Here is a 354,470-nt window from a genome sequence, read left to right as displayed (position 1 = left end):
TCCCGGATGGATTTGGGGAACGGATTGGGCGACTGGAACACCATCCCCACGCGCTTGCGGAGTTCGACGAGGTTGACGCCGTCCTGGTAGATCTCCTCGCCGTCGAGGGTCACCGACCCGTCGACTTCGGCGGCGTCGATGCGGTCGTTCATCCGGTTGAGACACCGCAGGTACGTCGACTTCCCGCATCCCGACGGCCCGATGAGCGCCGTGACGCTCTTCTCGGGGATGTCCATCGACACTCCCTTCAGCGCGTGGTCGTCACCGTAGTAGACGTCCAGGTCCTCGACCGAGAGTTTGGGTTCGCCGCGGAACTCGTAGTCGGTCCACGCGTCCTGTACCTCCTCTTCGCTCTCGCCGCTGGTCGTTTGCTGTCCGTCGTCGTCTGGGGTCGAAATCTGTGCGTTGCTCATTGTTCGAGTTTCCTCCGGAAGTATATTCGAGAGACGATACCGACGGCGTAGAACGACAGCACCAGCAGCAACAGTATCAGCGCCGTCGCCCAGCCGAAGCCGGGGTCGTTGCCGACGACTCCGCTGGTGATGGACGCGTACAGCTTGTACGGGAGCGCGCTCGCGCTCTGTAACAGCGCCGGGTTCTCGACGAACGGCGGACTGGCGGTGAACCGGAACGCCCCGAGCACGTTCGGCGCCGGAGCGCGCAGTCCACCGGCCATCACCAGGATCAGCGGTGCCGTCTCGCCGGCGATGCGACCGACGCCGAGGATGACGCCGGTGATGACGCCGGGCATCGCCGCCGGGAGCACGACGCTCTTGATGGTCTCCCACCTGGTCACGCCGAGTGCGGCGCTGGCGTCCCGGTACTCGTCGGGGACCGTCTTGATCGCCTCGCGACTGGTGATGAGCACCAGCGGCAGCAGCATGAACCCGAGCACCAGTTGGCCGGCGAGAAGCGAGGTGTTGTTGCCGAGTCGCGGAACGAGGAACGCGTAGCCGAACAGCCCGTAGACGATGCTCGGCGTGCTCCAGAGGCCGTTGGTCGCCACCTCGACGGCGCTGGTGAATCCGCCCTGTTCGGCGTACTCGGTGAGGAAGACGGCCGCGCCGACGCCGAGCGGCACCGCGAACAGGACCGCTCCGAGCACCACCCAGAACGTTCCGACGATGGACGGGAACACGCCGTTCATCTGGTTGGACAGCGTGAAGCCGTTCATCGCGAACGGCCAGTGGAACCAGAGGCCGGGAGCCTCGAGGATGACGTACTCGCCGAGACCCGGCATGCGGAACCAGAACACCGGACCGGTGAACAGTCCGACCTGGATGCCTTGCGTCATCTTGCCCGCGCCGCGGACGACCACGAACATGATGACCAGGAGGAGGATCGCGAGCATCCCGAAGGCGTTCATGCCGATGAGCATGTGCGCGCCGGTCTGGCGGCCCCGGGTGCCGAATCCCTCGTGGGCCTTGGCCGCCGCCCAGGCGACTATCAGCCCGACGAAGATAGCCAGCAGCGGTACCGCGACGGTTCCGGCGAGTTCGGCCGAGAATCCGTCGGGCGCCCACTCCCACTCGGGCGTGAGAACGCCGCCGAGCACGAGCAGTCCAACGAGCAGGGCCAGTCCCCCCGCGGGAAGCGTCGACCCGACGTCCTCGCGCGGGACGACAGTCATGGCCGCGGTCGCGAACCCGGCGGCCAGCGCGACGGGAAGCCACCCGACGACGCCGAACCCGAGCGTCTGGGCCGCGAACGTGCCGCCCGCGACCGCGCCGACGACTCCGAAAAAGCCCCCGGTGACGACACCGGCACTGTCGTCGGGCGTCGTGTCGAGCGTCCCGAACCGGGACGCCAGGCCCAGGGCGAGCACGCCGAGGCCGCTCAGCGCGAACGTCCCGCCGAAGAGGTCGAACAGGGAGACGCCGAGTATCGTGCCGTCGGTTCCGGTCCACTGCAACAGCGTCGTCCATCCGATGACCATCGAGAGGATTCCGAGGCCGACGAGCGCAGCGGCGGCGCGCTCGTAGCCCGACGTGTCGGCTTCCGCGATGGTTCGACTCTCGTAACTCATTGGTTCCCACCCAGCTTGCGCTGCATGTGCGCTTCGACCGCTTGGGAGGCGATACTCAGCACCAGTACGGTCACGAACAGCACGACCCCGGCGGCGAACAGCGCCGACATCTGGGTACTGCTGGCGTTACCGTACTGACTCACGATGAGGCTCGTGAGGGTCTCGGTGTTCCCGAACACGTCGGAGAGCGGGTCCGGAAGCTCCTGGATGTGCCCGAGCATCACCGTCGCGGCCATCGTCTCGCCGACGGCGCGGCCCACTCCGAGGAGGACGGCCGCGGAGACGCCGGAGAACGACGCCGGGATGGTGACGCTCTTCGTCGTCTGCCAGTCGGTCGCGCCGAGCGCGAGCGACCCGCTCTTCATCGACTCCGGGACGCTCGAGACGGCGTCCTCGGCGACGGAGACGACCGTCGGGAGCGCCATCACGCCGATGACCACCCCGACCGCGAACAGGCTACCGTTCGTCGGCAGCGAGAGTTCCTCCATCATGTAGGTGTTGATGATGACGAAGCCGATGAACCCGTAGACGATGGAGGGGATGCCGGCGAGCATCTCCACGGCGGGCTTGATTATCTCGCGCGCCCATCCGGGTGCTATCTCGCTGATGAACAGCGCGCCGGCGATGCCGAGCGGACCCGCGATGAGCGTCGCGATGAGCGTCGTGACGAGCGTCCCCCAGATCATCGGGACCAGCGAGTACACGCCGTCGTCCCACAACGGGTCGGCGGTCCGGGTGAGAATCTCGACGCCCATCAGCTCGAACGCGGGAATCGACCGGGCGACCAGGAAGACGACGATGAGGCCGAACGTGACGAGGGTGGACGTCGTCATCAGGAACATGAGGAACTTCGCCATGCTCTCCTGGTGAGCGAACCAGCCGTAGCCGACGGCACCGACGAAGAGCATGACCGGGAACACCGTCAACGACGGGGCTACCAGGAACGCGAACAGCGCCGCGAGGGCGCCCACTCCGGCGAGGCCGCTCACGACCTGCGCACCGCGGTCCATCCCCTCGACGGACGCACGAACCGACTGCACCCGGATGGTGTTGTCGAGCATTATTGTTCGGCGTCGGGTAGCTTCTTCATCTGTTCTTTCTGCCGTTTCTTGGTGAGCTTCGCGTACCCCTCCGGCTTGACGAACTTCTTCTGCCCGTAGTCGCTGATTATCATCCGCAGGAACGCGGCCTCCTTCTTCGACGTCCCTTCCCACGTGTAGCAGTGGAGGTCGCGCGAGAGGGGGTAGTTCTTCTCGGACAGGTTCTTGCCGGGTTCGTACACCTTCCCCTGGAACTTGAGCTTGATCGCGTGCGTCGAGTTGTCGACGAACGCCAGCGCCAGGTACGCGATCGCGTTGTTCGACTGCTCGACCAGCGTCTTCACCTGCTGGTTCTGGCCTTTGCGCACGTCGACGCCACCCATCGACGCGTCCGGACTGCCGAGCATGTTCGTCCGGAAGGCGGTGTCGGTCCCGGAGCCCTTGGCCCGTCCGATCGCCTGGATCTCCTTGTCCTCGCCGTTGTACGAGGGAATCTGGGACCAGTTGTCGATCTTACCGCGGTATATCTTCCGCACCTGGTCGGCGGTGAGCATCTTCACTCCCGCCTTGGCGATGGACTCGCTGACGACGAGGGGCTGGGCGTCGACGCCGACGACGTGATTGGTGAACTTCTTCAGTTTCTCCTTGCTGGCGTCCGGAAGTTCCGCGTCGACCGGCGCGCTCGCGTTGCCGATGTCGAGCTGTCCCTTCTCCAGCTTTTCGAGACCCGTGCCGGAGTGGCTGAGACCGACGCTGATGCCGAACGGTTGTCCCCCGCCGTCGGTCGTGAGGCCGTACTTGCTGGCCCAGTACTCCGCGAGGTTCTTGTCGGTCTGAATGCCGTACTGCTCGGGACCCCAGTACTCCTCGTCGTCCGGCGGGTAGTTGGAGTTCCAGTAGGAGCCTGCGGTGCTGACGATAGGATAGACAGTCGAGGAGCCCCCTGATTTGAGCTGTTCGGCCGACCCACCGGACCCGCCACCCTGGCCGTTGCCCTCGCTTCCTCCACTCCCGGGGGGAGTCGGACTCGTACTGATACACCCGGCGAGCGACGCGGCGGTAGCGCCGCTTGCGAGCAGTACCGTTCGACGGTCGACAGGACTCTTCCGCATCGGGTAGGGATTGCCGAAGAACGAGTAAATACCCTTCTATTATTTCTATATAGTCGTCCATAGTCAAACGAAATCCGAGGATGCGGAGTGCCCCGCGACGTCCGACGGATGGCGAACATACGCCCAGGAGGCCCTATCGTAGGACGACGAGCGTTGTCTTTTCGTACCGAAAAGGTCTATAATTCTCCAAGTATAACGCGGATAATCGGTTCGGTTCTCCAGGTATATAGATAGAGTCACTTTTATTGTCGGGGGGTCACCACTCACGACCATGGAAACGCGGAAAGTGCAGGTGACGGGGGGTTCCACGTACACGGTCTCGATTCCGAAATCCTGGGCGAACGAGAACGGCATCGAAGCCGGAAGCAAGGTCGAGTTCCATCCGGAGGGCGACTCGATGCTGCTGTCACCCGAGTCCGCCAACGACACCATCGAGGGGACGTTCGACATCACGGGACTGGAAGGAGCGAACCTCACTCGAACGGTCTTCACGCTCTACGTCAGCGGGTTCGACGTCATCAGCCTCGAAACGCCCAGGATCAACGCCGACCAGCGCCGCGTCATCCGCGACGCCACCCAGGGACTCGTCGGCCTGGAGGTCATCGAGGAGACGGGCGACCGGGTTGTGCTCCAGGACCTGCTCGACTCCTCGGAGCTGTCGATTCACAACGCCGTCACCCGCATCCGCCTCGTCGCGCTGACGATGCTGGAGGACGCCCTGACCGCCCTGGTGGAGAACGACGACGAACTCGCCAACGACGTCATCGAGCGCGACGACGACGTCGACCGCCTCTGGTTCATGGTGGCGCGCGTGTTCCGCTCCGCGCTCCGGAACCCCAGCGCCGCCGCCGACATCGGCCTCCCCCGGGAGACGTGTTTCGACTTCCACTCCAGCGCCCGACAGCTAGAGCGCATCGCCGACCACGCGGCCAAGATCGCCCAGTTGTCGCTTGACCTGGAGGAGATTCCCGAGGAGGTCGCCGACGCGCTCTGGGAACTCCACGACGACTCGACGGAGGTCGTCGACATGGCGATGGACGCGCTGTTCGAGGACGACGGCCCCGAGGCGACCGAACTGGCGAACGACGCCCGCGAGCGCGTGCGGGGCATCGACGAGCACAACCGCCACGTCAGCGACCTCATCCGCGACCTCGACGCCCAGCAGTCCCAGTTACTGCGGCTCGTCGTCGACTCCCTGTCCCGGTGTGCGGACTACGGCGGTAACGTCGCCGAGACCGCGATGCAGAAGGCGGCCCCGCGTCCCTGACCTCGCTCCGCGACCGTCAGGGAAGCCGTCCACCCGTTATCCTGACCACTCCGAGAACGTGTTCGCTGTCCGCGACCGCGACCGACCGTTCGGAGAGCGCGCGCCGCGCCGCGGCGACGCGGTCGTCCAGCACCGCCCACGGCGGTTCCTCGAACCCCGAGCGGCCGCCGGGCGTCGAGGCCAGCACGAGACCGCGGAACGCCTGATTCACCGGCCACGCGTACGGGCGACCGCTCTGGCCCGCGTCGAGCAGGGCGACGTTGCCGCCGGGCCGAACCGCGTCTGCCCACCGGTTCACGGCCGCGCCGGGGTCGTCCAGCATCCCGACGACGAACGTCGCCAGCACCGCGTCGACCCGCTCGCGAGGCTCGAACGCGGCGGCGTCCGCCCGAACGAGGTGGACGTTCCGCCACCCCTCGCGCTCGACGCGGTCGCGGGCCTGCGCGAGCATCCCCGCCGTGAAGTCGACGCCGACCACCCGACCGGCGGGCCCGACGCGTTCGCGCAGGTGCGGGAAGTTCGCGCCCGTGCCACAGCCCATCTCGACGACGGTGTCGCCCGGCGAGAGTTCGAGCCGGTCGACCGCGACGTCTCGCAGGCGCGCGAGGCCGGGCGTCGCAGACGCAAGCAGGTCGTAGAGCCTCGCCCATCGGCCGTAGAACCGCTGGGCGGCGGTCGTCCCCTGAGACACGCCCGGACCTACGGCGGACGGCTCAAAAAAGGCCGGGGCGCGAGGGACGAATTGATTTCGTCCGAGCCCCTATCGCGACCGTGAACAACGATTGCACCTACTGCGGCAGCGACGTGACGGCCCACGACCCCGTGTTCGTCGCCGAGGGCGTCGACGACGAGCGCCAACCCGTCGGGCGGTTCTGTAACTACGCCTGCCTGACGGCGTACGTCGACGAGGAGGAGCTGACGAGCGGCGCCTGCTGTCGCATCTGAGACGTCGTCGAACGCGTGCGAGCGGGCCGCGACGCCTACACCGTCTCCGGGAGCCACCCGCCGTCGACCTTCACGTTCGCGCCGCTGAGGTAGTCGCTGTCCTCCTCCAGGAAGAACCGGACGGCCTGCGAGACGTCGTCGAACGTCGCCGGCCGGCCCCGCGGCAGCTCCTCGGGGAACACGTCGGAGTTCTCGACGACGTAGGGTGAGACGGCGTTGACCGTGATACCGTCCCGGTCCGTGTCGGCGGCGAGCATCCGGGTGAACATCAGCACGCCCGCCTTGGCGACGAAGTACGGCGCGTTCTTCGGTGCGACCAGCCCCTTCTCGGAGCTGGCGTAGCCGACGTTGACGATGCGGCCGAACCCCTGCTCGCGCATCGCCGGCAGCGCGCGCTTCGAACAGAGGTAGGTAGCGTTGACGTTCCCCTGGATGACGGCGTTCCACCGCTCGAACGACATCTCCTCCCAGTGCTCGGGCGCGAACGGGCCGACGTTGTTCACCAGCACGTCGACGCTCCCGAGGTCGGCCTCGACGGCCGAGAAGAGCGCGTCCACGTCGTCCGGGTCGGTCACGTCGCCCTGCACGACGGCGGCCGCGGTTCCGCGATTACGTGCCGCGTCGGCGACGTTGCGGGCGGCCGCCTCGCTGTTCCGGTAGTGGACCGCCACGTCCGCGCCGCAGTCCGCGAGCGACAGCAGCAGTTCGCGGCCGACGCCCGCGGCGCTGCCGGTGACCAGTGCGACTCGACCGGAGAGGTCCGGTTCTATCATGTCCGGTGGTTCGGGCGCCCGGGTAAACTACCTTGGCGACTCGTCCCGCTCCCCCGCCCAGAACAGCGTCTCGCCGGGAATCGTCTCGCGTCGAACCGGGACCGCGGGCTGTTCGGCCCCGAGCGTCGTGAACGCGAGAACGGCGTCGTGCCGGCGCGCCACCGCGAGTGCGGGCCGGTGCAGTTCCGGCGGGAGGTTCAGCGCGTACAGCGCGTCGGCGGCCTCGTAGACGTCCGGCGAGGGGTCGGTCACGTCGTCGACGACGAACCGGACGCCCTCGGGCACCTCGCGCGGGACCACGTCGGTCGCGGTCACCGCGACCCGGTCCGCGAGCGCCGCGGCTACGTCAGGCCGATTACCTATTCCGACCTCGACGACCCGTCCGAACTCTGCTAGTCGTGCGACGAGAGCGTCTCGGGTGGCGGGCTTCACGGCGGGATGTTTATGGGGTGCCCGGCCATAGACGTTGCCATGCTGATTGACATCGTCCCCGTGGGGGACGTGGCGGGACGGGTCAAGCGAGAGGCCTCTGCCGCACTGCGGTCCGTCTATGACTGCGACGTGACAGTTCACGAACGACAGGAGATTCCGGTCGGTTCGCACGATTCGAACCGCGACCAGTACCGCGCGGAGGACTTCATCGAACTCGCCGGTCGCGTCGGTACCGGCGACAAGAACATCGCCATCACGCCCCGCGACCTGTTCTACCGCCGCCGCAACTACGTCTTCGGCCTCGCCTACCTCGACGGCGCCGGCAGCGTCATCTCGACGTATCGCCTCCAGACCTCCTCCGACGGTGGCATCACCACCAAGTCCGCCGGCGAGGTGTTCTCCGACCGCGTCCGCAAGGAGGTCGTCCACGAGATCGGCCACACCATGGGGCTCGAACACTGCGACAACTCCCGCTGCGTGATGAACTTCTCGCCGACCGTCCGCGAGGTGGACGTGAAGGAGGAGAACCTCTGCGGTTCCTGCCAGCGCCAGGTGCTCTGAGTTCCGGTCGTCCGGCGACGTTCCTCGACGAGGGATTAGAACCGAGATTCTGTCGAAACTCGGCTAACGGTCGGATTCAAGCGGTGAGTGCGGAGTGTGTTGGATTCAAGCGGTGAGTGCGGAGTGTGTTGGATTCAAGCGGTGAGTGCGGAGTGTGTTGGATTCAAGCGGTGAGTGCGGAGTGTGTTGGATTCAAGCGGTGAGTGCGGAGTGTGTTGGATTCAAGCGGTGAGTGCGGAGTGTGTTGGATTCAAGCGGTGAGTGCGGAGTGTGTTGGATTCAAGCGGTGAGTACGGAGTGTGTTGGATTCAAGCGGTGAGTACGGAATGTGTGCCGCCGTTGAGCTGGAGCTACTGGGAGATGCAGGTCACGCCGGGAACCTATCAGTGTGGCTCCCGGAGAATCGGTATGGACGAACTGGACAACGTGGACCGAGGTATCCTGCACGAACTCCAGATGGATGCGCGGAACCGAACCGCACAAGAGATTGCCGACAAGGTCGATGTGTCCGCCAGCACCGTTCGGAATCGAATCGAAGGACTCGAAGCCGATGGAATCATCCAAGGCTACCACCCGAAAATCGACTACGAGAAGGCGAACCTCCCGCTCCAGGTCATGTTCGTCTGTTCGGCACCGCCGACGGAACGGGCGGAGATGGTCGAACAGATACTCGGCATTCGCGGTGTAGTGGACGTTCGGGAAACGTTGACCGGTCATCGGAACCTCTACGTCGAGGCCGTCGGAACTAACACTGCCGATACTGTCCGTATCACCGACGCTATGCACGACCTTGGCCTCTCGATCGAGAGCTCGGAGATTCTGCGCCAGCGCCGGGTGCAACCGTTCAACCACTTCTTCTTCACCGACCCGTACGACGGGCAGGATACCGACCGAGACGAGTGAGCTTCGTTACTGGTCGCTTACAGGATGCGGAATCCGAACTTCCGCGGGACGAAATACGGGAACACACACTAGAGGATGTGGCAACCGCAAACGAAGGGCCGGAAACTGCGGAATGTGTTATGGGTAATACATCTGCCAAACAACACCTATCCCTCCCGAGGCTCACCAGTTACGTATGGCAAATCGATTCTCGGGAACGGACCCGTCGGAGTTCGACGTCGGTGGCGACCAGCGAGACGAACTCTTCGACGTCCTGTCCAATCCACGCCGTCGATTTATACTTCACCTCCTCCAGACCGCTGAAATGCCGGTTTCGGTGGGTGAACTGACGACGGAACTCACAGCGTGGGAGTCCCAACGACAGGTACCCAACTACTCGGGCGACGATGGGGCCGCCATCGAAATTCCACTCGAGCACAATCACCTTCCGAAGATGGCCAAAGCAGGACTCATCGATTACGACGATACCCAGCAGAGAGTGACGCTCGCGGACCGAACTGACGAGGTACGGGCACACCTCCAGACGATGGCGAGCGACTGACACTGGTTACGACTGTGCAGTTCATCGTCAGGTGGGCGAGGTCGGTCGGTAGGAGGTTCCGGGACGCTGAGGACCAGGAGGAATCGGTGAACGACACAGAGACGACACTGCAGGACGAGTCACGGTCGTCGCTGTTTCACCGTCCTGACTGCAAGGCGGTCTACATCGATACGGACAAAAACACCTGTTCGACCTGCAATACGACCGTCGAGCGAGTTCCATCAACGCTGGCCGAAACGGTGTAGCTCCGTACCGAGCGGTACGCCTTTCGTCTACACGCATCACGACCAGCCCGAACACGCTCTCGTAGCGACGTCGGAACGGGTTCACCCCGATAGAACCCCGACCAGCGACGCTCTCAGGGGAACACGAGGACGGTCGCGTGGTCGGTTTCGAGCACGACGACCTCCTCCCCGCTCTCGGCGCGGTACTCCTCCTCGACCGCTATCCAGTCGCCGTCGACGGTGACCTCTTCGCCGTCGGCGTCGAGCGTTATCTCGCCGTGCGTCTCCTTCTGGGCCTTCAGTTCGGCGGGGTCGGCGGCTTCGAGCGCGGCGACGACCGCGCCGGCTTTGTCGCGGAACTCCGGGCCGATGGCCGAGTGGTCCGGGTCGACGTCGACCGGGACGAGTTCGACGTTCGGCCGTCCCGCCTCGATGTAGACCGGCGCGTTGACCGTCTCGCTCAGGTCGTACGTGTCGGGGGCCCGCTCCAGGTCGGCGTACAGTTCGATGCGGTCGAGGTCGGCGTTCAGCGCCATTCCCTCGTCGGACTTCCAGGCCCGCACCTCGCTCGCGACCTCGGCGATGACCTCGCCGGCCTCCTCGGCCTCCTCGTCGTGCATCTCGACGTCGGGCCAGCGCGCGCGGTGGACGCTCTCCCCGGTACCGGGGAGGTGGTCGTGTATCTCCTCGGCGAGGAACGGCGAGAACGGCGCGAGCATCCGGACGACGCTGGAGACGCAGGTGTACAGCGCGTGCCGGGCGGCGTCGCGCTCGCCGGGGCGACCCTCGTAGAGGCGACCCTTCACGAGTTCGAGGTAGTCGTCCGCGAGGTCCTCCCAGACGAACTCCCGGAGGGTCCGGAGCGCGGTGTCGAACCGCTGTTCCTCCATGTCCGCTTCCACCGCGTCGGCGGTCCGGGAGAGCCGGGAGAGTATCCAGCGGTCGGCGTCGCGGTACGCCGGGTCAGACACGTCGGCGGTGTCCTCGTCGAAGTGGTTCGCGGCGAACTGGAAGATGTTCCAGACCTTCGTCAGGAACCGCGAGGCGGACTTGACCTCCTTCCACTGGAACTGGATGTCGCTACCGGGCTGGCCGCCGAGCGCGAGCGACTGCCGGAAGGCGTCGGCGCTGTACTCCTCGACGGCCTCGGTCGGCGCGACGACGTTGCCCCGGGACTTGCTCATCTTGTTGCCGTCCGGGCCGAACACCATCCCGTTGACGAGGATGGTGTCCCACGGGTGCTCGTCGGTCAGCGCCGCGATGCGGAGGAGCGTGTAGAACGCCCACGTCCGGATGATGTCGTGGCCCTGCGGGCGGAGCGCGACCGGTTCGAACTCCGCCAGGTCGAGGTCGTCGGGCCACCCGGAGATGTGGAGCGGGGTTATCGAGGAGTCCATCCACGTGTCCATCACGTCCGTCTCGCCGACCCACGCGTCGGCCCCGCACTCGGGGCAGTCGCCGACGGCAGGGTCGTCCTCCGTCGGGTCGACCGGCAGCTCGTCGACGTCGGCGATGTGCCAGTGGCCGCAGTCGTCGCACTCCCACGCGGGGATGGGCGTGGCGAACACGCGCTGGCGGGAGATGACCCAGTCCCAGTCCATCCCCTCGGTCCACTCTTCGAGACGGGCGGACATGTGGTCGGGAATCCACTCGACCTCCTCCGCCTGCTCGAGAATCTCGTCCTTGTGGACCTCGACGAACCACTGCTCCTTCGAGAGAATCTCGATGGGCGTGTCACAGCGCCAGCAGGCACCGACCGACTGCTCGGTCTCTTCGGCGTCGTTGAGGTAGCCCTCCTCGTCGAGTTCGTCGGCGATGGCTTCCTTGGCGACGTCGATGGTCAGTCCGGCGAACTCGCCGGCGAGGTCGTTGAGGTGGCCGTCCTCGGTGACGACCGGTCGGAGGTCGAGGTCGTGTTCGGCCCACCAGTCGACGTCCTGCTTGTCGCCGAAGGTGCAGATCATCACCGCGCCGGTCCCGAAGTCCCCGTCGACGTCGTCGTCGCCGATGAGTTCGACCTCCTGACCGAACAGCGGCACCTCGAACGTCTCGCCGATGCGGTCGGCGTAGCGCTCGTCGTCGGGGTCGACGGCTATCGCGACGCAGGCGGGGAGCAGTTCCGGCCGCGTGGTGGCGATTTCGAGATCTTCGTTCTCGACCCCATCGAAGGTGATGTAGTAGAGCGTCCCCGTGCGGTCCTCGTTCTCGACCTCGGCGTCGGCGATGGCGGTCTGGCACCGCGGACACCAGTTGACGGGGTGTTCGTCGCGGTAGACGTAGTCGTCCATCTCGACGAACGAGCGCTGGGTCTTCGCCCAGTACTCCGGATCCATCGTCCGGTACTCGGCGTCCCAGTCGATGGAGAACCCGAGCGCGTTCATCGTCTCCTTCATCGAGTCGATCTGCTCCTCGGTGTGTTCGACACAGAGGTCGCGGAACTCCTCGCGGGAGACGTCCGTGCGGTGGATGTCGTGGTTCTCCTCGACCTTCACCTCGGTCGGCAGGCCGTGGCAGTCCCAGCCCTGCGGGAAGAGGACGTTCTCTCCCTGCAGGCGGTGGTAGCGGGCCGCGAAGTCGATGTAGCACCACTGGAGTCCGTGGCCGATGTGGAGATTGCCCGTGGGGTACGGCGGCGGCGTGTCGATGACGTAGTCGAGGTCGGCGTCGGGGTCGGGGCTGTACACGCCCGACTCCTGCCACTCCGTCCGCCACTTCTGCTCGATGCGTTCCGGTTCGTAGTCGTCTGGCACGTCAGTCATATCTGGCTGGTGGTGGAGAGAATCCCGTCGCTGTCGTGTAGTCCGGCGAGAACACGCGCGACGCTTCGCGCTGCTGCGCTAGAGACGTACTACCGACGCAGTCACGCTCATACTTCAACTGAGCGCACCTTCGCTGATAAATGTTCCCGTCCGGTGCTCTCCGGGCCGTCGCGTCCGGACCGTCGCCGCTTCCCGACGCCGGTCTGCGGTCGGATTCGGCCGGTCTCGCTCGTCCGCGCCGCCCGGAGCGGACGAATCGGTCGTTATCTTGAACGTCCGGGAACGAGAGTCTCGTGTATGGCTGGACTCGACGCGCTCCTGGGTGACCCGGAACGGAACGCGGCGCTGGCGTGGCTGCTGGTCGCCGCGGCTGTCTTCGCGATGGTCGAGAGCGCGCTGAGCGACGAACCGGTCTGGGCCGGCTTCATCGGCGTCGCGGTGGTCGTCCTGGTCCTGCCGTCCCTGGTCGTCCGCGACCCGTCGGTGACGCTCCCGTGGGAGGTGATCGCGCTGGCGGTGCTGCCGGCGCTCGCCCGGACGTTCGGCCCCGAATCGCTGGCGAACGCCGCGACGCACCTCGGGGTCGCGGCGCTGGCGCTGGCGCTCGTCGTCGAACTGTCGGCGTTCACGTCCGCGGAACTGGCGCCGTGGTTCGCGGTGGTGCTGGTCGCGATGACGACGATGGCCGCCGCCGGCACGTGGGCCGTCGTCCAGTTCCACGCCGACCAGTGGCTCGGCACCAACTACATCCGGTCGCAGGACGGGCTGATGTGGGACCTCGTCGCCGCTACCGCGTCCGGCGTCGTCGCTGGCGGACTCTTCGAACTGTACTTCCGCAGGCGGGCGTCGGTCGACGCCCGGGCGCCCGACGCCCTCGGAGGTGGCAAATGACCACCATTTCCGACCGGCACGAGCGCGCGCTCGTCCGACTGCTCCAGGTCGGGATGCTCGCCATCGCGGGCGTCGGGGTCTATCGCGGTAGCGTGAACATCACGATCAACGCCAGCATCGCACTGGCCGTCACCGTCCTGCCCGCGGTGCTCGAACGCGACTACGGCGTTCGGATGGAGAGCGGCCTCGTCCTGTGGCTGACCGTCGCGGTGTCCGTCCACGCCTTCGGGGCGCTCGGGCCGTACCGGACGGTGCCGTGGTACGACTCGCTCGCGCACGCGCTGTCGGCCTCTATCGTCGCCGTCGCGGGGTACGCCACGTTCCGGACGGTCGAGCACCACTCCGACAGGGTGACGCTCCCGGAATGGCTACGGTTCGCGTTCGTGCTCGTGTTCGTGATGGCGTTCGGCGTGCTCTGGGAGATGCTGGAGTTCGCCACCGAACTGTTCTCGAAACTCGTCGGCGGCGACGCGGTGCTGGCCCAGTACGGCCTCGACGACATCGTCTACGACCTCGTGTTCAACCAGGTCGGCGCCGTCGTCGTCGCCGCGTGGGACCGCGTCCGCCCGACCAGCGTGGGATTGCTGGCCCGGACGACGGAGGAGTGAATCGCGGTACGACGGCCGACCGCGCCGCCGACGCCCGGGTCTGGCGCGGCCGTCAGTTCGACCGGACGATGGTGCGCGTGAGCACGAACATCAGCAGCGCGAGCAGCATGTGACCGAGCAACGCCTCCACCCCGGCCACGACCCGCGCCCACTCGCCGATGGGCTGGATGTCGCCGTACCCGAGCGTCGCGAAGGTGATGGTGCTGAAGTACAGGCTCTTGAAGAAGACGAGCGACAGAAAGCTTCCGGGAGTCGTCCCGGGATTCTCGACCTCGTAGGTGATGGCGAACCCGCCGGCAGTCTCCTGGATACCGCCGGTCAGCGGGTACAGTATCGCACAGAGGACGACGACCACCAGGGAGGTCGCGATGACTCGATACGGGCTACTGCCGTACGCCGTCGTCCATCGCCAGCCCTCCTCGGCGACGGCCTTCAGGTACGCCCTCGACTCCCACAGGAGCCGCCGATGCATCTCCTTCTCGCGGAGGTAGTACCGACGCATCGACCGGGTCAACCCGTTCCTCTCGGCGACGCGCTGGAGTTCGCGGTACGTCCAGCGCGCCGCCTCGAACCGCTCGCTGCGGTCGTCCGCGTCGTCGACCGCCGCCAGTTCCGACTCGTAGACTACCCGCTCGCCGAACGACGTCTCCTCGTTGACGCGGGCGTTCGCGAAGACGATGTGGTGGAGTCGACTCCGCTGCAGCGACGCGAACCGGAGGTCGGAGCGGTCGAACTCCGCGGCTTCGAGGTTCGCGTCGCAGAACGTCGCCCACTGTGCGTCCGTCTCGCGAATCCGGCTGCCGCGGAGGTCCGCGCCGGTGAAATCCGCGTTCCGGAGGTTACAGTCGACGAACCGGGCGTCGACGAACGTCCGCCCCGAGAACCACTCGGCGTCGTTCAGGGAGACGCCGCGGAAGACGGCGCCGTCGAAGCGACGGCCGGTGGCGGCCGTCAGCGCGTCCGCGGGCTTCTGGGAAACGTCGGCGTGCCAGACGCAGCGGTCGGTCTCGTCCCAGACCGGCCGCCAGCAGCAGACGCCCCCGACGTCGGGCAGCGTGCTCGCCTCGTTCGTGTACCCGCATCGCTCCTCGGGCATGGTGGCAGGTTTGTCCCCAGAGGTTTCTTCGTTGTTATCTGCGGACGGCCGCTCGTCGGACGTACCGGCGACGGCCGCGAACGCCGGGCCAGCGCCGCTTTCCGGTCGTCTACCGTGCGTCCGGACGTGACCAGCGTCGACGACGTCGAAGACGACCTCGAAGAGGCACGGAACGCCGCGCGGTCGGACGTCGCCGCCGTCCTCGCGGAGGTGAAGGCGGCCCTCGACGCGCTGCCGGACCGCGAGTCCGAACTCCGGGAACTCCGCAACCGACTCTCGGAACTCGGACACGACGCGGGTGCGGACGCCGTCGAGAAGATAGAGCAGGCCCGGAACGGCATGCACACCCTCCAGAAGGACATCGACCACGGGGGACCGGAGGAGACCGACCTGAGCGACGAGGGGTTCGGCGACGCGAGGGAGTAGGCGACGGGGCACAGCGTACTACTTGTTCCGGGCCGACGGCCCGGTCATGGACGAACTGGTCGAACTCACCCGCGACCTCGTCTCGATTCCGAGCCACGAGGACGAGACGGCGGCGGGCGACCGCATCGAGGAGTGGCTTCGCGCCGAGACGGACGCCGACGTGACCCGCGACGACGCCGGCAACGTCGTCGCGCGCCGGGGGATCGACGCCGGGGAGTCGCTGGCGCTCGTCGGCCACCACGACGTGGTCCCGCCGGCCGACGCCCAGATGGAGGACGGCGAGTACGCGGTCGCCGAGCGCGACGGCCGCCTCTACGGCCGCGGCACCGCCGACATGAAGGGTGCGGTGGCGGCAGCGATGCTGGCGTTCCGGGACAGCGAGGTTCGGGACCCGGCCGGCGACGCCGCGTCGGAACTCGTCTTCGCCAGTTTCGTCGGCGAGGAGGTCGGCGGCGAGGGCGCTCGCGCGGCCATCGACGCGGGGTTCCGCCCGGACTACGCCGTCGTCGGCGAGGGGTCGACGGGCTACTCCGCGCCGGGCGTGACCGACGTCGCGGTCGCGCACAAGGGACGCCGTGGGAGTACCATCACCGCGCGCGGGGAGGCCGCTCACGCCAGCGAACCCGAGGCCGGCGAGAACGCGGTCTACCGCGCCTGCGACGCCGTCGACGTGGTCCGGGAGCGCGAGTTCCCGACGACCGAGGTGCTCGGCGAGGAACTGTCCGGCAGCGTCGCGGTCACGGGAATCGACGGCGGCAGCGCGTGGAACGTCGTCCCGGCGACCTGCGAGGTGACGGTCGACGAGCGCACCGTGCCCGGCGAGCGCGTCGACCTCGAAGCGGTCGAGGAGATAGACGGCGTGGAGTGGACCGTCGACCAGGACCTCCCGCCGATGCGCTGTGACGACGACGCGTTCGCCGAGACGGTGCTCGACGCGGCCCGCGACGCCCAGGCGGCGGCCCCGGAGCTGGTGACGAAACCCCACGCGACCGACGCGGGGTGGCTCTCGGACGCCGGCACGACCTGCGTGGTCTGCGGCGCGGCCGAACCCGGCGAAGCCCACACCGACGAGGAGAGCGTGAGCCTCGACGTGCTGGAGCGGTGCTACGACATCTACCGCGCGACGGCCGAGAGCGCCTGAGACGCGGGTCGGGAGATTCTCGACGCACGAGCGTCGCGGGAACGCGGTGCGGGAGCGAAACCGAAGCGTTCTTGCCCGAACGCGGACTGGTGACGACGGCGAGTAACAGGAATGCTACTGACCGGAACGGTCGTCGCGGACGCGTCGACGGTCATCGAGGACGGAGCCATCGTGGTCGAGGACGAACGCATCGCCGCAGTCGGCGAGCGCGAGGACGTCCTCGACGCCTACCCCGACCGCGAGGTCCGGTCGTACGACCTGCTCGCGCCGGGATTCGTCGGCAGCCACGTCCACTCCGTCCAGAGCCTCGGGCGCGGCATCGCCGACGACACCGAACTGCTCGACTGGCTCTTCGACCACGTCCTCCCGATGGAGGCGAGCCTCGACGGCGAGGCGATGTCCGTCGCGGCGCGACTCGGCTACCTGGAGATGATAGAGAGCGGAACGACCACCTGCGTCGACCACCTCTCGGTCCACCACGCCGACCGGGCGTTCGACGCCGCCGTCGAGATGGGCATCCGCGGTCGCCTCGGGAAGGTCCTGATGGACAAGAGCGCACCCGACGGACTGCAGGAGGATGCCGACGCCGCCCTCGCGGAGACCGAACGCCTCATCGAGCGCTACCACGGCGCGAACGACGGCCGGATACGGTACGCCGTCACGCCGCGGTTCGCCGTCTCCTGCACCGAGGAGTGTCTGCGGGGCGCGCGCGCCGTCGCCGACGACCACGACGGCGTTCGCATCCACACCCACGCAAGCGAGAACCGCGACGAGGTGGCGACCGTCGAGGACGAGACCGGTCGGCGCAACATCCACTGGCTCGACGAGGTCGGCCTGACCGGCGAGGACGTGGTGCTGGCACACTGCATCTGGACCGACGAGAGCGAGCGCGAGGTGCTCGCGGAGACCGGCACGCACGTCACCTACTGCCCGTCCTCGAACATGAAGCTCGCGTCCGGCATCGCGCCGGTGGTCGACTACCTCGACCGCGGTATCAACGTCGCGCTCGGCAACGACGGACCGCCGTGTAACAACACGCTCGACCCCCTGACCGAGATGCGCCAGGCGAGCCTCCTCCAGAAGGTCGAACACCTCGACCCGGAGGCGACGCCGGCCAGGACCATCTTCGAGATGGCGACCGTCAACGGCGCTCGCGCCGCCGGCTTCGACCGCGTCGGCAAACTCCACGAGGGCTGGCGGGCGGACGTCGTCGGCCTGACGACCGACGAGACGCGCGCGACGCCGCTGTACGACCCGCTCTCGCACCTCGTCTTCTCGGCGCACGGCGACGACGTGCGGTTCACGATGGTCGGCGGCGACGTGCTCCAGGCGGACGGCGAGGTCGTCGTCGCCGACGCCGACGCCATCCGGGAGCGGGCCCGGGAGGTCGCCGACGGCCTGGACGTCGCTCCCGACCAGCCCGGCCGCTGACCCGGGTCAGCGGCCGAGCGCGGTTATCGCGTCGGCGGGCGTTCCGCCGCGCGCCGAACGGCCGGCCGAGTCCTCGGCGACCCAGTCGCCGCCCGGGGCCGGACGGACGGTCGGACATTCGTCGGGGTCGCGAACCGCGTACTCCGGTCGATAGGTGGAGGACATCGACGTTCGATGCGGTCTCGTCTTCCTTAAGTTGTCGCCGCCTACCGCTGGAACAGACACCGCCTGACCCGGGTCCGCGTCCGCTCTGCGGCGTGCCGGGACGGAAGTCCCCGGAGGGTATCGGACGGCCGCGTCGTTCGCCTGCACCGGTCGTCTCCGCTCACGGCAGGTCGTGCCAGTCGAAGGCGTGACGCTGGTCAGAAGCGGAGTTCCTCGTCCGACGTGGTGAACGGCGCTATCGACGCGTTGCGCTGGGCGACCCAGGCGAGCCGCAACACGAACGAAAACAGGATGGCGAGCGGTGCGAACCCGGCAACGATCGCGACCGGAACGAGCGAGTTCAGCCAGCCCGCGGTGAGCGGCGTCGTCTTCACGCCGCCGTAGACGACGAGCACGACGGCCGTCAGGACCTCCGCGGGGACACCGACGTACAGGAGTATTCGGGAGAGAACGGAGAGTTCCTTCTCTATGTAGACGGTCCGGAAGTACTTCCGTGCGACGTCGATGTCGAGGAGGTTCGTTCGAATCGCCGCGAGCAGGTCTCGCTGGTCGTCGGAAAGCCGGTCGTCGAAATCGGACGCTATCCGATCTATATCGCGGAGCTGGGTCGCGTGATTCGTTCCGAGCGTCGCCTCGATGACGGTGAAGATTCGCGCCGAGTCCGCGTCGAGCGCCCGAGTGACCCTGCTCACGTCCTCGAGCAACTCGTCGACGAGTTGCTCGACGTGCTCTCGCAGGCGGTCGTCCGTCGTGTCCGCTACCTGCTCGCGGAGTTCTTCGGTCCGGTCGCTGGTCGATTCGTGCAGGGAGAGCAGGAATTCACCCGGCTTCACGGGACCTGCGGACCATCCGGCACGCGCCTGAACGTCCTCGCGGTATTCGAGCGCCCCTTCGAGACGCTGGCGTAACTCGCCGGGGGCGCCGAGTTCGCGCGAAAGGACGAGCTGGTTGATGGAGAGCACGACCGTGATGAGCGTGAAGTTCCCGCCGAGCAGCGCGCTGAACAGGAAGTACATCGGGCTGGACGGACGACCGGAGAGGACGTCGACGTACGTTAACACGGAAAAAACGAGGAACACCCCACCGAGCAAGGCACCCGCAACGGTCAGACGGTTGCCGGTCACGAGCAACCAACGAAGCCATCGATTCGCCAGTCGAGCGCCGCTCAGTCGTTCCTCGGACATCGGTCGGTATCTCCATATTTGACGGCACTCACTAAGCCGCTCCGGCACCCTCGTTCCGACGCCCCGGAGCGAACTCCGGGATGGTCGATATTCCTTTCTACCTCGGTGTGGTAGTATTTCACATGACTACGGCAGACCGCGACGACTCGTGGCTGCGGTTCGTCATCGTGATACTCGCCGTCATTCTGTTCGCGCCGATGCTGATGATGGCGTTCGCGTTCCCGATGATGGGCGGCTGGATGATGGGGCAAGGATACGGGGGACAAACGCCGCTCTGGGGATGGGGGATGATGCTCGTCTCGCTGCTGGTCGTGCTCGGTCTCGGCTACGTCCTCTATCGCGCGGTCGCCGGGGACGGGTCCGGCGGTGACGCCGCGCTCGAAGAACTGCGACTGGCCTACGCCCGCGGCGACATCTCCGAGGAAGAGTTCGAGTCCCGTCGCGAGCGCCTCCGGCACGAACGGTAGCGGCGACGCCGTCGCGTTCGGACTCTCGACGGCGTCTGGACCGCATCGACGGCTCTTCGTATCTTCGAGCCCCCCCGTCGCGAAGGGGGCCGCTGGACCGACGACCGACGGCTCCTTATCGGACGTACTCGACGACGCGTGCCATGCCCGATTCCAGATGGTAGAGGTTGTGGCAGTGGAACAGCCAGTCGCCGGGGTTGTCCGCCAGGAAGTCGAAGGTCACCGTCCCCATGTGGCCCGGCACGAGGACCGTGTCCTTCATCGCGTCACCGACCCGGAAGAAGTGCCCGTGCAGGTGCATCGGGTGGAGCACCGGACTCCGGTTCGTCATCTGGACTCGGACGTGTTCGCCCTCCCGAATCTGTAACGGGTCGGCGTCCGGATACGATTGCCCGTCGATGAGCCAGCCGTACGACCCGCCCCTCTCGGGCGACAGCGTCAGGTCGAACGTTCGGTCGGGACTCCCGCGGAGCGCCTCCGGAATCCGCTTCGATCGCAGGTCGCCGTACTGGAGCGTCCGTCCCCACGAGTCGAGGCGCGTCGGCGACGTCGACGCGTCGCCGTACCGGAGTACCGCACGAGCCGGTCGTTCACCTCCGTCGAGTGCCTGCCCCTGAATCTCCCACGCGCCCGGGTTCGTCGCTTCGACGACGGCGTCGTACCGCTCCCCGGAACCGAAGACGAACGAGTCGACCGTCACGGGGTCAACGGGACGTCCGTCGGCGTGCGAGACGGTCAACTCGTGACCGGCGACGCCGACGCGGAACGCCGTCGCACTGCTCGCGTTGACGAAGCGCAAGCGGACGCGCTCCCCCTGCTGTACGTCGAAGGTGGCCGGATCCGCCGGAAGGCGACCGTTCACGAGCAGCCCCGCGTACGGCGGGCGTCGGTCGCCCATCATTCCGCTGTTGCCCATCCCACCGCCACCGGGTCCCCCGCCGCCCATACCGCCACCGCCGCCGCCCATACCGCCACCGCCGCCGTTCGACGAACCGTCGAGCGGTTCCGGCGGTCGGGTCAGGTAGTCGTCGAACAGGAGCGTGTACTCGCGGTCGTACTCGACGTGCGGAGACCGTTCCTCTATCACGAGCGGCGCGTACAGTCCCCGGTCGAGCTGGAGGCCGACGTGGCTGTGGTAGAAGTACGTCCCCGCCGGTTCGGCCCGGAACTTGTACGTGAACGTCTCGTCGGGCTGCACCGGCTGCTGGGTGACGTTTGGCACGCCGTCCATCTGGTTCGGCACGGGCACGCCGTGCCAGTGAATCGTCGTCCCTGCCGAGAGGCGGTTCTGCAGGTCGACGCGGACGACGTCCCCCTCGGTGACGCGTAGTTCGTCTCCGGGGAACGCTCCGTCGTACAGCCAGTTTCGCGCCGACGTATCGGCCGGTGACACCGCACCGGGAGCCGCTGTCGACGTCTTTCGCACGTCAGCCCGCCCCGATACGGTCGTTCGAGGCGAGACTGTTTCTTCGTCGTCGGACGACGGAACGAAACTGGAGGTGCAGCCGGCGAGGCTCCCAATTCCGACAGCACCGACTCCCCGGAGGAGGGAGCGCCGAGATAGACGAGAATCGTGGTCGGTCATCGGTGGTCGTACGCACCGGCCACTATTAAAGTACAGTATTGGGTTCATAGCGAAATACAAAATCGGATAGTCACGACCGCGTACGAAGGCCGGAGATGGCGGAACGAGTCGTAGCTGCCGCCGCCACGAGGTATCCGCTCTGCCGGAACAGGCGCACCGATATTTCGCACCGCGACCATAACCGACAGAGTTCGTGGCGAAAGTGCGTAGAACGGACGAGTCTTCAACGGGAGTTCTATAACCTCCTGGCGACTCCCGATGCAACTCCGTCGCTCTTCGAGTAATTCGCCTCGTGATGCCCTCACTCGAGTCGAACGTAATGGGGATGATACCTGACTGTACCTTACAGACTTCTATTAATTCAGGAAATGGAGAAAACTTATCTCGCTGCTCCGATACGTACACTCTTATGCCCCGCTCACGACGGACCCTCCTCAAGACGACAGGCCTCGCGCTCAGTAGTGGGACGCTCGCATCGATTGCCGGGTGTCTGGGCGACCCCTCGATTGGCAGCCAGAGTAGTCCAGGTGAACCATCCACATCGGACCCGTCGGAGGGTCCAGCAGCGACAGAGTTCACACAGTGGCTCCCGGACCCAATGACGACCCCACTGCGAGATGGCTACGGGTTCCAGTATTTCGACATTACCGGTATCCGTTCCCACCAGGATTCCATCCACGAGACCGCCTACTCTCGACTCGAAACCCAGATGTTGCGCCCCGTTCCCAGCGAGTACATCGATGAAACTGCCGTCGATGCCGCAGTGGAGATCGACCATACCATGCGGTTGGCACTCGGGTCGTTCAATCCGGAGGCATTCGAGGAGAAACTCACCAGTGACAGGCGGTCGTCCCCAACAACGTCGACGCGGACTCCCGCGACAGCGACGTGGACCACCCGACCGGAGCCGGAACGTTACCAGGGGTTCGACCTCTACGGTACGGAATCCGTCTACGCTGTCTCGGAGGACGCCCTGATGGCGGTGTCTCCGCTGGGAATGGGCGAGGGCGACGCGGTCGAGTACACGAAAGCGATCATCGACGCGACTGCTGCGGAGACGAGCCAGTACGCCGACGGCAACGAGTACGTGGCGGCGATGATCGGGGTCGTTGACGACACCCACGCGCTCTGGTGCTACCCGGAAGCGATGGACGGGTCGACATCGCGCGGCTTCCGGAAGGACGTCATCACGGGACAGCTCCAATCGTGGCGATTCGGGACCGAGACGACCCACCTCACATTTGCGAACACCTACCCCGACACCGAGACGGCGGAGAGCGGAGAACTGACGGACCACATCGAATCGGAATCCGATCGATTCGGTGCGTACGATGGGCTCGACGTCGAAACTGAGGGCAGGCTGGCCTGGACCGACGGCACCATTCCGACGACGGAATTCGATCATCTGTCACCTGGCGGCCCGGGCGATGGTGTCACCACCTCCCACCAGTCCCACCGCAATCCCTTCTGAAGGCTACTGGGACCACCGTCGGTGCAGTTCGGCAGTACGTTCAGTTACTGCTGAATAGAGGGCGCGTATCGGTCACGCGACTTCGGCGTTACAGACGAGCGGTTTACCGGGTGCTGGATGGAGACCCCTCTATCCACGGGAGAGACAGAAGGTTACCGATGGACTCGATTCGATGAGTCGGAGTATACTCCTGGGTGTCATCAGTATCAGAGACCCATATGGACTCAAGCCCGGCAGCAGTCGCACCAGCAATATCCGTCTCCAGTGAATCACCGACGTGTACTGTGGAGTCGGGCGTTGCATTGAGCGACTGAATCGCTCGTTCAAACGGTTCTGGGTCCGGTTTCGGCGGTACATCGTGACCCGCAATTACGGTTGCATCGACCCAACGTTCGAGGTTCACGGCATCGATTTTCTGCTGTTGTGCATCCGGTGCTCCGTTCGTCACGATAGCAAGCCGGTACTCTCGGCTGAGTTCACTCAAGACACGGGTGACGGATGGGAGTAACTCAACGTTCGTCTGGTCGCGCTCATCGCTGAACGCGTCCGCAACGTCTCGTCCAAGTTGCCGCTCGTACCCGTTCTCATCGGCGAGCGCTGCGAAGCATTCGGAACGAAGTTCGTCCATCGAATCACATTTCTCAGCAAACTCGTCGTACCGGGCATAGTATTCTTCGACCGGGAATAACGGTTCGCTACCTAAGGCCTCGAAGGACGCCTGTAGCACCTCACCAGGTGATCTCTCATACTGTACTAACGTATTGTCGAGATCGAACAGGATTGTCTCGATCTGTTCCATACCGCTATCTACCAGACAATTCTACTAGAACTCTCCTATATTCACGTCGTAGAAACTACCACCAAACGTATGAATCGGAGGTCACTGAAAATAACTCGCTCGGGATGCCTCTTCGAGGTATCGACTCCTGGTTCACGGAATCCGACGCGCACCCTGCGGATTATCGATGCCGTATCTAAATCGTGTTGCAAATACGTATCCGTTAGTACTTTTAAACAGGAGATACGTATTACGTACTGGTTAAAGAATATGGAGCCGCAAACCGTACTCATACCGGTCGAGTTTCCCGACCCCGACCCGCTCCCGTCTACGTTCATCGACTGTCTCACCTCGTGTCGGGTGCTGTTACTCGGGGTGTACGAGATACCATCGAACGTGGATGCGGACGAGCGACAGCGCCGAGAGGTCGAAGCCTACGATACCCTGTACACGCTGGCGAACCAGTTCGCTCAGAGCGGCGAGACGGCGGACGTCGAACTGGTCATGGACGAGGACGTGAGCGACGTCCCCACGACGGTCGCCGAAGACCGCGACGTCGACGCGCTGCTCGTCCCGAATCCCATCACGACCCTTGGCAGGGTGCTGGTCCCCCTTCGAGAGGCGAAGTTCCGGGAGCCGGTCACCGACCTCGTGAGCACGCTCGACGAGGACGTCCTCCTGCACACGACGCTGTTCCACGTCGCCGACAGCGACGAAGACCTGGAGGCGGGGCGCGAGATGCTGTCGACGGTCCGCGACCACCTCGTCGACGAGGGATTCCCGCGGACGCGCATCGACACGGAGGTGGTCGTCTCGAACGACCCGCCGTTTGCGATAAGCCAGGCGGCGCGGGACTACGAACTTCTGGTGATGGGCGAGACGCAGGAGTCGTCGCTCGAGCGCGTGTTCGGCAAGACCTACGAGTCGATTGCAGAGCAGACGGATCGACCGATAATCGTCGTCCGCGAGTGACGACCGTCTTCCCGGGGACCTGAATTACCGTACGCGCTACTTCACGAAACCGGAGAGACGACGACGGAAATCGGTCGAGCAGCCCACCGTCGACGCGTCTCGAATCGCGTTGGTCTCTCTCGCTGCCGAGGAATCCTCGTTCGCGATACCGAGTCAGACTACTCCTCGACCGGGTCGGCGGTGAACCCCGTGAGCAGGTCTTTCGAGACGCCGCCGCGCGAGAACACGGTTATCACGTCGTCCGGCTGGACGCGCGTCTCCCCCTTCGGTGTGAGCATCGTATCGCCGCGTTCGATCGAGATGACGAGAAGCTCGGTTTCGATGAGTCCTTCTTTCCCGGCTTCTTCGAGCGTCCTCCCGGCTATCGGCGCTCCCTCGTCGACGACGAATTCGACGACTTCGGCGTCACCGGAGAGGCTCATGAAGTCGGTGAGTTCGAGCCGACCTTGGCCTTCGTCTGGACCGAATGGATGGTACGGATGGGAGATCTCGTTCTGGATAAGACTTTCCTCGACGATCTGGAGCCCGTGATCCGTGAGCTCCCGGGAGATACGAGCGAGGTCGTTCGTATCGGTGCCGACGGCCTTGACCTGGAGGTTCCCCTGGCCGCTCATGAGTTCGCGGACGTTGACGACGCCGGAGATGTCGAAGATGCGTTTGGCGAGCGCTTCGCGGTCGGGAACGTCCGCAGTACAGGTGTAGAGGTTCGTCAATCGTCCGTCGGTCCGTTCGAAGTCGATGGCGGCGTGGAAACCGGTGATGATGCCGTGGTCCTCCATCTGCTGGATGCGGTTGCGAATCGTCCCCGGTGAGACGCTGACTTCGTCCGCTATCTGTGGTGCCGACGTGTCACGCGCGTTTCTCATCAAGTGGTAGATGATTCTCCGGTCGATCTCGTCGAGCCGATAGCCCATACGTACACGTATCTGCACGGAACCAAACCATTTTCGTCCCTGTTCTTCGCGAAGCCGTCACTTGGTTTGCGAACGTCTACCTTTCGGCTTGATTATTGAACACTCGACTGGAACAGCGTCCCGATGTGCGATACGAAAGGCCAAGTTTCGTTCACCGTACGGGAAGAGAACGTTCGGTCTGTCGACGCCTCCGGCGGGCTCGGCGGGACACGGTCCTCCGGTGAAACGTGGCCGGCACGGCGGGCGAACACGCGACGTCGCCACAGCAGCGGCCATCGTTCACGAGAGCGAGTGAAGAGACCTGTTGCGGCAGGTTCGTCCGGACGTCGATAGACACCTTCGTCTGAGAGACACGGGTCTTCGGAGCTGCGTCGATTCGGGCCGTCGAGGATTACGACTCCACGCGACCGAGAAACGACCAGTGAAGCGTCGGCTCATAGTCGGTCGGCGACGGCTCGACTCGCACGCGATAGAGGTACGGTCCGTGCGGGCAGTGCTCGCAACCGTCCGCACAGGACTGCTTTTTCGTCACCAACGTGTATCCATCGCGTTCGTCGATGTCGGCGATCTCCTCGTCGTCGTTCTCTTCGATGAGCGTCGCCATCGATAGCCGCTCGTTCAGGAGGTCCCGTGCATAACCGACGACTGCTCGTAACGCGTCGTCGTCGAGCGACGCCAGCTCGTCGGTGAGCGAGTCTGGGACGCCGGCAGCCACCCGTGGATTATCGGAACCTGAACTACTACCGCTCATAGTCGGCCTTCGGGCCCACCATTTAAATATCTAATTAGACAATCCTATATACCCTCGGTTAGCAGAAGATACCAACAGATGTACGTCATCGTCGTCGGCGCCGGAAGTATCGGAACACCGCTGATCGAACTGGCTACTCAACAACGGAACAACGTCGTCGTCATCGAGAACGATGCGGACGTCGCCGAGAAGGCAGCCTCCAACTACGACTGCCTAGTCCTCAATGCCGACGCCACGGTCATGGAGAATCTGGAAGAGGCCGGAGCGGACGAGGCTGACGCCATCATCAGCACGACGGACCAGGATGCGGTCAACATCATGGTGATGTTGCTCGCCAAAGAACTCGAAGTTCCGTCGTTAGTTTCGGTCGTCCACAACCCCGAGCACATGCGAGTATTTCGACAGATCGGCGTCAACGTCCTCGAAAATCCACAACGTCTCATCGCCGAGTACCTTTTCCGAGCCGTTCAGCGTCCATCGGTCAAGGACTTCATGCACATCGGTGACGAGGCAGAAGTCTTCGAGATCACCGTGACGGAAGGAAGCCCGATTGCCGGCCAGACGCTGCAAACGGCAGGAGAGATGGGTATTCTGGGCGACGACGTACTCGTCGTTGCTATCGAGCGCGATCAAACCGTTATTACGCCACGCGGTGACGTCGAAGTTCGAGTCGGAGATCTTCTGACCGTGTTCTCTAAGCAAGGATTCACGCCGGACGTTATGGATATGTTTACAGGCTCAGAACGAATCGAGAGTCGTAAATGAATTCATATATTTACACCCGAAAATAATTCGCGTGAGACGTTCTGTACCGGCATCGCGTTTTGCAATCTCACGGTTTGATACTGCATGTCCATCAAAGCGAGGACGACACCCTGCTCGGGCCGACCAGGCAGCTCGGACACCGTTGACCACTAAACCATGGTGAAAGATCTAGAACGAGATCTGGGGTTGTACGCAACGATCACGATTAGTATCGGGGCGATGGTCGGGAGCGGAATCTTCGTCCTCCCGGGGTTAGCGGCGAAAAAGACCGGTCCGTCCAGCACGATGCCCGGATTCGATTCCTCACGGCAGTCGAAGAGGAGGCACCCGAAGAACAGGTTACGGCAACGACGACGTACCACACCGACCTCGAAAAGCTCTGCACTGCACCAACGGAGAGCGAGGTCGTCCGTCCGTCTCACGTCATCGACGGCCTGGTTGCAGCTACCGGTGACACGGACGTTGCCGTCATCGGGACGGTCGCACATTCACGCATCCACGAGTTCGCCTTCGGCGATCCGGCAGTCGAACTTAGCGACCGAATAGACGCGACTGTTCTACTGGCTCATCCTCGTGAACTGAAAAGCCGAAGTCTCGTACGCGGTCTCGTCGAGAAACTCGCATTCTGAAGGGAGAGACGCCAGGGAGAAACGACTACACTTCGAGCCGCCGGACGATGGCTTCGCGAACCGACATTGGCGATTCCTCGGGTCCACGCGCCATCACGACGGTCCGATCGGTCTTCTCACCGACCGTCTCCGGAAGTGAGCCGAAGACGGCCTGTGACACCGTTCCCGACCGCGTCGCCCCGACGCAGATCGTGTCGTACTCCGACGCGGCGTCGAGAATCGCCTGTTCGATATCTTCGGAAACCTCGACGCGAGTGTCGTAGTCCATGTACTCGATTCCGGCACGTTCGGCCAGGTCCGCAATCACTGCCTCACCGCGCTCTTGCGGGGAGAGACCGTCGTCATCCTCGGCGTCTGGTTCTTGCACGTGGAAGAGCGTGAGCGTAGCCTCCTCGTCCGTCGTAGCGACGAATTCCGCGGCACGCCGAGCAGCGACGGGTGCGTGAGGTCCTTCTCCGGCGAGGGCCATGATGTCACCTTCACCTCGTCCGCCTTCGGGTCCGAGTTTTACGAGCGTCGCGTCACACGGTGCCCGTCCGACGACCGGGTCGATGGTCGACCCGAGAACGTGCTCTCGGCGGCTGCGAGTCCCTTGCCAGCCGAGGAGCACGTGGTCGGCGTTCTCCTCCTCGATTACGTCCAGGATGACCGACCCGGCGTTCCGACCGACGATCGACCGCGTTCGCAACCCGATATCCAGGTCGTCTGCGATGTCGCGAGCCGACGCTAGAAGTTGTTGCTGACCTTCGACGCGTTCCTCCTCGAAGGTGAGGTCCTGGGATAGCGACGTCTGTTGTGGCACCTCGATCACGTTGACTGCGATAACCTCGGCCTGCTCGTTTTCGTGCGCGTGAGCGCTGGCAGCAGCCATCCGGAGGAGATCCCGTTCCGTCTCCGGGTTCGAGACCGGGACCACGACGCGGTACTGGCCCCGACCGTTGGCGAGCACCGTGGGTTCCGGCGCAATCGCTTCACCGACGAGACTCTCACTCAGGGCGCGGTCACGGGCGTAGACGAAGTACCAGACGATTCCAAATACGATGATGACGGTGCCAATCGCCTGAACGATGAGACTCATCTGGAGCAAGATTGCCAGACAGGCCAGAAAGCCCAGAATCGGGGTAGCGGGATAAAGGATGCTCGGAATCCGGAACGACGGCTCGTACGCCTCCGGGTCAGCACGGCGCAGTACGATAACGGCGACGTGCACGAGCGCGTAGGTGACCAAGTACATGAAACTCGCCACCTCGGCAAGCGTTCCGACGCCGACACCGACGCCAATCAGAACGAGCGTGATGATTCCCGTCGCCGAAATCGCGCGATACGGCGTCCGGAAGTGGTCGTGAACCTCGTTGAGCCAGTTGACGAGGATTCGATCACGGCCCATCGCGAAGTTGACGCGCGCCGCCGAGAGAATGCTCGCATTCGCGCTCGAAACCGTGGCCAAGACGGCCCCGACGATCATGAGCAACGAACCAATCGTCCCCATGAACTCGGCAGCGACGTCGGCGACCGGAATTCGGGAGTTCGCGAGGGCAGTAATCGAGAGCGTCCCGGTCGAGACGTACATTACACCGACGTACATCAACGTCGGCGTCACGACAGCCGCAATCATCGCCAGTGGGAGGTTCCGACTCGGATTTTTGATTTCCTCGGCGCTGGTGGCAATCACCTCGAACCCGATGAACGACACGTAGACGGTACCAATCGTGGCCGCAACTGCAGGCCAACCGTAGGGATTGAACGTCTGAATCGTCGGCCCGTCGACGATGCCGAGTCCGAGGAATCCGACGATGAGGCCGAGGAGCGAGAGGACGATGACGTTCTGAAGTGCGCCGGTCTCCTTGACACCGTAGTAGTTCACAGCCGTCAGAAGAGCTGCCATCACGAGCGCCGCGACGGTGATTCCAATGTCACCCCATCCGGAGAGGAAGGTCAGATACTGTCCGAGACCCGGGAGAAGATACTGCCCGAACCCGATCATATAGAACGCGCTCGCGAACGTCAGGCCGGCCCACATGCCCCACCCGACGATACTCCCGAAAAACGGCCCGAGTGCCCGGTTCACGTAGTAGTAACTGCCGCCGGCCTTCGGCATCCCGGTCGCTAACTCCGACAACGAGAGGGCAGCCAGCAGCGACACCATTCCACCCCCCAGGAATGAAATCATGCTCGCGGGACCGGCTTGATTAGCGGCGATGCTCGGGAGGACGAAGATTCCCGCCCCGATCATCGTTCCGAGACCGATCGTATAGGCCTCGAGGAAGCCGAGGTCCCGCGCCAGCTCCTGTTCTGATTCGCTCATTGTGTGTCCTCCTCGTCCGAGTGGTCCGGAAGCACGATAATCGGGATATCGCTCTTGTTCACGAGCCCTGCGGTCACGTCACCGGTGAGAAGCTTGAGCCACTGGCTATTACCACGCGGAGTGAAGACGATCGCACTCGCGTCTAGGTCGTGTGCAGCATCGATGATCGCCGCTGCAACGTCCGTACCGTACAGATACTCGGTTTGTAACTCGACGTCCTCCAACCCGTCAGCGACTCTTTCGAACGCTTCGTCAGCGAAGAGCTCGCGTTGTTCGACTGATGCCTTATCCGGAGCCCCGTCTGCTTTCTCGATGACGTGGACTGCGATGACCGTGCTGGTAGTCGCGTCTACATACGGTGTGAGTGCTGCTGTGGTTGCTTCCGCATCGTCTTCGTTCGCGACCGGAACGATGATTCGTTGGAATAGTGTGGAAGACATAGCGAACTATCTGTTTATCCGTATAGAGGGGATGCGACTGCATGCTGATAGCGCATTGCACATACGGACCTGGTGGGAGGCCGATGTCTTAGTTCATTCGTCTGCAACCAGTGAGTGAGATGGAGGAATGGACGACGTCTTCCGGATATCTTAGTAGAGGTGAAGCCACAGCCATCTCTACGGCCAGCATTAAAGAATTGGATTCAGCATTCCGGAGAACGAATCAGTAGATTATATATCCCCAGGACGGTAGCCGCACATTATGGGGAGACGACTGAAGCCGCTGGCTCGCGATCTCGGTCGGATTCTCGAGGCTCTCTCCGGAATGATATTTCTCTCCATTATCGTCGCCGTCGTCTGGGGTGAGTACTACGCGATTCCCGCTCTGGTCATCTCGGGGATGGTGCCGCTCGGACTCGGTCACCTCCTCACGACGCGATACCCCGACCCCGAGGACATCGGGAAGCTCCACGGCATGATGATCGCCGCGTCCGGCTGGTTCTTCGTCGGGGTGTTCGGGAGCCTCCCGTTCTACCTAATCGCCTGGACGGTCGCACTCGACCCGTACGGTGGGCCGCTGGCCGTCCCCGCGAACGTTGTCACTCCGACCCTCGCCGCGTTTCAGGACCCGCTGAACAGCTTCTTCGAGTCGATGTCTGGAATCACGGGGACGGGGCTGACGATGACCGACGACGAGTCGGTGCTTCCGCGTACCCTCCAGTGGTGGCGGACCTTCATCGAGTGGGTCGGTGGTGTCGGGGTTATCGTCCTCACGACGGCTATCCTCGCCCGACCCGGGTCGGGGTCGCTGACGCTGTACGAGAGCGAAGCCCGCTCCGAGAAGATTCATCCAAGCATCGTCTCGACCGTCCGAACGATCTGGTGGATCTTCATCCTCTTCACGTTCCTCTCGATTAGCCTCCTGTGGCTGGCCGGGATGCCGCCCTGGGACGCTATCAACCACGGGATGACTGGCCTCGCCACCGGTGGGTTCAGCGTCACCGACGGTAGTATCGGTGCGTACGACAGCCCTCTCATCGACTTCGCGATGATTCCCGTCATGATTCTCGGAAGCATCGCCTTCCCCGTCCACTACCTGATATTCCAGGGCGACCTGCGGAACCTGTACACGGACATTCAGACGCGGTGGCTCTGGGGATACTTCACGCTCGGGTCCGTCGTGCTAATCGGGATATTATTGCTGAACGGCACCTTCGAGACTTCGCAGGTCGTCGTGACCAACGGTGTCGTGCTGACGGGGTTCGCAGCAACGCTGTTTCAAACGACTCGATACGGGTTGTTCCAGTTCGTCTCGGCGGCCTCCTGTACCGGTTTCGGGACGACCGGCGTCGGCGACTGGTCACCACAAGCTCAGCTGACGATGTCGCTGGCGATGTTCGTCGGCGCAGCCGCCGGATCGACGGTGGGCGGTATCAAACTCATCCGTGCCATCACCCTGATTCGAGGGACCGCCTTCCGCATTCAAGGCGTCTTCTATCCCGAGTCGGCGGTTCGCTACATCAACCTCAACGGACGTCATCTCTCTGAGATCGAACTCAGCCGAGAGTTCGAGGAAGCATCGATTATCGCGTTCCTCTGGATGCTGTTCCTCGGAATCGGGCTGGCGGTCCTGCTGTTGACCATCGACCCGTCGTTCACGCTGGAAAACGCTATCTTCGAGGTTGCCTCCGCCCAGGGCAACGTCGGCCTCTCGTCGGGCATCACCGGCCCCGATATGCCCGTCGCCGCGAAGGTGATGTTCCTGTTCAACATGTGGATAGGGCGGCTCGAGATAATCCCGGTGCTGGTCCTGTTGCGGGGCCTGTTCGACACCTTCGACCTTTACCGATAACGATGAATCCGGAAAAGCTCCCGTTCGTCGGTGCGGTGTTTCGATTCGGTGCGCGTGACCGCGTACTCGATACTATCCTGCTTCTCGGCCCGGTCGTCATCCTCGCGTTCGTCATCCTCGGGCGAAATCTCTTCACGAAGGCCGTCACTGGACTGTACATCCTCTCGTTCATCGGATACGTGCTCTATAATGGTATTCGTTGACGGTCGGTGTACAGCGCATAGAGCCGGGTGAGCAAGCACGTCACGTCAGCGGTGAGCGCACCTCTTCAAGGAGGTGGCGACGTACTGTATCTACATGTACATCATTATCGTCGGTGCAGGCGAGATCGGTACGCCACTCATCGAGATGGCAACGCGACAAGGTAACGAGGTCGTCGTGATCGAATACGACTGGGAACGGGCCGATCACGCCGCGAGCGAGTACGACTGTCTCGTCCTCAACGACGACGCCACGTCTAAAGATACACTCATAGACGCTGGCGCGGAGGACGCCGACGCGCTCATCAGTACGACTGATCAGGACGCGACCAACATCATGATCTGCCTGCTCGCAAACGAACTCGATATTCCCACTGTCGTCTCTGTCGTCCATAACCCGAATCACATGGGGGTCTTTCGCCAGATCGGTGTCCAGACGATGGAAAATCCCCAGCAGCTCATCGCTGAATACCTCTACCGCGCGGTCAAGCGTCCGGCAATCATCGACTTCATGCAGCTTGGCGACAGCGCAGAAGTCTTCGAAATCGCCATTGCCGAGGACGCGCCCATCGCGGGCAAGACCCTCCAGGAAGCGGACGACGAAGGACTCCTCGCTGAGGACGTGCTCATCGTCGCTATCGAACAACCCGGGGACGAACCGCCGATTACTCCGAAAGGTGGAACGCGAATCGAAGCCGGGGATATCCTCACAGTTTACTCGGCGTCCGGCGCCACGCCCGAGGTCACGGACGTTTTCGGTCACTACGAGGACCACGACGCTGGTCGGTGATGAACCGTGGCCGCATACCGGAGGTTTTGGACGCCGTCTGTGAGATGCAGAGCGTCATAGAACGTGACGGGCGCGACGGGATTTGAACCACCTGAAGACGCTTCCTCGCCTTCGGCGAGACTGCCTCTTCCGTACCGCAAATCCCGTCGCGGTATTCGGTTTCGGCTCACCGCCGTTCGCCGAAACGCTCACGGGCGCGACGGGATTTGAACCCGCGGCATCTTGGTCCGGAACCAAGTGCTCTGTCCGCTGAGCTACGCGCCCTCGCCCACCGATATGCGGTAACGTAGTTTAACAGTTGTGAAAGCGCGGTCGGCGACGGCCCGTCGAGGGCCGCACGCTCGGTCGTCTCCGATTCGAAATCGCCACCATCGACGTGGTAGACCGGCCGAAGGAACTCCGACGCCAGCGATAGAAAAGACGACGTCGGGGTCGAACGCCGGCGAAACCGCACTGCGGTCCGTCGCGAACGGTCAGGGCGTCTCGTTCGTCTCGATGCTGAGGTCGCCCTGCGGGTAGGCGGTGCAGGTGAGGATGTAGCCCTTCCCGACCTCGTCGTCGCTGAGCGTCTCGTTGTTGCTGTGGACAACGTCGTCCGGTTCGCCCTCGGCTATCTTCGCACCGCAGGAGAGACACTGGCCCTGCCGGCAGGAGTAGGGGAGGTCCCAGCCCTCGTCCTCTCCGGCCTCGAGGAGGTTCTCGTTGTTGCCGACCTCGATGGTCTCGCCTTCCTTGACGTACTCGACGTCGAAGTACTCGACTTCGTCCTCCGGAATCGCTTCGGGGTCGAAGCCCTCCTCCTCCTCTTCGCCTTCTTCGCCCTCGAGTTCGCCCTCGGCACCCGCGCCGACGGCGACCGCGCCGCCGCCACCGATGGAGCGGTTCATCGGTTCGGGGAAGTCGGTTTCGGGAACTGTTTCTGCCCGGCGGTTGAGCACCTCCTGGGAGATGTCGTCCGCCGCCCGCCACTCGGTCCCCTTCGTGAAGTGAAGGGCCACCACGACGAGCGCGAGCAGCAGTCCGAGTCCCAGACCCAGCATGTCCACCATATGTCGGGGCGTACGGAGCGGTGGTTTAACTGCATTGTGATTGACGGGGACGCTCTCCTTCGATGCGACGCGACCCTCGGCGACGAGGGCGAGTTCGTCGCCTGACGGACGAAAGGCCCTCCCGCCCGGGAGTTCGGTCGTCGACGGCGTCGGGGAAGCCGGAAGCTATAACCTCGCTCGGAGTCGTATTGATTGCCGATGACGCTCCTCGAACTCAACCTCGAAAAACCCGCTCTCGTGGAGGAACGGGTGTACGAAACCGACACGTCCCGCACCGCGACCGAGACTGACGAGTCGTCAGACGGCGGAAGCACGCGCCTTCGCCTGGCGCTCGGACTCGCGCTGGCGGTCGTCGCCGCGCTCGCGGTCCGGAAGGTCCGCTCCGCGCTCGGTTCGGACGACGACCACGACGAACCAGCGCCGGAGGTAGATGCCGACGAGAGCGAAACCGGCGACTCCGGGAGAGTGCCCTCGCCGGGCAAGAAGATGGCCGGCGCCCTCGGCGTGGTCGGCAGCGTCGTCGCCGTCGTCCTCGTCAAGAAAGCGCGGACCGGCTCCGACGACCGGTAACTCTTCTCCGACCGCGTCCGGTCGTCTTCCGACCGCGTTCAGCCGTCCTCGCTCCGCAGTCGCGACCACGCACCGAGACCGACGCCGACCAGTCCGGCGAGCGCGCCGAATCCGGGCTGGCCGGTCGACGCCGCCGTCGTTCCGTCGGTCGTCCCGTCCCCGTTCGCGGTCGCTTCCGTCGAGGTCGACTGCTGCGGTGCGGACGGCTCGCCGCTGGCGTTCCCGACGAGCGACGGCGGGTCGGACTGCCGACCGGCCCGGTCCGGGAACGTGTAGAGGCCACCTCTGCCGTCGGCCTCGCGGCCCATGCTGCTGGCGACGAAGAACTCCCCGGCCGCGCGTTTCGCCGTCCAGAACGCGGTCGCCTCCGGGTCTCGCCACCACGCGAACTCCTCGGGGTTCGTCGGGTCGCTCACGTCGTGAATCTTGACACCGCCCTGGTACCACGAGGAGTAGAGGCGGTCGCCGACGAGGTCGAAGTTGTGGGCGGTGGTCCAGACGCCGGACGAAGACGACCCGCCGGTGCAGTCGTGACAGCCGCGGTGGGCGACGACGCCGGCGGGGCCGAGGTTCGACGCACCGCGGTCGACGGCGGCGAGGCCGTCGAGTTCGAGATTCGCCGCGGCTCCGGCGGCGACGCCGGCACCGAGACCACCGACGCCCACGCCGGCCGCACCGCGGTCGTAGGTCGGGTCGGGCGACGTCGGCGGTGCGATGGTCGACAGCTTCCGGGCCTGCTTCGGGTTCGAGATATCCCAGAGTTCGACACCGCCGGGGCCGCCTTTCTCGTCGCTCGGGTCGGCGTCCCAGGCCTCCTTCCCGACGCCGAGCAGGGAGGCGTCCTCGTTCGCCATCACGTAGTGGTGGTTCCCCGGTCGGCCGACGACCGCCGCGTTGGTCTCGTCCGCGGGGATGTCGGCGAGCACGTCGATGGGACGGTCGCCGAAGTGCGCGACGTGGCTCGGGTCGGTGGGGTCTTCGACGTCGACGACCCAGGTGCCGGCGTCCCACTGGGCGAGGTAGGCGACGCCGTCCTGCACCCAGAGGTCGTGTAGCGACCGAATCCAGGCGTTGACCCGCGACCAGTCGGAATCGTAGTCCAGCATCGACCAGCGTCCCACCTCTTCGGGGTCGTCGTCCGACACGTCCACCATCACGAGCGGGTTCCCGTCGCCGTCGTTCGCCGTCAGGTAGGCGACGCCGTCGGTCAGGACGGCGTTGTGGATGGGGAAGTCGGTCTCGTGGAACGCGACCTGCTCCGGGTTCGCGGGGTCTCCCACGTCGTACAGCAGGAAGCCGTGGATGCCCGTGTGGTCGATGGGGTTGGCGGGGCCGACGACGAGCAGACGGTCGCCCTCGACCTTCACGTCCCATATCTGCTCGAGCGGGCCGTGTTGGCGGTCGGCCAGCAGACCGCGGCGCTCCGCGAGCGTCGACGGGTTCGCCGGGTCGCTCACGTCGACCGTGGCGAACCCGTCGGTCGCGGCGACGTAGGCCGTCTTCCCGTCGGGCCCGACGACCGCCTCCTTGGCGTTCTCGACGGCGACGTTCCCGAGCGGTTCGTACGGTCGTCTCGCGAAACCCCGGGACGCGAACGCCGTCGCGCCCACGCCCCCCACGGCGGTACGGAGAAACTCTCGCCGGCGCATGCCCAGAGACACGGATGCCAGCAGGATAAGTTCGATGGTGTCAGCGCGAGCACCGTTTCGTGCGGTGCGGTCGGGTCGGGCCGGTCTCCGTCGACGCGAGTAGCCAGCGTTTTACTCCGCGGCGACGAGTCCCGGATATGAAACAGGCGATCGTCGCGCGGGCGGACCTGGGGATGGGCGAGGGAAAACTCGCCGCCCAGGTCGCCCACGCGTCGCTGTCGGCCTACGAGGAGACCGGCAGCAAGGCGCGCAAGCGGTGGAAAGGAGAGGGCCAGAAGAAGGTCGTCCTCCAGGCGAACGGCGAGGACACCATCTTCTCGCTCGCGGAGAAGGCGCGGGCCGAGGGACTGCCGAACGCGGTCGTCCGTGACGCAGGACACACGCAACTCGACTCCGGGACCGTGACGGCGCTCGCGGTCGGCCCCGCGGACGACGACCTCGTCGACCGCGTGACCGGCGACCTTTCACTGTACTAACTGTTTCTGCTGGATGGCAAGCTTCTTTGTCGGGCAGGCCATTACAGTCCTTTGCTACTGACAATCGTTAACAAATGAAGGATATCCAATGAGAGACCAGTTCGCGCGAACCGTCCTCGAGGAGTCGCCCGACCCGGTAGTCGTGGTCGACGACGACGGTCGCGTGACGTACGCCAACCGTGCGGCCGCGACGACGCTCGACCGCGACCTCGACTCGCTCCGGGGAGCGACCGCCCCCGACCTGTTCGACGGGTGGCCCGACCCCGACACGCTCGCCCGGAGCGCGCGCGAGGAGTCCTCGCTACCCCTGACCGTTCGTCGGAGCGGCGAGCGAGTCTCCCTGTCCTGCTCGCTCCAGACGTTCGACGACGACTCGTCCGTCGCGGCGTTTCTCGAAGAACACGGACCGCTGGAGGTCGAGAACGTCGTCGACGCGCTGGACGACGTGTTCTACGTCCTCGATGCCGACTGGAACTTCCGGGAGTGGAACGCCCGATTCGCCGACATCACGGGGTACGCCGACGACGAGATCGCCGAGATGGGTCCCCTGGAGTTCCTCCCACCGGAGGACCGCGACGACGCCACGGCCGCCATCGAAGCGACGCTGTCCGACGAAACGGTCGAGACCCTCCAGTCGGCGCTCGTGACGAAGTCGGGCGAGCGGATTCCCTACGAGTTCAACGCCGCACCGCTCGTGGACGACGGACGCGTCGTCGGTCTCGTCGGGACGGGGCGGGACGTCTCGGAACGCCGGGAGGCCAGGCTGGCGCTCCGCGAGAGCGAACGTCGCCGTGCGACGCTGCTGTCGAACCTCCCCGGGATGGCGTACCGGTGTCGGAACGAACCGGGCTGGCCCATGGCGTTCGTGAGCGAGGGCTGTCGCGACCTGACGGGGTACGAGTCCGAACGAATCGAACGCGGCGAGGTGTCGTGGGGACGAGACGTCGTCCATCCGGACGACCGCGATACGGTCTGGGAGGCGGTCCAGGACGCACTCGCCGACGGTGACCCGTTCGAACTCACCTACCGGATACTGACGGCCGACGGCGAGACGCGGTGGGTGTGGGAGCAGGGCGGCGAGATGGACGGGGACGACCCCGGGGAATCGGACCTGGCCGGGTTCATCACGGACGTGACCGAGCAACGAGAGACCGAGCGACGGCTCCGCCAGGAGAAAGACCGCTTCCGGTCGCTCGTGCAGGGCGTCGACGAGTACGCCATCTTCATGCTCGACCCCGACGGGTGCGTCGTCAGCTGGAACGAGGGGGCCGAGCGCATCAAGGGGTACGAACGCGAGGAGATACTCGACGAGCACTTCTCGACGTTCTACACAGACGAGGACGTGGCGGCGGGCGTTCCCGAGGAGAACCTCGCCGCCGCCGCCGAACGGGGGAAGGCCGAGGACGAAGGCTGGCGCGTCCGGAAAGGCGGGTCGCGGTTCTGGGCGAACGTCGTCATCACCGCGCTACGTGACGACGACGGGAGCCTCCGGGGGTACGCGAAGGTGACCCGGGACATGACCGAGCGCCGCGAGCGCGAACGACGGCTCGCCCAGGAGCGCGACAGGACGCGGCAACTCTTCGAGACCAGCCCGACCGGCATCCTGTTGATGAACCGCGACGGCGAGATGGTGGAGGCCAACGACCGCGCCGGCGAGATACTCGGGCTCGCCGAGTCCGAGATAGTCGGCAGGCCGTACGACGACCCGGCGTGGGACATCGTGAACGAACGCGGTGACCCGATGCTGCCGGAGGAGTACCCGTTCCGCCAGGTGGTCGAAGACGGCGACCCCGTCTACGACGCGGTGCTCGGTGTCAGCCGCCCCGACGACGACCGCGTCTGGCTGTCGGTCAACGCCACGCCGGTACTCGACGACGACGGAAGCGTCGCCGAGGTAGTCGCGACCGTCACGGACGTCACCGAACGCCGCCAGCGCGAGCGAGAACTCGCCCAGCAGCGCGACGAACTGGCGACGCTGAACCGTATCAACGAACTCGTCCGCGGGGTCGTCCGGAGCCTCGTCGCCGCCGCGTCCCGCGAGGAGATAGAGACGGCCGTCTGCGAACGCCTCGCCGATTCGAACCTCTACCGGTTCGCGTGGGTCGGCGAGCGCGACCTGAACGGCGACGTCACCGTCCGGTCGAAGGCGGGCGACGACCGGGGGTTCCACGAGCTGGTGAGCGACGCGGCCGACGGAGAGTGGGAACGACCGGCGGTGACGGCGCTCCGGACGGACGAGTGCCAGGTCGTCCAGGACATCCCGAACGAACCGGGCCACCCCGACGACCTCGCCGACGCGGCGAGCGAGCGTGGCATCCGTTCCGGCCTCGCAGTTCCGCTGACGTACGGCGCGACGACGTACGGCGTGATCGTCGTCTACGCGACCCGGGCCGACGCGTTCAGCGAACGGGAGGCCGCCGGGTTCGACGTGCTCGGCGAGACCATCGGCTTCGCCATCAACGCTATCGAACGGGAGCGCCTGCTCGCGGCCGACTCCGTGCTCGAACTCGAGTTCCGCGTGACCGACCCGGACTGGCTGCTGGTCGACCTCTCCGCACGCGGCGACTGCACGCTCGTCCTCGACGGCACGGTCCCGACGTCCGAGGAGGAGATACTGCACTACGTCCGGGTCTCCGGCGTCGACCCGGAACGGGTCGCAGATTTCGCCGAGGACGTTTCGACCGTCACCGACGTCGGAGTGGTGACCGACCGCGACGGTGACGGACTGGTCGCGATCACCGTCTCGACGTCGCTCGTCACGGCCGTGCTCGACGCCGGTGCGAGCGTCCGGTCGGCGCGCGCGCAGGCCGGCGAGGGAAAGCTGGTCGTCGAAGCTCCCCGCGACGTCGACGTGCGGACCCTGGCCGGGTCGCTCGACGACGCCTTCGTCGGCGTGGAGTTGCTCGCCAAGCGCGAGCGCGAGCGTCCCGTCCAGACGGCCGACGAGTTCCGCGAGGAACTGGCGTCCGGGTTGACCGCGCGCCAGCGCGCGACGCTCCAGGCCGCGTTCCTCGCCGGCTACTTCGACTGGCCGCGCGCCAGTACGGCCGAGGAGGTGGCCGACTCGATGGATATCTCTTCCGCGACGTTTCACCAGCACCTCCGAAAGGCCCAGAGGAAGCTCGCGTCGGCGTTCTTCGACGACGCCGTGAGGTAACTGTCGCCCCTTAGAGAAGATACCAAGACACGTAGGTACACCACTCTTGGTACTCAATTTCCATCGTCAAAGCGTACTATCGATGAGTAACCGACGAGCACACACCCCGACATCTCCCCCCGAACCGCCCGTTCGACGGAGCGCGCGCCCCTCGGCCGACACGCTGTTCGACGTGCTGTCGAACCCCTATCGCCGGCACACCCTCGCGCAACTCGCTCGTCACGGCGGCGAGCTGCGCGTCGACGAGTTGGTCGAGCGACTAGTTGACTGGGAGGCCGAGCCCGAGACGCCGGCAGACCCGGACCGGCGTCGCGTCGCGAGCATGCTGTACCACGTCCACCTGCCGAAGCTGGCCGACGTGGGTCTCGTGGAGTACGACCAGGAGGAGGCGACGGTCGCGCCCGGTACGGAAGCCGACGTCGCGAAGCCGTTTCTCGACCTCGTCTCCCGGCAGTGAGGCGGGGTGGAGAACGCGAAACCGTCTCATCCGGACGGTCGAACTCCCCCGACCGCCGCCGGCGTCGACGGTGGGACGCAGCCTTTAGTTCGCCGGGGCGCGGAGTCGAGGGTGGATGCGCGAGGCACACCCCATCGAGACCGCGGTCGGCATGGAACACTACGTGAGCGACGCCGACGGCGTCGGCGGTCGCCTCCGCGACGAGGACCGGGACTTCCGGGTGACGGAACTGGAGCAGTTCGGCGCGGAGCCGCTGGACGCCGACACGGGGTCGTACCCGCATCTCGTCGTCCGGGCGACGCTCGCCGGCTGGGACACCAACGACTTCGCGCGCCGCCTCTCGGACGCGCTGGGAATCAGCCGCGAGCGCGTCTCGTGGGCCGGGACGAAGGACAAACACGCCGTCACGACGCAACTCTTCTCGCTCCGGTCGGTCGACCCCGACGACCTCCCCGACGTCCGCGGGGCCGAGATGACGCCCGTGGGACGTGCGGGCCGGGCGGTCCAGTTCGGCGACCTCGCCGGCAACGAGTTCGCGGTCGTCGTCCGCGACCCGGAGCGACCGGAGAACGCCGACGCGATAATCGAGGAACTGCGGGCGTTCACCGGCGGTGACGCCGACGCGGACGACGGAGCGACGACGGTCGGCGTCCCCAACTACTTCGGCCAGCAGCGGTTCGGCAGTCGCCGTCCCGTCACGCACGAGGTCGGTCTCCACGTCGTCCGCGAGGAGTGGGAAGCGGCCGTCATGGCCTACGTCGGCAACCCCTACGAGACCGAACCCGAGGACACCCGGCGCGCCCGTCGCCGGGTGGAGGAGGTCGCTCCCGACTGGGACGCGGCCCTCGACGCGCTCCCGCGGAAACTCGGCTTCGAGCGCGCGATGGTCCACGAACTGGTCGAGAACGGCGGCGACGCGCCGGCCGACTTCCGCGCCGCGCTCGAAGCGCTGCCGACGAACCTCCAGCGCCTGCTGGTCAACGCCGCCCAGTCGTACGCGTTCAACAGGATGCTGAGCGAGCGCCTCCGCCGGGGCCTCCCGTTCGACCGCCCCGTCGAGGGTGACGTGGTCGCGTTCGCCGAGACGGTAGACGGTCTGACGGTTCCCGACACGGACCGTCGCCAGCGCGTGACCGCCGAACGCGTCCGCACCGTCGAGCGACACTGCGAGCGCGGCCGGGCGTTCGTCACCGCGCCGCTGGTCGGCACGGAGACGGAACTGGCCGACGGCGAACAGGGCGACGTCGAGCGCGCGGTGCTCGCCGACCTCGACCTCGCGCCCGAGGACTTCGACCTGCCCGGCGAGTTCGACTCGTCCGGCACCCGGCGCGCGATACTCGTCCGGACCGACCTCGAACTCGACCGCGACCCCCTCACCTTCGAGTTCTCGCTCCCGTCGGGGTCGTACGCGACCGTACTCCTGCGGGAGTTCCTGAAGACCGACCCGCTCGACGTGAGCTAGGGAGTCGTCTCGTCCGGGGTCGTATCGGGGGCTGCTCGTCCGGGACGTGGCGACGGCCCGCCGGGGGCCGGACGACCGAAACGGTAACTATTCCTACAAAAATAGGTTTTCGGGAAAGTATACTTTTCGAGCGACGCGACGAGTAGTCGATGGCGACGTCGCGACGGCTCGTCTGGCGGTACTACGCCTTCCGGGTCACGAACTCGGCCGGGTTCTACGTGCCGGTCGCTATCCTCTACCTCCAGGACGAGGGGTTCGGCCTCGACTTCGTCGGACTGGCGTACGCGGTGTTCTCGTTCGCGATGGTCGCCGCCGAGATACCGACCGGCTACCTCGGCGACTGGCTCGGTCGGCGGGCGAGTCTCGCCCTTGGCAGCGCCTGTCGCGCCGTCACGCTGGGGGCGTACCCGTTCGTGGAGTCGCCGCTCGCGTACCTCGGGCTGCACGTCCTCTGGGCGACGGGATGGGCGTTCCGCTCCGGAACCAGCGACGCGTGGCTGTACGAACTGCTCGCGGCGCGCTTCGACGAGTCGGAGTACGCGCAGGTCGAGGGCCGCGGGAGCACGGCGCTGCTCGCGACGTCGGCGGTCACCGCCGTCGCGGGCGGCGTCCTCTACGGTGTCGACCCCGCGCTACCGTTCCTCGCGAACGCAGTCCTGGCCGCGCTCGGCCTCCCTATCCTCTACACCTTCCCCGCCGTGGCGAGCGACGCGGACGAGGCGTTCACCGTCCGGGAGGCGGTCGAGATGCTCCGGTTGCAGGCGAGTCGCCCGGCGGTTCGCTGGCTCGTCGCGTACGCCGCGCTGTTCCAGGCGCTCTTCTCGGTCACGCGGACGCTCGAACAGCCCGCCCTGGAGGCCGTCGGACTGCCCGTCGCCGGACTCGGCCTGCTGTACGCCGGTTTCAAGGTCGTCTCCGCGAGCGCGGCCTCGGCGGCGGGCTGGTTCGAGGACCATCTGGGCGTCCGCCGGGTGTTCGCGCTGCTCGTCCCCGTCTACGGGCTCGCGTACGCCGGCGTCGCGCTCGCGCCGCTGGCCGTGGTGCCCGTCCTCTTTCTCAACCGCGGTCTCCGCGTCCTCACCCGCCCGATACGCAACCAGTACCTCAACGACCGGCTGGACGACGTGGGACGGGCGACGGTGCTCTCGGGGGCGTCGATGATGCTCTCGCTCGCCGGCGGGACCGCCAAGCTGGTCGGTGGCTGGGCGGCCGCCCGGACCGGTCCCGTCGGAATCCTCCCCTGGGCGGGCGTCGCGACGGCGTGTGCGGGCGGGCTCCTCTGGCTCGCCGTCTCCCCGGTGCGGTCCGACGAGACGACCGTCGACGGCGAGACCGCGGTCGCCTCGGACTGACGCGTATCGACCGTCCGTTGCGTTTAGGTACCTCTTAACTTCCCCGCGCCGCTGGAGCCGGAGACGGCCACGGGGGGCGCGGCAGTCGAAATATTGAAACGTCACTATTTCGTTTCGAAGGAACGATGAGCAGCACAGAGGCGGGTGGGTCGATCACCGAGGGCGGCCTCGTTCGGCCGATGTTCGAACTCGCGTGGCCCATCGTCGTCATCCAGCTCCTCCAGGTGACGTACAACGTCGCCGACACGTTCTGGCTGGGCCGGCTCTCCGCGGACGCGGTCGGCGCGATGAGCCTCGCCTTCCCGCTCATCTTCCTTCTCATCTCCATCGCGGGCGGGTTCACGTCGGCCGGAAGCATCCTCGTCGCCCAGTACACCGGTGCGGACAGCGAGGGGTCCGCCGGGGAGGTGTCCGGCCAGGTCGTGTCGTTCGTGACGATGATGGCCGTCGTCCTCGCCGCGGCCGGGTACGTCCTCACGGAGCCGATGCTTTCGGCCATCCCGAGTCAGGCGGCGACGAGCCAGGACGTCGTCCCGCTCGCCCGCCACTACATGGAGGTGTTCTTCCTCGGACTCCCGTTCCTGTTCGGCTTCTTCGTCTTCAACTCGCTCATGCGCGGCTACGGCAACACCCGGACGCCGATGCGCATCATGGTCGTCAGCGTCGCCATCAATGTCGTGCTCGACCCCCTGCTCATCTTCGGATGGGGGCCGATAGACGGCATGGGCATCGAGGGCGCAGCGCTGGCGACCATCGTTGCCCGCGCGGTAGCGACCGTACTCGGGTTCTACGTCCTGTTCTGGACGGACGCCGGGCCGGACGTGCGCCCGGGGTATCTCCTCCCCGACCTGGGCTACATCCGCGACATCGTTCGTCTCGGAACGCCGAGCGCGCTCGAACAGTCGACGAGCGCGCTGGCGATGATAACGCTGACGGCGATGGTCGTCCAGTTCGCGCCGCCCGTCGTGAGCGCGTACGGCCTCGGCAACCGCCTCGCGTCGCTCGTCTTCCTCCCCGCGATGGGGCTGGGTCGGGCGACGAACACCATGGTCGGCCAGAACCTCGGCGCGGAGAAGTCCGACCGCGCCGAGCGGGCGGTCTGGCTCGCCGCCAAGGTCGGGATGGCCGTGATGTTCGTGGTCGCCGTCGTCGCCGCGCTGTTCCCCGAACCCATCGTCGGCGTGTTCATGGCGACCGGCACCGAGAAGGCCGAGGCGACCATAGGGTACGGCAGCGAGTACCTCCGCATCCGCTCGGTGGAGTTCACGTTCATGGCGCTGTTGCAGGTGTTGCTCGGCGCGTACCGCGGTGCGGGCAACACCAAGACGGCCATGGCGTTCTCGATGGTCGCGCTGTGGATCGGCCGCGTGCCGACGGTGTACTACCTCGCGTTCGCACGCGACATGGGACCGACCGGCATCTGGGTCGGGATGGCGTTCGGAAACGTCCTCGGCGCGACCGCCGCTGCGCTGTGGTTCACCCGGGGAACCTGGAAGGAGGCCGTCATCGACGAGCCGACCCCGGCCGTCGCGCCGGACGGAGAGGACTGATTTAGGCGTGGCATAATAAAATGACCTGGGTGTGAACGGGCTGGTAATGAGTGCGGTGAACGTTGCGGGGGGAGTCTTCTACTCCGCTCGCCTCGACGAACGAGAAACCGGAACTGTCCGTTTCAGGGGGTGTGCGTGATGGCCGAAACGAACCTCGACGTCCTGCTCGTCGGCATCGACGCGGGGTGTCTCCCCGTCTTCGACCGGCTCTGTGACGACGATATCCCGAACATCCGTTCTATCTGTGACGACGGCGTCGCCGCGCCGCTGGAGTCCCAGATGCCGCCGTGGACGCCGAGCGCGTGGCCGTCGCTGTACACCGGCGTCAACCCCGGCAAGCACGGCGTCTGTGGGTTCGTCACCTACGACGGGTACGACTTCCACGTCGTCACGGGCAACGACGTCGAGGAGCACTCCATCTGGTCGCTGCTCGACGACCACGGCGTGACGAGCGTCGTCGTCAACGTGCCCGTCACCCACCCGCCGGAGGAGATCGACGGCGCGGTGCTCCCCGGGTTCATCGGCCCGGAGGACCCGCGCTGTCACCCCGAGGGGCTGCTCGACGACGTCCGGGACGCCATCGGTGAGTATCGCGTCTATCCGACCTACTCCCGCGAGGACTCGGACTACACCGACGCCCAGAAGATGGAGGAGTACACCGACCTCGTCAGGATGCGCGGCGAGGCGTTCCGGTACCTGGCCGACGAGAACGACCCCGAGTTCGGCTTCGTCCAGTTCCAGAAACCGGACACCGTCTTCCACGAGTTCGAGGGCGACTGGAACAAGGTGACGACGGTCTACCAGGAGACCGACCGCCAGATCGGGAAGATACTCGACGAGTGCGACCCCGACACCGTCATGATAGCCAGCGACCACGGCATGGGGCCGTACGACGAGTACGAGTTCCGCGTCAACGAGTTCCTGCGCGACGAGGGGTTCGTGAAGGCCACCCGGGGCGGCAAGGGGATGCCGTCGTGGAACCCCATCCAGGAGGAACTGCGCGAGGGCAAGGAGACGACGACCTGGGAACCGAACACGGTCGAACGCATGGCGGCGACTGCGGCGAAGTTCGGCTTCACCGCCCACCGCATCCGGACGGCGCTGGAGAAGGTGGGGCTGGCCGACGTCGCGCGCCAGTACGCGCCGAAGAACGTCGCCCGGACCGGCAACGAGCAGGTCGACTTCGAGAACTCGACCGCCTACATGCGCGCCCGGACCGAACTCGGCGTCCGCATCAACCTCGAGGGCCGCGAACCGGAGGGCGTCGTCCCGCCCGAGAAGTACGACGACGTGCGCGAGGCGCTCATCGAACGCCTGAGCGGCGTCCAGACGCCCGACGGCGACCCCGTGTTCGAGGAGGTCGCCCCGCGCGAGAAGTACTTCCACGGCAAGAACGTCGAGAACGCCCCCGACGTGGTTACCATCCCGAACGACATGGGGCAGTTCCTGTCCGCACAACTGCTCGGCGACTACTTCGCACCGCCGAACGAGCCCTGGAACCACAAGCTCGACGGCGTCTTCGCGGCGAAAGGCGAGGGCGTCGACCCCGACGGCATCGAGGAGCGGCCCCATCCGCACCTGTTCGACGTGGCCCCGACGGTCATGTCCGCGCTCGGAATCCCCTACAGCGAACGGATGGACGGCGAGGTCATCCCCGTGGTCGAGGACGCCGGCGCGACGTCGTACCCCGAGCACGACGAGATGGACGACGCCGCGGTGGAGGAAGAGGAGGAGGTCGAGGAACGGCTGGCCGACCTCGGCTACATGCAGTAGCCACCGCCTTTTTCGCTCTCACGCCCCTCCGAACGTCCCATGGGGGAGCCCGACTTACCCGGCAGGGACGCATCGCTCTGGCTGGAGACGACGGAGACGACCGACTTCGACCCGCTGGACGGCGACGTCCAGGTCGACGTGGCGGTCGTCGGCGGCGGAATCGCCGGACTGTCGGCGGCGACCGAACTCCAAGACGCCGGCGAGACCGTGGCGGTCGTCGAGGCCGACCGTATCGTCTCGGGCGTCACCGCGCGGACGACGGCCAAGGTGACCGCCCAGCACGGACTCATATACGACGACGTCCGCTCCGAGTTCGGCCCCGACCGCGCCCGCCAGTACGCGCAGGCCAACGAGGCCGCCGTCGAGGAGGTCGCGTCGCGGGCCGACGACCTCGACTGCGAGTTCCGCCGGCTGCCGGCCTACACGTACGTCGACGGCGACGACGCTCGGAAGAAGGTACGCCGCGAGGTCGACGCCGCGCGGCGTCTCGGCCTGCCGGCGTCGTTCGTCGAGGACGTGCCGGACCCGGCAGACGCCGACTGCGCGGTCCGGTTCGACGACCAGGGGCAGTTCCACCCGCGGAAGTACCTGCTCGCGCTCGCAGAGGAAATTCCGGGCGAGGGGAGTTACGTCTTCGAGGAGACGCGCGCGACCGATATCGAGGCGGGCGAGCCGTGCCGGGTGGAGACGAACCGGGGGTCGGTGACCGCCGACGACGTGGTCGTCGCCACCCACTTCCCCATCTCCGACCCGGCGGGCTACTTCGCCCGGGCGTACCCGAAGCGGTCGTACGTGCTCGCGGTCCGGACGAACGGCCCGCAGCCGGAGGGCATGTTCTACCGGACGGGCGACTCGTACTTCTCGGTGCGACCGCACGAGACCGGCGACGAGGAGTTCGTCCTGGTCGGCGGCCAGAACCACAAGACGGGACAGGGCGGTAGCACGGCCGAGCGCTACCGCCGACTGGAGCGGGAGGCCCGCGACCACTTCGACGTGGAGTCGGTCGCGTACCGCTGGTCGACCCAGGACTACGTCTCGGCCGACAGCGTTCCGTTCGTCGGTCCCATCGCGCCGTGGCGGTCGCACGTCTACGTGGCGACCGGGTTCGGGGGCTGGGGGATGACGAACGGGACCGCTGCGGGGAAACTCCTCGCCGACGAGATAGCGGGGACGGGCAGCGAGTGGGCGGACGCGTTCGACCCGGGGCGGCTACCGCCGCTGGAGAGCGCGGGAGAACTCCTCAAGGAGAACGCGAACGCCGGCAAGCGGTTCGCCGGCGACTGGGCGACGAAGCTCCGACGGAGCGAGGCGTCGCTCGCGCCCGGGGACGCCCACGTCGTCCGCGACGGCGGCGACGTGGTCGCCGAGTACCGCGACGAGGACGGCGACCGCCACCGCGTCTCGGCGGTCTGCACCCACCTGGACTGTCTCGTGGAGTGGAACGACGCCGAGCGAACCTGGGACTGCCCGTGTCACGGCTCGCGGTTCGACGTCGACGGGGGCGTCCTCGACGGCCCGGCGAACAGCGACCTGCCGAAGAAGTGATTGCGGTACCTGCTCACCACCGCGTCAGCGCCTCGCACCGCGTACGAGAGGACGCCGAGGAGCGTCGGGACGCCGGAGGGCGACGCCGATGGAGAACGCCCGCTCTCCGCCGGCGCTAACGCCAGTACGTCGCCGTCCGTGAACGTCGCCGCGCTCGCGGTACTTCGACGTCGTCGGCAATCAGTCGTCGGCGGGCGCGACCGGCCCCGCGAACGCCGCCTCGGCCGTCGCCGTCAGTCGGTTCACGACGGTCCGACCGTCGCGCTCGCGCTCGACCAGTCCGTCGTCCGCCAGACGCGACAGGTGGTGGGAGACGGTGCTCGGGTCGCGGTCGAGGTCGTCGGCGAGTTCCCCCACCGAGGCGGCCTCCCGGCGCGCGACGGCGTCGAGCACCGCGGCGGTCGCCGGGTCGGCCAGCGCCGCGGTGAGTTCGACGTCCTCGTCGTCGGGGAAGAACCGCCGCTTGCCCCGGAGTTTCGCGCTCGACACCAGTCCCTCGTCCTCCAGCGTCCGGGGTGGTGTCGAATCGTCGACAGCGAGACGTCCGTCCCGTCGTCGAGTTGCGAGAGGTAGACGCCGGGCGTGCGCTCGACGCGCTCGTACAGTTCCGCCCGCACCTCGTGGTCCAGCGGGTCGGACTCGTCGCTACGACCGTACCGGAACGGCGCGAACAGTCGCCAGAACCGCCCGCTCGGTTCCGTCCGGCCGACGCTCGCGGTTTCGGCGTTGGCGACCAGCGATGCCGTCTCGGGGACGTGCACGGCGACGCCCGCGGCGACCGCCGCGCCGACGAGTCCTGCCGTCCGCGCCAGTCCGACGGGCCCCCTCGGTTCGGGGTCGCGAGCGTCCCCAGCGGAGTCGGTCGCGCCCGCCGCCACCGCGGCGTCTTCGCTCCTCGCCGCGTCCACTCGCCCGGTCGTCGCTCGCGCTCCCGCCGACCCGCGGTCGGCCCCGTCCGCCGCACCGGTGGTTTCGACCCTCGGAGAGCCGTCGCCGGTCGCGCCCGGCGCGGCACCGGCGGCGGCCGTGCCGCCCGTCCCGGTCGCGTCTGCGGCGTCGGCCGTCGCGTCGGTGACCGAACCGACTGCGGTCGTCGCGTCGACGGAGTCCGTCGTCGCGTCGGTGGCAACCTCGCCGACGGTTTCGGTGGCGGATTCCGTCGCGTCGGTCGCGTCGACGCTGCTCCCGGTCGTCGCGTCGACGGTCGTCACCGTCGCGGTGCTCGCTGTGGTGACGCTCGTCGCGTTCTGGAGGGTCGTCGCGTTCTGGACGTTCGCCGTGTCCCGAACGGTCGTCGCGCCCGGCGTCGAGCGAGCGTCCTCGGTCGTCGCGTTCGAGGTGACGGTGGCGTCCGGCGCGCTCCCCGCGGACAACGCCGTCGCGAAACCGGGGAGACACAGAAGTACGGCGAGCAGTACCACGCCGGGACGGTGGCAGGGTCGGTCCATCCTCTCGTTCGTCGTTAGCTAACACGACGACTCGCGAACACTTAGGGCTGTTCGCCGTAACATCAACTGGCTATCGGGATTGTGCGTTTTGACGGTTCTGCCACAATTCATTTACTTTCCATTAACTTGCCGTGGTACATGGGAACGAACTTCCCGGACGACGAAGAGAACCACCCGCTGACCCGCCGCTCGTTTCTCGCGGCCAGTAGCGCGCTCGCCGGCGCCGGCGCACTCGGCGTGGGTGCGCACGGCGTCAGCGCAGCGAGCGACGCGGGAGCGAGCGACGAGTTCCTGAACTGGCGCGCCCGAGAGGCGAGCAACGTCTGGAAGCGGGGCTATCGTGGGCGACAGGACCGGACCGTCGGTCTGACCGACAGCGGTCTCGACGCGCGCCACCCCGGCGTCGGTCCGTGGAACGGCGTCCAGGCGTTCGTCGAGGACGGCGAGGTGAAGCTGACGAAGCCGGACCAGAACGACGTCGAGCGCGAGAAGACCGGCGACGCCGAGTCGTTCTCCGGCACGGTCGGTCCCGGCACCTTCGCCACCGGCGAGGAGACGTACCACGAGTTCACCGCCCCGAGCGGCGTGGCGGAACTCGACGCGGAACTGTCGTGGTCGCCGAACGTCGACGCCACCAACGACCTGGAGTTCCGCCTCGACGAGAAGGTCACCGACGGCTGGCAGACGGTCACTCGCGCGGCCACGGCGAGCATGCCCGAGACGATGTCCGCGCCCGTCGAGGCCGGCACGACCTACCGGTTCGTCGTCGAAGTGTACGTCAACACGACCACGACGTACGAGATCTCGGGGACGTACTACGAGATTTCCGGAACGGTGGAGACGTACGACCCGAGCGTCGTGTTCGACTTCGTCGGCGGGGAGACGACGCCCGACACGCCGAAGGCGGTCGGCTGGTACGACCCGGGGTCGCGCTACGGTTACCACGAGCGACCGCGCGACCCGAACGGCCACGGCACACACTGCTCGTCCATCATGGGCGACAGCGGTCGCGCGACCGCCATCGACCCTGACCGTGTTCGGGAGGACGAACCGCGGACCGCCCTCTCGGCCGTGACCGGGAACGCGCTCGCCTACGAGGTCGAGGCCGAGCAGGGCGAGGGCGTCTACGGGTCGGCGTACGGCGACCTCATCGACCTGCGCATCGAGGGGCCGGACGGGGAGACCCGCGACACCTCCGCGACGACCAGCGACGCGAGCACGCTCGACAACAACGTCGTCGAAGCGCCCGCCGACCGGTCCGGCACGTACACCGTCTATGTCCAGACCGCCGAGGGCGAGACGGCGACGGCGGCCTACGTCGAGACGGTGAGCGTCGGCGCGTTCGTCGACCCCGACGCGACGGTCGGCGACCGGACCGCCGGCGGCGACCAGGCGCTACACACCGGCGTCGCGCCGGACCAGAGCCTCGTCTGCTTCCAGGGACTCTCCGCGCCGACCGAGGACCTCGCGGACCAGGCCGACCAGTTCTCGGACGTGTTCAACCTCCGCGCGGTCAACATGTCGTGGGGGTACGCCGGCGGCCTGCCGCTCGGCGCGGCGGCCGGGACGCTCGACACCATCCCGAACGCCATCAAGGACATCGCCGAGGCCGGGGTGCTGACGCTCGCCGCGGCGGGCAACGCGGCGACGCCTGTCAACGGTAACGGGTCGCCCGCCGTCGCCGACGAGTGCGTCTCCGTGGTCGCCACCGGCCCGCTCGACGGCATCTCGGCGTACTCCAGCGGCGGCGTCGCCGGGGTCGACGAGGACGCCGACTTCACGTCGCCCGAACCGGACGACGCCTACATGAAACCAGACGTGACCGCGCCGGGCGGGTACGTCACCGACCTCGTCGACGCGGCGAAGACGGGACTCGCCGACGCGCCCGAGAGCGACCAGGACCCCATCCGGGACTACACCGGCAAGGCCGGCACCTCGATGGCGACGCCGTTCACGACGGGCGCGACCGGACTCGTGGCGCAGGCGATGGAGGAGGACGCTCCGGACCCGCTCTCGCTGCCCGCTCCCGACGACACGACGTTCGACGACGTGATGGCGCTGAAGCAGGTGCTGCTGGCCACCGCCACCGAGACGGCGTTCACGGCCGCGCCGTACCACCGCGTCAAGGCTCCCGAGTACGACTTCGGCGGGCGCGACCCGTGGGAGGGGTACGGACGGCTCAACCCCGGCCCGGCCGTCGACGCCGTCACGCGCGAGATAACCGAGGGCACCTTCTCGGACGTCTTCGGCCTGAACGTCCCCGACGACGAACGTGCCGTCGCCGGATTCGTCCGCTGCGGCCGGGGCGCGTTCGACGTGAGCGTCGACTTCTCGCACTACTCCGGCGGGAACGCCGGCGCGACCAAGGGCGACCCGCACGTCGACCTGTTCGTCTACGACGCCGAGAACCCCGCCCAGCACGGCGAACCGAACGTCGTCGCCCGGGACGCCGGCCTCCAGGGATCCCCGTCGGTGTCGGTGACGACCGACGAGTCGAAGTACTTCTTCGTCGTCGCGAAACTCGTCAACGTCCCCGGAGCCGTCAACGGCGACGACGTGCAGGCCCACGTCGACCTCTCGTTCGACGTGACGCGGGACTTCGTCGTCTCCGGCACGCGAACCGACGACGGCTCGGTGTTCACCGGCGGCCAGACCGACCAGATAGACCTCGACGTCACGGCCAACGAGGCCGTCCAGGTCCGCGACGTCGTGCCGGAGGAGTGGGGCGTCGAGACCGACTACGGCGACGTGGCGCGGGTCGAACACGACCCCGACCGCGGCGTGAAGTACGTCTACTTCTCGCCCGGCGCGAGCGACGACCTCTCGGTCACCTACTTCGCCGAAGCCCCGGCCGAGGCCGCCCAGAGCAACCGGTACACGTTCGGGCCGGTCCAGGCGCGGCCGGACGGTTCCAGCACGTGGTTCGACGTGAGCGGCACGAGCGACGCGAACACGGTCGTCGCCCAGAGCACGTAGCGACCCCGAACCACCGCCCGACTCGTCGCATCCAACTCCGGGTGATTCCAACGCCCGCAGAAGCGAACTCGTTCGGCAGACGACCGGTGCCGAAGACGACCGGCGGGACCTCGCTGCTCCGTGACGTAGAGCGGGCGGGCGACGCTTCCACGCTCCGCTCGGCGACGGAGCGGTCGCCGGACCACGCGGCGAAAAATGTTCCCGAACTCACTCGCGGCAGTCGGGACAGCGTCCGTCCTCGATGTAGACGCCGAGCACCTGACTGCCACAGCTGCTACACTGCTCTACTATTTCGTCGGCTTCGGGTTCGCTCACGGCAATCGGACGCTCGTATGAGAGACGGAATTATAGCTGTATCGCTCTGGAGCGCAGCGGTCGACGAGACTCGTCGCCGACCGTCGCGAGGGTACCGGTCTCCACACGCGTCACGGCGTCGCCGGCGTCGACGAATCCGGTGCCGACGTTCCAGGGAGTGTCGTCGGCGTGGACGTCCCCGGCGGTCGGTTCGGTTACAGCGGCTTCTGCATCGTCGGCTCCAGCACGTCGTACGGACCGAGTTCCTCGTCGGTCTCCCAGTTCTGCGTTCCGGGCGTCTCGTGTTCGAGTTCCAGCACGGTCAACCCTTTCCCGATGTCACTGCCGACGGTGTAGTGTCTCGGCCCGTCCGTCGGCAGGACCCGTGCCCCCCAGTAGGCGGTGCCGTCGGGCGCAAACGCCGCGAGTTCCTGGGGGTCCGTCGGGTCGTCGATGTCGTACGCCCGCACACCGCCCTGGTAGAAGCTGGCGAACAGCTTCGAGTCGGTCACGTCGAAGTTGTGGCTCGTCGACAGCGCACCGTCGGGCTGTTCGGGCGCCGGGACGTAGGCGACGTGGTCCTCGTAGGGGTTCGACGGCGTCGACGACGCCGAGACGTCGCTCGTGTCGAAGACGCGGATACCACCGTGGTCGCCCGGGACGACCGTGTCCTCGAACGGACCGGGGAACGTCTCGGCACCGACGAAGGTGTAGTCACCCGAGGGCGTCGGCTGGACGTAGTGTGCGTTGGTCTCGTGTCCGCCGAGGTAGCGCCGGTACCGTTCGGCGGTGTCCGCCGGCTTTTCACCGGCGTCGTCGGCCGCGCCGAAGTGGGCGACCGCCGTCGGGTCGGTCGGGTCCGAGACGTCGGCGACCACGACGCCCGCGTCCCAGAAGCACATGTACGCGAGGTCGTTCTGGACCCAGATGTCGTGGATGGGGTTGACGCCCGCCTCCGCCATGTCCTCGTGGGCGTCCCGGAGCATCCACGCGCCGCCGGAGCCGCGCTCGTCGCCCTCCAGACTGACGGGATTCGCCGGGTCGGAGACGTCCACGACGACCATCCGCGAGTGTGCGAAGTCGTCGTTGATGCAGAGGTACGCGTAGTCGCCGTCGATGAAGAGATTGTGGACGCCGCTGGCGGCCTCGTAGAACGAGACCCTCGTCGGCGTCGTCGGGTCGCTCACGTCGAAGAACGTGACGCCACCGGGGTCGCCGTCGTTGGCGAGGCCGGCGACGTCGCCGTCGACCTTCGCGTCCACGTTGTCGGTGCCCTCGCCGGTAGCGGTCCCCGCGAGCAGTGGCGTCGACGGGTCGCTGAGGTCGACCGTGGCGATGCTCGCCGACTGGGCGGTGTACGCGTAGTCGCCCTGGACGTCGACCTCTTGTGTCCCCGGGTCGAGCGCCTCGCCGACGAGGTCGTAGCGCCACTCCGAGGCCGATGCTGCACCGGCAGGGAGTGCGGTGGTTCCGAGTACTGTTCCCGTCGCTTTGAGAAAGCTGCGTCTGTCGAAAGTCATGGTCGTGGTGAGTTCGGTCGTTCGTCGAGCGGTTCCCCGACCGCGTCGCTCACGTCGTCGCGATACGTGCCTACCGGCCCCGCAAACGCGGCCCCACTGCTGGGCGCCGCGAGCACTGTGCGCTTCGTCGTCCGTCGGCGTGGTGCGGTCGTTCGTCATGCTCGTGGCGTTAGGTGCGTCGTTCGCGCTGGTTGCGTCCGTGAGACGTTCGCCTGGCCGTCACCGTGGTCAGTCGTCGACCAGTTTCACGGTGCCGAAGGTGCCCCAGTCGCCCGACTCGGCCCGCCGGACGGCGTCGTAGGCGTCGACGAAGCCGGCACCCATGCTCTCGACGGTGTAGCTGTCGTGGACGTCTTCGGCCTCCGTCTCGACGGTGTTCAGCACGTCTATCGGGTCGGGATACTCACCGTGATTCTGGTAGTAGGCGTCGACGAGCAGCGTGGCGGCACCGGCCGTCACGGGGCAGGACATGCTCGTCCCGCTGATGCGGCCGTACCACGTCTCGGTGTCCTCGTAGTAGGCCTGCAGGGGGTCGTCGGGTTCGAGCGTGCTCATCACGAGCTTCCCCGGTGCGCCGACGCCGTTGCGGTAGAGCCCCATCGGCGTCACGTCGCGGTTGATGCCCTCGTAGGCCGTGAAGTCGACGGCGTAGTCGGCGACGACGTCGACGAACGGGCGGACTTCGAAGTAGTACGTCTCGCCGCCCGCTATCTGTCCCGCGAGCGCTTCCGGTTCGTTCAACGAGGCGCTGGAGGCGACGACGTTACCGTCCTTGCTCCCCTCGTGGAGGTAGAAGTCGAGGTCCTCGGCGCTGGGGGTCCACGACAGCGTCGCTTCGACGTACCCGGCGTTCTTCGGGGCGTCCCAGCGGTGGTACTCGCTGCCCGTGACGTCCACGGTCCCCGAGTAGGACCCGGCGTCGACCTCCGTCTCGGTCTTGTCCGCGGCGTGGTACTCGCGGAGGTTGTCGAGCGCCTTCTTCCGGTCGTAGTTCGTCGGGCCGTCGTAGTCCGGCGAGCGCCCGCGCGAAGAGAAGTCGGTCACCGTCTTCCGGTCGTCCGTGGCGGCCACTCCGAGGACGTGCGGGGCGGTGGCGTACTGGTTCAGCGTGTTCGTGCCTGGTCCACTGTTGCCGGCCGAGAACACGGGGAGGATGCCCTCCCGGAACGCGTGCCACGTGGCGACGTTGACCGCGTCGTCGGGGTCGAAGTCGGTGCCGTTGTTGCCGCCCCACGAGTTCGAGACGACCTGTACGTCCGTTTCGCCGGCCCGTACTCGCGAGAGCAGGTGGTCGTACGCGGCGACGGGCTTGACGATGAGCAGGGTCAGCCCCGCCGAGTAGACGGTGAGGTCGGCGTCCGGAGCCAACCCCTCGTACTCGCCGTCGCTCTTCTTCCCCGACCCGGTGATGGAACCGGAACAGTGCGTGCCGTGGCCGTTGTCGTCGGAGTCCACGCCTCCGACGTCTTCCCACGTCGTACCGTCGCTGCTGGAGAGGGGGTTGACGTACCGCCAGTTGTGAACGAGGTCGTCGCCGAGGTCGGGATGGTCGCCGTCGACGCCCGAGTCGATGACGACCGAGTGGGCACCGGACCCGGTGTAGCCGAGGTCTCCGTGGACCGCGTCGGCGCCCGTCGTCTCGCGGGCGTCGTCGTTGTGGTACTCCAGTTCGACGTTCTTCTGGACGTAGCGCACCTCCGGCCAGTCCGCCACGGTCCGAATCTGGTCGCTCGTCAGCCTTGTGTAACCGATGGGGAGCACCTCGAACCCGTGGAAGCCGTCCTCCAGGTCGAGGTGGCGCAAGCGGTCGACCTGGGCGTTCGAGGTGAACACCACCAGCGCCTCCTTCAGTCCACTCGTCGAGAGGTCGAACGCGTCGTCTATCGCGTCGCCGGACCCGGCGGCCGCCGTACCGCTGAACGGGAGCGCGAACCCGGCGGCGGCCACGCCCGTCGCCTTCAGAAATCGCCGTCTGTCATGGTCGTTCACGTCCACCATTGTAGTCGTCCCAACTTATAGAAGAAGGAAAACAATTTTCGCCGTTACTTGAAATTTCTAATGGTGTTGGATTTTTCCAGTACTGGCGGATTCCCGACGCTACCGTCCGACGGCGCTCGTCCGTCGACCGCGGAGCTCCCGACGCTAGGAGAGACACCCGAACGCTGGGAGAAGTCGCGGCGGCGTTACTCGACGTTCTCGCCCTGGTAGTCGCCGTCGTACGTCCCCTCGTGGTCCGCCTCCGCGAGAACGAGCTGGCCGATACGCGCGCCGCGCTCGATTTCGACGTCGTGGTGGACCTCGAGCAGCCCCTCGCCCTTGCCCTCGTAGCCCGCGTCCCAGACGGCGGTGTGGAGCATACAGGAGTTGCGCATCAGCGACGAGCGCGGGTAGAGGAAGCCCACGTGACCGTCCGGGACGCTGATGGTCTCGTCGTACTGGACGATGTAGGTCCCCCGGCGCAGGTAGTACGTCTCGGGGACGTTCTCGCCGACCTGCTCGGGTTCGATCTCCTGGCGGTCGCCCACCTCCTTGTCGTCGCGCCCGATGCGACCCGAGTCGCGTTGCTCGTACACCGCCGCCAGCGTCAGGTCGACGCCGTTCGGCTGAACCTGCTCGTCGGCAGTCTCCGCTATGCGTTCGGCGACGAAGGTTCCACTACGGAACATGACCCAACCCACCCCCGCCCCTTGTATAACCTTGCCGGATTTCCGCGTCGGCCCCTCCCGGCGACCCACGGTGGCGCTCCCGATGGCGGCGTTCCAGGCCGGCGTTTCCGCGAGTATTGCCAGCCGGCGCGGGAGTTTACCCGTTTCCGAAGTAACACGAACACGCGGGATTTATACGCGAGGAGGGTCGATATTCGCGCGTTATGGGACAGACACTGACGGAAAAGATTCTCGACGACCACCTCGTCGAAGGGGAACTCGAGACCGGCGAGGAGATCGGGATCGAGATCGACCAAGTGCTCACGCAGGACACCACGGGAACGATGGTCTGGCTCCAGTTCGAGGCCATGGACCTCGACGAAGTCCAGACCGAGCTGGCGGCGCAGTACTGCGACCACCAGACGTACCAGTTCGACTTCAAGAACACCGACGACCACCGCTTCCTCCGTTCGGCGGCCGGCACCTTCGGTGCTCACTTCTCCCGACCGGGCAACGGCATCTGTCACAACGTCCACAAGGAGAACTTCGCCGCACCCGGGAAGACGCTGCTCGGCAGCGACTCCCACACGCCGACCCCCGGTGGCCTGGGCGAACTCGCCATCGGCGCGGGCGGTATCGACATCGCGGTCGCGATGGGCGGCGGCTCCTACTACATCGACATGCCCGAGGTCGTCAACGTCCGGCTCGAAGGCGAACTCCCCGAGTGGGCGACCGCCAAGGACGTCATCCTCGAGCTGCTCCGGCGGCTCTCCGTGAAGGGCGGCGTCGGCAAAGTGCTGGAGTACACCGGTCCGGGCATCGAGAGCCTCTCCGTCCCGGAGCGCACCACCATCACGAACATGGGGACGGAACTCGGCGCGACCACCTCCATCTTCCCGACCGACGAGAAGACCGAGGAGTACCTCGACGCGCTCGGTCGCGGCGACGAGTACGTCGAACTGACCCCGGACGAGGACGCCGAGTACGACGACGAGATCGTCGTCGACCTCTCGGACCTCGAACCGCTCATCGCCAAGCCGTCGATGCCCGACAACGTGGTGCCCGTCCGCGAGGTCGCCGGCCAGTCGGTCGACCAGGTCATCATCGGCTCCTGTACCAACGGCGCGTACGAGGACATCCTCCCCGCCGCGAAGATGCTCGAAGGTCGTACCATCGACCGCAAGACGGACATGATCGTCGCGCCCGGTAGCAAGCAGGCCTCCGAGATGCTCGCCCGCGAGGGCCACGTCGCCGAACTGATGGCGGCCGGCGTCAACTTCTCCGAGGCGACCTGTGGCGCGTGTATCGGCATCGGTCACGTGCCCGCCTCCGACTCCGTGAGCGTCCGGACGTTCAACCGCAACTTCGAGGGACGCTCCGGTATCGAGGACGACTCGGTCTACCTCTGTTCACCCGAAGTCGCCACGGCGGCGGCCCTCAAGGGCGAAATCGTCGACCCGCGCGACCTCGCCGACGAACTCGGCGACCTCGAGGACCCCGGCTTCGAACTCGGCGACCGGTACGACACCGGCGGCGAAGACCCCGACCTCATCTCGCCCGACGAGGCCGTCGACGACGAACTCGTCAAGGGCCCGAACATCGGCGACGTGCCGCTGAAGGACACGATGGAGGCCGACCTCGAGGGGCCGGCCCTCCTGAAGATGGGCGACAACATCACGACCGACCACATCATCCCCGCGACCCAGGACATCCTGATGTACCGGTCGAACGTCCCGAAGCTCTCCGAGTTCACCCTCTCGCGCGTCGACGACTCGTTCGCCGAGCGCGCGCTGGACGCCGACGGCGGCTTCCTCGTCGCCGGCGAGAACTACGGACAGGGTAGCTCCCGCGAGCACGCCGCGCTGTGCCCCATGTACCTCGGCGTCGAGGGCGTGCTGGCCCAGAGCTTCGCCCGCATCCACAAGGCGAACCTGTTCAACTTCGGTCTCATCCCGCTCACCATCGACGAGGAGACCTACGAGAAGATAGAACAGGGCGACGACGTCGAAATCGTCGACGACGTGGCCGAGGCCGTCCGCTCCGGCCAGGAGGAGTTCACGGTTCGCGTGAACGACGACTGGGAAGCGACGGCCTACCTCGACGCCTCCGAGCGTGAGCGCGAAATCCTCGCGGACGGTGGCAAGCTGGCGCACACGAAGAAGCAGGCCCAGTCCGGCGGCAGCGGCGCGACGCCCGCCGACGACTGACGCGACGGTCACGGACAGCGGCACGCGCCGACTGGCGTCCCCCGCTGTGCGCCCCGAACGCCGATTCTTCTTTCGCCGACGGCCTACAGCGGCAGCCTCGCTCGCCGTACGCTCGCGGCCCGCGATAGTTCTCGCGTCGGTCGGACGGGACCGGGAAGACATCGCCGTGCGGGCGCGAAGGCGGCATCCTCGCGGATGGTCGACCACTGCAGCCGCGAGCGAGGCGGGACGCTGGCCGCGACGCGGTGGCGGTGGGGCATGAATCATTTATTCCCCCACGTCGAAGACATACGCGTGACGACAACCGCCAGCGCGGCGGACACCATCTCCATCCGCTCCGCGGAGGAGCCGGACCTGCTCGCCGTCTTCCGCATCGAGAAGGCGTCGTTCGACCAGCCGTGGCCGTTCTCGGCGTTCGAACGCTACCTCGACGAGCCGACGTTCCTCGTCGCGGAGGACGACGCGAAGGTGGTCGGGTACGTCGTCGCCGACGTGGTGCCGAACCACGGACGGGGACTCGGACACGTCAAGGACATCGCGGTCCACCCGTCCCGGCGAGGCGAGGGCATCGGGTCGAAGCTGCTCGAACGCGCGCTGGCGGGCATCGAGTCCCGGGGCGCACACAGCGTCAAGCTCGAAGTCCGGGCGAGCAACGAGTCGGCCATCGACCTGTACCGCGAGTTCGGCTTCCAGTACCTCCGGACGGTGCCGCGCTACTACGACGACGGCGAGGACGCGCTGGTGATGGTGGTCGAGCTAAACTGAAGGGTTTTCAGTCCGCGGCCGCTACCTGCGAGCATGGGATACGCCTGTCCGGTCTGCGAGACGCCCCAGTCCGACGGGGAGCATCTCGCCAACCACCTCGCGTTCACCGCCATGCTCGGCGACGACGAACACGCGGCGTGGCTCGACGAGCACGCCCCGGGCTGGGAGGAACAGGGGCCCGACGAACTCGCGCCGACCATCACTGACCGGGTCGCGGAGACGGAGTTCCCGCAGGTGTTCGAGGACACCCGACCGACGGACCACGACCACGCCGGGGACGACGCGCTCTTCGAGGACGAACTCCAGCGCGCCGGCGGGTACGGCCGGACGGCCGGGGCGCAGGGAGGGCGACCGATGGACGAGGACGCCCAGCGGATTCTGGCGGAGGCGCGCCAGATGACGGAGGAGATGCTCTCTGAAGAGGACGACTCCGAGGCTGACGAGTCCGCCGACGAGTAACCGGGTCGGGTCCGGCCGCCGGGCGTCAGATGGCGCAGTCGTCGACGAACTCGTAGCTTCCCTCGTACTCGTCGTCCTCGTCGGCGTCGAGTTTGCGTTCGACGGCGTCGCGGAGCCACTCGTCGACGGTCTCGTCGTCGCAGTCGGCCTCTATCCGCTTCCGGATGTCGGCGTCTACGGTGAGGACGAGGTGTCGTGGCGCATGAACCTTCGTTAGGAACCGGAAGTGCAAAAAGCTAGCCGCCACCTCCCCGCTCCGTCTCTCGGGGGGCTCCCCGGCGTCACGCGGTCGCACGCCGCCCGCCGCTGAAACCCTTATCAGGACACCGTCCGAAGGGACACCCATGAACGTAGTACCGGACACGAGCGCCGTCGTCGACGGACGCATCTCGCAGAAAGTCGACGCCGGCGACTTCGCCGGAGCGACCGTGCTCGTCCCGGAGGCGGTCGTCAGCGAACTCGAATCGCAGGCCAACGAGGGGATGGAGAGCGGCTGGGACGGCCTCTCCGAGCTCCAGCGGCTCGCCGACCTCGCGGACGGCGGCGAGATAGAACTGGAGTACGTCGGCGAACGCCCCGGTCCGGAGGAGAAGGGGTACGCCCACCGCGGCGAGATAGACGCGCTCATTCGCGAACTCGCCGCCGACCACGACGCCGTCTTCCTCACCAGCGACCTCGTCCAGAGCGAGGTCGCGGCCGCGAAGGGCCTGGAGGTGGAGTACGTCGCGCCGAAGACCCGCGACGTCGGTCGGCTGAGCATCGAGGACTACTTCGACGAGACGACGATGAGCGTCCACCTCCGCGCCGAGAGCCGCCCGATGGCCAAGCGCGGCGAGATCGGCGACATGCACTACCAGGAGATCGGCGACGAGGAGCTCTCCGAGGAACAGATGAAGGAGTACGGCGAGGAGATACTCCAGGTCGCCAAGCAGAGCAGCGAGGGGTTCGTGGAACTCGACGAGCAGGGGATGACCATCGTCCAGTTCCGCGACTACCGCATCGCCATCGCGGAACCGCCGTTCGCCGACGCCTGGGAGATAACGGCGGTGCGGCCCATCGTCAAGACCGACATGGAGGACTACGAGTTCGCCGACGAACTCAAAGAGCGCCTGATGGAGCGCCAGCGCGGCGTCCTCATCGCCGGGTCGCCCGGCGCTGGGAAGTCGACGTTCGCGCAGGCGGTCGCGGAGTTCCTCGCCGGCAGCGACTTCGCGGTGAAGACGATGGAGAAGCCCCGCGACCTCCAGGTCGGCCCGGAGGTCACGCAGTACACCGAACTCGGGGGCGAGATGGAGAAGACCGCCGACTCGCTGCTGATGGTGCGCCCCGACTACACCATCTACGACGAGGTCCGGAAGACCGACGACTTCGAGGTGTTCGCGGACATGCGCCTCGCGGGCGTCGGCATGGTCGGCGTCGTCCACGCCACGCGGGCCATCGACGCCCTCCAGCGCCTCGTCGGCCGGGTCGAACTCGGGATGATTCCCCAGATCGTCGACACCGTCGTCTACATCGAGGCCGGCGAGGTCGAGACGGTGTACGACGTGACGACCCAGGTGAAGGTGCCGGAGGGGCTGATGGAGGAGGACCTCGCGCGGCCGGTCATCCTCATCGAGGACTTCGAGACGGGCCGGCCGGAGTACGAGATATACACGTTCAACCGCCAGGTCGTCACCGTCCCCCTGAACGAGGGCGAGGGAGACGAGGGCGGCGTCGACGCCCTCGCGCGCCAGGAGATAGAGCGCGAGATACAGTCGGTCGCCCGCGGCCGCGTGGACGTGGACCTCCAGGGCCAGAACAACGCGACGGTGTACGTCGAGGAGGACGACATCTCCTACGTCATCGGCAAGGGCGGCGGCCGCATCGAGGACATCGAGAACCGTCTCGGCATCGACATCGACGTGCGAACCCACGACGAGAAACCCTCGTCCGCTTCGGGCGCGGGCGGAGCCGGCGCGAACGCGGCCCAGTCGCGCGGCGAGGTCGTGACGCCGGAGATAACGTCGCGCCACGTGGTCATCCCTATCGACGGCCACGCCGGCGAGACGGTCGAGGTCCAGGCCGACGGCGAGTACCTCTTCACCGCGACCGTGGGCCGGGGCGGCGACATTCAGGTGTCGCGCGGCAGCGCCATCGCCGAGGAACTGGAGCGCGCCATCGACAGGGAACGCCAAATAACGGTCGTCACGTCCTGAAAGCGCCGAACGGTGCGGTCAGGCGTCGGCGCAGCACTCGGCGTCGGCGTCGGACTGGACCGTTATCTCGTAGAGATTCTGGCGGGCGTCCGCGAAGTAGATGTCTTCCTCCACGACGCCGATGTCCTCCAGACGTTCGAGGGCGTACCGCACCGTCCGCGCCGACAGCATCGACTCGTCGACTATCTCTTTCTGCGTGAGCGATCCCTTGTACTCCAGAACTTTGAACACGAGCTTCGCGCTCGGGGGCAGGTCGTCGATTTCCTCCCGCTGTGTCTGGGACATCATCGTTACGAATCGAAACAGGCCAGCAGCATAAAACTATTGAGACACTGTGACATGCACCGGTGGGGCCGACGACCGCCCGTCGGCGCTCCCCGCCGCTGACCGGAGGTTTTAGCCCTCCTCGCCCGACGGTCTTCCCATGGAGTTGGCAGACGAGACCGAAGACGAACTGCGCGCGTTCGCCGAGCGGCTGCTCGCGTTCGACACGACGGGCGGGAAGGAGGGCCCGGCCCAGGCGTGGCTGGTCGACCGCCTCGAGGAGTGGGGGTTCGAGACCTACGAGTGGACCGCGGACGCGGCGGCGCTCGCCGAGCATCCGTCGTTCCCGGACGACCCCGACGCCGTCGAGAACACCGAGGCGAGCGCGGGCGGCCCCGGCCTCGACGAGCGCCCGAGCGTCGCGGGGGTTCTGGAGTTCGGGGATAGCGTCGAACGACGCTCGACGGACGATTCGGGCCCGACGCTGGTGCTGAACGGGCACGCGGACGTGGTGCCGGTCGCCCGCGAGTCGTGGGACACCGACCCCTTCGAGCCGACCTGGGGGGAGAACGAGTCCGGCGACCCGACGCTGACCGCCCGCGGCGCGGCCGACATGAAGTGTGGACTGGCGGCCTGCGTCTTCGCGGCGCGCCGCCTCGCCGAGCGCGCGGACCGCGAGGACCTCGACGGACGCCTCGTCGTCGAGAGCGTCGTCGGCGAGGAGGAGGGCGGCATCGGCGCGGCCGCGGCCGCGCTCTCGAACCCCTACCCCTTCGAGCGCGACGCGGCCCTCGTGGCCGAACCGACCGACCTCACCCCCGTGGTCGCCACCGAGGGCACCGTGATGAAGCGCCTGCGACTCACGGGTCGCTCCGCGCACGCCGCGACGCGCTGGCGCGGGGAGAGCGTCCTGCCGCGGTTCGAGCGCATCCGGCGGGCGTTCGAGGCCCTGGAGGGAGAGCGCGGCGAGTCGGTCGACCATCCCCTCTACGAGGAGTTTCCCGTCCCGTGGCCGGTCACGTTCGGCACCGTCAGCGCGGGCACGTGGTCGTCGTCCGTCCCCGCGACGCTCGAAGCGGAGGTCCGCATCGGCGTCGCGCCGGGTGAGTCGGTCGCGGAGGTCGAGGCCGCGTACGAGCGGCGACTGTCCGAGGTCGTCGACGAGGACGAGTGGCTCCGCGAGCATCCCCCGTCGTTCGAGCGCTTCTCCATCCAGTTCGAGTCGGCCGAGATATCCCCCGACGAACCGGTGGTCGCCGCGCTCCAGTCGGCCATGGCCGGGCGGGACCTCGACGCCGCCCCGCGCGGAGCGACGTACGGTGCGGACTCGCGTCACTACGTCGCCGCCGGCATCCCCACGGCGGTGTTCGGCCCGGGCACTATCGAGCAGGCGCACTTCCCGAACGAGACGATAGACTGGCCGGACGTGCTGACGGCGAGCGAGGTGCTCGCCGACGCCGCACGCACGTTCCTGGGCTAGTCGAGGTACTCCTTGAGCGCGCGAGCGACGACCTCGCCCGGGTCGTCGTGGGCGAGCGCGGCCTCCCGCCGTAGCTCCCGGTACGCCGCGGGCGGCAGCGAGAGCGTCACTTCACCCGGCGTCACGCCGTGGTCCGCCAGCGCGCGCTCGACCGGGACGCCATCGTTGACCGCGCTGGCGACGGAGCGCACCTCCCGGACGGTCAGGTCGCCGTCGAGCGTCGCCCACGCGAGGTGGAAGCGCGCGTCGCCGCCCACGCGTGCGATGTGCTTGGCCGCGGTCGGCGCGATGTGGCCCAGCGCGACGTGGCGACGGATGGACTGCGGCAGGTCGTGAACCCGTGCCCACTTCCGGATGAACGAGACGCTGACGTCGCCGCCCGCGCGCTCGGCGGCCCCCTTGTACGACGTTTCCGCGCGGACGAGCGCGGCACAGGCCGCGGCACCGCGGAGCATGAAGACCTGGTCCTCGTCGCCCGCGCTGTCAGTCGCGAACGCGTGGACCGTCTCCGCGGCCGCCGCGACGCTCTCGGGGTCGTCGGGGTCGAACGCCTTCGCCTCCTCGGCGCGCTCGCCGGTGACGGACGCGTCGCCACGAACGACGGGTTCGCCGACGGGCGACTCGCGGTCCGTCGGCGGTTTCTCGTCGCCCCAGTCGTCGGTCGACCTCTCGTTGCCCCAGTCGTCGGTCATGGAGATTCCTTTGGGGTGGTGACGGCAAAAAGGGGGTGGTTCGGGTGATTACTCCCTCTTTCGCGGTCGTCGGTGCGGGGGACGGCCGCCGCGCGCCGTATTTTTATGTGGGACGACGCCGAAACTCGCGCCGTGTCGAGAGCCAGCACCGACTACGCGACACAGGAACGGCAGGTTCGTGCGCGCGACGAGAAGGAGGGAGTCGAGCGCTGGCTGGAGGACGTCTTCTTCGCGCTCGGGGAGGTGACGTTTCTCGCGCTGCCGGCCCTGCTCTCGCTGATGGACGCCGAGCCGAACGTCCCGCTGAAGTACGCCGCGATGTTCGTCTGGGCGACGCTCGTGCTCGCCACCGGAACGATGCGAGACGACCGGTTCGGCGGCCCGTGGCCGCCCGTCTCCCCGGTGCTCGTCGCCGTCCGGTTCGTCTACTACAACACCGTCGTCCTCGCCGCAGCGTACGCCGGGGCGGCGGTGGACCTCTCGCTGGGTTCGCCGGTCGTCACCGCGGCGGTAGCGACGCTCGTCGCTCTGGCCGCGGCCGCCGGATTCCCCCGACTGGTCGCCGCGCTCGGCGTTCGCGGGTCGGGCCGATAGCGGCCGCGACGGCGTCGCTTCTCGGCGGAGACGCATCCGGCGCTGCCGACGAACCGCCCGTCCGCCGCGAGCAGCGAGGCGACGAACGTCCGTCGAGACGCACGTCGGGGCGACGACGGGCGTCGGCTCGCAGCTACCGGGCCATGTTGCCGCTATCTCGGAGCGATTTGCCGCCAACTTATACGCCGGCAGTTCGAACCACTGCCCGAAGGCAATGCTCGGCTCACCACTCTTCCAGTCGTCGCTCGACCGATGGCGCAGGCTCGACCGCGGATGGAAGGCAGTCGCCCTCGGCGGTCTCCTCACCGCGGCGGTTCAGTTCGGGGTCGCGCTCCCGTGACGGCCGCCGCGAGCGACGAGGCGACGCCGCTGCGGGCGTACCTGCCGGGGCTGGCCGCGCTCGTCGTCGTCGGCCTCGCCGGGCGACTGGTCGGCGCCGCGGTGCCGTATCTCGACCCCCTCATCGCCGCCGTCGCCGTCGGCGCGCTGGTGGCGAACACGGTGGGGGTACCGGAAAGTTTCCTCCCGGGCGTGGAGACGAACAAGCTCTGGCTGGAGACCGGCATCGTCCTGATGGGGGCACGGATAACGCTCGGCGCGCTGCTCGACGCGGGGCCGACGCTGGCGCTCGTCGTCGTGGTCGGCGTGACGGCGACCGTCCTGCTGGTCGAGGGACTCTCCCGGACGCTGTTCGACGTTCCGCGCCGCCTCGGGTCGCTGCTCGCGGCGGGGGCCGGCATCTGCGGCGTCTCCGCGGTCGTCGGCGTGAGCGGCAGCGTCCGGGCCGACGAGAACCAGATAGCCTACGCCGCGGCGACCGTCCTGCTCTTCGACCTGCTGACGCTGTTCGTCTATCCGGCGCTGGGCGGCGTCCTCGGGCTCTCGGACCGCGTGTTCGGCGTCTGGGCCGGCCTGACGATGTTCAGCACCGGGCCTGTGACCGCGGCGGGGTTCGCGGTGTCGGAGGCGGCGGGCCGGTGGGCGACCGTGACGAAGCTCGCACGGAACCTGCTGCTCGGCGGACTGGTCCTCGCCTACTCGCTGTACTACGTCGACGGGCCGTCCGGCGACGCGTCGTCCGCGGGGACGAGCCGGTCGAAGCTCGCGCTCCTCTGGCGGTCGTTCCCGAAGTTCGTCGTCGGATTCTTCGCGGTCGTGGCCCTGTCGTCCGCGGGCGCGTTCTCGCGGGTCGAGACGGCGCAGTTGACGACCGCGTACGAGTGGCTGTTCCTCGTCGCGTTCGCGGGCCTCGGTCTCACGGTCGACTTCGACGACCTTCGGGACGCCGGCCTCCGACCGGTCGCCGTCGTCCTGACGGCCCTCCTCGTCGTCAGCAGCGTCTCGCTCGTCGCGATACGAACTGCGTTCGGCCCGTGACCGTCGTCCGTCCGGCGAGACCCCACCGAACCGATGGATACGGTTAATTACCGGGCGTGTGACACGCGACCATGGGCGTCAAATCACGCCTCGCGGCGGTCGAAGCGATCCCCGAGAACGGGTCCCTCCTGTTCACGGTGCGGGAAGAGGACGGGCGAAAAGAGGAGGTCGTTCTCGTCCGGGGTGACGACTGCGTCGAAGCGTGGAAGAACTTCTGTCAGCACGAGACCGACCAGCGACTCGACCGCGGTTTCGGTGCCGCGATGCGGGACGGCGAGATAATCTGTCCGAAACACGGGTCGATGTTCGACGCCTGCACCGGTCACTGCGACAACGGGAAGGCCGCGGGGTCGACGCTCGTCGCCGTCGACGTGACCGTCGAGGACGGCGACGTGTACCTCGTCGACGACGACTGTCGATACCTCTACGACGGCGGCATCGACGACGACGACGCGCCCGGCACCTCCTCGCACCTGACGTTCTGAACGCTCCGGGCCGGCGGTACGCCTCGCGCCCGCCACCTCGTTTTAGGCGATGGCGACGGACGGACAGAGCATGGACGGCTACTTCACCGACGTCGCCGAACGCGACTGGCAGACGACCGACGAGGGGACGGTCCGGCTGGCGCTGGTCGGTCTCGGCCGGTTCACGCGGTCGGAAGTGCTGCCGGCGGTCCGGAACGCGGACCGCTGTGAGGTGACCGCGCTCGTCAGCGGTTCGCCGGAGACGGCGTCGGCGGTCGCCCGCGAGCACGGCGTCGACGTGACGCTCGACTACGACACCTTCGCGGACGGCGAGCGGTCGGACGCCTTCGACGCCGTCTACGTCGGCGGGCCGAACGGTCTCCACCTGGATTACACGCGAACGGCCGCTCGCCTCGGCAAGCACGTCGTCTGCGAGAAGCCGATGGAGGTGAGCGCCGACCGGGCGCGGGAGATGGTCGAACGCTGCGACGACGCGGGCGTGACGCTGATGGTCGCCTACCGACCGCAGATAGAGCCGACGATGCGCCGGGTTCGGGAACTGGTCCGCGACGGTGCGGTCGGCGACCCGGTCCAGATTCACGCCTGGTTCACGGGACACATCCTCGACCAGAACGCGGACGCCGACCAGTGGCGGCTCGACCCCGACCTCGCCGGCGGCGGCGCGCTGATGGACGTCGGCGTCTACCCCCTCAACGCGAGCCGGTTCCTCCTCGACGCCGACCCGGTCGCCGTCCAGGCGACGACGCACGCGCCCGACGCGGCGTTCGAGGGCGTCGACGAACACGTCGCCTTCCTGTTGACCTTCCCCGGGGGCGCGACGGCGTCCTGCACGGCCAGCTACGACGCCCAGCAGGACGACCGCCTGCGACTCGTCGGCACCGAGGGACAGGTGCAGGTGAATCCCGCGTTCGACGCGGGCGTCACCCCGACCGTCACGCTCGAACGCGGCGAGGAGACCGTCGAGTACACGGGACCGTTCGTGAACGAGACGACCGAGGAGTTCGACTACTTCGCCCACTGCGTCCTCACCGGGACGGAGCCGGAACCGGACGGCCGCGACGGCCTCGCGGACGTGGAGGTCGTCGAAGCGGTCTACGAGTCGGCCGAGACGGGACGGCGCGTCGAACCGCGTTACAGCGCGTAGCTGCGGCCGAGCTCCGCCGCGCTCGCGTCGAACCCGTCCTCCCGCAACTCCTCGGCGAACGCCTCACAATCGTCGCCGTGATTGACCAGGATTTCGGCGTCCCGGTAGGAGTCGAGGAACGACCGGAGGCCGTCGTGGTCCGCGTGCGCCGAGAAGTCGTACTGCTCGACCTGCGCGCCGACCGGCATCACGCGCCCGTCGATTTCGGCGCTCCCGGTCTCCAGCAGGTCGCGTCCGGGCGTCCCCTCGACCTGGTACCCGGTCATCGCGACCTTGTTCGTCGGGTTCCGCCGGATTTCGGGGATGTAGGTCATGGCCGGGCCGCCGGAGAGCATCCCGCTGGTGGTGACGATGGCCGCGTTCTGGTCGGCGATGCGCTTTCGCTGGCCGTTTCGCCCGGTGACGAGCCGGGCGTGGGATTTCGCCCGCCGAAGGGCGTCGGCGTCGCGCACGAACTCCGGATGCCGGCGAAGCATCTTCGTCACCTGCTTGCCCATCCCGTCGACGTAGCACGGAACGTCGTGGGCCTCGCAGACGAGCAGCATCTCCTGGGTGCGTCCGATGGCGAACGCGGGGACGACGACCGTGCCGCCCTCCCAGAGCGTCGTCTCGACGCTCTCGACGAACCGCCGCTCGACCGCGGCGCGGTCGTCGTGTGCCACGTCGGCGTACGTGCTCTCGCAGACGACCACGTCCGCGTCGGGACGCGCCGTCGTTCCAGAGAGCAGACGCTGGTTCTCCGTGTGGAAGTCGCCGGTGTAGAGCAGTCGCGTCTCGCCGTCGTTGATCAGTACGTGCGCGCTCCCCGGGATGTGGCCGGCGTCGTAGAAGGTGACCTCGTAGCCCGCCGCCTCGAACGGTTCGTGGTAGCCGTGCGTCTCGGAGACCTGCGTGACGCGCTTGACCTCCGCCTCGGTGAACGGGCAGACGTAGCTTCCGCCGCGGCGTCCGCGACGCCGCGAGCCTCCGGTCGCTCCGCTCCCGGAGACGCCGTGCAGTTTGAGGGTGTCGCGTGCCAGCGTCAGGGTCAGCTCCCGGGTCGGCGGCGTCCAGTGAATCGGTGGGCGGTCGTCGCCCGACAGCAGGGCGGGCACGGCCCCGGCGTGGTCGAGGTGGCCGTGCGAGACGACGACGGCGTCCGGGTCGACGTCCCCGACCGGGAACTGCGGCGGGTTCCCCGTCAGGATTCCGTAGTCCAGCAGGAGAGAGTCGTCGACGAGGACGGCGCTCCGACCGACCTCGCGCGCACCGCCGAGAAATTCGACGTTCATCGCCGGTCCGTACTCGCCGCACGCCTTTTCATGCGTCGATTGCTCGCACTGCAGTACCCCCGTCGAACCTGTGCCGGCGCGCGAAACCGAAGAGTGCGGTCAGTTCCCTACGAGCACTCGCTCCAGCCGCAGGACTCGCAGGTCTTGCAGCCCTCCGAGAAGTACAGCGACAGCGAGCCACACTCGGGACACTCGGGGCTCTCCCCGGCGTCGATGATGCTCTGCTGGTCGGCGTCGCTCTCTTTCGTGCTCACGCCGGAGGCCGCGGCCGCGCCGCTGCCGTCGGTCTCGCGGGCGACGTCGACGTTCGGGCCGGTCACGTCGGCGTCGTCGGCCGTCTCTTCGAGCGTCTGCTGCTGGGGGTAGGCCTTCTCTACCTCGCCGTCGAGGTAGCGCCGCATCGCCGTGCCGATGGCGTCCGGGATGGAGTTTATCTGCTCGCCCTTGTCCCAGGCGACCTTCGGACTGCGGATGCCCCGCAGTTCGTCGGCGATCTCGTCGGGGTCGACGCCCGACCGGAGCGCCGTGCTGATGGTCTTCGCCAGCGCCTCCGTGAACGAGGCCGTGAAGCCGCCGGAGTTGCCGATGTTGGCGAACAGTTCGAACGGCTGGCCCTGCTCGTCCTCGTTGATGTTGACGTACAGTTTGCCGTAGCCGGTGTCGATGCGCTGGGTGACGCCGTGGAGCACGTCCGGGCGAGGTCGCTTCTTGCCCAGTTCGACGTCGTCGTCGGACGGCTCGAAGCCGACGTCGAGGTCGTCGCCGATGGCCGCACGGACGTCCTCGTTGTCGAGGAAGCCGTCGATGCCGCCGAACACCTCCTCTATCTGGGCGACGATGGTCTCGGCGGCCTCCTCCTCGTCGGCGAACTCCTTGTTGTCGGCGCGCGTCGTCAGCACCTGCTTGCTCCGCGTGCCGTCGCGGTAGACGGTGACGCCCTTCCCGCCGTTCTCGTAGATGTAGCGGTACACCTCGTCCATGTCCTCCTTCGTCGCGGAGTTGGGGAAGTTGCAGGTCTTGCTGATGGCGCTGTCGACGCCCTCCTGGCAGGCGCACTGGACGGCGGCGTGGTCCTTGCCGGAGAGGTCGCTCGTGACGACGAACAGTTCGCCGATGGCGTTCGGCACGGTTTCGAGTCCCTCGACGCCGTCGAACTCGTTCTCGGCCATCTGCTCCTGGGCCTCTCGCTTGACGGCCTCGACGTCGATGTCGTTCGCCTCCAGCGTCCGCAGGAAGTAGTCGTCGAACTCCACGAGCATCTCGTCGCCCTGCACGTCGTCGGAGACGTTCTTGTAGTAGGCGACGTTGTAGATGGGCTCACAGCCGCCCGTGGTGTTGCCGACCATCGAGGTCGTGCCGGTGGGCGCGATGGTCGTCGTGTTGTGGTTCCGGATAGGGAAGCCGTCCTCCCAGTTGTCCGCGTCCAGGCCGGTCTGGTGTTCGAACCACTCGCGGTACTCGGTCGGGTTCGCGTACTTGCTCTTGTCCCACTCGTCGAACGAGCCGCGGTCCTCCGCGAGTTCGTGGGAGGCCCACTTCGACTCGTGGTTGATGTGGGTCATCAGCTGGCGGGCCATCTCGTTGCCCTCCTCGCTGCCGTAGCGGACGCCGAGCTGGATGTACAGCTGGGCCAGTCCCATGATGCCGAGCCCGATTTTGCGCATCTCCCGGACCTTCTGCTCTATCTTGTCGACCGGGAAGTCCGACATCGTGACGACGTTCTCGAGGAAGCGGGTACCCCACTCGATGCGGTGGTCGAACTCCTCGTAGTCGATGGCCTCGCGGAGGAACGCGTCGACGGCCTCGTCGAGCGACCCGTAGTCGTCGCCGTGCTCGTCGTACCAGACGCGCCAGTCCGGGCCGTCCTGGTCGGCGAGCGTCGAGAGGTTGATGTGGCCGAGGTTGCAGGCCTCGTACTCTTCGAGCGGCTGCTCCCCGCAGGGGTTGGTCGCCAGAATCCGGTGGTCGGGGTGTTTCTCCACGTCGAACGAGTGTTCCTTGTTGACCCGTTCGAGGTAGATGACGCCGGGTTCGCCGTTCTCGTGTGCGCCGTCGACGATGCGGTCCCAGAGGACCTCCGCGGGAATCGACAGTTCCTCGCCGACCTCGACGTACTCGCCGAGGCCGAACATCTCGTACAGCTCCTTCGTGTGCTCGGTCGCGACGTGGGCCTCGCCGGTGCGCGGGTTCGTGAACGTGAACTCCTCGTCCGCCTCCAGTGCCTCCATGAAGTCGTCCGTGACGCCGACGGAGATGTTGAAGTTCGAGAGATGCCCCTCGGCGGCGTTCCGGAGGTGCTTGGGCACGCGGCCGTCCTCGTCGATGAGGTCGCGGGCCTCTTCCAGGGCGTCCTTGAAGGAGTTGTGCGTGTAGTCGTCGGGGTCGTTCAGTCGCAGCGTCTCGGCCAGGCTGACGTCCTTGTTCTTGGCGTGGATGAACTGGATGACGTCCGGGTGAGAGACGCGCATGACGCCCATCTGTGCGCCGCGCCGGGCGCCGCCCTGCGCGATGGTCTCGCACATCTGGTCGTACGTGCGCATGAACGTGATGGGACCGGACGCGATGCCGCCCGTGCTCCCCACCGCGTCGCCGTACGGCCGGAGCTTCCAGAACGCGTAGCCCATGCCGCCGCCGGACTGGAACACCTGGGCGGCCTCCTTCGCCGTCTGGTGGATGTCGTCGATGTCGTCCTCGGGGGAGTCGACGAAGCAGGCGGAGAGCTGCTGGAGTTCGTCGCCCGCGTTCATCAGCGTGGGCGAGTTCGGGATGAACGAGAGGTTCTCCATCAGGTCGGTGAACTCCTCGTCGACGGACTCGACGTGGTCGCGAATCTCGTCGGGGAGCTCCGGGACGACCGTCTCGTAGGCGAACTTGTTGACGTTGTAGATGGACAGTTCGGTCTCGACGTCGTCGTCGGCCGTCGTCCCCTTCCCGAACACCTCGGCGGCGAGCTCGTCGCGTCGCGGGTGGTCGGGCTTGAGCTGGTCGGGCGTGACGGTTATCTCGACCCCGCGCCGGTCGGCCTCGTAGACGGCCTCCGCCAGCGCGATGTTGTGGGCGACGCGCGGGAACAGGTCCTCCTGCTCCTCGATGAGGTCGCCGTCGGCGTTCTTGCGGAGGTACCGCGCCGGGAGGATGTTGTGGTAGGCGTTGCCGGTCAGGCGGTCTTCGAGCGTCTCGCCCTCGGTGCGCTTGACCGGTAGCGTGACCTCGTCGGCGTCCGCGTCGTGCGCGCCGCTCATGCGTCCGTCACCGCCCCCGATTCGGTGCTCTGTATCGCGATTCGGCTGTCGGTGGTTGGGTAATTCCGTTCCATTCGTAACGGAGAATGCATCTTCTCCCTCCTAAATTAAGCTTGCTTTCCTTACTGCAAGTCCATTTGCAGAAGGGCGCCGCTGGTCGTTCGGAGTGAACGCTGGACCGGCCCTGGATTGGCCACGGTCTATCACTCTCTGGTAAGGCCCGGAAGGTTATAAGAGTGTTCAGACCGGGGTGAAAGTGTCTAATAACTACCCGTTACTCCTCGTAATCGTCTGTTGGACGGCCGCCCTCTTTCGATTATCCCTCTGGCGCCTATCCTCACCTCCGGTACGTTTAACCCTCGCCGCTACGGACGTCCCGGATATGCTCACATCGGTTCGGGGAACGCTCGCACCGCCGTCGACGCTGGTTTCGTTACTCGGAGTGACCCCCGAAATGGCGCTCGTCGGACTCGGCGTCGTTCTGGTGGTCCTCCTCGTCGGTCGCGTTCTCCTCAAGATGGCCTGGCGGCTCGTAATCGTCGCGCTGGTCGTCGCCGCCGCGCTGTACGGCTTCGGGGTCCTGTCCGTCTAGCATCGACGGTCGGAGAGAACGGCAGTTCCGGGGACCTGTTCGGTCGCGTCGCGTGGCGGGACGAACGTGACGAGGAGTCGCGACGTCAGGCCGGCGCCGTCGTCCGGACCCGGTGGACGAAGTTCGCCACGACGTCGCGACCGTGCGCCGTCAGCACGCTCTCCGGGTGGAACTGCACGCACTCGATGGGATGCTCGCGGTGGCGCACGCCCATCACGAGTTCCTCGTCGACGCCGTGTGTCGTCGTCGCGGTCACGTCGAAGCAGTCGGGAACCTCGGTCGCCACCAGCGAGTGGTACCGGCCGGCGCGAAAGCCCTGCTCGATGCCGGCGAAGACCCCCTGACCGTCGTGGTCTATCGGGAACGCCTTGCCGTGGACCGGTTCCGGGGCGCGTCCGACCGTGCCGCCGTAGGCGTACACGGCCGCTTCGAGCCCGAGACAGACGCCGAACGTCGGCACCTCGCGCGCGAGGTCCCGGAACACGTCGAGGGTGACGCCCACGTCGCGGTCGTTCTCGGGGTGGCCCGGTCCCGGGCTGACGACCACGGCGTCCGGGTCGGTCGCGCGCACCTCATCGAGCGAGGCGGTGTTCCGGAGGACGGTCGTCTCGGCGCGTTCGCTGACGTACTCGACGAGGTTGTAGGTGAACGAGTCGAAGTTGTCGACGAACGTCACCCGGGTCATCGCGACACCCCCGGCGGCTCCGCGGCCGCGTCGTCCGCCGTCCGGTCGTCGGTCGCCTCGTCCACCTCGATGCGTTCCAGCGCCGCGAGCACGCCGTCCATCTTCTGTTCGGTCTCGTCGAACTCCGCGGCGGGGTCGCTGTCGGCGACGACGCCCGCGCCGGCCCTGACCGTGACGAGGTCCGCGTCGCCCGCAGCGTCCTCCCCGCCGCGCTCGACCGTCGCGGTCCGGATGACGATGGCCACGTCGGCGTCGCCGGTCCACGAGTAGTAGCCGACGCCGCCGCCGTAGAGGCCCCGGGGCGTGCGTTCGAGGTCGTCGATTATCTCCATCGCCCGGATCTTCGGCGCGCCGGAGAGCGTCCCGGCGGGGAACGCGGCCCGGGTCGCGTCGAAGGCGTCCGGCGGACGCGCCGGCGTCGTCGACGACCGTCCGGCGGCGGTCGCCTCCGCGGCGAGGTCGCCGACGACCGTGCTCTCGATGTGCTGGACGTGGCTGTACTTCAGGACGTTCATGAACTCCTCGACGCGGACGCTGCCCGCCTCGCTGACGCGGCGGACGTCGTTGCGCGCCAGGTCGACCAGCATCGCGTGCTCGGCGCGCTCCTTCTCGTCGGCCAGCAACTCGCCAGCGAGCTTGCGGTCCTCCATCGGGCTCGCGCCGCGCTCGCAGGTGCCGGCGATGGGGTTTGCCACCACCTCGCCGTCCCTGACGGAGACGAGCGTCTCCGGGCTCGCGCCGACGACGTGCAGGTCGTCGTACCCGAGACAGTACATGTACGGCGAGGGGTTCACCTCGCGCAGGGCGTCGTACAGCCCCAGGGGGTCGACCTCGCCGCGGAGCCGGCGCTCGCGCGAGACGACGCCCTGGTAGATGTCTCCCGCTGCGACGTGCTCTTTGGCCGCCCGGACCGCGTCCTCGTACGCGTCGCGCGGGCCGGCGGTCTCCCCGTCGGGGACGAACCCGCCTGTCTCGGGCGGTGCGGCGTCGGCGAGCGCCTCGCGCACGCGGTCGACCTCCGCGACCAGGTCGTCGTACACCGCCCCGGCGTCGTCGTCCGGCCAGACGACCGGCGTCACGGACAGCGAGAGCGTGTCGGCGACGTGGTCGAAGACGAGCGTCGACGTGCTCAGGACGAACTGTGCGTCCGGGAACCGCGAGTCGGGGTGGTCGACGCCGCGCTCGTCCAGCCAGAGGTCGTAGACCGCGTCGTACGCGAGGAAGCCGACCAGCCCGCCGGCGAAGCGCTCGTCGCCCGAGAATCCACGTCGTTCGACGTCCGGCAGCGCACCCCGGAGCCTGTCGAGGGTGTCCCCGTCCGCCGCGGCCGCGCCGGCGCTCGGCGATGGCCCGAGGAGCTCCTCGTACCGGTCGTCGCCGAGCGCGTCGACGCGCGTCCCGTCCCGTTCGACCGTCACCACCGCGGCCGGGTCGTAGCCGACGAACGAGTGGCGGGCGTGGCGGTCCTCGGCCTCGGCGGCGAACGCGCCGTTCGGGTCGCTGGAGGCGACCTTCTCGGCGCTCTCTAAGAGGAAGTCGTAGTCGCCGTCGCCGAGCGCGGCGTAGGCCGCGAGGGGGTCCACGTCGACGTCGAGGGCGGCCGAGAGGTGGACGACGACCGGCGCGTCGCCGGCGTCGGACCGCGATTCGTCTCGCGTCGCCCGCTCGACGAACGTCTCGCGGTCCATCATGGCGTGACGGTCCTGCTCTCCTTCCGCGCGTTCTCGACGAACGACTCGACCGCGTCCGCGTCCTTCCGACCGCCGGTCGCTTCGACGCCGGACGCCACGTCGACCGCGAAGGGGTCGACGGTGTCGACCGCCTCGGCGACGTTCCCGGGCGTCAGGCCGCCCGCGAGCACGACCGGCGAGTCGAGGTCCGCGACCGCGTCCCGGGCGCGCTCCCAGTCGTGCGTCTCGCCAGTCCCGCCGGCGGCCGCCGCGTCGAGCAGGATGGCGTCCGCCACCGCGTCGTACCGCGACGGGTCGTCGGCCGCGGCGTCGACGGCCTGGACGAGGCGCGCGTCGACCATCGACGCGAGATACGCCAGGTCGCCGACGCCGGTGCCGTGGACCTGCACCGCGTCCGGTTCGACCGCCTCGACGACGTCGACGGTGCGCTGGGGGTCCTCGGGCATCGTGACCAGCACTGTCGTGACGAACGGCGGGACGGCGGCGGCGAGTTCGGCGGCCCGCTCCGGGGATATCTCGCGGGGCGAGTCCACGGGCACGTCGACCAGGAGACCGACCGCGTCCGCGCCCGCCGCGACGACGTGCCGGAGGTCGTCCTCGTCGGTGAGTCCGCAGATCTTCACCCGCGTCATGCCGACACCGTCCGCGTCATCGACGCCAGTTGCCTGCCGGCGTCGCCGTCGTCGATGGCTTTCGCGGCGCGCTCGACCCCGTCTTCCAGCGAGGTGGCCTCGCCAGCGACGTAGACGGCCGCGCCGGCGTTCGCCACGACGATGTCGCGTTTCGCGCCGCGAACGTCGCCCTCGACGATGCCGCGCAGGTCGCGAGCGTTCGCCTGGGGCGTGCCGCCCGCGACCGCGGCGACGTCATGGCGCTCCACGCCGACCTCGGACGGGGAGAGCGCGTACTCCTGGACGTCGGTACCGTCGACCTCGGCGACGGTCGTCTCGCCGTGGACGGCTATCTCGTCCATGCCGGAACCGTGGACGACCAGCGCTCGCTCGACGTTCATCTTCGCCAGCGAGCGTGCGAGCACCGGGACGAGGTCGGGGTCGTAGACGCCGACGACCTGCGCGTCGGCCCCCGCGGGGTTCGTCAGCGGGCCGAGGACGTTGAACAGCGTTCGGATGCCGAGTTCCTGGCGCGGGCCGATGACGGCCTTCATCGCGGGGTGGAAGACGGTCGCCAGCATGAATCCGATGCCGCGCTCCTCGATGGCCGACTCGACGGCGGGCGGTTCGGCGTCGATGGTGACGCCGACCTCGTCGAGCACGTCCGCGCTGCCCGAGGAGGAGGAGACGGAGTAGTTGCCGTGCTTCGCCACGGGGACGCCGGCACCGCTGGCGACGATGGCGGCGGTCGTGGAGACGTTGATCGTGTCGTAGTCGTCGCCGCCCGTGCCGCAGGTGTCGACCAGCGGCGACCGGTCGGGGTCGATGGTCCGGGCGGCGTCGCGCATCCCCTGGGCGAAGCCGGCTATCTCGGACTCCGTCTCGCCCTTCGAGCGGAGCGCGGCCAGCAGCGCGCCGATCTGCGCGTCGGTCGCGCCCTCGAAGACCGCCGTCGCCGCCTCGCGCGCCTCCTCGAGCGTGAGATCCTGTCCGTCCGCGACGCGTTCGATATGTGCCTGCATTTTGGAACACCGATGTACTGTTTCGAGTTATAATGGACAAGTTCGTACATCTCCTTAAATCTGCCGGGGCGACCGGCCCGGAGGGAACTCGCCGACTGCGCCGGATTCCGAAACCTTCAATTATCCCTGTCGCAAACGATGAGATGCGTTCGAGAAGCCGACTGGGTTTGTGGTCTAGTTGGTTATGACACCTCCTTGACATGGAGGAGGCCGGCAGTTCAAATCTGCCCAAACCCACTACTTCTCTCCGCAACAGTTTTCGACGAGCGAAGCGAGTCGCGGTATCGCGGAAGATACTCCTCGGCAGGACGAGGTAGCGTCACCGAGCGGCAGGAACGCGGACGAACCGACCGGACCGCTCTCCTCGACTAACGGCCGTTGGTACGTGCTAGCTTATACCTTGGAGCGTCGTACTCCCTTCCGGGGAGTATCCATGAGTGAATCGGAACACCATTCGGAGCAAGTCGAGGAGACCGTCGGCCGAAAGGCGTGGCACACGGGCACGAAAGTAGCGGGAGTCTGGCTCGCAGCCGGGTCCCTCGTTTTCGTGGTGAGCCTCGTCCTCCACCCACCGCTTCCACCCGAACCCGGTGAGTTCATGGCGACCATCGCCGACGGACCTGCCCGGTGGGTAGCGGCCCACTGGGCGGCAACGATGGCGCTCACCCTCTTCGCGATAGCGGGTCTGATCGTGCTCACGGCGGGGTCGCGTCTCACCCAGAACGGGTGGACGATGACCGCGTGGGCCGTGCTGGTCGTGGGCGCGCTGTGGGTCACGACGACTGCCGTGGCAGAGGCCACCGTGATCACCGAGGCCGCCGTAGCCGGCGACACAGCGACGTTCGAAGCGTGGCAACTCTTCGCCGAAGGCAAAGCCGTCGGGTTCGGATTCCTGGCACTGGCCGTCGCCGTGATCGCCGGCAACGAGGTTCGGAGTACCCGTTCGGTGATTCCCGTGTGGGCCTCGTGGATCGGTGCCGCTGCAGGGGTCGTGGCCTTCGTGGGGTTCGTCGTCTTGGGGTTACTGCTCGGCATCGCCCTGGGCGGTCCAGTCTGGATAGCGTCGACGATCGTGATGAGCCTGTGGACTCTCTGGTTCGGCGTCGCCCTGGTGCGGTCCGATGATTCCAGAGTTCGGCTTCGGGACGTTGGAACCGGTAGAGAAGGGGCAGTCTGACGGGCGTTCACCGTTCCGCGAACGGCGAGTCGCGCCGTTCGCCGGTCCGGAGAACTGACGACTCTAGCTGCGGCGCTCGACGACGACTTCCTTCGTCTTCTTCGCGTCGACGCCGAACAGGAACCCCGAGACGAACAGCAGTTCGTTGCCGACGTAGTACCGCCGGACGACGTGGTCGACGAGCGGCAGTATCGGGTCGGGGGTGATCTGGAGGACGACGAGGACGAGCGCGACGACGGCGGCGAGACCGGCGAACCAGCGGACCACCGTGCCGGAGAGGAATCCGACGACGAAGACGGCGATGGCGGCGAGGAGGGTCACGGCCGTCCCCTATGTGGAGGCGACGCTTCAAGCTATCGCCGGGCGGGACTCGCCGGCGAAGGCCGTCACTTCTACCCGTCTCCCCTCGCTACGATGCGAACCACCGACGGCCGTGCGCCGCGCTCTCGTCGGAGGGACGACGGATGGACACGAGCGGAGCACTCGCGACTCGCGACCGGTTGGCGCGTCTCGCCAGGTTCGCGACCGTGGGTGTCTCCGGGTTCGTCGTCAACGTCCTCGTCTTCGCGGTGACGACGCCCGCTCTCCAGTACGTCCTGGCCGGCGTGGTCTCCTGGGCCGTCGCGAACTTCTCCAGCTACAACCTGAACCGCCGGTTCACCTTCAGCGACGTCGAGTACGGCTATCTCCGCGGCTACCTCCGGCATCTCTCGGTGTACGCGGTCGGGTTCGTGGTGTACGTCGTCGCGCTGTCGCTGCTCGGACTGTTCGTCGACCGCTTCCTCGCGCTCGCGGTCGCGGTCACGCTCAGCGGCGCGCTGAACTTCGTCGGAAGCGAGTTCTGGGTGTTCGATCCGGGGCTGTGACGAGGGTGACATCGCAAGGTCAAGACCTACCCGTGCTCGTCGTCACGAATCCATATGGAACTCAGAGAGCGAGTCGCCGACGCGGCCGAATCGGCGTCGTCGGCGTCAGCCGGGGACGTGCGGGAAGCGGTGAAAGAGCGGGCCACGGAGGCGTCACAGCGGGCGGCCTCGACGGGGAGCGAGGTCGTCCGGGAGACGACGAGCGCGGGGTCGGTCGCCCGCGACGGGGTCGCCGACGCGACGAACGCGACGCGGGAGACGGTCGAGACGGCGTTCGAGCGCTTCGACCTCCCGGACGTCGCGGTCGGACCGCCGGACGTCGGAATCACTCCGGCGGACGTCGCGATAGATCCGCCGGACGTCGCGGCCCCGACCGGGGAGTCGCCGTCGGCGGCGGCGGTGGCCGAGGAGATTCAGGCCATCCTCGAGGACGTCGACCGCCGATACGCGGCCAGAAACGCCCTCGAAGGCGCGCGATACGGGATAACGGCCGGTCCGTACGGTGCCGCCGTCGGGGCCGGCGTCGGGACGGCGTACGGCGCCTACAGCAGCACCCGGGGCGCGTTCGACCCGGACGACCCGTCCGGTCCGGTCGGCGAGCGGGTCGAGTCGGTCACGGAGGGAGTCGACGCCGGCCGCTACCTGGACGGCGTCCGGCACGCGAAGACGGGGTACAGGGTCGGTGGAAAGCTGGGGACCGAGGGGAAGATCGCCGGCGCGGCGCTGGGCGGCGGCGTGAGCCTCCTCGCGGCGCTACTCCGGGAGTACTCCGGGGACGACGAGTCGCTCGGGGAACTGCTGGCCGACGACCGCCTCGAACCGCTCGTCGGGGTCGCGACGGGCGTCGGCAACCGCCTCGGACCGGTCGGCGACGCGCTCGAAGACGGCGTTCGACGGACGGGAGCGGTACTGGCCGAGAACCGGGAGACCGTCGAGCACCTCGGCGTGGTCGCGGCGAGCGTCGACTGGGCGAGGGCCCAGGAGGCCGCTACCCAGTCGTTCGCGGCGTTCAGCCGCGTCGCCGGTCAGCCCGGGACGGTCGGGAAGGTCGTCGAGGGCAGTCGTGCCGTGTCGGAGTCGGCCTCGCTCTGGTACGAGGTGTACGCCGACGTGCAGGCGTCCACGGAGCCGTAGCGTCGGTAGCGAGTCGGCGTGGACCTGGCCTCGACGGCGGTCGCCGAACTCTCGAACTCTCTGTAATCACACAGATAACGTAACCTATGAGCGAGAGATTATACGTTCGGTCGGCGGCGGTCGTGCTTCCGACTCGTCCCTCCGGCGGTGGCCGGTCGCTCCGGAACGTTCAGGCGCGGATTCGTGTCTGAAATATTCCAAAACAGCTATCAAGGATAAGTCGTGTAGGTTGAGATAGAGTACCGTGGGACTCGCTCACTCAGTGTCCGACATGTCAGCCGTTGCTCGCTCGCTCGACGCCACTATCCCGTTCTTCGCGGTGTTACCGGCGTTCGTCGGCATCGTCGTACTCGTGTGGTTCTTCTTCCCGGACCTGTCCAACTGGTCGAGTCCGCCCGCTCGCGAAAACGAGTACAGTTTCGATCTCGACGAGCTGGAGTGACGGCGTCGGCGCGGGCCGTACTCGGAGCGCTCGTCGAGTCGTTCAGTTGCCGCCGAGGAACCGGAGCGCCACCCCGAGGGCGATGACGATGAGCCCGAGAATCGTCGCTATCGGCGGTATCGGGACGAACAACAGTACGATTCCAACGAGGATGACTATCGTCGACGTGTTCACGATACGACGAAGTACGGCGAGAAGCCGAATATGAATTGTGGCTGTCGGTTCGAGACGGCGTGAAAGCTACTCAAGCGCGCTACCGACCCGGACGACAGTCTCCTCGTCGAACTTCGGACCGATGAACTGCGCGCCGACGGGGAGACCGTCCGTCTCGCCGGCCGGCACGGAGATGGCGGGGAGGTTCGCCAGGTTGACCGGGACGGTGTTGGCGTCCGCGAGGTACATCTTCAGCGGGTCGTCCAGGCTCTCGCCCATGGGGAACGGCGGTGTCGGCATCGTCGGACTCGCCAGCACGTCCACGTCCTCGAACGCCGCGTCGAAGTCCTGTTTCACCCACGCCCGGGCGTCCTGGGCCTTCTTGTAGTACTTGTCGTGGTAGCCCGCCGAGAGCGCGTAGGTGCCGAGCAGGACGCGGCGCTTCACCTCGTCACCGAACGCCTCCTCGCGCGCCTTCGCGAACGTCTCGTTCCAGTTCCCTTCGAAGCCGCCGGAGTGGCCGTAGCGCACGCCGTCGTAGCGTGCGAGGTTCGAGGACGCTTCGGACATGGCGATGACGTAGTACGCCTCGACGGCGTGTTCGACCGACGGCAGCGAAACCTCCTCGACCGTCGCACCCTGCGATTCGAGGTCGTCCAGCGCGGCCTCGAACTGCTCGACGACGCCCTCGTCGGCGCCCTCGACGAGTTCGTTCGGGACGCCGACCGTCAGCCCCTCGACGTCGCCGTCCGCGGCGGCGGCGTAGTTCGAGTCGGCTCCCTCCTCGCGCGTGGTCGCGTCGTGGTCGTCCGGACCGGCGATGACGTCCAGCAGTTCGGCGGCCTCCGCGACCGTAGGTGCGATGGGGCCGATCTGTTCGAGGCTGTTGGCGTACGCGACCAGGCCGTATCGCGAGACGAGACCGTAGGTGGGCTTGATGCCGACGACGCCGCAGAACGCGGCGGGACAGCGGATGGAGCCCCCGGTGTCGGTGCCGAGCGCGAGGTCCGTCTCGCCGGCCGCGACCGCGGCGGCGCTCCCGCCGGAGGAACCGCCGGGAACCCGTCCCTCCGCGACCGGGTTCTCGGTCGGGCCGAACGCGGAGGTCTCGGTGGTCGTGCCCATGCCGAACTCGTCCATGTTCGCCTTGCCGGCGACGGTCGCCCCGGCGTCCGCGAGTCGGGCGACGACCGTCGCGTCGTACGGCGGGACGTAGTCGTCGAGCATCTCGGAGCCACAGGTGGTCCGGACGCCCTCGGTGCTGATGTTGTCTTTCACCGCGACCGTCTGGCCGGCGAGCGGGCCGTCGTCGTCGCCCTCGATGGTCTCCTCGGTGATGAACGCGTCGTGGCTCATGAGACGTTCGGTCCCTTGAAGTAACCGTCCTCGGTCTCCGGCGCGTTCGCCAGCGCCTCCTCCTGGGAGAGACCGTCGTGCACCTCGTCGTCGCGCATCACGTTCACGAGCTCGACGTCGCGCTCCACTTCCGGCACCTCGTCCAGCGTCTCGAAGTAACCCAGGATGTCCGCGAACTGCTCGGCGAACTCCTCGGCTTCCTCGTCGGAGACGCCGACGCGCGCCAGCCGGGCGACGTAGCGGACCTCGTCGGGGCCTGGGGCCGTGTCGCTCATGTGTTGAGGAAGCCCCGGACGCGCGGTAAGGGTTTCGATACACCCGACTCCGGATTCTCGCCACGCCCGCCGCTCGTCCGTTCACCACGTAACAGATAAACGCCGACAGAATTGTTCCGTCGGAGAAAAACCCGATATCCGGGTTCTGTCCCGACGTAGCCCATTAATGCGGCCGATGCCCGTCGAGAAAAACCGCTCCACAATCCACTGGATTTAAGTAGCAGGAAACCATACGAGATATGTCTATCGGATTCTCCGGGCTCTCCACGTTTTTGCGGTGTTCCCGATACCACGCCCATGACTGACACACGAACCCGAACGGACCGCGAAGAAACACGCAGTGAACGAACCGACGAAACGGTCGACGAGAGCCAGCAGTGCCCCGAGTGCGACGGCCAGCTTGTAACCGACGAGGAACGCGGCGAGACGGTCTGTGCCGAGTGCGGCCTCGTCGTCGAGGAGGACAACGTCGACCGCGGCCCCGAGTGGCGCGCGTTCGACGCGAGCGAGCGGGACGAGAAGTCCCGCGTCGGCGCCCCGACGACGACGATGATGCACGACAAGGGGCTGTCGACGAACATCGACTGGCGCGACAAGGACGCCTACGGCAACTCGCTCGGCAGCCGCCAGCGCGAGAAGATGCAGCGCCTCCGCAAGTGGAACGAGCGCTTCCGCACCCGCGACAGCAAGGAGCGCAACCTCAAGCAGGCGCTCGGCGAAATCGACCGCATGGCCTCCGCACTCGGTCTCCCCGAGAACGTCCGGGAGACGGCGTCGGTCATCTACCGCCGCGCCCTCGACGAGGACCTGCTTCCCGGCCGTTCCATCGAGGGCGTCGCTACCTCGTCGCTGTACGCTGCCGCCCGCCAGACCGGCACGCCCCGCAGCCTCGACGAAGTCGCGGCCGTCTCCCGCGTCGAGAAGGACGAAATCGCCCGCACCTACCGCTACGTCGTCCGTGAACTCGGCCTGGAGATCGAACCCGCCGACCCGAAGAGCTACGTCCCGCGATTCGTCTCCGAACTCGACCTCTCGGAGGAGACCGAGCGCCGCGCCCGCTCGCTGCTGGACACGGCGACCGAGAAGGGCCTCCACAGCGGCAAGTCGCCGGTCGGCCTGGCGGCCGCCGCCGTCTACGCCGCCGCCCTGCTCACCAACGAGAAGGTGACCCAGAGCGAGGTCAGCGACGTCGCCAGCATCAGCGAGGTCACCATCCGCAACCGCTACCACGAACTGCTGGAAGCCGAAGAAGGCACCGTCGCGCCCTGAAACTCCTGTTCTCTGTCCGTACGCGGAACCGGTCGCGTCCGTCTCCCGAGCGCCGCGTCGACGACGCGCTCGCGGCGATTTTCGGCCGTCTCCTGCCGCTCCCGACTGCCGGTCGCCCGGTCGTCGGCTGTCAGTCCCAGTCGTCGACTGCCGGTCCCGGTCGGTAACTCTCGGCGGTACGTCGACCGGTACGACCCTCCGGTTGCCGCGACCGGTGTTCGCCGGGACCGTGAACCGCAAGGGCGAAATTCCCTCGCTCGCTGGTCTCGCGCATGGAGACGACACGTCACTTCACCGCGACGACGTTCGTCGTCCACGACGGTGCGACGCTCCTCCACGACCACGACCGCCTCGACATGTGGCTCCCGCCCGGCGGACACCTCGACCGCGACGAACTGCCGCGCGAGGCGGCCCGCCGCGAGGTCCGGGAGGAGACCGGCCTCGCCGTGGACCTGCTCGCACCCGCCACGGACGTGACTCCCGACTTCGGCCGCGAACTCCCGCCCGCCGAGCACGTCATGCTGTACGACGTCGACCGTCTCGACGGCGAGGTGGCCCACCAGCACGTCGACTTCGTCTACTACGGCGTGGCCGAGGACCGCGCGCTGACTCCCGACGACGGCGAAGCCGCGAGCGAGCGCTGGGAGTGGTTCGACCGCGACGACCTGCGAACGCACGACGGACTGACCGACGAGGTCGTCGCGCTCGGCCGCGAGGCCATCGAACGCGTCGCGTCCCGACGCCGGTAGGGGATTAAGCGGTGTATAATAACGTCGTCACGGTGGGTGGCGTCTGCCGTGAGCCTCATCGCCCGCCTCCGTCACCGACTCTCGGACGACCAGGAAGACGAACCCACGTACGTCTGCCCCGACTGCGGTCGGGCGTACGCCGAAAAGTGCAAGCTCTGCTCCGAATGCGGCGGCGAACGCGTTCTCCGTGCCGGCACCTGACCGGCGTCGCCGGATGACTCAGAAGTGATACAGGTGCGCGGGACTACAGGACGAAGATGGCCGATAAGCGCCGACTAGCGGGGTTTATGCGACGTATAATAAAACAGTAGACCATTCTCTTACCAGTCAGAAATGGAATTTGTCAGTCGGTTCACGGTGCCGTTCGTCCGGGACGCCGAACCGGAGCCGTTCGAGTGCAAGACCTGCGGGGCCACGTACGCGCTGGACCGACAGGCCTGTCCCGAGTGCGACGGTTTCAGCATCGGCTATCGCGACTCGTGGCTCGAGCGAGAACTCGACGACGTGGCCGCGACCGAGAACACGCACTGACTCGCGGGCGACGCACTTCAGCCGCGCGACGCCCGTTCGGCTCCGACGCGCGATTCCACGTAGCTCGTGACGTGGTCGTCCCGACGGCGCTTGAACCCGGCCTGCCGGGCGAGACGGTCGAGTTCCCGGGCGACGAGGCTCCCGTACTGCACCGCTTTCTTCTCCCTGAACGCGACGCGGTCGGGGACGAACTCCCTGGCGGCGAGCCTGAGCGCCCACTTGCGCTCGCCGCACTCGCTCACCAGCAACTCGCCCGGCAACCGGAGCGCCGCCGCGACCACCCGGTCGTCCAGCAGGGGGGCGACCGGTTCGACGCCGCCGGCCCGGACCGCCAGCGCGTCGCGGGGCAGTTGCTCGGCGAGACTCCGGACCGTCTCGCGGGCCGCGCCGCGCACGGTGTCGGCCGCGACGCGGTGGTCGGCGCGCGCCACCTTGTCGTACCCGCCGAAGAGTTCGTCCGCGCCCTGTCCGACCGCGAGGCGGTCGTGGCCGTCGGCCGCGACTCGCTCTGCGATCAGGAAGAGCGGCAGCGCTATCTCCACGTCCATCGCGTTCGTCCGCCCGGTCGCGCGCGCCACGGCGGGGACGGCGCGCTCGACCGCGTCGTGGTCGAGTTCGACCACGGTCAGGTCGCAGTCCAGCATCGCCGCCGCCTCGCGGGCCGCGGTCACGTCGTGGCTCTCCGGGAATCCCGCGACGTAGCAGGGCCGGTCGAGCGCCGCGGCGACCAGCGCGGAGTCGACGCCCCCCGAGAACGCCACCACGGTCCCGTCGGCGGGCGCGTCGGAAAGCGACGCGTCGACGGCGGTCCGAACCGCGGCGACGGCTTCGCGCCGGTCGTCGACCGGGGGCGGGTCCGGCAGGTTCCAGAGTCGTTCGTCGCGGGCCGCTCCGTCGCTCGCGTCGCTCGCCGGAACCCGGGCGTGTCCCGCCGGGACGGGGTCCGGAGCGTCGAGGTCGGTCGGGTCGTGGCTCCACGCCGTCGCGTCATCGGCCTCCGAGAAGAGCGGGACGCGCCCGAGCACGTCCCGAACGAGGCGACCGTCCGGGAGCCGTCCCGCGAACCCCCGCGTTCCCGGCAGGGGGTCGCCGGCGTCGACGGCCCGGCGGACGAGTTCGACGTCGGCCCCGGACAGTCCGCTTCCCCCTGCCATCCGGCGTCTCACCCCAGGAAGCTGGTGACGCGGCTGAGGACGCGGCGCTTCGCGCCGCCGGCCGCCTGTCGGAAGCTGATGCGCCACGGCGTTCGCTTGCCGTCGATCTCCGTGCGGCCGGCCTCGATGGCGTCGAGGATGGCACCGGCGTTGCGGCCGTCGGCGTCTATCTTCGTCACGGCCTGGCCGACCATCTCGCTGATGTGGGCGTCGCTGCCGGCCGTCATCGGCAGTCCGTGGGCGTCGGCGAACGCGTGGGCGCGGCGGTTCCCGCGCCCGGTCAGCAGCCGGGAGTTGTACACTTCGATGGCGTCCGCCTCGGCGAGTTCTCGCCGGGAGATGTTGGCGGCGACGCCGCTCCTGGACTTCTGGAACGGGTGGGGAACGACCGCGACGCCGCCCTGGGCGCGGATGCGGTCGAGCGTCTCCCCGAACGGGAGACCGGCCGGGATCCGCTCGTCGACGCCGAGTCCGAGCACGTGGCCGGCCCGGGTCGTTATCTCGATGCCCGGGATGCCGACGAGCCCGTAGTCGGGTGCCAGCTTCGCGGCACGACGGCTCGCCTCGATCTGGTCGTGGTCGGTGACCGCGAGCGCGTCGAGACCGACCGCCTCGGCCTGCTGTAGCAGGAGCTCGACCGGGTCGCGACCGTCGTGGGAGAGTTCCGAGTGGCAGTGGAGCTCGACCGTGAGCACGCGAGTGGCTTCGCATGGTGGTGGCAAAAGCGCCCCGGTCTGGAAAGCGACGGCCGACCGACCGGTCACCGACCCGGTAGCCGTCCCTCGGTCACGCAACCCGGTTGACGAACGACTCGCCGGCGGCGACGCGCCGGACGTTCCGACCGACGAGGTCGGCGATGTGGCGGTAGTAGTCGCGCTCGGCGGCCGCCGCGTGGGGCGTGACGACGACGTCGTCCATCTCCCAGAGCGGGGAGTCGCCCGGTAGCGGCTCGGTCTCGAACACGTCCAGCGCCGCGCCCGCGATGGTTCCCTCGCGCAGCGCCGCGACCAGCGCGTCCTGGTCGGCGCACTCGCCGCGCGCGACGTTGACGAAGTAAGCGTCCTCGCGCATGGCCTCGAACGCTGCCCCGTCCATCAGCCCCCGCGTCTCCTCGGTGAGCGGCGTCGCCAGTGCGACGAACCGCGCGTCCGCGACCGCCTCGTGGAGGTCGGCGGCGGCGTGAACCTCCCGAACGTGCGGCACGGGGTCCGGCGAGCGCCGCACCCCATCGACGGTCATCCCGACGGCGTCCGCCCGCTCGGCGATACCGCGGCCGAGCGTCCCGAGACCGACGACGCACAGCCGTTCGCCGTCGAGCGTGAACGGTTCGTCCCACGCCGGGCGGTCCCAGACGCGTTCGGTCTGGTTGCGGGCGAACGCGTGGAGGCGGCGCGCCAGCGAGAGCATCATCCCCAGCACCGTCTCGCCGACGCTGGTGTCGTGGATGCCGGTGCTGTTCGTCAGGACGACGCCCCGCTCCTCGAACTCCGCCAGCGGGAAGCGGTCGTACCCCGCCTGGACCGAGTGGACCCAGTCCACGGCGTCGAGGAAGGCGTCGCGGTGCTCGAACGTGACGACCGCGTCGCACGCCCGGAGGTCGGCCGGGTCGTCGCCGACGACGCGAACGTCGGGGTCGTGGTCCGCGAGCGCGTCGCGGAGTCGCTCTGGCGGGAAGATGGCTACCACGGACTCGTGGACGCCGAGGTCGGACACCTGCATGGTCGCGAGTAGCGTCGGCGGCGGGTTGAATCTTCGCACGGCGGAAATCGAGGGACGCGAAACGTCCGACGCCGACCCGGCGGTCGAGGACGAACTGCTCGCTCTGCTGGTCGAGGTCGTCTGAAGGGCGGCTCGGGAGAAGTGCCTCGTCACAAGGGGCTCGGAGGGGGTAACTTTCGTCACCGCCGCCCGGACGGAGGTAGTTCCCCGAGCGATTTGACTCTTGTGCGTCTCACCGCTCTCCGCCGGTTTCGCGCCACCCCGACAGCTCCCGGTGTTCGTCCGCCACGTCCCGGACGCCGCCGGCGTCGAGGACGCCCCGCTCGGTGACGTAGCCGGCGACGCAGTCGGCGGGGGTCACGTCGAACGTCGGGTTCAGCACCTCGACGTCGGCGCTGCCGTCGTACACCGCGGCAGGGTCGCCCGCCTCCAGCGCGGGGTCGTCGCCGGTCGCCACCTTGTCGCTGGCCACCACCACGTAGACGGGGACGTCCTCGCGGTCGGCCGCCAGCGCGGTCGCGCGGGTCCCGGTCTTGTTCACCACGTCGCCGCCCGGGAGGACGGTGTCCGCCCCGACGACCACCGCGTCGACGTCCCGGGTCGCCAGCACGTGCGCGACGGCGGCGTCGGTGTGGAGCGTCACCGGGGCGTCGCCTCCTCCGGCGAGTTCCTCGGCGACGCCGACGCCCTCGCGGGCCGGCCGCGACTCCGCGACGAACACCCGCTCGGCCGCGTCGAGCGCGGCGAGGACGGTGCCCGAGCGCGAGAGCGTCAGCGCGGCGTCGCCCTCGATTCGCTCGCGGGCGACGGCGGCCGCCCCGTCGTCGGCCGAGAACGCGCGTTCGACCCCGACGGCGGCCGCCCGCTCGACCGCCGCGGGGGTGCGGTCGTCGCTCGCGGTCGCCATCGCCCGGTCGACCCGGTTGCCCAGCGCGGCCATGCTCGTCCGGGCGTCGCACAGCGCCTCGGCGATGGCGGCGAGGTCGGACCAGTCGCCGTCGCGCTCGCCCGCCGCGATGGCTCCCGCCCGGTCGCGCAGGACTTCGAGCGCGCGCACCGAGACGTAGGCGGAGCCGTGTTCGTCGTCCGCCGCGACGGACTCGACGGAGGGGGCGACGCGGCCGTAGGAGGTCCAGAGCCGCGGGACGGCGTCGCGCCGGAGGATTTCGGTCGGGGGGACCCACTCGGCCGCCGTCGTCTCCCGGTCGGTCCGGACCGCGCGTCTGTCGCAGTCGAAGAGGTAGGGGTGGACGACCCAGCGCGTGTCGAGGTCCTCGTCCTCGACGGCGAAGGCGTCGCCCGACCGGACGAACGTGCAGGCGTCGAGCAGGCCCGACTCCTCGTCTATCTCCGCGCGCGCCGCGGCGTCGGGGTCGCCCTCGGCGTGTCCGGCGACCGCCCCCCACCGACCGGAGTAGGACCCGACCTCGTCGCTCCGGCGGAGCAGGAGCACGTCGCCCCGGTTCCGCAGGAAGCAGGTGACCACGTCCGTCTCCTCCATACCGGACCTGTCCCCCTTCTCGACCTTGAACGTGCGGGTGGCTCCTCTCCGGACCGCGGCCTGCCGCGAAGATGTAAAAGGTTCGGAACGAGCCACCCGCCGCCCCTTCCGTCGCCGGTTAGGGAGTGGCGAGAGGCGACGGATTCCGCGGTAGCGTCCCGGTCGCGCGCGCGGTCAGCCGGTCGCGCGTCGCCGTGGCGGGACGAACTCCGGAACCGCCGTTCCGTGTCTAAATACTACATGATATGGCAATCTTCCCGACAATGTTTAATAGGTTGATTTCGTACGCCCAAACGTAATGTCGGAAGTCTGCTCGACGTGCGGGCTGCCCCAGGAGCTCTGCGTCTGCGAGGACGTTGCGAAAGAGTCCCAGCAGATCAACATCCGCATCGACGAGCGCCGTTACGGAAAGGAAGTAACGATCATCGAAGGATTCGACCCCAAAGACGTCGACCTGGACAGTCTGTCCTCTGACCTGAAATCGAAGTTCGCCTGCGGCGGGACCGTCGAAGAAGGCCAGATAGAACTCCAGGGCAACCACACCGGGCGCGTCGAGGATTTCCTCCGCGATAAAGGATTCAACGTCGCCTGATAGCGTCGCCGACTCTGCCGCTCTCGCGGGTCGAGGAGTATCACGCGGCCCCTCCGGACCCGTAGACGTTCTGTCTTTTCGCTCCCGACGACCGATCAGAACGGCGCGTCGGAGGCGGTCTCTCCGTCCTCGTCGGGCGCGTCGCTGGACTCCAGCTCGCGTTCCCACGCTCTGAGTCCGCCTTCCATGCTCTCGACGCGGGCGTCGTCGGGGACCCCTTCGTAGGAAGCGATCAGCCGCGCGGCCTGGACGCTCGACTTGCCCTCCGGACAGACCGTGACGATGCGGTCCGCGCCGTCGAGTTCGTCGATGCGGTCGGCGAGCGCGTGGAACGGGATGCACTCGCTGCCGGGGACGTGGCCGCGTTCGAACTGCGCTTCGGGTCGGATGTCGACGATTCGGACGTCCTCGTCGTCGAGAAGTTCGTACACCTCCGCTGGGGAGATTTCGGCGTCCATCGACGCCACGTTGGGTCGCCGCCCGAATAAGCGCCCCGGTAGCCACCCACCGGCGGCGTTATCCCGTGTTCTTCATCCCGGCGGCGATGCCGGTCACCGTCAGCCGGAGCGCACGCTTCTCGGCCTCGTTCCGGTGGGTCTGGCCGAGCAGGTGCGCCTGGAGCAGGTTCAGGGGGTCGACGTAGGGGTTGCGCCGGTCGAGGCTCTCACGGAGCCACGTTCGCGAGAGCAGGTCGTCGCGCCCCGCGATGGCGGTGACGAGCTCCACCCCGCGCTCGTACTCCGCCCGGACGTCGGGGAAGAACCGTTCGCGCCGCTCTCTCCCGGCGAGCGCGGCGTACTCCTCGGCGATCTCCAGGTCGGTCCGGGCGAGCGCCAGCGCGGCGTTGTCGAGCGTCGTCCGGAAGAACGGCCACTCCTCGTACATCTCCTGGAGGGTCGCGAGCGCCTCGTCCTCGTTCGCTGCGCTCTCCAGGTAGGCGTCGATTCCCGACGCCAGCCCGTACCAGCCGGGCAGGATGCAGCGCGTCTGGGTCCACGAGAACACCCACGGGATGGCCCGGAGGTCCTCGACGGTGCGCTCGCCCGACCGGGACGCCGGCCGGGAGCCGAGGTTCAGCTCCTCGATGACGGTGATGGGCGTCGTCTCCTCGAAGTAGCGGACGAACCCCTCCGCGTCGAGCAGGTCGCGGTACGCCTCCCGGGCGGCCGACGCCGCGGTGTCCATGGCGTCGACCCACGCCTCGTCGGGGGCGTCGCGCTCGTCGGCGACGGTGGCGTGGCGCGCCCGAATCTGGGCGTTCAGCATCTGTTCGAGCTCCCGTTCGGCGACGGCCGGATTGGCGTACTTCTCGGCGATGGACTCGCCCTGCTCGGTGAACTTCACCTCGCCGGACACCGTCTCGGGCGGCAGCGCCAGCAGCGCCTCGTTCATCGGGCCGCCGCCGCGGGATATCGAGCCGCCGCGCCCGTGGAACAGCCGCATGTCGACGTCGTAGTCGGCACAGATGGCCGCCAGGTCGGTCTGGGCGCGGTTGAGTTCCCAGTTCGCGGCGAGGAAGCCGTTCTCCTTGTTCGAGTCCGAGTACCCCAGCATCACCTCCTGGGTGCCGCCGCGGGCCTCCAGCGAGGCGGCGTACGCCTCGTTCTCGAACAGCGTCCCGAGGATCGTCCGGGCGTTCGACAGCGCCGACTCGGTCTCCAGCAGGGGCGCGACGTCCAGCCCGGAGTGGCCCGGGAGGTCGACGACGCCGGCCTGGTCGGCCAGGAAGAGCACTTCGAGCACGTGGCTCGGCCGCTCGGTCATGCTGATGCAGTAGGTGTCGATGGCGTCCGCGCCGTACTCGCGCTGCCACTCGCCGAGTCGCTCGAACAGCGTCAGCACGCGCTCGGCCGTCTCGGAGAGGCCGCCGTCGAACGACAGGAGCCGTTCGTCGTCCAGCATCGCCTCGGTGAGCAGTTCCTGGCGCTCGCTCTCGTCCATCCCCGCGTAGTCGATGCCCTCGCGTTCCAGGGCCTCGGTGACCGCCTTCGTGTGGTTCTCGCGGTGGTCCCGGAGGTCGAGGCTCGCGAGCGCGAAGCCGAACGTCTCGACCTGTCGACGGAGGGGGTCGACCTCGGTGTCGGCGACGTCCTCCATTCCGCTCGCCCGCAGGCTGTCGGCGACCGTCTCGAGGTCGTCGAGCAGTTCGTCGGCGTCGTCGTACCCGCCCGGCCGGACGCTACCCACGCGGTCGACGCGGTGGACCATCACCGCCAGCTTCTGGCGGTACGGCTCGTCGGGGTACCGCTCCTTCGCCTCCTCCGCGACCCGGGGTAGTCGCTCGCGGTCGGCGTCCAGGCTCTCCTCGAACGCCGCCGTCGTCGGGACGCGCTCGCCGTCCTGGCTGAGCACGCCGATGAGCCGCTCAAGCTCTTCGGTGTACCGCTGGCAGGCGATGCCGCGCTGGTTCTCCAGCGTCTCCGCGGTCACATCGGGCGTGACGTGGGGGTTGCCGTCGCGGTCGCTGCCCGCCCACGACCGGAACTCGAAGAGGCGGGAGACGTCCGCGTCGAAGTCCGCGAACGCCCGCTCCAGTTCGTCGTACACCTCGCCGATGACGTCGAACAGGACGTTCTCCAGGTACCACTGGACGTTGCGCGCCTCGTCGGCCACCTCCGGGCGGCGCTCGCGCACCTGCCGGGTGGTCCACAGGCCGACTATCTCGGCGTCGAGGCTGCGTTCGAGGCGCTCCTGCTCGCGGTCGGTGAGCCGGTGCTCGTCGAGTTCCTCCAGCAGTTCGGCGATAGAGCGGAGCTTCGACTTCACCGTCTTCCGGCGGGCTTCGGTCGGATGGGCGGTGAACGTCGGTTCGACGAACACGTCGTCGAGCACCGTCTGGACCGTCTCCGAGTCGACGTCCTCGGCGGCGAACCGTTCCGCGGCGGCCGCCACGTCGTTCGAGAGCGTGCCACCTTCGCGGCCCTCGCGGATGGCCCTGACGCGCTGGCGCTCCTCGGCGAGATTGATGAGTTCGAAGTAGAGGGCGAACGCCCGCGCCACGTGGACGGCCTGGTCCGGGGGGAGTCGCTCGACGCAGTCGCGGAGCGGGTCGCGGGACTCGGCGTCACCGCGTCGGTAGTCGATGGCGTCGGTGCGAAGGGCTTCGACGGTCTCGAACGCCTCCTCGGAGGCGTGGCGTTCCAGCGCTTCGCCGAGTAGCGCGGCGAGTTCGCGTACGTCCCGACGAACGTCTCTGGCGTGCAAATCCATAGCACAACATTACGCACCCACAAGTAAAACGTCCCTGCCACCGCAAAAACTGCGAACGGTTCAGTTGTACTCCCGCCAGCGGTAGCCACACTCCTTGCACTTGAAGAAGCGCGTCGGCGGTTCGTCGGCGGCCCCGGTCTGCTTGATGGTGTACCACGCCTCGCCGTGGCCGCACTCCTCGCAGGTGACGTCGGTGGCGGTCGGCTTCCCCTCGAAGTTCGCACCCTCCTCGGTCTCGATGACCTCGTCGCCGCTCTGCTCCTCGGTCGAGACGAACTCGGCCGCCTTCTCCTCGTCTTTCACGACCGTCGCCTGGCAGTCGTCGTTCGCGCAGACCATCTGTGACCCCATGGACTTCATCATGGAGCCGCAGTCGTCGCAGAATTGCATACTCGCCCTACTCGTTCGGCGTTCAAAAGCGCCACGTACTGGACCTGCGGTAGCGCCGTCAGACCACGGGTCGGACGAGGTTCCCGGAGTTTCTCCGCCCACCGCCGCCGCCGAATCCGGCGGTCACGTCGGCAGGGCGTGCAGCAGTTCGTCGCGACCGAAGAACACGAGCGCGGCGATTATCGCGTTGAACAGCGCCGCTCCCCCGGCGGTGTACGCGAGGAACCGCCAGCGGTCCATCTCCGCGAACCCGGCCGGAATCGAGATTATCGACCGCAGGACGGGTAGCAGTCGGCCCCAGAACACCGCCGTCTCGCCCCACCGGCGGAACCACCGGACCCCGCGGTCGACCTCGTCGTCGGAGACGCGGACGTAGCGCCCGTAGCGGTCCACCGCCTCGTGGCCCTCCCGACCGAGGAGGTAGGGGACGAGGCCGCCGAGGGTCGTCCCGACCGTCGCCGCCGCGACGAACAGGGCGAACGAGAGCGGCCCCTGGACGAGGATGCCCGCCGCCGCCGGCACGACGAGTTCGCTCGGCGCGAACGGGAACAGCATCGACGATTCGAGGAAGGCGAACGCGAGCAGCGCGAGATAGCCGTACTGGTGGACGAACTCCAGTATCGTGTTGGCGAAATTCATCGTGTCGCGGGTGGCGACGCTCACTCCCGGGCGTCGAACTCCGTCGCGTCGAGGTCGAGTTCGGACTCCTCGACGACCACCGGACAGTCCGCCACGCGGAACCGTCCGCTGTCGACGACCGACAGGATGTCGGTTCCGTCGTGGGTGCAGCGGAGCGTCGGCGGGTCGCCGAAATGCGGGCAGCCGTGACAGATGCTCTTGTCGACGGTCCGGACGTCGCGGGCGTCGTCGTCTTCCGTCTCCCCGGCCGCGGTCCGGTCCGTGGTGGTTTCGCCCCGCAGGTCGGCCCAGAGCTTCTCGCGGTCGACCGCCGCCACGTCGACTTCCGTGAACGCGTCGTCGTCCGCCTCGCGTTCGCGGTCCCGGCGGCCGTCGACCTCCGCGGCGAGGTCTGCCAGCGGCTCTTCGTCGTCGCTCACGCTCCCGTTACCTCCCCGGGAGACTTACCTCCGTCGGTCATTCCTCCTCGCCCTCCGCCAGCAGGTCGTCGACGTCGTCGTCGAGCGTCTCCCCCTCCAGCGCCGGCGGGTCGCCGACGAGCAGCGTCGACGAACCGAACCAGCCCTCCTTCGGCCGGAGGTCGCCGAACGACGCACCGCAGTGGGGGCACTCGGGTTCGTACAGCAGCGAGACGGTGACGCTCAGCTCGCAGCTCTCGCAGACGGCGGTCTCGACGCCGTTGCGGTTCGCGGTGCGCGCCAGTTCGGCGACGGCCGCCCGCTTCTCCTCGTCGACGGCGAGTTTCCGGGTGCGGTCGCGCACGCCGACCAGCGCCGTCGCGAGCACGTCGAGGCGTTCTTCCAGTTCGTCGGTCGTCTCGGTGAGGTAGGAGAGCACCTCCTCGTAGTTCTCGAAGCCGGAGTCCATGCGGTCGCGGTTCTCGACCACCCGCTCGCGAAGTTCCTCGACCTCGGCGACGGCCGTCCGGAGGTCCTCGACGTCGTCCCGGAGGTCCGGATGGCCGTGGTCGGCGGGAGCTTTCGCGTCCGTTTCGCGCTTGACCTGAATGACGCGCTCGCGAACGTCCTCTATCTTCGCCGCGAACTCCTCTCGGAGGTCCTCTCCGTCAGACGCCTGCTTCGGATCTTCGCTCGCCATTCGAGTCCTTGCGTTCTTCTCACACGCTCGACTTAACTGTTCGGTTGGTGAGGTTTCCCCGCCACGCGGGACGCGTCGCCGTCGAACGCTCGACGACCCCTCGCGGCCCTCCGGTGGGAACGCGACCGCGGCTCGTCGCTTCCCACCGGAAGGAAAGGAACTTGCCGGACCGTCCCGTTCGAAGAGACATGCAGTGGAAGCTCTTCGCGGACCTCGCTGACGTCGCCGGGGGAAAGGAGGTGGCGGTCGACGCCGAACCGGGCGACACGGTCGGCGACGCGCTCGACGCGCTGCTGGAAGCGCGTCCGGAGCTGCGCGAACGCGTCGTCGAGAACGGTCGGCTACGTGACCACGTCAACCTCCTCCGGAACGGGACGAACGTGGCGAACGAGGACGGTCTGGGGACCGAACTGGAAGAAGGCGACGAACTCGCGCTGTTCCCGCCGGTGAGCGGAGGGTGACGTGCACGTCCTGCTGACGAACGACGACGGCGTCGGCGCGTCCGGTCTGGACGCGCTGTACGACGAGTTCGCCGCCGCTCCGTCCGTGACCAGGGTGTCGGTCGTCGCCCCCGCCGAGGACCGCAGCGGCGTCGGTCGGGCGAACTCCCACGCGGTCGGGGTCGAGGAGCGCGACCGCGGCGTCGTCGTCGACGGGACGCCCTGCGACTGCGTCGCGGTCGGCCTCCGGACGCTCGACCCGGAACCGGACGTGGTCGTCTCGGGCGTCAACGACGGTCCCAACGTCGGCGCGCACAAACTCGGACGCTCCGGGACGGTCAGCGCCGCGAAGGAGGCGGCGTTCCTCGACGTGCCGGGCGTCGCCGTCTCGCTGTACGACCCGGTCGTCGGCAACCGCGAGTTCGAGGACGGGGAGTTCGACCCGGCGGCCGACGTCGCGCGGTTCCTGGTGGAGCGCGCCGACGCGCTCGCCGACCGCACCTACCTCAACGTCAACGTGCCCGTGACCGACGAGCGTCCCCCGCTCCGCGTCACCCGGCCGACCAGCGACTTCGACGTCCGCGTCGAGGAGGACGGCGACGAACTCGCGCTCCGGGACTGCTTCTACGACCCGTTGCGCCCGGACCGCCCCGAGGAACTCGACGACCCCGTCGGAACCGACCGTCGCGCGCTTGCCGACGGCGAGGTCAGCGTCTCGCCGCTCGGCGTCGGTCACGAAACGCGCCAGATGGAGACGCTCGCCGATATCGCGGACGATTTCGCGTAGACGACTGTCGGCATGATATGTAAACCAGAAGCCCTTACCCCTCGCTACGAGTAACATAGAACGAGAAATATGAATCCTGACGACCACTCCTTCGAGTCTCTCTTCCCGGAATCGAAGATGAGAGACCGAAGGTCGATTTTCAAGAAGATTAGCAGGTGGTTTCTCCTTCTCGGCAGGCGTACCTCCGTGACGCTGTTTCTGCTACTGTGCGTCCTCGCCGTCCTCCTCGCGATGTCGGTTCAGGGAACGGGGGTGGACATGCGAAGGCTGCTGACGGAGACGAACACGGTGCAGACGCTGTTCAACACGCTGTTGAGCGGTATCATCCTGCTGGTCTCCATCGTCGTTTCCATCAACTCCATCGTCTTCTCTCAGGAGATCACCGACATCGAGGACCAGCGCGACCGCATCGACGCCTCGATTCAGTACCGCGATCGCATCGACCAGTTCATGAAATCGGACGTGAGCCCCGCTCGTCCGGCGGAGTTCCTCCGCGCCATCCTCCAGGTCATCGACCGGCAGGCGATGGCGCTCGCCAACATCGCCGAAGACAGCGACGACGGCGAGTTCCGCGAGGAGGCCAAGGCGTTCGCCGACCGCGTGACCGCCGACGCCGAACGTGCCGGCGAGACGCTGGCGGACGCTCAGTTCGGCACGTTCAAGGTGTTGCTCGCCGGCCTGAACTACGACTACTCGCGTCAACTCCACGCGGCTCGCCGGTTCAAGCGCAAGTACCGCAACCAGCTCGACGACGACGAGGCCGAGGCCATCGACGACCTCGTCGACACGCTGAAATTCTTCGCGACCGGCCGCGAGTACTTCAAGTCGCTGTACTACAAGCGCGAACTCGCGCGCCTCTCCAGTCGCCTGCTGTACGTCTCGCTGCCGGCCATCGTGTTCACGTCCTACGTCCTGCTGGCGCTGGACGCGAAGCTCTTCCCGCGCCAGATGGCGCTCCCCATCTGGCGCGCGTTCAGCATCCCGCCGCTCCCGCTGTTCGTCAGCTTCGCGTACACCGTCGCGCTCGCGCCGTTCGTCATCCTCACCGCGTACATCATCCGTGCGGTGACGGTGACGCTCAACACGCTCGCCGCCGGTCCGTTCATCCTCGAACGCGGCGCGGCCATCGACGAGTTCGACTGGGAACACGAGGACGAGGACGACTGGGAGATAACGGACCCCGAAACCCCCGCCGCGGACGACTGAATCCGGAACAGACGGGGTCGCCCCGTCGCCGGACTCGACGCTATCGACGACGGTGGTCGGCAGTGAGGTCGGCCGCGAGCACGAAGTCCGGTTCGTCGGCGACCCCCGTCCGGCAGTAGGCGGCGTCGCTGACGTACTGCGGGGTCTCGGGCACGAGCATCCGCGTCCGGGTCGCGCCGCGTTCGGCGGCGTCCCGGGCCACGGCGGCGAACAGGCTTCGGGCGGCGTCGACGTCCGCCCACGCTCCGACGCCGTACTCGACCCACCTCTCCTCGCCGCCGTCGTCGCCCTCGCGGTCGTACTCGCGGACGCGATACGCGAGCCCTCTCGTTCCGTCGGCCTGGACGACGAACAGACCGTCCTCGTCGGCGGCCCGGCGGAGGTCCTCGCGAGTGAGTTCGGAGACCGCCCACGACTCCTCCGCGTCGAGCGCCAGCCCCGCGAGGTGTTCGCGGGCCGCGCTGTCGGTCCAGTAGCGCCACGCCGCCCGGGGGTCCGCGGTCACGTCGAGGGCCGGGTCGGCGTCCGGGTCCGGGTCGGGCGTCGCCCACCGGAACTCGGTGACGGGGTCGTAGCCGGCGGCCCGGGACTGGCCGAGACCGGCGACGTTCCACGAGAACACCATGTTCCGGAGGACCGTCGCTCCCCGTTCGCGCGCCCAGTCGAAGAGGTCGCGCGTCATGCGCATCCCGACGCCCTCGCCGCGGAACGCGGGGTTGACGCGCATCCCCTGGCCCCACGCCTCCCAGTCCGAGAGCAGGACGCCCTGGGCGATGCCGGCGATGGCGTCGCCGACCTCGTCGGACGACCCCCGACCGCCCGTCGAATCCCGTTCGACGACGTCCGCGACCACCGTTCGCTTGTCGTCGCCCTCTATCCAGTCGTGGTAGACGTCGGGGATGTAGTCGCCGCCGTCACGTTCGGGCCACGTGTCCCGGGTGAACTCGGCGACCGCCTCGAAGTCGTCGTGCGTCGCCTCCCTGAGTTCGACGGTCGCGCCCGTCATCTCACTCCCAGGGCACCGACCGTTCGCGTATCTCGCCCGCGAGCGGTTCCCGCATCGTCGCCGCGGGGTCGCCGGCGTTCGCCAGCGCCCACATCAACTTCACCTTCGCCGTGCCGGGGAGCATGTCCTCCCCTTCGACGACGCCCGCGTCGAGCAGGTCCCGTCCCGTGTCGTAGACGCGGTCGCAGACCCGCCCCTGGATGCACTGGCTGGTCATGACCACGGTGGTGCCGTCGTCGACCAGGTCCGCAATGCGGTCGGTCCAGTCGGAGTGGACGTGCCCCAGGCCCGTGCCTTCGAGGACGAGGCCGGCCTTCCCCTCCGCGAGGTCGAGCGCGGACTCGTCCGTACCCGGCGTGAACTTCAGCAGTTCGACCTCGGACTCGACGTCGGCCGCGAGCGCGAGGTCCGCTGCGTCGCGCTCGTCGTGCTCGCGCCGGAACGCGACCTCGCCGGTGTCGTAGTCGACCTCGCCGAGCGGTTTCGCGCCGACCGTCTCGAAGGCGTCCCGGCGGGAGGTGTGGTTCTTCCGGACGCGGGTACCGCGGTGGAGCGCGCAGACGTCGTCGCTCTCGGAGGCGTGCATGCAGACCATCACCTCGGCGGCGTCGGACTTGGCGGCCTCCACCGAGCAGACCGCGTTCATCACGTTGTCCGAGGAGGGCCGGTCCGCCGAGCGCTGGCTCCCGGTGAACACGACCGGAACGGGGGTGTCCAGCATGAACGAGAGCGCGCTCGCGGTGAACTGCATCGTGTCCGTGCCGTGCATGACGACGACGCCGTCGGCCCCGTTCTCTATCTCCTCGTGGACGGCGCGAGCGAGGTCCTGCCACACGTCCGGCGTCATGTTCTCGCTGAGGATGTTGGCGACGACGCGGCCGCGGTAGTTCGCGCGACCGGCGAGGTCCGGCACCGCCCGGAGCACGTCCTCGGCGTCGAACTGCGCGGTGACCGCGCCGGTGCGGTAGTCCACGGTGGAGGCGATGGTGCCGCCCGTGCTGATGAGCGATATCGTCGGCAGGTCGTCGTCGAACTCCACGACCGACGACTCGCTCGTCTCGCCCTCCTCTATCTCGTAGACGTCCGATTCGAGCACGTCGACCGACGCGTCCTCGCGGTCGACGCCGACGTTGTACCCGCCGTCGAGTTTGACGACGAGGTGGTCCTGCGTCGTCGAGGGCAACAGCACCCCTTCGTACGTCTGGTCCGCCCGCTCGACGCGGACGCGGTCCCCTGCGTTCATGTCTCGGAGTTACGCTCCGCCAGACTTGAATCCCCCCGTTCCGGGTCGTTCGATGCGAGCGTGCGTCCGCGCCGACTCCCGGCCGACGTCAGAGGTCGGAGACGGTCATCACGGCCTCGTCGAGCGGCGGCGCGTCGAACAGTTCGCGGCCCACGTAGGCGTTGGTGCCGGCGACGTAGAGGTCGCGGGCGGCCGAGACGACCTCGTCGGGCAGCGGCGCGGGCCGCTCGTCGCACAGCGACTTCCAGTCGGCGACGTCGCGGCGCTTCGCCTCCGCCTTGGCGTCAGCGACCGCGTCGGCCCAGGCGGGCTGTTCGCGCTTGTGGTACTGCCGGAGGAACTCCTTGCTGACCGGCTGGCCGTGGAACGTGAACCGGTTCTCGTCGAACGTGCCGACCACGTCGGCGACGCGAACCTCGCCCTCGTAGTACAGACACTCTATCTTCCCGTCCTCGTGGGTGAGTTCGGCCTCGGCGGCCCGCTCGGTGACGACGCGGTTCACCTCGCGGGCGACCGATTCGAGTTCGTCGACGTCGGCAGCACCCGCGATGCGGTCGGCCTCCTCGCGGGAGAGGTAGCGGTCGCTCTCCTCGAACTTCGTCGAGAACTCGACGATGGGCTCCTCCAGCTGGACCGCGCCGTCGGGCCACTCCGGGAAGTCCAGTCCGTGGTCCTCGGGGTCGGTGCGTCGCCGCAGGCTGGAGCCGACGGGGACGCTGTTGCGGAAGACGACCTCCAGCGGGACGAGGTAGTTGTCGTCGGCCGCGCCGTGGAACATCTCGTAGTCGTAGTTCCGGCCCTCCCGCGGCAGGTTCGGCACCTGCGTGAGGTCGATGGCCATCTCCGTCGGTGGCGACGTGGCGTCCGAGACCGAGACGACGTTCCCGTCGCTGACGACTCCGCGATAGTGGGTGGGTACGCCCTCCTCCTCCAGGAGTTCGAAGTTGAACGCCCCCATCGTACAGAGGCTCGCACCCTTGTCGGGAATCTCGTCCGGCATCTTCCCCCAGTCGAATACCGAGTAGTCGTCGGTGAAGACGAACGCCCCCTGCCCGAGCGAGTCCGGAGTCGGCTCGCGTTCGACCCGGAACTCCTTGACACTCGTCATGAAGGTGGAGTTGCCGTGACCCGACTAAGTAGTTTCCATCTCCGTGCTGAACCGTCGTCTCGGCACGGGGAGTACTGTGCACGAACGTGGGATGGCCGGCCGGTCGACGGGAGTCCACGCGACTTCGGTGTCGCGACGGCGGCGTCGGGAACGCGGCCCGGTTCGCCCGGCAGTGCGCCGCCGGACGCGTCGACGCCCGGTCGCCGGCTTCATCTCAGCAAAGATTTATATGCATTCGGGAACAAATACCATGCGAACCTCCGTCGAAACGGTGGTTCATGGGTGTGTATCGGGCTAGCATCCCGCACCACTGCTCTCCTGAATCGACGACCGCCGAGCGGCGAGTGCGGCCGGCCCTACTCCGACGCCCGGCGCTCGTCGCGGACGGTCCGGAGCACGTCCTGGCGAGCGATGATGCCGACGAGGCCACCGTTCGACCCGTTCGCGGAGCCACGCTCCGCGCGCTCCACCACCGGCAGACGGTTGATGTCGCGCTCGTCGTCCGCCAGCAGGTCGAGGATGTGGTCGAGGTCGTCGTCCGGCTCGACGGTCACGACGTCTTCGGTCATCACCGTCCGGACGGGCTTGCCGGCGTTCCTCACGAGGTCGATGCCGGTGTCGAGTTCGTCCCACGAGAGGTCGATGGCGTACTCCAGGCTCTCGAGGAACGGCGGGAAGCCGATGGGAATCCACAGCGTCCGGTCGCTGGGCTGGAACAGGTCGACGAGGTCGCTCTGGGTGACGATGCCGACGAGGTCTCCGTCCTCGACGACGGGGAAGCCGTTGAACTCCGCGCGGGCGAGACGCGTCAGCACCGCGCTGATGTCGTCGTCCGGGCTAACTGTCTCCACGTCCGTCGTCATCAGGTCGCGAGCAGTGACTGCCATGTTCGGGGGGAGGCGAGGACGCGTGTAAGCTCTTGTGTCCGTTCCCCGACCCTCCACAAGGTTCATCACTCGACTCCGGTAAAGAGGAAGTATGCCCGGAACGTCCTACGAGGAAGGTCTCCTCGAACTGCAGGAGGACGTGCTCTACATGAGCGAACTCGTCATGGAGCGCGTCCGCAAGGGGTTGAACGCCCTCGAACAGAAAGATACGGAACTGGCCGACGAGCTGATCGACACCGACCACGAGATCAACCAGCTCTACCTCGACATCGAGAGCGACTGCATCGACCTGCTGCGCCTGCACGAACCCATCGCGAGCGACTTCCGGCTCATCGCCGCCTCGTTCAAGATAATCACGGACCTCGAACGCATCGGCGACCTCGCGGTGAACCTCGGCGAGTACACGCTCCAGGCGGAGAAGGACGTGTTCCCCGAGGTCGACGTCCAGGCGCTCGGCGACCTCGCCCTCTCGATGATAGAGGACGCGATGGCCGCGTACGACACCGAGAACGCGGACGACTGCTACGCGGTGGCCGAGCAGGACGACGAACTGGACGCCCTCTGTGAGCGCGCGAGCGAACTCGTCGTCCGCGACCTCATCGAGACGGAACTGGAGGCCAACTCCGACGAGGAGGTAGAGCAACTGCTCCAGGACGTCTCGCGGCTGCTGTTGACGGTCCGGGACCTGGAGCGCGTCGGCGACCACGCGGTCAACATCGCCGCCCGGACGCTGTACATGATAGAGAACGACGACGAACTCATCTACTGAGTCGGCGCGTTTGTGCGGCACCGCTCCGGCGCGTCGATTCGGGAGCCGATTTGAAAGCGCCGTACGTACACCACTATCCCTTTGTAGGGCCAACACGTAATTACCCGTAGCGAACGCAGGATGAGTCCGGCGATATCGGGTGACTCTCTGGTCGAAACCCCCGGTAACAAAGGGCTTATGCCTCGCGAACCACGACCCACGAACATCCCCGCGAGTGTAAAACCATGAACGAAGTGCAACTAGAGGTGGCGAAAGCGTACCCGAACGACTCGGGACGCGGTATCGCCCGTCTCGATCCGGATACGCTCCTGCACCTGAAGTTGAGTCCAGGAGATATCATCGAGATCGAAGGTGCCGACACCACGGCGGCGAAGGTCTGGCGTGCAGACCGTCAGGACTGGAACACCGATACCGTGCGAATAGACGGTTTCACGCGCCAGAACGCCGACGTCGGTATCGGCGAACGCGTCGAAATCCGCAAGGCCGAAGCGGAGAAGGCCGACAAACTTGTGCTCGCGCCCCCGGAGGAGGCGAGCGTCCAGTTCGGTAGCGACGCGGCTGGCATGGTGAAACGCCAGATACTGAAACGGCCGGTCGTCGAGCGCGACATCGTGCCCGTCATGTCGAGTACGAACCATCCGTTCATGCGCTCGCCCGGTCAGGCGATTCCGCTCATCGCGGTGGAGACGGAACCGGAGGGGGTGTGTCTCATCACGGAAGACACCGACGTCGAACTGAGGGAAGAGCCGATATCGGGCTTCGAGAAGACCGGTGGGGGTATCACGTACGAAGACATCGGCGGTCTGCAGAACGAAATCCAGCGGGTCCGGGAGATGGTCGAACTCCCGATGAAGCATCCCCAGATATTCCAGAAACTGGGCATCGAGCCGCCGCAGGGCGTCCTCCTGCACGGCCCGCCCGGCACGGGGAAGACGCTGCTGGCGAAGGCGGTCGCCAACGAGACCTCCGCGAGTTTCTTCTCCATCGCGGGGCCGGAGATAATCTCGAAGTACTACGGCGAGTCCGAACAGCAACTCCGTGAAATCTTCGAGGACGCGGCCGAGGAAGCGCCCTCTATAATCTTCATCGACGAACTCGACTCCATCGCGCCGAAGCGCGAGGACGTGACCGGCGAGGTCGAGCGCCGCGTCGTCGCCCAGTTGCTGACGATGATGGACGGCCTCGAGGCGCGCGGCCAGGTCATCGTCATCGCTGCGACGAACCGCGTCGACTCCGTCGACCCGGCGCTGCGCCGTCCCGGCCGGTTCGACCGCGAGATAGAGATCGGCGTGCCGGACGAGTCGGGGCGCAAGGAGATTCTCCAGATTCACACGCGCGGGATGCCACTCTCGGACGACGTGAACCTCGGCGGTCTCGCCAACGACACGCACGGGTTCGTCGGCGCCGACATCGAGAGCCTCACCAAGGAGGCCGCGATGAAGGCGCTCCGGCGCTACCTGCCCGAGATAGACCTCGACGAGGAGTCGATTCCGCCGTCGCTCATCGACCGGATGATCGTCAAGCGCCAGGACTTCCACGGCGCGCTCAACGAGGTCGAACCCTCCGCGATGCGGGAGGTCCTCGTCGAACTCCCCAAGATTTCCTGGGACGACGTCGGCGGCCTCGAGGAGGCCCAGGAGGAGGTCAAAGAGAGCGTCGAGTGGCCGCTGTCCTCGCCGGAGAAGTTCGAACGCATGGGCATCGACCCGCCGAGCGGCGTCCTGCTGTACGGCCCGCCCGGCACGGGGAAGACCCTGATGGCGAAGGCGGTCGCCAACGAGACGAACGCCAACTTCATCAGCGTCCGCGGACCGCAACTGCTGTCGAAGTGGGTCGGCGAGAGCGAGAAGGCGATTCGCCAGACGTTCCGGAAGGCCCGGCAGGTCAGCCCCACCGTCATCTTCTTCGACGAACTCGACAGCCTCGCCCCAAGTCGGAGCCAGGAGATGGGGAGCAACGTCAGCGAGCGCGTCGTCAACCAGCTCCTGACGGAACTCGACGGACTCGAGGAGGCCGGCGACGTGATGGTCATCGGCGCGACCAACCGCCCGGACATGATAGACCCGGCGCTCATCCGCTCCGGTCGGTTCGACCGTCTCGTGATGATCGGCGAACCGGACACGGATGGCCGCGAGCAGATTCTCAAGATTCACACGGACGACACGCCGCTCGCACCGGACGTGAGCCTGCGCGAACTCGCGGAGATGACCGACGGCTACGTCGGAAGCGACCTCGAATCCATCGGGCGCGAGGCGGCCATCCAGGCGCTGCGCGAGGACGACGACGCCGAGGAGGTCGAGATGCGGCACTTCCGCTCGGCGATGGACAGCGTCCGCGCGACCATCACCGAGGACCTGCTCGACTACTACGAGCAGATGGAACAGGAGTTCAAGGGCGGCTCGTCGGGCCCACAGCGCCGGACCAGCGGTCGCATCGGCTTCCAGTAACCGGAGTCCGTCGTCCCGGCAGCTTCGTTCTTTCTTCCGTCGGTTCGCGACGAGCGGCAGCGTCGGACGCGTCTCTGCGCCCGGTCGAGAGCGCGGTTCCCGCCGCCGGCGATTCCGTAACGGCTACCACGCTCGCGGCCCAGCGACGAGGTATGGACGACGCGCTGGACGGACTCGCCGAACAGGACGGCTGGCAGGTCGAGGGCTTCGCGGCCCGCGTCCACTACCGCGGCGCGGACGACTACTACAGCATCGAGTACTACGACCCCAGCGAGTGCGTGCTCTACTGGAAGGTGAAAGGCGACGGCGAGACGGCCGTTCCCGTGGGACGCGGGACGGTGCCGACGCCCCTGCGCGAACGCGTGCGCCAGGACCTCGCCGACGCCGGCCTCGACCCCGCCATCGAAGACCGGCCGCTGTGACGCCCGGGGCGTCACGTCCTGCCTCGAACATCAGACTTTTGTCACTGGTCGGAGAGCCATCGACTCCCGCTGGCGAAGCGCTCCTGTCGCATCTCCCACTGTTTCGATTCGTAGGAAACTCTTATCAATCGAGCGGCCTCTCTGTCTCCATAATGGACATTCACGATGAAGAAGACGACCCCTTCGAGGAGCAGAAGGAGCAAGCGGAGAATCCGATGCGGCGGCTGTTCCTCGAATACGGGGCCGAGAACAAGCTCGCGTTCGTGACGGGCGTCGTGGCGAGCATCTTCGCTCGGGTGCTCAACCTGCTGCCGCCCATCATCCTCGGCGTCGCCATCGACGCGCTGTTCTCCGAGGACGGGACGATTCCGTACTCGCAGGCGCTCGCCGGACAGGTGCCGTTCATGTCCGAGGGCCTGGCCGCCCGGATCGCTCCGGCGACCGTGGACGCCCAGTTCTGGTTCTCCGTCGTCGTCGTCGGACTCGCGTTCGCGTTCGGCGCGGCGTTCCACTGGGCGCGCAACTGGGGCTGGAACTCCTTCGCCCAGAACATCCAGCACAACGTCCGGACGGACACCTACGACAAGATGCAGAGGCTGAACATGGACTTCTTCGCCGACAAGCAGACCGGCGAGATGATGTCCATCCTCTCCAACGACGTGAACCGCCTCGAACGGTTCCTCAACGACGGGATGAACTCGGCGTTCCGGCTGGGCGTCATGGTGGTCGCCATCGCGGCCATCCTCTTCGGCATCAACTGGCAGCTCGCGCTCGTCGCGATGGTGCCGGTGCCGCTCATCGCTGCCTTCACCTACAAGTTCATCGAGATAATCCAGCCGAAGTACGCCGACGTTCGCTCGGCGGTCGGCAAGGTCAACTCCCGGCTGGAGAACAACCTCGGCGGCATCCAGGTCATCAAGACGAGCAACACCGAGACCTACGAGTCCGACCGCGTCGAGGACGTCTCTAACGACTACTTCGACTCCAACTGGGGCGCCATCGTCACGCGCATCAAGTTCTTCCCGTCGCTCCAGATACTCTCGGGTCTGGGGTTCGCGCTGACGTTCATCGTCGGCGGGCTGTGGGTGCTCAACGATGCGGGTCCGTGGTTCTTCACGGGCGACCTCAGCGCCGGTGAGTTCATCACGTTCATGCTGCTCACCCAGCGGTTCATCTGGCCGATGGCGCAGTTCGGCTCCATCATCAACATGTACCAGCGCGCCTACGCCTCCAGCGCGCGCATCTTCGGACTGATGGACGAGCCGAGCCGCATCAAGGAGGACCCCGACGCGGAGGACCTCGTGGTCGACGACGGCGAGGTCGTCTACGACGACGTCACCTTCGGCTACGACGAGAGCGAGACCATCGTCGAGGACGTCTCCTTCGACGTCGACGGCGGCGACACCCTCGCGCTGGTCGGCCCCACCGGCGCGGGCAAGTCCACCGTCCTCAAGCTCCTGTTGCGGATGTACGACGTCGACGAGGGTGCGATTCGCATCGACGGCACCGACCTCCGGGACGTGAGCCTGCCGAGCCTGCGACAGGCCATCGGCTACGTCAGCCAGGACACGTTCATGTTCTACGGGACGGTGCGGGAGAACATCGCCTACGGCACGTTCGACGTGGACGACGAGGACATCGTCGAGGCGGCGAAGGCCGCGGAGGCCCACGAGTTCATCACCAACCTGCCGGAGGGCTACGACACCGAGGTCGGCGAGCGCGGCGTGAAGCTGTCGGGCGGCCAGCGCCAGCGCATCTCCATCGCGCGAGCCATCCTGAAAGACCCCGACATCCTCGTCCTGGACGAGGCGACCAGCGACGTGGACACGGAGACGGAGATGCTCATCCAGCGCTCGCTGGACAGACTCACCGAGAACCGCACCACGTTCGCCATCGCTCATCGCCTCTCGACCATCAAGGACGCCGACAAGATCGTCGTCCTCGAGGGCGGACGGATAGTGGAGCGCGGCACGCACGCGGACCTGCTCGAAGACGACGGGCTCTACGCTCACCTCTGGGGCGTCCAGGCCGGCGAGATAGACGAACTCCCCGAGGAGTTCATCGAGCGCGCCGCGCGCCGCACCGCCCGGACGGAAGCCGGCGACGACTGACGGCACTACCGTCGACCGCGGTGGTACGGCTGGCCGCTCTTGTTCCGCTGGAGGTCGCGCTGGCGTTCCAGCGCCCGGTCGATGCGGTACTCGTACGACCGCAGTTCCGCCTCGCTGCGTCCCCATCGACGCCGGGACTGCCGGTCGGGTTCGAACGGGCCGCCGTACTTCGGAACCTCCGTCTTCTCCTCGTCTGTTTCCTCCCTCTCGTCCTCGCTCCGTCCGGCCTCCGACTCGTCGGATTCGCGTTCGTCGCGCTCTCCCCGTTCGGGGGCGGACGCCGACTCGCGGCGGCCCGCCCCTGCACGTCGACCTGGCTCCGGTTCGGGTCCGCCGAACTGCCGGTGGGGGACCTGCTGCCAGCCGCGCTGCTGGGGTTCGTCGACCCCGTACCCGCCGCTCCCGCCTCGACCGTCGTAGGCGTTCGTCCGCTGCTGGGGGTACCCCAGTGGCGGTCGATACGTGTCCGGACGGCGTCGTCCCTCTGGGTCCGCCTCGCCTCGCTCGCTGGCCGCGTCGGCGATTCGACGCTGGCGCTCCTCGTCGGTCTCGGTTCGCTCTTCGTCGCCCTCGCTGAACTCGGTCGCGTCGTCTTCGGGTGGCATGGTACAGTACGCTCGTACTCCAAATCCGTCGATAAACGGCACAGTCCGTTCAGACAGTTCGACGCGGTCGTCGCGCGGTTACCGATACGTCGCCGGCGTCGGTACCGACGGTCGCCGGGCGAGACGGGAGCGTAACTTCGAGTTACGGGGGAGGAGAGCGACGCGGCGGTCTCACTCCGTCGGGCGACTGAACCGGGAGTGCTCGCCCGGGTCGGCGTCGAGGAACGAGAGGCCGTAGTCCACCAGCCACCGCAGCGTCGCGTGGACGCCGACGTGGTCGTCGACGCGGTACTCCGCGACGGTCGGCGGTTCGTGACCGACCTTGATGCCCACTCCGGGCGAGTCGGCGTCAGCCAGCACGTCGAAGGCGTCCTCGTCGGTCCGGTCGTCGCCGAGATACAGCGAGAGCCACTCCTCGTCGTCGGGCACGAAGCGATCCGAGAGCCAGTCGGTCGCCCGGCCCTTGTCCCAGTCGACGTCCGGCCGCAGTTCCAGTATCGACTTGCCGGCGGTGACGCGCACGTCGTCGACGTCGGCCGCGGCCTCCCGCACCGCGTCTTTCACGTCCGGGACGGCGTCCTCGCTCGCGCGACGGTAGTGGACGGTGGCGGTCACGCCCTTCTCCTCGACGAACGCGCCGTCGACGTCGGCCAGTTCCGACTCGACCGTCTCGACGACGGCGTCGACGTCCTCGCGTAGCTCCCGGGCGGTCGGGTTGACCTGCTCCTCGCCGTCCGCCCAGAGTTCGAGTCCGTGGTTGCCGGCGTAGGCCACGCCGTCGACGTCGACGCGCTCGCGCAGGTCGGCCAGCTCGCGGCCGCTGACGATGCCGACCTGGACGTTCGGGGCGTCGCGCAGGTCGACGACGGCCTCCCGCGTCTCCTCCGGGAGCGCGGCCGCGTCGGGGTCCTCCACGATGGGCGCGAGCGACCCGTCGAAGTCGAGCAGGACGAGCAGTCCGTCGGCCTCGCACAATCGGTCGACGAGGGCGTAGAGGTGCTCGCCGAGCGGGTTCGGCGCGTCGGTCATCGGCCACGGGGCGGCGTCGCCCGTTGGCGCCCGCGACGAATCGCCCGGACGGTGCGGAACTGCGCGTCGAGCCAGGCGTACACGTCGCTCGCGTGCACCTGCCGCTGCAGTTCGCACATTCGCCTGCCGCGGTCGTCCGACGGGAGCCGGAGCCCGCGCTCGATGGCGTCGGCGAACCCGTGCGTGTCGCGGGGGTGGATGGTCAGTGCCTCCTCGCCCAGTTCCTCGCTGGCGCCGGTGAGTTCGCTCAACACGAGTACGCCGGGGTCTTGGACCTGCGAGGCAATGAACTCTTTCGCCACGAGGTTCATGCCGTCCCGGAGCGCGCTGACGAGACAGAGGTCCGCCTCGCGGTACAGCGCGGCGAGGCCGGTCTGGGGGAGGTGGTCCTCGACGTACACCACCGGCTGCCAGTCGTCCGTGGCGAAGCGGTCGTTGATGCGTTCGACCTCCGACCGCACCCGTTCCTGGAGGCGCTGGTAGGCCGGAATCTCGCCGCGGCTCACGCTCGCCTTCTGGACGTAGGTGAGTTCGCCCCGCCACGCCGGGCGCGTCTCCCAGAGCCGTTCGAGCGCCGCGAGTCGCTCCGGGATGCCTTTCGTGTAGTCGAGGCGTTCGACGCCGAGCGCGACGGCGACGTCGGCGAGGCCGTGGCGGTCGCCGAACTCGCGCCAGAACCTGCTCGCGGCGTCGGAGCGAGCGAGGTCGCGGTGGTGCTCGGCGTCCACGCCGAGCGGGAACGGTCGGACGAACGTCCGGTGGCCGTCGTAGACGACGCTCCGGGTCGCCCGGTCGACGGTCGCTCCCGGCAGCGCCGCCGCGCAGTCGAGGAAGTTCCGGCAGTAGGCGTCGGTGTGGACGCCGACGAGGTCGTTGCCGAGCAGCCCCTCCAGCAGTCGCTCGTACTGCGGGCAGGCGCGGAAGACGTCTCGGGACGGCCACGGGATGTGCCAGAACTGCATGCAGAACGCGTCCGGCCGGTTCGCCTTCACGAACCGCGGAGCGAGCGCGAGGTGGTAGTCCTGGAACCACACCACCGGGTCGTCGCCGGCCTCTCCGCAGACGGCGTCGGCGAACGCACGGTTCGCCTCACGGTACTGCTGCCAGAACTCATCGCGAGCGTTCACCTTCGCGGTGTCGAGGTGACAGACCGGCCACAGCACCTGATTGCTGTAGCCGTAGTAGTAGCCCTCGACGCGCTCGTCGGACAGCGGGACGCGCCGGAGCGTGTAGGCGGGCGACTCGGGCGGCACGCCCACCCGGCCGTCCTCGTCGGTGACCGCGTGGTCCGCGTCGCCGCTTCCCCACGCGATCCAGGTGCCGCCGACGGACTGCATCACCGGGTCGAGCGCCGACGTGAGTCCGCCCGCGGGTCGGCTGACGGTCACCTCGCCGTCCTCGTACTCGTGACTGTACGGTTCCCGATTCGATACGACCACCAGGTCACGGTCGTCGAGCAAGGACGACACCTGTTCGGTCGTCGGTGCGTTCCCTGTCATAGCGGCGGATATACGGGGAGCTCCCCGGATCCGTGTTCACCCCTCATCTGTTACAGGTGATTCCTCGCTGCACCGAATAAGGTAGTCGCTCGTTCATCTCTGTTCGCACGGTCTGAACGGTGGCAAGGGGCGATTACCGAGATATCGGGCTCCGGCTAGCGGTCGAATGCCGTGCTTACCGGTCGAGAAAGGAGGCCTCAGAACGATTCGGCGTCGGGGTCCTCTTCGCCGTCGGAGTGGTGTCCGGCACCGCGGTCGGTGTAGTTCTGGCGACCGACCGCCTCGCTCCCGACCATGTTGAGGATGGACTGCTCGACCTCGTCGGCCGACTCGTAGTCCTCGTTCAGCGGGCCGAGCGCGGATTCGAGCGTCTCCGACCCGCCCCCGTACTCGATCTCGCGGTCGCCGTACTTCGAGACGAGTTCGTCGGCCGACACCGGATAGTCCACGCTCTCCAGTTCGTCGCTCAGCTCTCCGAGCTCAACCCCCATTTCGCGTTCCTGCTCTTCGTCATCTGTCATGGGGGAAACGACGTTCGACTGCGGGTAAATCCTTCTGGCCGAGCAGTTCCCGCGGTGCGATTCGCGGCGACTGGCCCGGTGGACGGGAGACGAAAACCAGTAGTCGCCGGCGCGAGAACGCCCGGCCATGGAGACGCACGGATTGCTCTCGCCGGACGACGAGGCGGCGGCGCGCGAGCGGTACGAACAGGTCGGCCCGGCGGCCCAGACGGTCGTCAAGGAGACGGCGAAGGCGATGCGGTTCGACCGCGCGGAGTACGACGAGCGCGTGACGGGCGACGTGGTCGAGACCGCCCGCGACGCGCTGTTCGCGTCGCTGCTCGAAGTGCGGACGGGAACGAGGGACGAGTTCGAGGACGCCGTGCCCCCGGAGTACGAGGTGAGCGAGGAGGGGAGCCGGAACGTCGAGCACGTCGCGTGGCACGTCGCCCCCGCCGCCGAGACCGTCGTCGCCGCGACCTACCACGACCGCGAGCGCGCCGCCGTGGCGACGCTCCAGCGTCAGGCGTTCGGAAAGGTGTACCGCGACCTGCTCGACTAGTCGTCGCGGGAGAGGTCGGCCTGCACCTCGTTGGAGCACTCGCTGTACTCCTGGTCGGGTGCGCTACACTGCCCGTCGCAGGGGTGGCCGATGCGTTCGCGCAGGCTCGCGGCCACCTCGTCCGAGAGGGCGTGACCGATCTCCTGGGCTTCTCCGGGGTCGTCCAGCGCGAGGTCGTCCGCGAGGAAGTTCTCGGCGACGCAGTGTTTCCACAGTTGCTCCCGGGCGAGACGCTCGCCTTCGTCCGTGAGCGTCGCCCCCTCGTACTTCTCGTAGACCGCGAGCCCCCGTTCCTCAAGCGTCGCCAGCATCTCGGTGACGCTGGCGGCCTGCACGTCCAGCGCGTCGGCCAGTTCGCCGGTCTTCACGGGACGCCCGGTCTCGGCGGAGACGAGGTGGATGTAGCCGAGATATCGTCCGACGCTCGCCGAAACCTCCGTCATAGTTGGAGCCCCCTACGCGCGGGCCGCATAAGTATCTGCTCCCGCCTCTTTACGTCGTCGGGCGTCCTCGCGCGTTCGCTTTGCTCGGTGCTGCAGACGGGGAAGGCGTCTCGCCGTCCGCTCGTCGGCCGGCGCTACTCGAACGTGACGCCGACGTCGTGCATCCCCTCGTTGTTGAGCGCGATGTTGATGAGCAGCGGCGTCACGCTCTCGACCTCGGCGGCGTTGGCCAGCCCGCCCGCGTCGAGCGCGCGCAGCCCCTCGATGCCCTCCGCGAGCATCCGCACCGTCTCCTTCGCGTCCCCGTCGTCGGCGACGAGCAGCGTGTCCTGTTCCAGTTCGAGTTCGAGGTCCGCGAGCCGGTCCGCCGAGAGGTTGTGGAACGCGCCGACGACCGGGACGTCCTCGGGGACGGCGCCGGCCACGAGTTCCGTGACGCTACCGGCGCTCGGCGGTTCGTAGTGGAAGCCGTCCTCGTCGCGGTCCATCCCCACCGCGGGGGTGACCAGCACGTCCACGTCGTCGAGGCGGTCCGCCACGGTCTCGACGGTGTCGCGGGCGTGGTACGGCGGAACCGCGAGGACGACCACGTCGGCGCGGTCGGCCGCCATCTCGTTGGCGAAGCCGTTTATCGAGCGGTCGACGCCCAGGCTCGACAGCTCCGTCTCGTACTCGTTGGCTTTCTCGCGGGCTTTCTCCGGGTCGCGCGAGCCGATGACGACCTCGTGATTGGTGTCGTAGGCCCATCGCAGTGCGAGTCCCTGACCGATGTCGCCGGTACCGCCCAGCAGTGCGATTCGCATACCGGGGAGTCTTCCGGTACGAGGTTAAGTTCTGCGAAACCGGCGTTCTCGCCCACGCTCCGGCGGCTCGCCGCCTCCTCGAACGCGACCGCTACTCCGTCGTGGCGGACCCCGTCGCCGTCCCGGACTCCGTCGCCGTCCCCGATTCGGTCGTCGCTGACCTCGTTTTCGTGCCGGACTCCGCCGTCGTCACGGTCGTCGCGCCGTCGACGCCGCGGTGGACGACGGACACCGACTCCGGAAGTCCGCCGTCGAACGCGAACGTGGCGCGGTACTCGATAGCGCCGACGCACTGGACGCAGGCGGTCGTCCCGGTCGTCTGCTTCACCTCCGTCTCGACCCGGACCGTGAACTCGCCGGTCTTCGGGTCCAGTTCCGTCCCGGCGATCCGGGCGACGTGACAGGGGTCGCCCGCGCGTATCGTTCCGTCGACGACCACGGTGTCCGCCGACCGCCGGAACCGGACCGACGCCCGGCCGTCGGAGTCTCCACAGCCCGCGTCGACCAGTTCGAGCGAGCGGTCCGTCAGTTCGGGGGCGCCCTCGTCCGTCGTTCCCGACGTTCCACCGGCGTCCCCGTCGGTCGTTCCCGACGTCCCCTCGCCGGTCCCGGGGTCGTCGGTCGTATCGGTGCCTCCGTCGGGGTCGCTGCCAGCCGGCGCGCTACGGTAGCGGTCGAGACAGCCCCCGAGCAGACCGACGCTTACCGCCGCACCGGTTCGTTTCAGTACTTCTCGTCGCCGCATACGTGGCGAGACGGCGGGTTTTCCCATAACGCTCGCGGTAGCGAAAGTAGCGATTTGAGTTACCCACACACGGCGCACCCACATCGCAAGCCCTATAACCAGAACCGCCATACGTGGAGATGAGTCCTGATAGGGTAGTGGACTATCCTCTTGGCTTGCGGAGCCAGGGACCGGAGTTCAAATCTCCGTCAGGACGTTTCTGCCGAAACCAGACGACCAGCAGCGTCGCTTCTCTCCCTCGCCTCTCGACCGGCCCGCCGTGACCGGTCGGGGCTCACGTAACGTACGACCCTGACAGATTCGTCGGTAGTATCAGATACCGGACTCTACCTCGGAGGCGTCCTCGCCGTCGACGGCGCACGGAACGCACTCGCATACTTTCCTTCGTCACGCCGTGAAATAGCCTTCGACGGGGCTTCGGCGACGAGCGGAGTCGTCGCCGCCGTCGGTCTGTCACGGTGTGGCAAGCCAAACCTGTCTTCGACCGTAGGGCTTTTACGCACCGCACGAATATTAACTCGTGTATGAGTAAAACCGTCAACTACCGACTGTTCGCACAGGACTTCAAGAAGTGGGCCGCCAAGAAGCTTCGCGCCTGATTCGTTCGTTCTTTCGTCCGTTCGTCAGATAGCCGCAGGCGTCCGCCGGCGGTGGTCGTCGCCGTCGCTCCCCAAGGGGTTTCTCGCCGCGGCGAGTACGACTTCGCATGGAGGCACACCTCCGGGCCGGCATCGCCATCTTCAACGCGGGCGAGTACCACGCCGCCCACGACGCCTGGGAGGACCGCTGGCTCGACCTCGACCGCGGAACCGACGACGAGCGATTTCTCCACGGACTCATCCAGTTCACCGCCGCCGTCCACCACGCCTACGGCGACAACTGGGCTGGCGTCCACGGTCTCGCCGAGAGCGGCGCGGCGTACCTCGCCGACCTGCCGCCGGACCACCGGGACGTGAACGTCGGCACGGTGCGAGCGTACCTCCGCGCCGTCGCCGCCGACCCCGAGCACGTCGAGCGCGTCCGTCCGCCCGCGCTGACCCACGAGGGAGTGACCGTCATGCCCGAGGACCTGGAGTTCCCGGCGGCCGGCGTGGCGGCCGAGGTGCTCGCAGAGGAGTACGCCTACGACGAAACCGTCGTCGAGCGCGCCCGGGAGTTCGGCCGCGCCGACCTGGAGGACGGCCGGGCGACCAGTCCGTTCGTCACGCTCGTCATGGACTTCGCGCGCGACGAGGCCAACCGCGGCATCGTCTTCCAGCGCCTCCGCGACCACGTCGGCAAGCGCGAGCATCGCGAGCGCGACGTCGAGGGTCTGTTCGAGTGACGCCGACCTCCGGCGTTCTTCTCTCCCGTAATTCGAGGAACTGTTGTGGCCGGTACGTGGTACGTATCTCTCGTCGAGCTTCTCCACTCAATTTATGTAACTCGACCAGTTGACTGTCCCCAATGAGCGACCAGGAACAGCCAGACAGTTCACCTGCGGACACCTCAACGACGGAGGCCAGTCGACTCCGGTCGCGCGAGCGCGCCATGCGCCGCGCCTACAAAATCATCGCAGACCCCGACCGGTCGTTCTCCCAGCAGATCGAGGAACTCCTGCAGGTCGTTCGGGAGGCGATCGGAACGGACTACGCGACGGTTTCCCGCGTTCACCAAGACGCCGACCAGTACATCTTCGAGACGGTCGACGTGCCGGACGACGTCGACCTCCAGTCGGGGTTCACCGTGCCGCTTGCGGAATTACCGAACTGCGCACACGTCGTCGAAACCGAACAGACCCTCGTCCTGGAGGACGTCGAGGCGGAGGCCCCGGAGTTAGCGGACCCGACGTGGGGTATCTCCTGTTACCTCGGTGCACCAGTGACCGTGGACGGCGATATCTATGGGACGTTCTGTTTCTACGGTATGGAGCCACGGAGCGAGGAGTTTTCCGACTGGGACGTGACGTTCGTCGAGCTACTCAGCAACTGGGTGAGTTCCGAACTCGATCGCCAGCGTCAGAACGACCGGCTCGAATCGTTCGCCAGCTTGCTCGCCCACGAACTCCGCAATCCCCTCACGATTGGCCAGATGTACTGCAACGAACTGCCGGCGGAGACGGCCCCAGACGCGGTCGACTACATCACGGAATCGTTCGACCGCATCGAAGAGCTAATCGACATCTTGCTCGTCATCGCGCGCAGGACGGACGTGAGCATCGACCGGGAGGCAGTCGAGCTGGCCGACGCCGCCACCGAGGCGTGGGCTACTGTGGCCACCGACGAGGCGGACCTCGTGGTCGAAACCGACCAGGTCATCGAGGCCGACCCGGTCCACGTCCAGCATTTCCTCGACAATCTGTTCTCGAACGCTGTGGAACACGGTAGCTCTGACGTAACCATCCACGTGGGCGACCTTCCCACAGGGTTCTACGTCGCGGACGATGGGTCCGGCATCTCCGAAGAGAAGCGCGGACAGGTGTTCCAGGCGGGCTACACCACCGAGGTGAACGGCACTGGCCTAGGGCTCACGTTCGTGGCCGAACTGGCCAACACCTACGAGTGGGACTGGCGTCTCGTAGAGAGCGACGATGGGGGGGCACGCTTCGAGTTCGAAGGCGTACAGCGCGTGAGCGAGGCGTGACTGTCGAGTAGTGATTGACAGATTCCCACTGACCGAGCACAAGGGGTGAGTACGCAGTCTACTCACGCCCGGCTAAATTACTCTTCGATGTGCGGGGAAAGATGCGAGACGGCTACTCGTCGATGTGCTCGGCGGAGTTGTCCTGGGGGTCGTAGCCCAGCACCTCTCGCGCACGGTCGAGGGAGTAGTACTTGCGGTCGTTGTCCGAGATGCCGTAGACGATCTCGTAGTCGTAGTCGGCCTGCAGACAGCGGTCGAACAGGTGCGCGCAGTCCCGGTAGGAGAGCCACATCGCCTGTCCCCGTTCGTAGTCCTTCGGCGGGTGGCCCTTCGTCAGGTTGCCGATGCGGACCGCGGCGAAGGAGAAGCCGTACTCGTCGTGGTAGTACCGGCCGAGAATCTCGCCGGTCGCCTTGCTCACCCCGTAGAGGTTGCTGGGGCGCGGGAGTTCGCTGCCGTCGAGACGGAACTCGTCGTGAGGGCGGTATAGGTCCGGCGTGCGCTCGTCGGTCTCGTAGGAGCCGACGGCGTGGTTCGAGGAGGCGAAGACGACCTTCTCGACGCCGACGTCGGCGGCGACTTCGAGGAGCGTCCGCGTCCCGTCGATGTTGTTCTGGAGGACGCTGTTCCACGGCGCTTCCGGTCGCGGGTCGCCCGCGAGGTGGACGATGGCGCCGACGTCCTCGGCCGCCTCGCGGACGGCGGCCTCGTCGTTGATGTCGGCGACGTAGAACTCGTGCGGCCGCTCCTCCGCCGGCGGTTCGCGGTCCAGCAGCCGCCAGTCGTACGACTCCGAGAGGTCGGAGAGTATCGCCGATCCGACGCGGCCCTCTGAACCCGTAAGCAGGACGGGGTCGTCCATTCAGGTGAAGGAAGGCAAACGACTGATAAGAAGGACACGGTTTCGGCGGGTCAGGAGAGCTTCGGTTCGAGGACCTTGTCGTACGCGAGGTTCGCGCCCGCGACGAGCGCGACGGTGCCCATGAACGCGAACCACACCGCCATCGTCAGGTCACCGGACGTGGCGTTCAGGAAGCTGTCGTACTCCGCTATCAGTCCGACGCCGGTCAACAGAAGCGACCCGGCGGCGTACAGCAGGACCGTTCCGACTTCGAGCAGCGATTCGTACACGCCTCCCGGTCGGCGCTGCCGACGCAAGTAGCTTTCGTCGGAGGCGACTCGTCCGAACCCTCAACCGTTTCGTCCGTCCGCGCTCTCGAATCGCGCATGGGTCGCTACGGAGACATCGACTATCCGACGTTCACAAAGTACGGGTTCCTGCTCGGCCTGTCGTCGCTCGTAATCGGCGCGCTCGGCGAAATCGTCGGGACGTCCCTCTACGGCACGCTGCCCGGCTGGGAGACGATGCTGTTCACCGACATGGAAGCGGTCGGCATCCTCGCGATGCTCTTCTCGCCGTTCGTGTTCGGCATCCTGCTCCCGTTGACGGAGTGACCGGTTTAGCGGATTCTCACACCCGGCGGGCGAACGCGAGGTCGCCGTTCACGCTCTCGATGTAGGCGGTCACGGTCTCGCCCTCGCGCGCGCCGGAGACGAAGATGGTGTACTTGCCGCGCTCGGCGACGCCGTCGCCCTTCCGGCCCGTGCCGGTGATCTCGACCTCGTAGGTGTCGCCCTCCTCCACCGACTCGCGCTGGCGGTGCTGCTGGGCGTTGCTCCGCTTGGTTACGGGGCGGAACGCACCGCAGGCGTCACAGCGCAGCATCAGGTTGCGGTTCTCGCGCACGAGGCGGGTGTCCGGCAGGCCACACTCCGAGCAGAGGACGAACTCGTCGACGTAGGCGTCGAGCGCCGCGTCGAAGTCCCGCGTCGAGAAGCTCCCGCTGTAGCGTGCGCGGCCCTCGTCGAGCGTCCCGCTGGTCCCCATCTGGCGCTGGAGTGCGCTGTGGATGTGCTCGGGGTCTCGCGAGAGGGAGTCCGCGATGTCGTCCAGGTTGGTCAGTCGCGTGAACGACCCGTCCTTCTGGACGGTCGCGGTCGGGTAGGAGAATCGCTCGTCGTCGGCGTCGAGTTCGGGGACCGCGTCGAGGCCGCGGTCGAGAGCTGTGTCGTAATCCATATCCCTGTAACGGTCCCTGCACTGAAAGGCCTTCCTCTCTCGTACGGCGTTTCGCCACGCTGGCCGGTAGTACGGTCCGTACAGGCCGCATCGCAGCGAGTTCGCCCCGGGGGGTCGGGCGACGTGAGGTTCCAGGGTCCGGTGTCGGGCGACCGGAGAGGCGTCGCATACAAGGCGATGCCGCCACTCCCGACGCGTATGCACCTCTCGGACGCGACGTGGACGGACGCCGACGACGCGGACACCGACCTCGCGCTGCTGCCGGTCGGGAGCACGGAACAGCACGGTCCGCACGCACCGCTCTCGACCGATTCGCTGAACGCCGAGGCGGTGGCGGACGCCGGTGCGGAGCGGTACGACGGCGAGGTGGTCGTCGCGCCGCCCGTGACGGTTACGGTGAGCGAGGAACACCGCCAGTTCGCGGGGACGCTGTGGGTGAGCGAGGACACCTTCCGGCGGTACGTCCGTGAGACGGTGGACAGCCTCGCCCACCACGGCTGGGACCGCGTGGTGCTCGTCAACGGCCACGGCGGTAACGTGGCGGCGCTGCGCGAGGTGGCGGGAACCGTCACGCGCCACGACGACGCCTACGCCGTCCCGTTCACCTGGTTCGAGGCGGTCGGCGACCACAGCAGCGACATGGGTCACGCCGGCCCGCTCGAAACCGCGCTGTTGCGCCACGTCCATCCGGACCTCGTTCGCGAGGACAGGGTCGAGGCGGCCCGCGAGGGCGCGAGCGACGGCTGGGGCGAGTGGGTCTCGTACGCCAACCTGGCCTACGACAGCGCGGAGTTCACGGAGAACGGCGTCGTCGGCGACCCGGCGGCGGGCGACGACGCGCGCGGCGAAGAACTGCTGGAACTGGCCGGCGAGTCGCTGGCGAAGCTACTCGACGCGGTCGAATCGCGGGACGTCGGCCGACCCGACCACCGGTAGCTACTCCTCGTCTTCCTCCGCCTCGGCGGCGTCGGTCGCCGTCTCGCTCTCCTCGTCGTCGCCGGTCTCGTCCGTCCCGTCCGCCGCCTCCTCGGCCTCGGCGTCGAGGTCCTCCAGCGCGCTCTTCAGGCTCGGCACCGTGCTCGCCAGTTCGCCCACCTGCTCGCGGGCGGACTCGACGTCCTCGACGGCCCCGTCGAGCGTCTCGATTTCGGCTTCCAGGTCGTCGGCGTCCTCGAAGGCGTCGGCGCGCTCGCCCATCGCGTACCACTTCTTCGCGTCCCGGAGGTGGTCGGCGGCGTCGCCGGCGTCCAGCGCCGACCGGAGGGCGTTGAGCGTGCCGAGCGTGTTGTCGGCGTTCACCGCCCAGACGGCGTCGGGGTCCGGGAGTTCCTCGCGGGCGGCCGCGAGGTGCCTTTCGACGTCCTCGCGGACCTCGCTGGCCGCTTCGCCGAACAGTTCGTCGTCGAACGTTGATTGACTCATACACGTCACTTGGACGGGAGGTAGTTTAAAGCCAAGCCCGAAACTGAAAGTGTAACTACCCGGGGGCGGGCCGCTACCCGGCGAAAATCCGGGGTCCGGTTTGTACCGGTTACTCCCGCACCGACTCGACCTCCATCAGCGGATAGCCGTCCTCCATCGCCATGCTGGCGACGACCTCGACGCCGTCCTGCTCGACGACGACCTCGACCTCCATGAACCGCCCCGTCAGCTCCGTGTAGCCGTGGTCTATCTCCTCCTCGAGTTTCTCCGTCAGCACGTCGACGGTCACCGACTGACAGAACGGCTGGTTCTCGATGCTCTCCTCCATCGCGCGTGCGAGACTGGCGGCACTGTCGGGGCTGACCGGCGTCCCGGCGAACTGGTGGTACAGCGCGCCGAACTTCACGCCCGCCTCGAAACAGGCCGTCTCGCTCGTCTCCGGGTCGGAGTCGTTCGTGTCGGACGTCACACTGGAGGACTCGCGGCCCTGGACCAAAGTTCGAGCGATAGTTGGCGATATCCCGAGAGATTGCAGGAACGCAAACCACTAAGTATCATGGTAATAGTTATCATCATGCCCCCGACGGGGCAGGTTGCACCCGGACCGCGATCATACCAATTGCGGTTCACCCTTTTCGGGACCGCCGAACGTCCGACGCTTCGACCGCCTCCGAGACGACTGCGGGAGAAGGCTTTTTGTCCGCCTCCGCGCACACCCACCCACATGAGTGAGTCGCCAGTCGATGCGAACACGGTGCTCGTTCCGGTGGACGGGAGCGACGAGTCCGTGACCGCCATCGAGTACGGGGTCGCGATCGCCGACAAGTACGGGGCCGACGTGCACGCGCTGTACGTGCTCGGCGAGGAAGTGACGCGAGCCATCGAGACCGGCGCGGTCGAGGAAGACGACGTGGTCGTCGACACCGAGTCGTTCATCGACACCGCCCGCGGCATCGCCGAGGACTACGACGTCGCGCTCAGCAACTCCATCGCGTACGGCTTCTCCACGCGGCGGAAGACCCAGCATCCCGGCAGCGCCGTCCTCGACTCGGCGGACGAACTGGACGCGGACTTCATCGTCATCCCGCGCGAGCCGCTGACCGGCGAACCCGGCGAAGTGCTGGAGAAAACCGCCGAGTACGTCCTGCTGTACGCGAGCCAGCCGGTGCTGTCGGTGTGACGGGGTCGTCGAGAGAACAGCGCCGGACGAAAACGCGTTACTCCTCGTCGCTCTCGCCGAGCAGGTCCTCGACGGACTCGTCGCCGCGCGCGGAGATCTTCACGTTGAGCTGTTCGACCTCCTCGCTGACCTCCTTGCCGCGGACGGTGACGCGCTTGCGCTCGCCGTCGCGCCGCGGGTTGAAGCCGGTGCCGCCCTCCAGCATGATCTCCTTCAGCGCGGGCCCGTTCACGTCGTCTCGCATCGGTCGGCCGGCGTTGTCGGAACCGCCCGTGATCTCGACCTCGTACCCGTCGAGGCCGACCGCACTGCCGTCGACCGACTGACCGATCTCCTTCCCGAGGAAGCGGTTCGCGTCCTGTCCGTCGATGTCGCGCTGGTAGGTCGTCCCGGAGTCGGGGTCCGCGACGACGACCTGGAAGTTTGCCATACGGGGGAAGTGGCGGGCGCTCGGTAAAAGGAATACGATTTTGGCTTCGAGCACGACCCCGCGCGTTCGGTCTGGACGGGACGACGCGGACCAGCGGGGCGAACCGAGGGACCCGCCTCCGGTCGTCGGAGCGGTCGGTGGGAGGGGTCACCTCGCCCGAACGACGACGGTGTCGGCGGCCAGGTCACCGATGCGCTGACGGTCGTCGGTGAGGAGCATGACGACCAGTCCGACGGCGTAGCTCAGGAAGCCGTCGACCAGGCGAAGCAGGTTTCGGACGACCGACGCTCCCATCCCGCACGGCTCGCCGGAGCGTCTGACCACGACGACTCCCGTCAGTTTCTTGCCGACCGTCTGGCCGAACAGCCCTTCGAGGACGACGAAGTAGCCGAACAACCCGAGCGGAACGCCGAGCCAGATGCCGGCCTCCCCGAACGGTAGCGCGAACGCCACGCCGAGCGCGACCGCACCGACGAACGAGACGACGTGGTCGAGGACGAAGGCGACGACGCGACTGCCGACGACGTCGTCTTCGGTCCCCATCACTGGTTCCACCATACGAACGCCGTACTCGACCGACGGAATAAGCTTTCTGTCACTTCGCTGCTGGCGGCGGAGCGTCGCGCCGAAATTGCTTTCCAGCGGGCCGGCGTCCGTCTGTCGGGGGAGCATGGCCGAGGTCTACTACTTCGTCAGCGACCTTCACGTCGGCGGCGACGAGCAGTTACAGGAGGCCGAGTTCGAGTCGGAGTTCGTGGCGTTTCTCGAACAACTCGAAGAACGCGACGAGGACGCCGAACTCATCATCCTCGGTGACGCGTTCGGGCTGTGGGAGTTCACCGAAGTCGAGGGGCTGGCGAAGTTCGACTTGCTCGTCGAGAACCATCAGGCCCTCTTCGAGCAGTTGCGTGCGACCGGCGAGCGAATCGAAATCACGCTCATTCCGGGCAATCACGACGCGGAACTCGCGGGCTACTCGGCGTACGTCGAACGCCTCGCGGCGTACAACGTCACGCTCGACGCGGCGCTCTCGCTGGAGCGGGAGGTCGCCGGACGAACCGTCTGGATAGAACACGGGATGCAGCGGGACCCGAACAACCGCATGCCGGACTTCGGCAATCCGCGGGCGAACCCGCTGGGCTACTTCGTGAACCGGCATATCACGAGCAAGGCCGGACAGCTCTCGGGGCACGGGAAGTACAACTGGCTGAAGGACATCCAGTCGATGACGCCGCTCGAAGAGATCCCGATGTGGATACTCTCGAACTACTACTACCGGGAGATGAGTCCCGTTCTGCGGTACGCTGCCCTCCCGTTCCTCCTCCTGTTCAACGTGAGCGTCCTCTATCTCGCCGTCCTGTTGCTGGAGGGGAGCGGCGTCCTCGGAACGCAACTCGTCACCGACGCGACGACGGCGTTCCTGCGCCGACTCGGACTGGCCGGCGACCTCGTGGAGTTCGTCTTCGCCGTCAACGCCGCCGTCGTCGTCCTCCTGACCGTCATCTCGATTCCGCTCTACTTCCTCGTCCGCGACGTGAAACGGACCCTCGAACGGTTCGACCTCCTCGCGACCGACCCCGTCGCCGAGGAACGCGACGCCGCCTACCTCGACGCGGCCCGCGACGTGTTCGCCGAACACTCCGACGCGGCGGTGTTCGTCTACGGTCACACCCACCGCGCCTCCCTCAAGTGGCTCGGCGAGCGCGTCGTCGTCAACACCGGCACGTGGCTGAAGCGACTCCACCGCGTGCAGCCGCGAATCGGCATCCTGCCGCCGATATATCGCCCGTCGTTCCGACTGAACTACTTCCGGATCAGCGAGCAAGGGGGCGACGTCCTCGTCGAGTACGAGACCGTCGAGAAGGAGGCGCGGCGGGAACTCTCGCTGCTCCAGCGACTGCTCGCCGAGCGACGGCCGCCCGACCCGGAGATTCCCGAGCGGACGACGATAGAGTGGTCGCCCGACGACCGCGTCGAGAGCGCGGTTCGAGAAGCGGACGCGGGGCGGTCCGTCGACCGGCGGTCCGTCGACTCCCGCTCCGACGGCGACCGGACGGGACGATAGGGCGACCGACTCCCTGTCGGAACCGCGTCGCCGGCGCGATTTCTCCGGGGCGACTTCAGAACGGGTACTGGCGCTTCTCGCGCTGGACCGATATCCACTTCTCCTGCGTGAGTTCGTCGAGGATGGCGTCGCCGTTGTACCGGCCCATTCCCGACGACTTCACGCCGCCGAACGGGACGTGCGGTTCGTCGTTGATGGGCTGGTCGTTGATGTGGACCATGCCGGCGTCGATGGCGTCGGCGAGGTCGTGGGCGCGTCCCAGGTCGCCGGCGTGGACCGAGGCGGCGAGGCCGTACTCGGTGTCGTTGGCGAGTTCGACCGCTTCCTCGTCGTCCGAGAAGGGGACGACGGGCGCGATGGGACCGAAGTGCTCGTTGCAGGCGGCGGCCATGTCGTTGGTCGCGTCGGACAGCACGGTCGGTTCGACGAACAGGCCGTCGGCCTCCCCGCCGGTTTCGAGGGTCGCGCCGGACTCGACCGTCGTCTCCACGTAGTCGAGCATCTGGTCGCGCTGGTCCTCGTTGATTATCGGACCGATGACGTTGTCGCGGTCGGTCGGGTCGCCGACGGGCAAGCTCTCGGCTCGCTCGGTCAACCGTTCGACGTACTCGTCGTACACGTCCTCGTGGACGAGATGGCGGTTGATGGAGATGCAGACCTGTCCCTGGTGGAGGAAGCTACCGAACACCGCCGAGTCGACCGCGGCGTCGAGGTCGGCGTCCTCGGTGACGACGTGGGGGTTGTTCCCGCCGAGTTCCATCGCGGGGAGCGCGAGGTTCTCCGCGGCCTGCGAGGCGACGCGCTTGCCCACGTCGGTCGAACCGGTGAACGCCATCACGTCGAGTTCCGGGTGGGAGGCCATCCGGTCGCCGATGTCGGAGCCGGAACCGGGGACGACGTTGAGCACGCCCTCGGGCAGGCCGGCCTCCTCGAAGATGCGCGCCAGCAGCAGCCCGCCCACGACGGGCGTCGCCGAGGCGGGTTTGAGGACGACGCCGTTGCCGGCGGCGATGGCCGGCGCGACGGCGCGCATCGAGAGGTGGAACGGGAAGTTCCACGGCGAGATGACGCCGACGACGCCCATCGGCTCCTGCTTGACCTGGTTGTCCTTGCCGGGAATCATCGAGTCCTTGTAGTCGCCGCCCATCTCGAACGGGAAGCCTGCAGCCCGCGCGGTGATGCCCCGGGCGGTCTGCCACTCCGCGAACGCCTTCGCGTTCGCGCTCCCGGACTCGACGGATAGCGACCGGAGGATGTCGTCGCGGTGTTCGTCGAGGAGGTCGACCGCCGCCTCGACGACGCCCGCTCGCTCGTTCGGAGGTTGGTCGGCCCACTCGGACTGGGCCGCAGCGGCGGCCTCGTAGGCGCGGTCGACGTCGTCCTCCGTCGCCGCCGGTACCGAGGTGACGGTCTCGCGCGTCGCCGGGTTCTCGACCGCTATGTCGTCGCGGTCGTCGGCGTCGACCCACTCGCCGTCGATGTACAGGGCGTTCCACTCTCCGTCGGTGGTGAAGGCTGAGTCTGACATTCGCGGCTAGGGGTTGGACGGACGAGTGGTTAAAGAGCAGGGGCGCGGCCGAACGGAATCGACTACCGTCGCCCGAACCGGGGACTACGGACGGGTGATGCGTCTGGTTCCGTAACGGCCGAAAAAGTCGCAAAGTCGGGTCGCAGAAGGACTGTGCCTACGCGATAGTTCGGATTAGACTCGGGTGACGTTCTTCGCGCGCGGGCCCTTGGGGGCCTGCTCGATGTCGAACTCGAGATCCGTGCCCTCTTCGAGGTCGGGGCCGCCGATGTCTTCCATGTGGAAGAAAACGTCGTCGTCCGCGTCCTCAGTCGAGATGAAACCGTAACCGCCAGTGTCGTTAAAGAAGTCGACAGTACCTGTTGCCATTGCTTTTGTACGGAAGTGCGGAGTCCATATAACGTTTCTGTGAGACGTGTTGGCGTGAGGCTACGCGTTCGCGGCAGCCTCCCCGCTCGCCTCGTCCTCTCACCCGACGGTAGCGAACCGCGTCGAACCTACGGTGGCGGTCGCCGTACTCGTCGTCCGTCTCCGTCGTCGGCCCGACGCCGATATCGGACTCCGGCGGCGGCTCACGAGCCGTTCAGGTGCGGCACGACCTCCGTGCGCAGGTATTCGAGGAACGCCGCGGAGTCGAAGTCGGTCGGCCGGTACACCTCGACGTAGCCGCTCTCGGCGGCGGTCATCTTCAGCTCGCGGCCGTCGTAGGTGTACTCCAGCCCGAGCTGGTTCAGCCGCGCCTCGCGCACGAACCCCGAGAGGTCGTCGTCCGCCAGGAGGTCGTCGCCGTGGAGCAGGCCGCTCTCGGCGCGGCCGTCGCCGCCGCGGAATCCGGCCTTCCACGCGTTCGCGTCGTCGCGGGCGGCGAGGAAGCCGTCGAGGTCGAGCGACGCGCGCTCGACCGCGGTGTCGGTGTCGATACCGACGAGGTCGAACGCGAACGTGCCCGCGCCGCTCCCGACGACGACGAACTCGCCGGGAACGCCGACGAACTCCGTGACCAGCGTCTCCGTCGCGTCGGTCTCCTCGACCCGTATCTCGCCGTAGTCGAGTTCGGTCGTCTCGCGGGCCGCCGGGCGTTCGACCGCCGCGCGCCCCTCGAACGCCACGTCGCCAGAGGGAAGCGAGAACACGCGCTCCACGTCGAGTATGCGGTCCAGTTCGCGGTCGTTCTCGACGACCGCGTCCGAAAACGAGTCGACGACCTGGAAGTCGCCCTGCACGAGACCTATCACGCCAGCGTTCATGTCGTCTCGGAGTTCCGAGACGGGGAAGTTAACTCGTCCGAATTCCGAGAGGAGTCTCCCTCGGGGTCACTCCGCCGCTCTCGTCTCGCGCCGGTCCGACTCCTCGCACTCCGGGGCGTCCCAGCCCAACCGCCGGAGGGTCCGCCGGAACCGGTCGTCGTCGCGCGAGACGGGACCGAAGTACGTGCCGACCCGTTCGCGGTTCCACCAGCACCCCGTCTCGGAGCGCTCCTCGGGCGCGGTGAACTCGTACCGGTAGCGCACCGCCCGGACGTGTTCGGGCGGGTCGTCCGGGAAGGGGTCCTCGCGGAGCAGCGACTCGACCCCGTCGTCGCCGTCGAGCAGTTTCGCCAGCAGGTGGACGAACCACGGATGGCGGCGCGGCGACGGCGACATCGCGGCGAACCAGAGCTGCCAGCCCAGGCGGTGGTGGTACGGCGCGACCTGCGGCGGTCGGCGCTCGGGGTCGTCCGGCTTCCCCGGGAAGGCGTACGGCTTCCACTCGGTGTCGGGACCGACCGTCGCGTCGTCGGTCCCCTCGACGATTATCTCGTAGCGCGTCCGGGTGATGGAACCGAACGCGCCGTAGGTGTTGACGAGGTGCAGCGGGTCGAACGCGGCGTTCATCGCCTGTTCGGACGACACCATGTTCTTGACGGGATAGTAGCTCAGCGCGACGACGACCGCGACCACCAGCCAGCCCGCGACCTGGAAGGAGACGGGGAGCGACGCGACCGCGGCGGTGGGAACGTCGACCGGCAGGACGCCGGCGACCAGCGGGTCGGAGAACGTGCTGAACGCGAGGACGAGGGTGAGCGCGTTCAGCCACGCGAAGTTCCCGGTGACCATCAGCCAGGCCTGAAAGAGGACGGTGGCCACGCCCGCGACGGCGGCGAACGGCTGTGGCGCGAAGTAGAGGAACGGAATCGCGAGTTCGGCGACGTGGTTGACGGCGACGCCGACCCGGTGGACGCGGTCCGACAGGTGGTGGGCGAACCAGCTGACGGGGTTGGGCATCGGCTGCGTCTCGTAGTGGTAGTCGAGGCAGGTCAGGCCGCGCCAGCAGTCGTCGCCGCGGAGCTTGATGAGGCCCGCGCCGAACATGTTGCGAAAGAGGACCCAGCGGAAGAGCCACGTCACGGCGACCGGAGCGGCGACGGTTACCGGGCCGAGGAAGATGGCGAGAAACCCCGACTCGAGCAGCATCGACTCCCAGCCGAAGCCGTAGAACCGCTGTCCGGCGTTGACGAACGAGAGGTAGAGCACCCACAGCGCGGTCCAGACGACGACGTGGCCGGCGACGCCGAAGACGGCCGGCACGCCGACGACGGCGAGCACCGACAGCGCGACGCCCGTCCACGCGGCGGCGGCGACGGCGGTGTCGTCGTCGAGGAAGTGAAAGAGGCTGGGGCTGTCGCGGAAGCGGGAGCGCTCGACGTAGTCGCCCAGCGGGAGGAGACCGTCCTCGCCCGCGAGGGGTCGGAACTGCCGTGCGGCGACGAGGAACGCGAGCAGGTAGACGACGCCGACGCCCTTCAGGAGCGCGAATCTGGCGAACCAGTACGGTCCCGGGTCCCACGGTCCGAGCACCATCTACCCGGCACGTGTCGTTCGGTTCCCAAAACGATGGCGAGAGCGAACACCGTCCTCCCGGGTACTTCCCGTCACGAACGTCCGTCTTTCGACGAAACGGAACGTCTACTCCGGACGGACATCCCGAACGTCTGGATGCCCGAGATACGCTTCGAGTTCTGACGGGAGTTCTTCGCGTGGCGTGCCGTGCAGTCGGTCGCGGACCGCTTGCCAGTTCTCGTGTCTGCAGAGGACGTACACCGGAATCACGTCGACGTCCAGGATCGACGCGATGGCGAACCTGTGATTGCCTTCCGTCCAGTACACCTCGCCGTCCCGTCCGATGACCACGAGCGGCTCCAGGTGGTTGGCGTAGGCGTCTTCGAAGGGGTTGTCGTCGGTAGCCTTCTCGTGTGCCGCTTCCTCGTTCGGTCGATACCCCTCTCGGTCGATTCTGCGGAACAACTCGTCGATGTACTCGCATCTGACGGTCCGGAACTCCGCCAGGTTCTCGTATCCCCGGACCGTCCCACCGCTCTCGAACTGCTCTTCTGCCCACCGATACAGCGCCGTCTCCTCCCAGTCGCGTCCGTCCTCGAAACGTTGTTCGAGCCCCCGGTACAGCGTCGTCTCGCGAAACGGACGACAGTTCTCCTCCCCGTCCCAGTCGCCGCCCTGCACTCTCCCGAGTCCCCAGTTGAGCCTCAGTTCGTCGTTGTAGTAGGTCACGTCGTCGGGCGACACCGACAGTAACTTCCACGGGTCCGCCGGTGCGTCGTACTCCCTCCCGTTGACGTGGTGGTGCCAGTCCGTGTAGTGGCGAAACCGACCGAGGTTCATTCGCTCGATGATTTCGTCCTGTTGTCGTATCTGTTCCGATTTCCGACATCTCCGGGGCGAAAAGGGATGCCGCCTCCCGGATTACGAACTACGCCCGGAAGTGCTCGCTCCGCTGCGCCCTTCCGGTCTAGTTCAAATCCATGCGGGTACAAATTCGTGGCCGACGGCTCACTCGCTTCGCTCGTTCGCGTTGTCGGCCACAGAAGTATGCCGCCTCCCGGATTTGAACCGGGGACAGCTCGATCTTCAGTCGAGTGCTCTCCCAGTCTGAGCTAAGGCGGCGCACTCGATACGAGGCGGATGGTACAAAAAAGGATTTCGAAATGCGCCGCCGGAACCGGAACAACACCCCCGTCGCAAACCCTTTCCGCGTCGCCGTGCCAGTACGTGGCATGGGAGAGCGCGCGTGCTACCTGGAGTTCTGTCCCGAGTGTGACGCGCAGGTGACGGTCGCCGACGAGCGGTGCCCGGACTGCGGCGCGGCGCTTCAGGTTCGGGAGTGACCGTCGCGTCGGGTCAGCCATCTGTCGCCCACTGTACATTTAACGTACATGTTGATAAAAACTACAATTTGGAGAAAACTTATCACAATGTAGCGCAGCGATTCAGCCACGATGCAAGAGAAAAATAAACGGCTGGGTGAATGCCTCGAGCGCGAGGTCGACGGCGGCGTCGAACTGTTCGACACGGAGAACGGCGACGCCTGGATCTGGTCGGACAGCTGGGTGGACGCCTCCGAGAAAGCGTAACCACGGCTGCGAACGACGCCGGTCCCGGTGGTCTCACCCCGACACGATTCTCCCCGAACGCGAGTCGACCCCGTCAGGACTCCCTGTCGCCGGGTCGGGTGTCCTACCCGAGGACGCCGAACCCGAACCTGGCGTACGGCCAGAAGTGATAGACCCCGACGCCGACGACGACGGCCGGAATCGTCGTGTAGATGGACGCGATGATGGCCGCCTTCGCGTCGATAGCCACTAGCGGGAACAGCGCGTCGCCGTCCTGGCTGATGGCGTTCGCCGCCAGCGCGGAGAACGGGATGTCGCCGTTGGCGTAGATGGTGGCGAAGACGATCTGTGGCGCACAGCCCGGAACGAGCCCGAGCCCCGCGCCGGCCAGGGGAGCGAGCACGCCGGCGGCGGCGGCGAGCGCGTGGATGTCGAGCGCGAAGACGACCATCCCGTACTCGTACGCGAGGTAGGCGGCGATGACCCAGACGGTGACCATGCTCGTCTCCATCGCCGCGTGCTGGAACGTGTCGTACGCGTCCGCGAACGACTCCCGAACCCGCCCCGTCTCGCCCGTCCCGATGTACCTGCGACCGACGAAGTAGAGGTAGAAGGAGAGGACGGTGCCGGCCAGTCCGGCGACGGTGAACAGGCCGTCGAACGTCGGCGCGAACTCCAGCGCGACCTCGGGCGCACCCCGGCGCAGGTACTCGACGCCCGCGACCAGACCCGCGACCGCCATCCCCCACCACGCGACGTGCGCCAGGTGGCTGACTCTCGTGAGCAGGACCGAGTCGCCGCTCGCTGGATCGCAGTCGCACTGGGCCGGCCCCCGTTCGTACTCCGGGACGCTGGGCCCGCCGTCGGCGACGCTGGTCGTCGCGAACCCTCCGTCGGTCACGGGCCGACTGATGTTCTCGACCGCCCGGTCGACGCGACCCACGCCCATCCCCCAGAAGTCGATCATGTAGCCGAACGAGACGCCGGCGACGAACGCCATCGAGTACGCGTAGAGGGCGGCTTCCGGCGCGAGCGCGAGGATGACGAACGCCGAGTCGCCGGCCGTGGCCGCGAGCGTGGCGACGACCGTCCCGAAGCTGATCGATCCCCGGATGTAGAGCGGCATCGCGACGATGGCCCCACCACAGCCCGGGGTCAGACCCAGCAGGCCACCTGCGATGGGCTGGAGTTTCCGGTTGTTCTCCAGCGCCTCGATGAGCCGACCGCCCGACCGGTACTGGACGTAGCTGAACAGGAGGACCGTGACGGCGACGAAGGCGCTGACCTGAACGAATCCGTCCCGGAGGGAGAAGAAGAGAATCTCCCCCGCTTCTTCGAGTCCGCTCATCCGAACCACCCTCGCCCCGGTCGCCGGGCGAGATTCCGCAGTGAGCTATCGAATCCTAGATTTAGACGCATCAAAAGTAGGTTTGTGGCTGAGGACATTATGCCTTTTGGTGCGGTTGGACCGCGGTCTGGCTGTGGTCGCGCGCGACCGACGTCCCTCGAACGCTTATCTTCCGGCGCACCGAAACGACGACCATGACCCGACTCGCGCTCGTCAGCGACACCCACGTCCCCTCGCGCGCTCGCCGAATTCCCGACTGGGTCCGCACCCGGGTCCGGCGGGCCGACCACGTGGTCCACGCGGGCGATTTCGACTCGGCGGACGCCCTCGCCTCGGTGCGGGAACTCACCGATGGTGACCTCACGGCCGTCGCGGGCAACACCGACCCCGCCGCGCTCGACCTGCCGGAGATAGCGACCCTCGACGTCGCGGGCGTCACCTTCGTCGTCACGCACGGCACCGGCCCGGCCCGCGGTTACCGCGAACGCGTCGCCGAGACGGTCCGGCGGGAGGCCGGCGACGCGGCGGTCGGCGTGTCCGGTCACACTCACGAGACGCTGGACGAGCGGGTCGACGGCGTTCGCCTGCTGAACCCGGGGAGCGCGACCGGGGCGGCCCCCGCCGACCGCGAGACCATGATGACCGCGACCGTCGAAGACGGCGCGGTGACGGTGCAGACCCACGAGGGGTGAACCGGTCGGAGCCGTCGCCCGTCGGAACGCGGGCCGGTCTCCCCGGACGGCGAAACTCGCCACCTTTGCGCGTTTCGGGCGGGTTTTTAGCCCCGCGTACCAACGGGGGGTATGAACGTCTTCCCGGTACCGGGACTGCCGGAGGTCGAACCCGGCGACGACCTCGCGGCGCTCGTCGAGTCGCAGGTCGACCTCGAACCCGGCGACGTCGTGGTCGTCGCGAGCACCGTCGTCTCGAAAGCGGAGGGCCGGACGGCCGACCTCTCGTCGTTCCCGCCGAGTCCGCGGGCCGAGGAGATAGCGAGTCGGCTCGCGGACGTCTCCGGCGAGGAGAAAGACCCCCGGTTCGCCCAGGCAGTGCTGGAGGAGAGCACGGAACTCATCATGGAAGCACCGTTTCTGCTGACCGCCACGCGATTCGGCCACGTCGGCGTCAACGCCGGCATCGACCGCTCGAACACCGGAGACGCCGACATCCTGTTGCTCCCGGAGCGCCCGAACGAGAGCGCCGAGCGCATCCGCGACCGCCTCTCGGTCGACGTGCCGGTCGTCGTCACCGACACCAGCGGACGACCGTTCCGCCACGGTCAGCGCGGCGTCGCCATCGGCTGGGCGGGGATGCCGGCGAGCCGCGACTGGCGCGGCGAAGCGGACCGCGACGGCCACGAACTCGAAGTGACGGTCGAGTCCGTCGTCGACGAACTCGCGGCCGCGGCGAACCTCGTCACGGGCGAGGGCGACGACGGCCTGCCAGTGGTGGTCGTTCGCGACTGGACGTTCGGCAACCACGAGGGCAGCGACGAACTCTACCGGTCGGTCGACGGCGACTTCGTCCGGCAGGCGCTCAGGGGGTGGGAGTTTGAGGGGCATTGAACTCACGCCCGAGATTCCCGTCGCCGACCTCGCCGACCTCGGCGCGCGCGCCGAGAGCGAGGGGTTCGACGCCGTCTTCGCCAGCAGCCACTACAACAACCGCGACCCGATTCTCGCCCTCTCGCGGGTCGCGGCGGCGACCGACGCCGTGCGCGTGGGACCGGGCGTCGCAAACCCCTACGAGACTCATCCGGTCGCGCTAGCCTCGCGCGTGGCCACGCTCGACGAGGTCAGCGACGGCCGCGCCGTCTGCGGCCTCGGGGCGGGCGACCGCTCGACGCTCCGGAACCTCGGCGTCGAGCGCGACCGCCCGCTGCGGCGCGTGCTGGAGACGATGAAAGTGGGGAAGCGACTCTGGGCCGGCGAGCGCGTCACCCACGACGGCACTTTCGACGCGAACGAGGCGGCCCTGAACTACGACGTGGGCGAGATTCCGGTGTACGTCGGCGCGCAGGGACCGCACATGCTCCGGATGAGTGCGAAACACGCAGACGGCGTGCTCGTCAACGCCGCCCACCCCCGGGACTTCGCGTGGGCCGGCGACCGCATCGAGGAGGGGTTAGCCGAGCGTCCCGACGAGCGCGGCGCGTTCGACGTCGCCGCCTTCGCCAGCGTCAGCGTTGCCGAGGACGGCGACGCCGCCCGCGAGGCCGCCCGACCGCCGGTCGCGTTCATCGCCGGCGGCGCGCCGGACCCAGTGCTCGACCGCCACGACCTGGACCAAGAGCGTGCCGCCGACATCGGCGAGCACATCGAGGCCGGCGAGTTCTCGGCGGCGTTCGAGGCCGTGACGCCCGCGATGATAGAGGCGTTCTGCGTCGCCGGGACGCCCGAGACGGTGGCCGACAGGATGGCCGCGGTGCTCGAACACGTCGACAGTTTCGTCGTCGGGTCGCCGCTCGGGCCGGACCGCGAGGCGGCGGTCAGCCTCGCTGCCGAGGCGCTCGACCGGGGCTATCGGGAACGATAGCGGAGAACACGCCGCCGACGCTGAGATAGCCGAACACGAGCATCGAGAAGCCGACGAGTATCGCGCCGACGAGCAACAACAGTGCCGAGAGGGGGTCCGTCGCCGCCACGTCGCCGAACAGGTTCACCATATCGATGACGTTCTGCACGAGTCCTGCCATACCCGGACGTCCGGGTTCCGGGTACTTGTTTTCTCCGTCACGCTTACGACCCGGGACTACGTAGGAGCGCGCGTGTCACGAGACGCGTCGCTCTCCGATTTCGCCGCCTCGGACGCGGACGACGAGACGGAAGACGACGGGCCGAGGGACGACGAGTCGGGAGACGCGTCGACGGACGCGGGGTCGACGACCGACGGAGAGACCGACCACCCCGCAGACGAGGAGGCGTCCGCGTCGCTCGATTCCGAGAGCGCGACCGTCGACGCCGAATCCGCGACCGTCGACGCCGACCCCGCGACGACGACGTTCGCCTGGTCGCCCGACGGGGCGGCCTGCGCGCGCTGCGGGGAGACCGTCCGGCGACGCTGGCGCGACGGCGACGACGTGGTCTGTTCCGACTGCAAGGACTGGTAGTCGGAAGGACGTCGACGCCGTCCGATTGTCCCGCGAATTTTGCCGACGCGTTGCGGTATCCGCCACGTTGAAGCCACCCCGATTCCACGGTGGAAGTATGACACGCTCCGTGTGGCTGAAAGCCGACGACGAGGTCGGCGACTGGGATTCCCGACGACGACGCATCACCGCCGGTCTGGAGGCGGGCGTCGACTGGGTGCTCGTGGACGAGAGCGACGTGGCCCGCGTCCGTGAACTGGGCGACGTGAACGTCGCGGCGTTCCGCGGCAGCGGCGGCGACGACGCGGCGTTCGTGGACGGCGACGGCGAGGTCGACGTCATCGAGGCCGAAGCAGGCGACGCCGAATCCGGCTCCGCCGACCCCGACGCCCTGTTCGTCGGCAAGGACGGCGAGGGCGACGGAACGGTCGACCTCCCCTCCGACTTCTCCGGTTCCGCCGACCTCTCGACGCTCCGGCGCGGCAGCGCGGACGGCGCGTACGTCCGCATCAAAGACGAGGAGTACGAATCGTTCGCGGAGGCGGCGGCCGACGACGCCGAGTACACCGTCGTCGTCGGCGAGGACTGGACCATCATCCCGCTGGAGAACCTCATCGCGCGCATCGGCGAGGAGACCGAACTCGTCGCCGGCGTCACCAGCGCCGACGAGGCGAAGACCGCCTTCGAGACGCTGGAGATCGGCGCGGACGCCGTCCTGCTGGACAGCGACGACCCGGACGAGATTCGCGCCACGGTCGCGGTCCGCGACGACGCCGAGCGCGAGACGCTCGACCTGGAGTGGGCGGAGATTCGGACCGTCGAGCGCACGGGAAGCGCCGACCGCGTCTGCGTCGACACGGGGAACCTGATGGACGGCGACGAGGGGATGCTGGTCGGGTCGATGTCGCGCGGTCTCTTTTTCGTCCACGCCGAAACCGCGGAGTCGCCGTACGTCGCCTCCCGGCCGTTCCGGGTGAACGCTGGCGCGGTCCACGCCTACGTCCGGACGCCTGACGGCGGGACGAAGTACCTCGCCGAACTCTCCAGCGGCGACGAGGTGCAGGTCGTCGACACGGACGGCAACACCCGCGAGGCGGTCGTCGGACGGGTGAAGATAGAGAAACGACCGATGTTCCGCATCGAGGTCGAGACCGAGGACGGCGACCGCGTGGAGACGCTGCTGCAGAACGCGGAGACCATCAAGGTCGCCACGCGGGACGGCCGGACCGCCGTCACGGACCTCGAAGTCGGAGACGAACTCCGCGTCTACCGCGAGCAGGGCGCTCGCCACTTCGGCGAGGCGATCGAGGAGAGCATCATCGAGAAGTAGAGCTCTCGTTCGGCGAGGGCTCTTCGTCGAGGCGCGCGGTACACCACTGACAGAAGTCCAGTTCCTCGTCCACCTCGCGACCGCACTCCGGGCACTTCGCCGTCACCGCGTCGGCGGACGCGCCCGTGGCCGCGGCGAGCGAGCGGTTACCCTGCTTCGCGGTCCAGTAGGCGTCGACGATGTTGACCGCCTGGACCGCGAGGATGGGGAGGACGACGTTCAGACCGAGGCCACGGGTCGCGTCGAGATACGCCTGCATTCCGCCGGACTCCACCGCCTGGAAGGTCGACTCCGGGATGACCACGAGCGCCGTGGTGACGGCGAAGCCGAACCAGAGGAGCGCACGAAGCCACTCGCGCAGGTAGACGTGGCCCAGGCCGGGGTAGACGAACGCGAACACGGCTGCCAGCCACGGACGTTTCCGAGCGTTGGTCACTGTCGACTGCTAGCGACCCCTGCGAGTTAAATGCTTCTTACCGCTCCCGCCACTCCGGTATTTCGACGTCCTCGACCAGGCGGCCACGACGGCGTCGTTCGACGGCGTTCGGGCGGACGTTCGGCGGGTCTATCGGACGACGGCACCGCGACTCGCCGTCCCCCCGCCGCGTCGCGTTCGACGTGTGACGCCGTTGGTATTAACCGGCAGCGAACCGCCACGACCGAAACCCTTTCAAAATCACGACTTAAATCCCCACTCGATGCGGAAGAGTGGCCCGCCGAGAGGCCTGATATCGTACCTGGTGCTCGAACTTCTGGACGAGAAACCGAGGTACGGCTACGAGATCCTGAAGGAGATACAGGACATAAGCGGCGGGCACTGGGAGCCGTCGTACGGCTCCGTCTACCCTATCCTCTACAAGTTCGAGGAGAAGGGCTGGGCCGAGCGCATCGAGCGCGAGGACGAACCCGACCGCAAGTACTTCGAACTGACCGACGAGGGGGCCGACGAACTGACGGAGAAGCGGCGAGAGAGCGGGGAGAAGGCCCGCGAGTTCGCCGACGTCATCCTGGGATTCTACCACGTCTACGTCGCGTTCGCGACCGACGAGCGGTTCGAGGTGGACTGTCCGGAGGACGAGTGGCAGTTCGACGAGACCTTCAGCTCGTGGATCGTCGAGCAGATGATTCGTCACCACGAGCGCGACTTCGACGAGTTCGAGCGCATCCCCGACACCCCCGAGGAGTTCTACGAGCGAATGGGCGTCGAGGAGTAGCTAGCCTGCCAGCAGGCGCGGCCCGAACAGCATCAGCACGAGACTGGTCAGCATCACCAGCCCCACGGCCGTCGTGATGGCCGTCGTCACCTGCCGGGGCTGGCTGGTCGGGAGCCGGGAGACGACCGCCTCGGCGCTCATCCGGAGGATGTGTCCCCCGTCGAGCGGGAACGCCGGGATGCAGTTGAAGAAGCCGAGGTTGAGGTTTATCCAGCCGGTCCAGAACAGCGCGTTCGCAAGCAGGAAGACGCCCCCGTCGAGCGCCGCGAGCGGCCCCTCGACCAGGAAGAAGTTGCTGTTCCAGGCGACGAAGCCGGCGAAGTTGTATCCGAGCGGGGTCGAGAGGTTGGCGAACGGCAGCAGCAGCGTCCCGGCGACGCCCATCAGGAACGACGCCACCGGACCGCCCCCGCCACCGAACTCCGAGAGGGACCCGCCGCCGAGCAGCGTCTCGAACGTCGAGGCGGGGTAGAGCCTCGTCCCGAAGCTACTGGTCGTGACGCCGGAGACGCCCGGGGCGACGCGGATGCCGACCAGCGCGTCCTCGCCGCTGCCGCCGAGTTCCACCGTGTAGTTCGCCCGGCGGTAGCTCCCGTCCTCGACGACGTACGCCTCGACGTCGACCGTCTGACCCGGCCGGTAGCCGTCGAGCACGGTCGTCAGGTCGCTCCGGTTGGCGACCCGCTCGCTGTCGATTGCCGTGACGACGACGTCGTCGCCCGGGGTCAGCGACGTGTCGTTCGCCAGCGCCCCGTCCTTCTGGACCGTCGACAGCGCGCCGATCGGTCCGGTCACGGTCGTCCCGTTCGCGATGCGAAGGGTGGCCACGGTGCGGTTCGAGAGCGCCCGGTTCAGTTCCTCCCCGGTGTGAACGTCGGTGCCGTTGACCGCGGTTATCGTCCGGTTCGTCCCGAACGTCGCGAACGGCGAGGTCTCGACCATCCCCGTGATCAGCAGCGACCGCTCGATGACCTTCTTCTGCGTCCGCTCGCCGTCGTCGACCGTGACCGAGACGGTCCGGCTGTCGACCTCCGCCAGCGCGTCCTCGAGGTCGGCGTTGCTCGTCACGTTCGTCCCGTTGACGGCGACGATGCGGTCGCCACGCTGGACGTCGGCGTCGTCGGCCGCCGAGTTCGGGAACACGCCGCCGACGGCGGCACCGGGTGCGACCCCGATAGCGCCGACCACGGGACCGAACAGTAGTGCGAACGCGAGGAGCGTGACGGCGAAGTTGTTCGTCACGCCCGCGGCGAACATCCGGCTCTGGCTCCCCCGGTCCGCATCGCGGCGGTTCTCCTCGTCAGGTTCGACGAACGCGCCGATGGGGAGGAACGCGAGCAGTGCCAGTCCCATCGACTCGATCTCGATGTCCTCGACGCGGCAGAACAGGCCGTGGCCCCCCTCGTGAACGACGAGACCGACCAGTAGCCCGAGCAGTATCTCCGGCGCGACCGACAGCGGCAGGAAGTCGTTCACGCCCGGTATGACGAGCACGTTCCGCGGCTGGGTGACCGCCGTCGGCTGCGGCGGGTTCTGTAGCACGGCGACTGCCTGCACCACGAGCAGGAGAAAGACGCTCGCCATCACGACGAGCGCGATACCGAGACCGAAGTTCCCCCACGCCCGCCAGAGCCGTTTCGGGCGGGCGAGACGTTCCAGCAGTTGCTTGCCACGTTGAGTGTGGACTGTCAGTATCGGCCCCTGCGTGCCGATATAGGAGGGCAACACGCCGTTGGTCCGGAGCGCGATGAGGGCACCCCAGTAGACCACCAGTCCGACGAGCACCCACACGAGCGTAGTCATCGGTCGAACGAAGGTTCGCGCCGCTCAAAGGCGTTGGGGAACGGGCCGGAAAAGAATTCAGTGAACGGACGAGCGGGGGTTACTCGGCAGTCTGCCAGTCTTCTTCGATTTCCTGCTGCTCGGCGTCGCCACCCTTGCGACCGCGGAACTTCTTGAGAGCGAAGGCGCCCGCGACGAGACCGCCGAGGACAACGACGCGACGGACGAGTTTCCCGATGACGCTGCCGCCGCTCTCCTCGGACTCGTCGACCTCGGACTCGTCGACCTCCGACTCGACCTCTTCGGTCACGTCGACGGCGTCGGTGGCCGTGCTCTCTTCGGGGACGGACGGCTCGCTCGACTCGTTCGATTCGCCGCGTTCGGTTCGTTTCAGTGCCGGCTTCTCCAGATTGAGTTCGATCAGGGCCATTGTAGTATCACCATTGAATTGCTGACGCGACTGCCAGCAAGACCATGCGCCTCCCAGTTCTGCTGTCAACCACTTTATTATGCAGTTGTTAGGAGGACGGTAATCGAATCATGTCTCTCGCATATGTTAACTCTGCCGGCGGTTCGACACTGCTCGCGTCGGTTCTCGTCTCTCTCCGGATTTCGACGCCGACGAGGTCGCTATCGACGTCGGTCGTCGAACGCGAAATAGCGCGAAAAATCGGGGTTCGAACGCTCAGTCGCGGCGAACGAGCAGTGCGACGCCGGCGAGCGCGGCGAGCGTGACGGCGAGACCGAACCCGGGCTGACCGTCGGTCGACGTGGTCGTCGCGGTCGTGTTCCCGTCGGTCGCGTTGTTACCGTTTCCGCTCTCGCTCTGGTACTGGACGCCGAGATATCCGGCGACGCTCTTCTGGTCCATCGAGGGGAACTCGCGGTCCCACTCGCCGGGCATGAGGACCTCGGTGTCGTCGTTCGCCACGGCGAGCGCTTTCACGTCCGACTTCGTCGCGTTCTCGCCGACGAGGTCTTTCACGTAGACGTAGGTCGTCGACGTGTCCTCGTTCGACCGTCCCGCGATGGCGGCGATTTCGGCGCCGCCGTAGCGACCGGCGAACGCGTCGCGCATGGCGGAGATGTTGTCGAACTTCGCGCCTGCCTCGACGGTCACCGTCCCCTTCTTCACGTTGGCGCTCATCTTGGCCTTCTTGAACTCGCTGTTCTGGAAGGCCTTCAGGAGCCGCATCGTCTGACCGTCCGCGGTGGGGTCGAGCGACGTCGCGGCCGAGTCGACGGCGCGCGAAATCATCTTCTGCTGGTTCAGTTCGAACGACGCCTCCGCGGTCACCTCGTCACCGTCGGAGTTCGCCGTCATCTCGAACGACGACGAGCCGACCGTGACGCCTTTCTCCTTCAGCGCGCTCACGTACGCGTCCCAGTTCTGCGTCCGGTAGTGGACTTCGGCGTCGACGGCCGCCGTTCCGGACCCGGTCGAGGACAGGTCGGCCGTCCACGTGACCTTCTGCTGGAGGTTCGCGGACTGCTGGGCCTGCAGGGTCTTCTTCAGGCGCTGGACGTCTTTCTTCTGCAGCCCCGACTGCTCGCTGTCGACGTTCTTGGCGATTTCGAGCGCGGCGAACAGCGCGCCGTCGTAGTTCTCGACCTTCGCGTCCCATTCGACGTTCATCTCGTTCTCCCGCTGGGACATCGCGAACCGGACGTGGTCGATTTCGAGCTTCTTGACCTTCGACGCGACGGTGCGGGCTTCCGACTGGCTCAGGTCGACCTCGCTGGACTGGGCGAGTTGCTGGGTCAGTGCCCGGGCGACGCCGTCCTTGACGCCCGAGTACTGGACGGTGTACTCCACGTCGACGGTGGCGGACTCGCCGTCCTCGCTGTAGTCGTAGTGGTCGATGGTGACCTGGGCCGACCCGCCGATGTTCTCGGCGGCCCGGGCGTACTGCGAACGCAGGTGGGCTTTGGCCGCTGAGCGGGAACTCCACTCGTCGCGCTGGTAGGAGCGGACGGTTCCGCTACGCTTGCCGTCCAGCACGTAGCCGTTCGCGGTCTCCTCGATGGCGTAGCTGAGGGACGTGTCGGAGCCCATGGGCATGGCGGTCTTCACGGTCGCCGTTCCCGACGTGCTGAGGCTGTTCGCGTCCATCGTGACGTGGCCGTCGGTGTGCGCCGACGAGAACGCCGCGGCCGACCCCCGCCGGTCTATCGTCGCCGTCAGCGTGGCGTCCATCTTCGCCCGCTTCTCGTTCTGGACGCCGGAGGCCGAAAGCGAGAGGCTCTGCAGGGTGTCCGGCCGGGGCATGGCCAGCGACCCGTTGCCGGCGATGCTGTCCGGCGTCATGACGACGTTCCCCTGGCCGGACACGCCGGAAGCGGAGTCCGTCTCCGTGGCGACCAGCAGGTGAACGAGACCCGACGTCATGTTCACGCCGATCTGGCCGGTTCCCTCCGACGTGCTGGACTCGTTGTAGGCGAGCACGGCGTCGCCGTTCTCGCGCACGTAGATGGTGTCTGCAGTTCGGACTTCGCCGTCTTCCGTCTGCAGTGCTGTACCGTCGATGGACTGTCCGGTGGGCGCCGTGGCTGCCACCGGTGCGATGAGCAGGACCAGCACCTGCATCACCGCGAGGATAGTGGACACTGTTTTTCTCCGACTCATAGACACCTCGTAGAAGTGTTATGATAAAATTCTTTGGTTACTGCGGTTATTTGCTAGACGGTATCGCGTTTCTTCCTACCATCCAGATTATCATGGCTCCCAGATGGCTTTTCACGCTGTGGGACGACGAAACGGGTATGACCTGGGACGAACTGTTCGACAGGGCCGCCCGGCACGCCACCGACGTACCGACCGTCCGCGAAGTGCTCGCGGAGCGCCGCGATGACTGACACGAATCCCGCCCGCGTCGTCGCCGACGCCGACGTGCTCGCGGCGGACCTCCTCGTCGGGGAAGACGCCCGACGCGCGCTGGACGTCGTCCGTCGCCACTCGTGGGTGGAACTCGTCGCCAGCGACCCCCTGCTGGACGACGCCGAGTACGTCGTGCGAGAACTGGCCGACGACGACCTCGCCGCCGACTGGCGAGCGAAGGTGGAGGACCTGCGGGTCCGCGTCGAGCACTCGCCCGGGGACCACCCCGCGCTCGCCAGCGCCTACGCCGGCGACGCCGCCCACGTCCTCTCCTACGACGACTCCCTCAGGAGCGCGAAGACCGGAGCGTCGCTCCAGGGCCGCGTCTCGCTGAGCGTCAAGCGCCCCGACGGCTTCGCCGCGCTGTTCGACGCCGAGAGCCTCTATCGGGCGGTCGTCGGCGGGGAGTACCCCGGACCCGACCGGGACGCGCGGGAGTAGCGCGCCGGCGACGGGAACGGCCGTCAGCGGTCTCCTCGCCACCGCCGGAGCGCGGCCGCGCCGCCGACGCCGCCCAGCGCCGCGAGCCAGCCGAACCCCGGCTGTCCCGTGCTCGACGTCGGGGAGTCGTCGCTCGTCTCGTCGTTCGCCGGGAAGCCGTTCGTCCCGGTGCCCGTCTTCCCCGTCGTCTTCTGCGTCGTCCGCCGCGTCGTCTGGGTCGTCTGGGACGTTTGGGTCGTCTGAGTCGTCTGGGTCGTCTGAGCCGTCTGGGTCGTCTCCCGCTTCGTTTCGGTGACGCCGAGGTCGTCGAGCGCCTCGCGGAGCGTGACGACGTCGAGGTCGCGGTCTTTCGCCATCCGGATGGCCAACCGAACTCGCTCCGGTGGGAGCCGCTCCTGCCACCAGCTGTGGCCGCCGAGAATGCCGAGGCCGTCGGCGTCCACGACGCGGTCGAGGAACGCCCCGAGGTCGGCTTTCGTCATCTTCCCGCGCCGGAACATGGCGCGCGAGAGGTGCGGGAGCGTGACGTCGTCGGGCCGGTGTACCTGCGCTCGACCGCCGATGGCGAGGCCGCCGTTCGCGACGGCCGTGTAGTACTCCCCGGCGAGTTCCTGCGTCCGTGCGCCGTACCCGCCGTACGGCATCACGATGTTCGTGACGGTCACGCCGAGGTCCTCGAGTTGCGCCTTCGAGTCGCCGAGCGCACCGTGCAGTATCTCGTCGGTGTACCGCTCGATCACGCCGTCGTCGGCCGCGAACGACCGCCCGACGGGCCCCCTGAGCTTCACGAACTCGCCTCGCTCGTCTTCCCCCTTCCCGGCGACCGTCACGGTCGTCGACGCGCTCCCGTCGGTGACGAAGAGGTCGTCGCCCGGCCGGTCGCCGTGGTGGTTGGTCTTCACGTAGAGTCGCCGGTCGTCGGGGGCGACGTCGCGCGTGACCGTGATGTCCCCCAGCGCGCGGTGGTGAACGGAGTGGGACATTATCTCCCACCCCTCGTCTTCGAGTTCGCGGAGTCGCGCCGCGTCGAGCGTGCCGTCGTTCCCGACGTACGCGGCGGGTACCGCCGAACATCCCGGTACGCCCTCCTTGCGGTGGGCCTTCCGGTAGGTGTGGGTGTAGTCCTTGACGGGACCGTCGTCGTAGGTGAACACCACTTTCCCGTTCGTGTCGGCGGCGAATACCAACCCCGTGACGAGCGTCGCGCCGGTGGCAGCGGTCAGGCCCGCCCGGAGCGCACCGCGTCGCGTCGTGGCGAGCGTCTCGTCGCTCACGCCGACCGCTCCCCCGGGGCCTCGTTCGACGACGGTCGCAGCGTCCGCGTCACGTTCGGTTTCGGGTCCTCGACCACGGTGCCGTCGGCGTCGAGGGCCGCGTTCGGTGCTCGCTCGTCGCCGGCGAGATTTGGTTCCGAGAGTCGCATCGGTTCGTCCGCGGCGACAACTCGCACTTAACTTGTTACGAGCGTGCTACGCCGCGCGTACGCGGCACCTTCTCGCTCGCCGCCGGCCGGTAGGCGACGCGAACTCCGCGGTACGCCCGAGAATCCGGACCGCTCACTCCTCTCGCTCCGCCAGCCAGTCGGCGAACTTCGCCAGCGCGCGTCCCCGGTGGGAGACGGCGTTTTTCTCCTCGGTGCTCATCTCCGCGAGCGTCTGGCCCTCGTGTTCGAAGATGGGGTCGTAGCCGAACCCACCGTCGCCGCGCGGCGCAACGATGCGGCCGGGGACCGCGCCCTCGAACGTCTCCGTGCGCTCGCCGTCGTGGTAGGCGACGACGCCGCGGAACCGCGCGCGGCGGTTCTCCTCCCGCTCGGCGAGTCGCCAGACGCGCTCGACGCCGAGCGTGTCCTCGACGTACGCAGAGTACGGGCCGGGGAATCCGCCGAGCGCGTCGACGAACAGGCCGGCGTCGTCGACGACGACGGGGTCGTCGCCGCCCGTCTCCGCGAACGCCTCCTCCGCGCCGTGGACGGCGATGGCGGCGAGGTCGTCGCTCTGTATCTCGGTGTAGTCGTACTCGACCTGCTCGACGTCGTCGTCGAGGTACTCCCGGGCCTCGCGGACCTTCCCCTCGTTGCCGGTGACGAACCGAATCATGTGCGAGGCGTGGCGTGCGCGGAGGAAATAGCCGTTGGTTCGGCCCGCTCGCGGTCGCGTCGGAACCCCGAACGCGGAATCGAGTCGGTGTGCCCGTCGACCGGTCAGTCGTCGTCGACGACGACTTCGACCGGTTCGTCCTCGACGGTGCGCTCTTCGCCCTCGTTCTCGTGCCAGTAGAGGACGCCGGCGACGACCAGGATTATCCACGACCGCCAGTTGGCGAGGTTGAGCGTGTAGCCGACCCCGAACGGTTTCTCGACGAGCATCCCCTCGCCGGGCTGCCAGTAGGCTGACAGCATCCGGCCGACGCTGGGTCGCTCGAAGTTGTACGGGACGCCGAAGATCGTTCCGGCAGTTTCCTTGTCGGACATGCGATACGGGTTTGTCCGCCCCGACCATAGCGTTTGGGGCACGCGGTCGTCCGCCGACCGTTCCCCGACCTGCGTTCCGCCGTCCTGCGCTGCCCGTGCCCGGGGAAAGGCCCATTACGCCCGGAGACCAACGCTTCGACATGCCACAGCGCAGTCGGACGCGAGAGACCGACGACGTCGAGGAGCTGCTCGGCGACGGGGAGTCGACCGAGCGGTCGGCCGGCGAGTCGTCCGGTCGGGGCTTCCGTGCCCGCGCCAAGCAGCGGGCCGTCGACGTCTTCTCGCCGCGCTACTTCCTCGTCGCGGCCGTGGTGTCGTCGGTAGCGATATTCTTCGGCGGTACGCTCGTCCCGCTGGTCGGCGACGTCACCGGCTTCGTCGCGGTGTTTCTCGCGTCGTTCCTCCTCGGCGCCATTACCAGCGACTCGCGCATCCTCGAGACCGCCGCCGGCGGTGCGGTCGCTGGCGGACTCGGGTTCCTGCTCCAGAACCTGGCGTGGATGGTGGTCGGCGGATTGCCGATAGCCGCCGTCGGCGTCGGCGCGGGTCTGCTCGCCGGCGGTCTCGGCGCGTACTTCGGCGGCGACCTGCGCGACGGCCTCACCCGAGATATCTGAGCTACGCCGACAGCGCCCATCGGTCGCCGTCGCGTTCGACGACGGCCTCACCCGAGATATCTGAGCTACGCCGACAGCGCCCATCGGTCGCCGTCGCGTTCGACGACGCCCTGGTCGGCCATGCCGGAGAGCTGGCGTTCGACGACGTGGTCCGGCGCACGCACTTCCTCGCTGACCTCCGATATCGTCTCCGCGCCGGCGGCGAGCGCGGCCAGTATCTCGGCCCGGAGGTGTCCCTCGTCGTCGCCGTCGACCGCCTCGGAGAGCGAATCGAGTACGTCCGTGATGCGTCCGTGGACCCACCGCTGGGCGAGCGACAGCTCGCCTTTGAGCTCCTCCAGGCAGTTGAGCTGTTCCGCGAGGACCGCGATTTCGTCGACGTTCTCGTCGTCCAGCGCGTCGTCGGAAGCGGTCGTCGTCTCCTCGCACGCTCCCTGTTCGTTCACTATCACCTCGTCGCCGTTGCCGTCCATCTCGACCTCCAGCGAGAGATACCGGCAGGCGCTCACGTCGAGGCTAGCGCTGGCGGGATAGGCGCTCTTCATCCCGAACTCGTAGGGGGAGACGTCCACCTCCAGGCGCAGGTTCCGGGAGATGTGGAAGTACTTGCGGCGCTGATCGTCGGTCCGGCTCTCGACCAGCCCTGCCTCCTCCAGCTTGCGGAGGTGGTCGATGACCGCTTTGGGGCTGACACCGAGGTAGTCGCTTATCTCCGTAACGTAGCAGGGCTTGTGCGAGAGCAGTCGCAGGATGCGTCTGCGATTTTCGTTACCGAGGATGTCGAGCAGCGCAGCGGAATCCATTCACGTCCGGGGTTTAGTCGCGTGAACTGAAAAGGGTGTCTCTCGCCGTTCAGACGACCGGTCTGGCCGCGACGGCGGTGACGGTGACCTCCTCACCCGTCGAAAGCAGGGTCACGCCCCCGTTCCCCTGTCCGTCACCCGTTCCGACGCCGTTCCCCGGTTCGCTGTCGTTGCCGGACCCGTTCGCGTCGTTCCCCGGCCCCACGTCCGTGCCGTTGCCGGGGCCGACGTCAGTACCGTTGCCGGGACCGACGTCGGTCTCGTTCCCCGAGACGACGCCGTTCCCGTTACCGTTCCCGTTCCCCTGACCGACGCCGGTCCCGTTTCCGGTAGAGTTGTTGCCGGCCGGAACGTCGACGCTACCGACCGACCCGGCGACCGCCGCCGCTTTCGGCCCTATCGCCGACGAGGCGCGCTTTTCGAGGCGACCGACCGTCTGGACCTCCGCGCCGACTGCTCGCGCTCTCGGCTCGGTTTCGTTGACCGCTTGCTGGATAGCCTGGATGCGACTGACGACGCCGCTCATCTGTGCACGGTACTGGAGTTCGTCTATCTTCCCGTTCTGGTAGGCGTCGATGATGGCCTGCTTTTCCTCCTGGAGGGTGTCGAGTTTCCGTCCGAGGTCGTCGACCTGGCTCCTGACGAGTTTCTGTCTGGCCGACCGATTGTCGGTCGCGTTGAACCGGGCGACCCACATACCGGTCTCGACCGCACCCTGCGTCTCGGTGGAACTGGCCTGCATGAACGACGATATCTCTGTTCCGAGCGAATCGTTGGTGGCGTTCTTCTGGAGTGACCGGTCGTCCGACTGGAGCGACTGGTCGTTCGTTTCGAACGACCGCAGGTCGTCGGAGGACGTGGAGGGCGTCGGCCCTGCGGCGGTGGGCACCGCCGCGACGAATGCCCCACAGATGGCAATCGCCGCCAGCAGGACGGCTCGAGCGGAGTTCATCACTACGGCGTTACCCAGCCATTCCTTAAAAAAACGGACATTCGTTCGTTCCGTTTACATGCCGAATCGAAGCGCTGAGAGCAGCGCTAAGCGTTTAAAACTCGATCAGGGCCGGTGTAGTCGGTCGAGCGAACGGTCCGCGGCGACGACGGCCAACACTGACAGTGCAACGGTCGCCGCCACGAGCAGCGGGCCGGGGTCGTAGCGCAGCGGCGGATGAAACCCGAACCAGTAGTCGAGTACGTCGTTGACGAGCGCGAGAGCGAGCGCCGCCGCCAGCGCGCCTCGGGTCGTCGTTCCGTAGTGCGGGACGAGGTACGCCTCCGCGACGAACGCCAGGTGGGTGAGGAGGATTCCCCAGTAGTCCCACACCGCCGCGGGGTCCCACGGCGGCCCGAAGTACGCCGGGAATCCGAGGTTGAGCGCGAGGAACGTCCAGAGGCCCATCTTCACCAGCCAGACGAAGGCGATGGTGTGGAGGTACGCGAGCGGCCGGTTCTGCGGTGCCTCGTCGAGTCGGTTCCCGAGGTTCGGAAGCAGCGTCACCAGCGACGCTGCCACGAGGGCGAGCGCGGTCGGCGAGTCGGCGTACAGCGGCCAGAGGAACGTCGGCACCGCCGGCATCGTCTCGACGTAGAACCGGATGCCGACGAGGATGGCGGCGGCGTTGACGACGAGCAGCCAGACGAGGCTCGGCGCGTTCTCCAGGTAGTAACGCGCGTACCGCTCCGGAATCCCCATGGTCGGTGTCGCGCAGAGCACGACCAAATGTCTACTGCAACGAGTCGGCCGGGAGTCGGCCCCTTCGAGTGCGGTTCGCCCGCGTCCGCGACGCCGTTAAACCGTTCGCCGTTCGCCGGCTATCCCTCGCGACGGAGCCGTCGGAGGACGAACTGGCGGTCGAGGCTGGCCAGGAACGGCCCGAGTTTCGGCCCCGTCTCCTCGTCGAAGAAGAGCCGGTAACCGGTGGCGAAGAAGTCGCCGACGTCGATGTCGTGACGCTTCGCCGTCTCGTAGATCTCGCCCTGGACCGCCTCGGGGTCGTGACCGTCCGCGATGAAGTCGGCGAGTTCGTCCAGCGCCGCCTCCGTCTCGGCGTCGAGTTCGACGTCGGGCATCTCGGTGCGCTTCAGGTCGTAGTTGTAGGCGTTGTCGGTGCGGTCGGCCCACTCGCTGGCGCGTTCGACGCGGCCGAGGGCGTACTCGACCGCCCAGTCGGGGTCGTCGTCGGCGAGGTGGCCCTCGCGGCGGGCGATGTCCTCGCGGAGGTCGGGGTCGTCGGTCATCCCGAGCACGGCGGCGAACGTGTAGGGGAGTCGGACGCGGTCCACGAACGTCTCGTCGACGACGTCGTCGTACCGGGCCCGTTCGTCGTGGTCGGCGAGAGGGACGCTGTCGCGGTCCGGCGTCGGAATCGGGTCGCCGCTCGCGTCGAACCGCGCGGCGACGGTCGGGCGAGCGACCGCCGGGTAGGCGGCGTCCGCCACGTCCTCGGCTCTCGTCGTCTCCTCGTCGTCACTGGTCGCCTCGACTGCGTCGCGCTCGCCGAAGTAGACCTGCTCGAACTCGTCGAACTCGTCGACGAGGAACTCCAGGTGTTCGACGCTGAAGTCCCGGGCCTTGCTCGGGTCCTTCGTGAAGAAGTACCGGAGGACCTCTGGCTCGATGGTTTCGAGCACGTCCTGGACCATGACGACGTGACCGCCCGAGGAGGAGAACGGTTCGCCTTCGAGCGTGAACCACTCGTAGGCCATCGGCGTCGGCGGGACGTCCCCGAAGACGTTCCGCGCGACGTCCGAACCGGAGGGCCACGAGCCCTCGGCGTGGTCCTTGCCGAACGGCTCGAAGTCGACGCCGAGCACTCGCCACTGGGCGGGCCACTCGAACCGCCACGGGAGCTTCCCCTCCCGGAGCGTCGCGGTACCCTCGTGGCCGCAGCCCTCGATGGTCCGGTCGCCGGCCTCCATGTCCGTGCAGACGTAGTCGACGGTGCCCTCGTCGGGACGGACCGCGGTCACCGTCTCGGTTATCTTGCCACACTCCCCACAGATGGGGTTGAACGGGACGTACTCCTCGTCCACCTTGTCCTGGTAGGCCGAGAGCACCTCGCGAGCCTCCTCGCGGTGTTCCAGAACGTAGCGAGTGACGTCCTCGAACTCGCCGGACTCGTACAGCTCCGTGTTCGAGACCATCTCGACGGGGATGCCGAGCAGTTCCGCGCTACGCTCGATGAGGTTCGAGAAGTGGTCGCCGTAGGAGTCACAGCAGCCGAAGGGGTCCGGAATCGCCGTGTAGGGCTTGCCGAGGTTCCGACCCAGGGCGCCGGCGTTCACGTCGCCCAGATCGACGACGTTGCCGTCGAGGTCGGCGAGTTTCCGGGGTACCTTCCGGAGCGGGTCGCGGTCGTCGGCGGTGAACACCTGCCGGACCTCCCGGCCGCGGTCGCGCAGCGCTTCCGCGACGAAGTAGCCCCGCACGATCTCGTTCATGTTGCCGAGATGCGGGACGCCGGACGGCGAGATGCCGCCCTTGATGACGACGGGGTCGTCGCTCCGGTCGGGGTCGTCTGCCAGTCGCTCCAGGATTCGGTCGGCGACCGACTCGGCCCAGAAGGCGTGCCCGTCGGCCTCCTGGAGGAGGTAGGGGTCGTCGTCGGGGTGCGGTTCGCGGCTGGCCTGCTCGTCGCTCATAGCTCCTCTGTCACCCAGTAGTTCATCTCGTCGTCCGCGCCCGTCGGGATGATGTCGGTGCCGCCGTGGTCTCCACGGCGGACGGCGTCGCCGATGCGCCCCGGTTCGGTGCCGTCGAGGACGATGGTGCGAACGCCCGAGCGCTCGATGAGTTTCGCGGCGAGGAGGTCGACGGGTGCGGAACTCCCGGCGTTCATCTCCAGGTCGGCGATGACGTCCACGAGTTCGCTCGCCGACAGTTCGTCGAACTTCGTGGCGTCGTCTACCTCGTTGGGGTCGTCGCTGAACACGCCGGGGACGCTCGTCGCGTAGACGAGCAGGTCGGCGTTCGTGTACTCCGCGAGCGCGGCGCTGACGGCGTCGGTCGTCTGCCCGGGCATCACGCCGCCCATGATGGCGACGTCGCCGCGGTGCATGGCGGCCCCGGCCTCCTCGTACGTCTCGGCGGGGCTCGGGGCGGCCCGTTCGCCGAGCGCCGCGATGAGCAGGCGGGCGTTCAACCGCGTAACGTCGATGCCGATGTCGTCCAGTTCTATCTCGTTCGCACCGAGTTCCCGGGCGGTCCCGATGTAATCGCGGGCGACGCCCCCGCCCCCGACGACGGCGCCGATAGTACACCCCTCCTCAGCCAGTGACTCGATGACGGCGGCGTGCTCGCGAACGCGTCGAGAGTCGAGATCTGGCGCGAGCACGCTACCGCCAATGGAGACGACCACCTTCATGCTATCGCGGAATTACCCGGACGCGGCCTTAAGCGTTCTCAACTTCGGGGGCGACCCGGCCACCGTCCGCGTTCTCGTTGGCCGTTCGACGGGCGCAATCGACGCCGATTCCGGTCCCGACCGAAGGCTAAAAGCCCCTTCCGACCATCTCTGCGCCCATGCAGATAGTGGGCGTCTGCGGTCCCGGTGCGGACCGCGTCGGCGACCGTCTCGCCGCTCGTCTCGGGGACGCGGGCCGGGTCGCAACCGTCGAACGCGGAGCGGTCGACGCGACGGACGCGTCCGCCGAGACCGCAAGCACCGCCGTCGAACTCCGGGCGGACCAGTGGCGGGCTCGCGGCGGTAGACGCGACCTCCCCCAGGTCCTCGACGACCTCGCCCCCGACCACGACTACGCCGTCGTCGTCGGCTTCCCCGGCGCGCGAGTGCCGCAGGTCGCGCTCGGTGACGCCGACCCGGCGGGCGAGGTGCTCGTCGACGCGACCGACGCCGACGCGCTCGACCTCGACGGCGTCCGCGACGCGCTCGACGACGTCGAACCGTACGAGACCCTGGAGTCCCTGGTCGAACGCGCGAAATCCTCCCCGGACGCCGACCGCTCCGGAGCCATCGCGACGTTCACTGGGCGCGTCCGCGCGAAAGACGGTCCGGACGACGACCCGACGGAGTACCTCGAGTTCCAGAAGTACGAAAGCGTCGCGGACGAACGCATGGCCGCGATACGCGAGGAACTCGAAGCGCGCGACGGCGTCTTCGAGGTGCTCTTGCACCACCGGACCGGCGTCGTCGAAGCGGGCGAGGACATCGTGTTCGTCGTCGTCCTCGCCGGTCACCGCGAAGAGGCCTTTCGCACCGTCGAGGACGGCATCGACCGGCTCAAGGCGGAAGTCCCGCTGTTCAAGAAGGAAGTGACGACCGACGAGGAGTTCTGGGTCCACAAACGGTCCTGAGGCCCCTCCGTCTCCGGTCTCGCCGCCCCGTCTTCGCCGTGACCGGGGACGACTCGTTCCCTCGAACGTCCCGCTCGCCGTCGACTCGGCCGCGTCCCGCGGTCGACCCCGGACGAAGCCGTGGGAAACGCGACTACTTCGGTCCTTTTCGTCCCGTTTTTCAATCAGGAGGGTATTTCTGGAAACAAAATGAGAGGGGCGGTTTTGAACTTTTTAACGCTCGCAGAAAAGTCCGTAAAACGTCGTTTTTACTCTGATTTACGTCTCTTTCCGGCCGAAAGTGGCGAAAGCGGTCCGAAACGACCCGAAGCTTCCTTTCTTTATAACATCCCCCGAGGCAAAGGGGGTGATGGAGTCAGAACATGAGCGCAACCTCGCAGACCGCCACTGAAAGCCCTGAACCGGAGAGCAAAGAGGAACGCCTGAAACAGTACCTGTGCGAGAAAGCCAGCGACGGCGAGATGTACTTCAAGAGCAAGTTCATCGCCGACGAAGTCGGTCTCTCCGCGAAGGAGATCGGTGCGCTGATGGTGAAGCTGAAAGACTGCGCGGAGCTCGAGGTCGAGAAGTGGTCGTACACGAGCGCGACCACCTGGCGCGTGGCTCCGGCCTGATCCAGGGCAACCGGTCCCCGCTCCGAGCCCTCGCTTTCGGAGTCTCCCCGTCGCCCGCCCCCGTCCGGCCTTCCCGACTAGCCACCCCGACCGTCCGCTTCGACCCCTCTCCGACCGCCCGTCTCGACCACCCTCCCCGACCCTTTCGGCACGCGCCTCGCCGCCGTTTCGCCCATCCCGGTGGTGTCCCCCCTTGCCACCGTCCAGCGTTCCCGACCGACCGCCCGCGGTCGATTCTCGTCGCCGTCGGTCGATGCTTTTGTAGGTCACCGTCGTTTCTGTCCACGCGTGTCGCTGCTATCTGCGCTGACCAACGCCATCGTTCCCGTTCTCTCGGTCGCGGCGGTCGGCTTCCTGCTCGGCTCTCTCCGCGACATCGACGTCGGCGGACTGGGGACCGTCACGATATACGTGCTCACGCCTGCGCTGGTGTTTCACAGCCTCATGACCACGTCCATCGACGGCGAGACGGCGGTCACGCTGGTCGCGGCCGTCGTCGCGTTCACGCTGGCCATGGTCGTGCTCGCCGAGTTCGCCGGTCGCCTCCTCGGCGAGTCCGAACCGACGCTCGGCGCGCTCGTGTTGACGAGCACGTTCGCCAACGCCGGTAACTACGGCATCCCCCTCTCGCAGTTCGCGTTCGGCCCGGTCGGTCGGAGTACGGCCATCCTCTACATCGCCGTCCAGTCGGTGCTCATGTACACCGTGGGCGTCTACCTCGCGTCGCGCGGCGACGACACCTCCGGGTTCGGGGCGATTCGCGAGGTGTTCAAGCTCCCGCTCGTCTACGCCGTGCTCGCGGCGGGTCTGGTTCGCGTTCTCGGTGTCGTCCCGGCCGAGAACTCGGCGGCCATGGAGACGCTGCAGCTCACCGGCGACGCCGCCATTCCGGTGATGCTGTTGCTGCTCGGCATCCAGCTCGCGAACACCGACTCCGGCGCTGCGGTCGCCCGCGTCGGCGTCTCGAACGCGATGAAGCTCGTCGTCGCGCCCGTCGTCGCGGTGGGCGTCGTCCTCGCGCTCGGGTTCGCCGACGACACCGTCGCGCGCGTGTTCGTCCTCGAATGCGCGATGCCGGCGGCGGTCACGCCGCTCATCCTCACCATCGAGTACGACTCCGGTCCCGAGACCGGACTCTCCGGGCCCGAGTACGTCAGCACGGCCATCTTCGCCAGCACCCTGGCCAGCGTGCCGATCCTCACGCTGCTCATCGCCGTCCTCAAGTCCGGGGCCGTCGTCTGACCGCCGGCGCGGGTGCGCACCCGCGGTCGCGCGGGTGGACCGACACCGCTGCAAGGAGCACCGTCGTCTAGGGGTTTATACGGGTTCGCTTCGTAATACGAGCGAATGGCTTCGACCGAGCCGCCCGAAGCCGGTCCTCCGCTCCACCGCCTGGAATCGGTGTTCCGGGTGTACGACGTACAGCGGGAGGGAGACCAGTTGATCTACTACGGCGAGCCCCTGGTCCCCCAGGACCGTCTCATGAAGACCATCTGGCCGCTTTTCCGCGAATCGGGCTACGAGGCGACGCTGACGACGCGGATGGGCGAGTACGTCATCGTCGCCGAGCCGGTCGATCTCGGGCCGGACGGCGTCCCCTGGAAGAACGTCCTGCTCTTCGTCGCCACGGTGCTGTCGACGCTCTTCGCCGGGGCGTCGTGGTACCACGTCGACCCCATCGCGAATCCGCTGTCGGCACTCCAGCAGGCGTGGCCGTTCACGCTCGCCGTGATGGGCGTCCTGGGAACCCACGAGCTCGGTCACTACGTGATGAGTCGCTACCACGGCGTCGACGCGACGCTGCCGTACTTCATCCCCATGCCGACGCTCATCGGGACGATGGGCGCGGTCATCCGGATGAAGGGTCAGATGCCGGACCGCGAGGCGCTGTTCGACATCGGCGTCGCCGGTCCGCTGGCCGGCCTCGTGGCGACGGTCGTCGTCACCGCCATCGGACTGACGCTGGAGCCGGTGACGGCCTCCCAGCAACTGCTGAACGGCCCCAACGTGGTGCAGGTGAAGTTCGGCTACCCGCCGCTGCTGAAAGGCATCGCGGCGCTGATGGGCGAACGGCTCACGTACGGGGACCCGACCAAGTCCATCAACCCGGTCGTCATCGGCGGCTGGGTCGGGATGTTCGTCACCTTCCTCAACCTCATCCCCGTCGGCCAGCTAGACGGCGGCCACATCGTGCGGGCGATACTCGGCGAGCGCCAGGAGAGCATCGCCGCGCTCGTCCCCGCCGTCCTCTTCGGCCTCGCGGCGTACGTCTTCTACGTGCTCGACGTGAGCAACGCGACGGTGCTGTGGGTCATCTGGGGATTCCTCTCGATGTTCTTCGCCTACGTCGGCCCGGCGACCCCCATCGACGACGACGAACTCGACCCCCGGCGGAAGCTGCTGGGCGTGGTCACGTTCGTCCTCGGGCTGCTCTGTTTCACGCCGACGCCGATACAGATAATCTCCTGAGAGCTGCCGTCCTCAGTCTCTGCCGTGGGTGTACCCCCGGTCCGGCAGGGGGTCGCCGTCCATCTCGATGCCCTCCTCGACCGCTTCGCCGACGACGGTCAGCGGCACCGGCGACGCGTCGCGCGCGTCGGCGACCGCCTCCTCCGGGACGGTGACGACGAGTTCGAAGTCCTCGCCGAAGAACGTCGAGAGCTCGCGCTCGTCCGCGTCGTCGTCGGCGACCTCGCGGACGCTCTCGGCCACTGGAATCGCGTCGCCGTCCAGCGCGAATCCGCAGTCGCTCGCCTCGGCCAGCTGGTGGACCGACCGCGCCAGCCCGTCGCTGGAGTCCATCATCGCCGTGGCGTGCGGCGCGAGCGCGCGACCGGCGGCGACTCGCGGTTCGAACCGGAACAGGTCGTTGGCGCGCTCGTGGTCGCCGCGCTCGAACAGTCTGAGGGCCGCCGCGCTCCGCCCCAGCGTCCCGGTGACACAGAGCGCGTCCCCGGCGGTGGCGCCGGAGCGCGCGACGGGGTCGTCGGTCCGGCCGAGCGCGGTCGTCGTCGCGGTGAACTCGTCGAGCGTGTCGAGGTCGCCGCCGACGTAGCGCGCGTCGACCGTCTCGCAGACCTCTCGCGCTCCCGCGACGAAGTCGCGGAGTTCGTCGGCGTCGAACGCGGGCGCGGCGTACACAGCGACCGCGGCGGTCGCCGTCGCACCCATCGCGGCCACGTCCGACAGCGACGCGCCGACGGCGCGCCACCCGGCGGTGTACCGGGTGGTCCCCGCCGGGAAGTCGGTCGTCTCGTGGAGCATGTCGGTGGTGACGACCTGCCCGTCGACGACCGCGGCGTCGTCGCCGGCGTCGTCGAGTTCCTCGGCCAGCAGTTTCAGCGCCGCCCGCTCGTCCATACGTCGACTCTCTCGCGCCCGGAGAAAAGCCGACCGGTCTTCGCTGGGTTCAAGCGCTCCGCCCGAGATGCCCAGAACTGATGCGTCTCGACCTGGGTGACGTTCGGACGATAGTAGTCGGGTTCGTCGCCGCTATCGTCGTCCTGTTCGCCGTAGCCGCCGTCGTCGGTATCGACCAGGTACTGGGAAAGCTCGCGATGGCCGACACCAGACTGGTCGCGCTCGTCGGCGTCGTCGCGCTGGCGTGGCTGGCCTCCTGGGCGATGGCGCTACGGACCGTCCTCTCCGCGCTGGGCGTCTCCGTCTCTCCGGTCCGGGCGTTCATGCTCTACGCCGGCGCGACCTTCGCCAACAACATCACGCCGTTCGGACAGGCGGGCGGCGAACCGTTCAGCGCCCTGCTCATCTCCCGGGTCACCGACGCGGAGTACGAGACGGGGCTGGCGGCTATCGCCAGCGTCGACTCCATCAACTTCGTCCCCTCCATCTCGTTCGGACTCGTCGGCGTGGTCTACTACGCCACCGTGCTCACCATCGGCGACAGGCTACAGATAGAGTTCGTCGCGCTCGCCGTCGTCAGCCTGGCCCTCGCGGTCCCCATCTCGGCGACGCTGCTGTGGCGCTCGCGCGACCGCGTGGAGGCGGGCGTGGCGAGCGCCGTCGTCCCGGTCGTCGGCGCGCTCGCCCGCGCGGTTCCCCGGATAACGCCGACGACCCACGACGCCGTCCGGCGGCGCGTTCGCGGCTTCTTCCGCGCCATCGAGCGCGTGGCGTCGGACCGCCGGAGCCTCCTGCTCGCCCTCCTCTTCTCGGCGCTGGGCTGGCTCCTGTCGGCGACGTCGCTGTGGCTCTCGCTGTACGCGCTCGGCGTCGTCGTCCCGTTCGCGGCGGTCCTGTTCGTCGTCCCCATCGTGAGCATGGCGGGCGTGACGCCGCTCCCGGGTGGCCTCGGCGGGGTCGAGGCGGCGCTCGTCTTCCTGCTCGGTCCCATCGCGGGCATCTCGGGCGCGATGGCGGCCGCGGCCGCGTTCATCCACCGTGCGGCGACCTACTGGCTCCCGGTGGCCATCGGCGGCGTCTCCACGGCGATGCTGGAGGCCGACAACGCCAACGGCGACTGAGTCCCGTCGGGCCCGGTCAGCGCTCCGTCACGCGCATCTCGACGGGGCCGTCGGGGTGCAGGGTCACCAGCGGCACGAGGTCGACGTCTTCGGTGACGCGGTCGAGTTCGTAGCGCCGGCCGAGCGTCGCGAGGACGAGTTTCGCCTCGCGCATCGCGAACCCGTCGCCGATGCACTTGCGCGGCCCGCCGCCGAACGGGAAGTACGCGAACGGCGGAAGGTCGCGACGGAACTCGTCGGTCCAGCGCTCCGGCCGGAACGTCTCGGGGTCGTCGAACCAGCGGCGGTCGCGGTGGACGACCCACTGGGGCATGGAGACGACGCTCCCCTGGGGAATCCGGAACCCCGCGAGTTCGTCGTCCACCGTGGCCTCGCGGTAGACGACGTACGCCGGCGGGTAGAGCCGCATCGCCTCCGTCACGATATTCTCCAGGTAGTCCAGCTCCGCGAGGTCGTCGGCGGTCGGCGGACCGTCCAGCGCGTCCACCTCCTCGTGGAACTTCCGCTCGACCGCCGGGTGGTCGGCGACGAGCCACCAGACGTAGGTGAGCGTCAGCGCCGTCGTGTCGTGACCGGCGAGCAGCATCGTCATCATCTCGTCGCGGAGCACGTCCTCGTCGACCTCGTCCTGGTCGCGCATCCGCAGGAGGATGGCGAGCACGTCGTCGCCCTCGCGACCCTCGTGCTGGCGGCGCAGTTCCCGGAGCACGCGCTCCAGTCGCTCCACCGAGCGCCGGTACTGCAGGTTCCGCGGCGTCGGCACCTCCTCGGGGACGAACGCCTGCGGCCCCGGCCGGAACCGTTCGCCGACGTTCAACAGCGCGTCGCGGACGACGCGCTCCATTCCGTCGAGTTCGACGCCGAGCAGCGTCTCGACGACGATTCGGAGCGTTAGCTCGGACATCTCGGCGTGCACGTCGAGGACGTCGCCGTCCGACCAGGACGCGCCCGTGCGCTCGGCGTTCGCGACCATCTCGTCCGCGTAGGCGTTCAGTCGCTCGCCGAAGAAGGCCGGCTGGAGCGCGCTGCGCTGGCGCCGCCAGACGTCGCCGTTGCTCGTCAGCAGGCCGTCGCCGAGCAGGCCGGCCAGCCCCTCGTCCTCGCCGAACGTCGGCTTCCGGTAGTCGTCCGCGTTCTCGACCAGCACGCGCCGGACGACGTCCGGATCGACGACCTGGTAGACCTCCTGGCCGTAGACGTCTATCGACGCCACGTCGCCGAACTCGCGTGCGGCCCGCTCCATGAACCCCAGCGGGTCGTCGGCGTACTGGAGGCTCGTCCCGACCACCGGCAGGCCGGGCGGCCCCGAGGGTACCCGATTTGCCATACGCGTCGTTCGTGTTCGGTCGGCTTAGAGTTCCCGCCCATCCTGTCGGGGTGCTCGACCGCGGCTGTTCACGGGTCGCCGACCGGCCGACGCGCGAGGGCGGTCGAACCGGGAGTGTACCGGGCTCGGCTGCCGATTCGCGGGTCGGTTCCGGCAATCGCCGCGGCTTTGTAGGACGCCGCCGAACCCCCGCGTCGTGATAGTCGTCGCCACGGAAGACTTCGAACTGTACCACGGGGTGGTCAACGAACTGCGGGACCGCGGCGTGAACTTCACCACCGTCGAACCGGGCGACGACCTGCCGGAGGGGACCCGCGTCCTCGTCACGTCCGCGGACGACGACGTCGGCGACGAGTCCACTGGCGACGGCGCGGGGGCGGCCGACCCGACCGACTACGAGGTGGTCGTCGGCGACCCCGACAGCCCGCGCCGGGCGGTCGAGGAGGCGCTGGCGTTGCTCCGGAGCGGCGAGGGCAGGATCGTCATCGGCGTCGACCCCGGGACGCGACCCGGCATCGCCGTCCTCTCGGGCGACGTGGTGGTCGCGGCGTTCCACGTCCCGCTCGCTGACGCCGTCGCGACCATCCGCGAGGAGGTGGCCGACGCCGTCGACCCCGTCGTCCGCGTGGGCGACGGCGCGCGCCTCCAGAGCGCGAGAATCGTCCAGGACCTGGAGGACGTGACGGTCGAACTCGTCGACGAGACGGGGACGACGCCGTACCTCGGCACCGGCGCGCGCGGGATGGGCGACGTGCTCGCGGCGGCCAACATCGCCCGACTGGAGGGCGAGACGGTCGAGGAGCGCGACGTGGAGCCGACCGCGGGCGAACTCGGGGTCATCCAGCGCCGGTCGCGCGAGCGCTCGCCGGACAACCGCGAAATCGACGAGGAGCTCGCGCGCCGCGTCGCAGCCGGCGAGTTGACCATCGAGGAGGCGCTGGACGAACACCGCGGCGACGGGCGCTCGGGGAACTGACGGTGGCGGCGCTCGACGCGTCGTCGGTCGACGTCGCCACCGAGATAGTCCGGGGCGTTCCCTACCGGGCCATCTGTGACTACGCGGAATCGACGGACGTCGACCTCGTCGTGATGGGCACGGAGGGTCAGACGGGCCTCGCCGACCGCCTCCTCGGGAGCACGACCGACCGGGTCATCCGGCTCTGTGACGTTCCCGTGCTCGTGGTCTGAGGGCGCGACGCGGTCTCGGCGCTCGCGCGAGACGCCGCGCGTCGACGCGACTCACAGCTCCACGAGCACGGTGAACCGGTGGTGGTCGTCGGCGGGACACCGGAGGTGCTCTTCCTTGACGATAGCTCCGGACAGGAGCTGTTTACCGACCTTCTGGAACTTCGTGAGTTCGACGTGGCCCCGCTCGCGGGCGACCACCTCGCTCTCGGGGTCGGTCTCGAACTCCCCCATCCCTTCACAGCCGTCGTAGGGGCACTGGACGCGCACGAGGACCATGGTCGGCGGTTAGTCGTGCGAAAAATTATATGTTTGCCCGAACGGCGTCCTCGGCGCGGCGCATCACCTCGCGCACCGGCACCCCCGTCTCCGTCGCGACCGCGAGCGCGTCGTCGAACTCGGCGCTCACGTCGTAGACCGCTCCGGCGTCGTCGCTCGCGACCTTCACGTCCACCGCGTACTCCTCGTCCGCCGCGTCGACCGTCGCGGTGTGCATCTCGCGCTCGGCTATCCAGCGGTGGGTCGCGCCCGACTCGCGCACGCCGAGGGTTCCCGTCTCCTCGGCGAGTCGCCGGGCGACGCGCTCTGCGTCTTCCGGCTTGACGATGACCTTCACGAGGTGGCCGGGTCGGGACTTCTTCATCGTCGCGGGAACGACCGAAACGTCTCGCGCGCCCGCGTCCGCGAGGGTTTCCTGGAGGCCGCCCAGCACCTCCGGCGGCGCGTCGTCCAGGTTCGTCTCCAGGACGGTCACGTCGTCGCGGACCAGTCGGCCCCGGTTCGTCGCCTCGTCGCTCGTTCGGTTCGCGCCGCCGTGGGCCGCGCGCTCCCCGGCGAGCACCCGGAGCACGTTCGGATGCTCGGGGAACGAGTAGCCGCCGGCCCCGTAGCCCGACGCCGTCACGTCGAGCGTCGGCAGCACCTCGACGCCCTCCGCGAAGTGGGCGAGGACGGCAGCGCCCGTGGGCGTCAGCAGTTCCGCGTCGACCGGGCCGCCCCGCAGCGACCAGTCGGCCCCAGCCGCGATTTCGACCACCGCGGGGGCCGGAACGGGGTAGGTGCCGTGGCTCATCTCGACCGCGCCGCCGCCGGTCGACAGCGGCGTGGTCACCACCCGCTCCGCGTCGAGGTCGTCGAACAGGAGCGCAGCGCCGACCACGTCGGCGACGGCGTCGTCCGCGCCCACCTCGTGGAAGTGCGTCGATTCGAGGTCGGTGTCGTGGACGCTCGCCTCCGCTTCGCCGAGAATCCGGAAGACGGCCTTCGCGTCGGCCTCGACGTCCGCATCGAGACCCATCGACTCGACCAGTTCGATCACCTCCCGGTAGGTGCGCTCCGGCCCCGACCCCTCCGCGTGCCGGTGGTCGTGGTCGTGGGAGTGACCGTGGCCGTCGCCCGGGTGGTCGTTCTCGTCATCCTGTTCGTGGTCCGGATGCTCGTCTCGGTGTTCGTCGGAACCGTCGGCGTCCCCGTCCGTCAGCAGCACCGACGCGCTTGTCGCGGCGATGCCGTTCTTCACGACGCGCTCCGTGGCGTACTCCACGTCGAGCGCGTCCTCGACCGGCGCGAGCGCGTCGCGGTCGGCACCGGCGTCGAGCAGCGCGGCCAGAATCATGTCGCCGCTGGCCCCCATCCGCCCGTCGAACGCGAGAGTCTTCATGTGCTACCGGGCGGTCCCGACCGCGAAAAAGCCCACGAAGACGGGCGTCGTCCGGGCGAAATCGCGGACGGTCCCGGCGGTGGCGGCAGTCCGGCGAGCGACGGCCGGGCGTGGCCGTCTTCCGCGTGCTCGGCGCGCGAGACGCCCCTGGCACGTCGTCTCCGGCGCGCTTCCGAAATTCGAAACTCCATTTCGCTACTCGTAATATTTCGTGGCCCTTATTACGATGTACGAACTCAGTACGGACAACGAGCCATGAGTGAGGAAGCCGAGGACCGTACGATTCTGCTCATCGGGAGCGGGCCGATACAGATCGGACAGGCCGCCGAGTTCGACTATTCGGGCGCGCAGGCCTGCCGGGCGCTCCAGGAGGAAGGGGCGCGGGTCGTCCTGGTGAACTCCAACCCGGCGACCATCATGACCGACCCGGAGATGGCCGACGAGGTGTACATCGAACCTATCACCACGGACGCCATCGCCGAGATAATCCGCGAGGAGCGCCCGGACGGCGTCATCGCCGGCCTGGGCGGCCAGACCGGACTGAACGTCACCGCGGAGCTCTCCGAGGAGGGCGTGCTGGACGAGTACGACGTCGACATCATGGGCACGCCCCTGGACACCATCTACGCCACCGAGGACCGCGACCTGTTCCGCCAGCGGATGCACGACCTCGGTCAGCCCGTCGCGAGTTCGACGACCATCACGCTCGACGAGGGCGAGGTGGCGACGGAACTGACCGAGGACGACCTGGCCGAGCGCGTCGAGGCGGCGGTCGAGGAGGTCGGCGGCCTGCCGGTCATCGCCCGCACCACCTACACCCTCGGCGGGTCGGGGTCGGGCGTCGTCCACGAGATGGAGGAGCTGAAAGAGCGCGTGCGGAAGGGCCTGCGCCTCTCGCGCAACGACGAGGTGCTGGTCACCGAGTCCATCTCGGGGTGGGTCGAACTGGAGTACGAGGTGATGCGGGACGCCGACGACTCCTGCATCATCATCTGCAACATGGAGAACATCGACCCGATGGGCATCCACACCGGCGAGTCGACGGTCGTCACGCCCAGTCAGGTCATCCCCGACGACGGCCACCAGGAGATGCGCGACGCGGCGCTGGAGGTCATCCGGGACCTCGGCATCCAGGGCGGCTGTAACATCCAGTTCGCGTGGCGCGACGACGGCACGCCCGGCGGCGAGTACAGGGTGGTCGAGGTGAACCCGCGCGTCTCCCGCTCGTCCGCCCTCGCGTCGAAGGCGACGGGCTACCCCATCGCTCGCGTCACGGCGAAGGTCGCGCTCGGCAAGCGCCTCCACGAGATAGAGAACGAGATAACCGGCGAGACGACCGCAGCCTTCGAGCCCGCAATCGACTACGTGGTGACGAAGGTGCCGCGCTGGCCGAAGGACAAGTTCCCGGACACGGAGTTCGAACTCGGCACTGCGATGAAGTCGACGGGCGAGGCGATGGCCATCGGTCGCACGTTCGAGGAGAGCCTGCTCAAGGCGCTGCGCAGTTCGGAGTACGACCCCGACGTCGACTGGTCCGCGGTGAGCGACGAGGAACTCGAGGCCGAGTACCTCGAACGTCCGACACCCGACCGCCCCTACGCCATGTTCGAGGCGTTCGAGCGCGGGTACACCGTGGAGACGGTCGCCGACCTCACCGACATCAAGGACTGGTACGTCGAACGCTACCAGAACGTCGCCGACGGCGTCGAGGCCGCCGAGGAGGGGAACTTCGCGGCCGCCGCCGAGATCGGCTTCACGAACCAGCAGGTCGCCGCGATGGCGGGAACGGACGCGAACCGCGCGGCGTCGCAGACGCCGCGGAACGCCGCAGACGGCGACGCCATCGAGGAGGTCGAGACGAGCGCGCCCGACCGCTCGTTCAAGCAGGTCGACACCTGCGCCGGCGAGTTCGCCGCGTCGACGCCGTACTACTACTCGGCGCGCTCGGCGCTGGAGACCGACTTCGGCGGCCGGGACGAACTCCAGGTCGACCGCGACGTCGACAGCGTCGTCATCGTCGGCGGCGGCCCCATCCGCATCGGGCAGGGCGTCGAGTTCGACTACTGCACCGTCCACGCGGTGCGGGCGCTACGCGAGATGGGCATCGAGACGCACGTCGTCAACAACAACCCCGAGACGGTGTCGACCGACTACGACACCAGCGACGGACTGTTCTTCGAACCCATCACCGCCGAGGAGGTCGCGGACGTCGTCAAGGCGACGAACGCCGACGGCGCGATGGTCCAGTTCGGCGGCCAGACGAGCGTCGACGTCGGCCGCCCGCTGGAGGACGAACTCGACCGTCGCGGCCTCGACTGCGAGATACTGGGGACCACGGTCGAGGCGATGGACCTCGCGGAGGACCGCGACCGGTTCAACCGCCTGATGGACGACATCGGCATCGAGCAACCGGAGGGCGGCAGTGCCACGAGCGAGGAAGAAGCGCTCGAACTCGCCCACGACATCGGCTACCCCGTGCTCGTGCGTCCCTCCTACGTGCTCGGCGGGCGGGCGATGGACGTCGTCCACGACGACGACGAACTGAAAGAGTACATCGAGGAGGCGGTCCGGGTGTCGCCGGACAAGCCCATCCTCGTCGACGAGTTCCTCGCCGACGCCGTCGAACTCGACGTCGACGCCGTGAGCGACGGCGAGCGCACCGTCGTCGGCGGCGTGATGGAACACGTCGAGAGCGCCGGGATTCACTCCGGTGACTCCGCCTGCGTCATCCCGCCGCGCGGGCTGACCGACGACGAACTCGCCCGGGTGCGCGAGGTGACCGAGAACATCGCCACCGCGCTCGACACCGTCGGCCTGCTGAACGTCCAGCTCGCCGTCCGGGACGGCGACGTCTACGTCCTCGAAGCCAACCCGCGCTCGTCGCGGACCGTCCCGTTCGTCTCGAAGGCGACCGGCGTCCCCATCGCCAAACTCGCGGCGAAGGTGATGGCGGGCGAGAGCCTGGACGACCTCGACGTGCGCGAGCAGGTGCCCGAACAGGTCAGCGTCAAGGAGGTCGTCCTCCCCTTCGACCGCCTGCCGAACAGCGACCCGCGCCTCGGCCCGGAGATGAAGTCGACGGGCGAGGTGATGGGCACTGCGACATCGTTCGGCAAGGCCTACGAGAAGGCCCAGTCCGCGGCCGCCAACGCGCTCCCCGAGGGCGGCGTCGCCGTCGTCGAACTCCCGGTCGACGGGTTCGAGGAGTACTACGAGGTCGAGACGTTCGACGACACCGCCGAGGCGATACGGACGGGCGACGTCGACCTGCTGGTCACCGACGACCGCGCGGCCCTGGAGACGGCCGTCGAGGAGGACCTGCCGTACTTCTCGACCGTCGCCGCCGCCGAGGCAGCGCTGGAGGCACTCGATTCGCGCGAGGACCCCCTCTGCGTCGAGTCTGTCGGCGACCGGCCCAAGCACGACGAGAAGTGGGGCTAGCGGCTCTACCTCCCGTCCGTCGCCGAAACGTCGGGCGGGCCGCCGTCGAACCGCTTCAGACGAACGTTCCGAGCGCGCCGCCGACGAGGAACGCCGCGAGCGCGTACCAGGGTTCGCGCCGCAGCGTCCGCTTGGCAGCCGACATTCGACCGGTGACGCCCAGGCCGAGGGCGAGGGCGACGAAGACGGCACTCACCTTGACGGCGACGGACTCGTGTCCGAGCGCGTAGCCGTACCCGGCCAGGAAGCCGACGACGACGCCGAGGACGCTCGCCTGTACTTCGGTGGACGTGACCCGATTGTCGGTCCCGAGCACCGCCTTTCCCATGCGCGGTAGTTCGCGCCGCTCCTTCTTTTTACTTGCGGTGGTTGTGGAAATATAATGGGGGTCGACGCCGGGTCTCAGACGGTGTCCTCGACGCCCTCGATGCCCACGTCGGTGATGCGGAACTGCGCGCGGTCGCCGGCCGGCTTCGAGCGGTGTTTCTCCAGGGTCGCCCGGCGGTTGCCGCCGCGGAAGCGGTCCACCCGGAGGACGACGCCGGTCCAGTGTTCGAGCGTGTGGCCGCCGAGCGGTCGGGTGCCGTCGGAGTCGGGGTCGGTGTACACCTGGTTCGTCAGCAGGATGGCGATGTCGTGTTTGCGAGCGAGCGAGAGCAGGTGGGTGACCTGGTCGGCGACCTTCCGGAGCGACTCGCCGCCGGCGTCGTCGCCAGCGCGCTCCAGGCGGTAGAATCCGGTCGCGCTGTCGAGGACGACGAGGTCGGCTCGCTCTGCGAACTCGGAGACGTCCCGGACGGCCTCCGCCTGCTCGGCGAAGTCGTAGGCCTCCTTGATGACGATGCGGGAGGCGACGTCGTCGGTGTCGTCTGCTCGGGCGTCGGCGACCTGTTCGAACCGCTCGACGGACAGTCCCTCGGTGTCGACGTAGACCACGGTGCCGCCCTCGCGCGCCGTCTCGACGGCGGCACCGAGCGCGACGTTCGTCTTCCCGGCGGCGGGCGGACCATACACCTGCGTAACGGTCCCGCGTTCGAGGCCACCCCCGAGCAGGTCGTCGAGGGGCGGGCACCCGGTCGAAATCTTCTCGGCGTCAGTCACGCCCGAACCTTGGGACTTACCGGGCAAAAGCCTCCGGATTCGCGCCCGCGGCGGTCCGACTCCCCGTCGGTGGCCGCGAGTTCTATTGCCTCGGGCGTCGTCGACCCGGGGATGACCGACGTCGAACGCATCCTCGTCGCGGGCGCGAGCGGCGGCACCGGCACGGAGGTACTCGACCTGCTCGCGGACGCCGAGTTCACGGTACGGGCGCTCACTCACACGCCGGAGAAGGCGCACGCGCTCCGCTCGCGCGGGGCCGACGAGGTGGTCGTCGGCGACCTGCTGGAGTCCGGCGACGCCGCCCGCGCGGTCGTCGACTGCGACGTCGTCCTCAGCGCAGTCGGCACGCGCTCGCCCGTCCGAATGCTGATGGGCGACCTCGTCGACGGGACCGGCGTCGAGAATCTCGTCGACGCCGCGGTCGCGGCCGACGTGGACCGGTTCGTCTTCGAGAGCGCCATCGGGGTCGGCGACTCCCGCGGGCAGATGCCCGCCGCGTTCCGCCTGCTCATCTGGCGCGTGCTGGCGGCGAAGAACCGGGCCGAGGCGGCGCTGCGCACGTCGCGGCTGTCCCACACCGTCGTCCGACCCGGCATGCTGAGGAACGACCCGGCGACCGGCGACGTGCTCGTCGGCGAGGGCGGCGCGACCGTCTCGGGGTCGATTCCGCGCGCGGACGTGGCCAGGTTGATGGTCGCCGCGCCGTTCACCCCCGAGAGCGAGAACCGTACGTTCGAGGTGGTGAGCCGCGACGGGCTCCGCGGGACGGCCCGCGGTCTCGTCGACGTGGACTGGCAGTCGCCCGTCGAGGAAGAGATACCCGTCGAGGAGTAGTCGGCGGTCGGTCTCGGTCGAGAGGGGCGAGCGACTCCAGCGCCGAGCGGTCGGCTACTGGGTGTGAGAACGGCTGGAGAGTCGCCGCTGGCGCGTCACTCAGTCGGCAGTAACGAGTCGTCGACTCGAATCGTCGCCCGGCCGTGCCATCGCGAGCACGTCGTCGAAGAAGTCGAGGGAGTCGTGGGGGCCGGGGTTGGCTTCGGGGTGGTACTGGCGCGTGATGACGTCGAGGTCCTCGCTGTCCAGGCCCTCGGGCGTGTCGTCGTTGACGTTGACCTGGGTCACGTCGAGGTCACCGGGGTCGGCGACCGTGTACCCGTGGTTCTGGGTCGTCATGACCACGCGGTTGGTCTCGAGGTCGCGGACGGGCTGGTTGACGCCGCGGTGACCGAAGTCCATCTTCTCGGTGGTGCCGCCGAGCGCCCGGGCGATGATCTGCTGGCCGAGACAGATGCCCGCCAGCGGAATCTCGCCGACGAACTCGTCGACCAGCGACCGGGCCGCCTCGAAGTTCGCCGGGTCGCCCGGCCCGTTCGAGACGAACAGGATGTCGGGGTCGACCGCTTCGACGTCCTCGGGCGCGACGTCGTACGGCAGGACGTGCACGTTCGCACCGCGGTCGACAAGCGACTCGACGATGCTGTCCTTCGCGCCGCAGTCGACCAGCGCCACGTCCGTGTCGCCCTCGCCGAGGTGGATCTCTCGCTCGTCGACGCTGACCTGCGCGCCGATGTCGACGTGGTCGCTCATGCCGGGACAGTCCTCGAGTTCGGCGAGCGCGTCCTCGGGCGTGGCGTCCGGTCCGGCCGCGATGCCGCACTTCATCGCGCCCTCCTCGCGGATGCCGCCGACGAGGTCGCGCGTGTCGAGGTGGTCGACCGCGGGCACGCCCTCGTCGGCGAGCCAGTCGGCCACGTCCTCGGTCAGTTCTCGTGCGACGACGGCGCGGGGGTGGACGCGGTCGGACTCGAACCGCTCCTCGCGCACGCCGTAGTTGCCGATCAGGGGGTACGAGAAGGTGAGTATCTGTTCCTCGTAGGACGGGTCAGTGAGACTCTCCTCGTAGCCTGTGTACGCCGTCGTGAACACCAGTTCTCCGCGGGCCGTGCCCGGAGCGCGAGCGCGCGCTTCTACCACGCGGCCACCCTCCAGTGCGACGTAAGCACCAGCCATTACGAGATTCTTATGCAACGGCCCTCCATAAACCTTGCTTTCGAAACAACGTTACGATATTCGTAACACCCAAGTTTCGAGGCGCGAAACGACGCCTATGGACGCACTCGACCGCCAGATACTGGACCTCCTCCGGCGGGACGCCCGAATGCCGTACACCGAGATCGCAGACGAGGTCGGCACCTCGGAGGGGACGGTCCGTAACCGCGTCGAACAGATGAACGAGGACGGCGTCATCGAGCGATTCACGGTCGCCACGCGGACGGGGAACGTGAAAGCGATGATCGAGATAGGCGTGGACGTGGCAGTCAACACGACCTCCATGTCCGACCGACTCGCCGAGTGGGAGCAGGTCGACTTCGTCTGGCAGGTCTCCGGCGAGGACGACATCGTCCTCGTCGTCGACGCCGCGGACACGCAGGGGGTCAACCAGTTGATAACCCGCGCACGGGAACTCGACGAGGTCGTCGAGACGAAGACGCGACTGATTCTCGACGAACGGCGCGGCTGAGCTTCGAAGCGAGGATTCGAAATTCGAAGCGACGGTCGGCCGCCTCAGGCGCCCGTGACGACGAGCGCGCCCCCGCCGACGATGGCGAGCGTCCCGAGGCCGATACAGACGCCCCAGAAGGCGACGCGTTCGACCAGGCGCATCAGCGCGTCGATGGTGAGGTAGCCGACGGTCGCGCTGGCGAAGATGGCGACGGCGGCGGCGGTGGGCGAGACGGAGGGAATCCCGGTGTCGAGAAACACCAGCACGCCCGCGCCCGCGGCCGCCGGAATCGAGAGGAGGAAGGAGAGGCGGAACGCCGAGGGGCCGTCGTGACCGCGGAAGAGGAGCGCGCTCGCGGTCGTGCCGGAGCGAGAGACGCCGGGGAGGAGCGCGATACCCTGGAGCGACCCCACCAGCAGGGCGTCGACGAGGTCCGGCGTCTCCCGGGTCGCGAGGTCGAAGCGGTCGGCGGTCTTCAGCAGGATTCCGGTTCCGACCAGCAGGACGCCGATGAGCGCGACGAACGCACCGCCGGCCAGTTCCGTGACGACCGCGTCGAGCGTGAGATAGACGAGGATACCGGTGACGCCGGAGGCCAGCGTCGCCACGAAGACGAACGAGAAGTCGGCCGTCTCGTCCGAGAAGAGGCCTCCGGAGGTCCGTCCGTTGACCAGGTCGAACGGCGCGCGCAGGACGTCGCCGACCTCGTCGCGGTAGTACGCCGTCGCCGAGATTGCGGTACCGACGTGGAGGAAGAGCGCGAACTGGAGCGCCGCCTTCGGTCCCGCGCCGACGGCCGTCAGGAACAGCGTGATGTTCCCCTCGCTGGAGATAGGGAGCCACTCGAAGATACCCTGCAACACGCCCGCGATTAGCGCGATGAGCAGCGGTCGGTCTGGCATCGTCCTACCTCGGTCACCGACGGGAGTTAGGTCGTTCGGTTTTGTAGGTGACTCTCGTCTTGTATTTTCAGCTCTCTGTCCCTGTACTGTTATCATTCCAGTTCGCGCACGGAACGTCCGACAGCGTACGGCGCGCCGGACGATTCCGGCGGCCGGGACCGGGCGTCACCCCGACTCGTCGACAGCGTCGGGATGTAGCCGCGCGGCCAGCGTCTCGACACCGTCGACGAGGCGCGGACTCGGCTGGTTCAGCAGCGAGTCGTCGACGACGTGGACGGCGTCGCGCTCGACCGCGGGCACGTCCCAGTCGCGGTCCCGAACGGTTGCGGGGTCGCTGCGCTCGCCGCGGCCGCAGACGTGGAGGACGACGTGGTCGGGCGCGGCGTCCTCGACCTCGTCGCGGGTCACCTCCCGGGAGCGCTCGCCGGCGTCGAGGAAGGGGTAGCGTCCGCCGGCGGCCCTGACGGCGTCTGGCACCCAGTTGCCGGCGGCGGTCGGCGGGTCCGACCACTCCTCGCAGTAGACGACCGGGCGGTCGCGGTCGGCGACGAGGCGGCGAACGCGCTCCAGTCGTCCCCGGGCGCTCCACGCGAGGTCGTGGCCGGCCCGCGCCCGGCCGACCGCGCGGCCCAGCGTGACGAACGATTCGACCGCCTCGCCGAGCGTCGTCGGTTCGACGTGGACCACGCGGTGGCCGCGCTCCCGGAGGGCGTCGCGGACGTCGCGCTGGAGCGGGTCGGCGGTGCAGACGAGGTCGGGGTCGCGCTCGGCGACCGCGTCGTGGTCGGGGTTCAGCCAGCCGCCGACCGCCGGTGCGTCGAGGCCGTCGGCTTCGCAGTTGTGCGTGACGCCGACGAGACGGTCGTCCGCCCCGAGCGCCCGGAGCGTCGCCGTCGCGCTGGGCGCGAGCGAGACGACGCGCCGGAGGCCCGTCGCCTGGTCGGCCGTCGCGCGCTGCTCGTCCATCGGCCTTTCGTCCACGCTCCGTTCGGGTAAAGCCTTCGCGCTCGTTTCTACGCTTAAACTTTTGGTTCGTCCGACGTTGGATAGTCGGCTCACGCCCCGTGTGACTGGTTCACGAACTCATTGGGGGCAAGAATCGATGGTTTTAAGTGAGTTTCGGAATAACTGCAAGTTAAGGATTCACGCGCCGGGTTTTTCAGGTTTTCCCTGCCCGGAAGCTGATGCACTCTCCCCGATAGTGGTGTTTCGTACATGCCAGATACAACCATCCGAGCGCGCGACAGAACGCAGGAAACCGAAGTAGAGGAACAGGAACACGAAGGACAGCAGTGCCCCGAATGCGGCGGCAACCTCATCACCGACGAGGGACACGGCGAGACGGTCTGTGCCGAGTGCGGCCTCGTCGTCGAGGAGGACAACGTCGACCGTGGCCCCGAGTGGCGCGCGTTCGACTCCAAGGAGAAGAACGAGAAGTCCCGCGTCGGCGCCCCGACGACGAACACGATGCACGACAAGGGGCTGTCGACGAACATCGACTGGCGCGACAAGGACGCCTACGGCAACTCGCTGGGGTCGCGCCAGCGCGAGAAGATGCAGCGTCTCCGCAAGTGGAACGAGCGCTTCCGCACCCGCGACAGCAAGGAACGCAACCTCAAGCAGGCGCTCGGCGAAATCGACCGCATGGCCTCCGCACTCGGTCTCCCCGAGAACGTCCGGGAGACGGCGTCGGTCATCTACCGCCGCGCCCTCGACGAGGACCTCCTGCCGGGCCGCTCCATCGAGGGCGTCTCGACGGCCTGCGTCTACGCCGCGGCACGGCAGGCCGGCGTCCCGCGCAGCCTCGACGAGATCGCCGACGTCTCCCGCGTCGAGAAGAGCGAGGTCGCCCGCACCTACCGCTACGTCGTCCGCGAGCTGAGCCTCGAGGTGAAGCCGGCCGACCCCGAGAGCTACGTCCCGCGCTTCGCGTCCGGACTCGACCTCTCGGACGAGTCCGAGCACCGGGCCCGCTCGCTGCTGAAGACGGCGAAGGAACAGGGCGTCCACAGCGGCAAGTCGCCGGTCGGCCTGGCGGCCGCCGCCGTCTACGCCGCCGCCCTGCTCACCAACGAGAAGACGACCCAGGCCGAGGTCAGCGACGTCGCGGACATCAGCGAGGTCACCATCCGCAACCGCTACCACGAACTGCTGGAAGCCGAAGAAGGCAGCCTCGCGATGTAGTTTCCGGACGCGTCGTTTGAAAAGATGTTTTACGGCGCCGTGATACGTTCCACCAGCGACTGCAATGGAGACCGAGCACGAGATTCACGTCGGCGACGCGGCCGAGATGACGGCGCTTCCGGACGATTCGGTCGACCTCGTCGTCACCTCGCCGCCGTATCCGATGATAGAGATGTGGGACGACCTCTTCGCCTCCCTCGACCCGGAGATTGCGGAGCGACTGGACCGGGGCGACGGCGACGCCGCCTTCGAGGCGATGCACGGCCTGCTCGACTCGGTGTGGCGAGAGGTCGCGCGCGTGCTGACACCCGGCGGCGTCGCGGCCGTCAACGTCGGCGACGCGACGCGGAAGGTCGACGGCTCCTTCCAGCTCTTCCCGAACCACTGCCGGGTCACGCAGGCTCTGCGTGACCACGGTCTGCGTCCGTTGCCGGACATCCTCTGGCGGAAGCCGTCGAACCGCCTAACGAAGTTCATGGGGTCCGGCATGGTCCCGCCGAACGCCTACGCCGCGCTCGAACACGAGTACGTCCTCCTCTTTCGCAACGGCGACCTGCGCGAACTAGAACCCGGCCTCGACCGGCGCTACGAGGCGGCGTACTTCTGGGAGGAGCGAAACGACTGGTTCTCGGACCTCTGGACCGACGTGCGCGGCATCGAGCAGGAACTCGACCACGGCGAACTGCGCGAGCGCTCGGCGGCGTTTCCCTTCGAACTCCCCTACCGGCTCGTCAACATGTACTCCGTCTACGGCGACACCGTCCTCGACCCGTTCTGGGGGACCGGCACCACCTCGCTGGCGGCGATGGTCGCCGGTCGGAACTCGGTGGGGTACGAACTCGAACCGGAGTTCGCCGGCGTGTTCGACGAGCGCGCCGCCGACGCTCCCGAACTCTCGCGCACCAGGGCCCGCGAGCGCCTGGACGCCCACCGCGCCTTCGTCCGCGACCACGACGGGGAACTGGGGTACGAGGCGACCCACTACGACTTCCCGGTCAAGACCGGCCAGGAGCGCGACATTCGCTTCTACCAGGTGACCGAGGTGGACCAGCCGGCGGTCGACCGCGCCGGCAAGCGATTCGTCGCCGCCCACGAGCCGTTCGTCGAGTAACCTTTTCACGCGCGCGCACGGACGCCCCGGCATGGAGTTCGACTCGTTCACCCTCGCGGCGAGCACGGCCGACCTCGACGCCGAACCGCGGGCCCGCGACCGCGCCGACCTCGTCGAGTTCCGGATGGACCTCGCCGCCGACCCGCTCGACGCGCTGGACGACTACGACGGCGACCTCCCGGTGCTGGCGACGAACCGCGCGGAGTGGGAGGGCGGCGCGGCCGGCGACGACGACGAGCGTCTCGACGCGCTCGCCGCGGCCGCCGAACGCGACGCGGTCGCGGCGGTCGACGTGGAACTGGAGAGCCTGCTGGGGGCGGGCGACCGCGTCGCCGAGCGCGCGCGCGCCCACGACGCCGCCGTCGTCGCGTCGGTCCACGACTTCGAAGCGACGCCCGACCGCGAGCGGATGCGCGAGCTACTCGTCGACGCCACGGACCGCGCGGACGTGGGGAAACTGGCCGTGACCGCCGAATCGCGGTCGGACGTGCTCGACCTGCTGTCGGTCACCGACGCCCTCGACGCGGAGGGGCGCGCGGTGGCGACGATGGCGATGGGCGAAGCGGGCCGCCACTCCCGGGCGGTCGCGCCGCTGTACGGGTCTCGCATCGGCTACGCGCCGGTCGACGCCGCGGACGCGACCGCACCCGGCCAGTACGACCTCGCGACGCTCTCGCGGCTGGTCTCCGAACTGCGGTGACGAGCCGACGCGGTCACACCAGTGTGACGAGTCTGACGAGAACGAACAGCATCGACAGAGCGCCGAGCAGGACGAACGCCGCGTTCTCCAGCGACGGCGACCCGGGTTCCATCTCCGGAGCGTCGTCCCGGTCCGGCTCGTCCGCGTCGTCACCGACCTCGTCGACGTCGAACTTCCACTCGGACATGCCCGGGCGTACGGCGGCCCGCGACAAAAGGAGACCGGCTTGCGAGTCTACCGCCGTCGCTCGCGCGACCGCACGTCGCCCTCGTAGACGACGCCGCGCTCGGCGTCGAGGGTCACCACGTCCCCGTCCTCGACCTCGGGGCCGAGCGGGGCGCCGCTGACCATCGGAATCTCGAGCTCACGGGCGACCATCGCCGGGTAGCCGGTCATCCCGGGGCGCGCGTCGACGATGCCGGCGAGGTGGGAGGCGTCGCCCGTGAACTCGCCGTCGAAGTCCGGGTCGAGGACGAGGACGGTCCCGTCGGGAATGCCCGAGAGGTCCCCGGTCGCGGTGCGTTCGACGGGGCCGGCGACCTGGCCGCGGACGACGCTGCGCCCGGTCGCGATGGTCTGGGCGGCGACGTGGACCTTGAGCATGTTCGTCGCGTCCGACCCTTCGAGGTCGCTCATCATGCCCGAGAGGACGACGACGGTGTCGCCGCTCTCCGCGACGCCGGCGTCGAGCGCCGCCTGCACGGCGTCGTCGATGATGGTCTCGACGCTGTGAGCGAGGTCGGAGTACTGGGGATTGACCCCCCACGACAGCGCCAACTGGCGGCGCACGTAATCGTTCGGCGTCGTCGCCACCACCGGGACGCCCGGTCGGAACTTCGCCACCTTGAGCGCGGTGTAGCCGGACTCGCTGGCCGCGACGACCGCGCTCGCGCCGATGTCGCGGGCGAGGTAGCGCGCCGAGCGTGCGAGGGCGTCCGTGCGGGTGTCGTCGGCAACCGGGACGCGCTGTTCGAGTGTCTCGGCGTACTCGTCGCTGGCTTCCACCTCGCGGACGATGCGGTCCATCGTCTCGACGACCCGGACGGGGTGGTCGCCGACCGCCGTCTCGCCCGACAGCATCACCGCGTCGGTGCCGTCGAGGACGGCGTTGGCGACGTCCGACGCCTCCGCTCGCGTCGGCCGGCGGGCGTGGACCATCGAGTCGAGCATCTCCGTCGCCGTGATGACCGGGACGCCCGCCTCCTGACAGGTGCGGATGATGCGCTTCTGTATCATCGGAACGTCCTCCATCGGACACTCGACGCCGAGGTCGCCCCGGGCGACCATCACGCCGTAGGCGGCGTCGACTATCTCCTCCAGATTCTCGACCGCTCCGCGGCGCTCTATCTTCGCGACGATGGGTACGTCCGCGCCGAACTCCTCCAGCACCTTGTTCACTTCGAGCACGTCGTCGGCGTCGCGGACGAAACTCGCAGCGACGAAGTCGACCTCGCGTTCGAGGTCGGCGGCGTTCCGGTCGTCGCCCGGTCGGTGGCCGGCGGCGAGGCGCAGGTCCTTGCGGTCCTTCTCGGTGACGGTGTCGAGACCGAGTTCGACGCCCGGGACGTTGACGCCCTTGCGGCTTCCGAGGTCACCGCCGCTCTCGACGAAGGCGACGACGGCGTCGTCTTCGACGCTCTCGATCACCGTCTCGATGCGTCCGTCGTCGAGGAGGACGCGGTCGCCCACGTCGGCGTTCGACAGCGAGAAGGAGAGGCCGACCTCCTCGGCGGTCGCCTCCTCGCCCTCGACGAAGCGGACCGTCTCGCCGGTTTCGAGGTGAACCGGGTCGTCCACCTCGGCGGTGCGTATCTCGGGACCCTGCAGGTCGAGCATCGCTGCCAGCGGACTCGACGTCGCCTCGTCCACTCGTCGAACGGTGTCGATGAGTTCGGTCCGGTCCTCCCGGCTCCCGTGGCTGGCGTTCAGCCGGGCGACCGTCATCCCGGCGTCCGCCAGGTCTCGGACCGTACTCCGGTCGTTCGACGCAGGGCCGAGCGTACAGACGATCTTCGCGTTTCTCATGGTTCCACGTTCTCCCGGCCTCGCCTAAAACCCAGTGTTAACTCGTCCGTGAGTACTCGCCGGCCACAATCCATATTCGTACTCCGTTCGAAGGCGGAAAATATGTCCAAGTTCGCATCGCTCGTAACCGTCGAGCAGGACTACCAGAACGTCCAGGAGCTGGCCTCCATCTGGGGCGACGTGAGGAGCGAGCTAGCCGAACACGACACGACGCTCGAGGCGAACTACGCCATCCTCGGCGAGTACGACTTCCTCCTCGTCTTCGACTCGCCGGACCGCGACGCCGCCTACCAGGCCGCCCTCTGCATCGAACGCTACGGGCTCGACATGCAGACGATGGAGATAATCCCGATGGAGGAGTTCTCCCAGCTCGTCGACGACCTCTGACTCGACGCGCCGCCCGGTCCTCGCCGAAAAACAGTTTTTCTCCGGGTTCGAACGGCCGCCGAGCTACTGGACCTTCGTCCCGGGCTCGGCGTCGCCGTGGGTCGTCAGCAGGTCGGCCTGGTCGCCCGCCGCGAGCAACATCCCGTTGCTCTCGGTGCCGAACAGCTCCGCCTTCTCCAGGTTGGCGACGACGATTATCTTCGTTCCCGGCAGTTCGTCGACGTCGTGCAGTTGCTTGATGCCCGCGACTATCTGGCGCGTCTCGACGCCGATGTCGACCTCCAGTCGGACGAGGTCGTCCGCGCCCTCGATGGGGTCGGCCGTCTCGATGCGCCCGACCCGGAGGTCGAGGTCCTCGAACTCCTCGAAGCCGATACGGTCGTCAGCGATGGGTTCGAACTCGTCGCTCATGTCCTCGTCTTCCGCCTCGTCCTCGTCGGACGTAGCCGCTTCGATGCTCGCCTGGAGTTTCTCGTTGAGGTCCTCGACGCGTTCGTCTTCGATCTTCTCGAACAGCTCCGAGGGTTCGTCGAACGACGCCGGCGGTGCTTCGAGCGCGGCCTGGATGTCGGCGTCGTGGACCGACCCCGACTCGCCGAGGTGCGACCAGAGGTCGTCGGCCTTGCCGGGGACGACCGGCGCGAAGACGACCGCGAGCGCCTTGGCGATCTGGACGCAGTCGCGGATGACCTGCGCGGCCCGCTCGGGGTCCTCGTCGGTGAGCTTCCAGGGCTCGTTGCGCTGGATGTACTCGTTGCCGAACGCGGCGAGCGCGGTGGCGGCCTCGCCGATGCGCTTCAGCGAGTAGTCGTTGACGGCCGCCGCGAAGTCGTCGACCGCCGACTCGATGCGGTGTTCCACCTCGTCGCTCACGTCGGCGTCTGGCGTGCCGTCGAAGTTGCGGGCGGCGAACAGCAGCGAGCGGTAGGCGAAGTTGCCGACCGTGCCGACGAGTTCGCCGTTCACGCGCTCCTGGAAGCGGTCCCACGAGAAGTTCACGTCGCGTTCGATGCCGCCCGTGGTCGTGAGGTAGTAGCGGACCAGGTCCGGGTGGAACCCCTCGTCGAGGTACTCGTCCGCCCAGACGGCGCGATTGCGACTCGTCGAGAACGCCTCGCCGTTGAGGTTGACGAAGCCGCTGGCGACGACCGCGCGCGGTTCCTCGTACTCCGCGACGTGGAGCATCGCCGGCCAGAAGATGGTGTGGTGCTGGATGATGTCGCGGCCGATGACGTGGACGATGTCGCCCTCGTCCTTCCAGACCTGCTCCCAGTCGTACGTGTCGCTGCCGACGCGCTCGGTGTACTGCTTCGTCGAGGAGACGTACTCGATGGGGGCGTCGACCCAGACGTAGAGGACGAGGTCGTCCTCCCCGTTCGGATAGTCGATGCCCCAGTCGAGGTCCCGGGTGATACACCAGTCCTGGAGTTCGCCCTCGATCCACTCGCGGGGCTGGTTCTTCGCGTTGTCCGTGCCCTCGAGGCGGTCGATGAACTCCTGGAGGTACTCCTGCAGGTCCGAGACGCGGAAGAACTTGTGCTCGCGTTCGCGGTACTCCGCGGGGTTGCCCGTCCGGATGCTCGTCGGGTTCTCTATCTCGCCGGGTTCGAGGTGTCGTCCGCAGCCCTCGTCGCACTCGTCGCCGCGGGCCGTCGCGCCGCAGTACGGGCACGTGCCCTCGACGTAGCGGTCCGGCAGCGGGTCGTCCTCGATGGGGTCCCAGGCGACCTTTATCTCCTTCTCGTAGACGTACCCCTTCTCGTCGAGCGTCCGGACGATGTCGGTCGTCAGCTCCGTGTTCGTCTCGTCGTGGGTGTGGCCGTAGTTGTCGAACTCGACGTTGAACTTCGGGAACGTCGCCTCGTACTTCTCGTGGTGGCGGAGCGCGAACTCCTCGGGCGTGACACCCTCCTTCTCGGCGTTGACTGCCACCGGGGTACCGTGCATGTCCGACCCGGAGACGAACGCCGTCTGCTGGCCGAGTTTCCGGAGCGCGCGGGCGAACACGTCGCCGCTGACGTACGTCCGCAGGTGCCCGATGTGGAGGTCTCCGTTCGCGTACGGGAGCCCGCAGGTCACCACCGCGGGGTCGTCGGTCGGATAGTCGTCGTGGCTCATGCTCTCAACTCCGTCGGTGCGGGTGTAAAACCCGCCGGTTTCGTGCGTTCCATCGTTGGGGTCGTGGTCGTCGTCTCTCGACAGCGACAGCTAGCGAGCGGTACGCGACTCGCCGGGTTTCACCACCGCAGAACCGTCCGCCTCGGTTCGGGAGGGTCCACTCGGCGCTATCGCTGCCCGCGCATAGGCGTCGTGACAGCGTCGGCGTGGACCGTCCGTCGCATGTCCGCCTATAGATTCGTGACGGTACATAAATTCTCGGCTCGCGGGCCGCTCCGTCCGCGAGAAACCCGGACCCTTTTACCCGGGAACGCGAACCTCGCGAGTATGCTCATCACGCTCGAGGGCCTGGACGGGAGCGGAAAGACGACCGTCTGGGAGGTGCTCCGGGAGGAGTACGACGACGCGGTGTTCACCCGCGAACCGACCGACACGTGGTACGGCGAAGCGGTCCAGAAGTCCGTCGAGGACGACGACGCCGACCCCATCGCCGAACTGTTCCTCTACACCGCCGACCACGCCGCCCACCTCGCCGACACCGTCGAACCCGCGCTGGCGGACGGGAAACTCGTCGTCTCCGACCGCTACTCCGACTCGCGGTACGCCTACCAGACCGTCGGGCTGGAGGGCGTCGTCCCGCGCCCGATGGAGTACATCATGGGCGTCCACCGGCCGTGGACGCGCGAACCGGACTGCACCATCTACCTGGACGTCGACCCCGAGACCGCCGCGGCCCGCAGCGGCGCGACGAACAAGTTCGAGCAGGCCGGCTTCCTCGCGTCGGTGCGGTCGAACTACGAGCGCCTCATCGACGCCGAACCGGGGCGGTTCGTCCGCGTCGACGCGACCCGGTCCCCCGAGGAGGTCATCGACAGCGTCGTCGACGTCGTCGAACGCGTCACCGACGAGTACGACGCCGCGGACGACGACCCCGGCGCGTGACCGACCGCGGAGGGGGTCGCCGCAAGGGAGAGCGCGGGCGAGAACTCTTTGCTACTAGCTCACGTACGCGTCTGCATGGGAGACGACGACGGCGACGACGGACTGAGGTTCACCCTCCCGCCGCTCCGACTTCCGGCGTTCACGCTGCCCGACCGCATCCACTTTCTGTACCCGACGCCGCCGGGCCGTAACCGCGACCACGCGCCCGTCCAGGTGAGCACGCGCACCGCGTTCGCGGTCGCGCTGGCGCTCGACCTGTTAGACGTGCTCGTCGTGCTGTTCGCCGGGGCGGCCGCTCCGTGGCTTCGTGCGGCCCTCGGTGCGTTCGCACTCGCGCCGCTGGTCGGCGCGTTCGGCGTCGGGTACGTCTGGGAGGGGGTCGCCGCGGCGGCCGGCCTGCCGTGGCTGGCGGTCGTGCCGTCAGCGACGCTGTTGCTCCTCGCGCGGCTGGTCTGGTAGGTCGATCTCCTCCGGCGGCGGCATCCAGAACAGGTCGATGGAGACGCCGAGCATGAACGGGAGCACCCAGACGAGGATGAGCACGGTCCCCCGGTCGCCGAGACCGCTCCCGCCGAGGCCGACCACGCCGCTCAGCACGAGCGTCGTCGCGACGTACACGACGGGCATCAGCAGGAGCGTGTAGACGATAGCGCCCCAGCGCGTGGAGAGCCGCAGTCTGAAAAAGCGTACGGCGACCGCCGTAATGACCGTGTTCACGAGGATGATGAACACGAACCCGACGGCGGTGGCTGCCGAGAGCATGTCCGAGTGTACGAACGCCGGGTTCTTTTGCGTACCGAAAGCGACCGGACCGACGTCGCGCCGAGACGGTCAGCTATCGACCAGTTCCTCGGCGACGGTCTCCGGGGCGAGCAGGTTCGGGTCGACGATGAGGTCGGCCTGCCCGCGGGCGAACTCCGGGATGGTGTCCTCGTCGTACACGACGACCTTCAGCGCCTCGTTCACGTCCTTGGCGACCGGGATGGCGGTGGCCTGGCCGACGTCGGTGAGGACGAACAGGTCGGCCTCGTGGATGCCGGCCTCCTCCAGGGCGGGCCGGGAGGCGATGCCCTCGACGCGACTCGTCTCGATGCCCTCCCCTTCGAGGGCGGGACCCAGTTCGCCGTCGTCCGGACCTGCGATGACTGCGCGCATCACTCGTACTCGATGGTCGCCGGCGGTTTATGCGTCACGTCGTAGACGACGCGAGCGACGTTCTCGTTCTGGCCGGTTATCCGCGACTGGACGCGCTGGAGCGTCTCCCAGTCGAGTTCCTGGGCGCGGGCGGTCATGCCGTCCCGCGACTCGACCGACCGTACCGAGACGACCCAGCCGTGGACGCGGTTGTCGCCCTTGACGCCGGTCGCCTTCCCGAGGACGGCGGCGAACGCCTGCCACGGGTCGTACTCGTCGAGTTCCTCCTCGACCACGTGGGTCGCGTCGCGCGCGACCTCGACCTTCTCGGGCGTCACCTCGCCGATGACCCTGACCGCGAGCCCCGGACCGGGGAACGGCATGCGCTCGGCGACTATCTCTTCGAGGTCGAGCGCCCGGGCGACCTCCCGGACCTCGTCCTTGTAGAGGTTCCGGACGGGTTCGACGATGCCCTCGAAGTCCACCGCGTCGGGCAGGCCGCCGACGTTGTGGTGGGACTTGATGTTGCCCTCGCTCTCGATGCGGTCCGGGTAGATGGTCCCCTGGACGAGATACTCCGCGTCGGACTCTTTGGCCTCGCGCTCGAACTCGCGGATGAACTGCTCGCCGATGACGTGGCGCTTCTCCTCGGGGTCGGTGACGCCGGCGAGCGCGTCGAAGAAGCGGTCCTGCGCCTCGACGACGCGCAGCGAGTCCATGTAGGAGAACGTCTCGCGTATCTGGTCCGTCTCGCCCTTCCGCATCAGACCGGTGTCGACGTAGACGGGGGTGAGCTGGTCGCCGATGGCCTCGTAGGCGAGCGCGGCCGCGACCGAGGAGTCGACGCCGCCCGAGAGGGCGATGACGGCGTGGGCGTCGCCGACCTGTTCGCGAATCTCGTCGACGGCGTCGTCGACGAACGTGCCGGGGTTCACCATCAGGCCTGCACCTCCTCGGGAGCCTCGACGTCGGTGTCGGGCCGGTCGAGCACCGCCTCCAGCAGGCCGACGAACGGCGGACTCGCGCGGCCGGGCCGCGACCGGAACTCGGGGTGGAACTGCGTGCCGAAGAAGTACGGATGACCGTCGAGTTCCAGAATCTCCATCCGGTTGCCCGAGTACCCCGAGAACTGGAGGTCTTCGCCCTCGAAGTCGTCGAAGTACTCGGGGTTGACCTCGTAGCGGTGGCGGTGGCGCTCGGTGCAGGAGGGGCCGCCGTACACCGACTCGGCGAGCGTTCCGGGTTCGATGTCGGTCTCGTGCGCGCCGAGTCGCATCGTCCCGCCCATGTCCTCGACCTCGTACTGCTCGGGCAGGATGTCGATGACCGGGTGGGGCGTGTCCTCGTCGACCTCCGCGGAGTGTGCGCCGGCCAGTCCGAGCACGTTCCGCGCGTACTCGACGACCGCCATCTGGAAGCCGAGACAGAGGCCGAGGAACGGCACGTCGTTCTCGCGCGCGTACCGGATGGCCTCTATCTTCCCCTCGGTTCCGCGGGAGCCGAACCCGCCGGGGACGACGATGCCGTCGGACCCCTTCAGGCGCTCCTCGTGGTCGTCGTCCATCTCCTCGCTGTCGACCCAGAGCACGTTCACGTCGACGTTCTTCTCCAGGCCGGCGTGTTTCAGCGCCTCGTGGATGGAGATGTAGGCGTCTTCGAGGGCGTACTTGCCGACGAGCGCGATGTCGACCGCGCCGGTCGTCTCCTGGGTGACGAGTTCGCGCCACTCGTTGTCGCGCTCGTCCTCGGGGAGGGCGCGGTCGTCGAGGCCGAGTCGCTCCATGACGTACTCGTCCAGGCCCTCCTCCTCGACGACCAGCGGAACGTGGTAGATGTCCTCCACGTCCGGGTTCGAGAAGACGGCGTCGGTCGAGACGTCGCAGAACAGCGCTATCTTCTCTTTCGTCTTCGGTTCGAGTTCGTCGTCGCAGCGCCCGACGAGGATGTCCGGCTGGAGGCCGATGCTCCGCAGTTCCTTCACGGAGTGCTGGGTCGGCTTCGTCTTCTGCTCGCCGTTCTTCGAGTAGGGCACGAGCGTGACGTGCGTGAGGAGGAAGTCGTCGTCGTCCTGCTCGTGGGAGAACTGTCGGAGCGCCTCGAGGAAGGGCATCCCCTCGATGTCGCCCACGGTACCCCCGACCTCGACGATGCAGACGTCGTGACCGTCGGCGGCCTCGCGGATGCGGCGCTTTATCTCGTCGGTGACGTGCGGGATTATCTGGACCGTCTTCCCGAGGTAGTCACCGGCGCGCTCCTTCTCGATGACGTGCTTGTACGCCTTCCCCGTGGTGACGTTGTGGTCGAAGGTCATGTCCTCGTCGAGGAACCGCTCGTAGTTCCCCAGGTCGAGGTCGACCTCGCCGCCGTCTTTCAGCACGTACACCTCCCCGTGCTGGTAGGGGTTCATCGTCCCGGCGTCGACGTTCAGGTAGGGGTCTATCTTCACTGCGGTCACGTCGAACCCGGCGTTCGAGAGCAGGCGGCCGGTGCTGGCGGCCGTGATGCCCTTGCCGAGGCCCGACATGACGCCCCCAGTGACGAAAATGAACTTCTCCCCCAGAGTGGGGTCGTAGTCCGTCTCTGGTTCGGTCGGCATACCGATTGTCGGCGAGCGCCACTCAAAACCGTTTCGGGACCGGAGTCGCGCGCGAGGCGATGGCACGGGCCGGTCGACCGGCCGGTCAGCCGAGTCGGTCGACCAGGAACGCGCCGACGTCCGCGGCGGCCTTCTCCTCCTGACCGACGAAGAAGTGGTCGGCGCTGAACTCCACCACCTCGCACTCCAGTTCGCGCGCGCGCTCGACCAGCGCCTCCCAGTCGGCGGTGTCGTCGCGCGTCCCGTACACCACCCGGACTGGCGCGTCGACGTCGGCAAGCGCTGCCGCCGCGTCGAGGTCGTCCGCGAGCCTGGACGCGGGCGCGAGCAGCGCGACGGCGTCCGGCTGCGGGTCGAGGGTCGCGGCCGCGAGCACGGCTATCGCGCCGCCGAAACTGAACCCGAAGACGCCGACGCGGTCGTACCGTTCGCGCGCCCACCGGACGGCGTTGCGGGCGTCCTCGCGCTCGCCGTACCCCTCGTCCCAGTCGCCGTAGTCGAACCGCAAGCAGGCGACTCCGTCGTCGACGAGGTGCTCGCCGAGCGCGACGAGGCGGTTGTCCGTGCGGCTCCCGCCGAACTCCGGATGCGGCGGGCAGGCGACCACGACCGCGTCGGGGCCGTCGCCCGTCGCTCCGTCGGGCGAATCGAGCGTCGCGCGCACGTCGCGGGCACCGGGGACGACGACTTCTTTCGACTCCATGCCGGGATGTTAGCGTAGAGAGGATTTTAAGTGTCGCGTCCTGAATGTAGGTGTATGGGTGTGCTTTCACGGCTGTCCTACGTCGTCCGGTCGAAGATAAACGCAGCACTCAACCGGGCCGAGGACCCCACGGAGACGCTCGACTACTCCTACGAGCAGATGCGGGACGAACTTCAGGACGTGAAACAGGGCATCGCGGACCTGACGACCCAGAAGAAGCGACTGGAGATACAGAAACGCCGTCTGGAGGAGAACGTCGAGAAGCACAACGACCAGGCTCGCGAGGCCATCCAGCAGGACCGCGAGGACCTCGCTCGGCGCGCGCTGGAGAAGAAAAAGCAGAAGATGAACCAGATAGAGGACCTCGAGGGCCAGATAGCCGACCTCCAGAACACGCAGGACAACCTCGTCGAGAAGAAAGACCAGCTCCAGAACCGCATCGAGGAGTTCCGCACGAAGAAAGAGAGCATGAAGGCCCGCTACGAGGCCGCCGAGGCGAACACCCGCGTCTCCGAGGCGATGACCGGCGTCGGCGACGAGATGGAGAACGTCGGCATGGCCATCGAGCGCGCGGAAGAACGCACCGACGACATGGAAGCTCGCGCGGAGGCGATGGACGAACTCCAGGAGACGGGAGCGTTCGAAGACGCGCTCTCGGACAAGGACCAGCTCGACCGCGAACTGGAGGAGATGCGGACCACCGGTGAGGTCGACTCCGAACTGGAGACGCTGAAGGCCGATATGGGCGTCTCCGACGAGTCCGAGAAGAACGAGAGCGAGTCCGAGGCCGAGGACGTGAGCCTGGACGACCTGGACACCGAGACCGAGGTGTCGAGCGACGACGTCGACCAGGAACTGGAGGACCTGCAGGAAGACGAACGGGAGTCCTGACTCTCCCCCGCCGGACGTAGAGACGAGGCCTTTTGACCGTTCGTTCCCTCCCGCCGGACATGGACGACCAGGACGGGGAGTCACAGCCCGGGGACAAGATGCGCGAGCGGGGCAGTGGGAGCAGGACGAAGCTGTGGGTGCTGATGGAGGCGAACCGGTGGGTCGTCGCCGGTTGCGTGCTGGCCGCGGTGTTCCTCGCGCTCCTGGCTCTCGGCGTCGCGGACCCCTCGCCGCTCCAGCAGTTCGTCGGACCGGGTGACGACCCCGTCGACACGCTGTTCCAGGGATTAGTCGGTGCTATCATCACGGGCGTGACGCTCGTCGTGACGCTCAACCAGCTCGTCCTCTCCCAGGAACTCGGCCCGGTCGGCGACCAGCGCACCCGCATGGAGGGCGCGATGGAGTTCCGTCGGGACGCCGAGGAGGTCCTCGGCCACCAGACCGCACCGCCGGAACCGGCGGCGTTCATGGAGGCGCTCATGGACGAGACCAAATCGCGCGCCGAGGAGCTGGCCGGCGCGGTCGAGGAGAGCCGAGACGAGGAGCTGAAACGGGCCATCGAGAGCTACGTCGACGGTCTGACCGAGAACGCCGATGCTGTGAGCGACACGCTCGAAGACACGCAGTTCGGGACGTTCAACGTCCTCTCGGCCGTCCTCAACTTCAACTACTCGTGGAAGATATTCCTGGCGCGCAAGATACGCAACGAGCACGCGGACGCGCTCACGGACGAGGTCGACGAGGCGTTCGGCGACGTCATCGAGTCGCTGGAGTACTTCGGGCCGTCGCGCGAACATTTCAAGACGCTGTACTTCCAGTGGGAACTCGTCAACCTCTCGCGGGCGATGCTGTACACGGCGGTCCCGTCGCTCGTCGTCACGGTGGCGATGATACTCTACTACGACGCCCGGGCGGTCCCGGGAGCGACCCTCGGGATCAGCAACGACGTGCTCGTGACCAGTCTCGCGGTCACCGTCGCCATCGTCCCCTTCGTCATCCTGCTGTCGTTCATCCTCCGCATCGCCACGGTGGCGAAGCGGACCCTCTCCATCGGTCCGTTCATCCTCCGGGAGACCAAGCGCAGCGACGACATCGACTAGGGGCGTCGCGGCCGGGAAGCGGTGGAAATCGAGGTTCGTCGAAAGCAGGCGAGAGAGGAGCTCAGGCGAGGAAGTCGGGGTCGGTGCGCTTCTCGCTCTCTTCGCGTTCGAGGTGGTCGCGGAACGTATCGAGCGACAGGTCCTTCTCCTCGCGCTCCTTGCGGTCCCGGACCGATATCGTCTCCGACTCCTCCTCGTCGCCGCCGACGATTATCATGTACGGGACGCGGTCGTCGTGGGCCTGCTGTATCTTCCGCCCGACGGTCCACGAGCGGTCCTCGACGTCGACGCGGAACGCGCCGAGTTCGTCGGCGACCTCGTGAGCGTAGTCGAGGTTGTCGTCGCTGACGGGGAGGACGCGGACCTGTTCGGGCGCGAGCCAGAACGGGAACTTCCCGTCGAAATGTTCGATGAGCACCATGAAGAAGCGCTCGTAGCTCCCGTAGAGGGCGCGGTGAATCATCACCGGCCGTTCCGACTCGTTCTCCTCGGTGACGTAGCTCAGGTCGAACCGCTCGGGCATGTTGAAGTCCAGTTGCACCGTGGGGCCGTCCCACTCCCGCCCGAGGGCGTCCTCGAAGGCGAAGTCGATCTTCGGGCCGTAGAACGCGCCGTCGCCCTCCTCGATGCGGTACTCCATCTCGGACTCCTCGAGCACCTGTTCGAGTTGCGACTCGGCTTTCCGCCATATCTCGTCGCTGCCGACGGACTTCTCGGGCCGGGTCGCGAGCGCCACGTCGTAGTCGAGGTCGAAGGTCTCCAGCACCTCGAATATCATGTCCATGATGGTGTCGACCTCGGCGCGGATCTGGTCCGGACGGACGAACAGGTGGCCGTCGTCGATGGTGAACGCCCAGACCCGCGAGAGTCCGGAGAGTTCGCCGCGCTGTTCCTTGCGGTACACCTTCCCGTCCTCGAAGTACCGGACCGGCAGGTCGCGGTAGCTCCAGGAGCCCTGGTCGAAGATGGTGGCGTGGCCCGGACAGTTCATCGGCTTCAGGCCGTACTCCTCGTCGTTGACGTCCAGCAGGAACATGTCGTCGCGGTAGTTGTCGTAGTGGCCCGACTGCTTCCACAGTTCGGTGCGGAAGAGGTGCGGCGTCTCGACGGGGTCGTAGCCAGCGTCGAGGTTCAGGTTCTCGACGTACGACGACAGTTCGTCGAGGATACGCTTGCCGTTGGGGTGGTAGAGCGGGAGCCCCGGCCCCGTCACGTCCGGGATGGAGAACAGGTCGAGTTCCTGGCCGAGGCGACGGTGGTCGCGCTCCTGGGCCTTCCGGCGCTGGTCGAGGAACTCCTCCAGCGCCCCCTCGGTGGGGAACGCGGTGCCGTAGACCCGGGTGAGCGTCTCGTTCTCCTCGTCGCCGCGCCAGTAGGCCGCCGAGGTCTCCAGCAGCGCGAAGCCGCCGATCTCCCCCGTCGAGTCGACGTGCGGACCCCGGCAGAGGTCCTCGAACTCGCCCTGTTCGTAGAACGTGACGGACTCCTCGCCGGCCGCCTCCTCGTCGAGGATGTCCTGCTTGTACGGGTTGTCCTCGTAGGCCTCGAACGCCTCCTCGCGCGAGCGCTCGAAGCGCTCGATGGGGAGGTCCGCGTCGATGATGTCGTGGGCCTCGTCCTCGATGGCTTCGAGGTCCTCCTGGTCGAGTTCGACGCCCGCGACGTCGTAGTAGAAACCCTCGTCGGTCCACGGGCCGATGGCGAGTTTCGCGTCGGGATGGAGGCGCTGGAGCGCCTGCGCGAACACGTGGGCCGCCGAGTGTCGAAGCACGTCGAGGTACTCGTCGCTCTGGTCGGTGACGATGACGAGTTCGCAGTCGTCTTCGAGCGGCGTCGCCTTGTCGACGAGGTCGCCGTCGACGACGCCGGCGACCGTGTCGTCGCCGAGTCCCGGTCCGATTTCGTACGCCACGTCCTCGACCGTCGCCCCTTCCTCCACCCGGAGTTCGGAGCCGTCGGGGAGCGTGACAACGATGTCGCTCATGTAGGCGAAATACGCGCCACGCGCCAGATAAGTGTGTTGAGACGCCGGCGGTGACGGCGAACCGGTCGCGGTCGGGCGAGCCGGTCCCCCGAGAGCGCGGTCGACCGGCGACGGCCGCGCTCGGAGCGCCCGTCAGTCCGCACGGAGGCCGACGTACAGCGTCGTCTCCTCCTCCGGCGCGGCGGAGGTGACGGCGGAGACGCCGACGGTCAGGACGAGTCCGAGCGCCATCCCGACGACGGGGGCGAGCCAGCCGCCGTAGGAGGCGGGCACCTGCGGGAGGAAGACGCTGGCCAGGTAGAACGCCTGGCTGCCGGCGACGCCGGCGAAGATGCCGGCGCGGGTCGTCTTCGTCCAGTAGAGCGCGACGACGACGGGGAGCGCGAGTTGCGCGAAGCCGCCGAACGCCGTCGAGCCGATCTCGACCAGCGTTCCGGGTCTGGTGAGGCTGGCGACGAAGGCCGCGATGGCGAAGACGGCGACGCCGACGCGCCCCAGCACGTCCTCGCGGCGGTCGCTGGCGTCGGGATTCACGAACGGCCGGTAGAGGTCGCGGGTGAAGTACGACGACCCGGAGAGCAGCATCGAGTCGGAGGAGGACATCATCGCCGCCATCGCGCCGGCGACGACGAGCGCCGCGAACCACGCCGGCGTGTACTCGTTCAGCAGGATGGGGAGGACGTTGGCCCCCTCCGGCACGTCGACGGGCAGCCCTCGCGCCCACGCGCCGAGCATGAACGCGGGGACGAACAGGAGCACGACGAGGACGGGCCACAGCGAGAACGTGCGCTGGAGCACCTTCTTCGAGCGAGCGACGAAGAAGCGCTGGTTCACCTGCGGGAACATTGCGACGCCGAAGGCGATGCCGACGGCCTTCGAGAGCATCCACTGCGGCGAGTAGGTTCCGCCGCCGAGCGCGAGGAACTCGCCGTCGACGCCGGCGAGGTTGCCGGTCGCAGCGCCCGCACCGCCGAGTTCCGCGAGCACCCAGAGGACGGCGGCCCAGACCATGACGAGCATGAACGCGCCCTGGAGCGTGTCGGTCCACGCGATGCCGCGCATCCCCGCGAGGACGACGTACGCTATCATGAACGCCGTGACGAGGCCGGCCCCGGCGGCGTAGGGAAGGTCGCCGCCCGTCAGCGCCGACAGCGCCGTGCCGGCCCCGACCTGCTGGAGCATGACGTAGGGGAACAGCCAGAACAGGCTGATGGCGGCGACCAGTCCGCGGAGGACGGGCGAGCCGAAGCGGTCGCCGAGCATCTCCCCGAGCGTGACGTAGCCGTGTTCGCGGCCGAGCAGCCACTGCTTGTAGCCCACGACGTACCACAGGACGGCGAAGAGCACGCCGTCCATCAGCCCCATCACGAGTATCCACTCCGGTCCCGCGGCGTAGGACAGGTTCGGGCCGCCGAAGAACGTGAACGCCGACAGCAGCGTGGCGAACGTCGTGAACAGGAGGACGACCGTCCCGAGGGTTCGGCTGGCGAGGTAGTAGTCCTCCGCGCTCCGGTCGGTGAGTCGGTAGGCGACGAGACCCACCGCGAGCGCCAGCAGGAGGTAGCCGCCGACGATGCCGAGCTGGAGGCTCGTCTCGCTCATGCATGACCCTCCTCGTCGACGTGACCCGCCTCGACGCCGACGCCCCACGCGCGGTCGGCGAACGCCCGGAACGTCAACGCCACGACCGCCATCCAGCCGACGTGCCACCAGAGCCACACCGGGAGGCCGAACGCGACCGCGGACGACCCCCAGAGGAACCACGGAATCGAAAGCGCCGCCAGTACGACGAACGCGACCGCCCAGCCGTAGGATTCGATGTCCGTCATTATCGTTCGATTGTTCGACTACCGGGTGATAAGAGTTACTAATCGTATCCAAACGAGAGGTTCGAAGAGAATTCGTCTTCGAAACCCCGGTCGCTTCGCGTTCTCCATCGTGAACCCGGCGTCTCTCGACCGCGGAGCGTTCCGACGGCGGTGGTCGTCGAGCCGGGCGGCAATCGCTTTCCGTGCGGCTCGCGTACGCGCCGACCGATGGTCGGGACTGCTATCCAGCTGTACACGTTGCGAGAGATGGACGCGACCCTGCCGGAACTGATAGCCCGCGTCGGCGAGACGGCGTTCGACGGCGTCGAGTTCGCCGGGCTTGGCGACGCCGACCCGGACGAGGTGGCGGACGCCCTCGCCGACGCCGGCCTCGACGCCGCCGGAGCGCACGTCGGTCTCGACGACCTCGAGGCCGACCCGGCGGGCGTGGCGGAGACGTACCGGCGACTCGGCTGCGAGACGCTGGTCGTGCCGTACCTCGACGAGACGCACTTCGACAGCGAGGCCGCCGCCGTCGAGACGGCCGAGCGGCTTGCCGCGCTCGCGGCCGACCTCGACGCCGAGGGCGCGCGACTGGCCTACCACAACCACGACCACGAGTTCGTCGACGTGGGCGACCGCGCGGGGTTCGACGCGTTCGTCGACGCCGCGGACGTGAACGTCGAACTCGACGTCGGCTGGGTCGTCGCCGCGGACCGAGACCCCACGGCGCTGCTGGACCGCCTCGCCGGTCGCGCGCCGCTGGTCCACGTGAAGGACGTCCGCGACGGTCGCCCCGTCGAACTCGGGGAGGGCGAACTGCCCGTCGAGGAGTGCGTCCGGGCGGCCCGCGACGCCGGCACGGAGTGGCTGGTGTACGAACACGACGACCCCGACGACCCCGAGCGGTCGCTCGAACGCGGCGCGGAACTACTCGCCGGGTTCGGCGACTGACGCGCCGCCCCCGCGAACGCTCTGGCGGCTACAGCAAGTAGGGTGGACGACGCCGGTGGCGCTAGTCGCTGATGGACTCGAGGAGCGTCCGGTCGGCGTCGTCGACCCCGAGCAGGCCCATCAGCGCGACGAACGTGCCGAGCGACAGCGTGCCGACGACGAGGACCTTCCCGACGTCGAAGATGGCCAGTTCGCGGCCGACCAGCATGACGACGGTGGCGCAGGCGACTGCGACGCCGCCCTTCCAGTAGTCCAGCGAGTAGGGGTGGATGTCGAGCAGGTAGTACACCTCGCCCACGCGGAGCACGTTCAGCAGGGCGAGAGAGGTGCCGGTGGCCATCGCCGCGCCGACGATGCCGTACTCGCCGATGAGGACGAAGTTGAGCCCGACGTTCACGATACAGACCAGCGTCGTGTTGACGGCCTCCAGGCGCTCGTACTCAGACATCGAGAGGAAGAAACCGGCGGGACCGATGGCGGCCTTGAACATCTGGCCGAACCCGAGGATGAGCAGCGTCGTCGTGGCGGCGGGCGTGGCCGCGCCGAAGATGCTCAGAATCTCGTCGTCGTACACGACGAGGAAGAGGAAGCCGAGCACGGTGAGATACGCCACCCACTTCGTGACGACGGTGTAGGTCCGTTCGAGGCGCTCGTGCTGGCCGTCGTGGTAGAAGTCGGCCGCGAGCGTCGGGAAGATGGTGTTGACCGCCTGGAGGACGACCGCGAGCAGCACCGACGTCTGGAACGCCGCCTGGTACCATCCGACCTTCGACGGGGAGACGAACGCGCCCAGCATGAGGATGTCCGTCCACGAGATGAAATACTGGGTGACGGCCACGGCGACGACCGGCAGCGAGTAGGTGAATATCTTCTTCGTCTCGAAGGCGGGGCTGACGTGCCGCCGTATCGCACCCAGGTCGACGATGTAGTACACCGCGAGCGCGCTGCCGACGAGCAGCGACGCGAGGTAACCGGCGATGACCGCCCGGACGTCGCTCAGGACGAACGCGCCGACGGCGACCAGCACGACCGCCGTGCCCGACTGGCCGAACTCCCGGACGTACACCGAGTACTTCGTCTCCTTGAACGACCGCGTCACCGACATCCCGACCATCATCACCGAGAAGAGGGGAATGCCGACGAGGAACAGCTGGGTCGTCGCGCCGAAGTCGGCGTCGAGCACCGACGCGTACTGGTTGGCTCCGACGTAGAGGACCACCGCGATGGCGGTGCCGACGACGAGGGGGGCGACGACGGCGGTCAGGGCGACGCCCGCGATCTTCGAGTGGTCGTCGTCGCGCTGGTAGATGGGGATGTACTTCTGGGCGGCGTTGTCGAGGCCGAGTCGCGCGGGGATGCCGCTGGCTTTCATGACTATCATGCCGAACGCGAACAGGCCGAGCGCGTCCGTCCCGAGGCCGCGGGCGATGATGACGTTGAGGCTGTAGCGGAGCGCGCGTCCGACGAGTCCGCCGAGGAAGGCGACCGAGGCCATCTTGGTGATGCTGTCTTTCATCGTGGAGAGCAGGTGTCGAGAGCGTACTGGTGGAGTCGAGAGGGCACTGTCGTGAGCTACCTGGCGGAAACCGTTCGTCCGTACCGAGGCGACGCGACCGACATAGACCTTCGTGGTTTCGGCGCGTCACCGGTCGGAAACCCGAAATATCAGCCGACGGAGGGTCGGACCGGTACCGTCCGGCCCGGTGTGTGCTACCTACTCGGCGTAGCCGAGTTGCTTGAGGCGGTCCGCGACCACGTCGTCGTCGACCGCCTCCGACTCGGTCGCGTCCTCGGCGACGACCTCGCGGCGCTCGCCGCGGTCGTCGACCAGCCACGGCACCCTGACGAGTTCGTCGGTGTACATCCCGCGCGGGTGGCCCCACTCGCGGACGGGGAACGGCGTGGCGCGCTCGCCGACCATATTCCCGTGGTCGGCCGTGACGACGGTCTTGCCGTCGAGTTCGTCCATCAGGCGCTCGACGTGGGGGAGCGTCCGGTTCAGCGTCTCGGTGTACGACTGCCAGATTTCGGCCGCCGACACGTCGAGTTCCGACTCCATCTTTCGGCCCCAGAAGTCCCGCGAGTCCGACTCGGGGTCGTCGAGATACCCCTTGTCGAAGGAGGTCTCCTCGGTGATGAAGGGGTAGTGGGGCTGGATGTAGTGGACGATGAAGCGCTTGTTATCGTACTCCTCCGCGGCGTCGAGCGCGTACTCGGTCGTCGTTTCGGGGAGCACCGTCTGGTACTGCTCGTCCCAGCCGTCCTCCAGCCAGACGTTCTCGATGGCGTGGAACTCGGGGTTGATGCGGTCGAAGTTGCGATGCAGTTGCGGGTTCGCGGTGACGTAGACGGTGTCGCGGACGTCCCGGTTCGTGAAGTTCGCGCGCAGGAACTCGACCGTCGCCGACCCGCGGGACTCGCGGGACTCCAGGCGGCCCGGCAGGTTCGCGTTCGCCTCGAACATGTCGTACCGACACGCGTCGAGGATGAGCAGGTTGTCCCAGTCCTCGGCCATCACGTCGATGCCGTCCTCGTTGTACTGGCGCGTGTTCAGCCGCCGGTGGTACAGCCGGTTGGCCTCGCGGGCGAAGAGGTTCGGATTCTCCAGACCGCGTCGCAGTTGAGAAAACTCGTACATGTGGCCTTCTATTTTGCCAGGGCATATATTCCTTAACCCTCTTCCTGACAATCTTTCGATTTATCGGATGTGGCCACAAAGAATTAAAACTCGTCACCGCGAACTCGTCTTCGTGAACGGAGACGCACGCGCAGGTCGTCGAGCCACGCCTAGGCCCCAGAACCGTGTCGCCGGCGCCGTCGGTCCTCGCAGGTGGCGGTCGCCATGAACGTCCTCGTCCTCTCCGACGCGTTCTGGCCGGACCACTACGGCGGCATCACGAAGTCGCTGGTGACCGAGGTGGAGGGGCTCGTCGAGCGCGGCCACGACGTCGTCGTCGCGAGTCGGCGTCTGGACGACGACGACGCGAGCCACGAGCGCCGCGAGGGGTACGAACTCTACCGGTACGACAGCCCGCCCCAGGACTCGGCGCTGTACCACAGCTACCCCCTGTTCAGCCTCGGGAAGGTGCCGCGACTGCTCTCCCGACTGGACGACCGGTACGACTTCGACGTCGCCTACGTCCACAACACGTTCCAGGCGGCGGGCGTCGCACTCTCGTCGGCCGACGTCCCCGCCGTCACGGTCTTCCACGCCCCCATCCCGCGCGAGATAGAGATCGACGCGGACCAGGGGAAGTACGGCTGGAAGACGCCGTTCGTGCGCGTCGCCAACAGGGGGTTCAAGCGGCTGGAGGGGTACACCCTCCGGGACGCCAGCGTCGTCGTCACGCGCAGCGGGTTCATGACGGGCGAACTGGACGACCTCTACGGCAACGTCGGCCCGCTCCGGGAGATTCCGCTCGCAGTCGACACCGACCGGTTCGAGTACGTCGCCGACCCCACCGACGTGCGCGACGAACTCGACCTCCCCGAGGACCGCCCCATCCTGCTGACGGTGCGCCGTCTCGTCGCGCGCATGGGCCTGGAGAACCTGGTCGACGCGATGGAGACGGTTACCGAGCGCCACCCCGACGCTCTCCTGCTCATCGGCGGCAAGGGGTACCTAGAGGAGACGTTACGCGAGCAGATAGCGGCGAAGGGTCTCGAGGAGAACGTCCGCCTGCTGGGGTTCGTCGCGGAGGAGGACCTGCCGACCTACTACGGCGCCGCCGACTTCTTCGTCATGCCGACGGAACAGCTCGAAGGGTTCGGGCTCTCGACGCTCGAATCGCTCAGCACCGGGACGCCGGTCGTCGCCACGCCGGTCGGCGGCAACCCCCAGGTCGTCGGCCCGCTCGACGACGACCTGGTCTGTGACGGCACCGACCCCGACGCCATCGCGGAGAACCTCTGTACCTGGCTCGACCGCGACACGGGCACCGGGTTCCGCGAGAACTGCCGCGAGTACTGCGTCTCGCGGTTCTCGGTCGACGAGGTCGCGAGTTCGCTGGAGGCCACGTTCGAGGACGCAATCGAGCGGACGTAACGAGGTCAGGCGTAGCCCAGCGTCTCCAGTCGCTCTTCCACGTCCTCGGTGACCTCCGCCTGGCCGGCGTCGACCGTGCGGACGTCCAGTTCGTCGACCCGCGCTTCGAGTTCGGCGCGCGGGTCGTCGAGGCGCGACTCGCCGGTCGACCGGAACTCGCCCTCGGCCCGGTCGGCCGTCTCGTCGGTCTGGTACCCGTAGAAGTCGGGCGGAGTAGCGATGCCGTGCAGCCGTCCGTCGTAGCGCTCGAACGCCTCCACGACGCCCTTGCGCTCGAACTGCTCGCGGTGACGGTCGAGGAATCCGTGGTACTCGGTGAGGTAGGTGCGCGACGCGGGGTCGTCGAGCAGCGACTGGCCGCGGGCGTCGGCGGGGGCGTCGACGCCGGCGAGGTCGAGAATCGTCCGGTGGACGTCGAGCAGGCTCACGGTGGCGTCGTCGCGCCGCGACTCGACGCCGTCGCCGCTGACGACGACCGGGACGTGAGTGAGTTCGGGGTAGAGACCGTAGCCGTGGTTCCACATGCCGTGTTCGCCGAGCATCTCGCCGTGGTCCGAGACGGTGACGACGTAGTCGAACTCCTTCCTGAGTTCGGCGAAGATCTCCTCGTATATCTCCGAGAGGTAGGCCGCGGAGGCGTCGTAGGACGCTCGCAGGCGCTCGGGGGAGTCGACGGAGTCGGCGAAGGCGTCGCCGACGACGACGTTCAGGGAGTCGGCGTCGACCGACTCGGGGGTGTGGTAGGGCGCGTGGGCCTCCATCAGGTTGACGTACGTGAACTCGGGCGAGCCGAAGTCGGTGTCGCGGGCGCGGGCCAGCACGTCCTCGCCGCCGCCGTCGGCGTCCGACGTCGTCATCCGCCGGTACCCCTGTTTCATCGCCGCGACGGTCGAACAGTCGGCGCGGACGGCGTGGAGCACGGACCGCGGATACTTCGTCCAGCTGTGGGTGTCGATGTCGCCGAGGAACGCGGTCCAGTCGACCGCGTTCACGTGCCGCGGGTCCAGACTCCCCGGTTCGAGCACCTGCGAGAAGCCGCGGTCCCAGCCCTCCCAGAACATCGTGTTCGGGTTCGCGCTCCAGAGCCGCGTCTCGTAGCCCGCCGCGCGCAGGCTCTCAGCGAGCGTCTCGTCGGGGCAGTCGAGCGACGCCGACTTGCTGTGGACGCCGATCTCGCTGGGGTATCTGCCGGTGAACAGCGACCCGTGGGCCGGCACGGTCCAGTGGGACGTGGAGTAGGCGTTCGTGAACCGCACGCCGGGGAGCCAGTCGAAATGTTTCTCGAAGGCGTCGTACCGGAGCGTGTCCAGGACCACGAGGGCGATGTTTTCGGGCATTCTTACTGGCAGGTACCACATCTCGACCCATCATACTTTTGTCCGCTACGACGAGAGTCTCAGGAAACATCAAAACTGACCGCAACTTTCAGCCACGGTACCACCTTCGTCGCTCGCCGTCGGAAAACGCGGGGCTCAGGAGAGGTACCCTAACTCCTCCAGCCGGGAGTTGACGTCGTCGTCCACGCCCGTCTGCTCGCCGGTCGGCGCGTCGACGCGCTCCACGAACTCCCTCAACTGCTGTTCCAGGTCCGGTTCGTCCAGTTCGCCGTAGCGGTCGACCGTCTCGCCCGGGTCCGACTCCAGGTCGAACAGTTCGCCGCCGTGCAGCCCCTGGTCGTCGAACGTCCGTATCAGCTTGCGGTCGTCCGTCCGGACGCCGACCAGCCCGTGGCCGTCGTTCGGGAGGTACGATATCATGTACGCCGGGTCCGTCGACTCCTCGAAGGTGTCGCCGGTCCACGACGCGGGCGCGTCGACGTCGACCTCGTCGAGCAGCGTCGGCGGCAGGTCTATCTGGCGGACCGGCCGGTCGGGCAGGTCGGTCTCGACGTTCCGGGTGACGAGCGGCGTACGGACGACCTCGTCGTAGAGGCTCTCGTGGTCGTAGTCGCCGTGGTCGAACTCCTCGCCGTGGTCGCCGGTGAACACCACCTTCGCGTCGTCGTCGACGAAGTCGAAGACCTCCTGGAGGTCGTCGTCGACGCGCTCGACGCAGCGCCGATACAGTCGGCGGATGGTGCGGAGCGTCGACTCGGAGGAGTCGCTCCCGTTCAGGTAGAACTCGACGGACGCCCGGTACGCGGACGGCAGTCCCACCTCCCGGGCTTTCGACAGCCCGGGGTAGTAGGGGAGGTGGGGGTCCATGAGGTGGAGCCAGAGGAACCGCGGCCCCGACTGGGTCTCGTACCAGTCGCGAGCCTGACCGATTATCTCGTCGGCCGGGACCCGCTTGCGCATGGCGGCTAGCTTGTAGAAGCGGCTGGCCCACTTGCCGAACTCGGAGGAGTAGAGGTCGCTGTCGGGCGACTCCATCCCGTCGTTCCAGAACGCGTCGAAGTGGGGCGACCACTTGGCGACGAAAGGGTTCGAGGCGACGAACCCGCCGGTGGCGTAGCCGTGGTCGGCGAGCACCGCCGGCAGCGGCGTGAGGCCGTCTTCGAGGTTCCCGTCGTCGTCGTACGTCTCCGGGTAGTAGCGACTGTTGAGCAGCGCGGGGAACGCCCAGTTCGTCGCACCCCCCGCGGAGATGGCGGTCGTGGATTGTTCGCTCCACGCCGACAGCGACGGCATCTGAGCGAGCGTGTCCGACCGCCAGCAGTCTACGGTCACGAGGACGATGTCTTCTCTAGGCACTGTTGGCAGGTCCTCGTTCCATTACTAAATTTCTACCGCCTCAAAAAAGACGGCCGTTTGAAAATATTTGTTTTTCGTTGTGTCGTATCGAATCGAGTTGCGCCAGCGGTCGTCGACCGGACGGCGTCGTCCGGTCGCTCGCGGTGGGTCAGCGCGTGGAGTCGTGGAAGTTGTTCCGGAGGTACCGTATGGGCCGGAGAGCTGCCGACGCCTCCAGGACGACGTAGATGAGCGCGAGCGGGAGTATCTTCACGAGGAGGGTCGGACCGATGCCGCGCAGGGCTGCTTTGGCGAGGAACAGCGCGACCATGGCCACGAACGCGACCGTCCCGACGCGCTTGCGACTCCGGACCAGTCCGACGAACGTCGTCCGAACCGCCGCACCGACCAGGAACGGGACGACGAGCACGCCCGCGTACCCGAAGTTGGCGTAGCTCTCGCCGACGAGGGTGGGCGTGATGCCGACGGGCTTGTCGAGCCACGGCAGTTTCTTCGTCGTTATCCAGCCGGAGAACGCCTTGTCGGCTCCCGGCAGCATCGACGTGAGATCCATCAGGTAGCCGCGACCGAGCAGGTAGCCGTGCTCGGCCGGGAAGTAGCCGAGGATGAAGTTCAGATTCTCGTTGTTCACCAGGAAGATGCGGTGGCGGATGTACTTCACCGCGATCGCGACCGGCGTGCCGTCGACCGACTGGTACCGGACGACGGTGACCGCGAGGAACAACGAGAGGAAGAGGACGGCGGCGGCTCCGATAGCGCGGAAGTTCACCCGACGCGTGACGAACTGGTCGGTGAAGAGCAGAAGGATGAGGAGGTGGCCGACGAGCGCGCGGAAGCCGGTCAGCGCCATCGCGACGGCCGTGATTCCGAGGACGACGGCCGCTCCGGCGAGATGGAGCCGGTTATCGCTCAGCCGCGCTTTCAACCACGCGACGGTCGCGAGGAACGGCAGCGGGACCATGACGAAGTGGATGTAGTAGTCCTGACCGGAGATCGAGGAGAGCCGCGACGCCTCTCCGTTCCCGCCGATGATGGGCACGCCGTACGTGAAGTAGTACAGCGCGCTGCCGACGAGCGTCACGGTGACGAGGCCGGCGAACGCGAGACGCGGTCCCGGCTCCGCCCAGTTTCGCTCCCAGGGGCGGTTCAGGAATCGCCGCAACTCGGCGTCGGCGCTGAAGTCGGTCACCTCGTCGACGGCGTAGACGCCGGCGACGAAGGCCGCGAATCCCAGCACGATGGCGAAGAACACTTCGGGGTCGCCGGACAGCGAGTACCACGCTCCGCCGGCGAAGAGGAAGAGGCCGTACACCGACGCGAACAGGTAGCTCGGAGTCAGGAAGTCCAGGCGCTGGTTCGCCAGGACGAGCGCCGCACACGGCGCGGCGAGCAGGGCGAGGAGGACGAGCGTCGGCAGGAAGACGGCCAGTACCGCCACGAGCGCGACGGCGACGAGGCCAACCACTGTCGACTTCGAGACGGTGACTCCAGTGGACATACCTGGTCCAACTTCGCCACTCGCTAAAAATCTTGGCTTCCACGAGCAGGAAATAAAAATGATGAAAACATTTCGGCAAATATGAAAGTATATCTGTGTCTCGGTTTTCATAATCTTAATTACCTGAACGAAACACTGAACCATCACACGGCGGAGGCCAACTGTTATCTTTCTCCGGGGAGCAGTGCGAGACGATGCTCGTTCTCTCGAGTGTGGTCGCTCTCGTCGCCGGACTGACGACGCTGGTGTACACGTACGTCGGCTACCCGCTCCTCCTCGCGGTGCTCTCGGTGGTCGACGGCTCCGACTCGTCGGACGACGACCCCGGTGCCCGTCGCGACGCCGACCCGCCGGACGCCGACGCCGACGCGTTCGCACCCTCGGTCACGATGGTCGTCGCCGCGCACAACGAGGAGGACGTCGTCGAGGAGAAACTCGACAACACCCGGGCCATCGAGTACGACGGCGCGTTCGAGTGCATCGTCGTCTCCGACTCCACGGACCGGACCGACGACCTCGTGCGGCGTCACGCCGGCCCCGACACCCGGCTGCTGGCGCTCGACGAACGACGGGGGAAGAGCCACGCGCTCAACCGCGCCGTCGAGGAGGCCGACGGCGACGTGCTCGTGTTCTCCGACGCGAACACGATGTACGAACCCGACGCCGTCGCGGAGCTCGTCGCGCCGCTCGCCGACGATTCGGTCGGCTGTACCACCGGCTCGCTCCGACTGGTCGACGAGGAGGGCTCGACGACCGAGAGCGCCTACTGGAAGTACGAACTCACGATTCGAAAGCTAGAGTCGAAGCTGGGAACGACCGTCAGCGTCAACGGCGGCATGCTCGCCCTGCGCCGCGAGGAGTACCGCCACCTGCCCGAGCAGGCGCTGGCCGACGACCTCGTCGTCGCGCTTCAGCAGGCCGCGGCGGGTCGTCGCGTGGTCTTCGCCGAGGACGCCCGCGGCACCGAGCGGACCACGGGCGACCTCTGGAGCGAGTACGACCGCCGGGTCCGCATCGGCGCGGGCAACTACCAGGCGCTCGCGTGGTTCCGCGAACTGCTCGACCCCAGGAACGGCGTCGTCGCACTGGAGTTCGCCTCCCACAAGGCGTTGCGATGGTGCATGCCCGCCGTCCTGCTTGCGACGCTCGTCGCCAACGTCACGGTCGTCGTGCTCGCACCCTCCGCCCCCGCCGCCGCGCTGCTCGGCGCACAGCTCTCCTGCTACGGTCTGGCCGGCGTCGGGATGGCCAGCGAGCGCGCCCGGTCGTCGTCGTCGCTGGTCGCGCTCCCGGCGTACTTCCTGAGCATGAACCTCGCGTTCGCCGCCGGCTTCCGGAAGTTCCTCTCCGGCCCCGGCGTCGAGGTGTGGAAGTCGACGCGGAGCGTCGAGGAGTAGGTCGGAACCACCGACTCGTTTCACCCGCTACCGTCTCTCGCACTTCCCGCTCTCAGTTCCTGTCCAGGAGGGACTCCAGCCCGTCCCGGAGCGACACGGTGGGTTCGTAGCCGAGCTGCTGGCGTGCCTTCGACACGTCGGCCTCGCTGTGGTCGATGTCGCCGGGGCGGGGGTCGGTGTGGACGATGTCCGAGTCGCTGCCCGCGACGTCCCGGACGGTCTCCGCGAGTTCGCGGATGGTGACGCTCTCGCCCGTGCCGACGTTGAACGCCTCGCCGACGCGGTCCGTCTCGGCGGCGAGCAGGTTGGCCTGCACCACGTCGTCGACGTGGACGAAGTCCCGCGTCTGGCTGCCGTCCCCCTCGACGGTGATGGGGTCGCCGGCGAGGGCCTGGTCCTCGAAGACGCTGACGACCGCGCTGTACTCGGGGTTCTGGCGTGGACCGTAGATGTTGAAGTACCGGAGTGCGACGGTCTCCAGCCCGTAGAGCTCCGAGAAGCGGCGAGCGTACTGGTCGGCCGCCAGCTTGTCGATGCCGTACGGCGAGGTCGGGGTCTTGCGGTCCGACTCCTGGACCGGAACGGACTCCGGATGGCCGTAGACGGCGGCGCTCGACGCCAGCACGACGCGGGCGTCCTCGTCGCGCGCGGCGTCGAGCACGGTCAGCGTCCCGCCGGTGGTGACCGCGTGGCTCTCCTGGGGGTTCTCGACGGACTGCTCGACGCTGACCAGCGCCGCCTCGTGGAAGACGAGGTCCGCGCCCGCCATCGCCTCCCGGACCGCGTCCGGGTCGCGGACGTCGCCCTCGATTACCGTCGCCCGGTCGTCGACCTTCGTCGGGTCGCCGGAGGAGAGGTCGTCGAGGACGCGCACGTCGTTGTCCGGCGCGAGCGCGTCGACGAGATGACTGCCGACGAATCCTGCACCACCCGTGACCAGCACCGTCTGGTCGCTCGGCGTCGTTCGCTTCATTCCTCGGTCGTTCGGCCACCAGCCGATTAAGTCTATTTTATCCGCGACGAACAGTCGCCGAATTCGACTATTCCTCGTCGTCCGCGCCGAACGCGACCACGTCGCTCACGACCCCCCACACCTGCCGAACGACGATGGAGCAGTCGAACCAGAACGACTGCTTGCGGATGTACTCAAGGTCGTACCGCAGCTTCTTCTCCGGCTCGTGGCCGGTCGCGTCGTGTATCTGGGCCAGCCCCGTCAGCCCGGGCTTGATGAACCAGCGTTTGCGCCACTCGACGACGCCGGTCTCGATGTCCGAGTCCAGCTCCGGCCGTTCGGGGCGGGGGCCGACGACGCTCATGTCGCCGACGAGGATGGACCAGAGTTGCGGAATCTCGTCGAGGTGGGTCTGCCGGAGGACGTATCCCACGCGGGTCACCCGGGGGTCGACGCCGCCGGCGTCCTCCTCGCTCACCGTCGCGCCCGTCTCGGCCTCGGCGTCGGGAATCATGCTCCGGAACTTGTACACGTCGAAGGTCTCGCCCAGTTCGGCGGTGCGCTCCTGACTGTAGAACACCGGCCCCGGGCTGTCGAGCTTTATCGCCACCGCGATGATGCCGATGAAGGGCGCGAACGCGAGCAGTCCCGCGGCCGCGAACGTGACGTCGAACGCCCGCTTGAACACGTAGTCCTGCCAGTCCCACGGTTCGAGGTCGATTTCGACTATCTCCTCGTTGCCGGTCGTCGCGGTCGTCAGGACGCTGTCGACGTGGTCGCGGTGGACCTTCGCGGTGACGCCGCACTCGTTGCACGTGTCCAGTGCACCGAAGAACTCCGCCCGGTCGGAGGTCGAGAACGCGAGCACCGCGGTGTCGACCCCGTACTCGACGAGCATCTCGCCGAGTCGGGAGAGACCACCGACCCGTTCCAGGTCGAGGTCGACGCGCTCGTCGAGACCGCGGTCGACGTGGCCGCCGTCGGCGACGGCCGCCCTGGTCGCGTTCTCTGACTCGACGTGGTACCGGCTGGGCGGCGAGACGTAACCGACGACGCAGCCGTCGATGCTGTTCCGAACGTTGGTGATTTCTGCCGGGTCGTCACCGACGATGAGAACGCGTTCGTCCTCGCCCGGCCGACGCCGGATGGTCACGAGCCAGAGCGGGAGGGCGACCGCTAACAGCGCCGTCGTGACGATGAGCGTCGACCGCGGGAGCCGGTACGTGTAGTCGAAGTAGCCCACGGTGGCGAGCGCGAGGCTCGCCGTGAAGACGCGCTTCTCCGTGGTGAGTATCGTGTCCAGGACGCGCCTGGGACGCGGCTTGAAGAGCGGAACGTGCACGGCCGTGACTACCGCCACCGTGGTGACGACGGCCAGCGTGAACGCCTTGCTCTGGAGGACCGTCGCGGGTAGCCTGCTCGCGACGGGGACGAGCGCCGTGACCAGGCGCTGGGCGGCCGGATGATTTGCGGCCGTGACGGCGAGGGCAGTGAGCAGGACGGTCCCGCCCGCGCTCGCAACCCGATATCGGAGACCGGAGACCATTGACTTATGCAGGGTCGTATGTACGGATAAACTCTATGTCCGGTTAATTCTGTAACGATAGTTAGAAGTAAATAAGTGGTGGGTTTCGAATAATTCGGATTACGGCCAGAATTCGCTAGATATCGGCCGATTCGCTTGCGGGTCGCTTCCCCGTCGTTCCGGATGGGCGACAGCTTCAGCCTGGTCGCTCTCCACGGAGCGCGCCGAAACTCACTCGTCGCGGGCGAACCGAAACAGCGCGCCCCCGACGACGCCGGCGGCACCCGTCAGCGCACCGAACCCCGGTTGTCCGCCGTCGTTGGTCGTCGCGTCGCCCCCGCTGGTCGTCGTATCGTCTCCGCCGCTCGTCGCGTCGCCCCCGTTCCCCGTCGTCGTGACCGTCGGCCCGGGCGGGTCGTCCTCGCCGACCGACGGCGGGACCGACTGGGCCTCCACTCCGACGTAGTCGTTCGTGCAGGGCTCGGTCTTGCTGACGATGAACGGTTGTCCGAGCCTGAGCCGGGGTTTGGTGCCGTTCACGTACACCTCGCCCGTAACGTACTGCGGATTGTCGCTCAGTCGGTCGAGAATCATCGCCCTGTACACGGCGGTGTTCTCCGCGCTCCAGTTCGGGAACGGGCAGTTCGACACCGCTGCCGGCGACGCCTGCTTCTGTTTCCGGTTCGTGATGAGTACGAACTGGCCGACGAGGTTGCCGGCGAACGGCTCCAGTCGCGGGACGAGCATCTGTCGCGTCGCCCGATTCCGTGCCTCGTCGGACGTCGTGGTCGTCGTCTCCTGTGCCGCGCTCGCTGCCCCACTGGCCAGCGTCGCTCCACCTGCGATGCCGGTGACCGTCGATAGAAAACGGCGTCTGGTCTGTCCTTTGGTGTCTGTCATGTTTCGAGTACGAAAACCGCCGCCCGCCGCGCGGCGAGCGCTACTTCGCCTCCGGACGTTCGTTGCGCTGGTAGTTCTGAAAATCCTGTGGCCGGGAGAACGGTCGTCGGCGGCGCTCGTGAGAACGTCCGCGCTCCGGGACGGCGAACTCCGTAGTCGGACCGAGGGTTCAAAACGCGGGACGCCCGAATCACGACCATGTACAGCGTCGTCGGGTGCAACGAGTGTAACAACCTCTGGATCGTCGACGGCCGCCCCGAGACGACCCAGTGTTCGCGCTGCGGGAAGCGCCACCGGTTCGGGAAACTCAAGACGTTCGTCGAGACGGCCGACGAGGACCGCGCCCGCGAGGTCCGGTCGTCGATGCTCGCCAACCGGCAGGGGCACGGCGAGGCGTTCGCCGAACTCGAATCGTTCGCGGAGATGGACTCGCAGGTCGAGGACGCCGGGGTAGACGAGACGGAGTTTCTGGAGCGGTCGGGGGTCGACGTCGACGAGGTGGAAACCGCCGCCGAGCGCGACCGCCGGAGCGGTTCGACGAGCAAACGAGAGATCGTCCGCGAGGCGCTCGAGACGCTCGACCGACCGACGGCCGACGAGGTGGTCGCGTACGCCCGCGACCGGGGCGTCTCCAGGGAGTACGCCGAACGAGCCCTCGAAAAGATGGTTCGAGGCGGCGAGGTCAGCGAGAGTCGGGGACGGTATCGGCCCCTCTGAACTACGGCACCGAACCCGTGAGCGCCTTCCAGATTGTAACGACCAGCGTGACGACGGTGAGCAACAGTTTCAGGAACTGGAGTCGCCGGTAGGCGCGGGATTCGGTTATCGGCGCGTCCCGGTCGGGGGTCTTCGTTGACATGTGGGTCACCACGAGCGGTGCGACGCGGGCGGCCTCGGTACGGTCGCGGTTCGTTGGGATTCCGAACAGCGACTTTCACCCGCGTGCACCGTTATCGACGTTCTTCGCTCCACGGAAATAAATTACTAGAATAGTTTAATTGAATTATGGTGGGTAAACTGTGTTCTTACGCTGCTTTCAGCTATCAACTACTAGACGTGTGGGGTCGACGCCGCGGGGATAAAACGTGTGTCGACCGCACGTCTCGGTCTTACCGGTCGACTCACGCCGGCAACGGCAACGACAGCGCTCCGGTGGCAGCCTGCCAGACGGTGAAGGCGAGCGCGACGACCGTCAGCAGGAGCTTCAGCAGGCGCAGCCACTGGGCGACGCGAGATTCGTCTACCGGTGTCGTCTCGTCGGTCACCTAACGAAGACCTCCGGGGACCGAGAGCCAGCAGCGGCCGTCGGTGACCCCGTCGCAGACGAGGCGAGCAGCGGCATTAAATATCTCCCTTATCCGATGCGAAAGTAAAAGTGGCGGAGCGGTCAGCGGCCGAGTTCCTCGTGGGCGCTGGAGAGATGCCGGGAGGCCAGCGCGCCGAGCAGGGAGAGTTCGCCCGCGAGCGCGCCGGTCGCGATGACCTCCGCGAGCGCGTCGGCGTTGCTGCCGGCGGGGTCGCCGCCGCCCCGGAGACCGAGTACGTCGAGCGCTTCCGCCTGCGTCGGGAGTTTCGTCCCGCCGCCGACCGTGCCGACTTCGAGGCTGGCGAGGCTGACGCTGGCGTACAGTTCCTCTTCGCGCGCCTCGACGGTCGTGATGGCGTTCGCGCCCTCGACCACCTGGGCCTCGTCCTGGCCGGTCGCGAGGAACGCGGCGGCGACGACGTTGGCAGCCTGTGCGTTGAACCCGAGGCTGCCGGCCTTCGCGCTGCCGACGAGGTTCTTGCGCGTGTTCGCCTCCGCGATGGCCTCCGGCGTCGTGTGGAGGTACTCCTCGACCGTCTCGCGCGGAATCGTCACGTCCGCCGTGACGCTGCGGCCCCGTCCCTCGATGGCGTTGATGGCGGCGGGCTTCTTGTCGGTGCAGAGGTTACCCGAGAGCGCGACGAGGTCCGCCGGGGTCTCGTCTTCGACCAGCGACGCGGCCTCGCCCGTGGCGATGGTGGCCATGTTCATCCCCATCGCGTCCTTCGTGTCGTAGACGAACCGCAGGAAGACGGAGTCGCCGACGACGTAGGGGTCCACGTCGAGTAGTTCGCCGTGGCTGGTCGTCGACTCGGCGGCGTCGGCGAGTCGGTCGCCGTTCTCGCCCACCCACTCGACGACCTGCTCGGCCTCCGCGATGCCCGCGACGCGGAAGACCGGGGCGCGGGTCATCCCTGTGTCGGTGACGCGCGCGTCCGCGCCCCCCGACCGCTGGACGACCGAACAGCCGCGGTTGACACTGGCGACGAGCGCGCCCTCCGTGGTGGCGAGCGGGAGGTAGTACTCGCCGTCGGCCTCGCCGCCGTGGACGCCGACCGGACCGGCGACCCCCAGCGGCACCTGCGCCGCGCCGACCATGTTCTCGACGTTGGGGTCGGCGACCTCGGCGTCGAAGGCGTAATCGCCCACGGCGTCGAGGTCGGCGTCGGTCGCCGATTCGAGCAGTCGGCGGCGCGCCGCGGCGGCGGTGTCGTGGTCCGCGTGGTCTTCGAGTTCGTGCAGGCGAAGGTCCCCCGCCCGCACCCGCTCGGCGAGGTCGTCTGCGTCGGTCATACCCGGTGGATTGTGGTCGGCCCCCTAACAGTTGCCGATTCCGGGCGACGCTCGACCCGCGGTCGGCAGTGGCCGTCGCTCGTGGTCCTCCCGGGCCGCCAGCGACTTGTCGTGGGGTCTGGAACCGTGTGGCATGCAGACGCGACCAGCGACTACCGACGACGTGCCCGACGTCCAGACGGTCGCACGCGAAACGTGGAAGACGGCGTACGACTTCCTCTCCCGGGAGGAGCGCGAAGCCGCACTCCGGGAACGGTACGCTACCGACCGGCTCGAATCGGCCGTCGCGGACGACGACGTGGAGTTCGTCGTCGCCGTGGACGACTCGGTCGTCGGATTCGCGTACGCCCACCCGGTCGACCCGTCGGAACGCGTCGGCGGCGCGGAACTCCGCGACGTTCAGGTCCGCCCCGAGCGCTGGAACGAGGGCATCGGTCGGTCCCTGCTCGCCGCGATCGAGGACGCGCTCCGCGACCGGGGGTTCACGCAACTCGCGGTTGCCGTCTTCGCCGACAACGAGCGTGCCCGGTTGTTCTTCGAGGCGCAGGGGTTCGAACGAGTCGAAGAGCGCGTCGAGGACCTCTTCTCCGGCGGCACGGCGCGCCAGTTGCGGTACCACCACGACGTGGGGTGACGGGTCGTCCCCGGGGCCGTTCGCGGTCTCCCACCGGTGCAGCGCGGCGGTCGAACGTCACAGTCGACTAACCGTTTCGCCGAGTTGCACGCCGCGTCGCCCGCTGGCCGGCCATTACCGACTGCGCGAGCGGTGGCGCGGTCAGTCGTCCCCGTCCGGTCGGTCGATTCCGGAGCCGAAGACACAACAGCATCTTTTCAAGCAGTCGCTTCTGAAGACGCACAAGGGATGTATCTCATCATCGTCGGTGCGGGCGATATCGGCTCGCAACTCATCGAAATCGCGACTCAGAACAACAACGACGTGGTCGTGATCGAGAAGAACCAGGAGCGTGCCGAACGTGCCTCTCAGGAGTTCGACTGTCTCGTCCTCCACGACGACGCGACGGTCATCAGCACGCTGGAGGACGCCGGTATCGACCGCGCGGACGCGCTCATCAGCACGACGGACCAGGACGCGACGAACATCATGGTCTGTCTGCTCGGCCAGGAGTCGGAGGTCCCCTCGATCGTCTCGGTCGTCCACAACCCGGAGCACATGAACGTCTTCCGCCAGATCGGCGTGAACGTCATCGAGAACCCCCAGCGGCTCATCGCCGAGTACCTCTATCGCGCGGTGAAACGACCGTCCATCAAGGACTACATGAAAGTCGGTGACCGGGCGGAGGTGTTCGAGATTACGGTCGGCTCGCGCGCCCCCATCGCGGGTCACACCCTCGCGGAGGCCGCCGACGAGGGCGTGCTCGATGAGGGACTGCTCGTCGTCGCCATCGAACGCGACCACGAGGTCATCACCCCGCGCGGGAACACGAACATCGAGAGCGGCGACCTCGTCACCGTCTTCTCGGAACACGGTGCGACGCCGGAGGTGACGGACGTTTTCGGACACTACGAGGACCACGACTGACATGACCCGTCGCAATCGAGTCGCCGGGGTCCCCGAAGACCTGGCGACCATCCTGCGCGACGTGGGAGCGCTGGTGCTGATGCAGGCGGCGCTGATGACGTTGACCGCGGGCGTCGCCGTGGTCTTCCGGGAGTGGTACGCCGCGCTCTCCTTTCTCATCGCCGGCGGTGTCACCGCCGGTTTTGGCGGCGTCGCCCGGAACCGGTTTCAGGACGCTCCTAACCCCCTGATGAAACACGGGATGATCATCGCCGCGGGCGGCTGGTTCACCACCGCTATCTTCGGCGCGACACCGTTCTTCCTCGCAGCGCACCTGACGCCCGTCTCGGTGCTCGACTCCTACGTCGCCGCGGGCGCGAACTACGAACCCATTCCGGTCGGGGGTGCGACGACGATGTCGAGCCTCGCGTACTTCCAGAACCCACTGCACGCGATGTTCGAGAGCATGTCGGGGTGGACCGGCAGCGGTCTGACGATGGCCATCCACGAACCCTCGCTACCGCGGGCGTTCCAGTGGTGGCGGTCGCTCATCCAGTGGGTCGGCGGCGTCGGCGTCATCGTCCTCACGACCGCCATCCTCGCCCGCCCCGGAAGCGGGAGCTACGCGCTCTACCGAGCCGAGACGCGCGAGGAGCGCATCCACCCCAGCATCCTCCACACGGTCAAGACGGTGTGGCGCATCTTCGTCCTCTACACCGTGTTCGCCGTCGCGGTGCTGTTCGTCGCCATACTCACGAGCGAACCCCGACTCTCGCTGTTCGAGACGTTCTGGCAGGCGCTCAACCACGCGATGACGGGGCTGTCGACCGGCGGATTCAGCGTTACGGACAACTCCATCGCCTCCTACGACTCGCCGTTCATCGAGACGGTGCTGTTGCCCATCATGGCGCTGGGCGCTATCGCGTTCCCCGTCCACTACGCCATCCTCTACGACCGGGAGTTTCGCCTGCTCGTCTCCGACCTCCAGACGCGGTGGCTGCTCGGCCTCTTCGTCGCGGGCGCGTTCGTCCTCTCGCTCCAGAACGCTGCCGTGCTGACGGCGGCGTTCGAACCGACGGCGGCGTACTTCGGCTTCGACTCCGCGGACTCGACCGCGGTGCGCGACTCCGTGTTCCAGTTCGTCAGCGCGCTCTCCTGTACCGGCTTTCAGTCGTCGCCCATCGGCAAGTGGGGTGCGGGCGGGAAACTCATCGTCAGCGGTGCGATGGTGCTGGGCGGCGCGGCTGGCAGCACCGTCGGCGGCATCAAGATAATCCGGGGCTACACCATCAGTAAGGGCATCCAATGGGAGTTCTCGCGCGTCTTCCTCCCGTCGTCGGCCATCGTGAACGCCCGCATCGGCGACCGCGTGCTCGACCGTAACGAGATGTCCGAGGAGTTCAGCGAAGCCGCCATCGTCAGCCTACTGTGGCTCATCCTCCTGCTAACGGGGAGTCTCGTCCTCATCAACGTCACCGATTCGGCGTTCGGCTACGCCGACGCGCTGTTCGAAGTGGCCAGCGCCCAGGGTAACGTCGGTCTCTCGACGGGTATCACGGGACCGTCGATGTCGCCCGTCGGCGAGGGGATGATGATTCTGAACATGTGGATCGGCCGCCTGGAGATAATCCCGGTGCTCGTGTTCCTGCGGTCCGCTCTGTTCGGCCTCGAACCCTGACCCCCGTATTTAAATTATCCGGCTGTTGTAGAGCGTTCCGCCCGCATTAACCGTTTTCGGAGCTCCGTAAACGAAATGGGACGCTCTCCTCCGCCGAGACCCCCAAATCGCCAGAAGGCGACGGAATAAACGGTTCGAACGCCCCCCAACAGAGAGGGGTTTTTATACTCCTATCAGCGCAAGGAGAAAGCGAGCAGGTAGTCACCATGGCAACAAAAAATCAGGGGTTCGAGGCGATCACGGAACTGTGCGACAACTGTGGCCGCGAGACCGCACATCAGGTCTCGGTCGAGATACGGACGGAGAGCCAGAAGCAGGAGAACGCCGAGTTCTCGCGCGAACCGTACCGCGTGTCCGAGTGCGAGAGCTGCGGCGAAGAGACGATCCAGCGGATGAACAACGCCTGAACGGGCGAGGTATCGAGGTGGTGTGAACGCGAGGACAGAGCGGAACTCCGGCGGCGGCGGAACGTTGACGGTACAGTGCTGTGTGTTCTCCTTTTCCGTTGCGACGAATCGACAGCGACGCGCTGGGACAGCGACGGCCTCGTCTGTCAACGTACGACGACTGGCAAGCGAATTACTTAGTGAAAATCGAACGTGGTCCCGGCGAGTAACTACGCCGTAAACACTTCGCAGCCGTCCTCGGTGACGATGACGGAGTGTTCTTTCTGGCTGACCAGCTTCCCCTCGTCCTCCTTGAGGACGGGGTAGCCGTGGACGATGCTCGACGTCTTCAGTCGGCGCAGCGCCATCTCCGGTCGGGAGACGTCGAGCCAGCGCGTGGCGAAGGGGAGGGTGCGGAACTCGTCGGTTATCTGGTCGAGCGCCTGCCTGGCCTGCCGGTTCCGGACCGACCCCTCTCGTTCGAGCGCGAAGATCTCCTCGTCGGCTCCCTCCGTCACCTTCCCGGTGCCGTCGGTTGCGAACGGCTCGATAGCGACCACGTCGCCCACCTGGAGTTCGACGCCCTGCTCGACGGCGCGGTTGGGGATGTTCGGGTCGGTGTGTTGCTCGTAGTGGTCGAGGCCGTGTCCGGAGAGGTTGACGACCGGATTGAAGCCGTACCCCTGGATGACCTCCTCTATCTCCGCGCCGACCTCGCCCGTCTCGACGCCCGCTTCGACGACGTCGAGCGCGGCGTCGAGCGCTTCCGCGCTGGCCTCGGCGAGTTCGTCGTGGCCCGAGAGGTCGACCGTGATTGCGGTGTCGGCTATCCACCCGTCGACGTGCACGCCGATGTCGAGGTTCACCATCTCCTCGCCGAACGTCTCCTCGTCGTCGATGCTCGGCGTCGCGTGGGCGGCCTCCTCGTCGACGCTGATGTTCACCGGGAACGCGGGCTTCCCGCCGAGTTCGCGGATGCGGTCTTCGGCGTACTCGGCGACGTCGAGGTGGCTCGCGCCGACCTCGACGCGGTCGGCGGCCTCCTCGCGCACCTGGGCGAGAATCTCGCCCGCCTCGCGGTGCTTCTCGTACTTCTCGGCCGAGAGGTCGACCTCCTGCTCGCTCATGCCCCGTAGTTTGGCCGAACGGGAGAAAGGGTTTGCGTTCCCCGCTCCGCCGCTCGGCCGGACCGGTCAGTCGTCCGCGACCGCGGTCTGCATCGCGTCGCTGTTGAACGCCGCGCCCGCGCCGCCGTCGCGGTCGAGGACGATGACGCCGGCCGACGACCCCGTCAGCTCCGCGAACTCCTCGACGGCGCGGTCGGCGGCGGCCTGCGCCGCCATCCCGGATTCGAGGTGGCGGACCGCCCGCCGGGTGAGCGTCGTCTTCGCGATGTCCTCGCCCGCCCCGGTGGCGCTGGCCGCGCCGGCCGGAGCGGCGTAGAATCCCGACCCTATCTGGGGGACGTCGCCGACCCGTCCCGCGAGCGCCAGCCAGCGGCCGCCCGTCGAGGTGGCGGTGGCGAACGCCTCGCCGTCGTACGCGACCGCTCCCACGGTGTCGTGGTCTCGCGGGGCGTTCCCGCTCGACTCGTCCGCGGCGCTCCGCGCCGCGCTACCCCCGAACTTCTCGCGAAGCCAGTCGAGGTGTTCGCTCGGCGCGCCCGTCGGCGCGTCGAGGTCGGCCCAGCGCTCGCGCTTGTCCTCGGACAGGAGGTCGACGCCGGTCTCGACGCCGAAGTCGGCGGCGAGGTCGACCGCGTGCTCGCCGGAGACGAGGACGTGGGGCGTCTCCTCCATCACGACGCGGGCGGCGCTCACGGCGTGTTCGACCCCCGGCATCGAGCAGGTCGCGCCGGCCTCGCGGTCGCTGGTCATGACGCCGGCGTCGGTCCGGACCTCGCCGTCGCTCTGGACCGCGCCGCCGACGCCCGCGTTGAACCGGGGCGAGGATTCGAGGACGCGAACCGCCGCCTCGACCGCGTCGACCACCGACTCCCGACCTGCGCCGGTCGCCGCCGCCTCGTCGAGCACCGCCTGTCTCGGTTCCGGTTCGTCCGGTTCGCCGCCCGCACCGCCGTGGACGATGACTCTCATGCGAGGTGGTGCCCGCCGAGGGGTCTTAACTCCACGTCAATCGACGCACGGGACGTCGTCGCGTCACCGACCGTCGTAGACGACCTCGCCGTCGACGACCGTCAGCGTCACGTCGACGTCCTCGATGGCGTCCTCGTGCTCCCAGGGTGACCGTTCGAGCGCGACGAGGTCGGCCACCTTCCCGGCTTCGACGGTGCCCATCCGGTCCTCGTCGAACCCCGCGTACGCCGCGCCCAGGGTGTACGCCCGGAGCGCTTCGGTGACGGAGAGACGCTGTGCCTCCGCGGGCGCGTTGACCGCGTGGTGGACGCCGAGCAGGGGGTCCATCGGCATGCAGTCGCTGCCGAAGGCGAGACGAGCGCCGGCGTCGAGGAGGTCCCGGAAGCGGTTCGTCCGGCGACGGCGGTCGGTGCCGAGGCGCTCGTCGTAGAGGCCGTCCTCCCCCGCCCACTTGAGGAAGTTCGGCTGCACGGAGGCGACGACGCCCGACTCGGCGAACCGCTCGACGTGCTCGTCGGTCGCGAGTTCGACGTGTTCGACGCGGTGACGAGCAGCCCCGGGGTCGTCGGCGTCCTCGTAGGCGGAGAGCACCGCGTCGATGGCCTCGTCGCCGATGGCGTGGGCGGTCACCTGGAAGCCGGCGTCGTCGGCGCGCTGGACGAACGACTCGAGTTCGTCGGGCGCGACGACCCACTGGCCCGTCTCGTCGTCCGCGTCCGCGTAGGGTTCGGAGAGCTTCGCCGTCCGACCGCCGAAGCTCCCGTCCGTGAACGTCTTCACGCCCCCCGTGCGGACGAACTCGCTGCCGTGGTTCGTCCGGAGACCGAGTTCCTCCAGGGCGTCGAGGTGGTCGCTCCAGTAGTTCAGGCGCACCCGGAGCGCCAGGTCGCCGTCGAGTTCCAGTTGCCGGTACACCTCCGGAGCGCGCGAGCGCCGGACCATGTCGTGGACGCCCGTCACGCCCTTCCGGTGGGCGTCGCGCTGGGCGGCCAGCAGGAGTTCCCGCATCTCGTCTTCGTCCGGTTCGACGGCCTCGTAGACGGCGTCGACGGCGTCCTCGACGAGAACGCCGGTCGGCTCGCCGCCCTCCGTCTTCACGTCAGCCGGTGGCATCGCCTCCCCGAGGCGGTCCAGCGCCACGCCGTTCGCCGCGGCGGTGTGCATGTCCTCGCGGAACGCGACGACGGGTCGGCTCTCGCTCACGGCGTCGAGGTCCTCTCGCGTGAGATATCGGCTCTCCTGCCACGTGCTCTCGTCGAAGCCGTAGCCCAGTATCCACTCGCGGTCGTCGGCGGCGTTCGCCGCCAGCAGGTCGACGCAGTCGGCCGGCGAGTCCGCCGCCGAGAGGTCGGCGTGGACGAGGTAGTTCCCGACCATCTGGAGGTGGGTGTGGGCGTCGACGAACCCCGGCAGGAGCACGCGCCCGCCGAGGTCGACGACGTCCGTCTCCGCTCCCTCCAGGAAGCCGACTTCGTACGCCGAATCGACGCGGACGACGTCGCCGTCGCGAATCGCGACCGCCTCGGCGGTCTCGTCGGGGTCCGCGAGGGTGTGTACCTCCGCGTTCGTCAGAATGCGGTCCGCAGATGCCGTCATGGTTCGGCAGTGTCGGTCGACTGCGATAACTGTTCGGGGTCCGGAGAGCGAGGTGACCGGTCGCGTCGCTCTCCTCTCGGTCACGCCGCCTCGACGACGTACCCGCCCTCGACGTGCACCTCGAAGGAGTCGCCGGGCGACTCGGGCGCGGTGACGGCCACCGGCACGTCCCGGACGTACCGTCCGTCGTCCGCGTGCTCGTCGGTCAGCTCGAACGTGTGGCGTTCGCCCTGCACGTCGAGCCAGCCCGTGCCCGCCTCGGTCCCGGCCACCGTCGCGGTCGCCTCGACGTCTCCGCCAGGCGAGACCGACCCCCGGACCGAGAACGACTCCAGCGAGAGCTCCGCCGCGGCCAGCGAGACGGTGACCGTCGTGTCCAGCGTCTCGCGGTACGTCGGCGTCCCGCCCCCACCGCCGTCTCCTCCATCGCCGCCATCTCCGCCGCCGCCGTCTCCTCCACCGTCGCCGTCTCCGCCTCCATCATCTCCGCCCCCGCCGTCTCCACCGCCCGGCTCCTCAGTCAGGAGTTCGACGCCGAGTTCCGACTCGACGTTGCCCATCTTGTTCAGTATCGTCTGGCGCCTGGACCCCGCGAACAGGAGGCCGACGAGTTCGCCGCTTCCGTCGTGGAAGACGGGGGACCCGCTGTCGCCGCCCTTCGACATCTGGCCGGCGATGAGCTGGTCGCGCAGCGTCAGCGTCCCGGCCTCGCCGAAGTTCACGCGCACGCTCGCGCCCACCGCCGACACCGTCGCGCTCGTGACGCCCGTCGTCCGCCCCGTCTTCGTCACCGTCTCGCCCTTCAGCGAGCGGTAGTCCTCGCGCCGGACGGCGGTCGGCCACGAGTCGTCGACCTCGTGGTACTTCGGGGATTCGCGCTCGGGGGTCGTCGAACGGGCGGCCACGTCGACCGTCGAGCCGTCGTCGACGGGGACGTACCCCCGTAGTTCGCCCGTCTCGTCGTCGGGGAGGCTCCCGCCGTCGCGCGGCGAGGGCTGGACGATGGGCTCGCCGAACGCCCCCTCGTTCACCCGGGCGTACACGTGGTTGTTCGACAGGCGGACGAGGTCGCCCTCCGCGGCGTCGTCGCTCCACTTCCCCGACGACGTGTCGGTGACGCGGGCGGGGTACGGCCCCGCGGTCGCCGCGGTGGACTTCGCGTTGATCTCGCTGACGCCCGCGACGACCGGACGGTGGCGGTCCTTGCGGTCCTTCTCGGCGTCGGGAATCTGGCCGGTCAGCGAGAGGGCGTCGTACCCCTCCCGCTCCTCGTCGAAGCCCGCGTCCTCCACCTCGACGGTGGCGTCGCTGACGAGTTTCTTCACGTTGTCCTCGTCGGCCAGTTCGCTGTCGGGGAGCTTCTGGGAGACGTAGACCGTCACGGTGTTCGTCTCCTCGTCGTACTCGACGCCGATGACGTTCTTGCGGTCGAGCAAGTGTTCGAAATCCTCGGTGTGGGTCATAATTTTCGAAGCGCTAGAATCGATACAAAGGTGTGCGTGATAATAGCATTGACGGCTCGGGTAGCGGCCGCGGACCGTCGCGGCGGCGCTTACCGGACGGCGACCTGACGGACCGGCGGCGCTTCGCCGGCCGCCGCCGACCGACTCGCACGCCGACCGACTCACACGCAGACCGGCAGGTCGCGCTCTCCGCTCGTCCGTCGGGCCGACGACCGGTGCGACCGGTCGAGAGCGGCGAGTCCACCCCTGTCAGACCCGGTTCTGCAAACCGAGCGCGTCGAGAGCACCTGTAAACCGTTAAGTGCGACGCGACGCGACCTCACGATGGCATGAGCGACCTCCCCGACGAGTTCAAATGCACGATAACCAACTGGGACTACATCTACGGTCTCTGCCGCGGCGTGAGCGACCAGGTCAAGGAGTCGGAGTTCGACCCGGACGTGGTCGTGGCGCTCGCGCGCGGCGGCTGGTTCGCGGGGCGCTGTATCTGTGACTTCCTCGGAATGAACGACCTGACGAGCCTGAAGATGGAACACTACGTCGGGACGGCCCAGAAGACGGGCGAGCCCGAGGTGCGCTACCCGATGCCGGAAGGTAGCGTCGAGGGCAAGGACGTGCTCATCATCGACGACATCGCCGACACCGGCGGGTCCATCGAACACGCCTACGAGTACGTCACCGACCGCGACGCCGGGGAGGTCCGCACCGCGACCCTCCAGTTGCTCCAGACGAGCGAGTTCGAACCCGACTACATCGGCGAGCGCCTGGAGGAGTGGGCCTGGATCGTCTACCCCTGGAACTTCATCGAGGACATGATAGACATCATCAGCGGCGTGATGGACAAGGCCGACGCCGACGTGTTCACCACGGAGGACGTGCGTCACTACCTCAACGAGTACCACGAGGTCGAGCGCATCCAGATGGAGATAGCGCAACCGGACCGCCTCGACGAGGTGCTCGAGGAGATGGTGCGGCGGGACGTCCTCGCCGAGTCGGACGACGGCTGGCGGCTGGTCGAGAACGCGACCGGCGTCCAGGCGTAGATGGACACCGTCGACGCCCTCGCCGCGTCGTTCGCGCTGAAGGACGAGCGCCGCACCGGCTGGCAACTCCGGGGGGTCGACGACCCCGAGTCCGTCGCCGGTCACGCGTGGGGCGTCGCGTTGCTCTGTCTCCAGTACGCCGACGAGGCGGGCGTGGACGAAGCCCGCGCGCTCCGTCTCGCCGTCGTCCACGACCTCGCGGAGGCCGAGACCGGGGACGTGGCGACGCGCGCCGACGCCGACGACCAGCGGGTCGACGGCGAGGAGAAGGTCCGCCGCGAGCGCGCCGCGATGGACGACCTCGCCGCGCCGCTCTCCGACGACGTCCGCGCGCTCTGGGAGGAGTACGAGGCCCGCGAGACGCCGGCGGCGCGGTTCGTCAAGGACATGGACCTGATAGACATGTGTCTGCAGGCGCTCGTCTACGAGCGAGCGGACCGGTACGCGGGCGACGACGGCGAGCAGTTCGACGAGTACGACGACCTGGACGAGTTCTTCGCCACCGCGGAGCCGCGACTGCGGACCGACGTCGGCGAGCGACTGTACGCGACGATCCGGGCGCGCTACGAGGACGCGAAGTAAACCGTTTAGTAGCCGCCCCCGTCATCGGAGAACGTGATTGGATTCATCGGCGGTAGCGGTATCTACGAGGCACTCCCCCTGGAGAACACCCGCGAGGAGGACGTGACGACGCCGTACGGCGACCCGAGCGCGCCCGTGACGGTCGGCGAGTTCGCCGGCGAGGAGATCGCGTTCGTTCCGCGCCACGGCCGCGACCACCAGTACTCGCCGACGGAGGTGCCGTACCGCGCGAACATCTACGCGCTCAAGAAACTGGGCGTCGAGCGTGTCATCGCCAGCAACGCGGTCGGGAGCCTCCAGGAGGAGTACCCGCCGCAGACGCTCGTCGTCCCGGACCAGTTCTTCGACCGGACGCGCCACCGACCGTTCACCTTCTTCGGTGACGGCGTCGTCGTCCACCAGGAGATAGCGGAGCCGTACTGTCCGCACGTGAACGAACACCTCGCCGACGCGGCCGAGGCGGCGACCGACGCCGACTGCCACCTCGGCGGCACCTACGTCTGCATCGAGGGACCGCAGTACTCCACGAAAGCCGAGTCGGAGTGGTTCCGCGAGCAGGGCTGGGACGTCATCGGCATGACCACCGTGCCGGAGGCGAAACTCGCCCGCGAGGCCGAGATGTGCTACTCCACGATAACGGGCGTCACCGACTGGGGCGTCTGGAAGGGAGCGGAAGACGACCGCCTCGGCGAGGTGCTGAAGAACGCCGCCGCCAACGAGGAGGCCATCAAGGAACTCGTCGAACACGCCATCCGGACGATGCCCGACGAGCGCGACTGCGACTGCGCCACGGCGCTGGAGGGAACCGTCAACACGCCCGCCGACGCCATCCCCGAGGAGACCCGCGAGCGCGTCGACCTGCTCGTCGGAGAGTACATCGACGACTGACCGGGGGTCGCCCCGTCTCGACGCGTCGGGCGCTCCCGCCGGCGAGAGTGAAAACGTAAAGCACCGCCGCCCCGAGTCGCCGACATGGACCAGGTCTTCGCGCCGTGGCGCATCGAGTGGGTGGAACGCGACGACGACGAGGGTATCGAGGGATGCGTCTTCTGCGAACTCCCCGAGCGCGACGACGACCGCGAGAACCTCGTCGTCGCGCGCAACGACCGCGCCGTCGTCCTGCTGAACAACTACCCGTACAACCCGGGTCACGCCATGGTCGTCCCCGACCAGCACACGGGCGACTACCGGGAACTCGACGACGAGACGCTGCTGGGCCACGCGCGACTCAAGCAGCGCACCTTCGACGCGCTGGAGCGCGCGCTCGCGCCCGACGGGTTCAACGCCGGCCTGAACCTCGGCCAGGGCAGCGGCGGGTCCATCGACGACCACCTCCACACCCACGTCGTCCCACGCTGGGAGGGCGACACCAACTTCATGCCCGTCGTCGGGGACACGAAGGTCATCGTCGAGGCGCTCGACGACACCTACGACCGCGTCCACGACGCGTTCGCCGACCAGGACGGTGCGACGGTCACCGAGTCCGGCGCGGTCCAGTTCTAGCTGACGCAGGCGAACCCGGGGTCGCGGTCGCCGCTCGCCGCGGAGCGATACGTCCTTCTTTCCAGAGACGTAACGTGGGCCACGATGAGTAAGTTCGGTGCGGTCCGGCGCGCGGGGGTCGTCGTCCTCGCCGTCAACCTGCTGCTGGCCGCCGCCAAGGGGGCGGTCTGGCTCCAGACCGGGAGCCTCGCCGTCGGCTCCGAAGCGGTCAACAGCCTCGCCGACTCGGTGTACAGCGTCGTCGTGCTGGCGGGGCTGTACCTGACCACTCAGCCCCCGGACTTCGAGCACCCCCACGGCCACGAGCGCATCGAGCCGTTCGTCTCGCTGTTCGTCGCCCTCGGCGTGTTCGCCGCGGGCGGTCTCGTGCTGTGGCGCTCGACCACCTCGATACTGACGGAGTCGATAACCGTCACGACGGGACCGCTCGCGGCCGGCGTGCTCGTCGGGACCGCGGTCGTGAAGTACCTGCTCTACCGCTACTGTCTGTACGTCGGCGAGGAGACGCACTCGCCGGCGCTCGTGGCGACGGGGCTGGACAACCGCAACGACATCCTCACCGCGAGCGCGGCGCTCGTCGGCGTGGTCGGCGCGCGACTCGGCGCGCCCGTCCTCGACCCCGTCGCGGCGGGCGTCGTCTCGCTCGGCATCCTCTACACCGGCTGGGAGATCGTCCAGGACAACGTCGACTACCTCGTCGGGAGCGCCCCGCCCGAGGACCTGCGCGCCGAGATAGTCGAACGGGCGCTCGCCCACCCTGAAGTCCGGGGCGTCCACGACGTGGTCGCCCACTACGTCGGTCCCGAGATAGACGTGAGCATGCACGTCGAGGTCGAAGGCGACCGCACCCTCCGGGAGGCCCACGACATCGAGACGGACGTGGTCGAGGACGTGAGACAGTTGCCGCAGGTCGACGACGTGTTCGTTCACGTCGACCCGAAGGAACTCGGCGAGTGGAAGGACGCAGACGACGCGCATCTCTCGGACTCGGTCGTCGACGAGCAGTGAGGGCGAGCGCCGGGTCGCGTCCGCCGTACGGACCGAGAAGCTCCGCTGGGTTCAGACGTGTTCGTCGAGGAAGTCCGCGATGGAGGTGTACGCCTCGATGCGATTCTCCAGCTTCGTGAACCCGTGGCCCTCGTCGGGGAAGATGAGTTTATCGACGGGGACGCCCTGTTCGGCGGCCTCGTCGGCTATCTGTTCTGCTTCGCCGACCGGTACGCGGGGGTCGTTCTCGCCGTGGAGGACGTACAGCGGTGCCTCGATGTTCCGGATGTTGTTGATGGGGCTGACCGATTCGAGGAACTCCCTGTCGTCCTCCAGGGACCCGTACTCGGCCTCGCGCAGCTCGCGTCGCCAGTCGCCGGTGTTCTCCAGGAACGTGACGAAGTTGGCGATGCCGACGACGTCGACGCCGGCCGCCCAGAGGTCGGGGTACTCGGTGAGCGCCGCGAGCACCATGAAGCCGCCGTAGGAGCCGCCCATGGCGACGATGCGGTCGGGGTCGACCGCGGGATGGTCGTGGAGCCACTCCACGCCGGCCTCGACGTCGGCGACCGAGTCCATCCGCTTCTCCACGTCGTCCAGGTGCGTGTACTCCCGGCCGTAGCCGGAGGACCCGCGGACGTTCGGCTCGAAGTAGGCGTACCCGCGATTGAGGAAGTACTGCTTGACGGCGTGGAACGAGGGGCGACGCTGGGACTCCGGTCCGCCGTGGATATCGACGACGACGGGCGTCTCGCCGTCCACGGCGTCGTCGGGCACGGAGAAGAACGCGGGAATATCGCGGCCGTCGAACGTCTCGTAGTGGACGAGCTGCGGCCGGACGAACGTCTCCGACGGGATGCCGGCGGTCGAGGCGTCGGTCCAGCGCTCGGCGTTGCCGGTCTCGGTCTCGACGACGTAGACGTTCGTGTTGTTCGTGCTCCCCGTGACCGTGATGGCGAACCGTTCGGCGTCCGGGCCGAAGCTGACGCCGCCCGCGACGCCCCGCGGCAGGTTCGGCGTCGGGAACTCCCGCAGCGACCGCTCGCTGGTGAGTTCGCCGACCGTGAGGTCGGTGTACCCGTCCACGTTGCGCGAGTAGACGAGCCGACCGGTGTCCTCGTCGAGCGCGACACCGTCGACGTTCCAGTCGCCGCCCTCCTCGACGACCGATATCTCCGTCGCGTCGAGGTCGAGGCGGGCGAGGTACATCGTGTCGGCGCCCTCGTCGGTGACGAGGTAGAGCGCGTCGCCGTCCGGCCCCCACTCCACGCTCTGGTATCGCACGTCGCCCTCGTGGGGCGTGACGTGGTCGAGGTCGCCCGAGTCGAGGTCGAGGACGTAGAGGTCCTGGTCGAAACTGGAGTGGGCTTCGCTGACGACGAGGCGGTCGTCGTCGGGACTCCAGCCGGCGACGGTGAGCCAGCCGTCGCCCTCGTACACCATCTCGGCGTCGTCGCCCCGGCCGTCGCGGTCCTGGACGTACACGTCGAACACCGCTTCGTCGCGACGGTTGGAGGTGAAGGCGAACCGCGAACCGTCGGAGTTCCAGCCGCCCCAGCGGTGTTTCGCGTCGGGCATGTCCGTCAGGGGCTCGATGGTCTCTCCGTCCCCGTCGAGCCGGAAGAGCTGGGCGCGTTCGTTGCCGCCCTCGTCCATGCCGAAGACGAGTTCGTCGCGCTCGGGCGACCACGAGACGAAGGTCACTCGTTCCTCGTAGAAGGTGAGCTGTTCGGGCCACGACCGCGGTTCGTCGAGCAGCCACGCCTGCGGAACGCCCGTCGCGTCGAGCAGGAACGCCAGCCGGTCGCCGTCGGGGCCGAACGAAGCGCCGTGGGCACTTCGGACGTTCAGGTAACGTTCGAGGTCGTAGTCGGTCATCGAGCGCTTCTTGCGATGGGACGCTCAAATCCCTTCGGGCTCCGGTAACGTGTCACTCGTCCGGGAAACGGATACGATAAGCATAATTATATCTCACTATACTTAAAGGATGGATTTGATAACCAATAGCCTTTGGAGGACCGATAGATTGAATTGAACCAGGTACAGGCATATACTATGGATGTGACATCTTCGGATACGAACAATGGCGGTGAGCTGATACAGGAGTTCACGTACGACGCCGACCGAACGGACGGTCTCGTCGTCGGCATAAGCAAAGCGGTCGCGGAGGTGACCGACACGCCGCTGGAGGAACTCCCACCACTGCAGGAGACGGTCGACTGCGACGCGCTGGAGAGCCTCTTCGAATCGTTCTCGGTCGGTCACGACATCGCACAGGTCCAGTTCCCGCTGAACGGATGTACGGTCCGCATCGACACGACGGGAACGATACAGGTGTATCACAGCAAGGACCAGCTCGCGCCCGACGGATCCGGGTGTTAGAAGTGTGCCGGAAGAACTGATATCGCTGGACGAGTTCGAAAAACGACTGACCGACCTCGTCGCGACGAGTGCCCGAAACGGCATCGACTTCGACCGCTCGTGGACGATCCGCCCGTCCGAGGACGGGGTCCCAGACGTGATGATCGAGATAACGTATCTCGACGACGTCGACGGTCGCGGGAATCCGGCTCCGCCGGAAGATATCCGCGACGAGCGAATCTGACCTCCGGCGTCTACCCTGCGAACTCTTCTATCGACTCTCTCCGGGCTGGTCCGGCGACCGCCGGCAGTCACCGCGCTCCGAGGCGACGGGTCTCCCGGAAACGTCGCGTTTCGAGCGACGTCGCCGTCGTTACTGGACACGTAACTCGTCGGCCGGCAGCGTTCCCCGTACCGGGCCGGCGAACGGGGCGTGGCGAACGCGCCGTCGAACGCGCGAGCGGCGGAGCGACCGAACGACCGGCGTCGGAACCGGAGCGAGCGTGCCCGAGCCTCGACGCTGGCCGGGTCGACGCGTGGCCGTGGACGGGTGCCGCCGGTCCCACGACGCACGGTCGGCAACCTCCACGCCCGTCGGCCCGGCTGTGATGGCGGCACGACAACGGACGATTGAATCGATGACGACGGAACTGGAATCGCCGATACCATTCTGACGTTCGTCGAAGGGTTCAATACTACTTTGCCGAAACCCGAATCGTTCAGCGATGTGTGACATCGCTGGATACGGGTTGAACGGAGTCCTCGCTTTATCCGGACGTTCGGCGTCACCACAGAACCGGGTGGGAGTAATGTCGACGACACGCTCAGAACCAACAGGGACCAGTTCCCGTGATTTCTCGAAAGACGAGGTGTACGATGCGGTAAAAAATCTTCGACGCAGATACGTCCTGTATCATCTCAACGAACGCGGTCGACCGGTCCAGCTCGGTGAACTCGCCGAGCAGGTCGCTGCCTGGGAGAACAACATCGCCATCGAGGACGTCTCTCCGGAACAGCGCAAGTCGGTGTACAGTGCGCTGTATCAGACACATCTGCCGAAACTCGAGGAGATTGGCATCGTCTCGTACGACCGCCATTCGAAGGAGGTCTCGTTCACCGACAGCGCGCAGGACTTCGAACTCTACCTCGCGAACGACTCTGGGACGACACTCCCCTGGCATCGCTTCTATCTCCTGCTGTCGGGACTGGGCGGTACGCTCGTCGCCGCCACGTGGATCGGCGTCCTCACGGTCTCGTCTCTCGCCGTTACGACTGTCCTTCTCGGCCTGTTCGCGACCACCGCGCTGGCACACGTCTACGACCGCTACTGCTGGCAGCGGCGCTTCCGGGGGACGACCCCCGACTTCGCGCTGGAGTTCGGCGACCGACGCTGGTTTCGATGACGCTCCCCCGACCGGGGACCGCTGAACGACGTTCGCTTCTCGACCACCGGTCCAGACCACCCGGTACCGCTATCGTCGCGTGACCCAGGGAGTATACACGCACCTGCACATGGAAAGGCATTAATCCGCCCTGTCTGTACAGGAGAGTGAATGACCCTGTCCGACTCGGATCGAGAACTGGTCGTCGCGGAACTGGGCCGCGATCCGACCCGGGCCGAGGAGGCCCTCTTCGAGAACCTCTGGAGCGAACACTGCGCGTACCGCTCCTCTCAGCCCCTGCTGACCGCGTTCGACGGGGACGGCGAACACGTCGTCGTCGGTCCCGGCGACGACGCGGCGGTCGTCGCGCTGCCGGGCGACGCCGGCGAGACGGAGACGTGGATAACGATGGGCATCGAGAGCCACAACCACCCCTCGTTCGTGGACCCCTACGACGGCGCGGCGACGGGCGTCGGCGGCATCGTCCGCGACACGCTGTCGATGGGAGCGTACCCCATCGCGCTCGCGGACTGCCTCTACTTCGGCGACTTCGACCGGGAGCACTCCCGTTACCTGCTGGACGGCGTCGTCGAGGGCATCAGCGACTACGGTAACTCCATCGGGGTCCCCACCGTCGGCGGGAGCACGCAGTTCCACGCCGACTACGAGGGCAACCCGCTCGTCAACGTCGCCTGCGTCGGTCTGCTCGACGCCGACCGCCTCGTCACCGCGGACGCGAAGGAGGTCGGAAACGAACTCGTCCTCGTCGGTAACGCGACCGGTCGGGACGGACTCGGCGGCGCGAGCTTCGCCAGCGAGGACCTGGACGAGGACGCCGAGACCGAAGACCGCCCCGCGGTCCAGGTCGGCGACCCCTACACGGAGAAACTCCTCGTCGAGGCGAACGAGGAACTCGTCGACGGCGACCTCGTCGAGGCGGCTCGCGACCTCGGCGCGGCCGGCCTCGGCGGCGCGTCGAGCGAGATGGTGGCCAAGGGCGGTCTCGGGGCCGAGATTCGCCTGGAGGCGGTCCACCAGCGCGAGCCGAACATGAACGCCTTCGAGATACTGCTCGCGGAGTCACAGGAACGGATGTGCTACGAGGTCCGCCCCGAGAACGTCGACGCCGTGCGCGCGGTCGCGGAGAAGTACGACCTCGGCTGTTCGGTCATCGGCGAGGTGACCGAGGGGAACTACGTGTGCACGTTCGAGGGCGAGACGGTCGTCGACGCTCCCGCCGAGTTCCTCGGCGACGGCGCGCCGACGAACGACCTGCCCGCCGAGACCCCCGAGAGACCGGAGCGGAACCTGCCCGACGCCGACCTGGACGCGGCGTTCGAGGCCGTCGTCGGGTCGCCCAACTGCGCGAGCAAGCGCTGGGTGTACCGCCAGTACGACCACGAGGTCGGCACCCGGACCGCGACGCCACCGGGCGACGACGCGGCCGTGATGGCCATCCGAGAGGCGAGCGGTGCGAGGCGCGAGCGAAGCGAGGGCATCGACGAGGCGAGCAGCGACGACGGGGAGACGGGAATCGGCCTCGCCGTCTCGGCGGGCGCGAACCCCAACTGGACCGACGTCGCCCCCTACGAGGGTGCGAGGGCGGTCGCGCTGGAGAACGCGACGAACCTCGCGGCGAAGGGTGCGAGCCCGCTCGCGGCGGTCGACTGCCTGAACGGCGGGAACCCGGAGAAACCGGAGGTGTACGGCGGCTTCTCCGCCGTCGTCGACGGGCTCGCCGACGCGTGTTCGGCACTCGGCGTGCCGGTCGTCGGCGGCAACGTCTCGCTGTACAACGACTCGCCGTCCGGCCCCATCCCGCCGACGCCGACGCTGGCGATGACCGGAACGAAACCGGGGTACGACGCACCGCCGAGCGCGCTCTCGGGCGAGGGCGACCTCCTGCTCGTCGGGGGTCCCGCCGCGAGCGCGCTCGGCGGGTCGGAGTACCTCGCGCAGGTCGGCGGCAGCGACCGCTTCCCGGAACTGCCGGCGAACCCCGCCGCCGTAGTGGACGCGCTCCGCGAGGTGGCCGACGGGGACGGCACGCTCGCGGTCCACGACGTGAGCGACGGCGGCCTCGCGGTGACGCTTTCCGAGATGGTCACAGCCGAGGCCGGTGCGTCCGTCGAACTCGACGCGGACGACGCCGGCCCCGCGGAACTGCTGTTCGGCGAACTGCCGGGCCGTGCCGTCGTCGAGACGACCGCCCCCGAGGCGGTCCGGGACGCCTTCGACGGCGTCGCACCCGTGACGGCGCTCGGCAGCGCCGACGACTCCGGCGCGCTCGACCTGTCGGTCGGCGGGGCGTCGCTGCGCCGCTCGGCCGACGAGATAGCCGACCTGCGGGACGTGCTGGCGCGCGAACTCGACTGAGGACGCTTCGTCCCCGTTCGCCCGGTTCGGCGCGGCGGCGGTGACGACCCGCGACGCTGCGGCGGCCGACCGGTTTTCAACGGTCTTTCGGACTGTTCCTGACCGGCAAGTACGCCTAAGGGTCTGAACTCGTCACGTGAAACCGATGGACGTGGAACGAGAGTGGTGGAAAGAAGCCACGGTGTATCAGATTTATCCCCGGAGCTTTCGCGACTCGGACGGCGACGGCGTCGGTGACATCCCCGGCATCACCGAGAAGGCCGACTACCTGGACGAACTCGGCGTCGACGTCGTCTGGCTCAACCCGGTGTACGAGTCGCCGAACGCCGACAACGGCTACGACATCAGCGATTACCGGTCGATAATGGACGAGTTCGGGACGATGGACGACTGGGAGCGGTTGCTCGCCGCGCTGCACGACCGCGACATCCGACTCATCATGGACCTCGTTGTCAATCACACCTCCGACGAACACGAGTGGTTCCGGAAGTCCCGCGAGTCGAAAGACAGCGACTACCGCGACTACTACATCTGGCGGGAGGGCGAGGACGGCGGTCCGCCGAACAACTGGGAGGGGGCGTTCGGCGGGTCCGCGTGGACCTACGACGAGCGGACCGGCGAGTACTACCTCCACCTCTTCGACGAGAAACAGCCGGACCTCAACTGGGACAACCCCGAGGTGCGCCAGCGCGTCTACGACATGATGGAGTGGTGGCTGGAGAAGGGCATCGACGGCTTCCGGATGGACGTCATCGACCTCGTATCGAAGGCCGAGGGACTGCCGGACGGCGACCCCGACTCGGGGTGGGTCGGCAACGAACACTTCATGGGCGGGCCGCACGTCCACGACTACATCCGGGAGATGTACGAGGAGGTGCTGCAGGGCCGCGACGTGATGACGGTCGGTGAGATGCCGGGCGCGACCGTCGACGAGGCGAAGCAGTACCTCGGTCCGGACGGCGACGGGCTGAACATGATTTTCCACTTCGAGCACGTCACGCTCGACTACGGCGAGGACGGGAGTCGCTGGACGATGGGCGAGTGGTCGCTGCCGGAGTTCAAGCGCGTGTTCACGAAGTGGCAGACGGAACTGGAGGGCGAGGGGTGGAACAGCGCCTACCTCGGCAACCACGACTGGCCGCGGATGGTGTCGCGGTTCGGTGACGACGGCGTCTACCGCATCGAGTCGGCGAAGATGCTCGCGACGATGCTCTTCACCCTCCGCGGGACGACGTACGTCTACCAGGGCGACGAGATCGGCATGACGAACTACCCCTTCGAGAGCGTCGAGGAGGTCCGGGACGTGAGCGCGCGGAACTTCGTCGAGCGCAAACGGAGCGAGGGCTACGACTTCGACGACGTCAAGGACGTCGTCCGCCACCGGAGCCGGGACAACGCCCGGACGCCGATGCAGTGGAGCGACGAGCAGTACGCCGGCTTCACCGACGGCGAGCCGTGGATTCCCGTCAACCCGGACCACGAGACGGTCAACGTCGACGAGGCGATGGCCAACGAGGAGTCCATCTGGCACTACTACCGGAACCTGATAGACCTGCGCCACGAGAACGACGTGCTCGTCTACGGGGAGTACGACCTGCTGCTCGAGGAGGACCCCGACGTCTACGCCTACCTGCGCACCCTCGACGACGAACGGGCGCTCGTCGTCCTCAACTTCACGGAGAGCACGCCGACGTTCACGCTCCCGATGGACGTGACCTACGACGAGGCGGAACTGATGGTCGGGAACTACGCCGTGGCGGGCCACGACCCCCGGTCCTTCGAGCTACGTCCCTACGAGGCGCGGGTGTACCGACTGACGTGACCCGGCGACGATATCCCAACCGATAGGTGTCTCGGGGTCCGACTCCATCGTCGTGAACTACCTCGCGTGGGCGGTCGTGGCGCTCGTCGGCTACTCCATCTTCACGCCGCTGGTGAGCCTCGCGACCAACGAGATTCCGAGCACCGTCGTCGCACTGATTGCAAACAGCATGCTCGCGCTGTCGGCCGCGGCCGTCATCGTCTACCGCGACCAACCGGTCGCGGCGTACCTCGTCGGCGAGAACGCCGTCTACATGTACGCCGCCGGCGTCTTCCTCTCCATCGGCATCATCGCCTACTACCAGGCGCTCGGTGCAGGGCCAGTCAGCGTCGTCGTCCCCATCTTCGGCATGTTCCTCGTCGGCAGTTCGCTGCTGGGCGTCGTCTTCCTCCACGACCCCCTCTCCTGGCGGAAGGCGGTCGGCATCCTGCTGGCCGCAATCGGCGTCTACCTGACGACGAGCTAGTCCTTCTCGCCCGCGCCGAGCGCGCTCTCGCCGACCTTCTCGTGGCCCTCGATGACCTCCTGACCGCCCATGTACGGCCGCAGGACCTCCGGAATCGTCACGGTGCCGTCGTCGTTCTGGTAGTACTCGAGGATGGCCACAATCACGCGCGGCAGCGCGAGTCCCGACCCGTTGAGCGTGTGGAGGTACTCGGCCGACTCGTGGCGGTCCGGCCGGTAGCGCAGGCCGGCCCGTCGGGCCTGGAAGTCCTCGAAGTTCGACACCGACGACACCTCGAGCCAGCGACCGCCCTCCTCGGGGCCGTCCTCCATGTCGTCGCCCGGGGCCCACACTTCGACGTCGTACTTCTTCGCCTGCTGGAAGCCCATGTCACCGGTGCACATCGTGAGCACGCGGTACGGAAGACCGAGGCGCTCGAGGACCGCCTCGGCCTCCGAGAGCAGGCCTTCGAGACGGTCGTAGCTCTCCTCGGGACGGACGAAGTTCACCATCTCGACCTTGTTGAACTGGTGGACGCGGACGTACCCCCGGGTCTCGGTCCCGTGTTCGCCGGCCTCCCGGCGGAAGTTCGGCGAGAACGCCTGATGCTTGAGCGGGAGGTCGTCGTCGAGCAGAATCTCGTCGCGGTACATGTTCGTCACCGGCACCTCCGCCGTCGGGAGCAACCAGAGGTCGTCGTCGTCGTACTCGTCGTCCTGACGCGCGCCGATGCGGTAGGCGTCCTCGGCGAACTTCGGCAACTGACCGGTGCCCTGCATCGAGGCGCTGTTGACCGGAATCGGTGGGAAGACGTCGGTGTACCCCTGCTCGCGGTGAACGTCGAGCATGAACTGCATGAGCGCGTACTCGAGGCGAGCGCCGTCGCCCTTGACGAACTGGAACCCGCCGCCGGTCACCTTCGCACCGCGCTCGAAGTCGAGGATGTCGAGGTCCTCACCGAGTTCGTAATGCGGAATCACGTCGTCGGGGAGGTCCCGAAGGTCGTCGAACCCCTCGCGGTACCGTTCCACGTTGTCGCTCTCGTCTTCGCCGACGGGCACGGACTCGTGGGGGAGGTTCGGAAGTTCGAGCATCGCTTCGTCGAGTTCCGCCTTCAGTTCGTCGGCGCGGTCCTCGACGCGCTCGAGTTCCGCCTTCAACTCCTGCGAGCGGTCGATTGCCTCCTGGGCCTCCTCGTCTCTTCCGTCCTGCTTCAGTTCGCCGATGGTCTGGCTGACCTCGTTGCGCTCGTGGCGCAAGTCGTCGCCGCGCGCCTTCAGTTCGCGCCACTCTTCGTCGATCTCCAGTACTACGTCGAGGTCCACGTCCTCGACCCCTTTCGTTTCGAGCGCCCGTCGGACCTCCTCCGGGTGCTCTCGCACGTACCTCCTGTCGAGCATTTCTACTCCGATTTTCAGTGTGGTTGCAAAAAACCGTATCGTTCGTGCGACCACGTGGCGGGCCACGGCCGCCGGCGCGCCACCTCGCCACCACCGCCTCGCCGCCCGCCTGTCCCGCCCGACGCGAATCACTTTTGCCACTCGCCGACGCGAACGCAAGTATGGCAATCGGAGACGTGCACGAAGTCACGACCGGCGGCTGCGAAGACCTCTACTACGTCGACACCGGGATGTACGACACCGAGGCGTACGGAGCGGTGTACGTCCTCGACGCCGAACGTCCGGCCATCGTCGACACGGGCATCGGCACCCACTACGAGCGCATCCTCGACGCCCTCGACGAGATCGGCATCGCGCGAGAGGACGTGGCGGTCATCGCGCCGACGCACGTCCACCTGGACCACGCAGGCGGCGCGGGGTTCCTCGCCGAAGAGTGCCCGAACGCCGACGTGTACGTCCACGAGAGCGGCGCACGCCACCTCGTGGACCCCGAGCGACTCGTCGAGGGAACGAAACGTGCAGTCGGGAACCAGTGGCAGTTCTACGTCGAACCCGAACCCGTTCCGGAGGACCGCGTCGTCGAACTGACCGACAGCGACGTTATCGACCTCGGCGACCACCAGCTCCGCACGATTCACGCGCCGGGCCACGCGCCACACCAGGTCGTCTTCTACGACCCGGCGAACGACGCCCTGTTCACCGCGGACGCGGCCGGCATCTGGGTGCCGAGCGTCGAACGGATACGGGAGACGTCGCCGCCGCCGAACTTCGACCTGGAGGCGTGTCTCGACGACGTCGAGACCATCCGCGAACTGACGCCGACGACGCTGCTGTACCCCCACTTCGGGCCGCGACCGTACTCCGACGCGGCGATGGACGAGTACGAGGACGTCCTGTCGTCGTGGGTCGAGGCGGTCGCGGAGAAGCGGGCCGAACTCGGCGACGACGAGGCGGTAATCGACCACTTCGTCGCGGAACAGGAGATGTCCGACGTCTGGGGGGCGACGAAGGCGGAGGCAGAGACGGCGATGAACGTCCGCGGCGTTCTTCGCTACCTCGACGTGCGCGACGAGGAGTGAGCCGCCAGTCCGGGGACCGACGGCGACGTCGCCGGGATACAACGAGACCAAACTTCCCGGGAGTTCTACACCAGCTTAATGGCGGGGGGCTCTGAACGGGTTGGTATGGAGTGGCGAGACGCGGAGGCGGAGTACACGGACCCGGTCATCGACCGGACCACGCTCCCCCGGATGTTCGAGGAGAGCGCGGCGCGACACGAGAACCGACCCGCCCAGCAGTACAAGGGCGGCGTCTACGACCGTTCGCTCACCGACGCCGCGCTTCCGGCGGCCCCGTCCGGCGAGTTCCGCACGCTGTCGTACGCCGAGATGCGCGACGTCGTCCGGAACCTCGCCGCCGGCTTCCGGGACCTCGGCGTCGCGCCCGACGACCGCGTCGGCATCTTCGCGGACACCCGGATGGAGTGGGCCCAGTGCGACTTCGGTCTGCTCGCCGCCGGCGCGGTCGTCACGACCGTCTACCGGAGTTCGTCGGTCTCGCAGGTCGAGTACCTGCTCGACGACCCCGACGCGTCCGGCGTCGTCGTCGAGAACGCAGAACTGCTGGACCGCGTCGACGCCGCCGACCTCGACCTGTCGTTCGTCGTCGTGATGGACCGCCTCCCGGCGGACCACGACGCTCGCGACCGCGACGACGTCTACAGCCTCGCTGCGGTCCACGACCGCGGCGCCGAGGCCTTCGACCGCGAGACCTACGAGTCGTGGCTCGACGACCGCGACCCCGGGGACCTCGCCACGCTCATCTACACCAGCGGCACGACCGGCCAGCCGAAGGGGGTCCGGCTCTCCCACTGGAACTTCCGGTCGAACGTCAACCAGTGTCGCAGGCGGTTCGGCCCGCGCCCGGACAAGGACGTGCCGGTCATCGACGAGGCGTCGCGCACCGTCTCGTTCCTGCCGCTGGCCCACGTCTTCGAACGGATGGCCGGCCACTTCCTGATGTTCGCCAGCGGCGCGACCGTCGCGTACGCCGAGAGTCCGGACACGCTCCGGGACGACTTCCAGGCCGTCCGGCCGACGACCGGCACGAGCGTCCCGCGCGTCTACGAGCGCATCTACGACGCCATCCGGTCGCAGGCCGAGGAGACCGAACTCAAGCGTCGCATCTTCGACTGGGCGACTGACGTTGGCCGGACGTACCACGAGACGGCGGACCCGGGGCTCGGTCTGCGCGCGAAGAAGGCGCTCGCGGACAGACTCGTCTTCGACAAGGTGAAAGAGGGACTGGGCGGTAACGTCGACTTCCTCATCAGCGGCGGCGGCAGCCTCTCGGCCGACCTCTGTGGGCTCTACCACGGGATGGGGCTGCCCATCCTGGAGGGGTACGGCCTCACCGAGACCTCGCCGGTCATCGCCGTCAACCCGCCCGAGGAGCCGAAGATAGGCACCATCGGCCCGCCCGTCGTCGACGAGCAGGTCACGGTCGACCCGGCCGTGGTCGGCGAGACGTTCGACGACGCCGACGGCGAGGTGGGCGAACTGCTCGTGAAGGGTCCGAACGTCACGGACGGCTACTGGAACCGGCCCGAGGCGACCGAGGACGCGTTCACCGAGGACGTTCCCGCGAGCAACGCGAACGGGAAGTTGAAAGCCGACGGCGCTTCCGGGAAGTGGTTCAGGACGGGCGACATCGTCGAGATTCGCCCCGACGGCTACCTCGAGTTCCGCGAGCGCGCGAAGGGCATCCTCGTGCTATCGACGGGCAAGAACGTCGCGCCCGGACCCATCGAGGACGCGTTCGCCGCCAGCGACGTCGTCGACCAGTGCATGGTGACGGGCGACGGACAGAAGTTCGTCAGCGCCATCATCGTCCCGAACTTCGAGGAGATTCGCAAGCGGGCGACCCAGGAGGGCGTCGACCTTCCCGAGAGCCGCGAGGCGCTCGCCCGGGACGACCGCGTGTACGAGTGGGTCGAGGAGGAGGTCGACCGCGTCAACGAGCAGTTCGAGTCCTACGAGCAGATAAAGCGGTTCCGTCTGGTCCCCGAGGAGTTCACCGAGGAGAACGACCTGCTCACGCCGACGATGAAGAAGAAGCGCCGGAACATCCTCGACCGGTTCGCCGACCGCATCGACGATATCTACGCCGAGTAATCGGGGCGGCTCCCGGCGGCCGGCACCCTTGCGGCCGGTCGAACGACGCCATCGCGACTGGTCACGGCCGCATCTCGGCGACGGCGTTCACGTCGAGTGGCCGAAGTCTCCACAAACTCTTAACGTTCACGACGCTAACGTCCGACCATGGCATCGCCGCTCGATTCGCTTCCGCTCTTGCTCGTCATCGCCGGGGCAGGAGTGGCGCTCGCGGAGGCGCTCATTCCCGGCGCGCACTTCATCGTCCTCGGCGTGGCGCTCTTGCTCGCTGGTCTCGTCGCGCTCGTCTTCCCTCCGCTGGCCCAGCCGTTCATTCTCGCCGCGCTGGTGCTCGGATTCGGTGCCGTCGCCTTCTACGGATACCGTGAACTCGACCTCTACGGCGGGAAGGGAACGGGCCGCACCAGCGACTCGGACTCGCTGAAGGGAGCGACCGGCACGGTCACCGAACGCGTGACGCCCTCGGAGGGACAGGTGAAACTGGAGGCCGGCGGCTTCAACCCGTACTACGCCGCGCGCTCGATGGACGGCGAGATACCGGAGGACACGGAGGTGATGGTCATCGACCCCGGCGGCGGCAACGTCCTCACGGTCGAACCGGTCGGACACATCGAGGACAGCATCGACCGCGAACTCGCCCGCGGTCGAGACGCCGACGAACGCACCGGCCACGACGGCGAGGGCGACCGCGACCTCGCCCGCGGGCGAGACGCCGACGAGCGCACGAGCGACGGCGGCGAGACCGACCGCGAGCGCGAAACCGAGGGCACCTGACTCCAGTCGCCGGCCAGAATTCGACCGCCGCCGGAATTTTCCGGGAAACGTGACCCCGAGAACGACAGAATACTTAACAGGTACTCGTCCTAACATTCGGGTATGCTACCAGTTGTACCCTTACAGGGCGCTCCCGGCGGGGGGACGTTCACGATAATCGCGCTGCTGTTCCTGGTCCTCGCCATCGTCACCATCTGGCAGTCCGTCGAGATCGTCGACGCGACGGAGAAGCGCGCGCTGACGGTGTTCGGCGAGTACCGGAAACTGCTGGAACCGGGCATCAACTTCGTCCCGCCGTTCGTCAGCCGCACGCATACCTTCGACATGCGGACCCAGACGCTGGACGTGCCGCGCCAGGAGGCCATCACGCGTGACAACTCGCCGGTCACCGCCGACGCCGTCGTCTACATCAAGGTGATGGACGCGAAGAAGGCGTATCTCGAGGTCGAGGATTACAAGCGCGCCGTCTCCAACCTCGCGCAGACGACGCTGCGCGCCGTGCTCGGCGACATGGAACTGGACGACACGCTCAACAAGCGCCAGGAGATAAACGCCAAGATCCGCCGGGAACTCGACGAACCCACGGACGAGTGGGGCATCCGCGTCGAGAGCGTCGAGGTCCGGGAGGTCAACCCGAGCAAGGACGTCCAGCAGGCGATGGAGCAACAGACGTCCGCGGAGCGCAAGCGCCGCGCGATGATCCTGGAAGCGCAGGGCGAACGCCGGAGCGCCATCGAGACGGCCGAAGGTGACAAGCAGTCCAACATCATCCGCGCGCAGGGCGAGAAGCAGAGCCAGATCCTGGAAGCGCAGGGTGACGCGGTGTCGACCGTGCTCCGGGCGAAGTCCGCCGAGTCGATGGGCGAGCGTGCAGTCATCGACAAGGGGATGGAGACGCTGGAGTCCATCGGTCAGGGCGAGTCGACGACGTTCGTCCTCCCCCAGGAACTGTCCTCGATGCTCGGCCGCTACGGCAAGCATCTCACGGGCAGCGACGTCGAGACCGACGGCGACCAGCTCGACAGCCTGGAGTTCGACGAGGAGACCCGCGAACTCATCGGCCTCGACAACATCGAGGAGATTCTCGGCCAGATAGACGAGGAGGCCGAGATGGACGTCGAAGCGATGGAGCAGGAGGCACAGGCCATCAAGCAGGGCGAGGACCCCAAGAACATCAAGAGCGCCGACGAGGTCATCGAGGAGATGGACGCGGAGATGGAGGACCCCGACGAGATGGAGGTCTCCGAGGAAGAACTGGAGACCGAGAAGTAACCGTCCCGGCGCCCCGGCGAACTGACCTCCGAATCCTATTTTCCTACTCCCAGAGAGCGTAGAGGTCGTCGCGCGGCGGTTCCCGGAGCTCCTCGCCGTCTATCGCGAGCGCAGACTGGTCGGCGTCGACCGCGCGTCCGACGTCGGCGGCGTCGATGCCCGCCTCGTGGAGGGCGGCCAGCGCCGCTTCGACGCGGTCCTCGGGGACCGCGGCCAGCAGCGCGCCGGAGCCGAAGATAGAGAGGGGGTCGACGCCCATCGCGTCGCAGAGCCGACGGGTCGACTCCCGGACGGGCACCGCGTCGCGGTCGACAGCGAGGCGCAGACCCGCCGCGCTCGCCATCTCCAGCAGGCCGGACACGACGCCGCCCTCGGTCGGGTCGTGCATCGCCGTGGCGTACTCCCGGAGAACGTTCGCGTCGGGGACGACGCTGATCTCGTCGAAGAAGTGCTCGGCGCTCTCGACGTGTTCGTCGGCCACCTCGCCGAGTTCGTCGCGGAAGTCGGTCGCGAGGATGGCGGTCCCCTCGATGCCCGCGCCCTTCGTCAGCACGAGGCGGTCGCCGGGGTTCACCCCGCCCGTCGGGACGAACTCGTCCGCGAGTCCCATGCAGGTCATCGAGACGGTGGGACGCGAGAGGTCGGGTGCGTACTCGGCGTGACCGCCGACGACCGACACGCCCAGGGACTCGGCGGCGGCGTCTATCTGGCCCGTGACCGCGTCGAGGGTCTCGGGGTCGTCGTCAGGGAGAAAGACGACGTTCGTCAGCCAGCGCGGATTCGCGCCGCAGGCGGCCACGTCGTTGCACGCAACGTCGACGGCCAGGCTTCCGAGGCGCTTGCGCGCCAGCGAGAGCGGGTCGGAGCTGACGACCAGCGTCTCGTCGCCGACCCGCAGCGCGGCCGCGTCCTCGCCGTATCGCGGCCCGACCAGCACGTCGTCGTCGCTCGCGCCCGTCCGCGAGAGAACTAGTCCGAGCGCCTCGGGGTCGAGTTTGCCGATCATCTCGCTTTAGAGTTTCCGCGGCGCGAGCATGTGCGTTTCGACCGCGAGTGCCGGTGGCGGTCAGAACAGTCCGAACGAGTCCCGCACGTCCCGGTAGCAGTCGAGATACCGTTCCAGCACCCGCTGGTGGTCGTAGTCGGCGAACGCCTCGTTGACCGCCAGCGGTTCGAGGTCCGCCGCGGCGACGAGCGCCTCGGTGAGTTCCTGCTCGCTCGTCGTCCGGAAGGTACGGTCCTCGTTCTCGACCAGTTCGTGCGCGCTGGAGTCGACGTGGTACTCGACGACGCCCGAGCAGCCGCAGGCCAGCGCCCGCAGCAGGTCGGTCGGGAACGCCTCCCGCCGGGCCGTCTGGACGTAGACGTGCGCCCCCTTGAACACGGGAATCCGCTTCTCGACCGGCTGACTTCCGGTGAACTCCACGCGGTCGTCGATGCGCAGGTCCCGCGTCTGGCGCTCGTACCCGTCCCGCTCCGGCCCGTCGCCGATGACGACCGCGTTCCAGTCGCGGTCCCGGAGCTCCGCCAGCGCGAGCAACAGGCTCTCCAGGTTGGCGTCCTCGTCGAGTCGCCGCGAGTACACCACGTCGGCCCCCTCGACGACCTGGGCCTCCCGGATGGCGTCCACGTCGATGCCGTTCGGAACGACCCGCACGTCGTCGCCGCTCGCCCCGAGTTCCCGGACCCGGGTCTTCACCGTCTCGGAGGGAGCGACTATCTCGTCGGCCGCGCGGGCGGCCATCCGAAGGCCGCGGGCGTTCGCCTCCGCAGTCTCGGCTCGCGGGGCGTCGTACCAGTCCACCACGAGCGGCGCGCGGACGAGCGCGCTCGCGGTCTTGGCCGCGAGGACGTGTTTCGGCACCGCGGCGGCGTGGACGACGTCCGGTTTCGCGCGGCGGAGCGCTCCCGGAAGCGCCATCGCGAACCGCCGCGACGGTCCCTCCTCGGGCGGCTCGGTCGTCACCGCCCGGTACGTCACGTCGTCCTGTTCGAATGTCGCGTGGTCGCCGTCCCACCACTGCGAGCAGAGGACGACCGCGTCGTGGCCCCGTCCCGCCAGCAGCTCGGCCGTGCGACGGAGCCGCCGGGTCGCCCCGGTGCTCTCCAGCTGGGCCGTCACTTCGGCGACGAACGCGACGCGCATACTCGCCGCCACGAAACGGGAAAGTAAAAATCTTCTTTCACGCGCGTCGGCGGAATGGAGCCGTCCCGCCGGACGACCCCCCTGGTCGCCCGGACGCCGGGGACCCGGCCATGACGGGGATTTTTACTCGCACCGTCCGTGCGAACGCGCATGGACGAAGCCGAACTGGCGGCGAAGATAGACCACACGGTCCTGGGGCCGGAGACGACCCCGGCGGACGTCGAGCGCGTCCTCGACGAGGCGAGCGAGTACGGGATGAACGCCTGCATCCCGCCGTGCTACGTCGCGGAGGGGCGCGACTACGCCCCCGACGTGACGCTGGCCACGGTCGTCGGGTTCCCGCACGGCCAGCACGCGACCGTCGCGAAGCGCGAGGAGGCCGTCGCGGCCCGGGACGACGGCGCGGACGAACTCGACGTGGTGACGAACGTCGGTCGGCTGAAGGCGGGAGAACACGACCGCGTCCGGGAGGACATCGAGGAGGTCGTGGCGGCGGTTCCGATACCGGTGAAGGTCATCATCGAGACGGCGCTCCTGTCCGACGAGGAGAAGCGAGACGCCTGTCGGCTGGCGAAGGAGGCCGACGCGGACTTCGTGAAGACGTCGACGGGCTTCGCGGCGACCGGCGCGCGCGTCGAGGACGTGGCACTGATGAGCGAGTACTTGCCGGTCAAGGCCAGCGGCGGTGTCGGCGACTACGAGACGGCGCGAGCGATGTTCGACGCCGGGGCCGAGCGCATCGGCGCGAGCAGCGGGACGGCCATCGTCGAGAACTTCCGGCGTCGGCGGTAGCACCGACTCCCCGTGCGTCGCTCGTGACGACCGAGGCCGAATCGGCCGGTCGTCGCGGCTGGCGACTCAGCGTCGGTCGTCGAGGTCACTACGGACGGCGACGCGACCTCGCCGTTGGTCAGTCGTCGTCGCCGGCTTGCGGACTCGGCGCTCCCTCCTGGGCGCTGGACATCCAGCCGTCGATGTGGTTGGCGACGTAATCCTTGCCGCCCCAGCCGAAGGAGACGCCGACGCCGATGGCGACGGCCGCGGCCAGTCCCCACGCGAGCGCCTGCGCGAAGACGTACAGTATCTCGACGTCGATGCCCATCGTGTCGAGACCGACGACGATAGCGATGAAGTAGAGGAAAAAGCGCGTTCCGTCGGCGAACCACGACGTGTAGGAGGTCCCGGTCGCCGCTCGCGTGCGGGTGATGGCGTCGCCGATGAAGTCTGCGACGACGAACCCCAGGACGATGACGAGCAGCCCCGCGATGAACGCCGGCAGGTAGGAGACTGCCGTGGCGACCCACTCCGAGAGGGTCGGAATCGCCAGCACGTTCGCGGCGGCGAGAATCGCCAGGGCGTACACGAACCACGCGCCGAGCTTGCCGAACGCGCTGGAGACGGCGCTCTCGGTGCCCCCGAGCATCCGCCCGAGCGGCGTATCCAGCACCATCCGGTCGAGTTCGACGCGGTCGGCGACGCGACTGATGACCGAGGCGACGACGCGTCCGATGATCCAGCCGATGAGCAGGATGACGAACGCGCCGACGAGTCGCGGCAGGAGCGCCACGAACCCCTGAAGCGGCTCCTGTACCCAGGACGGAAGGTTGCCGAGAACGCCTCCGTCTTGTTGTAGCACGATGCTTCCGAGTGTGTCGTATCGAATCATTGTTTCTCACTGGCCACAGTGCGGCCGTCCGGGAAACGTTCCGCGAGCGGTTTAGTTGTTGAGTGCCTGAACTGCCGGACGAAACCGGTAACGGCTGATAACTCGCAGACCGCGCCGCGGTCGGCCACGACGGACGGGGTATCGACCCCGCCGGCGGCGACCGGCCGCCCTTCCGACGTTATCTGCTCGTTTCGACCGTCTGCGGAGTTCCCGAACGCGGAGCGAACTCGGTCGGGGCCGACGGTCGTCGGTCACCGTCCCGGCGGGCGATTCGAGGCGGACGGGGAGACCGCGCCGTTTCGCTACCGAACCGGTCGTACACGTCGGATATCGGCGAAAAACCATATCTTCTAAGATACCGTTTAACTTTTGTGCCATCGACGGTGGTTCACGTCGCGGTGGCAGGGCTTCTCGCCACGTCGCTGCTCGCCGAACACTTCGACGGGCGCGCGGCGCTGGTGGTCATGGCCGCTGCCGCGGTGCCGGACCTGGATACGCTGGTGGGGTGGTGGGTTCCCGGGGGACACAGGGCCGTGTTGCACACGCTCCTGTTTCCGGCGGCGCTCGGGATACTACTGGTCGTCGGCGAGTCGCGACTTCGAGCGCGGTGGGGGGAGTACGGGACGCGAGTCGCGTGGGTGAGTCTCTGCTCGCTGCTGGTCGCCGGCATCGGTCTCGACTTCTTCTCGAACGGCGTCAACCTGCTATATCCCGTCCACGACCAGTTCTACAGCGTCTCGGGAGAGATAGCGATATCGAACGAAGAGGGGCTCGTCCAGTCGCTGCTGGAGGCGAAGGGGTCGACCGAAACGACCCACTACAGCACCGGTTTCGACCTCGCGCCAGGGGCGGACCCGGCGGGGGCAGAGCGCACCTTCCCGATCGTCCGGTCGGGACGGGGGCTGTTGCTCGGGGTGACCAGCATCGCCGTCGTCGGCTTCCGCGCGTGGGAGGCACGGAAGAAGTAACACCGCCCCCTGCGAACGTGGCCGTATGGACGTCCGACCGTACGACCCCGGGCGCGACGCCGACGAGCTGTGGGCGCTGAAGCGCGCGTTCGAACTCGGACTCGGCGACGGGACCGGCAGCGACGACAAGGCCGACAGGTACGCCGCCAAGGTGACCGACGCGTACCGGCGGCGCTACCTCGACTGGGTGGACCGCTGCGTCGCGGACGACGAACGCTGCGTCACCGTCGCCGCCCCCGAGGAGGCCGGGGCGGACGAGGCGCTCGCCGGCTACGTGTTCGTCCTCCCCGAGCACCTCGCCATGATATGGGACGCCGCCGTGCTGAACGAGATATACGTCCGACCCGAGTACCGCGGCACGGGCGTCGCAGACGACCTCGTCGCGGCTGCCGTCGCGCTCGCCGAGTCCCAGGACCTGCCGCTGGACCGCCTGGTGCTCGACGTCGACCGCGAGAACGACCGTGCGCGGGCGTTCTACGAACGCCACGGCTTCGACCACTGGGGCGAGATGGTCGCGCGGAAGCTCTGAGTCGGGAAACCAGCCGTTACCCGCCCACCGTCGACGGACTCCGGCCTACAGCGGTTCGCCGAAGGCGTAGACGGTCTGGTGGCCCGTCACTTCGACGTCGAGGAAGTCGCCGGGTTCGACGCCGTGTTCGCTCGCGTTCTGGACGATGACCTGCCGGTACGCGGAGTCGCGACACTTCACGGAGTCGCCGGTCCCCTCCTCGACGGCCAGCACGCGGCGGCGGTCGCCGACCATCGACTCGTAGGCCTCGGCGACAACGTCCATCTTCAACTCGGACATCGCCTTCGAGCGGTCCTTCTTCACCTGGCCGCCGAGGCCCTTCATCTCGGCGGCGTCGGTGTTCGGGCGCTTCGAGAACCGCGTGACGTTGATCTTCTCCGGCCGGACCTCGCGGAGCAGGGCCATGCTCTGCTCGTGGTCGCGCTCCGTCTCGGTCGGGAAGCCGACGATGAAGTCCGTCGAGAGCGTCCAGTAGTCCAGGGCGTCGTCGAACGTCTCGACGACCTCGACGAACTCCTCGACCTGGTGCTGGCGGCGCATGTCGCCGAGCACGTCGTCGCTGCCGGACTGGACCGGCGCGTGGATGAAGTCGTAGAGCTTCTCGTGCTCGGCGAAGGTCTCGGCGAGTTCCTCGCGGATGCCGTGGACGCCCTTCGGGTTCGCCATCCCGACCCGGACCCGGAACTCGCCGTCTATCTCGGTGCAGATGCGCTCCAGCAGGACGTGGAGCTTGCGCTCCCCGTCGTCCCAGCCGTAGACGCCCGTGTCCTGGCCCGTGATGCGGAGTTCCTTCGCGCCGGCGTGGACGAGCGCGCGGGCCTTCTCGACGTTCTCCTCGACGGAGGGGGAGTCTATCTTGCCCGTCGCGTGCTTCGTGATGCAGTACGAGCAGTCGCTCATACAGCCCCTGGCGATGGGGAGGATGCCGACGACGCCGTCCAGCACCGGTTCGACGCCCGGGCCGGGGTTCGGACACTCGCCGTTCGTCACGGCCGTCGGCACGTCGTCCCAGTGGAGCACCTGGGCGTCGACGTCCTCCTCGCGGAACTGCTCTCCCTGCGCCAGGGCCATACAGCCGGTGACGATGAGGTCGGCGGTCTCCTCGTCGAGTTCCCTGGCCCGGCGCAACATGTTCCGCTCCGTCTTCTCGACGACGGTGCAGGTGTTCATGATGGCGACGTCGGCCTCGTCCGGTCCGTCGACGCGGTAGTGGCCGGCGTCGCGGAGTGCGGACTCTATCTGGCGGCTCTCGCCGCGGTTGGAGGTGCAGCCGTACGTCTCGATGTGGTACCGGGCCATTCGCTGACGGGACGTTGTCGCTACGCGGGCAAAAACGCGACGAATCGACGAGACTCCGGCGTCGGCCCGCCGGCCGGCCGCCGAACGCCGACGCGACGGTCGGACCGTCGAGAGCGACGCGCTCTTTTGCGGTGGCCGCGCCTCGACCACCGCACGGCCACCCCGCGGAAACCGAAACGCCGTTTCGCACGCGTTTCGAGCGCGTCAACGGCCGCCTAACTCTCGCTCGGACCGAACTTTCAAACCCGTCGGCGTCGTCTTGACGTCGTATCATGACCGTCCGCTCCGCCGTCGTGCTGGCCGCCGGGGAGGGTGCTCGCCTCCGGCCGCTCACCCGGAACCGGCCCAAACCGATGCTGCCGGCGACGACCCGGCCCGTCCTGTCGTACGTCCTCGACGCGCTCGTCGAGGCGGGCGTCGAGGAGGTGACCCTCGTGGTCGGCTACCGGCGCGACCGGGTGCAGGACCACTTCGGGGACGAACACCGCGGCGCGAGCATCTCGTACGTGGTCCAGGACGCGCAACTCGGTAGCGGTCACGCCCTGCTGACCGCCCGCGCGGCGGTCGACGGCCCGTTCCTGGCGGTCAACGGCGACCAGGTCGTCGCCCCGGAGGTGGTCGCCGACGTGCGCGAGGCGTTCGGCGACGGCGTCGCGGACGGCCACCCGACGGCGGCGCTGGCCGTCGTCGAGCGCGCCGACGTGAGCGAGTACGGCGCGGTCGTGCTGAACGACGACCGCGTCACCGAACTCGTGGAGAAGCCGGGCTCCGACCGGTACAGCCTGCTCAACGCCGGCGTGTACGCGTTCGACGAGGGAATCTTCGACGCCCTCGACTCGACGCCGCGGGTCGACGGGGAGCTGGCGCTGACCGACACGCTCCGTCGACTCGTCGCCGCCGGGCGCGTCCAGGGCGTCCGGACGAGCGGCTCCTGGGTCGACGCGACCCGTCCCTGGGACCTGCTCTCCGTCTCCCACGAACTGCTCGTGGCCGGCTGCGTCGACGAGCCCGAACGCGACGAGCGCGTCTGGGTCGCCGACGGGGCCGACGTGCACGAGAGCGCCACCCTCCGGCCGCCGGTCGTCGTCGGAGCGGACTGTACGGTGGCGGCCGGGGCCGTCGTCGGTCCCGACGTCGCGCTCGGGCGGAACGTGACCGTGGGCGCGAACGCGGTCGTCGAGGCGTCCGTGCTCGACGACGACACCCGGGTCGGTCCCAACGCCACCCTCGTGGACTGCGTGACGGGACAGGGCGTCCGCCTCGGTGCCGGAGCCACCGTCCCGGGCGGACCCGGCGACGTGCGCGTCGACGACGTCGTCCACGAAGACGAGCGACTCGGGGCGCTGCTGGCCGACCGCGTCCGCGCCGCAGGCGACGCGAGCTTCGCGCCGGGGACGCTCGTCGGCCCGGGGACGACCATCGCCGCCGGCGCGTCGGTCTCCGGCACCGTCGCAGAGCAGGCGACCGTCGTCCGATAACGAACGGCCCGGACGACAATCGTTCCCGCTCGTGCCACAATTTTTATGCACGCATCGCTCGATATTTCGAACGAGTAACCCGTGAAAATCCCCGATTCCGAGCGACTGCGTCGTCAGGAGCCAGATAGTGACTGACATCTTACACGCGTCGACGGTACCGTCGTTTGCTGAATCGAAGGGGCTATAAGTATGCTAGAACAGTGTGACGATATGGCTTCCGAGCGGGCGCCTGTATCTGTCGTTATTCCCGTCTACAACGACCCTCGGGGGATTCGGATGACGCTCGACGCCGTGACGGCTCAGACCTATCCGTCGGACGCGTACGAGGTCCTGGTCGCCGACAACGGGTCGACCGACGACACCCGCGAAGTGGTCCGGGAGTACGTCGACCGGTTCCCGGACCTCGTGACGCTTCTCGTCGAGGACGAAGTGCAGGGTCCAGCGGCCGCCCGGAACAAGGCAATCAGGAACGCCAGCGGCGACATCCTGGCGTTCATCGACGCCGACATGACGGTCGAGGAGACGTGGCTGGAGGACGCCGTCGAGTCGCTCGAAGGTAACGACTGGGACTACATGGGCTGTGACGTCGAGATATACGTCGAAGACGGAAAGGACACGCTCACGGCCAAGTACAACCAGATATTCGGCTTTCCCATCCAGCGGTACATCGAGGAACAGCAGTTCTCCGGCACCGGCTGTCTCGTCACGCGGAAGGAGGTGTTCGACGACGTCGGCCTGTTCGACGAGCGCCTGTTCTCCGGCGAGGACGAGGAGTTCGGCAACCGCGTCCACGACGCCGGCTTCGACCAGCACTACCAGCCGGCGATAACGATGTACCATCCCGCCCGGGCGTCGCTGCCCTCCTTCCTGAAGAAGCACTTCCGACTCGGTCGCGGGAAGGCCCAGATGCAGCGCTACCACCCCGAGCGCGTCGAGAAACCGAGCGTTCTCAACCCGCGTCACTACCTCCCACCTCACCCGGTACGATTCTACCGGCGGGTGACGGAGGCGGCGTCGGTGTCAGCGACCGACGTCCTCCTGCTGTATCTCATCGCGTACGCGAAGCGGCTGACGGCGACCGCCGGCTGGGCGTACGAGCACTTCGGCTCCGAGGACGGCTAGAGTTCCGGCGCCAGACTCCCGTCCGGCCGAACGGCGTTCGTCCCGCACGCCGTCACCGGAAAGAATCCCCGTGACGACAGCTATTTGGGTGCTGGAGCGCCAAGCATACACGGAAATCCCATGACATCGCTCATGGACACGCCAGGCCCCAGCCAGGGGCGGTTCACCACACATGGACGATACAGCGAAATATCTCATTCACGCCGACATCACCGCCGACGGGGTGGTAGAGCGGAGTGACGTCGTCGGTGCGATCTTCGGCCAGACCGAGGGTCTGCTCGGGGACGACCTCGACCTGCGCGACCTCCAGCAGTCCTCGAAGGTCGGTCGCATCGACGTGAGCGTCGATAGCGAGAACGGCCAGTCGTTCGGGCACGTCACCATCGCCAGCAGCCTCGACAAGGTCGAGACGGCCATTCTCGCCGCCGCCCTCGAAACCATCCAGCGCGTCGGTCCCTGCCGCGCCAGCGTCAGCGTCGCCAGCATCGAGGACGTGCGCGCGGCCAAGCGACGGGAAGTCGTCGACCGGGCGAAGGAACTCCTGTCGTCGTCGTTCGACGACAGCGTCATGACCAGCGACGAGATACTGGAGGAGGTTCGCCGGAGCGTCCGCGTCGAGGACATCACCGAGTACGAGGGACTGCCGGCCGGCCCGAACGTCGTCGACAGCGACGCCGTCATCGTCGTGGAGGGCCGGGCCGACGTGCTGACCCTGCTCCGATACGGCGTCAAGAACGGCGTCGCGGTCGAGGGGACGAACGTCCCCGACTCGGTCGCCGAACTCACCCAGGAGCGCACGACGACGGTGTTCCTCGACGCCGACCGCGGCGGCGACCTCATCCGGAAGGAACTCGAACAGGTCGCCGACGTCGACTACGTGGCGGTCGCGCCCTCCGGAAAGTCCGTCGAGGACCTCTCGCGCGACGAGGTGATGACCGCGCTCCGCAACAAGCGGCCCTTCGAATCGTTCGTCGAGGGCGAGACGGCGGCCGCGACCGACGGCAGCGTCTTCCCCGCTCCCGAACGCGACCCGTCCGGTTCCGACACCGACTCGTCCGTCGACGGAGAGGACGTAGCGACGGACGCGGACGGGACCGTCGCGACGGACGGCGCGAGCGCGTCCGGCCCGGCCGAATCGGAGTCGACCGCCTCCCCTGCCGGGTCGGGTGCGTCCGCGTCGACGTCGCCCGCCGACGCCGAGACGCCGGCCGTGGCGTCGACCGCGACCGAGGACGAGCCGTCGACCGGCACCGACGAGGACGCCTCCGACGAGGCCGACGACGACACCGCTTCCGACGGAGAGTCGGAGGGGGATTCGGCCCCCGAGACGTTGCGCGGGCACGTCGACGCGGTCGTCGGGGGCGAACGGGGAACCGCCCGCCTCCTCGACGCGGCGTTCTCGGTCGTTGACGAGGTGCCGGCCGAGGAGGCGTTCGACGCCGTCGAGAGCGCGGCGGAGACGCCGCACGCCGTCGTCGTCGACGGAACCGTCGGCCAGCGTCTCCTCGACGTGGCGGCCCAGCGCGGCGTCGACCACGTCGTCGCCCGCGAGGAAGGCGAGTTCGTCAAGAAACCGACCAGCGTGCGCGTGCTGACCGCCGACGGCCTCTGAAACACCGTACGTCGGCGAAACGCGCTCTTTCTCTCGACCCCGGTGCTGGCCGTCCTCAGAGGTCCCTTCCCAGCAGGATGGCGTCGGTTCCGTCCGCGTAGTAGTCCGCTTCTCTACCCCGTTCGACGAACCCCAGCGAGTCGTACAGCGCCCGGGCCGGCCCCGCGTCCGGCCGGACCGCGAGCGTCACCCGCGAACAGCCACGGTCCCGGAGGCTGTCGAACGCGGTCGCGAGGAGGCGGCGCGCTCGCCCCTCCCGGCGATGGGCGGGTTCGACGGCGAGTTCGGCGACGTAGGCCGCCTCGCCGCCCGGAACGACGAGGACGTAGCCGACCGGGACGTCTGCCGCGGACGCGTTCCCGGACGCGTCGCCCGCGGCGGTCGAGACGAGGACCAGCGGCGGACCATCGACGGCGTACTCCAGTAACTGGGGCGTCGGCTCCGGCAACCACTCCCGGACTCGACGGAGACGCGGCAGGTCGTCGGGACGGGCGTCGCGAATCACGACAGGCCCGCCAGCAGCGCGAGCGCGCCCCCGAGAATCGCGCCGGAGAGGGTGGCGAGGAAGTTGACGGTCTGGTTGCCGACCAGTTCGCCCTCGACGGTCGCTCCGAGCAGGCTGTCGACCGTCATCCCGCCGACGCCGGCCAGCGCGACGACGGCACCGCCGAGAGCGCCGACCGTCCCGAACAGGACGACGGCGATGGCCGCGACGATGGTGGCTCCGAACGCGCCGGCGAGTTCCCCCTGCCAGGTGACGCCGCCGTCCGTCCCCGGTTCGACCTTCTCCAGCGTGGTGATGAGCCGCGGGTCGTCGAAGACGCCGCCGATCTCGCTGGAGAGCGTGTCGCTCATCGCGGTGGCGATGCTGCCGGCGAACGCGAACAGGAACACGTCGCCGGCGAACGGGAGGTGTGCCCGCGCGGCGAACGCGATGACGGCGACGAGCGCGACGGCCGCGTTGCCGAGGACGTTACCGCCACCGCGCGCGCCCTCGTTGGCCTCGGCGACGCCGTTGTCGCGCTTCTCGTCGTAGCGGAACTTCGTCGAGAGGCTTCCGAGCGCGAAAAAAGAGATGAGGACGGCGAACCACGGGTACCCGCCGAGGACTATCGTCAGCAGCGCGAGCAGCGCCCCGGTGAGCATCCCCGTGACGCTGGCGGTGTCGAGCGCCCACGAGAGGTAACCGAACCCGACCGTGACGGCGATGGCGAGCGCCACTTCGAGCAGCGTCACGTTCACGGTGAGGACGGTGAACAGCCACAGGAGCAGCGCGACGGAGAAGAGCACGAGCGGGTCGTCGCGCTCGAACAGCACCGAGCGCAACAGCGCCGCCAGGAGCACGCCGCTGGCGGCGAGGAAGACGACCTCCGGGCGGCTCCCTACGCCCGCTGCGACGACCGCCAGCACGACCGACTGGGCGGCTATCGCGGCGACGAACCCGCCGAGCGCGAACGCCGCAGTGGCCGCGATGGCCGACGACGACCGCTGGCGGGCGAGACGCTCCGCGAGGTTCCCGTACGAGAGCAGGAGGACGGCCGCCACGAACGCGTGGACCGGCAGGTCGACGAGCATGACGAGCATCGCCAGTCCGGCGGTCGCGAAGGCGAAGGCCGCCAGACCGCGCAGACGACCCTCCCGACGGTCGCTCGGTCTCGCGAGGAGGTCGAACGCCTTCCCCTCGTCGACGACGAGTGCGAGCGCTCCGAGCGCCGCGAACAGGGCGGCGACGCCCGCGACCAGCACGGACGCGGCGAGCGCGAGCGTTCCGATTCCGGCGAACGCCGCTGCCCGCCGAACACTCTGGTTCACGTTATTGGCCGTTTTGGTGACGCACACTTAACGGTTCCCGAAGGGCGCGGTCCTCACGCGGAGGGGACGGAGTCGTCATCGGCGGAGCGACGGTCACTCGAAGTCGCGGCGCATCGCGATCTCGAACCACGGACAGAGCCGCAGTTGGCGGTACCACTTCGGGTTGTCGTGGAGGCGCTCGTACGGCACCCACATCAGGCCCGCGACCTCCTCCTCGTCGGGGTCGAGACTGGTGTCGTCGAGGGTGACCTGCAGGACCGCACACACCTCGTGTTCGACGCCCTCGTTCGGATAGTAGCGCTTGTACTCGAAGCGGTCGGTCAACTCGACGTCGCCGTACTGGTCCGGCGAGATGCCCAGTTCCTCCTCGAGGCGCTGGCGCGTCGCCTCGTGCTGGGTCTGGTCCTGCTCGGGGTGAGAGGCGACGGTGCCGTCCCAGTAGGTGTCCCAGAGGCGCTTGTCGGGGCTGCGCTGGGCCAGCAGGATGTTGCCGTCGCCGTCGAAGACGAGCGAGGTGAACGCCCGGTGGCGGGTGCCGTCGCCCATGTGGGCTTCCAGCCGGTTGACGATTCCCTGCTCGTTGTCGTCTTCGTCCACCGCGACGACGTGTTGCTCCGCGTTCTCGTGGGTAGCGTCCTCGGACGACCCGGATGCGCTGTCAGCGCTCATGCCATTACAGACGCGCTATCGTTTTCAAAATCTCTTCGAAAAGCTCCTGACGCGCTCGCGGTTGAATTACCGGGTCCGGTCTCCGTCACTCCGCCGACGCGTCGTCTCGCGACCGGTGGTTCGCCGTCGTCCCGCGCCCTCAGTGCTCCACCTCGACGGAACTGCCGAGGTACTTCGAGACGACCGCAGCGACCGAGTCGTCCTTGAACTCGGGGAGGTTCGCTCGAATCTCGTCTTTCAGCGCCTCGTAGTACTCCTCGTCGGTGCGGAGCGCGCGGTACTCGACGCTCGTGACGGTGACGCCGAGCGCCTCGCTCGTCAGCTCGCGGAAGTGGCGCTCGTCGCCTATCTCGCCGCGCCAGAGGTTGTCGCGGAAGAACAGCCAGCCCTCCTCGCCCGGCGGGTCGGCCGTCCGGGAGAGACGCGTTTCGAACTCCTCCGGGTCGATGCTGACGCCGCCGGCCGCCGGTTCGACGCGGAACCGGACCGCGAAGACGTACCGGGCGTCCATCAGCGCAGGTCGTCGAACCGCTCGGCCATGTCGACGTCCTTGTCCGTGATGCCGCCCTCCTCGTGGCTGGTCAGCCGTACCTCGACCTCGTCGTACCGAATCGTCATCTCGGGATGGTGGAACTCCTCGTCGGCGATTTCGCCCACTTCGGAGGCGAACGCGACGCCCGCGAGGTAGTCCTCGAACTCGTAGGCGCGCACTATCTCGTCGCCGTCGCGCTCCCAGCCGCTCGGAATCCGTGCGCTGATCTCGTCGTCGGACAGCAGTTCTGTCATACCGACACCGACGGCTTCGGGGGAAATAAAACTCGTTGCCCAACCTTTTACTGCGGTCGCGGTCGGCGACACGCGCCTGGCGGCGCGTGCCGTCCGGAGCCGACCGTCGTAAACGGTCGAGGTTAGTCGTCGGCGGTGGCGTCGCTGAGCATGTTGGCGACGAACTCCGGCGGTCCCTCGTCCTCGTCGAACGCGGGGTCGAACAACCGGAGCGCGGTGTTGATGGTCGTCCAGTCGTCGTCGGCGGCGGCGTCGCGCAGGCTCTTCGTCGGCGGTGCGAGCAACTGGGAGACGAGCGCGTCGGCCATCGACTCGACGACCTCGCGCTGATCGTCGTTCAGGTCGCCGCTGGCCTCCAGCCGCGAGAGCGCGGTCCCGAGTTCCTGCTCCTTGACCCGGTCCGCTCCCGCGTACATCGCCGCGATGACCTCGTCGGCGCGCTTGCGCTTGTACTGCTCCAGCAGGTTCTCGAACTCCCGGTCGACCATCGCCTCCACCGACTCGGCCGCGGCGCGCCGCTGGGCCTGCGTCTCCTCGGTCACCGACTCCAGGGCCGCCATGTCGTGGACGACCACGCCGTCGATGGCCGCCGCCGCGGGCGAGACGTCGCGCGGCTGGGCGATGTCGACGACCAGCGTCTCGCCCACGTCGTCGACCGTCCCGGCGTCGAGAACGTGGTCGTCGCTGCCCGTCGCGGTGACGACCACGTCCGCACGAGCGAGCCACGTCTCGAGCCCGTCGAGGGTCACGGCGCGAGCGTCGTCCAGTTCGACCGCGTCCGCGAGCGTCTCCGCCCCGCCGAGCGAGCGGTTGGCGACGACGAGGGTGTCGACGCCCGCCTCCGCGAGCGCGTGGGCGGCGACGGTACCCATCTCCCCAGCGCCGACGACGAGCGCCGTGGCGTCGTCGACCTCGCGCTCGTCCGCGACGAGTTCGACCGCGGCGCTGCCGACCGAGACGACGCCCTCGTTGATGGCCGTCTCCGTGCGCGCTCGTTCGCCCACGTGGATGGCTTTGGTCACTGCCTCCTCGAGCACCGGACCGAGCGTGCCGACGTCCTTGGCGTCCTGGTACGCGTCGCGCACCTGTCCGATTATCTGGTCTTCGCCGAGGACGAGCGATTCGAGGCCCGTCGCGACGCGCAGCAGGTGGCGCAGGCTCTCCTCGTGGCCCATCTCGACGACCGAGTGGCCCCCCACGTCGGGCGCGAACTCGGCGAGTACGGCTCGACCGGTCGCAGGAGCGTCGGTGACGACGTACGCCTCGAAGCGGTTGCACGTCTGGAGCGTGAACGCCTCCTGGACGTCCGACGCGGACGCTAGCCGTTCGACCGCGTCCTGCTGGTCTGCGTGGCAGGCGCGAGCCACGTCGTCGAGACTGGCGCGGTCGTGGGAGACGCGCACGCCCGAGATGATGCCGACGCCTGCAGTCACGGTGATTTCCCTCCGACGATTGCGGTACAGAGATTCATCGTAAGCACCCGAATAGGTTCTTATCAGGTAGTTTGAACGGGCTGCACGTAAAGCCTTCTAACCTTCGACACCCGTGACGGCGAGGTCCATCTCTTCGATGTCCTCCAGTATCGCCTCGTGGTCCGCGCTGGCCTCGTAGTAGAAGACGACGTCGAAGGTGCCGTCCCGGAGCAGTTGCTGGCACTCCCAGACGAACTCCTCGTCGTCCAGGGTGAGCCCCTGGTGCTGGTTCGAGGCGAAGTCCGTGTCGTCCGTACCCGAGTAGACGAACGTGTCCGTCGGCTCGTAGCCCGCGTGCCGGGCGATGACGTCGCCCACGTCCACCGTCACCTGGTGCATATCCACGTCCTCGTCGCTCCCGAGGTCCGTGTGGACGACGGCCCCGTTGAGTTCGATATCACCGGGTTCGAGCAGTTGCTTCGTTCGCTGGTAGAGGTCCTCGTCGATGACGTTGTCCATGTTCGCTGGTACCGCCCGGGCAGTTAAACGGCCTACGGTTCCCAGGCGACGGGGCTGGTGACGACTCGCTGGCTTCCGCGAGGATTGACGGACGACGGAGTCGACACGCGGGCGACTCGGCGTCGTTTCACGGCGCGCACTCGTCGCTCTCGGTCGCAGTCGCGTTCGACGCGCGACGCGAGCCGTTGCTGGTCAATCCATCGTTCGCTAAAATGTGTAGGATTTCGCGCGGCAGCGCGATGCACTCCCGCGGTAGAACTATCGCTACCGATACCGATTACAGTCGGGTGAGGTTCGTCGCGCGCGGGCCTTTGTCGGCCTGCTCGATGTCGAATTCGACCTCCTGACCTTCTTCCAGGTCGGGGCCGCCAACGTCCTCCATGTGGAAGAACACGTCCTCGTCCGCATCCTCGGTGTCGATGAAACCGTAACCGCCGGTCTCGTTGAAGAAGTCAACCGTACCTTTCGCCATTGCGTTCTACCCAAATCACCCCATAGTTAAAAAGGTATGCACCGACGCCGGCTGTGACACTCGGTAACGCGTCGCTTCTCTCCGGGTCGGCGCACCGAATCGATTCACGACGTTTGTGGTAACGTTCAACACATGGATGGATGGCAAGGCTGATACCGGTCGCGTGAATCAGTACGGACCGAGATGTTGGCGCGGGTCCGGAACAGGTTCGAAACGGCGTACGAGCGACACCTACAGCGGAGCATCTCGGGCGCGCCGACGCACGTCGCCGTCATCCAGGACGGCAACCGGCGGTACGCCAGCCAGCAGGGCGAGGATGCCCCGGACGGACACCGCGCGGGCGCGCAGACGACCGAGCGGGTGCTCGACTGGTGCGAGGAACTCGGTATCGAGGAGTTGACGCTGTACGCCTTCTCGACCGAGAACTTCGAGCGCCCCGAACACGAGCGCCAGGCGCTGTTCGACCTGCTGGAGGAGAAGCTCCGCGAGTTCGCCGACGCCGAGCGCGTCCACGACGGCGAGGTCTGCATCCGAACCATCGGTGAGGTCGACCAGCTTCCACAGCGCGTCCGCGACGCCGTCGAGTACGCCGAGCGCCGCACCCACGACTACGACCGCTTCGTCCTGAACATCGCGCTGGCGTACGGTGGCCGAAACGAACTGCTCGGCGCGGCCCGCGACGTCTCGCGGGCGGTCGCCGACGGCGACCTCGACCCCGGGGATATCTCCGTCGAGACCATCGAACAGCGCCTCTACGACTGCCCCGTGCGCGACGTGGACCTCATCATCCGGACCGGCGGCGACGAGCGTACCAGCAACTTCCTGCCGTGGCACGCCAACGGCAACGAGGCCGCCGCCTTCTTCTGCACGCCGTACTGGCCCGAGTTCTCGAAGATAGATTTCCTGCGCGCCGTGCGGACCTACGAGTCCCGGGAGGAGTCGTTCCGGCAGGCGAAGGTCCAACGCGCGCTCGCGCTGGTGCGGGCGGTCGGCGGCGTCGAACTGGACGAGGCCCGCTCGGTCATCCGGACGTTCGCGGAGTACGTGCCGGACGGCACGTCGGTCGAGGAACTGGAGTCGCCGGAGGAGCAGACGGCGGAGTGAGTTCGCGCTAGTTTATCGTCCGAAACACCGGAAGACTCTACCGCCGTCTTCCGAACTGCGGACTATCGTCCGAAACGCCGGAAGACCCTACCGCCGTCTTCCGAGCTTCGGACTACCGCCCGAAGCGCCGCTGTCTGTTCTTGTAGTCCAGTATCGCGCGCAGGTAGTCGCGCCGTCGGAAGTCCCGCCAGTTCACGTCGGTGAAGTACAGTTCCGAGTACACCGACTGCCATATCATGAAGTCCGACAGCCGCTCCGCGCCGGTCTTGATGACGAGGTCGGGGTCGGTCGGGAAGACGAGATGCTCCTCGATTTCGGACTCGTCGACCGCGTCGGGGGCGACCGACCCCTCCTCGACGCTCTCGGCGACGGCGCGCACCGCCTCGGCGAACTCGTGTTTCCCGCCGAGACCGATGCTCACCTGGATGGGTGCGTCGGCGCGCTGGGTGTCTCCGGGGCCCCGGACGGCGGTCTTGCGCGGTGCGGCGACGTTCTCCAGTTCGCGCTCCAGCGTCGGAACCGCGCCGGAGTCGAGCACGCTGACGTACACCGTCACGCGTTCGGCGCCGTAGTCGAACGCCCAGTCGAAGAACCGTTCGAGCGTCTCGTACGCCCCCTGCTCGAGGAGGTCGCGCTCGGTGATGACGACGGCGATCTGGCGGGGCGGGTCGGCGTCGTGACGGCGGACGCGGGCGGCGAGGTAACGGTCGTACAGTCCCACTATCCTGTGGTGGCCCGGGGCGAATCTTAAGCGTGACGACCCGTGGCGAGCCTACGCGACGGGTCGCCCGGGCGTTCGCGGGGTGGCCAGTTATACTGGTCGCCGTCGATACGTTCCTCATGGAGCACGTCGAGTATCTCTACACGTTCGGGATGGACGAGGCGGAACTCGAACGCTACCTCCGGGAGGCCGAGACCGGCGTCCTCTCGCTCGCCCGGGGAGACGACGCGTACGCGGTGCCGGTGGGCTGTCACTTCGACGGTGACCGACTCCTCCTGCGTCTCGCCGCCGAGTCGGGAAGCGAGAAGATGTCGTTCGTCGAGGACACCGACCGGGCCTGTTTCGTCGTCTACGAGGCGACGACCGACGAGTCGCGGAGCGTTCTCGTCACCGGCGAACTCCGGGAAACCGACGAGGAGTTCGACGAGACGAAGATAAACGAGTGGTTCGCGCCGCTCCGGGTGTTCGACGAGGCCATCGACGAGGTCGAGCCCGTGCTGTACGAACTGGAGATGGCGACGGTCACCGGGAGACGGACCTGAGAGGCGACGGTCGGTCTCCGCATCCGTGTGGAATGTGATACCGAAACCTGGGAAATATTTTGCTCGTATAGACTGAAAAGATATTTCACTACCGGGGCCGGTAGTGTCTCGGACGCGTGACGGAACGTGACGACGGAGACATCGGGGCAGGCATCTATCGGACAGCGTTCCGTGGGACGAGAGCGCCGGCCATCATCACCGACCCCGACCTCGTCGTCCGGGACGCCAACGACGCCTGCCTCGAGTTCACCGGCTACTCCCGGCCGGAACTGGTCGGCCAGACGGCGCTCGACCTGTTCGAGGAGTCGGCGGTGTGCGACGAGATCGTCGCGACGCTCGCGCGCGGCGACACGTGGAACGGCGAGGTGGAGGTCGCGACGAAGGACGGTCGACTCGTCTACGGCCGGGGGTCGTGCACGCCGGTCACCGTCGACGGCGAGACGCGCGGCTACGTGGGCTTTTTCACCGACCGGACGCAGCACCGGCAGTACGAGCAGAGCCTCCGCATCCTCAACCGCGTGCTCCGGCACAACCTCCGCAACGACGCCAACGTCGTCCTCGGACGCATCGAGATGGTCGCGGAGCAGGTCGACGACCTGGCGCTCCGCGATTCGCTGGCCACCGCGCGGGAGAAGGTCGACGCGATACTGGACTACGCCGAGACGGCACGCAACCTGGACGACCTGCTCTCGAACACCGGGTCATCGCTGCACCCCGTTCGACTCGACGAGGTGCTGCGACGGAAGGTCCGGGCCGCCGCCGAGCGGTATCCGGACGCCGAGTTCGTCACCGACTTCGGTTCCGACCCGGTCGTCGTCGCGGCCGACGACGCGGTCGGGACGGCGCTCGAAGCGGTGCTGGTCAACGCCGTCCAGCACAACGACAAGGCGACGCCGCGGGTCGCCGTGGACGTCGCGGTCGAGTCGGGACACGCCACGGTCACGGTAGCGGACAACGGTCCGGGCGTCCCGGCGAGCGAACGCGACCGCATCTTCGGCCGCGAGGAGATCGACGCAGTCCACCACGGCCAGGGACTGAAGCTGTTCTTCGTCGACCGCCTGATGGAGACGTACGGCGGCGAGGTGTGGGCCGAGGACAACGACCCCGAGGGTTCGGCGTTCAAACTGCAGTTCCGGACGAGCGACGAGTCCTGATTCCGCCGGACTGCGGGAAACGTCGGCTAGACGCTCAGCCGAATCGTCTCGTCGGTGATGTCCCCGATATACTGGTGTCGAAGGTGGTGGACCTCCTGGTTGACGACGCCCTCCCACTCCAGGTCCTCGAGCGTGTCTCTGTCGGCGCCTGAACTGACGGTGACGTAGAGCGACCCGTCGCGCACGTCGTCGACGGTACCGACCTGGACGCCGTTTGCTGCGACGACTCGCTTTCCGACCTGTTTCTCGGTGAAGTCGGCCATGTCCGACGGTTCGGTCCGGAAGCAAGTGTGCGTTCGGGCCGCACCGACGGGACGCGTCGCCCGTCGACATCGAAACGGTTTTTCTCCCGACATCTCAACTTCGTTCATGGACGACGTCGACCCCGTCACGGTCCGCGAAACCATCCTGGCCGACGCGGCGGACCTCCTCGCCGGCGTCGAACGGCGCTGGGGCGACCTCCACCGACTCGATTCCGTCACGGTGGACCCGCTCCCCGGCGACGACGACTCGTTCCCGGCGAGCGCCGACCGCTTCTACGAGCAGTTCTACCCCTACGCGGCCGGCGCGGTCGTCACCGACGAGGCCGGACGCCTGCTCTGCGTCGATAGCGAGGCTCGCGGCGAGTGGGAGACGCCCGGCGGCGCGGGTGAGCCCGGCGAACGCCCGGCAGAGACGGCCCGCCGCGAGACGCGCGAGGAGACCGGCATCGAGTGCGAACTCACGGACGTCCTCTTCGTCCGCCGGATGGAGGTCGACCTCGGCCGGTCCGAGACGCTCCCGATTCCCGTCGTCGCCTTCACCGCGCGACGCACGGGCGGGGTCGAACTCGACGCGGACGCCCTCGACGACCACGAGGAAGTCGCCGACGTTCGGTGGTTCGAACCGGCGGCGGTGCCGACCGACCTCCGGGAGTACGAGACGATTCGCGCGCACCTCGATACCCTCGACGGCGCGGGGAGTGCGCGGTAACGGCGACCCCGTTCCGCGTCGGCCGCGGACGTTCCGGAGCGGAACCGTCAGCGATAACTATCAGATGTATTACTATTAGGTGGATGACGTACGACGCCATCGTCTTCGACAACGACGGCGTGCTCGTGGAACCGCCCGCCGAGGACGTGCTGGTCGCTGCCGCCCGCGACGCGTTCGCCGAAGTCGGCGTCGAGTCGCCCGACGAGCACCACGTCGAGGCGATGGTCCGCGGCGTGACGCCCGAACGTCTCCGCGAGGTGTGCGGCGCCTACGACCTCGACCCGGCGACGTTCTGGCGGGCGCGCGACCGCACCGCCGCGGCGGCCCAGCGCCGGGAACTCCGCGCCGGCCGAACCGCGACGTACGACGACGTGACCGCGCTGGCGTCGCTCGACCGCCCGTTCGGCGTGGTCAGCACGAACCAGCACGAGACCATCGAGTTCGTCCTCGACCACTTCGAACTCCCCGAGTTCGAGACGTACTACGGCCGGCCCCCGACGATAGAGAGCCTCCGACGGAAGAAGCCGAACCCTCACTACCTCGACGCCGCGCTCGCGGACCTCGACGTCTCGGACGCGCTGTTCGTCGGCGATAGCGAGAGTGACGTGCTGGCGGCGGCGAACGCGGGCGTCGACTCGGCGTTCGTCCGCCGTCCGCACCGCGAGGGGTACGCTCTCGACGCCGAACCGACGCACGAAATCGCTGGGCTGGACGAACTGCCCGCGCTCGTCCGGTAGCCGACCGTCGCGCTCGTCAGTAGCCGAGTCGGGCGAGCGTCGCGGCGAGTTCCTCGCGGTACGGGTCGCCGAAGTAGTAGACGTGCACGACCAGCGGGTAGAGCGCGTACACGTCCCGGCGCGATTCGTAGCCGGGGTCGATTCCCCGACGGGCGTCGTAGCGCTCGAAGAACGGGTCGCCGACCGTCCCCGTCCAGTCGAGGTACGCCAGTTCGACCTCGGCGTGGGCGTAGTAGGTCGCGGGGTCGAGGAACGCCGCGACCTCGCCGTCGCGCGCGAGGACGTTGTTGGTCCAGGCGTCGCCGTGAATCAGCGACGGTGCGTCGGGTTCGACCAGCAGGGCGTCGCAGTCGGCGGCGACCTCCTCGACGCGTCCGGCGAGCGCCGTCGGCAGTTCGCCGGCCTCGCGGGCGGCCTCGGCGGCGTACCGGAGTCGCCGGTCGCGGTAGAACGCGACCCAGGAGTCCGTCCAGGGGTTGGGCTGGACCAGCGTCCCGGTGAGGGTGTCGCGCTCGAACCCGAACGCCCGGGCCGTCGTCTCGTGGAGCGCGGCGAGGTGGTCGGCGACGTCGCGTTCGACCGCGGGCGTGAGACGGGACTCGCCCTCGACGTACTCGAGGAGCAACAGGTCGTCGCCGGCGCGGTGAACGTCGGGAACCGGCAGCCCCGCGTCCGCGAGGCGAGCGAGCATCTCGGCTTCGACGGTGAGGGGAGCGTCGCCGGTCTTGGCGACGAGCGAGTCCCGGTCCGCGAAGTCGACGCGGTGGACGGTGCCCATCTCGCCGCCGTCGAGTTCGACCAGCGCGGCGGGCCGCTCGTCGACGGCGGCGGCGATTCGAGTCGCGAGGTCGGACGTCACGTCCGCGTCGTCGCTCGCCCCGGCCAACAGTGGTGCGGTTCGGACCGACGCGGAGGACGTCCGTGACCGCTCGCCTCGGGCTCCTGACGACCGCTTCGGCGGGAAACCGGACGCGACCGGTGGACAGCTTTACCTCCGTTCCGTACGTATCCGAAGGTATGAACGTTCTCGTCGCCGGCGGAACCGGGTTCGTCGGACGGAATCTCGCCGCCGAACTGGACGACCGGGGCCACGACGTGACGGTACTCGCGCGGAACCCGGACGAGGCCGACCTTCCCGAGGGCGTCGCCACCGCGATGGGCGACGTGACCGCCAGGGCGTCCATCGTCGAGGCCTTCGACGGACAGGACGTCGTCGTCAACCTCGTCGCGCTGTCGCCGCTGTTCGAACCGCCGCGGGGGCTGAGCCACACGAGCGTCCACCTCGGCGGCACCCAGAACGTCGTATCGGCGGCCGAGGAGCGCGGCGTGGACAAGATAATCCAGATGAGTGCGCTCGGCGCGGACCCGGCCGGCCCGACCGAGTACCTCCGCGCGAAGGGGCGGGCCGAATCTGTCGTGAAGGAGTCGGACCTGCGCTGGACCATCTACCGCCCCTCGGTCGTGTTCGGCGACGGCGGGGAGTTCCTCTCGTTCACGAAGAAACTGACACCGCCGTATCTCGCGCCGCTGCCGGGCGGCGGGAAGACGCGGTTCCAGCCGATCTGGGTCGGCGACATCGCGCCGATGCTGGCCGACGGCGTCGAACCGGAGCACGACGGCGACACCTACGAAATCGGTGGACCGGACGTGTTCACCCTCGCGGACGTGGCGAGACTCGTGCGTCGCGCGAACGGACAGTCGGTCACCGTCGTCCCCGTCCCGATGGCGCTGGCAGGTGCGGGACTGAAGATAGCCGGGGCTATTCCCGGCTTCCCGATGGGAGCCGACCAGTACCGCTCGCTGCAGCTCGACAACGTCACGCGGGACAACGACGTCGAGTCGTTCGGTGTCACACCCCAAAACATGAAAAGCCTCGAAGAGTATCTAGGAGTCGAGAGGCGAACCCCTGACGGAAAGTAGAAACTCCGACAGGTATGAGAAATTACCTGTATGTAGGTAGACCTGTGTGGACATATCCAGACTTAAAGAAGGGGTGTATGATAGCTGTCTGGTCGAATAGGGAGACGCCAGGAAATCGCTCCCTTCGGGGGGTTTACCGGGGAGAGTGTCTTTTATCCGAGACGCGAAACACCAAAAAGCTTATCTGGTTATTCATAGTGGTGTCTTTCAAACGGAGAACGGTACCGAAAATGAAACTCGCGATGATCGGGTTCGGTCAGGCTGGTGGCAAGATTGTCGATAAGTTCCTGGAGTACGACCAGAGAACTGGCAGCGGCATCGTCCGCGCGGCAGTCGCGGTCAACACCGCCAAGGCCGACCTTATGGGGCTCGAACACATCCCGCAGAACAACAGGGTGCTCATCGGGCAGTCCCGCGTCAAGGGACATGGAGTCGGAGCAGACAACGAACTCGGCGCGGAAATCGCCGAAGAGGACATCGACGAAGTACAGGGGGCGATAGACAGCATCCCCGTCCACGAGGTGGACGCGTTCCTCATCGTGGCCGGGATGGGCGGCGGCACCGGTAGCGGTGGCGCGCCCGTCATCGCCAAGCATCTCAAGCGCATCTACACAGAACCGGTGTACGGCCTCGGCGTCCTGCCGGGCAGCGACGAGGGCGGCATCTACACCCTCAACGCCGCGCGCTCGTTCCAGACGTTCGTCCGCGAAGTGGACAACCTGATGGTGTTCGACAACGACGCCTGGCGACAGTCCGGCGAGAGCGTCGAGAGCGGCTACGAGGAGATAAACGAGGAGATAGTCACTCGCTTCGGCATCCTGTTCGGTGCGGGAGAAGTCGGCGGCGACGACGACGTCGCCGAGAGCGTCGTCGACTCGAGCGAGATCATCAACACGCTCAGCGGCGGCGGCGTCTCGACCATCGGCTACGCCGCCGAGGAGGTCGAGATGCAGGAGTCCAGCGGACTGCTCTCGCGGTTCACGGGCGGCGACGGTGGCGGGTCGGACGACAGCGCCCACACCACCAACCGCATCACGAGCCTCGTCCGGAAGGCGGCGCTCGGCCGGCTGACGCTGCCCTGCGAGATAGACGGCACCGAGCGCGCGCTGCTGGTGCTGTCCGGTCCGCCCGCCCACCTCAACCGGAAAGGAATAGAGCGCGGCCGCAAGTGGCTCGAAGAGCAGACCGGCAGCATGGAGGTTCGCGGCGGCGACTACCCCGTCAACGAGCCGAACGTCGCCAGCGTCGTCCTGCTGTCCGGCGTGACGAACGTCCCGCGCATCAAGGAACTCCAGCAGGTCGCCATCGAGGCACAGGAGAACATCGACGACATTCGCCAGGAGAGCGAAGAGAACCTCGAAAACCTCGTCGAGGATGAGGAGGATGAACTCGACCCGCTGTTCTAGGCTCGCCACCCTCGTCGTCGCCGCCGCGCTCGTCCTCTCGGCAGTCGCGCCGGCGGCGGCCATCTCGGTGAGCAAGGACGGCGTGCCCGGCGAGGCGAAGGTCGGGTCGGAGGTCAGCGGTTCGGTCACCCTGACGGAGCTCTACGGCGACTACGAGCAGTGGACGCTCCGCGGCGAGACGGAACTGAAGGACGTCACGTGGACCGTGACGACCTTCGACCAGGCCGGCAACCAGAAGAGCAAGCAGTCGTACGACGGCCAGTCGTTCAACCACTCGCTCAGCCTCGACAGCGGCGTGAGCGAGGTGAAGCTGACGGTCAAAGGGACGGTCCCCGAAGTGGAGAGCTACACCTACGACTCCCGGCCGGCGTTCACGTTCGCGGAACTGACCCAGGTTCGGCAGGGCGGCAACTCCAACACGTTCCGGACCGTCTCGGTCGACCACTACACCGAGAAGAGCAAGCAGGCCCGCAACGCCATCGGCGACGCCGAGCAGGCCATCGACGACGCCCCGAGCGGTGCCGACACGGCGGACGCCGAGAGTTCGCTCGACGACGCCGTCACGGCGTACAAGGCGGGCAACTTCCAGCTCGCCACCGACCTCGCGGGCAAGGCCGAGGAGAGCGCCAACACGGCCGCGAAGGAGGCCCAGCAATCCCAGCAGCGGACCACGCTGCTGATGTACGGCGGCGTCGCCGTCGTCCTGCTGCTCGTCGTCGGCGGTGGCGTCTACTGGTACCGTTCCCAGCAGCAGAACACGAGCAAACTGCGTTGACATCCTCCCCGCCCTAACGGGCGAGGATTCCCCGAAGGGGATATTCAGGTTGCGCGTTTCCTCGGGGTTCAAGTACGCGTTCGCGTGACCCGTCAACGGTCGCCGTCCAGTTGTGACCACGGACGTGCGTTCCAGCGCGTGTAGCCCTGTCAATGGGGCCTTCCTCCCCGCAATCTGCGGGCGTCAACGACGGCTGGCTATTCAACCAGCGAGGTAGCACGGTTCGACTCGCCCGAAGCGTTAGCCCGTGCATGGTTCACCCTCCTGTTGTGCGATATTCTCTGAAGCGTTCAGGTCAGCGTGGCGTCCACGATCACACTCCGAACACGCAAAGTGGTCGCCATCACGGGTTCCCATCGAACCACACGTCGAACATCGCTGGCTGGTGTGGTATGCATCGACCTTCTCGACGCGGATACCAGCGCATTCGGCTTTGTAGGTGATGAACTGTTGGAGTTGGTGGAAATGCCATGAGTGGACGCCTGACCATGAACTGTTCTGGCGGATGCCTTCGAGGTCTTCCATCCGAATGACGGGGTTCTCGAACTGGTCCGCGAACGTGATGAGGCGACGGGAGAGTTTGTGATTCAGGTCTTTGATTCGGCGCTGTTCTTTGTCACCCACACGGTTGCGTGCGCGAAGCGCACCCGCTTCCGAAAGCGAATCGCGTAGGGAACGATATTTGCGCCGAACGTACTTCGCCTCACCACCCGACGCCAGCATTGACTCGTCCTTGCCGTGGGCAGTCACAGCGAGGATGTATCGTTCGCCTATATCGACGCCGATGGGCGTCTCGCCCGACGTGTCGGTGTCGTATTCGATGTTGAACGTACAGAACCAATCGTCACCGCGACGGTAGACCTGTAGGCGGGTCTTGTCGGCGTCTCCTTCGACCAGTCGGTCTACGGGGTCGGCTATGTCGTCGTACACCTCTATTGGGGTGTACCACCATTGGGAGACGCACGGGAAGCCGACGACGACCGTGCCGTTCTCAGTGGTGTCGATTTCCCAGTTCTGGTTGTTGACAGCGAACGGTTGGCTCTCTCGGTAGCGAACCGCTCCGTCCTTGTTGTGGTCGGATTTCGCCTCTCGGATGGCTTGGTTCTGGATAGCCGAGTAGAGTGCGTTGTCAATGCTGGCTGTGGTCACGGACTTGCCGAAGTCGCCGTTCTCCCATCCGTCGATACAGAACTGCTTGGTGTCACGGTAGAGGCGAGAGGCGCGTTGCCACTCTTTGCGCCGTGAGAGGGATGGGTTGTGGAACTTCGCGGTGACTGCCACCGTGACCATTACATTTATAATTTTATATACTGGCTTAATTATCTGTTGGGATATTAGGCCGTGCTATCGTCGGTGGTTTGTGTCATTGACTGTCGGATTCATCCCTGCCCTAAAGGGCGGGGTTTTCTCCTCGTACTTCCGTAATCTCCCGCGACCCTTCTTCCACAGTTCCTTAACACCTCACCGTCTACGCCCGACCATGCAGGTCGTCGTCCCGTTCGCGCCCGGAGAGCCCAAGACCAGACTGGCCGAGGCGCTCGCCGCCGACGAACGCCGTGCGTTCGCGCAGACGATGCTCCGGGACGTGCTCGACGCCGTCCGGGCGACGGGCCGGGAGCCGACGGTGCTCTCGACCCAGCCCGTCGACGTGGACGCCCCGGTCACGGTCGACCCGCGTCCCCTGACGCCCGCGGTGAACGAGGTGCTCGGAGACGGCGCGACGGCGGTCGTGATGGCCGACCTCGCGCTGGCGACGCCCGACGCGCTGGAGCGACTCTTCTCGGCGGACGGCGACGTGGTGCTCGCGCCCGGTCGCGGCGGCGGGACGAACGCGCTGGTCGCGCGCCACCCCGAGTTCCGCGTCGACTACCACGGCACCTCCTACCTCGACCACCGCGAGGCCGCCCGGGCGGCCGGCGCGAGCGTCATCGAAGTGGACTCGTTCCGCCTCGCGACCGACGTGGACGAGTCCGCCGACCTCGCAGAGGTGCTGTTGCACGCCGACGGCCGGGCGCGCGACTGGCTGGCGGACGCCGGGTTCGGGCTGTCGGTGACCGACGGGCGGGTCGAGGCGCGGCGAGGAGAGGAGTAGCGACGACTACGCCGGAGCCGACAGGTTCGCGACCGCTCCGTCTGCGGGGCCGCCCGCGGCGGGCGACCGACGAACCGGCGCGGGTCGGTCGACGGGTGACTCGGCGAACTGCAGGCGGAGCCAGCCGAGCCACGGAATCCGGAACTCCGCGGTGCCGACGACCCACTGCGGCTTGACCGGGCCGGTGAGCGCGAGCGCGCCGACCTGGTCGTAGGCTCCGTTGTTGTCGCCTTTCGTGATGAAGCCGGCGTGGGGCGCGGGGCAGTAGGCCAGTTCCCCGCAGTCGTCGGCGCCGCCGACGTACTCGGGGTTCGCCTCGTCGTACCAGTTCTCGCCCTCCTCGACCCAGAAGTGCGCCCGGTGGATTATCGGCGTCCGGTCGGACTCGCCGTCGGGCCTGAAGATTATCACGTCGCCGTAGCTCCCGAACTTCTCGTAGCCGGCTCGCTCGCCGGCCGCGTAGGTGACGACGCCCGTCCCGTCCCGCGCGGCGTCGCCGGCGAGGCGGTGTTCCTCCATGACGAAGACGAGGTCGGTTCGGGACATGTGCGGTTCCATACTCGGACTCTCGACCGCCACCATCGGCGGCCAGACGCCGCTGACGGCGAACAACAGGAGGCCGATGGCGACCACCCAGCCGGCGGTCGACAGCACGTCGCGGACGATGGCGACCGGCTCGTCGTCGGTCGTCCGGAGCCAGTGGAGCCACTCCCGGGGACCGGCGTCGTTCGGCGGTGACATTCAGGGGAGGGTGTGTCTCGGGTTCGCTTGAATGTTCGGATTCGTGGAACGTTCCGCGGGCTCCCGGGCAGTCCGCATCGCGCAGTCCCCGTCGCCCGCGTCGCTCGCCGCCGTCGGCGGTCCGTTCCCGGCAACCTCGTCCGCGGTTCCAAACCCTTTTCGTCGCGGTCACGTAGTACGACGCGTGATTCCCGGGACCGCCGAGTACGACGTCGACGTCACCATCGACCAGCGCGAAGTCGACGACCTTCTCGCGGTCACGCCGGCCGACGTCTCGGCCGCGGACGAACTCACGTTCGCGAAGAACGTCTTCGTCCCCCTGACGACCGCCTGCCGGTACACCTGCACCTACTGCACGTACTTCGACGCGCCTGGCGAGGCGTCGCTGCTCTCGCCCGAGGAGGTGCGGGACGTCGTCCGCCGCGGCGCGGACGCCGGCTGCACGGAGGCGCTTTTCACCTTCGGCGACGACCCTGACGACCGCTACACCCGCATCCACGACCAGCTCGAGGAGTGGGGCCACGACTCCATCCACTCCTATCTCCGGGAGGTCTGCGAACTCGCGCTCGATGAGGGCCTGCTGCCGCACTCGAACCCCGGCGACCAGACGCGCGAGCAGATGGCGCAGGTCGCGGACGTGAACGCCAGCATGGGCGTGATGCTGGAGACGACGGCGGACGTGGACGCCCACGCCGGTCCCCGTCGGAAGAGCCCGGGCCAGCGGCTCCACACCATCCGGACGGCGGGCGAACTCGGCGTGCCGTTCACGACCGGCGTCCTCGTGGGCATCGGCGAGGACTGGGACGACCGCGCGGAGAGCCTGCTGGCCATCCGCGACCTGCACGAGCGCTACGGCCACGTCCAGGAGGTCATCGTCCAGAACGTCGTGCCCAACGAGCGGTCGTCCTTCGAGCAGCCCTCCGTCGAGACCATGCGGCGCGTCGTGGCGATGGCCCGCCACGCGCTCCCCGAGGACGTGTCGGTGCAGGTGCCGCCGAACCTCTCGCCCACCCGCGAACTGCTGGACTGCGGCGTCGACGACCTCGGCGGCGTCTCGCCCGTGACCGACGACCACATCAACCCGGAGTACAAGTGGCCGGCCCTGCGCGAACTCGAAGACATCGCCGACGAGGCGGGCGTTCCGCTTGCCGAACGGCTACCGGTCTACGAGCGGTATCTCGACGGGTCCGGGGAGTGGGTGAGCGAACGCGTCCGCCGCGCCATCGAGGACGTCGAACCGAGCGGCGCGTGAGCCGACGTCTCGCTACGCCTGCCGGTGGTCCCGCGGCACGAGCGGCGTCCCGTCGGCGTTGGGCGCGAGTCGCGGCCCGAACGGCGGGTCCGACGGGTCTATCTCCCGCACCTGGCGGTAGTCGGTCGAGCGCTCGGCGGGCGTGCGGCCGATGGCCGATATCATCTCGACGTACTCCGAGAACGAGCGGAACTCGCCGAACTCGCCGCCGGCGCGCTTCGTTATCTCCTCGCTGAGGATGGTGCCCATGAAGTCGTCCGCGCCGCAGGATAGCATCTTCAGCCCCTGCTCGTCGCCGTACTTCACCCACGACGACTGGACGTGGTCGACGTTGTCGAGGAAGAGCCTGGAGACGGCTATCATCAGTTCGTCCTCGTGGGTCGTCGCGCCCGCGTCGACCATCCCCCGCTCGTGGAGGGGGGTGTTCCGGTGGACGAACGAGAGGGGGACGAACTCCGTTATCGCGCCGGTGCGGTCCTGCAACTCGCGGACCCGTTCGAGATGCATGGCGCGGTGCATCTCGTTCTCGACGTGGCCGTACATGATGGTCGCGGTGGTGTCGAGGCCGACCGACGCGGCGGCCTCCATCGCTTCGAGCCACTCGTCGGTGCCGATCTTCCCGGGGCAGATGACCCCGCGCACCTCGTCGACGAGAATCTCGGCGGCGGTGCCGGGGACGCTGTCGAGACCCGCCTCCTCGAGGCGGCCGTACACCTCCTCGTAGCTCCAGTCGGTGCCCCGGCGAGCGTGGTAGGCCTCCTCGGGCGTCATCGAGTGGAGGTGGACGCCGTCGAGGTTCATGGCGCGCATCTGGTCGACGTACGTGCCGGGGTCGGTCTCGTACGCGCCCGGCGACTTGTAGTTCAGGTCGCCCCTGTCGCTCGCTTCGAGGCGTTCGCGGTGCTCGTCGTCGAGCGCGAGCGCGGGGTGGAGGCCGCTGACCGAGGTGACCTCGTAGATGCCCCGCTCGCGGGCGTCGCTGACTATCTCGCGCGACTCGGCGGGCGTCTTCGTGAACCCCTCGTGGTCCGTCTCCGCGCCGGTCTCGAAGTTCTCCGCCGTGTCCTTGAAGTTGCAGAACAGACAGCCCGTGTTGCAGGCCGTGGTGACGTTGTTGTTCAGGTTCGCGACGAAGGTGACGCGGTCGCCGACCACGTCGGCCCGGCGACGGTCGGCGGCTTCGAGGACCCGCTCTTTCCGGGCCGGGTCGATTCCCGGGCGGTCGGTGCCGGTCGTCAGCAACTCGACGCCGTCCGCGACGGTGAGACGGGTGCCGTCGCGGGCCTTCGCCAGGGCGTTCTCGAACGACTGGTCCGTCTCCGCCTCGTGTTCGAACTCGAACCGGTTCCTGGGGACGTTGTGTCCCCCGCGCGCTTCGGCCATACTCGCCCCACTCACTCGACGGACAAAAAGCGGCGGGTACCGGAATCGAAGCGTCGACCGTTCGGGACGCTCGCCGGCCTCGGGCGCACCGCCGGGGCCGTCCGCCGAGCGCGTCCCGACCGTCTCCGGTATCCGGCGGGGGGTTTCGAAAGTTTGACTCTCGCCCGCGCCAGACGAGAGACAGTGACCAGCTATCGGAACGTCGTTCTGTTCGTACTGCTCGCGGCGGCGTGGGGGTCGGCGTTCATGGCCATCAAGGCCGGGCTCGCGTACTTCCCGCCGGTGCTGTTCGCCGCGGTCCGCTACGACGTGGCCGGCGTGCTGATGCTCGCGTACGCCGCCTACGCCACCGAGCGCTGGCGACCCCGGACCGGCGACGAGTGGCGACTCGTCCTCGTCGGCGGCGCGCTGATGATCGCGGGCTACCACGCCTTCCTGTTCGTCGGCGAGACCGAGACCACCAGCGCCGTCGCCGCCATCGTCGTCAGCCTCAGCCCGATTCTGACGACGGGGTTCGCGCGCGTCCTGCTGCCGAGCGAACGTCTCACTCCCGTCGGCATCGCCGGCCTGCTCCTCGGACTCGTCGGCGTCGCGATACTGAGCCTCGGGAAACCCCACCCCGAAGGGCTCGTCACGCCGGGATTCGTCGGCAAGCTACTCGTCCTCGCGGCTGCCGTCTCCTTCGCGCTCGGGAGCGTGCTCACGCGCCGCATCGACGCCGACCTGCCGATCGAGACGATGGAGGCGTGGTCCATGGTGCTCGGCGCGCTGATGATGCACGCCGTCAGTCTCGCGCGGCCGGCCGAGTCGCTGGCCGCCGTGGAGTGGACCCCCGAGGGAATCGCGGCGCTCGCGTACCTCTCGCTGGTCGCGAGCGCGCTCGGCTTCCTCGTCTACTTCGACCTGCTGGCGCGGCTCGGTCCCATCGAGATAAACCTCGTCTCGTACGTCGCGCCCGTGTTCGCCGCCCTCTCGGGGTGGCTGTTCCTCGACGAACGAGTGACGCTGGCGACGGTCGTCGGCTTCCTCGTCATCTTCGCCGGCTTCTGCTTGGTGAAACGCCGCGCGCTCGCTCGCGAACTCCCGCGGCTGCGGGCCGCCCTCTCGTCCGGCCGATAGTCCGCTCGCGGCCCGCTCTCCGAGTCGAACGTCCACCATGTAGTCATAAGAATTTTATCACGAGGGTGTCTACGGTCTGAGAGATGGCGTCTCCGAAACCCCGGTTCAGGGGCGAGGACGCGGTACGCGACCTCGACGCGGCGCTGCGGACGATGAAGCGAGAGGGCTGTCACCTCCTCGTCACCGGCGAGGTCGACGCCCGCGTCGCCGACCGGGCGACCCGTCGACTGTTCGGCGACCCGAACTACGACCGCAAGCGCGTGCTGGCGGCGCCGGACCCGTCCACCCACGTCGACCGCTGCCTGCCGGTCGACGTGTCCCCGACCGACCCGGCCGTCTGGGTCGTCGACCCGACCGGGCGCGCCCGGTCGATTCCCCCTTCGGCCGGGGACTACACACTCCCGGACGCGGACGACGACGGGAGCGACCTCGAACGCCTCCGGCAGGAACTCGTGCAGGCGGTCGCGTTCTACGCCGACGCCGGGGACGGCCTCGCGCCGGCCGAACTCCGGGTCGGCGTCGCGTCCGCGGACGCGCTCCTGGAGCGCGACGACCGGCACGCGGTCGAGCAGTTCCTGCGGACCCTCGGCGCGCTCGTCCGCGGCGTCGACGGGATGGGCCACGTCCAGGTCGCGCTGCCAGACGACCATCCCACGGTGGCGTCGCTGTCGCCGCTGTTCGATGCACGTATCGAACTTCGCCGGCGCGACGGACTGGTACCCGAACAGCGCTGGCACGTCCCCGACCGCGACGTCACCACCGCCTGGACGCAGCTCTGAGGGCGGTCGACGTCGAGTGCTGGCGGGTCGGCGCGACGACGCGCCGGTGAGAAGGAGGTCGTCCGTCTAGCGGTGGACGTCGACCGACTCCAGGACGACCTCCTCTTTCGGCTGGTCGTTCGGGCCGGTCTCGACGGAGCCGATCTCCCGGACCACGTCCATGCCGTCGGTCACTTCGCCGAAGACGGCGTGGCGGTCGTCGAGGTGCGGCTGGGCGTCCAGCGTGATGAAGAACTGCGACCCGTTCGTGTCCGGACCGGAGTTCGCCATCGAGAGGATGCCCTCGCTGTCGTGGCGCAGTTCGGGGTGGAACTCGTCGTCGAACTCGTAGCCGGGGCCGCCGCGACCGGTTTCCGTGGGGTCGCCGCCCTGGATCATGAAGTCCTCGATGATGCGGTGGAACTGTACGTCGTTGTACAGCGCGTCCCCTCGCGTCTCACCGGTCTCGGGGTCCTCCCAGGTGACCGTATCCGGGGCGGGGTCGGCGTCGGCGGCGGGGTCGTGCTCCGCGAGTTTGACGAAGTTCTCGACGGTTCTGGGCGCACGGTCGTCGAACAGTCGAATCTCGATGTCGCCGTAGTTCGTGTGTAGCGTCGCTGTCAGCTCGTCTGCCATGCGACTACCAAGGAACTCCGGTGGGAAAAAGCGTTCCGTCCCTACTTCCTCGCCGTGGTGAACAGGAGCGGTGCGACGACCAGCAGCGCGACGCCGAGGTACGCGTACTGGGGCGGCGCACCCATCGAGACGACGAGCAGGAACAGCACGCCGAACACGATAGCGTTCAACGACAGGACCTTCCGTGAGCCGAGCGGAATCGCGCCGAGTATCGACAGCACGAACAGCAAGAGGACGGCGTGCCCAACGTGGTAGTCGAGCAGGAAGTCGTCGACGAGTGGGAGTGGGACGAACTCGTACATCCTTGCCGAAAACTCGCCCCGAGTTCTCCTTTAAACTTCCGCTATGCCCCGCCGGAGCCGTGTAACTCCAGCGGTCGAACCCAGATGAACCAGATAGCGACCGCGGCGGTGAGGTAGCCGGTGTAGAAGACGACGGTTCCGAGCGTGCTGTAACCGCTCTCCGTCAGGAAGTACTTCGCCATCCCCGGGACGGCGACGCCGAGTGCCAGCGCCAGCCCGAACCGGAGCTTCTCCGCGGTGTCCGTGGTGCTCATGCGCTCACCTGGGGCCTCCAGCGGCGTGAATGGCTCGGTTCGACTGGAGCGGACAACCGGACGGTCCGCCACGCTCACGTAGTCCCGACGACCGACGCGTCCGGGCGCTCGCGGCGTCGTGCGGTCGTCTGACGCGGTTTTAAGTTACGGAAGTGCCGACACGGAGGTGGGCGCGCACACAGCCTCTCTCCCATCCTCCCACTCAGCGCGCCCGGCACACCACCCACATCCTCCCCTCCCCCTTTCGACACTCCCTTCGAACTCGACGCTCGCCGGTCGCTTCGACGCATCGCACTCGGCAGCGGTGCGGCGTGCGCGGCCGCCGAGCGCGCTCGCCCGACGGGGGTGGCCACGTTCAGGCGATGCCTGAAGGAGTGCAAGCGGTGGCTGCGGTCGTCACAGTCACCGCCTGACGCCACCCAGCGAGTTCATAACAAAGGAGGAGACGGGCATTCGTACGGATGCGCCCGACGGCTCGGGCGCGAAGCGTGTCGCAGTCTCGCGGTGGACGCCCGGCGATGCCGGGAGCTCTGGCGGTGGGCTGGCCTCCCGCCACAGTGTCACCAACCTCCCCACGAAAGTTCTCGTCCCGGGCGTCCCCAGAACCCCGCGCTGCCCATTTTCCCTCCCTTCAGTTCAACCCTGGAGGCGGTCACGGACCGCGGGGACTGCGTCCCGCGTTGCGATGAGCGCGACTCTGTCTCCGGCCTCGATACTCGTCGTCGGCAGCGGTATCGTCATCCGTTCGCCCGCCCGGCCGTGCGCGTAGATGCGGGCGTCGCGCGGGAGGTCCACCGCCACGACGCGTTCGTCGACGACCGGCGAGTCGTCGGGCACCCGCAGCGTGGTCAACTGGAGCTGTTCGGTCAGGTCGGCGATGACGTTGAAGTCACCGCCGAGGAGGGCGGTCTTCGCTCCGGCCGCGCCCAGCCGCTCCGGGTAGACGACCTCGTCCACGTCGTCGGCGAACTTGTGGTAGATGTCCGCACGGTAGTCCTCGTCGATGCGCATCACGGTCCGGCAGCCGTGATGCTTGCCGATCATGCACGCGGCGAAGTTGACGTTCAGGTCGCCCGTCAGTCCCGCGATGGCGTCGGCCGATTCGAGCCCCGTATGCGCCAGGGAGTCCTCGCTCGACCCGTCTCCCTCGACGACCGAGAACCCCTCTTTCCGGGCCTTCTCGGCCGCCGTCTCGCGGTTCTCGACGAGCACTACCTCGTGGCCTTCCTCCCGGAGCACTCGCGCGGTCCGGAGACCGACGCGTCCAGCACCCACGATAACAAATCTCATAGCCGTTCAATCGTGAAGCCGGGACAAAAGCGTTGGTGTCGCTCAGTTCGCCGATACGACGACGCTCGCCGTGTCGGTGTTTCCGCCCCCGTCCGTGACGGTGAGCGTCACCTCCAGACGTCCGCACTCCGGCACGGTCACGACGATGGATTCGCCGCGCTTCTCGTCGCCGCTCGCCTCCCAGACGAACTCGGGGTCGGTTCCGGACGAACAGCCGGCGTGGAGTTCGACGGCGTCGCCCGCGTCGAGGCCGCAGGCATCGAGCGACGGGTCCGTTTCGATGCAGGCGCTCACCGGTTCGTCCTCGGGGCGGTCGCTCTCGCCGAAGCGACGTTCGGCGGGTGGTCGCTCCTCGCTCCCGGCGAAGACGTGGAGGTTGCCGTACGCGGTGTAGACGTCGTTCGTCGACGCTGTCGGCGGGACGGTGGCGGCGTAGAGCCGCCCCTCCGCCACGACCGGGGTCTCCGCGGCCATCCCGCCGTGGTCCACGACTTCGAGTCCGTCGTCGTCGAGCACGTACCCCCACCGGCGTTCGCCGGACGCCGCGTCGAGCGCGACGACGACCGGCCGCTCCGCCGCGTCGCCGGCGTCGCGTGCCCCTTGCCCGCCGACGTAGAGCGTCCCGTCGGCGGCCGTCGCGCTGGACGCGTGGGTCACCTGTAGCTCCCTGGTCCACGCGGGCGCGCCCGTCTCGGCGTCGAGCGCGGTCACGGTCCCGTCCGTCGACGCGAAGACCCGGCCGTCGGCGACCGTCAGCCGGTTGTAGTACCGACCCTCGCCGCTCGCGCGTTCCCACTGGACCGACCCGTCGCTCGCCGACCGCGCCAGGACGACGTCGGCGTCGTCACGCCGGACGGTGCCGAACACCAGTCCGTCGGCGACGGTCTGCAGCACCGCGTGGCTGGACCGCCAGTCCGCCTCCTCGGAGACCTCCCACCGAAGGGAGCCGTCGTCGGCGTTCAGCGCGGTTCCCTCGCCGTAGAAGACGGTCCCGTCGGCGTAGAACGGGGTGCCGCCGCTCTCGTCCCGGCCCCAGAGCGTCTCGCCCGTCTCGGCGTCGAACGCTCTCGCAGCGGGTCCCCCGCGCGCGTAGCTGTCCGATATCGACGCGTAGATCCGCCCGTCGGCGACGACCGGCGTCTCCCACGCCGAGCTGTCCGTGCGGCTCCACGTCGTCTCGCCGGTCGCGGCGTCGAGGGCGAACAGTCCCGATTTCCCGCTCGTCCGCGAAACCCTCGTGGCGACGTAGACCGTGTCGTCGACGACGGTGGGCGGGTTCGGTTTCCCGAAGTTGCCCCGCTTCCACTTCGTTTCGCCCGTCTCGGCGTCGACTGCGGCGACGTAGCCCGTGCTCCGCTCGAGCCAACTGGCGTCCGTCGTGACCGCGAGATACAGCGTCCCGTCGGCGACGACCGGTTGGGACTCGTTGAACGCCATCGACCCGTCGAGGTCTGTGCGCCAGCCGGTCGTCGCGAACGGCACCGGGCCGCTGTCGCCCGCCGCGCCTGCGTGGCGCGGCCCCGACCGGAAGGTGGTCCAGCCGTCCCGGCGCGTGCGGTCGTCACCGTCTTCTTCTGCGATAGCGATACTGCCGAGGCTCGTCGCGCCCGCGACGGTCCCGACCGTTTTCAGGAACACCCGTCTGTCATTTGATGGCATGCACCACCACTTTCCGACGGGGGTGTATTTCTTATGCATCCGTTAATCTAATCCGCGTTCGATTATATATAATATATTTACACTCTAAATCGCATTCGATATGTGCGTTAAGATATATTATGGCTGAACCGGCGTCCGTCACTGACGGCCCAGTATCGTCGCTCTCGAGCCGGTTGTCTATCCGCGGGCGCCGATACCCCGGGTAAATGTGCTCTGTGCTACACCGTTTCCGGTCTCTTTCAGCAGTATTGGGGTAAACTCATCACCCTGCGGTAACAGAGGTTGGGACATGAGATCGAAGGCGTCCCGGACGACCCAGGCGTCCCGGACCTCGCAAGCGTCGCCGACGGTGCAACGGCTAGCCGACGGACTCGCGGCGGGGGCGTTCGTCCTGCTTTTCGTCGCGTTCGTCGTCCTGCGGGCGAACGGCGGACCGGAGTGGTACTCGGCCGGCTATCTGAACCTGTTCTATCTCACTGCTGGGGGACTGGCGTTCGTGTCGGTCGCGGTCAGGGAGGTAGACGACCCCTTCTGGTGGGGGTCGACCCACCTCCTGGTCGGCGGTCTGGCGGCCATCTTCATCGGTCGCCAGATGGACACCTACGTCCCGCCGGAGGCGCGCACCTTCCACGTCGCCGCCATCTTCGTCGTGTACGCGGCCTACCCCTTCACGCTCCCCGGTTCGCTGCGGTTCGCTCGCGACCGCTGGCCGTTCGTCGGAGCGTTCGCCACCCTCCTCGGCGTCTACTGTTATCACCTGGTACACGAACCGGCCGGCTCCGCCCAGGCCGCGGCCGTCGTGTTCATCGGTCTCGTCTTCGCTGCGAACCTCTTCCTGTTTCCGCGGGTCGTGCCGCGAGACGTCTTCCTGTGGACGCTCGCGGGCACCGCCACCGTCGTCGTCGCCATCGGCACACTCGCGTATCCGCTGGGCGAGTACACCATCGCCTCGTTCGAGGTCGGTCTCTACCCCGCGACGTTCAGCCTGCCGCTTATCGGCGAGTTCTATTCGATGCAGTCCGTGTTCGCCAATCCCAACTCCGTCGGCATCGTCGGGTTCCCGGGCGTGATTGCGGCGTTCGTGCTCGTGCATCGGCAGTTCGTTCAGGAGCGCGCGATTCCGATGCTGGCCGCGCTTGGACTGCTCAGCGTGAACGGCTTCGGCATCCTGCTCTCGTGGAGTCGGGCGGCCTGGCTCGCGTCGGCCATCGGCGTCGGACTGTACCTCTCGGTCGTCGTCCTCGGGCGACGGTCGGTCCCGTACGTCGTCGCGGCGTGCGGCGGACTGACGCTGCTCTTCGTCCTCGGCGTCTACTCCCCAGTTCTCCCCGTTACCACGAACGGCAGGGGCGCGCTGTGGCGTGCGGCGTTCGAAGCGGCGCTGTCCGCGCCGAGCACGCTGTTCGGACACGGACTGGAGAACACCCACGAACTGACCGCGCAGTTCCTGGAGATAGAGCGTCACAGGGGCAAGAGTCCGCACAACTCCTACCTGCAGTTGTTCATCCGCACGGGCGTCGTCGGTCTCCTCTCGTTCCTCACGCTGACTATCGGGGCGGTCGTCGACGGTGCGAGGCGTGCCGAGGAGGTTGACCTCGCGGCGTTGGCGCTCGGCAGCGCGTTCGTCGTCCACTACCTGTTCGAGTCGTACCAGATATTCAACATCGCCATCGGATCGCTCATCTCCGCGCTGGCGTTCGGCTACCTGCTGGCGAGCGGGGAGTGAATCACTGCTCTACGCGCGGGTCGAGCAGCGGTTCGACGACGTCCTGGAACGCGGTGGCCAGGACGCCGGCGAACGCGATGACCATCGTCGTTCCGAGGATGAGCGGCATATCTCGCTTCCTGACCGCGCGATAGCCCATGAAGCCCAGCCCCTCGATGTGGAAGACGTACTCCAGGACGTAGACGTGGAGGACGAGGACGCTGATGAGGTCCGTGACGAACAGGGTGACCAGGGGGAGCGCGGCGTTCCGGAGGACGTGTCGGCCGAGCGCCGCGTCGCTCGCGCCCTTCGCCCGCAGGGTCTTCACGAAGTCGGCGTTGACGTACTCCAGCGACTCCGCGCGGGCGTACCGTACCCACCCGGCGAACAGACTCGTCGCGAGGACGACGGCCGGCATCGTGTACATCGTGAACCGGACGCCGGCGAACGCGACGACGTGGGGGGCGAGGAGGAACCTGAGCCACCCGGCGTACTCGACGACGACGACCGGCAGTACCACCGCGAGCCAGAAGTTCGGCAGGCCGAGGCCGACGTACGCCGCGGCGGTTCCGGCGCGTTCGACGACGCCGCCGTCGCCGACCGCCGTGGCGACTCCGAAGAGGACGCCGGGAACGGTGGCGAGGACGACCCCCGGGACGACGTAGCCGAGCGTCGCCGGGACGGCCCGGGCGAGGACGTCCATCACCGGCTCCTCCGCGACGAACGACCGACCCCAGTCGAGCGTCGAGATGTCGACCAGCCAGCGGGCGTACCGCTGGAGCACCGGGTCGTCGAGGTTGTGCGCCTCCCTGTAGGCGTCGACCGCCTGCTTGGCCGCCTCCTGCCCCTCCGAGGTGGCCGCTCCCCACGAGACAAGCCCGAGGTTGGGGTCCGGCGTGAGCGCCACGAACAGGAACGCCAGCGTCATCACGAGGTAGATGCCGACGACGGCGAACGCGAGTCGGTAGACGAGAAGCCGTCGATAGCTCACGGGCGACCCCTCCCGGGTCGGGCGACAGAGCGGACGCGGGCGGCCGAACGGGGGTCAAGGCGGTCGGAGACGCCGGGGCGGCCGAGGGTGGAAACGCTGGTGAACATCCCTGTCACCGTATTCTTCGCCGCACTTATGATAAACGTTTTTCACGACGGGCCGAGACCGCTCCGTATCGATGGCCACCGGGTCCGCCGACGAACAGTTCGAGCGCATCGACTGGGAGTCGCTGGACGGCGGGCGGCGCGGGTTCGCGACCCGGACGAAGGTCTTTCTCGCCGGGACCGGACTGCTCGCCGTCCTCTTCGCGTACGACCTCCTCGTCCTCACGCGTCAGGACGAGATATTCGGCCGACTGGACCCCGAACGCATCACCTGGCTGTTCGTCCTCTCGCTACTCGCGTTCGCCTGTTTCGTCGTCGTACCGCTGGTGACCGACCGAAAGCGCACCCGCCGGTACTGGCGTCGCCTCCGGTCGAACAACGCGGCCGTCGCCAGCCTCCTCTACCTCGTCTGCTTCCTGCTCGTGGGCACGTTCGGTCCGCTGGCGTTCGCCCCCGACATCGAGTTCTCCCACGCATCACAGCCGCCGCTCCTGTTCTCCGTCGACTCACTGTACCCCCTGTACTGCCTCGGAGAGATATCGAACGGGCTCTGTCACGGGACGTTGCGCTACCCGCTCGGCACGAACGCCGACGGCAAGGGGGTCCTCCGGCTCATCGTCGCAGGCTTCCGGGTGAGCCTCGTCGTCGCCCTGGTCACGTCGATGCTCCTCGTGCCGCTGGCGACCGGCGTCGGACTGCTGGCCGGCTACCGCGGCGGCTGGACGGACAGGCTCCTGATGGGATACGTCGACGTCCAGCAGACCGTCCCCTCGTTCGTCGTCTATCTCGTCCTGATATTCCTCTTTCACACGAGCCTCTTCCTGGTCGTGCTCGTCTTCGGGCTGACGAGTTGGGGGAGCGCGGCGCGACTCGTCCGGAGTGAGGTGATTCAGCGCCGCGAGGAGCCGTACGTCGTCGCCGCGCGCAACGCGGGCGCGAGCGACTTCCACGTCATCCGCCACCACATCCTGCCGAACGTCTCGAGCACCGTCGTCACCGCCGTCACGCGCCAGATTCCCACCTTGCTGCTGGCGGAGGCAGCCATCGCCTACATGGAACTCAACGACATCATGATTCAGTCGTTCGGCGAGACCATCGCCTACGGCCTCCGCGGCGACTGGCAGACCGTCTGGTGGCCCGTCGTCTTCCCCGTCGCCGCGTTCTCGCTGACCGTCGTCGCGTTCAGCGTGTTCGGCGACGCGCTCCGGGACGTGCTCGACCCCCGCGGGGACGTGTAGCGGCGAATTCCGGTCAGATGGCGGAACCAATAACTCAGCTACGAAGGAGTGATCCACAAATTCCAATATGGGACAGTCGGCCGAGTGAGTCCACAACCGCCCCCGAAAACGGAGTGAGATTCCTAATCGTCGTCACGGCCGCCCCGGCGTCGCACGGCCTTCTTCTGCATTGAGCGCGGTTCGACGGTCGTTCATAATCGGCTCTCGGGACCGCAAGAAGACTGTGTGGTGTGTTTGAGAACGGAGTAAGGTGCGAGACGGAGAGCAAATGAGATTGCTGGGTGGATTCGCAAGTGGTGTCTATGAGCGGGGGGCGGTTGCGTCTGGTGGTTTTTGCTGTCAGCGTGTACACCGGGAGTGAAGCACCTTCCAGCACTGAAATCGCTAGACGGAACCCGATTATGAAGATTGACGCCCAGGGTACTCCGGGGGTAATTCCAGCAGTGGTACTCAACAGTAGGCTACCATATGGCACCGAGACGCCGTCTCTCCACTGATACCAGCGGTTTCACCCCCGTCATCCCCCTTCAATCTCGTTTTCCTAGTTCCCCTTCCACTCTCTCTTCACAGTCTACTTGCGGACGTTTGAGCCGATTATGAACCCGGTTCGACGCCTCGAAACCGGGGGAGAACTTTCATAATCGGTTCTCGTCCTGCGATTCCGATCATGAACAGCGCCAGCATCGAGCCGACTGTCGGAGGCGGCCTGCCCGGCCGCGTAATGCAGCAGACACTCTCCGGCTATGCCTTCTGTGAAGCAGTGCCCGGGTCCGCGACAGGACGAGCGCGTCACCCATCCAATCTGCGTCGACTGTGCCGTCCAGGAGCATCTCAATCCCGACAAGCGTGATCACCATGCCTGCGATGGGTGTGGACTGGTTGTCGACACGCTCACCGCACTCACACGGTTTCGGGTCGAACTCGGACATCTCTAGGGCCCGTTGCAGCTGTGTCCGCTGTAGTCCCGGTGGGGCGGCACCATACTGGCCGTGAAATCTCGACGAGCATCTCGTTCGTGACGCCACGCCGCAGTAGCCACCGACCAACCCGTCCCAACACGTCTCCTGCCCTGGTGTGTCCTCGCCGCTCGCACCCACTACACGGTCGACGATCCCTACGAGCGAGGCGACACGCCCGAATCGCGGCCGACGTTCGGCCTTAACGATGGTGAAATCGACGGCATCGTTCTCGTGAACACTCTAGATGTCGACGGGTTTCTGACCGACGAGTTCGGCGGGACGAATTTCGCGCTCATCCATGCGGTCCTGCAGGGCTCGCGCATCGTCCCGACACCGCGACTGCTCTGTGATTACGCCCGCAACGACCACATGACCCACGAGGAGGCACGAACACTCATCGTGACGATTAGCCCGCATCGGAGGTGGGAGAACAGCCCCTATGTCGCGCAATTGCTGGCGCTCCTAGAGTGAACCACCTCGGGGTCACGTGGTTCGAGACGCCGACGGCGTCTTGTCATCACGAGAGACCTTCGCTCTCTCGAACGACCCCGAGGCACTCGGCCTGCTCCGCCTGAGACGCTCTCAAACCCGTTCTCTGACCATACCCGTCTTGCTACGGCAACAGCCCCGACGACCATGTGACTGAATCACACTGCCTCCATATATTGAAAGCGGCAGTGGTACTCGGTATGGAGTGCCCGGCGTGTGGCGGGCCCGTCACGATGGACGTGGGGCCGGACCAGTCGCTCTCAGCATCAGTGGCGGATGCACTGCTCGCCTCCGACGAAGACGATTCAACTCAACCGCGCGGTCGTCATCCTCCGGAGTGACGATTGTCACCAACAACTCATAACCACGATGTAACCAAAGTACAACAAGCCTAGGCCGGGATTTGAACCCGGGCTCTCGTCCTTACCAAGGACGCGCTTTACCGCTAAGCTACCCAGGCACCTGTCCGCTGGAACGCATTCTTCCGTACACGCGAACCGTCTTTAGGCGTTTCGATTCGGGTCAGGGATCGGTGACCGAAGAGGACCGTCGCTCCTCGATGCCGCCGGCGTGGCTGCGGGAGAGCTTCGCCAGCGTCTCCTCGGCGTCGTCGGGAAGCGGACCGAGCGCGTCGGCGTCCGAGAGCGCCGACGTCGACCCGTTCCCGACCACCGACGCCGCGAGTTCGGCGGCGTACTCGCCCGCCTTCGCCGGGGCGTCGGCGCCCGCGACGGTCGTCCCGGCGACGATGGCGAGTTCGAACACGTCGGTCTCCAGCGCGCGGTCGTCCGCCGTCGGCGTGGTCTGGTCGCGACCGAACGACTGGACGGTCTCGACGGCCTTGTCGGCGGCCTCGGTGCGCGCGAGGATGTAGAATCCCCGGGCGACCATCACGTCGGCCGCGAGGATGGCGACGTCGCTCTCCGTGTGGGGTCCCTCTCCGGTCCACGGCTCGTCGGCCCCGAGCGAGCGCGTGAGCCGGAGTCCCTCGTAGATCAGCTGGACGCCGGCGGCACGAGTCCGGACGCCACTCGTCGCCCCCGTCGCTCCGTCGACCGCGCGAGCGCTCAGCAGCGCGAGCACGCCCGGGGTCATCGCCGACGATTCGAGCAACTCGTCGATGTGTTCGCGGAGATGGTCCGGCGTAATGTCCCGGACTGCCTCGCGCGCTGCCCCGCGAGCCCGGACGGCCTCTTGCATCGTCGGTGGGTTACGACGGAACTGCCAAAGACCTTTGGAAACCGACCCCAACTACGGCACATGATTCACGTCGCCGACGGCCCGAACCTCCGCACCGTCACCCTCTCGCGCCCCGAGCGCCGCAACGCGCTCACCCGCGACGGCCTCGACGACCTCGCCGACGCCGTCGCCGGGGCCGACCGGCCCGTCGTCCACCTGCGGGGCGAGGGGTCGGCGTTCTGCGCCGGTGCCGACCTCGACGCGGTCGCGGACCTCGACCGCGAGTCGGCGGTGGCGTTCGCCGAGCGCGGACAGCGCACCGCGGACGCCATCGAGGACGCCGATAGCGTCGTCGTCGCCGGAATCGACGGCGCTGCCCGCGGTGGCGGCGTCGAACTCGCGCTCGCCTGCGACGTCCGCGTCGCGACGCCGGCGGCCACGTTCGCCGAACCGGGCGTGAAGCTCGGTATCTTCGGCGCGTGGGGCGGCACCGCGCGACTGCCCGACGTCGTTGGCCGCGGTGACGCGCTCGACCTCGCGCTCTCGGGGCGAACCGTCGACGCCGAACGAGCACGTCGGATGGGACTCGTCTCGCGAGTCGTCGACGACCCGGTCGCGGTCGCCCGGGAGATCGCCGACAACGACCCCGCCGCTCTCCGGGTGGTCAAAGAGCGCGTTCGGGACGACGACGCCGTCGACGCACAGGCCGCCCGCGAGGCCGACGCGTTCGGCGACCTCGTCGCGGAGAACGGACCGGCCATCGCGGCGCGTCGCGAGCGGTGAACTACTGCAGCGGTTCGGGCGACGCCGGGACGCTGCGCTTGTGCTCGCTCCGCTCGTACATCGCCCGGATTCGTCGGACGTCGTCCTCGCTCGCGCTCTCGACCTGCCTGGCGGTCGCGGTCACCGACAGCGGGCCGTCGACGTGGAGCGCGAGGACGGCGTCGAGCGTGTCGTAGTCCATGCCGAGTTCACCTTCGTCGGTCTGGCCCGCCCAGAGACCGGCGGTCGGCTCCTTCTCCGCGAGGTCCTCGGCCACTCCGACGTGTTTCGCGAGCTGGCGGACCTGCTGCTTGTAGAGGTTGCCGATGGGGTGGCAGTCGACCGCTCCGTCGCCGTACTTCGTGAAGTAGCCCACCGCCGCTTCCGTGCGGTTGCCCGTCCCGATTACCAGCGCACCCTCGTGGTTCGCGACGAGGTAGTTCAACACCCCCCGGGTCCGGGCGCGAGCGTTCCCGACCGCCAGCCTGTCGCTTTGCGCCTCCGGATAGGCGTCCAGGAACCGGTCGACGATGGGGTTTATCTCGAACACGTCGTAGGTGATTCCGAGTTCCTGGGCGACGCGCTCGGCGTCGCTCATGTTCTCCTCGCTGCTGACCGCGCCGGGCATCACCAGCCCGTGGAGGTTCTCCTCACCTAACGCCTCGACGGTCAGGTAGGCAGTCAGCGTGCTATCGATGCCGCCCGAAAGCCCCAGGACCGCTCCGTCGACTCCCGCCTCCTCGACTTTCTCGCGGACGAACGCAGTGACGTGTTCCCTGTGGCGTTCCAGTTCCGCCTCCGACAGCGTCAGGTCGACCATGGACGACAGTACGGACGACGACGACTAAAGCTTCCCCGCCCGCGATATTTCTGGACGAACGGTCAAACGCTACGTTGAAGTGACGTCGGAATGAACGTCCAGACGCGACAGTCGTGCCGTGGTCCGACGATACCGTTCGTCTGCCCGCCCGGCACGACCTCACGCGCCGGCGGTGAGCGAATCCGACGGATTTGCGAGCCTCGGCGTGAACGAAGCGAGCGCCGGTGTCCTCACGACCGGTAACGAGTGAGGAATCGGGGCGAGCGAACGAACGTGAGCGAGCGCCGGTGGTCTAGTGGTAGGACATGAGCTTCCCAAGCTCATAGCCCGGGTTCAATTCCCGGCCGGCGCACTTTTTCGGACCGTTACGTCACAGGGCGCCGTCCCCGCGACGTATCGAGCGAAAAGGAACTGGCTCGCGGGAGTCACCCGGACGTCGAACCACCGGTCGTTCCGGTGGTCTCACCGCCGGACGCCGTGCGAGTCGTTCCGTCGGTCGTTTCGTTCACCGCCGTTTCACTCACGGTCGTCGTTTCAGCGGTGGTGGCGGTCGCCGTAGCCGTGGTGGTCGCCGCGGTCGTGGTAACCGTCCCGTTCCCTTCCGTCGTGACTCCCGTCGAGCTATCGTCGGTCGTCGTTCCGTCCTCGACGGAGACGGGACCGGCGTCGATGGTTTCGGAGTCCGACAGCACGCTCCCGGTGACGCCGACGTTGGCGATTCCGAGTGCGAACAGTGCGACCAGCGCGAGCGCGACGACGGTACGTAGCGAGTTCACGGGTTGCCCTCCGGGGTTTCGGTAGCGTCGCTTCCGGCGTCGCCGAACGCGGCTCTCGCGAGCGAGTACGCCTCGCTGACGACGAGCAGCGCCGAGGGGACGATGACCAGCGAGACGAGCCCCAGCTTCGACTGGGCGAACAGCAGGAAGTGGCCGACGTACGGGAGGGTGAACCAGACCCGACCCACCAGGTCGTCGGCCGGGACCGGTCTCGCGTCCGGATCCTCGTTGGCGTCGCCTTTCGTCCGGAAGACCGGTTCGCCACCGCGGTGGTTCACCGCCACGACGCGATGGGTGGTGCGCTCCGGGCGGGCGTCCGACGCACGCTCGAAGGTGATGACGTCCCCCTTCTCGATGGATTCGGCGGGCACGTCCCGAACGACGACGACGTCTCCCGAGTGTATCGCCGGACTCATGCTCCCCGACAGGACGACGTAGCTTTCGCTCGCGCCGACGACCTGCGGGAACGCGACGACGGCGGTCAGCAGGACGCCGGCACAGAGCAGCGCCAGAGCGCCGACGCGGGCGATTCGCTTCGCGTCCACCGATTCCGAGAGCCGCCGGAGACTGGACGAGAGACCGCCCCCGCTCATACTGGCGGACTACCCTCCCCGCCGAGGCGGTACTGCTCGTCGTGGTGCCGGTGTGCGAGCGCGGACGCGACGAACAGTCCGGTGACGACGAAGCCCCAGGTGATGCCCGGCAACAGGTCGAACGGGAAGACCCCGAGTCCCGCGACCGTCACGAGCACCGCCGACAGCACCCCGAGGCCGAGATAGTAACTGCTCCACGGTATCTCGTCGTGGGGGACGATGTCGAGGTACACTTCGAGTTTCGTGGCGTCCTCGGTGAGCCGGGCCTCGCCGGCACTAGGGTCGAACTCGACCACCCCCTTGTCGTCCATCTTCGGCAGGTGCGACTGTCGGAGCGCCGTGTAGACGCGCATCCGCTGCTCGTAGGTGACCTCCTCGAACGGGACGTCGTTCTCCCAGGCGGCGATTCGCTTCGAAAGCTCGTGCAGCGAGACGTCGTCGTCGCGCTGCAGGAGGTAGTGCACGACGTGTCGCCGCCGGCGGCAGCTCAACATCTTGAAGGCGACGTCCTGCGTGAGGTCGTCCGAGTCGTCCGAGTCGTCCCCGTCGAGCGGCGCGGTCTTCGACGACGATCTGGCGGTCGCGCTCATCATTCGTGCGAGTCGTCCGTTCTTGTTCCGTATTCGTGTTCTCCAATCATGTGACACACCCGACAATCACTGCAATCGTGGTCAAGATAGTTATACAGGTTATAAATAGTGAATTATAATATATTTTATAGTCTCCGGCGGGGATTGGAGTGAAATATCACAGGCGAATCTACCGGTACAGAACGTGTATATCGGCCGAAATCGCGGAATCGCTTTCTCGGACGACGATATACGAGGTGTATCACCGCCCGAGACGCTCCGTATCGGTCCACTGTGTGAACAATGCACACGACTGATACGATACGTATGGTCGCCTGATGCGGTCCGTATCGGACCGCGAGGGGTCGTCTATCGGACCACCTTCGAGCGTATATATACCGGGGTGTCCGTGCAACGAGGAATCGCATCCTCGGCCGGGTGAGACGCCATTCGGGCGGCGACGCGGTCGAGGGCAGGTGACCAACCATGTCGGACGACAAACTCGACCTGACGCGACGCAAAGCACTGCTCGGACTCGGCGGTATCGGTGCCGGAGCCGCTCTCGGCGGCGCAGGCACGATGGCGTATTTCAACGACAAGGAGAAGAGTGCAGGCAACACGGTTACTGCCGGGAAGCTCGACCTGAAGATCGACTGGTGGCAGAAGTATCACCAGGGGATAGCTGGCCGCGACTCGAGCAGAAGGCGGCTGACGGACAACCCCGGTCCCATCTTCGAGATTAGCGACGCAAAGCCCGGTGACTGGGGTTGTGGTCTCATCAGCCTCCACGTGTTCCACAATCCCGCGTACGTGTGGGCTGGCTGTGATCTCAAGAAGAACGCCGAAAACGGCGTGAACGAACCGGAGAGCAAGGCCGAGGGCGAAGACGACCCCAAGGGTCGCGACAGCGGCACCAAGTGGAGCGGCGAACTCGCGGAGAACATCAAGGTCGCGCTGCTCCGGTTCCCCCTCATCCGTGGCGAACACCAGGCAGCAAATCAAGACGAGTACAAGCACGAAATCCACCCTGCGGAGAGTCCGAGGTATCCCGGCGACCGGAACCTGGAGTCGGTCAATCCGGGCAACCTGATTCTCAAGACGACGCTCAAGGACCTCTGCAAGAACAAACTCCACGGTGGGTACCTTCTCGACGGTAAGACAAACAAAGGTAAGGATGGCAAGTGCTTCCGCAACTCCAGCACCTACTTCTACGGGTTCTGCTGGTGGATTCCGAAGAGCGTCGGCAACGAGATTCAGTCGGACAGGGTGAAGTTCGCCCTCAAGTTCGGTGCCGTCCAGTGTCGCCACCTCGACACTCCATCTGAGTACAACCCGTTCGCTAACGACGACAGCTAGAGTTCGAACTCCTCTCGCGCTTTTCGACCCGCGTCGGCGCGACGGGGGTTCGACTCCTCCGGCGGGTCTTCCCCACTCGGGGATATCGAAACATGACTGACGACAAGTTCGACCTGTCACGACGGAAACTGCTCGGAGCGTTCGGAGCCATGGGTACCGGTGCCGCACTCGGTGGTGCGGGTACGATGGCGTACTTCAACGACAAGGAGAAGAGCACAGGAAACACGTTCACCGCCGGCGAACTGGACCTGGAAATCGACTGGGTAGAGCACTACAACGGAGAGAAGATAGAAGACCAGGACCTCACCAGTAATCCCGGTCCCATCTTCGACCTCGGCGACGTGAAGCCGGGCGACTACGGCGAGGCGACCATCAGCCTCCACGTCTTCGACAATCCGGCCTTCGTCCACATGGCGGGCGAACTCACGTCGAACGCCGAGAACGGCGTGAACGAACCGGAGAGCAAGGCCGAGGAGGAAGACGACCCCAAGGGCCCCGACAGCGGCGACGACTGGAGCGGCGAACTCGCCGACGAGATCCTCGTCGACGTGTGGTACGACGGGACGGAGGAGGACCCCGACGGCGGCAACAACGTGTTCGACGAGGGCGAACTCCCCATCGCCAGCGGGACCCTCCGGGACGTGATGGCGCAACTCGAAGACGGCCGACTGCTCAGAGATCAGACCTCGGACGGCGACGGCGGTGGTGGCGGCAACGGTGGCGAGTGTCTGACGAGCGACGAGTGGAAGATAGACAAGACGCCGGCAGTCGGCGACACGGCCGGTCCGAACGGCGAGGTCGAGATTACCGCCGTGGAGCGTGAAGCCGGAGAGGTCGTCGGCGTCGAGTGGGAGAGCAGTACCGATATCTGCCTCGTGGCGGTGAAGGGTGGTCCCTCGACCGCTACCTACGAGTACGACTGCGCTACGTCTGGGGGCATCGACTACGCTCCGAAGAACACCGGCAATGAGAACCGGACGTACTACGAGATCAGCAACGTCCAGTTCTACTGCTGCGAGGACGGCGACGGCGGTAACGGCGACGGCGACGACTGCTGGCCCAACTCGACGACCCAGTACATCGGGTTCTCGTGGGAACTGCCGAAGGAGGTCGGTAACGAGGTCCAGAGCGACTCCGTCTCCTTCGACCTGAAGTTCCACGCCCAGCAGTGCCGACACAAGGACGAACCGAGGAATCCCTTCGACGGGAACGCCTGAACGCACCTCCGTACTCACAGCTTTTTCCGCGAAACCGTCGACCGGTCGGCCCGGTCCGCGTCGTTCCGGCTACCGTCGAGTGAAACGAACTCGACAGGTTCGATATCGAACGGCCGCGTCACTTTTTTACGTGGAGAAACGAGTGAACGTGAAGTGAGCAGTCGGATGAAATTCCATGTGTGAAGAATCGATGCGAGTGCTGTACGTCGCCAGCGATCCGGACGTCGCGGAGTCGCTCGAACGGCGGCGTTCGTCTCTCTCCGTGGAGATCGCGTGTTCGGCCGAACGAGCGCGCGAGCGGTTCGCGGACGAGTCGTTCGACTGCGTCGTCAGTCGGCTGGAACTGCCCGACGCGGACGGTCTCCCGTTTCTCTCGTCGATTGCCGACGCTCCCGTGGACGTGCTGGCGGTGCTCTACACGCCCCGGTACGACTCCGACCTCGTCGCCCGGACGTACGAGGCCGGCGTCGAGTACGTCCACGACGCCGACGACGAGTCGGTGGACGTTCTCGACCGGTTTCTCGCCAACCTCCCGTCGGTCCGGACCGAAAGCGTTCCCGAACGGTCCGAACGTCCCTCGGAGGGGGGTGAGACCGCCACGGACCGAATCGACTGGTCCGTGGACGACAACGCCTGGAACGACGCGGAGTCCAGGGAGCCGAGCCACCACCTCGCCGCCCTGGCCGCGACGACCCCGGACGCCATCCTGACCATCGACACCGACAGCGTCGTCCAGTTCGCCAACCCGGCCATCGAGAACGTTCTGGGGTACGCTCCGGAGGACATCGTCGGTCGGCCGCTGATGACGGTGATGAGCGACGACCTGGCCGAGCGCCACCGGCAGGGGTTCCAGCGGTACCTCGACACGGACGAGCGCCACCTCGACTGGGACGGCGTCGAGCTGCCCGGCCAGCACGCGGACGGGCACGAGGTGTCGCTCAGCGTTTCGTTCAGCGAGTACGTCGACGACGGCGAACGCCTGTTCACCGGCGTTCTCCGCGACGTCACCGAGCGTAAACGCCGCGAGCAGCAACTCGCGCGACTCAACGAACTCGCGCAGGCCCTCGCGACGGCGGAGACGACGCAGGTTGTCTGTGACCTCGCTGTCGAGGCTGCCAACGAGGTGCTCGATCTACCCATCGCCCGCATCGAACTGTACGACGAGACGACTGGACGCCTCACTCCGGTCGCGGAGACGTCCGGCGTCGCCCAGCTGGTCGGCGACGGTTCGCTGTTCGCGTCGGAGCGCGACGTGCTGTGGGAGGTGTACGCCACCCAGGAGGAGAGAATCCTGGACGACATGCTCGCCGAAGCGGACATCCCGGAGGAGGAGACGTCGCTTCGGAGCGCCATCGTCCTCCCCATCGGAACGGACGGCGTGTTCGTCAGCGGCGCGACGGAGCGGGACGCGTTCACCGAGGCGGAGACGGTGCTGGCACAGATATTCGTCGCGAACGTCGGGGCGGCCCTGGACCGGGTGGAGCGCGAACGGACGCTCCGCGAGCGCACGGCCGAACTGGAGACGCAGGCCGAGACGCTGGCGCGCGTCAACCGAATCAACAGCGTCATACGGGAGATAACCCGGTCGCTGACCCAGGCGTCGACCCGCGAGGAGATAGAACAGACGATCTGCACCCAGCTCGCGAACGCCGAACCGTACCGGTTCGCGTGGATCGGCGAGCAGGCGACCGTCGGCGGGGAGATAGTCCCGAAGGCGTCGGCGGGCGTCGAGCGCGGCTACCTGGACGAGATAACCGTCACGTTCGACGAGAGCCCGACCGGGCAGGGACCGGCCGGGCGCGCGGCGCGCACGCACGAACCCCAGGTCCAGAACAACCTCGACGCCGACCCGCCGTTCGAGCCGTGGCGGACCGAGGCGCTCCGGCGCGGCTACCGCGCGAGCATCTCCGTCCCGTTAGTGTACAAGGACACGCTCTACGGCGTGCTGAATCTCTACGCCGGCCAGTCGGATGTCTTCGACGACGTCGAGGTCGCCGTGCTGCGGGAACTCGGCGAGATGATAGGATACGCCGTCAACGCGGTCGAGCGCAAGAAAGCGCTCGTCAGCGACTCCGCCGTCGAGCTACGGTTTAGCATCGCCGACATGAACGTGACGGCGCTCCAGTTCGCCCGGCAGACCGACAGTCGGTTCGAGTTCGAGGCGCTCGTCGAGCAGGCCGACGGGTCGCTTCGCGCGTTCTTCACCGTCTCCGGCGCGTCGTTCGAGGAGACCGAACGCTTCGCCCGCGACACGTCGGTCGTCCACGACCTGAACCTCATCGCCGACCGCGACGGCGATCTCTTCTTCGAGGCGACCATCAGCGAGTCGAGCTTCCTGACGTCGGTGATGGAGTACGGCGCACATCCGACGGAACTGATCGCGACGCCCGAGGGTGGCGAGTTGACGGTCGAACTCCCGCAGAACGGCGACGTGAAGGCGTTCCTGGAGATGTTTCTCGACACGTACGAGGGAGCCGAACTCCTCGCGCGCCGCGAACTCGACCGCCCGATCCAGACGGAAGAGGAGTTCAAGGCGGTCTACGAGAAGCGGCTCACCCAGCGCGAGACCGAGGTGCTCCGGACCGCGTACTTCGCCGGCTTCTTCGAGTGGCCTCGCGAGAGCTCCGGCAGCGACGTCGCCGACATCCTCGGCGTGTCACAGCCGACGGTGAACCGTCACGTCCGGAGCGGCGAGCGCAAACTGTTCGAACTCGTCTTCGAGGGCGACTGAGCGCCGGGTCGACCGACCTGCGGGCCACCGCGTGACCGCGAGACCTGCGACTCGGCAGGAGGGAGGGGACGTCGGCGTGGACGCCTCTCAGTCGTCGAAGCAGCGCTCGAACGCCGCGTCGTCGCGTATCGCCAGTAGCTCCGCGGTTTCGCGCTCTCCGAACGTCATCGGTCGCCGCCACCACGGTCCCTTCCCGGAGTCGCTCGACAGGTCGGTCACCACGCGGTTCGCCGCCGTCCCCCGGTCGGGACGACTGAGCGGGACCGCCGTCTCGTACAGCGCCGACCCGTCGTCGTCTCCCAGCAGGAGCACGGCGGCGTCGAACGGCTCGCGCTTGACGTGGGCGTTGTTCCGGAAGGGGCGGCGCTCGTCCGCGGACAGCGCCGCGAACGCCTCGCCGTCGAGGGGGTCGCGCGCCAGCCGGAACTGCCCGACGAGGTACGCCCCCCAGTCGTCGGCGACCCAGTCTCGCCGGTCGTCGTCGGCCCCGCTCGTCGTGAGCGTCGCGTAGAAGAAGACGTAGTCGCCCGCGGCGAGGTCGAGGAGGGGTCGCGCCTTCACGCCGAAGGGGTCGCCGTAGGTGTAGCGCTCACAGCAGGGGTACTCGGCGAACTCCGGGTCGAGGTGGACGGGGCGCTCGCTCGCGCCGTCCGGCAGGTCGACGTCGAGGTCCAGGTCGGCGTACGTCGGCACCGGTTCGCCGGTGGGCTCGGACTCGGGGATGGGAACGTACTCGAATCGCCCGTCGGGGTAGACGGGACCGCGAACTCCGGGTTCGTTCGTGTTGGCGGCGACGTTCAGCGCGACGGCGCGGGGCATGTCGAGTCGTCGGTTCCCGGACGGCAAAAGTGCTCGCCACTCGATTCGGTGCAGTCGCTCCCGGCGGTCCGGACGCCGCCACGTCCCGGTTCCCCGTCACCACACGCCCAGCGGTTCGACGCAGTCGCGGCAGTAGGTGTACTCCGCCCCGTTCGCCGTACCGCAGTGGGGGCAGTGGCGCACCTCGGCGTCGTCGTCCGCGTCGGCTGTCGCGTCGTCTTCGGCGAGTTCGTCCAGCATACGCTCGTTCCGCATGTCGTCCGGTGCGGACTGTTCGGCACCCGGCGGCGTCGAGTGCAGCAGGGGTGCGTCGTCGTCGCTCCGTAGGTACCGGTAGATGAGCAACTGCAGTACCGAAAAGAGCGCGACGTACAGCACGATCCATCCCCAGACGTTCATGCCGTATGGTAGCATACGGCTCCGAACTACTTGGTAGCTTCGCTGACGGGGACGAAGTCGAACTCTCGCCCCGTACAGACGGTGAGGCGGTGGATTCGTGAGAACCGTGTGACCGCTCGCCCGCTGGCGCGCGCGAACGGCGCGAACGCCGCTCGGCCGTGGATTCGACATTCTTTTGCACGCGCCTCGGGCACTGTCAGCCATGACTGAAGACGAGTTCGGGCCGCTGTTCGCCGTCTCGCCGCTCGACGGACGGTACGCCGGTCGGACCGCGCCCCTGCGCGAGTACGCCAGCGAGGCGGCGCTCATGCGTGCCCGCGTGCGAGTCGAAACCGAGTATCTCGTCGCGCTCGCCGACCTCGACGCGACGCCGCTGGAACTCGACGACGACGAGCGCCGGACGCTCAAGAGCCTGTACGAGGAGTTCGACGCGGAGGACGCCCGGGTCGTCAAGGCGCTGGAGACGGAGGGGTACGCGGGCTACCAGGCGACGAACCACGACGTGAAGGCCGTCGAGTACTTCCTCCGTCACGCGCTGCCCGACGACCTGGACCGCGTCTCGCCGTGGATTCACTTCGGGTTGACCAGCGAGGACGTGAACAACCTCGCACACCGACTGCTCGTCGGCCCCGCCGTCGAGTCGGTCCTGCTGCCCGAACTCGCCGCGGTCCGGGACGAACTCGCCGCGATGGCCCGCGAACACCGCGACCTGCCGATGCTCGCGCGCACCCACGGTCAGCCGGCGACCCCGACCACGTTCGGCAAGGAGATGGCCGTCTACGCCGCGCGAATCGGCCGCGCGACGGGACGCGTCGAGCGCGCCGTCGACGGACTGTCCGGAAAGCTCGCGGGCGCGAGCGGCACCTACGCGGCCCACGTCGCCGCCTATCCCGACGTGGACTGGCGGACGTTCTCCCGCGAGTTCGTCGAGGGGCTCGGACTGGAGCACGCGCCGCTCGCCACGCAGGTCAACCCCTGCGACGACCTCGCGGAACTGTTCGACGCGCTCCGGGGGGTCAACGACGTGTTGCTCGACCTGGACCGGGACATGTGGCTCTACGTCAGCGACCGCTACCTCGGCCAGGAGGCGACCGAGGGCGAGACGGGGTCGTCGACGATGCCGCACAAGGTCAATCCCATCGACTTCGAGAACAGCGAGGGCAACTGCTCGAAGGCCAACTCCGACCTGGTCTTTCTCGCCGACTACGTCACCACCTCGCGCCTCCAGCGCGACCTCTCGGACTCGACGGTCAAGCGCAACGTCGGCGCGGCCCTGTCGTACTGCCTGCTCGGCTACCTGAAGGCCCAGGACGGCCTCTCGAAGGTGGTCCCCAACGAGCAGGTCATGCGGGAGGAACTGGAGGCGACGCCGGAGATAATCGGCGAGGCGGTCCAGACCATCCTCCGTCGCGAGGGTCACGAGGACGCCTACGAACGCGTGAAAGATCTCACGCGCGGCGAGCGCGTCACCCTGGCCGACTTCCGCGACCTCTTCGACGACCTCGACGTGGACGCGGACACCCGGGAGGAACTCCGGGCGCTCACCCCCGCGGGATACACCGGACTCGCCGACGAACTCGTCGACGAACTCGACGGGTAGCGCCGCGTTCGCGGCGACGTCCCGGGCCGGCGTCCGTCTTCGCGGCGGGACGAGAGGCGAGCGCGGTCACCGATAGAGGTCGCGCTCGCCGTAGACGTACCAGAGGACGATTCCGCCGACGAGGATGCCGAGGACGGCGCTCACGCTCCCGACGACGAGACGGACCACGTCGAGCAGGACGTCCAGCGAGAAGACGACCATCGTCACCGTCCACCCCCACGACCGGAGCGTCCAGAGGCCGTAGACCACCAGCAACTGGACGACCGAGAGGACGACGCCGACCGCACCGACGACGAGACCCGCCCCGCCCATCGCCGCCAGGCCGAGACCGGCGAGGAGGCCGTACAGCCCGCTCAATCCCACGAGAACGCAGATGACCTTGATACCGGTGGGGGCCGTCTCCCGGTCCGCTCCGTGCGACGACTGGCTGGTCTCCATACGGACACGTTCGCCCCCGTCCGGATAAGTGCCGCGCACGGACGCCCACGGCGGAATCGCCGGGGGCGAACCCTTTATCCGGGAGCCACCCTTCTCCCCGGAACGACCGAACCGTAATGACCGAGACGGAACCCGAGACGCCGACGACCGAACAGCGCCCCGACGCCGCGGGCGAGTCGGACGCCGAGGAGCCCGCCACCCCCAGCGACGCGTTCTCGGTCCTCGGCAACGAGGTCAGGATGGCCGCGCTACGCGCGCTGGCGGACGCGGACGGCCCGCTCACCTTCTCCGAGTTGTTCGAGGCGACCTCCGCCGAGAAGACGGCCGGGTTCGCCTACCACCTGCGGCAGTTGACCGGTCGCTTCTGCCGGAAGACCGACGACGAGGAGTACGTCCTCACCTACGCCGGCCGCGAGGTGACGCGGGCCATCCGGGCCGGCACGTACACCGACAGCGTCGACGTCGACCCCATCCCGGTCGAGGACCCCTGTCCGTTCTGCGGCGAACGCGCCCTCGAAGCGACGGGAACGGACAACTACGTCGCTATCGCCTGCCGGGCCTGCGAGCGCCCGACGCTCTCGCTGCCGTTCCCGCCCGGGGGCCACCGCGGTCACGCCCGCGAGAACCTGCTCTCGGCGTTCGACCGCCACCACCGCCACCGCCTCGCGCTGCTCGCCGACGGCGTCTGCCCGGAGTGTAGCGCGCCGGCGGAGGCGCGCGTCGAGTACCGCGACGGTGAGGAACTGCCGGACGAGCGACCGCAGGTGGCGTTCGACTGCGAGCGCTGTGGCTGTCGACTGCGCTCGCCCGTCACGCTGGCCGTGCTCGAACACCCCGCCGTCGTCGCGTTCTACCACCGCCACGGCGTCGACGTGCGCGACCGCCCGCTGTGGAACGTCGGCGAGGAGTGGCGCGAGCAGGTCGTCTCCGAGGAGCCGTGGTGCGTCCGCGTCTCGACGGAACTCGACGGCGACGTGCTGGCGCTGTTCGTCGCCGAGGACCTGACGGTCGTGGAGACGCGCGAGTCGACGACGGCGGCGTCCTGACCTCCCTACGAGGCGGACGCGTCGAGCAGACCCAGCGCGTCGAGCCGAGACCGGCGCTCGTCGTCGTCGAGTTCACCGTACTCGGGTGCGACGGTCGCGACGCTGACCGTCTCGGGCGCGACCCCTTCCTCGTCCTGGCGCGATTCCGCGAGCGCCTCCAGCGCCAGGTCCACGCCCTGCTCGACCGAGAGGCCGTCGTCGTAGTTCGCTTCGAGGAACTCCCGGACGTCCCCCTCGTTCGCGCCGATGGCGGTCGCCCGCCACTCGCGGGGCGTCCCGGAGGGGTCCGTCTCGAAGAGACGGGGTTCGTCGTCCATCCCACCCACCAGCAGCGCCGCGCCGAACGGACGCGCGCCGCCCTGCTGGGTGTACTCCTGGACGTGGTCGGTCAGCGCCTTGGTGAACGGCTCGACGCCCATCGCCTCGCCGTACCGCAGGCGGTCGCCCTGTGCGCGCCGCCGCCCGAAGTCGACGAGTCGCCTGGCGTCGGCGACGTGCCCCGCGCTGGCGAGGCCGACGTGGTCGTCGACCTCGTGGAGCTTCTCGACGCTCTCGGCTTCGAGGAGGGGCGACCGCAGTCGGCGACTCGCCGCGAGCACGACGCCGTCCTCGGCCCGGACGCCGACGCTCGCGCTGCCGCGCCGGACCGCCTCGCGGGCGTACTCGACCTGGTAGAGGCGACCGTCGGGCGAGAAGATGTTCGTCCCGCGGTCGTAGGCCTGCTGGTCGCGGTTCCCGTTCATGCCGCCACCTCCGTCAGCTCTGCCGGGTCGTCGTACGTCTCCATCTCGACGCCCTCGTCCGTTATCTCGGCGAGCGTGAGGCCGTTGCCGCTGGCGGTGTCGCGCTCGGTGGCGGCGTCGACCGCTCGCGCGGCGGCGACGCGGGCGGCCTCGCGCGAGAGCCCCGTCTCGGCCTGCGTCTCGCACTCGCGTTCGAGCACGCCGTAGGCCAGTTGCATCCCGCTACCGCTGGCGACGTAGTCGGCTTCGAGCACGCCACCGCCCGCGTCGAGGTCGTAGACGTGCGGTCCCGCGGCGTCCACCCCGGCGAGGATGGGCTGTGCGGCCCGGTACGGCCCCTCCCGGAGGCGGTTGCCGGCGAGGGTCGCCAGGGCGTCCATCGTCGGCGGGTCGCCGCGCCGACTGCCGTAGAGGCTCGCCTCCGACCGCAGCGTCCGGACGAACGCCTGGAGGTCGCCGACCGACCCCGCGATGGTCAGCGCCGCGGTCGGGTGGACCTGCGCTATCTTCTCCACGTCCTTGTTCGAGACGAAGCGTCCGCCGCCGACGCTCGCGCGCCGGTCGGCCGCCGCGACGACGGCGTCGCCGGCCGCCAGCGCGACGGTGGTCGTTCCGGTCTTGGTCACCGAGTCGTCCGTGTCGTGCATGGACGTACGGAGGGGCCAACGACGGAAAAGTGTTAGCTAAAATATATTTTAGCTGTAATTGAGGGCGCTAAGTCCCCGTCCTCAACGAGCAACGCAGGGCGAAGCCCGAGTAGCGCAGTAGGACGGGATACAGCGCCGTCATTGTCTGCTCGTACACTGTTCTGTTGCAGGCCTACAGGCCCACGCAGTCGCAACGTTCTTGTGCATAGAGTATATACTATGCATACGGTGAAACGGACCACAATTACGCTCCGAGAGGACCAACACGAGTGGATTCAGGAACACCACCTGAATCTCTCATCGTTCATCCGTGAGCGGCTTGACGAGTACATCGAGGAACACGAGTAGCGGATGTACTACGCCTACAAATATCGCCTCAAGCCGTCCGACGCCCACCGTGAGGAGTTGGACCGCCACCGCGATATCTGTCGGCAACTGTACAATCACACACTCTACCGTCTCAACGAGTACCAAGACAACCACGGTGAATTGCCGTCCATGACCACCCTGCGGTCGGAACTACCCGACCTCAAGCAGTGGTGGGACGGCCTTTCGGACGTGTACTCGAAGGTGCTCCAAACCGTCGTGGAACGGCTGTTCGACAACCTGAAAGGCCTCTCCAAACTCAAAGAGAACGGCTACGGCGTCGGTCACCTCAAGTGGAAGCCGCCACGGGAGTTCCGCAGTTTCACATACAATCAGTCTGGCTTCAAGCTCGACAAGAAGGGCGGTCAGACTGTGCTGTCACTCTCGAAACTCGCGGACATCCCGATTCGGCTCCACCGACCCATCCCCGACGACGCCACCGTGAAACAGGTCACGGTCAAGAAAGAACCGACGGGCGAGTGGTTCGCCACGCTCGGCGTCGAAATGGACCACGAACCGCCCGAACCGCCTGCGAATCCCGAGCAGTGCGTCGGTATCGACGTGGGGATTCTCACGTACGCTCACGACACCGACGGCCACGCGGTCGGGTCACTCGACCTCTCCGATGAACGTGAACGCTTGGAGCGTGAGCAACGGAAGCTCTCGCGCAAACAGCACGGGTCGAACAACTACGAGACCCAACGGCGACGAGTCGCGGAGTGTCACGCCGACCTCCGACGCAAGCGCCGTGACTTCTTGCATAAACTCTCGAACTACTACGCTCGGGAGTACGACCTCGTAGCGGTCGAAGACCTGAACGTGAAGGGGATGATGGAGTCGCCGTCGAACAGCCGCAACACCGCCTCTGCCGCGTGGCGGACGTTCCTCTCGTTGCTCGAATACAAGTGCGAACGGGCAGGAACACACTTCGTGGCGGTCGAACCAGCAGGGACGACCAAGGAGTGCGCGTCGTGCGGCGTCTCGACGGACAAGCCGTTGTGGGTCCGTGAACATTCCTGCCCTGCCTGCGGGTTTGAGGCAGACAGGGACGCGAACGCGGCGTGGAACATCCTTTCTCGCGGCCTCGAAGACGTAGGAGTGGGACGCTCCGAATCACCGCCTGTGGAGACTGCGCTCCCTACGGGGACCACTTCGGTTCCTGCAAAGCGCGTCGTTGAAGCAGGAAGCCCCACCCTCACGGAGCGAACGGCGCAAGCCGTGAGCGAGTAGGGTGGGGTAGTTCACCCGGCGAAGCGACCGGTTCGTCCGTGACGGTCGGGGCGGCGCGACGCCCGTCCTGTCAGGCGACGTCCCGGAGTCGCCCGAGCATCGCGTCCTTGTCGCAGTCCGTTATCGCCAGCGAGAAGCCGTCCAGGCGCGCGAGCTTCGGGGCGTGTTCCCACAGGTCCTCGCGGTCGAGGCCGTGGAGGACGACGGCGTTCGGCGTCGGCGTGACGACGCGCATCGCGACCAGCGGGGACTCGCCGCGCGTGACGTTCGTGAACACCAGCGCGCGACTCGTGCTCTGGCCGTAGAGGCTGTAGAACTCCTCGCTGGAGAGGCGGGTGATTGCCTGGATGCTGTCGATGACCGTGTGGCCCGACACCTGCGTCTGGCCGCCGTCCGCGAGCTCCTCGGCGTCGATGGCGTCGTAGAACCGCTCTAGGTCGATGGCGGTCGGATACTCCTGGAGGTCGTTGACGATGTCGCTGTCGAAGCCCGCGGAGACGACGCGGGCGTACTGTCGAATCCGGTCGCCGCCCCGGCGCTCGTCGATGTCCAGCAGGGCCGCGACGACGCGGCTGACGACGCCGATGCCGGGGTTGTCGCGCCGACCGCTCTCGTAGTCGCTGACGACCGACGACGACACCTCCAGCTGGTCGGAGAGGTCGGTCTGGGAGACGTCGAAGTCCGTGCGCCACTTCCGGAGCGTCGCCCCGGGGTCGTCGCTCAGCGTCACCTCTCCCGCGATGCGCTCGGCGAGGCGGCGACGTGCGTCGGTCATGTCTCCGTCTGTGCGAGTTGCCCGCAAAAGCGTGTCGATGTCGGGGTTCGACGAGCGACGAAACGGTCAGCCGAGCGTCACGTCGAGATACAGCATCACGACGACGCCGACCAAAAAGACCCGTGGACCTGCCTCTCGATTCGAACGCGTCCTTTAACCGCGCGAGGCCCCCAGAGCGAGGCATGCAGAGCCTCGAAGCCGAACTCGAGCAGGCCCGGGCGCTCGACCCCGACGACCTCGCGGACGCCATCGAGGCCATCGGGTTCGAGTGTACGCGCTGCGGCGCCTGCTGCAAGTCGGAGGAGGACGACCCTCACACCGCGACGGTGTTCCCCGACGAGGTCCGGACGCTCCAGGACGCCACGGGGGAGACGTGGCGCGACGTCGCCCGGCCGATGCCGTACGGTCTGGAGGACGCGGACGGCGACCCGGCCGGCGAGACGTTCGAGTGGGCGCTCGGGACGGACGGCTGCGGCGACTGCCGGTTCTACGCGGAGGACGACGACGGCACCGGCGCCTGCACGGTCCACGCCGACCGCCCGCTGGTCTGTCGGACCTACCCGTTCAGCGTCGCGCTCGGCGGCACCAGCCAGCCGATGGGCGAGGCGGTCGACGAGGAGGGGCTGGTCCGCGCCCACGAGTGCGAGGGGCTGGGCCGGGACATCTCGCGGGGCGACGCCGAGGAGCTGGCGGGCGCGCTGAAAGAGCGCGCTGTCCGGGAGATAGAGGAGGCCATCGCGGTCCGGGACGAGTACGAACCGGCGAACCCCGGCGCGGGCGAGGTGGTCGTCCACGATTCGGAGGGCGCGAAGCGGCCGGACGGGACGCCGTACGAGGGGTAGGTCCCACTCACTTTTTGTTCGGCGACCCGAAGGGTGGCGTATGACCGACGAGCAACCGGACCGAAAGGAGTCCGGGTTCAAGGAGACGACCCGCGTTCGGACGGCCCGCGAGCGCCTCCGCGAGGTGGTCGCCGGCCACGACCGCACCGAGCGAGTCCCGCTGGACGCGGCGGATGGGCGGGTGCTCGCCGAGGCGGTCGTCGCCGAGCGGAACGTTCCCCACTACCCGCGGGCGGCGATGGACGGGTTCGCCGTGCGCGCCGAGGACACCTTCGGCGCGAGCGACCGCTCGCCCGAGATTCTGCGCAGCGCGGGCGAGGCAGCGTCGGTGGAACCGGGCGCGGCGGTCCGGGTCCACACCGGCAGCGAACTCCCAGAGGGCGCGGACGCCGTCGTGATGATAGAGCACGCGGACGAGCGAGGCGGCGACCTGGAGGTCTTCGACGCCGTCGGGGCGGGCGAGAACGTCGCGCCGGTCGGCGAGGACGTGGAATCGGGCCAGCGCCTCTACGACGCGGGCCACCGCCTGCGTCCCTCCGACCTCGGCCTCCTGAAGTCCGTCGGCGTGCGCGAGGTCGAGGCGTACGAACCGCCGTCGGTGGCCGTGATTCCGACCGGCGAGGAACTGGTCGCCGAGGACCCCGCGCCGGGCGAGGTGGTCGAGACGAACGGGCTCACCGTCTCGCGGTACGTCGAGCGCTGGGGCGGTGCGGCGACCTACCGGGACGTGGTGACCGACGACCCGGACGCCCTGCGCGAGGCCGTCGAGCGCGACAGCGACCACGACGTGGTCGTCACGACCGGCGGGTCGTCGGTCGGCGAGCGCGACCTGCTCCCCGAGGTCGTCTCGGAACTGGGCGAGGTGGTCGTCCACGGCGTCGCGCTGAAGCCCGGCCACCCCGTCGCGCTCGGCGTCGTCGAGGAGACGCCGGTCGTGATGCTCCCCGGCTACCCCGTCGCCTGCATCGTCAACGCCGTGCAGTTCCTCCGCCCCGCGACGAAGTGGGCCGGGAACCTGCCCGTCCCCGACCCGCCGACGACGGACGCCCGACTCGACCGGAAGATACGGAGCGAACCCGGCGTCCGGACGTTCGCGCGGGTGTCTCTGGCTGACGAGGACGGCGAGCGCGTCGCCACGCCGACGCGGGCCAGCGGTTCGGGAATCCTCTCCAGCGTCGCGCTGGCCGACGGCTGGGTCGTCGTCCCCGAGGCGAGCGAGGGGATTCCGGCGGACGAGGTCGTCGCAGTCCAGGACTGGGAGGCCCTGCCATGACCGGTCTCCCGTTCCCGGAGCGTCCGACGGCTCGCATCCGCGGGCGACCCGCGACGCCGGGGGGTGACGTCAGTGAGTGACCGCAAGGAGTTCCGTGACCTCGCGCCGCCCGAGCGAGCGCACGAGGCCATCGCCTCGCTCGACCTCGACCCCGACCCCGAGACGGTTCCCCTCGACGACGCCCAGGGCCGGGTCCTCGCGGAGCGGCTGGACGCCGCCCTCGACGTACCGGGGTTCGACCGCGCGAGCATGGACGGGTACGCCGTCCGGGCGCGGGACACCTTCGGTGCCGACGAGGCCGACCCCGTCGTCCTCGACCTCGTCGGGACGGTTCACGCGGGCGAGAAGCCGGACGCCGCGGTCGGCGAGGGCGAGGCGGTCGAGATATCGACCGGCGCGGTGATGCCGGACGGCGCGGACGCGGTGGTGATGGTCGAGCGGACCGACGAGGTGGCCGACGACGGCCCGGGCGTCGCGGTCCGGACCGCGCTCGCGCCGGGGGACAACGTGATGCTCGCCGGGGCGGACGTCGCGGCTGGCGAGCGCGCACTCGGCCCCGGAACGCGGCTCACGGCCCGCGAGATCGGCCTGCTGTCCGCGCTCGGCGTCGACGAGGTGCCGGTCCGGGGCCGCCCGCGGGTCGGCATCATCTCGACGGGCGACGAACTCGTCCGGCCGGGCGGCGACCTCGACAGCGCCGCGGGCGAGATCTACGACGTGAACAGCTACACCGTCGCGGCGGCGGTCGAGGAGGCCGGCGGCGTCCCCGAACTCTACCCCCACGCCGGCGACGACTACGAGGAGATGGAGCGTATCCTGCTGGAGGCGGCCGGGGAGTGCGACCTCGTGCTCTCGTCGGGGTCGACCAGCGCGAGCGCGGTGGACGTCATCTACCGCGTCGTCGAGGAGGGCGGCGAACTCCTGCTGCACGGCGTCGCGGTCAAGCCCGGCAAGCCGATGCTCGTCGGCCGCCTGAACGAGTCGGCGTACGTCGGGCTGCCGGGCTACCCGGTCTCGGCGCTCACCATCTTCCGGACGTTCGTCGCGCCGGCGGTCCGCGAGGCGGCGGGGCTGCCGGAGCCGCGGACCGCGACCGTCGCCGCCGAGATGGCCGTCGAGGAGCGCTACGGTGAGGGCCGCACCCGGCTGATGCCGACCGGTCTCGTGGAGGACGCGACGGGGACGACGCTCGCCTATCCCGTGGACAAGGGCAGCGGCGCGACGACGAGCCTCGTGGAGGCCGACGGCGTGATCGAGGTGCCGGCCGACACCGCCTACCTCGCCGAGGGTGAGTCGGTCAACGTGCAACTGTTCTCGCCGGACGTGCGCCCGCCGACCGTCTTCGGCGTCGGCGAGGACGACCCCGCGCTCTCGCGGCTGCTCGACCGACTCGACCGACCGCGCTACCTCGCGGTCGGGAGTCGGCAGGGGCTGCGTCGACTCCGCGACGGCGTGCCGGACTTCGCGGTGGTCACGGGCGAGCGGACGGAGGACGTCGACGCGACGGAACTCGCCTCGTACCGCCGGGAGTGGGGGCTGGTCGTCCCCTCGGGGAACCCCGAGGGCGTCGACGGACTCGCCGACCTGGTCGACCGGGACCTGCGGTTCGTCAACCGCGGGACCGACTCGGGCCTGCGGACGACGCTCGGTAACGCCCTCGCGGACCTGGCCGACGACCGCGACGTCTCGCGCCACGACCTCGTCGAGTCCATCGCCGGGTTCGAACTCGCGGCGAAGGCCCACGAGAGCCCCGCGCGGAAGGTCGCGGCGGGCGAGGCGGACGCCGGTCTCGGCCTGCGGGCGACCGCCGAGAAGCTGGGACTGGGGTTCGTCTCGCTCGGCGAGGAGGAGGTCCGGGTGCTGGGGAACGACGCGCGGCTGGAGAAGGCGGGGGTTCGAGCGCTCCGGGAGGCCCTCGATTCGGCGCTAGTCGGTGTACTCGACGGACTGACCGGCGTTCGACAGTAGCTCCTCGAACGTCTCGACGCGGTAGTCGCCGAGCACGCAGTGTCGACGGTTGTCGGGTCCGTGGCGCTCGACGTGGACGGCGTCGAGGCCCGCGTTCCACGCCGCGCCGACGTCGCTGGAGCCGTCGCCGGCGAGGACGCCGCGCTGACCCGCGTGAGCGCCGATTTCGCTCATCGTGTACTCGACCGGGGACGGGTCGGGCTTCCAGCCCAGTTCCTCGTCGCAGCAGACGACGGCGTCGAACCAGTCGCGGATGCCGAGTTCGTCGATGACGGGGTGGGCGAGGAACGGCTGGCAGTGCGTCACGAGGCCGACCGGACAGTCGAGGTCCGCGACGAACGCGGCGTCGTCGTAGAGGAAGGTCTCCTCCGCCCGTAACTGCGGGTCCTCGATGTCGTGGAACGCCTCCCAGAACGTCGGCGGGTCGATACCCCACTCGCGCAACTGGGCGTCCCGCGACCCGCCGAGTCCGTGCCAGATGATTTCCGCCTCGCGGTCGGTGAACTCCCGACCGAGGCGGTCGCTCACGCGGTCGAACACCTCGCGGGTGTACGACCACTCCGTGTCGATGAGCGTGCCGTCCAGGTCGAGCAGCCAGAAGTCGTACTCGCGGGCGACCATCGGGACTGTTAGTGTAGCATCCCCGTAACCATAAGCATTTTGACTGGAGCTCCGAGAGGAACTCGCTCTCGCGCCCCCGGAACACCCTCCTTCAAGACCCGCGCTACCGACTCGGTTACCATGACGAAACAGGACCGCCTGGACGAGTTTCTCGCCGAGCGCGACCTCGAATCCGTCTGGTTCGCCCGGCCGAACTCCTTCGCCTGGCTCACCGGCGGGGACAACGTCGTCGACCGCGCCGGTGACGTCGGCGTCGCGGCAGTGGGCTACGACGGCGACGGTCTCCGTGTCGTCACGAACGACATCGAGGCCCAGCGGCTTCGGGACGAGGAACTGGACGACGACGTGCCCGTCGCGGAGTTTCCGTGGTACGAGTCGTCGCTCGCGGAGGCGGTGGCGGAGCGCGCCGCGACGCCCGCGGCGGCGGACTTCGACGTGCCGGGCTTCGAGTCCGTCGACGCGTCGCCGCTGCGCCAACCGCTCACGGACCAGGACGTCGACCGCTACCGCGAACTCGGCGAGACGACGGCCCGCGCGGTCGAGGCCATCTGCGCCGAACTCGAATCGACCGACACCGAGCGCGAGGTGGCGTCCGCGGTCCGGGGCGCGCTCGACGCCCGCGGCATCGAGTCGCCCGTGGCGCTGGTCGGCGGTAGCGAGCGCGCCCAGAAGTACCGCCACTACACGCCGACCGACGCCGAACTCGGCGACTACGCGCTCGTCTCCGTCACCGCCGAACGCGACGGCCTCCACGCCAGCCTCACCCGGACCGTCGCGTTCGACCAGCCGGAGTGGCTGCCCCAGCGCCACCAGGTCGCCGCCACGGTCGAGGTGACCGCGCTCGCCGCCACCCGGCGCGTCGCGGAACTGGACGGTCGCGCGTCGGACGTGTTCGACGCCATCCGGGCGGCTTACGAGCATCTCGGCCACCCCGACGAGTGGCAGCGTCACCACCAGGGCGGTGCGGCAGGCTACGCCGGCCGCGAGTGGATAGCCACGCCGACGACGGACGCCGAGATACGCCTCCCGATGGCGTTCGCCTGGAATCCGACGGTCCAGGGCGCGAAGAGCGAGGACACCGTCCTCGTCGACGAGGACGGCATGGAGGTGCTGACCGAGACCGGCGAGTGGCCGACACAGCCCGTGATGGCCTACGACTACGAGGCGGCGCTCGAACGTCCCGCCGTGCTCGAACCGTAGCACCCCTCGTTCGACGCCTGTCGAAGGTAGATTCGACGCGTTCGGATACCTTTTTACACGAGGGGACGGACGTACCGCGCATGGGACTCGACGAGGACTCTCTCGATTACCACCGGCGCGAACCGCCGGGGAAGATCGAGATTTCGACGACGAAACCGACCAACACACAGCGCGACCTGAGCCTGGCGTACTCCCCCGGGGTCGCCGCACCCTGCAACGAGATCGACGCCGACGCCGAAGCGGCGTACTCCTACACCGCGAAGGGGAACCTCGTCGGCGTCGTCTCGAACGGCAGCGCCGTGCTCGGCCTCGGCGACATCGGCGCCCAGGCGTCCAAACCCGTGATGGAGGGCAAGGGCGTGCTGTTCAAGCGGTTCGCCGACATCGACGTGTTCGACCTCGAACTGGAACAGGCCGACCCCGAGGACATCGTCCGGACCGTCAGCGCGATGGAACCGACGTTCGGCGGCATCAACCTGGAGGACATCAAGGCCCCGGAGTGTTTCGAGATAGAGGAACGGCTCCGGGAGGAGATAGACATCCCCGTCTTCCACGACGACCAGCACGGGACCGCCATCATCAGCGGGGCCGCCTTGTTGAACGCCACCGAGATAAACGGCAAGGACCTCGAAAACCTCGAAATCGTCTTCTCCGGTGCCGGAGCGTCGGCCATCGCCACCGCGCGCTTCTACGTCAGCCTGGGCGCGCGCAAGGAGAACATCACGATGTGTGACTCCTCCGGCATCATCACCGAGAACCGGGCCGCCCGCGGCGACGTCAACGAGTACAAGACCGAGTTCGCCCGCGACGTGCCGGAGGGCGACCTGGCCGACGCCATGGCGGGCGCCGACGTGTTCGTCGGCCTCTCGGTCGGCGGCATCGTCAGCCAGGAGATGGTTCGCTCGATGGCCGCCGACCCGGTCATCTTCGCCATGGCGAACCCGGACCCCGAAATCGGCTACGAGGAGGCGAAGGCCGCCCGCGACGACACCGTCATCATGGCGACCGGGCGCTCGGACTATCCGAACATGGTGAATAACGTCCTCGGGTTCCCCTTCATCTTCCGCGGCGCGCTCGACGTGCGCGCGAGCGACATCAACGAGGACATGAAGGTCGCCGCCGCGGAGGCGCTCGCCGACCTCGCCAAGAAGGACGTGCCCGACGCCGTCGTCAAGGCGTACGGCGACCAGCCGCTCCAGTTCGGCCCCGACTACATCATCCCGAAACCGCTCGACCCCCGCGTCCTCTTCGAGATCGCGCCCGCCGTCGCCGAGGCCGCGATGGAGTCCGGCGTCGCCCGGAGCGAACTCGACACCGACGAGTACGTCGAGACGCTCGAAGCCCGCCTCGGCAAGTCCCGCGAGATGATGCGCGTCGTGCTGAACAAGGCCAAAAGCGACCCGAAGCGCGTCGCGCTCGCCGAGGGCACGGACGAGAAGATGATCCGCGCCGCCTACCAGATTCGCGACCAGGGCATCGCCGAACCGGTGCTCATCGGCGACCAGGCGGAGATAGCGGCGACCGCCGACGACCTCGGACTGGACTTCGACCCCACGGTCGCGGACCCGTCGACCGGCGACTACGAGGCGTACGCCGACCGCCTGTACGAACTCCGCCGGCGCAAGGGAATCACCCGTAGCGAGGCCGGCGAACTCGTCCGGAAGGACAGCAACTACTTCGGCAGCGTGATGGTCGAACAGGGCGACGCCGACGCGATGCTGACCGGCCTCACCCATCACTACCCCTCCGCGCTCCGGCCGCCGCTCCAGGTCATCGGCACCGCGCCGGACGCCGACTACGCGGCGGGCGTCTACCTCCTCACCTTCAAGAACCGCGTCGTCTTCTGCGCCGACGCGACGGTCAACCAGGACCCCGACGAGGAGGTCCTCGCGGAGATCACCCGCCACACCGCCGAACTCGCGCGCCGGTTCAACGTCGAACCGCGCGCCGCGATGCTGTCGTACTCGAACTTCGGCAGCGTCGACAACGAGGGAACGCGGAAACCCCGCCGCGCCGCCGAGACCCTGCGCGAGGACCCCTCCGTGGACTTCCCGGTCGACGGCGAGATGCAGGCCGACACCGCCGTCGTCTCCGACATCCTGAACGGCACCTACGAGTTCTCGGACCTCGACGACCCCGCGAACGTGCTCGTGTTCCCGAACCTCGAGGCCGGCAACATCGGCTACAAGCTCCTCCAGCGCCTCGGCGGCGCGGAGGCCATCGGCCCGATGCTGGTCGGCATGGACAAGCCCGTCCACGTCCTCCAGCGCGGCGACGAGGTCAAAGACATCGTGAACCTCGCTGGCGTCGCGGTCGTCGACGCCCAGCAGAACGAGTAGGCGGCCGGGTCTCCGGCGCGAACTTCTGCGGAGTCGGGGCGTCCCGGCGGTGGCCGGAGCTACTCCCCGGAGGCGGCCAACCGGTGACCGCAGTAATCGCAGGTCGGGTCGTCGACGCGATTGCGAGCGCCGCACGCCGGACAGTTCACCTTCTCCCGTTGTGGCTCTCCGTCGAACACGTCGCTCAGGTCCGTGAACTTCAACGCGCCGAGGAAGACGAGGACGCCGACGACCCAGCCGACCGGCCCCATGTAGAACAGGACCGCGAGAAACGCCGCGACGACGAGCCAGACAGCGAGGGCGACGACCTGCTCCGCTTCGATTCGCATACTACCTAATAGAAACCAACACTGATTTAACGATTTCGCGCGGGCACGTCGGTACGGGCCGCGGTCGGCGTGCCCTCGCGGGCGCGTTCGACCGCGCTCGGCTATCGACTCGCCGCGGTTCACTCGCCGGTCGTCGTGGTCGTTCCACCGTCGCCGCTTCCCGTCTCGACGTCGCCGCGCATCGCCTGCGGGTGGTACTCGCAGTAGTACTGGTTCATCTCCTTCGACGCGGTGAACGTCAGCGACACCGTCTTGCCCTGCTCTTCGGCGTCGTCGCTCTTCTCCAGCGTCTTGCCGCTCCCGTCGACGACGAGCAGTTCGTGCTCCTTTCCGTCGAGGTTGGTCCACTCGATGGTGTACTGCTGGCCGGGAGTCAGCGTCAGCGTCGGGTTCTGCTTGCCCGCGATAGCTTTCGGGGCCTTGCCGACCCAGCCGCCGGTTTTCGCACCCAGTCGCACGGTCTGGCTCTCGCTCTTCGTCGACCCGGTCGTGGTCGATTCCGTCGCGGTCGACTCCGTCGTGGTCGTCTCGCCGCCGGACCCGCCTCCGTCGTCGCTGGTGCAACCGGCGAGCAGTGCGGTGGGAAGGGCGACGCTCGTCATTTCGAGGACCGTTCGGCGGTCTACTTTCGGTTCGGAGTCCATACGTACGTCCGGTCGTGGGATGGGGACCCGGAGAAAAGTACCGGCCACTCGTCGGTGAAAAAACACGACGGCGGTACGAATTCCGACACTCGGAGCTGTCGAACGGCCGGGGTGGAGCGTCGGCCCTCCGATTTACAAGCGTCTCTGTCGTCGGTCGGGAACGTGTCGAAGGACCACTACCGCTGTGAGGCCTGCGGGAAGGAGTTCGACTCCGAGACCGAACTGGAAAAGCACCTGCGCGAGCAGGGGCTGGTGGACTGACCCCGTCGCTAGCCGCTGACGTGGCGGTCGGACCGCGACGGCGGCGGAATCTGGGTCTCGTCGGACTCGGACGTGTCCGGGAGCAGGCACTGTGCTGGTTCGCGGTTCACGTGGGCGTACTCCTCGGGCGCGTTGGCGAGCGGGTGTGCGGGATTCTGCTCGCTGCGGACCCGAGCGGCGCGGAGTTCGCCGAACCCGGCGACGCGGGCGCGGATACCGCGCCAGTGGTTCCGACTGGCGGCGGCCACGGAGAACGGTCGCGGCGGGCGCCAGTCGGTTCGACGGCCCGCGAGTACGGCCTTGTTGACGTTCGCCGCGAGTTCGTCGTGGTCGACGAGCACGCCGACGCGGGCGTCGACGGGCGCACGGGCGGCGAGTACGTCGAGACCGAGGTGGAGCGCCCGATACTCGGCGACGTTGTTGTCGGGCATCTCGTCGGGGAGCGAGAGTCGGGTGACACACTCGCCGTCGCGCGTTTCGATGATGACGCCGAGCCCTCCCTCGCCGGAGTCGTGACTGAACGAACCGTCGGTGGCGACGTAGAAGTCACGATGGTGGGTGTGCGGTGGATGGGCGATGTGCGGCGTGGGCGACTCGTCGAACAGGTCCCGCAACCGGGGACGGCGGCCGTGAACGGCCATACGCTCGCTAACACCTGTTCGAACTTAAAGATGAAGGCTGCACTGTCCGGCGAATCTCCCGGAGCCGACAGTCCGGAAGTCCGGTTCGAGTCCGTTGCCGTCGTCGCTCCTGGTCGCATGCACCGGACCGCTTTCGCTCCCGGCACTTCCCATATACAATTTTATCTACCAATTCTGATACGGTAGTAGTATTTATATTCTTACCTAAATTGGAATTTCATATAATTTACCTCGATGCATGCTGTGGATTGGCATAGATATTTAAGTCCAAGGGAGCCATGTTGCGGGTATGTCTGACGCAAAGGTCAGTCGACGTTCGTACTTGAAGTTCGCGGGCGGTGCGGCGGCCTCGGCGGCGCTCGCCGGCTGTACTGGCGGTAATCAGGACGGCAACGGAACCACGACCACCGGCGGTGGCGGCGGCGAACCGCCGGAGAACTTCCAGGTTACTATCACGCAGGGCCAGATGCCGTCGACGCTGGACCCGCACAACCACCGCGAGACGACGACCGACAACGTCGTTCTCCAGGCGTACGAGGGGCTGCTGGCGCGCGACGCGGAGGGGAAGATAATCAGCAAGCTGGCGACGGAGCACGAACGCGTCGAGAAGGGGACGGTGAAGTTCACCATCCGGGAGGGCGTCACGTTCCACAACGGTGACGAACTGACCCCCGAGGACGTCGCCTTCAGCATCAACCGCATCGTCGAGCCCGACACCGGCGGCCTGGAGAGCCCCCAGCGCGACCAGCTCTCGGGCGTGACCGGGGCCGAAGTCGTCGACGGCGAGCGTGCCGTGCGGGTGAACTCCGAGGGCATCAACCCCGTCGTGTTCTCGCTGTTCGCGTCCTACTGCGACGTCATGCAGAAGTCGTGGGTCCAGAACACGGACCAGATAGCCAAGAAGATGAACGGGACCGGCCCGTTCGAGCTGCAGAACTACAACGAGAGCGTCCGCGTCGTGTTCCAGCGGTACGGGGACTACTGGCGCGACCCGGCCGACGTCTCGAAGCTCACGTTCGAGGCCGCGAAGGAGTCGAGCACGCGCGTGAACCAGTTGCTGAACGGCGAAACGGACATCGTCGTCAACGTCCCGCCGCAGTCCGCGGGCCGGGTCAAGAACTCGAACGGGGCGCGCATCGCACCCGTGCCGAGCACGCGAATCATCTACAACGCGATGCGCTACGACGTCGAGCCGTTCTCCAGCCAGAAGTTCCGCCGGGCGCTGAACCTCGCCATCGACCTGCCGAGCATCATCGAGAACATCCTCTCCGGCTTCGCCGATTCCACCGGACAGCCGACGCTGGAGGGGTTCACCGGATACAACGGCAACGTCGACCCCTACCCGGCGAACAAACAGAAGGCCCAGCGGTTGGTGGAGGAGAGCGGCCACGCCGGGGCGAGCATCACGCTCCACACGCCGGTCGGACGCTACCTCAAGGACGTCGAGATCGCCCAGGCCGTCTCGCGCCAGATAGACCAGCTGAACAACGTCAGCTGCTCGGTCCAGCAGCGGGACTTCACCTCGCTGGCGGGCGAGCTGACCGACGGCGACATCGAGACCGGCCCGAACTTCTATCTCATCGGCTGGGGGAACGCGACGTTCGACGCCAGCCAGACGATCATCCCCCTGCTGACCACGGACGGGGCGCTCACCTCGTACAGCAACGACAGGGTCGACCGGCTGATGCAGGAGGCCCAGAACATGTCGGACGGCGACCAGCGCAAGCAAAAGTTACAGCAGGCCAACAAGATACTCCACGACCAGGCGCCGTGGATATTCCTCAACCGCCAGTACAGCGTCTACGGCGTCAACCAGGAACTCCAGTGGGAGGCCCGCCGCGACGAACGGATCAACGCCTACGGAATCTCCCAGAAGTAACGCCATGCAGGCAGCTTCGAGGGGGTGGTCGTAGATGTCGATGGGTCGATTCCTACTCAAACGGAGCCTCCAGGGTGTCTTCGTCATCTGGGGCGTCGTGACCGTAGTGTTCCTGCTCCGGTTCATCACCCCGGGCAGTGCGATAACGTTCATCGCCCCTCTCGACGCCAGCCCCCAGTTGAAACGACAGATAGCGCAGGAACTGGGGCTGAACCAGCCGATATACGTCCAGTACTTCGATTACCTCTGGGCGCTGCTGCACGGCGACATGGGCTACTCGTACATCTCGGGGACGCAAGCGAGCACGCGCATCTTCGCTCGGCTCCCGGCGACGCTGGAACTCGCCATCGCGGCGAGCGTCGTCGCCGTCGTTCTCTCGATTCCGCTCGGCGTCGTCAGCGCGACCCGCCGCCACGAACCCCTCGACTACGCGGCGACGACGTTCTCGCTCGCCGGCATCAGCACGCCGAACTTCTGGCTCGGCATCATGCTGGTGCTGGTGGTTGCCGTCGGCGGCCCGCTCCCGACGAGCCAGCGCATCGTCGGGTTCGGCGAGGCGACGACGATGTTGCTGACCGAGGGGAGCCTGAGCGGCTTCGTGACCTGGCTCAGCCACATCGTCCTCCCGGCCATCACGCTCGGGACGTACTTCACCGCGCTCATCACGCGACTGACCCGGAGCGGAATGCTGGACGAACTCGGGAAGACGTACATCCGCGCCTCGCGGGCGAAGGGGCTGCCGGAGACGCTCGTGCGGTACAAGCACGCGCTCCGGAACACCCTCATCCCGGTCATCACCGTTCTCGGCCTCCAGCTCGGGACGCTCATCGGCGGCGCGGTCATCACCGAGCAGGTGTTCGCGTGGCCCGGTCTGGGGACGCTGATAATCAACTCCATCAACGCCCGCGACTGGCCGCTGATTCAGGGGTCGCTCATCGTCGTCGGCACCGGCTTCGTCGTGCTGAACATCCTCGTCGACGCGCTGTACGCCTACATCAATCCACAGGTGGTCTACGAATGACATCGCAGGTGGTTCTCGAATGATATCGCCGCGCACGCTTCGAAATCTCGAACGGGAGTTCCGACAGAGCCTGCTCGCCAAGGTCGGCGTCGTCATCGTCGTCGTCGTCCTCTTCGTGGCGGTGTTCGCGCCGATGCTGGCGCCGCACAACCCGCACAACCAGAACCTCGACGATTCGAACCTGCCGCCGCTCGGGTTCAGCAAGAAGACGACGGAGACGAGTTCCGAACTCGTCAACGGAAGCATCCAGGTCGTCAACAACACGACCTACGTCGAGGCGCAACCGTCCCACCCCCTGGGCACCGACAACCTCGGGCGCGACATGCTCTCGCGGGTCATCTACGGGGCGCGCACGTCGCTGCTCGTCGGCCTCTTCGGGACGGCCCTGGCGTTGCTCATCGGGGTGGTCGTCGGCCTCGTGGCGGGCTACTACGGCGAACTGGTGGACGACGCGCTGATGCGTAGCGCCGACATCATGCTGGCGTTCCCCTCGCTCGTGCTGGCCATCGCGCTGGTCGGACTGTTCAGGCGCGCCGTCTTCAGGTTCCCGGACCCCATCGTCGCGGCCGGGTTCGAACCCGGGATGCCCGAGACCGTCGCGCTCCCGGGAACGGTGGTGCTGGTCGTCGCGCTGGTGAACTGGGTGTGGTTCGCCCGGGTCGCCCGCGGCGAGGCGCTGACCGTCGAGAGCGAGGAGTACGTGAAGGCCGCCCGGTCGGTCGGCGCGAGCGACCCCTTCATCCTGCGCAAGCACGTCCTGCCGAACAGCGTGACCCCCATCATCGTGCTGGCGACCATCCAGATAGCGGCCATCATCCTGCTGGAGAGCGCGCTGTCGTATCTCGGGTTCTCCGGCGTGAACCTCTCGTGGGGGTTCGACATCGCGCAGGGACGCGACTACCTCGCCACGTCGTGGTGGATATCGACGATTCCGGGAATCGCCATCGTGCTGACGGTCATCGGCATCAACCTCCTCGGTGACTGGCTCCGCGACGCGCTCGACCCCGGCATCGAGGGCGAGGGAGGTGGCGTGTGAGCGACCGCGACCTGCTTCGGGTGCGCGACCTCTCGACCCGCTTCTTCACGGAGAAGGGGCAGGTCAACGCCGTCGAGTCGGTCGACTTCGACGTGCGCGACGGCGAGGTGTTCGGCGTCGTCGGCGAGTCGGGGTCCGGCAAGAGCGTCACCGCGCTCTCGCTCATCGACCTCGTGGAGTCGCCCGGCCGGATAACGAGCGGCGAGGTCTGGTACCGCAACGAGACGCTGGCCGAGGAGATGACCGACGAGCGCCCGGACGCCGTGGACGGCGACTTCGTCGACGTGCGCCGCCTCGACGAGCGCCAGCGGCGCGCGCTCCGGGGCCCCTCGTTCAGCATGATATTCCAGGACCCGATGAGCAGTCTCAACCCCTCGCTCACCGTGGGCGAGCAGATAGCCGAGGCCGTCGAGGTCCAGCGGCGAGCGTCGGCGAACCCGCGCTCGACGCGCTCGCGCACACAGGGGTACGGCCTCGCGAAGCTCATCATGGGCAGTGTCTTCTCCAGCCAGCAGTACGTCACCGAGGAGAGTCGCGCCCGCGCCGTCGAACTGCTCGAACAGGTCGGCATCCCCGACCCCGCCGAGCGCGCCGACGAGTACCCCAACCAGTTCTCGGGCGGGATGCTCCAGCGGGCGATGGTCGCGCAGGCACTGGCGGGCGAACCGGACCTGCTCATCGCGGACGAGCCGACGACGGCGCTGGACGTGACCATCCAGGCCCAGATTCTCGACCTGCTCTCCGACCTGCAGGCGGAGACGGGGATGAGCATCGTGCTCATCACGCACAACCTCGGCGTCATCGCGCGGATGTGCGACCGCGTCGGCGTGATGTACGCCGGCGAGATCGTCGAGCACGGCACGCTCGCGGACGTGTTCGACGACCCCGTCCACCCCTACACCCGGGGGCTGCTCGGGTCGATTCCGGACCTGGAGAACCCGGACCCGCGGCTCCAGCCCATCGAGGGGAACGTGCCGGACCTCCTCGACGAGGAGATGGCGGACCGCTGTTACTTCGCCGACCGCTGCCCGAAGGCGATGGAGGACTGCCTGGAGCATCCGCCGATGTTCGACGCCGCGGGCAGCGACGAACACGGGGCGCGCTGCGTGCTGGCGGAGACGGAGTACGACGAGTCGCGTGCGCTACCGGACGACTACTTCGGCGAGGGGACCGAGCGCGGTCCGGACGCCGGAACGAAGCGAACGGAGGTCGAGACCGATGACTGAACCGCTGCTCAGCGTCCGGAACCTGGAGAAGTACTACTACGAACAGGACTCGCTGTTCGACCGCCTGCTCGGGCGCGAACCCCAGAGCGTACAGGCCGTCGACGGCGTCTCCTTCGACGTCCACGAGGGGGAGACGCTCGGACTGGTCGGCGAGTCCGGCTGTGGCAAGTCGACGACGGGCGAGACGCTGCTCGGCCTGCGCGAACCGACCGGCGGGCGAGTCGAGTTCGACGGCGAGAACGTCTTCGACGTGGACGACCTCACGCCGTTCCGCAAGCGCGCCCAGGTCGTCTTCCAGGACCCGTTCTCCAGCCTCGACCCGCGGATGACCGCGGGCGAAATCGTCCGCGAACCCCTGGACGTCCACGGGCTTGCGGGTCGACGCGTCGGTGTCGCTGTCGAGTTCGGTTCGGCGTGGGAGGTCACGGCGGGCGAGTACGTGGACCTCGACGCCGCAGACCCCGAGGTCCGCGTGAGACTCGCTCCTGCCGACGAGACCAGCGACGACGCTGACGACGATTCCGACGCCGTGCGCATCGACACCGACGACGACGGCCCGACCGACGAGGACGAGGTGTCTGTCTCGGTCGACGAATCGGCCCGGACCGTCCACGTCGACGTGAACAAGTCGAACAAAGGGTTGCGCCGCGAGCGCGTGATGGAACTGCTGGAGCGGGTCGGCCTCTCGGCGGACCAGATAGACCGCTACCCGCACGAGTTCTCCGGCGGGCAGCGCCAGCGCATCGGTGTCGCCCGGGCGCTGGCGCTCGAACCGGAGTTCATCGTCCTCGACGAACCCGTCTCTGCCCTCGACGTCTCCGTGCAGGCGCAGGTACTGAACCTGCTCGACGACCTCCAGGAGGAGTACGGCCTGACGTACCTGTTCATCGCCCACGACCTCTCGGTCGTCCGCCACATCTCCGACCGCGTGGCCGTGATGTATCTCGGCGAAATCGTCGAACTCGGGCCGGTCGACGAGATATTCAACGACCCCAGACATCCCTACACGCGCGCGCTGCTGGACAGCGTCCCGCGGGCCGACACCGACGAGGCGGACCGCGAGGTGCACACGCTGTCGGGCGACGTCCCCTCGCCGCGGAACCCGCCGTCCGGCTGCCGGTTCCGCACGCGCTGTCCGAGGGTCATTCCGCCGGACGACGTCCGCATCGAACAGGAGGCGTACCGCGAGGTGATGGACTACCGCGAACGCCTGGAGTCCGGCGACCTCACCCTCGACTCGGTCCGCGAACTCGCAGCGGGACCGGACGAGGACCCCGAGAGCGTCGAGGAGAGCGCCGTCAGGGAGGAGCTGTGGGCGGAGCAGTTCGACCGCGACCTCGGCGGCGAGAACCGCGCGACGGTCGCCGAGTCGTTCGACCGCCTGTTCGACGGCGACCGCGAGGGGGCCGTCGACGTCATGCGCGACCGCTTCGAGTCGGTCTGCGAGCGCCGGACGCCCGTCCTGCAGGACAGCGACCATCCGGCCGCCTGCCACCTCTACGACCAGCCCGCGACCGACGAGGACGTCAACACGGAGGACGCCCCCGGGACCGAGGTGGAGTCGTCGGCGGACGACTGACGGGCCCTCGGCTCGCGGTGGTCAGTCGGTCGCCGGGAGAAGCACCGAATCGGGGTCGGTCAGACGAAGTCGCCGAGGCCGGCCTGGTCGTCGTCCGCGTTCTCGTCGCCCTCGTCCGCCGAGCCGTCCGCGTTCTCGTCGCCCCCGGCGTCCGGCAAGTCGGTCTCGTCGCCGTCGGACTCCGCGTCGTCGCTCGACCGGACGTCGCCGTTTCCGTTCTGTCGGACACTCCCCTCGAACGCGCCGCCGGAGTGCTCGACGGCGGCCTCCTCGCGGCGTTTCTCGGCGTCCGCGACGATGTCCTGGACCTTGTTCGTGCTCTTGCCGCTGCCCGTGACGAAGGCGACGTGTTCCGCCTCCAGGTCGTAGCGGGCGGCCATCGCCACGGTCAGTTCGCGGTTCTTGCAGTGGTGGGTCATCTCGGCGAGGTAGGGGAGTATCTTCCGCCGCGCCGTCGACATGCTGACCCCGCCCTCCTGGGCTATCTTCCGGGCGACGTAGTCGCGGGTGTCGCGCGCTCCCCGACTGCTGCCGAGCTTCTGCCAGGTGCTCGGCGGGCCGTAGCGCGTCCAGCCGCCCTTCTGCCCCCGGCGGGCGGCGGCGACCCCGGCGGTCATGTTGTCGGTCGCGTAGCGCCAGTAGGAGTAGTTCTGGGTGGCGCGCACCCGCCCCAGCCAGCGGTCGGCGTTCGCCAGGAACCCGTAGGCGTCCGCGAGTTCCTCCCCCTCGTAGTCCTTCGGGACGTTGTCCTCGATCCAGCTGATGAGGTCGTCGGGCGTCTCGTCCACGTCGTAGGATGCCCGCAGCGCGCCCTCGGCGTCCTCCTTCTTGATGAGCGCGTCGAGGAAGTCGAAGATGCCCTCGGTCGTGTCGCGGTCGCCCGTGACGACGTCGTCCTCCGTGAGTCGCTCGCTCTCCTCGGCGATGGCCTGGAGGTCGTTGACCGCCGAGCGCAGGTCGCCGCTGTTCTTGTCGGCGATGGCCTGCAGGGCGTCGGACTCGAACTCCACGCCCTCCTTCCGGCAGATGTCCCGCAGCACGGGGACGATGCTCCGCGAGGAGACGTCCCGGAACTCGATGTCCTCGCAGGCGTTCCGGAGCGTGTTCGACATGTCGTAGAACTCGTTGGCGATGAGCACCATCGGCTGGCCGGCGTCCTTCACGACCTGCGTGATGGCCCGCGAACCGCCGCGGTCGACGTTGCCGTGCAGGTTGTCGGCCTCGTCCAGGATGACGAGGCGTCGCCCCGACGAACCGCCGGTCAGCGTCCCGCTCTGGGCCGCTTCGCCCGCGACGCGCTTGACGACGCTGCCCGTGCGCTGGTCGCTGGCGTTCAGTTCCATCGTCGGCCAGCCCATGTCGCTCGCCAGCGCGTGCGCGGCCGAGGTCTTGCCGACGCCGGGACTGCCGTGCAGGATGACGGCGTCCCGGTGGTCGTCCCACGTCTCGGCCCACTCCTTCAGGGCGTCGCGGGCCTTGTTGTTCCCGCGAACCTCCGAGAGCGTGCTCGGGCGGTACTTCTCCGTCCAGTCGGTCATATTATCATTATCTCCTTATGATTCATATAGTCGGCGTCCGTACACGCACTTATGACACATGTGCAAGTCGTGGTTTCCGACGACCAGAAAGCCCGGTGGTCAGAATACGCGGCAGAAGAGCCTGCGGTAGACTCCATATCCGACCTTGTCCGGACTGCTGTTGAAGAGTACATTGCACGTGACAAAGATTCAGAGCCCTCGGAACTTAACCCCCCGGTTGTCGACGGCGACCTGGATGAAATTGAGGGGCGGCTCGCGAACATCGAGGACCAGCTTGACCTCCTACGGCTTGAGAACGTTGAGGAAGAGCAACTAGAGGAGGTTATCGAGTTTGTCGTTGAGGAGCACTCGATGTACACTGCTGATTATATTTTAGAAGAACTGGGTCACGACGACTACGACGGTGACCCAAGAAGGTACAAATGATGACGGGAAGCGACGAATTCGAAAGCTGGAATCCAGCCATCCAACGCCACCTCACCCGAGTCAAAGCACGGAAATCGGACCACACCCTCAAGAACCGCGAAACAACTCTCCGGCAATGGCGTGAGTTCTGTGAGGAGAACGGGAGTGAGATACTAGAGCCGGATGCCGAACTCATCAATGATTGGCTGGATAAGTTGATACTCGAAGGTTATACCGACAAATCAACTCTCAATAAAGCATATGACTTGTCGGCTGTCTATCGAGCGCTTGCCAATCGCGGCGTCATTGACGAAACCCCATTCAAATCGGTTGACCTGACGTGGCTCTCTAACGAACCAGAACTCGATACTCATTCCGAAGTTCGTTACCTTGATATTGGAGAGTATGAATCGCTTCTTGAGGCATGCCGTAATCCTCGCGATGAATTGATCCTCCGGCTCCTTTGGGAAACCGGAGTCCGTGTCTCTGAGGCCTGCAACATTCGCATTGAAGACATTGATAGAGACAACCGACAGATAGAGATCCAGACGTCCAAGCAGCAGCGCGGGAAGAATCAGACACGCACAGTCTATTATCGATACGAGCTTGCCCGCATGTTTCGGAAGTGGCTTGACGAAGGTGACCGACGGAAGTACCTCTCAGCTGGCGAGTCGGAGTATCTGCTTCTCACTAAGGAGTCGCCCAAGATGCCACCCCAACGATTAGGTGAGATCGTTCATGAAGTAGCTGACCGAACAAACCTTCAGGAAGTCGTCTTTACGGACGTCCGTGGCCAACCCCAGCATCGAATCACGCCTCACACATTCCGGCACTCCTATGCGGTCCATCGGACCAAAAACGGGATGCCGATCGTCTATCTCCAAGACTTGCTTGGGCACTCTGATATCGATGTCACACGGCAGTATCTCAAATTCCGGACGGACGACATTCGGGAGGCCGAGAAGACGTATGCACCTCGGTAGTCTGGCTACTCTTTGTTTCTCTGCATCCATGCTACTGCAGACCTGTTCTGGTAATCGGTCGTAAGTGTTAAGCTGTAAGAAATATTATACTTTACTATGATAGCGCCTGAGACGACACCCTACGTTGCTGCTCCTGAGGTCGGAACAGCATATTCGGCGCTCCTACAATCTCGGCTCCATGGTCTTTTCCCTCACGATTATCATATCATCCATATTTCCGACCCAGTGTCTTCTCTTGATTATCAGAATCTCACGATAGAGAGAGCCGACTGGGAGAAGATTGTCAACGCAGGAGAGGCGCTGTACCCCTTCGAGAGCTTCGAATTTTATGACGGTACTACCGGGGGGTACTGGGTGCAGGACCGTATTGAGGAGCTGTTCAGCGGCATGTACGCGGCCAGGCTAACGGCCCGGCGTAATCAAATTCAGCTAATCGCTGATCGCCTCAAACAGGGGAATCACGGGCAGACAACAAACGCACTCGTTGCGCAGGTCTTCCAGCTTGAGCCCGATCTCCGAAAGGCGACTCATGGTCGACCACTCGCATCGAATATCGCCTGTCTAACGCAACTCCAATTCAAGCCTCGGAGAGAGCAACTGCACCTCTACGCCACGTTCCGGAGCCAGTATCTAGATACCAAGTGCTATGGAAATCTCCTGAGTCTTGCGCTCTTACTCGCGGAGATGTGCAGACAGACGGGGTACGAGCCGGGCTATATTGTCGAGACTGCCCATAACTCGATCTTCCGAGATTCATCGGACGCACGGCGTCTTCACTCAGTGCTCTCTAATGGTGCTCCGAAAGATAGACACGTAAACAGAGAGAAATGATATCGGGAATCAAAACTCGGTGAGGGTCTGCTGGTCTTCTTCTGCAACTCCCAAGCGTTCACGCAGGACATCTTCGAATTCCTCATTGAGTTCGTATCCGATGCAGTCGCGGTCGTGTTCAAGAGCGGATTTTGCTGTCGTTCCACTACCCAAAAACGGGTCAAGTACTGTGTCGCCTAGCTCGGTCGAAATCCGAACAAGCCGGTCGATAAGGGACTGGGGATACGGAGCCTTGTGCAGGACGTTCTGTCCGGCGGTTCCCCGTTTAACGGGATGCCGAAAGAGATTCCCCAGCGCCCCGGACTCGAGCACTGCCGGATCCTCAGTACCGTTCGGGGAATCTGGAGTTGTATTCAGGAATACATCTTCGGTCTTCGATAATGATATAATGTATTCATGTTTATTTACGACGTTTCGCTTGCTCATCCCCGCGATCGCCGTCGGCTTGTACCAGACGACGGTATCCCAATGCTCGAACCCGACGTCTTCGGCGTTATTCGCGATGTGCTGCGGGAGCAACCGGAGGTCGCCCCGGTTCATCACTGTGTCCACTACGATCCACATCGTCCCGGTTTCGCTCAGCACGTCATAGCACTCCGCCCACACCCGTTTCATCCGCTCATGGTAGTGGTCGTAGGACTCGTCGGCGGTGCCAATCTGGGCCTCGTGGCCGTAGTCCTTCAGGTTCCAGTATGGAGGCGACGTGATGATCGACTGGACGCTCCCCGACTCGACATCGCTCATATCTTCGCTGCTTTGGAAATGGACCCGGAGCCCATCCATCTCGACACGACGTCCACTGACAGTTGATTGCTCACCAATATCACTGGTATAGGGAGTGAAGTCGGCATTCGTCCTTTCGGGTTGAAGCTCGACTTCGTCGAAATCCCGCTGCCAGTTCTCGTCTTCTTGTAGAATGGCTTGGAACTCCTCACCAACCCACAAGCCACGGATAAGTTCATCGTCTGCTGAGCCCGCGAGTACACACCGTGTGAGCGCTTCCCGTCGCGAGATAGGATGGACCTGGTCAACCGTTTCGTCGTCCGTCTCGCTGCGGACTTCCTCTACCCACACGTTCCCCGGGTCTTTGCCGTCGGGGTTGTAACGACGGACCTCCGTATCGTGATATGCACTCTGACCGGTCTCGCGGTCGCCCCATTCATTCCCTTCGTAGACGTGCGCAATACGGATTTTGTCCTTGTTGAATTGATACTTCTGTTGGTCCTTCACCAGCAATAGAATCGATTCATAGACCGACTGTAACCGGCCGGTTGAGGACGGTTTCTTATATCGAACGATGAGATTCTTGAGGCTGAAGGGAGCTTCGTCACGAATGGCATCCGCCAGGACCATCGACACAGGCCAGACAGCGGTGTCGCGGTACTCGTTCGGTGCAAACACCCACAGGGTCTCGGTCTCGTCCATCTCGTCATAGAAGTGCTCCCAGACTCCCGCGGTCTCCGCAAGGAGTCCCTCAAGGGACTCGGCGTCGGCGAGTTTTGACGAGAAGTCCACGAGATACATGTTGTCCTCCGGTTTCCCCCCTACCTATTCAATAGTAGCGGTTTCACCCAAATAAAATTACGTCCGAGATACCGACGCAGTTTACAGAATGAAACAACCGGAGGGAACTATCGGTTTAGGTGAATGAGTTCCGCCGCCAAAGTACCGAATACTATAAATCGACAGGTGAGGCCGTGGTTCCGTAGATATAACTATCGAGCTATCAATGAATAAGAGAGATGGGCGACGACTCTTGGAAAGACCACTTGAACCCGTCAAATGTGGATCCCTGGACCGACGATCTCGGGTACACTAATCTCGAAGAGGAGCTGTTCACTACCGAACTGAAAGAGGAGGCGAAAGCGATCCTCCTGACCTTGCACGAGGAACACCCGGAAATCTTCGAGGAGTGGGAGATGACGCCCGAGGAGTACGGTCGTATTGTTCGGCTGGCCGTCGCGTCGTATGACGGCACCGAGAAATCGACGGGGGGAATCGAAAGCGAGCAGCGAGTCGAACAGGATTTCTTGGCGGCCGCAGAAGCGGCCGGATATCTGACGTACCAGGAAGGGAGCTACCAGCAGATTGACTTCGAGGGGACGTTCACGAATCTCAGTGAGACGTTCCTTATGGACGCAAAGGGCGGGGAGGGGAACAGCCTTACCACGGCGGATTTCAGCATCGACAAAGACAGGTCGATTGTGTGGAGTGAGTTGACAACCGGTCGGGATATCAAACCCAGTTCACGCCTTTCAAAAATTATCTCACGGGTCGTCAAGGACGCACTCGATGAGGACGAACACACGATCTCGTATATCGTACTTCGTGACCATGTAGCTGGGCCCGGAACAACCTACAACTCCGACGATGCGCCATACCCCGATATCGTCGTTCTCCCCGAGCAACTCCCGATGAGCCCGGGTGAACACAGGAAGGCCGAGCTCACCGACGAGAATAAGGCGTTCATCAAAATGGTCTTTGATGTTCTCTGTGGGATTGACGATATCACATCAGAAATAGTCCAGAAACGAATCTGGCTTCACGACCTCCATTATAGGGATCCAGATGAGCACGCGAATCCAGTGAAGAAAAACCTCTATAATTATTACCGAAACGATCTTACGATCACTACCAGTTCGATAGCCAGATACCGGTCGGGGAACGGGGATTAGTCGCTGGGCCTGTAGAAACAGGCCTGAGGGCTTCTCGCTATCAGACGCTGAGTAAGACGATTAGTCGTCTCTGTCCGGTCAAGCGCACTCCGTCTGTCCTCTGTCGGGGTCTGGCTAGACCATATCGGCCTGCACCTATCTAATATTCTCGAGTCGAGAGATTTATCGTATAGGATTGGATTCTGCAGCACATGTCGACGGACCCGTGGACGGAGACGCTGGGCTTTACGGATCTTGCGACGGCGGAGCGCGAGCAGACATTGGACGATGTCAAGAACCTTATTCGGAATCTCAGCGAACGCCACCCCGAAGTCTTCGAGGACGAGCCTATCACCCCTGGAGATTATCAACGTGAGTTGAAGGACGCGATCTTCTCGCTCGGGGGTGTGCTCCGACAGGAGCACGGCGCTGACAACGAAGATACCGTTCAGGAGGTCTTTCTCGACCCCGCCGAAGCGAATGGGTCGCTCACTTATACCGACCAACGCGGTGGCGAGCGGATTGACTTCAAAGGGCGACTGGACTCAGGAGAGCCGTTCGCTATGGACGTCAAGGGTGGCGAGGGCCAAAGTATTGGGCACCTGCTCGTCCCGAACAACACAAAGCACCTGACAGTTTGGAGCGAGCGCAACGCACGAAACACGAAGAGCCCGGCGGGACGGTTGAATGAGGTCATCAATCGGATTGTCCGGTGGGGCTTTAATCAGGGCGAGGACGTCGCGATGATGGTAATTCGTGACCCGCCAGCCGGGGCACGGACGGATGATGGCCGGGTGATCCCGGACATTGTGGTCTTCCCGGAGGCGTTCCCGACGCCAGAGAATCCAGACCCACCACTCAGAGACCTGGCCGACTTACGATTCGCAGAGGTCCTCTACGAGACGCTCATCGGAGAGTCGGATCTCACCCATCTAGACATCCAGAAGCATACCTGGTTTCATGATCTCCAACTCCAAGAAACAGGTGATGACTATCGAGTAGAGAAGGACATCTACAACGCCTACGACAATTCTATTCAACTCCGAACGCGTAATATAGACTACTCCCGTATCTCGGACGTAGTATAGAGAGTCCTTTTAATATGGTCGTACGCAGAGAGAACCGCTTCATATGTCTCAACTTTTGTAATTACAATTTTTCCCGAAGAGAAAATCAGGGTGACTGGACCATCAGGTGACCGATAGATAACCCCGGGAAATTGTTCTGGCTCGTATTCGGACCGCTCAAAGCCAAGTATGGTCACCACAGCTGCGAGGTCAAGATCTATATCTAACTCTGTAGTAGCTACGATGTTTTCAATCTGGATTTCACCGAACCCACGATTCAAACCAAGGTCACCAAGCAAAGACATAAATTCTTCAACCCCTTTGACAATCGTTTCCTTGTCCTTGGCTCCAGCGAGACTTGCTCGACCAGCTGGTGGAAGAAGCACCGTGAAGCCAGAGAACGTCGGTGACCGATAGATAAGACTGCGGTGTTTCTCAGGATTGTATTCGCTATTTGGGAGATCGACGGCGAGGCGGCCACGGTCGAATTCCCCTTCAATATCGACGGTTGCAGAGATGTTCGCTATTTCTATCCCAGAGTCTAAAAGCGACGAATGTGTTACTTCATCATCTACTTGATCGAGTTCTACCGCCATGAGCTCCTGGCATAGCAAATGATCTATACCGGCACGTGTCTTTCCATCTCCTACGGCACCCTTGGATATTCGCCAGTAAGATATTCTAAAATCGGTTGTGTCAGTTGAGGGTCAAGTACCTTCCCTGAGATTGGCTCTGGTTCAGAGGTAGTACGTCTAATACATCAGGTCCACATATCGAGGCCAGTCTGTTCCAAATCTGCCTTCTTCCACCGAATTACACTGATGACGATAAAGCTCGTCGGGTTGTTGTGCTGGTTCCCGATGAAGAAATATTTCTGGTAGTCGTCGTCGCGGAGTCGTAGAGCGTCGATGACCTCGTCCGGATCATGGTCCGGGTTCTTATCCCAAAAACGATAGATTCCCCATTCTATGCAGTGCTGATTGTGGTTCCCCTTTGCCGCGCAGTTGGAGCACGTATACTCAATGTATACCTTGTGCGGATAGGATTTTTTCGACTTCAGCTTCTGTCCGGTCATATCGGTCTGAACCGGGTCAGGATTCTCAATGGGTTTCAACTCGACGCTATGGATTTCAGCAGGTTCGACCAATCCCATGCTTTTCTCCTCCTCATTGAGTTTGTTCGGACACGTTTTCGGGATCTCCTTCGTTAACTCGATTCGTCGTTCCCGCTCTAGTCGGTCTACCCGCTTGATTTTCTCGTAGAGCGTATCCCACTCGCGCTTCGAGCCGACAATTTTCCAGCTTTCGTCACGCCAGTCGTGGCTATTGTCCTGTTCGGCCGGGACTTCGATGACGTTCCACCGTCGCGCGTCGGAGTACTTGTGGGTCGGATACAATCGGACAAAGCCTTTCGACTCCGACCACCCACCGAGACAGACTGTATGTCGTCCGTCTTGGATGAACTCGGGGCCTGCCCGCCCGAGGACAACCAGGTCGTCGATGGTTTCCCGTTTTATATCTGTGTCCGAGCCCGCCATAGATATCAATCAAATTTGAAAGGAACCAGTATAAATGTGAGGGAAGGAAGGTGTTTTAATAGGAGGATTGCTTAGGTCCTCGTATGAAGGTAAACGTCGAGAAAATTGACCATCCGCCGTTCCAAATCCGTGAAGAAATCGATGAGGAGCACGTCGAAGAAATTCGAGAGAGCTTCGAACAGGACGGTCAGTGGAACCCCATTATCGTTCGCCCGTCTCCCGATGGCAACTCGGAATACGAAGTCGTTTCAGGGTCCCACCGGCTTGAGGCCGCTCGGCAACTTGAGTGGTCCGAGATTGACGCTACTGTCAAAGACCTTGGCGAAAAAGACGCCCGAGGACTAGCAGTCAAGACGAATCGGATGCAGAAGGAGATGAAAGACGAGGAAATCGGGGAACTCTGCAAGGAACTCTACACGGAATACGATCTCTCCGAGGAAGAAATCGGGAATATCACGGGAATGTCGCCAAGAACGGTTCAAGACAAAATCACCCTGGTGATGGATCTCGCAGACCCCGTCTATGAGAGGGTCAAGAGCGGTGACCTCGCAGCACGAAAGGGTCTGGTCGTCGCGCAACTCCCAGAAGAGGACCAACCAGACTTCGTGCAACGGCTTGAAGAGAACGACTGGAGTCGGGACGAGGCTCGTAACCAGCTCGAACGGTTCGAGAACGACACAATCGTCACCGTTGGCTACAGCGGAAAGGACTTTGACCAACTAATTGAGGAACTCCAGGAGGAAGACGTTGATATTCTCGTTGACGTTCGTGCGTCTGGGGAATCGATGTACAAACCCGAATTCAATACTGACGTACTAGAGAGTCAGTTCAAGAACGTCGATGATATTGAATATGTACACAAGCCAGACTTCGGAGTACCCCAAATGATTGTCGAACCCTACAAGGAAGGGGCGATTGGCGATACTTGTTTCGAGGATTGGTATCTGTGGCATATTCACCAAGACGATAAGTTCGAGGAATTTGCCGATTCTCTCAAAGAGTCTGGCAAGCCTGCCCTGATGTGTATCGAAAAGTACCCGACGCCGCAGGGTGACCAAGACCATTTCTGTCATCGTCACCACCTCGCAGAAGAGCTCATGAAGGCAGACTTCTTCCGGTATCGGGAAGACATCAGCCCAGTGAATCAGCAGCTGATCTGAGGTGCAAAAGAAGCGGTCAGTGCGTCCCTGATACAGACTTAGCAAATAATCTTGTCCAGTTTCCTGGCTCTGCCGATGTTGGCTACTGATGGATTGGTTCTGTCTGTTTAGTACGCCGTACATTTCGCTATGGCGAAAACAGCGACAACTTCGTTGTTCCTCAGATAATCAGCGGCTCAGGCGACTGAGACAGAAAGCGGAAGAGAGTTGACGGAGCTCCTGAACGCGAACGAGCGCACACTCGCTCGCAAGTAAGCATGTCATGGAACGATGCTTGTTCTTTCCGCACAGGATATTATAGAGGATGGGTTGTTCTCTGGTGCCCTCATTGTTGTGAATAATTAATCCTAAACACGAGCGAAGACCGAGGTTTGGTGCCTATAATCACCTTCGTGGGCGACTATAGATCTGGACAGTGGAGACAGACGAGTCGGAGATAGAAGATTGAATGAGGTCTTCCGCTTAGACGTCGAATGGACGATAGAGAATAATAGGATATGTAGAAGACAACAGACTAAGTGGAGTGGTAGAGAAAGGAATTGGTGCGGGAGACAGATTATCGTCTAATGTATTGAGGAATGAAAGTTATGTGTTAGATATCATATCGATGAGTAGCAAGACGTGAGGCAGACACCAGTATAATTGGGCTTCTACTGAAGGCGAGTAGACAACAGAGAAGGCAATAGGACATGTGATAGACTCTATTCAGATAGAATATTGATAAGTAGGACTTTATCAATATAGGGGATTATAATTTGGTGGTCGTTCCCCTAGGCATTACGGTATTGCTCACGTCAACGTCGAGAGAGCCATGCACCACTCACAATTGCCACAGGTCAAAGGCTGCCGCTGATCCACAGCATGACCCCGAAGGGTCCAGCTTTCTTTCCATTGACTCCAGAGTAACTCTGGACGACTGCGTCACACGCATCCAACGTGTATCCCTTTCGGATACAAGTTGGGAGTGCGATCGCACATGCGGCTGTCTCCGTTGACATCCAAGCCAGACCCCCGAACACTGCCCCGTACCCATGCAGCACGGTTGGAGCTCCGTTTGAACAGACCCTTCGTTCTTCCGGGTCTATGGTGTTCGGATTGCTTCGTCTGGCATTTGACTTTGGGATTCTAACGCACAGGACTGATATTGCCCTGCACTCGTCCCGACTCTTTGGTTCGCTATCTCCACCATCCAAATCGAGTTTCCGAGAGGAGACGCAGTTATCCGCTACGACCCTCTCGACTCGGTGGATGTCAACGGAGATAACGCATAGTTCCGAGATAGTCACTCTCGGAATTAAGCGGCAATATATAGTATAACTCACTACCACTTATAGTTAATGGTGGGATTACCTGATATTGAATGGCAAAACAGTCAGCAGAGAACATAACTCGAAGAATCAGTTCAGAATGGAATATATGAGACGGCCACTTCCTTCGCATCTACAGAAGGACCCTTTCTACGGGAAGGTCCCCGCCCGTCATCGATTTAGACAGGTCTCTTCCGATTGGGACATTGATTTGGGATCACCCACGCACCATCTCGGTATGTGCTCTTCCAATGGGGATAGACGACTCTTCCTCGGTATCTGAGAAACCTATTAACCATTAATACGTTTTCTATCTACTAACAGCTGGAATTGGATTGGAGATCAGAGCGATCAGGATAGCTCTATAGTCATAATCCCATCTCCCGGAGAAACGGCTGGATTACGTGAATATTTCGGGCTTTGAAGAGGGAAAACACAAGACAGCGGCGGGTGAATCAGCCGATTACGGGGATAACGGGAAGAAAACGTAGGGGTAACGCGCGTAATAATATACCCGCGCGCGCATTGCCACCTCTACCCGAAAACTAAACACGCGAGATCGGGTCTGAGAACCGCTACTTTGAATTGTTCAACAATCGACAAGAGGTGTCTTGAGGTCTGTTCGGCGTGTTCCGTATTTTTCGGTCTACCGTAGGATGGCCCCCCATCGTATGGTTCCTCAGAAAAATTTTGGGCGTTTTGTCGGCATCCGTTGTCGCTCTACCCGTGGTGAAGATGTCTGAAGGAGTGCCGTGTTCCACTCTCTAGTCCATCCGGGAGAACACAGACCTTCGGAAAATCCTAGTAGAGGATGCGAATTAGAGAGTTAGAATCTAAACATTAAATTTTACCCGCCTGTAATCCGTAGGGGGTAGGGGTTACGGAAAACACAAAACCAGACGTGCTTTCTGAGGCCTGTACTTATTGAATAGAAGGGTGTCATAACTGCCAGTATTTATTTTCCAATTTTATACCATCAGAGTGTGAGCTCGAGGATGTCGGCCCACGTTACGCCCGATGGCCTAAGCCGTAATCACGGTCCTATAGCCGAATTCGAAATCCACCCACTATCTTGCTTACGGGCAGAAGGGGAGGGAAAACACCGCCGTATCCAGTAAATGTAAGCACAAGCGCAAATAGCGCGCGCAGGCGGAATACTGAAATTGAATTATTATTTCCGCTAAGTGAACTGGTTGTATCCAACAGACAACATAGTGCCACTTGGAACTTCTAAGTGGGGTAGCTACGAGGAGACGTTAGGAGCCGTCCCGAGCTACCCCAGATTTGAACGTAGTTACGGGCCGTTCGCCGATCCGGAGTAGTCTCACGGTACTCAGAGGCGCTCCAAAATTATCTTAGGTATGTACCAGCCTAATGAGCCCGGCCAAATGTCCGAGAACGAGCGCGCACTCGTCAGATGTCGATATCATCAACTATGAATTTGGGCTAGTCAGTTATGTTGAAACGGTGGCAACGAGGAGGACTCGCCTGCTACATACAGGACCTAGACAGACTGTCCGGTGTTACCTTAATGATTAAGGTGGAGGAAGCTACCAATGCCATAATGTTTTTGCCAGGAACATCAGTATAGACGACCACTGCACCATAGATGTACCTCCGAACCCTCTCAAATCAAATCTCTAGTTGGCTCGAAATTCAGTGCTGTCTAGGTCTTGGTTTCAGTACTAAAATAATCTTCGCGGCCACCGTAATCAGCCTAGTAATTTTCTATGGAGTCAAATATCTATACCAATTAGGAAATCCACTTGTAGTAAAGATAATTTCGTTGCTCTACAGTCAATTCTATCGGGTGTGGCCCACGTTTGTCTTTATCCACACGACATGGGTTATATTCATTGCGGGCATCTTATCATTTATCGCTTTTCTGCCTTTCACTAACAAACTCATCGTAAACGTTACTGCCGTCTATGCAACAATACTATTCTTGGAAGGTACATTGCGGACCAAGGTTCCGCTCCTAGACGTAAAATTCCAAGAGAACCCTCCTTGGTCACTGGAGACCGATACAGAACTTATCGATGCACCTGAATCTCGGTTTGTTGTGAAACAAAAGATAACTGTTGAAAATTTTGGCGATGACATAGCTGATAACCTCAGTGTAGAGTGCCGTGCAATTTGTCCGGGGGAAGGCATTACTAGAGAATGGCAACAGGTCAACTTCGGTGATGACGACGCACCAACTATTCAGGATAACGATAGAAAGGAGACGGAGTTGGTCCTTGATACCTTCAATGAATATACTGGTCAAGAATATCTAACAGAGATTAAAGCAAAGCCCAACGTTCGCCAAGGGCACCTAACAATCAGAAAATCCCACCACACCGTTCCACGACAGCCTGACACCAAATAGCAGAAATTATGAACATGGAACGATGATAGAAGCTAACACCTTGACCGACGAATTCAACGCAGATCCTACACGAACTTGGGATACTTCCCTCAGCGAGCGACACGAACAAATTGATGCGGATTTAGATATAAAATTGGATGCCTTCGTTGCTGGGGATGAATATAATCCCCTCGCAGTTGTTGGCCCATATGGGGCTGGTAAAACACAATTTCTCTATGAAGTTCTACGTCGAGGATGGAGTCGAAATATCCCAGCACTATACACCGATCTCAAAACGATTTTAGATGCGCATGAGGACACGGACGAGCCAATCGTAGAGTGGATAGAACGGAAGACAACAGAGGAAATCGAGAAGTTACAACAGGGTAAACGCTCTAATTGGCTTCCGGACTTCCGCTATTCAGATCGTGAGGACCAATTTTACGAAGAATTCATACAAGACTCGGACGTATCTACTGAGAAGCGAATTCTACTGATTGACGAAGTAGAGCAAAAGTATGAAAAACTTAATGAATATATGGGGGTGGATGATACGAATCCGCTTCGTGATATCCTTGATAATCTAACGGATATTTTTCAAGTTTGGAGCTTCGGGCTTGTTTCTGCATACGAAGTCATCGGCGAGGCTGACCGGCGTCGGTTCGACGAAGTCCGAATTCCGATTACAGAAGTTGATACGGTCTGGAACCAGCTGAAACAGAATAACAAACCTCCCACAATGTCGAACGGGTTGTGGTGGATTGCACGAGGGCGGGCTGGCTGGATTTCTAACCACAGTAGTAACCTACCTGATGCTTCTAACTGGACTGACGATTCGTTCGAGAACTGGGTCGATGAAGCATCAAGTCATGCATACTACGGCGCCGACTCTATCGCCCCTGTCTGGGGCGAAAAGGGGGTTCCAGCAGCGGAAATACGTGACGCAAAACGGACCGTGTTGTTTGAATCGCCAGCGTATGACGATTGGACAATAAAAGGCACCAACGCGGTCATCCAGGTTTCAAACGCCCACGAGGTACTTTTTGAGGCCATTCGCGACCAACAGACTGTCAAGGGAGATGTGTTCGAAATCATTCATTCGAATCTCCTGGATGTACTCCGAGGGTTCTCACCACCGTCTGCCTGGGTTACCGACGGTGATGAGGTAGAGAAAATGTTCCTCCCCAGCGAGGCTTTCTCGCGCCCGGTGAACATGGAGGGCTTGATGAACACAGTCAAGGACTTCATATCATCGTTCGAGAAACGAGGTGATGATAGAAAAGAAGCGACACGGATTCTAGGGGAACTCGATACTGATTCGCTTAGCAACACGTGGTCAGGGCTGTTCAACCCACTTGAGAAACCGGAAGAATACGATGTGAACGTTTGGACTGTGAGATCACCGGTTGTCCGTGATGCATATAAACCTCTTGCACTCAATCCGGGAGCATTAACAGACAAGGAGACAGCGGAACTTCGTGAGCCACTCACATCCCCTATCCGATACGACCCGCAGGTTTCTTTGGAAGGTGCGAGTCTTGACGTGCAGTTGTGCCCAACAGAAGCAGCATTCAGCACCCTCTGTACGAGACTAACCGACAAATCAGATGTAACCGAGACAACGACGGTGTTACTCCCAGACATTGACCGTGCAGATTGGGATATTCCTAAACACATGGAACGGCTCACTGAGCACAACTTGGTCTCGATCGAGAAAGTCGGCGGGGAACGTCTCTGGGACTTTATTATCCAACTTAATCATTATCTTGATTCCAATAATTACTCTGGCACACTTAGTGAAGAACTCATCCAAGAAACGGTGATACCAGACGCTGCGGAAGATCACACTAGGAATACAATTAACGCGTTGTTCAATGAATTGGACCGGTTAGTAACGGATGCTGCAAGGACTGCACGAACGGCATTCACCGATGCCTACACTCTCCCAGAAATCGAGGGGTTCCTCTGGCAAGATGGTGATTTGGAGGGTTCTACACCGTACTACGGGACGAGTAGTGGCAGCGATACTCCGAAGCATGGATTGGAGTATGGGCTTGTCTTCTCCGAGCGTACCATCGACGCAGATGTACCTCATCAACGACTCATCTCAGGGCTACAACAGGCATATAATCAGGACTATGAAACAACGGAAAAATGGTTTAGGTCTAATTATTTCTTTAATCGCAGCTTCGAAGGAGATGGAAATGGGATAACAGACTTCGTTCAAGAAGTCCGAAAAAAGTATGTCACCGAAGGAGGTCAACTGCGGCGCCCGGTTAGGCGTCTTCAGAAGGCACTGGTTTATCTATGCCAGCTGAATCAGGAAGGCCTTGAACGGATTTATCAAAGAGTCGTAAATATTAATACGGGTAATTATAGCGAAGAAGAGGAACTGAGTGTACTGAGAGACGTGACCGCAGGCCAAAATCAGACAGAAGACTTGTTCCGTGGCCTGCTGATGCAGTGGACTCTACAGGAGAACTATACTCTATTGAAGGATGATTTGGAGTCCGTGTACGACAATCTAAAGTATTTAGATAATCAGATGGATAAGGTAACTAAGCAGGTAGAGACGTTAAACAAAAACTTGGAGCCTCCTGTAGAGATTGACGGTGTGAAGTCGATCCAGCTCCGGGAATCCAGAATTTCAGAGTACCATTCAAATATAAGGGACGTTCACGAAGGAGTCGAATACCTAATAGATTTCATCGAACAGCATCCGAATGTTGCGCCGGCAGTAGCGGTGTTGTGGAGTATCGTGGATAGATATGAACCGATGATGGAAACAGTGGTTAATGAATTTAGGACCCAACTCGGCAGTGTCGAACTCTACCAGAATATTATTAATTTAAAAAGTGAATACAATGCACTCCGACAATGGAGCAATAGAGCAGAAGGACTGGAACACACGCAGGTCACTGGTTCTGAGATCCAGTCATTGGTGAATGAATTGGGGCATATCATTTTCGATTTCCCAACTAGACTGGGGACTACCACAGTTCCAATCGAAGAAGAGGATCTAATCGATACCCTGGATAGATTCGTTCAAGAAGATATTGCCCAGCTGTCTCAACTCAATCAACGGACAGATGGAATTGAACACGAACTTGAAATAGCTGAGAATCTCTCGAAAACAATCTCTAAATCACTGCTGGACTTTGCAGCAAATACGTCAATCTCAGGAGGGCAGCAATGAGTGGTGAGAATCTAAACCGGGAAGAAATTAAAGACCGTCGCGAGGAGATATTCACTGAGCTTGGGTCTAACCTGACGACGGCTCACTCTGAATTGTGCCAATTGAACGATTCACTCGGAGAGTATCGCGAGACACTAAATGATATTGAAGTCAGATATTCTAACCTGCCTCAAGATCAACAGCTGGGCTTTGCTTCATCGTTGGAGACGATTGCGGAGGATGCTGCAGAGGCGGACTCGCCAAGGGAAGTTCTTGACACAAAAGAGGAGTTGGAAGCGGCATTCGAGAATCCGCTCATCAGGTCAGTCCAGAATCACTACTTTACGTTGTATGATGAACTGGGGATTCCAATTAGTGAGGAAATCAGACGAGAGCTAGAGGGGAAGATTCGTGCCACCACGGAAACTGACCCTGAAGAGACACTAGAAAATGCACAAGAACTGCTTAGGAAATTAGATGATTTGGCTGATCCTGTCGATTCAGCATTTACATCTTTTGTAGAGGATAATCTACGGAATATCACAGATCCTGGTAAACTAATATCCGTTCTAGAGGAATTTAAATCACGCTACCAAAGCCTCAAGACGCTATCTAGAACTCTCAGTGAATATGCCTGGGCACCTCCTCAATTGGATGAACTGCACACATGGGTGGAGTTAGTGACTCTAGGGGCGGACATTGATTGCACCGACCAAGCCGATAATATTGAGGGGCTCGCGCAGTCTATCCCCGATATCGTCCCCGTTGAAACTGTTATCGCCAATGAACTGGAAGAACGCATAACCGATCTCCAATCTGGGCCTACTAGCGTCTTCGACAAAATTGAGTCAAATTTAAAGAAGATTTCTGGATATGAAGAGGAATTGGCGGAAGTAGAAACGCTGTCTGAGGTCCTTGATTTCGAGACTGGGTCGGAGGAGTTCATGGAAACTGTCGTGGAGTGGAAGAGAGCGCCACCAGACCGTCTCTCTGTCCTTGTGGAGTCAGTAGAGGTAGTTGTTCGTGGCGTGCATATCTGGCGGGCCGAGTTGAGTTCTGAGTGGCAGAAGAAACGACGAATCGTGAGCGCGTATGCTGACATCATTGAATCAGAACCACCAGATAGTGTTGCAGAGTATGTTGACAAGGAGCTATCATCGGAGGTGGATTTGGCGCATGCTTATAGTGTCCTTGTTAAGGCAAATTCATGGATTGCAGAGCAGGAAAATAAGATCTTAGAACATCTCAGCCCAGATGCCAAGGAATTGTTCCTTGCGATCTCTGAGAATCAGCAGTATGATATCAGTAAAGAGGAGCTAGATGCGTTGGCTGAGTTGATGGATATTGTGGATATCAAAGTTGTGATGGATGAGCGACAAAATTGACGGTCTATACGAAGATGCAACGCCGGATATCGAGTCTGGAGAAATCCAGATAGATGGGCATCCAATCCGGTATTTGTTATACGGCTATGAGATAGATACACTCCACAATTTATTTCCAATCTTCATCACGCACGACGCTGGCCAAGGGTTAGATAAATTACAGAAGTTGATTGTAAAATCTGTAAACAGAAATACCGCTTTTAGCGTATGTGCTCCAGGAAAATACACTCCCCCACCGGTTCAGAACGAAAACACGGACTGTCATATTGAATTCGTTAGGATCACTCCCGAGACAGATCCAACACTGATCGATGATGTCTCAGAAGCCCAGGCAATCCGGTTAGCTAATGATTACAAAACTAAACTCGAAGATGGCAACAACCCATATTTGAATAGTGGAGGTACTGACGACAGTAAGTTCGTAAAATTCTTTCTTGATATCGGCCGAGGCCACTGCGTCCAACTCCCATTTCCCACTAGTAAACCATCAGAAAATGAAGAAGACGAACAGCTACAAACTGTACTTCCGTGTTACATAATAACGGTTGAAGACCCAAACCGGAGGGGACAAGAATTACCTGAGAAGGAATTGGTCACACTCCGCTGGACCTATTCTCTTGTCGAATAACTCCAGTAGTCGCAATATTCCGAATACCAACTCTTGGATATCTTTACCCCTCCTCTCAAACCTCTATAGACGGGTGGAAGAGGCTATCTGTAGGCGGCGTTTTCCGTAAGGGGTAGGGGTTTTACATTATAGACGGTTGATGTTTAATGGTACCAATTGAAGCTGGAGCACACTCTTGAAGAATTCGGACTTCCTCCTTAATCCACAGCCCGAGACAGAGAACGGTGTCAAAGACCCTGCCGTGTTAGGCTCCGGTTCCCTCAGAAACATCTTTCGTCACCCTGTGAAGCGCGGCATTGTCGGCCAGAACGTCCTCCACAAGGCACCGTACCCGCTTTCCCTCATCAACCGTCTTGTCCGGTTCTCGACCGACCCGGCGACATGGTCCTTGACCCATTCCTCGGGAGCGGAACAATGGCTGAGTTAGTTCTCAAACTGAATCAGAAATATATAAGGTGAGAAACTAATTCTGAGTTTGAGGAACTGCTCCGTGATCGGCTGAACATCACCGACGACGGGCAGGCAACTCTCGGAGAATATTAGTGACAGTGATGCAGACACTCGTCTGTGCCAAACAGACTTGTAGAAAATCTCGGACTTACAAATCTCGACTCTTATGAGCGGCATACTCACATCGAGTCTATCAAGAACCTTATTGGTAATCTCGACACAACTCACCCTGACATCCTTGAAGCCCACGATATAGACCCCGACCTCTATGACCGCGACTTCGGAACTGCTGTCAACTCAATCGGTGGGTTTGGACGAGAAGCCCATGGGCGACAGAGTGAGGAATGGGTGAAGGAGAATGTATTGCGACCTGGCGAGGAAGCAGGTCTGCTGACGTTCAGAGATAATCGAGACAACAGTCGGATCGATTTCGAAGCAGTACTGGAGTTGACCTCGCAGGAGGTCGCGTGGGAGGTCAAAGGTGGCGAAGGAGAGAGCCACAGTCACCTGGATGTCCCTGAGGACAGAGACTATGACCTCATCTTGGTCTGGAGCGATCTCCAGTCTCAGAAGGCAGAGCCACCGGAAAGGCGAATCAAGGAGATTGTCCGTCGTGACATCCGGACGGGTGTGAACGAGCGGCGGGATAGTGACAACGACATTCACTTCTCGGTGCTCCGGGACCCAATCGCTGGCGCCGAGCTGGATGGTGAACACATCCCGATTACGACGCTCCATCCGGTCGAGTATCCACACTTCGGGAACGTCGACCCAGATCTCCCGGATCTTAATGATATCCCGCTCATCGAGACCATCTACAGGGTACTTCTCGGACGGGACGACCTCACCGAGGATGTCATCAAGAAACAGATTTGGTTCCACGACCTGCGCCTCGTCGACATCTCCGACGAGGATGACGACCGAACTGACCTCTGGGTTCGGAAGAACTACTACAATGCCTACGACAACGACATCCAGCTTCGGAGCCAGCGGATCGAATACTATAATGACCGTGACGGTGACCCACACCAGAAGTCCGAGCTGGACGACGACCTACTCAACCGTCTGAGGAGGCACTAGACTATATAGTATCAACCCGAAAAGATAATGTAATAATTATAGACGCACCTTGAATGAGGGATTATTTTAGTAGTGGTAATTTATTGAAATATAGTGGTATGCATACTCCAATCTCGAAAGTATGCTCACGCCTCCCGGTCTCGTACTGTTGCAACAATGGTGGAGTTATTGGCGACTAAAGTTCTTCAGCAGCAATAATCACGGCTGCTATCATTAAGAGAGTCATCGCTAACTGAATAGGAAGAATAAATTCCCGGTATCGCTCAGTTTTGAGTTCTTCTATTTTTGATTGTTTCTTTACACTAAATGTGTGGTGATACCTGTTTGGGAATGGAATGGTCCGACCTTGTAACACCCTTTTCCGAAACCCAACCTCAGTTATATTTTCTGAATAGTTAGCTACTCTAATAGAAAAGTCATCTTCCTCGTCTGGGACTGTAAGGGAGAAATGATTGGTTTTGATCCCTGTTATTCTATCTTTCTTACTATATAACACAATATCAACTTCCTCTGTATATGGAAAAATATTTCTATCCTTATATTTCCAGTCCAACCTTAGGTTCGATTTGATTTCCCCATCGGGCTCCGTTCCAGGCTCTTCGCGTTTGCAGATAAACTTATCTTCTGGATTGAGATATCGGGCTTCTGGTTCACAATGATATTTTGCTAAGTGATTCTGTGATTTCACTTTTATTTCCATATCTTCTGCCTCATCTAGAGAAGGAACCGGTCCGATTAGCCCGACTTTAATCAGGACTTCTGGGTTGAAGCCAATGTATCCAGATACAGCAATAATACAGAAGATCGCGCTGAAAGCTACGACTCTTCGTCCCGTACTGGTATTGTTTTGGTTTCCTCCCATCCTTTCCCCCTTAGCTACAGACAATTTCCTCTATATTAGCTATTATTGTTATTTCGATACAGTAGGTTGTATTCGATATATCTTGGGGAAACAACCATTTGAGGGGGTTATGGCTGACTTCTAATATGAAGAGAACCTAAGAGTACCTCTTCTCAAGCTAGTAGCTGATTGAACAATATGCCGTTAGATTCTAAGGATTTTATTTCCTATCTAAATGGTTGATTGAATGCTATAACTTCAATCCCAGAACAATCCTATAGAGGGTTCTATTAATGGTTAATAGAACTTGCTGGACTCAGTACGCGTGAAAACGCGGACTGGCCTATAGGATTCATTATCACCTCATGACGGTTATACGTACTTCTCCGTCCAGTCGGTCATTGGCGACACTATGGACGAACCGCGTTTAGTGGTTGCGGAGCGGCTCGCCCTCGCGGGGACCGGGTAGTCGCCGCCGAGCGCCAACGCGTAAGTCGCTCGCCGACGACACGCGACGTATGGGGGAGCACTCGGGTCACGGCGGTCGGGGGGACGAACCGGACGAGGTCACGCGGGGATACGCACCGGGGGGTCACGGCGTGCCGGGCGGACTGTCGATAGCCGCGAACGGCCTCCGGTTCGCCCCCGGCGAGACGCGATTCGCGCCGGGCGAGGGCGCCGACTGGTCGTTCCGTATCGTCGACGACCGGGGGAACGCGGTGACGGACTTCGAGGACGCCCACGGCGAACTCGCTCACCTCGTCGTGGTGCGACGCGACCTGACGCGGTTCCAGCACCGCCATCCGACGCTGGACGTGGACGGAACGTGGACCGCGGAGGGGTTCGGGCTTCCGGAGCCGGGCGTCTACCGCGCCTTCGTGGACGTGGTCGCGAACGGGCGTCCGACGACGCTCGGGTTCGACCTGTTCGCGTCGGGAAGCGGCGACGTCGAAGGGCGCCCGGACGCGTCCCGGCGCGCGACCGCCGACGGGTACGACGTCGAACTGCTCACCGACGAGGTCGCCGCGGGCGAGAGCGGTCGGCTCGCGTTCGCGGTTCGTCGCGACGGCGGCTCCGTCCCGCACCTCGACCGGTACCTCGGCGCGCTCGGCCACCTCGTCGCGCTCCGGGAGGGCGACCTGGCGTACCTCCACGTCCACCCGGAGGCGACCGACCCCGACGGCGGCCGCATCGAGTTCGGCGTGCGATTTCCGACGCCGGGTCGGTACCGACTGTTCCTCCAGGCCAAGCCCGAGGGGACCCTCGTCACTGCCCGGTTCGACCTCCGAATCGACGCGTGAGCGTCGGCGGAAGAAGGGTACGGCAGCCGTGGCCGGTCGTTCGAGCGCCCTCGGTGCTGACCCGTCCGGCGCACATCTTTTTACTCCACGGCGTGGTGTTCGGTACCATGGAAGACGTGCGCTCAGTACAGATGGCGGACGCCGAACGCGACGAGTTCCTCCAACACGGCGGTACCGGAGTCATCTCCTTCGAGACGGACGAGGGAGACCCGCCGTACCAGCTACCGGTGTCGTACGGGTTCGACGTCGACGGCGGGGCGTTCTACTTCCGGCTCTCGTTCGCACCGGACGCCGAGAAGGAGGAGGTCGTCGACGAGGACCGTCCCGTCTCGTTCGTCGCGTACGACCGCACGGACGGCGGCTGGCGGAGCGTCGTCGCCACCGGACGTCTGGAGGAGGTGACGGAGGCGGAGATCGGCACGGAGGCCGCCGAGGCGATGCGGACCGTCGAGATTCCCATCGTCGACGTGTTCGACAGGCATCCCCGCGAGGTGACCTTCCGCTTCTTCCGCCTCGACGCCGACGACGTCACCGGTCGGAAGGAAGCCCAGAGCGAGAGCTAACCGCCCGACGGGCGTGTGACGATTCGGGTCCCCCACCCTGGGTCGCCGACGGAGAGAGAAGACGGCTTCGACGCTCGGCGTTACTCCTCTTTTATCTCTTGAAGCTGTGCGACCAGTTCGTCGTTGGTCGCTTCGGAGTCGAATTCGATGCTTCCCTCGTGGGAGTTCTCGTGGACGTTGACGGCGGCGTCCTCGTCCATGTCGTGGTCCTCGTCCTGTTGTTCCGATTCGTCGTAGCTTCCGAAGCCCATGCGATAGTTGGTATCGGCGTTCCCTACTAAAGCCGTGCGATGTTCTCGGGCGAGAGCTGCGACGAGTCAGTAGCTCGAACCGACGTTGCGGTCGCGGTCCTCGCTGCCGCGAAGCTCGTGCACCTGTAGATGGGGAACAGCAGGCCCTCCAGGCGACCGGAGACGCCGGTCACCTCGTGGCGCTGGACCGACGGTACGTGCTGGAGACCGGACGGTGTCTCTTCTACACCTTCGACCGTGCCATTCCCGACCGCGCGGCCCCGATGAAAAGGAACTAATTTACGCCGGGGCTGGCAACCAAGACAGGAATGACAGGGAGGGTTGTGCATGCGCGTCATCATCGTCGGCGCCGGTGAGGTCGGGTCCTCCATCGCGGCGAACCTCGCGGGCAGCCACGAGGTCGTCGTGGTCGACCGCGACCCCGAGCGCGTCGACTCGCTGACCTACTCGCTCGACGTACTGGCTGTCGAGGGCGACGGCACGTCCCTGAAGACGCTTCGCGAAGCCGACATCGAGGCGGCCGACATGGTCATCGCCAGCACCGACGACGACGAGACCAACCTCGTCGTCTGCGGGACGGCGAAGACAGTCGACGACCCGTTCACCATCGCCCGGGTGAAGAAGGTCGACTACCTCGACACGTGGGAGCGCGCCGACCAGCGCGCGTTCGGCGTCGACTTCATGGTGTGTACGAACCTGCTGACCGCGACGGACATCGTGCACGTCATCGGCCTGCCCGCCGCCCGCGACGTGGACCCGTTCGCCGGCGGCAAGGTCCAGATGGCCGAGTTCGAGGTGCGGTCCGACAGCCCCATCGCGGACCAGACGGTCCAGCAGGCCGACCACTTCGACTCGCTCACCTTCGCGGCCATCATCCGCAACGGCGACGTCGCCATCCCGAAGGGCGATACGCTCATCCGGGCCGACGACAAGGTTGTCGTCATCGGGAGCCCCGAGAGCGTCCAGCAGTTCGCCCGCGAGGTCGCGCCCGACGAGACGCCGAGCAAGGACAAGGAACTCGTCGTCATCGGTGGGAGCGAGATCGGCTTCCACACCGCGCGACTGATGGAGGAACGGGACCTCCGCCCCCGACTCATCGAACGCGACCACGAACGCGCCCGGGAACTCGCCGAGGACCTGCCGCACACGGTCGTCATGGAGAGCGACGCGACCGACGCGGAGTTCCTCACCCGCGAACACGTCGACGAGGCGGACGTCGTCGTCGCGGCGCTGGAGAACGACGAGAAGAACCTGCTCGTCTCCGTCCTCGCCAAGCAACTCGGCGCGGAGCGAGCCATCGCCGTCGTCGAGGACGCCGAGTACGTGGACCTGTTCGAGCAGGTCGGCATCGACGTGGCCATCAACCCCCGCGAGGTGACCGCCGAGGAGATAACCCGATTCACGCGCGAGGCGCCCGCGGAGAACGTCGCGCTCATCGAGAACGACCGAGCCGAGGTGCTGGAGATCGAGGTCGACGGGGACAGCGTGCTCGCGGACGCGTCGATCCAGAACGCGGTCTCCAGGCTCCCCAACGGCGTCGTCGTCGGCGCGATAACCCGCGACGGCGAGTTCGTCGTCCCGCGCGGTGACACGGTCGTGCAGCGCGGCGACCACGTGGTCGTGTTCGTGGACACCGACGTGCTGGACGAAGTGAGCGCCCAGCTATGAACGTGGTCGGCTGGCGACTCCGTGTCGACTGGCGCGCCAGCGTCAGCCTGGTCGGGTCGGTGCTGAAGTGGCTCGCGGTTCCGCTGGTGTTCCCCCTGCTCGTCGGCCTGTACTACGGCGAGGGCGTGGTCACCTTCCTCGTTACCATCGCCGTCACCGCCACCGTCGGCTGGCTGCTCGAACGTCTCGACCCCGACCCCGACATGGGTGCTCGCGAGGGATTCCTGATGGTCGCGCTGACGTGGCTCGCCGTCTCGATCGTCGGCAGTCTCCCCTACCTCGTCGCCGGCAACGGACTCCTCGTCGTCGAGACGTTCCCCTACCTCGTCGTCGAGTCCGGCCCGTCGACGCTGTCGACCCCGGTCAACGCGCTGTTCGAGAGCATGAGCGGATTCACGACGACGGGAGCGACCGTGATGGGGGACATCTCCTTCGAGACCCACTCCCGGGCGGTCATGATGTGGCGACAGCAGACCCAGTGGCTCGGCGGGATGGGCATCGTCGTTCTCGCGGTCGCCATCCTCCCCGAACTGTCGGTTGGGGGTGCGCAGCTGATGGACACCGAAGCGCCGGGTCCGGGTATCCAGAAGCTCACGCCCCGGATAGCCGAGACGGCTCGCGCGCTCTGGCGAGCGTACCTCGGCATCACCGCGCTCGAGATGCTGCTGCTGTACGGCCTCCACGTCGCCGGCGGCGTGCTCGGCACGCCCCTCGCGCCGGAGATGACGCTCTACAACGCCGTCGCGCACGGTTTCACGACGATGGCGACCGGCGGGTTCTCGCCGGAGGCACGCAGCATCGAGGCGTTCTCGGCGGTCGTCCAGTGGGTCATCATCCCCTTCATGGTCGCCGCCGGCACCAACTTCGCGCTGTTCTGGCACGCGCTGAACGGCGAGCCGAGGCGGTTCCTCGAAGACGCCGAGTTCCGGTTCTACGTCGGCGTGCTCGGGGTGCTGTCGGCAGTCCTCACGGTCCTGCTGTTCGTCGGTCCGGGTATCGCGACGACGCCGGAGCAGGTCGGGCCCGTCGCGGGCAACTTCGAATCGGCGGCCCGCCACGCTATCTTCCAGGTCGTCTCCATCATCACGACGACGGGGTACGCCAGCATGGACTTCAACACCTGGAGCGCCGGCGCGCAGTACCTCCTGCTCGTCGGCATGTTCGTCGGCGGTTCGGCGGGGTCGACCGGCGGTGCGATAAAGATCGTCCGCTGGTACGTCATCCTGAAGTCGCTGAAACGGGAGCTGTTCACGACCGTCCACCCCGAGGCCGTCCGACCGGTCCGGATCGGCGGGCGCGCCGTGGACGAACGGGCGCTCCGGGGTATCTACGTGTTCACCCTGCTGTACCTCGTCATCTTCTTCGTCGCCACCTTCCTCGTGTTCGTCGACGCGGAGCGAGCGGGCGGCCCGGCGCTGAACCTCCTCGAATCGATGAGCGCCGTCGCCGCGACGCTGGGCAACGTCGGTCCGGGGTTCCAGCTCGTCGGGCCGATGAACAGCTACCTGCCCTTCCCGCCGACGACGAAGCTGCTGATGGTCGCGTTGATGTGGATCGGCCGGCTCGAAATCCTGCCGGTGCTCGTGCTGCTGACGCCCGCCTACTGGCGCTCCTGACCCGTCGGGAGTGCGACCCCCGGTCGTCCGAACGCCGGGGTACCAAACGTTTTGGCGGTCGCTCTCGTACTGACGGCGATGATTCATGCGTACACCACCGTCATCACTGGCGGGGGTACGAGTCAGACGGTCGCCGAGCGCGTCCGGGAACTCCCGAACGTCACCGAGGCACACGTCGTGGCGGGCGATTTCGACGTCATCGCCGAAATCGAGGCCGACGACATCCACGGCATCCAGGAGACCGTCACCTCCGGCATCAGGTCGCTGGAGGCGGTCGGGACGACGCGGACGTACATCCGGCTCGACTGACGGTTCGGACGTCACGAGCACCCTCCGGGGCGCTCTCGGCTGCCGCTCGGGCGGTCGGAACGGTCGCGGGACGGCCGCCCCGTCTCACACCTCGACGGTCCAGGCGACGTACCCCTCCGGGCGGTCGTACACCTCCCGGAACGTCCGCTCGACGAACTGCGCGATGCGGTTGGGGTCGGCCTTGGCGCTGATTCGAACGTTCGTCCCCTCGGCCTCCTCGGGGCTCTCCAGTTGCGCTATCTTGAACGCCGGGAACTCCCCGAGCAGTTCCTTCAGGCGGTCGAGTTCCTCGTCCGTACAGTCGAGGTTGAGCGTTCGGTCGCCGAACTGCATCCACGGCGGAATCTCCTCGGTCCCGTCGGCGTCTTCGCTCTCCGCGGCCGCGTCCGCTTCGGCGTCGCTCTCCTCGCCGAGCGACTCGGCCTGGAAGGTGCAGAACGCGCTCCCGCGCTCGCGGTGGGCGACGATGGCGTCCGCGAACAGTTTCTGGCGGTCCGTGGGCTCCGCGGCGCTGAACCGGGTCATGTCCGGTCGTTCGTCGCCGCCCCTCAAAAGGTAGCCGTTCTTGCAAAGCGCAGCGGTTTCTTCAAGACTTTAAGCCAGGACGACGCAGGGTCTCCCATGGAGCCTCACATCCTCATCCTGGGTGCACCAGGCGCCGGCAAGGGAACGCAGAGCCGTCGCATCGCCGAGGAGTACGACGTCGAACACGTCACGACCGGCGACGCCCTCCGGGCGAACAAGCACATGGAGACCGAACACGGTACGCCTGCAAGTTACATGGACGAGGGCGAACTCGTGCCCGACCCGGTCGTGAACGAGATCGTTCAGGCGGCGCTGGACGAGGCGGACGGCTACGTCCTCGACGGCTATCCGCGGAACCTCTCGCAGGCCGAGTACCTCCACGAGATCACCGACCTCGACGTCGTGCTGTATCTCGACGTCGACGAGGAGGAACTCGTCCACCGGCTGACCGGCCGGCGACTCGACCCGGAGACGGGCGACATCTACCACGTCGAGTACGACCCCGCGGAGGACGAGGAGGTAGCGGAGCGCCTCGTCCAGCGCGAGGACGACACCGAGGAGACTGTCCGCGAACGCCTGCGAGTGTACCGGGAGAACACGGAACCGGTCGTCGAGTTCTACGACGATGAGGGCGCCCTCGTCCGCATCGACGGCGAACAGGCCCCGGACGAGGTCTGGGAGGACGTGCGGGACACCATCGAGTCGAACGCCTGAACGCCGTCGGACGCTGCCCCCACGGCCGGGATTCGCGAGACGACGCCACCGCTTTCGAGCAATATGAGAACTTTAAAGAGTACTACCTCCCTACCCGTAATCGAGCCCGGGTGGCTTAGCTGGACATAGCGCCGCACTCATAGGGTTCTGAGATTGGCGCTCAGGCCTTGGAAGCCTCCCATGCCCACGGGGCCCGCCAGCCTCGAACCTGGGTCATGCGGAGATCGAGGGTTCGGAGCCCTCCCCGGGCACTTACCAAAGAAGCCTTGTCATGCCCACGAGCCACAGCCGACGGGCAGACGAGACGCCCACTTCTCCCCCAACGGTGATGAATCCCCTCACGCAATAGCGACCGCTGTCGCGGCAGGAGAAACGACGGGGGCGAAACACACAGCGCACCGAGAGAATCAATTTACGTAGCAGAGAATACAGGTGCCGAAATCACCGGTACAGGGCATACCGTCAGCTAGTTGCCTTACATTTTTCGTCGAATATCGCCATTCTTCCGTTTTCGGCGATTTGGAATTCGAATTTTGCGCATGACCCATATTTAGAAGGCGAAACATGAACCGAATGTACTCTTGAGTTATCAACTAAACTAGCCTCGATTGTATACTCGTCTGGTTTTTCTGGAAGGTTATCAACAAAGGTGGATCCCAAGGTGCCGGACTCCTTGTTTGGCACGATATACGTATCCTCGACGACCAATTCCCCTTCAGAAGCTATCTTCAAGCTAGCCTGATAATCCGTACTTGGGTCGAAGTTTGTGAGTCTGACCGACCTTACAGTAGTACCCTTATCATCCGCAGATTGAGAACATCCGCCCAAGCTCACTCCCAAAAAACAGGAGACACAACTACCTAGGAACTTCCGACGGTCAACACCGTTGCCCATACATCATTCTAATATAATATAGCTGTATAAATTATTTGCACCTTCTATTACCAAAATTAATATGGTATAAGTACACCGTCGAGATAGGCTGTGAAGCAACTCCCTTGGACGTCATAGGCGGATGAATCCGGAGTAATAGCAACTGCAGTATTCTTCCATCGACAATGAAAGGAACACGTGCAATCTGTCCGAGGAGCGGTGCGCCTCTATCGGAAGAACGCCACCCAGACGAGCTTCGTCGGCCCCACCGTGAACCCTAACCAGACGAGGTCGCAATTCTTACCACTGGCGCAGTTTGTTCGTCAACAATCGCACTACTCCCCTACTCCCATCAAACTTACGATACACACGTCGACAACAGAAATGACCAATTTGTTCAACGAGCAGCACTGGCACGTCGGCGAATCAAGAGAGCAAGTGATGCACGTGATGAATGGATGTGGTTCGCCCTGTGCGAACGCCTCTACCGACTAAACTACGATGTCGCTTGGACACGTGCGTATGCTGATATCGTGTGCCCACATTGTGGCATTTCTGTACTGCTCGTCCGTCAGTAACCGCCGAGAACCTCTACGAAGCTCCCGAGCGCCCACCGCAGGTTCTCACCGCCGGTGAGCAGGAAGTCGGCCACCGCGAGGATGGCAACCAGTGCGAGGACGCCGCCGGAGATGGTAATCTCGGGCGTATCGTCGTCGAGGTTGAATCTACCTCTTACCACGGTTTCCCTACCGTAGTTGACGGACGGGACGGTGAAAACACCGCCACTTCTTCCACCTGAAACGGCAGTGAATAGAACACGTCAGTCCGTCGGACTGCCGTCGCTGTCGGGTCGTCGTCAGAAAGATGGCGGCGAAACCCGGGTTCGTCAGTCCGCTGTCGAGGAGACGTCCATCTGCTCGGTCGCCTCCACGAGTTCGTCGAGGGCCTCCTCTTCCTCTTCGAGATTCTGGTGGAGGAGGTCCCCCGCCTCGTCGTGGCCCAGCTGGTCGGCGAGATGCGCGAGGTTCCCGTAGGCCGCGATCTCCAGGTGCTCGGACTTCTGGGCGGCCGTGAGGTCGAACGCTTCGAGCGCCTCCTGCTCGGGGTCGTTCTGGACGAACTCGTCGTGGTCCTCGACGAGGCCGTCGATGGCGTGGAGCTGCTTCTCCTCCGGCGAGACGCCGACCTTGTCGAAGACCTCCTCGAGACGCTCGACGTGGCCTTCGGTCTCCTGGCGATGCTCGCGGAACGCGCTCTGGGCCTTCTCGTCGCTGACCTCGCTCTCCAGGTCGTCGAGCGCGTCGAGCAGCTGCTTTTCCGTGTAGTACATCTCTTTCAGACCCGTCTCGAACAGGTCGTCGAGGCTTTCGGTGCTCATTGTTGATCTCCACTCTATCCGAACACGGGTACGTTGTTAGGCGTTCGAGTTGCAAGCGCACCCTCTTTATCTCTGTCCGGGTTCGTCGTCGCCTGATAGCGATTTTCTGCGTCCGATACCCGGACTCTCCGGCCGGTTTCCGATGCGTTCTCCTCCGGCCTGGAACTTCCCGTCGGTCGTCAGTAGTGCCCGAGATGAAACTCCGATAACAGATTTCACAAAATATATTTTGTGGTAGTGAAACAGAGTCTCGTTTCTCGGAACTCTCTATTTTAGGCCAGCCAAAATCTATTACTTCGATGACAAGTCTTATGCGGGCCGAAGCCGAACGCCTCCGTATGGGACTGCTGGCGAACCTCGTTCTGGTGTTCATCGCAGGGTTGGTGACGGCCCTGGCGACCGGCGTCGGAGCGATACCGTTCTTCCTCGTCGACGACGTGAGCGACCGCTGGAACGTCACGCTCTGGGGGCTGGCCTCGGGCATCATGGTCGCTGCGTCGGTGTTCGGCCTCATCTTCGAGGGCGTGTCGAACGGCAACGGAGGGAGCGTCTGGGGGGTGGCGCTGGGGATGCTGGTCGGCGTCGCGCTCGTCATCGTCAGCCACCGCGTCATCTCCGGCACGGAGGTGAACCCCCGGCAGTACGAGGAAGCCGACTACAAGAAACTCGTGCTCATCCTCGGCATCCTGACGGTCCACAGTTTCCCCGAGGGCGTCGCTATCGGCGTCTCGTTCGCCGAACTCGGCTTCGAAGGCGGAATCGGTCTCCTCGGGTTCACCGTGCCGCTGCTCGCCATCTTCATGACCATCGCCATCTCCATCCACAACGTCCCCGAGGGTCTGGCCATCTCCATCCCGCTACGCGCGATGAACGTCGGCAAGTGGCGCATGGTCTGGTGGGCCGTCTTCTCCAGTCTCCCCCAGCCCATCGGCGCGGTCATCGCGTTCTACTTCGTCCGCATCGCCCGGCAGTTCCTCCCGATAGGGTTCGGCTTCGCCGCCGGCGCGATGATATATCTCGTCGCATCGGAGTTCGTCCCCGAGGCGCTGGAGATCGGCGAGGGACTGCCGAGTCGCGGCTACCCCGAACTGGTCGCGGGTGTCGTCCTCGGCGTCGTACTGATGGTACCGCTGGCGCTGATACAGGTCTGAGGCGCCCGTAGAACTCGACGTAAACGGTTTCGAGCTATATGCGGCGGTGTAAGCCGTCCCTTCGTCCCCGTTCGAACGACGTGAACGGAGTGAACTGGCGTCAACGCTCGCCCCCCTACAAGACCGCTGGGCGAGAGAGACGGACGTGGGCAGGTGTGCCAAGCATGTCGAAAGCATTCGAGAACGACGACGCGCCTTTGGTCGGCAGCGGTGCCGACGCCGGGCGCGCCACGGTCGGTGTACTGGAGCGGTGTCGTGCACACGTTCTCGCACCGGTTCGATTCGTGGGGTTCTGGTCCGCCGTCGTCCTCCCGTTCCTCTATCTCCCGCTGCTCCTGGGTGGACTCGACGGCACCGAGTGGATGGTCTTCTTGTCCCTGCTGGCGCTCGACTGTCTCGCCCTCCTCGCGGGCCACTCCTACGGACGGGAGTGACCCGCGGCGCGGATTTCGGTCGATTTAACGCCGTGCTCTCGAAATCGTCACGACATGGAACTGGAAACCGTGTCGCTGGGAGCGACTGGTACCCGCGTGAGCGAACTCGCGTTCGGCACGTGGCGGTTCGGACACGAGAACGACGACGGCGAAGTCGAAATCGGCGAGGAGCAGGCCCACGAACTGCTCGACGCGTACGCCGACGCGGGCGGTAACTTCATCGACACCGCCGACATGTACGGCGACGGCGACAGCGAGCGCTTCATCGGGAACTGGCTCGCCGACCGCGACCGCGAGGACTTCGTCGTCGCCTCGAAGATATACTGGCCCACCCGGCCGGACGACCCGAACGGCCGCGGCCTCTCGCGCAAACACCTGCGCCGGCAGGTCGACCGCATCCTCGACCGTCTCGGCACCGACTACCTCGACCTGCTGTACGTCCACCGCTGGGACGACGACACGCCCGCAGACGAGTTCATGCGCACGCTCGACGGCTTCGTCCGCGACGGCAAGGTGAACTACCTCGGGACGTCGACGCTCGAACCGAACGCCTGGAAGGTCGTCAAGGCCAACGAGATGGAGTACGAGCCGTTCCGGCTCGCCCAGCCCCGGTACAACCTCGTCAACCGAGAGGTAGAGCCGAACTACCTGCCGATGTGCGACGACTACGACGTCGGCGTCGTTCCGTGGTCGCCGCTCGCGGGCGGGTTCCTGACCGGCAAGTACAGCCGCGACGAGGAGCCGCCGGCGGGCTCTCGCGGCGCCACCGACCAGCAGTTCCGCGACTCGTACCTCACCGACGAGAACTTCGACGTCCTCGAGACGGTCGAGGCGGTCGCCGACGAGGTCGGTGCCTCGACGGCCCAGGTCAGCCTCGCGTGGCTGCTCGAGCACGACGCCGTCACCGCACCCATCGTCGGCGCGCGCACTGTCGACCAACTGGAGGAGAACCTCGAAGCGACCCGGATAGAACTCTCCGACGAGCAGTTCGCGCGGCTCACCGACGCGAAGTCGGTCTGACCCCCGTCGGAACTCTCCGGTGCGACGCGACGGTCGACCGACCGGTGACCGACTACCGACTGGCGGAACGTGTACGGTCGAGAACCTTAACAGGGGTGCGAACCAACAGTTCGGTGTGCACAGGTCGCGGCTCCTCCTCGGTATCGCCGCCGTCTTCGCCGGGCTAACGGCGTCGCTGGCCATCCTCGGATTCGTCTACAACCTCTTCCTGCTCGTGTTCGCGGTGCCGTTCGCCATCACCACGGCGATACTCTGGTACCACGCCACGGGGCGACTCGCCAGGAAGGTCCGGGAGGGCGAGTTCCAGGAGCGCCGCCAGCGCGGCTTCGGGCCGGACCCGCGCACCGCCGACACGCGGGCACGCGAGGGAGCGGGCCGGCGGGCGTCCGGCGGTGCGGCCGAACGCGGCCGCGAGCGGGCCGAAGAGTGGGCGCGCCAGCGGGCGCGTGGCGGCGCGGGCGAGCGACAGCGCGCGAGTCGGCGAGGACGACGCACCTACGCCGGCAACTCGGGCGGTCCGAGCGCGGCCGAAGCCTACAGCATCCTCGACGTCGACCCGGAAGCCGACGAGGAGTCGGTCCGGCAGGCGTACCGCGAGAAGGTGAAGACCGTCCACCCCGACCGCGAGGACGGCAGCGAGGAGGCGTTCAAGCGCGTGAACAGCGCGTACGAGCGCCTCCAGGACGACCGCTGACCACTGGGAACGAAACGCTACTGCCGGATTATCATCTGCTGTACTCATCGGCTGGATTTATTACAGATGGTGCGAAACGTCTCGACCAACGGATATGTCGCCAGCAACTCCTTTCGCCGACGTCGGTCCCCGTCTGCGGTTCTCGCGGCTCTCGGTCGCCCTCCCGGGAAACGACGGGGGTGACGGCGGTCGATGAGGTCGAACCTGTCGTCGTCCGGACTCGTCGTCGCGCTGGTCGTCGCCCTCGTCGTGGGGGGGACGCTCCCGACGGCCGTCGTCGACGGCAAGAGCGCGTCGATGCCCGACGTTGAGGGAGACCGTGGGGACGTCATCTCCATCACCGTCAGCTCGAATCAGAAGTCGACCGTCAACATAGGCGGTCCGAACAAGGGGTTCTGGGTACAGGTACAGGGCTTCAAGGGGAAGGCGACGATAAAACTGAACACGTACGAGGCGGACAACGAGAGCGCCGTCATCGTGTCCGGCCCGGGGGAAGTGAAACAACCCACCATGACCGGTCCCCTCGATGCAGGCAACTATCGCATGAACGTGACGGCCGACGGAACCCCGCTGGACGTCGGTCAGTTGACCATCCGGAAGCGCACGACGCGCGGGGCGGAGACGTTCGTCATGCCGTCGGCGGTCGAGATGGGGGACGTCGATTCGGTAGCGGACCTGCGCAAGAACATCGTCCAGCCGAAAGACCACTCCATCGCGCGCGGTGACCGGTTCGTCCTCGCACTCAACGCCTCCGGTGTCACCGGGTTCATCGATTCGTTCGGCGACACCGAAGGCGTCTCGTTGACCTTCCGCGAGACCAACAACGAACGGAACACGACGCCGAACGAGTTCAGTGCGGACGACATCTCGTCGAAGCGCACGTTCGTCGACGAGGAGAACGACGTGACGTACTTCGTCCTCGACACCACCGGTCGTGGTATCGAACCGGGCGACAGGTACGACGTGACGTTCGCGCTCGACGGGTCGAACCCGCTGATCGAAGAGAACGAGGAGGAGTCCGCGACGACGACGTTCGAAGTCGTCAGACGGCGGGCGAGCATCGACCACGTCGGCGCCTCCGTCGTCGTCGAGAAGGGCGAGACGACCATCACGGGGACGACGACCCTCGCACCGGGGAGCACGATGAAACTGAGCGCGTACAAGTACGGCTCGAACAACTTCGTCCTCGGGCCGACGGAGGTGACGGTCGGGGCGAACCACACGTTCGGCACGACGTTCGACTTCGGCGACGTCCGTCGCGGGACGGGGTTCACGTTCGAACTGATCGGTCCGAACGGGAGCGTCGAGAAGTCCGTTCCGGGCGTCGTCGCACCGCAGCAGCGGCGAACGACGATGACGACCACGACCACCACGACCACGACGACCACGACCAGTACGACCGTCACGACCACGAACGTTACCGCGTCGACCACCGGGAACGCGACGACCACGACGAACGGGACCGCCACGCCGACCGCGACGCCCGTCTCGACCGCGCCGCCGATAACCGCCGGAACCGTCTCCGAGGGCGGCCTTCCGGGGTTCGAGGCCGGTACGGCGCTGGTCGCGCTGGTCGCCGCGGCGGTGTTGCTCGTCCGGCGGTCGAACTAACTGTCCGATAGTTTTTATACGATGATTGAGGACGTGATTACGAACGCGCCGCTCCCGAACCGACGATGATACGCCAGATGGACCAGTCCGAGTTCGCCGCGTTCGTCGCCGCCCTCTGGGAGCGGCAGGGCTGGCGAACGCAGGTCACCGAGAAGTCCGGGAAGTCCTTCGTCGCCCTGCAGCGCGAGGACGCCGAGGGACTCATCTGGGCGACGCCGGGGAGCGGCGACGGCGTCAGCGGCAAGGCGCTCCAGCAGTTCGTCACGCTCCGCGAGCAGTACGGCCTCGACGAGGGCGCGGTCGTCACCGCGGGGCGGTTCACCGACGACGCCGAACGCATCGCGGACCAGGCGGGCATCGAACTCGTGGACGGCGAGAAGCTCCGGACCATCGTCGAGGCGCGCGAACTCCACGACCTCGTCCGGGAGCACGCCGACGGGGCGGCCGCCGGCGACGACGGGACCGAAGACGACGCGACGACCGACGACGCGGACGACGAGGGGCCGCTCGACCGTCTCCCGGCGGTTCCGGCGAAAGCCGTCGGCGGCGTGGTCGTCGCGTTGCTCGCGGTCGTCGCGGCCGTCGTCGTCGGGCCGACCATCCTCGGCACGGGCGGCGAGGTCCAGGAGACGGCGTTCGACGTCTCGGCGGCGTCGTCGGTGTCGGGCGACGAGGCCGCGACGCTCCAGGTGGCGTGGAACGCGAAGGCGACCACCGAACTCCGTCCGGGGAACGACACCGTCTACCGACCGCGCTCGGGCCAACAGTTCGTCCTCGTCGAGATGAACGTCACGAACGCCGGCGACGGGACGGTCGGACTCCGCCAGCGCGGCTTCCTGCTCCGCGCGAACGGCACGACTCACGGCCACCAGCCGCTGTCGAACGCCAGCGGCTTCGACCCCACCGTGCTCGGTCCCGGCGAGTCGACCACCGTCTGGACCGTCTTCTCCGTCGGCGAGTCGACGACGAAGGCGACGCTCGTCGCCAACGAGGCGGTGTACGGCGACGTGGGTGTGCAGTTCGACCGCGACGCGAACATCTCGGTCGCCGTATAGGGAGCCCTCGGGAGCCGTACGTACCGATTTCGTCCCGTTCGCGGCCGTAACGCGGGCAAGGTTTTTGCCCTGGCGGACCTAAACCGCGCGCATGAGCGCTGACCGTGCCCCCCTGCAACGCGCGCTCGAACGCGGGGAGCAGGAGGGCGGTAGCGTGGAGTTCAAAGAGCGACTCACGAGAGAAATTCACCTGTCGGAGGGGCGCATGGAGAGCCTCGCCGCGCAACTGCGGCATCGCGTCCTCTCGGGCGACGGGGAGGCGACCTACGTCGTCGGCGTCACGGACGACGGCGGCCTCGCGGGCATCGACCCCGAGGCGTTCTCCGAGTCGATGGACGTTCTCTCCCTGCTCGCCGAGGAGGCGGGCGCACACATAGAGGACGTCCAGACGTGGGGCATCGACGCCGAGACTACGAACACCCGCGCGACGACCCGCGAGGAGAGCGACGGACTCGTCGGCGTCGCCACCATCCGCGAGGGCGCGGTGCTCGAAACCGACAGCGAACACATCGTCGTCGGGACGGCCGGCCACGTCGACCACGGAAAGTCGACTCTGGTGGGAAGCCTCGTCACGGGACAGCCCGACGACGGCGAGGGCGGGACGCGGGGGTACCTCGACGTGCAACCCCACGAGGTCGAACGCGGGCTGAGCGCCGACCTCTCCTACGCCGTCTACGGCTTCGGCGAGGACGACCCGGTCCGGATGGACAATCCGCATCGCAAGACCGACCGCGCCCGGGTCGTCGAGGAGAGCGACCGCCTGGTCTCGTTCGTCGACACGGTCGGCCACGAGCCGTGGCTGCGGACGACGATTCGCGGTCTCGTCGGCCAGAAACTCGACTACGGCCTGCTCACCGTCGCCGCCGACGACGGGCCGACGAAGACGACGCGGGAACACCTGGGCATCCTGCTGGCGACCGACCTGCCGACCATCGTCGCCATCACGAAGACGGACCTCGTCGACGACGACCGGGTGACGGAGGTCGAACGCGAGGTCGAGCGCCTGCTGCGCGACGTGGGCAAGACGCCGCTGCGCGTGGAACGTCACGGTATCGACGTCGCCATCGAGGAGATCAGCGAGGAGGTCGTCCCCGTGCTGACGACCAGCGCCGTGACGATGGAGGGACTGGACGACCTGGACGCGATGTTCGAGCGGTTGCCGAAGACGACCGCCGACAGCGGCCAGTTCCGGATGTACGTCGACCGCACCTACAGCGTCACCGGCGTCGGCGCGGTCGCCAGCGGCACCATCAACTCGGGGTCGGTCGAGGCGGGGGACGAACTCCTGCTCGGACCGATGGCCGACGGCACGTTCCGCGAGGTGGAGGTGCGCTCCATCGAGATGCACTACCACCGCGTCGACGAGGCGAAGGCCGGCCGCATCGTCGGCATCGCGCTCAAGGGGATCAGGGAGGCCGACATCGAGCGCGGGATGGTGCTGCTCCCGAGCGACGCCGACCCGACGCCCGTCCGCGAGTTCGAGGCCGAGGTGATGGTGCTCAACCACCCGACGCGCATCGGCACGGGATACGAACCCGTCGTCCACCTCGAGACGATAAGCGAGGCCGCCGTCTTCGAACCGGAGGGCGGCCACCTGCTCCCCGGCGACCGCGGGACCACGACGGTCCGGTTCAAGTTCCACCCCTACCTCGTCGAGACGGGCCAGCGGTTCGTCTTCCGCGAGGGCCAGAGCAAGGGCGTCGGCACCGTGACCGACGTGACTCCCGTCGAGTAGGCTCTCTTCCCCGGCGTTCGCGTCGCCGCGTTTCTCCCGACGCTCCCGAGCGGCCCAGCCGCGTCTTCGTCGACTTCAGGCGTCGAGCCACGGCGGGTCGCCCAGCGGTCGCAGCGTCTCGAACGCGAAGGGCGGTTCGGGCTCCGGGACGACCGACGGGTCGGCGGGCACCCAGACCGACCGGAGGCCGGCGGCGTCTGCCCCCGCGACGTCGCTGTCGAGCGAGTTGCCGACGTGGACCGCCCGGTCGGGCGTCGACCCGAGTTCGGCGAGCGCGCGCTCGAACGGTTCCGGTTCGGGCTTCACGGGGGCGTCGTGGCCCGCGAACACGACCGCGTCGACGCGGTCGTCGATGCCGAGCGCCGCCATCTTCGTGCGCTGCATCTCCGGTGCGCCGTTGGTGACGACGCCGACGGCGTGGTCGCGGGCGAGCGCTTCGAGCGTCTCGGACGCGCCCGGGCAGAACCGGACGCGAGTGGTCGCGCACGTCGGCGCACGTGTCGGCGACCGCCCGGCCCGTCTCCGCGCCGTGCCCGCGCTCCGCGGCGATGGCGGCGAAGCAGTTCGCCCGCAGTTCCGCGATGGTCTCCCCGACAGTCAGGAACTCGTCGTACCGGGCGTGGTAGTCCGAAAGCTCGAAGAAGGGTTCGACGCCGCACCGGTCGAACGACTCCGCGAGCACCTCGCGGGAGTCTTGCTCGTACTCGCAGAGCGTGTCGTCCAGGTCGAACAGCACGTGTCGACGCTCGTCGCTCGCCGGTACGGACAGAACCGACAAAAACCGGGCGTCGCGGAACGTCCCGTCGCACCGACGAACGCTCGGACGCGGGCCCCGGTCCGGCTACGCCCGCCGATAGCCGTCGTCGGTTCGCTCCGCGAGGTCCAGCAGGACCGCCCACTCCAGCACGTTCTCGACGCGCTCGCGCCACACGTCCTCGACGCGACTCGGGTCCTTGTGGTGTTCCCAGGTCGGAATCTCGTCGCGGAACCGCTCGAACGCCTCGTTCGCGTCGAGCGGACCGTCGGCGAGCAGGTCGAGCAGCCGCTCCGCACCGTAGACGCGCGCCTCGAACGACGCCGCCAGCGCGTCGCGCTCCGGGTCGCGGCGCGTGCGAGCGAACCCCGTCCGGGTCTCCTCGGCGAGTTCCAGCGCCCGCAGGAAGGTGAGCCACGTCCGGGCCGCGTCCCGGCTGTCGAAGCCGACCCGGTCCATCAGGCGCGCACAGCAGTCGTCCTCGCTCCCGGGCACCAGCGGGACGGCGCGCTGGGCGTCCGCGACGAATTCGAGGTCCGCGGGCGGTTCGGGGACGAGTTTGAACCTCACAGCCCGAAGCTCTCGGCCAGCAGTTCCTCGTCGGTCGCGCCGAGGACGTGCGTCGGGCCGCCGACCACGTCGACGGTCACCTTCGCCGGGGCGAACACGCTCGCCGGAATCTCCTCGAACTCCCAGTCGGCGTCGTCGAAGAACTGCTCGAACGGCGTGCCGTACTCCTCGGCGGCGGTCGAGGGCAGTTCGTCGAACCTGTCGAACTCCTCGCGCACGGTGAGGTGGGCGCGACCGCCGTACGCCAGCGCGTCGTTCGTCCGGCCGATGGCGGTCTCGTCGTCACCGGCGACGGGCGCGACCGGCGCGGACCCCGAGACGGAGACGATGTCGAGCGGGTCGTAACCGAGTTCGGTGAGGCGGAAGGCCGCGAGTTCGCCGACCCGCGACGCGACGTTGACGCTCCCGGTGAGGCTGGCGGTCGAGAACGTCGGGAGGAAGACGGACCCCGTCTCGACGCCCGTGAGGTCGGCCACGTGCTCGGCGACCTCGTCGCCCGGCAGTTCGTCGGACTCGACGGCCAGCACGGCGAACTCGAAGGTGTCGGTGTAGCCGACGCGCTGGAACTCCTCCTCCTCGGCGACCAGCGCGCGGGCCGGGCCGCTACCCAGTCCCTCGAACCCCTCGACGCCGAGTTCCCAGCCCGCCTTCTGGGAGCACAGCAGCGCCAGCGCGGGGTGGTCGGTCGAGAGTTCGACGTACTGGAGCGGCGCGCCCGCCACCTCGTCCATCCGGGTCTGGACCGTGGCCAGGCCCGCGGTCTGGAGTTCCGCGAGCAGGAGGCCGGCCTCGACGCCGCCGTCCGTCTCCACGCCGAAATCGAGCACCGTCGCCTCCGAGTCGAGTTCGTAGGCGGCGACGTTCAGTTCCTCAGCGAAGTCGATGGCCTCGTCGACGAGTTCGAGGGCCATCCGGTTGAGACTCTCCATGCGTCCGGATTGGGCGTCGCACGGTAAACCGTTTGCCAGTCCTCCCGCTCGCGGCGCACCTCGCGACCGAATCTTCGACGGTGCTGGCTTTCCCCGGGGCGCGACCCGCGCCCTCACCCGTCGCAGGACCGTCGACGTTCGCTGCGGGACGACCGGGTCGAGCGACGGAGCCGACGCCGGGAACCCGTCGTCCTCCGAAGCGACGGGTCAAAGTCGTCCGCGCGCGAACCGGGGGACATGAAACTCGTCGAAGCGCTGGGGGCCGACGGCGGCGTCGTCTCCGTCGTCGGCGCGGGCGGAAAGAAGACGACGCTGTACGCGCTCGCGGAGCGGACGGACAGGGCAGTGGTCACCGCGACGGTCCGGATTCCGATATTCGACGAGCGCGTCGCCGACGTCGTCGTGACGGACGCTCCCCGCACGGCGGTCGAGGACGCGACGGCGTGGCCGCTCGGCGTCGTCCCCGAACGGGAGCGGACGGACCGATATCGCGGGTACGACCCGGCGACCGTCACCGCGCTCGGCGACGACTCTCCCGCCGACGTCGTCCTCGTGAAGGCGGACGGCGCGCGGACCCGCTTGCTCAAGGCCCCGGACCGGAACGAACCCCAGATTCCGGCGGGCACCGACACCGTCGTTCCCATCGCGAGCGCGCGGGTCGTCGGGAAGCCCCTCGACGCCGAGCACGTCCACCGGCCGGAACTGGTCGCGGAACTGACCGGGCGGGAGGAGGGAGAGACGATTCGGCCCGTCGACGTCGCGACCGTCCTGGCGAGCGAGCGGGGCGGTCGCAAGCGCGTCCCCGGCGGTGCGACCGTCGTGCCCGTCGTGAACATGGTCGACGACACTGACCTGGAAGCGACCGGTCGCGAAGTAGCGCGAGCGGTGCTGGAACGGGCGGACGTTCCCCGGGTCGTCCTCGCCCGTATGGTCGCGCCGGAACCGGTCGTCGCCGTCGTGGACTAGAAGCGAGCCGCCGCCGCCTCGAACTCCTCGCGCGTGTTGACGTTCTCGAAGCTGTCGAGGCCGCCGTGCTCGCGCACCTCGTCTTCGCCGACGACGACGTAGTCCAGGTCGAACAGCGGCTCGATTATCTTGTGCTCGCCGCGGTCGAGCGCGGCGTCGCACGCCGCCGCCATCGGTTCGGCACGGTAGACCGCGTGCGTCGTCTGGAACCACTGGTCGTCGAGTTGCGGGACGGCGGCGTCGTGACCGCTCGCCCGGTCGAAAAGGTACTCGACCAGTTCCCGGTTCACGAACGGCATGTCGCAGGCGACGACGAACGCGTAGGTCTCGTCGACCGCGTGGAGGCCCGTCCGGATACCGGCCATCGGCCCCCGGTCCGGCTCGTCGTCCTCGGCGAACCGGACCGGTCGCTCGTACCCCGAAAGCGCCGTGCGCAGCGAGTCCGTCTGCTCGCGTCGACAGTTGACGACCAGTTCGTCGACCGCGCTCTCGAGTTCGTCGGCGACCCGGCGAATCATCGGAACGCCGGCGAGTTCGGCGACGGCCTTGTCCCCTTCTCCGAAGCGAGTCGACTGTCCGCCCGCCACGACGAGTCCGGCAGCCATGCTCCGGGATACGTCGTCGCCGCCAAAGTAAGCCGCGCTCGCTCTCGACGGCGGGGACGGCGTCCGCGATGCTCTCGCGTCGTCAGTCGTCGCCCGCCAGGGTGTCCGAGTCGGAGTCCGACCGACCGCCGGCCAGTTCGTCGGGCGACGTCGGCTCCCGGTCGGGGTCCGCTCCGAGCGGCCGGACCTGGACGTTCGTCACCTTGTACTGGGGAATCTTGCTCGTCGGGTCGAACTCCTCCTTGGTCAACATGTTGACGGCACCGTGGACGAAGTGCATCGGGATGAACAGCACGTCCGGCCCCGACGTCTCCTCGACGTTCGCCTTCACCACGATGTCGCCCTGCTCGGACTCGACGTTGACGTACTCCCCGTCCGCGACGCCGAGTCGCTCGGCCGCGTCCGGGTGGACGGTGACGAAGCTCTCGGGGACGTGTCGCATCGACGTCTGTACCCGGCGGGTCATCGACCCGGTGTGCCAGTGGTAGAGCACGCGCCCGGTGGTGAGCGTGAACGGATACTCCTCGGTGGGGGCCGGCATCTTCTCGTCGGGCAGTTCGGACGGGACGAACCGCGCCTTCCCGTCGTCGAAGTTGAACTCGTCCTCGTAGAGGTACGGCGTCCCGGGGTGGTCCTCGTCCCAGCACGGCCACTGGAGACCGTCCTCCTTCTCCTCCAGGCGTTCGTGGGTGACGCCGCCGTAGATGGGCGCGAGTTCGTTTATCTCGTCCATCACGTCGGCGGGGCTCCCGTAGTCCCAGTCGACGCCGAGTCGACCGGCGAGGTCCTGCAGGATGGCGGCGTCCGTGCGAGCCTCGCCCGGGGACTCGACGGCCGGCCGGACGAGTTGCACCCGCCGTTCGGTGTTCGTGATGGTGCCGTACTTCTCGGCGAGCGAGGCCGCCGGCAACACCACGTCCGCGTGTTCGGCCGTCTCGGTCATGAACAGCTCCTGGACGACGAGGAAGTCGAGCGCCTCCAGCGCCTCGCCGGCGTGTTCGAGGTCCGGTTCGGAGACCGCGGGGTTCTCGCCGACGATGTACATCCCGTGCAGGTCGGTGTTGTCGGGGGTGTACCCCTCTTCGGCGCTCGGGTCGTCGGTGCCGCGCTCCTGCTCGTCGGCGGACTCGTCCCCGCCGTACGCGTCGTCACCCTCCCCGCCGGAGACGGTCTCCTCGACGTTCGGGATGGCGCTGAACATCTCGGTGATGCGGAGACCGACCTCGTCCGGTGGACGGACGCCCCACGCCTCCTCGAACTTGTCGAGCACGTCGTCGTCGTCGACGGGCTGGTAGCCCGGGAGGTTGTT

The 354,470-nt window shown here is 66.6% G+C and carries 354 protein-coding genes, 7 tRNA genes and 2 pseudogenes (1 of these 363 cut by a window edge); 185 read left to right on the top strand and 178 right to left on the bottom strand.

Annotated elements, in window-relative coordinates; all coding sequences use genetic code 11:
- The 4 genes from ACTF4R_RS11620 to ACTF4R_RS11605 form a co-directional block, all read right to left on the bottom strand.
- A partial coding sequence (locus tag ACTF4R_RS11620) for a phosphate ABC transporter ATP-binding protein (RefSeq protein ID WP_440007989.1) occupies positions 1 to 413 on the bottom strand: 413 nt, incomplete at its 3' end.
- Complete coding sequence (gene pstA, locus ACTF4R_RS11615) at positions 410 to 2,026, bottom strand: phosphate ABC transporter permease PstA (RefSeq protein WP_440007987.1); 1,617 nt, start codon at positions 2,024 to 2,026, stop codon at positions 410 to 412. The genes ACTF4R_RS11620 and pstA, both read right to left, overlap by 4 nt.
- Positions 2,023 to 3,087 carry a phosphate ABC transporter permease subunit PstC gene (pstC, locus tag ACTF4R_RS11610; RefSeq protein WP_440007985.1) on the bottom strand — a complete coding sequence of 355 codons (1,065 nt, stop codon included), beginning with the start codon at positions 3,085 to 3,087 and terminating at the stop codon, positions 2,023 to 2,025. Before pstC ends, pstA begins: the two co-directional genes overlap by 4 nt.
- Positions 3,087 to 4,178 (bottom strand): PstS family phosphate ABC transporter substrate-binding protein, encoded by a 1,092-nt coding sequence (locus ACTF4R_RS11605; protein WP_440007984.1) that lies wholly within the window; start codon positions 4,176 to 4,178, stop codon positions 3,087 to 3,089. Before ACTF4R_RS11605 ends, pstC begins: the two co-directional genes overlap by 1 nt.
- A 271-nt stretch (positions 4,179 to 4,449) precedes the next feature.
- Here ACTF4R_RS11605 and ACTF4R_RS11600 point away from each other — a divergent pair, with 271 nt between their 5' ends.
- Complete coding sequence (locus tag ACTF4R_RS11600; protein ID WP_440007982.1) at positions 4,450 to 5,445, top strand: PhoU domain-containing protein; 996 nt, start codon at positions 4,450 to 4,452, stop codon at positions 5,443 to 5,445.
- Between the two features lie 16 nt (positions 5,446 to 5,461).
- Here the strand turns inward: ACTF4R_RS11600 and ACTF4R_RS11595 are convergent, their stop codons facing one another.
- Positions 5,462 to 6,136 carry a class I SAM-dependent methyltransferase gene (locus tag ACTF4R_RS11595; protein ID WP_440007981.1) on the bottom strand — a complete coding sequence of 225 codons (675 nt, stop codon included), beginning with the start codon at positions 6,134 to 6,136 and terminating at the stop codon, positions 5,462 to 5,464.
- Between the two features lie 80 nt (positions 6,137 to 6,216).
- Here ACTF4R_RS11595 and ACTF4R_RS11590 point away from each other — a divergent pair, with 80 nt between their 5' ends.
- A complete protein-coding gene (locus ACTF4R_RS11590; protein ID WP_440007980.1) occupies positions 6,217 to 6,390 on the top strand; it encodes a hypothetical protein in 174 nt (57 codons plus the stop codon).
- 35 nt (positions 6,391 to 6,425) lie between these two features.
- Here the strand turns inward: ACTF4R_RS11590 and ACTF4R_RS11585 are convergent, their stop codons facing one another.
- Together ACTF4R_RS11585 and ACTF4R_RS11580 are read right to left on the bottom strand one after the other, a co-directional pair.
- Positions 6,426 to 7,163: an SDR family NAD(P)-dependent oxidoreductase gene (locus tag ACTF4R_RS11585; protein WP_433625688.1), complete on the bottom strand. Its 738-nt coding sequence runs from the start codon at positions 7,161 to 7,163 to the stop codon at positions 6,426 to 6,428.
- A 27-nt stretch (positions 7,164 to 7,190) separates the two neighbouring features.
- Positions 7,191 to 7,595 carry a UPF0146 family protein gene (locus tag ACTF4R_RS11580; RefSeq protein ID WP_440007978.1) on the bottom strand — a complete coding sequence of 135 codons (405 nt, stop codon included), beginning with the start codon at positions 7,593 to 7,595 and terminating at the stop codon, positions 7,191 to 7,193.
- 39 nt (positions 7,596 to 7,634) lie between these two features.
- Between ACTF4R_RS11580 and ACTF4R_RS11575 the strand changes: the two genes are divergently transcribed.
- The 4 genes from ACTF4R_RS11575 to ACTF4R_RS11560 all read left to right on the top strand — a co-directional run bounded on the left by ACTF4R_RS11575 (position 7,635) and on the right by ACTF4R_RS11560 (position 9,845).
- Positions 7,635 to 8,156: an archaemetzincin family Zn-dependent metalloprotease gene (locus ACTF4R_RS11575; RefSeq protein ID WP_440007976.1), complete on the top strand. Its 522-nt coding sequence runs from the start codon at positions 7,635 to 7,637 to the stop codon at positions 8,154 to 8,156.
- A gap of 408 nt (positions 8,157 to 8,564) precedes the next feature.
- A complete protein-coding gene (locus ACTF4R_RS11570; RefSeq protein WP_440007975.1) occupies positions 8,565 to 9,059 on the top strand; it encodes an Lrp/AsnC family transcriptional regulator in 495 nt (164 codons plus the stop codon).
- Between the two features lie 175 nt (positions 9,060 to 9,234).
- Positions 9,235 to 9,600: a DUF7344 domain-containing protein gene (locus ACTF4R_RS11565; RefSeq protein ID WP_440007973.1), complete on the top strand. Its 366-nt coding sequence runs from the start codon at positions 9,235 to 9,237 to the stop codon at positions 9,598 to 9,600.
- A 14-nt stretch (positions 9,601 to 9,614) separates the two neighbouring features.
- Positions 9,615 to 9,845 carry a hypothetical protein gene (locus ACTF4R_RS11560; protein ID WP_440007972.1) on the top strand — a complete coding sequence of 77 codons (231 nt, stop codon included), beginning with the start codon at positions 9,615 to 9,617 and terminating at the stop codon, positions 9,843 to 9,845.
- Positions 9,846 to 9,958: 113 nt separating this feature from the next.
- On the opposite strand, the gene ACTF4R_RS11555 is transcribed toward ACTF4R_RS11560, so the two are convergent.
- The gene (locus tag ACTF4R_RS11555; RefSeq protein ID WP_440007971.1) at positions 9,959 to 12,583 is read right to left on the bottom strand and encodes a valine--tRNA ligase; all 2,625 of its coding nucleotides are present in this window, start codon (positions 12,581 to 12,583) and stop codon (positions 9,959 to 9,961) included.
- 297 nt (positions 12,584 to 12,880) lie between these two features.
- Here ACTF4R_RS11555 and ACTF4R_RS11550 point away from each other — a divergent pair, with 297 nt between their 5' ends.
- Positions 12,881 to 13,474: a DUF2238 domain-containing protein gene (locus ACTF4R_RS11550; RefSeq protein ID WP_440007969.1), complete on the top strand. Its 594-nt coding sequence runs from the start codon at positions 12,881 to 12,883 to the stop codon at positions 13,472 to 13,474.
- Positions 13,471 to 14,082 (top strand): DUF2238 domain-containing protein, encoded by a 612-nt coding sequence (locus ACTF4R_RS11545; RefSeq protein ID WP_440007968.1) that lies wholly within the window; start codon positions 13,471 to 13,473, stop codon positions 14,080 to 14,082. The genes ACTF4R_RS11550 and ACTF4R_RS11545 overlap by 4 nt, the downstream gene beginning before the upstream one ends.
- A 52-nt stretch (positions 14,083 to 14,134) precedes the next feature.
- Here ACTF4R_RS11545 and ACTF4R_RS11540 read toward each other — a convergent pair whose 3' ends face one another.
- The gene (locus ACTF4R_RS11540) at positions 14,135 to 15,178 is read right to left on the bottom strand and encodes a pentapeptide repeat-containing protein (protein WP_440007967.1); all 1,044 of its coding nucleotides are present in this window, start codon (positions 15,176 to 15,178) and stop codon (positions 14,135 to 14,137) included.
- 126 nt (positions 15,179 to 15,304) lie between these two features.
- Between ACTF4R_RS11540 and ACTF4R_RS11535 the strand changes: the two genes are divergently transcribed.
- The 3 genes from ACTF4R_RS11535 to ACTF4R_RS11525 all read left to right on the top strand — a co-directional run bounded on the left by ACTF4R_RS11535 (position 15,305) and on the right by ACTF4R_RS11525 (position 18,176).
- Positions 15,305 to 15,604 (top strand): DUF7553 family protein, encoded by a 300-nt coding sequence (locus tag ACTF4R_RS11535; RefSeq protein ID WP_440007966.1) that lies wholly within the window; start codon positions 15,305 to 15,307, stop codon positions 15,602 to 15,604.
- Positions 15,605 to 15,650: 46 nt separating this feature from the next.
- Positions 15,651 to 16,745: a M20 family metallopeptidase gene (locus ACTF4R_RS11530; RefSeq protein ID WP_440007965.1), complete on the top strand. Its 1,095-nt coding sequence runs from the start codon at positions 15,651 to 15,653 to the stop codon at positions 16,743 to 16,745.
- 111 nt (positions 16,746 to 16,856) lie between these two features.
- Complete coding sequence (locus tag ACTF4R_RS11525; RefSeq protein WP_440007964.1) at positions 16,857 to 18,176, top strand: 5'-deoxyadenosine deaminase; 1,320 nt, start codon at positions 16,857 to 16,859, stop codon at positions 18,174 to 18,176.
- A 6-nt stretch (positions 18,177 to 18,182) separates the two neighbouring features.
- Here ACTF4R_RS11525 and ACTF4R_RS11520 read toward each other — a convergent pair whose 3' ends face one another.
- Positions 18,183 to 18,341 (bottom strand): hypothetical protein, encoded by a 159-nt coding sequence (locus ACTF4R_RS11520; RefSeq protein WP_440007963.1) that lies wholly within the window; start codon positions 18,339 to 18,341, stop codon positions 18,183 to 18,185.
- Positions 18,342 to 18,538: 197 nt separating this feature from the next.
- The gene (locus tag ACTF4R_RS11515) at positions 18,539 to 19,525 is read right to left on the bottom strand and encodes a DUF7972 family membrane protein (protein ID WP_440007962.1); all 987 of its coding nucleotides are present in this window, start codon (positions 19,523 to 19,525) and stop codon (positions 18,539 to 18,541) included.
- A 122-nt stretch (positions 19,526 to 19,647) separates the two neighbouring features.
- Here ACTF4R_RS11515 and ACTF4R_RS11510 point away from each other — a divergent pair, with 122 nt between their 5' ends.
- Positions 19,648 to 19,992 carry an SHOCT domain-containing protein gene (locus ACTF4R_RS11510; RefSeq protein WP_440007961.1) on the top strand — a complete coding sequence of 115 codons (345 nt, stop codon included), beginning with the start codon at positions 19,648 to 19,650 and terminating at the stop codon, positions 19,990 to 19,992.
- Between the two features lie 115 nt (positions 19,993 to 20,107).
- Here ACTF4R_RS11510 and ACTF4R_RS11505 read toward each other — a convergent pair whose 3' ends face one another.
- Positions 20,108 to 21,577 carry a multicopper oxidase family protein gene (locus ACTF4R_RS11505; protein WP_440007960.1) on the bottom strand — a complete coding sequence of 490 codons (1,470 nt, stop codon included), beginning with the start codon at positions 21,575 to 21,577 and terminating at the stop codon, positions 20,108 to 20,110.
- 295 nt (positions 21,578 to 21,872) lie between these two features.
- Between ACTF4R_RS11505 and ACTF4R_RS11500 the strand changes: the two genes are divergently transcribed.
- On the top strand, positions 21,873 to 23,048 hold the full coding sequence (locus ACTF4R_RS11500) for a hypothetical protein (RefSeq protein ID WP_440007959.1): 1,176 nt from the start codon (positions 21,873 to 21,875) through the stop codon (positions 23,046 to 23,048).
- 103 nt (positions 23,049 to 23,151) lie between these two features.
- Here ACTF4R_RS11500 and ACTF4R_RS11495 read toward each other — a convergent pair whose 3' ends face one another.
- A complete protein-coding gene (locus ACTF4R_RS11495) occupies positions 23,152 to 23,847 on the bottom strand; it encodes an HAD family hydrolase (RefSeq protein ID WP_440007958.1) in 696 nt (231 codons plus the stop codon).
- Between the two features lie 249 nt (positions 23,848 to 24,096).
- On the opposite strand from ACTF4R_RS11495, the gene ACTF4R_RS11490 reads away from it, so the two are divergent.
- Positions 24,097 to 24,798, top strand: a complete 702-nt coding sequence (locus tag ACTF4R_RS11490; RefSeq protein WP_440007957.1) for a universal stress protein — start codon at positions 24,097 to 24,099, stop codon at positions 24,796 to 24,798.
- A gap of 158 nt (positions 24,799 to 24,956) precedes the next feature.
- Here the strand turns inward: ACTF4R_RS11490 and ACTF4R_RS11485 are convergent, their stop codons facing one another.
- Positions 24,957 to 25,712: an Lrp/AsnC family transcriptional regulator gene (locus tag ACTF4R_RS11485; RefSeq protein WP_440007956.1), complete on the bottom strand. Its 756-nt coding sequence runs from the start codon at positions 25,710 to 25,712 to the stop codon at positions 24,957 to 24,959.
- A gap of 391 nt (positions 25,713 to 26,103) precedes the next feature.
- The gene (locus tag ACTF4R_RS11480; RefSeq protein ID WP_440007955.1) at positions 26,104 to 26,463 is read right to left on the bottom strand and encodes a hypothetical protein; all 360 of its coding nucleotides are present in this window, start codon (positions 26,461 to 26,463) and stop codon (positions 26,104 to 26,106) included.
- 78 nt (positions 26,464 to 26,541) lie between these two features.
- On the opposite strand from ACTF4R_RS11480, the gene ACTF4R_RS11475 reads away from it, so the two are divergent.
- On the top strand, positions 26,542 to 27,228 hold the full coding sequence (locus ACTF4R_RS11475; RefSeq protein WP_440007954.1) for a potassium channel family protein: 687 nt from the start codon (positions 26,542 to 26,544) through the stop codon (positions 27,226 to 27,228).
- 654 nt (positions 27,229 to 27,882) lie between these two features.
- Here ACTF4R_RS11475 and ACTF4R_RS11470 read toward each other — a convergent pair.
- Together ACTF4R_RS11470 and ACTF4R_RS11465 are read right to left on the bottom strand one after the other, a co-directional pair.
- On the bottom strand, positions 27,883 to 30,162 hold the full coding sequence (locus ACTF4R_RS11470; protein ID WP_440007953.1) for an amino acid permease: 2,280 nt from the start codon (positions 30,160 to 30,162) through the stop codon (positions 27,883 to 27,885).
- Positions 30,159 to 30,602: a universal stress protein gene (locus ACTF4R_RS11465; protein ID WP_440007952.1), complete on the bottom strand. Its 444-nt coding sequence runs from the start codon at positions 30,600 to 30,602 to the stop codon at positions 30,159 to 30,161. The genes ACTF4R_RS11470 and ACTF4R_RS11465 overlap by 4 nt, the downstream gene beginning before the upstream one ends.
- 262 nt (positions 30,603 to 30,864) lie before the next feature.
- On the opposite strand from ACTF4R_RS11465, the gene ACTF4R_RS11460 reads away from it, so the two are divergent.
- From ACTF4R_RS11460 to ACTF4R_RS11450, 3 genes are all read left to right on the top strand, one after another.
- Entirely contained in the window at positions 30,865 to 32,454 is a 1,590-nt protein-coding gene (locus ACTF4R_RS11460) for a TrkH family potassium uptake protein (protein ID WP_440007951.1), read from the top strand.
- A 2-nt stretch (positions 32,455 to 32,456) separates the two neighbouring features.
- Positions 32,457 to 32,657 (top strand): hypothetical protein, encoded by a 201-nt coding sequence (locus ACTF4R_RS11455; RefSeq protein ID WP_440007949.1) that lies wholly within the window; start codon positions 32,457 to 32,459, stop codon positions 32,655 to 32,657.
- 94 nt (positions 32,658 to 32,751) lie between these two features.
- Complete coding sequence (locus ACTF4R_RS11450; RefSeq protein WP_440007948.1) at positions 32,752 to 33,444, top strand: potassium channel family protein; 693 nt, start codon at positions 32,752 to 32,754, stop codon at positions 33,442 to 33,444.
- Between the two features lie 191 nt (positions 33,445 to 33,635).
- On the opposite strand, the gene ACTF4R_RS11445 is transcribed toward ACTF4R_RS11450, so the two are convergent.
- Both ACTF4R_RS11445 and ACTF4R_RS11440 read right to left on the bottom strand, forming a co-directional pair.
- A tRNA-Arg gene (locus ACTF4R_RS11445) sits at positions 33,636 to 33,708 on the bottom strand.
- Positions 33,709 to 33,917: 209 nt separating this feature from the next.
- Positions 33,918 to 34,493, bottom strand: a complete 576-nt coding sequence (locus ACTF4R_RS11440) for a 2Fe-2S iron-sulfur cluster-binding protein (protein WP_440007947.1) — start codon at positions 34,491 to 34,493, stop codon at positions 33,918 to 33,920.
- 198 nt (positions 34,494 to 34,691) lie between these two features.
- On the opposite strand from ACTF4R_RS11440, the gene ACTF4R_RS11435 reads away from it, so the two are divergent.
- Positions 34,692 to 35,063, top strand: a complete 372-nt coding sequence (locus tag ACTF4R_RS11435; protein ID WP_440007946.1) for a hypothetical protein — start codon at positions 34,692 to 34,694, stop codon at positions 35,061 to 35,063.
- 38 nt (positions 35,064 to 35,101) lie between these two features.
- Here ACTF4R_RS11435 and ACTF4R_RS11430 read toward each other — a convergent pair whose 3' ends face one another.
- Positions 35,102 to 36,712 carry an LVIVD repeat-containing protein gene (locus ACTF4R_RS11430; RefSeq protein ID WP_440007945.1) on the bottom strand — a complete coding sequence of 537 codons (1,611 nt, stop codon included), beginning with the start codon at positions 36,710 to 36,712 and terminating at the stop codon, positions 35,102 to 35,104.
- A gap of 137 nt (positions 36,713 to 36,849) precedes the next feature.
- On the opposite strand from ACTF4R_RS11430, the gene pth2 reads away from it, so the two are divergent.
- From pth2 to ACTF4R_RS11390, 8 genes are all read left to right on the top strand, one after another.
- Positions 36,850 to 37,188 carry a peptidyl-tRNA hydrolase Pth2 gene (gene pth2 / locus ACTF4R_RS11425; RefSeq protein ID WP_440007944.1) on the top strand — a complete coding sequence of 113 codons (339 nt, stop codon included), beginning with the start codon at positions 36,850 to 36,852 and terminating at the stop codon, positions 37,186 to 37,188.
- A gap of 88 nt (positions 37,189 to 37,276) precedes the next feature.
- Positions 37,277 to 40,345: a PAS domain S-box protein gene (locus ACTF4R_RS11420; protein WP_440007942.1), complete on the top strand. Its 3,069-nt coding sequence runs from the start codon at positions 37,277 to 37,279 to the stop codon at positions 40,343 to 40,345.
- 82 nt (positions 40,346 to 40,427) lie between these two features.
- The gene (locus tag ACTF4R_RS11415) at positions 40,428 to 40,802 is read left to right on the top strand and encodes a DUF7344 domain-containing protein (protein WP_440007941.1); all 375 of its coding nucleotides are present in this window, start codon (positions 40,428 to 40,430) and stop codon (positions 40,800 to 40,802) included.
- A 115-nt stretch (positions 40,803 to 40,917) separates the two neighbouring features.
- Positions 40,918 to 42,264 (top strand): tRNA pseudouridine(13) synthase TruD, encoded by a 1,347-nt coding sequence (gene truD, locus ACTF4R_RS11410; protein WP_440007939.1) that lies wholly within the window; start codon positions 40,918 to 40,920, stop codon positions 42,262 to 42,264.
- 149 nt (positions 42,265 to 42,413) lie between these two features.
- Positions 42,414 to 43,616 (top strand): MFS transporter, encoded by a 1,203-nt coding sequence (locus ACTF4R_RS11405; RefSeq protein WP_440007938.1) that lies wholly within the window; start codon positions 42,414 to 42,416, stop codon positions 43,614 to 43,616.
- Positions 43,617 to 43,741: 125 nt separating this feature from the next.
- The gene (locus ACTF4R_RS11400; protein ID WP_440007937.1) at positions 43,742 to 45,166 is read left to right on the top strand and encodes an MATE family efflux transporter; all 1,425 of its coding nucleotides are present in this window, start codon (positions 43,742 to 43,744) and stop codon (positions 45,164 to 45,166) included.
- A 138-nt stretch (positions 45,167 to 45,304) separates the two neighbouring features.
- Positions 45,305 to 46,939 carry an alkaline phosphatase family protein gene (locus ACTF4R_RS11395; RefSeq protein ID WP_440007936.1) on the top strand — a complete coding sequence of 545 codons (1,635 nt, stop codon included), beginning with the start codon at positions 45,305 to 45,307 and terminating at the stop codon, positions 46,937 to 46,939.
- Between the two features lie 39 nt (positions 46,940 to 46,978).
- Positions 46,979 to 48,484: an FAD-dependent oxidoreductase gene (locus ACTF4R_RS11390; protein ID WP_440007935.1), complete on the top strand. Its 1,506-nt coding sequence runs from the start codon at positions 46,979 to 46,981 to the stop codon at positions 48,482 to 48,484.
- Positions 48,485 to 48,664: 180 nt separating this feature from the next.
- Here ACTF4R_RS11390 and ACTF4R_RS11385 read toward each other — a convergent pair whose 3' ends face one another.
- Positions 48,665 to 48,973: a metalloregulator ArsR/SmtB family transcription factor gene (locus ACTF4R_RS11385; RefSeq protein WP_440007934.1), complete on the bottom strand. Its 309-nt coding sequence runs from the start codon at positions 48,971 to 48,973 to the stop codon at positions 48,665 to 48,667.
- A gap of 93 nt (positions 48,974 to 49,066) precedes the next feature.
- Here ACTF4R_RS11385 and ACTF4R_RS11380 point away from each other — a divergent pair, with 93 nt between their 5' ends.
- Both ACTF4R_RS11380 and ACTF4R_RS11375 read left to right on the top strand, forming a co-directional pair.
- Positions 49,067 to 49,954 carry a hypothetical protein gene (locus tag ACTF4R_RS11380; RefSeq protein WP_440007933.1) on the top strand — a complete coding sequence of 296 codons (888 nt, stop codon included), beginning with the start codon at positions 49,067 to 49,069 and terminating at the stop codon, positions 49,952 to 49,954.
- 116 nt (positions 49,955 to 50,070) lie between these two features.
- Positions 50,071 to 52,908 carry a S8 family serine peptidase gene (locus ACTF4R_RS11375; protein WP_440007932.1) on the top strand — a complete coding sequence of 946 codons (2,838 nt, stop codon included), beginning with the start codon at positions 50,071 to 50,073 and terminating at the stop codon, positions 52,906 to 52,908.
- A 509-nt stretch (positions 52,909 to 53,417) separates the two neighbouring features.
- Here ACTF4R_RS11375 and ACTF4R_RS11370 read toward each other — a convergent pair.
- The 3 genes from ACTF4R_RS11370 to ACTF4R_RS11360 form a co-directional block, all read right to left on the bottom strand.
- Entirely contained in the window at positions 53,418 to 54,722 is a 1,305-nt protein-coding gene (locus ACTF4R_RS11370; RefSeq protein ID WP_440007931.1) for an LVIVD repeat-containing protein, read from the bottom strand.
- A gap of 228 nt (positions 54,723 to 54,950) precedes the next feature.
- On the bottom strand, positions 54,951 to 56,720 hold the full coding sequence (locus tag ACTF4R_RS11365) for a S8 family peptidase (RefSeq protein ID WP_440007930.1): 1,770 nt from the start codon (positions 56,718 to 56,720) through the stop codon (positions 54,951 to 54,953).
- 185 nt (positions 56,721 to 56,905) lie between these two features.
- Positions 56,906 to 57,388, bottom strand: a complete 483-nt coding sequence (locus ACTF4R_RS11360; RefSeq protein WP_440007929.1) for a deoxyuridine 5'-triphosphate nucleotidohydrolase — start codon at positions 57,386 to 57,388, stop codon at positions 56,906 to 56,908.
- 203 nt (positions 57,389 to 57,591) lie between these two features.
- On the opposite strand from ACTF4R_RS11360, the gene ACTF4R_RS11355 reads away from it, so the two are divergent.
- The 3 genes from ACTF4R_RS11355 (at position 57,592) to ACTF4R_RS11345 (ending at position 60,798) form a co-directional block, all read left to right on the top strand.
- On the top strand, positions 57,592 to 59,574 hold the full coding sequence (locus tag ACTF4R_RS11355; protein ID WP_440007928.1) for an aconitate hydratase: 1,983 nt from the start codon (positions 57,592 to 57,594) through the stop codon (positions 59,572 to 59,574).
- Positions 59,575 to 59,832: 258 nt separating this feature from the next.
- Positions 59,833 to 60,339 (top strand): ribosomal protein S18-alanine N-acetyltransferase, encoded by a 507-nt coding sequence (gene rimI / locus ACTF4R_RS11350; RefSeq protein ID WP_440007998.1) that lies wholly within the window; start codon positions 59,833 to 59,835, stop codon positions 60,337 to 60,339.
- A gap of 33 nt (positions 60,340 to 60,372) precedes the next feature.
- Positions 60,373 to 60,798, top strand: a complete 426-nt coding sequence (locus ACTF4R_RS11345; RefSeq protein ID WP_440007927.1) for a DUF5810 domain-containing protein — start codon at positions 60,373 to 60,375, stop codon at positions 60,796 to 60,798.
- Between the two features lie 25 nt (positions 60,799 to 60,823).
- Here the strand turns inward: ACTF4R_RS11345 and ACTF4R_RS11340 are convergent, their stop codons facing one another.
- Positions 60,824 to 61,162 (bottom strand): hypothetical protein, encoded by a 339-nt coding sequence (locus tag ACTF4R_RS11340; protein ID WP_440007926.1) that lies wholly within the window; start codon positions 61,160 to 61,162, stop codon positions 60,824 to 60,826.
- Here ACTF4R_RS11340 and ACTF4R_RS11335 point away from each other — a divergent pair.
- On the top strand, positions 61,143 to 62,993 hold the full coding sequence (locus ACTF4R_RS11335; protein ID WP_440007925.1) for a PINc/VapC family ATPase: 1,851 nt from the start codon (positions 61,143 to 61,145) through the stop codon (positions 62,991 to 62,993). The two genes, ACTF4R_RS11340 and ACTF4R_RS11335, sit on opposite strands and share 20 nt — an antisense overlap.
- Positions 62,994 to 63,011: 18 nt before the next feature.
- On the opposite strand, the gene ACTF4R_RS11330 is transcribed toward ACTF4R_RS11335, so the two are convergent.
- Complete coding sequence (locus tag ACTF4R_RS11330; protein ID WP_113277173.1) at positions 63,012 to 63,278, bottom strand: MarR family transcriptional regulator; 267 nt, start codon at positions 63,276 to 63,278, stop codon at positions 63,012 to 63,014.
- Between the two features lie 139 nt (positions 63,279 to 63,417).
- Between ACTF4R_RS11330 and ACTF4R_RS11325 the strand changes: the two genes are divergently transcribed.
- Entirely contained in the window at positions 63,418 to 64,737 is a 1,320-nt protein-coding gene (locus tag ACTF4R_RS11325; protein ID WP_440007924.1) for a M20/M25/M40 family metallo-hydrolase, read from the top strand.
- Here ACTF4R_RS11325 and ACTF4R_RS11320 read toward each other — a convergent pair.
- On the bottom strand, positions 64,734 to 65,429 hold the full coding sequence (locus tag ACTF4R_RS11320) for a DUF7119 family protein (protein ID WP_440007923.1): 696 nt from the start codon (positions 65,427 to 65,429) through the stop codon (positions 64,734 to 64,736). The genes ACTF4R_RS11325 and ACTF4R_RS11320 overlap by 4 nt on opposite strands.
- 132 nt (positions 65,430 to 65,561) lie before the next feature.
- On the opposite strand from ACTF4R_RS11320, the gene ACTF4R_RS11315 reads away from it, so the two are divergent.
- The 5 genes from ACTF4R_RS11315 (at position 65,562) to gfo6 (ending at position 69,029) form a co-directional block, all read left to right on the top strand.
- Positions 65,562 to 66,023 carry a DUF8215 family protein gene (locus ACTF4R_RS11315; protein WP_440007922.1) on the top strand — a complete coding sequence of 154 codons (462 nt, stop codon included), beginning with the start codon at positions 65,562 to 65,564 and terminating at the stop codon, positions 66,021 to 66,023.
- Positions 66,024 to 66,237: 214 nt separating this feature from the next.
- A complete protein-coding gene (locus tag ACTF4R_RS11310; protein ID WP_440007921.1) occupies positions 66,238 to 66,363 on the top strand; it encodes a hypothetical protein in 126 nt (41 codons plus the stop codon).
- Positions 66,360 to 67,400 carry a YeiH family protein gene (locus ACTF4R_RS11305; protein WP_440007920.1) on the top strand — a complete coding sequence of 347 codons (1,041 nt, stop codon included), beginning with the start codon at positions 66,360 to 66,362 and terminating at the stop codon, positions 67,398 to 67,400. The genes ACTF4R_RS11310 and ACTF4R_RS11305 overlap by 4 nt, the downstream gene beginning before the upstream one ends.
- Before the next feature lie 71 nt (positions 67,401 to 67,471).
- Positions 67,472 to 67,885 carry a Rieske (2Fe-2S) protein gene (locus ACTF4R_RS11300; RefSeq protein WP_440007919.1) on the top strand — a complete coding sequence of 138 codons (414 nt, stop codon included), beginning with the start codon at positions 67,472 to 67,474 and terminating at the stop codon, positions 67,883 to 67,885.
- Positions 67,886 to 67,934: 49 nt separating this feature from the next.
- Entirely contained in the window at positions 67,935 to 69,029 is a 1,095-nt protein-coding gene (gene gfo6, locus ACTF4R_RS11295; protein ID WP_440007918.1) for a D-xylose 1-dehydrogenase Gfo6, read from the top strand.
- Here gfo6 and ACTF4R_RS11290 read toward each other — a convergent pair.
- Positions 69,017 to 70,300, bottom strand: coding sequence for an MBL fold metallo-hydrolase (locus tag ACTF4R_RS11290; RefSeq protein ID WP_440007917.1), 1,284 nt, complete (start codon positions 70,298 to 70,300; stop codon positions 69,017 to 69,019). The genes gfo6 and ACTF4R_RS11290 overlap by 13 nt on opposite strands.
- A 107-nt stretch (positions 70,301 to 70,407) precedes the next feature.
- Positions 70,408 to 73,542 carry an adenosylcobalamin-dependent ribonucleoside-diphosphate reductase gene (locus ACTF4R_RS11285; RefSeq protein WP_440007916.1) on the bottom strand — a complete coding sequence of 1,045 codons (3,135 nt, stop codon included), beginning with the start codon at positions 73,540 to 73,542 and terminating at the stop codon, positions 70,408 to 70,410.
- Positions 73,543 to 73,924: 382 nt separating this feature from the next.
- Between ACTF4R_RS11285 and ACTF4R_RS11280 the strand changes: the two genes are divergently transcribed.
- The gene (locus ACTF4R_RS11280; RefSeq protein ID WP_440007915.1) at positions 73,925 to 74,134 is read left to right on the top strand and encodes a DUF8029 family protein; all 210 of its coding nucleotides are present in this window, start codon (positions 73,925 to 73,927) and stop codon (positions 74,132 to 74,134) included.
- An 85-nt stretch (positions 74,135 to 74,219) separates the two neighbouring features.
- On the opposite strand, the gene trpG is transcribed toward ACTF4R_RS11280, so the two are convergent.
- Genes trpG through trpD form a run of 4 tightly spaced genes read right to left on the bottom strand, consistent with a single transcriptional unit; the run spans position 74,220 to position 78,143 of the window.
- Positions 74,220 to 74,819 (bottom strand): anthranilate synthase component II, encoded by a 600-nt coding sequence (trpG, locus tag ACTF4R_RS11275; RefSeq protein WP_440007914.1) that lies wholly within the window; start codon positions 74,817 to 74,819, stop codon positions 74,220 to 74,222.
- Complete coding sequence (trpE, locus tag ACTF4R_RS11270) at positions 74,816 to 76,510, bottom strand: anthranilate synthase component I (RefSeq protein ID WP_440007913.1); 1,695 nt, start codon at positions 76,508 to 76,510, stop codon at positions 74,816 to 74,818. Before trpE ends, trpG begins: the two co-directional genes overlap by 4 nt.
- A complete protein-coding gene (locus ACTF4R_RS11265) occupies positions 76,507 to 77,142 on the bottom strand; it encodes a phosphoribosylanthranilate isomerase (protein ID WP_440007912.1) in 636 nt (211 codons plus the stop codon). The genes trpE and ACTF4R_RS11265 overlap by 4 nt, the downstream gene beginning before the upstream one ends.
- A complete protein-coding gene (gene trpD, locus ACTF4R_RS11260; protein WP_440007911.1) occupies positions 77,139 to 78,143 on the bottom strand; it encodes an anthranilate phosphoribosyltransferase in 1,005 nt (334 codons plus the stop codon). Before trpD ends, ACTF4R_RS11265 begins: the two co-directional genes overlap by 4 nt.
- A 163-nt stretch (positions 78,144 to 78,306) precedes the next feature.
- On the opposite strand from trpD, the gene ACTF4R_RS11255 reads away from it, so the two are divergent.
- Both ACTF4R_RS11255 and ACTF4R_RS11250 read left to right on the top strand, forming a co-directional pair.
- Positions 78,307 to 78,380, top strand: a tRNA-Val gene (locus tag ACTF4R_RS11255).
- Positions 78,381 to 78,576: 196 nt separating this feature from the next.
- Positions 78,577 to 79,320, top strand: coding sequence for a hypothetical protein (locus ACTF4R_RS11250; RefSeq protein ID WP_440007910.1), 744 nt, complete (start codon positions 78,577 to 78,579; stop codon positions 79,318 to 79,320).
- A gap of 63 nt (positions 79,321 to 79,383) precedes the next feature.
- Here ACTF4R_RS11250 and ACTF4R_RS11245 read toward each other — a convergent pair whose 3' ends face one another.
- Entirely contained in the window at positions 79,384 to 79,641 is a 258-nt protein-coding gene (locus tag ACTF4R_RS11245; RefSeq protein ID WP_433625552.1) for a hypothetical protein, read from the bottom strand.
- Positions 79,642 to 79,784: 143 nt separating this feature from the next.
- On the opposite strand from ACTF4R_RS11245, the gene ACTF4R_RS11240 reads away from it, so the two are divergent.
- The 3 genes from ACTF4R_RS11240 to ACTF4R_RS11230 all read left to right on the top strand — a co-directional run bounded on the left by ACTF4R_RS11240 (position 79,785) and on the right by ACTF4R_RS11230 (position 81,762).
- Positions 79,785 to 80,186: a GtrA family protein gene (locus tag ACTF4R_RS11240; protein WP_440007909.1), complete on the top strand. Its 402-nt coding sequence runs from the start codon at positions 79,785 to 79,787 to the stop codon at positions 80,184 to 80,186.
- 54 nt (positions 80,187 to 80,240) lie between these two features.
- Complete coding sequence (locus ACTF4R_RS11235; RefSeq protein ID WP_440007908.1) at positions 80,241 to 81,320, top strand: hypothetical protein; 1,080 nt, start codon at positions 80,241 to 80,243, stop codon at positions 81,318 to 81,320.
- A gap of 271 nt (positions 81,321 to 81,591) precedes the next feature.
- Complete coding sequence (locus ACTF4R_RS11230; RefSeq protein WP_440007907.1) at positions 81,592 to 81,762, top strand: hypothetical protein; 171 nt, start codon at positions 81,592 to 81,594, stop codon at positions 81,760 to 81,762.
- 42 nt (positions 81,763 to 81,804) lie between these two features.
- On the opposite strand, the gene ACTF4R_RS11225 is transcribed toward ACTF4R_RS11230, so the two are convergent.
- The 3 genes from ACTF4R_RS11225 to gatC form a co-directional block, all read right to left on the bottom strand.
- A complete protein-coding gene (locus ACTF4R_RS11225; RefSeq protein ID WP_440007995.1) occupies positions 81,805 to 81,939 on the bottom strand; it encodes a transporter in 135 nt (44 codons plus the stop codon).
- A gap of 63 nt (positions 81,940 to 82,002) precedes the next feature.
- Positions 82,003 to 83,271, bottom strand: coding sequence for an Asp-tRNA(Asn)/Glu-tRNA(Gln) amidotransferase subunit GatA (gene gatA / locus ACTF4R_RS11220; protein ID WP_440007906.1), 1,269 nt, complete (start codon positions 83,269 to 83,271; stop codon positions 82,003 to 82,005).
- Positions 83,268 to 83,546: an Asp-tRNA(Asn)/Glu-tRNA(Gln) amidotransferase subunit GatC gene (gene gatC, locus ACTF4R_RS11215; protein ID WP_433625542.1), complete on the bottom strand. Its 279-nt coding sequence runs from the start codon at positions 83,544 to 83,546 to the stop codon at positions 83,268 to 83,270. The genes gatA and gatC overlap by 4 nt, the downstream gene beginning before the upstream one ends.
- A gap of 297 nt (positions 83,547 to 83,843) precedes the next feature.
- Here gatC and ACTF4R_RS11210 point away from each other — a divergent pair, with 297 nt between their 5' ends.
- The 4 genes from ACTF4R_RS11210 (at position 83,844) to ACTF4R_RS11195 (ending at position 86,095) form a co-directional block, all read left to right on the top strand.
- The gene (locus tag ACTF4R_RS11210; protein ID WP_440007905.1) at positions 83,844 to 84,815 is read left to right on the top strand and encodes a transcription initiation factor IIB; all 972 of its coding nucleotides are present in this window, start codon (positions 83,844 to 83,846) and stop codon (positions 84,813 to 84,815) included.
- 272 nt (positions 84,816 to 85,087) lie between these two features.
- The gene (locus ACTF4R_RS11205) at positions 85,088 to 85,564 is read left to right on the top strand and encodes an NUDIX hydrolase (protein ID WP_440007904.1); all 477 of its coding nucleotides are present in this window, start codon (positions 85,088 to 85,090) and stop codon (positions 85,562 to 85,564) included.
- A gap of 48 nt (positions 85,565 to 85,612) precedes the next feature.
- The gene (locus ACTF4R_RS11200; RefSeq protein ID WP_440007903.1) at positions 85,613 to 85,765 is read left to right on the top strand and encodes a hypothetical protein; all 153 of its coding nucleotides are present in this window, start codon (positions 85,613 to 85,615) and stop codon (positions 85,763 to 85,765) included.
- A 132-nt stretch (positions 85,766 to 85,897) separates the two neighbouring features.
- A complete protein-coding gene (locus tag ACTF4R_RS11195) occupies positions 85,898 to 86,095 on the top strand; it encodes a hypothetical protein (RefSeq protein WP_433625531.1) in 198 nt (65 codons plus the stop codon).
- Positions 86,096 to 86,112: 17 nt separating this feature from the next.
- On the opposite strand, the gene ACTF4R_RS11190 is transcribed toward ACTF4R_RS11195, so the two are convergent.
- The 3 genes from ACTF4R_RS11190 to ddh all read right to left on the bottom strand — a co-directional run bounded on the left by ACTF4R_RS11190 (position 86,113) and on the right by ddh (position 88,968).
- The gene (locus ACTF4R_RS11190; RefSeq protein WP_440007902.1) at positions 86,113 to 87,249 is read right to left on the bottom strand and encodes an asparagine synthase C-terminal domain-containing protein; all 1,137 of its coding nucleotides are present in this window, start codon (positions 87,247 to 87,249) and stop codon (positions 86,113 to 86,115) included.
- An 8-nt stretch (positions 87,250 to 87,257) separates the two neighbouring features.
- The gene (locus tag ACTF4R_RS11185; protein WP_440007901.1) at positions 87,258 to 87,944 is read right to left on the bottom strand and encodes a PHP domain-containing protein; all 687 of its coding nucleotides are present in this window, start codon (positions 87,942 to 87,944) and stop codon (positions 87,258 to 87,260) included.
- A 91-nt stretch (positions 87,945 to 88,035) separates the two neighbouring features.
- Positions 88,036 to 88,968 (bottom strand): D-2-hydroxyacid dehydrogenase, encoded by a 933-nt coding sequence (gene ddh, locus ACTF4R_RS11180; protein WP_440007900.1) that lies wholly within the window; start codon positions 88,966 to 88,968, stop codon positions 88,036 to 88,038.
- Between ddh and ACTF4R_RS11175 the strand changes: the two genes are divergently transcribed.
- Positions 88,967 to 89,092 (top strand): hypothetical protein, encoded by a 126-nt coding sequence (locus ACTF4R_RS11175; protein WP_440007899.1) that lies wholly within the window; start codon positions 88,967 to 88,969, stop codon positions 89,090 to 89,092. The two genes, ddh and ACTF4R_RS11175, sit on opposite strands and share 2 nt — an antisense overlap.
- Positions 89,093 to 89,200: 108 nt before the next feature.
- Here the strand turns inward: ACTF4R_RS11175 and ACTF4R_RS11170 are convergent, their stop codons facing one another.
- Positions 89,201 to 90,469 (bottom strand): eIF2B alpha/beta/delta subunit family protein, encoded by a 1,269-nt coding sequence (locus ACTF4R_RS11170; protein WP_440007898.1) that lies wholly within the window; start codon positions 90,467 to 90,469, stop codon positions 89,201 to 89,203.
- A 298-nt stretch (positions 90,470 to 90,767) separates the two neighbouring features.
- Between ACTF4R_RS11170 and yciH the strand changes: the two genes are divergently transcribed.
- Complete coding sequence (yciH, locus tag ACTF4R_RS11165; protein WP_113276842.1) at positions 90,768 to 91,061, top strand: stress response translation initiation inhibitor YciH; 294 nt, start codon at positions 90,768 to 90,770, stop codon at positions 91,059 to 91,061.
- A gap of 95 nt (positions 91,062 to 91,156) precedes the next feature.
- On the opposite strand, the gene ACTF4R_RS11160 is transcribed toward yciH, so the two are convergent.
- The 6 genes from ACTF4R_RS11160 to ACTF4R_RS11135 form a co-directional block, all read right to left on the bottom strand.
- Positions 91,157 to 91,519, bottom strand: coding sequence for a rhodanese-like domain-containing protein (locus ACTF4R_RS11160; RefSeq protein WP_433625516.1), 363 nt, complete (start codon positions 91,517 to 91,519; stop codon positions 91,157 to 91,159).
- Between the two features lie 58 nt (positions 91,520 to 91,577).
- Positions 91,578 to 94,271 carry a phosphoenolpyruvate carboxylase gene (ppc, locus tag ACTF4R_RS11155; RefSeq protein WP_440007897.1) on the bottom strand — a complete coding sequence of 898 codons (2,694 nt, stop codon included), beginning with the start codon at positions 94,269 to 94,271 and terminating at the stop codon, positions 91,578 to 91,580.
- 60 nt (positions 94,272 to 94,331) lie between these two features.
- Positions 94,332 to 94,661, bottom strand: a complete 330-nt coding sequence (locus tag ACTF4R_RS11150) for a transcription factor S (protein ID WP_113276845.1) — start codon at positions 94,659 to 94,661, stop codon at positions 94,332 to 94,334.
- A 123-nt stretch (positions 94,662 to 94,784) separates the two neighbouring features.
- A complete protein-coding gene (locus ACTF4R_RS11145; RefSeq protein WP_440007896.1) occupies positions 94,785 to 95,324 on the bottom strand; it encodes a DedA family protein in 540 nt (179 codons plus the stop codon).
- Positions 95,321 to 95,719: a DUF8135 domain-containing protein gene (locus ACTF4R_RS11140; protein WP_440007895.1), complete on the bottom strand. Its 399-nt coding sequence runs from the start codon at positions 95,717 to 95,719 to the stop codon at positions 95,321 to 95,323. The genes ACTF4R_RS11145 and ACTF4R_RS11140 overlap by 4 nt, the downstream gene beginning before the upstream one ends.
- A 37-nt stretch (positions 95,720 to 95,756) precedes the next feature.
- The gene (locus ACTF4R_RS11135) at positions 95,757 to 96,398 is read right to left on the bottom strand and encodes a hypothetical protein (protein WP_440007894.1); all 642 of its coding nucleotides are present in this window, start codon (positions 96,396 to 96,398) and stop codon (positions 95,757 to 95,759) included.
- 188 nt (positions 96,399 to 96,586) lie between these two features.
- Here ACTF4R_RS11135 and ACTF4R_RS11130 point away from each other — a divergent pair, with 188 nt between their 5' ends.
- The 3 genes from ACTF4R_RS11130 to ACTF4R_RS11120 all read left to right on the top strand — a co-directional run bounded on the left by ACTF4R_RS11130 (position 96,587) and on the right by ACTF4R_RS11120 (position 98,831).
- A complete protein-coding gene (locus ACTF4R_RS11130) occupies positions 96,587 to 96,859 on the top strand; it encodes a ubiquitin-like small modifier protein 1 (RefSeq protein ID WP_433625501.1) in 273 nt (90 codons plus the stop codon).
- 1 nt (position 96,860) lies between these two features.
- Positions 96,861 to 97,625 (top strand): 5'/3'-nucleotidase SurE, encoded by a 765-nt coding sequence (gene surE, locus ACTF4R_RS11125; protein WP_440007893.1) that lies wholly within the window; start codon positions 96,861 to 96,863, stop codon positions 97,623 to 97,625.
- Between the two features lie 69 nt (positions 97,626 to 97,694).
- Positions 97,695 to 98,831, top strand: coding sequence for a DUF7972 family membrane protein (locus ACTF4R_RS11120; protein WP_473965264.1), 1,137 nt, complete (start codon positions 97,695 to 97,697; stop codon positions 98,829 to 98,831).
- Between the two features lie 40 nt (positions 98,832 to 98,871).
- Here ACTF4R_RS11120 and ACTF4R_RS11115 read toward each other — a convergent pair whose 3' ends face one another.
- From ACTF4R_RS11115 to ACTF4R_RS11100, 4 genes are all read right to left on the bottom strand, one after another.
- Complete coding sequence (locus tag ACTF4R_RS11115; protein ID WP_440007891.1) at positions 98,872 to 99,837, bottom strand: GNAT family N-acetyltransferase; 966 nt, start codon at positions 99,835 to 99,837, stop codon at positions 98,872 to 98,874.
- A gap of 1 nt (position 99,838) precedes the next feature.
- On the bottom strand, positions 99,839 to 101,080 hold the full coding sequence (gene gatD, locus ACTF4R_RS11110) for a Glu-tRNA(Gln) amidotransferase subunit GatD (protein ID WP_440007890.1): 1,242 nt from the start codon (positions 101,078 to 101,080) through the stop codon (positions 99,839 to 99,841).
- 88 nt (positions 101,081 to 101,168) lie between these two features.
- Complete coding sequence (locus ACTF4R_RS11105) at positions 101,169 to 102,188, bottom strand: phosphoribosylaminoimidazolesuccinocarboxamide synthase (RefSeq protein WP_440007889.1); 1,020 nt, start codon at positions 102,186 to 102,188, stop codon at positions 101,169 to 101,171.
- Positions 102,189 to 102,544: 356 nt separating this feature from the next.
- Positions 102,545 to 103,075: a CBS domain-containing protein gene (locus ACTF4R_RS11100; RefSeq protein ID WP_440007888.1), complete on the bottom strand. Its 531-nt coding sequence runs from the start codon at positions 103,073 to 103,075 to the stop codon at positions 102,545 to 102,547.
- 91 nt (positions 103,076 to 103,166) lie between these two features.
- Here ACTF4R_RS11100 and phoU point away from each other — a divergent pair, with 91 nt between their 5' ends.
- The 4 genes from phoU (at position 103,167) to ACTF4R_RS11080 (ending at position 108,824) form a co-directional block, all read left to right on the top strand.
- Positions 103,167 to 103,844 (top strand): phosphate signaling complex protein PhoU, encoded by a 678-nt coding sequence (gene phoU, locus ACTF4R_RS11095; protein WP_440007887.1) that lies wholly within the window; start codon positions 103,167 to 103,169, stop codon positions 103,842 to 103,844.
- Positions 103,845 to 104,068: 224 nt separating this feature from the next.
- On the top strand, positions 104,069 to 106,291 hold the full coding sequence (locus ACTF4R_RS11090) for a CDC48 family AAA ATPase (RefSeq protein WP_440007886.1): 2,223 nt from the start codon (positions 104,069 to 104,071) through the stop codon (positions 106,289 to 106,291).
- Positions 106,292 to 106,443: 152 nt separating this feature from the next.
- On the top strand, positions 106,444 to 106,713 hold the full coding sequence (locus ACTF4R_RS11085) for a DUF7538 family protein (protein ID WP_113276857.1): 270 nt from the start codon (positions 106,444 to 106,446) through the stop codon (positions 106,711 to 106,713).
- 152 nt (positions 106,714 to 106,865) lie between these two features.
- Entirely contained in the window at positions 106,866 to 108,824 is a 1,959-nt protein-coding gene (locus tag ACTF4R_RS11080) for an ABC transporter ATP-binding protein (protein ID WP_440007885.1), read from the top strand.
- Between the two features lie 5 nt (positions 108,825 to 108,829).
- Here ACTF4R_RS11080 and ACTF4R_RS11075 read toward each other — a convergent pair whose 3' ends face one another.
- The 4 genes from ACTF4R_RS11075 to ACTF4R_RS11060 form a co-directional block, all read right to left on the bottom strand.
- Entirely contained in the window at positions 108,830 to 109,429 is a 600-nt protein-coding gene (locus ACTF4R_RS11075; RefSeq protein WP_440007884.1) for a hypothetical protein, read from the bottom strand.
- 171 nt (positions 109,430 to 109,600) lie between these two features.
- On the bottom strand, positions 109,601 to 110,458 hold the full coding sequence (otsB, locus tag ACTF4R_RS11070) for a trehalose-phosphatase (RefSeq protein WP_440007883.1): 858 nt from the start codon (positions 110,456 to 110,458) through the stop codon (positions 109,601 to 109,603).
- Entirely contained in the window at positions 110,455 to 111,957 is a 1,503-nt protein-coding gene (locus ACTF4R_RS11065) for an alpha,alpha-trehalose-phosphate synthase (UDP-forming) (RefSeq protein WP_440007882.1), read from the bottom strand. Before ACTF4R_RS11065 ends, otsB begins: the two co-directional genes overlap by 4 nt.
- A 197-nt stretch (positions 111,958 to 112,154) precedes the next feature.
- Positions 112,155 to 112,478, bottom strand: coding sequence for a DUF5789 family protein (locus ACTF4R_RS11060; RefSeq protein ID WP_440007881.1), 324 nt, complete (start codon positions 112,476 to 112,478; stop codon positions 112,155 to 112,157).
- Positions 112,479 to 112,605: 127 nt separating this feature from the next.
- On the opposite strand from ACTF4R_RS11060, the gene ACTF4R_RS11055 reads away from it, so the two are divergent.
- Positions 112,606 to 113,019 carry a DUF5809 family protein gene (locus tag ACTF4R_RS11055; RefSeq protein WP_433625469.1) on the top strand — a complete coding sequence of 138 codons (414 nt, stop codon included), beginning with the start codon at positions 112,606 to 112,608 and terminating at the stop codon, positions 113,017 to 113,019.
- Here ACTF4R_RS11055 and ACTF4R_RS11050 read toward each other — a convergent pair.
- The 3 genes from ACTF4R_RS11050 to ACTF4R_RS11040 form a co-directional block, all read right to left on the bottom strand.
- Entirely contained in the window at positions 113,016 to 113,462 is a 447-nt protein-coding gene (locus ACTF4R_RS11050) for a metal-dependent transcriptional regulator (protein WP_440007880.1), read from the bottom strand. The two genes, ACTF4R_RS11055 and ACTF4R_RS11050, sit on opposite strands and share 4 nt — an antisense overlap.
- Before the next feature lie 134 nt (positions 113,463 to 113,596).
- Positions 113,597 to 114,265 carry an NADPH-dependent F420 reductase gene (npdG, locus tag ACTF4R_RS11045; protein WP_440007879.1) on the bottom strand — a complete coding sequence of 223 codons (669 nt, stop codon included), beginning with the start codon at positions 114,263 to 114,265 and terminating at the stop codon, positions 113,597 to 113,599.
- 91 nt (positions 114,266 to 114,356) lie between these two features.
- Positions 114,357 to 115,010, bottom strand: a complete 654-nt coding sequence (locus ACTF4R_RS11040) for a hypothetical protein (RefSeq protein WP_440007878.1) — start codon at positions 115,008 to 115,010, stop codon at positions 114,357 to 114,359.
- A 123-nt stretch (positions 115,011 to 115,133) separates the two neighbouring features.
- On the opposite strand from ACTF4R_RS11040, the gene ACTF4R_RS11035 reads away from it, so the two are divergent.
- The 3 genes from ACTF4R_RS11035 (at position 115,134) to ACTF4R_RS11025 (ending at position 117,632) form a co-directional block, all read left to right on the top strand.
- A tRNA-Arg gene (locus tag ACTF4R_RS11035) sits at positions 115,134 to 115,206 on the top strand.
- Between the two features lie 510 nt (positions 115,207 to 115,716).
- Complete coding sequence (locus tag ACTF4R_RS11030) at positions 115,717 to 116,334, top strand: DUF309 domain-containing protein (protein ID WP_440007877.1); 618 nt, start codon at positions 115,717 to 115,719, stop codon at positions 116,332 to 116,334.
- A 122-nt stretch (positions 116,335 to 116,456) separates the two neighbouring features.
- Positions 116,457 to 117,632: a sensor histidine kinase gene (locus tag ACTF4R_RS11025; RefSeq protein WP_440007876.1), complete on the top strand. Its 1,176-nt coding sequence runs from the start codon at positions 116,457 to 116,459 to the stop codon at positions 117,630 to 117,632.
- A 112-nt stretch (positions 117,633 to 117,744) separates the two neighbouring features.
- Here ACTF4R_RS11025 and azf read toward each other — a convergent pair whose 3' ends face one another.
- Both azf and ACTF4R_RS11015 read right to left on the bottom strand, forming a co-directional pair.
- On the bottom strand, positions 117,745 to 118,494 hold the full coding sequence (gene azf / locus ACTF4R_RS11020) for an NAD-dependent glucose-6-phosphate dehydrogenase Azf (RefSeq protein ID WP_113276869.1): 750 nt from the start codon (positions 118,492 to 118,494) through the stop codon (positions 117,745 to 117,747).
- A gap of 50 nt (positions 118,495 to 118,544) precedes the next feature.
- Positions 118,545 to 118,763, bottom strand: coding sequence for a DUF8151 family protein (locus ACTF4R_RS11015; protein ID WP_433625451.1), 219 nt, complete (start codon positions 118,761 to 118,763; stop codon positions 118,545 to 118,547).
- Positions 118,764 to 118,859: 96 nt separating this feature from the next.
- Between ACTF4R_RS11015 and ACTF4R_RS11010 the strand changes: the two genes are divergently transcribed.
- On the top strand, positions 118,860 to 119,087 hold the full coding sequence (locus ACTF4R_RS11010; RefSeq protein ID WP_440007875.1) for a DUF7860 family protein: 228 nt from the start codon (positions 118,860 to 118,862) through the stop codon (positions 119,085 to 119,087).
- A gap of 16 nt (positions 119,088 to 119,103) precedes the next feature.
- Here the strand turns inward: ACTF4R_RS11010 and ACTF4R_RS11005 are convergent, their stop codons facing one another.
- The gene (locus tag ACTF4R_RS11005; protein WP_440007874.1) at positions 119,104 to 119,712 is read right to left on the bottom strand and encodes a translation initiation factor IF-2 subunit beta; all 609 of its coding nucleotides are present in this window, start codon (positions 119,710 to 119,712) and stop codon (positions 119,104 to 119,106) included.
- A 198-nt stretch (positions 119,713 to 119,910) separates the two neighbouring features.
- On the opposite strand from ACTF4R_RS11005, the gene ACTF4R_RS11000 reads away from it, so the two are divergent.
- Positions 119,911 to 120,648, top strand: a complete 738-nt coding sequence (locus tag ACTF4R_RS11000; RefSeq protein ID WP_433625446.1) for a creatininase family protein — start codon at positions 119,911 to 119,913, stop codon at positions 120,646 to 120,648.
- On the opposite strand, the gene ACTF4R_RS10995 is transcribed toward ACTF4R_RS11000, so the two are convergent.
- Both ACTF4R_RS10995 and ACTF4R_RS10990 read right to left on the bottom strand, forming a co-directional pair.
- A complete protein-coding gene (locus ACTF4R_RS10995) occupies positions 120,649 to 121,134 on the bottom strand; it encodes a DUF5790 family protein (RefSeq protein ID WP_440007873.1) in 486 nt (161 codons plus the stop codon).
- A 109-nt stretch (positions 121,135 to 121,243) separates the two neighbouring features.
- Positions 121,244 to 121,603, bottom strand: coding sequence for a dihydroneopterin aldolase family protein (locus tag ACTF4R_RS10990; RefSeq protein ID WP_440007872.1), 360 nt, complete (start codon positions 121,601 to 121,603; stop codon positions 121,244 to 121,246).
- Positions 121,604 to 121,858: 255 nt separating this feature from the next.
- On the opposite strand from ACTF4R_RS10990, the gene ACTF4R_RS10985 reads away from it, so the two are divergent.
- Positions 121,859 to 122,314 (top strand): universal stress protein, encoded by a 456-nt coding sequence (locus tag ACTF4R_RS10985; RefSeq protein WP_440007871.1) that lies wholly within the window; start codon positions 121,859 to 121,861, stop codon positions 122,312 to 122,314.
- 37 nt (positions 122,315 to 122,351) lie between these two features.
- On the opposite strand, the gene ACTF4R_RS10980 is transcribed toward ACTF4R_RS10985, so the two are convergent.
- Positions 122,352 to 122,744: a 30S ribosomal protein S6e gene (locus ACTF4R_RS10980; protein ID WP_113276877.1), complete on the bottom strand. Its 393-nt coding sequence runs from the start codon at positions 122,742 to 122,744 to the stop codon at positions 122,352 to 122,354.
- A 147-nt stretch (positions 122,745 to 122,891) separates the two neighbouring features.
- Positions 122,892 to 123,302 (bottom strand): RDD family protein, encoded by a 411-nt coding sequence (locus ACTF4R_RS10975; protein WP_440007870.1) that lies wholly within the window; start codon positions 123,300 to 123,302, stop codon positions 122,892 to 122,894.
- 112 nt (positions 123,303 to 123,414) lie between these two features.
- Here ACTF4R_RS10975 and ACTF4R_RS10970 point away from each other — a divergent pair, with 112 nt between their 5' ends.
- Positions 123,415 to 124,809 carry a metallophosphoesterase gene (locus ACTF4R_RS10970; RefSeq protein WP_440007869.1) on the top strand — a complete coding sequence of 465 codons (1,395 nt, stop codon included), beginning with the start codon at positions 123,415 to 123,417 and terminating at the stop codon, positions 124,807 to 124,809.
- A 55-nt stretch (positions 124,810 to 124,864) separates the two neighbouring features.
- Here the strand turns inward: ACTF4R_RS10970 and ACTF4R_RS10965 are convergent, their stop codons facing one another.
- The 6 genes from ACTF4R_RS10965 to ACTF4R_RS10940 all read right to left on the bottom strand — a co-directional run bounded on the left by ACTF4R_RS10965 (position 124,865) and on the right by ACTF4R_RS10940 (position 130,278).
- Entirely contained in the window at positions 124,865 to 126,337 is a 1,473-nt protein-coding gene (locus tag ACTF4R_RS10965) for an aldehyde dehydrogenase family protein (protein ID WP_440007868.1), read from the bottom strand.
- 174 nt (positions 126,338 to 126,511) lie between these two features.
- Positions 126,512 to 126,706 (bottom strand): cold-shock protein, encoded by a 195-nt coding sequence (locus ACTF4R_RS10960; RefSeq protein WP_113276881.1) that lies wholly within the window; start codon positions 126,704 to 126,706, stop codon positions 126,512 to 126,514.
- A 203-nt stretch (positions 126,707 to 126,909) separates the two neighbouring features.
- Positions 126,910 to 127,584 (bottom strand): hypothetical protein, encoded by a 675-nt coding sequence (locus tag ACTF4R_RS10955; RefSeq protein ID WP_440007867.1) that lies wholly within the window; start codon positions 127,582 to 127,584, stop codon positions 126,910 to 126,912.
- Positions 127,585 to 127,650: 66 nt separating this feature from the next.
- Entirely contained in the window at positions 127,651 to 129,177 is a 1,527-nt protein-coding gene (locus ACTF4R_RS10950; protein ID WP_440007866.1) for a lipase maturation factor family protein, read from the bottom strand.
- Positions 129,178 to 129,282: 105 nt separating this feature from the next.
- Positions 129,283 to 129,996, bottom strand: a complete 714-nt coding sequence (locus ACTF4R_RS10945; RefSeq protein WP_440007865.1) for a hypothetical protein — start codon at positions 129,994 to 129,996, stop codon at positions 129,283 to 129,285.
- Positions 129,997 to 130,204: 208 nt separating this feature from the next.
- Positions 130,205 to 130,278: transfer RNA gene (locus ACTF4R_RS10940), tRNA-Phe, on the bottom strand.
- Between the two features lie 332 nt (positions 130,279 to 130,610).
- On the opposite strand from ACTF4R_RS10940, the gene ACTF4R_RS10935 reads away from it, so the two are divergent.
- A complete protein-coding gene (locus ACTF4R_RS10935) occupies positions 130,611 to 130,745 on the top strand; it encodes a hypothetical protein (protein ID WP_433625411.1) in 135 nt (44 codons plus the stop codon).
- A gap of 103 nt (positions 130,746 to 130,848) precedes the next feature.
- On the opposite strand, the gene ACTF4R_RS10930 is transcribed toward ACTF4R_RS10935, so the two are convergent.
- On the bottom strand, positions 130,849 to 132,072 hold the full coding sequence (locus ACTF4R_RS10930; RefSeq protein ID WP_440007864.1) for a putative manganese transporter: 1,224 nt from the start codon (positions 132,070 to 132,072) through the stop codon (positions 130,849 to 130,851).
- Positions 132,073 to 132,266: 194 nt separating this feature from the next.
- On the opposite strand from ACTF4R_RS10930, the gene ACTF4R_RS10925 reads away from it, so the two are divergent.
- The 3 genes from ACTF4R_RS10925 to ACTF4R_RS10915 all read left to right on the top strand — a co-directional run bounded on the left by ACTF4R_RS10925 (position 132,267) and on the right by ACTF4R_RS10915 (position 134,607).
- Positions 132,267 to 132,764, top strand: coding sequence for a metallophosphoesterase family protein (locus ACTF4R_RS10925; RefSeq protein ID WP_440007863.1), 498 nt, complete (start codon positions 132,267 to 132,269; stop codon positions 132,762 to 132,764).
- Positions 132,765 to 132,875: 111 nt separating this feature from the next.
- Entirely contained in the window at positions 132,876 to 133,637 is a 762-nt protein-coding gene (locus tag ACTF4R_RS10920; protein WP_440007862.1) for a coenzyme F420-0:L-glutamate ligase, read from the top strand.
- Positions 133,624 to 134,607 carry a 5,10-methylenetetrahydromethanopterin reductase gene (locus ACTF4R_RS10915; protein ID WP_440007861.1) on the top strand — a complete coding sequence of 328 codons (984 nt, stop codon included), beginning with the start codon at positions 133,624 to 133,626 and terminating at the stop codon, positions 134,605 to 134,607. Before ACTF4R_RS10920 ends, ACTF4R_RS10915 begins: the two co-directional genes overlap by 14 nt.
- Here ACTF4R_RS10915 and ACTF4R_RS10910 read toward each other — a convergent pair.
- Positions 134,561 to 134,767, bottom strand: a complete 207-nt coding sequence (locus ACTF4R_RS10910; protein ID WP_440007860.1) for a DUF8024 family protein — start codon at positions 134,765 to 134,767, stop codon at positions 134,561 to 134,563. The genes ACTF4R_RS10915 and ACTF4R_RS10910 overlap by 47 nt on opposite strands.
- A gap of 72 nt (positions 134,768 to 134,839) precedes the next feature.
- On the opposite strand from ACTF4R_RS10910, the gene ACTF4R_RS10905 reads away from it, so the two are divergent.
- Positions 134,840 to 135,181, top strand: a complete 342-nt coding sequence (locus tag ACTF4R_RS10905; protein ID WP_440007859.1) for a DUF7573 domain-containing protein — start codon at positions 134,840 to 134,842, stop codon at positions 135,179 to 135,181.
- 97 nt (positions 135,182 to 135,278) lie between these two features.
- Positions 135,279 to 136,490 carry a 3-dehydroquinate synthase II gene (locus ACTF4R_RS10900; protein ID WP_440007858.1) on the top strand — a complete coding sequence of 404 codons (1,212 nt, stop codon included), beginning with the start codon at positions 135,279 to 135,281 and terminating at the stop codon, positions 136,488 to 136,490.
- On the opposite strand, the gene ACTF4R_RS10895 is transcribed toward ACTF4R_RS10900, so the two are convergent.
- Positions 136,477 to 136,926 (bottom strand): DUF7575 domain-containing protein, encoded by a 450-nt coding sequence (locus ACTF4R_RS10895; RefSeq protein ID WP_433625389.1) that lies wholly within the window; start codon positions 136,924 to 136,926, stop codon positions 136,477 to 136,479. The two genes, ACTF4R_RS10900 and ACTF4R_RS10895, sit on opposite strands and share 14 nt — an antisense overlap.
- Before the next feature lie 262 nt (positions 136,927 to 137,188).
- Between ACTF4R_RS10895 and ACTF4R_RS10890 the strand changes: the two genes are divergently transcribed.
- On the top strand, positions 137,189 to 137,704 hold the full coding sequence (locus tag ACTF4R_RS10890; protein WP_440007857.1) for a PadR family transcriptional regulator: 516 nt from the start codon (positions 137,189 to 137,191) through the stop codon (positions 137,702 to 137,704).
- On the opposite strand, the gene ACTF4R_RS10885 is transcribed toward ACTF4R_RS10890, so the two are convergent.
- The 3 genes from ACTF4R_RS10885 to ACTF4R_RS10875 form a co-directional block, all read right to left on the bottom strand.
- Entirely contained in the window at positions 137,705 to 139,507 is a 1,803-nt protein-coding gene (locus tag ACTF4R_RS10885) for a site-2 protease family protein (protein WP_440007856.1), read from the bottom strand.
- Between the two features lie 79 nt (positions 139,508 to 139,586).
- Positions 139,587 to 139,916 carry a hypothetical protein gene (locus tag ACTF4R_RS10880; protein WP_440007855.1) on the bottom strand — a complete coding sequence of 110 codons (330 nt, stop codon included), beginning with the start codon at positions 139,914 to 139,916 and terminating at the stop codon, positions 139,587 to 139,589.
- Positions 139,917 to 140,171: 255 nt separating this feature from the next.
- The gene (locus ACTF4R_RS10875) at positions 140,172 to 142,112 is read right to left on the bottom strand and encodes a PGF-CTERM sorting domain-containing protein (protein WP_440007854.1); all 1,941 of its coding nucleotides are present in this window, start codon (positions 142,110 to 142,112) and stop codon (positions 140,172 to 140,174) included.
- Between the two features lie 222 nt (positions 142,113 to 142,334).
- Between ACTF4R_RS10875 and ACTF4R_RS10870 the strand changes: the two genes are divergently transcribed.
- Positions 142,335 to 142,805: a DUF7384 family protein gene (locus ACTF4R_RS10870; protein WP_433625378.1), complete on the top strand. Its 471-nt coding sequence runs from the start codon at positions 142,335 to 142,337 to the stop codon at positions 142,803 to 142,805.
- Between the two features lie 23 nt (positions 142,806 to 142,828).
- On the opposite strand, the gene ACTF4R_RS10865 is transcribed toward ACTF4R_RS10870, so the two are convergent.
- The 4 genes from ACTF4R_RS10865 to ACTF4R_RS10850 all read right to left on the bottom strand — a co-directional run bounded on the left by ACTF4R_RS10865 (position 142,829) and on the right by ACTF4R_RS10850 (position 145,278).
- Entirely contained in the window at positions 142,829 to 144,079 is a 1,251-nt protein-coding gene (locus ACTF4R_RS10865) for a polysaccharide deacetylase family protein (RefSeq protein ID WP_440007853.1), read from the bottom strand.
- The gene (locus ACTF4R_RS10860) at positions 144,076 to 144,228 is read right to left on the bottom strand and encodes a hypothetical protein (RefSeq protein WP_440007852.1); all 153 of its coding nucleotides are present in this window, start codon (positions 144,226 to 144,228) and stop codon (positions 144,076 to 144,078) included. The genes ACTF4R_RS10865 and ACTF4R_RS10860 overlap by 4 nt, the downstream gene beginning before the upstream one ends.
- 133 nt (positions 144,229 to 144,361) lie before the next feature.
- The gene (locus ACTF4R_RS10855) at positions 144,362 to 144,904 is read right to left on the bottom strand and encodes an XTP/dITP diphosphatase (protein ID WP_440007851.1); all 543 of its coding nucleotides are present in this window, start codon (positions 144,902 to 144,904) and stop codon (positions 144,362 to 144,364) included.
- A gap of 104 nt (positions 144,905 to 145,008) precedes the next feature.
- Complete coding sequence (locus ACTF4R_RS10850) at positions 145,009 to 145,278, bottom strand: DUF5808 domain-containing protein (protein ID WP_113276900.1); 270 nt, start codon at positions 145,276 to 145,278, stop codon at positions 145,009 to 145,011.
- 140 nt (positions 145,279 to 145,418) lie between these two features.
- On the opposite strand from ACTF4R_RS10850, the gene ACTF4R_RS10845 reads away from it, so the two are divergent.
- Positions 145,419 to 145,895, top strand: a complete 477-nt coding sequence (locus tag ACTF4R_RS10845; RefSeq protein WP_440007850.1) for a hypothetical protein — start codon at positions 145,419 to 145,421, stop codon at positions 145,893 to 145,895.
- 65 nt (positions 145,896 to 145,960) lie between these two features.
- Here the strand turns inward: ACTF4R_RS10845 and ACTF4R_RS10840 are convergent, their stop codons facing one another.
- From ACTF4R_RS10840 to pyrH, 5 genes are all read right to left on the bottom strand, one after another.
- Positions 145,961 to 146,698: an ArsR/SmtB family transcription factor gene (locus ACTF4R_RS10840; protein WP_440007849.1), complete on the bottom strand. Its 738-nt coding sequence runs from the start codon at positions 146,696 to 146,698 to the stop codon at positions 145,961 to 145,963.
- A gap of 49 nt (positions 146,699 to 146,747) precedes the next feature.
- A complete protein-coding gene (locus tag ACTF4R_RS10835) occupies positions 146,748 to 147,650 on the bottom strand; it encodes a DUF7096 domain-containing protein (RefSeq protein ID WP_440007848.1) in 903 nt (300 codons plus the stop codon).
- Between the two features lie 105 nt (positions 147,651 to 147,755).
- On the bottom strand, positions 147,756 to 148,391 hold the full coding sequence (locus tag ACTF4R_RS10830) for a DUF1405 domain-containing protein (RefSeq protein WP_433625356.1): 636 nt from the start codon (positions 148,389 to 148,391) through the stop codon (positions 147,756 to 147,758).
- 119 nt (positions 148,392 to 148,510) lie between these two features.
- Positions 148,511 to 150,340 (bottom strand): lysine--tRNA ligase, encoded by a 1,830-nt coding sequence (gene lysS / locus ACTF4R_RS10825; protein ID WP_440007847.1) that lies wholly within the window; start codon positions 150,338 to 150,340, stop codon positions 148,511 to 148,513.
- Complete coding sequence (pyrH, locus tag ACTF4R_RS10820) at positions 150,337 to 151,062, bottom strand: UMP kinase (RefSeq protein WP_440007846.1); 726 nt, start codon at positions 151,060 to 151,062, stop codon at positions 150,337 to 150,339. The genes lysS and pyrH overlap by 4 nt, the downstream gene beginning before the upstream one ends.
- 158 nt (positions 151,063 to 151,220) lie before the next feature.
- Between pyrH and ACTF4R_RS10815 the strand changes: the two genes are divergently transcribed.
- The 4 genes from ACTF4R_RS10815 to ACTF4R_RS10800 all read left to right on the top strand — a co-directional run bounded on the left by ACTF4R_RS10815 (position 151,221) and on the right by ACTF4R_RS10800 (position 155,095).
- Positions 151,221 to 152,012 (top strand): molybdopterin synthase, encoded by a 792-nt coding sequence (locus ACTF4R_RS10815; RefSeq protein ID WP_440007845.1) that lies wholly within the window; start codon positions 151,221 to 151,223, stop codon positions 152,010 to 152,012.
- A 362-nt stretch (positions 152,013 to 152,374) separates the two neighbouring features.
- A complete protein-coding gene (locus ACTF4R_RS10810; RefSeq protein ID WP_440007844.1) occupies positions 152,375 to 152,626 on the top strand; it encodes a DUF7123 family protein in 252 nt (83 codons plus the stop codon).
- Between the two features lie 288 nt (positions 152,627 to 152,914).
- Entirely contained in the window at positions 152,915 to 153,868 is a 954-nt protein-coding gene (locus ACTF4R_RS10805) for an AEC family transporter (RefSeq protein ID WP_440007843.1), read from the top strand.
- Positions 153,869 to 153,973: 105 nt separating this feature from the next.
- Positions 153,974 to 155,095 carry a site-2 protease family protein gene (locus ACTF4R_RS10800; protein ID WP_440007842.1) on the top strand — a complete coding sequence of 374 codons (1,122 nt, stop codon included), beginning with the start codon at positions 153,974 to 153,976 and terminating at the stop codon, positions 155,093 to 155,095.
- Positions 155,096 to 155,107: 12 nt separating this feature from the next.
- Here ACTF4R_RS10800 and thiL read toward each other — a convergent pair whose 3' ends face one another.
- On the bottom strand, positions 155,108 to 155,986 hold the full coding sequence (gene thiL, locus ACTF4R_RS10795) for a thiamine-phosphate kinase (RefSeq protein WP_440007841.1): 879 nt from the start codon (positions 155,984 to 155,986) through the stop codon (positions 155,108 to 155,110).
- An 80-nt stretch (positions 155,987 to 156,066) separates the two neighbouring features.
- Here thiL and ACTF4R_RS10790 point away from each other — a divergent pair, with 80 nt between their 5' ends.
- On the top strand, positions 156,067 to 157,107 hold the full coding sequence (locus ACTF4R_RS10790) for a lysylphosphatidylglycerol synthase transmembrane domain-containing protein (RefSeq protein ID WP_440007840.1): 1,041 nt from the start codon (positions 156,067 to 156,069) through the stop codon (positions 157,105 to 157,107).
- Between the two features lie 16 nt (positions 157,108 to 157,123).
- Here the strand turns inward: ACTF4R_RS10790 and ACTF4R_RS10785 are convergent, their stop codons facing one another.
- A complete protein-coding gene (locus ACTF4R_RS10785) occupies positions 157,124 to 158,434 on the bottom strand; it encodes a cytochrome P450 (protein WP_440007839.1) in 1,311 nt (436 codons plus the stop codon).
- A gap of 196 nt (positions 158,435 to 158,630) precedes the next feature.
- On the opposite strand from ACTF4R_RS10785, the gene ACTF4R_RS10780 reads away from it, so the two are divergent.
- A complete protein-coding gene (locus ACTF4R_RS10780) occupies positions 158,631 to 159,410 on the top strand; it encodes a hypothetical protein (protein WP_440007838.1) in 780 nt (259 codons plus the stop codon).
- A 2-nt stretch (positions 159,411 to 159,412) separates the two neighbouring features.
- Positions 159,413 to 159,622: a universal stress protein gene (locus ACTF4R_RS10775; RefSeq protein ID WP_440007837.1), complete on the top strand. Its 210-nt coding sequence runs from the start codon at positions 159,413 to 159,415 to the stop codon at positions 159,620 to 159,622.
- A 51-nt stretch (positions 159,623 to 159,673) separates the two neighbouring features.
- Here ACTF4R_RS10775 and ACTF4R_RS10770 read toward each other — a convergent pair whose 3' ends face one another.
- Together ACTF4R_RS10770 and larC are read right to left on the bottom strand one after the other, a co-directional pair.
- Positions 159,674 to 159,898, bottom strand: coding sequence for a hypothetical protein (locus ACTF4R_RS10770; protein WP_440007836.1), 225 nt, complete (start codon positions 159,896 to 159,898; stop codon positions 159,674 to 159,676).
- 25 nt (positions 159,899 to 159,923) lie between these two features.
- Complete coding sequence (larC, locus tag ACTF4R_RS10765) at positions 159,924 to 161,279, bottom strand: nickel pincer cofactor biosynthesis protein LarC (protein ID WP_440007835.1); 1,356 nt, start codon at positions 161,277 to 161,279, stop codon at positions 159,924 to 159,926.
- Positions 161,280 to 161,534: 255 nt separating this feature from the next.
- Here larC and carB point away from each other — a divergent pair, with 255 nt between their 5' ends.
- Positions 161,535 to 164,720, top strand: coding sequence for a carbamoyl-phosphate synthase large subunit (carB, locus tag ACTF4R_RS10760; protein ID WP_440007834.1), 3,186 nt, complete (start codon positions 161,535 to 161,537; stop codon positions 164,718 to 164,720).
- Positions 164,721 to 164,775: 55 nt separating this feature from the next.
- Here carB and ACTF4R_RS10755 read toward each other — a convergent pair whose 3' ends face one another.
- Positions 164,776 to 165,048, bottom strand: a complete 273-nt coding sequence (locus tag ACTF4R_RS10755) for a hypothetical protein (protein WP_440007833.1) — start codon at positions 165,046 to 165,048, stop codon at positions 164,776 to 164,778.
- Positions 165,049 to 165,122: 74 nt separating this feature from the next.
- The gene (radB, locus tag ACTF4R_RS10750) at positions 165,123 to 165,821 is read right to left on the bottom strand and encodes a DNA repair and recombination protein RadB (RefSeq protein WP_440007832.1); all 699 of its coding nucleotides are present in this window, start codon (positions 165,819 to 165,821) and stop codon (positions 165,123 to 165,125) included.
- Positions 165,822 to 165,932: 111 nt separating this feature from the next.
- Here radB and ACTF4R_RS10745 point away from each other — a divergent pair, with 111 nt between their 5' ends.
- On the top strand, positions 165,933 to 166,655 hold the full coding sequence (locus ACTF4R_RS10745) for an SDR family oxidoreductase (protein ID WP_440007831.1): 723 nt from the start codon (positions 165,933 to 165,935) through the stop codon (positions 166,653 to 166,655).
- A gap of 99 nt (positions 166,656 to 166,754) precedes the next feature.
- Here the strand turns inward: ACTF4R_RS10745 and carA are convergent, their stop codons facing one another.
- Positions 166,755 to 167,831 carry a glutamine-hydrolyzing carbamoyl-phosphate synthase small subunit gene (carA, locus tag ACTF4R_RS10740; RefSeq protein WP_440007830.1) on the bottom strand — a complete coding sequence of 359 codons (1,077 nt, stop codon included), beginning with the start codon at positions 167,829 to 167,831 and terminating at the stop codon, positions 166,755 to 166,757.
- 97 nt (positions 167,832 to 167,928) lie between these two features.
- Between carA and ACTF4R_RS10735 the strand changes: the two genes are divergently transcribed.
- Positions 167,929 to 168,342, top strand: coding sequence for an Lrp/AsnC family transcriptional regulator (locus ACTF4R_RS10735; RefSeq protein WP_440007829.1), 414 nt, complete (start codon positions 167,929 to 167,931; stop codon positions 168,340 to 168,342).
- A 44-nt stretch (positions 168,343 to 168,386) separates the two neighbouring features.
- Here the strand turns inward: ACTF4R_RS10735 and ACTF4R_RS10730 are convergent, their stop codons facing one another.
- Entirely contained in the window at positions 168,387 to 169,226 is an 840-nt protein-coding gene (locus tag ACTF4R_RS10730; RefSeq protein ID WP_440007828.1) for an undecaprenyl-diphosphate phosphatase, read from the bottom strand.
- A gap of 165 nt (positions 169,227 to 169,391) precedes the next feature.
- Positions 169,392 to 170,192, bottom strand: coding sequence for a cobalamin-binding protein (locus tag ACTF4R_RS10725; protein ID WP_440007827.1), 801 nt, complete (start codon positions 170,190 to 170,192; stop codon positions 169,392 to 169,394).
- Positions 170,193 to 170,441: 249 nt separating this feature from the next.
- Here ACTF4R_RS10725 and ACTF4R_RS10720 point away from each other — a divergent pair, with 249 nt between their 5' ends.
- From ACTF4R_RS10720 to ACTF4R_RS10710, 3 genes are all read left to right on the top strand, one after another.
- Positions 170,442 to 171,410 carry a transcription initiation factor IIB gene (locus ACTF4R_RS10720; protein ID WP_433625295.1) on the top strand — a complete coding sequence of 323 codons (969 nt, stop codon included), beginning with the start codon at positions 170,442 to 170,444 and terminating at the stop codon, positions 171,408 to 171,410.
- A 64-nt stretch (positions 171,411 to 171,474) separates the two neighbouring features.
- A complete protein-coding gene (locus tag ACTF4R_RS10715) occupies positions 171,475 to 172,521 on the top strand; it encodes a DNA-methyltransferase (RefSeq protein ID WP_440007826.1) in 1,047 nt (348 codons plus the stop codon).
- A gap of 31 nt (positions 172,522 to 172,552) precedes the next feature.
- Positions 172,553 to 173,221 carry a type I 3-dehydroquinate dehydratase gene (locus ACTF4R_RS10710; RefSeq protein ID WP_440007825.1) on the top strand — a complete coding sequence of 223 codons (669 nt, stop codon included), beginning with the start codon at positions 172,553 to 172,555 and terminating at the stop codon, positions 173,219 to 173,221.
- Positions 173,222 to 173,234: 13 nt separating this feature from the next.
- Here ACTF4R_RS10710 and ACTF4R_RS10705 read toward each other — a convergent pair whose 3' ends face one another.
- On the bottom strand, positions 173,235 to 173,408 hold the full coding sequence (locus tag ACTF4R_RS10705; RefSeq protein ID WP_440007824.1) for a DUF7312 domain-containing protein: 174 nt from the start codon (positions 173,406 to 173,408) through the stop codon (positions 173,235 to 173,237).
- Between the two features lie 47 nt (positions 173,409 to 173,455).
- Entirely contained in the window at positions 173,456 to 175,246 is a 1,791-nt protein-coding gene (pyk, locus tag ACTF4R_RS10700) for a pyruvate kinase (RefSeq protein WP_440007823.1), read from the bottom strand.
- Between the two features lie 102 nt (positions 175,247 to 175,348).
- On the opposite strand from pyk, the gene ACTF4R_RS10695 reads away from it, so the two are divergent.
- Positions 175,349 to 175,633, top strand: coding sequence for a GYD domain-containing protein (locus ACTF4R_RS10695; RefSeq protein WP_433625281.1), 285 nt, complete (start codon positions 175,349 to 175,351; stop codon positions 175,631 to 175,633).
- 63 nt (positions 175,634 to 175,696) lie between these two features.
- Here the strand turns inward: ACTF4R_RS10695 and metG are convergent, their stop codons facing one another.
- Positions 175,697 to 177,751, bottom strand: a complete 2,055-nt coding sequence (gene metG / locus ACTF4R_RS10690) for a methionine--tRNA ligase (RefSeq protein ID WP_440007822.1) — start codon at positions 177,749 to 177,751, stop codon at positions 175,697 to 175,699.
- Between the two features lie 327 nt (positions 177,752 to 178,078).
- On the opposite strand from metG, the gene tmk reads away from it, so the two are divergent.
- Both tmk and ACTF4R_RS10680 read left to right on the top strand, forming a co-directional pair.
- Complete coding sequence (gene tmk, locus ACTF4R_RS10685; protein ID WP_440007821.1) at positions 178,079 to 178,693, top strand: dTMP kinase; 615 nt, start codon at positions 178,079 to 178,081, stop codon at positions 178,691 to 178,693.
- Positions 178,694 to 178,768: 75 nt separating this feature from the next.
- Positions 178,769 to 179,152, top strand: coding sequence for a hypothetical protein (locus ACTF4R_RS10680; RefSeq protein WP_440007820.1), 384 nt, complete (start codon positions 178,769 to 178,771; stop codon positions 179,150 to 179,152).
- Here the strand turns inward: ACTF4R_RS10680 and ACTF4R_RS10675 are convergent.
- From ACTF4R_RS10675 to ACTF4R_RS10655, 5 genes are all read right to left on the bottom strand, one after another.
- The gene (locus ACTF4R_RS10675) at positions 179,114 to 179,455 is read right to left on the bottom strand and encodes a DUF7991 family protein (RefSeq protein ID WP_433625271.1); all 342 of its coding nucleotides are present in this window, start codon (positions 179,453 to 179,455) and stop codon (positions 179,114 to 179,116) included. The two genes, ACTF4R_RS10680 and ACTF4R_RS10675, sit on opposite strands and share 39 nt — an antisense overlap.
- A gap of 69 nt (positions 179,456 to 179,524) precedes the next feature.
- Positions 179,525 to 179,848 (bottom strand): DUF7126 family protein, encoded by a 324-nt coding sequence (locus ACTF4R_RS10670; protein WP_113276933.1) that lies wholly within the window; start codon positions 179,846 to 179,848, stop codon positions 179,525 to 179,527.
- Entirely contained in the window at positions 179,848 to 180,765 is a 918-nt protein-coding gene (gene guaA, locus ACTF4R_RS10665) for a glutamine-hydrolyzing GMP synthase (RefSeq protein ID WP_440007819.1), read from the bottom strand. The genes ACTF4R_RS10670 and guaA overlap by 1 nt, the downstream gene beginning before the upstream one ends.
- Positions 180,765 to 182,423: a CTP synthase gene (locus ACTF4R_RS10660; RefSeq protein WP_440007818.1), complete on the bottom strand. Its 1,659-nt coding sequence runs from the start codon at positions 182,421 to 182,423 to the stop codon at positions 180,765 to 180,767. The genes guaA and ACTF4R_RS10660 overlap by 1 nt, the downstream gene beginning before the upstream one ends.
- Before the next feature lie 85 nt (positions 182,424 to 182,508).
- Positions 182,509 to 183,126, bottom strand: coding sequence for an alpha/beta hydrolase (locus ACTF4R_RS10655; protein WP_440007817.1), 618 nt, complete (start codon positions 183,124 to 183,126; stop codon positions 182,509 to 182,511).
- A gap of 54 nt (positions 183,127 to 183,180) precedes the next feature.
- Between ACTF4R_RS10655 and ACTF4R_RS10650 the strand changes: the two genes are divergently transcribed.
- Together ACTF4R_RS10650 and ACTF4R_RS10645 are read left to right on the top strand one after the other, a co-directional pair.
- A complete protein-coding gene (locus ACTF4R_RS10650; RefSeq protein WP_440007816.1) occupies positions 183,181 to 184,017 on the top strand; it encodes a PspA/IM30 family protein in 837 nt (278 codons plus the stop codon).
- 59 nt (positions 184,018 to 184,076) lie between these two features.
- On the top strand, positions 184,077 to 185,117 hold the full coding sequence (locus ACTF4R_RS10645) for a DUF7972 family membrane protein (protein WP_440007815.1): 1,041 nt from the start codon (positions 184,077 to 184,079) through the stop codon (positions 185,115 to 185,117).
- 61 nt (positions 185,118 to 185,178) lie between these two features.
- Here ACTF4R_RS10645 and thrS read toward each other — a convergent pair whose 3' ends face one another.
- From thrS to ACTF4R_RS10630, 3 genes are all read right to left on the bottom strand, one after another.
- Positions 185,179 to 187,101 carry a threonine--tRNA ligase gene (gene thrS / locus ACTF4R_RS10640; protein ID WP_440007814.1) on the bottom strand — a complete coding sequence of 641 codons (1,923 nt, stop codon included), beginning with the start codon at positions 187,099 to 187,101 and terminating at the stop codon, positions 185,179 to 185,181.
- Between the two features lie 132 nt (positions 187,102 to 187,233).
- Positions 187,234 to 188,703 carry a sodium:solute symporter family protein gene (locus ACTF4R_RS10635; RefSeq protein WP_440007813.1) on the bottom strand — a complete coding sequence of 490 codons (1,470 nt, stop codon included), beginning with the start codon at positions 188,701 to 188,703 and terminating at the stop codon, positions 187,234 to 187,236.
- Positions 188,700 to 188,930: a DUF3311 domain-containing protein gene (locus ACTF4R_RS10630; protein ID WP_440007812.1), complete on the bottom strand. Its 231-nt coding sequence runs from the start codon at positions 188,928 to 188,930 to the stop codon at positions 188,700 to 188,702. Before ACTF4R_RS10630 ends, ACTF4R_RS10635 begins: the two co-directional genes overlap by 4 nt.
- A gap of 207 nt (positions 188,931 to 189,137) precedes the next feature.
- Here ACTF4R_RS10630 and ACTF4R_RS10625 point away from each other — a divergent pair, with 207 nt between their 5' ends.
- Positions 189,138 to 189,863, top strand: a complete 726-nt coding sequence (locus ACTF4R_RS10625) for a sugar phosphate isomerase/epimerase family protein (RefSeq protein ID WP_440007811.1) — start codon at positions 189,138 to 189,140, stop codon at positions 189,861 to 189,863.
- A gap of 61 nt (positions 189,864 to 189,924) precedes the next feature.
- On the opposite strand, the gene ACTF4R_RS10620 is transcribed toward ACTF4R_RS10625, so the two are convergent.
- Positions 189,925 to 191,379, bottom strand: a complete 1,455-nt coding sequence (locus ACTF4R_RS10620; RefSeq protein ID WP_440007810.1) for a flippase — start codon at positions 191,377 to 191,379, stop codon at positions 189,925 to 189,927.
- Positions 191,380 to 191,577: 198 nt separating this feature from the next.
- The gene (locus ACTF4R_RS10615; RefSeq protein WP_440007809.1) at positions 191,578 to 192,501 is read right to left on the bottom strand and encodes a sulfatase-like hydrolase/transferase; all 924 of its coding nucleotides are present in this window, start codon (positions 192,499 to 192,501) and stop codon (positions 191,578 to 191,580) included.
- 204 nt (positions 192,502 to 192,705) lie between these two features.
- Here ACTF4R_RS10615 and ACTF4R_RS10610 point away from each other — a divergent pair, with 204 nt between their 5' ends.
- Positions 192,706 to 193,908: a glycosyltransferase family 4 protein gene (locus ACTF4R_RS10610; protein ID WP_440007808.1), complete on the top strand. Its 1,203-nt coding sequence runs from the start codon at positions 192,706 to 192,708 to the stop codon at positions 193,906 to 193,908.
- Between the two features lie 5 nt (positions 193,909 to 193,913).
- Here ACTF4R_RS10610 and ACTF4R_RS10605 read toward each other — a convergent pair whose 3' ends face one another.
- The 3 genes from ACTF4R_RS10605 to ACTF4R_RS10595 all read right to left on the bottom strand — a co-directional run bounded on the left by ACTF4R_RS10605 (position 193,914) and on the right by ACTF4R_RS10595 (position 198,099).
- Complete coding sequence (locus tag ACTF4R_RS10605; RefSeq protein WP_440007807.1) at positions 193,914 to 195,245, bottom strand: sulfatase; 1,332 nt, start codon at positions 195,243 to 195,245, stop codon at positions 193,914 to 193,916.
- Positions 195,246 to 195,380: 135 nt separating this feature from the next.
- On the bottom strand, positions 195,381 to 196,601 hold the full coding sequence (locus ACTF4R_RS10600; protein ID WP_440007806.1) for a sulfatase-like hydrolase/transferase: 1,221 nt from the start codon (positions 196,599 to 196,601) through the stop codon (positions 195,381 to 195,383).
- A 148-nt stretch (positions 196,602 to 196,749) separates the two neighbouring features.
- Entirely contained in the window at positions 196,750 to 198,099 is a 1,350-nt protein-coding gene (locus ACTF4R_RS10595; RefSeq protein ID WP_440007805.1) for an O-antigen polymerase, read from the bottom strand.
- A 194-nt stretch (positions 198,100 to 198,293) separates the two neighbouring features.
- Between ACTF4R_RS10595 and ACTF4R_RS10590 the strand changes: the two genes are divergently transcribed.
- Positions 198,294 to 199,496 (top strand): glycosyltransferase family 2 protein, encoded by a 1,203-nt coding sequence (locus ACTF4R_RS10590; RefSeq protein ID WP_440007804.1) that lies wholly within the window; start codon positions 198,294 to 198,296, stop codon positions 199,494 to 199,496.
- 52 nt (positions 199,497 to 199,548) lie between these two features.
- Here ACTF4R_RS10590 and ACTF4R_RS10585 read toward each other — a convergent pair whose 3' ends face one another.
- The 3 genes from ACTF4R_RS10585 to ACTF4R_RS10575 form a co-directional block, all read right to left on the bottom strand.
- Complete coding sequence (locus tag ACTF4R_RS10585; RefSeq protein ID WP_440007803.1) at positions 199,549 to 200,469, bottom strand: NAD-dependent epimerase/dehydratase family protein; 921 nt, start codon at positions 200,467 to 200,469, stop codon at positions 199,549 to 199,551.
- Between the two features lie 67 nt (positions 200,470 to 200,536).
- Positions 200,537 to 201,994 carry a sugar transferase gene (locus ACTF4R_RS10580; RefSeq protein ID WP_440007802.1) on the bottom strand — a complete coding sequence of 486 codons (1,458 nt, stop codon included), beginning with the start codon at positions 201,992 to 201,994 and terminating at the stop codon, positions 200,537 to 200,539.
- Between the two features lie 210 nt (positions 201,995 to 202,204).
- Positions 202,205 to 202,873 (bottom strand): hypothetical protein, encoded by a 669-nt coding sequence (locus ACTF4R_RS10575; RefSeq protein ID WP_440007801.1) that lies wholly within the window; start codon positions 202,871 to 202,873, stop codon positions 202,205 to 202,207.
- 198 nt (positions 202,874 to 203,071) lie between these two features.
- Here ACTF4R_RS10575 and ACTF4R_RS10570 point away from each other — a divergent pair, with 198 nt between their 5' ends.
- Positions 203,072 to 203,590, top strand: a complete 519-nt coding sequence (locus tag ACTF4R_RS10570) for a DUF5817 domain-containing protein (protein ID WP_440007800.1) — start codon at positions 203,072 to 203,074, stop codon at positions 203,588 to 203,590.
- A gap of 1 nt (position 203,591) precedes the next feature.
- On the opposite strand, the gene ACTF4R_RS10565 is transcribed toward ACTF4R_RS10570, so the two are convergent.
- From ACTF4R_RS10565 to hmgA, 3 genes are all read right to left on the bottom strand, one after another.
- Entirely contained in the window at positions 203,592 to 203,732 is a 141-nt protein-coding gene (locus ACTF4R_RS10565; protein WP_440007799.1) for a hypothetical protein, read from the bottom strand.
- Between the two features lie 262 nt (positions 203,733 to 203,994).
- On the bottom strand, positions 203,995 to 204,138 hold the full coding sequence (locus ACTF4R_RS10560) for a hypothetical protein (RefSeq protein ID WP_440007798.1): 144 nt from the start codon (positions 204,136 to 204,138) through the stop codon (positions 203,995 to 203,997).
- A 122-nt stretch (positions 204,139 to 204,260) separates the two neighbouring features.
- The gene (gene hmgA / locus ACTF4R_RS10555) at positions 204,261 to 205,472 is read right to left on the bottom strand and encodes a hydroxymethylglutaryl-CoA reductase (NADPH) (RefSeq protein ID WP_440007797.1); all 1,212 of its coding nucleotides are present in this window, start codon (positions 205,470 to 205,472) and stop codon (positions 204,261 to 204,263) included.
- A gap of 133 nt (positions 205,473 to 205,605) precedes the next feature.
- On the opposite strand from hmgA, the gene ACTF4R_RS10550 reads away from it, so the two are divergent.
- The 4 genes from ACTF4R_RS10550 (at position 205,606) to ACTF4R_RS10535 (ending at position 209,076) form a co-directional block, all read left to right on the top strand.
- Entirely contained in the window at positions 205,606 to 206,106 is a 501-nt protein-coding gene (locus tag ACTF4R_RS10550; RefSeq protein ID WP_440007796.1) for a GNAT family N-acetyltransferase, read from the top strand.
- Between the two features lie 228 nt (positions 206,107 to 206,334).
- The gene (locus tag ACTF4R_RS10545) at positions 206,335 to 207,012 is read left to right on the top strand and encodes a potassium channel family protein (protein ID WP_440007795.1); all 678 of its coding nucleotides are present in this window, start codon (positions 206,335 to 206,337) and stop codon (positions 207,010 to 207,012) included.
- A 1-nt stretch (position 207,013) separates the two neighbouring features.
- Positions 207,014 to 208,669 carry a TrkH family potassium uptake protein gene (locus ACTF4R_RS10540; protein ID WP_440007794.1) on the top strand — a complete coding sequence of 552 codons (1,656 nt, stop codon included), beginning with the start codon at positions 207,014 to 207,016 and terminating at the stop codon, positions 208,667 to 208,669.
- A gap of 206 nt (positions 208,670 to 208,875) precedes the next feature.
- The gene (locus ACTF4R_RS10535) at positions 208,876 to 209,076 is read left to right on the top strand and encodes a DUF7835 family putative zinc beta-ribbon protein (RefSeq protein WP_433625196.1); all 201 of its coding nucleotides are present in this window, start codon (positions 208,876 to 208,878) and stop codon (positions 209,074 to 209,076) included.
- Positions 209,077 to 209,285: 209 nt separating this feature from the next.
- Here ACTF4R_RS10535 and map read toward each other — a convergent pair whose 3' ends face one another.
- The 4 genes from map to ACTF4R_RS10515 all read right to left on the bottom strand — a co-directional run bounded on the left by map (position 209,286) and on the right by ACTF4R_RS10515 (position 214,210).
- Positions 209,286 to 210,182 (bottom strand): type II methionyl aminopeptidase, encoded by an 897-nt coding sequence (gene map, locus ACTF4R_RS10530; protein ID WP_433625193.1) that lies wholly within the window; start codon positions 210,180 to 210,182, stop codon positions 209,286 to 209,288.
- A gap of 66 nt (positions 210,183 to 210,248) precedes the next feature.
- Positions 210,249 to 211,151, bottom strand: a complete 903-nt coding sequence (locus tag ACTF4R_RS10525) for an isoaspartyl peptidase/L-asparaginase (RefSeq protein WP_440007793.1) — start codon at positions 211,149 to 211,151, stop codon at positions 210,249 to 210,251.
- A 63-nt stretch (positions 211,152 to 211,214) separates the two neighbouring features.
- Positions 211,215 to 212,747, bottom strand: a complete 1,533-nt coding sequence (locus ACTF4R_RS10520; RefSeq protein WP_440007792.1) for an amidohydrolase — start codon at positions 212,745 to 212,747, stop codon at positions 211,215 to 211,217.
- Between the two features lie 80 nt (positions 212,748 to 212,827).
- Positions 212,828 to 214,210, bottom strand: coding sequence for a chymotrypsin family serine protease (locus tag ACTF4R_RS10515; RefSeq protein ID WP_440007791.1), 1,383 nt, complete (start codon positions 214,208 to 214,210; stop codon positions 212,828 to 212,830).
- Positions 214,211 to 214,539: 329 nt separating this feature from the next.
- On the opposite strand from ACTF4R_RS10515, the gene ACTF4R_RS10510 reads away from it, so the two are divergent.
- From ACTF4R_RS10510 to ACTF4R_RS10490, 5 genes are all read left to right on the top strand, one after another.
- Positions 214,540 to 215,253, top strand: a complete 714-nt coding sequence (locus ACTF4R_RS10510) for a phosphoribosyltransferase (protein WP_440007790.1) — start codon at positions 214,540 to 214,542, stop codon at positions 215,251 to 215,253.
- Positions 215,254 to 215,835 (top strand): HD domain-containing protein, encoded by a 582-nt coding sequence (locus ACTF4R_RS10505; RefSeq protein WP_440007789.1) that lies wholly within the window; start codon positions 215,254 to 215,256, stop codon positions 215,833 to 215,835.
- A 33-nt stretch (positions 215,836 to 215,868) separates the two neighbouring features.
- Entirely contained in the window at positions 215,869 to 216,723 is an 855-nt protein-coding gene (gene mtnP, locus ACTF4R_RS10500; protein ID WP_113276967.1) for an S-methyl-5'-thioadenosine phosphorylase, read from the top strand.
- A gap of 84 nt (positions 216,724 to 216,807) precedes the next feature.
- A complete protein-coding gene (locus tag ACTF4R_RS10495) occupies positions 216,808 to 217,338 on the top strand; it encodes an HIT family protein (protein ID WP_440007788.1) in 531 nt (176 codons plus the stop codon).
- 84 nt (positions 217,339 to 217,422) lie between these two features.
- Positions 217,423 to 218,346, top strand: a complete 924-nt coding sequence (locus ACTF4R_RS10490) for a cation diffusion facilitator family transporter (RefSeq protein WP_440007787.1) — start codon at positions 217,423 to 217,425, stop codon at positions 218,344 to 218,346.
- A 51-nt stretch (positions 218,347 to 218,397) separates the two neighbouring features.
- On the opposite strand, the gene ACTF4R_RS10485 is transcribed toward ACTF4R_RS10490, so the two are convergent.
- A complete protein-coding gene (locus ACTF4R_RS10485; protein ID WP_440007786.1) occupies positions 218,398 to 220,203 on the bottom strand; it encodes a S9 family peptidase in 1,806 nt (601 codons plus the stop codon).
- Between the two features lie 177 nt (positions 220,204 to 220,380).
- On the opposite strand from ACTF4R_RS10485, the gene ACTF4R_RS10480 reads away from it, so the two are divergent.
- The 6 genes from ACTF4R_RS10480 (at position 220,381) to ACTF4R_RS10455 (ending at position 226,732) form a co-directional block, all read left to right on the top strand.
- Positions 220,381 to 220,707, top strand: coding sequence for a HalOD1 output domain-containing protein (locus tag ACTF4R_RS10480; protein ID WP_113276971.1), 327 nt, complete (start codon positions 220,381 to 220,383; stop codon positions 220,705 to 220,707).
- 4 nt (positions 220,708 to 220,711) lie between these two features.
- Complete coding sequence (locus ACTF4R_RS10475) at positions 220,712 to 220,930, top strand: hypothetical protein (protein ID WP_440007785.1); 219 nt, start codon at positions 220,712 to 220,714, stop codon at positions 220,928 to 220,930.
- 565 nt (positions 220,931 to 221,495) lie between these two features.
- Positions 221,496 to 222,089, top strand: a complete 594-nt coding sequence (locus ACTF4R_RS10470; protein WP_440007784.1) for a DUF7344 domain-containing protein — start codon at positions 221,496 to 221,498, stop codon at positions 222,087 to 222,089.
- Positions 222,090 to 222,239: 150 nt separating this feature from the next.
- Positions 222,240 to 224,444 (top strand): phosphoribosylformylglycinamidine synthase subunit PurL, encoded by a 2,205-nt coding sequence (gene purL / locus ACTF4R_RS10465; protein WP_440007783.1) that lies wholly within the window; start codon positions 222,240 to 222,242, stop codon positions 224,442 to 224,444.
- A 145-nt stretch (positions 224,445 to 224,589) separates the two neighbouring features.
- On the top strand, positions 224,590 to 226,266 hold the full coding sequence (locus ACTF4R_RS10460; protein WP_440007782.1) for a glycoside hydrolase family 13 protein: 1,677 nt from the start codon (positions 224,590 to 224,592) through the stop codon (positions 226,264 to 226,266).
- A gap of 52 nt (positions 226,267 to 226,318) precedes the next feature.
- Complete coding sequence (locus tag ACTF4R_RS10455; RefSeq protein WP_440007781.1) at positions 226,319 to 226,732, top strand: EamA family transporter; 414 nt, start codon at positions 226,319 to 226,321, stop codon at positions 226,730 to 226,732.
- Here the strand turns inward: ACTF4R_RS10455 and serS are convergent.
- A complete protein-coding gene (gene serS / locus ACTF4R_RS10450; protein WP_440007780.1) occupies positions 226,729 to 228,111 on the bottom strand; it encodes a serine--tRNA ligase in 1,383 nt (460 codons plus the stop codon). The two genes, ACTF4R_RS10455 and serS, sit on opposite strands and share 4 nt — an antisense overlap.
- 161 nt (positions 228,112 to 228,272) lie before the next feature.
- Here serS and ACTF4R_RS10445 point away from each other — a divergent pair, with 161 nt between their 5' ends.
- The 4 genes from ACTF4R_RS10445 (at position 228,273) to ACTF4R_RS10430 (ending at position 233,330) form a co-directional block, all read left to right on the top strand.
- On the top strand, positions 228,273 to 229,190 hold the full coding sequence (locus ACTF4R_RS10445; protein WP_440007779.1) for an MBL fold metallo-hydrolase: 918 nt from the start codon (positions 228,273 to 228,275) through the stop codon (positions 229,188 to 229,190).
- A gap of 105 nt (positions 229,191 to 229,295) precedes the next feature.
- Positions 229,296 to 231,284: an AMP-dependent synthetase/ligase gene (locus ACTF4R_RS10440; RefSeq protein WP_440007778.1), complete on the top strand. Its 1,989-nt coding sequence runs from the start codon at positions 229,296 to 229,298 to the stop codon at positions 231,282 to 231,284.
- 147 nt (positions 231,285 to 231,431) lie between these two features.
- Positions 231,432 to 232,058 (top strand): NfeD family protein, encoded by a 627-nt coding sequence (locus ACTF4R_RS10435; protein ID WP_440007777.1) that lies wholly within the window; start codon positions 231,432 to 231,434, stop codon positions 232,056 to 232,058.
- Positions 232,059 to 232,160: 102 nt separating this feature from the next.
- Entirely contained in the window at positions 232,161 to 233,330 is a 1,170-nt protein-coding gene (locus ACTF4R_RS10430) for an SPFH domain-containing protein (RefSeq protein ID WP_440007776.1), read from the top strand.
- A 43-nt stretch (positions 233,331 to 233,373) separates the two neighbouring features.
- Here ACTF4R_RS10430 and ACTF4R_RS10425 read toward each other — a convergent pair whose 3' ends face one another.
- Together ACTF4R_RS10425 and ACTF4R_RS10420 are read right to left on the bottom strand one after the other, a co-directional pair.
- A complete protein-coding gene (locus tag ACTF4R_RS10425; RefSeq protein WP_440007775.1) occupies positions 233,374 to 234,336 on the bottom strand; it encodes an AIR synthase family protein in 963 nt (320 codons plus the stop codon).
- Between the two features lie 60 nt (positions 234,337 to 234,396).
- Complete coding sequence (locus ACTF4R_RS10420; RefSeq protein ID WP_440007774.1) at positions 234,397 to 235,476, bottom strand: glycosyltransferase; 1,080 nt, start codon at positions 235,474 to 235,476, stop codon at positions 234,397 to 234,399.
- A 150-nt stretch (positions 235,477 to 235,626) separates the two neighbouring features.
- Between ACTF4R_RS10420 and deoC the strand changes: the two genes are divergently transcribed.
- Positions 235,627 to 236,268 carry a deoxyribose-phosphate aldolase gene (deoC, locus tag ACTF4R_RS10415; protein WP_440007773.1) on the top strand — a complete coding sequence of 214 codons (642 nt, stop codon included), beginning with the start codon at positions 235,627 to 235,629 and terminating at the stop codon, positions 236,266 to 236,268.
- Positions 236,269 to 236,386: 118 nt separating this feature from the next.
- Here deoC and ACTF4R_RS10410 read toward each other — a convergent pair whose 3' ends face one another.
- On the bottom strand, positions 236,387 to 237,112 hold the full coding sequence (locus tag ACTF4R_RS10410) for a mechanosensitive ion channel family protein (protein ID WP_440007772.1): 726 nt from the start codon (positions 237,110 to 237,112) through the stop codon (positions 236,387 to 236,389).
- A gap of 428 nt (positions 237,113 to 237,540) precedes the next feature.
- Between ACTF4R_RS10410 and ACTF4R_RS10405 the strand changes: the two genes are divergently transcribed.
- Positions 237,541 to 238,110 carry a metal-dependent hydrolase gene (locus ACTF4R_RS10405; RefSeq protein ID WP_440007771.1) on the top strand — a complete coding sequence of 190 codons (570 nt, stop codon included), beginning with the start codon at positions 237,541 to 237,543 and terminating at the stop codon, positions 238,108 to 238,110.
- Between the two features lie 25 nt (positions 238,111 to 238,135).
- Positions 238,136 to 238,639 carry a GNAT family N-acetyltransferase gene (locus ACTF4R_RS10400; RefSeq protein ID WP_440007770.1) on the top strand — a complete coding sequence of 168 codons (504 nt, stop codon included), beginning with the start codon at positions 238,136 to 238,138 and terminating at the stop codon, positions 238,637 to 238,639.
- A 45-nt stretch (positions 238,640 to 238,684) separates the two neighbouring features.
- Here ACTF4R_RS10400 and ACTF4R_RS10395 read toward each other — a convergent pair whose 3' ends face one another.
- Positions 238,685 to 239,938: a tRNA (N(6)-L-threonylcarbamoyladenosine(37)-C(2))-methylthiotransferase gene (locus tag ACTF4R_RS10395; RefSeq protein WP_433625127.1), complete on the bottom strand. Its 1,254-nt coding sequence runs from the start codon at positions 239,936 to 239,938 to the stop codon at positions 238,685 to 238,687.
- Positions 239,939 to 240,210: 272 nt separating this feature from the next.
- Here ACTF4R_RS10395 and ACTF4R_RS10390 point away from each other — a divergent pair, with 272 nt between their 5' ends.
- From ACTF4R_RS10390 to dnaG, 3 genes are all read left to right on the top strand, one after another.
- Entirely contained in the window at positions 240,211 to 241,416 is a 1,206-nt protein-coding gene (locus tag ACTF4R_RS10390; RefSeq protein ID WP_440007769.1) for a sugar phosphate nucleotidyltransferase, read from the top strand.
- A 210-nt stretch (positions 241,417 to 241,626) separates the two neighbouring features.
- Complete coding sequence (locus tag ACTF4R_RS10385; RefSeq protein ID WP_440007768.1) at positions 241,627 to 242,538, top strand: glycosyltransferase; 912 nt, start codon at positions 241,627 to 241,629, stop codon at positions 242,536 to 242,538.
- Between the two features lie 172 nt (positions 242,539 to 242,710).
- On the top strand, positions 242,711 to 244,150 hold the full coding sequence (gene dnaG / locus ACTF4R_RS10380) for a DNA primase DnaG (protein ID WP_440007767.1): 1,440 nt from the start codon (positions 242,711 to 242,713) through the stop codon (positions 244,148 to 244,150).
- 55 nt (positions 244,151 to 244,205) lie between these two features.
- Here dnaG and ACTF4R_RS10375 read toward each other — a convergent pair whose 3' ends face one another.
- From ACTF4R_RS10375 to ACTF4R_RS10340, 8 genes are all read right to left on the bottom strand, one after another.
- A complete protein-coding gene (locus ACTF4R_RS10375; RefSeq protein ID WP_440007766.1) occupies positions 244,206 to 244,655 on the bottom strand; it encodes a GNAT family N-acetyltransferase in 450 nt (149 codons plus the stop codon).
- A complete protein-coding gene (locus tag ACTF4R_RS10370) occupies positions 244,652 to 245,962 on the bottom strand; it encodes a DUF92 domain-containing protein (RefSeq protein WP_440007765.1) in 1,311 nt (436 codons plus the stop codon). Before ACTF4R_RS10370 ends, ACTF4R_RS10375 begins: the two co-directional genes overlap by 4 nt.
- A 93-nt stretch (positions 245,963 to 246,055) precedes the next feature.
- Positions 246,056 to 246,631, bottom strand: coding sequence for an NUDIX hydrolase (locus ACTF4R_RS10365; protein ID WP_433625115.1), 576 nt, complete (start codon positions 246,629 to 246,631; stop codon positions 246,056 to 246,058).
- 139 nt (positions 246,632 to 246,770) lie between these two features.
- Entirely contained in the window at positions 246,771 to 247,142 is a 372-nt protein-coding gene (lwrS, locus tag ACTF4R_RS10360; protein ID WP_440007764.1) for an LWR-salt protein, read from the bottom strand.
- Positions 247,142 to 247,417 carry a 4a-hydroxytetrahydrobiopterin dehydratase gene (locus tag ACTF4R_RS10355; protein ID WP_440007763.1) on the bottom strand — a complete coding sequence of 92 codons (276 nt, stop codon included), beginning with the start codon at positions 247,415 to 247,417 and terminating at the stop codon, positions 247,142 to 247,144. The genes lwrS and ACTF4R_RS10355 overlap by 1 nt, the downstream gene beginning before the upstream one ends.
- 122 nt (positions 247,418 to 247,539) lie before the next feature.
- A complete protein-coding gene (gene hemA / locus ACTF4R_RS10350) occupies positions 247,540 to 248,850 on the bottom strand; it encodes a glutamyl-tRNA reductase (protein ID WP_440007762.1) in 1,311 nt (436 codons plus the stop codon).
- Between the two features lie 96 nt (positions 248,851 to 248,946).
- Positions 248,947 to 249,348: a DUF5778 family protein gene (locus ACTF4R_RS10345; RefSeq protein WP_440007761.1), complete on the bottom strand. Its 402-nt coding sequence runs from the start codon at positions 249,346 to 249,348 to the stop codon at positions 248,947 to 248,949.
- A gap of 277 nt (positions 249,349 to 249,625) precedes the next feature.
- Positions 249,626 to 249,820 (bottom strand): cold-shock protein, encoded by a 195-nt coding sequence (locus ACTF4R_RS10340; protein WP_113276996.1) that lies wholly within the window; start codon positions 249,818 to 249,820, stop codon positions 249,626 to 249,628.
- Positions 249,821 to 250,003: 183 nt separating this feature from the next.
- On the opposite strand from ACTF4R_RS10340, the gene uppS reads away from it, so the two are divergent.
- Positions 250,004 to 250,924, top strand: coding sequence for a polyprenyl diphosphate synthase (gene uppS / locus ACTF4R_RS10335; RefSeq protein ID WP_440007760.1), 921 nt, complete (start codon positions 250,004 to 250,006; stop codon positions 250,922 to 250,924).
- A gap of 112 nt (positions 250,925 to 251,036) precedes the next feature.
- Here uppS and ACTF4R_RS10330 read toward each other — a convergent pair whose 3' ends face one another.
- Positions 251,037 to 251,645, bottom strand: a complete 609-nt coding sequence (locus ACTF4R_RS10330) for an undecaprenyl diphosphate synthase family protein (RefSeq protein ID WP_440007759.1) — start codon at positions 251,643 to 251,645, stop codon at positions 251,037 to 251,039.
- 119 nt (positions 251,646 to 251,764) lie between these two features.
- Between ACTF4R_RS10330 and ACTF4R_RS10325 the strand changes: the two genes are divergently transcribed.
- Together ACTF4R_RS10325 and ACTF4R_RS10320 are read left to right on the top strand one after the other, a co-directional pair.
- Positions 251,765 to 252,187 carry a pyridoxamine 5'-phosphate oxidase family protein gene (locus ACTF4R_RS10325; protein WP_440007758.1) on the top strand — a complete coding sequence of 141 codons (423 nt, stop codon included), beginning with the start codon at positions 251,765 to 251,767 and terminating at the stop codon, positions 252,185 to 252,187.
- A gap of 116 nt (positions 252,188 to 252,303) precedes the next feature.
- A complete protein-coding gene (locus ACTF4R_RS10320) occupies positions 252,304 to 253,341 on the top strand; it encodes an ATP-binding protein (RefSeq protein WP_440007757.1) in 1,038 nt (345 codons plus the stop codon).
- 26 nt (positions 253,342 to 253,367) lie between these two features.
- Here the strand turns inward: ACTF4R_RS10320 and ACTF4R_RS10315 are convergent, their stop codons facing one another.
- Positions 253,368 to 253,604: a hypothetical protein gene (locus ACTF4R_RS10315; RefSeq protein WP_440007756.1), complete on the bottom strand. Its 237-nt coding sequence runs from the start codon at positions 253,602 to 253,604 to the stop codon at positions 253,368 to 253,370.
- A 106-nt stretch (positions 253,605 to 253,710) separates the two neighbouring features.
- On the opposite strand from ACTF4R_RS10315, the gene ACTF4R_RS10310 reads away from it, so the two are divergent.
- Both ACTF4R_RS10310 and ACTF4R_RS10305 read left to right on the top strand, forming a co-directional pair.
- Positions 253,711 to 254,313 (top strand): NUDIX hydrolase, encoded by a 603-nt coding sequence (locus tag ACTF4R_RS10310; RefSeq protein WP_440007755.1) that lies wholly within the window; start codon positions 253,711 to 253,713, stop codon positions 254,311 to 254,313.
- An 83-nt stretch (positions 254,314 to 254,396) separates the two neighbouring features.
- Positions 254,397 to 255,050, top strand: a complete 654-nt coding sequence (locus ACTF4R_RS10305) for an HAD family hydrolase (protein ID WP_440007754.1) — start codon at positions 254,397 to 254,399, stop codon at positions 255,048 to 255,050.
- A 16-nt stretch (positions 255,051 to 255,066) separates the two neighbouring features.
- Here the strand turns inward: ACTF4R_RS10305 and ACTF4R_RS10300 are convergent, their stop codons facing one another.
- On the bottom strand, positions 255,067 to 255,909 hold the full coding sequence (locus tag ACTF4R_RS10300) for a fructosamine kinase family protein (RefSeq protein WP_440007753.1): 843 nt from the start codon (positions 255,907 to 255,909) through the stop codon (positions 255,067 to 255,069).
- A 158-nt stretch (positions 255,910 to 256,067) separates the two neighbouring features.
- Here ACTF4R_RS10300 and ACTF4R_RS10295 point away from each other — a divergent pair, with 158 nt between their 5' ends.
- The 3 genes from ACTF4R_RS10295 (at position 256,068) to ACTF4R_RS10285 (ending at position 259,151) form a co-directional block, all read left to right on the top strand.
- Positions 256,068 to 256,970 carry a complex I NDUFA9 subunit family protein gene (locus ACTF4R_RS10295; protein ID WP_440007752.1) on the top strand — a complete coding sequence of 301 codons (903 nt, stop codon included), beginning with the start codon at positions 256,068 to 256,070 and terminating at the stop codon, positions 256,968 to 256,970.
- Positions 256,971 to 257,200: 230 nt separating this feature from the next.
- Positions 257,201 to 258,376 (top strand): tubulin/FtsZ family protein, encoded by a 1,176-nt coding sequence (locus ACTF4R_RS10290; RefSeq protein WP_440007751.1) that lies wholly within the window; start codon positions 257,201 to 257,203, stop codon positions 258,374 to 258,376.
- Positions 258,354 to 259,151 carry a hypothetical protein gene (locus ACTF4R_RS10285; protein ID WP_440007750.1) on the top strand — a complete coding sequence of 266 codons (798 nt, stop codon included), beginning with the start codon at positions 258,354 to 258,356 and terminating at the stop codon, positions 259,149 to 259,151. Before ACTF4R_RS10290 ends, ACTF4R_RS10285 begins: the two co-directional genes overlap by 23 nt.
- Positions 259,152 to 259,391: 240 nt before the next feature.
- Here the strand turns inward: ACTF4R_RS10285 and ACTF4R_RS10280 are convergent, their stop codons facing one another.
- Positions 259,392 to 260,441 (bottom strand): RNA-guided endonuclease TnpB family protein, encoded by a 1,050-nt coding sequence (locus tag ACTF4R_RS10280; RefSeq protein WP_440007749.1) that lies wholly within the window; start codon positions 260,439 to 260,441, stop codon positions 259,392 to 259,394.
- A gap of 190 nt (positions 260,442 to 260,631) precedes the next feature.
- Between ACTF4R_RS10280 and cofC the strand changes: the two genes are divergently transcribed.
- Complete coding sequence (gene cofC / locus ACTF4R_RS10275) at positions 260,632 to 261,243, top strand: 2-phospho-L-lactate guanylyltransferase (RefSeq protein ID WP_440007748.1); 612 nt, start codon at positions 260,632 to 260,634, stop codon at positions 261,241 to 261,243.
- A 6-nt stretch (positions 261,244 to 261,249) separates the two neighbouring features.
- On the opposite strand, the gene ACTF4R_RS10270 is transcribed toward cofC, so the two are convergent.
- Positions 261,250 to 261,984, bottom strand: a complete 735-nt coding sequence (locus ACTF4R_RS10270; RefSeq protein ID WP_440007747.1) for a S24/S26 family peptidase — start codon at positions 261,982 to 261,984, stop codon at positions 261,250 to 261,252.
- Positions 261,985 to 262,168: 184 nt separating this feature from the next.
- On the opposite strand from ACTF4R_RS10270, the gene cofG reads away from it, so the two are divergent.
- Positions 262,169 to 263,236 carry a 7,8-didemethyl-8-hydroxy-5-deazariboflavin synthase subunit CofG gene (gene cofG, locus ACTF4R_RS10265; protein ID WP_440007746.1) on the top strand — a complete coding sequence of 356 codons (1,068 nt, stop codon included), beginning with the start codon at positions 262,169 to 262,171 and terminating at the stop codon, positions 263,234 to 263,236.
- Between the two features lie 12 nt (positions 263,237 to 263,248).
- On the opposite strand, the gene cofH is transcribed toward cofG, so the two are convergent.
- Positions 263,249 to 264,619: a 7,8-didemethyl-8-hydroxy-5-deazariboflavin synthase subunit CofH gene (gene cofH / locus ACTF4R_RS10260; protein ID WP_440007745.1), complete on the bottom strand. Its 1,371-nt coding sequence runs from the start codon at positions 264,617 to 264,619 to the stop codon at positions 263,249 to 263,251.
- A 183-nt stretch (positions 264,620 to 264,802) separates the two neighbouring features.
- On the opposite strand from cofH, the gene ACTF4R_RS10255 reads away from it, so the two are divergent.
- Together ACTF4R_RS10255 and ACTF4R_RS10250 are read left to right on the top strand one after the other, a co-directional pair.
- Entirely contained in the window at positions 264,803 to 265,738 is a 936-nt protein-coding gene (locus ACTF4R_RS10255; RefSeq protein ID WP_440007744.1) for a DMT family transporter, read from the top strand.
- Between the two features lie 83 nt (positions 265,739 to 265,821).
- Positions 265,822 to 266,517 carry a DUF7504 family protein gene (locus ACTF4R_RS10250; protein WP_440007743.1) on the top strand — a complete coding sequence of 232 codons (696 nt, stop codon included), beginning with the start codon at positions 265,822 to 265,824 and terminating at the stop codon, positions 266,515 to 266,517.
- Positions 266,518 to 266,583: 66 nt separating this feature from the next.
- On the opposite strand, the gene ACTF4R_RS10245 is transcribed toward ACTF4R_RS10250, so the two are convergent.
- The 5 genes from ACTF4R_RS10245 to ACTF4R_RS10225 form a co-directional block, all read right to left on the bottom strand.
- On the bottom strand, positions 266,584 to 267,132 hold the full coding sequence (locus tag ACTF4R_RS10245) for a peptidylprolyl isomerase (RefSeq protein WP_440007742.1): 549 nt from the start codon (positions 267,130 to 267,132) through the stop codon (positions 266,584 to 266,586).
- Positions 267,133 to 267,173: 41 nt separating this feature from the next.
- On the bottom strand, positions 267,174 to 267,434 hold the full coding sequence (locus ACTF4R_RS10240) for a DUF8006 family protein (protein ID WP_440007741.1): 261 nt from the start codon (positions 267,432 to 267,434) through the stop codon (positions 267,174 to 267,176).
- A gap of 41 nt (positions 267,435 to 267,475) precedes the next feature.
- Positions 267,476 to 267,688, bottom strand: a complete 213-nt coding sequence (locus tag ACTF4R_RS10235; protein ID WP_440007740.1) for a DUF7996 family protein — start codon at positions 267,686 to 267,688, stop codon at positions 267,476 to 267,478.
- 636 nt (positions 267,689 to 268,324) lie between these two features.
- A complete protein-coding gene (locus ACTF4R_RS10230) occupies positions 268,325 to 268,978 on the bottom strand; it encodes a potassium channel family protein (RefSeq protein WP_433625070.1) in 654 nt (217 codons plus the stop codon).
- Positions 268,979 to 269,020: 42 nt separating this feature from the next.
- The gene (locus ACTF4R_RS10225; RefSeq protein ID WP_440007739.1) at positions 269,021 to 270,637 is read right to left on the bottom strand and encodes an outer membrane protein assembly factor BamB family protein; all 1,617 of its coding nucleotides are present in this window, start codon (positions 270,635 to 270,637) and stop codon (positions 269,021 to 269,023) included.
- Positions 270,638 to 270,926: 289 nt separating this feature from the next.
- Here ACTF4R_RS10225 and ACTF4R_RS10220 point away from each other — a divergent pair, with 289 nt between their 5' ends.
- Positions 270,927 to 272,363, top strand: a complete 1,437-nt coding sequence (locus tag ACTF4R_RS10220) for an O-antigen ligase family protein (RefSeq protein ID WP_440007738.1) — start codon at positions 270,927 to 270,929, stop codon at positions 272,361 to 272,363.
- Position 272,364: 1 nt separating this feature from the next.
- Here ACTF4R_RS10220 and ACTF4R_RS10215 read toward each other — a convergent pair whose 3' ends face one another.
- Positions 272,365 to 273,333, bottom strand: a complete 969-nt coding sequence (locus tag ACTF4R_RS10215) for an ABC transporter permease (protein WP_440007737.1) — start codon at positions 273,331 to 273,333, stop codon at positions 272,365 to 272,367.
- A 178-nt stretch (positions 273,334 to 273,511) separates the two neighbouring features.
- Between ACTF4R_RS10215 and ACTF4R_RS10210 the strand changes: the two genes are divergently transcribed.
- The 4 genes and pseudogenes from ACTF4R_RS10210 (at position 273,512) to ACTF4R_RS21175 (ending at position 276,464) form a co-directional block, all read left to right on the top strand.
- Positions 273,512 to 274,675 carry an ABC transporter permease gene (locus ACTF4R_RS10210; RefSeq protein WP_440007736.1) on the top strand — a complete coding sequence of 388 codons (1,164 nt, stop codon included), beginning with the start codon at positions 273,512 to 273,514 and terminating at the stop codon, positions 274,673 to 274,675.
- A gap of 721 nt (positions 274,676 to 275,396) precedes the next feature.
- Positions 275,397 to 275,668 (top strand): annotated as a pseudogene (locus ACTF4R_RS10205) (DUF7558 family protein).
- An 83-nt stretch (positions 275,669 to 275,751) separates the two neighbouring features.
- Positions 275,752 to 276,105, top strand: a pseudogene (locus ACTF4R_RS10200) (hypothetical protein); the annotation flags it as partial.
- A 218-nt stretch (positions 276,106 to 276,323) separates the two neighbouring features.
- Entirely contained in the window at positions 276,324 to 276,464 is a 141-nt protein-coding gene (locus tag ACTF4R_RS21175) for a DUF8105 family protein (RefSeq protein WP_473965265.1), read from the top strand.
- A gap of 47 nt (positions 276,465 to 276,511) precedes the next feature.
- Here the strand turns inward: ACTF4R_RS21175 and ACTF4R_RS10195 are convergent.
- Positions 276,512 to 276,583: transfer RNA gene (locus ACTF4R_RS10195), tRNA-Thr, on the bottom strand.
- A 62-nt stretch (positions 276,584 to 276,645) separates the two neighbouring features.
- Positions 276,646 to 277,323 carry a DUF7114 family protein gene (locus ACTF4R_RS10190; RefSeq protein WP_440007735.1) on the bottom strand — a complete coding sequence of 226 codons (678 nt, stop codon included), beginning with the start codon at positions 277,321 to 277,323 and terminating at the stop codon, positions 276,646 to 276,648.
- Between the two features lie 60 nt (positions 277,324 to 277,383).
- On the opposite strand from ACTF4R_RS10190, the gene ACTF4R_RS10185 reads away from it, so the two are divergent.
- On the top strand, positions 277,384 to 278,085 hold the full coding sequence (locus tag ACTF4R_RS10185; RefSeq protein WP_440007734.1) for an enoyl-CoA hydratase/isomerase family protein: 702 nt from the start codon (positions 277,384 to 277,386) through the stop codon (positions 278,083 to 278,085).
- Position 278,086: 1 nt separating this feature from the next.
- Here ACTF4R_RS10185 and ACTF4R_RS10180 read toward each other — a convergent pair whose 3' ends face one another.
- The gene (locus tag ACTF4R_RS10180; RefSeq protein ID WP_440007733.1) at positions 278,087 to 278,884 is read right to left on the bottom strand and encodes an NAD+ synthase; all 798 of its coding nucleotides are present in this window, start codon (positions 278,882 to 278,884) and stop codon (positions 278,087 to 278,089) included.
- A 281-nt stretch (positions 278,885 to 279,165) separates the two neighbouring features.
- On the opposite strand from ACTF4R_RS10180, the gene ACTF4R_RS10175 reads away from it, so the two are divergent.
- A tRNA-Gly gene (locus ACTF4R_RS10175) sits at positions 279,166 to 279,236 on the top strand.
- Positions 279,237 to 279,309: 73 nt separating this feature from the next.
- Here the strand turns inward: ACTF4R_RS10175 and ACTF4R_RS10170 are convergent.
- From ACTF4R_RS10170 to ACTF4R_RS10160, 3 genes are read right to left on the bottom strand one after another with little or no spacing between them, the layout of a single operon-like run.
- Positions 279,310 to 279,660, bottom strand: a complete 351-nt coding sequence (locus ACTF4R_RS10170; protein ID WP_440007732.1) for a hypothetical protein — start codon at positions 279,658 to 279,660, stop codon at positions 279,310 to 279,312.
- Positions 279,657 to 280,253, bottom strand: a complete 597-nt coding sequence (locus tag ACTF4R_RS10165; protein ID WP_440007731.1) for a signal peptidase I — start codon at positions 280,251 to 280,253, stop codon at positions 279,657 to 279,659. The genes ACTF4R_RS10170 and ACTF4R_RS10165 overlap by 4 nt, the downstream gene beginning before the upstream one ends.
- Positions 280,250 to 280,846, bottom strand: coding sequence for a DUF7344 domain-containing protein (locus tag ACTF4R_RS10160; RefSeq protein WP_440007730.1), 597 nt, complete (start codon positions 280,844 to 280,846; stop codon positions 280,250 to 280,252). The genes ACTF4R_RS10165 and ACTF4R_RS10160 overlap by 4 nt, the downstream gene beginning before the upstream one ends.
- Positions 280,847 to 281,308: 462 nt before the next feature.
- On the opposite strand from ACTF4R_RS10160, the gene ACTF4R_RS10155 reads away from it, so the two are divergent.
- The 3 genes from ACTF4R_RS10155 (at position 281,309) to ACTF4R_RS10145 (ending at position 286,126) form a co-directional block, all read left to right on the top strand.
- Positions 281,309 to 282,178: a SipW-dependent-type signal peptide-containing protein gene (locus tag ACTF4R_RS10155; protein WP_440007729.1), complete on the top strand. Its 870-nt coding sequence runs from the start codon at positions 281,309 to 281,311 to the stop codon at positions 282,176 to 282,178.
- A 92-nt stretch (positions 282,179 to 282,270) separates the two neighbouring features.
- Positions 282,271 to 283,395 (top strand): TasA family protein, encoded by a 1,125-nt coding sequence (locus tag ACTF4R_RS10150; protein WP_440007728.1) that lies wholly within the window; start codon positions 282,271 to 282,273, stop codon positions 283,393 to 283,395.
- A 175-nt stretch (positions 283,396 to 283,570) separates the two neighbouring features.
- Positions 283,571 to 286,126 (top strand): bacterio-opsin activator domain-containing protein, encoded by a 2,556-nt coding sequence (locus ACTF4R_RS10145; RefSeq protein ID WP_440007727.1) that lies wholly within the window; start codon positions 283,571 to 283,573, stop codon positions 286,124 to 286,126.
- Positions 286,127 to 286,213: 87 nt separating this feature from the next.
- Here ACTF4R_RS10145 and ACTF4R_RS10140 read toward each other — a convergent pair whose 3' ends face one another.
- Complete coding sequence (locus ACTF4R_RS10140) at positions 286,214 to 286,945, bottom strand: Nmad3 family putative nucleotide modification protein (RefSeq protein ID WP_440007726.1); 732 nt, start codon at positions 286,943 to 286,945, stop codon at positions 286,214 to 286,216.
- Positions 286,946 to 287,041: 96 nt separating this feature from the next.
- Positions 287,042 to 287,344, bottom strand: coding sequence for a DUF7577 domain-containing protein (locus ACTF4R_RS10135; RefSeq protein ID WP_113277033.1), 303 nt, complete (start codon positions 287,342 to 287,344; stop codon positions 287,042 to 287,044).
- Positions 287,345 to 287,546: 202 nt separating this feature from the next.
- Here ACTF4R_RS10135 and purB point away from each other — a divergent pair, with 202 nt between their 5' ends.
- A complete protein-coding gene (gene purB / locus ACTF4R_RS10130) occupies positions 287,547 to 288,944 on the top strand; it encodes an adenylosuccinate lyase (RefSeq protein ID WP_440007725.1) in 1,398 nt (465 codons plus the stop codon).
- Positions 288,945 to 289,010: 66 nt separating this feature from the next.
- On the opposite strand, the gene ACTF4R_RS10125 is transcribed toward purB, so the two are convergent.
- Entirely contained in the window at positions 289,011 to 289,382 is a 372-nt protein-coding gene (locus ACTF4R_RS10125) for a DUF2127 domain-containing protein (protein ID WP_440007724.1), read from the bottom strand.
- Between the two features lie 116 nt (positions 289,383 to 289,498).
- On the opposite strand from ACTF4R_RS10125, the gene ACTF4R_RS10120 reads away from it, so the two are divergent.
- Positions 289,499 to 290,428: a DUF7351 domain-containing protein gene (locus ACTF4R_RS10120; RefSeq protein ID WP_440007723.1), complete on the top strand. Its 930-nt coding sequence runs from the start codon at positions 289,499 to 289,501 to the stop codon at positions 290,426 to 290,428.
- Positions 290,429 to 290,433: 5 nt separating this feature from the next.
- Here the strand turns inward: ACTF4R_RS10120 and psmA are convergent, their stop codons facing one another.
- Entirely contained in the window at positions 290,434 to 291,171 is a 738-nt protein-coding gene (psmA, locus tag ACTF4R_RS10115; RefSeq protein ID WP_440007722.1) for an archaeal proteasome endopeptidase complex subunit alpha, read from the bottom strand.
- On the bottom strand, positions 291,168 to 291,818 hold the full coding sequence (locus ACTF4R_RS10110; protein WP_440007721.1) for an Ntn hydrolase family protein: 651 nt from the start codon (positions 291,816 to 291,818) through the stop codon (positions 291,168 to 291,170). The genes psmA and ACTF4R_RS10110 overlap by 4 nt, the downstream gene beginning before the upstream one ends.
- A gap of 351 nt (positions 291,819 to 292,169) precedes the next feature.
- On the opposite strand from ACTF4R_RS10110, the gene ACTF4R_RS10105 reads away from it, so the two are divergent.
- Positions 292,170 to 293,414 (top strand): RNA-guided endonuclease InsQ/TnpB family protein, encoded by a 1,245-nt coding sequence (locus ACTF4R_RS10105; RefSeq protein WP_440007720.1) that lies wholly within the window; start codon positions 292,170 to 292,172, stop codon positions 293,412 to 293,414.
- A gap of 70 nt (positions 293,415 to 293,484) precedes the next feature.
- Here ACTF4R_RS10105 and ACTF4R_RS10100 read toward each other — a convergent pair whose 3' ends face one another.
- On the bottom strand, positions 293,485 to 294,189 hold the full coding sequence (locus ACTF4R_RS10100) for a helix-turn-helix domain-containing protein (RefSeq protein ID WP_440007719.1): 705 nt from the start codon (positions 294,187 to 294,189) through the stop codon (positions 293,485 to 293,487).
- Positions 294,190 to 294,371: 182 nt separating this feature from the next.
- Between ACTF4R_RS10100 and ACTF4R_RS10095 the strand changes: the two genes are divergently transcribed.
- From ACTF4R_RS10095 to ACTF4R_RS10085, 3 genes are all read left to right on the top strand, one after another.
- Entirely contained in the window at positions 294,372 to 295,031 is a 660-nt protein-coding gene (locus tag ACTF4R_RS10095; protein ID WP_440007718.1) for a YkgJ family cysteine cluster protein, read from the top strand.
- A 40-nt stretch (positions 295,032 to 295,071) separates the two neighbouring features.
- Positions 295,072 to 296,304, top strand: a complete 1,233-nt coding sequence (locus ACTF4R_RS10090) for a molybdopterin molybdotransferase MoeA (protein WP_440007717.1) — start codon at positions 295,072 to 295,074, stop codon at positions 296,302 to 296,304.
- Between the two features lie 72 nt (positions 296,305 to 296,376).
- Entirely contained in the window at positions 296,377 to 298,272 is a 1,896-nt protein-coding gene (locus ACTF4R_RS10085) for a molybdopterin biosynthesis protein (protein WP_440007716.1), read from the top strand.
- Here ACTF4R_RS10085 and ACTF4R_RS10080 read toward each other — a convergent pair.
- On the bottom strand, positions 298,231 to 298,893 hold the full coding sequence (locus tag ACTF4R_RS10080) for an HAD family hydrolase (protein WP_440007715.1): 663 nt from the start codon (positions 298,891 to 298,893) through the stop codon (positions 298,231 to 298,233). The genes ACTF4R_RS10085 and ACTF4R_RS10080 overlap by 42 nt on opposite strands.
- Positions 298,894 to 299,013: 120 nt before the next feature.
- Between ACTF4R_RS10080 and ACTF4R_RS10075 the strand changes: the two genes are divergently transcribed.
- Together ACTF4R_RS10075 and ACTF4R_RS10070 are read left to right on the top strand one after the other, a co-directional pair.
- On the top strand, positions 299,014 to 300,093 hold the full coding sequence (locus tag ACTF4R_RS10075) for a M24 family metallopeptidase (RefSeq protein WP_440007714.1): 1,080 nt from the start codon (positions 299,014 to 299,016) through the stop codon (positions 300,091 to 300,093).
- An 80-nt stretch (positions 300,094 to 300,173) separates the two neighbouring features.
- Positions 300,174 to 302,432 (top strand): NADP-dependent malic enzyme, encoded by a 2,259-nt coding sequence (locus ACTF4R_RS10070; protein WP_440007713.1) that lies wholly within the window; start codon positions 300,174 to 300,176, stop codon positions 302,430 to 302,432.
- Between the two features lie 59 nt (positions 302,433 to 302,491).
- Here ACTF4R_RS10070 and ACTF4R_RS10065 read toward each other — a convergent pair whose 3' ends face one another.
- Complete coding sequence (locus ACTF4R_RS10065; RefSeq protein ID WP_440007712.1) at positions 302,492 to 302,761, bottom strand: zinc ribbon domain-containing protein; 270 nt, start codon at positions 302,759 to 302,761, stop codon at positions 302,492 to 302,494.
- Between the two features lie 119 nt (positions 302,762 to 302,880).
- Entirely contained in the window at positions 302,881 to 303,405 is a 525-nt protein-coding gene (locus ACTF4R_RS10060; protein WP_440007711.1) for a cupredoxin domain-containing protein, read from the bottom strand.
- A gap of 162 nt (positions 303,406 to 303,567) precedes the next feature.
- Between ACTF4R_RS10060 and ACTF4R_RS10055 the strand changes: the two genes are divergently transcribed.
- Positions 303,568 to 303,666: a C2H2-type zinc finger protein gene (locus tag ACTF4R_RS10055; protein ID WP_433625000.1), complete on the top strand. Its 99-nt coding sequence runs from the start codon at positions 303,568 to 303,570 to the stop codon at positions 303,664 to 303,666.
- Positions 303,667 to 303,674: 8 nt separating this feature from the next.
- Here ACTF4R_RS10055 and ACTF4R_RS10050 read toward each other — a convergent pair whose 3' ends face one another.
- Positions 303,675 to 304,307 (bottom strand): ribonuclease HI, encoded by a 633-nt coding sequence (locus ACTF4R_RS10050; RefSeq protein WP_440007710.1) that lies wholly within the window; start codon positions 304,305 to 304,307, stop codon positions 303,675 to 303,677.
- A 289-nt stretch (positions 304,308 to 304,596) separates the two neighbouring features.
- On the opposite strand from ACTF4R_RS10050, the gene ACTF4R_RS10045 reads away from it, so the two are divergent.
- Genes ACTF4R_RS10045 through ACTF4R_RS10025 form a run of 5 tightly spaced genes read left to right on the top strand, consistent with a single transcriptional unit; the run spans position 304,597 to position 311,048 of the window.
- Positions 304,597 to 306,186 carry an ABC transporter substrate-binding protein gene (locus ACTF4R_RS10045; RefSeq protein ID WP_440007709.1) on the top strand — a complete coding sequence of 530 codons (1,590 nt, stop codon included), beginning with the start codon at positions 304,597 to 304,599 and terminating at the stop codon, positions 306,184 to 306,186.
- 34 nt (positions 306,187 to 306,220) lie between these two features.
- Complete coding sequence (locus ACTF4R_RS10040; RefSeq protein WP_440007708.1) at positions 306,221 to 307,207, top strand: ABC transporter permease; 987 nt, start codon at positions 306,221 to 306,223, stop codon at positions 307,205 to 307,207.
- A 19-nt stretch (positions 307,208 to 307,226) separates the two neighbouring features.
- Positions 307,227 to 308,243, top strand: a complete 1,017-nt coding sequence (locus tag ACTF4R_RS10035; protein ID WP_440007707.1) for an ABC transporter permease — start codon at positions 307,227 to 307,229, stop codon at positions 308,241 to 308,243.
- Entirely contained in the window at positions 308,240 to 309,469 is a 1,230-nt protein-coding gene (locus ACTF4R_RS10030; RefSeq protein WP_440007706.1) for an ABC transporter ATP-binding protein, read from the top strand. The genes ACTF4R_RS10035 and ACTF4R_RS10030 overlap by 4 nt, the downstream gene beginning before the upstream one ends.
- Positions 309,462 to 311,048, top strand: coding sequence for an ABC transporter ATP-binding protein (locus tag ACTF4R_RS10025; RefSeq protein WP_440007705.1), 1,587 nt, complete (start codon positions 309,462 to 309,464; stop codon positions 311,046 to 311,048). Before ACTF4R_RS10030 ends, ACTF4R_RS10025 begins: the two co-directional genes overlap by 8 nt.
- Before the next feature lie 59 nt (positions 311,049 to 311,107).
- On the opposite strand, the gene ACTF4R_RS10020 is transcribed toward ACTF4R_RS10025, so the two are convergent.
- A complete protein-coding gene (locus ACTF4R_RS10020; RefSeq protein ID WP_440007704.1) occupies positions 311,108 to 312,586 on the bottom strand; it encodes a replication factor C large subunit in 1,479 nt (492 codons plus the stop codon).
- A gap of 51 nt (positions 312,587 to 312,637) precedes the next feature.
- Between ACTF4R_RS10020 and ACTF4R_RS10015 the strand changes: the two genes are divergently transcribed.
- From ACTF4R_RS10015 to ACTF4R_RS10005, 3 genes are all read left to right on the top strand, one after another.
- On the top strand, positions 312,638 to 313,012 hold the full coding sequence (locus ACTF4R_RS10015; RefSeq protein ID WP_440007703.1) for a hypothetical protein: 375 nt from the start codon (positions 312,638 to 312,640) through the stop codon (positions 313,010 to 313,012).
- Positions 313,012 to 313,974: a tyrosine-type recombinase/integrase gene (locus tag ACTF4R_RS10010; protein ID WP_440007702.1), complete on the top strand. Its 963-nt coding sequence runs from the start codon at positions 313,012 to 313,014 to the stop codon at positions 313,972 to 313,974. Before ACTF4R_RS10015 ends, ACTF4R_RS10010 begins: the two co-directional genes overlap by 1 nt.
- A 96-nt stretch (positions 313,975 to 314,070) precedes the next feature.
- Entirely contained in the window at positions 314,071 to 314,805 is a 735-nt protein-coding gene (locus ACTF4R_RS10005; RefSeq protein WP_440007701.1) for a thymidylate synthase family protein, read from the top strand.
- Between the two features lie 9 nt (positions 314,806 to 314,814).
- On the opposite strand, the gene ACTF4R_RS10000 is transcribed toward ACTF4R_RS10005, so the two are convergent.
- A complete protein-coding gene (locus tag ACTF4R_RS10000; protein WP_440007700.1) occupies positions 314,815 to 316,329 on the bottom strand; it encodes a DNA-methyltransferase in 1,515 nt (504 codons plus the stop codon).
- Positions 316,330 to 316,547: 218 nt separating this feature from the next.
- On the opposite strand from ACTF4R_RS10000, the gene ACTF4R_RS09995 reads away from it, so the two are divergent.
- Both ACTF4R_RS09995 and ACTF4R_RS09990 read left to right on the top strand, forming a co-directional pair.
- On the top strand, positions 316,548 to 317,480 hold the full coding sequence (locus tag ACTF4R_RS09995) for a hypothetical protein (protein WP_440007699.1): 933 nt from the start codon (positions 316,548 to 316,550) through the stop codon (positions 317,478 to 317,480).
- Positions 317,481 to 317,671: 191 nt separating this feature from the next.
- Entirely contained in the window at positions 317,672 to 318,547 is an 876-nt protein-coding gene (locus ACTF4R_RS09990) for a hypothetical protein (RefSeq protein ID WP_440007698.1), read from the top strand.
- Here the strand turns inward: ACTF4R_RS09990 and ACTF4R_RS09985 are convergent.
- Together ACTF4R_RS09985 and ACTF4R_RS09980 are read right to left on the bottom strand one after the other, a co-directional pair.
- On the bottom strand, positions 318,520 to 319,122 hold the full coding sequence (locus ACTF4R_RS09985) for a hypothetical protein (RefSeq protein ID WP_440007697.1): 603 nt from the start codon (positions 319,120 to 319,122) through the stop codon (positions 318,520 to 318,522). The two genes, ACTF4R_RS09990 and ACTF4R_RS09985, sit on opposite strands and share 28 nt — an antisense overlap.
- Before the next feature lie 164 nt (positions 319,123 to 319,286).
- The gene (locus ACTF4R_RS09980; protein ID WP_440007696.1) at positions 319,287 to 320,063 is read right to left on the bottom strand and encodes a hypothetical protein; all 777 of its coding nucleotides are present in this window, start codon (positions 320,061 to 320,063) and stop codon (positions 319,287 to 319,289) included.
- Between the two features lie 83 nt (positions 320,064 to 320,146).
- Here ACTF4R_RS09980 and ACTF4R_RS09975 point away from each other — a divergent pair, with 83 nt between their 5' ends.
- The 7 genes from ACTF4R_RS09975 to ACTF4R_RS09945 all read left to right on the top strand — a co-directional run bounded on the left by ACTF4R_RS09975 (position 320,147) and on the right by ACTF4R_RS09945 (position 331,598).
- The gene (locus ACTF4R_RS09975) at positions 320,147 to 321,223 is read left to right on the top strand and encodes a ParB/RepB/Spo0J family partition protein (protein WP_440007695.1); all 1,077 of its coding nucleotides are present in this window, start codon (positions 320,147 to 320,149) and stop codon (positions 321,221 to 321,223) included.
- Between the two features lie 3,117 nt (positions 321,224 to 324,340).
- A complete protein-coding gene (locus tag ACTF4R_RS09970) occupies positions 324,341 to 324,901 on the top strand; it encodes a hypothetical protein (RefSeq protein WP_440007694.1) in 561 nt (186 codons plus the stop codon).
- A 22-nt stretch (positions 324,902 to 324,923) separates the two neighbouring features.
- A complete protein-coding gene (locus tag ACTF4R_RS09965) occupies positions 324,924 to 328,076 on the top strand; it encodes a hypothetical protein (protein WP_440007693.1) in 3,153 nt (1,050 codons plus the stop codon).
- Positions 328,073 to 329,440 (top strand): hypothetical protein, encoded by a 1,368-nt coding sequence (locus ACTF4R_RS09960; protein WP_440007692.1) that lies wholly within the window; start codon positions 328,073 to 328,075, stop codon positions 329,438 to 329,440. The genes ACTF4R_RS09965 and ACTF4R_RS09960 overlap by 4 nt, the downstream gene beginning before the upstream one ends.
- A complete protein-coding gene (locus ACTF4R_RS09955; protein WP_440007691.1) occupies positions 329,424 to 330,068 on the top strand; it encodes a hypothetical protein in 645 nt (214 codons plus the stop codon). The genes ACTF4R_RS09960 and ACTF4R_RS09955 overlap by 17 nt, the downstream gene beginning before the upstream one ends.
- 381 nt (positions 330,069 to 330,449) lie before the next feature.
- Positions 330,450 to 330,527: a hypothetical protein gene (locus ACTF4R_RS09950; protein WP_440007994.1), complete on the top strand. Its 78-nt coding sequence runs from the start codon at positions 330,450 to 330,452 to the stop codon at positions 330,525 to 330,527.
- A gap of 108 nt (positions 330,528 to 330,635) precedes the next feature.
- Positions 330,636 to 331,598 (top strand): hypothetical protein, encoded by a 963-nt coding sequence (locus ACTF4R_RS09945; RefSeq protein ID WP_440007690.1) that lies wholly within the window; start codon positions 330,636 to 330,638, stop codon positions 331,596 to 331,598.
- A 175-nt stretch (positions 331,599 to 331,773) separates the two neighbouring features.
- On the opposite strand, the gene ACTF4R_RS09940 is transcribed toward ACTF4R_RS09945, so the two are convergent.
- On the bottom strand, positions 331,774 to 332,460 hold the full coding sequence (locus ACTF4R_RS09940; RefSeq protein ID WP_440007689.1) for a hypothetical protein: 687 nt from the start codon (positions 332,458 to 332,460) through the stop codon (positions 331,774 to 331,776).
- Positions 332,461 to 332,957: 497 nt separating this feature from the next.
- Between ACTF4R_RS09940 and ACTF4R_RS09935 the strand changes: the two genes are divergently transcribed.
- Complete coding sequence (locus ACTF4R_RS09935) at positions 332,958 to 333,740, top strand: hypothetical protein (protein ID WP_440007688.1); 783 nt, start codon at positions 332,958 to 332,960, stop codon at positions 333,738 to 333,740.
- A 107-nt stretch (positions 333,741 to 333,847) separates the two neighbouring features.
- A complete protein-coding gene (locus ACTF4R_RS09930) occupies positions 333,848 to 334,303 on the top strand; it encodes a pyridoxamine 5'-phosphate oxidase family protein (RefSeq protein ID WP_440007687.1) in 456 nt (151 codons plus the stop codon).
- A gap of 80 nt (positions 334,304 to 334,383) precedes the next feature.
- On the opposite strand, the gene ACTF4R_RS09925 is transcribed toward ACTF4R_RS09930, so the two are convergent.
- A complete protein-coding gene (locus ACTF4R_RS09925; protein ID WP_113277055.1) occupies positions 334,384 to 334,554 on the bottom strand; it encodes a DUF5786 family protein in 171 nt (56 codons plus the stop codon).
- A 327-nt stretch (positions 334,555 to 334,881) separates the two neighbouring features.
- Between ACTF4R_RS09925 and trkA the strand changes: the two genes are divergently transcribed.
- The 3 genes from trkA to ACTF4R_RS09910 all read left to right on the top strand — a co-directional run bounded on the left by trkA (position 334,882) and on the right by ACTF4R_RS09910 (position 338,147).
- Positions 334,882 to 336,222 carry a Trk system potassium transporter TrkA gene (trkA, locus tag ACTF4R_RS09920; protein WP_440007686.1) on the top strand — a complete coding sequence of 447 codons (1,341 nt, stop codon included), beginning with the start codon at positions 334,882 to 334,884 and terminating at the stop codon, positions 336,220 to 336,222.
- Positions 336,219 to 337,838 carry a TrkH family potassium uptake protein gene (locus ACTF4R_RS09915; RefSeq protein WP_440007685.1) on the top strand — a complete coding sequence of 540 codons (1,620 nt, stop codon included), beginning with the start codon at positions 336,219 to 336,221 and terminating at the stop codon, positions 337,836 to 337,838. Before trkA ends, ACTF4R_RS09915 begins: the two co-directional genes overlap by 4 nt.
- Before the next feature lie 78 nt (positions 337,839 to 337,916).
- On the top strand, positions 337,917 to 338,147 hold the full coding sequence (locus ACTF4R_RS09910; RefSeq protein ID WP_440007684.1) for an Lrp/AsnC ligand binding domain-containing protein: 231 nt from the start codon (positions 337,917 to 337,919) through the stop codon (positions 338,145 to 338,147).
- Between the two features lie 84 nt (positions 338,148 to 338,231).
- On the opposite strand, the gene ACTF4R_RS09905 is transcribed toward ACTF4R_RS09910, so the two are convergent.
- Complete coding sequence (locus ACTF4R_RS09905) at positions 338,232 to 338,672, bottom strand: DUF7975 family protein (RefSeq protein ID WP_433624974.1); 441 nt, start codon at positions 338,670 to 338,672, stop codon at positions 338,232 to 338,234.
- 96 nt (positions 338,673 to 338,768) lie between these two features.
- Here ACTF4R_RS09905 and ACTF4R_RS09900 point away from each other — a divergent pair, with 96 nt between their 5' ends.
- Both ACTF4R_RS09900 and ACTF4R_RS09895 read left to right on the top strand, forming a co-directional pair.
- A complete protein-coding gene (locus tag ACTF4R_RS09900; protein ID WP_440007683.1) occupies positions 338,769 to 339,386 on the top strand; it encodes an adenylate kinase in 618 nt (205 codons plus the stop codon).
- A 104-nt stretch (positions 339,387 to 339,490) separates the two neighbouring features.
- Positions 339,491 to 339,637: transfer RNA gene (locus tag ACTF4R_RS09895), tRNA-Met, on the top strand.
- 211 nt (positions 339,638 to 339,848) lie between these two features.
- On the opposite strand, the gene ACTF4R_RS09890 is transcribed toward ACTF4R_RS09895, so the two are convergent.
- The 3 genes from ACTF4R_RS09890 to ACTF4R_RS09880 all read right to left on the bottom strand — a co-directional run bounded on the left by ACTF4R_RS09890 (position 339,849) and on the right by ACTF4R_RS09880 (position 341,637).
- Positions 339,849 to 340,280, bottom strand: a complete 432-nt coding sequence (locus ACTF4R_RS09890) for a hypothetical protein (RefSeq protein WP_440007682.1) — start codon at positions 340,278 to 340,280, stop codon at positions 339,849 to 339,851.
- 550 nt (positions 340,281 to 340,830) lie between these two features.
- Complete coding sequence (locus tag ACTF4R_RS09885) at positions 340,831 to 340,998, bottom strand: hypothetical protein (protein ID WP_440007681.1); 168 nt, start codon at positions 340,996 to 340,998, stop codon at positions 340,831 to 340,833.
- A 147-nt stretch (positions 340,999 to 341,145) separates the two neighbouring features.
- Positions 341,146 to 341,637 carry a YciE/YciF ferroxidase family protein gene (locus tag ACTF4R_RS09880; protein WP_440007680.1) on the bottom strand — a complete coding sequence of 164 codons (492 nt, stop codon included), beginning with the start codon at positions 341,635 to 341,637 and terminating at the stop codon, positions 341,146 to 341,148.
- Positions 341,638 to 341,975: 338 nt separating this feature from the next.
- On the opposite strand from ACTF4R_RS09880, the gene ACTF4R_RS09875 reads away from it, so the two are divergent.
- The 7 genes from ACTF4R_RS09875 to ACTF4R_RS09845 all read left to right on the top strand — a co-directional run bounded on the left by ACTF4R_RS09875 (position 341,976) and on the right by ACTF4R_RS09845 (position 349,337).
- Positions 341,976 to 342,788 carry a ZIP family metal transporter gene (locus tag ACTF4R_RS09875; protein ID WP_433624966.1) on the top strand — a complete coding sequence of 271 codons (813 nt, stop codon included), beginning with the start codon at positions 341,976 to 341,978 and terminating at the stop codon, positions 342,786 to 342,788.
- A 164-nt stretch (positions 342,789 to 342,952) separates the two neighbouring features.
- A complete protein-coding gene (locus tag ACTF4R_RS09870) occupies positions 342,953 to 343,222 on the top strand; it encodes a DUF8028 family protein (protein WP_440007679.1) in 270 nt (89 codons plus the stop codon).
- 54 nt (positions 343,223 to 343,276) lie between these two features.
- Entirely contained in the window at positions 343,277 to 344,242 is a 966-nt protein-coding gene (locus tag ACTF4R_RS09865) for an aldo/keto reductase (protein ID WP_440007678.1), read from the top strand.
- A gap of 115 nt (positions 344,243 to 344,357) precedes the next feature.
- Positions 344,358 to 344,936 carry a J domain-containing protein gene (locus ACTF4R_RS09860; RefSeq protein WP_440007677.1) on the top strand — a complete coding sequence of 193 codons (579 nt, stop codon included), beginning with the start codon at positions 344,358 to 344,360 and terminating at the stop codon, positions 344,934 to 344,936.
- A gap of 192 nt (positions 344,937 to 345,128) precedes the next feature.
- Positions 345,129 to 346,547: a BGTF surface domain-containing protein gene (locus ACTF4R_RS09855; protein ID WP_440007676.1), complete on the top strand. Its 1,419-nt coding sequence runs from the start codon at positions 345,129 to 345,131 to the stop codon at positions 346,545 to 346,547.
- 65 nt (positions 346,548 to 346,612) lie between these two features.
- Positions 346,613 to 347,602 (top strand): restriction endonuclease, encoded by a 990-nt coding sequence (locus ACTF4R_RS09850; protein WP_440007675.1) that lies wholly within the window; start codon positions 346,613 to 346,615, stop codon positions 347,600 to 347,602.
- A 91-nt stretch (positions 347,603 to 347,693) separates the two neighbouring features.
- The gene (locus ACTF4R_RS09845; protein WP_440007674.1) at positions 347,694 to 349,337 is read left to right on the top strand and encodes a GTPBP1 family GTP-binding protein; all 1,644 of its coding nucleotides are present in this window, start codon (positions 347,694 to 347,696) and stop codon (positions 349,335 to 349,337) included.
- 75 nt (positions 349,338 to 349,412) lie between these two features.
- Here the strand turns inward: ACTF4R_RS09845 and ACTF4R_RS09840 are convergent, their stop codons facing one another.
- The 3 genes from ACTF4R_RS09840 to mch form a co-directional block, all read right to left on the bottom strand.
- Positions 349,413 to 349,934 carry an HAD family hydrolase gene (locus tag ACTF4R_RS09840; RefSeq protein ID WP_440007993.1) on the bottom strand — a complete coding sequence of 174 codons (522 nt, stop codon included), beginning with the start codon at positions 349,932 to 349,934 and terminating at the stop codon, positions 349,413 to 349,415.
- Between the two features lie 244 nt (positions 349,935 to 350,178).
- Positions 350,179 to 350,661: a double winged helix-containing putative transcriptional regulator gene (locus tag ACTF4R_RS09835; RefSeq protein WP_440007673.1), complete on the bottom strand. Its 483-nt coding sequence runs from the start codon at positions 350,659 to 350,661 to the stop codon at positions 350,179 to 350,181.
- A complete protein-coding gene (mch, locus tag ACTF4R_RS09830) occupies positions 350,658 to 351,590 on the bottom strand; it encodes a methenyltetrahydromethanopterin cyclohydrolase (RefSeq protein WP_440007672.1) in 933 nt (310 codons plus the stop codon). Before mch ends, ACTF4R_RS09835 begins: the two co-directional genes overlap by 4 nt.
- A gap of 237 nt (positions 351,591 to 351,827) precedes the next feature.
- On the opposite strand from mch, the gene yqeC reads away from it, so the two are divergent.
- A complete protein-coding gene (gene yqeC, locus ACTF4R_RS09825) occupies positions 351,828 to 352,556 on the top strand; it encodes a selenium cofactor biosynthesis protein YqeC (protein WP_440007671.1) in 729 nt (242 codons plus the stop codon).
- On the opposite strand, the gene ACTF4R_RS09820 is transcribed toward yqeC, so the two are convergent.
- Both ACTF4R_RS09820 and ACTF4R_RS09815 read right to left on the bottom strand, forming a co-directional pair.
- Positions 352,553 to 353,161 (bottom strand): molybdenum cofactor guanylyltransferase, encoded by a 609-nt coding sequence (locus ACTF4R_RS09820; RefSeq protein WP_440007670.1) that lies wholly within the window; start codon positions 353,159 to 353,161, stop codon positions 352,553 to 352,555. The genes yqeC and ACTF4R_RS09820 overlap by 4 nt on opposite strands.
- A gap of 82 nt (positions 353,162 to 353,243) precedes the next feature.
- Positions 353,244 to 354,470 carry the 3' portion of a molybdopterin-dependent oxidoreductase gene (locus tag ACTF4R_RS09815; protein WP_440007669.1) on the bottom strand. Its footprint extends 2,211 nt past the window's final position, so 1,227 of the gene's 3,438 nt are visible here — the last part of the coding sequence; its start codon lies beyond the right edge, outside the window; its stop codon occupies positions 353,244 to 353,246.

Source organism: Halomicrococcus pelagicus (assembly GCF_051917725.1).
Lineage (GTDB): Archaea > Halobacteriota > Halobacteria > Halobacteriales > Haladaptataceae > Halomicrococcus.
This window is presented reverse-complemented; position numbering and strand designations above follow the sequence as displayed.

Excerpts from the sequence above, each read along its gene's own strand:
- pstA (WP_440007987.1), bottom strand. The coding sequence starts at position 2,026 with ATGAGTTACGAGAGTCGAACCATCGCGGAAGCCGACACGTCGGGCTAC.
- pstC (WP_440007985.1), bottom strand. The coding sequence starts at position 3,087 with ATGCTCGACAACACCATCCGGGTGCAGTCGGTTCGTGCGTCCGTCGAG.
- ACTF4R_RS11605 (WP_440007984.1), bottom strand. The coding sequence starts at position 4,178 with ATGCGGAAGAGTCCTGTCGACCGTCGAACGGTACTGCTCGCAAGCGGC.
- ACTF4R_RS11600 (WP_440007982.1), top strand. The coding sequence starts at position 4,450 with ATGGAAACGCGGAAAGTGCAGGTGACGGGGGGTTCCACGTACACGGTC.
- ACTF4R_RS11585 (WP_433625688.1), bottom strand. The coding sequence starts at position 7,163 with ATGATAGAACCGGACCTCTCCGGTCGAGTCGCACTGGTCACCGGCAGC.
- ACTF4R_RS11575 (WP_440007976.1), top strand. The coding sequence starts at position 7,635 with ATGCTGATTGACATCGTCCCCGTGGGGGACGTGGCGGGACGGGTCAAG.
- ACTF4R_RS11570 (WP_440007975.1), top strand. The coding sequence starts at position 8,565 with ATGGACGAACTGGACAACGTGGACCGAGGTATCCTGCACGAACTCCAG.
- ACTF4R_RS11565 (WP_440007973.1), top strand. The coding sequence starts at position 9,235 with ATGGCAAATCGATTCTCGGGAACGGACCCGTCGGAGTTCGACGTCGGT.
- ACTF4R_RS11555 (WP_440007971.1), bottom strand. The coding sequence starts at position 12,583 with ATGACTGACGTGCCAGACGACTACGAACCGGAACGCATCGAGCAGAAG.
- ACTF4R_RS11550 (WP_440007969.1), top strand. The coding sequence starts at position 12,881 with ATGGCTGGACTCGACGCGCTCCTGGGTGACCCGGAACGGAACGCGGCG.
- ACTF4R_RS11545 (WP_440007968.1), top strand. The coding sequence starts at position 13,471 with ATGACCACCATTTCCGACCGGCACGAGCGCGCGCTCGTCCGACTGCTC.
- ACTF4R_RS11540 (WP_440007967.1), bottom strand. The coding sequence starts at position 15,178 with ATGCCCGAGGAGCGATGCGGGTACACGAACGAGGCGAGCACGCTGCCC.
- ACTF4R_RS11530 (WP_440007965.1), top strand. The coding sequence starts at position 15,651 with ATGGACGAACTGGTCGAACTCACCCGCGACCTCGTCTCGATTCCGAGC.
- ACTF4R_RS11525 (WP_440007964.1), top strand. The coding sequence starts at position 16,857 with ATGCTACTGACCGGAACGGTCGTCGCGGACGCGTCGACGGTCATCGAG.
- ACTF4R_RS11520 (WP_440007963.1), bottom strand. The coding sequence starts at position 18,341 with ATGTCCTCCACCTATCGACCGGAGTACGCGGTTCGCGACCCCGACGAA.
- ACTF4R_RS11515 (WP_440007962.1), bottom strand. The coding sequence starts at position 19,525 with ATGTCCGAGGAACGACTGAGCGGCGCTCGACTGGCGAATCGATGGCTT.
- ACTF4R_RS11510 (WP_440007961.1), top strand. The coding sequence starts at position 19,648 with ATGACTACGGCAGACCGCGACGACTCGTGGCTGCGGTTCGTCATCGTG.
- ACTF4R_RS11505 (WP_440007960.1), bottom strand. The coding sequence starts at position 21,577 with ATGACCGACCACGATTCTCGTCTATCTCGGCGCTCCCTCCTCCGGGGA.
- ACTF4R_RS11500 (WP_440007959.1), top strand. The coding sequence starts at position 21,873 with ATGCCCTCACTCGAGTCGAACGTAATGGGGATGATACCTGACTGTACC.
- ACTF4R_RS11495 (WP_440007958.1), bottom strand. The coding sequence starts at position 23,847 with ATGGAACAGATCGAGACAATCCTGTTCGATCTCGACAATACGTTAGTA.
- ACTF4R_RS11490 (WP_440007957.1), top strand. The coding sequence starts at position 24,097 with ATGGAGCCGCAAACCGTACTCATACCGGTCGAGTTTCCCGACCCCGAC.
- ACTF4R_RS11485 (WP_440007956.1), bottom strand. The coding sequence starts at position 25,712 with ATGGGCTATCGGCTCGACGAGATCGACCGGAGAATCATCTACCACTTG.
- ACTF4R_RS11480 (WP_440007955.1), bottom strand. The coding sequence starts at position 26,463 with ATGAGCGGTAGTAGTTCAGGTTCCGATAATCCACGGGTGGCTGCCGGC.
- ACTF4R_RS11475 (WP_440007954.1), top strand. The coding sequence starts at position 26,542 with ATGTACGTCATCGTCGTCGGCGCCGGAAGTATCGGAACACCGCTGATC.
- ACTF4R_RS11470 (WP_440007953.1), bottom strand. The coding sequence starts at position 30,162 with ATGAGCGAATCAGAACAGGAGCTGGCGCGGGACCTCGGCTTCCTCGAG.
- ACTF4R_RS11465 (WP_440007952.1), bottom strand. The coding sequence starts at position 30,602 with ATGTCTTCCACACTATTCCAACGAATCATCGTTCCGGTCGCGAACGAA.
- ACTF4R_RS11460 (WP_440007951.1), top strand. The coding sequence starts at position 30,865 with ATGGGGAGACGACTGAAGCCGCTGGCTCGCGATCTCGGTCGGATTCTC.
- ACTF4R_RS11455 (WP_440007949.1), top strand. The coding sequence starts at position 32,457 with ATGAATCCGGAAAAGCTCCCGTTCGTCGGTGCGGTGTTTCGATTCGGT.
- ACTF4R_RS11450 (WP_440007948.1), top strand. The coding sequence starts at position 32,752 with ATGTACATCATTATCGTCGGTGCAGGCGAGATCGGTACGCCACTCATC.
- ACTF4R_RS11440 (WP_440007947.1), bottom strand. The coding sequence starts at position 34,493 with ATGGTGGACATGCTGGGTCTGGGACTCGGACTGCTGCTCGCGCTCGTC.
- ACTF4R_RS11435 (WP_440007946.1), top strand. The coding sequence starts at position 34,692 with ATGACGCTCCTCGAACTCAACCTCGAAAAACCCGCTCTCGTGGAGGAA.
- ACTF4R_RS11430 (WP_440007945.1), bottom strand. The coding sequence starts at position 36,712 with ATGCGCCGGCGAGAGTTTCTCCGTACCGCCGTGGGGGGCGTGGGCGCG.
- pth2 (WP_440007944.1), top strand. The coding sequence starts at position 36,850 with ATGAAACAGGCGATCGTCGCGCGGGCGGACCTGGGGATGGGCGAGGGA.
- ACTF4R_RS11420 (WP_440007942.1), top strand. The coding sequence starts at position 37,277 with ATGAGAGACCAGTTCGCGCGAACCGTCCTCGAGGAGTCGCCCGACCCG.
- ACTF4R_RS11415 (WP_440007941.1), top strand. The coding sequence starts at position 40,428 with ATGAGTAACCGACGAGCACACACCCCGACATCTCCCCCCGAACCGCCC.
- truD (WP_440007939.1), top strand. The coding sequence starts at position 40,918 with ATGCGCGAGGCACACCCCATCGAGACCGCGGTCGGCATGGAACACTAC.
- ACTF4R_RS11405 (WP_440007938.1), top strand. The coding sequence starts at position 42,414 with ATGGCGACGTCGCGACGGCTCGTCTGGCGGTACTACGCCTTCCGGGTC.
- ACTF4R_RS11400 (WP_440007937.1), top strand. The coding sequence starts at position 43,742 with ATGAGCAGCACAGAGGCGGGTGGGTCGATCACCGAGGGCGGCCTCGTT.
- ACTF4R_RS11395 (WP_440007936.1), top strand. The coding sequence starts at position 45,305 with ATGGCCGAAACGAACCTCGACGTCCTGCTCGTCGGCATCGACGCGGGG.
- ACTF4R_RS11390 (WP_440007935.1), top strand. The coding sequence starts at position 46,979 with ATGGGGGAGCCCGACTTACCCGGCAGGGACGCATCGCTCTGGCTGGAG.
- ACTF4R_RS11375 (WP_440007932.1), top strand. The coding sequence starts at position 50,071 with ATGGGAACGAACTTCCCGGACGACGAAGAGAACCACCCGCTGACCCGC.
- ACTF4R_RS11370 (WP_440007931.1), bottom strand. The coding sequence starts at position 54,722 with ATGACTTTCGACAGACGCAGCTTTCTCAAAGCGACGGGAACAGTACTC.
- ACTF4R_RS11365 (WP_440007930.1), bottom strand. The coding sequence starts at position 56,720 with ATGGTGGACGTGAACGACCATGACAGACGGCGATTTCTGAAGGCGACG.
- ACTF4R_RS11360 (WP_440007929.1), bottom strand. The coding sequence starts at position 57,388 with ATGTTCCGTAGTGGAACCTTCGTCGCCGAACGCATAGCGGAGACTGCC.
- ACTF4R_RS11355 (WP_440007928.1), top strand. The coding sequence starts at position 57,592 with ATGGGACAGACACTGACGGAAAAGATTCTCGACGACCACCTCGTCGAA.
- rimI (WP_440007998.1), top strand. The coding sequence starts at position 59,833 with ATGAATCATTTATTCCCCCACGTCGAAGACATACGCGTGACGACAACC.
- ACTF4R_RS11345 (WP_440007927.1), top strand. The coding sequence starts at position 60,373 with ATGGGATACGCCTGTCCGGTCTGCGAGACGCCCCAGTCCGACGGGGAG.
- ACTF4R_RS11335 (WP_440007925.1), top strand. The coding sequence starts at position 61,143 with ATGAACGTAGTACCGGACACGAGCGCCGTCGTCGACGGACGCATCTCG.
- ACTF4R_RS11330 (WP_113277173.1), bottom strand. The coding sequence starts at position 63,278 with ATGTCCCAGACACAGCGGGAGGAAATCGACGACCTGCCCCCGAGCGCG.
- ACTF4R_RS11325 (WP_440007924.1), top strand. The coding sequence starts at position 63,418 with ATGGAGTTGGCAGACGAGACCGAAGACGAACTGCGCGCGTTCGCCGAG.
- ACTF4R_RS11320 (WP_440007923.1), bottom strand. The coding sequence starts at position 65,429 with ATGACCGACGACTGGGGCAACGAGAGGTCGACCGACGACTGGGGCGAC.
- ACTF4R_RS11310 (WP_440007921.1), top strand. The coding sequence starts at position 66,238 with ATGCTCGGCTCACCACTCTTCCAGTCGTCGCTCGACCGATGGCGCAGG.
- ACTF4R_RS11300 (WP_440007919.1), top strand. The coding sequence starts at position 67,472 with ATGGGCGTCAAATCACGCCTCGCGGCGGTCGAAGCGATCCCCGAGAAC.
- gfo6 (WP_440007918.1), top strand. The coding sequence starts at position 67,935 with ATGGCGACGGACGGACAGAGCATGGACGGCTACTTCACCGACGTCGCC.
- ACTF4R_RS11290 (WP_440007917.1), bottom strand. The coding sequence starts at position 70,300 with ATGAACGTCGAATTTCTCGGCGGTGCGCGCGAGGTCGGTCGGAGCGCC.
- ACTF4R_RS11285 (WP_440007916.1), bottom strand. The coding sequence starts at position 73,542 with ATGAGCGGCGCGCACGACGCGGACGCCGACGAGGTCACGCTACCGGTC.
- ACTF4R_RS11280 (WP_440007915.1), top strand. The coding sequence starts at position 73,925 with ATGCTCACATCGGTTCGGGGAACGCTCGCACCGCCGTCGACGCTGGTT.
- trpG (WP_440007914.1), bottom strand. The coding sequence starts at position 74,819 with ATGACCCGGGTGACGTTCGTCGACAACTTCGACTCGTTCACCTACAAC.
- trpE (WP_440007913.1), bottom strand. The coding sequence starts at position 76,510 with ATGATGGACCGCGAGACGTTCGTCGAGCGGGCGACGCGAGACGAATCG.
- ACTF4R_RS11265 (WP_440007912.1), bottom strand. The coding sequence starts at position 77,142 with ATGACGCGGGTGAAGATCTGCGGACTCACCGACGAGGACGACCTCCGG.
- trpD (WP_440007911.1), bottom strand. The coding sequence starts at position 78,143 with ATGCAGGCACATATCGAACGCGTCGCGGACGGACAGGATCTCACGCTC.
- ACTF4R_RS11250 (WP_440007910.1), top strand. The coding sequence starts at position 78,577 with ATGAGTGAATCGGAACACCATTCGGAGCAAGTCGAGGAGACCGTCGGC.
- ACTF4R_RS11240 (WP_440007909.1), top strand. The coding sequence starts at position 79,785 with ATGGACACGAGCGGAGCACTCGCGACTCGCGACCGGTTGGCGCGTCTC.
- ACTF4R_RS11235 (WP_440007908.1), top strand. The coding sequence starts at position 80,241 with ATGGAACTCAGAGAGCGAGTCGCCGACGCGGCCGAATCGGCGTCGTCG.
- ACTF4R_RS11230 (WP_440007907.1), top strand. The coding sequence starts at position 81,592 with ATGTCAGCCGTTGCTCGCTCGCTCGACGCCACTATCCCGTTCTTCGCG.
- gatA (WP_440007906.1), bottom strand. The coding sequence starts at position 83,271 with ATGAGCCACGACGCGTTCATCACCGAGGAGACCATCGAGGGCGACGAC.
- gatC (WP_433625542.1), bottom strand. The coding sequence starts at position 83,546 with ATGAGCGACACGGCCCCAGGCCCCGACGAGGTCCGCTACGTCGCCCGG.
- ACTF4R_RS11210 (WP_440007905.1), top strand. The coding sequence starts at position 83,844 with ATGACTGACACACGAACCCGAACGGACCGCGAAGAAACACGCAGTGAA.
- ACTF4R_RS11205 (WP_440007904.1), top strand. The coding sequence starts at position 85,088 with ATGGAGACGACACGTCACTTCACCGCGACGACGTTCGTCGTCCACGAC.
- ACTF4R_RS11195 (WP_433625531.1), top strand. The coding sequence starts at position 85,898 with ATGGAATTTGTCAGTCGGTTCACGGTGCCGTTCGTCCGGGACGCCGAA.
- ACTF4R_RS11190 (WP_440007902.1), bottom strand. The coding sequence starts at position 87,249 with ATGGCAGGGGGAAGCGGACTGTCCGGGGCCGACGTCGAACTCGTCCGC.
- ACTF4R_RS11175 (WP_440007899.1), top strand. The coding sequence starts at position 88,967 with ATGGTCGCGAGTAGCGTCGGCGGCGGGTTGAATCTTCGCACGGCGGAA.
- ddh (WP_440007900.1), bottom strand. The coding sequence starts at position 88,968 with ATGCAGGTGTCCGACCTCGGCGTCCACGAGTCCGTGGTAGCCATCTTC.
- ACTF4R_RS11170 (WP_440007898.1), bottom strand. The coding sequence starts at position 90,469 with ATGGAGGAGACGGACGTGGTCACCTGCTTCCTGCGGAACCGGGGCGAC.
- yciH (WP_113276842.1), top strand. The coding sequence starts at position 90,768 with ATGTCGGAAGTCTGCTCGACGTGCGGGCTGCCCCAGGAGCTCTGCGTC.
- ACTF4R_RS11160 (WP_433625516.1), bottom strand. The coding sequence starts at position 91,519 with ATGGACGCCGAAATCTCCCCAGCGGAGGTGTACGAACTTCTCGACGAC.
- ppc (WP_440007897.1), bottom strand. The coding sequence starts at position 94,271 with ATGGATTTGCACGCCAGAGACGTTCGTCGGGACGTACGCGAACTCGCC.
- ACTF4R_RS11150 (WP_113276845.1), bottom strand. The coding sequence starts at position 94,661 with ATGCAATTCTGCGACGACTGCGGCTCCATGATGAAGTCCATGGGGTCA.
- ACTF4R_RS11135 (WP_440007894.1), bottom strand. The coding sequence starts at position 96,398 with ATGGCGAGCGAAGATCCGAAGCAGGCGTCTGACGGAGAGGACCTCCGA.
- ACTF4R_RS11130 (WP_433625501.1), top strand. The coding sequence starts at position 96,587 with ATGCAGTGGAAGCTCTTCGCGGACCTCGCTGACGTCGCCGGGGGAAAG.
- ACTF4R_RS11120 (WP_473965264.1), top strand. The coding sequence starts at position 97,695 with ATGAATCCTGACGACCACTCCTTCGAGTCTCTCTTCCCGGAATCGAAG.
- ACTF4R_RS11115 (WP_440007891.1), bottom strand. The coding sequence starts at position 99,837 with ATGACGGGCGCGACCGTCGAACTCAGGGAGGCGACGCACGACGACTTC.
- gatD (WP_440007890.1), bottom strand. The coding sequence starts at position 101,080 with ATGAACGCAGGGGACCGCGTCCGCGTCGAGCGGGCGGACCAGACGTAC.
- ACTF4R_RS11105 (WP_440007889.1), bottom strand. The coding sequence starts at position 102,188 with ATGACGAGTGTCAAGGAGTTCCGGGTCGAACGCGAGCCGACTCCGGAC.
- ACTF4R_RS11100 (WP_440007888.1), bottom strand. The coding sequence starts at position 103,075 with ATGGCAGTCACTGCTCGCGACCTGATGACGACGGACGTGGAGACAGTT.
- phoU (WP_440007887.1), top strand. The coding sequence starts at position 103,167 with ATGCCCGGAACGTCCTACGAGGAAGGTCTCCTCGAACTGCAGGAGGAC.
- ACTF4R_RS11090 (WP_440007886.1), top strand. The coding sequence starts at position 104,069 with ATGAACGAAGTGCAACTAGAGGTGGCGAAAGCGTACCCGAACGACTCG.
- ACTF4R_RS11085 (WP_113276857.1), top strand. The coding sequence starts at position 106,444 with ATGGACGACGCGCTGGACGGACTCGCCGAACAGGACGGCTGGCAGGTC.
- ACTF4R_RS11080 (WP_440007885.1), top strand. The coding sequence starts at position 106,866 with ATGGACATTCACGATGAAGAAGACGACCCCTTCGAGGAGCAGAAGGAG.
- ACTF4R_RS11075 (WP_440007884.1), bottom strand. The coding sequence starts at position 109,429 with ATGCCACCCGAAGACGACGCGACCGAGTTCAGCGAGGGCGACGAAGAG.
- otsB (WP_440007883.1), bottom strand. The coding sequence starts at position 110,458 with ATGACCGACGCGCCGAACCCGCTCGGCGAGCACCTCTACGCCCTCGTC.
- ACTF4R_RS11065 (WP_440007882.1), bottom strand. The coding sequence starts at position 111,957 with ATGACAGGGAACGCACCGACGACCGAACAGGTGTCGTCCTTGCTCGAC.
- ACTF4R_RS11060 (WP_440007881.1), bottom strand. The coding sequence starts at position 112,478 with ATGACAGATGACGAAGAGCAGGAACGCGAAATGGGGGTTGAGCTCGGA.
- ACTF4R_RS11055 (WP_433625469.1), top strand. The coding sequence starts at position 112,606 with ATGGAGACGCACGGATTGCTCTCGCCGGACGACGAGGCGGCGGCGCGC.
- ACTF4R_RS11050 (WP_440007880.1), bottom strand. The coding sequence starts at position 113,462 with ATGACGGAGGTTTCGGCGAGCGTCGGACGATATCTCGGCTACATCCAC.
- npdG (WP_440007879.1), bottom strand. The coding sequence starts at position 114,265 with ATGCGAATCGCACTGCTGGGCGGTACCGGCGACATCGGTCAGGGACTC.
- ACTF4R_RS11040 (WP_440007878.1), bottom strand. The coding sequence starts at position 115,010 with ATGCGGCGACGAGAAGTACTGAAACGAACCGGTGCGGCGGTAAGCGTC.
- ACTF4R_RS11030 (WP_440007877.1), top strand. The coding sequence starts at position 115,717 with ATGGAGGCACACCTCCGGGCCGGCATCGCCATCTTCAACGCGGGCGAG.
- ACTF4R_RS11025 (WP_440007876.1), top strand. The coding sequence starts at position 116,457 with ATGAGCGACCAGGAACAGCCAGACAGTTCACCTGCGGACACCTCAACG.
- azf (WP_113276869.1), bottom strand. The coding sequence starts at position 118,494 with ATGGACGACCCCGTCCTGCTTACGGGTTCAGAGGGCCGCGTCGGATCG.
- ACTF4R_RS11010 (WP_440007875.1), top strand. The coding sequence starts at position 118,860 with ATGGGTCGCTACGGAGACATCGACTATCCGACGTTCACAAAGTACGGG.
- ACTF4R_RS11005 (WP_440007874.1), bottom strand. The coding sequence starts at position 119,712 with ATGGATTACGACACAGCTCTCGACCGCGGCCTCGACGCGGTCCCCGAA.
- ACTF4R_RS11000 (WP_433625446.1), top strand. The coding sequence starts at position 119,911 with ATGCACCTCTCGGACGCGACGTGGACGGACGCCGACGACGCGGACACC.
- ACTF4R_RS10995 (WP_440007873.1), bottom strand. The coding sequence starts at position 121,134 with ATGAGTCAATCAACGTTCGACGACGAACTGTTCGGCGAAGCGGCCAGC.
- ACTF4R_RS10985 (WP_440007871.1), top strand. The coding sequence starts at position 121,859 with ATGAGTGAGTCGCCAGTCGATGCGAACACGGTGCTCGTTCCGGTGGAC.
- ACTF4R_RS10980 (WP_113276877.1), bottom strand. The coding sequence starts at position 122,744 with ATGGCAAACTTCCAGGTCGTCGTCGCGGACCCCGACTCCGGGACGACC.
- ACTF4R_RS10975 (WP_440007870.1), bottom strand. The coding sequence starts at position 123,302 with ATGGTGGAACCAGTGATGGGGACCGAAGACGACGTCGTCGGCAGTCGC.
- ACTF4R_RS10970 (WP_440007869.1), top strand. The coding sequence starts at position 123,415 with ATGGCCGAGGTCTACTACTTCGTCAGCGACCTTCACGTCGGCGGCGAC.
- ACTF4R_RS10965 (WP_440007868.1), bottom strand. The coding sequence starts at position 126,337 with ATGTCAGACTCAGCCTTCACCACCGACGGAGAGTGGAACGCCCTGTAC.
- ACTF4R_RS10960 (WP_113276881.1), bottom strand. The coding sequence starts at position 126,706 with ATGGCAACAGGTACTGTCGACTTCTTTAACGACACTGGCGGTTACGGT.
- ACTF4R_RS10955 (WP_440007867.1), bottom strand. The coding sequence starts at position 127,584 with ATGAACGCTGGCGTGATAGGTCTCGTGCAGGGCGACTTCCAGGTCGTC.
- ACTF4R_RS10950 (WP_440007866.1), bottom strand. The coding sequence starts at position 129,177 with ATGGTGCTCGGACCGTGGGACCCGGGACCGTACTGGTTCGCCAGATTC.
- ACTF4R_RS10945 (WP_440007865.1), bottom strand. The coding sequence starts at position 129,996 with ATGAACCTCGGTCGGTTTCGCCACTACACGGACTGGCACCACCACGTC.
- ACTF4R_RS10935 (WP_433625411.1), top strand. The coding sequence starts at position 130,611 with ATGCAAGAGAAAAATAAACGGCTGGGTGAATGCCTCGAGCGCGAGGTC.
- ACTF4R_RS10930 (WP_440007864.1), bottom strand. The coding sequence starts at position 132,072 with ATGAGCGGACTCGAAGAAGCGGGGGAGATTCTCTTCTTCTCCCTCCGG.
- ACTF4R_RS10925 (WP_440007863.1), top strand. The coding sequence starts at position 132,267 with ATGACCCGACTCGCGCTCGTCAGCGACACCCACGTCCCCTCGCGCGCT.
- ACTF4R_RS10920 (WP_440007862.1), top strand. The coding sequence starts at position 132,876 with ATGAACGTCTTCCCGGTACCGGGACTGCCGGAGGTCGAACCCGGCGAC.
- ACTF4R_RS10910 (WP_440007860.1), bottom strand. The coding sequence starts at position 134,767 with ATGGCAGGACTCGTGCAGAACGTCATCGATATGGTGAACCTGTTCGGC.
- ACTF4R_RS10900 (WP_440007858.1), top strand. The coding sequence starts at position 135,279 with ATGACACGCTCCGTGTGGCTGAAAGCCGACGACGAGGTCGGCGACTGG.
- ACTF4R_RS10890 (WP_440007857.1), top strand. The coding sequence starts at position 137,189 with ATGCGGAAGAGTGGCCCGCCGAGAGGCCTGATATCGTACCTGGTGCTC.
- ACTF4R_RS10885 (WP_440007856.1), bottom strand. The coding sequence starts at position 139,507 with ATGACTACGCTCGTGTGGGTGCTCGTCGGACTGGTGGTCTACTGGGGT.
- ACTF4R_RS10880 (WP_440007855.1), bottom strand. The coding sequence starts at position 139,916 with ATGGCCCTGATCGAACTCAATCTGGAGAAGCCGGCACTGAAACGAACC.
- ACTF4R_RS10875 (WP_440007854.1), bottom strand. The coding sequence starts at position 142,112 with ATGAGTCGGAGAAAAACAGTGTCCACTATCCTCGCGGTGATGCAGGTG.
- ACTF4R_RS10870 (WP_433625378.1), top strand. The coding sequence starts at position 142,335 with ATGACTGACACGAATCCCGCCCGCGTCGTCGCCGACGCCGACGTGCTC.
- ACTF4R_RS10860 (WP_440007852.1), bottom strand. The coding sequence starts at position 144,228 with ATGCGACTCTCGGAACCAAATCTCGCCGGCGACGAGCGAGCACCGAAC.
- ACTF4R_RS10855 (WP_440007851.1), bottom strand. The coding sequence starts at position 144,904 with ATGATTCGGTTCGTCACCGGCAACGAGGGGAAGGTCCGCGAGGCCCGG.
- ACTF4R_RS10850 (WP_113276900.1), bottom strand. The coding sequence starts at position 145,278 with ATGTCCGACAAGGAAACTGCCGGAACGATCTTCGGCGTCCCGTACAAC.
- ACTF4R_RS10845 (WP_440007850.1), top strand. The coding sequence starts at position 145,419 with ATGCCACAGCGCAGTCGGACGCGAGAGACCGACGACGTCGAGGAGCTG.
- ACTF4R_RS10840 (WP_440007849.1), bottom strand. The coding sequence starts at position 146,698 with ATGGATTCCGCTGCGCTGCTCGACATCCTCGGTAACGAAAATCGCAGA.
- ACTF4R_RS10835 (WP_440007848.1), bottom strand. The coding sequence starts at position 147,650 with ATGAACTCCGCTCGAGCCGTCCTGCTGGCGGCGATTGCCATCTGTGGG.
- ACTF4R_RS10830 (WP_433625356.1), bottom strand. The coding sequence starts at position 148,391 with ATGGGGATTCCGGAGCGGTACGCGCGTTACTACCTGGAGAACGCGCCG.
- lysS (WP_440007847.1), bottom strand. The coding sequence starts at position 150,340 with ATGAGCGACGAGCAGGCCAGCCGCGAACCGCACCCCGACGACGACCCC.
- pyrH (WP_440007846.1), bottom strand. The coding sequence starts at position 151,062 with ATGAAGGTGGTCGTCTCCATTGGCGGTAGCGTGCTCGCGCCAGATCTC.
- ACTF4R_RS10815 (WP_440007845.1), top strand. The coding sequence starts at position 151,221 with ATGCAGATAGTGGGCGTCTGCGGTCCCGGTGCGGACCGCGTCGGCGAC.
- ACTF4R_RS10810 (WP_440007844.1), top strand. The coding sequence starts at position 152,375 with ATGAGCGCAACCTCGCAGACCGCCACTGAAAGCCCTGAACCGGAGAGC.
- ACTF4R_RS10800 (WP_440007842.1), top strand. The coding sequence starts at position 153,974 with ATGGCTTCGACCGAGCCGCCCGAAGCCGGTCCTCCGCTCCACCGCCTG.
- thiL (WP_440007841.1), bottom strand. The coding sequence starts at position 155,986 with ATGGACGAGCGGGCGGCGCTGAAACTGCTGGCCGAGGAACTCGACGAC.
- ACTF4R_RS10790 (WP_440007840.1), top strand. The coding sequence starts at position 156,067 with ATGCGTCTCGACCTGGGTGACGTTCGGACGATAGTAGTCGGGTTCGTC.
- ACTF4R_RS10785 (WP_440007839.1), bottom strand. The coding sequence starts at position 158,434 with ATGGCAAATCGGGTACCCTCGGGGCCGCCCGGCCTGCCGGTGGTCGGG.
- ACTF4R_RS10770 (WP_440007836.1), bottom strand. The coding sequence starts at position 159,898 with ATGGTCCTCGTGCGCGTCCAGTGCCCCTACGACGGCTGTGAAGGGATG.
- larC (WP_440007835.1), bottom strand. The coding sequence starts at position 161,279 with ATGAAGACTCTCGCGTTCGACGGGCGGATGGGGGCCAGCGGCGACATG.
- carB (WP_440007834.1), top strand. The coding sequence starts at position 161,535 with ATGAGTGAGGAAGCCGAGGACCGTACGATTCTGCTCATCGGGAGCGGG.
- ACTF4R_RS10755 (WP_440007833.1), bottom strand. The coding sequence starts at position 165,048 with ATGGGAAAGGCGGTGCTCGGGACCGACAATCGGGTCACGTCCACCGAA.
- ACTF4R_RS10745 (WP_440007831.1), top strand. The coding sequence starts at position 165,933 with ATGACCGACGTCGAACGCATCCTCGTCGCGGGCGCGAGCGGCGGCACC.
- carA (WP_440007830.1), bottom strand. The coding sequence starts at position 167,831 with ATGGCTGGTGCTTACGTCGCACTGGAGGGTGGCCGCGTGGTAGAAGCG.
- ACTF4R_RS10735 (WP_440007829.1), top strand. The coding sequence starts at position 167,929 with ATGGACGCACTCGACCGCCAGATACTGGACCTCCTCCGGCGGGACGCC.
- ACTF4R_RS10730 (WP_440007828.1), bottom strand. The coding sequence starts at position 169,226 with ATGCCAGACCGACCGCTGCTCATCGCGCTAATCGCGGGCGTGTTGCAG.
- ACTF4R_RS10725 (WP_440007827.1), bottom strand. The coding sequence starts at position 170,192 with ATGGACGAGCAGCGCGCGACGGCCGACCAGGCGACGGGCCTCCGGCGC.
- ACTF4R_RS10720 (WP_433625295.1), top strand. The coding sequence starts at position 170,442 with ATGCCAGATACAACCATCCGAGCGCGCGACAGAACGCAGGAAACCGAA.
- ACTF4R_RS10715 (WP_440007826.1), top strand. The coding sequence starts at position 171,475 with ATGGAGACCGAGCACGAGATTCACGTCGGCGACGCGGCCGAGATGACG.
- ACTF4R_RS10710 (WP_440007825.1), top strand. The coding sequence starts at position 172,553 with ATGGAGTTCGACTCGTTCACCCTCGCGGCGAGCACGGCCGACCTCGAC.
- ACTF4R_RS10705 (WP_440007824.1), bottom strand. The coding sequence starts at position 173,408 with ATGTCCGAGTGGAAGTTCGACGTCGACGAGGTCGGTGACGACGCGGAC.
- pyk (WP_440007823.1), bottom strand. The coding sequence starts at position 175,246 with ATGAGAAACGCGAAGATCGTCTGTACGCTCGGCCCTGCGTCGAACGAC.
- ACTF4R_RS10695 (WP_433625281.1), top strand. The coding sequence starts at position 175,349 with ATGTCCAAGTTCGCATCGCTCGTAACCGTCGAGCAGGACTACCAGAAC.
- metG (WP_440007822.1), bottom strand. The coding sequence starts at position 177,751 with ATGAGCCACGACGACTATCCGACCGACGACCCCGCGGTGGTGACCTGC.
- tmk (WP_440007821.1), top strand. The coding sequence starts at position 178,079 with ATGCTCATCACGCTCGAGGGCCTGGACGGGAGCGGAAAGACGACCGTC.
- ACTF4R_RS10680 (WP_440007820.1), top strand. The coding sequence starts at position 178,769 with ATGGGAGACGACGACGGCGACGACGGACTGAGGTTCACCCTCCCGCCG.
- ACTF4R_RS10675 (WP_433625271.1), bottom strand. The coding sequence starts at position 179,455 with ATGCTCTCGGCAGCCACCGCCGTCGGGTTCGTGTTCATCATCCTCGTG.
- ACTF4R_RS10670 (WP_113276933.1), bottom strand. The coding sequence starts at position 179,848 with ATGCGCGCAGTCATCGCAGGTCCGGACGACGGCGAACTGGGTCCCGCC.
- guaA (WP_440007819.1), bottom strand. The coding sequence starts at position 180,765 with ATGGTGAACCCCGGCACGTTCGTCGACGACGCCGTCGACGAGATTCGC.
- ACTF4R_RS10660 (WP_440007818.1), bottom strand. The coding sequence starts at position 182,423 with ATGCCGACCGAACCAGAGACGGACTACGACCCCACTCTGGGGGAGAAG.
- ACTF4R_RS10655 (WP_440007817.1), bottom strand. The coding sequence starts at position 183,126 with ATGGAGTCGAAAGAAGTCGTCGTCCCCGGTGCCCGCGACGTGCGCGCG.
- ACTF4R_RS10650 (WP_440007816.1), top strand. The coding sequence starts at position 183,181 with ATGGGTGTGCTTTCACGGCTGTCCTACGTCGTCCGGTCGAAGATAAAC.
- ACTF4R_RS10645 (WP_440007815.1), top strand. The coding sequence starts at position 184,077 with ATGGACGACCAGGACGGGGAGTCACAGCCCGGGGACAAGATGCGCGAG.
- thrS (WP_440007814.1), bottom strand. The coding sequence starts at position 187,101 with ATGAGCGACATCGTTGTCACGCTCCCCGACGGCTCCGAACTCCGGGTG.
- ACTF4R_RS10635 (WP_440007813.1), bottom strand. The coding sequence starts at position 188,703 with ATGAGCGAGACGAGCCTCCAGCTCGGCATCGTCGGCGGCTACCTCCTG.
- ACTF4R_RS10630 (WP_440007812.1), bottom strand. The coding sequence starts at position 188,930 with ATGACGGACATCGAATCCTACGGCTGGGCGGTCGCGTTCGTCGTACTG.
- ACTF4R_RS10625 (WP_440007811.1), top strand. The coding sequence starts at position 189,138 with ATGGTCGGGACTGCTATCCAGCTGTACACGTTGCGAGAGATGGACGCG.
- ACTF4R_RS10620 (WP_440007810.1), bottom strand. The coding sequence starts at position 191,379 with ATGAAAGACAGCATCACCAAGATGGCCTCGGTCGCCTTCCTCGGCGGA.
- ACTF4R_RS10615 (WP_440007809.1), bottom strand. The coding sequence starts at position 192,501 with ATGTACGAGTTTTCTCAACTGCGACGCGGTCTGGAGAATCCGAACCTC.
- ACTF4R_RS10610 (WP_440007808.1), top strand. The coding sequence starts at position 192,706 with ATGAACGTCCTCGTCCTCTCCGACGCGTTCTGGCCGGACCACTACGGC.
- ACTF4R_RS10605 (WP_440007807.1), bottom strand. The coding sequence starts at position 195,245 with ATGCCCGAAAACATCGCCCTCGTGGTCCTGGACACGCTCCGGTACGAC.
- ACTF4R_RS10595 (WP_440007805.1), bottom strand. The coding sequence starts at position 198,099 with ATGTCCACTGGAGTCACCGTCTCGAAGTCGACAGTGGTTGGCCTCGTC.
- ACTF4R_RS10590 (WP_440007804.1), top strand. The coding sequence starts at position 198,294 with ATGCTCGTTCTCTCGAGTGTGGTCGCTCTCGTCGCCGGACTGACGACG.
- ACTF4R_RS10585 (WP_440007803.1), bottom strand. The coding sequence starts at position 200,469 with ATGAAGCGAACGACGCCGAGCGACCAGACGGTGCTGGTCACGGGTGGT.
- ACTF4R_RS10580 (WP_440007802.1), bottom strand. The coding sequence starts at position 201,994 with ATGGTCTCCGGTCTCCGATATCGGGTTGCGAGCGCGGGCGGGACCGTC.
- ACTF4R_RS10575 (WP_440007801.1), bottom strand. The coding sequence starts at position 202,873 with ATGACAGACACCAAAGGACAGACCAGACGCCGTTTTCTATCGACGGTC.
- ACTF4R_RS10570 (WP_440007800.1), top strand. The coding sequence starts at position 203,072 with ATGTACAGCGTCGTCGGGTGCAACGAGTGTAACAACCTCTGGATCGTC.
- ACTF4R_RS10565 (WP_440007799.1), bottom strand. The coding sequence starts at position 203,732 with ATGTCAACGAAGACCCCCGACCGGGACGCGCCGATAACCGAATCCCGC.
- hmgA (WP_440007797.1), bottom strand. The coding sequence starts at position 205,472 with ATGACCGACGCAGACGACCTCGCCGAGCGGGTGCGGGCGGGGGACCTT.
- ACTF4R_RS10550 (WP_440007796.1), top strand. The coding sequence starts at position 205,606 with ATGCAGACGCGACCAGCGACTACCGACGACGTGCCCGACGTCCAGACG.
- ACTF4R_RS10545 (WP_440007795.1), top strand. The coding sequence starts at position 206,335 with ATGTATCTCATCATCGTCGGTGCGGGCGATATCGGCTCGCAACTCATC.
- ACTF4R_RS10540 (WP_440007794.1), top strand. The coding sequence starts at position 207,014 with ATGACCCGTCGCAATCGAGTCGCCGGGGTCCCCGAAGACCTGGCGACC.
- ACTF4R_RS10535 (WP_433625196.1), top strand. The coding sequence starts at position 208,876 with ATGGCAACAAAAAATCAGGGGTTCGAGGCGATCACGGAACTGTGCGAC.
- map (WP_433625193.1), bottom strand. The coding sequence starts at position 210,182 with ATGAGCGAGCAGGAGGTCGACCTCTCGGCCGAGAAGTACGAGAAGCAC.
- ACTF4R_RS10525 (WP_440007793.1), bottom strand. The coding sequence starts at position 211,151 with ATGAGAGTCATCGTCCACGGCGGTGCGGGCGGCGAACCGGACGAACCG.
- ACTF4R_RS10520 (WP_440007792.1), bottom strand. The coding sequence starts at position 212,747 with ATGACGGCATCTGCGGACCGCATTCTGACGAACGCGGAGGTACACACC.
- ACTF4R_RS10515 (WP_440007791.1), bottom strand. The coding sequence starts at position 214,210 with ATGACCCACACCGAGGATTTCGAACACTTGCTCGACCGCAAGAACGTC.
- ACTF4R_RS10510 (WP_440007790.1), top strand. The coding sequence starts at position 214,540 with ATGAGCGACCTCCCCGACGAGTTCAAATGCACGATAACCAACTGGGAC.
- ACTF4R_RS10505 (WP_440007789.1), top strand. The coding sequence starts at position 215,254 with ATGGACACCGTCGACGCCCTCGCCGCGTCGTTCGCGCTGAAGGACGAG.
- ACTF4R_RS10495 (WP_440007788.1), top strand. The coding sequence starts at position 216,808 with ATGGACCAGGTCTTCGCGCCGTGGCGCATCGAGTGGGTGGAACGCGAC.
- ACTF4R_RS10490 (WP_440007787.1), top strand. The coding sequence starts at position 217,423 with ATGAGTAAGTTCGGTGCGGTCCGGCGCGCGGGGGTCGTCGTCCTCGCC.
- ACTF4R_RS10485 (WP_440007786.1), bottom strand. The coding sequence starts at position 220,203 with ATGACCGACTACGACCTCGAACGTTACCTGAACGTCCGAAGTGCCCAC.
- ACTF4R_RS10480 (WP_113276971.1), top strand. The coding sequence starts at position 220,381 with ATGGATGTGACATCTTCGGATACGAACAATGGCGGTGAGCTGATACAG.
- ACTF4R_RS10470 (WP_440007784.1), top strand. The coding sequence starts at position 221,496 with ATGTCGACGACACGCTCAGAACCAACAGGGACCAGTTCCCGTGATTTC.
- purL (WP_440007783.1), top strand. The coding sequence starts at position 222,240 with ATGACCCTGTCCGACTCGGATCGAGAACTGGTCGTCGCGGAACTGGGC.
- ACTF4R_RS10460 (WP_440007782.1), top strand. The coding sequence starts at position 224,590 with ATGGACGTGGAACGAGAGTGGTGGAAAGAAGCCACGGTGTATCAGATT.
- serS (WP_440007780.1), bottom strand. The coding sequence starts at position 228,111 with ATGCTCGACAGGAGGTACGTGCGAGAGCACCCGGAGGAGGTCCGACGG.
- ACTF4R_RS10445 (WP_440007779.1), top strand. The coding sequence starts at position 228,273 with ATGGCAATCGGAGACGTGCACGAAGTCACGACCGGCGGCTGCGAAGAC.
- ACTF4R_RS10440 (WP_440007778.1), top strand. The coding sequence starts at position 229,296 with ATGGAGTGGCGAGACGCGGAGGCGGAGTACACGGACCCGGTCATCGAC.
- ACTF4R_RS10435 (WP_440007777.1), top strand. The coding sequence starts at position 231,432 with ATGGCATCGCCGCTCGATTCGCTTCCGCTCTTGCTCGTCATCGCCGGG.
- ACTF4R_RS10430 (WP_440007776.1), top strand. The coding sequence starts at position 232,161 with ATGCTACCAGTTGTACCCTTACAGGGCGCTCCCGGCGGGGGGACGTTC.
- ACTF4R_RS10425 (WP_440007775.1), bottom strand. The coding sequence starts at position 234,336 with ATGATCGGCAAACTCGACCCCGAGGCGCTCGGACTAGTTCTCTCGCGG.
- ACTF4R_RS10420 (WP_440007774.1), bottom strand. The coding sequence starts at position 235,476 with ATGCGCGTCGCGTTCGTCGCCGAAGTGACGGCCCAGCTGGAGAGCACC.
- deoC (WP_440007773.1), top strand. The coding sequence starts at position 235,627 with ATGGACGAAGCCGAACTGGCGGCGAAGATAGACCACACGGTCCTGGGG.
- ACTF4R_RS10400 (WP_440007770.1), top strand. The coding sequence starts at position 238,136 with ATGGACGTCCGACCGTACGACCCCGGGCGCGACGCCGACGAGCTGTGG.
- ACTF4R_RS10395 (WP_433625127.1), bottom strand. The coding sequence starts at position 239,938 with ATGGCCCGGTACCACATCGAGACGTACGGCTGCACCTCCAACCGCGGC.
- ACTF4R_RS10390 (WP_440007769.1), top strand. The coding sequence starts at position 240,211 with ATGACCGTCCGCTCCGCCGTCGTGCTGGCCGCCGGGGAGGGTGCTCGC.
- ACTF4R_RS10385 (WP_440007768.1), top strand. The coding sequence starts at position 241,627 with ATGGCTTCCGAGCGGGCGCCTGTATCTGTCGTTATTCCCGTCTACAAC.
- dnaG (WP_440007767.1), top strand. The coding sequence starts at position 242,711 with ATGGACGATACAGCGAAATATCTCATTCACGCCGACATCACCGCCGAC.
- ACTF4R_RS10365 (WP_433625115.1), bottom strand. The coding sequence starts at position 246,631 with ATGAGCGCTGACAGCGCATCCGGGTCGTCCGAGGACGCTACCCACGAG.
- lwrS (WP_440007764.1), bottom strand. The coding sequence starts at position 247,142 with ATGGACGCCCGGTACGTCTTCGCGGTCCGGTTCCGCGTCGAACCGGCG.
- ACTF4R_RS10355 (WP_440007763.1), bottom strand. The coding sequence starts at position 247,417 with ATGACAGAACTGCTGTCCGACGACGAGATCAGCGCACGGATTCCGAGC.
- ACTF4R_RS10345 (WP_440007761.1), bottom strand. The coding sequence starts at position 249,348 with ATGGACAACGTCATCGACGAGGACCTCTACCAGCGAACGAAGCAACTG.
- ACTF4R_RS10340 (WP_113276996.1), bottom strand. The coding sequence starts at position 249,820 with ATGGCGAAAGGTACGGTTGACTTCTTCAACGAGACCGGCGGTTACGGT.
- uppS (WP_440007760.1), top strand. The coding sequence starts at position 250,004 with ATGTTGGCGCGGGTCCGGAACAGGTTCGAAACGGCGTACGAGCGACAC.
- ACTF4R_RS10325 (WP_440007758.1), top strand. The coding sequence starts at position 251,765 with ATGGAGCACGTCGAGTATCTCTACACGTTCGGGATGGACGAGGCGGAA.
- ACTF4R_RS10315 (WP_440007756.1), bottom strand. The coding sequence starts at position 253,604 with ATGGCCGACTTCACCGAGAAACAGGTCGGAAAGCGAGTCGTCGCAGCA.
- ACTF4R_RS10310 (WP_440007755.1), top strand. The coding sequence starts at position 253,711 with ATGGACGACGTCGACCCCGTCACGGTCCGCGAAACCATCCTGGCCGAC.
- ACTF4R_RS10305 (WP_440007754.1), top strand. The coding sequence starts at position 254,397 with ATGACGTACGACGCCATCGTCTTCGACAACGACGGCGTGCTCGTGGAA.
- ACTF4R_RS10295 (WP_440007752.1), top strand. The coding sequence starts at position 256,068 with ATGAACGTTCTCGTCGCCGGCGGAACCGGGTTCGTCGGACGGAATCTC.
- ACTF4R_RS10290 (WP_440007751.1), top strand. The coding sequence starts at position 257,201 with ATGAAACTCGCGATGATCGGGTTCGGTCAGGCTGGTGGCAAGATTGTC.
- ACTF4R_RS10285 (WP_440007750.1), top strand. The coding sequence starts at position 258,354 with ATGAACTCGACCCGCTGTTCTAGGCTCGCCACCCTCGTCGTCGCCGCC.
- ACTF4R_RS10280 (WP_440007749.1), bottom strand. The coding sequence starts at position 260,441 with ATGGTCACGGTGGCAGTCACCGCGAAGTTCCACAACCCATCCCTCTCA.
- cofC (WP_440007748.1), top strand. The coding sequence starts at position 260,632 with ATGCAGGTCGTCGTCCCGTTCGCGCCCGGAGAGCCCAAGACCAGACTG.
- ACTF4R_RS10270 (WP_440007747.1), bottom strand. The coding sequence starts at position 261,984 with ATGTCACCGCCGAACGACGCCGGTCCCCGGGAGTGGCTCCACTGGCTC.
- cofH (WP_440007745.1), bottom strand. The coding sequence starts at position 264,619 with ATGGCCGAAGCGCGCGGGGGACACAACGTCCCCAGGAACCGGTTCGAG.
- ACTF4R_RS10250 (WP_440007743.1), top strand. The coding sequence starts at position 265,822 with ATGGCGTCTCCGAAACCCCGGTTCAGGGGCGAGGACGCGGTACGCGAC.
- ACTF4R_RS10245 (WP_440007742.1), bottom strand. The coding sequence starts at position 267,132 with ATGGCAGACGAGCTGACAGCGACGCTACACACGAACTACGGCGACATC.
- ACTF4R_RS10240 (WP_440007741.1), bottom strand. The coding sequence starts at position 267,434 with ATGTACGAGTTCGTCCCACTCCCACTCGTCGACGACTTCCTGCTCGAC.
- ACTF4R_RS10235 (WP_440007740.1), bottom strand. The coding sequence starts at position 267,688 with ATGAGCACCACGGACACCGCGGAGAAGCTCCGGTTCGGGCTGGCGCTG.
- ACTF4R_RS10230 (WP_433625070.1), bottom strand. The coding sequence starts at position 268,978 with ATGAGATTTGTTATCGTGGGTGCTGGACGCGTCGGTCTCCGGACCGCG.
- ACTF4R_RS10225 (WP_440007739.1), bottom strand. The coding sequence starts at position 270,637 with ATGCCATCAAATGACAGACGGGTGTTCCTGAAAACGGTCGGGACCGTC.
- ACTF4R_RS10220 (WP_440007738.1), top strand. The coding sequence starts at position 270,927 with ATGAGATCGAAGGCGTCCCGGACGACCCAGGCGTCCCGGACCTCGCAA.
- ACTF4R_RS10210 (WP_440007736.1), top strand. The coding sequence starts at position 273,512 with ATGGCCACCGGGTCCGCCGACGAACAGTTCGAGCGCATCGACTGGGAG.
- ACTF4R_RS21175 (WP_473965265.1), top strand. The coding sequence starts at position 276,324 with ATGGAGTGCCCGGCGTGTGGCGGGCCCGTCACGATGGACGTGGGGCCG.
- ACTF4R_RS10190 (WP_440007735.1), bottom strand. The coding sequence starts at position 277,323 with ATGCAAGAGGCCGTCCGGGCTCGCGGGGCAGCGCGCGAGGCAGTCCGG.
- ACTF4R_RS10185 (WP_440007734.1), top strand. The coding sequence starts at position 277,384 with ATGATTCACGTCGCCGACGGCCCGAACCTCCGCACCGTCACCCTCTCG.
- ACTF4R_RS10180 (WP_440007733.1), bottom strand. The coding sequence starts at position 278,884 with ATGGTCGACCTGACGCTGTCGGAGGCGGAACTGGAACGCCACAGGGAA.
- ACTF4R_RS10165 (WP_440007731.1), bottom strand. The coding sequence starts at position 280,253 with ATGAGCGGGGGCGGTCTCTCGTCCAGTCTCCGGCGGCTCTCGGAATCG.
- ACTF4R_RS10160 (WP_440007730.1), bottom strand. The coding sequence starts at position 280,846 with ATGATGAGCGCGACCGCCAGATCGTCGTCGAAGACCGCGCCGCTCGAC.
- ACTF4R_RS10155 (WP_440007729.1), top strand. The coding sequence starts at position 281,309 with ATGTCGGACGACAAACTCGACCTGACGCGACGCAAAGCACTGCTCGGA.
- ACTF4R_RS10150 (WP_440007728.1), top strand. The coding sequence starts at position 282,271 with ATGACTGACGACAAGTTCGACCTGTCACGACGGAAACTGCTCGGAGCG.
- ACTF4R_RS10145 (WP_440007727.1), top strand. The coding sequence starts at position 283,571 with ATGTGTGAAGAATCGATGCGAGTGCTGTACGTCGCCAGCGATCCGGAC.
- ACTF4R_RS10140 (WP_440007726.1), bottom strand. The coding sequence starts at position 286,945 with ATGCCCCGCGCCGTCGCGCTGAACGTCGCCGCCAACACGAACGAACCC.
- ACTF4R_RS10135 (WP_113277033.1), bottom strand. The coding sequence starts at position 287,344 with ATGAACGTCTGGGGATGGATCGTGCTGTACGTCGCGCTCTTTTCGGTA.
- purB (WP_440007725.1), top strand. The coding sequence starts at position 287,547 with ATGACTGAAGACGAGTTCGGGCCGCTGTTCGCCGTCTCGCCGCTCGAC.
- ACTF4R_RS10125 (WP_440007724.1), bottom strand. The coding sequence starts at position 289,382 with ATGGAGACCAGCCAGTCGTCGCACGGAGCGGACCGGGAGACGGCCCCC.
- ACTF4R_RS10120 (WP_440007723.1), top strand. The coding sequence starts at position 289,499 with ATGACCGAGACGGAACCCGAGACGCCGACGACCGAACAGCGCCCCGAC.
- psmA (WP_440007722.1), bottom strand. The coding sequence starts at position 291,171 with ATGAACGGGAACCGCGACCAGCAGGCCTACGACCGCGGGACGAACATC.
- ACTF4R_RS10110 (WP_440007721.1), bottom strand. The coding sequence starts at position 291,818 with ATGCACGACACGGACGACTCGGTGACCAAGACCGGAACGACCACCGTC.
- ACTF4R_RS10105 (WP_440007720.1), top strand. The coding sequence starts at position 292,170 with ATGTACTACGCCTACAAATATCGCCTCAAGCCGTCCGACGCCCACCGT.
- ACTF4R_RS10100 (WP_440007719.1), bottom strand. The coding sequence starts at position 294,189 with ATGACCGACGCACGTCGCCGCCTCGCCGAGCGCATCGCGGGAGAGGTG.
- ACTF4R_RS10095 (WP_440007718.1), top strand. The coding sequence starts at position 294,372 with ATGCAGAGCCTCGAAGCCGAACTCGAGCAGGCCCGGGCGCTCGACCCC.
- ACTF4R_RS10090 (WP_440007717.1), top strand. The coding sequence starts at position 295,072 with ATGACCGACGAGCAACCGGACCGAAAGGAGTCCGGGTTCAAGGAGACG.
- ACTF4R_RS10080 (WP_440007715.1), bottom strand. The coding sequence starts at position 298,893 with ATGGTCGCCCGCGAGTACGACTTCTGGCTGCTCGACCTGGACGGCACG.
- ACTF4R_RS10075 (WP_440007714.1), top strand. The coding sequence starts at position 299,014 with ATGACGAAACAGGACCGCCTGGACGAGTTTCTCGCCGAGCGCGACCTC.
- ACTF4R_RS10070 (WP_440007713.1), top strand. The coding sequence starts at position 300,174 with ATGGGACTCGACGAGGACTCTCTCGATTACCACCGGCGCGAACCGCCG.
- ACTF4R_RS10065 (WP_440007712.1), bottom strand. The coding sequence starts at position 302,761 with ATGCGAATCGAAGCGGAGCAGGTCGTCGCCCTCGCTGTCTGGCTCGTC.
- ACTF4R_RS10060 (WP_440007711.1), bottom strand. The coding sequence starts at position 303,405 with ATGGACTCCGAACCGAAAGTAGACCGCCGAACGGTCCTCGAAATGACG.
- ACTF4R_RS10050 (WP_440007710.1), bottom strand. The coding sequence starts at position 304,307 with ATGGCCGTTCACGGCCGCCGTCCCCGGTTGCGGGACCTGTTCGACGAG.
- ACTF4R_RS10045 (WP_440007709.1), top strand. The coding sequence starts at position 304,597 with ATGTCTGACGCAAAGGTCAGTCGACGTTCGTACTTGAAGTTCGCGGGC.
- ACTF4R_RS10040 (WP_440007708.1), top strand. The coding sequence starts at position 306,221 with ATGTCGATGGGTCGATTCCTACTCAAACGGAGCCTCCAGGGTGTCTTC.
- ACTF4R_RS10035 (WP_440007707.1), top strand. The coding sequence starts at position 307,227 with ATGATATCGCCGCGCACGCTTCGAAATCTCGAACGGGAGTTCCGACAG.
- ACTF4R_RS10025 (WP_440007705.1), top strand. The coding sequence starts at position 309,462 with ATGACTGAACCGCTGCTCAGCGTCCGGAACCTGGAGAAGTACTACTAC.
- ACTF4R_RS10020 (WP_440007704.1), bottom strand. The coding sequence starts at position 312,586 with ATGACCGACTGGACGGAGAAGTACCGCCCGAGCACGCTCTCGGAGGTT.
- ACTF4R_RS10015 (WP_440007703.1), top strand. The coding sequence starts at position 312,638 with ATGACACATGTGCAAGTCGTGGTTTCCGACGACCAGAAAGCCCGGTGG.
- ACTF4R_RS10010 (WP_440007702.1), top strand. The coding sequence starts at position 313,012 with ATGACGGGAAGCGACGAATTCGAAAGCTGGAATCCAGCCATCCAACGC.
- ACTF4R_RS10005 (WP_440007701.1), top strand. The coding sequence starts at position 314,071 with ATGATAGCGCCTGAGACGACACCCTACGTTGCTGCTCCTGAGGTCGGA.
- ACTF4R_RS10000 (WP_440007700.1), bottom strand. The coding sequence starts at position 316,329 with ATGTATCTCGTGGACTTCTCGTCAAAACTCGCCGACGCCGAGTCCCTT.
- ACTF4R_RS09995 (WP_440007699.1), top strand. The coding sequence starts at position 316,548 with ATGGGCGACGACTCTTGGAAAGACCACTTGAACCCGTCAAATGTGGAT.
- ACTF4R_RS09990 (WP_440007698.1), top strand. The coding sequence starts at position 317,672 with ATGTCGACGGACCCGTGGACGGAGACGCTGGGCTTTACGGATCTTGCG.
- ACTF4R_RS09985 (WP_440007697.1), bottom strand. The coding sequence starts at position 319,122 with ATGGCGGTAGAACTCGATCAAGTAGATGATGAAGTAACACATTCGTCG.
- ACTF4R_RS09980 (WP_440007696.1), bottom strand. The coding sequence starts at position 320,063 with ATGGCGGGCTCGGACACAGATATAAAACGGGAAACCATCGACGACCTG.
- ACTF4R_RS09975 (WP_440007695.1), top strand. The coding sequence starts at position 320,147 with ATGAAGGTAAACGTCGAGAAAATTGACCATCCGCCGTTCCAAATCCGT.
- ACTF4R_RS09965 (WP_440007693.1), top strand. The coding sequence starts at position 324,924 with ATGATAGAAGCTAACACCTTGACCGACGAATTCAACGCAGATCCTACA.
- ACTF4R_RS09960 (WP_440007692.1), top strand. The coding sequence starts at position 328,073 with ATGAGTGGTGAGAATCTAAACCGGGAAGAAATTAAAGACCGTCGCGAG.
- ACTF4R_RS09955 (WP_440007691.1), top strand. The coding sequence starts at position 329,424 with ATGAGCGACAAAATTGACGGTCTATACGAAGATGCAACGCCGGATATC.
- ACTF4R_RS09950 (WP_440007994.1), top strand. The coding sequence starts at position 330,450 with ATGGTCCTTGACCCATTCCTCGGGAGCGGAACAATGGCTGAGTTAGTT.
- ACTF4R_RS09940 (WP_440007689.1), bottom strand. The coding sequence starts at position 332,460 with ATGGGAGGAAACCAAAACAATACCAGTACGGGACGAAGAGTCGTAGCT.
- ACTF4R_RS09935 (WP_440007688.1), top strand. The coding sequence starts at position 332,958 with ATGGGGGAGCACTCGGGTCACGGCGGTCGGGGGGACGAACCGGACGAG.
- ACTF4R_RS09930 (WP_440007687.1), top strand. The coding sequence starts at position 333,848 with ATGGAAGACGTGCGCTCAGTACAGATGGCGGACGCCGAACGCGACGAG.
- ACTF4R_RS09925 (WP_113277055.1), bottom strand. The coding sequence starts at position 334,554 with ATGGGCTTCGGAAGCTACGACGAATCGGAACAACAGGACGAGGACCAC.
- trkA (WP_440007686.1), top strand. The coding sequence starts at position 334,882 with ATGCGCGTCATCATCGTCGGCGCCGGTGAGGTCGGGTCCTCCATCGCG.
- ACTF4R_RS09915 (WP_440007685.1), top strand. The coding sequence starts at position 336,219 with ATGAACGTGGTCGGCTGGCGACTCCGTGTCGACTGGCGCGCCAGCGTC.
- ACTF4R_RS09910 (WP_440007684.1), top strand. The coding sequence starts at position 337,917 with ATGATTCATGCGTACACCACCGTCATCACTGGCGGGGGTACGAGTCAG.
- ACTF4R_RS09905 (WP_433624974.1), bottom strand. The coding sequence starts at position 338,672 with ATGACCCGGTTCAGCGCCGCGGAGCCCACGGACCGCCAGAAACTGTTC.
- ACTF4R_RS09900 (WP_440007683.1), top strand. The coding sequence starts at position 338,769 with ATGGAGCCTCACATCCTCATCCTGGGTGCACCAGGCGCCGGCAAGGGA.
- ACTF4R_RS09890 (WP_440007682.1), bottom strand. The coding sequence starts at position 340,280 with ATGGGCAACGGTGTTGACCGTCGGAAGTTCCTAGGTAGTTGTGTCTCC.
- ACTF4R_RS09880 (WP_440007680.1), bottom strand. The coding sequence starts at position 341,637 with ATGAGCACCGAAAGCCTCGACGACCTGTTCGAGACGGGTCTGAAAGAG.
- ACTF4R_RS09875 (WP_433624966.1), top strand. The coding sequence starts at position 341,976 with ATGGGACTGCTGGCGAACCTCGTTCTGGTGTTCATCGCAGGGTTGGTG.
- ACTF4R_RS09870 (WP_440007679.1), top strand. The coding sequence starts at position 342,953 with ATGTCGAAAGCATTCGAGAACGACGACGCGCCTTTGGTCGGCAGCGGT.
- ACTF4R_RS09865 (WP_440007678.1), top strand. The coding sequence starts at position 343,277 with ATGGAACTGGAAACCGTGTCGCTGGGAGCGACTGGTACCCGCGTGAGC.
- ACTF4R_RS09855 (WP_440007676.1), top strand. The coding sequence starts at position 345,129 with ATGAGGTCGAACCTGTCGTCGTCCGGACTCGTCGTCGCGCTGGTCGTC.
- ACTF4R_RS09850 (WP_440007675.1), top strand. The coding sequence starts at position 346,613 with ATGATACGCCAGATGGACCAGTCCGAGTTCGCCGCGTTCGTCGCCGCC.
- ACTF4R_RS09845 (WP_440007674.1), top strand. The coding sequence starts at position 347,694 with ATGAGCGCTGACCGTGCCCCCCTGCAACGCGCGCTCGAACGCGGGGAG.
- mch (WP_440007672.1), bottom strand. The coding sequence starts at position 351,590 with ATGGAGAGTCTCAACCGGATGGCCCTCGAACTCGTCGACGAGGCCATC.
- yqeC (WP_440007671.1), top strand. The coding sequence starts at position 351,828 with ATGAAACTCGTCGAAGCGCTGGGGGCCGACGGCGGCGTCGTCTCCGTC.
- ACTF4R_RS09820 (WP_440007670.1), bottom strand. The coding sequence starts at position 353,161 with ATGGCTGCCGGACTCGTCGTGGCGGGCGGACAGTCGACTCGCTTCGGA.